Source organism: Rhodococcus sp. LW-XY12 (genome assembly GCF_019317345.1).
Lineage (GTDB): Bacteria > Actinomycetota > Actinomycetes > Mycobacteriales > Mycobacteriaceae > Rhodococcus > Rhodococcus pyridinivorans.
Genome location: NZ_CP079225.1, coordinates 1,950,457 through 2,411,829 on the forward strand (window position 1 = coordinate 1,950,457; position 461,373 = coordinate 2,411,829).

At 68.4% G+C, this 461,373-nt stretch carries 420 protein-coding genes, 8 tRNA genes, 11 pseudogenes and 1 riboswitch (2 of these 440 cut by a window edge); of the genes and pseudogenes, 268 read left to right on the forward strand and 171 right to left on the reverse strand.

What is annotated here, in order from left to right:
• Window positions 1-1,401, forward strand: partial view of an IS21 family transposase gene (gene istA, locus KXC42_RS09190; protein WP_257605819.1) — the 3' portion only. It extends 258 nt beyond the left edge of the window; only the last 1,401 of its 1,659 coding nucleotides appear in the window; its start codon lies off the left edge, out of view; the stop codon is at window positions 1,399-1,401.
• A complete protein-coding gene (locus KXC42_RS09195) occupies window positions 1,398-2,156 on the forward strand; it encodes an ATP-binding protein (RefSeq protein ID WP_007633699.1) in 759 nt (252 codons plus the stop codon). Before istA (KXC42_RS09190) ends, KXC42_RS09195 begins: the two co-directional genes overlap by 4 nt.
• Window positions 2,157-2,581: 425 nt before the next feature.
• Here KXC42_RS09195 and KXC42_RS09200 read toward each other — a convergent pair whose 3' ends face one another.
• The 9 genes from KXC42_RS09200 to KXC42_RS09240 form a co-directional block, all read right to left on the reverse strand.
• Complete coding sequence (locus KXC42_RS09200; RefSeq protein ID WP_071936707.1) at window positions 2,582-3,865, reverse strand: IS256 family transposase; 1,284 nt, start codon at window positions 3,863-3,865, stop codon at window positions 2,582-2,584.
• Window positions 3,866-3,994: 129 nt separating this feature from the next.
• Complete coding sequence (locus KXC42_RS09205; RefSeq protein WP_219130234.1) at window positions 3,995-4,981, reverse strand: pyridoxal phosphate-dependent aminotransferase; 987 nt, start codon at window positions 4,979-4,981, stop codon at window positions 3,995-3,997.
• Window positions 4,978-5,487, reverse strand: a complete 510-nt coding sequence (locus tag KXC42_RS09210) for a GNAT family N-acetyltransferase (protein WP_219130235.1) — start codon at window positions 5,485-5,487, stop codon at window positions 4,978-4,980. The genes KXC42_RS09205 and KXC42_RS09210 overlap by 4 nt, the downstream gene beginning before the upstream one ends.
• Window positions 5,484-6,344: a diaminopimelate epimerase gene (gene dapF, locus KXC42_RS09215; RefSeq protein ID WP_006551230.1), complete on the reverse strand. Its 861-nt coding sequence runs from the start codon at window positions 6,342-6,344 to the stop codon at window positions 5,484-5,486. Before dapF (KXC42_RS09215) ends, KXC42_RS09210 begins: the two co-directional genes overlap by 4 nt.
• Window positions 6,331-7,278 carry an N-acetyl-gamma-glutamyl-phosphate reductase gene (gene argC / locus KXC42_RS09220; RefSeq protein WP_033096491.1) on the reverse strand — a complete coding sequence of 316 codons (948 nt, stop codon included), beginning with the start codon at window positions 7,276-7,278 and terminating at the stop codon, window positions 6,331-6,333. Before argC ends, dapF (KXC42_RS09215) begins: the two co-directional genes overlap by 14 nt.
• 22 nt (window positions 7,279-7,300) lie before the next feature.
• A complete protein-coding gene (locus tag KXC42_RS09225; protein ID WP_219130236.1) occupies window positions 7,301-8,011 on the reverse strand; it encodes a 2OG-Fe dioxygenase family protein in 711 nt (236 codons plus the stop codon).
• A complete protein-coding gene (locus tag KXC42_RS09230) occupies window positions 8,008-8,982 on the reverse strand; it encodes an iron-containing redox enzyme family protein (protein WP_230826425.1) in 975 nt (324 codons plus the stop codon). The genes KXC42_RS09225 and KXC42_RS09230 overlap by 4 nt, the downstream gene beginning before the upstream one ends.
• A gap of 30 nt (window positions 8,983-9,012) precedes the next feature.
• Window positions 9,013-9,821 (reverse strand): IS5 family transposase gene (locus KXC42_RS09235; protein ID WP_373922187.1). Its coding sequence is split into 2 segments (ribosomal slippage): window positions 9,013-9,471 and window positions 9,474-9,821, totalling 807 coding nucleotides; the frame shifts between segments, so codons are not numbered across the junction.
• Between the two features lie 56 nt (window positions 9,822-9,877).
• On the reverse strand, window positions 9,878-10,813 hold the full coding sequence (locus tag KXC42_RS09240; RefSeq protein ID WP_306838514.1) for a ThiF family adenylyltransferase: 936 nt from the start codon (window positions 10,811-10,813) through the stop codon (window positions 9,878-9,880).
• Window positions 10,814-11,790: 977 nt separating this feature from the next.
• Between KXC42_RS09240 and istA (KXC42_RS27150) the strand changes: the two are divergent.
• Window positions 11,791-13,424, forward strand: a pseudogene (gene istA / locus KXC42_RS27150) (IS21 family transposase).
• Window positions 13,425-13,471: 47 nt separating this feature from the next.
• Window positions 13,472-14,226, forward strand: a pseudogene (gene istB, locus KXC42_RS09250) (IS21-like element helper ATPase IstB).
• A gap of 972 nt (window positions 14,227-15,198) precedes the next feature.
• On the opposite strand, the gene KXC42_RS09255 reads toward istB, so the two are convergent.
• Complete coding sequence (locus KXC42_RS09255) at window positions 15,199-16,437, reverse strand: MFS transporter (RefSeq protein WP_219130237.1); 1,239 nt, start codon at window positions 16,435-16,437, stop codon at window positions 15,199-15,201.
• A gap of 98 nt (window positions 16,438-16,535) precedes the next feature.
• Here KXC42_RS09255 and KXC42_RS09260 point away from each other — a divergent pair, with 98 nt between their 5' ends.
• Window positions 16,536-17,156 (forward strand): ABATE domain-containing protein, encoded by a 621-nt coding sequence (locus KXC42_RS09260; RefSeq protein WP_257606091.1) that lies wholly within the window; start codon window positions 16,536-16,538, stop codon window positions 17,154-17,156.
• 957 nt (window positions 17,157-18,113) lie between these two features.
• Entirely contained in the window at window positions 18,114-18,728 is a 615-nt protein-coding gene (locus KXC42_RS09265; protein WP_198162496.1) for a S41 family peptidase, read from the forward strand.
• 774 nt (window positions 18,729-19,502) lie between these two features.
• Here KXC42_RS09265 and KXC42_RS09270 read toward each other — a convergent pair.
• Complete coding sequence (locus tag KXC42_RS09270; RefSeq protein ID WP_052227382.1) at window positions 19,503-19,874, reverse strand: hypothetical protein; 372 nt, start codon at window positions 19,872-19,874, stop codon at window positions 19,503-19,505.
• Window positions 19,875-19,967: 93 nt separating this feature from the next.
• Window positions 19,968-20,426, reverse strand: a complete 459-nt coding sequence (locus tag KXC42_RS09275; RefSeq protein ID WP_033096494.1) for a MarR family winged helix-turn-helix transcriptional regulator — start codon at window positions 20,424-20,426, stop codon at window positions 19,968-19,970.
• A gap of 314 nt (window positions 20,427-20,740) precedes the next feature.
• Here KXC42_RS09275 and KXC42_RS09280 point away from each other — a divergent pair, with 314 nt between their 5' ends.
• The 4 genes from KXC42_RS09280 to KXC42_RS27160 all read left to right on the forward strand — a co-directional run bounded on the left by KXC42_RS09280 (window position 20,741) and on the right by KXC42_RS27160 (window position 22,431).
• On the forward strand, window positions 20,741-21,373 hold the full coding sequence (locus KXC42_RS09280; RefSeq protein WP_039586950.1) for a TetR/AcrR family transcriptional regulator: 633 nt from the start codon (window positions 20,741-20,743) through the stop codon (window positions 21,371-21,373).
• Window positions 21,374-21,626: 253 nt separating this feature from the next.
• Window positions 21,627-22,019: a hypothetical protein gene (locus KXC42_RS09285; RefSeq protein WP_219130238.1), complete on the forward strand. Its 393-nt coding sequence runs from the start codon at window positions 21,627-21,629 to the stop codon at window positions 22,017-22,019.
• A complete protein-coding gene (locus KXC42_RS27155; RefSeq protein WP_019289107.1) occupies window positions 22,016-22,192 on the forward strand; it encodes a hypothetical protein in 177 nt (58 codons plus the stop codon). The genes KXC42_RS09285 and KXC42_RS27155 overlap by 4 nt, the downstream gene beginning before the upstream one ends.
• A 53-nt stretch (window positions 22,193-22,245) precedes the next feature.
• Window positions 22,246-22,431, forward strand: a complete 186-nt coding sequence (locus KXC42_RS27160) for a hypothetical protein (protein WP_006551243.1) — start codon at window positions 22,246-22,248, stop codon at window positions 22,429-22,431.
• Between the two features lie 211 nt (window positions 22,432-22,642).
• On the opposite strand, the gene KXC42_RS09295 is transcribed toward KXC42_RS27160, so the two are convergent.
• Entirely contained in the window at window positions 22,643-24,235 is a 1,593-nt protein-coding gene (locus tag KXC42_RS09295; protein ID WP_257606092.1) for a hypothetical protein, read from the reverse strand.
• A gap of 348 nt (window positions 24,236-24,583) precedes the next feature.
• Between KXC42_RS09295 and KXC42_RS27715 the strand changes: the two genes are divergently transcribed.
• The 5 genes from KXC42_RS27715 (at window position 24,584) to trmD (ending at window position 27,023) form a co-directional block, all read left to right on the forward strand.
• Entirely contained in the window at window positions 24,584-24,937 is a 354-nt protein-coding gene (locus KXC42_RS27715; RefSeq protein WP_052039968.1) for a hypothetical protein, read from the forward strand.
• Window positions 24,938-25,022: 85 nt separating this feature from the next.
• Window positions 25,023-25,469 (forward strand): 30S ribosomal protein S16, encoded by a 447-nt coding sequence (gene rpsP / locus KXC42_RS09305; RefSeq protein WP_033096498.1) that lies wholly within the window; start codon window positions 25,023-25,025, stop codon window positions 25,467-25,469.
• Window positions 25,469-25,711: an RNA-binding protein gene (locus KXC42_RS09310; protein ID WP_006550954.1), complete on the forward strand. Its 243-nt coding sequence runs from the start codon at window positions 25,469-25,471 to the stop codon at window positions 25,709-25,711. Before rpsP ends, KXC42_RS09310 begins: the two co-directional genes overlap by 1 nt.
• 10 nt (window positions 25,712-25,721) lie before the next feature.
• Window positions 25,722-26,312, forward strand: a complete 591-nt coding sequence (rimM, locus tag KXC42_RS09315) for a ribosome maturation factor RimM (protein WP_019289112.1) — start codon at window positions 25,722-25,724, stop codon at window positions 26,310-26,312.
• 3 nt (window positions 26,313-26,315) lie between these two features.
• A complete protein-coding gene (gene trmD / locus KXC42_RS09320) occupies window positions 26,316-27,023 on the forward strand; it encodes a tRNA (guanosine(37)-N1)-methyltransferase TrmD (RefSeq protein ID WP_006550956.1) in 708 nt (235 codons plus the stop codon).
• A gap of 18 nt (window positions 27,024-27,041) precedes the next feature.
• Here trmD and KXC42_RS09325 read toward each other — a convergent pair whose 3' ends face one another.
• Window positions 27,042-28,028, reverse strand: a complete 987-nt coding sequence (locus KXC42_RS09325) for a hypothetical protein (RefSeq protein ID WP_230826291.1) — start codon at window positions 28,026-28,028, stop codon at window positions 27,042-27,044.
• Window positions 28,029-28,183: 155 nt separating this feature from the next.
• Between KXC42_RS09325 and KXC42_RS09330 the strand changes: the two genes are divergently transcribed.
• The 9 genes from KXC42_RS09330 to dprA all read left to right on the forward strand — a co-directional run bounded on the left by KXC42_RS09330 (window position 28,184) and on the right by dprA (window position 37,272).
• A complete protein-coding gene (locus tag KXC42_RS09330; RefSeq protein ID WP_039586959.1) occupies window positions 28,184-30,544 on the forward strand; it encodes a Tex family protein in 2,361 nt (786 codons plus the stop codon).
• Between the two features lie 68 nt (window positions 30,545-30,612).
• Complete coding sequence (locus KXC42_RS09335; RefSeq protein ID WP_024100629.1) at window positions 30,613-31,518, forward strand: hypothetical protein; 906 nt, start codon at window positions 30,613-30,615, stop codon at window positions 31,516-31,518.
• Between the two features lie 83 nt (window positions 31,519-31,601).
• Window positions 31,602-31,943, forward strand: coding sequence for a 50S ribosomal protein L19 (gene rplS / locus KXC42_RS09340; protein ID WP_006550960.1), 342 nt, complete (start codon window positions 31,602-31,604; stop codon window positions 31,941-31,943).
• A 228-nt stretch (window positions 31,944-32,171) separates the two neighbouring features.
• Window positions 32,172-32,981, forward strand: a complete 810-nt coding sequence (lepB, locus tag KXC42_RS09345) for a signal peptidase I (RefSeq protein WP_039586960.1) — start codon at window positions 32,172-32,174, stop codon at window positions 32,979-32,981.
• Window positions 32,978-33,730: a ribonuclease HII gene (locus tag KXC42_RS09350; protein ID WP_024100630.1), complete on the forward strand. Its 753-nt coding sequence runs from the start codon at window positions 32,978-32,980 to the stop codon at window positions 33,728-33,730. The genes lepB and KXC42_RS09350 overlap by 4 nt, the downstream gene beginning before the upstream one ends.
• A 37-nt stretch (window positions 33,731-33,767) precedes the next feature.
• A complete protein-coding gene (locus tag KXC42_RS09355) occupies window positions 33,768-34,082 on the forward strand; it encodes a DUF2469 domain-containing protein (protein ID WP_006550963.1) in 315 nt (104 codons plus the stop codon).
• Between the two features lie 177 nt (window positions 34,083-34,259).
• Window positions 34,260-34,634, forward strand: a complete 375-nt coding sequence (locus tag KXC42_RS09360; RefSeq protein WP_219130239.1) for a YraN family protein — start codon at window positions 34,260-34,262, stop codon at window positions 34,632-34,634.
• Window positions 34,634-36,142 carry a YifB family Mg chelatase-like AAA ATPase gene (locus KXC42_RS09365; protein WP_006550965.1) on the forward strand — a complete coding sequence of 503 codons (1,509 nt, stop codon included), beginning with the start codon at window positions 34,634-34,636 and terminating at the stop codon, window positions 36,140-36,142. Before KXC42_RS09360 ends, KXC42_RS09365 begins: the two co-directional genes overlap by 1 nt.
• A complete protein-coding gene (gene dprA / locus KXC42_RS09370; RefSeq protein WP_200359959.1) occupies window positions 36,139-37,272 on the forward strand; it encodes a DNA-processing protein DprA in 1,134 nt (377 codons plus the stop codon). The genes KXC42_RS09365 and dprA overlap by 4 nt, the downstream gene beginning before the upstream one ends.
• A 24-nt stretch (window positions 37,273-37,296) precedes the next feature.
• Here the strand turns inward: dprA and KXC42_RS09375 are convergent, their stop codons facing one another.
• Both KXC42_RS09375 and KXC42_RS09380 read right to left on the reverse strand, forming a co-directional pair.
• Complete coding sequence (locus tag KXC42_RS09375) at window positions 37,297-38,613, reverse strand: ClC family H(+)/Cl(-) exchange transporter (protein WP_033096504.1); 1,317 nt, start codon at window positions 38,611-38,613, stop codon at window positions 37,297-37,299.
• Between the two features lie 142 nt (window positions 38,614-38,755).
• Window positions 38,756-39,022, reverse strand: coding sequence for a hypothetical protein (locus KXC42_RS09380; RefSeq protein ID WP_006550968.1), 267 nt, complete (start codon window positions 39,020-39,022; stop codon window positions 38,756-38,758).
• A gap of 114 nt (window positions 39,023-39,136) precedes the next feature.
• On the opposite strand from KXC42_RS09380, the gene KXC42_RS09385 reads away from it, so the two are divergent.
• Entirely contained in the window at window positions 39,137-39,901 is a 765-nt protein-coding gene (locus KXC42_RS09385; protein ID WP_033096505.1) for a siderophore-interacting protein, read from the forward strand.
• Window positions 39,902-39,916: 15 nt separating this feature from the next.
• Here the strand turns inward: KXC42_RS09385 and KXC42_RS09390 are convergent, their stop codons facing one another.
• From KXC42_RS09390 to KXC42_RS09400, 3 genes and pseudogenes are all read right to left on the reverse strand, one after another.
• A complete protein-coding gene (locus KXC42_RS09390) occupies window positions 39,917-40,270 on the reverse strand; it encodes a hypothetical protein (RefSeq protein WP_373922188.1) in 354 nt (117 codons plus the stop codon).
• 119 nt (window positions 40,271-40,389) lie between these two features.
• Window positions 40,390-41,850 (reverse strand): group II intron reverse transcriptase/maturase, encoded by a 1,461-nt coding sequence (ltrA, locus tag KXC42_RS09395; protein ID WP_219129438.1) that lies wholly within the window; start codon window positions 41,848-41,850, stop codon window positions 40,390-40,392.
• A 599-nt stretch (window positions 41,851-42,449) separates the two neighbouring features.
• Window positions 42,450-43,280: pseudogene (locus KXC42_RS09400) on the reverse strand (multidrug effflux MFS transporter); the annotation flags it as partial.
• An 85-nt stretch (window positions 43,281-43,365) separates the two neighbouring features.
• Between KXC42_RS09400 and KXC42_RS09405 the strand changes: the two are divergent.
• The gene (locus tag KXC42_RS09405) at window positions 43,366-44,304 is read left to right on the forward strand and encodes a tyrosine recombinase XerC (RefSeq protein WP_039586967.1); all 939 of its coding nucleotides are present in this window, start codon (window positions 43,366-43,368) and stop codon (window positions 44,302-44,304) included.
• A 66-nt stretch (window positions 44,305-44,370) separates the two neighbouring features.
• Window positions 44,371-45,909 (forward strand): MinD/ParA family protein, encoded by a 1,539-nt coding sequence (locus KXC42_RS09410; RefSeq protein WP_219130240.1) that lies wholly within the window; start codon window positions 44,371-44,373, stop codon window positions 45,907-45,909.
• A gap of 74 nt (window positions 45,910-45,983) precedes the next feature.
• On the opposite strand, the gene KXC42_RS09415 is transcribed toward KXC42_RS09410, so the two are convergent.
• Window positions 45,984-46,487: a M23 family metallopeptidase gene (locus tag KXC42_RS09415; RefSeq protein ID WP_219130241.1), complete on the reverse strand. Its 504-nt coding sequence runs from the start codon at window positions 46,485-46,487 to the stop codon at window positions 45,984-45,986.
• Window positions 46,488-46,794: 307 nt separating this feature from the next.
• On the opposite strand from KXC42_RS09415, the gene rpsB reads away from it, so the two are divergent.
• From rpsB to KXC42_RS09445, 6 genes are all read left to right on the forward strand, one after another.
• Complete coding sequence (gene rpsB, locus KXC42_RS09420) at window positions 46,795-47,637, forward strand: 30S ribosomal protein S2 (protein ID WP_024100637.1); 843 nt, start codon at window positions 46,795-46,797, stop codon at window positions 47,635-47,637.
• A gap of 130 nt (window positions 47,638-47,767) precedes the next feature.
• Window positions 47,768-48,592, forward strand: coding sequence for a translation elongation factor Ts (gene tsf, locus KXC42_RS09425; RefSeq protein ID WP_006550975.1), 825 nt, complete (start codon window positions 47,768-47,770; stop codon window positions 48,590-48,592).
• Between the two features lie 197 nt (window positions 48,593-48,789).
• Window positions 48,790-49,518 carry a UMP kinase gene (pyrH, locus tag KXC42_RS09430; protein ID WP_006550976.1) on the forward strand — a complete coding sequence of 243 codons (729 nt, stop codon included), beginning with the start codon at window positions 48,790-48,792 and terminating at the stop codon, window positions 49,516-49,518.
• Window positions 49,519-49,546: 28 nt separating this feature from the next.
• On the forward strand, window positions 49,547-50,104 hold the full coding sequence (gene frr, locus KXC42_RS09435) for a ribosome recycling factor (protein WP_006550977.1): 558 nt from the start codon (window positions 49,547-49,549) through the stop codon (window positions 50,102-50,104).
• A 2-nt stretch (window positions 50,105-50,106) separates the two neighbouring features.
• Window positions 50,107-51,045 carry a phosphatidate cytidylyltransferase gene (locus KXC42_RS09440; RefSeq protein ID WP_006550978.1) on the forward strand — a complete coding sequence of 313 codons (939 nt, stop codon included), beginning with the start codon at window positions 50,107-50,109 and terminating at the stop codon, window positions 51,043-51,045.
• A 7-nt stretch (window positions 51,046-51,052) separates the two neighbouring features.
• The gene (locus tag KXC42_RS09445; RefSeq protein WP_006550979.1) at window positions 51,053-51,799 is read left to right on the forward strand and encodes a class I SAM-dependent methyltransferase; all 747 of its coding nucleotides are present in this window, start codon (window positions 51,053-51,055) and stop codon (window positions 51,797-51,799) included.
• Between the two features lie 12 nt (window positions 51,800-51,811).
• Here the strand turns inward: KXC42_RS09445 and KXC42_RS09450 are convergent, their stop codons facing one another.
• On the reverse strand, window positions 51,812-52,645 hold the full coding sequence (locus KXC42_RS09450; protein ID WP_219130242.1) for a CoA ester lyase: 834 nt from the start codon (window positions 52,643-52,645) through the stop codon (window positions 51,812-51,814).
• A 137-nt stretch (window positions 52,646-52,782) separates the two neighbouring features.
• Here KXC42_RS09450 and rlmN point away from each other — a divergent pair, with 137 nt between their 5' ends.
• A complete protein-coding gene (gene rlmN / locus KXC42_RS09455; RefSeq protein WP_039586972.1) occupies window positions 52,783-53,892 on the forward strand; it encodes a 23S rRNA (adenine(2503)-C(2))-methyltransferase RlmN in 1,110 nt (369 codons plus the stop codon).
• Window positions 53,893-53,958: 66 nt separating this feature from the next.
• Here the strand turns inward: rlmN and KXC42_RS09460 are convergent, their stop codons facing one another.
• Entirely contained in the window at window positions 53,959-54,207 is a 249-nt protein-coding gene (locus KXC42_RS09460) for a DUF2631 domain-containing protein (RefSeq protein WP_006550982.1), read from the reverse strand.
• A 151-nt stretch (window positions 54,208-54,358) separates the two neighbouring features.
• On the opposite strand from KXC42_RS09460, the gene dxr reads away from it, so the two are divergent.
• The 5 genes from dxr to KXC42_RS09485 all read left to right on the forward strand — a co-directional run bounded on the left by dxr (window position 54,359) and on the right by KXC42_RS09485 (window position 60,768).
• The gene (dxr, locus tag KXC42_RS09465) at window positions 54,359-55,510 is read left to right on the forward strand and encodes a 1-deoxy-D-xylulose-5-phosphate reductoisomerase (protein WP_033096510.1); all 1,152 of its coding nucleotides are present in this window, start codon (window positions 54,359-54,361) and stop codon (window positions 55,508-55,510) included.
• Between the two features lie 15 nt (window positions 55,511-55,525).
• On the forward strand, window positions 55,526-56,743 hold the full coding sequence (locus tag KXC42_RS09470) for an RIP metalloprotease (RefSeq protein ID WP_219130243.1): 1,218 nt from the start codon (window positions 55,526-55,528) through the stop codon (window positions 56,741-56,743).
• A gap of 45 nt (window positions 56,744-56,788) precedes the next feature.
• A complete protein-coding gene (gene ispG / locus KXC42_RS09475; protein WP_024100645.1) occupies window positions 56,789-57,943 on the forward strand; it encodes a flavodoxin-dependent (E)-4-hydroxy-3-methylbut-2-enyl-diphosphate synthase in 1,155 nt (384 codons plus the stop codon).
• Window positions 57,944-58,057: 114 nt separating this feature from the next.
• Complete coding sequence (locus tag KXC42_RS09480; protein ID WP_006554252.1) at window positions 58,058-58,894, forward strand: GNAT family N-acetyltransferase; 837 nt, start codon at window positions 58,058-58,060, stop codon at window positions 58,892-58,894.
• Between the two features lie 32 nt (window positions 58,895-58,926).
• On the forward strand, window positions 58,927-60,768 hold the full coding sequence (locus KXC42_RS09485) for a penicillin-binding transpeptidase domain-containing protein (protein WP_219130244.1): 1,842 nt from the start codon (window positions 58,927-58,929) through the stop codon (window positions 60,766-60,768).
• Window positions 60,769-60,770: 2 nt separating this feature from the next.
• Here the strand turns inward: KXC42_RS09485 and KXC42_RS09490 are convergent, their stop codons facing one another.
• Together KXC42_RS09490 and KXC42_RS09495 are read right to left on the reverse strand one after the other, a co-directional pair.
• On the reverse strand, window positions 60,771-62,126 hold the full coding sequence (locus KXC42_RS09490; RefSeq protein WP_019289129.1) for an APC family permease: 1,356 nt from the start codon (window positions 62,124-62,126) through the stop codon (window positions 60,771-60,773).
• Window positions 62,127-62,175: 49 nt separating this feature from the next.
• Window positions 62,176-63,039 (reverse strand): LuxR C-terminal-related transcriptional regulator, encoded by an 864-nt coding sequence (locus tag KXC42_RS09495; RefSeq protein ID WP_006554249.1) that lies wholly within the window; start codon window positions 63,037-63,039, stop codon window positions 62,176-62,178.
• Between the two features lie 108 nt (window positions 63,040-63,147).
• On the opposite strand from KXC42_RS09495, the gene KXC42_RS09500 reads away from it, so the two are divergent.
• From KXC42_RS09500 to KXC42_RS09515, 4 genes are all read left to right on the forward strand, one after another.
• The gene (locus tag KXC42_RS09500) at window positions 63,148-64,791 is read left to right on the forward strand and encodes an AMP-binding protein (RefSeq protein WP_006554248.1); all 1,644 of its coding nucleotides are present in this window, start codon (window positions 63,148-63,150) and stop codon (window positions 64,789-64,791) included.
• Between the two features lie 65 nt (window positions 64,792-64,856).
• Window positions 64,857-65,714 (forward strand): type I methionyl aminopeptidase, encoded by an 858-nt coding sequence (gene map, locus KXC42_RS09505; protein ID WP_019289132.1) that lies wholly within the window; start codon window positions 64,857-64,859, stop codon window positions 65,712-65,714.
• A gap of 94 nt (window positions 65,715-65,808) precedes the next feature.
• Window positions 65,809-66,192 (forward strand): hypothetical protein, encoded by a 384-nt coding sequence (locus tag KXC42_RS09510; RefSeq protein ID WP_219130245.1) that lies wholly within the window; start codon window positions 65,809-65,811, stop codon window positions 66,190-66,192.
• 9 nt (window positions 66,193-66,201) lie between these two features.
• Window positions 66,202-66,768, forward strand: a complete 567-nt coding sequence (locus KXC42_RS09515) for an alpha/beta fold hydrolase (RefSeq protein WP_064852543.1) — start codon at window positions 66,202-66,204, stop codon at window positions 66,766-66,768.
• Between the two features lie 75 nt (window positions 66,769-66,843).
• On the opposite strand, the gene mtr is transcribed toward KXC42_RS09515, so the two are convergent.
• Window positions 66,844-68,217 (reverse strand): mycothione reductase, encoded by a 1,374-nt coding sequence (gene mtr / locus KXC42_RS09520; RefSeq protein WP_006554243.1) that lies wholly within the window; start codon window positions 68,215-68,217, stop codon window positions 66,844-66,846.
• A complete protein-coding gene (locus KXC42_RS09525) occupies window positions 68,214-69,284 on the reverse strand; it encodes an alpha/beta hydrolase (RefSeq protein WP_064061050.1) in 1,071 nt (356 codons plus the stop codon). The genes mtr and KXC42_RS09525 overlap by 4 nt, the downstream gene beginning before the upstream one ends.
• A gap of 187 nt (window positions 69,285-69,471) precedes the next feature.
• On the opposite strand from KXC42_RS09525, the gene mqo reads away from it, so the two are divergent.
• The 4 genes from mqo to KXC42_RS09545 all read left to right on the forward strand — a co-directional run bounded on the left by mqo (window position 69,472) and on the right by KXC42_RS09545 (window position 74,993).
• Window positions 69,472-70,998, forward strand: a complete 1,527-nt coding sequence (gene mqo, locus KXC42_RS09530; RefSeq protein WP_217579878.1) for a malate dehydrogenase (quinone) — start codon at window positions 69,472-69,474, stop codon at window positions 70,996-70,998.
• Window positions 70,999-71,094: 96 nt separating this feature from the next.
• Window positions 71,095-72,357 (forward strand): uroporphyrinogen-III C-methyltransferase, encoded by a 1,263-nt coding sequence (gene cobA, locus KXC42_RS09535; RefSeq protein WP_219130246.1) that lies wholly within the window; start codon window positions 71,095-71,097, stop codon window positions 72,355-72,357.
• 59 nt (window positions 72,358-72,416) lie between these two features.
• Window positions 72,417-73,838, forward strand: a complete 1,422-nt coding sequence (locus tag KXC42_RS09540) for an MFS transporter (RefSeq protein ID WP_232238113.1) — start codon at window positions 72,417-72,419, stop codon at window positions 73,836-73,838.
• A 72-nt stretch (window positions 73,839-73,910) separates the two neighbouring features.
• Window positions 73,911-74,993, forward strand: a complete 1,083-nt coding sequence (locus KXC42_RS09545; RefSeq protein WP_219130247.1) for an aromatic acid exporter family protein — start codon at window positions 73,911-73,913, stop codon at window positions 74,991-74,993.
• On the opposite strand, the gene yaaA is transcribed toward KXC42_RS09545, so the two are convergent.
• The gene (gene yaaA / locus KXC42_RS09550; protein ID WP_024100655.1) at window positions 74,986-75,729 is read right to left on the reverse strand and encodes a peroxide stress protein YaaA; all 744 of its coding nucleotides are present in this window, start codon (window positions 75,727-75,729) and stop codon (window positions 74,986-74,988) included. The two genes, KXC42_RS09545 and yaaA, sit on opposite strands and share 8 nt — an antisense overlap.
• 53 nt (window positions 75,730-75,782) lie before the next feature.
• On the opposite strand from yaaA, the gene KXC42_RS09555 reads away from it, so the two are divergent.
• Complete coding sequence (locus KXC42_RS09555; RefSeq protein WP_024100656.1) at window positions 75,783-77,516, forward strand: proline--tRNA ligase; 1,734 nt, start codon at window positions 75,783-75,785, stop codon at window positions 77,514-77,516.
• 119 nt (window positions 77,517-77,635) lie between these two features.
• Window positions 77,636-78,295 (forward strand): O-methyltransferase, encoded by a 660-nt coding sequence (locus KXC42_RS09560; RefSeq protein WP_033096518.1) that lies wholly within the window; start codon window positions 77,636-77,638, stop codon window positions 78,293-78,295.
• A gap of 38 nt (window positions 78,296-78,333) precedes the next feature.
• Here KXC42_RS09560 and KXC42_RS09565 read toward each other — a convergent pair whose 3' ends face one another.
• Complete coding sequence (locus tag KXC42_RS09565) at window positions 78,334-78,777, reverse strand: ferritin-like domain-containing protein (protein ID WP_219130248.1); 444 nt, start codon at window positions 78,775-78,777, stop codon at window positions 78,334-78,336.
• On the reverse strand, window positions 78,774-79,271 hold the full coding sequence (locus KXC42_RS09570) for a hypothetical protein (RefSeq protein ID WP_373922189.1): 498 nt from the start codon (window positions 79,269-79,271) through the stop codon (window positions 78,774-78,776). The genes KXC42_RS09565 and KXC42_RS09570 overlap by 4 nt, the downstream gene beginning before the upstream one ends.
• Window positions 79,272-79,421: 150 nt before the next feature.
• On the opposite strand from KXC42_RS09570, the gene rimP reads away from it, so the two are divergent.
• The 11 genes from rimP to truB all read left to right on the forward strand — a co-directional run bounded on the left by rimP (window position 79,422) and on the right by truB (window position 90,538).
• The gene (gene rimP / locus KXC42_RS09575) at window positions 79,422-80,021 is read left to right on the forward strand and encodes a ribosome maturation factor RimP (protein ID WP_019289143.1); all 600 of its coding nucleotides are present in this window, start codon (window positions 79,422-79,424) and stop codon (window positions 80,019-80,021) included.
• Window positions 80,018-81,046: a transcription termination factor NusA gene (gene nusA, locus KXC42_RS09580; RefSeq protein ID WP_006554228.1), complete on the forward strand. Its 1,029-nt coding sequence runs from the start codon at window positions 80,018-80,020 to the stop codon at window positions 81,044-81,046. Before rimP ends, nusA begins: the two co-directional genes overlap by 4 nt.
• A 44-nt stretch (window positions 81,047-81,090) precedes the next feature.
• Window positions 81,091-81,399: a YlxR family protein gene (locus KXC42_RS09585; protein WP_219130249.1), complete on the forward strand. Its 309-nt coding sequence runs from the start codon at window positions 81,091-81,093 to the stop codon at window positions 81,397-81,399.
• Between the two features lie 204 nt (window positions 81,400-81,603).
• Window positions 81,604-84,483 carry a translation initiation factor IF-2 gene (infB, locus tag KXC42_RS09590; RefSeq protein ID WP_024100657.1) on the forward strand — a complete coding sequence of 960 codons (2,880 nt, stop codon included), beginning with the start codon at window positions 81,604-81,606 and terminating at the stop codon, window positions 84,481-84,483.
• Window positions 84,484-84,607: 124 nt separating this feature from the next.
• The gene (locus KXC42_RS09595; RefSeq protein ID WP_006551275.1) at window positions 84,608-84,898 is read left to right on the forward strand and encodes a DUF503 domain-containing protein; all 291 of its coding nucleotides are present in this window, start codon (window positions 84,608-84,610) and stop codon (window positions 84,896-84,898) included.
• A 53-nt stretch (window positions 84,899-84,951) separates the two neighbouring features.
• Window positions 84,952-85,410, forward strand: a complete 459-nt coding sequence (gene rbfA, locus KXC42_RS09600; RefSeq protein ID WP_006551274.1) for a 30S ribosome-binding factor RbfA — start codon at window positions 84,952-84,954, stop codon at window positions 85,408-85,410.
• 28 nt (window positions 85,411-85,438) lie between these two features.
• Window positions 85,439-86,446, forward strand: a complete 1,008-nt coding sequence (locus KXC42_RS09605) for a bifunctional oligoribonuclease/PAP phosphatase NrnA (protein ID WP_051121543.1) — start codon at window positions 85,439-85,441, stop codon at window positions 86,444-86,446.
• A 206-nt stretch (window positions 86,447-86,652) separates the two neighbouring features.
• Window positions 86,653-87,969 (forward strand): MATE family efflux transporter, encoded by a 1,317-nt coding sequence (locus KXC42_RS09610; RefSeq protein ID WP_051424905.1) that lies wholly within the window; start codon window positions 86,653-86,655, stop codon window positions 87,967-87,969.
• A gap of 3 nt (window positions 87,970-87,972) precedes the next feature.
• Window positions 87,973-88,911 carry a metallophosphoesterase gene (locus KXC42_RS09615; RefSeq protein WP_219130250.1) on the forward strand — a complete coding sequence of 313 codons (939 nt, stop codon included), beginning with the start codon at window positions 87,973-87,975 and terminating at the stop codon, window positions 88,909-88,911.
• 41 nt (window positions 88,912-88,952) lie between these two features.
• Window positions 88,953-89,615 (forward strand): 4'-phosphopantetheinyl transferase Npt, encoded by a 663-nt coding sequence (gene npt, locus KXC42_RS09620; protein ID WP_024100661.1) that lies wholly within the window; start codon window positions 88,953-88,955, stop codon window positions 89,613-89,615.
• A complete protein-coding gene (gene truB, locus KXC42_RS09625; protein ID WP_219130251.1) occupies window positions 89,615-90,538 on the forward strand; it encodes a tRNA pseudouridine(55) synthase TruB in 924 nt (307 codons plus the stop codon). The genes npt and truB overlap by 1 nt, the downstream gene beginning before the upstream one ends.
• A 31-nt stretch (window positions 90,539-90,569) precedes the next feature.
• Here truB and KXC42_RS09630 read toward each other — a convergent pair whose 3' ends face one another.
• The 4 genes from KXC42_RS09630 to KXC42_RS09645 are packed head-to-tail and all read right to left on the reverse strand — an operon-like array spanning window position 90,570 to window position 93,854.
• Window positions 90,570-91,262 (reverse strand): metal-dependent transcriptional regulator, encoded by a 693-nt coding sequence (locus KXC42_RS09630; protein WP_006551268.1) that lies wholly within the window; start codon window positions 91,260-91,262, stop codon window positions 90,570-90,572.
• A 20-nt stretch (window positions 91,263-91,282) separates the two neighbouring features.
• Window positions 91,283-92,176 (reverse strand): metal ABC transporter permease, encoded by an 894-nt coding sequence (locus KXC42_RS09635; RefSeq protein WP_219130252.1) that lies wholly within the window; start codon window positions 92,174-92,176, stop codon window positions 91,283-91,285.
• Window positions 92,173-92,970: a metal ABC transporter ATP-binding protein gene (locus KXC42_RS09640; protein ID WP_006551266.1), complete on the reverse strand. Its 798-nt coding sequence runs from the start codon at window positions 92,968-92,970 to the stop codon at window positions 92,173-92,175. The genes KXC42_RS09635 and KXC42_RS09640 overlap by 4 nt, the downstream gene beginning before the upstream one ends.
• Window positions 92,967-93,854 (reverse strand): metal ABC transporter substrate-binding protein, encoded by an 888-nt coding sequence (locus KXC42_RS09645; RefSeq protein WP_064061595.1) that lies wholly within the window; start codon window positions 93,852-93,854, stop codon window positions 92,967-92,969. The genes KXC42_RS09640 and KXC42_RS09645 overlap by 4 nt, the downstream gene beginning before the upstream one ends.
• A 158-nt stretch (window positions 93,855-94,012) precedes the next feature.
• On the opposite strand from KXC42_RS09645, the gene KXC42_RS09650 reads away from it, so the two are divergent.
• The 9 genes from KXC42_RS09650 (at window position 94,013) to KXC42_RS09690 (ending at window position 108,148) form a co-directional block, all read left to right on the forward strand.
• Window positions 94,013-94,981 (forward strand): bifunctional riboflavin kinase/FAD synthetase, encoded by a 969-nt coding sequence (locus KXC42_RS09650; RefSeq protein ID WP_006551264.1) that lies wholly within the window; start codon window positions 94,013-94,015, stop codon window positions 94,979-94,981.
• Window positions 94,982-95,628: 647 nt separating this feature from the next.
• Window positions 95,629-95,898 (forward strand): 30S ribosomal protein S15, encoded by a 270-nt coding sequence (gene rpsO, locus KXC42_RS09655; RefSeq protein ID WP_006551263.1) that lies wholly within the window; start codon window positions 95,629-95,631, stop codon window positions 95,896-95,898.
• Window positions 95,899-96,222: 324 nt separating this feature from the next.
• Window positions 96,223-98,508, forward strand: a complete 2,286-nt coding sequence (locus KXC42_RS09660; RefSeq protein ID WP_033096524.1) for a polyribonucleotide nucleotidyltransferase — start codon at window positions 96,223-96,225, stop codon at window positions 98,506-98,508.
• A 204-nt stretch (window positions 98,509-98,712) separates the two neighbouring features.
• On the forward strand, window positions 98,713-99,948 hold the full coding sequence (locus tag KXC42_RS09665; RefSeq protein WP_019289150.1) for a NarK/NasA family nitrate transporter: 1,236 nt from the start codon (window positions 98,713-98,715) through the stop codon (window positions 99,946-99,948).
• On the forward strand, window positions 99,945-103,640 hold the full coding sequence (locus KXC42_RS09670; RefSeq protein WP_006551260.1) for a nitrate reductase subunit alpha: 3,696 nt from the start codon (window positions 99,945-99,947) through the stop codon (window positions 103,638-103,640). Before KXC42_RS09665 ends, KXC42_RS09670 begins: the two co-directional genes overlap by 4 nt.
• A gap of 25 nt (window positions 103,641-103,665) precedes the next feature.
• Complete coding sequence (gene narH / locus KXC42_RS09675; RefSeq protein WP_006551259.1) at window positions 103,666-105,336, forward strand: nitrate reductase subunit beta; 1,671 nt, start codon at window positions 103,666-103,668, stop codon at window positions 105,334-105,336.
• Entirely contained in the window at window positions 105,333-105,998 is a 666-nt protein-coding gene (gene narJ / locus KXC42_RS09680) for a nitrate reductase molybdenum cofactor assembly chaperone (RefSeq protein ID WP_006551258.1), read from the forward strand. Before narH ends, narJ begins: the two co-directional genes overlap by 4 nt.
• A complete protein-coding gene (narI, locus tag KXC42_RS09685; RefSeq protein WP_006551257.1) occupies window positions 105,995-106,726 on the forward strand; it encodes a respiratory nitrate reductase subunit gamma in 732 nt (243 codons plus the stop codon). The genes narJ and narI overlap by 4 nt, the downstream gene beginning before the upstream one ends.
• 84 nt (window positions 106,727-106,810) lie before the next feature.
• The gene (locus KXC42_RS09690) at window positions 106,811-108,148 is read left to right on the forward strand and encodes a pitrilysin family protein (protein WP_219130253.1); all 1,338 of its coding nucleotides are present in this window, start codon (window positions 106,811-106,813) and stop codon (window positions 108,146-108,148) included.
• Here KXC42_RS09690 and zapE (KXC42_RS09695) read toward each other — a convergent pair.
• Complete coding sequence (gene zapE / locus KXC42_RS09695) at window positions 108,097-109,176, reverse strand: cell division protein ZapE (protein ID WP_306838626.1); 1,080 nt, start codon at window positions 109,174-109,176, stop codon at window positions 108,097-108,099. The two genes, KXC42_RS09690 and zapE (KXC42_RS09695), sit on opposite strands and share 52 nt — an antisense overlap.
• Before the next feature lie 23 nt (window positions 109,177-109,199).
• Here zapE (KXC42_RS09695) and KXC42_RS09700 point away from each other — a divergent pair, with 23 nt between their 5' ends.
• From KXC42_RS09700 to KXC42_RS09715, 4 genes are all read left to right on the forward strand, one after another.
• Window positions 109,200-109,802: a TetR/AcrR family transcriptional regulator gene (locus KXC42_RS09700; protein WP_006551254.1), complete on the forward strand. Its 603-nt coding sequence runs from the start codon at window positions 109,200-109,202 to the stop codon at window positions 109,800-109,802.
• An 85-nt stretch (window positions 109,803-109,887) separates the two neighbouring features.
• Complete coding sequence (dapB, locus tag KXC42_RS09705; protein WP_170318494.1) at window positions 109,888-110,643, forward strand: 4-hydroxy-tetrahydrodipicolinate reductase; 756 nt, start codon at window positions 109,888-109,890, stop codon at window positions 110,641-110,643.
• Window positions 110,640-111,119, forward strand: a complete 480-nt coding sequence (locus KXC42_RS09710; RefSeq protein ID WP_006551252.1) for a hypothetical protein — start codon at window positions 110,640-110,642, stop codon at window positions 111,117-111,119. Before dapB ends, KXC42_RS09710 begins: the two co-directional genes overlap by 4 nt.
• A 64-nt stretch (window positions 111,120-111,183) precedes the next feature.
• Window positions 111,184-111,687, forward strand: coding sequence for a flavodoxin family protein (locus KXC42_RS09715; RefSeq protein WP_051424906.1), 504 nt, complete (start codon window positions 111,184-111,186; stop codon window positions 111,685-111,687).
• Between the two features lie 2 nt (window positions 111,688-111,689).
• On the opposite strand, the gene KXC42_RS09720 is transcribed toward KXC42_RS09715, so the two are convergent.
• Together KXC42_RS09720 and KXC42_RS09725 are read right to left on the reverse strand one after the other, a co-directional pair.
• Window positions 111,690-112,130 (reverse strand): SRPBCC family protein, encoded by a 441-nt coding sequence (locus tag KXC42_RS09720; protein ID WP_006551250.1) that lies wholly within the window; start codon window positions 112,128-112,130, stop codon window positions 111,690-111,692.
• 57 nt (window positions 112,131-112,187) lie between these two features.
• Window positions 112,188-112,787 (reverse strand): hypothetical protein, encoded by a 600-nt coding sequence (locus tag KXC42_RS09725; RefSeq protein ID WP_006551249.1) that lies wholly within the window; start codon window positions 112,785-112,787, stop codon window positions 112,188-112,190.
• Window positions 112,788-112,930: 143 nt separating this feature from the next.
• On the opposite strand from KXC42_RS09725, the gene thyX reads away from it, so the two are divergent.
• From thyX to KXC42_RS09755, 6 genes are all read left to right on the forward strand, one after another.
• On the forward strand, window positions 112,931-113,686 hold the full coding sequence (thyX, locus tag KXC42_RS09730) for an FAD-dependent thymidylate synthase (protein WP_024100675.1): 756 nt from the start codon (window positions 112,931-112,933) through the stop codon (window positions 113,684-113,686).
• Between the two features lie 83 nt (window positions 113,687-113,769).
• Window positions 113,770-114,675: a 4-hydroxy-tetrahydrodipicolinate synthase gene (dapA, locus tag KXC42_RS09735; RefSeq protein WP_006551247.1), complete on the forward strand. Its 906-nt coding sequence runs from the start codon at window positions 113,770-113,772 to the stop codon at window positions 114,673-114,675.
• Window positions 114,675-116,480, forward strand: a complete 1,806-nt coding sequence (locus KXC42_RS09740) for a ribonuclease J (protein ID WP_071934817.1) — start codon at window positions 114,675-114,677, stop codon at window positions 116,478-116,480. Before dapA ends, KXC42_RS09740 begins: the two co-directional genes overlap by 1 nt.
• Before the next feature lie 77 nt (window positions 116,481-116,557).
• The gene (locus tag KXC42_RS09745) at window positions 116,558-117,184 is read left to right on the forward strand and encodes a TIGR03085 family metal-binding protein (RefSeq protein ID WP_219130254.1); all 627 of its coding nucleotides are present in this window, start codon (window positions 116,558-116,560) and stop codon (window positions 117,182-117,184) included.
• A 92-nt stretch (window positions 117,185-117,276) separates the two neighbouring features.
• The gene (locus KXC42_RS09750; protein WP_219130255.1) at window positions 117,277-120,048 is read left to right on the forward strand and encodes a DNA translocase FtsK; all 2,772 of its coding nucleotides are present in this window, start codon (window positions 117,277-117,279) and stop codon (window positions 120,046-120,048) included.
• 218 nt (window positions 120,049-120,266) lie between these two features.
• The gene (locus KXC42_RS09755; RefSeq protein ID WP_006551278.1) at window positions 120,267-121,250 is read left to right on the forward strand and encodes a TerC family protein; all 984 of its coding nucleotides are present in this window, start codon (window positions 120,267-120,269) and stop codon (window positions 121,248-121,250) included.
• On the opposite strand, the gene KXC42_RS09760 is transcribed toward KXC42_RS09755, so the two are convergent.
• Together KXC42_RS09760 and KXC42_RS09765 are read right to left on the reverse strand one after the other, a co-directional pair.
• Window positions 121,240-121,524, reverse strand: coding sequence for a YciI family protein (locus KXC42_RS09760; RefSeq protein ID WP_033096530.1), 285 nt, complete (start codon window positions 121,522-121,524; stop codon window positions 121,240-121,242). The genes KXC42_RS09755 and KXC42_RS09760 overlap by 11 nt on opposite strands.
• A gap of 26 nt (window positions 121,525-121,550) precedes the next feature.
• Window positions 121,551-122,078, reverse strand: a complete 528-nt coding sequence (locus KXC42_RS09765) for an amino-acid N-acetyltransferase (RefSeq protein ID WP_170318496.1) — start codon at window positions 122,076-122,078, stop codon at window positions 121,551-121,553.
• A gap of 43 nt (window positions 122,079-122,121) precedes the next feature.
• On the opposite strand from KXC42_RS09765, the gene pgsA (KXC42_RS09770) reads away from it, so the two are divergent.
• The 4 genes from pgsA (KXC42_RS09770) to KXC42_RS09785 all read left to right on the forward strand — a co-directional run bounded on the left by pgsA (KXC42_RS09770) (window position 122,122) and on the right by KXC42_RS09785 (window position 125,341).
• Complete coding sequence (pgsA, locus tag KXC42_RS09770) at window positions 122,122-122,901, forward strand: CDP-diacylglycerol--glycerol-3-phosphate 3-phosphatidyltransferase (protein ID WP_033096531.1); 780 nt, start codon at window positions 122,122-122,124, stop codon at window positions 122,899-122,901.
• Window positions 122,902-123,111: 210 nt separating this feature from the next.
• Window positions 123,112-123,498 (forward strand): helix-turn-helix domain-containing protein, encoded by a 387-nt coding sequence (locus tag KXC42_RS09775; RefSeq protein ID WP_006551282.1) that lies wholly within the window; start codon window positions 123,112-123,114, stop codon window positions 123,496-123,498.
• A gap of 200 nt (window positions 123,499-123,698) precedes the next feature.
• Window positions 123,699-124,505, forward strand: a complete 807-nt coding sequence (gene pspA / locus KXC42_RS09780) for a phage shock protein PspA (RefSeq protein ID WP_006551283.1) — start codon at window positions 123,699-123,701, stop codon at window positions 124,503-124,505.
• A gap of 26 nt (window positions 124,506-124,531) precedes the next feature.
• Window positions 124,532-125,341 carry a hypothetical protein gene (locus KXC42_RS09785; RefSeq protein ID WP_006551284.1) on the forward strand — a complete coding sequence of 270 codons (810 nt, stop codon included), beginning with the start codon at window positions 124,532-124,534 and terminating at the stop codon, window positions 125,339-125,341.
• 59 nt (window positions 125,342-125,400) lie between these two features.
• Here the strand turns inward: KXC42_RS09785 and KXC42_RS09790 are convergent, their stop codons facing one another.
• From KXC42_RS09790 to KXC42_RS09800, 3 genes are read right to left on the reverse strand one after another with little or no spacing between them, the layout of a single operon-like run.
• The gene (locus KXC42_RS09790) at window positions 125,401-126,006 is read right to left on the reverse strand and encodes a CbiQ family ECF transporter T component (protein WP_039587019.1); all 606 of its coding nucleotides are present in this window, start codon (window positions 126,004-126,006) and stop codon (window positions 125,401-125,403) included.
• Window positions 126,003-126,683: an energy-coupling factor ABC transporter ATP-binding protein gene (locus KXC42_RS09795; protein ID WP_033096532.1), complete on the reverse strand. Its 681-nt coding sequence runs from the start codon at window positions 126,681-126,683 to the stop codon at window positions 126,003-126,005. Before KXC42_RS09795 ends, KXC42_RS09790 begins: the two co-directional genes overlap by 4 nt.
• A 16-nt stretch (window positions 126,684-126,699) precedes the next feature.
• Window positions 126,700-127,296, reverse strand: a complete 597-nt coding sequence (locus KXC42_RS09800) for a biotin transporter BioY (RefSeq protein ID WP_006551286.1) — start codon at window positions 127,294-127,296, stop codon at window positions 126,700-126,702.
• Window positions 127,297-127,544: 248 nt separating this feature from the next.
• On the opposite strand from KXC42_RS09800, the gene KXC42_RS09805 reads away from it, so the two are divergent.
• The 6 genes from KXC42_RS09805 (at window position 127,545) to recX (ending at window position 131,909) form a co-directional block, all read left to right on the forward strand.
• Window positions 127,545-127,718: a hypothetical protein gene (locus KXC42_RS09805; RefSeq protein ID WP_006551287.1), complete on the forward strand. Its 174-nt coding sequence runs from the start codon at window positions 127,545-127,547 to the stop codon at window positions 127,716-127,718.
• Between the two features lie 15 nt (window positions 127,719-127,733).
• Entirely contained in the window at window positions 127,734-128,456 is a 723-nt protein-coding gene (locus KXC42_RS09810) for a PIG-L deacetylase family protein (RefSeq protein WP_033096535.1), read from the forward strand.
• Window positions 128,457-128,496: 40 nt separating this feature from the next.
• Window positions 128,497-129,642 carry a glycosyltransferase gene (locus tag KXC42_RS09815; protein ID WP_193903622.1) on the forward strand — a complete coding sequence of 382 codons (1,146 nt, stop codon included), beginning with the start codon at window positions 128,497-128,499 and terminating at the stop codon, window positions 129,640-129,642.
• Between the two features lie 37 nt (window positions 129,643-129,679).
• Window positions 129,680-129,874: a DUF3046 domain-containing protein gene (locus tag KXC42_RS09820; protein WP_006551291.1), complete on the forward strand. Its 195-nt coding sequence runs from the start codon at window positions 129,680-129,682 to the stop codon at window positions 129,872-129,874.
• A gap of 277 nt (window positions 129,875-130,151) precedes the next feature.
• Window positions 130,152-131,195: a recombinase RecA gene (gene recA, locus KXC42_RS09825; RefSeq protein WP_006551292.1), complete on the forward strand. Its 1,044-nt coding sequence runs from the start codon at window positions 130,152-130,154 to the stop codon at window positions 131,193-131,195.
• Between the two features lie 96 nt (window positions 131,196-131,291).
• Window positions 131,292-131,909 carry a recombination regulator RecX gene (gene recX / locus KXC42_RS09830; RefSeq protein ID WP_033096537.1) on the forward strand — a complete coding sequence of 206 codons (618 nt, stop codon included), beginning with the start codon at window positions 131,292-131,294 and terminating at the stop codon, window positions 131,907-131,909.
• 56 nt (window positions 131,910-131,965) lie between these two features.
• Here the strand turns inward: recX and KXC42_RS09835 are convergent, their stop codons facing one another.
• The 4 genes from KXC42_RS09835 to KXC42_RS09850 form a co-directional block, all read right to left on the reverse strand.
• Window positions 131,966-132,874, reverse strand: a complete 909-nt coding sequence (locus KXC42_RS09835) for an amino acid ABC transporter permease (RefSeq protein WP_006551295.1) — start codon at window positions 132,872-132,874, stop codon at window positions 131,966-131,968.
• Window positions 132,871-133,551 carry an amino acid ABC transporter permease gene (locus KXC42_RS09840; protein WP_006551296.1) on the reverse strand — a complete coding sequence of 227 codons (681 nt, stop codon included), beginning with the start codon at window positions 133,549-133,551 and terminating at the stop codon, window positions 132,871-132,873. The genes KXC42_RS09835 and KXC42_RS09840 overlap by 4 nt, the downstream gene beginning before the upstream one ends.
• A 123-nt stretch (window positions 133,552-133,674) precedes the next feature.
• Window positions 133,675-134,508: a glutamate ABC transporter substrate-binding protein gene (locus KXC42_RS09845; RefSeq protein ID WP_006551297.1), complete on the reverse strand. Its 834-nt coding sequence runs from the start codon at window positions 134,506-134,508 to the stop codon at window positions 133,675-133,677.
• 68 nt (window positions 134,509-134,576) lie between these two features.
• Window positions 134,577-135,305 (reverse strand): amino acid ABC transporter ATP-binding protein, encoded by a 729-nt coding sequence (locus tag KXC42_RS09850; RefSeq protein WP_006551298.1) that lies wholly within the window; start codon window positions 135,303-135,305, stop codon window positions 134,577-134,579.
• Between the two features lie 225 nt (window positions 135,306-135,530).
• On the opposite strand from KXC42_RS09850, the gene miaB reads away from it, so the two are divergent.
• Together miaB and KXC42_RS09860 are read left to right on the forward strand one after the other, a co-directional pair.
• Complete coding sequence (gene miaB, locus KXC42_RS09855) at window positions 135,531-137,060, forward strand: tRNA (N6-isopentenyl adenosine(37)-C2)-methylthiotransferase MiaB (RefSeq protein ID WP_024100683.1); 1,530 nt, start codon at window positions 135,531-135,533, stop codon at window positions 137,058-137,060.
• The gene (locus KXC42_RS09860) at window positions 137,048-137,641 is read left to right on the forward strand and encodes a hypothetical protein (RefSeq protein WP_016692697.1); all 594 of its coding nucleotides are present in this window, start codon (window positions 137,048-137,050) and stop codon (window positions 137,639-137,641) included. Before miaB ends, KXC42_RS09860 begins: the two co-directional genes overlap by 13 nt.
• A gap of 76 nt (window positions 137,642-137,717) precedes the next feature.
• On the opposite strand, the gene KXC42_RS09865 is transcribed toward KXC42_RS09860, so the two are convergent.
• Window positions 137,718-139,130, reverse strand: a complete 1,413-nt coding sequence (locus KXC42_RS09865) for a DUF349 domain-containing protein (RefSeq protein WP_219130256.1) — start codon at window positions 139,128-139,130, stop codon at window positions 137,718-137,720.
• A gap of 149 nt (window positions 139,131-139,279) precedes the next feature.
• Between KXC42_RS09865 and KXC42_RS09870 the strand changes: the two genes are divergently transcribed.
• The 5 genes from KXC42_RS09870 (at window position 139,280) to KXC42_RS09890 (ending at window position 144,441) form a co-directional block, all read left to right on the forward strand.
• Window positions 139,280-139,993 carry a hypothetical protein gene (locus KXC42_RS09870; protein WP_219130257.1) on the forward strand — a complete coding sequence of 238 codons (714 nt, stop codon included), beginning with the start codon at window positions 139,280-139,282 and terminating at the stop codon, window positions 139,991-139,993.
• On the forward strand, window positions 139,990-140,952 hold the full coding sequence (gene miaA, locus KXC42_RS09875; protein WP_006551303.1) for a tRNA (adenosine(37)-N6)-dimethylallyltransferase MiaA: 963 nt from the start codon (window positions 139,990-139,992) through the stop codon (window positions 140,950-140,952). Before KXC42_RS09870 ends, miaA begins: the two co-directional genes overlap by 4 nt.
• A gap of 10 nt (window positions 140,953-140,962) precedes the next feature.
• Complete coding sequence (dapF, locus tag KXC42_RS09880; RefSeq protein WP_006551305.1) at window positions 140,963-141,829, forward strand: diaminopimelate epimerase; 867 nt, start codon at window positions 140,963-140,965, stop codon at window positions 141,827-141,829.
• 105 nt (window positions 141,830-141,934) lie between these two features.
• Entirely contained in the window at window positions 141,935-143,401 is a 1,467-nt protein-coding gene (hflX, locus tag KXC42_RS09885; protein WP_006551306.1) for a GTPase HflX, read from the forward strand.
• On the forward strand, window positions 143,401-144,441 hold the full coding sequence (locus tag KXC42_RS09890; RefSeq protein WP_219130258.1) for a hypothetical protein: 1,041 nt from the start codon (window positions 143,401-143,403) through the stop codon (window positions 144,439-144,441). Before hflX ends, KXC42_RS09890 begins: the two co-directional genes overlap by 1 nt.
• Before the next feature lie 77 nt (window positions 144,442-144,518).
• Here KXC42_RS09890 and KXC42_RS09895 read toward each other — a convergent pair whose 3' ends face one another.
• The 4 genes from KXC42_RS09895 to KXC42_RS09910 all read right to left on the reverse strand — a co-directional run bounded on the left by KXC42_RS09895 (window position 144,519) and on the right by KXC42_RS09910 (window position 148,692).
• Entirely contained in the window at window positions 144,519-144,776 is a 258-nt protein-coding gene (locus tag KXC42_RS09895; protein WP_006551308.1) for an HPr family phosphocarrier protein, read from the reverse strand.
• A 63-nt stretch (window positions 144,777-144,839) separates the two neighbouring features.
• Complete coding sequence (locus tag KXC42_RS09900) at window positions 144,840-146,930, reverse strand: fructose-specific PTS transporter subunit EIIC (RefSeq protein WP_006551309.1); 2,091 nt, start codon at window positions 146,928-146,930, stop codon at window positions 144,840-144,842.
• A gap of 8 nt (window positions 146,931-146,938) precedes the next feature.
• Window positions 146,939-147,928, reverse strand: coding sequence for a 1-phosphofructokinase (pfkB, locus tag KXC42_RS09905; protein WP_024100688.1), 990 nt, complete (start codon window positions 147,926-147,928; stop codon window positions 146,939-146,941).
• On the reverse strand, window positions 147,925-148,692 hold the full coding sequence (locus KXC42_RS09910) for a DeoR/GlpR family DNA-binding transcription regulator (protein ID WP_019289185.1): 768 nt from the start codon (window positions 148,690-148,692) through the stop codon (window positions 147,925-147,927). The genes pfkB and KXC42_RS09910 overlap by 4 nt, the downstream gene beginning before the upstream one ends.
• A 133-nt stretch (window positions 148,693-148,825) precedes the next feature.
• Between KXC42_RS09910 and ptsP the strand changes: the two genes are divergently transcribed.
• From ptsP to KXC42_RS09925, 3 genes are all read left to right on the forward strand, one after another.
• On the forward strand, window positions 148,826-150,493 hold the full coding sequence (ptsP, locus tag KXC42_RS09915) for a phosphoenolpyruvate--protein phosphotransferase (RefSeq protein WP_033096545.1): 1,668 nt from the start codon (window positions 148,826-148,828) through the stop codon (window positions 150,491-150,493).
• Window positions 150,494-150,624: 131 nt separating this feature from the next.
• On the forward strand, window positions 150,625-151,917 hold the full coding sequence (locus KXC42_RS09920) for a solute carrier family 23 protein (RefSeq protein ID WP_051121547.1): 1,293 nt from the start codon (window positions 150,625-150,627) through the stop codon (window positions 151,915-151,917).
• A 171-nt stretch (window positions 151,918-152,088) separates the two neighbouring features.
• Window positions 152,089-153,231 (forward strand): acyl-CoA dehydrogenase family protein, encoded by a 1,143-nt coding sequence (locus KXC42_RS09925; protein WP_006551314.1) that lies wholly within the window; start codon window positions 152,089-152,091, stop codon window positions 153,229-153,231.
• Window positions 153,232-153,307: 76 nt separating this feature from the next.
• Here KXC42_RS09925 and lexA read toward each other — a convergent pair whose 3' ends face one another.
• Entirely contained in the window at window positions 153,308-154,018 is a 711-nt protein-coding gene (lexA, locus tag KXC42_RS09930) for a transcriptional repressor LexA (RefSeq protein ID WP_006551315.1), read from the reverse strand.
• Window positions 154,019-154,271: 253 nt separating this feature from the next.
• On the opposite strand from lexA, the gene KXC42_RS27165 reads away from it, so the two are divergent.
• Together KXC42_RS27165 and nrdR are read left to right on the forward strand one after the other, a co-directional pair.
• Complete coding sequence (locus KXC42_RS27165; protein ID WP_257606096.1) at window positions 154,272-154,847, forward strand: LysM peptidoglycan-binding domain-containing protein; 576 nt, start codon at window positions 154,272-154,274, stop codon at window positions 154,845-154,847.
• Between the two features lie 193 nt (window positions 154,848-155,040).
• Window positions 155,041-155,511 carry a transcriptional regulator NrdR gene (gene nrdR / locus KXC42_RS09940; RefSeq protein WP_006551317.1) on the forward strand — a complete coding sequence of 157 codons (471 nt, stop codon included), beginning with the start codon at window positions 155,041-155,043 and terminating at the stop codon, window positions 155,509-155,511.
• Window positions 155,512-155,552: 41 nt separating this feature from the next.
• On the opposite strand, the gene hrpA is transcribed toward nrdR, so the two are convergent.
• A complete protein-coding gene (hrpA, locus tag KXC42_RS09945) occupies window positions 155,553-159,446 on the reverse strand; it encodes an ATP-dependent RNA helicase HrpA (protein ID WP_219130259.1) in 3,894 nt (1,297 codons plus the stop codon).
• Window positions 159,447-159,519: 73 nt separating this feature from the next.
• Window positions 159,520-160,315: pseudogene (locus KXC42_RS09950) on the reverse strand (LLM class flavin-dependent oxidoreductase); the annotation flags it as partial.
• A 124-nt stretch (window positions 160,316-160,439) separates the two neighbouring features.
• Between KXC42_RS09950 and KXC42_RS09955 the strand changes: the two are divergent.
• Window positions 160,440-161,633 (forward strand): aspartate aminotransferase family protein, encoded by a 1,194-nt coding sequence (locus KXC42_RS09955; RefSeq protein WP_052039983.1) that lies wholly within the window; start codon window positions 160,440-160,442, stop codon window positions 161,631-161,633.
• On the opposite strand, the gene KXC42_RS09960 is transcribed toward KXC42_RS09955, so the two are convergent.
• Window positions 161,593-161,859, reverse strand: coding sequence for a hypothetical protein (locus tag KXC42_RS09960; RefSeq protein ID WP_033096548.1), 267 nt, complete (start codon window positions 161,857-161,859; stop codon window positions 161,593-161,595). The genes KXC42_RS09955 and KXC42_RS09960 overlap by 41 nt on opposite strands.
• A 72-nt stretch (window positions 161,860-161,931) precedes the next feature.
• Here KXC42_RS09960 and KXC42_RS09965 point away from each other — a divergent pair, with 72 nt between their 5' ends.
• Both KXC42_RS09965 and KXC42_RS09970 read left to right on the forward strand, forming a co-directional pair.
• Window positions 161,932-162,642: a hypothetical protein gene (locus KXC42_RS09965; protein WP_024100695.1), complete on the forward strand. Its 711-nt coding sequence runs from the start codon at window positions 161,932-161,934 to the stop codon at window positions 162,640-162,642.
• Between the two features lie 101 nt (window positions 162,643-162,743).
• Window positions 162,744-163,673 carry a hydrogen peroxide-inducible genes activator gene (locus KXC42_RS09970; RefSeq protein WP_064060799.1) on the forward strand — a complete coding sequence of 310 codons (930 nt, stop codon included), beginning with the start codon at window positions 162,744-162,746 and terminating at the stop codon, window positions 163,671-163,673.
• 11 nt (window positions 163,674-163,684) lie between these two features.
• On the opposite strand, the gene KXC42_RS09975 is transcribed toward KXC42_RS09970, so the two are convergent.
• The 4 genes from KXC42_RS09975 to KXC42_RS09990 all read right to left on the reverse strand — a co-directional run bounded on the left by KXC42_RS09975 (window position 163,685) and on the right by KXC42_RS09990 (window position 169,297).
• Window positions 163,685-164,449 carry a LysR substrate-binding domain-containing protein gene (locus KXC42_RS09975; protein WP_219130260.1) on the reverse strand — a complete coding sequence of 255 codons (765 nt, stop codon included), beginning with the start codon at window positions 164,447-164,449 and terminating at the stop codon, window positions 163,685-163,687.
• 41 nt (window positions 164,450-164,490) lie between these two features.
• Complete coding sequence (locus KXC42_RS09980) at window positions 164,491-166,995, reverse strand: RNA helicase (RefSeq protein WP_006551324.1); 2,505 nt, start codon at window positions 166,993-166,995, stop codon at window positions 164,491-164,493.
• Window positions 166,996-167,062: 67 nt separating this feature from the next.
• A complete protein-coding gene (locus KXC42_RS09985) occupies window positions 167,063-168,100 on the reverse strand; it encodes an alpha/beta fold hydrolase (RefSeq protein WP_006551325.1) in 1,038 nt (345 codons plus the stop codon).
• Window positions 168,101-168,274: 174 nt separating this feature from the next.
• Window positions 168,275-169,297, reverse strand: coding sequence for a proteasome assembly chaperone family protein (locus KXC42_RS09990; RefSeq protein WP_219130261.1), 1,023 nt, complete (start codon window positions 169,295-169,297; stop codon window positions 168,275-168,277).
• 219 nt (window positions 169,298-169,516) lie between these two features.
• Here KXC42_RS09990 and KXC42_RS09995 point away from each other — a divergent pair, with 219 nt between their 5' ends.
• A complete protein-coding gene (locus KXC42_RS09995) occupies window positions 169,517-170,185 on the forward strand; it encodes a DUF5642 family protein (protein WP_019289199.1) in 669 nt (222 codons plus the stop codon).
• Window positions 170,186-170,354: 169 nt separating this feature from the next.
• Window positions 170,355-171,491: a DUF4192 domain-containing protein gene (locus KXC42_RS10000; protein WP_024100702.1), complete on the forward strand. Its 1,137-nt coding sequence runs from the start codon at window positions 170,355-170,357 to the stop codon at window positions 171,489-171,491.
• Window positions 171,492-171,510: 19 nt separating this feature from the next.
• Here KXC42_RS10000 and galE read toward each other — a convergent pair whose 3' ends face one another.
• Window positions 171,511-172,503, reverse strand: coding sequence for a UDP-glucose 4-epimerase GalE (galE, locus tag KXC42_RS10005; protein WP_175427942.1), 993 nt, complete (start codon window positions 172,501-172,503; stop codon window positions 171,511-171,513).
• Between the two features lie 45 nt (window positions 172,504-172,548).
• On the reverse strand, window positions 172,549-173,235 hold the full coding sequence (locus tag KXC42_RS10010) for a metal-dependent transcriptional regulator (RefSeq protein WP_006551330.1): 687 nt from the start codon (window positions 173,233-173,235) through the stop codon (window positions 172,549-172,551).
• 104 nt (window positions 173,236-173,339) lie between these two features.
• Between KXC42_RS10010 and KXC42_RS10015 the strand changes: the two genes are divergently transcribed.
• Together KXC42_RS10015 and KXC42_RS10020 are read left to right on the forward strand one after the other, a co-directional pair.
• A complete protein-coding gene (locus tag KXC42_RS10015) occupies window positions 173,340-174,611 on the forward strand; it encodes an acetoin utilization protein AcuC (RefSeq protein ID WP_219130262.1) in 1,272 nt (423 codons plus the stop codon).
• Between the two features lie 106 nt (window positions 174,612-174,717).
• Entirely contained in the window at window positions 174,718-177,372 is a 2,655-nt protein-coding gene (locus KXC42_RS10020) for a bifunctional GNAT family N-acetyltransferase/acetate--CoA ligase family protein (protein WP_051424908.1), read from the forward strand.
• Window positions 177,373-177,477: 105 nt separating this feature from the next.
• Here the strand turns inward: KXC42_RS10020 and KXC42_RS10025 are convergent, their stop codons facing one another.
• The 3 genes from KXC42_RS10025 to KXC42_RS10035 all read right to left on the reverse strand — a co-directional run bounded on the left by KXC42_RS10025 (window position 177,478) and on the right by KXC42_RS10035 (window position 180,484).
• Window positions 177,478-178,440, reverse strand: a complete 963-nt coding sequence (locus tag KXC42_RS10025; protein ID WP_006551332.1) for a sigma-70 family RNA polymerase sigma factor — start codon at window positions 178,438-178,440, stop codon at window positions 177,478-177,480.
• A gap of 168 nt (window positions 178,441-178,608) precedes the next feature.
• Complete coding sequence (locus tag KXC42_RS10030) at window positions 178,609-180,087, reverse strand: methyltransferase (protein ID WP_039587047.1); 1,479 nt, start codon at window positions 180,085-180,087, stop codon at window positions 178,609-178,611.
• A 37-nt stretch (window positions 180,088-180,124) separates the two neighbouring features.
• Entirely contained in the window at window positions 180,125-180,484 is a 360-nt protein-coding gene (locus tag KXC42_RS10035) for a DUF3099 domain-containing protein (protein WP_006551334.1), read from the reverse strand.
• Window positions 180,485-180,557: 73 nt separating this feature from the next.
• Here KXC42_RS10035 and KXC42_RS10040 point away from each other — a divergent pair, with 73 nt between their 5' ends.
• Window positions 180,558-180,794: a DUF3039 domain-containing protein gene (locus tag KXC42_RS10040; protein WP_006551335.1), complete on the forward strand. Its 237-nt coding sequence runs from the start codon at window positions 180,558-180,560 to the stop codon at window positions 180,792-180,794.
• On the opposite strand, the gene KXC42_RS10045 is transcribed toward KXC42_RS10040, so the two are convergent.
• Window positions 180,767-182,140: a YihY/virulence factor BrkB family protein gene (locus KXC42_RS10045; RefSeq protein WP_219130263.1), complete on the reverse strand. Its 1,374-nt coding sequence runs from the start codon at window positions 182,138-182,140 to the stop codon at window positions 180,767-180,769. The genes KXC42_RS10040 and KXC42_RS10045 overlap by 28 nt on opposite strands.
• Before the next feature lie 211 nt (window positions 182,141-182,351).
• On the opposite strand from KXC42_RS10045, the gene KXC42_RS10050 reads away from it, so the two are divergent.
• Window positions 182,352-184,079 carry a DEAD/DEAH box helicase gene (locus tag KXC42_RS10050; protein ID WP_024100707.1) on the forward strand — a complete coding sequence of 576 codons (1,728 nt, stop codon included), beginning with the start codon at window positions 182,352-182,354 and terminating at the stop codon, window positions 184,077-184,079.
• Window positions 184,080-184,154: 75 nt separating this feature from the next.
• Here KXC42_RS10050 and KXC42_RS10055 read toward each other — a convergent pair whose 3' ends face one another.
• Window positions 184,155-184,349, reverse strand: coding sequence for a hypothetical protein (locus KXC42_RS10055; protein ID WP_006551338.1), 195 nt, complete (start codon window positions 184,347-184,349; stop codon window positions 184,155-184,157).
• 258 nt (window positions 184,350-184,607) lie between these two features.
• On the opposite strand from KXC42_RS10055, the gene KXC42_RS10060 reads away from it, so the two are divergent.
• Genes KXC42_RS10060 through KXC42_RS10070 form a run of 3 tightly spaced genes read left to right on the forward strand, consistent with a single transcriptional unit; the run spans window position 184,608 to window position 186,705 of the window.
• A complete protein-coding gene (locus tag KXC42_RS10060; RefSeq protein WP_006551339.1) occupies window positions 184,608-184,988 on the forward strand; it encodes a DUF952 domain-containing protein in 381 nt (126 codons plus the stop codon).
• Window positions 184,989-184,998: 10 nt separating this feature from the next.
• A complete protein-coding gene (locus KXC42_RS10065) occupies window positions 184,999-185,481 on the forward strand; it encodes a cation:proton antiporter regulatory subunit (RefSeq protein WP_006551340.1) in 483 nt (160 codons plus the stop codon).
• Window positions 185,482-185,490: 9 nt separating this feature from the next.
• Window positions 185,491-186,705, forward strand: a complete 1,215-nt coding sequence (locus KXC42_RS10070) for a cation:proton antiporter (protein WP_219130264.1) — start codon at window positions 185,491-185,493, stop codon at window positions 186,703-186,705.
• A 98-nt stretch (window positions 186,706-186,803) separates the two neighbouring features.
• Here the strand turns inward: KXC42_RS10070 and KXC42_RS10075 are convergent, their stop codons facing one another.
• A complete protein-coding gene (locus KXC42_RS10075; protein ID WP_019289209.1) occupies window positions 186,804-188,177 on the reverse strand; it encodes an RNA polymerase sigma factor in 1,374 nt (457 codons plus the stop codon).
• A 134-nt stretch (window positions 188,178-188,311) separates the two neighbouring features.
• Window positions 188,312-189,097, reverse strand: a complete 786-nt coding sequence (ppgK, locus tag KXC42_RS10080; RefSeq protein WP_024100721.1) for a polyphosphate--glucose phosphotransferase — start codon at window positions 189,095-189,097, stop codon at window positions 188,312-188,314.
• A 99-nt stretch (window positions 189,098-189,196) separates the two neighbouring features.
• On the opposite strand from ppgK, the gene KXC42_RS10085 reads away from it, so the two are divergent.
• Window positions 189,197-190,090 carry an inositol monophosphatase family protein gene (locus KXC42_RS10085; protein ID WP_051121554.1) on the forward strand — a complete coding sequence of 298 codons (894 nt, stop codon included), beginning with the start codon at window positions 189,197-189,199 and terminating at the stop codon, window positions 190,088-190,090.
• 86 nt (window positions 190,091-190,176) lie between these two features.
• On the opposite strand, the gene cei is transcribed toward KXC42_RS10085, so the two are convergent.
• Complete coding sequence (gene cei, locus KXC42_RS10090) at window positions 190,177-190,860, reverse strand: envelope integrity protein Cei (RefSeq protein ID WP_219130265.1); 684 nt, start codon at window positions 190,858-190,860, stop codon at window positions 190,177-190,179.
• A gap of 361 nt (window positions 190,861-191,221) precedes the next feature.
• Here cei and KXC42_RS10095 point away from each other — a divergent pair, with 361 nt between their 5' ends.
• Window positions 191,222-191,524 (forward strand): DUF4193 domain-containing protein, encoded by a 303-nt coding sequence (locus tag KXC42_RS10095; protein ID WP_006551346.1) that lies wholly within the window; start codon window positions 191,222-191,224, stop codon window positions 191,522-191,524.
• Between the two features lie 185 nt (window positions 191,525-191,709).
• On the opposite strand, the gene KXC42_RS10100 is transcribed toward KXC42_RS10095, so the two are convergent.
• The gene (locus tag KXC42_RS10100; protein WP_219130463.1) at window positions 191,710-192,165 is read right to left on the reverse strand and encodes a DUF3093 domain-containing protein; all 456 of its coding nucleotides are present in this window, start codon (window positions 192,163-192,165) and stop codon (window positions 191,710-191,712) included.
• Window positions 192,166-192,291: 126 nt separating this feature from the next.
• Between KXC42_RS10100 and dut the strand changes: the two genes are divergently transcribed.
• Window positions 192,292-192,762, forward strand: coding sequence for a dUTP diphosphatase (gene dut, locus KXC42_RS10105; protein WP_006551348.1), 471 nt, complete (start codon window positions 192,292-192,294; stop codon window positions 192,760-192,762).
• 1 nt (window position 192,763) lies between these two features.
• Entirely contained in the window at window positions 192,764-193,636 is an 873-nt protein-coding gene (locus tag KXC42_RS10110) for a DUF3710 domain-containing protein (RefSeq protein ID WP_039587058.1), read from the forward strand.
• Between the two features lie 12 nt (window positions 193,637-193,648).
• Here KXC42_RS10110 and KXC42_RS10115 read toward each other — a convergent pair whose 3' ends face one another.
• The gene (locus KXC42_RS10115; RefSeq protein WP_063714178.1) at window positions 193,649-194,380 is read right to left on the reverse strand and encodes an alpha/beta fold hydrolase; all 732 of its coding nucleotides are present in this window, start codon (window positions 194,378-194,380) and stop codon (window positions 193,649-193,651) included.
• Between the two features lie 183 nt (window positions 194,381-194,563).
• Here KXC42_RS10115 and KXC42_RS10120 point away from each other — a divergent pair, with 183 nt between their 5' ends.
• Together KXC42_RS10120 and KXC42_RS10125 are read left to right on the forward strand one after the other, a co-directional pair.
• Window positions 194,564-194,938, forward strand: a complete 375-nt coding sequence (locus tag KXC42_RS10120; protein WP_006551351.1) for an OB-fold nucleic acid binding domain-containing protein — start codon at window positions 194,564-194,566, stop codon at window positions 194,936-194,938.
• A gap of 76 nt (window positions 194,939-195,014) precedes the next feature.
• Window positions 195,015-195,755 carry a DUF3159 domain-containing protein gene (locus KXC42_RS10125; RefSeq protein WP_094980547.1) on the forward strand — a complete coding sequence of 247 codons (741 nt, stop codon included), beginning with the start codon at window positions 195,015-195,017 and terminating at the stop codon, window positions 195,753-195,755.
• On the opposite strand, the gene KXC42_RS10130 is transcribed toward KXC42_RS10125, so the two are convergent.
• On the reverse strand, window positions 195,752-196,405 hold the full coding sequence (locus KXC42_RS10130) for a TrkA family potassium uptake protein (RefSeq protein WP_033096558.1): 654 nt from the start codon (window positions 196,403-196,405) through the stop codon (window positions 195,752-195,754). The two genes, KXC42_RS10125 and KXC42_RS10130, sit on opposite strands and share 4 nt — an antisense overlap.
• Window positions 196,406-196,430: 25 nt before the next feature.
• Window positions 196,431-197,096: a TrkA family potassium uptake protein gene (locus KXC42_RS10135; RefSeq protein WP_219130266.1), complete on the reverse strand. Its 666-nt coding sequence runs from the start codon at window positions 197,094-197,096 to the stop codon at window positions 196,431-196,433.
• Window positions 197,097-197,237: 141 nt separating this feature from the next.
• Between KXC42_RS10135 and KXC42_RS10140 the strand changes: the two genes are divergently transcribed.
• From KXC42_RS10140 to dxs, 5 genes are all read left to right on the forward strand, one after another.
• Complete coding sequence (locus KXC42_RS10140; RefSeq protein ID WP_006551355.1) at window positions 197,238-199,235, forward strand: APC family permease; 1,998 nt, start codon at window positions 197,238-197,240, stop codon at window positions 199,233-199,235.
• Window positions 199,232-200,515, forward strand: a complete 1,284-nt coding sequence (locus KXC42_RS10145; protein WP_217579860.1) for a class I SAM-dependent RNA methyltransferase — start codon at window positions 199,232-199,234, stop codon at window positions 200,513-200,515. The genes KXC42_RS10140 and KXC42_RS10145 overlap by 4 nt, the downstream gene beginning before the upstream one ends.
• 152 nt (window positions 200,516-200,667) lie before the next feature.
• Window positions 200,668-201,126: a MarR family winged helix-turn-helix transcriptional regulator gene (locus KXC42_RS10150; RefSeq protein ID WP_006551357.1), complete on the forward strand. Its 459-nt coding sequence runs from the start codon at window positions 200,668-200,670 to the stop codon at window positions 201,124-201,126.
• Complete coding sequence (locus KXC42_RS10155) at window positions 201,123-202,718, forward strand: MDR family MFS transporter (RefSeq protein ID WP_219130267.1); 1,596 nt, start codon at window positions 201,123-201,125, stop codon at window positions 202,716-202,718. Before KXC42_RS10150 ends, KXC42_RS10155 begins: the two co-directional genes overlap by 4 nt.
• Window positions 202,719-202,877: 159 nt before the next feature.
• On the forward strand, window positions 202,878-204,821 hold the full coding sequence (gene dxs / locus KXC42_RS10160; RefSeq protein ID WP_084222380.1) for a 1-deoxy-D-xylulose-5-phosphate synthase: 1,944 nt from the start codon (window positions 202,878-202,880) through the stop codon (window positions 204,819-204,821).
• Between the two features lie 76 nt (window positions 204,822-204,897).
• On the opposite strand, the gene KXC42_RS10165 is transcribed toward dxs, so the two are convergent.
• Window positions 204,898-206,295 (reverse strand): sugar porter family MFS transporter, encoded by a 1,398-nt coding sequence (locus KXC42_RS10165; protein ID WP_024100730.1) that lies wholly within the window; start codon window positions 206,293-206,295, stop codon window positions 204,898-204,900.
• Between the two features lie 366 nt (window positions 206,296-206,661).
• Between KXC42_RS10165 and KXC42_RS27170 the strand changes: the two are divergent.
• Window positions 206,662-206,877: pseudogene (locus KXC42_RS27170) on the forward strand (oxygenase MpaB family protein); the annotation flags it as partial.
• A 123-nt stretch (window positions 206,878-207,000) separates the two neighbouring features.
• Here the strand turns inward: KXC42_RS27170 and KXC42_RS10175 are convergent.
• The 3 genes from KXC42_RS10175 to KXC42_RS10185 all read right to left on the reverse strand — a co-directional run bounded on the left by KXC42_RS10175 (window position 207,001) and on the right by KXC42_RS10185 (window position 210,438).
• Complete coding sequence (locus tag KXC42_RS10175; RefSeq protein WP_039587065.1) at window positions 207,001-208,254, reverse strand: ribonuclease D; 1,254 nt, start codon at window positions 208,252-208,254, stop codon at window positions 207,001-207,003.
• 115 nt (window positions 208,255-208,369) lie between these two features.
• Complete coding sequence (locus KXC42_RS10180) at window positions 208,370-209,812, reverse strand: wax ester/triacylglycerol synthase family O-acyltransferase (RefSeq protein ID WP_219130268.1); 1,443 nt, start codon at window positions 209,810-209,812, stop codon at window positions 208,370-208,372.
• A gap of 50 nt (window positions 209,813-209,862) precedes the next feature.
• Window positions 209,863-210,438, reverse strand: a complete 576-nt coding sequence (locus tag KXC42_RS10185; RefSeq protein WP_026061620.1) for a DUF3000 domain-containing protein — start codon at window positions 210,436-210,438, stop codon at window positions 209,863-209,865.
• Between the two features lie 168 nt (window positions 210,439-210,606).
• Between KXC42_RS10185 and hemE the strand changes: the two genes are divergently transcribed.
• The 4 genes from hemE to KXC42_RS10205 are packed head-to-tail and all read left to right on the forward strand — an operon-like array spanning window position 210,607 to window position 216,101.
• Window positions 210,607-211,704, forward strand: a complete 1,098-nt coding sequence (gene hemE, locus KXC42_RS10190) for a uroporphyrinogen decarboxylase (RefSeq protein WP_219130269.1) — start codon at window positions 210,607-210,609, stop codon at window positions 211,702-211,704.
• Complete coding sequence (locus tag KXC42_RS10195; protein WP_019289226.1) at window positions 211,701-213,059, forward strand: protoporphyrinogen oxidase; 1,359 nt, start codon at window positions 211,701-211,703, stop codon at window positions 213,057-213,059. Before hemE ends, KXC42_RS10195 begins: the two co-directional genes overlap by 4 nt.
• A 5-nt stretch (window positions 213,060-213,064) precedes the next feature.
• On the forward strand, window positions 213,065-213,760 hold the full coding sequence (gene hemQ, locus KXC42_RS10200; RefSeq protein WP_024100734.1) for a hydrogen peroxide-dependent heme synthase: 696 nt from the start codon (window positions 213,065-213,067) through the stop codon (window positions 213,758-213,760).
• Window positions 213,761-213,815: 55 nt separating this feature from the next.
• Complete coding sequence (locus tag KXC42_RS10205) at window positions 213,816-216,101, forward strand: molybdopterin-dependent oxidoreductase (RefSeq protein WP_024100735.1); 2,286 nt, start codon at window positions 213,816-213,818, stop codon at window positions 216,099-216,101.
• A 4-nt stretch (window positions 216,102-216,105) separates the two neighbouring features.
• Here KXC42_RS10205 and KXC42_RS10210 read toward each other — a convergent pair whose 3' ends face one another.
• Window positions 216,106-217,074, reverse strand: coding sequence for an L-lactate dehydrogenase (locus tag KXC42_RS10210; RefSeq protein ID WP_219130270.1), 969 nt, complete (start codon window positions 217,072-217,074; stop codon window positions 216,106-216,108).
• 174 nt (window positions 217,075-217,248) lie between these two features.
• Here KXC42_RS10210 and KXC42_RS10215 point away from each other — a divergent pair, with 174 nt between their 5' ends.
• Entirely contained in the window at window positions 217,249-217,974 is a 726-nt protein-coding gene (locus KXC42_RS10215; RefSeq protein ID WP_019289229.1) for an HAD family hydrolase, read from the forward strand.
• Here KXC42_RS10215 and msrB read toward each other — a convergent pair.
• From msrB to KXC42_RS10230, 3 genes are all read right to left on the reverse strand, one after another.
• Window positions 217,937-218,365 carry a peptide-methionine (R)-S-oxide reductase MsrB gene (gene msrB, locus KXC42_RS10220; protein WP_033096717.1) on the reverse strand — a complete coding sequence of 143 codons (429 nt, stop codon included), beginning with the start codon at window positions 218,363-218,365 and terminating at the stop codon, window positions 217,937-217,939. The genes KXC42_RS10215 and msrB overlap by 38 nt on opposite strands.
• 56 nt (window positions 218,366-218,421) lie before the next feature.
• Entirely contained in the window at window positions 218,422-219,657 is a 1,236-nt protein-coding gene (locus tag KXC42_RS10225) for a glycosyltransferase family 87 protein (RefSeq protein WP_230809471.1), read from the reverse strand.
• A 63-nt stretch (window positions 219,658-219,720) separates the two neighbouring features.
• Entirely contained in the window at window positions 219,721-221,280 is a 1,560-nt protein-coding gene (locus KXC42_RS10230) for an alpha/beta hydrolase (RefSeq protein ID WP_257606099.1), read from the reverse strand.
• Window positions 221,281-221,445: 165 nt separating this feature from the next.
• On the opposite strand from KXC42_RS10230, the gene zapE (KXC42_RS10235) reads away from it, so the two are divergent.
• Window positions 221,446-222,459: a cell division protein ZapE gene (gene zapE / locus KXC42_RS10235; protein WP_006551373.1), complete on the forward strand. Its 1,014-nt coding sequence runs from the start codon at window positions 221,446-221,448 to the stop codon at window positions 222,457-222,459.
• A 52-nt stretch (window positions 222,460-222,511) separates the two neighbouring features.
• Here zapE (KXC42_RS10235) and KXC42_RS10240 read toward each other — a convergent pair whose 3' ends face one another.
• Window positions 222,512-223,081 (reverse strand): N-acetyltransferase, encoded by a 570-nt coding sequence (locus tag KXC42_RS10240; RefSeq protein ID WP_071934848.1) that lies wholly within the window; start codon window positions 223,079-223,081, stop codon window positions 222,512-222,514.
• A gap of 400 nt (window positions 223,082-223,481) precedes the next feature.
• On the opposite strand from KXC42_RS10240, the gene KXC42_RS10245 reads away from it, so the two are divergent.
• Entirely contained in the window at window positions 223,482-223,976 is a 495-nt protein-coding gene (locus tag KXC42_RS10245; protein WP_219130271.1) for a 2-isopropylmalate synthase, read from the forward strand.
• Window positions 223,977-224,133: 157 nt separating this feature from the next.
• Here KXC42_RS10245 and KXC42_RS10250 read toward each other — a convergent pair.
• From KXC42_RS10250 to KXC42_RS10270, 5 genes are all read right to left on the reverse strand, one after another.
• Window positions 224,134-224,205: transfer RNA gene (locus KXC42_RS10250), tRNA-Val, on the reverse strand.
• Window positions 224,206-224,225: 20 nt separating this feature from the next.
• Window positions 224,226-224,301: transfer RNA gene (locus tag KXC42_RS10255), tRNA-Gly, on the reverse strand.
• Window positions 224,302-224,351: 50 nt separating this feature from the next.
• Window positions 224,352-224,426 (reverse strand) — tRNA-Val (locus KXC42_RS10260).
• Between the two features lies 1 nt (window position 224,427).
• Window positions 224,428-224,498: transfer RNA gene (locus KXC42_RS10265), tRNA-Cys, on the reverse strand.
• 25 nt (window positions 224,499-224,523) lie between these two features.
• Window positions 224,524-224,596: transfer RNA gene (locus KXC42_RS10270), tRNA-Gly, on the reverse strand.
• A gap of 433 nt (window positions 224,597-225,029) precedes the next feature.
• Here KXC42_RS10270 and KXC42_RS10275 point away from each other — a divergent pair.
• The 9 genes from KXC42_RS10275 (at window position 225,030) to pdxS (ending at window position 233,856) form a co-directional block, all read left to right on the forward strand.
• A tRNA-Val gene (locus KXC42_RS10275) sits at window positions 225,030-225,101 on the forward strand.
• 238 nt (window positions 225,102-225,339) lie between these two features.
• Window positions 225,340-225,972 carry a DUF742 domain-containing protein gene (locus KXC42_RS10280; RefSeq protein ID WP_219130272.1) on the forward strand — a complete coding sequence of 211 codons (633 nt, stop codon included), beginning with the start codon at window positions 225,340-225,342 and terminating at the stop codon, window positions 225,970-225,972.
• 142 nt (window positions 225,973-226,114) lie between these two features.
• The gene (gene thrS, locus KXC42_RS10285) at window positions 226,115-228,193 is read left to right on the forward strand and encodes a threonine--tRNA ligase (RefSeq protein WP_006551377.1); all 2,079 of its coding nucleotides are present in this window, start codon (window positions 226,115-226,117) and stop codon (window positions 228,191-228,193) included.
• A gap of 59 nt (window positions 228,194-228,252) precedes the next feature.
• On the forward strand, window positions 228,253-228,774 hold the full coding sequence (locus KXC42_RS10290; protein WP_051121556.1) for an HIT domain-containing protein: 522 nt from the start codon (window positions 228,253-228,255) through the stop codon (window positions 228,772-228,774).
• 151 nt (window positions 228,775-228,925) lie between these two features.
• Window positions 228,926-229,597, forward strand: a complete 672-nt coding sequence (gene pgsA, locus KXC42_RS10295; protein WP_219130273.1) for a phosphatidylinositol phosphate synthase — start codon at window positions 228,926-228,928, stop codon at window positions 229,595-229,597.
• Window positions 229,594-230,496, forward strand: coding sequence for a phosphatidylinositol mannoside acyltransferase (locus KXC42_RS10300; RefSeq protein ID WP_006551380.1), 903 nt, complete (start codon window positions 229,594-229,596; stop codon window positions 230,494-230,496). Before pgsA (KXC42_RS10295) ends, KXC42_RS10300 begins: the two co-directional genes overlap by 4 nt.
• Window positions 230,497-231,624 carry a glycosyltransferase family 4 protein gene (locus tag KXC42_RS10305; RefSeq protein WP_024100742.1) on the forward strand — a complete coding sequence of 376 codons (1,128 nt, stop codon included), beginning with the start codon at window positions 230,497-230,499 and terminating at the stop codon, window positions 231,622-231,624. It begins immediately after the preceding gene.
• Window positions 231,621-232,703: an NUDIX domain-containing protein gene (locus KXC42_RS10310; protein WP_019289238.1), complete on the forward strand. Its 1,083-nt coding sequence runs from the start codon at window positions 231,621-231,623 to the stop codon at window positions 232,701-232,703. Before KXC42_RS10305 ends, KXC42_RS10310 begins: the two co-directional genes overlap by 4 nt.
• A 250-nt stretch (window positions 232,704-232,953) precedes the next feature.
• Entirely contained in the window at window positions 232,954-233,856 is a 903-nt protein-coding gene (gene pdxS / locus KXC42_RS10315; protein ID WP_006551383.1) for a pyridoxal 5'-phosphate synthase lyase subunit PdxS, read from the forward strand.
• Window positions 233,857-233,861: 5 nt separating this feature from the next.
• Here pdxS and KXC42_RS10320 read toward each other — a convergent pair whose 3' ends face one another.
• Window positions 233,862-235,058 (reverse strand): SpoIIE family protein phosphatase, encoded by a 1,197-nt coding sequence (locus KXC42_RS10320; RefSeq protein WP_033096571.1) that lies wholly within the window; start codon window positions 235,056-235,058, stop codon window positions 233,862-233,864.
• Window positions 235,055-235,876: an alpha/beta fold hydrolase gene (locus KXC42_RS10325; protein WP_219130274.1), complete on the reverse strand. Its 822-nt coding sequence runs from the start codon at window positions 235,874-235,876 to the stop codon at window positions 235,055-235,057. The genes KXC42_RS10320 and KXC42_RS10325 overlap by 4 nt, the downstream gene beginning before the upstream one ends.
• A 142-nt stretch (window positions 235,877-236,018) precedes the next feature.
• Here KXC42_RS10325 and KXC42_RS10330 point away from each other — a divergent pair, with 142 nt between their 5' ends.
• From KXC42_RS10330 to KXC42_RS10385, 12 genes are all read left to right on the forward strand, one after another.
• On the forward strand, window positions 236,019-236,843 hold the full coding sequence (locus KXC42_RS10330; protein WP_219130275.1) for an acyl-CoA thioesterase II: 825 nt from the start codon (window positions 236,019-236,021) through the stop codon (window positions 236,841-236,843).
• Window positions 236,844-236,925: 82 nt separating this feature from the next.
• Window positions 236,926-237,564: a pyridoxal 5'-phosphate synthase glutaminase subunit PdxT gene (gene pdxT / locus KXC42_RS10335; protein ID WP_051121558.1), complete on the forward strand. Its 639-nt coding sequence runs from the start codon at window positions 236,926-236,928 to the stop codon at window positions 237,562-237,564.
• A 105-nt stretch (window positions 237,565-237,669) separates the two neighbouring features.
• Window positions 237,670-238,422, forward strand: coding sequence for a YebC/PmpR family DNA-binding transcriptional regulator (locus KXC42_RS10340; protein ID WP_006551388.1), 753 nt, complete (start codon window positions 237,670-237,672; stop codon window positions 238,420-238,422).
• A gap of 197 nt (window positions 238,423-238,619) precedes the next feature.
• Window positions 238,620-239,198, forward strand: coding sequence for a crossover junction endodeoxyribonuclease RuvC (ruvC, locus tag KXC42_RS10345; protein WP_033096573.1), 579 nt, complete (start codon window positions 238,620-238,622; stop codon window positions 239,196-239,198).
• Window positions 239,195-239,791 carry a Holliday junction branch migration protein RuvA gene (ruvA, locus tag KXC42_RS10350; RefSeq protein WP_006551390.1) on the forward strand — a complete coding sequence of 199 codons (597 nt, stop codon included), beginning with the start codon at window positions 239,195-239,197 and terminating at the stop codon, window positions 239,789-239,791. Before ruvC ends, ruvA begins: the two co-directional genes overlap by 4 nt.
• A gap of 95 nt (window positions 239,792-239,886) precedes the next feature.
• Entirely contained in the window at window positions 239,887-240,984 is a 1,098-nt protein-coding gene (gene ruvB, locus KXC42_RS10355) for a Holliday junction branch migration DNA helicase RuvB (RefSeq protein WP_231782071.1), read from the forward strand.
• A gap of 147 nt (window positions 240,985-241,131) precedes the next feature.
• On the forward strand, window positions 241,132-241,461 hold the full coding sequence (yajC, locus tag KXC42_RS10360) for a preprotein translocase subunit YajC (protein WP_006551392.1): 330 nt from the start codon (window positions 241,132-241,134) through the stop codon (window positions 241,459-241,461).
• Window positions 241,462-241,571: 110 nt separating this feature from the next.
• Window positions 241,572-243,368, forward strand: coding sequence for a protein translocase subunit SecD (secD, locus tag KXC42_RS10365; protein WP_200360023.1), 1,797 nt, complete (start codon window positions 241,572-241,574; stop codon window positions 243,366-243,368).
• 2 nt (window positions 243,369-243,370) lie between these two features.
• Window positions 243,371-244,573 (forward strand): protein translocase subunit SecF, encoded by a 1,203-nt coding sequence (gene secF / locus KXC42_RS10370; RefSeq protein WP_230809464.1) that lies wholly within the window; start codon window positions 243,371-243,373, stop codon window positions 244,571-244,573.
• Window position 244,574: 1 nt separating this feature from the next.
• Entirely contained in the window at window positions 244,575-246,326 is a 1,752-nt protein-coding gene (locus KXC42_RS10375; RefSeq protein WP_006551395.1) for an ABC transporter substrate-binding protein, read from the forward strand.
• Window positions 246,323-246,880, forward strand: coding sequence for an adenine phosphoribosyltransferase (locus KXC42_RS10380; protein ID WP_006551396.1), 558 nt, complete (start codon window positions 246,323-246,325; stop codon window positions 246,878-246,880). Before KXC42_RS10375 ends, KXC42_RS10380 begins: the two co-directional genes overlap by 4 nt.
• A gap of 104 nt (window positions 246,881-246,984) precedes the next feature.
• A complete protein-coding gene (locus KXC42_RS10385) occupies window positions 246,985-249,297 on the forward strand; it encodes a bifunctional (p)ppGpp synthetase/guanosine-3',5'-bis(diphosphate) 3'-pyrophosphohydrolase (RefSeq protein WP_024100749.1) in 2,313 nt (770 codons plus the stop codon).
• A gap of 92 nt (window positions 249,298-249,389) precedes the next feature.
• On the opposite strand, the gene KXC42_RS10390 is transcribed toward KXC42_RS10385, so the two are convergent.
• Entirely contained in the window at window positions 249,390-250,172 is a 783-nt protein-coding gene (locus KXC42_RS10390) for a peptidylprolyl isomerase (RefSeq protein ID WP_064852065.1), read from the reverse strand.
• Entirely contained in the window at window positions 250,172-251,050 is an 879-nt protein-coding gene (locus KXC42_RS10395) for a peptidylprolyl isomerase (protein ID WP_064852066.1), read from the reverse strand. Before KXC42_RS10395 ends, KXC42_RS10390 begins: the two co-directional genes overlap by 1 nt.
• Before the next feature lie 149 nt (window positions 251,051-251,199).
• Here KXC42_RS10395 and KXC42_RS10400 point away from each other — a divergent pair, with 149 nt between their 5' ends.
• From KXC42_RS10400 to KXC42_RS10410, 3 genes are all read left to right on the forward strand, one after another.
• A complete protein-coding gene (locus tag KXC42_RS10400; protein WP_198040650.1) occupies window positions 251,200-251,883 on the forward strand; it encodes an MBL fold metallo-hydrolase in 684 nt (227 codons plus the stop codon).
• A 63-nt stretch (window positions 251,884-251,946) separates the two neighbouring features.
• Window positions 251,947-253,221 carry a histidine--tRNA ligase gene (gene hisS / locus KXC42_RS10405; RefSeq protein ID WP_006551401.1) on the forward strand — a complete coding sequence of 425 codons (1,275 nt, stop codon included), beginning with the start codon at window positions 251,947-251,949 and terminating at the stop codon, window positions 253,219-253,221.
• Complete coding sequence (locus KXC42_RS10410) at window positions 253,208-253,852, forward strand: hypothetical protein (RefSeq protein ID WP_170318498.1); 645 nt, start codon at window positions 253,208-253,210, stop codon at window positions 253,850-253,852. The genes hisS and KXC42_RS10410 overlap by 14 nt, the downstream gene beginning before the upstream one ends.
• A 27-nt stretch (window positions 253,853-253,879) precedes the next feature.
• Here the strand turns inward: KXC42_RS10410 and KXC42_RS10415 are convergent, their stop codons facing one another.
• Entirely contained in the window at window positions 253,880-255,097 is a 1,218-nt protein-coding gene (locus KXC42_RS10415) for a hypothetical protein (RefSeq protein WP_219130276.1), read from the reverse strand.
• Window positions 255,097-255,432 (reverse strand): type VII secretion target, encoded by a 336-nt coding sequence (locus KXC42_RS10420; RefSeq protein ID WP_006551405.1) that lies wholly within the window; start codon window positions 255,430-255,432, stop codon window positions 255,097-255,099. The genes KXC42_RS10415 and KXC42_RS10420 overlap by 1 nt, the downstream gene beginning before the upstream one ends.
• Window positions 255,433-255,629: 197 nt before the next feature.
• On the opposite strand from KXC42_RS10420, the gene KXC42_RS10425 reads away from it, so the two are divergent.
• Window positions 255,630-256,658, forward strand: coding sequence for an Rv2578c family radical SAM protein (locus KXC42_RS10425; protein ID WP_219130277.1), 1,029 nt, complete (start codon window positions 255,630-255,632; stop codon window positions 256,656-256,658).
• Window positions 256,659-256,678: 20 nt separating this feature from the next.
• Here the strand turns inward: KXC42_RS10425 and KXC42_RS10430 are convergent, their stop codons facing one another.
• Window positions 256,679-257,122, reverse strand: coding sequence for a thioesterase family protein (locus KXC42_RS10430; RefSeq protein WP_219130278.1), 444 nt, complete (start codon window positions 257,120-257,122; stop codon window positions 256,679-256,681).
• A 108-nt stretch (window positions 257,123-257,230) separates the two neighbouring features.
• Entirely contained in the window at window positions 257,231-257,695 is a 465-nt protein-coding gene (locus KXC42_RS10435; RefSeq protein ID WP_006551408.1) for a MarR family winged helix-turn-helix transcriptional regulator, read from the reverse strand.
• A 93-nt stretch (window positions 257,696-257,788) separates the two neighbouring features.
• Here KXC42_RS10435 and KXC42_RS10440 point away from each other — a divergent pair, with 93 nt between their 5' ends.
• Complete coding sequence (locus tag KXC42_RS10440; RefSeq protein WP_039587085.1) at window positions 257,789-258,814, forward strand: pirin family protein; 1,026 nt, start codon at window positions 257,789-257,791, stop codon at window positions 258,812-258,814.
• Window positions 258,811-259,590, forward strand: coding sequence for a pirin-like bicupin family protein (locus tag KXC42_RS10445; protein ID WP_006551410.1), 780 nt, complete (start codon window positions 258,811-258,813; stop codon window positions 259,588-259,590). Before KXC42_RS10440 ends, KXC42_RS10445 begins: the two co-directional genes overlap by 4 nt.
• A 72-nt stretch (window positions 259,591-259,662) precedes the next feature.
• Here KXC42_RS10445 and KXC42_RS10450 read toward each other — a convergent pair whose 3' ends face one another.
• Together KXC42_RS10450 and KXC42_RS10455 are read right to left on the reverse strand one after the other, a co-directional pair.
• A complete protein-coding gene (locus KXC42_RS10450) occupies window positions 259,663-260,676 on the reverse strand; it encodes a hemolysin family protein (RefSeq protein WP_170318499.1) in 1,014 nt (337 codons plus the stop codon).
• Window positions 260,669-262,036: a hemolysin family protein gene (locus KXC42_RS10455; RefSeq protein WP_006551412.1), complete on the reverse strand. Its 1,368-nt coding sequence runs from the start codon at window positions 262,034-262,036 to the stop codon at window positions 260,669-260,671. Before KXC42_RS10455 ends, KXC42_RS10450 begins: the two co-directional genes overlap by 8 nt.
• Window positions 262,037-262,459: 423 nt before the next feature.
• Between KXC42_RS10455 and KXC42_RS27175 the strand changes: the two genes are divergently transcribed.
• On the forward strand, window positions 262,460-262,582 hold the full coding sequence (locus KXC42_RS27175) for a hypothetical protein (protein WP_016933989.1): 123 nt from the start codon (window positions 262,460-262,462) through the stop codon (window positions 262,580-262,582).
• 268 nt (window positions 262,583-262,850) lie between these two features.
• Window positions 262,851-263,285 (forward strand): DUF4383 domain-containing protein, encoded by a 435-nt coding sequence (locus KXC42_RS10460; RefSeq protein ID WP_033096579.1) that lies wholly within the window; start codon window positions 262,851-262,853, stop codon window positions 263,283-263,285.
• 48 nt (window positions 263,286-263,333) lie between these two features.
• Here KXC42_RS10460 and KXC42_RS10465 read toward each other — a convergent pair whose 3' ends face one another.
• The 5 genes and pseudogenes from KXC42_RS10465 to KXC42_RS10485 form a co-directional block, all read right to left on the reverse strand.
• Window positions 263,334-265,067: an ATP-dependent DNA helicase RecQ gene (locus KXC42_RS10465; RefSeq protein ID WP_219130279.1), complete on the reverse strand. Its 1,734-nt coding sequence runs from the start codon at window positions 265,065-265,067 to the stop codon at window positions 263,334-263,336.
• A gap of 92 nt (window positions 265,068-265,159) precedes the next feature.
• Window positions 265,160-265,390 (reverse strand): annotated as a pseudogene (locus KXC42_RS10470) (transposase); the annotation flags it as partial.
• 44 nt (window positions 265,391-265,434) lie between these two features.
• Window positions 265,435-267,390 (reverse strand): tyrosine-type recombinase/integrase, encoded by a 1,956-nt coding sequence (locus KXC42_RS10475; RefSeq protein ID WP_064257806.1) that lies wholly within the window; start codon window positions 267,388-267,390, stop codon window positions 265,435-265,437.
• A complete protein-coding gene (locus KXC42_RS10480; RefSeq protein WP_064257805.1) occupies window positions 267,387-268,442 on the reverse strand; it encodes a tyrosine-type recombinase/integrase in 1,056 nt (351 codons plus the stop codon). Before KXC42_RS10480 ends, KXC42_RS10475 begins: the two co-directional genes overlap by 4 nt.
• Before the next feature lie 113 nt (window positions 268,443-268,555).
• Window positions 268,556-269,569: pseudogene (locus KXC42_RS10485) on the reverse strand (IS256 family transposase); the annotation flags it as partial.
• A 331-nt stretch (window positions 269,570-269,900) separates the two neighbouring features.
• Between KXC42_RS10485 and KXC42_RS10490 the strand changes: the two are divergent.
• Complete coding sequence (locus tag KXC42_RS10490; RefSeq protein WP_039584526.1) at window positions 269,901-271,157, forward strand: IS701 family transposase; 1,257 nt, start codon at window positions 269,901-269,903, stop codon at window positions 271,155-271,157.
• Between the two features lie 99 nt (window positions 271,158-271,256).
• Here the strand turns inward: KXC42_RS10490 and KXC42_RS10495 are convergent, their stop codons facing one another.
• From KXC42_RS10495 to KXC42_RS10550, 12 genes are all read right to left on the reverse strand, one after another.
• A complete protein-coding gene (locus tag KXC42_RS10495; protein ID WP_219130280.1) occupies window positions 271,257-272,273 on the reverse strand; it encodes a zinc-dependent alcohol dehydrogenase family protein in 1,017 nt (338 codons plus the stop codon).
• A 35-nt stretch (window positions 272,274-272,308) separates the two neighbouring features.
• A complete protein-coding gene (locus KXC42_RS10500; RefSeq protein ID WP_219130281.1) occupies window positions 272,309-273,784 on the reverse strand; it encodes an MFS transporter in 1,476 nt (491 codons plus the stop codon).
• Between the two features lie 79 nt (window positions 273,785-273,863).
• Window positions 273,864-275,264 (reverse strand): wax ester/triacylglycerol synthase domain-containing protein, encoded by a 1,401-nt coding sequence (locus KXC42_RS10505; protein ID WP_169687133.1) that lies wholly within the window; start codon window positions 275,262-275,264, stop codon window positions 273,864-273,866.
• A complete protein-coding gene (locus KXC42_RS10510; protein WP_257606102.1) occupies window positions 275,257-275,874 on the reverse strand; it encodes a GNAT family N-acetyltransferase in 618 nt (205 codons plus the stop codon). Before KXC42_RS10510 ends, KXC42_RS10505 begins: the two co-directional genes overlap by 8 nt.
• A 17-nt stretch (window positions 275,875-275,891) precedes the next feature.
• A complete protein-coding gene (locus KXC42_RS10515; protein WP_219130282.1) occupies window positions 275,892-277,697 on the reverse strand; it encodes an FAD/NAD(P)-binding protein in 1,806 nt (601 codons plus the stop codon).
• Between the two features lie 17 nt (window positions 277,698-277,714).
• Window positions 277,715-278,623 (reverse strand): branched-chain amino acid transaminase, encoded by a 909-nt coding sequence (locus KXC42_RS10520; protein WP_219130283.1) that lies wholly within the window; start codon window positions 278,621-278,623, stop codon window positions 277,715-277,717.
• Entirely contained in the window at window positions 278,617-279,282 is a 666-nt protein-coding gene (locus tag KXC42_RS10525; RefSeq protein WP_219130284.1) for an SDR family oxidoreductase, read from the reverse strand. The genes KXC42_RS10520 and KXC42_RS10525 overlap by 7 nt, the downstream gene beginning before the upstream one ends.
• Window positions 279,279-280,910: a class I tRNA ligase family protein gene (locus tag KXC42_RS10530; RefSeq protein WP_219130285.1), complete on the reverse strand. Its 1,632-nt coding sequence runs from the start codon at window positions 280,908-280,910 to the stop codon at window positions 279,279-279,281. The genes KXC42_RS10525 and KXC42_RS10530 overlap by 4 nt, the downstream gene beginning before the upstream one ends.
• Before the next feature lie 9 nt (window positions 280,911-280,919).
• Entirely contained in the window at window positions 280,920-281,879 is a 960-nt protein-coding gene (locus KXC42_RS10535) for a TauD/TfdA family dioxygenase (RefSeq protein ID WP_219130286.1), read from the reverse strand.
• A gap of 81 nt (window positions 281,880-281,960) precedes the next feature.
• Window positions 281,961-283,010: a ketoacyl-ACP synthase III family protein gene (locus KXC42_RS10540; RefSeq protein ID WP_219130287.1), complete on the reverse strand. Its 1,050-nt coding sequence runs from the start codon at window positions 283,008-283,010 to the stop codon at window positions 281,961-281,963.
• A complete protein-coding gene (locus KXC42_RS10545; protein WP_219130288.1) occupies window positions 282,997-284,307 on the reverse strand; it encodes a lysine N(6)-hydroxylase/L-ornithine N(5)-oxygenase family protein in 1,311 nt (436 codons plus the stop codon). The genes KXC42_RS10540 and KXC42_RS10545 overlap by 14 nt, the downstream gene beginning before the upstream one ends.
• 16 nt (window positions 284,308-284,323) lie before the next feature.
• Entirely contained in the window at window positions 284,324-284,689 is a 366-nt protein-coding gene (locus tag KXC42_RS10550) for a cupin domain-containing protein (RefSeq protein ID WP_219130289.1), read from the reverse strand.
• A gap of 277 nt (window positions 284,690-284,966) precedes the next feature.
• Between KXC42_RS10550 and car the strand changes: the two genes are divergently transcribed.
• Genes car through KXC42_RS10580 form a run of 6 tightly spaced genes read left to right on the forward strand, consistent with a single transcriptional unit; the run spans window position 284,967 to window position 295,175 of the window.
• A complete protein-coding gene (gene car / locus KXC42_RS10555) occupies window positions 284,967-288,491 on the forward strand; it encodes a carboxylic acid reductase (RefSeq protein ID WP_219130290.1) in 3,525 nt (1,174 codons plus the stop codon).
• A complete protein-coding gene (locus tag KXC42_RS10560) occupies window positions 288,492-289,589 on the forward strand; it encodes a hypothetical protein (RefSeq protein WP_219130291.1) in 1,098 nt (365 codons plus the stop codon).
• 31 nt (window positions 289,590-289,620) lie between these two features.
• A complete protein-coding gene (locus tag KXC42_RS10565) occupies window positions 289,621-291,276 on the forward strand; it encodes a GH3 auxin-responsive promoter family protein (RefSeq protein WP_219130292.1) in 1,656 nt (551 codons plus the stop codon).
• Window positions 291,273-293,636 (forward strand): phosphotransferase, encoded by a 2,364-nt coding sequence (locus tag KXC42_RS10570; RefSeq protein WP_219130293.1) that lies wholly within the window; start codon window positions 291,273-291,275, stop codon window positions 293,634-293,636. Before KXC42_RS10565 ends, KXC42_RS10570 begins: the two co-directional genes overlap by 4 nt.
• A 23-nt stretch (window positions 293,637-293,659) precedes the next feature.
• Complete coding sequence (locus tag KXC42_RS10575) at window positions 293,660-294,478, forward strand: hypothetical protein (protein ID WP_219130294.1); 819 nt, start codon at window positions 293,660-293,662, stop codon at window positions 294,476-294,478.
• On the forward strand, window positions 294,450-295,175 hold the full coding sequence (locus tag KXC42_RS10580) for a DUF6182 family protein (RefSeq protein ID WP_219130295.1): 726 nt from the start codon (window positions 294,450-294,452) through the stop codon (window positions 295,173-295,175). The genes KXC42_RS10575 and KXC42_RS10580 overlap by 29 nt, the downstream gene beginning before the upstream one ends.
• A 63-nt stretch (window positions 295,176-295,238) precedes the next feature.
• On the opposite strand, the gene KXC42_RS10585 is transcribed toward KXC42_RS10580, so the two are convergent.
• Both KXC42_RS10585 and KXC42_RS10590 read right to left on the reverse strand, forming a co-directional pair.
• A complete protein-coding gene (locus tag KXC42_RS10585) occupies window positions 295,239-295,607 on the reverse strand; it encodes a PadR family transcriptional regulator (protein ID WP_219130296.1) in 369 nt (122 codons plus the stop codon).
• On the reverse strand, window positions 295,604-296,689 hold the full coding sequence (locus tag KXC42_RS10590; RefSeq protein ID WP_219130297.1) for a beta-ketoacyl synthase N-terminal-like domain-containing protein: 1,086 nt from the start codon (window positions 296,687-296,689) through the stop codon (window positions 295,604-295,606). Before KXC42_RS10590 ends, KXC42_RS10585 begins: the two co-directional genes overlap by 4 nt.
• Before the next feature lie 365 nt (window positions 296,690-297,054).
• Here KXC42_RS10590 and KXC42_RS10595 point away from each other — a divergent pair, with 365 nt between their 5' ends.
• Window positions 297,055-297,516, forward strand: coding sequence for a TetR/AcrR family transcriptional regulator (locus tag KXC42_RS10595; RefSeq protein WP_257606174.1), 462 nt, complete (start codon window positions 297,055-297,057; stop codon window positions 297,514-297,516).
• Here the strand turns inward: KXC42_RS10595 and KXC42_RS27720 are convergent.
• From KXC42_RS27720 to KXC42_RS10620, 5 genes and pseudogenes are all read right to left on the reverse strand, one after another.
• On the reverse strand, window positions 297,432-297,815 hold the full coding sequence (locus KXC42_RS27720) for a transposase (RefSeq protein WP_373922190.1): 384 nt from the start codon (window positions 297,813-297,815) through the stop codon (window positions 297,432-297,434). The genes KXC42_RS10595 and KXC42_RS27720 overlap by 85 nt on opposite strands.
• A gap of 16 nt (window positions 297,816-297,831) precedes the next feature.
• Window positions 297,832-298,068, reverse strand: a pseudogene (locus KXC42_RS10605) (transposase); the annotation flags it as partial.
• A gap of 44 nt (window positions 298,069-298,112) precedes the next feature.
• Window positions 298,113-300,068, reverse strand: coding sequence for a tyrosine-type recombinase/integrase (locus KXC42_RS10610; RefSeq protein WP_064257806.1), 1,956 nt, complete (start codon window positions 300,066-300,068; stop codon window positions 298,113-298,115).
• Complete coding sequence (locus KXC42_RS10615) at window positions 300,065-301,120, reverse strand: tyrosine-type recombinase/integrase (RefSeq protein WP_064257805.1); 1,056 nt, start codon at window positions 301,118-301,120, stop codon at window positions 300,065-300,067. The genes KXC42_RS10610 and KXC42_RS10615 overlap by 4 nt, the downstream gene beginning before the upstream one ends.
• A gap of 116 nt (window positions 301,121-301,236) precedes the next feature.
• Window positions 301,237-302,250, reverse strand: a pseudogene (locus KXC42_RS10620) (IS256-like element IS1164 family transposase); the annotation flags it as partial.
• 263 nt (window positions 302,251-302,513) lie between these two features.
• Between KXC42_RS10620 and KXC42_RS10625 the strand changes: the two are divergent.
• Window positions 302,514-303,305 carry an SDR family oxidoreductase gene (locus KXC42_RS10625; RefSeq protein ID WP_219130300.1) on the forward strand — a complete coding sequence of 264 codons (792 nt, stop codon included), beginning with the start codon at window positions 302,514-302,516 and terminating at the stop codon, window positions 303,303-303,305.
• Window positions 303,306-303,324: 19 nt separating this feature from the next.
• On the opposite strand, the gene KXC42_RS10630 is transcribed toward KXC42_RS10625, so the two are convergent.
• Both KXC42_RS10630 and KXC42_RS10635 read right to left on the reverse strand, forming a co-directional pair.
• Complete coding sequence (locus tag KXC42_RS10630) at window positions 303,325-303,966, reverse strand: hypothetical protein (protein ID WP_219130301.1); 642 nt, start codon at window positions 303,964-303,966, stop codon at window positions 303,325-303,327.
• Between the two features lie 33 nt (window positions 303,967-303,999).
• Entirely contained in the window at window positions 304,000-304,503 is a 504-nt protein-coding gene (locus KXC42_RS10635) for a hypothetical protein (RefSeq protein ID WP_006551418.1), read from the reverse strand.
• Between the two features lie 112 nt (window positions 304,504-304,615).
• Here KXC42_RS10635 and KXC42_RS10640 point away from each other — a divergent pair, with 112 nt between their 5' ends.
• A complete protein-coding gene (locus KXC42_RS10640; protein WP_219130302.1) occupies window positions 304,616-304,915 on the forward strand; it encodes a protease inhibitor I42 family protein in 300 nt (99 codons plus the stop codon).
• Window positions 304,916-304,958: 43 nt separating this feature from the next.
• On the opposite strand, the gene KXC42_RS10645 is transcribed toward KXC42_RS10640, so the two are convergent.
• Window positions 304,959-305,876, reverse strand: coding sequence for a neutral zinc metallopeptidase (locus tag KXC42_RS10645; protein ID WP_024100766.1), 918 nt, complete (start codon window positions 305,874-305,876; stop codon window positions 304,959-304,961).
• A 139-nt stretch (window positions 305,877-306,015) separates the two neighbouring features.
• Here KXC42_RS10645 and aspS point away from each other — a divergent pair, with 139 nt between their 5' ends.
• The 3 genes from aspS to KXC42_RS10660 all read left to right on the forward strand — a co-directional run bounded on the left by aspS (window position 306,016) and on the right by KXC42_RS10660 (window position 309,622).
• A complete protein-coding gene (gene aspS, locus KXC42_RS10650) occupies window positions 306,016-307,803 on the forward strand; it encodes an aspartate--tRNA ligase (RefSeq protein ID WP_064852071.1) in 1,788 nt (595 codons plus the stop codon).
• A 181-nt stretch (window positions 307,804-307,984) separates the two neighbouring features.
• Complete coding sequence (locus tag KXC42_RS10655; RefSeq protein ID WP_006551422.1) at window positions 307,985-308,254, forward strand: DUF4235 domain-containing protein; 270 nt, start codon at window positions 307,985-307,987, stop codon at window positions 308,252-308,254.
• A gap of 204 nt (window positions 308,255-308,458) precedes the next feature.
• Window positions 308,459-309,622 (forward strand): kinase, encoded by a 1,164-nt coding sequence (locus tag KXC42_RS10660; protein WP_033096583.1) that lies wholly within the window; start codon window positions 308,459-308,461, stop codon window positions 309,620-309,622.
• 31 nt (window positions 309,623-309,653) lie between these two features.
• Here the strand turns inward: KXC42_RS10660 and KXC42_RS10665 are convergent, their stop codons facing one another.
• Window positions 309,654-311,291, reverse strand: coding sequence for an alkaline phosphatase (locus KXC42_RS10665; RefSeq protein WP_219130303.1), 1,638 nt, complete (start codon window positions 311,289-311,291; stop codon window positions 309,654-309,656).
• A 95-nt stretch (window positions 311,292-311,386) separates the two neighbouring features.
• Here KXC42_RS10665 and KXC42_RS10670 point away from each other — a divergent pair, with 95 nt between their 5' ends.
• The 8 genes and pseudogenes from KXC42_RS10670 (at window position 311,387) to KXC42_RS10705 (ending at window position 320,856) form a co-directional block, all read left to right on the forward strand.
• A complete protein-coding gene (locus KXC42_RS10670) occupies window positions 311,387-312,799 on the forward strand; it encodes a replication-associated recombination protein A (RefSeq protein ID WP_219130304.1) in 1,413 nt (470 codons plus the stop codon).
• Window positions 312,800-312,936: 137 nt separating this feature from the next.
• Window positions 312,937-315,603: an alanine--tRNA ligase gene (gene alaS / locus KXC42_RS10675; RefSeq protein WP_219130305.1), complete on the forward strand. Its 2,667-nt coding sequence runs from the start codon at window positions 312,937-312,939 to the stop codon at window positions 315,601-315,603.
• 2 nt (window positions 315,604-315,605) lie between these two features.
• The gene (ruvX, locus tag KXC42_RS10680; protein ID WP_006551427.1) at window positions 315,606-316,124 is read left to right on the forward strand and encodes a Holliday junction resolvase RuvX; all 519 of its coding nucleotides are present in this window, start codon (window positions 315,606-315,608) and stop codon (window positions 316,122-316,124) included.
• On the forward strand, window positions 316,121-317,953 hold the full coding sequence (mltG, locus tag KXC42_RS10685; protein ID WP_219130306.1) for an endolytic transglycosylase MltG: 1,833 nt from the start codon (window positions 316,121-316,123) through the stop codon (window positions 317,951-317,953). The genes ruvX and mltG overlap by 4 nt, the downstream gene beginning before the upstream one ends.
• Window positions 317,943-318,797: a shikimate dehydrogenase gene (locus tag KXC42_RS10690; RefSeq protein ID WP_094980535.1), complete on the forward strand. Its 855-nt coding sequence runs from the start codon at window positions 317,943-317,945 to the stop codon at window positions 318,795-318,797. Before mltG ends, KXC42_RS10690 begins: the two co-directional genes overlap by 11 nt.
• A gap of 32 nt (window positions 318,798-318,829) precedes the next feature.
• Window positions 318,830-319,090 (forward strand): annotated as a pseudogene (locus KXC42_RS10695) (acetyl-CoA C-acetyltransferase); the annotation flags it as partial.
• A 148-nt stretch (window positions 319,091-319,238) separates the two neighbouring features.
• The gene (locus KXC42_RS10700; RefSeq protein ID WP_219130307.1) at window positions 319,239-319,595 is read left to right on the forward strand and encodes a YciI family protein; all 357 of its coding nucleotides are present in this window, start codon (window positions 319,239-319,241) and stop codon (window positions 319,593-319,595) included.
• 13 nt (window positions 319,596-319,608) lie between these two features.
• On the forward strand, window positions 319,609-320,856 hold the full coding sequence (locus KXC42_RS10705) for an RNA polymerase sigma factor (RefSeq protein ID WP_219130308.1): 1,248 nt from the start codon (window positions 319,609-319,611) through the stop codon (window positions 320,854-320,856).
• On the opposite strand, the gene KXC42_RS10710 is transcribed toward KXC42_RS10705, so the two are convergent.
• The gene (locus tag KXC42_RS10710) at window positions 320,849-321,229 is read right to left on the reverse strand and encodes a DUF1622 domain-containing protein (RefSeq protein ID WP_060653210.1); all 381 of its coding nucleotides are present in this window, start codon (window positions 321,227-321,229) and stop codon (window positions 320,849-320,851) included. The two genes, KXC42_RS10705 and KXC42_RS10710, sit on opposite strands and share 8 nt — an antisense overlap.
• A gap of 152 nt (window positions 321,230-321,381) precedes the next feature.
• Between KXC42_RS10710 and KXC42_RS10715 the strand changes: the two genes are divergently transcribed.
• From KXC42_RS10715 to aroB, 4 genes are read left to right on the forward strand one after another with little or no spacing between them, the layout of a single operon-like run.
• Window positions 321,382-322,011 carry an A24 family peptidase gene (locus KXC42_RS10715; protein WP_219130465.1) on the forward strand — a complete coding sequence of 210 codons (630 nt, stop codon included), beginning with the start codon at window positions 321,382-321,384 and terminating at the stop codon, window positions 322,009-322,011.
• A 48-nt stretch (window positions 322,012-322,059) separates the two neighbouring features.
• A complete protein-coding gene (gene aroC, locus KXC42_RS10720; protein ID WP_200360041.1) occupies window positions 322,060-323,247 on the forward strand; it encodes a chorismate synthase in 1,188 nt (395 codons plus the stop codon).
• 4 nt (window positions 323,248-323,251) lie between these two features.
• Complete coding sequence (locus tag KXC42_RS10725) at window positions 323,252-323,818, forward strand: shikimate kinase (protein WP_219130309.1); 567 nt, start codon at window positions 323,252-323,254, stop codon at window positions 323,816-323,818.
• Entirely contained in the window at window positions 323,815-324,924 is a 1,110-nt protein-coding gene (aroB, locus tag KXC42_RS10730; protein WP_060653214.1) for a 3-dehydroquinate synthase, read from the forward strand. Before KXC42_RS10725 ends, aroB begins: the two co-directional genes overlap by 4 nt.
• A gap of 25 nt (window positions 324,925-324,949) precedes the next feature.
• On the opposite strand, the gene KXC42_RS10735 is transcribed toward aroB, so the two are convergent.
• Window positions 324,950-325,552, reverse strand: a complete 603-nt coding sequence (locus KXC42_RS10735; protein ID WP_219130310.1) for a TIGR03086 family metal-binding protein — start codon at window positions 325,550-325,552, stop codon at window positions 324,950-324,952.
• 116 nt (window positions 325,553-325,668) lie between these two features.
• Window positions 325,669-326,271: a B-4DMT family transporter gene (locus KXC42_RS10740; protein ID WP_219130311.1), complete on the reverse strand. Its 603-nt coding sequence runs from the start codon at window positions 326,269-326,271 to the stop codon at window positions 325,669-325,671.
• 75 nt (window positions 326,272-326,346) lie between these two features.
• Here KXC42_RS10740 and KXC42_RS10745 point away from each other — a divergent pair, with 75 nt between their 5' ends.
• The 16 genes from KXC42_RS10745 (at window position 326,347) to KXC42_RS10820 (ending at window position 344,069) form a co-directional block, all read left to right on the forward strand.
• Complete coding sequence (locus tag KXC42_RS10745; RefSeq protein WP_219130312.1) at window positions 326,347-327,444, forward strand: Xaa-Pro peptidase family protein; 1,098 nt, start codon at window positions 326,347-326,349, stop codon at window positions 327,442-327,444.
• A 34-nt stretch (window positions 327,445-327,478) separates the two neighbouring features.
• A complete protein-coding gene (gene efp / locus KXC42_RS10750; RefSeq protein ID WP_006551441.1) occupies window positions 327,479-328,042 on the forward strand; it encodes an elongation factor P in 564 nt (187 codons plus the stop codon).
• Entirely contained in the window at window positions 328,043-328,552 is a 510-nt protein-coding gene (gene nusB / locus KXC42_RS10755) for a transcription antitermination factor NusB (protein WP_219130313.1), read from the forward strand.
• A gap of 208 nt (window positions 328,553-328,760) precedes the next feature.
• The gene (pyrR, locus tag KXC42_RS10760; RefSeq protein ID WP_024100783.1) at window positions 328,761-329,378 is read left to right on the forward strand and encodes a bifunctional pyr operon transcriptional regulator/uracil phosphoribosyltransferase PyrR; all 618 of its coding nucleotides are present in this window, start codon (window positions 328,761-328,763) and stop codon (window positions 329,376-329,378) included.
• Complete coding sequence (locus KXC42_RS10765) at window positions 329,375-330,316, forward strand: aspartate carbamoyltransferase catalytic subunit (RefSeq protein ID WP_033096598.1); 942 nt, start codon at window positions 329,375-329,377, stop codon at window positions 330,314-330,316. The genes pyrR and KXC42_RS10765 overlap by 4 nt, the downstream gene beginning before the upstream one ends.
• 44 nt (window positions 330,317-330,360) lie before the next feature.
• Window positions 330,361-331,674 carry a dihydroorotase gene (locus KXC42_RS10770; protein ID WP_033096599.1) on the forward strand — a complete coding sequence of 438 codons (1,314 nt, stop codon included), beginning with the start codon at window positions 330,361-330,363 and terminating at the stop codon, window positions 331,672-331,674.
• Between the two features lie 8 nt (window positions 331,675-331,682).
• On the forward strand, window positions 331,683-332,174 hold the full coding sequence (locus KXC42_RS10775) for a hypothetical protein (RefSeq protein ID WP_033096600.1): 492 nt from the start codon (window positions 331,683-331,685) through the stop codon (window positions 332,172-332,174).
• A 117-nt stretch (window positions 332,175-332,291) separates the two neighbouring features.
• Window positions 332,292-333,476: a glutamine-hydrolyzing carbamoyl-phosphate synthase small subunit gene (gene carA / locus KXC42_RS10780; protein ID WP_033096601.1), complete on the forward strand. Its 1,185-nt coding sequence runs from the start codon at window positions 332,292-332,294 to the stop codon at window positions 333,474-333,476.
• Window positions 333,476-336,820, forward strand: coding sequence for a carbamoyl-phosphate synthase large subunit (gene carB / locus KXC42_RS10785; protein WP_219130314.1), 3,345 nt, complete (start codon window positions 333,476-333,478; stop codon window positions 336,818-336,820). The genes carA and carB overlap by 1 nt, the downstream gene beginning before the upstream one ends.
• On the forward strand, window positions 336,817-337,659 hold the full coding sequence (gene pyrF, locus KXC42_RS10790) for an orotidine-5'-phosphate decarboxylase (protein ID WP_033096603.1): 843 nt from the start codon (window positions 336,817-336,819) through the stop codon (window positions 337,657-337,659). The genes carB and pyrF overlap by 4 nt, the downstream gene beginning before the upstream one ends.
• A 429-nt stretch (window positions 337,660-338,088) precedes the next feature.
• On the forward strand, window positions 338,089-338,409 hold the full coding sequence (gene mihF / locus KXC42_RS10795; protein ID WP_006551450.1) for an integration host factor, actinobacterial type: 321 nt from the start codon (window positions 338,089-338,091) through the stop codon (window positions 338,407-338,409).
• Between the two features lie 64 nt (window positions 338,410-338,473).
• On the forward strand, window positions 338,474-339,025 hold the full coding sequence (gene gmk / locus KXC42_RS10800) for a guanylate kinase (protein WP_033096604.1): 552 nt from the start codon (window positions 338,474-338,476) through the stop codon (window positions 339,023-339,025).
• Window positions 339,026-339,101: 76 nt separating this feature from the next.
• Window positions 339,102-339,404 (forward strand): DNA-directed RNA polymerase subunit omega, encoded by a 303-nt coding sequence (rpoZ, locus tag KXC42_RS10805; RefSeq protein ID WP_006551452.1) that lies wholly within the window; start codon window positions 339,102-339,104, stop codon window positions 339,402-339,404.
• Window positions 339,401-340,684, forward strand: a complete 1,284-nt coding sequence (gene coaBC, locus KXC42_RS10810) for a bifunctional phosphopantothenoylcysteine decarboxylase/phosphopantothenate--cysteine ligase CoaBC (protein WP_033096605.1) — start codon at window positions 339,401-339,403, stop codon at window positions 340,682-340,684. Before rpoZ ends, coaBC begins: the two co-directional genes overlap by 4 nt.
• A 134-nt stretch (window positions 340,685-340,818) precedes the next feature.
• Window positions 340,819-342,033, forward strand: a complete 1,215-nt coding sequence (gene metK / locus KXC42_RS10815; RefSeq protein ID WP_016691682.1) for a methionine adenosyltransferase — start codon at window positions 340,819-340,821, stop codon at window positions 342,031-342,033.
• Between the two features lie 17 nt (window positions 342,034-342,050).
• Window positions 342,051-344,069: a primosomal protein N' gene (locus KXC42_RS10820; RefSeq protein WP_033096606.1), complete on the forward strand. Its 2,019-nt coding sequence runs from the start codon at window positions 342,051-342,053 to the stop codon at window positions 344,067-344,069.
• A 37-nt stretch (window positions 344,070-344,106) separates the two neighbouring features.
• Here KXC42_RS10820 and KXC42_RS10825 read toward each other — a convergent pair whose 3' ends face one another.
• On the reverse strand, window positions 344,107-344,613 hold the full coding sequence (locus KXC42_RS10825) for a hemerythrin domain-containing protein (protein WP_257606109.1): 507 nt from the start codon (window positions 344,611-344,613) through the stop codon (window positions 344,107-344,109).
• A 384-nt stretch (window positions 344,614-344,997) separates the two neighbouring features.
• On the opposite strand from KXC42_RS10825, the gene KXC42_RS10830 reads away from it, so the two are divergent.
• The 9 genes from KXC42_RS10830 (at window position 344,998) to KXC42_RS10870 (ending at window position 355,166) form a co-directional block, all read left to right on the forward strand.
• A complete protein-coding gene (locus KXC42_RS10830) occupies window positions 344,998-346,029 on the forward strand; it encodes a triacylglycerol lipase (RefSeq protein WP_006551456.1) in 1,032 nt (343 codons plus the stop codon).
• Window positions 346,030-346,239: 210 nt separating this feature from the next.
• Window positions 346,240-347,160 (forward strand): methionyl-tRNA formyltransferase, encoded by a 921-nt coding sequence (gene fmt, locus KXC42_RS10835; protein WP_024100791.1) that lies wholly within the window; start codon window positions 346,240-346,242, stop codon window positions 347,158-347,160.
• Window positions 347,157-348,638, forward strand: a complete 1,482-nt coding sequence (locus tag KXC42_RS10840; RefSeq protein WP_219130315.1) for an RsmB/NOP family class I SAM-dependent RNA methyltransferase — start codon at window positions 347,157-347,159, stop codon at window positions 348,636-348,638. Before fmt ends, KXC42_RS10840 begins: the two co-directional genes overlap by 4 nt.
• 104 nt (window positions 348,639-348,742) lie before the next feature.
• On the forward strand, window positions 348,743-349,147 hold the full coding sequence (locus KXC42_RS10845) for a hypothetical protein (protein WP_257606110.1): 405 nt from the start codon (window positions 348,743-348,745) through the stop codon (window positions 349,145-349,147).
• Complete coding sequence (locus KXC42_RS10850; RefSeq protein ID WP_219130317.1) at window positions 349,137-350,735, forward strand: cell wall metabolism sensor histidine kinase WalK; 1,599 nt, start codon at window positions 349,137-349,139, stop codon at window positions 350,733-350,735. The genes KXC42_RS10845 and KXC42_RS10850 overlap by 11 nt, the downstream gene beginning before the upstream one ends.
• Window positions 350,732-351,394, forward strand: coding sequence for a response regulator transcription factor (locus KXC42_RS10855; protein WP_219130318.1), 663 nt, complete (start codon window positions 350,732-350,734; stop codon window positions 351,392-351,394). Before KXC42_RS10850 ends, KXC42_RS10855 begins: the two co-directional genes overlap by 4 nt.
• Window positions 351,391-352,893, forward strand: a complete 1,503-nt coding sequence (locus KXC42_RS10860; protein WP_219130319.1) for an SLC13 family permease — start codon at window positions 351,391-351,393, stop codon at window positions 352,891-352,893. The genes KXC42_RS10855 and KXC42_RS10860 overlap by 4 nt, the downstream gene beginning before the upstream one ends.
• A gap of 62 nt (window positions 352,894-352,955) precedes the next feature.
• Complete coding sequence (locus KXC42_RS10865) at window positions 352,956-354,191, forward strand: glycerate kinase (protein WP_219130320.1); 1,236 nt, start codon at window positions 352,956-352,958, stop codon at window positions 354,189-354,191.
• Between the two features lie 45 nt (window positions 354,192-354,236).
• Window positions 354,237-355,166, forward strand: a complete 930-nt coding sequence (locus KXC42_RS10870) for a 1-phosphofructokinase family hexose kinase (protein WP_006551464.1) — start codon at window positions 354,237-354,239, stop codon at window positions 355,164-355,166.
• A 31-nt stretch (window positions 355,167-355,197) separates the two neighbouring features.
• Here the strand turns inward: KXC42_RS10870 and KXC42_RS10875 are convergent, their stop codons facing one another.
• A complete protein-coding gene (locus KXC42_RS10875; protein WP_219130321.1) occupies window positions 355,198-355,755 on the reverse strand; it encodes a glyoxalase/bleomycin resistance/extradiol dioxygenase family protein in 558 nt (185 codons plus the stop codon).
• Window positions 355,756-355,917: 162 nt separating this feature from the next.
• On the opposite strand from KXC42_RS10875, the gene rpe reads away from it, so the two are divergent.
• The 17 genes from rpe (at window position 355,918) to KXC42_RS10960 (ending at window position 373,970) form a co-directional block, all read left to right on the forward strand.
• The gene (gene rpe / locus KXC42_RS10880; protein WP_006551466.1) at window positions 355,918-356,601 is read left to right on the forward strand and encodes a ribulose-phosphate 3-epimerase; all 684 of its coding nucleotides are present in this window, start codon (window positions 355,918-355,920) and stop codon (window positions 356,599-356,601) included.
• The gene (ribD, locus tag KXC42_RS10885; protein WP_006551467.1) at window positions 356,598-357,698 is read left to right on the forward strand and encodes a bifunctional diaminohydroxyphosphoribosylaminopyrimidine deaminase/5-amino-6-(5-phosphoribosylamino)uracil reductase RibD; all 1,101 of its coding nucleotides are present in this window, start codon (window positions 356,598-356,600) and stop codon (window positions 357,696-357,698) included. Before rpe ends, ribD begins: the two co-directional genes overlap by 4 nt.
• A gap of 10 nt (window positions 357,699-357,708) precedes the next feature.
• Window positions 357,709-358,314, forward strand: a complete 606-nt coding sequence (locus KXC42_RS10890) for a riboflavin synthase (RefSeq protein WP_024100797.1) — start codon at window positions 357,709-357,711, stop codon at window positions 358,312-358,314.
• Between the two features lie 74 nt (window positions 358,315-358,388).
• On the forward strand, window positions 358,389-359,639 hold the full coding sequence (locus KXC42_RS10895; protein ID WP_006551469.1) for a bifunctional 3,4-dihydroxy-2-butanone-4-phosphate synthase/GTP cyclohydrolase II: 1,251 nt from the start codon (window positions 358,389-358,391) through the stop codon (window positions 359,637-359,639).
• On the forward strand, window positions 359,639-360,121 hold the full coding sequence (gene ribH, locus KXC42_RS10900; protein ID WP_006551470.1) for a 6,7-dimethyl-8-ribityllumazine synthase: 483 nt from the start codon (window positions 359,639-359,641) through the stop codon (window positions 360,119-360,121). The genes KXC42_RS10895 and ribH overlap by 1 nt, the downstream gene beginning before the upstream one ends.
• Window positions 360,118-360,699: a PH domain-containing protein gene (locus tag KXC42_RS10905; protein ID WP_219130322.1), complete on the forward strand. Its 582-nt coding sequence runs from the start codon at window positions 360,118-360,120 to the stop codon at window positions 360,697-360,699. Before ribH ends, KXC42_RS10905 begins: the two co-directional genes overlap by 4 nt.
• 9 nt (window positions 360,700-360,708) lie before the next feature.
• Window positions 360,709-362,922 (forward strand): excinuclease ABC subunit UvrC, encoded by a 2,214-nt coding sequence (gene uvrC, locus KXC42_RS10910; protein WP_219130323.1) that lies wholly within the window; start codon window positions 360,709-360,711, stop codon window positions 362,920-362,922.
• Between the two features lie 23 nt (window positions 362,923-362,945).
• Window positions 362,946-363,860, forward strand: a complete 915-nt coding sequence (rapZ, locus tag KXC42_RS10915) for an RNase adapter RapZ (RefSeq protein ID WP_006551473.1) — start codon at window positions 362,946-362,948, stop codon at window positions 363,858-363,860.
• Window positions 363,857-364,924, forward strand: a complete 1,068-nt coding sequence (gene yvcK / locus KXC42_RS10920) for a uridine diphosphate-N-acetylglucosamine-binding protein YvcK (RefSeq protein WP_033096618.1) — start codon at window positions 363,857-363,859, stop codon at window positions 364,922-364,924. The genes rapZ and yvcK overlap by 4 nt, the downstream gene beginning before the upstream one ends.
• On the forward strand, window positions 364,915-365,898 hold the full coding sequence (gene whiA, locus KXC42_RS10925; protein WP_006551475.1) for a DNA-binding protein WhiA: 984 nt from the start codon (window positions 364,915-364,917) through the stop codon (window positions 365,896-365,898). Before yvcK ends, whiA begins: the two co-directional genes overlap by 10 nt.
• 123 nt (window positions 365,899-366,021) lie before the next feature.
• Complete coding sequence (gene gap / locus KXC42_RS10930) at window positions 366,022-367,038, forward strand: type I glyceraldehyde-3-phosphate dehydrogenase (protein ID WP_006551476.1); 1,017 nt, start codon at window positions 366,022-366,024, stop codon at window positions 367,036-367,038.
• Between the two features lie 26 nt (window positions 367,039-367,064).
• On the forward strand, window positions 367,065-368,276 hold the full coding sequence (gene pgk, locus KXC42_RS10935) for a phosphoglycerate kinase (RefSeq protein ID WP_006551477.1): 1,212 nt from the start codon (window positions 367,065-367,067) through the stop codon (window positions 368,274-368,276).
• Between the two features lie 5 nt (window positions 368,277-368,281).
• Window positions 368,282-369,067, forward strand: coding sequence for a triose-phosphate isomerase (tpiA, locus tag KXC42_RS10940; protein ID WP_033096619.1), 786 nt, complete (start codon window positions 368,282-368,284; stop codon window positions 369,065-369,067).
• A gap of 161 nt (window positions 369,068-369,228) precedes the next feature.
• The gene (gene secG / locus KXC42_RS10945; protein WP_006551479.1) at window positions 369,229-369,462 is read left to right on the forward strand and encodes a preprotein translocase subunit SecG; all 234 of its coding nucleotides are present in this window, start codon (window positions 369,229-369,231) and stop codon (window positions 369,460-369,462) included.
• 64 nt (window positions 369,463-369,526) lie between these two features.
• Window positions 369,527-372,289 carry a phosphoenolpyruvate carboxylase gene (gene ppc, locus KXC42_RS10950; protein ID WP_219130324.1) on the forward strand — a complete coding sequence of 921 codons (2,763 nt, stop codon included), beginning with the start codon at window positions 369,527-369,529 and terminating at the stop codon, window positions 372,287-372,289.
• An 88-nt stretch (window positions 372,290-372,377) separates the two neighbouring features.
• Window positions 372,378-372,716, forward strand: a complete 339-nt coding sequence (locus KXC42_RS10955) for a YciI family protein (RefSeq protein ID WP_019289286.1) — start codon at window positions 372,378-372,380, stop codon at window positions 372,714-372,716.
• A gap of 3 nt (window positions 372,717-372,719) precedes the next feature.
• A complete protein-coding gene (locus tag KXC42_RS10960) occupies window positions 372,720-373,970 on the forward strand; it encodes an RNA polymerase sigma factor (RefSeq protein ID WP_094980520.1) in 1,251 nt (416 codons plus the stop codon).
• A gap of 250 nt (window positions 373,971-374,220) precedes the next feature.
• Here the strand turns inward: KXC42_RS10960 and KXC42_RS27725 are convergent, their stop codons facing one another.
• The 3 genes from KXC42_RS27725 to KXC42_RS10975 form a co-directional block, all read right to left on the reverse strand.
• Window positions 374,221-374,376: a phospholipase effector Tle1 domain-containing protein gene (locus KXC42_RS27725; RefSeq protein ID WP_094980519.1), complete on the reverse strand. Its 156-nt coding sequence runs from the start codon at window positions 374,374-374,376 to the stop codon at window positions 374,221-374,223.
• A 46-nt stretch (window positions 374,377-374,422) separates the two neighbouring features.
• On the reverse strand, window positions 374,423-374,911 hold the full coding sequence (locus tag KXC42_RS10970; protein ID WP_019289288.1) for an SRPBCC domain-containing protein: 489 nt from the start codon (window positions 374,909-374,911) through the stop codon (window positions 374,423-374,425).
• A 411-nt stretch (window positions 374,912-375,322) separates the two neighbouring features.
• Complete coding sequence (locus KXC42_RS10975) at window positions 375,323-375,604, reverse strand: hypothetical protein (RefSeq protein ID WP_219130550.1); 282 nt, start codon at window positions 375,602-375,604, stop codon at window positions 375,323-375,325.
• A gap of 88 nt (window positions 375,605-375,692) precedes the next feature.
• On the opposite strand from KXC42_RS10975, the gene KXC42_RS10980 reads away from it, so the two are divergent.
• Both KXC42_RS10980 and KXC42_RS27610 read left to right on the forward strand, forming a co-directional pair.
• A complete protein-coding gene (locus tag KXC42_RS10980; RefSeq protein WP_231780697.1) occupies window positions 375,693-376,481 on the forward strand; it encodes a hypothetical protein in 789 nt (262 codons plus the stop codon).
• Window positions 376,482-378,252: pseudogene (locus tag KXC42_RS27610) on the forward strand (GMC family oxidoreductase N-terminal domain-containing protein).
• A gap of 370 nt (window positions 378,253-378,622) precedes the next feature.
• On the opposite strand, the gene pgl reads toward KXC42_RS27610, so the two are convergent.
• Genes pgl through tkt form a run of 5 tightly spaced genes read right to left on the reverse strand, consistent with a single transcriptional unit; the run spans window position 378,623 to window position 385,078 of the window.
• Window positions 378,623-379,384, reverse strand: coding sequence for a 6-phosphogluconolactonase (gene pgl, locus KXC42_RS10990; RefSeq protein WP_019289290.1), 762 nt, complete (start codon window positions 379,382-379,384; stop codon window positions 378,623-378,625).
• On the reverse strand, window positions 379,377-380,285 hold the full coding sequence (opcA, locus tag KXC42_RS10995) for a glucose-6-phosphate dehydrogenase assembly protein OpcA (protein WP_024100808.1): 909 nt from the start codon (window positions 380,283-380,285) through the stop codon (window positions 379,377-379,379). Before opcA ends, pgl begins: the two co-directional genes overlap by 8 nt.
• Window positions 380,282-381,823: a glucose-6-phosphate dehydrogenase gene (gene zwf / locus KXC42_RS11000; RefSeq protein ID WP_006551489.1), complete on the reverse strand. Its 1,542-nt coding sequence runs from the start codon at window positions 381,821-381,823 to the stop codon at window positions 380,282-380,284. Before zwf ends, opcA begins: the two co-directional genes overlap by 4 nt.
• A 2-nt stretch (window positions 381,824-381,825) precedes the next feature.
• Complete coding sequence (gene tal, locus KXC42_RS11005) at window positions 381,826-382,971, reverse strand: transaldolase (RefSeq protein ID WP_006551490.1); 1,146 nt, start codon at window positions 382,969-382,971, stop codon at window positions 381,826-381,828.
• A gap of 4 nt (window positions 382,972-382,975) precedes the next feature.
• Window positions 382,976-385,078, reverse strand: coding sequence for a transketolase (gene tkt, locus KXC42_RS11010; RefSeq protein WP_006551491.1), 2,103 nt, complete (start codon window positions 385,076-385,078; stop codon window positions 382,976-382,978).
• Window positions 385,079-385,290: 212 nt separating this feature from the next.
• Here tkt and KXC42_RS11015 point away from each other — a divergent pair, with 212 nt between their 5' ends.
• Window positions 385,291-386,268 carry a heme o synthase gene (locus tag KXC42_RS11015; protein WP_006551492.1) on the forward strand — a complete coding sequence of 326 codons (978 nt, stop codon included), beginning with the start codon at window positions 385,291-385,293 and terminating at the stop codon, window positions 386,266-386,268.
• A 64-nt stretch (window positions 386,269-386,332) separates the two neighbouring features.
• Here KXC42_RS11015 and KXC42_RS11020 read toward each other — a convergent pair whose 3' ends face one another.
• Window positions 386,333-387,298, reverse strand: a complete 966-nt coding sequence (locus tag KXC42_RS11020) for a quinone oxidoreductase (protein ID WP_219130325.1) — start codon at window positions 387,296-387,298, stop codon at window positions 386,333-386,335.
• Window positions 387,299-387,321: 23 nt separating this feature from the next.
• On the opposite strand from KXC42_RS11020, the gene KXC42_RS11025 reads away from it, so the two are divergent.
• Entirely contained in the window at window positions 387,322-387,663 is a 342-nt protein-coding gene (locus KXC42_RS11025; protein ID WP_006551494.1) for a hypothetical protein, read from the forward strand.
• Window positions 387,664-387,734: 71 nt separating this feature from the next.
• Here the strand turns inward: KXC42_RS11025 and KXC42_RS11030 are convergent, their stop codons facing one another.
• The 4 genes from KXC42_RS11030 to mptB all read right to left on the reverse strand — a co-directional run bounded on the left by KXC42_RS11030 (window position 387,735) and on the right by mptB (window position 392,246).
• Complete coding sequence (locus tag KXC42_RS11030) at window positions 387,735-388,700, reverse strand: heme A synthase (RefSeq protein ID WP_024100811.1); 966 nt, start codon at window positions 388,698-388,700, stop codon at window positions 387,735-387,737.
• A 68-nt stretch (window positions 388,701-388,768) separates the two neighbouring features.
• Complete coding sequence (locus KXC42_RS11035) at window positions 388,769-389,566, reverse strand: ABC transporter permease (protein ID WP_006551497.1); 798 nt, start codon at window positions 389,564-389,566, stop codon at window positions 388,769-388,771.
• Window positions 389,563-390,507 carry an ABC transporter ATP-binding protein gene (locus tag KXC42_RS11040; RefSeq protein ID WP_039587157.1) on the reverse strand — a complete coding sequence of 315 codons (945 nt, stop codon included), beginning with the start codon at window positions 390,505-390,507 and terminating at the stop codon, window positions 389,563-389,565. The genes KXC42_RS11035 and KXC42_RS11040 overlap by 4 nt, the downstream gene beginning before the upstream one ends.
• An 11-nt stretch (window positions 390,508-390,518) precedes the next feature.
• Complete coding sequence (gene mptB, locus KXC42_RS11045; protein WP_373922191.1) at window positions 390,519-392,246, reverse strand: polyprenol phosphomannose-dependent alpha 1,6 mannosyltransferase MptB; 1,728 nt, start codon at window positions 392,244-392,246, stop codon at window positions 390,519-390,521.
• A 73-nt stretch (window positions 392,247-392,319) separates the two neighbouring features.
• On the opposite strand from mptB, the gene KXC42_RS11050 reads away from it, so the two are divergent.
• The 7 genes from KXC42_RS11050 (at window position 392,320) to KXC42_RS11080 (ending at window position 398,924) form a co-directional block, all read left to right on the forward strand.
• Window positions 392,320-393,138, forward strand: a complete 819-nt coding sequence (locus tag KXC42_RS11050; RefSeq protein ID WP_094980515.1) for a metalloregulator ArsR/SmtB family transcription factor — start codon at window positions 392,320-392,322, stop codon at window positions 393,136-393,138.
• Window positions 393,139-393,253: 115 nt separating this feature from the next.
• Window positions 393,254-394,699, forward strand: a complete 1,446-nt coding sequence (gene sufB, locus KXC42_RS11055; protein ID WP_024100815.1) for a Fe-S cluster assembly protein SufB — start codon at window positions 393,254-393,256, stop codon at window positions 394,697-394,699.
• A complete protein-coding gene (sufD, locus tag KXC42_RS11060) occupies window positions 394,700-395,911 on the forward strand; it encodes a Fe-S cluster assembly protein SufD (RefSeq protein ID WP_033096624.1) in 1,212 nt (403 codons plus the stop codon).
• 51 nt (window positions 395,912-395,962) lie between these two features.
• Window positions 395,963-396,751 carry a Fe-S cluster assembly ATPase SufC gene (sufC, locus tag KXC42_RS11065; RefSeq protein WP_016691727.1) on the forward strand — a complete coding sequence of 263 codons (789 nt, stop codon included), beginning with the start codon at window positions 395,963-395,965 and terminating at the stop codon, window positions 396,749-396,751.
• Between the two features lie 4 nt (window positions 396,752-396,755).
• On the forward strand, window positions 396,756-398,009 hold the full coding sequence (locus KXC42_RS11070) for a cysteine desulfurase (RefSeq protein ID WP_219130326.1): 1,254 nt from the start codon (window positions 396,756-396,758) through the stop codon (window positions 398,007-398,009).
• A 4-nt stretch (window positions 398,010-398,013) separates the two neighbouring features.
• Window positions 398,014-398,505: a Fe-S cluster assembly sulfur transfer protein SufU gene (gene sufU / locus KXC42_RS11075; protein WP_026061042.1), complete on the forward strand. Its 492-nt coding sequence runs from the start codon at window positions 398,014-398,016 to the stop codon at window positions 398,503-398,505.
• Complete coding sequence (locus KXC42_RS11080; protein ID WP_006551506.1) at window positions 398,505-398,924, forward strand: metal-sulfur cluster assembly factor; 420 nt, start codon at window positions 398,505-398,507, stop codon at window positions 398,922-398,924. Before sufU ends, KXC42_RS11080 begins: the two co-directional genes overlap by 1 nt.
• Window positions 398,925-398,980: 56 nt before the next feature.
• On the opposite strand, the gene KXC42_RS11085 is transcribed toward KXC42_RS11080, so the two are convergent.
• A complete protein-coding gene (locus tag KXC42_RS11085) occupies window positions 398,981-400,015 on the reverse strand; it encodes a Ku protein (protein WP_219130327.1) in 1,035 nt (344 codons plus the stop codon).
• 97 nt (window positions 400,016-400,112) lie between these two features.
• Window positions 400,113-401,228, reverse strand: a complete 1,116-nt coding sequence (locus KXC42_RS11090; protein WP_219130328.1) for a lycopene cyclase family protein — start codon at window positions 401,226-401,228, stop codon at window positions 400,113-400,115.
• Window positions 401,229-401,394: 166 nt separating this feature from the next.
• Between KXC42_RS11090 and KXC42_RS11095 the strand changes: the two genes are divergently transcribed.
• Together KXC42_RS11095 and KXC42_RS11100 are read left to right on the forward strand one after the other, a co-directional pair.
• Window positions 401,395-403,026 (forward strand): ABC-F family ATP-binding cassette domain-containing protein, encoded by a 1,632-nt coding sequence (locus tag KXC42_RS11095; RefSeq protein WP_219130329.1) that lies wholly within the window; start codon window positions 401,395-401,397, stop codon window positions 403,024-403,026.
• A 120-nt stretch (window positions 403,027-403,146) separates the two neighbouring features.
• Window positions 403,147-403,398, forward strand: coding sequence for a helix-turn-helix domain-containing protein (locus KXC42_RS11100; protein WP_026061044.1), 252 nt, complete (start codon window positions 403,147-403,149; stop codon window positions 403,396-403,398).
• Between the two features lie 17 nt (window positions 403,399-403,415).
• On the opposite strand, the gene KXC42_RS11105 is transcribed toward KXC42_RS11100, so the two are convergent.
• Together KXC42_RS11105 and acnA are read right to left on the reverse strand one after the other, a co-directional pair.
• On the reverse strand, window positions 403,416-403,982 hold the full coding sequence (locus tag KXC42_RS11105; protein ID WP_016691734.1) for a TetR/AcrR family transcriptional regulator: 567 nt from the start codon (window positions 403,980-403,982) through the stop codon (window positions 403,416-403,418).
• Window positions 403,983-404,087: 105 nt separating this feature from the next.
• A complete protein-coding gene (gene acnA, locus KXC42_RS11110) occupies window positions 404,088-406,892 on the reverse strand; it encodes an aconitate hydratase AcnA (RefSeq protein ID WP_219130330.1) in 2,805 nt (934 codons plus the stop codon).
• 341 nt (window positions 406,893-407,233) lie between these two features.
• Between acnA and KXC42_RS11115 the strand changes: the two genes are divergently transcribed.
• The 8 genes from KXC42_RS11115 (at window position 407,234) to KXC42_RS11150 (ending at window position 416,185) form a co-directional block, all read left to right on the forward strand.
• Window positions 407,234-407,782, forward strand: coding sequence for a DUF6676 family protein (locus KXC42_RS11115; RefSeq protein ID WP_257606117.1), 549 nt, complete (start codon window positions 407,234-407,236; stop codon window positions 407,780-407,782).
• 358 nt (window positions 407,783-408,140) lie between these two features.
• On the forward strand, window positions 408,141-410,033 hold the full coding sequence (locus KXC42_RS11120; protein ID WP_257606118.1) for an NlpC/P60 family protein: 1,893 nt from the start codon (window positions 408,141-408,143) through the stop codon (window positions 410,031-410,033).
• A gap of 171 nt (window positions 410,034-410,204) precedes the next feature.
• A complete protein-coding gene (locus KXC42_RS11125) occupies window positions 410,205-411,485 on the forward strand; it encodes a MoxR family ATPase (protein WP_219130332.1) in 1,281 nt (426 codons plus the stop codon).
• Complete coding sequence (locus KXC42_RS11130; protein WP_219130333.1) at window positions 411,482-412,441, forward strand: DUF58 domain-containing protein; 960 nt, start codon at window positions 411,482-411,484, stop codon at window positions 412,439-412,441. Before KXC42_RS11125 ends, KXC42_RS11130 begins: the two co-directional genes overlap by 4 nt.
• Window positions 412,438-413,418 (forward strand): VWA domain-containing protein, encoded by a 981-nt coding sequence (locus KXC42_RS11135; RefSeq protein ID WP_006551517.1) that lies wholly within the window; start codon window positions 412,438-412,440, stop codon window positions 413,416-413,418. Before KXC42_RS11130 ends, KXC42_RS11135 begins: the two co-directional genes overlap by 4 nt.
• 65 nt (window positions 413,419-413,483) lie before the next feature.
• Window positions 413,484-414,233, forward strand: a complete 750-nt coding sequence (fabG1, locus tag KXC42_RS11140) for a 3-oxoacyl-ACP reductase FabG1 (protein WP_219130334.1) — start codon at window positions 413,484-413,486, stop codon at window positions 414,231-414,233.
• Between the two features lie 46 nt (window positions 414,234-414,279).
• On the forward strand, window positions 414,280-415,086 hold the full coding sequence (inhA, locus tag KXC42_RS11145) for an NADH-dependent enoyl-ACP reductase InhA (protein WP_006551519.1): 807 nt from the start codon (window positions 414,280-414,282) through the stop codon (window positions 415,084-415,086).
• Window positions 415,087-415,108: 22 nt separating this feature from the next.
• A complete protein-coding gene (locus tag KXC42_RS11150) occupies window positions 415,109-416,185 on the forward strand; it encodes a ferrochelatase (protein WP_219130335.1) in 1,077 nt (358 codons plus the stop codon).
• A 13-nt stretch (window positions 416,186-416,198) separates the two neighbouring features.
• On the opposite strand, the gene KXC42_RS11155 is transcribed toward KXC42_RS11150, so the two are convergent.
• A complete protein-coding gene (locus tag KXC42_RS11155) occupies window positions 416,199-416,879 on the reverse strand; it encodes a helix-turn-helix domain-containing protein (protein WP_219130336.1) in 681 nt (226 codons plus the stop codon).
• Window positions 416,880-417,048: 169 nt separating this feature from the next.
• Here KXC42_RS11155 and KXC42_RS11160 point away from each other — a divergent pair, with 169 nt between their 5' ends.
• Entirely contained in the window at window positions 417,049-417,879 is an 831-nt protein-coding gene (locus KXC42_RS11160; RefSeq protein ID WP_219130337.1) for a class I SAM-dependent methyltransferase, read from the forward strand.
• Between the two features lie 51 nt (window positions 417,880-417,930).
• Here the strand turns inward: KXC42_RS11160 and KXC42_RS11165 are convergent, their stop codons facing one another.
• A complete protein-coding gene (locus tag KXC42_RS11165) occupies window positions 417,931-418,740 on the reverse strand; it encodes a hypothetical protein (protein ID WP_219130338.1) in 810 nt (269 codons plus the stop codon).
• Between the two features lie 82 nt (window positions 418,741-418,822).
• Here KXC42_RS11165 and KXC42_RS11170 point away from each other — a divergent pair, with 82 nt between their 5' ends.
• The 3 genes from KXC42_RS11170 (at window position 418,823) to KXC42_RS11180 (ending at window position 421,972) form a co-directional block, all read left to right on the forward strand.
• Complete coding sequence (locus KXC42_RS11170; protein WP_219130339.1) at window positions 418,823-419,656, forward strand: DUF3097 domain-containing protein; 834 nt, start codon at window positions 418,823-418,825, stop codon at window positions 419,654-419,656.
• Window positions 419,657-420,287: 631 nt separating this feature from the next.
• Window positions 420,288-420,728: an NfeD family protein gene (locus tag KXC42_RS11175; RefSeq protein WP_033096636.1), complete on the forward strand. Its 441-nt coding sequence runs from the start codon at window positions 420,288-420,290 to the stop codon at window positions 420,726-420,728.
• Window positions 420,729-420,730: 2 nt separating this feature from the next.
• Window positions 420,731-421,972 (forward strand): SPFH domain-containing protein, encoded by a 1,242-nt coding sequence (locus KXC42_RS11180; protein ID WP_006551527.1) that lies wholly within the window; start codon window positions 420,731-420,733, stop codon window positions 421,970-421,972.
• 77 nt (window positions 421,973-422,049) lie between these two features.
• Here the strand turns inward: KXC42_RS11180 and KXC42_RS11185 are convergent, their stop codons facing one another.
• Window positions 422,050-423,057 carry a DMT family transporter gene (locus tag KXC42_RS11185; protein WP_219130340.1) on the reverse strand — a complete coding sequence of 336 codons (1,008 nt, stop codon included), beginning with the start codon at window positions 423,055-423,057 and terminating at the stop codon, window positions 422,050-422,052.
• A gap of 142 nt (window positions 423,058-423,199) precedes the next feature.
• Window positions 423,200-423,290, reverse strand: a riboswitch (glycine riboswitch).
• A 132-nt stretch (window positions 423,291-423,422) separates the two neighbouring features.
• On the opposite strand from KXC42_RS11185, the gene KXC42_RS11190 reads away from it, so the two are divergent.
• Together KXC42_RS11190 and KXC42_RS11195 are read left to right on the forward strand one after the other, a co-directional pair.
• A complete protein-coding gene (locus KXC42_RS11190) occupies window positions 423,423-424,748 on the forward strand; it encodes a DUF2254 domain-containing protein (protein ID WP_197483205.1) in 1,326 nt (441 codons plus the stop codon).
• Window positions 424,749-424,825: 77 nt separating this feature from the next.
• A complete protein-coding gene (locus KXC42_RS11195) occupies window positions 424,826-425,035 on the forward strand; it encodes a DUF2945 domain-containing protein (protein WP_006551530.1) in 210 nt (69 codons plus the stop codon).
• 17 nt (window positions 425,036-425,052) lie between these two features.
• Here KXC42_RS11195 and KXC42_RS11200 read toward each other — a convergent pair whose 3' ends face one another.
• The 3 genes from KXC42_RS11200 to KXC42_RS11210 all read right to left on the reverse strand — a co-directional run bounded on the left by KXC42_RS11200 (window position 425,053) and on the right by KXC42_RS11210 (window position 426,569).
• Entirely contained in the window at window positions 425,053-425,568 is a 516-nt protein-coding gene (locus tag KXC42_RS11200) for a hypothetical protein (protein ID WP_071934909.1), read from the reverse strand.
• Complete coding sequence (locus KXC42_RS11205; RefSeq protein ID WP_033096639.1) at window positions 425,565-426,146, reverse strand: SatD family protein; 582 nt, start codon at window positions 426,144-426,146, stop codon at window positions 425,565-425,567. Before KXC42_RS11205 ends, KXC42_RS11200 begins: the two co-directional genes overlap by 4 nt.
• A gap of 81 nt (window positions 426,147-426,227) precedes the next feature.
• Entirely contained in the window at window positions 426,228-426,569 is a 342-nt protein-coding gene (locus KXC42_RS11210) for a DUF6875 domain-containing protein (RefSeq protein WP_019289313.1), read from the reverse strand.
• Here KXC42_RS11210 and KXC42_RS11215 point away from each other — a divergent pair.
• Entirely contained in the window at window positions 426,552-427,286 is a 735-nt protein-coding gene (locus tag KXC42_RS11215) for a thioesterase domain-containing protein (protein WP_247848953.1), read from the forward strand. The two genes, KXC42_RS11210 and KXC42_RS11215, sit on opposite strands and share 18 nt — an antisense overlap.
• Here the strand turns inward: KXC42_RS11215 and KXC42_RS11220 are convergent.
• The gene (locus KXC42_RS11220; protein WP_006551536.1) at window positions 427,265-427,936 is read right to left on the reverse strand and encodes a TVP38/TMEM64 family protein; all 672 of its coding nucleotides are present in this window, start codon (window positions 427,934-427,936) and stop codon (window positions 427,265-427,267) included. The two genes, KXC42_RS11215 and KXC42_RS11220, sit on opposite strands and share 22 nt — an antisense overlap.
• A 278-nt stretch (window positions 427,937-428,214) precedes the next feature.
• Here KXC42_RS11220 and KXC42_RS11225 point away from each other — a divergent pair, with 278 nt between their 5' ends.
• Genes KXC42_RS11225 through meaB form a run of 3 tightly spaced genes read left to right on the forward strand, consistent with a single transcriptional unit; the run spans window position 428,215 to window position 433,384 of the window.
• Window positions 428,215-430,080 (forward strand): methylmalonyl-CoA mutase family protein, encoded by a 1,866-nt coding sequence (locus KXC42_RS11225; protein WP_033096641.1) that lies wholly within the window; start codon window positions 428,215-428,217, stop codon window positions 430,078-430,080.
• A complete protein-coding gene (gene scpA, locus KXC42_RS11230) occupies window positions 430,081-432,327 on the forward strand; it encodes a methylmalonyl-CoA mutase (RefSeq protein WP_112320020.1) in 2,247 nt (748 codons plus the stop codon).
• Window positions 432,328-432,334: 7 nt separating this feature from the next.
• Entirely contained in the window at window positions 432,335-433,384 is a 1,050-nt protein-coding gene (gene meaB / locus KXC42_RS11235; RefSeq protein ID WP_219130341.1) for a methylmalonyl Co-A mutase-associated GTPase MeaB, read from the forward strand.
• Window positions 433,385-433,619: 235 nt separating this feature from the next.
• On the opposite strand, the gene KXC42_RS27185 is transcribed toward meaB, so the two are convergent.
• The 7 genes from KXC42_RS27185 to KXC42_RS11265 form a co-directional block, all read right to left on the reverse strand.
• Entirely contained in the window at window positions 433,620-433,931 is a 312-nt protein-coding gene (locus KXC42_RS27185; protein WP_006551540.1) for a hypothetical protein, read from the reverse strand.
• 20 nt (window positions 433,932-433,951) lie between these two features.
• Entirely contained in the window at window positions 433,952-434,173 is a 222-nt protein-coding gene (locus KXC42_RS27190) for a hypothetical protein (protein WP_006551541.1), read from the reverse strand.
• A gap of 297 nt (window positions 434,174-434,470) precedes the next feature.
• Window positions 434,471-435,508, reverse strand: coding sequence for a sulfite exporter TauE/SafE family protein (locus KXC42_RS11245; protein ID WP_200360086.1), 1,038 nt, complete (start codon window positions 435,506-435,508; stop codon window positions 434,471-434,473).
• Between the two features lie 293 nt (window positions 435,509-435,801).
• Window positions 435,802-437,037 carry a trans-acting enoyl reductase family protein gene (locus KXC42_RS11250; protein ID WP_033096643.1) on the reverse strand — a complete coding sequence of 412 codons (1,236 nt, stop codon included), beginning with the start codon at window positions 437,035-437,037 and terminating at the stop codon, window positions 435,802-435,804.
• A 14-nt stretch (window positions 437,038-437,051) separates the two neighbouring features.
• Window positions 437,052-437,432: a DUF2784 domain-containing protein gene (locus KXC42_RS11255; protein WP_006551544.1), complete on the reverse strand. Its 381-nt coding sequence runs from the start codon at window positions 437,430-437,432 to the stop codon at window positions 437,052-437,054.
• 61 nt (window positions 437,433-437,493) lie between these two features.
• On the reverse strand, window positions 437,494-437,862 hold the full coding sequence (locus tag KXC42_RS11260; protein ID WP_006551545.1) for a universal stress protein: 369 nt from the start codon (window positions 437,860-437,862) through the stop codon (window positions 437,494-437,496).
• A 109-nt stretch (window positions 437,863-437,971) separates the two neighbouring features.
• Window positions 437,972-439,441, reverse strand: coding sequence for an SDR family oxidoreductase (locus KXC42_RS11265; RefSeq protein ID WP_219130342.1), 1,470 nt, complete (start codon window positions 439,439-439,441; stop codon window positions 437,972-437,974).
• 86 nt (window positions 439,442-439,527) lie between these two features.
• On the opposite strand from KXC42_RS11265, the gene KXC42_RS11270 reads away from it, so the two are divergent.
• Window positions 439,528-439,761, forward strand: a complete 234-nt coding sequence (locus KXC42_RS11270) for a PLDc N-terminal domain-containing protein (protein ID WP_033096644.1) — start codon at window positions 439,528-439,530, stop codon at window positions 439,759-439,761.
• A gap of 75 nt (window positions 439,762-439,836) precedes the next feature.
• On the opposite strand, the gene KXC42_RS11275 is transcribed toward KXC42_RS11270, so the two are convergent.
• Window positions 439,837-439,922 (reverse strand) — tRNA-Leu (locus tag KXC42_RS11275).
• A 279-nt stretch (window positions 439,923-440,201) separates the two neighbouring features.
• Window positions 440,202-440,287, reverse strand: a tRNA-Leu gene (locus tag KXC42_RS11280).
• A gap of 133 nt (window positions 440,288-440,420) precedes the next feature.
• Between KXC42_RS11280 and KXC42_RS11285 the strand changes: the two genes are divergently transcribed.
• Together KXC42_RS11285 and KXC42_RS11290 are read left to right on the forward strand one after the other, a co-directional pair.
• Entirely contained in the window at window positions 440,421-441,773 is a 1,353-nt protein-coding gene (locus KXC42_RS11285; protein ID WP_219130343.1) for a M20/M25/M40 family metallo-hydrolase, read from the forward strand.
• A 30-nt stretch (window positions 441,774-441,803) separates the two neighbouring features.
• Window positions 441,804-442,346 (forward strand): YbhB/YbcL family Raf kinase inhibitor-like protein, encoded by a 543-nt coding sequence (locus tag KXC42_RS11290; RefSeq protein WP_193903703.1) that lies wholly within the window; start codon window positions 441,804-441,806, stop codon window positions 442,344-442,346.
• Window positions 442,347-442,403: 57 nt separating this feature from the next.
• Here the strand turns inward: KXC42_RS11290 and KXC42_RS11295 are convergent, their stop codons facing one another.
• From KXC42_RS11295 to KXC42_RS11330, 8 genes are all read right to left on the reverse strand, one after another.
• On the reverse strand, window positions 442,404-443,474 hold the full coding sequence (locus KXC42_RS11295; RefSeq protein ID WP_071934917.1) for a quinone-dependent dihydroorotate dehydrogenase: 1,071 nt from the start codon (window positions 443,472-443,474) through the stop codon (window positions 442,404-442,406).
• A 46-nt stretch (window positions 443,475-443,520) separates the two neighbouring features.
• Complete coding sequence (locus KXC42_RS11300; protein WP_006551956.1) at window positions 443,521-443,775, reverse strand: DUF5703 family protein; 255 nt, start codon at window positions 443,773-443,775, stop codon at window positions 443,521-443,523.
• A complete protein-coding gene (locus KXC42_RS11305; RefSeq protein WP_024100855.1) occupies window positions 443,775-444,797 on the reverse strand; it encodes a hypothetical protein in 1,023 nt (340 codons plus the stop codon). Before KXC42_RS11305 ends, KXC42_RS11300 begins: the two co-directional genes overlap by 1 nt.
• A gap of 139 nt (window positions 444,798-444,936) precedes the next feature.
• Window positions 444,937-445,809, reverse strand: a complete 873-nt coding sequence (locus KXC42_RS11310) for a heme ABC transporter ATP-binding protein (RefSeq protein ID WP_071934920.1) — start codon at window positions 445,807-445,809, stop codon at window positions 444,937-444,939.
• On the reverse strand, window positions 445,800-446,897 hold the full coding sequence (locus tag KXC42_RS11315) for an iron ABC transporter permease (protein ID WP_219130344.1): 1,098 nt from the start codon (window positions 446,895-446,897) through the stop codon (window positions 445,800-445,802). Before KXC42_RS11315 ends, KXC42_RS11310 begins: the two co-directional genes overlap by 10 nt.
• Before the next feature lie 7 nt (window positions 446,898-446,904).
• The gene (locus tag KXC42_RS11320) at window positions 446,905-447,930 is read right to left on the reverse strand and encodes a hemin ABC transporter substrate-binding protein (protein WP_071934922.1); all 1,026 of its coding nucleotides are present in this window, start codon (window positions 447,928-447,930) and stop codon (window positions 446,905-446,907) included.
• Window positions 447,931-447,933: 3 nt separating this feature from the next.
• Window positions 447,934-448,599 carry a heme oxygenase (biliverdin-producing) gene (locus KXC42_RS11325; protein WP_219130345.1) on the reverse strand — a complete coding sequence of 222 codons (666 nt, stop codon included), beginning with the start codon at window positions 448,597-448,599 and terminating at the stop codon, window positions 447,934-447,936.
• Between the two features lie 95 nt (window positions 448,600-448,694).
• Window positions 448,695-449,639 carry an aldo/keto reductase gene (locus KXC42_RS11330; protein ID WP_071934923.1) on the reverse strand — a complete coding sequence of 315 codons (945 nt, stop codon included), beginning with the start codon at window positions 449,637-449,639 and terminating at the stop codon, window positions 448,695-448,697.
• A gap of 211 nt (window positions 449,640-449,850) precedes the next feature.
• Here KXC42_RS11330 and KXC42_RS11335 point away from each other — a divergent pair, with 211 nt between their 5' ends.
• The 5 genes from KXC42_RS11335 (at window position 449,851) to mshC (ending at window position 454,225) form a co-directional block, all read left to right on the forward strand.
• Window positions 449,851-450,696: an undecaprenyl-diphosphate phosphatase gene (locus tag KXC42_RS11335; protein ID WP_174556291.1), complete on the forward strand. Its 846-nt coding sequence runs from the start codon at window positions 449,851-449,853 to the stop codon at window positions 450,694-450,696.
• A gap of 36 nt (window positions 450,697-450,732) precedes the next feature.
• Window positions 450,733-451,461: a histidine phosphatase family protein gene (locus KXC42_RS11340; protein WP_064851877.1), complete on the forward strand. Its 729-nt coding sequence runs from the start codon at window positions 450,733-450,735 to the stop codon at window positions 451,459-451,461.
• A 45-nt stretch (window positions 451,462-451,506) separates the two neighbouring features.
• Complete coding sequence (locus tag KXC42_RS11345) at window positions 451,507-452,097, forward strand: DUF3090 domain-containing protein (RefSeq protein WP_006551966.1); 591 nt, start codon at window positions 451,507-451,509, stop codon at window positions 452,095-452,097.
• Between the two features lie 7 nt (window positions 452,098-452,104).
• Window positions 452,105-452,908 (forward strand): SCO1664 family protein, encoded by an 804-nt coding sequence (locus tag KXC42_RS11350; RefSeq protein ID WP_219130468.1) that lies wholly within the window; start codon window positions 452,105-452,107, stop codon window positions 452,906-452,908.
• Between the two features lie 75 nt (window positions 452,909-452,983).
• Complete coding sequence (gene mshC / locus KXC42_RS11355; RefSeq protein WP_006551968.1) at window positions 452,984-454,225, forward strand: cysteine--1-D-myo-inosityl 2-amino-2-deoxy-alpha-D-glucopyranoside ligase; 1,242 nt, start codon at window positions 452,984-452,986, stop codon at window positions 454,223-454,225.
• A gap of 52 nt (window positions 454,226-454,277) precedes the next feature.
• On the opposite strand, the gene KXC42_RS11360 is transcribed toward mshC, so the two are convergent.
• Window positions 454,278-457,496, reverse strand: coding sequence for a DEAD/DEAH box helicase (locus tag KXC42_RS11360; protein ID WP_219130346.1), 3,219 nt, complete (start codon window positions 457,494-457,496; stop codon window positions 454,278-454,280).
• Between the two features lie 415 nt (window positions 457,497-457,911).
• Here KXC42_RS11360 and pglW point away from each other — a divergent pair, with 415 nt between their 5' ends.
• Window positions 457,912-461,373, forward strand: the 5' portion of a protein-coding gene (gene pglW, locus KXC42_RS11365; protein WP_219130347.1) for a BREX system serine/threonine kinase PglW. 771 nt of this gene lie beyond the right edge of the window; the window shows 3,462 of its 4,233 coding nt (coding positions 1-3,462); the start codon lies at window positions 457,912-457,914; its stop codon lies beyond the right edge, outside the window.

The window sequence follows — 461,373 nt, forward strand, 5'->3', positions numbered from 1 at the left end:
AAGAAGAAGCTGCCGCTGCGGGTGCTGTGGGCCAACTACCTCGACACTGACGGCACGCCGGGGCAGCGGCACTACAGCTACCAGCGGTTCTGCCAGATCATCGGCGAGTACGTCGAGGTCAACGAGCTGACGATGCGGATCACGCACGTGCCCGGGCACACGATGCAGGTCGACTGGGCGGGCACGAAGATGGCCATCTTCGATCCCGTCACCGGCACCAAGACCACAGTGTCGGTGTTCGTGGCATCGCTGCCGTACTCGGGGATGGTCTTCGCCTGCGGCTGCCTGGACGAGAAGATGCCGAACTGGCTCGACGCGCACTTGCAGGCGTTCGAGTACTTCGGCGGCGCGGCGCAGGTGATCGTCCCGGACAACGCCTCGACGGCGTCGAACCAGATCGCCCGCGGTGACCGGGCCCGCGAGGTCAACCGTGAGTACCGTGACTTCCTCGAGTATCACCAGACCGCTGCCGTGCCCACTCGGCCGGTGCGCCCGACAGACAAGGGGCACGTCGAGGCTGGGGTGAAGGTGGTGACGAACTGGGTGATCGGACGGCTGGCCGATCGGCGGTTCGCTAGCCTGGATGATGCGAACGAGGCGATCGCCGCCGAGGTCGAGGCGATCAACGACCGGACCCCGTTCCGCGGCCAGAAGACCAGCCGCCGGGAGCTGTTCACCGAGCACGAGCAGTCGGAACTGTTCGACCTTCCCGAGGCCCGCTGGCAGCCAGTCATCTGGAAGAAGTCCAAGGTCAACAGGGATTACCACGTGGAGATCGCCACGGTGAAGTACTCGGTGCCCTACACCTTCGCTGGCCAGCACGTCGATGTGAAGATCACCGGCCCCACGCTCACTGTCATGGCTGGCGGGGAGGTCATCGCCTCCCACGCCGTCTCCGGTAGGCGGCACGCCTTCGTGACCGACCCTGACCATGTTCCCGCGCAGCATCTGCAGTCATCGGACCTGTGGTCGCGGGCGTATTTCGTGCGCCAGGCCCACAAGATCGGACCGCACACCGTGGCCGCGATCAGTGAGGTCCTGGATCGCCAGCGGATCGAGGCTCAGGGCTACCGCTCGTGCCAGAACATCCTCGCCCTGGCCCGCGGGGACAACAAGATGCTGCTCGAGCGGGCCTGCGGGCAGCTGGTCTCCGAGACCTCACGCCGGGCGATCAGCTACACCGCCGTCAAGCAGCAGCTGGCGGCCCTGAGGGCCCAGGCCGCCGCTCGACCCACCACCACGACCGCAGCGACGACGCCGGCGACCGCAACGCCTGTAGCGGTACCGCCGGATCGGCGAGATACCACCGGGGCGCATCTGGCCGGGCCGGAGCAGTTCAGCCTCGCCGTCCTCACCGGAGGCCCGAGCAGCGGCACCGCGGGGCGGGAGGAGCTGCAGTGACTGATCGTCATCTCACCGACGCCGACATGCCACTGTTCACCCAGTTGCGGATGACCGCGTTCGGCCAGACCGTCATCGACTTGGCCAACGATCCCGCCTGCGACGAGTGGACCTTCTCGGAGAAGATCTTCCACGCCCTGGACAAAGAGATCACGGCCAGGCAGGAACGCCGGACCCAGAAACTACTCAAGGCCTCCAGATCGCCAAACCCTGATGCTTGCGTAGAAGAGATCCGCTACCTGCCTGACCGCAACGTCAACCGCGAGCTAATCGCACGACTTTCCAGCTGTCAATGGATCGACGCCACCCGCAATCTCGTCGTGCTCGGCCAGTCCAGCGTGGGCAAGACCTACCTCGCCCAGGCGCTGCTCAATGCCGCGTGCCGAAAGTACTACACCGCGAGGTTCTTCCGGCTCGACGACCTGGCCAACCGGCTCGCCGTGCTGGAGCCGACCTCGCAGCGCAGGCTGGACTTCCTCACTGATCTGCACAACTGCGACCTGCTGGTTCTCGATGACTTCCTGACCACGCCGGTGGCTCCGCACACCGCGGCGGAGCTGCTCAACATCCTTGCCGCTCGGGAAGGGCGGGGCTCGACGCTGGTGACCTCGCAGTTCGATCCGCCAGATTGGTACAAGTCGCTCCAAGACGCGGTCATCGCCGAATCGATCCTCAACCGGATCGTCGCCGGCGCCGAGATCATCGCCCTCGACGGCCCGAACATGAGACGGCACCTCGCCACGGCAACGCCATAGCGGCCCAGCGGTCGGACGGGCAGATGCCGCTATCCGATGCCCGTCCGACCGCTACCCGATCATCAGAACCGCGCTTTCCGAAAGGCGTCCCAAACACGGTACAGCCACACCGATCATGGCGCTGTCGAGGCCATCGAGGAACAACGCACCACACACCACGACGAGGACTGCCCATAAACGTATGTCCCAGCCGGACTCGCTTGGTTCGATGGTCCCGGATGACGCGGTCGGTTCCGAATCGTTCATGCGCGGCCTCCGGCCGTGAGGAGATCCAATCGAGGACCGCACACGGCTCGGGCCAGAACCTTCAAGCCGCGGTCGAGATCTACGGGAGGCCGAGCGATGGCGACACGCAGATACCCGGGGATTGAGCCCCGTGAAGTGGTGTAAACCGTTGTGCGCGTTGCGCTGTGAGGCTGTGTTGATTATGCCGTAAGGGGCGTCTGCTCGTCCACCACCTCTCCGGGACGGGCGGGTCGGACTGCGTCGAGGACGGTCGGTGCCGGCGGGGACAGCAATGTCATCGACTCTTCCGACAGGTAGCGACGATCACTGACCTGCCATTCCTCGTGTGCTTCGATGAGCACACAGGTGGCCAGCCGCAACAGTGCGGTGGGGTTCGGGAAGATCCCGACTACGTCGGTTCTGCGCTTGATTTCCCGATTGAGCCGCTCGATCGGATTGGTGCTCCAGATTTTCTTCCAGTGCGCCTCGGGGAAGTCGGCGAACGCAGTGATCTGTTCCTTGCACTCGATCAGCATCGCTGCCACCGTCGGGAATTGCGACTCCAAGGTGCTGGCGACGGTGTCCACGTGGTCGCGCACCAGCATCCCGGTGGGCTGGGAGAAGATGGTGCGTATCGCCGCGGCGACCATCTCGAACTGGCCTTTGGGGATCCGGGCGGCGACGTTGCGCAGGAAATGCACCCGGCACCGCTGCCACGCCGCCCCCACCAACACCTTGTCGATCGCGTTCATCAGACCGCGGTGGTGGTCGGAGATCACCAACTGCACCCCGTGCAGACCACGTTCGCGCAGGCTCCGCAGGAATTCGGCCCAGAACACCTCGGTCTCGCTGTCGCCGACCGCGCAGCCGAGGACCTCCCGCCGGCCGTCGGCGGCGACACCGGTGGCGATGACCACCGCTTGGGACACGACCTTCGCGCCCTTGCCGCGGTTGTCCCCACCGACGCGGGCCTTGCAGTAGGTGGCATCGAGAAACACGTACGGGTAGGCGTGGACATCGAGTTCACGAGTGTTGAACGAGCGGACCTCGTCGTCCAGGTCCCCGCAGATCCGTGATACCTCGGACTTGGAGATTCCGGTGTCGGCACCCAGTGCGACGACCAGGTCGTCGACTTTGCGGGTCGAGACGCCGTGCACGTAGGCCTCCATGATCACCGCATGCAGGGCCTGGTCGATGCGACGGCGTGGGTGCAGCAGCGACGGGAAGAACGAGCCGTGCCGAAGCTTGGGAATCTTCACCGTCACGTCGCCGCTGGTGGTCGAGACAGTCTTGTCGCGGGTACCGTTTCTGCTGGTGGTGCGGGTGTCGGTCCGTTCGTAGCGTCCGGCACCGATATGGGCGGTCGCCTCGGCGTCGACCAACGCTTGCAGAATCGTGGCGAGCAGGGTGCGCATGATGTCGCCGCCGTCGGCGGTGCGTAGCGACTCGGTGAGCTCGAGTAGGGCAGACTGGTCCAGGGCCATCGCGGTGTCTTTCTCGTGTGAGTTTCTTGGTCGTTACCCACACAGCTTCACGCGGTGGCCCTTCTACGTTCAGGACCGACACGGTCCCGATTCGGGAGCCCGGTTTCACACCACCCCAGGGGACTTACCCTACCCGGGCCGATCGAACACCTCCCCGGGGATGACGAGTACACCCTCATCAAGCGCCCGTCGGGCCACGGCGAGACTGTCGAGGGACTTATCGATCCGAAGCCACGCGAATGGCAGATCGTCCCGAGCATTGACGATGCTGACCTGCGGGAGCACAGACGCCCATTCCTGCAGAGTGTGAGCACCACTTCGACAGAGGGTGCGGGCTCGGGCGAGAAACCGGTCGCCGTCGCGCAGGACGGCCGTCGCGATGGACTCGCACAGTACCGAGTTGGAGATGGTGGTCAGGTGCTTCCGCTGCGTACAGCGGTCGACCAGGTCAGCAGTGGCGATACACCAACCGATACGAAGCCCCGGCAGACCGTGCAGCTTCGACAACCCGCTGATGACGGCAACGCAGTCGGAGATCCCCGCCGCCGACATATCGGGATCGCAAACATACTCCTCGTCGACCACGAGCACGGCGTCGTAGGCATCGGCGATGTCGGCGACCGCTTCGATGAAGTCGCGGGACGCGGTCCAACCGGTCGGGTTCTCCGGTGTGGCGACGACGATGACCTTCGTTCGCCAGGTCACGGCCTCCGCGACCGCAGCCAGCAGAGTGTGCTCACACGGATCGAGTGCGACCGTCACAACCGAGAGCCCGACCTCGGCCGGATAATAGGTGTGCTGGCTCCAGCCCGACCCGATCACTACCGCTTCGCTGCGATCGGTGATTTCGAGGCTGCGGACCAGAAGGGAGAATGCCTCTTGGGCACCGTGGCAGACAAGAACGTCTGCCGGGTCGACATTGTGGTAGCGCGCAGCGATAGCTGCACGCAGTTCGGGCAGCCCGGCCTGGTGACCATATCCGAGTGGCACGGTGGTGATCTCGGCGAAGCCCGGGACAGTGGTAATGTCCGCGAGTTCGACGTTGCTGTCACCAAGATCGAGGGTGTAACGACCGTAGCTCTCGACGAAGATCCATTGCTGCATCGTCAGTGTCATGCTGGTGTGATCCTTCGTTGGACGATAGCGAGGTCCTTCCGGACACCTTCGAGGTCCGCCACCCCCGTGCACATGCCGACGCGATCGAAACCGAATCTGGCGAACAACTGGACGCTCGCAGCGTTGTCGGCGAACATGCTGGTGACGACCGTGCGGATGCCTAGGCGAGGAGCGTCGTCCAGGAAGGTGCGTAGCAACGTCGATCCGATCCCGCGACCTTGGAAGGCCGGATCGAGATAGACGCCGCAGTCTGCGGTGACGCGGTAACCGGGACGATCGTTCCAAAGATCGGATACGGACAGATATCCGGTGACCGTGCCATCGTCGACAGCCACATAAATAGGTCGGGACCCGAAATCTCTTCCGGAGAACCATCCTTCGATATCGTGCACGCCACGCGACTCGAGGTCACACGTACTGGCACGCGATTCGATTGCGTGATTGTAGATCTCGCATATGCGCTGCGCGTCGGCGACTGTGGCGTGACGGACAGTCAGTGTGGTCATAATGCAGCTACCGCCTTCGGGGAGGGGGGTCGGACGGTGCCCGCGAACACATGGTGCGCTCGTCCGGTCTGCCAAATTTGTGTGCCGCGCCGATCGACGGTGAGCTGGCCACCGGGCATCCGAACGGTCACCGGGGCGGTGGTCGAACCGCGCGACAGTGCGGCCGCCGCGGCGGCGCACGCGCTGCTACCCGAGGCGAGAGTACGGCCGGATCCACGCTCCCAGATGTCGATGTCCATCCCGGCTGCGTCGATCCGTGCGACGAACTGGACGTTGGTGCCGGAGGCGAACAGAGGATGAGTGGCGATCTGCGGTCCGAGGGTGTTCTGGATATGGGGCTCGACCGGGGTGAACACGACCGTATGTGGATTTCCGACGGACAATGCGGTCACGTCGAGAGCGCCGGCGGAAGTATCGAGCACGAACCGCTGTGGATCGATCGAGGGGTCGGTCAGCCCGATCGCGTGGGGCTCGAACACCGCCGGTCCCATTGCCACAGTGAGCGTGCCATCGTTGTTGACCTCGACCGGGGACGTTCCGGCGAGGCAGTCGATCTCGAATCGATCGCGATCGACTGCGCCGATATCGAGCAGCCACTGAGCATAGATGCGCAATCCGTTGCCGCTGCGCTCGCATTCGCTGCCGTCGGAATTGAAGATGCGCACTCGGAACGGCCCGCTCGCCAGGGACGGGCAGTGGACGAGAATACCGTCGGCGCCCACACCGAATCGGCGATCGCACAGCCTGACGATCTGCTGTACGTCCAAGGTCGTGCCGAAGTGACCGCCGTCGAAGACGAGGTAGTCGTTGCCCAGCGCGGTGTACTTCGTGAAAGGGAGATGCTCAGTGCTGGTCATCGATACCGAGCCCTTCCGGGTAGCCGAACATGATGTTCAGATTCTGAATTGCGGCCAGCGACGCGCCCTTGCCGAGGTTGTCCAGGTGGCACACCAAGGTCAGGTCGGTGCCGTCGTCGAAGCAGTAGACGGCAGCGTTATTGGTGCCCACAACGTCGTCGACCATGAGCAGACCGTTCGGGTCATCCGGTTGCGCGGTGCGCACCTGGACGAATTGCTCGTCCGCATAGGACTGTTCGTACTGCTTCAGGACGGCGACGGCGTCGGTCTCGTCGGTCAGGGCTTCGCGACCGAGGGTGATCGTCACCGACATCCCGCGTTCGAAGGCACCGACGGACGGTACGAACTGTGGCTTGCGGCCGAGTGGGCTGTGTCTCACGATCTCGCGCACGTGCTTGTGCTCGTGGTCGTGGGTGTAGCTGCCGGTGCGCAAGGTCTCGCCGGCGCGTTCGAAGCGCTGCAGCATCGCGCGACCGCCTCCGCTGTAGCCGGAGATTCCGAAGATGGGAACGTGCGCATTCCGGCGGAGGAGACCGGCGCGCGAGAGCGGGTTGAGCAACAGGAGCGCCCCAGTGGCGTAGCACCCGGGGTTGGCTACCCGCCACGCACCACTGATCCGATGTCGCTGGGCACCGCGGTCCAGTTCGGGCAGCCCGTATGCCCAACCGTCCGACACCCGGTGTGCACTGCTGGCGTCGAGCACGCGCACACCCAGTTCGTCTGCCAGAGCAGCGGATTCCATCGCAGCGGCGTCGGGAAGGCACAGCACCGCACATTCGGCCTCGGCGAGGAGAGCGCGCTTGGCGGCGAGATCCTTTCGATCGTCGTCCGACAAGTGCAGGATTTCGAACTCGGGGTGATGGCGTCGCAGCAGGTCTTCGATCAGAAGACCTGTGGTGCCGGCTGCCCCGTCGAGGAACAAGGAGATGCTCATAAGTGATGTCCTCGCCGGCCGATCACATCCGGCCCGGGACAACGTGCGGTTCGAGCACGGCCGTGTCGTGCTCGTCGCCGTACCACCGTTCGTCCCACCGTGAGTAGGCAACGATGAGGATGTCCCGGGTGCCGCGGACATCGGTGGCCGCCTGGATGTCGGTCACATCATGCAGGACCGCCCGATCGTCGAGCAGCAACGTTTGACCGGGGGTCATCGTGTGTTCCCATAGCGGCTGTCCGGCCTCCTCGTCACTCCACACCCGAGTGCAGCCGCCGGTGACGTTCGAACGGGCGAACGCGCTGATGGTGACGAACTCGTGACCGTCCTTGTGCCGGCCTTCCGGAGTCAGCTGGCCGGAGCGCCGGGGTTCGGCGATGCTCCGGTTCTGGTGCACGTTGATCTGCCAGGCGGTCGTGCGGTCGAGGCCGAGCTGGTCCGCCAGTTCGGTGACGATCCCGCTGAAGTCCGCCTCGAGCGGCTCGTACGGGCGCTTGAATCCGCCACCGACCGGGTTGAACTCCTTTGGCGCGGTGTAGGCGCGTGCCGGCAGCAACTCGGTGCCCCAACCATCGCTATCGTGGACGAGCTTGAACTGGGAAAACCGCTTGTATCGGGTGCCGTTGCCCATGAACGGATCGTGCGGACAGTTCTCATAGGAGATCAGTTGCTCGGCGGTGGCGAATAAGCCGTCCACGAGTGCGTAGCCGCGCTGTGCGAGATCTGTGTTCATCGGGCACTTCCGTAGGTCAGGGTCTGCAGGGTGGAGTCGAGGTAGCGCTGCGACGAGTTGAGGCGCGCCACGGCGCCCCAATAGATCTCGGGTGCCACCTCGGGACGTTCCTCGACCAAGGGAATGATGACGTTCTTGAAGAACCCCGACGCATGGCGCGCATCGATGCCGATGTGCTCGCGGTGGTACTCGATTCCCTCGACGGAGAGCGCGTTACGCCGCCACGCCTCGAGCAGCTGCGCGCACCGGCGCGGAAACAGGAATTCGGTCACGGCGAAGCTGCCCACGGCACGGAAGATCAAAGGCCTGCGCAATGCCAGCATGGCTGAGAGGTTCCCGCATACCATGGCGTCGACACTGAGATTCTCGCGGATGAAGTCGTCGGTGGCACCGACCTCGTTGAGAGCGTTCTGGAACATCACGGTGTGCACGCGCGGTTCGGTACCGTTTCCCATCTCGTCCCAGTAGTTGCCGGCCAGTTCGAGTTTCGGGCGTACGGACATCCCGATTTGCATCAGAGCGATGAAGTCGTCGAACCGCGGATCCAGCGCCGACTCCTGCGCAAGGTAGTAGGCGATGTCGCCGATTTCAGCACTGTCGGGCAGGAATTCGATGTAGAACGGGTGCCGGTTCGCTGGGTGCTCGCGAACGATCGATTTCAGACTGCGCACGAATTCGAGCCCGCCCCCGGACGTTGACGGGCATGCGGCGTGGTCGATGAATCGGTCCTCGTATGAGAGCATGCGCTCTTCGATCTGCAACGCACAGTGCAGGTCGGAACGCAAGGTGTCCAAGCCGGTCCGGGGCACGGAAGAAGGAATTTCGAACGAACGCGCATGAACGTCCGCAAGGCGCTGCTGAACCCGCAGCAAGGCGTCACTGTCGCCATACGTGTATGCGCGGTCGAGGAGTTCGGGCAGGTCGTTGATTTCGGCGGGCTGCTCGAGCAGGCCAGAAGAGAGTGATGCCATGAGATCTCCGAAGGTCGCTAAGAGCATGTCTCATTTGGTCAGTTTCTTGAAGCAGGTCAGCGCGGCAGCGAGTTGGAGAAAGGAAGCGAAGTTCTCACCGTGACGTTCGTAGCGCATCGTCAGCCGGCGATAGCCGCTCAGCCACGCCAGGGTGCGTTCGATCTTCCATCGGTAACGGCCGAGGCGCTCGCTGCTGTCGACGCCGCGACGGGCGATCCGCGGAACGATGCCCCGTGCCCGCAGCCACCGGCGGTGTACGGGATAGTCGTAACCCTTGTCCGCCCGGACCCGGCCGGGTCGGCGGCGGCGCGGACCGCGACGCGAACGCACCGCGGGAATCGCAGTGACCATCGGCTGCAGCATGACACTGTCGTGGGTATTTGCCGCGGTCACCGCCGTGACAAGGGGAATGCCGTCGGCGTCGGAGAGGATGTGGATCTTCGAGCCGTTCTTACCTCGATCGACCGGGCTGGGACCGGTCAGAGATCCCCCCTTTTCGCCCGGACGTGCGCTGCGTCCAGGATCGCGGCGGACCAGTCCAAGTCCCCACCGGCGCTGAGCCGATCGAGGACCCTGCGGTGGAGTTCGTCGAACACCCCGGCCCGAACCCAAGCGGTGAAGCGGCGGTGTGCGGTCGGAACGCTGACCCCGAACGACGGCGGCAGGTGCCGCCAGGCACAGCCGCTGGTAAGCACGTAGACGATAGCGGTGAACACCGCCCGATCATCGATCGCCGCCCGGCCGCCGCCCTGCGGCCGCGCCCGGAATCCGGGCAGCAACGGTTCGACGATCTCCCACAACGCATCCGGTACCAGCCGGGAAGACAACGCATCGACCACGGCAGTGCATTATGCCGCACAAACGATCTAGGCCATAAGAGACATGCTCTAAGGGATCAGCCGAGAACAGCAGTGGACATGGAGCTGGAAACGAACTGCATTGCACGAAGATCGAACTCGTACATCTCGGGAACGGGACGGAACTGGGACGGCAGTCCGAGGATTGCGCACACGGCCTGCATCGACCCCCACGAGGTGGCCAGCAGGCACGAGGCGCTCACTGAGGCGACCTTGTGGTTCTCGAAGTCGAGATTCGGATCGTCGAGATAGGCGCGATGCAAGGCGTTCGGAGCGAGTGTGTTTCCGAAGTTCTCGAGGTTCTGCTGCTCGTCGTTCGAATCGGACTGGTGGAACAGGACGTCGAAGTCGATTCGATCGTTCTCGTGATAGTTGAAGTAGTGCCCCGTCACGCCGTACGCGACCGGGCAGCACAACACGGTGGGCACCTTGTGAATGAGAGCCTGACGGTGCAGCATCCGACGCTCGTTCATGGCGAAGAAGTCGATGGTGTCGCAGAGCGCCGAGGCGCCGGCGACGAAGTCGGAGACATTGTCTTCGTCGATGTCCGGGAACCGCGTGACGGTGATCTCCGGATTGATCGAGCGCAAGCGCTCTTCCAGCACCTCGGACTTCAGACGTCCGACGGTGTCCACTGTCGCACCGAATTGGCGATTCATGTTCTCCGGCCCGAAACGGTCCGTATCCGAGAGGCGGAAGTTGCCGATGCCCATCCGTGCGAGGCACTCCGCATACGTGTACCCCGTTCCGCCGCAACCGGGTATCGCCACTGTGGCCTTGCCTAGTGCGCGCAGCTGTTCCTCTGTAACCAACCCCAGCATGCGCCCGAACAGCACTTCCCGTGGATACACATTTCCCCCTCTGATCACGTCGAAGGCAAAGAACCCGGCATGGACCAAACCTGCGTCGAGACGTGCACGAGCAGGCGGAACAGATGCTGTGGTGATGGCCCCCGGACATCGAAAAGAAACCATCCGAGCGGTTTCTTTCGGGCAACTATAGCGCCCGATCGGGGCTTCGCAAGTGCAACAAAACGGATCGCTAGGCTCGGGCTTTCGCCCTCAGTTGTAGTTGGTGACTCGTCACGGATCGCTGACCGGATAACCCACCGGACTCAAGGTGAGGCGCCCGACAGGCTGTTTCCGAAACAAAGGCGCACCCACCAGATGACGGATGCAGAACAGTGTCGCGAGTCGCTCTTCCACTCTGATCCGCCGACTGAACGCGTCCGGGATCACGACACAGAACACCTTCCCGCGCGCGTCGTATGTTCGGTGGGGGAACCACCTGGCACGAAGCGCTCAGGGGACTGCTGCTGACCTACAACTCGTTCGGTCGCAACCGAGCTGCACGTGACACCCATAGCCATGGTTGGGTCGGCGGGCATGCGGCGGTGGCTGTAGGCACCGCGAGGGGCGACGTGGATCTCCCGGATCAAACCGGGCGGCTAATGCCGGTGCAACTCGGCTGCCGACGCGGGCCGCCACCTGGATCGACAGGGGCCCCGCTGGGATACTCCGAGCGCTCTGCAGCATATGTCGAGGGGAGTCCCGACGTCGGTCGATGAGCGGGTCGATGCGGAGAGCTAGGTGTGTCCCTGGCCCAGGAACTTCGATGCCTGTCGAATGATCGTCAGTTCGGTTCGAGTTCCTAGGTTCGCTTGCGTACAGCCCGTACCTAGGCATTACAGGCGGTCGGACCCACTCACGATTCCATTCGTCTTTCGCGGACGTTTCTGCCCTAACCGCCGTGACCTCCCTGAAGGTCACAGCGCCGTCCGCACTGTGGGTCTGCCATGAGGATGGGACCGGTGTGAGCTGATTCTGCCAGGGTGATGGGACCACCTGGATTGCCAGTTATGGGACCACCGGCGCGCCTTGCCGGTGGTCTCGTCGTTTGCTCGTTCGATCGTCTGTGACAGCTCAATCGAGGTCACGGAGGTTCGACGGGCATGGCTTTTCGGGAGATCAGTGTGAACGAGATCAGAGAAGTACTGCGATTGTGGCTCGGGACGGCCGCTCTGCCGGCGCCTGGGCTGCGCACGATCGCAGGGCATGCCGGGGTGGACCGCAAAACCGTCCGACGTTACGTCGCGCCGCCCAGGTTGCCGGGTTGACGAGGGACGGCACTGCAGCCGACATCGATGACGAGTTGATCGCTGCGGTCGTCGACACCGTGCGCCCCGACCGGCCTCATGGACACGGTGCGGCATGGGAACAGTTGGTTCCTCACGAGCAGCAGATCACCAGGTGGGTGGCCGGGGACGATGAGCACAAACCGCTGACGATCACCAAGATCCACGTGCTCCTCGCCCGCCAAGGCTGTGTGGTGCCGTACCGGACGCTGCACCGGTTCGCTACCGAGCGGTGCGGTTTCGGCCGCAAGGACCTCACCGTTCGGGTCGTCGACGGAGATCCGGGTGTCGAATGCCAAATCGACTTCGGGTATCTGGGGATGCTCACCGACCCCGAAGACGGTCGGGCCCGGAAAGTTCATGCCCTGATCGTCACCGCCGTGTACAGCCGGCACATGTTCGTGTGGCTGACCTATTCGCAGACGCTGGCGGCGGTGATCGCCGGATGTGAGGCGGCATGGAAGTTCTTCGGCGGGGCCTTCGCGGTCTTGATCCCGGACAACCTCAAACCCGTCGTCACGACCGCGGCGGACCCGATCACCCCGCGTTTCAGCGAGGGGTGGCTCGACTACAGCAGCCACGTGGGATTCATCACCGATCCTGCCCGGGTGCGGTCACCGAAGGACAAACCCCGTGTCGAACGCACCGTGCAGTACGTGCGCGGAAACTTCTGGGCCGGTGAACACTTCACTGATCTTGCCGAAGCTCAAGAGTCCGTTGTCCGCTGGTGCATCCACACTGCGGGCATGCGTATCCACGGCACCACCTGTGCACGGCCGCTGGAGGTCTTCGACACTGCCGAACGACCCATGTTGTTGCCGGTGCCGGCGGTCTACGATGTGCCAGTCTTCAAGGACGTGAAAGTGCACCGTGATTTCCACGCAGAAGTCGGGCGGGCGTTGTATTCGTTGCCGCACCAGTGGATCGGATCGACGCTGTCGGTGCGCGCCGACACTGAACTGGTGAAGTTCTATCACCGCGGGACCCTGGTGAAGATCCACCCCCGCACGCCGCCGGGTGGCCGGAGCACCGACCGTGCTGACCTGCCCGAACACAGATCCGACTACGCGCTGCGTGATGTCACCTCTCTGATCGCGAAGTGCACCGCGCACGGGCCGAACATCGGGATCTACGCCGAACGCATCCTCGACGATCCGCTGCCGTGGACGAGGATCCGCAGCGTCTACCGTCTGCAAGGACTGGTCCGCCGCTACGGAGCCGAACGGGTCGAGCAGGCCTGCTCCCTGTCGCTCGACCTCGACGTCGTCTCGGTCACCAAGATCGCTTCGATGCTCGAGCGCGCCACCGAAAAGACCTCGCCGGATCTTCCGAAAGCATTCGGACACAATGCATCACGATTCTCACGTGATCCTTCCGAACTCAACACTGCCGCAAATGCACCTGCACTGTCAGTCGTCGGCGACAATGCCGAGAACGCGGAGACCCACTAACGAACGCCAATGCTCGCACCATAGCCACCGAACCTGTCGGCACCGACATGATCCGCCTGCTCAAAGCCCTCCAACTCGGGGCGTTGGCCGACACACTGCCCGAACGCGCCGCTCTGGCCCGTCAACACAAGCTCAGCCACATCGGGTTCCTCGAAGTGCTCCTCGCCGACGAGGTGAACCGGCGTGAATCACGTTCGGCGACAATGCGAGCCACCAAAGCAGGACTCGATCCGGCGATGGTGTTCGATACCTGGAATGCACTCGACGATCTGCGCTACGACCGGACACTCCTCGGGGATCTGACCTCGTTGCGGTTCCTCGACAACCAGCAGTGCGCGATCGTCCTCGGCCCGGTCGGGGTCGGCAAGACTCACCTGGCGACAGCATTAGGGCACATGGCGATTCGTTGGCGGCACAGCGTTCTGTTCGCACGCTCGACAAGCTGTTCACCCGGCTCCGCGCAGCCCGATTGGATGACACCGTCGACGCCGAGATCCGCCGGTTGACCGCGATCGACGTCCTCATCATCGACGACTTCGCGCTGCGACCGCTCGACGCCACCGAAACCAACGACTTCTACGAACTCATCGTCCAACGACACAAGAAGAAGACCACGATCGTGACATCCAATCGGGAGCCGTCGGAGTGGCTGACGATGACCGCAGACACCCTTCTTGCCCAATCCGCAATCGACCGGCTGACCTCCAGCGCCCACACCCTCGTCGTCGAAGGGCCGTCCTATCGTCAACGCACCCGGCCCGGAACAGTTGACGCCGGCATCGACAACGCGCATCCTCAATAGCGCGCCATGGTGGTCCCTACCCTCTGGCAATCAGGTCGTCCCATCAACCTGGCAAGCGACATCGATTGCCTCGAATCACTTCACGCAGCCCTGGACCAGCGCTATCCGGGTCTTCCTGGCGACACCCTTCTCGACATCGTGAAATTCAATCTCCCAGCTGCTCCGCCGGAAGCGGACGCCGAGGTTCCATCAGTAGCGAACACCCCTACCAGACCTCACGGACTTCGTGAGATGTGGAGGGACCGCTTCGTGCGGGCCGACCGCAGTTACACCTGCGATTGCAGCACCGGCCGTTGCATCGGACCAAATAGTTCCCCGGTGGCGATGTCGTCCACCCCACCGCAGGGCGGCATGTCATCAGTGCAGCGCGGGGACATGCCGTCGGGCCAGGTCAACGCGTATGTCTCCGGTCCGCTCCGGAATCCGGTTCAGGCATCGGGGTGATCGCCGTGTGCGGTGCGCTCGGTGGCGCCGGCACCTGCTGTGACCGCTGAGACGGCCGCAGGCTCGAAGGACAGGATCGCCAGGCCCGAAATCTTGAGTCGTGGACACGGACCTCGTGGTGCCGGGCTCGGCGTCGGGGTGGGCCAGATCGCGCACCCGCACATCGAGGAAGCGGGCCAGCGCGACGGTCTGCTCCCAACTCGGATATTCGATGCCCGCCTCCCAGCGGTCGACCGCCGGCTCTTCGGCCAGACACGCGGCATCGACCTCGGGACCGAAGTGGCCTCCCAGTGACATCTGCGGCAATCGAGTACGCGTGGCCCGTTCCATGAGAACCGACCGCACAACTGGCACAGGGAACATTTCTTGAACCTGCCCGGAGGAACACCGGGCACCATCGAGGTCGGGTTGGTGGCCCCGCCTGTCGCTCCGGGACAACGATAAAACGTTGTATGTGCAAGTGCCGTATGTGCAAGCGCTTCCCGAGATCGATCGTCCATTGACAGATTGCCGAATCGATGATGGAGCTCAGCTCGGCTGCATCGCCGGCTGCGGTGCTGCTACTCGCTGCTCTCGAATGAGCCAGGTCAGGACGGTTGACACGAGCAGGACCGCAGCGCCGCTGAGGAAAGAGATGCCATAACTGCCGGTGGCATCATGGAGCACGCCACCCATCAGCACACCGAGCGCAGCGAACAGTTGATGGATCAGCCAGGTCGAGCCGAGAATCCCGCCCATGGCGGTGCCACCGAAGCGATCCGCGATCAATCCTGTGGTCAGCGGGATCACGGGGAACGAGGACAGCCCGAAAAGGACGACGGCAACGGTGAGGAGCTGTCCGGTGCCGGCGAAAGCCAACACGAGGAAGCTCACGATGCGTACGAGATGCAATGCCAGCAGGGGGCGGCGCTTGCCCCACCGTTTGGCGGCCCATTGACCGGTAGCCCACATCGAGGCAGCACTGCACACTGCGACGAGCGCCATCAGCCATCCGGCGGCAGAGGTCCCGAGCCCCAGCTCCACCGCGAGTTTCGGCATGTGGGTGGTGAACATGTAGAGCGAATAACCGCATCCCGCGAAGCTGAGGCCGATCAGCCAGAACTGAGGATCTTTCAGTGCTTGATGAAGGCTGGTTGCAGCGAGCGTCGGAACGGGGGTTTTCTCCGTTTCCAGTCCCACATCGCCGGGGTCATTCCGGGCGCCGAACCAGGTGACCGGAACGACGATGGCGAGCATCACACAGCCGAGGATCGCGAAGGCGGTTTGCCATCCGAACGTGGAGATCAGGACTCCTGCGAGCGGAAGTAGCAGTAGTTGGCCGGCGTTGATGCCCATCGAGCTGATCGCCAGTGCCTGGGGGCGCCGGCGTACGTGCCATCGCGTCACCAGGACCGATGCGGGCATCGAGCTGCAGCCGGCGAATCCGATCGCGACGATGATTCCGAAGAGCAGGACGAACTGCCAGAACTCGGTGATGGCCGCGAGAAGAAGGTAAGCCAGGCCCATCAGCGCGGCGCTGGCGGTCATCACCGTTCGTGGACCCGACCGGTCGATGAGCCGGCCCATGACCGGCTGGGCCAGCCCCCACATGAGGGTGCTCGCTGCGACGGTGCCGCTCGTGGCTGCGAGTGACCACCCGAAGTGCCCCATCAAGGGCGGGATGAATTGGCCGATTGCCAGATTCAGTCCGAAGGCGCCGGTCAGCGATATGAACGCCACTGCGGTGATGCGTGTGCCCCAGCGGCTGTGCAGTACGGACCTGTCCATGAATCCCCCCTAAGCTAATGGATGTGTATTGCTTGGCCGTTAGTTAGGTATCGCAGCACGAGATCTAACGCAAGTCAAACGGGGATACCATTAGTTCTATGACGCGACAGCCCCATCCCTCCCCGACTGCACCTCTGAGCGGAGAACCCCTCGCCCTGGAATTGGCGAACACCACCTACATCGACGGAGGACTCCGGGGGCATCGTGTAGACGCACTGACCACCACGGACCAGCTCACCGCCTGGGCGAGCGAACATGCCGGTCAGTTCAGTGATGAACTACCCGCGGTTCTCGTGGAACGAGCCTGCACCCCGCGCACCCACGAACAGTTCCTCTCGCTGCGCGAGGCGCTACGCAGCTGCCTGCAGTCCGTTGTCGAGCACGCAGTACCCAACGGCGAGTCCCTCGCGGTCATCAACGGATTCAGCCGCTACAGCGCATCTCGCCTGGAAATCTCACCCGGGAACCCTGTAGTGGTGACGCGGCGGTGGCAGGTCGACGATCCGTGGTTGATCGCGCTCGGCGAAGTCGCGTCCGACGCGTGCCGACTGCTGATGCCGGATCTGATCGGCCAGGTGCGGGCATGCCCCGCGCCGGGATGCATCCTCTTCTTCGTCAAGTCCCATCCTCGGCGAGAGTGGTGCTCACCGGTGTGCGGGAACCGCGCCAGGGTCGCACGGCATGCCCGTGCCGGTAGGACGGCGCCAGGGACGGCCTGACTTTCTCGTCGCCAGTCTCGCGCCAGCGACAACTCCGGCCAGCGGCACCATCAGGTCTACCGACCCACCCCGGACCACAGCTCGCCGGCACCGCGATGCGTCAGCAGGGCGTGTTCACCATCGCGGGGAGTCGTCAATGGTTCAAGGACGGCCCCGGCTGGTCTTACAGGACCGACCCGCCGGTGCGCCGGCGGATGTCACCGCGCCTGCGGTGCGAGGAATGTGTCATCTGCGCAGCTCACGCGTAGGTGTTCGATGCCACGCAGCGGGTCGGTCGGGGCTGTGACTGTGTTGGTGGGCACGCCGGTAGGTGTAGGTGCGGGTGGTCAGCAGGATCGCCGAGCTCAGCAGGATCGATAGTTTCGCGGTCCAGGACGAGGCGCAGGCGAGCGCGGGCGCGGGCGCGGGCGCGCCGAGCATCAATGCGCCGCAGGCTTGGGACGGCGAGCGCGGCGATCTCGGGGGGCGGGTTCGGTGGCGGTGCGGGTTCCCAGGAATCCGGCCAGCAGCTACCAGCGCTCCGAGCATCAGCACGACGGTTACGATCACGGGGCCTCCTGGCTGATAGGGATCAGCGGCGGGTGTGCCGGGGCTGCTGGCACTCGGCGAGGACGAGCGTCACGGCGTCGTCACCGGTGTTCTCACTGCGCAGCCGACGGCAGGCGACGACGCTGCCGAGTGCGGGGCGGTGGCATCCGTCGCCGCAGCGCTACGCCGAGATCGCTTTGGACCTGATGGGAGAACGGCTATTACGAGACCGGTCTGGAGTGGGACGCGCGGCGGGCCCGCGTACAGGCTGCCGCCGACGGCGCTGCGAGCATCCAGGAGTTGCATGGCCCGTTGGCGGCGGCGGTGAAAGTGGCCGGTGGGAAGCACTCGGTCTTCCTCGATCCGGCGAAAGCGGCCCGGTCGTCCTCGGCTGCCACCGCCGAGCTTTCCGAACCTACGGTCACCACAGTGGACAGCATCACCACCGTGACGATTCCTGCCTTGGGTGCGGTGTCGGACGAGTTGCAGCAGCGCTACGCCGACGCCGCGGCGGTCGGCATTCTCGGCGCGGCGGATCGGACCTGCGGGTGGATTGTCGATCTGCGCGGCAACACCGGCGGCACGATGTACCCGATGTTGTCCGGCCTGACCCCGCTGCTACCGAACGGGACCGCGATGACCTTTCGCACCCGCGCGGGCGAGGACATGCCAGTGACCATCTTCGACGACGGTGCCGGGATGGGCGGGACCGTCATCTCGGTCGGTGCTGTCGCGAAGATCGCCGATCAGCCTGTTGTGGTGCTCCAGGACGGTGACACGGTCTCGAGTGGTGAGGCGGTGCTCACGGCGTTCCGTGGTCTCGACAACGCCCGGTCGTTCGGGGCGGACAGCGCGGGATACACGTCAGCGAATTCGGTGCACCCGCTCTACGACGGAGCACTGTTGGTTCTCACCGAGAGTACGTATGTCGACCGCGACGGCGTCAATCTCGCTGAGGAACCCGTCGCTGCCGATCACCGCACCTCCAGCGACGGCGCGGAGGTGGCCGCACTGGAATGGTTGCGCGATCGCGGATGCAACTGAGCAACGACACCGCTTCGACCGCGTCGGAGGGGCCCATGCCGTCGGGGCAGTCCAGCGCACATTCGACCAATCACGAGTGTCACACCCACGTCGATCGAGACACGGCGTGGAATCCGTAGGGGCTGATCGCGATGACACATTTCATGTTCAGAGTCGTTGCCTTCCAGGCAGGTTCGTCGAGACGAGTCGGGATCGACATGAGCCATGTTTCCCACGGTGTCCCGGCTGATCGAGGAGGGCGCGGTGCAGCTGACGTAGTAGTTCCACAGTTCCTGCTCACTGAAGACGAATTTCACCGGTGGATCGACGGGCGTATCGTCCGTTGCGGTCAGTTGTAGTTGGCCGGCATCGTCGAGTCCCATCTGATAGCCGGCGCTGCCGCCACAACGAATCACGGACTCGATGACGTCGTCCATACCGGGATCAGGCCCGTCCACGACAACCTTCTGCGGTCTATTACGGTTCGCTCCATCCCAGCCAGGCGATGTCCGACGGTCGCGCCGGCGATCGCAATGTCGATCCGGGTCTCCGCCGACGGCCGCTTCCCTGCGCAGTGGTCCTCGATCCGCCGCGACCGACGCCGGATCGTCCCGCGCGGCCGCGGGACGGCCCTCGACGCCGTGACCACCGCCGAGGTTGGGCTCGTTTCTGTGTCCGCCGGCGCGCTCTCCACCCGGGGGCGCGGGGGACGTGTCATCTACGCAGAGCGCAGCGCATCCCGTACTGGTTCGCGTTCGTGCTGTAGGCGTCCGTCGATGCAGCGGGTCCGACGGGTCAGCGGATTTCTTCGATCACGCTCGTACCCTTTCCGGGGCGGGATTCCCAGGCCCAGTTCTCTTCTACGCGTAGGCGACCGTCGGTGAGCACTTCGATCCGACTGTCGCAGACTCCACTCGCGGTAGTGCCGTCGACACTGAGGTGGGTGTAGCGAAAGTGCAGCCGTTCACCGTCACGTGTCCCGACGAGGAAACCCCGCACTATCTCTCCGCCGTCGTAGTCGGCCCAGATGACAGCGTTGTCCTGGTGGTACCGAAAACGTGTGGCGCTACTGACCTGTCCGGTGGGCGAGTTGCTGACACCGGTGAACACTCTGCCCTCGAGGTCGATGGTGGAGGACGAGGGGTGCGCAGCATCGGTAGTGGTCATCTCGGCACCATAGCCAAGACCCACCCAGCCGTGTTGACAAGCAGACCCGTGTGGAGCATCCGCCGATCGTGGTGGACAAGCACTTCCGGGCGATCATCCGGTCGGGTTCGTCTCGGATCGTGGTGTCGCCGCTTCGAGGTTGTCGAGCATCGTGGCCAGCGTCCGCAGGACGGTCTCGTAGTCCTCGGCGGAGACGCCGTCGGTCAGGGTCTGCGCGGTGCGCGCTTGCGTGCGGCTCATCTGCTCGAGCAGCTCGCGGCCCGCATCGGTGATTCGCATGGCGGTGGTGCCCGGGGCGACCGGATCGAGGTGCAGCCAGCCGTTGTCGGTCAAGGAGGCGAGCAGGCGGTCGATCCGGGCGGGGGTATAGAAGGCGGCGGCTTCTACGGAGAACTGTTCGAGGGTCAGCTCGGGGTCGTCCTGTGCGGTGCGCAGGGCCTGCCAGTGGCCGCGGCCGACGCCGTGTGCTTGGTGCAGGGTGTGGTCGACGTAGCGGTGCAGGGCGTTGTCGACGGATTTGATCAGGTAGCCGAGCGGCGGGGTGGTGTTCACGCGCGTATTCCTTTTCGATGCTGATCGCGCCTTTCGACGCGGGTGCCGGGTGGTGATGGAGTCTGGGTCGTTGCGCGGCTGTGACGGTGATGGTGTGGCGCGCTGCCGGTGCGCTCACCGGCTGCGGCGAAGGTGCGCGCAGGCGGGTGCGTTCAGCGCTGTTCGTCGGTGACCAAGCGGTAGACCACGTATCCGACGAACCATGTGGTGAGAAGAACGCAGAACGCGAGAAGGACCTCGATTGCGAGGATCAGCATGCGGACTCCCTGGTTAGTGGGTACTCACTAACTATAATTGTAGGTTACCGTCAGGGCATGCCCGACCACGCCCCCACCGCACGTGATCGCATCCTCGACGCCGCGGCGAGCATCATGCGCGACCGCGGGATCGCCAAGGCAACCACCAAGCAGATCGCGGCGTCCGCCGGCTACTCGGAAGCAATGATCTACAAACTCTTCGACGACAAGGTCGACCTGTTCCTCAGCGTCCTGCGCGAACGAGTGCCCACCGTCGACATCCTCACCCGCACCGACCGCACCCCCGGTGACGCCGACACCCTCGACGGCAGACTGGGGGCGACGATCGAGCAGATCACCGCCTTCTACCTGCAAACCTTCGCGATCGGCGCTTCCCTGTTCTCCGACGCCGCCCTGCTCGAACGCCACCGCGAAGCCGTCATCGCGCACGGCGCCGGCCCGGCTCTGCTGCCCGCCGCCGTGGCCCGATTCCTCGAGCACGAACAGCGCGCCGGCACCGTGGCCGCCGACGCCCCCATCGACGGAGTCGCCGCATCGATCGCCGGTGCCTGCTACCTGCGGGCGTTCCTCGAACAGTTCTACGGACCCGACCATCCCCAGCAGCCGATGACCGAGTTCGCCGCCTCGATCATGGCCACGGTCCTGCCCGCCCTGACCACACACCCCGCCGCGTCCACCCCCAGCGACTGACTCACAGCCACACAGACGACGATCTGCGGTTGGAGTCACCGCAGAGCCGCGTCCACGCTGGTGAGGCATGGCCTGGAATCCGTAGGCGTTCAGCGCGGTGACACATTGCATGTTCACAGTCGTTGCCCGCGCCGTACTCGGCGAAGCTCGCACGGACCGACACTCGAAGAATCAACCCTGAACAGTCACTCGAGGTGGGAACTTCAACGGCATCAAGACTGTGATTTACCCTGTGATCAGGAGGTGGATTGTTATGACAGCCGCACACCCACGCCCTGACCTCGCCGCCTCCAACGACGCCGCCCACATGGCCCAATCACAGCTGGTCACCGCACTGCGCGACCTGCTCGGCGCCAAGCTCGTCGCCTACCTGGGGAAGGTCAAGGAAACCCGCGCGGTCCGCCAGTGGGCCGAGGGCACCCGCACTATCAATAGCGACACCGACGTCGAACGCCTGCGCATCGCCTACCGCGCCGCCCGGCTGATCGCCGAACGCGACACCCCCGCCGTAGCGCAGACGTGGTTCCAGGGCCTGAACCCGATCCTCGACGACCGCCCGCCGGCGCTGCTGCTGCGCGAAGGCGAGCTGTCCGACGTCGGCCCGAAGGTCCTCGCCGCTGCCCGGCAGTTCGCGACGGTCGGATGAGTGCACCGGACCGCACGCTGATCTCCACCTCGCGCGGGGATGTCCGCTGCGTCGTGCCCGGCGACCCCGAATCGGTGGCCACCCTGCGCACCCTGTCCGGCCCCATGCGATCCGACACGGTCTGCTCGACCTCGACACCGCGGCGATCCGCAATGCCCGCCCGCGTGCCCTGACCCGGGCGATCTCCCAGTGGATCAACACTCTCTCCGATCCCGGCGGTGAGCTGGTGGCCGGCATCGAGTTCGAGTCCTGGCACGGTGACGGGTTGGTGCTCTGGGCGCTGTACGAGCGTCCCGGTGACGGGCCGGTCAGCAAGAACGTCACGGTGCTGGATTACGGCCCTGTCGAGGAGCACGATTCCGATCTGATCGAAGCGATGCGTCTGCACAAACTGGTCTGGGAGGACGACTGAATCATCGGCTCGCCCCGTGGCCGCCGCGGTGTTCCTGCGCCCGACCTGCGTTTTCCCGCGTGCTGTGAACGTGCCACGGTCTATGTAGGAGCGTAGCCCCCTCGAACCACTGGTCTGCCTTGCGGAGCAAGGAGAATGGAGGTGGGCGGACGCGGCCGGACCGGTGATCGGGCGGCGTGCGTACACGGACCTGCGCCTCGTGAGTGTTCGGCTACCGGAGGCGGGAGCGGTCGAGGAGTTCGGCGACATCGAGCAGTTCCGGCGGGTTCATGTGCTGGTGCGGCAAGGAATGCACGCCCGCAGCGGTGACCCACACGGTGCCGGCTCCGTCGATGGTGACGTCCGGGCGGGGACTGCGGATCGGGATGCTGGCGATCGGCTCCCAGGTGACCGGATCGAGGCGGGTGAACAGCCAGTATTGGTGGTGATCGGCCGGATACACGGCCGGCCCCGGCAGTGGCCACCACTGCCCACGGCCGGAACCGTCCGGGGGATGGCCGACGATCCAGAGCAGGTCATCGATCTGTCCGCCGCCGAGGACATGATCAGGCAGCGAGTTCGGCTGGGCGAGGGTGAGATCGTCGAGTATCCGGTATGCGGTGGTGCCGTCGACGATCGTCGGTGGAAGGCCCGTCAGAAACGGCCGATAGGACATCATCGCGGTCTCCAGCGGCGGACCGACGGTCACGGCGGCGTGCAGATCGACCCGGACCAGGCGCGCCGCTCCGAGCGCGCCGGTGCTCGGGTCACGCCGGCGAAACAGCAGGACAAACCCACCTTCGCAGGTGGTCATCGATTCGAGGTCGCCCCACGGCTCGGGTCCGTGCGTCACCGGGTCCTGGCCGGGGCGAGCGAGGATCAGCTCGGCGGTGCCGCGCTCCGGGACCGCCACGGCGAGCAGGGTCTGGGCATGGGCTGCGCCGTCTCGAATCGGTGTGTCGGTGATCGCCTCGACGGTGCCGCCCCGGGTGCAATGGAAGATTCCGTCCCAGCCGCCCACCCAGCAGCCGTCGGCGTGTGCCCACACCGAACGGGTGCGATCGGCCGGCGGAGTATCGAAGATCTGCCCGGGCACGATGTATTCGCGCACGCGCCGGTCGGCGTCGAGATGCACGACCAGGGGCAGCTCACGGTCGGCGATCCACAGGTCCGACTCGTGCGCGGATATCGCAGCGGGGATCATGCTCGGCCGCAGCGGCGGTGGCGGCACCTCGGTCAAGTCGAGATCGACAAGCACGCCCACCTCGTGAGTGCGCTCGACCAGCGGGTCGGGGCCGGGGGGCCGGGCAACATGGGCGAACGATCGTGGGGACGTGGTGACCTGCCGATAGCGGCGGGTGCCGGGCACCGGCCTGAACGGCGAGTGCGGCTGATCGACCTCGCGCCGGTACCGATCGGATGCGACGCGAATACGCCTGACCCGGCCGCGGATCCGCCCGATAGTGGCGTAGGACAGATCACCGATCAACCGGCCGGTGACCTCGACCTGACCGAGCACCGGACGACGGGTGTACCAGGTCGCCGTCCACCCCACACCGCGCAGCAGCACCGTCCAGTCCCACCACTGCCGTCCGTCCCCGGGCTGCTGCAACGCGGGCTTTCCCGAATGCAGGGGCTCGGCCACAGCGCCAAGCGTGACAATCGACGGATCCGCCGGATCGGCGGGCATCTCCTCGAACAACAACGGAAACACCGCGACGGCACCGACCTCCGGGGGCGGTGTCTCCCCGTCTTCGATCGACACGGTGGTCACCAACACCGGTAGCCGAGTCTGCGGACGCCACACCTGGTCAGGCTCTGTCACCCTGCCAGCGTGCCCGACACGCTGCCGCCGCGCACGATCGGCGCTGCGGTCGACCGAGTCGCGCATTTGCACGAGTACTGTTGACACACCCGGGATCTGTCGATGTGCAGCAGCGTGTCCGGCCAGTCTTCGCTGCATCCCTACACCCGTCGACCTCGAGGACGAGTCGTAGCTGCCCGACGAAGTGGCCCGTCAGGCCCGGGCCGGTGACGGCTGGGTCAAACTCATCGGCGACGCGATTCCCGGTGTATGCGGCGCACATGCGCACTCTGTACGGTACGCGCGCGTCGACGGGACCATCGGCGCTGCTGCCCATGAGGCCGGCATCCCGATCTACGCGGGCACCAGGTGCAGCACGGGCGCATCGCCGACGAGATCGCATCGCTCGTGCGCGTGGGTCTCGACCCGACCGAGGCGTACGCTGCGGCGAGTTGGAAGGCCCGCGCATGGCTCGGGCACCCGAGTCTCGAATCGGGGACGTCGGCGGATTTCGTCGTGTACCGGGAGGATCCGCGCAGCGACCCCGCGGCCGCGCGTCCCGATCTTGTGGTGCTCCGCGGCCGGGTGGTCTCGGGGCGCCCCGCGGCTGTAGAGAGGGTGCGCGGAGTCACCGGGTGCCGGTTTCGTCCTGGCTCGCGCGTCTGGCAGAATGGTTCGCTGTCGTCGCATCCGGTTACGTACCGCGCGGCGGTCACAGGCTAGAGGCAAAACCGGGCGTGCCAGAAGGGCGCGTCGTCCGAATTGCACGTGACACGCGCCTCGGCGCACCCCGAAGGAGAACACAGCAGTGGCTGTCAAGATCAAGCTCACCCGTCTCGGCAAGATCCGCAACCCGCAGTACCGCATCGTCGTCGCGGACTCGCGCACCCGCCGCAACGGCCGGGCCATCGAGACCATCGGCAAGTACCACCCGAAGGAAGAGCCTTCGCTGATCGAGATCGACTCGGAGCGTGCGCAGTACTGGCTGAACGTCGGCGCGCAGCCGACCGAGCCGGTCCTCAACCTCTTCAAGATCACCGGTGACTGGCAGAAGTTCAAGGGCCTGCCGGGTGCCGAGGGCACGCTGAAGAAGGCGGAGCCGAAGCCGTCCAAGCTCGAGCTGTTCCAGGCCGCCCTCGCGCAGGCCGAGAACGAGCCGGCTGCCGAGGCCGTCACGCCCAAGAAGAAGAAGGCTGCCAAGGAAGAGACCGCCGAGGCGTCCACCGAGGCCGAGTCCACCGAGGCCGCCGAGTAATGAGCGCCGTGGTCGCCGATGCCGTCGAGCATCTCGTTCGTGGAATCGTCGCCCATCCCGACGACGTCCGCGTCGACCTGATCGCGGGCCGTCGGGGCCGCACCGTCGAGGTGCACGTCAATCCCGACGACCTCGGCAAGGTCATCGGCCGCGGCGGTCGCACCGCGACCGCGCTGCGGACCCTCGTCACCGGAATCGGTGGCCGAGGTATCCGTGTCGACGTCGTCGACACCGACCGCTAGGCGAGCGTCGATGGAGCTCGTCGTGGGCCGTGTGGCCAAGTCGCACGGCATCAGAGGCGAAGTCGTCGTCGAGGTTCGCACCGACGAACCCGAGGAGCGCTTCGCCGTCGGCGCGGTCCTGCGTGGCCGTAAGCCTCGCGACAGGCACCTGCACGAGTACACAGTGGAAGCCGCCCGGGAGCACTCCGGGCGGCTTCTGCTGCGCCTGCAGGGCATCGACGGTCGCGACGCCGCCGACGCACTGCGCGGGGTGCTGTTCGTCGTCGACAGCGCCGACCTTCCGCCGTCCGACGACCCGGACGAGTTCTACGACCACGAACTCGAAGGGCTGACGGTGCGGATCGTCGCCGGTCGCCCCGACGGCGGAACCGAGGTCGGCACCGTCCGCGAGGTCCTGCACACGGCCGCCGGTGAACTGCTGTCGATCCGGCCAGCCGGCCAGGAGCGCGGAGAGTTACTCGTCCCGTTCGTCACCGAGATCGTCCCGACGGTGTCGGTCCGGGACGGCGTGATCGAGATCGATCCGCCCGAAGGACTCCTCGACCCCGACTTCGGGGAACCGCCGTCCAAGAAGAAGAAGTCGACCGAGGGGAAGCAGTAGTCCGTGCGGCTCGACGTCGTCACCATCTTCCCCGAATATCTCGAACCCCTGCGCGTCGCCCTGCTCGGCAAGGCGATCGACAAGGGGCTCATCTCCGTCGGTGTGCACAACCTGCGCGACTGGACGCACGACGTGCACAAGGCCGTCGACGACGCGCCCTACGGCGGCGGACCGGGCATGGTCATGAAACCCACCGTGTGGGGACCGGCGCTCGACGACGTGCTCGCCGGGCCCGACGGTGAAACCGATCCCGACGTACTGCTCGTCGTCCCGACGCCCGCCGGTCGCCGCTTCGATCAGGCCACCGCACAACGGTGGTCGAAGGAGAAGCGGATCGTCTTCGCCTGCGGCCGCTACGAAGGAATCGACCAGCGCGTCTTCGACGATGCCGCGCGGCGCGTGCGCGTCGAAGAAGTGAGCATCGGCGACTACGTCCTCATCGGTGGGGAGGTCGCCGTCCTCGTCATGGTTGAGGCCGTCGTCCGTCTGCTGCCCGGTGTACTCGGCAATCAGGCGTCGCATCAAGAGGATTCGTTTTCCGACGGACTGCTCGAAGGGCCGAGTTACACTCGGCCGGCGGTGTGGCGCGACCTCGAGGTGCCACCGGTGCTGCTGTCCGGCGACCACGGCAAGGTCGCTCGTTGGCGTCACGAGCAGTCGCTCGAACGCACCCGCGAACGACGACCCGATCTGCTCCCGTCCGACGACTGACGCCGGGCCCGACGGTCCTCAGGGCCGGTGCGCGCTTCCGAGCGTCGTCTCGACCGCCAGCGTGACGGTCTCGCGCGCGTGTTGCGCGCTCCCGTCGTCCGTCGCGTCGTACATCGCCGTGTCGGGCAGGAAACCGGTGTCGTAGAAGGGATCCGACTCTTCGTAGGTGACGGTCTCCCGCGCCGCGACCACGACCGCGTACCGGTGGTCGTCGCCGAAGAACCCGGTGGACAGGTGCAGCCATTCACCGGCCGGGCAGCACATCCACCCCTGCTTCACACCCAGGTCCGTGGAGTCGCCGAGACCCTCGGGAAGCCCGAAACGCTGGTCGTATCCGTCGATGCCCTCGTCGGTGAACTCCACCAGATGGCCGACGATCCGGGCCGCGCTCTCATCACCGGAGGCACTGTCGCCGAGCAGATCGTCGTACCAGGTCAGCAGGTCCGACGCCGTCGTGGTCGTGTTCCACCACCAGGACCCCGGATCCGGGGGAGTTGTGCCGGTCAGGTTGTGCCGCTCCACGACGTGCTCGACGATCTCGGGACCACCGTAGGTCTCCCACAACAGCGTCGCCGCGTTGTCGTCCGACGACCGCAGCATCGACCGGATCAACTCGTGGTCCTCGTCGGCGAGCGTCGCCTCGCCCGTCACCTCGCGGTACAGGACCTCCTCGGCGATGAACAGCTTCACAGTCGAGGCGGTCTCGAAGGGTTCGTCCGAACCGCCGAGCACGCGGGTCCCGGATTCACGGTCGAGCACGGCGACAGTCAGGCGCGCTCCGCGGCTGTCGGCGAGCGCGACGGCCGCGTCGATCTGTCGGGGCAGTTCGGCCGTCGACAGCGTCACGGTCGATTCGTCGGAATCGGTGTCCGTCACCGAGGCGAGACCGAGCGCCTCGTGCGGGAGCGGATGGGAGTCCATCGATTCGCAGCCGGATACGGCCAGTGCGGTGGCCACGCACAGCATCATCGCGCCCGATCGTGCGCGTCCGCGCCCGTGCTTCATGTCCGGTTCCTGCATTCCATTGTGCTGTGGACGATAGCGCCGGTCCACCCGGCAGCCTGCACGGACCCCGCTCGCGAGCGCGAGTGCCGTTACGCGCGCAGGCGCCCCACGGTCACAGGCGCGGGCGGGGGACGGCAACTGTAGGGTCGTTCGACGTGACGACCGAACTCGACACCGTGAACCAGCGGATCGCCCAGGAACTCGACGTCCGCGAAGACCAGGTCGCTGCGGCCGTGGGACTGCTCGACGGCGGCGCGACCGTGCCGTTCGTCGCGCGCTACCGTAAGGAGGCGACCGGCGGGCTCGACGACGCCCAGCTGCGCACCCTCGAGGAACGCCTCCGCTATCTGCGTGAACTCGACGAGCGCCGTGTCGCGATCCTCGAATCGATCGAGGCGCAGGGCAAGCTCGACGACACGCTGCGCGGACAGATCATGCTCGCCGACACCAAGGCGCGGCTCGAGGACATCTACCTGCCGTTCAAGCCGAAGCGGCGCACCAAGGCGCAGATCGCGCGCGAGGCCGGTCACGAACCTGTCGCCGACGCGCTCATCGGCGACCCCACCACCGACCCCGCCGGATACACCTCCGAGCAGCTCGACGGTGCGCGCGCCATCCTCGTCGAACGCTTCGCCGAGGACGCGGACCTCGTCGGCGAGCTCCGCGAGGCGATGTGGACGCGCGGCAAGGTGAGCTCCACCGTGCGGTCCGGCAAGGAGAACGACGGCGCGAAGTTCTCCGACTACTTCGAGTTCTCGGAACCGTTCACCCAGCTGCCCTCGCACCGCATTCTCGCCCTCCTGCGCGGCGAGAAGGAGGAGGTGCTGTCACTGTCGTTCGATCCCGAGATCGACGAGCCGGTGCCCGGTGAGCGCACCTACTACGAGGGCCGGATCGCGACGCGCTTCGACATCGCCGACGAGGGACGCGCCGCCGACAAGTGGCTGCTCGACACTGTGCGGTGGGCGTGGCGCACCAAGCTGCAGATGTCGCTGTCGCTGGACATCAGGATGCGGCTGCGGCAGTCCGCCGAGAAGGACGCGGTCGACGTCTTCGCCGCCAACCTCAAGGACCTGCTGCTCGCCGCACCGGCCGGAACGCGACCGACGATGGGCCTCGACCCCGGCTACCGCACCGGCACGAAGGTCGCCGTCGTCGACGCGACCGGCAAGGTCGTCGACCACGCCACCATCTATCCGCATCAGCCGCACAACAAGCGTGACGAGGCCCTCGCGGTGCTCGCCGCGCTGGTCGCGCGGCACGGTGTCGAACTGATCGCCATCGGCAACGGCACGGCGTCGCGTGAGACAGACGCTCTCGCAGCCGAACTCGTGTCGCTGGCGAAGGTGCCCGGGCTGACGAAGATCGTGGTGTCCGAGGCGGGCGCGTCCGTCTACTCGGCCTCCGAGTACGCCACCAAGGAACTCCCGGATCTCGACGTGTCCATCCGTGGTGCGGTCTCCATCGCGCGCCGCTTGCAGGATCCACTCGCCGAACTGGTCAAGATCGACCCGAAGTCGATCGGGGTCGGCCAGTACCAGCACGACGTGTCCGAGACGATGCTCGCGCGGTCGCTGGGCGCGGTCGTCGAGGACGCGGTGAACGCCGTTGGCGTCGACGTCAACACGGCATCTGTCCCGCTGCTGTCGCGGGTCTCGGGTATCACCGGCTCGCTCGCGGAGAGCATCGTCGCCCACCGCGACCAGAACGGTCCGTTCCGTGCACGGCGAGCGCTCGAGGACGTTCCGCGACTCGGCCCGAAGGCCTTCGAACAGTGCGCGGGCTTCCTGCGCATCCCCAACGGCGACGACCCGCTCGACGCGTCCGCGGTGCACCCCGAGGCGTATCCGGTGGTGCGGCGGATCGTCGACCGGACCGGCAGCAGCGTCCGCGAACTGCTCGGCAACATCGCGACCCTGCGGAAGCTGCGCGCCGACGAGTTCGCCGACGACCGCTTCGGTGTCCCGACCGTCACCGACATCATCTCCGAGCTCGAGAAGCCCGGCCGCGACCCGCGTCCGGAGTTCAAGACCGCGACGTTCGCCGCCGGTGTCGAGAAGGTCGCCGACCTGAGGCCCGGCATGGTCCTCGAAGGAGTGGTCACCAACGTCGCGGCCTTCGGTGCGTTCGTCGACGTCGGTGTGCACCAGGACGGCCTCGTGCACGTCTCCGCGATGTCGCGCAGCTTCGTGAAGGATCCGCACGACGTCGTCCGGTCCGGTGAGGTCGTCAAGGTGAAGGTTCTCGAGGTCGACGTCGCGCGCCAGCGCATCGGTCTGACGCTGCGCCTCGACGACGAGGTCCCCACCCCGGGCGCCGAGAAGTCGGGCGGCCAGCCGCGCGGAGGTGGCCGTCGCCCCGGAGGTCAGGGCAGCGGCAACCAGGGCGGCGGTCGTGGACGCAGCGGTCAGGGCAATCGTGGGCAGCAGGGGCGTGGCGGCGACCGCCGTTCGACGCCGGCCGCCTCCGGATCCTTGGCCGACGCCCTGCGACGCGCCGGTTTCGGCAACAACTGACGCGAATCACCGGGTCACTCCTGCAATGCTGTGGACATGAGATCCACGGTGGCCGGGGTGATCCGGTGATGCTCGACTGGATGCGGCGCGAGATCGTCGATCAGGGGCGCCTGCCGCTGCTGTTCTTCCTGCTCGGTTTCGTGGCCGCGTTCGTCTTCATCCGGATCAGCGTGCGGTTGATCCGCGCGCAGGTGCGCTGGTGGCCCGGCAACATCACCCCGGGCGGTCAGCACGTGCACCACGTGGTGTTCGGTGTCGTCACGATGGTGATCGCCGGTGGGGGACTGATCGCGATCTCGGAGGACGCGAACCGCGTCGCCGCGTGCATCCTCGCGGCGCTCTTCGGAGTCGGCGCCGCACTGACACTCGACGAGTTCGCGTTGATCTTCTATCTGAACGACGTGTACTGGGAAGAACAGGGACGGGTGTCCGTCGACGCCGTCTTCGTGGCGATCGCCGTGACCGGGATGTGGTTGCTCGGTCTGCGACCGTTCGAACTCGGGGACACCACGAACTTCGAGGACAGCGGTGATTGGGCCGGACGGGCCGCACTGGTGGTGGCTGTGCTCGTGAACCTCCTGCTCGCCGCGATCGTCCTGGCGAAAGGAAAGATCTGGACGGGCCTGGTGGGGCTGTTCGTCGTTCCGCTGCTGTGGGTCGGCGCGATCCGGCTCTCCCGGCCCGGCGCGCCCTGGGCTCGCTGGCGGTACGGCAAGCGGCCCCGTCGCATGGCGCGCGCGCTCGAACGCGAACGTCGACTGCGGCGCCCGGTGATCCGCGCCAAGATCTTCGTGCAGGATCTCGTCGCGGGCGCACCGACGCTCGAAACCGTGCGGGGCAGTGTCGAGCACTCGCGCACCGCGACCGAGGCCGAACTGGACCGTCGCGTCAAGCCGGCGCCACCGCCGATTTCATCGATCGATGTTCCGTCTGGCACAATGGACGGGTTGCCCCGTTCGGGCACGCCTACCTGACCTGGGCACGAACCGGTCGAGCCCGCCACACGGCGGTCGCCGCCAGGTTCCTCTGCTCGAGCGAACAAGAGGATGAAAAACCGATGAACACCCTGGACTTTCTGGACGCCAAGTCGCTGCGCGACGACATCCCGGACTTCCGTCCCGGCGACACTCTCGACGTGCACGTCAAGGTCATCGAGGGCAGCAAGGAGCGTGTGCAGGTCTTCAAGGGCGTCGTGATCCGGCGCCAGGGCGGCGGCATCCGCGAGACCTTCACCGTCCGCAAGGTTTCCTTCGGCGTCGGCGTGGAGCGCACCTTCCCGGTCCACAGCCCCAACCTCGCCAAGATCGACGTGCTGACCCGTGGCGACGTCCGTCGCGCGAAGCTCTACTACCTGCGTGAGCTGCGCGGCAAGGCTGCCAAGATCAAGGAGAAGCGCTGATCTTCGGCCGCTGACCAGCCCCTCGGGCTGCTCGGCACGGCTCCCGAGCCACCCGATACAGCATCCGACGACCCGGCCCGGACTTCCGTCCCGGCCGGGTCGTCGTCGTTGTGGGCAGCGGTCTGTCCCTCTCCCGTCCGGTCGACGGTCGTCCTCGGCGGGCCGCCGTGCCGCAGACGCTAGTCTGTCGAGGTGGCAGATTCCCCGCACGATCCGGCTCGACCGGATGTGAACCGCAACGATGTTCGAGGTTCGGCTCGGAGCGATCGAGCCGACGGTGCACACCACCGGCGCGAGGACCCCGCAGCGAAGGACACCGCCCCGAAGGCGAAGAAGCAGAAGTCGTTCTGGCGTGAACTGCCGATCCTGGTCGTCGTCGCACTGGCCCTGAGCTTCCTGCTGCAGACCTTCGTGGCGCGGGTCTATCTCATCCCCTCGGAGTCGATGGAGCCGACACTGCACGGCTGCCCGGGCTGCACCGGCGACCGCATCGTCGTCGAGAAGGTGGGATACCGCTTCACCGACCCCCGTCCCGGCGACGTCATCGTCTTCGAAGGCCCCGACTCGTGGTCGGCCGGCTACACCTCGACCCGTTCCGACAACGTCGTCGTGCGGGGACTGCAGGAGATCGGTTCGCTCGTCGGCGTCGTGCCGCCGGACGAGAACGACCTCGTCAAGCGCGTGATCGCGACCGGCGGGCAGACGGTGGAATGCTGCGACGACCAGGGCCGCGTCCTCGTCGACGGTGTCCCGCTCGACGAGCCGTACGTGACCATGGACTTCCCGTTCACCCCGGGTGTCGTCACCTGCGAGACCGAGGTCCCCTCCGGGCGTTGCTTCGGGCCCGTCACCGTGCCCGAGGACCACGTCTGGGTGATGGGCGACAACCGCAGTAACTCGGCCGACTCGCGCTACCACGTCGGGGACGAGCACCAGGGCTCTATCCCGCTGGACAATGTCATCGGAAAAGCCCGCTTCATCGTGCTGCCTCCCGGCCGATGGGGCCTCATCGACTCACCGGAGATCCTTCCCTCGTGACTGCTTGGCCACCTCGACCCGTGATCCGTCGCTCCTCCGGACTGCGCACCATGGAGTCCGCGCTCGCGCGGTGCGGTCTCGGTCCGGTAGCGGGGGTCGACGAAGCCGGCCGCGGTGCCTGCGCCGGGCCGCTCGTCGTCGCCGCGTGCGTGCTCGGCGACCGGCCGCACGCGTCGCTCGACCGGCTCGACGATTCGAAGAAGCTCACCGAACGCATCCGCGAGGAGTTGTACTCGGTGATCGTGCGACGCGCCCGGGCGTGGAGCGTGGTGGTGATCCCCGCGGAGGAGGTCGACGCGATCGGCATCCACGTCGCCAACATCGAAGGCATGCGACGCGCGGTGGCAGGTCTGTCGACTCCGCCCGGTTACGTGCTGACCGACGGCTTCCGGGTGCCCGGACTGCCCGCGCCGTCGCTGCCCGTGATCGGCGGCGACGCGGCGGCCGCGTGCATCGCGGCGGCCAGCGTGCTCGCGAAGGTCACACGCGATCGCATGATGGTCGACCTCGACGGCGAGCTACCGGAGTACGGTTTCGCAGTACACAAGGGCTACAGCACTCCGACGCACATGGCGGCGTTGGCCGAGCACGGCCCGTCACCGCAGCACCGGCGGTCGTGGGCCAATGTGCGCTCGGTGTGCGGAGTGCCCGCAGTGCGACGTCGGCTGTTCGCCGACGACCTGGTTCGTCGATCGTATGCAGACGACCTGGGGCGTCGATTGTTCACCGACGAGGCGGATGCGGGATGATTGCAGGACACACCAGACTGGGAGGACACCGAGACCGATGAGTGCCGAGGATCTCGAGAAGTACGAAACCGAGATGGAACTCTCGCTGTACAGGGAGTACCGGGACATCGTCGGTCAGTTCGCGTACGTCGTGGAGACCGAACGCCGGTTCTACCTGGCGAACGCGGTGGAATTGCTGCCGCACAACGCCAACGGCGAAGTGTACTTCGAAGTGCGCATGTCCGACGCCTGGGTGTGGGACATGTACCGTCCCGCCCGCTTCGTCAAGCACGTCCGTGTCATCACCTTCAAGGACGTCAACATCGAAGAGCTCGACAAGCCCGAACTGAGACTGCCCGACAAGCTGGGCTGACGCCCTCGGGGATGACCCTGCGCACAGCGGCCGCATCCTAGCCGGGGCGCCGACACCGAGCCGTTCTCCGTGGCTCGTCGCCCGCCGTTGTGCACAGGCACCGCACTCATCCACAGTTTCCCCGATCTTCGTGCTCGGACCCCGATTCCGCGTGCCCCGGTCCTCCACAGTGGGGGCATGCAGGGGACCAATCGGACATCACACAACCGGGATCTGGGCGCGCGAGGCGAGGATCTTGCCGCCGAATACCTCGAGTCGACCGGCATGGTCGTGCTCGAACGGAACTGGCGCAGCCGATACGGCGAACTCGATCTCATCGCACAGGACGGCGCGTCCGTCGTCTTCGTCGAGGTCAAGACCCGCACCGGCACCGGCTACGGCACCCCCGCCGAGGCGGTGACGCCCGCGAAGGCCGAACGGATCCGTCGCCTCGCCGGACAGTGGCTGTCCGAGCAGACGCGCCGCTGGTCGCACATCCGCGTCGATGTGGTCACCGTCCTGCTCGCGTGGGGACACGCCCCGGAGATCACCCATCGCAAGCAGGTCCTCTGATGGCGCTCGGCCGTGCCTGGTCGGTCGCCGTCTCCGGGATCGACGGGCAGGTCGTCGAGATCGAAGCCGACATCGGGCGAGGTCTGCCGGGCGTGACGATGGTGGGGCTGCCCGACACCGCGCTCCAGGAGTCGCGCGACCGGGTGCGCGCCGCCGTGTCGAATTCCGGTGCCAAGTGGCCGGATTCGAAGGTCGTGCTCGCACTGTCGCCGGCCACGCTGCCGAAGGTCGGCAGTGTCTACGATCTCGGACTGGCGTGCGCGGTGCTCGACGCAGCGGATGTCGTGCCGACCGAGGCCGTCTCCCGGACGGTGCTGCTCGGCGAACTCGCGCTCGACGGGCGCGTCAGGCCGGTGCGCGGTGTGCTGCCCGCCGTGCTCACGGCGAAGAAACACGGCTGGTCGCGCGTGGTGGTGCCGACCGCGACGATGACCGAAGCGGCGCTCGTCGACGGCATCGACGTCTACGGCGCCGAGACACTGCGCGAGTTGGTGCTCTGGCTCCAGGGCGACGGTCCGCTCGAACGGCCCGATCCGCGCGCGCTGCCACCGCGGGCGGTGCGCGGCGATCTCAGCGAAGTGGTCGGCCAGCACGAAGCGCGTCGCGCGATCGAGGTCGCTGCGGCCGGCGCGCACCACCTGATGTTGACCGGCCCGCCGGGAATCGGGAAAACAATGCTCGCGCAGCGACTTCCGGGGATCCTGCCGGACCTGGACGAAAGTCACGCCCTCGAGGTGACGGCCATCCATTCGGTGGCGGGCACCCTCACCAGCGACCGGCCGCTCGTGACGGAACCGCCCTTCATCGCGCCCCATCACACGGCGTCGGTAAGTTCGCTGATCGGAGGCGGTACCGGCATGGCGAAACCCGGCGCGGTGAGCCGGGCACACCGTGGCGTGCTGTTCCTCGACGAGGTCGCCGAGATGGGGACGAAGACACTCGAAGCGCTGCGGACGCCGCTCGAGGACGGGGAGGTGCGCATCGCCCGCCGGGACGGTGTCGCGCGATATCCGGCCCGCTTCCAGCTGATCCTCGCCGCCAACCCGTGCCCGTGCGCACCACCACGCGACGCCGACTGCGTGTGTGCGCCGACCGCACGTCGCCGCTATCTGGGGCGTCTGTCGGGCCCGCTCCTCGACCGCGTCGACCTGCGGGTCCGGATGCAAGCCGTCGCGACCAGCGCGTTGATGGGGGAGACCGGCGAGAGCACCGACGACGTACGGGCGCGCGTCGCCCGGGCGAGAGCCGCGGCACGCGAGCGGTGGGCCGAGCACGGCTGGGCCACCAACGCCGAGGTGCCCGGGCCGGCTCTGCGGCAGAAGTTCCGTCTTCCACGTGCTGCGCTCGAACCCGTCGAATGGGCGCTGCGCAAGGGCGCCATCACCGCGCGAGGAGCGGATCGGGCACTGCGGGTCGCGTGGACGCTGAGCGACCTCGACGGTTCTGATTCGCCGACGGCGACGCACGTCGCTGCCGCACTCGACTTCCGGGATCGGGGTGTCGCATGAGCGGGCACGGCGACGAACGGCGCCTGGCCTGGGCCTATCTGTCGACCGTCGCACAGGGTGCGTCGCGTTCGTTGTCGGCGGCAGTGGAAGCGGAGGGTGTACTCGAGGTGGCAGCCGCCATCCGGTCGGGTGCGGGCCTCGACGAACTCACGTCGCGGTACTCGGTGCGGGCACACCTCGATACCGCGGCACGGGATCTCGATCGTTTGGGACGGGCCGGCGGGCGACTGGTCACGCCCGACGACGACGAATGGCCTGCCTGGCAGATGCTCGGCTTCGGCACTCTCGACACCGCGACCGACGCCGAAGGGCCACCCCTCGCGCTGTGGGTGTGGGGGAGCCGGCGGATCGACGACCTCGCCGAACGCGCGATCGGCATCGTCGGGACCCGCGCCGCGAGCGGTTACGGGGAGCACGTCACCGCCGAGATCGCCGGGGATCTCGCCGCCGACGGATGGACGGTCGTGTCCGGCGCGGCCTTCGGCGTCGACGCGGCCGCACACCGCGCGGCGCTCGGGGTGGGTGGCACCACCGTCGCGATCCTGGCCTGCGGTGTCGACCGGGCGTATCCGGCGGCACACGCGACGATGTTGCGGCGGATCTCCGAATCGGGTCTGGTGGTGAGCGAGTATCCCCCGGGCACGACTCCGGCGCGGTACCGGTTCCTCGCCCGCAACCGGCTGATCGCGGGGTTGTCCGCCGGCACGGTCGTCGTCGAGGCGGGCTGGCGCAGCGGGGCGCGCAACACCGCGGCGTGGGCGCGACGACTCGGGCGGCCTGTCATGGCGGTGCCCGGACCGGTGACCTCGGCGGCCTCGCAGGGCTGTCACCGCATGATCAGGGAGGGCGAGGCGCGTCTGGTGGGCGCGGCGCGCGACGTCGTCGAGGAGTGCGGTCCGCTGCTGGCGGGCGGGGACGACGACCTCGACGGCCTGTTCCGCCGCGACCTGGACGGATTGTCGGGCGACATGGCCCTGGTCTACGAGGCGCTTCCGGCGTCGGATGTCTGTGATCCGGCGATGGTGGCCGAGTCCGCGGGGCTGCCGATCGAGCGGGTGCGGGCGGCGCTGCCCCTGCTCGAACTCGACGGTCTGGTGGTGGTGACGGACGGAGGGTGGCGGCGGACGTGACGGCGGATCGACGCCCGGGGCGGTCTACCCCCGGTCGGGAGGGGTGCCGAACATGCGGTCGCGCAGGCTGTCGTAGATGGGCGGGACCCGCGTGGAATACGCCACGACGACGGCGCAGATCGTCGCGGCGAGCATCGGGACCGTCACTCCCGTCGCCGCGGTCATCTCCACGACGAGGACGACTCCGGTGATCGGGGCCCGCACCGACGCGCCGAAGAGAGCGGCCATCCCCGCGATGGCCATCGGCACGGCCAGGGACGACCCGATCCCGGGGACGATCGCGGTACAGATCCCGGCGCACAACAGACCCCAGAGAGCGCCCAGTGCGAGGAGCGGCGCGAACAGTCCGCCCGGTGTCCCGGCCGCGTACGACAGCGGGCCGGCGACGAACCGCAGCAGGACGTACCAGGCGACCACCGGCAGTGCGAGCGCACCACCGCTCACCACGTGCTGGACGAGGGAGTCGCCGCCACCGCCGGCCCACGGTGCGACCACGGACAACAACCCGACGAGTCCGCCGATGATTGCAGCCTTCATCACCGGTGAGAGCGACCGGACCGACTCCACCACGCTCAGCGAGCCCAGGACCATCCGGTTGTAGGCCGCGCCGAGCAGTCCGGTGAGCAGACCGAACACCACGAACACGGGCAGCAGGACGATCGACGGGGGAGCGATGGGGTCCACGGCGAAGTCGGGGGTGTCGCCGACGATCGTCCGCGAGCACACCACCGCGGCGGCCACCGACAGGACGACGGGTACGACCGTGCGGAAACGGAAGCTGCCGGTGACCTCCTCGAAGACGAACAGCGCACCGCCGATCGGGGCATTGAACGCGACCGCGAGTCCGGCACCGGACACCGAGGTCTGCAGCAGACGTTCGTGCTCGGGACGCCGGGCGCAGCGTGCGGTCTCGGCGCCCACCGCGGCACCCATGTGCACGATCGGGCCCTCCCGTCCCAGGACGAGACCCGACCCGATCGACAGGAGCGCCCCGACGAATCTGGAGGGCAGCACCGACAGAGGTGGGGGCTCGGCCTGCCCGCGGTCGACGGCTTCGACGTGCTGGATTCCGCTACCCGAGGCGAGGGGGACCATCCGGACGATCAGCGCTGCGAGCAGAGCGCCAAGGATCGTGATTCCCACCGGCACGAGCCATCCCGGACCGGGAAGTTCGTGCGCCCACTCCGCGGTGTGGATCCGCCATCGCTCGAGCCGTTCCAGGCACCAGCGGAAGGCCCCGCCGACGACGCCGATGACGGCGCCGGCCACGATCGCCAGCACACAGATCGTCGCCAGTTCGCGAGCGGGAACGGTAGGTTCCCGCACGTTCTCGATGTCCACCCGGCGCCCTCCGACCTGCCGCCGACGCGCCGATCCGCCCGGCGGTGCCGGAGACGGTCGCGCGAAGGAGTCGTGACCGTATGTTCACAGACTCCGAGACGTTTCGCGGGGACGCGCGAGGGTGAATTCGGAGGAGGACCGCCTACTCGGCCGAGGTGTCGGCGGTCGGCTCGTCCTCGACGTACCAAGCGCGGTCCTCGCGGTCCCATTTCACGGCACCGCGGTGGGCCTTGCGGAACTCCTTGAGGACGGCGCGGTCGATCGAGGGGTGGCCGTTGTCGTTCACGTAGATCCACTCGGAGCCGAACTTGGCCTCGATCGCGTCGACCATGTCGGTCTGGGTGACCCTGCGTTCGGTGGTGATGATGTCGGTCATCCATGTGGCGATGTCGGCCGCGGTGGTGCTCATGTTCTCGAGCCTAGAGCCTCGCCGATCGTGACCTCCCCGCCGCACCCCGCGACAGAGTACGGTGACGCGAGATAGGTAACCCTAATAGGAGGTTCGGTGGCACGGAAAGCGCCCATGGGGACGACACTCACGGTTCTGCGGACCGAGGCGATCGGCGAGCACTTCGTCCGCGTGGTGCTCGGCGGAGACGGCTTCGGCGAGTTCCAGGCCCGTGCGGAGACCGACAGCTACGTGAAGATCGAGCTGCCCGCGGGGGACGAGACGGTCGTCCGCACCTACACCGTCCGGCGCGTGGACCCGGACGCCGGGGAGATCTGGATCGACTTCGTCGTGCACGGCGACGAGGGTGTCGCGGGGCCGTGGGCTCACTCGGTGCAACCGGGCACGCAGGTCGTGGTGCGGGGACCCGGCGCGGGATACCGGCCCGATCGCTCCGCCGACTTCCATCTGCTCGCCGGCGACGAGACCGCGATCCCTGCGATCGCGACTGCGCTCGAGGACCTGCCCGCCGACGCGCGGGGCGCGGTCTTCCTGGAGGTCATCGGTCCAGGCGACGAACTGAAACTCGACGCGCCGGCGGGTGTGGACATCACGTGGCTCCATCGCGGTGTCGCGGCCGGTGACGCCGGTGCCGACCTGATCGACGGCAACTCGCCGCTCGTCGCAGCGGTGAAGGCCCTGCCCTGGCCGGGCGGCGACGTGCAGGTCTTCGTGCACGGTGAGGCCGAGGCCGTCATGAAGCACATCCGGCCGTACCTGCGGAAGGAACGGGCCGTACCGCCGGCACGCGCGTCGATCTCGGGTTACTGGCGTCGCGGACGCACCGAGGAGGGCTTCCGCGTATGGAAGAGCGAACTCGCGGCCGTCGAGAGCAACTGACGGCGGCGGTTCGCGTCAGCTCGAGGACTCGCGCGCCGGCACCGCGGCCGAGTCACGCGCCAGCACCGCAGCGGAGGTGAGCGCGAGTCCCGAGCACACGACGATGGCGACGGCCATCGGGATACCTGTGCCTTCGCCGCCGAGCCCGACGAGGGGGGAGACCACGGCGGCGAGACCGAACTGGGAGGCGCCGATCACGGCGGAGCCCGTACCGGCCGCCTTCGGGACCTGCGACTGGGCCAGCGCGGTGGCGTTGCCCAGCGTCAGGCCCATCATGCTGATCGCGACGAACAGCAGCGGCAGGATCAGCGCCGCGACGTAGCCGACGACGACCATCGTCAGCAACAGCAGGGCGCCCGCCGTGAACATGGTGTTGGGTGGACCCGGGGCGCGGTGGCGGCATTGCTGCTGCTCCGTTTCCCCGGGCCTCCCGCCGAACCCGCCGTGCGCCTTTCAACGCAACGGGCTCTCCACGACGATGGTGCCGGTCAGGCAGCCATGATCGGGTCGTAGGGACTGGGGATCTTCGTCCCGCGGTACCAGTAGCGTTCGATCCGCACTCGAGTGGGATCGAACAGGACCGCATCCGAGGTCGCGATGGGTCTCCAACTGCCGTCGGAACGGCGGAGCCATCGTTTGACCTTGGACCAGTTCCAACGACGCTGCTCGCGCTGCCAGGCCACGAACCTTCGCCAGGTGAAATACCGGAGGAAGGAAAACCGTCGCCCGGCCAGCGCGTGGCGGAAATAGTAGGTCCAGCCACGCAGTGCCGCGTTGACCTCGACGATCACAGCCGTCAGGGGCCGAGGAGACCGGCGTGGGGTCAACTGGCGGATGGTCTGCTTGATCGATCGAAACGCCTTGTCGGCGATGAAGGTCATGCAGTACCACTTTCCGCCTCCTCGTCGTTGCCTCCACTGGAGGTGGAAGCCGAGGAAGTCGATCCCATGCTCGAGGTGCGTGATGCGGGTTTTGGTCTCGGACAAACGGAGTCCGATCCCGCCGAGCACCTCGGTGACTTGTTCTTTCAAGGCGAGTACGTCATCTCTGCTGCCGTTGGTCATGATGACGAAATCGTCCGCGTAGCGCACGATCCGCCAGTTGCCCATCCCGCTACGCACCCGTTTGCGACGAGCCCACTGCGTGGCCTGATCGCCACCGGGTTGCCACGGAGCCATGATCGCCTCGTCCAGAGCGGACAACGCGATGTTGGCCAGCAGCGGTGAAATGATCCCGCCCTGAGGCGTTCCCGCATCGGTGCCGCCCTGGCGGCCGAGCTCATCGAGCACCCCGGCCTTGAGGAACGCCCGCACCAATGCGACGGTCTTCTTGTCCGTGATCCGTGCCCGCACCCGTGCGAGTAATGCCCGGTGATCGATGTGGTCGAAACATCCTTCGATGTCCGCGTCCAGCACCCACCGGTACCCGCGTTGGGCGTAGTAATGGATCTCGGCGACCGCATCGTGGGCTCGCCGCTTCGGCCGGAAACCGTATGAGACCGGCAGAAAGTCGGCCTCGAAGATCGGTTCCAGCACCATCTTCAACGACTGTTGCACGACCCGGTCGGTCACGGTGGGGATCCCCAACGGGCGGGACTTGCCGCCCGGTTTGGGGATGAGCACCCGCCGCACCGGCGCGGGCCGATACGTGCCGTCCTCGATGCTTGCGGCGATCCCGGACAAGAACGCCTGGACCTCGCCGCGCTGTTCGATCCGGTGCACTGTCGCACCGTCGATCCCAGCAGTGCGAGCTCCTTTGTTGCGTGCCACCACCGACCAGGCCATCCGAAGATAGTCCGGGTGGGACACGAGGTTGAACAAGTCCCCGAACCGCGCACTGCGGTCGGTCTTGGCCCACCGGTGATACTTGATCTGCGTCCGCGCTACCCGATCCCGGGCGATATCCGCCCGAGGCCCGGCGCCGGAGTTCACCGACGCGTCTTGCGCCATCGCAGTACCTCCTATCCATTGTCGCTGCCGCCCTTCCCGATGTGTCCGGCTCTCCCGGACTCGCAGTACTACGGCGGCTCCGCCAGCTCCCGGATCGGTCGGTGGACGACGCACCCAGCCACCCCGCAGCACCGGCTGCACCACGGTCGTGGCAGATCCGAGAACCTTCCCGTGTTCACTCGCTGTTCGCTCACCGAAGGAGGCACCCGGCTATCTGCCTGCGGCACCCACCGGCGACTACTCCGTAGTCCTTCGCCGCCGGCCCCGCCCGGGAAAAGTAACTCGTCCCCCGGACGGTCTGCCTGCCCGTCACTCCGGCAGACAGCTCACCGCGCCCGCCCCAAATCCGCAGGGTTAGAGGCGGTTATACGTCAAGACAGGTGATGACACCGGTTCCTCGCGTATACCTCTTCGGCATCGCTCGCCGCGCCCACGTCATCCAGCGGTGCTGACGCGACACGGCTTTGTCAGGGCTGCTCCCACCCTCCCGGGCGTCTCCCCGGTCAGGCTGCCCCCAGCTTCATAGACTCCTGGCTACGGCCAGGCTCAAGGCAAAGGTCTCTCACCTCCGCTCGAACAGCAAGCGCCTCACGGCGCACGGTCACACCGAAGAGCAGCAGTGTCCGCACCTCGAACCGGCCGATGAGGCGGGTGTTGACGGCATTGGCCAGCACGAGACCGGCCGAGTTCACGGCGAACACCATCGAGAACTGGCCGGGGCTCAGACCGAGGATGTTCTGGGTGACGAACGGCGAGGCCGAGATGTACGAGAACATGGCGCCGAAGCCCAGGGCCATCGCGGCGGCGTAACCGACGAAGCGTCGCTGCCGGAGGACGTACCCGAAGTTGCCGGCCATCGTCTTCAGACCGCCGCCGTGCCGCTCCTCCGGCGGCAGGGTCTCCGGGACGAATGCGAAGGCGCCGACGGCCATCAGGACGGCCAGGCCCGTGAGCACCCAGAAGATGCCGCGCCATCCGATCGGTCCAAGCAGCACACCACCGAGCAGAGGAGCGGCGACGGGCGCGATGCCACCGATGATCATCATCAGGCTGAACAGCTTGGCGGCCTGATTGCCTCGCGCCCGGTCGGCGATGACCGCCCGGGCGAGGACGATGCCGGTGCCGCCGCTGAAGCCCTGGACCAGACGCGCAGCGATCAGGATCTCGACGGTGGGTGCCATCGCGCAGATCGCGCTGCTCACCGCCAGGACGATCGTGCCGGCGAGGATCAGCCGTCGACGGCCCCAGCCGTCCGACAGGGGACCCACGAGCAGCTGGCCGAGTCCGAGACCCGCCATGAACGTCGTGAGTGTGAGCTGGACGCCGACGGTCGAACTGCCCAGGCTCTCCGCCATGACGGGAAGTCCCGGGAGGTACATGTCCGTGGCGAGCGGCGCGATCGCCGACAGCAACGCCAGGGCGCACAACATCGGTACCGGGATCGTTTTGTTCACGAAAGCACCTTAGTCGGCGCGGGCCGTTGCACCCGAGGCGGTCGTGCCGCACGGTAGACCCATGCGAGGCAAGGAATCCGACATGCTCCCCGCGACGCTGGACGTGCACCTCGAGGACTTCGTCGACCACCTCCGCCTCGAAGGCAACCGCTCGGAACACACGATCCGCGCCTATCGCGCCGACATCCGTTCGCTGTTGCAGCACCTCGCCGACCGGAATCCCGATGCGCGCATCACCGACCTCGACCTCGATCTGCTGCGATCCTGGCTCGCCGGGATGGTGGCGGCGGGAGCGGCCCGCACCACGCTCGCGCGGCGCACCTCGTCGGCACGCGTCTTCACGGCATGGCTCGTACGCACCCGCCGACTCGACGCCGATCCGGCGACGCGTCTGGTCTCGCCACGTCCGCACCGCTCCCTGCCCGCCGTGCTCCGCGACGACCAGGCACTGGAGATCATGGAGGCCGCGAAATCCGGTGCGCGTGAACTCGATCCCGTCGCACTGCGTGACCGGGTGATCGTCGAGCTGCTCTATGCCACCGGAATCCGGGTCGGTGAGCTGTGCGCGGTCGACATCGACGACGTCGACGCCGAGCGGCGGGTCGTCCGGGTTCTCGGCAAGGGCGACAAGGAACGGATCGTTCCCTACGGAGGTCCCGCGGCAGAGGCGCTCGACGCGTGGCTGCGTCACGGACGCCCGCATCTCGCACGACCGTCGTCGGGTGCGGCGCTGCTGCTGGGCAAGCGTGGTGGCCGGATCGATCAGCGGCAGGTCCGGTCTGTGGTGCACGACGCCGTCTCGTCGGTGCCGGGCGCACCCGACCTCGCACCGCACGGCCTGCGGCACAGTGCTGCGACGCACCTGCTCGAAGGGGGAGCGGACCTGCGCGTGGTCCAGGAGGTGCTGGGCCATTCGAGTCTGGCCACCACGCAGCTCTACACCCACGTGTCGGTGGCGCGTCTGCGCGCCGCGCACGATCAGGCTCATCCCCGCGCCTGATCGGCCTGCCCGAGAAGCCGTCCCGGTTTGATAGCGTGCGCCGGCACCATCGAATCGGGGGAACAGATGAGACGCAACGAACCGGGTCCTGCCGTGCCCGCCTGGCTGCAGGACCCACCGGAATCCGGAACCGACCACGCGCGCCGCGGCCTCCGCCGCGCGGCCAGAGTCGCCGAGACGCTCGGCTCCTCCACTTCGCCTGGCGACGGTGCGATTCCGCCCACTGCCTCCGCTCCGATCGAGATGACGGCCTCCGTGCCTCTCGGCATGGCGTTGCGGCCCCGGATCAGCGCAGACGACCCGGAGCCGGAGGCGTCCGAACCGCTCGTCGCGCACAAACCGGCGCGACCCGAGAATCCGGTGCTCCCATCGTCGGAGCCCGAGGCGGCGGTCTCGGCAGCGACCGATGCGGTGGTTCCGGAAGCCGTGACCGAACCCGAGCCTGAGCCCGTCTTCTCGGAAGCGGCACCCGAAGCCATGGAGACGCAGCCCGACACTGTGGCACCTGCACCTGCACCTGCACCTGCACCTGCACCTGCACCTGAGGTGTCGGGCCCGGAAACTACGGAGGTCGCTCTTGGACCGGTCGAACCCGAGGTCTCGGGCCCGCTACCGGCGCGAACGGACGCTCCGGTCGACGACCTGCAACACGAGGCCCAGCGGTTCGACCATCAGCCGTCGAATGTCGACCTCGCGTCGGGAGTGCTCGTCCGCAGGTCACGACGTTCCACGCGGCGGTGGCGGGAGCGGGTCGACCGGCTGACCGGCGGCAGGCTCGACGGAGGAGGCAGTGAGCGCCGCGAGGAGCTCGTCGCCCGGATCCGCCAGCCGATCCCGGGCGACTACCGGATCGCGGTGCTGTCGCTGAAGGGCGGGGTGGGAAAGACCACCACGACCGTCGGGCTCGGGTCGACGTTCGCGTCGCTGCGCGGCGACTGCGTCATCGCCGTCGACGCGAATCCGGACTTCGGCACCCTCGGGCAGAGAATTCCGCAGCAGACCACCTCGACGGTGCGGGACCTGCTCGCGAACGCGTCGAACATCCGCCGGTACTCGGACGTGCGTGCCCACACCTCCCAGGCGCCGAGCCGGCTCGAAGTGCTCGCGAGCGAACGCGATCCCGCTGCCTCCCAAGCGTTCAGCGAGGAGGACTACCGCCGCGTCGTCGGCATTCTGCAGGTCTACTACAACGTGATCCTCACCGACTGCGGGACCGGGATCATGCAATCGGTTATGCGGGGCGTGCTGGACCTGGCGAACACCCTCGTCCTCGTCGCCTCACCTGCGGTCGACGCGGCCCGCAGTGCGGCGGCGACCCTCGACTGGCTGCAGGCGCACGGCTACTCCGACCTGGTCGAACGCACGGTCGTGGTGATCAGCTCGCCGCGCCCGGGTGCGGCGAGCATCGACATGGACGCGCTGACCGCGCATTTCCTCGCGCGGTGCCGGGCGGTGAAGGTGCTGCCCTTCGACGAGCATCTCGCCGAGGGAGCCGAGATCGATCTCGAACGCCTCCGCCCCGCGACACGCACGGCGTTCGTCGAACTCGCCGCGATGGTCGCCGACGACTTCCCTGCACTGTCGGGTCGACACGCGGGGCGCTAGTCGGGTCGACACGCGGGGCGCTAGTCGGGTCGACACGCAGTGCGCCAGGCGGGGCGCACGGGCCCCGGGACGTCTCATACCGGCAGCAGGCGGATCACCGGGCGCTCGACGAGGGGCAGCGGGTCGAGATAGTCGTCGCGGCCGCGTCGGAGTCCCCAGTGCAGGCATGCGGGGGAGGCGCAGCTATCGTGACCGGCGACGACGGTGCCGATGGGATCGCCCCTCGTCACCCGGCGACCCGCGGCGACCGCCGCCTCCACCGGCTCGTAGGTGGTGCGCAGCCCGCCCTCGTGATCGACGGAGACCACAGGCTTCCCGGCCACGACACCGGCGAACGCGACGACGCCGTCACCGGCGGCCACGACGGTCTGCCCCACGTGTGCGTCGAGGTCGACACCGCGGTGACCGGGGAGCCAGTTCTGCTCGGGCGGGTCGAACTGCCGGCTCACGACCGGCCGGGGATCGAGCGGCCACACGAACCGTCCGGCGTCGGCCGATCCGGGTCCCGGCGCAGCGGTGAGCACGACGACCGCGGCGATCACGACGGCGAGCGACCGGAGGGGAGCGGTGAGGAGCATGCCCGCCAGCCTCGTGAATCGGAGTCGCTGCGCACCAGGGGGCGACGCGATCTGTGGACAACTCCGGATCCGTCCACAGGTCCGGTGACTCCCGGTTAGGGATCCGCGCCTGCTCCGCGTACACTTGTCGGGCGGTCTGTATACGCAGATCGACTTCGCGCGTCCGCGCATCGATGCCGACCCGTTTCTCCGGGCCGCATCGGAAATGGCCGTCGGCCGGTCCCGCAAGGGTTCGACGGGCATGTGGGCGCCAGGGCGGGGATCGGAAGATCCACCGCGGAAACCGACACGAAAGAGAGAAACAGGCATGCCTGTTGTGACTATGCGGCAGCTGCTCGACAGCGGCGCCCACTTCGGACACCAGACCCGTCGCTGGAACCCGAAGATGAAGCGGTTCATCTTCACCGACCGCAACGGCATCTACATCATCGACCTGCAGCAGACCCTGACGTACATCGACAAGGCGTACGAGTTCGTCAAGGAGACCGTCGCTCACGGTGGAACCGTGCTGTTCGTCGGCACCAAGAAGCAGGCTCAGGAATCCATCGCCGAAGAGGCCACCCGCGTGGGCATGCCCTACGTGAACCAGCGCTGGCTCGGCGGCATGCTCACCAACTTCTCGACCGTTCACAAGCGCCTGCAGCGCCTGAAGGAGCTCGAGTCGATGGAGCAGACCGGCGGCTTCGAGGGACGCACCAAGAAGGAAATCCTCATGCTCACGCGTGAGAAGAACAAGCTGGAGCGCACCCTCGGCGGCATCCGCGACATGGCGAAGGTTCCGTCGGCGATCTGGGTCGTCGACACCAACAAGGAGCACATCGCCGTCGGTGAGGCCCGCAAGCTGAACATCCCGGTCATCGCCATCCTCGACACCAACTGCGATCCGGACCTCGTCGACTACCCGATCCCGGGCAACGACGACGCGATCCGTTCCGCGGCGTTGCTGACCAAGGTCGTCGCTTCCGCCGTCGCCGAGGGCCTGCAGGCGCGCGCCGGCAAGAGCAGCGACGCGGAGGCCAAGCCCGAGGCCGGTGCCGAGCCTCTCGCCGAGTGGGAGCAGGAGCTGCTCGCGCAGGCCACCCCCGCCGCCGACGCCGAGGCGCCCGCAGCGGACGTAGCCCCCGCAGCAGACGCGGCCCCCGAGGCCTGATTCGTTGCCCGGCCCCGACCTTCCGATCGAGAGATCCTGGTCGGGGCCGTCGCATCGCGGCCCGAGCTCATCCGCGCGACAGGGCCGCCCCCAGAGACTTTTCCACCACAGACACAGGAGGCTCGCTTCCATGGCGAACTACACCGCCGCCGACGTCAAGCGTCTCCGTGAGCTCACCGGCTCCGGAATGCTGGACTGCAAGAACGCTCTCGCCGACAACGACGGCGACTTCGACAAGGCCGTCGAGCAGCTGCGCATCAAGGGTGCCAAGGACGTGGGCAAGCGCGCCGAGCGCTCCACCGCCGAAGGCCTCGTCGTCGCCAAGGACGGCGTTCTCGTCGAGCTGAACTCCGAGACCGACTTCGTCGCCAAGAACGACGAGTTCCAGGCTCTCGCCGACAAGGTCGTCACCGCTGCCGCACAGGCCCGCGCGAACGACGTCGAGGCGCTCAAGGCCGTCGAGGCCGACGGCAAGACCGTCGACGCCCTCGTCCAGGAGCTGTCCGCGAAGATCGGCGAGAAGCTCGAGCTGCGTCGCGTTGCCGCTTTCGACGGTCAGACCGCCGTCTACCTGCACAAGCGTGCTTCCGACCTGCCGCCGTCCGTCGGCGTGCTCGTCGAGTACACCGGTGAGGGCGACGCTGCTGCAGAGGCCGCTCGCGCTGCCGCCATGCAGATCGCCGCTCTGAAGGCCAAGTACGTCACCCGTGACGAGGTTCCCGAGGACATCGTCGCCAACGAGCGTCGTATCGCCGAGGAGACCGCCAAGGCCGAGGGCAAGCCGGAGCAGGCTCTGCCGAAGATCGTCGAAGGCCGCGTCAACGGCTACTTCAAGGATGTCGTCCTGCTCGAGCAGGCGTCCGTGACGGACTCGAAGAAGACCGTCAAGGCGATCCTCGACGAGGCCGGCGCGAACGTCGTCCGCTTCGTGCGTTTCGAGGTCGGCGCCAGCTAGTTCTTCCACTCCACGACCCCGTCGGTGCTGCTACCGGCGGGGTCGAGGTGTGTCGGGCCACGCCGCCTCGGGGCCCGGAGGCGCCCGCGCGTGCTGCGCGGTGACAGGTGTGGCGTGTCTATCCGCCCGATCTCGGTTCCCGCGAGCGGATGAGGCAGGATGATAAGGGCCGATTCATGCGCAACCAGAGGAGAGTCATGTCCGACCACGCCCACGATCGGCCCGGATTCCGCCGGGTACTGCTCAAGCTCGGCGGCGAGATGTTCGGCGGCGGCAAGGTCGGACTCGACCCGGACGTGGTGACGACGGTGGCCCAGCAGATCGCGGAGGTCGTGCGCGGTGGCGCCGAGGTCGCGGTCGTGATCGGTGGCGGCAACTTCTTCCGCGGCGCCGAACTCCAGCAGCGCGGTCTCGAACGCGCGCGATCCGACTACATGGGCATGCTCGGCACGGTCATGAACTCCCTTGCGCTGCAGGACTTCCTGGAGAAGGAAGGCATCGACACCCGCGTCCAGACCGCCATCACGATGGGGCAGGTCGCCGAGCCCTACCTGCCGCTGCGTGCGCGCCGCCACCTCGAGAAGGGGCGTGTGGTCATCTTCGGTGCCGGCATGGGCATGCCGTACTTCTCCACCGACACCACCGCCGCGCAGCGCGCACTCGAGATCGGCGCCGAGGTCGTCCTCATGGCGAAGGCCGTGGACGGTGTCTATTCCGACGATCCCCGCACGAACCCGGATGCGGTGCTGTTCGAGGAGATCACCCATCGCGAGGTCATCGAACAGGGCCTCAAGGTCGCCGACGCGACCGCCTTCAGCCTGTGCATGGACAACGCCATGCCGATCATGGTCTTCAATCTGCTGACCAAGGGCAATATCGCCCGAGCCATCGCCGGTGAGAAGATCGGAACACTCGTACGGTCATGAACGGACAACGGAACATGGAGGAACTGCCGTGATCGATGAAGCCCTCTTCGAAGCAGAAGAGAAGATGGAGAAGGCCGTCACGGTGGCCCGGGACGATCTGGGTGGCATCCGGACCGGTCGCGCGAACCCGGGCATGTTCAACCGCATCGTCGTCGACTACTACGGGGCTCCCACGCCGATCACGCAGATCGCCAGCATCAATGTTCCCGAGGCGCGCATGGTCATCGTCAAGCCGTACGAGGCCTCGCAGCTGAACGCGATCGAGACCGCCATCCGCAACTCCGATCTCGGTGTCAATCCCACCAACGACGGCAACATCATCCGCATCTCGGTCCCGCAGCTCACCGAGGAGCGTCGCCGCGAACTCGTCAAGCAGGCAAAGGCCAAGGGCGAGGACGCCAAGGTCGCCGTGCGCAACGTCCGCCGCAAGGCGATGGAGGAACTCGGCCGCATCCAGAAGGAGGGCGAGGCCGGCGAGGACGATGTGAACCGCGCCGAGAAGGAACTCGACAAGACGACCGCCAAGTACGTCGGTCAGATCGACGAGTTGATCAAGCACAAGGAAGCCGAACTGATGGAGGTCTGACAGTGGGTCGAGCCGACGGGTCCTCCGACCCGCAGCTTCCACTCGGTGCCGGAGCCGACTCCGGTGCCACCCCTGCAGACCCGGCACCGGCCCCCGACCCTGCGTCGGAGCCGGTGAAGAAACCCTCACGGGCGGGACGCGACCTGCCGGCCGCCTTCGCGGTCGGCGGGGGTCTGGGTGCGCTCGTCATCGGGATCCTGCTGTTCGCCCCGAAGGCGTGGCTCGCCGTTGTCGCGATCGCCATCGGCATCGCGACCTGGGAGGTCACCAAGCGTCTGCGTGAAGCCGACGTGCTCGTCCCCAGACTGCCGCTGCTGGCCGGTGGTCAGGCGATGATCTGGCTCGGGTGGCCGTACGGCACAACGGGTGTGCTCGGCGCGTTCGCGGGCACGGTCGTCGTGACGATGCTGTGGCGCCTGTTCGACCACGGTCTCGTCGCGCAGCCACGCAACTACCTGCGCGATACCGCTGTCGCGGTCTTCGTCGCCGCCTGGTTGCCGCTGCTGGCGTCGTTCGCGACCCTCATGGTCCTCGAGGATCAGGGCGCGCAGCGCGTGTTCTGCCTGATGCTCGTGTGCGTGGCGTCGGACATCGGTGGCTACGCAGCGGGCGTGCTCTTCGGTAAGCACCCGATGGTGCCGGCGATCAGCCCGAAGAAGTCCTGGGAGGGATTCGGCGGGTCGCTCGTGGCGTGCGTCGCCGTCGGCGTCCTCACGGTCATGCTTCTGCTCGACGGCCCGTGGTGGGTCGGTGTGATCCTCGGTGCGGTGCTCGTGTTCACGGCGACGGCCGGAGATCTGATCGAGTCGCAGGTCAAACGCGACCTCGGTATCAAGGACATGGGCACCTTGCTGCCCGGTCACGGCGGCATCATGGACCGGCTCGACTCGATCCTGCCGTCGGCCTTCGTCACCTGGCTGATCCTCACGGCCTTCGTGTAGTCGGCCGATGGTGCGTCCGTCGAAGCTTCGTGCGCCGAAGTCGGGAAGTGGTGTGATCGCCAGCCCCAACATCTGGCACTGGCCCGAGGTGTACGAGGAGGAGAACCGCGCGCAGGACCCCCGCGGCGCCGTGTACGCGGCGCTGCGGGAGGCCGCGGACTGGATCGGCCGCCACGTCGTCGACGTCGGGTGCGGTTCGGGTTTCCACCTTCCGATGTTCGCGTCCGACGCACGCACGGTGACCGGAATCGAGCCGCACCCGCCGCTGGTCGCCGCGGCCCGCACCCGCGTGAAAGGTCTTCCGTCGGTCACCGTGACGGAAGGCTCCGCCGCTAACATGCCGCTGCCTGACGCCTCGGTCGATCTCGTCCACGCCCGCACCGCCTACTTCTTCGGCCCCGGGTGCGGCGCCGGAATCCTCGAGGCCATGCGGGTGCTGCGTCCCGGCGGGGCGCTCGCCGTCGTCGACCTCGACGCCACCGCCCATCCCTACGGCGACTGGATGCGCGACGACCTCCCGCACTACGACCCGGCCGCGGTCGAGGCGTTCTTCGAGGCGCAGGGATTCGATCTGCGCCGCATCGACACGCTGTGGGAGTTCCCGGACCGCGCGACCCTCGAGCGGGTGCTCGGCATCGAGTTCGCACCCCGCGTCGCGACCCGGGCGATCCGGGAGACACCCGGCACGACGCTCACCGTCCGCTACCGGCTGCACGTGCGCCGCAGACCCATCGGCGGCCTGGAACTGAGCTGAGACCGGTCAGCGCTACCGGCCGATACCGAACATCCGCGCCAGCTCGGTGATCTTCTTCGCCTTCGCGAGGTTCGGCAGGTCGCTGCCGTCGCGGACGTTGCGCCCGTCCTCACCGAGCTTGTCGATGATGCCTTCCGCCCAGTCCACGTCCGTGCTGTTCGGGCTCAGAGCCACGTTCACGTACGACGCGCGTTCGCCGGTCATGCACAACTTGCCGGTCATCCCCATCGAGCACGTCAGCTCGGCCTCACGTTCGAGGACCTCGGGGTCGTCGCTGAGTGTGGGTCCGTCGATGGGTCCCGGCAGGCGCGCGGCGCGGCTGGTGATGACCAACCGGGATCTCGCGTATGCCATCGCCATCGGGCTGTCGCTCATGCCGGTGTCGCGCCGGAAGTCGCCGCTGCCGAAGACCAGGCGGAAGGTGCCCTCCGCGCGGGCGATCTCGGGAGCCGCCTCGAGACCCATCGCCGACTCGATCAACACGAGGATGCGCGTGCCCTCCGGCAGCAGGTCGGCGGTGGCCTCGACCTGGTGACCGCTCTCCGCCTTCGCGAGCATGACGCCCTGCAGGCCCGATAGGCCGGCGAGCGCGGCGAGATCGTCGGCCCAGAACGACGTGGTGGCGTCGTTGACCCGCACCCAGGCCTTCCCACCCTCGCGCAGCCACGCCACGATGCCGTCGCGAGCGGCGGGTTTGGCCGCGGCGGGTACGGCATCCTCGAGGTCGAGCACCACCGCATCGGCGGGCGAGTCGGCGGCGGCGTCGAAGAGATCGGGGGAGCGGCCCGGAACGAGCAACCACGAGCGTGCGACTTCGGGAGCGACGAGACCGGTCATGATGTCCATGCTCCCGTATTCCCCCTCCGCGCCCGGGTGACTCGGCGTGAGGGAGACCGAGCGGTGACACCGGCACAGGAATGGGGGGCGAGTATCACAGCGACACCGCGACCCATCCGTCCCGGATCATGGGACAATGGGTGATTATGGCTTCTTCCCTGCCCCTGGTCTTCGATGCACCCAAGCGCGGTCTTCCGCCGCGCCATCTCGCCGACCTCGACGCAGATCAGCGTCGTGATGCGGTGCGCGAACTGGGGCTTCCGGCCTTTCGCGCCGACCAGCTCGCCCGCCAGTACTACGGGCGGCTCGAGGCGGATCCGGTGAAGATGACCGATCTGCCCGCCGCCGTCCGCGACAAGGTGGGGGAGTCGCTGTTCCCGCCTCTGCTCAGCGCTGTCAAGCACATCGCGTGCGACGGAGGCGAGACCCGCAAGACGTTGTGGCGCGCCCACGACGGCACCCTGCTCGAGAGCGTCCTCATGCGCTATCCCGACCGCGCCACGCTGTGCATCTCGAGCCAGGCGGGGTGCGGCATGGCGTGCCCGTTCTGCGCGACAGGCCAGGGCGGCCTCGACCGGAACCTGTCCACGGCGGAGATCGTCGACCAGGTGCGCGCGGCTGCTGCGGCGCTGCGCGACGGTGACGTCGCCGGCGGACCCGGACGGCTGTCGAACGTCGTGTTCATGGGCATGGGGGAGCCGCTCGCGAACTACAAGCGGGTGGTCGCGGCGGTGCGCCGCATCACCTCACCTGCCCCCGAAGGGCTCGGCCTGTCGCAGCGCTCGGTCACCGTCTCCACCGTGGGACTCGCACCGGCCATCCGGCGCCTCGCCGACGAAGGTCTGAGCGTCACCCTCGCGGTGTCGCTGCACACCCCGGACGACGAACTGCGCGACACCCTCGTCCCCGTCAACAACAGGTGGTCGGTCGCCGAGGTTCTCGAGGCGGCGCGATACTACGCCGACAAGACCGGCCGGCGCGTCTCGATCGAGTACGCCCTCATCCGCGACGTCAACGACCAGCCGTGGCGCGCTGACATGCTCGGCAAGAAGCTCCACAAGGCGCTCGGGTCGCTCGTGCACGTCAACTTGATCCCACTGAACCCCACACCGGGCAGCGAGTGGGACGCCAGCCCGAAGGACGTCGAACGTGAGTTCGTGCGGCGCGTGCAGGCCCAGGGCGTGTCGTGCACCGTGCGCGACACGCGTGGCCAGGAGATCGCGGCAGCCTGCGGGCAGCTCGCCGCCGAAGGCTGAGGCGGCACCGAATACACGACGGGGCCCGTCCGGAGAATTCCGGACGGGCCCCGAACGTTCGTGGAACTAGCGCAGACGGCGCCGGCGCACCGCGTCGCGCGCGACGATGAACACGAGCAGGGCCGCCGAGCCGATCAGGTACAGGCTCTCCACGTGTCCTTCGTGGTTGCCGATGAGCATCAGCAGCAGGAACGCCGCGACGATCAGGGCCATGACGCGGAAGAACCTGGGGGCTTCCCCGCTCCAACCCCACTCGGCGGACGGCACTTCCGCCGCCACATCACCACGAGTGGACTGCAACTCGGTACCGGCCACGGTTTCCTCCTGCTCACCAGATGCTGCTGTTGCTGCTTATCGTGACATACGACCCCGCGTCGTACGAAGCGGGGCATGCGTGCGGTGCGTTCCGACGGGTGGAAGCCGGGCGGTTCAGGAACCGTTCAGGTGCGTGGGGAACAATGCTCGCGTGGCCGAGACTCGATCTTCTTCCCGCACCCGGGTGCTCCTGCTGGGCAGTACCGGTTCCATCGGTACCCAGGCACTCGACGTGATCGCCGCCAATCCCGACGACTTCGAAGTCGTCGGTCTCGCCGCGGGCGGAGGCAAGACGGACCTACTCGCCGAACAGATCCGCGCGACCGGCGTCCGCGAGGTCGCCGTGGCCGATCCCGACGCCGCCGCCCGGCTCGACCTGCCGGTCCGGAGCGGCCCGGCCGCCGTCACCGAACTCGTGCGTGAGGTCGGCGCGGACGTCGTGCTCAACGCCCTCGTCGGCTCCCTCGGTCTCGAACCGACCCTCGCGGCGCTCGGCACCGGCGCGCGACTCGCATTGGCGAACAAGGAGTCGCTGGTCGCGGGCGGGTCGCTCGTCACGAAGGCGGCGGGGCCGGGCCAGATCGTGCCCGTCGACTCGGAGCACTCCGCGCTGGCGCAGTGCCTGCGTGGCGGCAGCGGCGACGAGGTGGCGCGTCTCGTGCTCACCGCCTCGGGCGGTCCGTTCCGCGGCTGGACCGCCGATCGCCTCGAATCGGTGACGCCCGAACAGGCCGGCGCCCACCCCACCTGGTCGATGGGGCCGATGAACACCCTCAACTCGGCGACCCTCGTCAACAAGGGACTCGAACTCATCGAGACCCACCTGCTCTTCGGTGTGGACTACGACCGGATCGACGTGACGGTGCACCCGCAGTCGATCGTGCACTCGATGGTCACCTTCGTCGACGGATCGACCCTTGCCCAGGCATCGCCGCCGTCGATGAAGCTGCCGATCGCGCTGGCCCTCGGCTGGCCGCACCGCGTCCCGCACGCCGCCCCGGCACTCGACTTCTCGACCGCGTCCACCTGGGAGTTCGAACCCCTCGACGACGACGTCTTCCCCGCCGTGCGGCTCGCGCGCCAAGCGGGCGTGGGCGGCGGATGCCTCACCGCCGTCTACAACGCGGCCAACGAGGTCGCCGCCGAGGCATTCCTCGCGGGGACGCTGTCGTTCCCGCGGATCGTGCAGACCGTCGAGGCCGTGCTGAACGACGCACACGAGTGGTCCGCCGAACCCAGTACCGTGGACGACGTGCTCGCCGCCGACGGCTGGGCCCGCGACCGGGCGCGCACACTCGTATAGGAGGATCGGCCACTCATGATGTTCGTACTGGGCGTGGTGGTGTTCGCCCTCGGCATCGCCGTCTCCATCGCCCTGCACGAGGCCGGCCACATGTGGACGGCGCAGAAGCTGGGCATGAAGGTCCGGCGCTATTACATCGGGTTCGGTCCCCGTGTGTTCGCCTTCCGCCGCGGGGAGACCGAATACGGTCTCAAAGCGGTTCCGGCCGGCGGGTTCTGCGACATCGCCGGCATGACGGCCCTGGACGAACTCGCGCCCGACGAGGTCGAGCGCGCGATGTACAAGCAGAAGACGTGGAAGCGTCTCGTCGTGATGTCGGGTGGCATCGCGATGAACTTCCTGCTCGGCATCGTGCTCATCTACGGCCTCGCTGCCAGCGCGGGACTGCCCAACACCGACAACCGCGCGGTGGTCGGCACCGTCGGCTGTGCCGCGCCGACCCAGGACGGGCCGCCCGACTACACCCCGGCCGACTGCTCGGGTCGCGGCCCGGCCGAGCAGGCCGGCATCGAACCGGGGGACGTGATCGTCGCCGTGGACGGGCAGTCCGTCGAGACCTTCGGCGACCTCGTCCGGGCCACGCAGCCCCTGTCGGGCACCGTACCGTTCACCGTCGAGCGTGGTGACGAGACCCTCACCGTGCCCGTCACGGTCCAGCAGGTCCAGCGCTGGGTCTACGAGAGCGAGTCGCTCGACGCCGAACCCGTCTCCCGCACCGTCGGTGCGATCGGGGTCGGGGGAGAGCCGGGCATCATCGAGTACACGCCGCTCTCGGCGATCCCCGCGACCTTCGACTTCACCGGTTACCTGGCGGTCCGTACGGCCGAGGCCCTCGTGAGCCTGCCGAGTAAGGTCGCCGACCTGTGGACGGCCGTCACCGGGGGAGAGCGCGCGGTCGACACCCCGGTCAGTGTCGTGGGCGCCAGTGTCATCGGCGGCCAGTTCGCCGAGCGCGGCATCTGGGAGTCGTTCGTGTTGTTGCTCGCTCAGCTGAACTTCTTCCTCGGTGCGTTCAACCTCCTCCCGCTGCTGCCGCTCGACGGTGGGCACATGGCCGTCGCGATCTACGAGAAGGCCCGCAACTGGCTGCGCGGCCTGCGCGGACTGCCGGTCGGCCCTCCCGTGGACTACATGAAACTGCTGCCGCTGACCTATGTGGCGGTGGTCATCGGTGGCGCCTACATGGTGCTCACCCTTACAGCAGACATCGTCAACCCCATCAAGCTGTTCTGATCTGCGCCGGTAGACTTGCCGAGTAGCGACGAAAGAAGGCGAACTGTGACCAGCCCCGTCGGATTGGGCATGCCCGAAATTCCTGCGGTCCTCGCACCCCGACGCAAGACCCGCCAGCTCATGGTCGGAAATGTCGGCGTCGGCAGCGATCATCCGGTGTCCGTGCAGTCGATGACCACCACGAAGACGCACGACGTGAACGCCACCCTCCAGCAGATCGCGGAGCTCACGGCGTCCGGCTGCGACATCGTGCGTGTCGCGTGCCCGCGTCAGGAGGACGCCGACGCACTCCCGATCATCGCGAAGAAGAGCAAGATCCCGGTAATCGCCGACATCCACTTCCAGCCGCGGTACATCTTCGCCGCGATCGACGCCGGTTGCGCGGCCGTGCGCGTCAATCCCGGCAACATCAAGGAGTTCGACGGTCGCGTCAAGGAGGTCGCCAAGGCGGCCGGAGACGCCGGGATCCCCATCCGGATCGGCGTCAACGCCGGCTCCCTCGACCCCCGGCTCCTCGCCAAGTACGGCAAGGCCACCCCGGAGGCGCTCGTCGAGTCCGCCCTGTGGGAGGCGAGCCTGTTCGAGGAACACGGCTTCGGCGACATCAAGATCTCCGTCAAGCACAACGACCCCGTCGTGATGGTCGAGGCCTACCGGCAGCTCGCCGCGCAGTGCGACTACCCGCTGCACCTCGGTGTGACCGAGGCCGGCCCCGCCTTCCAGGGCACCATCAAGTCGGCCGTCGCCTTCGGTGCGCTGCTGAGCGAGGGCATCGGCGACACCATCCGCGTGTCCCTGTCGGCGCCGCCCGCCGAGGAGATCAAGGTCGGCACGCAGATCCTGCAGTCGCTGAACCTGCGTCCCCGCAAACTCGAGATCGTCTCGTGCCCGTCCTGCGGGCGTGCCCAGGTGGACGTCTACTCCCTCGCCAACGAGGTCACCGCCGGACTCGAGGGCATGGAGGTGCCGCTGCGGGTTGCGGTGATGGGTTGCGTCGTCAACGGACCCGGTGAGGCTCGTGAGGCGGACCTCGGTGTGGCCTCCGGAAACGGCAAGGGCCAGATCTTCGTCAAGGGCAAGGTCATCAAGACCGTGCCCGAGGCGCAGATCGTCGAGACCCTCATCGAGGAAGCGATGCGCATCGCCGACGAGATGGACGGCAACGACTCGGGCGGCGGCCCCGTGGTGTCGGTCGGCTGATACGGGTGGGGCGCACGGGACGGCGTTCTCTCACTTTCGAGGACTCAGGTTTCCACGCCGCCGTCCGGCATGGCACTCTGATCTCGTATCGGCTTCTCGACGGGTGGTGAGCGAGTGCTCAAGCTTCTGGGCGTCCGGTCGTTGGGCGGACGTGACACCGCCGCGGTGCTCCGGGTGCTCTCCCGCGACCCCGTGGCCGCGTGCATGGTGGCCGGCCGCGTCGAGGAGTACGGACTCGACGGGCGTGCCGTCGGCGGCGAGATGTGGAGCCGCGGAGGCCCCGAGACCTCGCTGTGCTTCTCCGGCGCGAACCTCATTCCGCTGCTGGGTAGTCCGGACGACATCCAGGCGTTCGCCGAGCGCGCGAGTCGCGGGCCGCGGTTGTGTTCGTCCATCGTCGGTCGCGCCGAGTACGCGCTGCCCATGTGGGAGCGGCTCGAATCCACGTGGGGCGCTCCCCGCGAGGTGCGCGCCGAGCAACCCCTCCTCGTCCTCGACCGCGAACCGCTCGTGGACCCCGACCCGCTGGTCCGGCCCGTGCGGACCGACGAACTCGATGTGTATCTGCCCGCCGCGATCTCGATGTTCATCGAGGAGGTCGGCATCGACCCGCGCACCGGCGACGGCGGTGCGGGTTACCGGCGCCGCGTCGCGAGCCTGATCGCGGCGGGACGCGCCTGGGCGCGGTTCGAGGACGGACAGGTCGTGTTCAAGGCGGAGGTGGGTTCGCAGTCGTCCACGGTGGGCCAGATCCAGGGCGTCTGGGTCGATCCCGCGCATCGTGGCTCGGGCCTCGGCACGATCGGCACGGCCGCCGTGGCCTGCGCGGTCGCTCGCAGCGGTCGCCTGCCCAGCCTCTACGTCAACAGCTTCAACGCCCCGGCTCGTGGAGCCTACGCCCGCGCGGGTTTCCGTCAGGTCGCGACGTTCTCCACGGTGCTGCTCGACTGATTTCCCGTCGGCTCTGCCTACGATGACGGGCGATGAGACCTCGAAGTTCCACCCCGGCATCCCCGTACGCACGCGCACTCCGGATCGGCGCTGTGTGGTCGGCGGCCGTCGTGCTCCTCGGCCTGGCCGTCGCGTGCACGCCGCGGCCGGCCGGGCCGGAGGCCGCCGCCCAGGCGTTTCTCGACTCGTTCGCCGCGCAGGACGTCGCGTCGGCGGCGGATCGCACCGACCGCCCCGACGACGCGGCCGTCGCGATGCAGGAGGTCCTGGACGGGCTTCAAGCCGAATCCCTCATCGCCACAACGACATCCACCCGGATCAGCGGCGACTCCGCGACCGTGGGCTACAGCTACGAGTGGCACCTGCCGAAGGAACGGGTATGGCAGTACACCGGTGAGCTCAACATGGGGCGCAGCGGGAACGACTGGATCGTGCGGTGGGCGAAGTCCGCGCTGCACCCGCAGCTCGGCGAACGGCAGACCATGCAGCTCCGCAGCAGCCCGGCGCCGCGTGCCCGGGTCAACGAGCACGCAGGCAGCGACATCCTCGTCCCCGGCACGGTCTACGGCATCGCCTTCGACGCCGCGCAGACCACCGACGTCGCCGACGCCGCACGACAGCTCGCGTCGACGTTGTCGGAGTTCGATTCCTCGCTCACGGCGCAGGCGATCGCGGAATCGGTGACGGCCTCCTCCGGGCCGCGCTCGGTGATGCGTCTGCGCGAGGACGACTACGAGCGCGTCGCCCCACGTCTCGCCGGGATCGACGGTGTCGTGGTGACCGAGCAGGCCGACCTCGTCGCGACCGATCGCAACTTCGCGCCGGATCTCGTGGGTCAGATCAAGAAGACCGTCATCGACGAGGTCGACGGCACGGCCGGGTGGAGCGTCGTCGTGGTGAACCAGTACGGCGTGGACACCGGGGTGCTCACCGAGACGCCGCCGCAACCGGTGCCGTCGTTCTCGGTCAGTCTCGACCGTCCCCTCCAGCTCGCGGCCCAGGCGGCCGTCGATGCCCGCACCGAGCAGGCGATGACGGTCGTGATCGAGGCGTCCACGGGTGCGGTGCTGGCGGTGGCCCAGAACAAGGCCGCCGACCGGGACGGCCCGGTCGCGCTGGCCGGCCAGTACCCGCCGGGCTCGACGTTCAAGATCGTCACCTCGGGTGCGGCGATCGCCGAGGGGAGCGCGACCCCGAACACGATGGTGCCGTGCCCGGGCCGCATCACGATCGGTGAGCGCAGCGTGCCGAACTACAACGAGTTCGAGCTCGGGACGGTCTCTCTCGCTACCGCTTTCGCCCGATCCTGCAACACCTCCTTCGCCAAGCTCGCCTCCGAGATGGCCCCGGACGCGCTGACCGTCGCCGCTTCGCAGTTCGGTATCGGTGTGGACTACGAGGTGGTCGGGATGCCGACCTTCACCGGTTCGGTTCCGCCCGCGGAGGATCTCGTCGAACGGACCGAGGACGGCTTCGGTCAGGGCAAGGTGGTCGTGAGCCCGTTCGGGATGGCGCTCACCGCGGCGACGGTCGCCGCCGGCCGTACCCCGGTGCCCTATCTCATCGCGGGTCGCGAGACCGTTGTGAGCGGTTCGCCGCCGCCGGTGACGCCGGAGATGGTGGAGGGTCTGCGCGAGATGATGCGCCTGGTGATCACGAGCGGTACCGCCGACCGCATCCGGGACCAGGGCGACGTCTACGGCAAGACCGGCGAGGCCGAGGTCGAGGGCGGGTCGCACTCGTGGTTCGTCGGTTACCGCGGTGATCTGGCGTTCGCGACGCTCGTCGTGCGCGGCGGCAGCTCCGACAATGCGGTCGCGGTCACCCGCGACATGTTCGCCGCCCTGCCGCCGGAATACGACGAGGGAGCCTGAGCTCAGGTTGTACTCGCGGGCCGACCGTCGCGCCGGCCCGCGAGTCGCGTCACCAGCCACAGCACCACACCGATCCCGAGCAGCACCCCGGCCGTCCGGTACTGGGTCACGGGCCGGTCGACCCACGGCAGGACGAGGAACAGGCAACTGGCCGCCCCGAGCACCGGGAGGATCGTCGGCGCGCGGAAGTGCCGGTGCTCCACGTGGTCCCGGCGCAGGACCAGGGCGGCGACGTTGACGATCGCGAACACCCCCAGCAGGAGCAGCGCCGTCGTCCCCCCGAGTTCGGGCACCCCGCCGACGAAGACGACGAGACCGACCGCGAGCAGCGTCGTGAACGCGATCGCGACATAGGGCGTGCGGCGCGTGGGGTGCACCCGCCCCAGGACGGCGGGCAGGACGTCCTCGCGGGCGATGCCGTAGACCAGCCGGCTCGCCATCAGCATGTTGATCAGCGCGGTGTTGGCCACCGCGAACATCGTGACGAAGGCGAAGATCCCGACCGGGAACGCCGGCGCGCCGACCTCGACCACCCGCAGCAAGGGCGTCTCGCCCGCCCCGAGCTCCTCGGGCGCGACGAGCGCGATCGCGGTGATCGAAACGAGCACGTACACCAACGCGGCGAGACCCAGGCCGAGCAGCAGCATCCGGGGGAAGATCCGGGTGGGCTCCTTGCACTCCTCGGCCATGTTCACCGAATCCTCGAACCCCACCATCGCGAAGAAGGCCAGGGCCGTCCCTGCGACCACCGCGGAGAAGACGGACCGGTCGCCGGGATCGATCTCGACCACACGCGAGAAGTCCCCGCCGCCGAAACCCAACGCCCACATGCCGATCGCGACGATGATGAGCAGACCGCCCAACTCGACCATCGTGAGCACCACGTTGGTCTTCACGCTCTCGCCGACCCCGCGGAAGTTGATCACCGCCAGGACGAGGACGAAGACCAGCGCGATCACGGTGATCCCGGCCGTGCCGGCCAGGTCGAGGCCGAAGGCCTCGGCGAAGTTCGCGGCGAACGCCCGCGCAGCAGTGGCGGCAGAGGTGATGCCCGAGGACATCACGGCGAAGGCCACGAGGAAGGTCAGGAAATGCACGCCGAACGCCTTGTGCGTGTAGAGCGCCGCTCCGGCCGCCCGCGGATACTTCGTGACCAGCTCCAGATAGCTGAACGCGGTCACCGTCGCGACGGCGAACGCGACGAGGAACGGCAGCCACACCACGCCGCCGACCTCGTTCGCGACCTCCCCGGTGAGAGCGTAGATGCCGGTGCCCAGGATGTCGCCGATGACGAACAGCAGGAGCAGACCCGGTCCGAGGACGCGGACGAGCTGGGGTGAGTCGGTCGTCTCGGCCACCGCAGGCCCCCTTCCGCACCCTGTCCGCCGATGGGGGACCGGCCGGATATCAGGGCAGCAGACCCGATTTTCGCGCGGCGACGACGGCCTCGTGGCGGGAATGGACGTCGAGCTTGCTCATGGCGCTGCGCAGGTAGCTCTTGACCGTCTCGGCACCGACCGACAGGCGCTGGGCGATCTCGGCGTTGCTGCACCCCAGCGCCACATGGGACAGCACGTCGGTCTCGCGCGGGGACAGCACGACGTCCGTCGGTTCCGGTTCCGTTCCGTCGAGCACCCCGGCGAGACGGTCGGACAACGAGCGGAGCTTCTCCTGCAGCGCCGGATCGGTCGTACCCTGCGCGAGCACCCGCAGCTCGGCGTGGACCTCGCGGACCTGCGCGGTCGCGACGGGATCGCGGTCGCCGGACGACCGCTCGAGCATCGCAAGTCGCCGATCGACCTCGTCGCGCACCTCGATCTCGTGCGCGAGACGTGCGGCCGCCTGCGCGAACGCCGTCACCGCCCGATCACCGACCGGCGCGCACTCGCGCGCGGCGCCGTACAACACCGCGCGGGCCTTGCCCTCGACGAGTACCGGCACGGCGAGGATGGACCGCAATCCCTCGTACAGAACGGGACGGTCGAAGTGGTGCGTGATCGACGCAGAGCGACCGTAGTCCGACACCGTCACCACCCGCGACTCCGCGAGGACGCGACCGCCGAGACCGGCCCGCGGAGGCACCACGACCCCCGCCAGGCTGTTGGTGCGGGTGCCGAAGAATTCGCTGAGCTGCAGCGATCCCTGCTGGACCTCGCCGGCGAAGACCACCGGCAACTGTGCCTGCGCCGCGGTGCGGCGGAGTTCACCGCGCAGGGCGTCACCGTCACGGGGACGCAGCAGCGCCGACGAGGAGGACGACACGAACGCCACCCCTTTCCGGGGGTATCGGGGAACATGGTGTGACTCGAATCATAGACGTCGAACGGGTGTGCTCCACAGATCAGGAACACCCTGGCCGGTACGGACGAAAGGACCACAATGGGCGACACAGCGAGCCGCGTGCGGACACTGCTCGAGCGGTACGACACGGCAGACGCCTGCGCAGCCCGACTGCTGTGCGACGACCATCCCGCCGACGCGGTGGCGTTCACCGTCGTCGACGCGGACCTGAGCTCCACCGATCTCACCTACGGCGAGCTCCGCGAACGGTCGATCCGCTTCGCCGCGGCGCTGGCGGATCTCGGTGTCGAACCCGGCGACCACGTCGCGACGCTCATGGGCAAGTCGGCAGACCTGGTGGTCGCGGTTCTCGGTATCTGGCGTCGCGGCGCCGTGCACGTGCCGCTCTTCACCGCCTTCGCCCCGCCGGCGATCGCCTTCCGGCTCGACGCGAGCGGCACCAAGGTGGTCGTGGCCGATCGTGATCAGGCCGGCAAGCTCGCCGCCGGATCGGATCATCCCGCCGAGGTGCCGTGGCAGGTCGTCGTGGCCGGTGAGGGAGACGCCGACGCGTCCGGGCGTGGGGCCCGCGACTTCGGCGAGCTGGTCGCCGCGCAGTCGGCCGACGACCCGCGTGGCGAGGCCGTCGCCGTCGGCGCCGAGGGGCGCCTGGTCCAGCTGTTCACCTCCGGCACGACCGGCACTCCCAAGGGTGTTCCCGTCCCGGTGAAGGCGCTGGCGTCCTTCCACGCCTACCTGGAGTTCGGCCTCGACGTGCGCAAGGACGACGTCTTCTGGAACGCGGCCGATCCGGGATGGGCGTACGGGCTCTACTACGCGCTACTCGGACCGCTCGCGGCCGGTCGGCGCAGCCTCCTGCTGCACGCCGGTTTCTCGCCCGCGCTCACCTGGCAGATCCTCGACACCTTCGGGGTGACCAACTTCGCGGCGGCCCCGACGGTCTACCGCAGCCTCAAGGCCGACACCGCCGAGCACCCGCCGGTGCGGCTGCGTCGTGCCTCCTCGGCCGGTGAGCCGCTGACCCCGGACGTCCTCGAGTGGTCGAAGGAGACCCTCGGTGTCGTGGTGCGCGACCAGTACGGACAGACCGAACACGGCATGTTCGTCGTCGACGCGTGGGCGGACGAGCTGCGCGAGGACACCCCGGCGCGTTCGATGGGCAAGCCGCTGCCGGGCTGGAGCTGCGCGGTGCTGCGCGAGGACAGCGACGAGATCGCCGAGCCCGGTGAGGTCGGACGCGTCGCGATCGACGTGCACGCGAGCCCGCTCGTGTGGTTCACCGGCTACGTCGACGCACCCGAGAAGACCGCCGACCGGTTCAGCGAGGACGGCCGCTGGTACCTGACCGGCGACGCCGGCAAGGTCGACGAGAACGGTTTCTTCTTCTTCTCGTCCCGCGACGACGACGTGATCATCATGGCCGGTTACCGCATCGGCCCGTTCGACGTCGAGTCGGTGCTCGTGATGCACCCCGACGTGATCGAGGCCGCCGTGGTGGGTCTGCCGGACGAACTGCGGGGGGAGGTCCTCGAGGCGTTCGTGGTGCTGCGGGAGGGTGTCGAGGGCGACGACGCGGTCGAGGCGGAGCTGCAGAAGCTCGTGAAGCAGAAGTACGCCGCCCACGCCTACCCGCGCGCGGTGCACTTCGTGCCGCACCTGCCCAAGACGCCGAGCGGCAAGGTCCAGCGCTTCAAGCTGCGCCAGGCGGGCGCTGTGGGCTGATCGGCGCACGACGGCCCGATCGGTGGATGACAGGGGAGCGGGGCGCGGCGGCTAATCTGGAAGTCATGGCTACCCGCGCTCCGCTCGTCCCCGGCACTCCGACTCCCGTCCGGGAGGTGCCCGCATCGATCGAACGGCCGGAGTACGTGTGGAAGCCCACGGCGAAGGAAGGCAACGAGCCGTGGGTGCAGACACCCGAGACGATCGAGAAGATGCGACTCGCGTCGAAGATCGCCGCACAGGCCCTCGTCGAGGCCGGTAAGGCTGTCGCGCCGGGCGTGACCACCGACGAGATCGACCGCGTCGCGCACGAGTACATGTGCGACCACGGCGCCTACCCGTCGACCCTCGGTTACCGCGGCTTCACCAAGTCGTGCTGCACCTCGCTCAACGAGGTCATCTGCCATGGCATCCCCGACTCGACCGTCGTCGAGGACGGCGACATCGTCAACATCGACGTCACCGCCTACATCGACGGCGTCCACGGCGACACCAACGCCACCTTCCTGGCCGGCGACGTCTCCGAGGACGTCCGCCTGCTCGTCGATCGCACCCGCGAGGCCACGATGCGCGGCATCAAGGCGGTCAAGCCGGGCCGGGCCCTCAACGTCATCGGCCGGGTCATCGAGTCCTACGCCAACCGCTTCGGCTACGGCGTCGTCCGCGACTTCACCGGCCATGGTATCGGCGAGACCTTTCACAACGGCCTGGTGATCCTGCACTACGACCGGCCCGACATCGACACGATCATCGAGCCCGGCATGGTGTTCACCATCGAACCGATGATCAACCTCGGTACGCCCGACTACGAGATCTGGGACGACGGCTGGACGGTCGTCACCAAGGACCGCAAGTGGACCGCGCAGTTCGAGCACACCATCGTCGTCACCGACACCGGCGCCGAGATCCTCACCCTGCCGTGACCTCCGCTCGCTGAGCGAGCACGGAGTTCGGCCCCGACCCGGAAAGGGTCGGGGCCGAACCTGTTTCGGAAGGCGGCCGGCCTGGGGTGCCGCGTTGCGGGCGACCTGCCAGGTCGCGCCCACGCACACCGCGGCCACCAGCAGGGGGAGCGCCACCAGGGTCGTCGTCGGCGACGCGTCGACGATCCACGACCACAGCGACGACCACGACCGGGTCCACGTGACGAGGGTCGCGGCGAGACCGCCGATCACGACGACGGACGCGGCGGCCGTCAGCAGACCCGTTGCGCGCCAACGGTGCTGGATTGCCCCGACGAGCATCGACAGCGCAACGATCAGGAGCATGGTGGCGAAGAAGCCCAGGAACTGCACCACGGAACTGTCGGTGACGAAACGCAGGATCCCGAACCTCCGCATGTCCACTCCCCAGCCCGTCGTCGATACGGCAAGAGGCGGAGCACGGACTGCGGCCATGTAGCGTTTGCCCATGGAATCGAGGACGGTGACCACGCCCGGTGGGGACGTGCAGGTTCGGATCGGCGGCCCCGAAAGTCGTTACACGGTGCTTCTCTTCCCCGACGTGGGGGAGGACGCAGGTGTGTACGACGTCGTGTGCGAGCGGCTGCACACGTCCGACCTGCGGACGATCGTGGTCGAGAAGATCGACGGACTCGCGCCCGCCGACGTGTTCGCCCTACTGGACGCCCTCGCCCTGCCCTGGGTTCATCTGGCGGGCAGCGGCGCGGGAGCCGAACTGGCCTGGGCCGTCGCCGCAGGACGCTTCGGACGCTTCGCGAGCCTGGTGGTCGCCGACCGCGGCCATCCCGCGGTCGCGGATCGTGACGGCACGGTGCGCGACGCGTCGGCGCCGCCCGCGGAGGTGCCCACCACGATCGTCGTGGGCGATGCCTCGCGTCGACCCGAAGCGGACGCATCGATGCGCTACGTGACGGGAGAGTTCCGGGTGGTCGAACTCGCCGGGGTCGCCAACGTGCCCGCCGAGGCGCCCACCGACTTCGCGTCCGCGATCGCGCTGCGCACCGGAAGCTGGTGAGACGCGTGTGGCCTGCGGCCCGGAGAGGGCAGCAGGCCACACGGCGCTGGTGAAGGTGCTCGGAGACCCCGAAGTTCAGAGACCCAGCAGGGCGTTCTCGACGAGTTCGGGCAGCGCGGGGTGGATCCAGTACTGCCCGGTCGCCATCTCCCGCGCGGGCAGACCGAACGACATGGCCTGGATGAGGGGCTGGATGACCGTCGACGCCTGGGCCCCGATGATGTGGGCGCCGAGCAGCAGACCCGTCGACCGATCGGCGATCAGCTTGCAGAAACCTTCGGTGTCCTCCATGGCCCAGCCGTAGGCGACGTTGCCGTAGTCCTGGATCTTGACGGAGATGTCGAATCCCACCTCCCGGGCCTCGGCCTCGGTGAGACCGACCGACGCGATCTGCGGATCGGTGAACACCGCGGAGGGGACGTAGCGGTGGTCCGTCCGCTGCAGACCCGTGGTGTCGCCGCTCCACGCGTCGTGCAACAGGTTGTGCTGGACGACCCGCGCCTCGTGGTTGGCCACGTGCTTGAGCTGGTAGGGCGACGACACGTCGCCGAGGGCGAACACACCCGCCGCGGACGTGCGCTGGAACTCGTCGACCACGATCCGGCCCTTCGCATCGAGTTCGATGCCGGCCGCCGCGGCGTCGAGCAGGTCACCGTTGGGCTGCCGACCTGTCGCGACGAGCAGGGCGTCGCCGCTCACGACGGTGCCGTCGGCGAGTTCGACCTCCACGCCGTCGCCGACCGGACGGAACGCCCGGGCCGGATTGGCGAGGTGGACGTCCCACTTGGCCGCGGCGAGCGCCGTGAACCGCTCGGAGACGTCGGCGTCGAGGTGCCGCAGTAGACGGTCGGTCCGCGCGATCACCGACACCCGCGTGCCGAGCGCCGAGAAGACGTGGGCGAACTCCATCGCGATGAAACCCGTCCCGAGGATTACGAGGGACTCGGGCAGTTTAGGCAACCGCATGATGCCGTCGCTCGTGTGATATCTCACACCGGAATCGAGTACCTCCTGCGGGATCGCGGGCCGCGAACCGGCCGCGACGACCACCTGGTCCGCGGTGATCACCTCACCGGTTCCGGTGTCGATGCGGCGCTCGCCGACGAACCGCGCGTGACCGTCGTAGACGGTGACGTTCGCGCAGTCCTCGCGGCGGTAGCGCTCGCCGCCCGCAGCGATGGGATCGATGCGACCGAAGACCCGGTCGACGATGTCGTTCCACCGCACTCCGTCGATCGACGCGTCGACGCCGTACTTCGCCGCGGTGCGGACCGTGTGGGCGACCTCCGCGGCGTAGACGTACATCTTCGTGGGGATGCAGCCCACGTTGAGGCAGGTGCCCCCGAAGGTGCCTTCTTCGAGGAGAGCGACGCGCTTCCCGTCGTACCGCTCGTCGAGGATCGAATTCCCCGATCCTGTGCCGATGATCGCGAGGTCGTAGTGGGTCACGCGTGCTCTCCCGTGAGTCGGTGCAGTACGGAAACGGTGGCGGAGTCGTCGGAGTCGTCGGCCTCGGTTCGGGAACCGGAGGTGTCCGCCTCGTCCGCTCCGTCCAACCATTCCAGCCACAAGTCCAATTCCCGGAAGGCCTCCGCCAGGGGACCGGGTGTGGACAGGAACACGTCGTGACGGGCACCGTCGATCGGCACGATCGTCGTGCGGTTGCCGAGGCATCCCGCCCATCGGGCTATCTGGCGGACGTCGAGGACCGCGTCGACGGTGTCGACGCTCGCGTCGTACCGCGGAGCGAAGCGCGAGGCACCGGACCGCAGGATCAGCGACGGCACCCCGATGTCGAGCCCGCGGTGCAGGACGGCCTGGCCCCGCCGCACGGCACGTAACCAGCCGAAGCGGACGGGGAACCCGGTCAACGGCTTCCAGTCGAGGTCGTAGCGCCAGCCGTCGCACTGCAGGCTGCGGCCGTAGGCCTCGGTCTTCGGCAGCGGTATGAGCGCGCGCGGGCGGAGGCGGCCGACGATGTCGACGGCCGCCGTGCCGACATTGCGCAGGTAGGACGGTCCCTGCAGGTCGAACCACGGACTGTTCAGGACGAGACCCACGATGCCCGCCGCGGCAACCCCGCCGGGCCGGCGACGGAGACGGTCGAGCCACAACGGCAGGACGAGCCCGCCCGTCGAGTGGGCCGCCAGCAGCACACCGCCACCGACCTCCTCGCGCACCACGCGCAGCGCCTCGTCGAGTTCGGCGTCGTAGTGGGAGAGATCGGTGACGAAGTGAGGGGTGTGCCCGGGTGCCCGCGAACGACCGCACTTGCGCAGGTCCAGCGCGAAGAAGCGGTAACCGCGCGCCGCGAAGTGCTCGGCGAGGTGCTGCTGGAAGAAGTAATCGGTGAAGCCGTGGACGTAGAGCACCGCCCGGTCGGGGAGATCGGTAGACGGAGGCTGGTAGCGCACCAGGGTCGCCGAGATCTCGCCCTCGCCGTCGGGGTCGGTGCCCAGCGGCAGTTCGAGCTGTTCGTAGCCGTCTCCGAGGACGTCAGGACGCCAAGTAGTCACTATCACACCCTAGGTGTGTTCGCCGACCACCGCTCATGGGTACACAATGAGGTGAAATGAAACGCCGGACCACGCCCGGGTAACCTGTCGGTCGCATTCGCGCGCCGCGTTGACGGGACACCCACGCGAGACGGTACCTCCGTACTTCGGCGGCGCGTGCGAACCAGACAAGGAAGTCGATTTCCCAGTGTCAGAGAACGTAGTAGCGAAAACCGATGTAGTGCTCGTGGGCGCGGGCATCATGAGCGCAACCCTCGGTGCGTTGTTGCGTCAGGTGCAGCCCGACTGGTCGATCACCGCGTTCGAGCGCCTCGACGCCGCGGCCGCCGAGAGCAGCGACCCCTGGAACAACGCCGGTACGGGCCACTCCGCGCTGTGTGAGCTCAACTACACTCCTGAGAAGCCGGACGGTTCGGTCGACATCGCGAAGGCCGTCAACGTCAACGAGCAGTTCCAGGTCTCGCGCCAGTTCTGGGCGTACGCCGTCGACAACGGCATTCTGTCCGACCCCAAGAACTTCATCAATCCGGTTCCGCACGTCAGCTTCGTACACGGCGCCGAGAACGTGAAGTACCTGCGTGCCCGCTACGACGCCCTTGCCGGCCATCCCCTCTTCGAGGGCATGGAGTACACCGAGAGCCCCGAGGTCTTCACCGAGCGTCTGCCGCTCATGGGCAAGGGCCGCGACTTCTCCGACCCGGTTGCCCTGAATTGGACGCAGACCGGCACCGACATCGACTTCGGTGCCCTCACCAAGCAGCTCATCAACCACGTCGCGGCCTCCGGCGGCACCGTCTTCTTCGGCCACGACGTCACCGACGTGTCCAAGCAGTCCGATGGCAGCTGGATCGTGAAGGTCCGCAACCGCCGCACCGGCGAGTCGCGCAAGGTCCAGGCGAAGTTCGTCTTCGTCGGCGCCGGCGGCGGCGCGCTGCACCTGCTGCAGAAGTCGGGCATCAAGGAGATCAAGGGCTTCGGTGGCTTCCCCGTCTCCGGTGCCTTCCTGCGCTGCACCAATCCCGAGGTCATCGCGCAGCACAGCGCCAAGGTCTACGGCAAGGCCGCGGTCGGTGCCCCTCCGATGTCGGTGCCGCACCTCGACACCCGCGTCATCGGCGGCAAGCAGGGTCTGCTCTTCGGTCCCTACGCCGGCTGGTCGCCCAAGTTCCTCAAACAGGGCGGCGTCATGGACCTGCCCAAGTCCGTCAAGCCCGGCAACCTGATGTCGATGCTCGGCGTCGGCGTCACCGAGCTCGGCCTGGTCAAGTACCTCGTCGGTGAGCTCATGCAGTCGCCCGCCGACCGCATCGGCACCCTCGCCGAGTTCGTGCCCGAGGCGCGCCTCGAGGACTGGGAGCTCATCGTCGCCGGCCAGCGTGTGCAGGTCATCCGCCGCAAGGGTGCGGGCGGTGTCCTCGAGTTCGGTACCGCCGTGGTCAACGCGGGTGACGGTTCGATCGCCGGTCTGCTCGGTGCGTCGCCGGGTGCCTCGACGGCCGTTCCGGCCATGCTCGACGTCCTCGAGCGCTGCTTCCCGCAGCAGTGGGCGGGCTGGCAGTCCAAGCTCCGCGAAATGGTCCCGTCGCTCGGTCTGAAGCTGTCCGACAACCCCGACCTGTTCCGCCAGGTATGGGACCACAGCACGAAGTCGCTGCAGCTCGACGTCTGCTCCGACACCGTGGCCGAGGCACCCGCAGAGGCCGCCGCGGTCTGATCCGATCACTGCACCTGTGGCCCGGGGCGATGCCCGGGCCACAGGTGTCCCGAAGGTGGGTCCGATCGGATTCGCCCCGACACGAGAGATGGGGAGATGCCCGTGTCCGCTGCCGCTGAGGACGAGACCAGTTACCTGGTCGGACTCGATCTCCGTGGACGCCGCGTCGTGATCGTCGGAGGAGGCAGCGTCGCGCAGCGGCGTCTCGGTCTGCTCGTCGCGTCCGGTGCCGACGTCCACGTGGTCGCCCGGGCCGCGACCCCCGTGGTCGAGAGCATGGCGACGAAGGGCCGCATCTCCCTCGACCTGCGCGACTACCGCGACGGCGACCTCGACGGCGCGTGGTACGCCATGGCCTGCACCGACGAACCCGAGACCAACGCAGCGGTCGTCGCCGAAGCCGAACGCAACAGGATCTTCTGCGTCCGCGCCGACAACGCCCGCCACGGAAGCGCCGTCACCCCCGCCACGGCCCGCTACGAGGGCCTGACCGTCGGCGTCCTCGCCGGTGGCGACCACCGCCGGTCCGCCGCCGTGCGCACCTCGATCCGTGACGCCCTCGCCGGAGCGGCCGTCGCCGAGTTCGCCGAGACCGCGCCGAAGCCGGTCGGCGTCGCCCTCGTGGGCGGAGGACCGGGCGATCCCGACCTGATCACCGTGCGCGGTCGACGCCTCCTCACCCGCGCCGACGTGGTCGTCGCCGACCATCTCGCCCCGCAGGAACTGCTCGCGGAACTCGACTCGCACGTCGAGGTGATCGACGCGGCGAAGCTCCCGTACGGACGGGCCATGGCCCAGCAGGTCATCAACGAGACCCTCATCGACCGCGCAAAGGCCGGCAAGTTCGTCGTCCGACTCAAGGGCGGCGACCCGTACGTCTTCGGTCGCGGCTACGAGGAGCTCGAGGCCTGCACTGCGGCCGGGATTCCTGTCACCGTCGTCCCGGGCATCACCAGCGCGATCTCCGTGCCCTCCGCGGCAGGCATCCCCGTCACCCATCGCGGCGTCACCCACGAGTTCGTCGTCGTCAGCGGACACGTCGCGCCGGGACATCCCGACTCGCTCACCGACTGGGACGCGCTCGCGAAGTTGCGGGGCACCCTGGTCCTGCTCATGGCTGTCGAACGCATCGACCGGTTCGCCGATGCCCTGATCGCCGGCGGACGTCCCGCAGACACCCCGGTGGTCGTCGTGCAGGAGGGAACACTGCGCAGTCAGCGCGTGGTGAGTGCCGATCTGTCGACCGTCGCGCACCGCGTCCGCGACGAGGGCGTGCGCCCGCCCGCGATCATCGTGATCGGGCCGGTGGCCGCATTCGGACTCGATCCGCGGACCGGCTCCGACTCGGACGGTGGGTAACATTGGAACACGTGTCAGCCACCTCGCATCCGTCGGCCACCCGCGCGGTCGCTCTGGCCATGCTGGTCCTCAGCGGTCTCCAGTTGATGGTCGTTCTCGACGGAACGGTCGCGAATCTCGCGCTCGCTCCGCTGCAGAGCGATCTGGGACTGTCGGATTCGGGTCGCAACTGGGTCCTCACCTCGTACGCCCTCGCGTTCGGCGGACTGATGCTCCTCGGCGGCCGCCTGGGCGACAGCTACGGGCGCAAACGCATGTTCATGGGCGGGGTCGGCCTGTTCACCCTGGCGTCCCTTCTGTGCGGGCTGGCGACCGGCGAAGCGACGCTCATCGGCGCCCGCGCCCTGCAGGGTGTCGGGGCCGCGGTCGCGTCCCCGACCGCTCTCGCGCTCGTTGCGACGACCTTCGCCGCAGGCCCGGCACGCAACCGCGCCATCGCGGTCTTCGCCGCCATGACCGGCGTCGGGTCCATCGCGGGACTCATCCTCGGTGGGGCCCTCACACAGGTGTCGTGGCGCTGGATCTTCCTCATCAACGTCCCCATCGGTGTGCTCATCGTCGTGCTCGCCGCGATCGCGCTGCGTGAGACCGCGTCCGAACGCCTCGCGCTCGACGTTCCCGGCGCGATCCTCGCGACGCTCGGCTGCACCGGTCTGGTCTTCGGTCTCACCGAGGGCCCCGAACTCGGCTGGTCGAGCCTTCCGGTGATCGGTGCTGTCGCCGCGGGCTTCGTGCTGCTGGGACTGTTCCTGCTCGCCGAGCGGCGGGCCGAGAACCCGCTGCTGCCGTTCGTGCTGTTCCGGAACAAGGACCGCGTCGCGACCTTCGTGGCGATCTTCTTCGCGGGTGCGGTGATGTTCAGCCTCGCGGCCTTCGTCGCCCTGTTCGTACAGGACATTCTCGGCTACAGCCCACTCTCCGCGGGCCTGGCGTTCGTGCCGTTCGCCTTCGGTCTCGGAGGCGCCGCCGCGGTGTCGTCGAAGATGGTCGCGCGGATCGAACCCCGCTGGCTGGTGGTCACCGGCTCGGTGATCATGACGGTGAGCCTGCTCTACGGATCGACGATGGACGGCAGCGTCCGCTACTTCCCGACCCTGTTCGTGCTGGTGCTCGTCGTCGGTTTCGGCGTCGGACTGGCCGTCGTCCCGCTGCCGCTGTGCGCGATCTCCGGGGTGGGTCCGCACGAGATCGGACCGCTCTCGGCGATCGCGCAGGTCGCAACGACCCTCGGAGGTCCGATCGGCCTCGGTGTGATCGGTGCGATGGCCACCTCGCGGACGATGTCGCTCGGCGGTGTCTCGGGGGCCGTCGCCGGCATGACCGACGCCCAGCTCGTCGCGCAGGGCGAGGGTTACATGTTCGCGCTGGTCGGCTGCGCCGTCTGCGCGGTGATCGCCGGTATCGCGGCTCTGTTCATCCGCTTCACCCCCGAAGAGGTCGCCCAGGCGCAGGAAGCCGAGAAGGCCGCGCAGACGTCCTGATCCCGGGACCGTCGGCGCGGCGGATGAGTTTGCTCACGCCTGCCACGCGCGAACGCCGGGTACCCGACGCCCATGCAGGTCGGTGTTCTCGAACGGGGCAGATTCGTCGGATCGTGGATCGTCCGGGCCGTACGCGAGGCCGGACACGAGCGGTACGTCGCCCTCCAGGCGTTCCGGTCCACGCTCGCCGCGGTCGTCGCGTGGCTCGTCGTGACCGAGGTCTTCCACTTCCAGCAGGCATTCCTCGCGCCCTACGTCGCGGTCTTCCTCGTCGAGGCGACGCTCGTGCGCTCGCTCCAGCAGGCGGTGGTGCAGGTCGGGGCGGTGGTTGCGGGTCTGCTGGTCGCGGTCGTGGTGACGCGGCTCGTTGAGTCGACGACCGCTGCGATCGGCATCGCCGTGGCGATCGGCTACTTCGCGGGTCGCTGGCGACGGTTCGGGGCCAGTGGCATCTGGGTGGCGATCACCGCGCTGCTGGTGATCGCGACGGGCGCCTCGGACAGCCCGATCCTGCTCGGTGAACGACTCGCGGAGACGGCGATCGGCGCGGCGATCGGCGTGGCCGTGACGGCGCTGGTCTTCCCGCCGGTGTACTCGGCGGGCAAGGAGGCCCGCGAACTCACCGGTGAGCTGCGCGACCTGCTGCGGGACATGGCGTCCGGATGCCGTGAGGGATCGTCGGGGGTGCGGGACTGGGTGCAGCGCGCGCGGGGCATCGACAGCCTCGTGCAACGCGCCTTCGAGGAATCACGGTGGGCGCACGAGAGTGCCCGGATGAACCCACGCCCCGCCGCTGCACGGGCCGGGGAATGGGCACGTCGCTGGGACCGGACCCTCGACGACCTCTCGTCGGTGTCCAGCGCTGTCGAGGAACTCGCGCACGCTCTGGACCCCGTACTCGGCGACGACGTCGCCGAAGCCGACTGTCGCCGCCTGCGGACGGGGATCGCAGCGATGCTCGACGCCCTCGCCGAGATGGTCGATGCCGTGGGGGCGGGCCGGGAGGTCGACCCCGACGGGACGTGCCGCAGCAATCTCACCGAACTCGAACGGTTCGCCACCGAATCGGACGACCTGGTCCTGACCGCGCGACTCGGCGCCGTCCTGCACACGGCTCGCCGGATCGTCGCGGCGATGGGACTCGAGGTCAGGTGAGCACGACCAGCTCGGTCGGCGACTCCACCTCGACCCTCAGTCCCGCCTTCGTCGCGACGCGGGCGAGCGCTCCGATATCGCTCGGCTCCGCGCGGGTGAGGACCAGCGCGCGGGCCAGCAGGCCCTTGTGGTGCTTGTTGAAGTGGCTGACGACCTTGCGGGTGCCGTCGGGCTGCTCGGTGAGCACGGTTGCGGTCACCGCACCTGGCACGGGACCGAGCTGCTGGTAGACCCCGGAGCGGAGATCGACCACGAGGTCGCCGCCGGCCTCGGCCACCAGCGCGTCGGTGAGCTCGTTCCGCCACACGGACTTCACGGTGCCGAAGCCGGGCAGTTTCGACCCTCCGGAGAGGCGGTAGGCGGGGATCGGATCCGCAGCCCGGACCGCGCCGAACAGCGCCGACCCGATGCCCAGGCGTCGATAGGCCTTGTCGCGCTGCGCCTTCGTGAAGGCTCCCGCGTCGAGCGCGTCGTACAGCACGCCGGTGTACCGCTCCAGCGCCGGGCGGGTGGGGGAGACCCACAACTTCGCGTTGCGTTCGATCTCGTCGGCGCCCTTCGTACCCAGCCCGAGTGCGCGGCTCGACTCCTCGGGGTCGGCGGAGAGGTCGACGAGGGCCTGCACGAGCATCTCCCGCGTCTCCGTCAACTGCGGCATCGACAGGTCGGCGAGATCGAGCGGTCCGCCGTCGCCGCCGTCGGACTTGGTTTCGGAAGGGGGGAGAAGCACCAGCACAACCGGTAACCGTACCGACGTCGCGGAAGATGGCCACGGTAGGCTGCACGGTCGTGATCACCCGCATGTCGCACCTGTTCCTCCGCACCCTCCGAGACGACCCGGCCGACGCCGAGGTCGCGAGCCACAAGCTGCTGGTCCGAGCCGGATACGTGCGACGAATCGCGCCAGGTGTGTACTCGTGGCTGCCTCTGGGGCTGCGGGTGCTGCGGCAGATCGAGCGGGTGGTGCGCGAGGAGATGAACTCCATCGGAGCGCAGGAGATCGCTCTGCCCGCGCTGCTGCCGCGCGAACCCTACGAGGCCACCAACCGGTGGACGGAATACGGCGACAGCCTGTTCCGGCTGAAGGACCGCAAGGGCGGCGACTACCTCCTCGGACCCACCCACGAGGAGCTCTTCGCGCTCACCGTCAAGGGCGAGTACAACTCCTACAAGGACTTCCCGGTCACGCTCTACCAGATCCAGACGAAGTACCGCGACGAGGAGCGCCCCCGCGCCGGCATCCTCCGCGGTCGCGAGTTCGTCATGAAGGACTCCTACAGCTTCGACCTCACCGACGAGGGCCTGGCCGACTCGTACAAGGCGCACCGCGACGCCTACGAGCGCATCTTCGCGCGTCTCGGCGTGAAGTACGTGATCGTCTCGGCCACCTCCGGTGCGATGGGTGGCAGCGCCTCCGAGGAGTTCCTGGCCGACTCGCCTGCGGGTGAGGACACCTACGTGCGGTGCCTCCAATCCGGCTACGCGGCGAACGTCGAAGCGGTGAAGACGCTCGCGCCGGAACCGCTGCCGATCGACGGACAGCCCGAGGCGGTCGTGCACGATACCCCCGGCACCCCGACGATCGCCTCGCTCGTCGCCGCGGCGTCGGAGGTCCTCGGCCGGGAGGTCACCGCGGCCGAGACGCTCAAGAACGTCATGGTCAAGGTCCGGCAGCCCGGTGGCGAGTGGGAGCTGCTCGGCATCGGCATCCCCGGCGACCGCGAGGTCGACGACAAGCGCCTCGAGGCCTCGCTCGAACCCGCCGAGGTCGAGTTGCTCACCGACGCCGACTTCGAGGCCAATCCCTTCCTCGTCAAGGGCTACATCGGCCCGAAGGCGCTGCTCGCCAACGGTGTCCGCTACCTCGTCGACCCCCGCGTGGTCGACGGCACCAGCTGGATCACCGGCGCCGACGAGCAGGGCAAGCACGTCTTCGGGCTGGTCGCAGGTCGCGACTTCACCCCGGACGGCACGATCGAGGCCGCCGAGGTGCGCGACGGCGATCCGTCGCCCGACGGAGCCGGCCCGCTCCTCTCCGCCCGCGGCATCGAGATCGGCCACGTCTTCCAGCTAGGCCGCAAGTACACCGATGCCTTCGCGGTGGACGTCCTCGGCGAGAACGGCAAGCCCGTCCGCCCCACGATGGGCTCCTACGGCGTCGGCGTGTCACGCCTCGTCGCGGTGGTCGCCGAACAGCAGCACGACGAGAAGGGCCTGCGCTGGCCGTCGGAGATCGCACCGTTCGATGTGCACCTGGTCATCGCCAACAAGGACGAGCAGGCCCGCGAAGGCGCCGAGAACCTCGCCGAGGAACTCTCGAACGCCGGCCTCGAGGTGCTCCTCGACGACCGCAAGGCGTCGCCCGGCGTGAAGTTCAAGGACTCGGAGCTGCTCGGCATGCCGCTCGTCGTCGTGGTCGGCCGCGGCTTCGCCGACGGCAAGGTCGAGGTCCGCGACCGTTTCTCCGGCGAGGCCGACGAACTGCCGATCGGTGAGGTCGTCCAGCGCATCGTCAACCGCTGACGCTCTTATTCGCCGATACAGGCGGAACCCGGTGTCCCTGCGACCTGCCGTCGCGGGGGCACCGGCGTATGTGGCAGAAGTCGCCGTGGTGCGCTGCGCGCCGAACCACAATGAGGTACATGGCCGACAACTGGAGTGCGACCGACAACTACCTCACCGACGTGCTGATCGGCGACGATCCTGCGCTGAGCTCAGCGCTCGAGGCGAACGCCGCAGCGGAACTGCCGCCCATCGACGTGTCCGCGCCGCAGGGCAAGTTCCTGCACCTGCTCGCACGGATCCGGGGTGCCCGCCGGGTCCTGGAGATCGGCACCCTCGGCGGATACTCGACCATCTGGCTTGCCCGGGCCGTCGGGGAGTCCGGCCGGGTGGTCACCCTCGAATACGAGCGCAAGCACGCCGAGGTGGCCCGCGCCAATCTCGACCGCGCCGGCGTCGGTGACCGTGTGGACATCCGGGTCGGCCCCGCCCTGGACTCGCTGCCGGGCCTGGTCGACGAGGATCCCTTCGACCTGGTGTTCATCGACGCCGACAAGGAGAACAACAGCAACTACGTGCGCGCGGCGCTCGGGCTGTCGCGACCCGGCACCGTCATCGTCGTCGACAACGTGGTGCGGGCAGGGGCCATCGTCGATCAGGGCAGCGACGACGAACGGGTCCGCGCGTCGCGGGACGTGCTCGAACTGCTCGCCCGCGAACCGCGCCTCGACGCGACGGCGTTGCAGACCGTCGGATCGAAGGGCTGGGACGGCTTCGCGCTGGCGGTCGTGACCGGGTGACCCGTGCTTCGGAGTCGACCGGATCGAGGCCGACCGGATCAGGGTTTACCGGGGAAGGCCACCGACGGCACGACTCCGCGGCTCTGCCGCCACCGCGCCGCCCGCAGGGCCGCCTCGGTGAGTGCGTCCACGGCCGTGGCCCGGGTGGCCTCGCTGCGTGCCCGTTCGACGACGGACCGCCACGCGACCGCGGTGTCGCTCTCTATCTGTTCGGCGAGCTGCGCGGCGGACGCGGCGTCGATCACCGGGAACGGCACGGTGTAACCGGGTGCCGCGACCGGCGGCTCGACGCTCGCGGCGCGCAACGCCTCGATCGTTGCATCACGGCGTGCGCGGTGCGCTGCGGTGTCCTCCGCCACGGCGTTCGCGCGGGCGGGATCCGCGAAGGCCGCGACCACGCCGTATCCGAAGACCGCCGCGTGTTCGGCCTCGAGGGCGTCGACGAGGGCCTGCTGTTCGGAACCGAGTTCGGGTGAGCTCACGGCAACATCACCGCCGTCTGCACGGCGCAGGACGCGCTGATCGAGGCGAGCAGACCCGCGCGGTAACCCGAGAGCGTGCGTGCGAGGTCGGCGGCTTCGCGCTGCGACCGGTTCAACCGCTCACGGAGCGCCTCGACGGTCGGCAGCTCACCGGTGGGAGTGGTCACGGTGGTCGACGGGGGAGTGAAACTCGTGGTGGCGCCCTCCATCCGGGCGATCTCGGCCTCGAGCGCGTCGGCGTGGGAGGTCCGCTCGGCCGCGATCGTGGTGAGCGGCGCGGACAGCTCCGGCGCCCGCGCGACCAGCGCGGTCGCGATCGCTGCGTCGGTGCGGGCGCGGGTCGCCTGACCCGCCAGCGGATCCGGTTCGGCGACATCCTCGTCGGAGGCGCCGCACGCGGTGATCGTCGTGATTCCGAATCCACCGACGGCGACCGACGACCATCGCAGGAGGGTTCGTCGAGAGACGGTGGGACGGTCGAGTGGCATCGGCACCGGACCATCCTGCCAGTCGCGTCGTCCGACGAAGGACGCCGCCCTGGTCACAGCAGCAGGAGACGCGGGTTAGGCTTGATGTCTGCCGGTACGCATCCGTTCCGGCCCGCTGTCCGCTGCGACCACAACTGAACGAGGAGCCCGCCCGCCATGCCTGTGCCGCCCCCGGAGAGGATCGTCGAGCTCGTCTCCGATCTGCTCGCCAGAGAGGGATACGACCTCGAGGACGTGGTGGTCACGGCCGCCGGAAAGCACAGTACGGTGCGCCTCCTCGTCGACAGCGACGCAGGTCTCGGTCTCGACGAGGCGGCCCGCCTGAGCAGGATCGTCTCCGAGGCCTTCGACGGAGTCTCGGACTTCGGCGAGTCGCCCTACGTCCTGGAGGTCACCAGCCCCGGGATCGGCCGGCCCCTGACCGAGCCCCGCCACTGGCGGCGCGCTCAGGGTCGCAAGACGAAGGTGGAACTGGCCGACGAGACCCTCGTCGCACGCATCGGCGAGCTCGTCGGCGACGAGATCAGGCTCGTCCTGCCCGATCGGTCCGGGCCGGTCGTGCGTTCGGTCCCGCTCTCGGCGGTGCGCAGAGCGGTGGTGGAGGTGGAGTTCTCCCCGCCGCCACCGAGGGAACTCGAGCTCGCGGGCGGGGTTCCGGACGGCCGGGTCGCGGCCGGGGAGCTGGCCGAAGGGCCCGAGGACGACACGGGCAGCGACGACCACGACGAGACGAACGAAACGAAGGTGGACAAGTGAATATCGAGATCGCCGCCCTGCGCATGCTCGAGGCGGAGAAGAACATCCCGTTCGACGAGCTGATCGCGACGCTCGAGACGGCCCTGCTCACGGCGTACAGGCACGTCGACGGACACCAGCCGCACGCGCGGGTCGTGGTCGACACGAAGACCGGCGCCATCCAGGTCCTCGCCGAGGAGCGCGACGCCGACGGCAACCTGATCGCCGAGTGGGACGACACTCCCGAGGACTTCGGCCGGATCGCGGCGACCACCGCGCGTCAGGTCATCATGCAGCGCATCCGCGACGCCGAGCACGAACAGCGCTTCGGTGAGTTCGCGACCCACGAGGGTGAGATCGTCAGCGGCGTCGTGCAGCGCGACTCGCGTGCCAACGCCCGCGGCATGGTCGTCGTGAAGATCGGCGGCGAGACGAACAACGCCGAGGGACTGATCCCGCCGGCCGAGCAGGTGCCGGGGGAGTCCTACGAGCACGGCGACCGCATCAAGTGCTACGTCGTGGGCGTCTCCCGCGGACAGCGCGGCCCGCAGATCACCCTGTCGCGGACACATCCCAATCTGGTGCGCAAGTTGTTCGCCCTCGAGGTCCCGGAGATCGCCGACGAGTCGGTGGAGATCGTCGCCGTCGCCCGCGAGGCCGGGCACCGCTCGAAGATCGCCGTGCACTCGACCGTCCCCGGCCTCAACGCCAAGGGTGCGTGTATCGGCCCGATGGGGCAGCGGGTGCGCAACGTGATGCGCGAACTCGGCGAGGAGAAGATCGACATCATCGACTACGACGAGGATCCCGCGAAGTTCGTGGGCAACGCACTGTCGCCGTCGAAGGTGGTGTCGGTCACGGTCGTCGACCCCGACGCGCGCGCCGCCCGGGTGGTCGTTCCCGACTTCCAGTTGTCCCTCGCGATCGGCAAGGAAGGGCAGAACGCCCGGCTCGCGGCCCGGCTGACCGGCTGGCGGATCGACATCCGCAGCGACGCGGCACCGGCCGGGAACGACGATTCGCGCGGCGGCTCGACAGGCGCGTAGGAGTGGGATGCGGGATTCCGGGCAAATCAGCGGTACAGTGGTCGATGGTTCAGCATGACCTGTCCTCGACCGGCGGGGAACGCGCCACTACGGTGCGGACCTGTGTCGGATGTCGGCAGCGAACGCTGGCTGCCGAACTGCTCCGGGTGGTGGCGCGCGAGAAGGAACCGTCAGGTTTCGCCGTGATTCCCGATCCCCGACGCAGGCTTCCCGGGCGAGGTGCTTGGTTGCATCCCAACCCGGAATGTCTGAGCCTGGCGGTTCGGCGTCGAGCATTCGGCAGGGCACTGCGCGTGACCGGGTATCCGGACACCACAGCGCTGGATCAGCTGGTCGGGTCCACGGCACAGTGATCACGGACGCATCGAGTCGGCCTCGGCCGGGTACGACGATCGTGGGAACGACGACGAGGAACACCAACAGTGACATCGCACTCTGAGAAGAACAGGCACGAACACTCATGAGCACACCGTGAAGCACCAGCGATGAACGTCCATCGGAGATAACCCGAGGTCGTGCGGGCAGTCGGCCGCTCGACCTCATCAGTGAGGAGAGCAGTGGCAGGCAAGGCCCGCGTGCACGAGTTGGCGAAAGAACTCGGTGTCACCAGCAAGGAACTACTCGCACGCCTGAAGGAACAGGGCGAGTTCGTCAAGTCCGCGTCGTCGACCGTCGAACCGCCGGTCGCGCGTCGACTGCGCGAATCGTTCGGTAAGACCGAAGGCGATGCAGCCGCGAAGGCTGCACCCAACCCCGCACCGAAGCCCGGTGCCCCCCGGCCGGGTCCCCGGCCCACCCCTGCGAGCCCGGCCCCCGCGGCCGAGACCGCGCGTCCGAAGCCCGGCGCACCGAAGCCGGCTGCTCCCAAGCCCGCTCCGGCACCGGAGGAGCCCGCGGCTCCCGCGCCGCAGGCCCCCGCTGCCCAGGCGGCACCGCAGTCCCCGGCTGCTCAGGCTCCCAGCGCGACGCCGCAGGCTCCCGCGGCCAAGCCCGGCCCCAAGCCGGCCGGTCCGCGTCCGGGTCCGAAGACCCCGCGCGTCGGTAACAACCCGTACTCCTCGGCTCCGGCCGAGCGTCCCGCTCCGCGTCCGGGTGCCCCGCGCCCCGGCCCGGGCGGACCGCGTCCTACCCCCGGACAGGGCGGCCCCCGCCCCACGCCCGGACAGGGACGTCCCGCAGCAGGCCCCGGTGGCCCGCGTCCCGGACCCGGCCAGGCCGGTCCGCGTCCGGCTCCCGGACAGGGCGGTCCCCGCCCCGCGCCCGGACAGGGCGGTCCCCGTCCGTCCCCGGGTTCGATGCCCCCGCGTCCCAACCCGGGTGCGATGCCGCAGCGTGCTGCGCGTCCGGCCGCATCCGGTCGTCCGGGTCGTCCGGGCGGAGCTCCCGGTGGACGTCCCGGTGGCGGTGGCGGCGGCTACCGCGGTGGCGGCGCCGGTGGCGGCGCACCTGCAGGTGCAGGTGCTCCCGGTGGTTTCCGCGGTCGCCCCGGTGGCGGTGGCGGTGGACGCGGTCGCGGCGGTGCAGCCGGCGCGTTCGGTCGTCCCGGTGGCGCTCCGCGTCGTGGTCGTAAGTCGAAGCGGCAGAAGCGGCAGGAATACGATTCGATGCAGGCGCCGTCGGTCGGCGGCGTGCGGTTGCCGCGTGGCAACGGCGAGACCATCCGTCTCGCTCGCGGCGCATCGCTGTCCGACTTCGCCGAGAAGATCGACGCGAACCCGTCGGCCCTGGTGCAGGCGCTGTTCAACCTCGGTGAGATGGTCACGGCCACTCAGTCGGTGAACGACGACATCCTCGAGCTGCTCGGCTCGGAGATGAACTACGTCGTGCAGGTCGTCTCGCCCGAGGATGAGGACCGCGAGCTGCTCGAGTCGTTCGACATCCAGTACGGCGAGGACGAGGGCGGCGAGGAAGACCTCCAGCAGCGTCCGCCGGTGGTCACCGTCATGGGTCACGTCGACCACGGCAAGACCCGCCTGCTCGACACGATCCGGAAGGAGAACGTCGGCGAGGGTGAGGCCGGTGGCATCACCCAGCACATCGGTGCCTACCAGGTGATGACGCACCTCAACGGTGAAGATCGCCTGATCACCTTCATCGACACCCCGGGTCACGAGGCGTTCACCGCGATGCGTGCCCGCGGCGCGAAGGCGACGGACATCGCGATCCTCGTGGTCGCAGCCGACGACGGCGTCATGCCGCAGACGGTGGAGGCGATCAACCACGCACAGGCCGCCGATGTCCCGATCGTGGTCGCGGTGAACAAGATCGACAAGGAGGGTGCGAACCCTCAGAAGATCCGTCAGCAGCTCACCGAGTACGGGCTGGTGGCGGAGGAGTACGGCGGCGACACCATGTTCGTCGACATCTCCGCGAAGCAGAACCTCAACATCGACCAGCTGCTCGAAGCGGTGCTGCTCACCGCCGACGCAGCGCTCGATCTGCGGGCCAACCCGGACATGGAGGCGCAGGGCGTCGCCATCGAGGCGCACCTCGACCGCGGTCGCGGTCCGGTGGCCACGGTGCTCATCCAGCGCGGCACTCTGCGGGTCGGCGACTCGATCGTCGCCGGCGACGCCTACGGCCGCGTGCGCCGCATGGTCGACGAGCACGGCGAGGACGTGCTCGAGGCACTGCCTTCGCGTCCGGTCCAGGTCGTCGGCTTCACGTCGGTGCCCGGCGCCGGGGACAACCTCGTCGTCGTCGAAGAGGACCGCATCGCGCGTCAGATCGCCGACCGGCGTAATGCCCGCAAGCGCAACGCGCTCGCAGCACGTAGCCGTAAGCGCATCAGCCTCGAGGATCTCGATGCCGCTCTCAAGGAGCACAACGAGCTCAACCTCATCCTCAAGGGCGACAACTCGGGTACCGTCGAGGCCCTCGAAGAGGCGCTCATGGGTATCGAGATCGACGACGAGGTGCGCCTGCGGGTCATCGACCGCGGTGTCGGTGGCGTCACCGAGACCAACGTCAACCTCGCTGCCGCGTCGAACGCCGTGATCATCGGCTTCAACGTCCGCGCCGAGGGCAAGGCCACCGAGCTCGCGAACCGCGAGGGTGTCGACATCCGCTACTACTCGGTCATCTACCAGGCGATCGACGAGGTGGAGAAGGCCCTCAAGGGCATGCTCAAGCCGATCTACGAGGAGGTCGAGCTCGGCCGCGCCGAGATCCGCGCGATCTTCAAGTCGTCGAAGGTCGGCAACATCGCGGGTTGCCTCGTGCAGTCCGGCATCGTCAAGCGCAACGCGAAGGCCCGCCTCATCCGCGACAGCAACGTCGTGGCCGAGACGGTCACCATCTCGTCGCTGCGCCGCGAGAAGGACGACGTCACCGAGGTCCGCGAGGGCTTCGAGTGCGGTTTGACGATCACCTACTCCGACATCAAGGTCGGCGACGTGATCGAGGCGTACGAGTTGCGCGAGAAGCCGCGCGACTGATCCACCCGCACCCGTGGCGGTGAACGATTCGTCGTTCGCCGCCACGGGTGTGTCGGGACGCCCGACCCGGCCGGCACGGAGCCGACCGGACGGCCGACCGGAGTGTCCTCGAGGAGAGAAGCGAATGTATCTGGGAGCGCTCGAACTCGACCTGCTGCTCGGCGACGTGCATTCGCTCAAGCAGAAGAGATCGGCGATCCGTCCGGTGGTCGCAGAACTGCGCCGGCTCGGGGTGTCCGCCGCCGAAACCGGGGAACACGATCTGTACCGCCGGGCGCAGGTGGGTGTGGCGGTCGTCGCCCCCGACCTCGCGCACGTCGGAGAGATACTGGACAAGTGTGAGCGGCTGGTCGCCCAGCGGCCCGAACTCGACCTGCTGTCGGTCAGACGCAGGCTGTACGGGCCCGAGGACTGATCCCGGCCGCACGACAGGCCGCCTGCCGGCGGCTACAGAAGGGAACGAACGACATGGCCGATCCAGCACGGGCTCGCCGACTCGCGAAGCGCATTGCCACCATCGTGGCCACCGCCATCGACCTCGAGATCAAGGATCCGCGCCTCGAGTTCGTGACGATCACCGACGCGAAGGTCACCGCGGATCTGCACGACGCCACCGTCTACTACACGGTCCGGGGCGCGGATCTGAACACCGAACCCGATCACGAGGCCGCTGCTGCCGGCCTCGAGAAGGCCAAGGGCGTGCTCCGCTCGAAGGTCGGCGCCGGCACCGGTGTGCGGTTCACCCCGACGCTGACGTTCGTCACCGACACCGTGCCCGACACGGCACGGCACATGGAGGAACTCCTCGCGCGCGCTCGCGCGGCCGACGACGAGGTCGCACGCGCCCGTGAGGGCGCCGTTCCGGCCGGCGATGCCGATCCCTACAAGGAATCCCGTGAGCGCGACGCCGGTGACGACGACGAATAACGCACCGGTGCCCGACCCGACTCCTCCGGTGGTCCCGTCGCACCGGGACGATGCCGGCGTCCCGTCCGGCCCGGCAGGATCCGTCGATCTGCACGGTGCCGCCGCACTGCTCGACGCGGCGGCCACCGTGACGGTGCTGTGCCACATCAACCCCGACGCCGACACTCTCGGCAGCGGGCTGGCCCTCGGGCTGGCGCTCGAGCGACGCGGTGTCACCGTGCAGGTCGCGTTCGGTTCGCCCGCGAACATGCCGGACTCGATGCGGTCGCTGCCGGGCGCACACCTGGTCACGCCGGTCGCGGAGGTACGCCGTGAGGCCGATCTCGTGGTGACCGTCGACTGCGGTACCGCGGGCCGTCTCGGTGTCCTGCGCGACCGTCTGAAGACCGCCCCGAACGTCCTGGTGATCGACCACCACCTGTCCAACACGCGGTTCGGCACCCACAACCTCGTCGACCCGGAGTCCGAGGCCACCGCGATGGTGCTCGCCGACCTCTTCGACGTGTGGGGTGTCGAGATCGACGCCGCACTCGCGCACTGCCTGTACGCGGGACTGGTGACCGACACCGGATCGTTCCGCTGGGGTCGCCCGCAGGCCCACGGACTTGCCGAGCGCCTGCTCGCCACCGGTATCGACGGCACGTCGATCACGCGGGCCCTGCTCGACACCCATCCCTTCGGGTGGTTGCCGATGCTGTCGTCGGTGCTGGCCACCGCCAGACTCGAACGCGACGCTGCTCAGGGCAGGGGACTGGTCTACGCCTTCGTCCGGCGCGCCGACTCCGCGCATCTCGGTCCGGAGGAGGTCGAGAGCGTCATCGACATCGTGCGCACCACCGCCGAGGCCGAGGTCGCCGCGGTGTTCAAGGAGGTCGCTCCCGAGGAGTGGACCGTCTCGCTGCGCGCGAAGACCTCGGTGGACGTGTCCGCCGTCGCCACCGCACTCGGCGGCGGAGGACACCGCCTGGCGGCGGGGTACACCGCCCACGGCGACACCGATCGGATCGTCGCCGCCCTGCGCGGCGTGCTCGGTTGACTGCGTCCGGCGGGTCGCCCGCCTCCGAGACGCCCGGCGGCTCACGCGCCTCCGAGACGCCCGGCGGCTCACGCGCCTCTGAGACGCCCGGCGGCTCACGCGCCTCTGAGACGCCCGGCGGCTCACGCGCCTCTGAGACGCCCGGCGGCTCACGCGCCTCTGAGACGCCCGGCGGCTCACACGCTTCCGACGTCACCGGACGGCGGATCCTCGGGCTCGTCCTTCCCGCCCTCGGGGTGCTCGCGGCCGAACCGCTCTACCTGCTGTTCGACATCGCCGTCGTCGGCCGGCTGGGGGCGCTGCCCCTGGCCGGTCTCGCGATCGGCGGGTTGATCCTCGCGCAGGTGAGCACCCAGCTCACCTTCCTGTCGTACGGCACCACCGCGCGCGCGGCGCGTTTCCACGGTGCGGACCGGCACGACGACGCTGTCGGCGAGGGCGTGCAGGCGACCTGGCTCGCGATGATCGTCGGACTTGCGATCCTGCTCGTCGGCCAGGCGCTGGCCGGCCCCGTCGCGCGGCTGCTCGCCGGCGATGCCGAGATCGCCGACGCCGCCGTCTCGTGGCTGCGCGTCGCGCTGTTCGGGGCTCCCCCGATCCTCGTCGGCCTGGCCGGGAACGGTTGGATGCGCGGCGTCCAGGACACGATGCGGCCGCTGCGATTCGTCATCGCCGGCCTCGCCCTGTCGGCGGTGCTGTGCCCGGTACTGGTCCACGGACTGCTGGGCGCTCCCCGGTGGGAACTCGTCGGTTCGGCCATCGCCAACGTGATCGGGCAGTCCGTGACGGCCGTCCTGTTCGTCGTGGCGCTGCTGCGGTCCGGGGTTCCGCTGCGACCGCGACCCGCCGTGATCGGGGCACAGTTGCGGCTCGGACGTGACCTGATCGCGCGCAGCCTCGCATTCCAGGCCTGCTTCCTGTCCGCGGCGGCGGTGGCGTCGCGCTTCGGTGCGGCCGCGGTGGCCGGTCATCAGGTCGTGCTGCAACTGTGGACCTTCGTGACCCTCACCCTGGACTCGCTGGCGATCGCCGCGCAGGCCCTCGTCGGCGCCGCGCTCGGTGCGGCCGACCGCCGGGGCGCGACTCGCCTGGCGTGGCGGTTGTCGGCGTGGTCGGTGGTCTTCGCCGTCGTCCTCGCGGTGGTCTTCGTGGCGGGGAAGGATGTGATTCCTGATCTGTTCACCACCGATACCGAGGTGCTCGACCAGATCGGCGTCGCGTGGTGGTTCTTCGTCGCGATCATGCCGCTCGCGGGAATCGTCTTCGCACTCGACGGTGTTCTCCTCGGTGCGGGGGACGCCGCCTTCCTGCGCACCGCGACGCTGGCCTCGGCGCTGTTCGGCTTCCTGCCGTTGATCTGGTTGTCGCTCGCGTACGACTGGGGTCTGGCGGGTATCTGGACGGGGCTTACGGTGTTCATCGTGTTCCGGATGATCGCCGTCGTGTGGCGCACGCTCTCGGGACGATGGGCGGTGACGGGCGCGGACCGGCAGGTGCGCATCCAGGACGAGTCGGGAGGTTAGTGCGTGGCAGCGAAGCTGTGGGCGATCAGCGACATCCATGTGGGCCATCGGGGCAACCGGCCGGTCACCGAGGACCTGTATCCGGAGTCGCCCGACGACTGGTTGATCGTCGCGGGCGACGTGTCGGAGAAGACCGACGACATCCGGTGGGCGCTGTCGCTGCTCCGCAGCCGGTTCGCGAAGGTGATCTGGGTGCCCGGCAACCACGAACTGTGGACGACCGCCAAGGACCCGGTGCAGATTTTCGGGGTCGCGCGCTACGACTATCTCGTCACGATGTGCCGCGAACTCGACGTGCTCACCCCTGAGGATCCGTATCCGATCTGGGAGGGCGAGGACGGGCCGGTGGTGCTCGTGCCGATGTTCCTGCTCTACGACTACTCGTTCCTGCCGGAGGGCACCACGACGAAGGCGGACGGGCTCGCGCTGGCGCGCGAACGCAACGTCGTCGCGACCGACGAGTTCCTGCTGAAGCCGGATCCGTACATCACGCGCGACACCTGGTGCCGGGTACGCGTGGATCAGACCCGCGCCCGTCTCGACGCGCTCGACCCCGCCCTGCCCACCGTGCTGATCAACCACTTCCCGCTGGTGCGCGAACCCACGCGGATGCTGTTCTACCCCGAGTTCGCCCTGTGGTGCGGTACCACCGAGACGGCCGACTGGCACCTGCGCTACCGGGCGCTGTGCAGCGTGTACGGCCACCTGCATATCCCGCGGACCACCTACTACGACGGGGTGCGCTTCGAGGAGGTCTCGGTCGGCTACCCGCGCGAATGGCAGCGACGCGGCATGCCGGAGCAGCCCCTGCGGCAGATCCTCCCCGTCCCGGAGTATCCGCCGGGCAGCCTGAACAAGTGGGGCGGTCATTTCACCGTGACCCCCGAGATGGAAGCCGAGGCCGAGAAGATGCGGGCTCAACGAGAGAAGGAGTTGCGGTGACCGAACCGGACACCGGGCAGAAGACGGACACGCGCGGCGCGCTGATCGGGCGCATCGTGCCGGACGGCATCGCTGCAGCCGAGTTGTTCGAGGACCCACCGGGACTGCGGCCGCATCCCCAGGAGGAGCCGCTCGTGGCGCGGGCCGTGGAGAAGCGGCGCCGCGAGTTCGCCGGTGCCCGTCATTGCGCCCGCCAGGCCATGCGCACCCTCGGCGTCGACCCCGCGCCGGTACTGCGCGGAGAGATGGGCGATCCCGTCTGGCCGCGCGGCGTCGTCGGCAGCCTCACCCACTGCGACGGCTATCGCGGTGCCGTGCTGGGCTATTCGCTGCAGATCCGATCGCTCGGCATCGACGCCGAACCGCACGACGTGCTCCCCGACGGGGTGCTGCCCGCGGTGAGCCTCGAACCCGAACGCGAGTGGCTCGCCTCGGCCGGCGACGACCTGCACTGGGACCGTCTGCTGTTCTGCGCCAAGGAGGCCACCTACAAGGCGTGGTTCCCGCTGACGAAGAGGTGGCTGGGCTTCGAGGACGCCCACATCACCTTCGAGCGCGACACCACCTCGGACGTGGTCACCGGCACCTTCCACTCGCGACTGCTCGTCCCCGGCGACACCCTCGACGGGCAGCCGCTGACGGGCTTCGACGGACGGTGGCTCATCGCCGACGGTCTCGTCCTCACCGCGATCACGGTGCGCTGATGAACGACGCCGCACCCCCGCAGGAACATCCGGCACTCGCCCGCGCAGGCCTGCTCGTCGTCGACAAGCCCGCCGGCATGACGAGCCACGACGTGGTGGCGCGCTGCCGCCGACTGCTCGGCACCCGCAAGGTCGGGCACGCGGGCACTCTCGACCCCATGGCGACGGGCGTGCTCGTCCTCGGCGTCGAGCGCGCCACCAAGCTGCTCGGGCTGCTCGCACTGACGACCAAGTCGTACACCGCGACGATCCGTCTCGGGCAGAGCACCGTCACGGACGACGCGGGAGGCGAGACCGTCGCGACCACCGATGCGACGCACGTGACCGACGAGCAGATCGGCGAGGGCGTGGCCGCGCTGACAGGCGACATCCAGCAGGTGCCCGCCAGCGTCAGCGCCATCAAGATCGACGGCAAGCGCGCCTACGCCCGCATGCGCGAGGGGGAGGCGGTCGAGTTGAAGGCCCGGCCGGTCACGGTCTCGCGGTTCGACGTCCTCGCCCGCCGCGATGTGCCCGGGAGCGGCTTCGTGGACGTCGACGTCGACGTGGACTGCTCGTCCGGCACCTACATTCGGGCGCTCGCACGCGATCTCGGCGCGGCCCTCGGAGTGGGCGGTCATCTCACGGCGCTGCGTCGCACGAAGGTCGGCCCGTTCGGCCTCGAACATGCCCGCACGCTCGAACAGCTCGCCGACGACCCGACGCCGAGCCTCGACATCGACGCGGCCGTGCGCACGGCCTTCGAGTGCCGCACCATCAGCGACGAGGAGGTGGGGCTGCTCGCGAACGGCCGCTGGCTCGAGCCCGTCGGGATCCACGGCGTCTACGGCGCCGTGGATGCGCAGGGTCGGGCCGCGGCGCTGCTGCAGGAGAAGGGCAAGCGGGCTGCGGCGGTGTTCGTGGTGCGCCCCTCCAACATGTGAGCGGGCTCGGACGGGCCGGATCGTAGCCGGCTCAGACGAGCCAGATCGCTTCCGCCGCCGGGTGACCGAGATCGATCGTGCGGCCCTCGGTCCGGCCCAACCGGACCGAGATGGTTCCGGCGAAGTCGCGACGTTCGAGCACGGTGATGTCGGTGTCGAGGGCGATCCCGACCTCGTCGAAGTAGCGCAGCATCGCGGGATCGGAGTCGGAGATGCGGGCCACGCGGCCGTGGTCGCCGTCGTTGAACTCGCTCAGGGCGCGGGCGGGTGGTGACGGGATCGTGCCGTCGGGCGCCGGGATCGGGTCGCCGTGCGGGTCGCGTTCGGGATGACCGAGTTTGGTGTCGATCGCTGCGACCATCCGTTCGGAGACGGCGTGCTCGAGGATCTCGGCCTCGTCGTGCACTTCGTCCCACCCGTAGCCGAGCTCGCGGACCAGGAAGGTCTCGATGAGGCGGTGGCGCCGGACCATCGCCACGGCGGCCTGCCGGCCCTCGTCGGTGAGGGAGATCGCGCCGTAGCGCTCGTGGTCGACGAGTCCCTGGTCCGCGAGGCGGCGTACCGCTTCGGACACCGTGGACGCCGACACGCCCAGCTTCTCGGCGAGCAGCTTGGTGGAGATCTTCTCCCCGGACCACTCCTGGACCGTCCACATGATCTTGAGATAGTCCTGTGCGACCGAGGACAGCAGCTCGGTCGCGGTGGTCTCGTTACTCTCAGGCACGCGTCCAGCTTAGGTAACCGTCACCCGGGAATCACGCTCTCCGTCGGCTCGCTGGTCCTTTCGCCCTCCGGCGCGCGGCGACGCATCACGAGCCGGGTGACGACACCCTGACGCGGAGCGAACAGGTACGCGAGGGTGAAGACCACGGCCTGGGCGAGCACCACCACGCCGCCGGTCGCGGCGTCGGTGTAGTAGCTCGTGTACACACCGACCACCGAGGCGATCACTGCGAGTACCGGTGCGATCACCAGCATCCGGGCCATCCGGTCGGTGAGCAGATAGGCGGTCGCGCCGGGGATGATGAGCATCGCGACGACGAGGATCACGCCGACCGCCTGCAGCGCGCTGACGATCGTCACCGCGAGCAGCGACAACAGCAACGCCGACAGCGCGGCGGGGGACAGGCCGAGGGTGTGCGCCTGGACGCGGTCGAAGGCGAACAGCGTCAGATCGCGGCGCTTCGCGACGAGGACGGCCAGCACGACGGCCGCCAGGATCGACACCTGCCAGACGTCGTCCGTCGCGAGCCCGAGCAGGTTTCCGAACAGCACGTGGTGCAGGTCGATCTGGCTCGGGTTCTTCGAGATCAGCACCACGCCCAGGGCGAACAGTGTCGTGAAGACGATGCCGATGGTGGCGTCCTCCTTGACGCGGCTCGTGCCGCGGACGAGCCAGATCAACGCGACGGCGATGCCGGCGAAGACGAGGGCTCCGAGCGCGAACGGCACCCCCACCAGATAGGCGAGGACGACACCGGGCAGCACGGCGTGCGAGACCGCGTCGCCCATCAGCGACCAGCCGATGAGCACGAGCCAGCAGCTGAGCAGCGCGCACACGATCGTCGCGGCGACCGCGACGAGCAGCGCGCGCTGCATGAAGCCGTACTGCAGGGGTTCGATCAGCACGTCGATCATCGTCCGGCCTCCTGTGCGTATGTCTCCCGTGCGACGTCCTCGGCTCGTCCACCGTTCGCAGGTGGGGGAGCGCCGAAGGCGCGGGCGAGGTTCTCCGGGAGGAGGACCTCCTCGGGGGAGCCGTGCACGAGCACGCGCCGCTGCAGCAGTACCGCCTCGTCGCACAGTTGCGCCAGACCTGCAAGATCGTGGGTGGCGACGAGGATCGCGTGGCCGCTCGCCGCCAGTTCGCGGATGACGCCGGTCAGCGCGTGCTCGGTGGTGGTGTCGACCCCCGCGAACGGCTCGTCGAGCAGCAGCAGCGGCGAGCCCTGCGCGATCGCCCGTGCCACGAAGACACGCTTGCGCTGGCCGCCCGAAAGCTGTCCGATCTGCCGGCCGGACAACGCGGTCATGCCCACGCGTTCGAGCGCGGCGTCGACGGCCTCGTGGTCGGCGGGGCGCGGGCGGCGCAGGAAGCCCTGGTGGCCGTAGCGGCCCGTCATGACGACGTCGCGCACGCCGATCGGGAAGTTCCAGTCGACGGCCTCGGACTGCGGCACGTAGGCGACCTGCGTGCGGCGACGCGCCACGGCGGTGGTCGTCCCGCCGATGGTGACGCGACCTGAGGTGGGTCGCACGAGACCCATGATCGTCTTGAACAGCGTCGACTTACCCGAGCCGTTGGTTCCCACGAGTCCGCAGACGCGGCCGGGTGCGAGTTTCAGGGTGACGTTCTGCAGGGCCAGGACGGTGTCGTAGCGCACCGTCACGTCGTCGACGAACAGTGCCGGTGTGTCGAGTGTCGAAGTCATGGCCTCAGTCCCGTCGTGATGACGTCGATGTCGTGTCGGAGCAGATCGAGGTAGGTGGGGACGGGACCGTCCGCCTCGGAGAGCGAATCGACGTAGAGGATTCCGCCGAATTCCGTTCCGGTATCGGCCGCGACCTGCCGTTGCGCCTTGTCCGAGACGGTCGATTCGCAGAACACCGCCGGAACCTCGTTGGTGCGCACGAAATCGACGGTCCGGGCGATCTGCTGCGGGGTGCCCTGCTGGTCGGAGTTCACCGGCCACAGATAGGCCTCCTGCAGCCCGGCGTCGCGCGCGAGATAGCTGAACGCGCCCTCACAGGTGACGAGTGCGCGCCGGTCGGCGGGCACGCTGTCGAGGGCGGTGACGAGTTCGGTGTGGAGACCGTCGAGTTCGGCCTTGTACGCCTCGGCGCGGGCCGCGAAGTCGTCCGCGTGCTCGGGAGCGAGGTCGGCCAGTGCCGCGGCGATGTTGTCGACGTAGACGCGGGCGGCGAGCGGGGACATCCAGGCGTGGGGGTTGTAGGGCCCCGTCGTCGCGCCCTCACCGATCGGCAGTGGGTCCACACCCTCGCTCACGACCACGTGCTCGGCGTCGACATCGGCGACGAACTGTTCGAACCACCGCTCGAGACCGAGTCCGTTGTCGAGGACGAGGTCGGCCTCGGTCGCGAACCGCAGGTCGCCCGGCGTGGGCTCGTAGCCGTGGACCTCGGCGCCGGGCTTGGTGATGGACTCGACCCGCACGTGGTCGCCGCCGACGTTGCGCGCCATGTCGGCGAGGACGGTGAAGGTGGTCAGGACCAGGGGCCGATCGTCGGCGGAACCGGTGGTCGAACATGCCGCGAGGGCGGCAGCGCAGGCCGTGGCCGCGAAGGCGGCGATCATGCGACCGGCACGGGAGGATACGGACCGTGTTCTGTGGGTTCTCGACGAAAAGTTCGGCACACCGAAATTATGCATTCGCCGAGCCGTCACCGTCATGTGGGGCGCTCCGGGAGCCATCCGGGCGTGCCCGACCCGCTCACGGGCCGTAGGCTGCCGATGTGCAGAGATGGCGAGGTCTGGACGAAATTCCTGCGGACTGGGGTCGGTGTGTACTCACGATCGGCGTGTTCGACGGCGTACACCGCGGCCATCAGCAGCTCATAGCGCGTGCCGTCGAGGCCGCGCGGGCACGCGGTGTGGCCGCCGTGCTCATGACCTTCGATCCCCACCCCATGGAAGTGGTCCGCCCGGGCAGCCACCCGGCGCAGCTGACCACCCTCGCGCGACGCGCCGAGCTCGCCGAGGAACTCGGTATCGACGTTTTCTGCGTCATGCCGTTCACCCCGGAATTCATGAAGCTCTCGCCGGAGCGGTACGCCCACGAGATCCTCGTCGAGCGACTGCACGTGGCCGAGGTGGTCGTGGGGGAGAACTTCACCTTCGGAAAGAAGGCGGCCGGCACCGTCGACATGCTGCGCTCGATCGGTGAGCGTTTCGGGTTCGCGGTGCAGGGGCTCACGCTGGTCGCCGAGCACGCCGTGACGTTCTCGTCGACCTACATTCGTTCGTGCGTCGACGCCGGGGACGTGGTTGCGGCCGCGGACGCACTCGGTCGCCCGCACCGGGTCGAAGGCGTGGTCGTGCACGGCGACGGTCGCGGTCGCGGACTCGGATTCCCGACCGCCAACGTCGCACCGCCGATCTACGCGGCGATCCCCGCCGACGGCGTGTACGCGGCCTGGTTCACGGTGCTCGACTCCGGTTCTCCCGTCGAGGGACTCACGGCTGGTCAGCGCTACCTCGCAGCCGTGTCGGTGGGCACCAATCCGACCTTCTCCGGACGCAAGCGCACGGTGGAGGCGTTCGTCCTCGACGAGAAGGCCGATCTCTACGGCCAGCACGTGGCGGTCGACTTCGTCGAGCGGCTGCGGGGCATGGAGAAGTTCGATTCCGTGGAAGCGTTGATCTCCGCGATGCACCGCGACGCCGAACGGGCGCGAGAGGTTCTCACGAAGACTCCCCAGTGACACCGACTTCGAGTGACACCGACTTCCGAGTGACACCGACTCTCGAGTGACGTGGGTGTCCGTCGACCGTCCGGTGTCGTCCGAACGAACGCAACTGCGAGTTCGGTACGAAAAAGGTCTTGTCCGCCGTCTTCTCCGAGGACCGGGGGGCGCACCCCGGACCGCGAGTCGATTCTGTCGTTCTTCGCCTCCCGCATGCACCTGGTCAGTGCTCTGGCACGTCGGATCGCCGACGCGCCGGGCTCACTGGACTATCCCTACTGGGTGAAGGCCGACCTCGCCGTCGACGACGGTGTCGCTCGCGATCGAGCGCTACTACCGCGAGCGCGGGGAGGATCTGCCCTCGGAGTACGCGGCGGTACCCGTGGCGCTCGGCGGTCACCGTCCTGGCCCCGGCACGGGACGACCTCCGTCCCGACCGCGACATCGACCGGTACGTCGAGTTGCTCGACCAGGTTTTCGCCGAGGTGTCGGCCGCGGTGGGCCGCGCGGGTGCCGGCCGGCGCTGAACCCGATCGTGGTTCGGCGGCAGAAGTCGGCTCTGATAGGCTGGACCGTCGGTGCGCGCTGCGGTTCGCGGTGGCCGTACCGGGCGGACTCCGGTCCGTCTACCGTCACGCGGACGTCAGTTGTACAGGAGTGACCCAGTGGCTCTGACCACCGAACAGAAGAAGCAGATCCTCGGCGAGTACGGCCTCCACGAGACCGACACCGGCTCCCCCGAGGCGCAGGTGGCACTGCTCACCAAGCGCATCGTGGACCTCACCGAGCACCTCAAGCAGCACAAGCACGACCACCACTCCCGCCGCGGCCTGCTGCTGCTGGTCGGTCGTCGTCGCCGCCTGCTGAAGTACGTCGAGAAGGTCGACGTCGAGCGTTACCGCTCGCTCATCCAGCGTCTGGGTCTGCGTCGCTGACGCGGACAGGACACGACCTGATCTGCATTCGCTGATCTTTTCCGGCAGCCGACGGGGTACCCACTACACTGGGCCTCGTTGGCTGTCGGTGTTTGTGCCGGTTCGGCCGGCGACTTCCATCGCCTCCAATGGTGATGATCCGTATGCACCGACGGTGTCGGTCCTCGGTAGTGACCTTCCGGTCCCGTCGGGTGTCGTATCCCGAATCCGCCGGAGGGTTTCGATCGACGACCGCCTCCGTGAGTCGGTGCGCAGCCGTGGCCACGGGGGTCGCGGCGCCCGCGCGGGTACGGCGAAGACGAAGAGGGAAGAGAAGACATACAGATGACAAGCACTACCGCAGTCGAGATCGACGAAGGGGTCTACGAGACCACCGCAACGCTCGACAACGGTGCCTACGGCACCCGCACCATCCGTTTCGAGACCGGCCGCCTCGCACGCCAGGCCGCCGGTTCGGTCGTCGCCTATCTCGACGACGAGACCATGCTGCTCTCGGCCACCAGCGCCTCGAAGCAGCCCAAGGACCAGTTCGACTTCTTCCCGTTGACGGTGGACGTCGAGGAGCGCATGTACGCTGCGGGTCGCATCCCCGGCTCGTTCTTCCGTCGTGAGGGACGCCCCTCCACCGACGCGATCCTGACCTGCCGTCTGATCGACCGGCCGCTGCGCCCGTCCTTCGTCGACGGTCTGCGCAACGAGATCCAGGTCGTCGTCACGGTTCTGAGCCTGAACCCGAACGACCTCTACGACGTCGTCGCGATCAACGCCGCGTCGGCCTCCACCCAGCTCGCCGGCCTGCCGTTCTCCGGCCCGGTCGGTGGCGTGCGTGTCGCGCTCATCGTCTCCGACGACAACAAGTCGGGCCAGTGGGTCGCGTTCCCGACCGTCGAGCAGCTCGAGAACGCCGTCTTCGACATGGTCGTCGCCGGTCGCATCGTCGGTGGGGGAGACAACCCCGACACCGCGGACGTCGCGATCATGATGGTCGAGGCCGAGGCGACCGAGAACGTCATCGCGCTCGTCGACGGTGGCGCCCAGGCGCCCACCGAGTCCGTCGTGGCCGAGGGCCTCGAGGCGGCGAAGCCGTTCATCGCCCGCCTGTGCATCGCGCAGCAGCAGCTCGCCGCCGCCTCCGCGAAGCCCACCGGTGAGTTCCCGCTGTTCCCGCCCTACCAGGACGACGTCTACACCGCGGTCGAGTCCGCCGCGTCGGAGAAGCTCGCCGAGGCGCTCACCATCGCCGGCAAGCAGGAGCGCGACGACCGCACCGACGAGATCAAGGTCGAGGTGCTCGAGCAGGTCGCTCCGAACTTCGAGGGTCGCGAGAAGGAGATCGGCGCTGCCTTCCGCTCATTGACCAAGAAGCTCGTGCGCCAGCGCATCCTGCGCGACCAGTTCCGCATCGACGGCCGCGGTGTCACCGACATCCGTGCCCTCTCCGCCGAGGTCGCGGTCGTTCCCCGCGCCCACGGTTCGGCGCTGTTCGAGCGCGGCGAGACCCAGATCATGGGTGTCACCACGCTCGACATGGTGAAGATGGCGCAGCAGGTCGACTCGCTCGGTCCCGAGACCAGCAAGCGCTACATGCACCACTACAACTTTCCGCCGTACTCCACCGGTGAGACCGGTCGTGTCGGCTCGCCGAAGCGTCGCGAGATCGGCCACGGTGCCCTCGCAGAGCGCGCGCTCATCCCGGTTCTGCCGAGCCAGGAGGAGTTCCCCTACGCCATCCGTCAGGTCTCCGAGGCCCTCGGCTCGAACGGCTCGACGTCCATGGGTTCGGTCTGCGCCTCGACGCTGTCGATGCTCAACGCCGGTGTGCCGCTCAAGGCCCCGGTCGCCGGTATCGCCATGGGCCTGGTCTCCGACGAGGTCGAGCTCGAGGACGGCACCCGCGAGACCCGCTACGTCGCCCTCACCGACATCCTCGGTGCGGAGGATGCGTTCGGCGACATGGACTTCAAGGTCGCCGGCACGAAGGACTTCGTGACCGCCCTGCAGCTCGACACCAAACTCGACGGTATCCCGTCGCAGGTCCTCGCCGGTGCGCTCTCGCAGGCCCACGATGCCCGCGCCACGATCCTCGAGGTCATGGCCGAGGCCATCGACACGCCCGACGAGATGAGCGAATTCGCTCCGCGAATCACCACCATCAAGGTCCCGGTGGACAAGATCGGTGAGGTCATCGGCCCCAAGGGCAAGATGATCAACTCGATCACCGAGGAGACCGGCGCCAACATCTCCATCGAAGATGACGGCACCGTCTACGTCGGTGCAGCGGACGGCCCGTCCGCGCAGGCCGCGATCGACAAGATCAACGCCATCGCCAACCCGCAGCTGCCGAAGGTCGGCGAGCGCTTCCTCGGCACCGTGGTCAAGACCACGGCGTTCGGAGCGTTCGTCTCCCTGCTCCCCGGCCGCGACGGCCTGGTGCACATCAGCAAGCTCGGCAACGGCAAGCGCATCGCCAAGGTCGAGGACGTCGTGAACGTCGGTTCGAAGATCCGCGTCGAGATCGCCGACATCGACAACCGCGGCAAGATCAGCCTCGTCCCCGTCGAGGACGAGTCGGCCGAGGCCGCTGCGACCGGCGAGAACGCCGAGTCCTGATCACCCCACCCGCCTGCCGGTTCCCGGTGGGCGCGTGAACCCCGCACCCGTGGCGCCCGACATCCGGTCGGGCACCACGGGTGCGGCGTTTCCGGCAGACCATGGTTACCAGGGTGCAACGGCCGGATGTCATCCGGGTGAGGTTCCGCCGAACCGGGTCCGGACCGCGCCCGGGAATGGTTCCCTGAGTATGTGAGAACGGGCATGCAGGCGGATCTCGGGAGGTTGCGCGGAGCGAATCTGGCTCTGGCAACCTGGGTGTCCGCCATCAACTTCTGGGCCTGGAACATGATCGGGCCGCTGTCGACGACCTACGCCACCGACATGTCGCTCAGCAGCACGGAAGCGTCGATGCTGGTGGCCACGCCGATCCTCGTGGGCTCCCTCGGCCGCATCGCGGTCGGGGCGATGACGGACCGGTACGGCGGACGGGCGATGTTCATCGCCGTCTCGCTGTCGTCGATCGTTCCCGTCGTCGCGGTCGGATTCGCCGCCGAGGCCGGCTCCTATCCGCTGCTCCTGGTCTGCGGGTTCTTCCTCGGCATCGCCGGCACGATCTTCGCGGTCGGGATCCCGTTCGCCAACAACTGGTACGAACCCGCCCGCCGCGGCTTCGCGACCGGCGTGTTCGGGGCGGGCATGGTGGGCACGGCCCTGTCGGCCTTCTTCACCCCGCGTTTCGTGAACTGGTTCGGGCTGGTGCCCACCCACATCGTCGTGGCGGCCGCCCTCGCCGTGACCGCCGTGGTGTGCATCCTGGTGATGCGCAATGCTCCCGATTTCCGTCCCAACACCGACCCGGTGCTGCCCAAACTGACAGCCGCAGCGAAACTCGGTGTGACCTGGGAGATGTCGTTCCTGTACGCGGTCGTGTTCGGCGGATTCGTGGCGTTCAGCAACTATCTGCCCACCTACATCAAGACGATCTACGGCTTCTCCGCCGTCGACGCCGGTACGCGCACGGCGGGTTTCGCGCTCGCCGCCGTCCTCGCCCGGCCCGTGGGCGGAGCGCTGTCGGACCGGGTGCCGCCGAAATACGTGGTCCTGGCCTCGTTCACCGGCACCGCCGTGATGGCGGTGATCGCGACCTTCCAGCCCCCGCCCGACCTGTGGTCGGCGCTGACGTTCATCACAATGGCGATCTTCCTCGGCATCGGCACCGGCGGTGTGTTCGCGTGGGTGGCGCGCCGCGCCCCGGCGCACACAGTGGGCAGTGTCACCGGCATCGTCGCCGCTGCCGGTGGGCTCGGCGGCTACTTCCCGCCACTGGTGATGGGCGCGACCTACGACGCCGAAGGCAACGACTACACCGTCGGTCTGCTCCTGCTCGCGGCGACGGCACTGGTGTGCCTGTTCTACACCGCATTTCGGCTGCACGCCCATGAACCGCCCCCTGTCGCACGATCCGGAACCCGCGACGTACGTGAGGAGAAGCCGTGACGGACACCGCCGGAGTCGGGAACCGGATCGAGGAACTGCTCGTGCGCAGCGGACGGTTCTTCACCTCCGGCGAGCAGTCCGACGACACACGCACGGTCACGCGGCGCGGTGGCCGCGAGGGCGACATCTTCTACCGGGACCGCTGGAGCCACGACAAGGTCGTCCGCTCGACCCACGGGGTGAACTGCACCGGCTCGTGCTCGTGGAAGATCTACGTCAAGGACGGCATCATCACCTGGGAGACCCAGGAAACCGACTATCCGACAGTCGGTCCCGACCGTCCTGAGTACGAACCGCGCGGATGCCCGCGCGGCGCGGCCTTCTCCTGGTACACCTACTCGCCGACGCGCGTGCGCTATCCGTACGCGCGCGGGCTGCTCGTCGAGATGTACCGGGAGGCGCGGCAGCGACTCGGCGATCCGGTGCTCGCCTGGGCCGACGTCCAGAACGATCCCGAACGGCGCCGCCGCTACCAGCGTGCCCGCGGCAAGGGCGGACTGGTGCGCGTCACGTGGGCCGAGGCCACCGAGATGATCGCCGCCGCGCACGTCCACACCATCAAGGAGTACGGACCCGACCGGGTGGCCGGCTTCTCGCCGATCCCCGCCATGTCGATGGTCTCCTTCGCCGCCGGATCCCGGTTCGTCGAACTGCTCGGCGGCGTGATGACGTCGTTCTACGACTGGTACGCCGACCTACCGGTGGCGTCGCCGCAGGTCTTCGGCGATCAGACCGACGTACCCGAGTCCGGGGACTGGTGGGACGCCTCCTACCTGATGATGTGGGGTTCGAACGTGCCCGTCACCCGCACCCCGGACGCGCACTGGATGACGGAGGTCCGCTACCGCGGCACCAAGGTCGTCTCGGTGAGTCCGGACTACGCCGACAACACCAAGTTCGCCGACGAGTGGATGGCGTGCGCGGCCGGTACCGACGGTGCCCTGGCGATGGCGATGGGCCACGTGCTCCTCACCGAGTTCTATGTGCGGCAGCGCGTGCCGTTCTTCGTCGACTACGTGCGCCGGTACACCGACCTGCCCTTCCTCGTGCGGGTCGAGGAACGCGACGGAAGGCTCGTGCCGGGCAAGAACCTCACCGCCGCCGATCTCGGGCACAGCGTCGAGAACGCGGCCTTCAAACCGGTCTTCGTCGACGGTGCGACCGACACCGTCGTCGTACCCCCGGGCTCCCTCGGCTTCCGCTACGGCGACGACGGCATCGGAAAGTGGAATCTCGAACTCGGCGACCTCGTCCCGACATTGACGGTCGCACCCGGCGGCGGGGGAGCGGGCGAGACCGCGGCGGTGTACCTGCCGAGCTTCGACACCGTCGACGGGCACGGTGAAAGCATCGAACGGGGCGTGCCGGTCCGTCGGATCGGGGACCACCTCGTGTGCACCGTCTTCGACCTGATGCTCGCGCAGTACGGGGTGAACCGTCCGGAGCTCGACTTGCCCGGGCAGTGGCCGAGCGGGTACGACGACCCGGGCTCGCCGTACACCCCGGCCTGGCAGGAGGCCCTCACCGGAGTGCCCGCGGCCCAGGCGATCCGGATCGCGACGGAGTTCGCCCGCAACGCCGAGGAGTCGGGCGGGCGTTCGATGATCATCATGGGGGCCGGCATCTGCCAGTGGTTCCACGGCGACGCGACCTATCGCGCCGTACTTGCGCTGCTCATGCTCACCGGCTGCATGGGACGCAACGGAGGCGGGTGGGCGCACTACGTCGGCCAGGAGAAGTGCCGTCCCGTCACGGGATGGGCGGCCATGGCGATGGGGACGGACTGGTCTCGCCCACCTCGCCAGATGGCCGGCACTTCCTACTGGTACGTGCACACCGACCAGTGGCGCTACGACGGTTACCGTGCCGACGCGCTGGCCAGTCCGCTGGGACGAGGTCGTTTCCGCGACAAGCACACGATGGACGTCATGGCGTCCGCGGTCGCCATGGGCTGGACACCCTTCTATCCCCAGTTCGACCGCAACACCCACGAGATTGCCGAACAGGCACGGGCGGCGGGACGGGAGATCCCGCAGCACGTCGCGCAGCAACTCGCCTCGGGTGAACTGAAACTGTCGGTGACCGACCCCGACGACCCGCGGAACTGGCCGCGCGTGCTCAGCGTGTGGCGGTCGAACCTGCTCGGCTCGTCCAGCAAGGGCAACGAGTATTTCCTGCGGCACCTGCTCGGCACCGATTCCAACGTGCAGGCCGAGCCGACCGCCCCCGGCCTGCGGCCCGGTGAGGTGGCGTGGCCCGACGACCTGCCCGAAGGAAAACTCGACCTGCTCATGTCGATCGACTTCCGCATGACCTCGACAACATTGTTCTCCGACATCGTCCTGCCCGCCGCGACCTGGTACGAGAAGGGCGACCTGTCGAGCACCGACATGCACCCCTACATCCACGCCTTCACCGCAGCGGTCGATCCGCCCTGGGAAACCCGTTCGGACTACGACGCTTTCGGCGCCATCGCGCAGACCTTCAGCACCCTCGCCCGGACCCACCTGGGAACCCGCACCGACATCGTGATGGGGACACTGCAGCACGACACGCCCGCAGCGATGGCGTATCCGTCCGGCACCGAGCGGGACTGGCGCTCGACCGGCGAGGTGCCGGTTCCGGGGAGGACGATGGGTCCGCTCACCGTCGTCGAACGGGACTACGGTGCGATCGCGGAGAAGTGGGCGACGCTCGGTCCGCTCGTCGAGTCCCTCGGGTTGAACACCAAGGGCGTCGTGACCCGGCCGGACCGTGAGGTCGCCGAACTGGCACAGAGATTCGGCGTGATGGATTCCGGTGCCGGACAGGGACGTCCGGCGATCACCACCGCCGAACGCATGGCCGACACGATCCTCGCGCTGTCGGGCACGTCCAACGGCAGGCTCGCCGTCGAGGGTTTCCGTGAACTGGAGAAACGCACCGGACGGCGACTCGTGCACCTCGCGGAGGGCAGCGAGGAACGGCGGATCACCTACGCCGACACCCAGGCCCGTCCCGTACCGGTCATCACGAGCCCGGAATGGTCGGGGAGCGAAACGGGAGGTCGCCGGTACGCGCCGTTCACGATGAACATCGAGGAGCTGAAACCGTTCCACACGTTGACGGGCCGGATGCACTTCTACGTCGACCACGACTGGCTCGAAGAGCTCGGGGAGCAGCTCCCGGTCTACCGGCCCCCACTCGACATGTCGCGGTTGTTCGGCGAGCAGGCGGTCGGCTCCGGCGACGGTGTCGGTCTGACGGTGAGATACCTGACCCCGCACTCGAAGTGGTCGATCCACTCGGAATATCAGGACAACCTGTTCATGCTGTCGCTGTCCCGGGGCGGGCCGACGATGTGGATGTCGCCGGCCGACGCCGCAAAGATCTCGGTGAGCGACAACGACTGGGTCGAGGCCGTCAACCGCAACGGTGTCGTGGTGTGCCGGGCGATCGTCTCGCACCGGATGCCCGAAGGGGTGGTGTTCGTCTACCACGCCCAGGACCGCGTCATCGACGTCCCGCGCAGCGAGACCACCGGACGCCGCGGCGGCATCCACAATTCGCTGACCCGCATCCTCATCAAGCCGAGCCACCTGGCCGGTGGATACGCGCAGACGGCCTACGCGTTCAACTATCTCGGCCCGACGGGCAACCAGCGCGACGAGGTGACGATCGTGCGTCGCCGATCCCAGGAGGTCGTCTACTGATGCGTGAGCAGGAAGCGAGGCGATCGTGAAGGTCATGGCACAACTCGCGATGGTGATGAACCTCGACAAGTGCATTGGATGCCACACCTGCTCGGTGACCTGCAAACAGGCGTGGACCAACCGGTCGGGCACCGAGTACGTGTGGTTCAACAACGTCGAAACCCGCCCGGGCCAGGGCTATCCGCGCACCTACGAGGACCAGGAACGCTGGCGCGGTGGCTGGGTCCGGGATACCAAGGGACGGCTGCGTCTCCGCGACGGTGGACGCCTCGCGAAACTCGCCCGCATCTTCTCGAACCCGAAGATGCCGTCGATCCACGACTACTACGAACCGTGGACCTACGACTACGACAACCTGACGAACGCCCCGCTCGGCGACCACGTCCCGGTGGCCTCGCCGCGCAGCCTCATCTCCGGTGAACCGATGAAGGTGGAATGGTCGGCGAACTGGGACGACAACCTCGGTGGCTCACCGGCGATCGTGCCCGACGACCCGATCCTGAAGAAGGTCGGCGACCGGATCAAGCTCGAGTTCGAGCAGACCTTCATGTTCTACCTGCCGCGGATCTGCGAGCACTGCCTCAACCCGTCGTGTGTGGCGTCGTGTCCGTCCGGCGCGATGTACAAGCGGTCGGAGGACGGCATCGTCCTCGTCGACCAGGACCGGTGCCGCGGCTGGCGGATGTGCGTGTCCGGATGCCCGTACAAGAAGGTGTACTTCAACCACAAGACCGGGAAGGCCGAGAAGTGCACCTTCTGCTACCCGCGGGTCGAGGTGGGGCTGCCGACCGTGTGTTCGGAGACATGCGTGGGCAGGCTCCGGTACATCGGTCTGGTCCTCTACGACGTCGATCGGGTCCTGGAGGCGGCATCGGTGGAGAACGACACCGACCTGTACGAGGCGCAACGCGGCCTGCTGCTCGACCCCCGTGACCCCGAGGTGATCGCCGGCGCCCGCGCCGAGGGCATCTCCGACGAGTGGATCGAGGCCGCGCAACGGTCCCCGGTCTACGACCTAATCAGCACGTACCGGGTCGCGTTGCCGCTGCATCCGGAATACCGGACGATGCCGATGGTCTGGTACGTGCCACCGCTGTCACCGGTCGTCGACGCCGTCAGCCGGGAGGGACACGACGGCGAGGACATCGGCAACCTGTTCGGCGCCCTCGACGCCCTGCGCATCCCCATCGCGTACCTCGCGGAACTGTTCACCGCCGGGGACACCGCGACGGTCGAGGCGGTGTTGCGACGACTCGCCGCGATGCGCTCCTACATGCGCGACATCAATCTCGGCCGCGAGACCCGCCCCGAGATCCCCGAGGCCGTCGGCATGACCGAGGAACGGATCTACGAGATGTACCGGCTCCTCGCGCTCGCCAAGTACGACGAGCGGTACGTCATCCCGACCGCCTACGCGGCCGAAGGGCATCGGCTCGAGGAGTCGGCGACGGACTGCGCGCTGTCCTACGAAGGTGGCCCCGGCATGTACGAGTCGGGTCCGTTCGGGGAGGCCAGCGGCGTCCCGGTCCCGGTGGCGGTCGAGACCTTCCACGCCCTCGCACAGCGGCAGACCAGTGATGGGATGGCGGCGAACGCGTCGAACCCGTCGCGGGTGAACCTCCTGAACTGGGACGGCAAGGGCGTACCGACGGGCATGTTCCCGGGCGGTCACGACACGAGGGGGGAGAAGCAATGAGACTGCTGCGTCCACGGCGCGCCGGCGTCGATCGCGCCCTGCACCGTCGCCTCGTCCGTCAGGCCGCGTCGCTGCTGCTCGCCTATCCCGACGCCGGACACGCCGGACGGCTGGACGTCGCCGGGCAGCTCGTCGACCACATCACCGGTCCCGAGCAGGACATGCTGGGGACGGCGATCCGCGCACTGGACGAACCGGATCTGCTCGTCCTGGCCCAGCGGTACGTCGAGACCTTCGACCTGCGGCGACGCTCGACGATGTACCTGACCTACTGGACCGCGGGCGACACCCGGAATCGCGGCGCCGAGATGCACGCCTTCGCGAGTGCCTACCGCGCCGCGGGCGTCGAGCCGCCCGCCCACGAATCACCCGACCATCTGCCGGTCGTCCTCGAATTCGCGGCCACCGTGGATCCCGCCGCGGGCGAGGAACTCCTCACCCGGTATCGGGTGGCCCTCGACGTGCTGCACACCTCCCTGCACGAGGCCGGCTCGCCGTACGCGCAGGTCGTCGCAGCCGTGTGCGCGACGCTCCCGCCGGTCACCGACCGGGACGAGGAACGGGCCCGGCGCCTCGCGCAGGCGGGACCGCCCCGAGAGTCGATCGGTCTGCAGCCCTTCACCCTGACGGTGCCGCCCCGGCGAGGAGTTCCGGAATCATGAGTGCAGGAGAGATCTTCTGGGACGTGGTGCCGTACGTGACGCTCGCGATCGTCGCGGTGGGGACCTGGTGGCGGTACCGATACGACAAGTTCGGATGGACCACCCGTTCGTCCCAGCTGTACGAGGCGCGGTTGCTGCGCATCGCGAGCCCCATGTTCCACTTCGGGATCCTGGTCGTGATCGTCGGCCACGTCATCGGCCTGGTGATCCCGCAGTCGTGGACCGACGCCGTGGGATTGAGTCAGCACGCCTATCACGTGCAGGCCATCACGCTCGGCACGATCGCGGGTGTCTCGACGCTCGTCGGCATCTCCCTGCTCGTGTATCGCCGTCGCACCCGCGGTCCCGTCTTCAGCGCCACCACTCTCAACGACAAGGTCATGTATGTCGTGCTCGTCGCCGCGATCGTGGCGGGTCTCGCCACCACGCTGATGGGGTCGGGTGTCGTGGGCGAGGAACACAACTACCGGGAGACCGTCTCGCCGTGGTTCCGGTCGATCTGGGTCCTGCAACCCCGCGGCGACCTGATGGTGGAGGCGCCGTTCAGCTTCCAGCTGCACGCGCTGATCGGCCTCGTGCTCTTCGCGATATGGCCGTTCACCCGCCTAGTCCACGCCTTCAGTGCCCCCGTCGGATACCTGTTCCGGCCGTACATCGTCTACCGCAGCCGCGAGGAGGCACGTCCCGGCCGGCTCGTGGGTTCGCAACCGCAACGACGGGGGTGGTGAGCGCGACCGATGGTGGGGGACAGTCCCGGTGTACTGTGAAATGTTCCGCGCCCTCCGACCTTGTCAGGACCACCGAAGATCCCCATGGCTTCCAGTTCCCACGTGAAGAACGACGCTTCGACCCCCGCACCCGTCGCGGCCACCGGCGTCCGCCGCTCGGTCCTTCCCGGGGGAGTGCGGGTCGTCACCGAGCACGTCCCGGGAGTGCGCTCGGCGGCCGTCGGCGTGTGGGTCGGTGTCGGATCCCGCGACGAACAACCGTCGGTCGCAGGCGCCGCCCACTTCCTCGAGCACCTGCTGTTCAAGGCGACCCCGACGCGTACCGCTCTCGACATCGCCGAGACGATGGACGGGATCGGGGGAGAGCTCAACGCGTTCACCAGCAAGGAACACACCTGCTTCTACGCGCACGTCCTCGACGACGACCTGCCGATCGCCGTCGACGTCGTCGCCGACGTCGTCCTGCGCGGCCGGTGCCTGAGCGCGGACGTCGACGTCGAGCGTCAGGTGGTGCTCGAGGAGATCGCGATGCGCGACGACGATCCGGAGGATCTGCTCGGCGACTCGCTGCTCACCGCGCTGTACGGCGATCACCCCATCGGCCGGCCGATCATCGGATCCGTCGAGTCGATCGAGTCCATGACCCGGACCCAGCTGCACTCGTTCCATGTGCGCCGCTACACCTCGCCGCGGATGGTCGTCGCGGTCGCCGGCAACGTCGACCACGCGCACACAGTCGAACTGGTCCGCCGCGCCTTCGCCGGTCACCTGGACGACGCGGCCACCCCTGCGCCCTGCCGCGACGGACGGCTCGAACTGCGCACTGCGCCGACGATGAGCATCGTCGAGCGCGACAACGAGCAGGCGCACCTGACGCTCGGCGTGCGGTCCTTCGGTCGGCACGACGGGCGTCGCTGGGCGCTGTCGGTGCTCAACGCAGCCGTCGGCGGTGGGCTGAGTTCGCGCCTGTTCCAGGAGGTGCGCGAGAAGCGGGGTCTGGCCTACTCGGTGTACTCCGGCACCGACACCTTCGCCGACACCGGCGCCTTCTCCGTGTACGCGGGCTGCCAGCCCGACAATCTCGGTGAGGTCGCCGCGGTGGTCCGTGAGGTGCTCACCGACGTGGCCGAACACGGCATCACCGACGCGGAATGCGCTCGCGCAAAGGGGTCGCTGCGCGGCGGTCTCGTGCTCGGACTCGAGGACACCGGGGCGCGCATGCACCGGATCGGCCGCAGCGAACTGAGCTACGGGCAGCACTGGGGCATCACTGAGACCCTCGAACGCATCTCGTCGGTGTCCACCGAGGAGGTGCGCAGCGTGGCAGCCGACCTGCTGCACCGGCCGTTCGCGGTCGCCGTCGCCGGCCCCTACCGGCGCACGCGTGATCTTCCGGCGTCGGTGCGCGCGCTCGTGTCCTGAATCGTCCTCAGCTGAGCCAGTCGGCTCCGGAGGCGTCCGATGTCGTGCGCGACGGGTCCCACCGCGGCAGCGAGTTCCGACGCCGCGACCTCCGAGACGAACACGACCCGCACGTCGCGGTCGTGGAGCACATCCACGAGATTGGCGAACCGCTGCGCGGGTTCGCGACCCACGGTCGTCAGATCCGGGATCTTGTCGACGACCCAGAACAAGTGGTCCGCCGCGAGCGCCAGATAGTCGGCCGGAGCCGTGGGATGCCCGCAGAGATCGCGGAAATCGAACCAGAGACAGTCCTTCTCGGCCCGTAGGGCGCGGAGTGGACGCCCCGCCGGGCGCAGAACCCGATGTTCAACCGGTGCCGGCCGCTCGAGACCGAGCCGTCGTAGCTGCGGATCGGACGGGGAGACGGCCCAGATCCCCGATGCGAATCCCTTCGCATGGTCGGAGCCGAGCCGGTGGTCGCGCGGACCGTCCAGAGCGACGATGGTCGCGCTCCGCTCGACGAGCTCGATCGTCGGGACGAAGCCGTCGTGGAAGAGCGGGTTGGGGAGCAGGTCGCGTGGAGGATAGTTCGAGGTCAGGACGAGACGCGTGCGGCGAGCGAGCAGTGCGGGGAACAGCCGGGCGACGAACGTGCCGTCCGCCGGATCGTGGACGTGGAATTCGTCGAAGCACACGAGTTCGGCGCGGCCGATCAGGTGATCGAGTGCGGCGTCGAGATCGAAGCGGTGCCGTCGCAGCTCGACGTGCAGGTCGCGGAAGAACTCGTGGAAGTGGACGCGCAGCTTGTTCCGTCCGGGATAGGCCGAGAAGTACACGTCGGCGAGCCAGCTCTTGCCGCGTCCGGGTGGGCCCCACAGGTAGACGTTCGGGCGCTCGGGATGACACAGCTGTTCGACAGCGTCGTGTTGCGCGGGATCGAGCACGAACCCCCGGCTGCGCGAGGCGTCCTCGAAGACCGTGCGGGGGACGGGGTTCGACGAGGCGGTGTTCGGCGACATACGGCTTCTGCGTCGGCGCAACCTCACGGCCGTTACTCTATCATCGTAGAGTGACGACTTCACCCGAACGTCCCTCCCGGCGCACGGCCATCAGCGATGCCGCCCTCGAACTCGCCGCCCGCGGTGGCAACCACGCGGTGACGCACACGGGCGTCGACGTGCACCTCGGCCTGCCGAAGGGATCGACCTCCTACTACTTCCGCACCCGCCACGCGCTCGTCTCGGCTGCGATCACCCGCCTCGCCGAACGGTCGCGCGCGGATTTCGCCGCGCTGTTCGACGACACGACCGGCGACCCGAGCCCTCCTGCCGACCTGATCGCGCGCTATCTCGAACGCCTGCTCACTGTGCGTCGCACCGATGTGCTGGCCCGCTACGCGCTCGCGCCCGACGCGCGCCTCGAACCGGAGGCTGCCGAGGCGCTCGCGGCCTGCATGTTCTCGATCTCCGCGGCCACCGCTCTCGTGCGGGAGCTCGGTGCGCCGGACCCCGAGACCGCGGGGCGCGATCTGGTGACCCTGCTCGAAGGAGTTCTGTTCGACCGCACCCGCGGCGCTCGTGCCCATACATCCTCGGATTCGGCCACGGCGTGCGTCGACGAGATCCGTTCGGCGGTCGCTCTGTGGCTCGACGCGCTCTGCGCGCAGCAGTAGGTGGCGTTCGACCCGCTCGGGACGTCTACGGGTGGTTGCGTAGGATTTCCGGGGGAGACGGCAACGAAAGGGCGTGACGACGCAAGTGGATGCAACAAAGGTTCGGGTGGGTGTACTCGGTGCTGCAGGCAAGGTCGGCCAGGCGATCTGCGCCGCCGTCGACGCCGCGTCCGATCTCGAGCTCGTCGCCACCGTCGACAAGGGCGACAGCCTCGACGCCTTCGTGAACTCGCAGACCCAGGTGGTCGTCGACTTCACCCACCCCGACGTCGTCATGGACAACCTGCACTTCCTCGTCGAGAACGGCATCCACGCCGTTGTCGGAACCACCGGCTTCGACGACGAGCGCCTCGACCGGGTGCGGAGCTGGCTCGCGGATCGTCCCGAGGTGGGCGTGCTCATCGCGCCGAACTTCGCGATCGGTGCCGTGCTGTCGATGCGCTTCGCTCAGGCCGCCGCCCGGTTCTTCGATTCCGTCGAGGTGATCGAGCTGCACCATCCGAACAAGGCCGACGCCCCGTCCGGCACCGCCTACCGCACCGCCCGTCTGATCGCGCAGGCCCGCGCCGAGGCCGGTGTGGCTCCGAGCCCGGACGCCACCACCACCGAACTCGACGGTGCGCGCGGCGGTGACGTCGACGGTGTCCGCGTGCACTCCGTGCGTCTCGCCGGCCTCGTCGCTCACCAGGAGGTGCTGCTCGGCACCCAGGGCGAGACCCTCACCATTCGGCACGACTCGATCGACCGTTCCTCCTTCGCTCCCGGCGTGCTGCTCGGTGTGCGGGAGATCGGTAAGCGACCGGGTCTGACCGTCGGAATCGATCCCCTCCTCGACCTGTGAGAACCGGCTCGCTCAAGGTCCTCGTCCCCATTGCGTTCATCGTGGTGGCGCTGGGGTTCTACTTCGTTCTGCTCGGCTCCACCGGCCTGGAACTGGTCCGGTCCGGTGAGGTCGCGGCGATCGGTCTGGGGATCGGCATCCTCATTCTCCCGATCGTGGGAGCCTGGATCGTCTACGCGACCCTCCGCGCAGGGCTGCAGCATCAGCACCTCGCGCGGCGGATCCACGACGAAGGCCTCGAACTCGACATCGACGATCTGCCTCGCATGCCGTCGGGCCGGATCGAGCGGGACGCCGCCGACGAACTGTTCGCGACCGTGAAGCAGGAATGGGAAGCCGACCCCGACAACTGGCGCAACTCCTACCGGCTCGCACGCGCCTACGACTATGCGGGCGACCGCAGTCGTGCGCGGGAGACGATGCGCCGAGCCGTTGCGCTCGAGAAGCTCGAACGGGACGGCCAAGCCGGTTCCTGAACCGGCGAGCGGCTTTGACAACCTCGAGATGGTGCAGCAGCCTGCTGATGTGACGGACGAGGCTGTGGAAGACCGGGCAGGGGCGGGCGAGGCAGGGCGCGAGGACGGATCCCGCACAGTGCTGGTGGTGCATCACACCCCCTCGCCGCCGACTCGCGAGATCCTCGAAGCCGTCCTGGAGGGAGCGCGGGACCCGGAGATCACGGGTGTCACCGTCCGGGTGGTCCCCGCGCTGGGCGCCACGGTGCCCGATGTGCTGGCCGCCGACGGCTTCCTGTTCGGCACGACAGCCAATTTCGGTTACATGTCGGGTGCGCTCAAGCACTTCTTCGACACGGTCTACTACCCGTGTCTCGATGCCGTGGCCGGCCGTCCCTACGGTCTGTGGGTGCACGGGAACAACGACACCGCCGGCGCTGTGGCGTCGGTTCGGCGCTTGACCACCGGGTTGGGTCTCGTGCAGGCTGCTGCCGATCTCGAGATCACCGGACCGGTCGACGCGAAGGTACGCGAGCAGTGCTACGAGCTCGGCGCCATCGTCGCGGCGACCGCGGCCGGTGACATCTGACGTCAGCGGAAGTTCTTCTCCGTGAACGACTTGAGGCCCTTTCCGGCGGTTTCGAGGGCCATCTTCTCGGCGCGCCGCACGAGGAATCCGGGGATGGGGACCTTCGGATCGATGGTCAGTGAGAACTCGGCCGTCGTGCCGGATCCCTTGGCGGTGAGGGTGTAGGCGCCGTCCTGCTGGCGCTGCTGGCTGCTCTCCACCAGGGTCCACGACATCGACCCGTCGCCGTTCCAGGAGTACTCGACGACCTGCTCGTCGGTGATGCCGACGATCGAGACGGTCATCCGTACGCGGTGGGGTCGTCCGTCGGGGTGGGTGGACTCGACGGTGACGGACTTGTGGGTCGACGACCACTCGGGCAGGCGTTCGACCGCGGCGAGCGCGGCCATCACCTGCTCCGGGGTTGCGTCGATGTCGAAACTCCTGGTGCTGCTGACTGCCATGCGCCCTCCGCGTCGCCCGATTGTGTGCGTCGGCACTCTATCGTGCGGTGAGGTGCCTTACGCGTCGCTGCGCGGGTTCGTGTCGTCGGGGCCCGCAGTGTCGTTGCGGCCGGCGGCGTCGTCCGGGCCCGCGGTGTCGCTCGGGTCGGACGGCTGCGGCTCGGTGGGTGCGGGCGGGGTGGGCTTCGCCCAGCCACCCTGACGGCGCCATTCGTCGGCGCGGCGCTGATAGCGCATCTGCTCCCGTAGGGCGCCCTGTACCGCCTGCGCCATCCAGGAGTTGAGTGACACTCCGCTCTGCTGCGCCGCTTCCTCGGCCTTGGTCTTGATCTGTTCGACGAGGCGCAGGGTGACCCGGCTGATGTCGCCCGTCATCTCCTCGAAAGACGGCGTCGGATCCTCGTGCGGGGGAGCGGGTTCGCTGTGGACGGCGAGGACGGCATCGGTGCCGTCGAGGCGCACCGTGACGGTGCGGTCGCCGAGTTCGTCGCTGATCTCGTTGGCCATGTCGGACAGTGCTGCCAGGACCGCGAGGCGGACGGGTGCGGCGATGGCGGTCGCGAGGGCTGCGGCGGTGCGTCGGGTCTGCTCGTCGCCGAGTTCGGCTGCGGAGATCACGGAGTCCGTGATGGCGGACGTGTACTTGTCGATGTCCATGACGCCAGTGTGACGTCACCGATGATGTCACGCAAGGTGTCATCGTGATGTCATCGATCGTCGCAGGTCGAGGCGCGTTAGTGTGCGGACGGAAGAGACGGCGCGTCCGGAGGATGCGCGACGACCGAGGCGAGGAGGAGACGATGGCGCCCGAACCCGCCGTTCCGAAGGTCCGGCTCATCGCCACGACGGAGTTCCACGTCCCCGACGACGTCGACTGGGACACCGACGCCGAGGGCGGCGAAGCGCTCGTCGAGTTCGCCGGTCGCGCCTGCTACCAGAGCTGGTCCAAGCCCAACCCCCGCACCGCGACGAACGGCGGATATCTCCGTCACCTGCTCACCGTGGGGCACCTGTCCGTTCTCGAACACGCGACGGCGACCTTCTACATCACCGGCATCTCCCGTTCGTGCACGCACGAGCTGATCCGGCACCGGCACTTCTCGTTCTCGCAGCTGTCGCAGCGTTTCGTCGCCGACGGTGAGGTGCCCGTGGTGGTTCCGCCCGCGATTGCGGGCGATGCCGAACTCGAGGAGTTGTTCTTCGCGGCCGCGGAGCGCAGCCGCGAGGCGTATGTGGCGCTGTTGGCGGCGCTCGACGAGAAGCTCTCGCATCTTCCCGCCGGTCCGTTGCGCGCCAAGCAGGTCCGGGAGGCCGCCCGGGCGGTGCTCCCCAACGCCACGGAGACCCGCATCGTCGTCACCGGAAACTACCGATCGTGGCGTCACTTCGTCGCCATGCGCGCGACCGAACATGCCGACGTCGAGATCCGGCGTCTCGCCGTCGAATGTGTGCGTCAGCTCGCGGATGCCGCACCGAACGCGTTCTCGGACTTCGCGATCACGAAGCTGGCCGACGGCAGTGAGATCGCAGCTCCCACGCTTGCGACCGACCTCTGATCGACCGCTACACCGATCTGTGATCCGTCTTCGGGGGGCGGGCGTGTGTCGAGGCGGCCCTGCCACGCGGTAGCCTTCTGACCATGACCAACGGTGATTCCGCAACTGCTGTCGAGCTTCCGTTCGGCACCGTCGCCACAGCGATGGTGACCCCGTTCACTGCCGATGGCAAGCTCGACGTGGATGCGGGCGTGAGTCTGGCGAACTACCTCGTCGACGGTGGCTGTGACGCACTGGTTCTCGCCGGTACGACCGGCGAATCGCCCACGACGACCGAGAACGAGAAGATGGAGCTGATGCGGGCCGTGCTCGCATCCGTCGGCGACCGCGCCAAGATCATCGCCGGGGCCGGCAGCAACGACACCGCCCACAGCGTCGAGCTCGCCCGCGACGCCGCGCGAGCCGGTGCGCACGGCCTGCTCGTGGTGACCCCGTACTACTCGCGGCCCCCGCAGGCCGGCCTCTACGCCCACTTCGTCGCGGTGGCCGACGCGACCGATCTGCCGGTCATGCTCTACGACATCCCACCTCGATCCGTCGTGCCGATCGAGACCGACACACTGCGTCTGCTCGCCGAGCACCCGCGGATCGTCGCGGTGAAGGACGCCAAGGGCGATCTGAACGCGGGCGCCGAGCTGATCGGTACCACCGACCTGAAGTTCTACTCGGGCGACGACCCCCTGAACCTGCCGTGGCTGTCCGTCGGCGCCGTCGGATTCGTCAGCGTCATCGGCCATCTCGTGCCCGGTCGCCTGCGCGAGCTGCACACCGCTTTCGAAGCCGGCGATCTCGAGCTCGCCCGCCGCATCAATCTGTCGATGGTGCCCATCTATCGCGCCGTCGCTCGGCTGGGCGGCGTGAGCGCCTCGAAGGCCGGCCTGCGGCTGCTCGGCATCGACGTCGGAGAGCCTCGTCTGCCGCAGGTCGCCCCGGTGACCGCGCAGATCGACGCTCTCGCGGCGGATCTCCAGGCTGCGGGGGTGCTGTGATGAGCCGCCCCGCACGCGGCCGGGGCCGCGCCACCCGCAACGCCGGTCCGCCCGCCCGCGTTCCGCGGCGTGTCGCGCAGAACTCGGCGAACCCCCAGCGTCCGGACGCCCGCATCGTCGATCCCACCGAGCGATTGGGTCTGCCGCCGAAGGCTCCTCGCGACGGTCTGCGGGTCGTCGCGCTCGGCGGTATCGGCGAGATCGGCCGCAACATGACGGTCTTCGAGCACCAGGGCCGGCTGCTCGTCGTCGACTGCGGGGTGCTCTTTCCCGAGGACCAGCAGCCGGGCGTCGACCTGATCCTGCCCGACTTCCGGTACATCGAGGACCGGATGGACGACGTCGAGGCGATCGTCCTCACCCACGGCCACGAGGACCACATCGGTGCCGTGCCGTTCCTGCTGCGCCTGCGCCCCGACATCCCGGTCGTCGGGTCCAAGTTCACCCTGGCGCTCGTCGCGGCGAAGTGCCGCGAACACCGCCAGCGTCCCAACCTCGTCGAGGTCGTCGAGGGGCAGACCACCTCGCACGGTCCGTTCGAGTGCGAGTACTTCGCGGTCAACCACTCCATCCCGGACGCGATCGCCGTCGCGATCCGCACCGCTGCGGGCATCGTGCTGCACACCGGCGACATCAAGCTCGACCAGCTGCCGCTCGACAACCGTCTCACCGACCTCGCGGGCTTCTCCCGCCTCGGCGACGAGGGTGTCGACCTGTTCCTCGTCGACTCGACGAACGCCGAGGTCCCCGGCTTCGTCACACCGGAGCGCGAGATCGGCGGAGTGCTCGACACCGTCATCGGCAAGGCCGCCAACCGGGTGATCGTCGCGTCCTTCGCGAGCCACGTGCACCGCATCCAGCAGATCGTCGACGTCGCCGAGCGCTACAACCGGCGTGTGGCGTTCGTCGGCCGGTCGATGGTCCGCAACATGCAGATCGCGCAGGATCTGGGCTACCTGAACGTGCCCGACGGCCTCGAGGTCGACATCGACACCGCCGCGAGCCTGCCCGACGACCGGGTCGTGCTGGTCTCCACCGGTTCGCAGGGCGAACCGCTCTCGGCGCTGTCCCGGATGGCGCGCGGCGAGCACCGGCAGATCAACATCCGGGCCGACGACCTCGTCGTCCTCGCGTCGTCGCTGATCCCTGGCAACGAGAACTCCGTGTTCGCGGTCGTCAACGGCCTGGCCAAGCGCGGCGCGAAGGTCGTCACCCAGCAGAACGCGAAGGTGCACGTCTCCGGTCACGCGTCGGCCGGCGAGCTGCTGTATCTCTACAACGCGGTGCGACCCACCAACGCGATGCCCGTCCATGGCGAGTGGCGCCACCTGCGGGCGAACGCCGCACTGGCCGAGGCCACGGGTGTTCCCCGCGAGCGGATCGTGCTCGCGGAGGACGGTGTGGTCGTCGACATGGTCGACGGACTCGCGGACATCGTCGGGCGCGTCCCGGTCGGTCACGTCTACGTCGACGGCCTGTCGGTAGGCGACGTGGGCGAGTCCACGCTGTCCGATCGTCTCGTCCTCGGCGAGGGTGGTTTCATCTCCATCTCAGTCGCGGTCGACGCCGCGACCGGCCGTGCGGTGAGCACCCCGGAGGTCTCCGGTCGCGGTTTCTCCGACGACCCGGACGCACTCGACGAGGCGGCGCAGCTCGTCGACAAGGCGCTCAACGAACTCGCTGCCGAAGGGGTCACGGAGACCCATCGCATCGCCCAGGGCATCCGCCGGGTCGTCGGCCGCTGGGTCGCCGAGACCTATCGTCGTCGCCCGATGATCGTGCCCACGGTGATCCCGGTCTCCTGATTGCGGTCCGCGCGGGCCCGCCGAACACGCGGGCTCGCGCGATGGGCGAGGGCAGGAGTGATCGCTAGAGTGGCGGAATGAGCCTCGCCCGAAGCGAACGACATGCCCTCGTCCGCACCATGTCCGAGGTCGGACCCGACGCGCCGACGCTCTGCGGCGACTGGACGGTCCGGGATCTCGCCGCGCACCTGCTCGTCCGCGAGCGCCGCGTGGACGCGATGCCCGGCATCGTCGTCCCGGCCCTGGCCGATCACATGGAGAGGGTGCGACGCTCCGCCACCGACCGACAGTGGGCACACGTGCTCGCCGACGTCGATTCCGGCCCGCCGAAGTGGTCGCCGATGTTCCTGTTCGACGCCGTCGCCAACGCGGCGGAGATGTTCGTGCACCATGAGGACGTGCGCCGCGCGCAGCCCGGATGGGAGCCGCGGACGCTGTCGGCGGACGATCAGGACCAGCTTTGGCGCATCGCGCGGATGATCGGACGCAACAGCTACGGCGGATGCGACGTCACGGTGATCTTCGAGAGGTCCGGTTCCGGCGAGCGGGTCGCCCTGCGCAAGCGCGGTCCGCGCACCGTCGTGCTGCACGGCGAACCGTCCGAACTCGTGCTGCACGCCTTCGGCCGCGACCAGGTGCGGCTCGAGATCGAGGGCGACGAGTCGGCGGTCTCCGAACTGGCGGGATCGAAACGCGGCCTGTGAGCGCTCGCCCGGACGGCGTGTGACCAGTGCCGCCGACCGGTACCCGTGTTGCTGATGGTTCATGAGAGGTCCGTGCGGCTACCCTGGCGGATATGGCAGGAAAGTCGTCGGGCAGCCGCGGAACGTCGTCTACGACCTCTCGGTCGCGGACGGGGGCGCGGGGCTCGGGCGGCAGCACCTCCCGTGCTCGCAGCGCGGGTGCCTCCACCTCGAAGACCAGATCGACCGCGAAGACGAAGGCGTCCGGATCGACCCGGTCCACCCCTGCGCGCAAGCCGCGCGCCGCGGCCTCGACCGCGAACCGTCGCAGCGGCGGCACCGCACGTCGCGCTCCGGCCGCGAGTCGACGCCCCGCGCCCGCCCGTCCCCGGCGCAGTTCCGGGGGGATCCTCACCGCCGTGGGCCGCACCGTCGGCGCCGGCTGGATGATGACGGCCCGCGCTGTCGGAGCCACGACCCGCACGATGGGTCGCGCCACCGAGATCGAGTCCGGACACCGTCGCGACGGCATCGCGCTCGGATTGATCTCCATCGGTGTGATCATCGCCGGCACGGTGTGGTTCGGCGTCGGCGGCCCGGTGGGGGAGTGGGTCGAGACGGCCGTCCGCGCCATAACCGGTGGTGCGAGCGCGGTCCTTCCGCTCGTCGCGGTCGGCATCGCGGTGACGCTCATGCGCACCGAACCGCATCCCGAGATCCGTCCCCGGCTCGTCGTCGGCGGACTGCTCGTCGGTCTCCCCGCACTGGGCCTGTGGCACGTCGCCTCCGGTTCACCCACCGACGCGGAGGGCCGCTCGGAAGGGGCCGGTTTCGTCGGTGCCGCCGTGGGCGGCCCGCTCACTTCCGGGCTCACCGTCTGGCTGTCCGTGCCGCTGATGCTCCTCGCGGCGGGCTTCGGGATCCTGCTGCTCACCGGCACCACGGTGCGGGAGCTGCCCGAACTGTTCCGCGACTACTTCGGCCTCGGCTACCGCGCCGACGACGAGTACGGCGACTACGACGACGATTACGGCTACGACGAGCCGCCGATGTTCGACGCCGACGGCTACCCGATCGACGAGCCGCCCGCCCCCAAGCGGTCCCGCCGCCGGCGTACCCCGGTGGAGAACTACCCGCCTGACGAGTTCGACGGCGATGCGAAGACCGAGGTGCTCCCGCTGTGGGACGACCGCGCATCCGAACCCGAGGCGCCCGCCTCACCGCCGGCCACACTGGAGGTGCCCTCGGTCGCCGAGACCCCGGCCGCAGCGCCGGCCCCGGCTGCCGCCCGCAAGAAGCCGAAGGCCGCCCCGGTACCCGAGGTCGTCGACCAGACCTCCGAGCCGGAACCGGCCGAGACGTTCGTGCGCGACCGCGAGGTCGACGGCGACTACACGCTGCCCTCACTGGAGCTGCTCACCAAGGGCGACCCGCCCAAGACGCGGTCGGCCGCGAACGACCAGATGATCGAGGCGATCACCGAGGTCCTCGAACAGTTCAAGATCGACGCCGCGGTCACCGGCTTCACCCGTGGCCCGACCGTCACCCGCTACGAGGTCGAACTCGGCCCCGGCGTCAAAGTCGAGAAGATCACCGCGCTCGCCCGCAACATCGCGTATGCGGTTGCGACCGACAACGTGCGGTTGCTCGCACCGATCCCGGGCAAGTCCGCCGTCGGCATCGAAGTCCCCAACACCGACCGCGAACTCGTGCGGCTGTCGGACGTGCTCGCAGCACCGTCGACCCGCCGCGACCATCACCCCCTCGTCATCGGTCTCGGCAAGGACATCGAGGGCGACTTCGTCTCCGCCAACCTCGCAAAGATGCCGCACCTGCTGGTCGCCGGTTCGACCGGTTCCGGTAAGTCGAGCTTCGTCAACTCGATGCTCGTGTCGCTGCTCATCCGCGCGACGCCCGACGAGGTGCGGATGATCCTCATCGACCCCAAGATGGTCGAGCTGACGCCCTACGAGGGCATCCCGCACCTGATCACGCCGATCATCACGCAGCCGAAGAAGGCCGCGGCGGCACTGGCCTGGCTCGTTGAGGAGATGGAGCAGCGCTACCAGGACATGCAGGCCAACCGCGTGCGCCACATCGACGACTTCAACACGAAGGTGAAGTCGGGGGAGATCACCGCACCGCTCGGTAGCGAGCGCGTGTACCGGCCGTATCCGTACATCCTCGCCATCGTCGACGAGCTCGCCGACCTGATGATGACGGCCCCACGCGACGTCGAGGACGCGATCGTCCGCATCACCCAGAAGGCCCGCGCCGCCGGCATCCACCTCGTGCTCGCCACCCAGCGACCCTCGGTGGACGTCGTCACGGGTCTCATCAAGACGAACGTGCCCTCGCGACTCGCGTTCGCGACGAGTTCGCTCACCGACTCGCGTGTCATCCTCGACCAGCCCGGTGCCGAGAAGCTCATCGGTATGGGCGACGGACTGTTCCTGCCGATGGGTGCGGGCAAGCCGATCCGCCTGCAGGGTGCGTTCATCACCGACGAGGAGATTGCAGGGGTCGTCGACTTCGCCAAGAACCAGGCCGAACCCGAGTACAACGAGGGCGTCACCGCCCCGAAGGCCGGCGACAAGAAGGACGTCGACCCCGACATCGGCGACGACCTCGACGTCTTCCTGCAGGCCGTCGAACTCGTCGTCACGAGCCAGTTCGGTTCGACGTCGATGCTGCAGCGCAAGCTCCGCGTCGGCTTCGCCAAGGCCGGTCGCCTGATGGACCTGATGGAGACCCGAGGCGTGGTCGGGCCGAGCGAGGGCAGCAAGGCCCGCGAGGTGCTGGTCAAACCCGAGGAACTCGACGGCCTGCTGTACTCGATCCGTGGCGGCGGGGATCCGGTGGAAGTGCCTGCCGCAGAGCAGTGAGACATGCCCGTTCGACCGGCCGTCCCTGTTGCCTTCCGGCGGGAAGTGACGATGTGTGGCACAATCGTGGGAGCTGTGGAGGGGAGTATCCCCAGATCCGCGGCGGTCTCGTCAACACGTTCGGCACCGATGCCGTCCCGGGGCCGTCGGTCCGGCGATAGTCCGGGCGGGAGAGACCTCCGGCAGGTACGCATACCTACCGGAAGGCCTATGTGCCCATGCACGTAAACCTGACTACCTGGTTGATCACGATCGCCGTCATCATCGGGTTGTTCATCTTCGACTTCTTCGCCCACGTCCGCAAGCCGCACGCGCCCACACTGCGCGAATCCGGTTTCTGGTCGGCCGTCTTCGTCGCCATCGCGATCCTCTTCGGCGTGATCGTCTTCGCGGTCTGGGGACCGACCTACGGCGGTGAGTACTTCGCCGGCTACATCACCGAGAAGGCGCTGTCGGTCGACAACCTCTTCGTGTTCGTCATCATCATGGCCACCTTCGCGGTGCCCCGTGAGTACCAGCAGAAGGTCCTCACCATCGGCATCGTGCTGGCGCTGGTCATGCGCGGAGCCTTCATCGCGGTCGGTGCCGCGGCGATCAACGCCTACAGTTGGGTGTTCTACCTGTTCGGCTTCTTCCTCATCTACACGGCGGTCAAGCTCATCCGCGACCACGGTGAGGACCCGCAGGCCATCTCGGAGAACCGGATGGTCAAGCTGGCCCGGAAGTTCCTGCCGGTGCACGACGAGTACGACGGCGACCGCCTCGTCACCCGCATCGACGGCAAGAAGTTCGTCACGCCGATGCTGCTCGCGCTCGTCGCGATCGGCTTCACCGACATCCTCTTCGCGCTCGACTCGATCCCCGCGATCTACGGTCTGACCAACGAGCCGTACCTGGTGTTCACTGCGAACGCCTTCGCGCTGATGGGCCTGCGCCAGCTGTTCTTCCTCATCGGCGGTCTGCTCGAGCGGTTGGTCTACCTGTCCTACGGACTGTCGATCATCCTCGCGTTCATCGGCGTGAAGCTGGTGCTCCACGCCCTGCATGAGAACACGCTCGGCTGGATCAACGGCGGCGAGCACGTCGCCGTCCCGGAGATCTCCACCGGCGTGTCCCTGATCGTGATCGTCGGAGTGCTGGCCGTGACGACGGTGGCCAGCCTGCTCAAGACGCGCGGTGAGAAGGAATCCGTCAGGAGTTGAACACGCCCATCACCGGGTTCCACCCGGTGATGCGCACGGCATCGACGAGGTCGCGCTGCGCGAACGGGTCCTGGGCCATCAGTTCGCGCGCCGCGGCCTCGTCGGCCACGTCGACGAGGATGAGCGCACCCGAACCGTCGGTCCACGGGCCGGTCGCCCGCACGATGCCCTGTTCGACGAGATCGCCGAGCCATGCTCGGTGCTTCGGGCGGTGCTCGTCGCGCGCCGAGGCGGTCGCATCCGAATAGGTGTACTCGACGGCGAACAGGGCCATGCGGGCCTCGCTTTCGTGGGTCTCGATCAGAGGGTGAGGAGCATCCGGGTGTTCCCGAGCGTGTTCGGTTTCACGTAGCTCAGGTCCAGGAACTCCGCGACGCCCGTATCGTACGACCGGCACATCTCCGCATAGACCTCGGCCGTCACCGGAGTCCCCTGGATCTCCGTGAAACCGTGCCGCGCAAAGAACTCCACCTCGAAGGTGAGCACGAACAGTCGTTCCAGCTCGAGCTCGCGGGCGACCTCGATGAGGCGCTCGACGATCAGGTGACCTGCGCCGTGGCCCTTCACGGACGGGTCGACGGCCACGGTGCGCACCTCGCCGAGATCCGACCACAGCACGTGCAGGGCCCCGCACCCGACGACCCGACCCCCGAGTTCGGCCACCCAGAACTCCTGGACGGCCTCGTACAGGGTCACCAGATTCTTCTCGAGCAAAATCCTGCCCGCATAGATGTCGATGAGCCGCTTGATCTCGGGCACGTCGGAGGTTCGGGCGCTCCGTACGACCATTCGATCGTTCGAGTCGTGGTTCGTCGGCGGTGTCGTCATGCGGTGAACAGTAGCGCGTGCGGCTACCGATATTGTGGGGCACATGAGCACGCCCCGCCAGCATGTCACCGCGTCGGGCGGGAGCGGCGCCGCACCGGGACCGCACGCCGGGAGCCCGCACGATCCGGTGCCGTTGTGGAACATCGCCAACATCTTGACGGTGGGTCGGATCGCGTTGGTACCGGTCTTCCTGGTGCTGCTCTTCGTCGGCGACGGGCACGACATCGGGTGGAGGCTCGCGGCGACCGGAGTCTTCGCGATCGCCGCCATCACCGACCGGATCGACGGTCAACTCGCGCGAAAGCACGGTCTCGTCACCGATTTCGGCAAACTCGCCGATCCTATCGCCGACAAGGCCCTCATCGGTGCCGCGCTGGTCGGGCTGTCGATGCTCGGTGACCTGTCGTGGTGGGTCACCGGGATCATCGCTGCTCGGGAGCTGGGGATCACCGCCCTGCGGTTCGCCGTGCTCCGGCACGCCGTGATCCCGGCGAGTCGCGGTGGCAAGCTCAAGACGCTGGTGCAGACGCTCGCCATCGGTGTCTACCTGCTGCCGCTGCCCGAATCGGTGGCGCCGGTGGCGATCGGCCTGATGATCCTGGCGGTCGCCCTGACGGTGGTGACGGGACTCGACTACGTGGTCCAGGCGATCCGGCTGCGTACCGGGGTGCGCCGGAGCGAGAGTGAGACCGCCCGTGCGGAGGACGTCCTGGGGGTGGACGTCGCGGGGGAGGGCGCCGCGGGGGAGGGCGCCGCGGGGGAGGGCGCCGCTGCCCAGGACATGCCGGGCGACGGCCGCACGGTGGGTGAGGACGCCCGGTAACCACGGGGCGGGACGTGCGGGATCCGGCTCGGTGCGGTCGACACCGCTGTGTCGGGACTACGCGGTGTCGGGACTACTCGGGCGTCTGCAACCGCCGTCGGCGTTGTAATGTCTGGACACCGCAGTATCGAGGTCCGATCGATCTGCGGGAACCTCGCAGCGTCGTCGTGCGTTGACGAGGTGTCGGCACGACGGACGAAGGAGGATGGGATGGCGCTGTTGTTGCGTGAGGCACTCGGTGACAGCCTTCGGCGCACCCGTGTTTCGCAGAGCCGCACCCTGCGCGAAGTCTCCAGCAGCGCCCGGGTCAGCCTCGGCTATCTCTCGGAGATCGAGCGCGGCAGGAAGGAGGCCTCGAGCGAACTGCTCGCGGCCATCTGCGATGCACTGGAGGTCCCGCTGTCCGACGTGCTGTTCGATGTGAGCGGTCTGCTGGCGGACGGCCTCGACCGTCGCACGGACATGGAGACCACCGCAGCCGACACGGCACCGGCCGAGCGGTCCGACGACGGCGCCACCGCCGAGCCCGGGTTGCTCGCGCAGGAGCCGCGCATGGTGATCCCTGCACCCGCCGCACAGGCGCTGGCAGCCGCCTAACATGGATCACGAACCGTGCCGGTCTCGCCGGATACGGTCGTAAGCGACATCGAGCCGGGGCGTGGTGCGTGCACGGACCCGGCCGGGGCAGGTGGGTCGTCGGGGGTAGCAGCGGACCGGCGATCTTCGAACCGGGGCGCGAGGGCCGCGTACCGGGTCGCGTTCGGCGCGGCGTACCAGATGGAGGCAGGATCACACCCATGGCTAATCCTTTCGTCAAGGGCTGGAAGTACCTGATGGCGCTTTTCAACTCGAAGATCGATGAGAAGGCCGATCCGAAGGTCCAGATTCAGCAGGCGATCGAGGACGCGCAGCGTCAGCATCAGGCACTCTCGCAGCAGGCGGCCTCCGTTATCGGTAACCAGCGTCAGCTCGAGATGAAGCTCAACCGTCAGCTGGACGAGGTGGAGAAGCTCAACGCGAGTGCCCGCCAGGCCGTCATGATGGCCGACCAGGCCACGGCGGCGGGCGACACCGAGAAGGCGATCCAGTACACGAACGCGGCCGAGGCCTTCGCGGCACAGCTCGTCACCGCCGAGCAGTCCGTCGAGGACCTCAAGGTGCTGCACGACCAGTCGCTCCAGGCCGCCGCGCAGGCCAAGAAGGCCGTCGAGCAGAACGCCATGGCGCTGCAGCAGAAGGTCGCAGAGCGCACGAAGCTGCTCAGCCAGCTCGAGCAGGCCAAGATGCAGGAGCGCGTGAGCGAGTCGCTGCGTTCGATGGATTCGACCCTCGCAGCTCCGGGCACCACTCCGAGCCTCGATGCCGTCCGCGAGAAGATCGAGCGTCGCTACGCCAACGCTCTCGGTTCGGCCGAGCTCGCCCAGAACTCGGTGCAGGGCCGCATGCTCGAGGTTCAGCAGGCCACCGTCCAGATGGCCGGTCACAGCCGACTCGAGCAGATCCGGGCGTCGATGAAGGGCGAGGCGCTTCCGGGCACCCCCGCCAACCCTGCCGTCGACACGCGCAAAGAGCCCCCGAACGCTGCCGGTACCACCGGCCGCTGATCCGCACGCCTCGGAACTGATCCGCCGTGAACGTCTCCGGAGACGACCGGACCGGGAACATTCCCGGTTCGGTCGTCTCTGCGTTCCGTGATGCCACCGGCAACGCGATGGAGGCCGCGCGCCGCTGGCGCGATCCCGCCGCCCGCTTGCGGCGTAAGAAGCGTCGCGCGCGTCGACGTGCCAGTTTCTTCGGTGCCGGCTCGGGCACCACGGCGATCGGCACCGCGACCCTGGCCGTCGCGTCGGCTCCCGAATGGACGCTCGTCGCGGCCGGGGGAGCGACGGCGGCTCTCGCAGTGCCTGCCGTCCTCGCCGTCCGTACCTTCCGTCGCCTCGATGCGGTGCCGCTGCCCCCACCGCCGCCGCGCCGCCGGTCGCTGCCACCGGCCGGTTCGGTCGCCCGCGCCCCGATGGAACGCCTCGCGGCGAACGAGGAGAGCCTGCGGCGCCTGCTCGGTGTGCTCGTGCGGTCGAACTCCGTGGCCCCTGACGACCTCACCGAGATCGACGACGCGGCCCGCGCAGCCGCATCCGCACTCGATGCCGTCGTCGAGGACGTCGTTGCCCTCGAATCCGCCGCGCAGGGCAGTGCGGCCGCCAAGACCCATCTGTCCGCGGCCATCGTCGACGCGGGCGAGCGTCTCGGGACGGGTGTCGACCAGTTCGAGGAACTCGTCGCCGCCGCAGCACGCCTCGCCGCGACCGCCGAGGGTAACCGGTCGCTGGCGATGCTCGACCAGCGACGCGCCGAGCTGATCGCCACGTCCGACAAACTCGAGAGCTGGGCGCAGTCCTGGCGCGAGTTGGGGCAGATCGAGCAGCGTTACCACCCCTGAGGGGTGGAACACCCCCATCATCGACACCGCGAGCCGAACACGTCGGTCGTCGACACCTCTCAGTCGTCGACACCGCGAGCGGCGAGGGCCTCGCCCATCGCCTCCGCGGTGCGGAGGGCTCCCACCACCACCGGAACCACCAGCGCCCGCAACGAGAATCCGAGACCGCGCGCCTTGCGTGCCTCGGTCACGCGGGTGACCACGGTGCCGATCAGCGGGATCGCGCGGACGGTCATCACCAGCACGAGTCCCACCCGGTCGGGATCGACCCCGACGCGCGCGAGGGGACGGGCCGCCCGCACGATCGCGTCGAGCATGTCGGTGGTCCGCGTCGTGAGGGTCACCAGGGCGGCCAGGGCGACCGCCACGAGCAGCGACCCGCAGATCACCACCGCCCGTTCCCACCCCGCCACGAGCACCTGGAACGCTGCAATGATCGCCAGCATCCACACCAGCGGCCGCAGCTGCACAACCGCCGGACGCGGAGGTATGCGCGCGGCCGCATACGCGAGCACGGCCAAGGCCAGGGCGGGAAGCACCTGCCAGGGTTGCCGGATCCACAGGGTCAGCGCAAGGATCAGTGCTGCGACCGCGAGCAGCTTCGCTCCCGCCGGAAGCCGGTGCAGGACGGAGCGTCCGGGATGGTAGAGGCCGAACGTGTTCACCCGATCAGATTCCGGTAGAACGCGAGCGCGGACGCCGGTTCGTCGTCGGCGACGACCCGCCCCGAGTCGACCACCAGCACACGATCGAAGCCCACGAGGAGTTCGAGATTGTGGGTCACCGCGATCACCTGCTGCGGAAGGCTCGCGAAGGTGCGCGCGATGAGCTTCGTATTGCGCAGGTCGAGCAGGGTCGTCGGTTCGTCCGCGACGAGCACCGCCGGGTCGGTCACCATGATCGCGGCGAGCGCGAGCAACTGCTTCTGGCCGCCCGAGAGCAGGTGGCTGGGGTGGTCGTGATGCCCCGCGAGCCCGAAGTCGGCGAGGACCTGCCCTACCCGGGCTTCGCGTTCCTCTTTGCCGAGTCCGCTGCGTCGCAGCGAGAAGGCGACGTCCTCGGCGACCGTCGGCATGACGATCTGATGGTCCGGGTCGGTGAAGACGAATCCGACCTTCTTGCGGACCTCCCGGCCCTTGCGCGCCGTGTCGAGGCCGTCGACGGTCACCGAGCCGGACGACGGGACGAGCAGGCCGTTGATCATGCGCGCCATCGTCGACTTGCCGCTGCCGTTCGCTCCGACGATGCCGACGCGTCGTTCGGTGAGGACCACGTCGACCCCGTCGAGGACGGTGCGGTCGCCGTAGGCGTGCCGCACCTCCCGGAATCGGATCTCGCTCATCGACGGTCGGACGGCGTCAGTGCGCGGGATCCGCAGCGGGGCGGTGCGCGATGCGCGGTGCCGCCAGTGCGGGATAGGCGCGATGCACCTGGGCGGCGACCGCTGCGGCGACGACCGCCTTGGCCAGATCGCCCGGCAGGAAGGTGACGTTGGCCGCGGCGGCGGCCCACACCGTGAGATCCGTGCGCAGGACCATGCCTGCGATACCGAAGGCGTAGAGGACGACGATGCCACCGAGGACGTTGACGGCCACACCGGGCAACGTGCGGTATCGCGGCAGCATCTTCATGCTCAGCCAGCCGATCACGGCGACGGCAGGGATCCAGCCGATGAGGAAGCCCACCGTGGGACCTGCCAGCGAGGTGAGGGTCGTGCGCCCGCCGGCGAGTACGGGCAGCGCCAGCCCCAGCACGATCACGGTGAGCACCGACAGGACACCTTTGCGTGCGCCGAGCAGTGCACCCGCGAGCATCACGCCCAAGGTCTGCAGCGTGATGGGCACGCCGGACGATCCGATACTGATCTGACCGGGCAGTCCCAGGGCGATGATCAGGGCGGCGAAGACGGCGATCTGCGCGAGGTCGCGCGCGGGGATACGGGGGGACGAGGACACGGTTACTCAGCCTTCTGGTATGGACGGCGAACCCGTAGAGCCTAAGCCGTACCGGCGTGCCGCGGGTCACCGACCCGTCTCCGGGTGCCCGTGGGCCACACCGGGGTGCGCCTCCGGGTGTCCCCTGATCTTTCCCTGATATCTGCGCTGACCTGCTGTTTTTCATTGCTCGAGCTGTCAGGATCGAGGCGTACCGAGCAAACGGAGTCCGACTCGGAAGAGGTCGGCATCGAGGGTGGGAGTACCCAATGTTCTGGAAGATCGTAGGAATCGTCGCGGTGGTGTGGGTCGGTCTAGCCGTCCTCGGCGCCCTGCTCGACAACCTGTTCGGCTTTCTCGTACTCGGCGCCGTGATCTTCGGTGGATACCTGCTGTACAAGGCAGTATCGGGAGGTGACAAGCACGACCTGACACGTCTGTAGACGAAGGGGGCAGCTGTGGAGGCAGTACCGGAGAACTGGCAACGCGGACTCGTCGTCGTCGCCCACCCGGACGACATCGAATACGGCGCGGCGGCGGCGATCGCGCGGTGGACCCGACAAGGCAAGGAGATTTCCTACGTTCTGGCCACCAGTGGCGAGGCGGGCATCGCCGGTCTGTCGCCCGAGAAGAGCGGGCCGGTGCGGGAATCGGAGCAGCGCGAGTCCGCGCGGATCGTCGGAGTGGATACCGTCGAGTTCCTCGGGCACCCGGATGGTCGACTCGTCCCGAGTCTCGATCTCCGTCGCGACATCGCTTCCGCCATCCGACGTCATCGTCCTGAGATGGTGGTCACGCTCGCGTTCGGGCTGTCGCCCCGGCCCGGCTGGGTCAACAGTGCCGACCATCGGGCGCTCGGGATCAGCGTCCTCGACGCCGTCTCCGATGCCGCGAACGAATGGATCTTCCCGGAACTCACCGAACGCGGTCTGGAACCGTGGCACGGCGTGCGATGGGCTGCCGTGTGTCCGGGTTCGCCTCCGACCCACGCGGTGGACGTGACCGATACGGTCGAACTGGCAGTCGAGTCCCTCGCGGCGCACCGTCTGTACCTGCAGGCTCTCGACGACAGGCCGGTGGAGGCACAAGCGCGCGAACAGGTGGAGCGCGCATCGGCGCCGCTGCCGGGATTCGCTGCCGAGCGCGCCTCCGGGTTCGAGTTGTACACCTTCGCGGGATAGGAAGCGTCCCGCCGTCGGTGGCCTGTGGCAGGCTGTGCGCGTGCGAGTGGCGGTGGTGGCCGGGCCCGATGCGGGTCATGCGATTCCGGCGATCGCGTTGTCGCTGCGGCTCGCGGATGCCGGGCACGACGCGGTCGTCCTCACGGGCGAACGATGGCTCGGCCTCGAGCTGCCCGGTGTGACGTTCGCTGAGTTGAAGGGGCTGGCGCCCCGGCTCGGGGACGACGACGGCGACGCGGGGGCGAAGATCCACGCCCGCGCCGCCCATATCGCGAGCGAGATGCTCCCGGATCTCGGGGCCCTGCTACCCGACCTCGTCGTGGCGGACGTGCTCACCGCCGGCGGAGGGATGGCCGCCGAGCGCCTGGGGATCCCGTGGGTCGAGCTCTCGCCGCACCCGTTGTACCTGCCGTCGCGCGGGCTCCCGCCGATCGGCAGCGGTCTCGATGTGGGCAGGGGCGTGCGGGGCCGGTTGAGGGATGCCGCGTTGCGAGCGATGACCGCGAGATCGCTCCGGCAGGGGGAGCGCGAGCGTTCTGCCGCACGCGTCGGGATCGGTCTGCCGGCGCGCGATCCCGGGCCCCGGGCCCGGCTGATCGCCACCCTGCCGGCACTCGAGGTGCCACGTCCCGACTGGCCCGGGCACGCGCACGTCGTCGGTCCGCTGCTGTGGGAACCCACCGTGGAGATCCTCGATCCGCCGCCAGGGGACGGACCTCTCGTGATGGTCGCGCCGTCGACCGCGGTCACCGGCGTGACCGGGATGGTCGAGACGGTCTGCGACGCACTCGACGGGGCCGGGATGCGAGTCGCCGCGACGATGCTCGACCCTCCGCCGCAGTCGCTCCCCAGCTGGGCCGTCTCGGGTCGCGGCAGGCAGGACGTCCTGCTCCGGCAGGCCGATGTCGTCGTGTGCGGGGGTGGGCACGGGATGCTCGCCAAGACGCTGAGTGCGGGGGTTCCGGCGGTGATCGTTCCCGGGGGCGGCGACCAGTGGGAGCTGGCGAACCGCGCCGCACGGCAGGGGAGTGCGGTGGTGGTGCGTCCGCTCGACGCGGATGCGGTCCGCTCCGCGATCGACACCGTGCTGTCGTCGCCGGACTTCGCCGCCGCGGCTCGTGCGGCCGCGGACGGTGCCGGCGACGTGGAGGATCCGGTCGCGGTGTGCGAGGCCGCAGCGGACTGACTGTCGCGCCACACCGCGCGCGACTACCGTGGTCGGGGTGCGGTTGACGGAGTTCTACGAGGTGGTCCGGGACGAGTTCGGACAGATGCACGGCGATGCCCTGCTGCGCGATCACGTGCTGCTTTCGCTCGGTGGACGGACGGCGGCCGAGGCGATCGAGGCGGGACAGGAGCCCCGGGAGGTATGGCGCGCTCTCTGCGACGAGTTCGACGTCCCACCCGTGCGGCGGTAGCCGCGGAGCCGGTCGGGGCTGTTCCCGACCGGAATCGGTGCAGGAGTAGATGCCGGAATCGATTTTCTGTCCGACCGGGATGAGACCATTCCTGGCGTACACGAAGCGACCGGATTTCGAACACGTGTTCGGCTATGCTGGGAACGCCGGGTGGGTTGTCCACAGGTGGTGATTCCATCCACAGATACGGCGTTTCCGCGGTCGCGACAGCGAACTTGTCGGTGCCGGGTTCTAACGTCGTCGACAACAAGGACGAGATTCTATTAAGGGGACCAAGATGGCAGCACAGGCTCACGACCGCGAGAAGGCGCTCGAGCTCGCCCTCGCGCAGATCGACAAGAGCTTCGGTAAGGGCTCGGTGATGCGCCTGGGCGAGGACGTCCGTCCGCCCATCGCAGTCATTCCCACCGGGTCGATCGCACTCGACGTGGCTCTCGGTATCGGCGGCCTGCCACGCGGGCGCGTCATCGAGATCTACGGCCCGGAATCCTCGGGTAAGACGACGGTGGCCCTCCACGCGGTCGCCAACGCGCAGGCCGCCGGCGGCATCGCGGCGTTCATCGACGCCGAGCACGCCCTCGATCCGGACTACGCGCGCAAGCTCGGTGTCGACACCGACGCCCTGCTCGTGTCCCAACCCGACACCGGTGAGCAGGCCCTCGAGATCGCCGACATGCTCATCCGCTCGGGTGCGCTCGACATCATCGTCATCGACTCGGTCGCGGCGCTCGTGCCCCGCGCCGAGATCGAGGGCGAGATGGGCGACAGCCACGTCGGTCTCCAGGCCCGCCTGATGAGCCAGGCACTGCGCAAGATGACCGGTGCGCTCAACAACTCCGGCACCACCGCGATCTTCATCAACCAGCTGCGCGAGAAGATCGGCGTGATGTTCGGCTCGCCCGAGACCACCACGGGCGGTAAGGCGCTGAAGTTCTACGCCTCCGTGCGTCTGGACGTGCGCCGGATCGAGACGCTCAAGGACGGGGGCGACGCGGTGGGCAACCGCACCCGCGTGAAGGTCGTCAAGAACAAGGTCTCGCCTCCGTTCAAGCAGGCCGAGTTCGACATCCTGTACGGCCAGGGCATCTCGAAGGAGGGCTCGCTCATCGACATGGGTGTCGAGCAGGGCTTCATCCGCAAGTCCGGCTCCTGGTACACCTACGAGGGCGACCAGCTGGGGCAGGGCAAGGAGAACGCCCGCAAGTTCCTGCTCGAGAACACCGATGTGCGCGACGAGATCGAGAAGAAGATCAAGGAGAAGCTCGGCATCGGTGCCGTTCTCACCGATCCGAGTGATGTCGAGGAGCCGGTCGACTTCTAGTCACCGCCCACGGGGGCACGGACGCACGTCTTCCGTGCCCCCGTGGCGTATCCGCACCCGGCCGCGCTGTCGGTGCGTCCGGCTACTGTGCGCGTCATGGACGACTCCGAGGAACGACGCCCCGACGCCCGGCGCGAACGACGCGGACGGCGGCGCTCGGCTCGCACCGAGCAGGAACTGCCCGGCGGCGGCACCGAAGCGCAGGCCAAGGACGTCTGTCTCCGTCTGCTGACCGATCGGGCACGCAGCCGATCCGAGCTCGCGACGAAGCTCGAGCAGAAGGGGTTCGCGTCCGACGTCGCCGAACGTGCCCTCGACCGTCTCACCGAGGTCGGGTTGATCGACGACGCGGATTTCGCCAACCAGTGGGCACGTTCACGGCATCTGCACGCGGGGAAGGGTAAGCGCGCGATCGCACTCGAACTGCGCCGCAAGGGAATCGACGCCGACGACGCGGCGGCTGCCCTCGAGCAGATCGACACCGCCGACGAACGGGAACGGGCGGTCGAACTGGTCCGCAAGAAGCTCCGCACCCAGCCGCCGCTGCCCACCGAAGGGGATCGGCGCGAGATCGCGGCCGAACGCGACAAGTTGGTGCGGCGGCTGGTCGGGATGCTGGCCCGGCGCGGCTACGCGCAGGGGATGGCGTTCGATGTCGTGCGGGAAGAACTCGCGACGTTCGGTGCCGACGCGAGCGACCTCCCGCACGACTGAGCCCGACTGCGAAACGCCTGGGCTCGACTGCGAACTTCGCAACCGCAGTGCTGCTGTTACTTGCGGCCCTCGCCGCTCAGGTCCAGGCCCGGCACCGACATCGTGGGCATCGTCTGCGGCTCTTCGGCCGCCACGGCACCCTTCTTCCGCTTCCCGGATCGCAGACGCTTCTCGAGCCAGATCGCGAACTGTGTCAGCGCACTGTTGAGGATGATCATGATCGCCGCGACCACCAGCAGCGACGGCAGGTAGTTCTGGAAGAACGCGCCGAGCTGCTGGCCGGAACGCACCACTTCGACATAGCCGATGAGGTAGCCGAGCGCGGAGTCCTTGAGCGCGATCACCATCTGCGACACGATCGCCGGGAGCATGACCGTCACGGCCTGCGGCAGCAGGATCAGTCGCATGAGCTGGTTCTTCCGCATGCCGATCGCGTAGGCGGCCTCGCTCTGACCACGCGGAAGCGATCGGATGCCCGCGCGCACGATCTCGGCGATGACCGAGCCGTTGTACAGGGTCAGGCCGGTGATGACCGCCGCGAGCGCGAGATATCCGGACTTGAAGACGCGGTACTCGGCGAACACCTGGTAGGCGAAGATCATCAGGATCAGCACCGGGACGGCGCGGAACAACTCGACGATCGTGCCGGCGATCCAGCGGACCCACCGGTGGTCGGACAGACGCGCGATACCCAGGACCGTGCCGAGCACGAGTGCCAGCACGATCGACGCGACGGCCGCGATGATCGTGCCGCGGATGCCGGGCAGCAGATAGGTGGTCCAGCTGGACGATTCGACGAACGGCTCCCACTTGGCGGCCGTCAGCTGTCCGTTGGCGTCGAGCGCGCGGTAGACGATCCAGCCGACCAGGACGAGGAGCGCGACCACGACCACCGACAGGATCCGGTAGAGCGCCTTGGCGCGGGGCCCGGGTGCGTCGTAGAGAACGGTTCCGTGTGCACTCATCGGGCGACCTCGTATCGCTTGCTGAGCCGGCCGAAGAGCAGGCCGGTGGGAAGGGTGAGGATGACGAATCCGAGCGCGAAGATGCCACCGACGACGAAGATGGCCGCTTCGTTCTCGATCATCGTCTTCATCAGCAGCGAGGCCTCGGACACGCCGATGACGGAGGCGATCGTCGAGTTCTTGGTCAACGCGATGAGCACCGAACCGAGCGGGGCGATGACCGCGCGGAAAGCCTGGGGGAGGACGATCAGGCGCAGATTCTGGCTGAAGGTCAGACCCAGCGAGCGGCCGGCCTCCGACTGTCCGAGCGAGACCGTGTTGATGCCCGAGCGGAGCGACTCGCACACGAAGGCCGCCGTGTAGACGCTCAGGCCGAGCACAGCGAGTCGGAAGTTGTTGTCCACCAGGAAGGTCGGCGACGACTCGGAGGCCAGCTTGATGCCGAGCGTCTGGGACAGACCGAACAGGCAAAAGATGATGATGAGGGTCAGCGGGGTGTTCCGGAAGATCGTCACGTAGGCGGCGCCGACGGCACGCGCCACCGGGATGGGGGACACGCGCATCGCGGCGAGGATCGTTCCGAGGATCAGTGCACCGATCGCCGAGATGACGGTCAACTGGATCGTGGTCCAGAACGCGTCGAGTAGCTGGCTGCTGTACTTGCTCAACAGATCCACAGGTCACTCCGGGATCGAGGGGACGGGTGGGAGTCCGGAACGGTCCGGCCGGTCCGTGGGATTACGGACCGGCCGCACCGCCGGACGTGACGGGTGGTACCCGTACTCGGTGACGATCGACACTCAGTAGCGATCGACGCTCGGCTGCTCCGGGAGCTCGTAGCCCGAGGCGCCGACCGTCTCCTGGAATGCGGCCTCCCACGCACCGCTGGCGATCATCTCCTCGATCGCGTCGTTGATCGCATTGCGCGACTCGTCGTCGCCCTTGGCGAGACCGATGCCGTAGCGCTCGGTGGTGAACGGCTCACCGACGACCTTGAAGTCGCCCGGGCTCTGCGCGGCGTAGCCGGCGAGGATGATGTCGTCGGTGGTCACCGCGTCGACCGCGCCGTTGCGCAGCGCCTCGACACACAGCGAGTAGGTGTCGAACTCCTGGAGCTGGACGTCCTGCGCGTAGTTGTCCTTCACGTTCTGGGCCGGGGTCGAACCCGCCACCGAGCACAGGCGCTTGCCGCCGTTGAGCGAGTCGGGTCCGGTGATCTCGGTGTCGTCCGCGCGCACGAGGAGCGACTGGCCCGCAATGAAGTACGGGCCGGCGAAGTCCACCTTCTCCTTGCGGGAATCGGTGATCGAGTAGGTCGCGACGATGTAGTCGACCTCACCGTTCTGGATGAGGGTCTCGCGCTGGGCGGACGGAGCTTCCTTGAATTCGATGTTCTCCTCGGACACACCGAGCTGACCGGCGACATACTTGGCGACCTCGACGTCGAACCCGCTGAACGAACCGTCCGGGTTGCGCAGGCCCAGGCCCGGCTGGTCGAACTTGATACCGACCGTCAGGGTGCCGTTCTCCGCGGACTGCGAGACACTGCGCGTCTCGTCGCCACCGCACGCCGTGGCGACCACTGCCACGGCGACGGCGCCGATGCCCAGGCGGATGGAGCGGGACAATTTCATCGAATACCTCCGGTGCGGTTCGGAACTACGTCCGACGGACCGGGTGGCCCGTCGGTGCGGGAATCAGGTCAGTGACTGAGGATCTTGCCGAGGAAGTCCTTGGCGCGATCGGATTTCGGTGCGGTGAAGAAGGTCTCGGGATCGGTGTCCTCGACGATGCGACCGTCGGCCATGAACAGAACGCGGTCGCCGGCCTTGCGGGCGAATCCCATCTCGTGGGTGACCACGACCATCGTCATGCCCTCTTTCGCGAGGGAGGTCATCACGTCGAGGACCTCCTGGACCATCTCGGGGTCGAGGGCGGAGGTGGGCTCGTCGAACAGCATGACCTTGGGATTCATCGCGAGCGCGCGTGCGATCGCCACGCGCTGCTGCTGGCCGCCCGACAGCTGCGCCGGGTATTTGTCGGCCTGATTGGCGATCCCGACCCGGTCGAGCAGCTGCATCGCCGACTCGCGGACCTTGTCCTTCTTGATCCTGCGCACCTTGAGGGGGCCGAGCATGACGTTCTCGAGGATCGTCTTGTGGGCGAAGAGGTTGAACGATTGGAACACCATGCCGACGTCCGAACGAAGGCGGGCGAGTGCCTTGCCCTCCTCCGGCAGCAGGGTGCCGTCGACGTGGATCTCTCCCGAATCGATCGGTTCGAGCCGGTTGATGGTGCGGCAGAGGGTCGATTTGCCCGAACCCGACGGGCCGACGACGATGACGACCTGTCCTCGCGGAATCTCGAGGTTGATGTCCTGCAGTACGTGCAGGGATCCGAAATGCTTGTTCACCCCGTTCATGGAGATCATGGACGAGCTGGTGTCCGACTTCTCGGACGGACGATCCGTTCCGGCGGCCGCTGATGTCATATCTGCAGACCCTATGCCGTCCGACGCCCGAGACTTCGCATTTCGGGACACCTTCGACACGCGCGTCACGGGATTTTTACTGCACGAGCAGTATCGGATACCTCGACGGGGCCCGCGCCGCCGGCGCGAGGAAAGGGGACCCGCCGAGGTGAGATACCCTGAGACGTGTCACTGATCGACGAAGAAGCCCCCCGTACCGGTGCCCGGACCTACGAGGTCCGCACCTACGGCTGTCAGATGAACGTACACGACTCCGAGCGTCTGTCGGGGTTGTTGGAGGACGCCGGCTTCACCAAGGCCGCGCCCGGCGCGTCACCGGATCTGGTGGTCTTCAACACCTGCGCGGTGCGGGAGAACGCCGACAACAAGCTGTACGGCAATCTGAGTCATCTGCGTCCGGTCAAGGACGACAACCCCGACATGCAGATCGCCGTCGGAGGCTGCCTGGCCCAGAAGGACCGCGACACGGTCGTGAAGAAGGCGCCCTGGGTCGACGTGGTCTTCGGCACGCACAACATCGGCAATCTCCCCGCACTGCTCGAACGCGCGCGGCACAATCGCCGTGCCGAGGTCGAGATCCTCGACGCCCTCGAGGCGTTCCCCTCGACGCTGCCCGCCAAGCGCGAGTCGTCGTACGCCGGATGGGTGTCGATCTCCGTCGGCTGCAACAACACGTGCACCTTCTGCATCGTGCCGTCGCTGCGCGGCAAGGAGGTCGACCGGCGCCCGGGTGACATCCTCGCCGAGGTGCAGGCGCTCGTCGACGAGGGCGTGCTCGAGGTGACACTGCTCGGCCAGAACGTCAACTCCTACGGCCGGTCCTTCGCCGATCCGGAGCAGCCCCGCGACCGGGGCGCCTTCGCGTCGCTGCTGCGCGCGTGCGGCGACATCGAGGGCCTCGAGCGGGTGCGCTTCACGTCCCCGCATCCGGCGGAATTCACCGACGACGTCATCGACGCGATGGCGCAGACCCCCAACGTGTGCCCGCAACTGCACATGCCGCTGCAGTCCGGCAGCGACCGGATCCTGCGCGCCATGCGCCGCTCGTACCGCAAGGAACGCTTCCTTGGCATCATCGAGCGGGTTCGGGCCGCGATGCCGCACGCCGCGATCACCACCGACATCATCGTCGGTTTCCCCGGTGAGACCGAGGAGGACTTCCAGCAGACCCTCGAGGTCGTCGAGAAGGCGCGTTTCACCAGCGCGTTCACCTTCCAATACTCGAAGCGTCCCGGCACGCCCGCAGCAGACATGGAGGGTCAGGTCCCCAAGGCCGTAGTGCAGGAGCGCTACAACCGTCTGATCGCGCTGCAGGAACGCATCACCCTCGAGGAGAACCGCAAGCTCGTCGGCACGGAGGTCGAACTGCTCGTCGCGGCGGGGGAGGGTCGCAAGAACGCCGAGACCGCCCGGATGAGCGGGCGTGCCCGCGACGGCCGCCTCGTCCACTTCCGTCCCGAGGGCGCGATCGACACCGCGGTGCGTCCCGGCGACGTCATCACGATCGTCGTCAGCGACGCCGCGCCGCACCACCTCGTCGCGGACACCCCGATCCTCACGCACCGCCGTACACGTGCGGGCGACCACTTCGAACAGGGCCGGTTGCCCAAGACACCGCCGATCGGTGTCGGACTCGGACTGCCGAGCATCGGCGTCCCCGACCCGCTGCCGCCTCAGATGGGATGCAACGCATGACCACCGACAAGCCGCACGATCACCACGCGACGGGTGACGTACGCGCCGAACTCGAAGCCGCCGAACGGAAGGTGGCGAGCGACATCGACCCGGGCGCCCGGGCGATGTTCGTCGCGATCGCCGTCCTGATCCTGCTGGCGACCTTCAGCCTGCCCCACGCCGGATCCGCCAACGGGTGGGAGGTGCTGTCCTTCGCCCCGGACGCGACCACCGAGGAGATCGGTCTGCCGTCGCGGCTGTTCGTCGGCTTCGCAGTGGTCTTCGCCGGGCTGGGCTCGATTCTCGCGCTCGTCACCCGCAAGTGGGCGTTGGCGTGGGTGTCTCTGGCCGGCTCGGCGGTGACCATCGTCTTCGGCATGCTCGCGATCTGGTCGCGCCAGACCCTGCCCGTCGAGTCGTCCGCCGCGGGACCGGGATTCGGTCTCGTGATCGGCTGGTTCGCCGTCATGGTGATCGTCTTCCACTGGGCCCGCGTGGTGTGGGCGCGGACCTCGGCCCAGCTCGAGGCCGAGGCCGAGTTGCGGAAGGTCGCAGCACAGCACGAGCGGCCCCGCCTGATGCGCGACGACCCCGAGGCCTGACGCCTCCGGCACGAACACGACGATCTCCCTCTCCCGGACCGGGAGAGGGGGATCGTCCGTCTCGGATGTCGCGGGGTCAGCGCTCGCCGACGGCACCTTCGGCCGCGGCGGCCCACTCGCGCCACTGCGCGGCCTGGGCGAGAGCCTTCTCGGCCTCCTTCGCCCGGCCGGCGGCGGTCGCCTTGGCGGCCTGCTCCTCGAACTGACGCACCCGCTCACGGAACTGGGCCGCACGCGCGAGGGCCTCGGGATCGGAGCGGCGCCACTCGGAATCCGCGGCCTCGCGCACCTTCTTCTCGATGGCCCGCAGACGGCCTTCGAGATCGTGCATGCGCTCGCGCGGCACCTTGCCGATCGCCTCCCACTGGTCCTGCAGCTCGCGCAGGCGCGCCCGGGCACCTTCGAGATCGGCCGACGGGTCGATCGAGGAGGCCACCTCGAGCAGGGCCTCCTTCGCGCGGGCATTCTCCTCGAACTCGGCGTCGCGCTCGGCGTTCGCGGCGTTGCGTGCGGCGAAGAAGACGTCCTGGGCGCCCTTGAACCGCTTCCACAGCTGGTCGTCGGCGTCCTTCGGTGCCCGTCCGGCCGCCTTCCACTCGGCGAGCAGGTCGCGGAAGGCCGCGGCGGTGGCACCCCAGTCGGTGGAGTTCTGCAGCTCCTCCGCCCGGGCGACGAGTTCTTCCTTGCGGCTCTTCGCCGCGGCGCGCTCGCGGTCGAGTTCGGCGAAGTGGGCTCCGCGACGCCGGTTGAACGCCTCGCGTGCCTTCGAATAGCGACGCCACAACACGTCGTCGACCTTCCGGTCGACCCCGCGGATGGTCTTCCACTCCTCGAGGATCTCGCGCAGCCGGTCGCCCGCGGCCTTCCATTGGGTGGATTCGGCGGCGATCGTCTCGGACTCGGCCGCGAGGGCCTCCTTGCGGGCCGTGCTCTCGGCGCGCCGACGCTCCTTTTCCTGCTTGGCGAGAGCCGCAGCCTCCTCGGAGTGCTCGATGATCGCGGTGAGCCGGGCGGCGAGCGCATCGAGATCACCGATGACGGCGGCGGTCGGCAGCGACTCGGCCAGTGCCTCGGCGGCCGCGCGGGTCTTCTTCACGTCGGCGGTGCCGGAGGTCAACCGGGTCTCGAGGATCGCCACCTCGGTGACGAGATCGTCGTAACGGCGTCCGAAGTGCGCGAGGCCCTCGGCGGCGTCGCCTGCCTGCCACGATCCGATGCACCGCTCGCCCTCGCTCGTGCGGACCCATGCGGTGCCGTCCTCGTCGACGCGTCCGAACCGACTCGGATCGCTCGCGGGCACCGCCGGGACGTGAGGGTGCGTCTGGGCCGCGACGGGATGCGGCTTCGGGGGTGCTGCGGTGGAACTGCCGTTCTCTCGGCCCGCGGGGCCGGGCGTCGCAGCATGGGCTCGGGGTGTGGCGGGACCGGGACGCGGGGTCCGCTCCTGCGTCGACTCGCCGATTCGGTCCTGTGCGTTCGGGTCGCTCATCGATACCTCATCTCTGCCGCGCGGCACGGCTGCCTGGTCGCATGGGTCTACCGCCGGTCGATCCCGGGGCTCCGCGATCGTGTCCGCTCACTATTGAAACAGGTCGTGTCCATGCAGGGCGCCGGGTCCGGTGGACTACGGTTGCCGATGTGTTGACCGCCGCGGCGTTCGTGCCGTCCCCACCGCTGCTCGTCCCCGAGCTCACCGGTCTCGCCGTCTCCGAGACCGACGATCTGCGCGAGGCGGTTCTCGAGGTCGGTCGTAGCCTGTCCGGTGCCGCGGAATGGGTGGTCGTGGGAGCCGAGACGGCCGAACAGACCGTTCCTTCCACCGCGCGCGGAACCTTCCTCGGGTTCGGTGTCGACGTCACGGTGCAACTCGGTCCTGAGGCCGCCGGTGAACCCGATCCCGCGCTCGCGTTGACCGCGCTGGTGGCCGGCTGGATCCGCGACCGCACGGCACCCGGCACCCACGTGACGACCCACGTGGTGGCCGCCGACGCCGACGCCGCCCACTGCGCCGATCTCGGCCGCGACCTGCGTGCGCAGCTCGACCGCGACGATCTGCCGCGAGCACTGCTCGTCGTCGCGGACGGAGCGACGACCCTCACCGCCAAGGCGCCCGGCGCCTACGATCCGCGCTCGGAGGAGGTCGAGGCGGCCCTGGCCGCAGCGCTCGGCGCCGGCGACACGGAGGTGCTCGCGGCGCTCGACCCCGACCTGTGTTCGGACATCAAGCTGACCGGCCGCGCTGCCTGGCACGTCCTGGCGGCCACCCTCGGAGCGCGCCCGCGCTCGGCGTCCGTCACCTACTCCGCCGCGCCCTACGGCGTGGGCTACCACGTGGGGAACTGGACACCGTGAGCGCAGAAAGCACCGGTCCCGCCGACACGCTCGTACCGATCGCGGTGGTGGGCCCCACCGCCACGGGCAAGTCCGATCTCGGACTGGACCTCGCCGAAGCGCTCGGCGGCGAGATCGTCAACATCGACGCGATGCAGCAGTACCGCGGGATGGACATCGGGACGGCCAAGCTGGCACCGGACGAGCGTCGCGGGATCCCGCACCATCAACTCGACGTCCTCGACGTCACCGAGACCGCGACGGTCGCCCGCTACCAGCAGGCCGCGATCGCCGACGTCGAGGCGATCCTCGGCCGCGGCCGCCTCCCGATCGTCGTCGGCGGATCGATGATGTACGTGCAGGCGCTGCTCGACGAATGGCAGTTCCCGGCGACGGATCCGCAGGTCCGTGCCAAGTGGGAGGCGGTGCTCGAGACCGAGGGGCCCGCCGCGGTCCACCGGGCGCTGCAGAGCGCCGATCCCGCCGCCGCGGCGACGATCCTGCCCACCGACGGCCGCCGCATGGTCCGCGCGCTCGAGGTCGTCGAGCTGACCGGGCAACCGTTCGCGGCGTCGCAGCCGACGATCGGTGAGCCCCGCTGGGGCACCGTGATCCTGGGCGTCGACCGCGACACCGCCGAACTCGACGACCGCATCGCGCGGCGCACCGACCTGATGTTCGAACGCGGCCTCGTCGACGAGGTGCACGGACTCCTCGAAGTCGGGCTGCACGAGGGCGTCACCGCACGTCGCGCGATCGGCTACGCACAGGTGCTCGCGTACATCGACGGGGAGTACGACCTCGACCACGCACGCGAGCGGACGTTCATCGGGACCCGGCGCTACGTGCGACGGCAACGCTCGTGGTTCCGCCGCGACCCGCGCATCCACTGGCTCGACGGCGCCGACCCCCACCTGCTCGACGTCGCGTTGCGGGCCGTCCGGGACGCACGCACATCACCGGCCTCACCAGCCCGATAAGGTAGCGCGCATGGAGTTCAGCAAAGGGCACGGAACCGAGAACGACTTCGTGATCCTTCCGGATCCCGACGCCCGCCTGGACCTCGACGCAGGCCGGATCGCGGCCCTGTGCGACCGGCGTCGCGGGCTCGGCGCCGACGGTGTGCTCCGCGTGGCCCGGGCCGGGGCACTGGTGTCGGCCGGCGCGCTCGGAGAACTGCCCGAGGGCACCGACGCCGACGACTGGTTCATGGACTACCGCAACGGCGACGGATCCATCGCCGAGATGTGCGGCAACGGTGTGCGGGTGTTCGCGCACTATCTGACCGCGCACGGGTTCGAGGACCGCCGCGAGTTCGTCGTCGGCAGCCGGGCGGGAGGCAAGCCCGTCACCGTGCACGAGACAGGACCGGTCCTCGGCGAGGTGACCGTGGACATGGGGACGGTGCGCACCCTCGGCGAGTCGGCGGCGACCATCGACGGGCGGGTCTATCCGGGCATCGGCATCGACGTCGGCAACCCGCACCTCGCGTGCGTGGACCCGCACCTGAACGACACGAGCCTTGCCGGTCTCGACCTCACCTCGCCCGGCTTCGACCCGGGCTTCTTCCCGCACGGGGTCAACATCGAGTTCCTGACCCCGATCGCGGCCGGGACGGTCCACATGCGCGTCCACGAACGCGGCGTGGGGGAGACCCGCTCGTGTGGAACCGGCACGGTGGCCGCGGCTGCTGCAGCCCTGCGCTTCGACGGCGCATCCGACGGCGCGGTGCAGGTGCGGATCCCCGGTGGCTCGGTCGAGGTGCGCATCGAGAACGGTCGCGCCTGGTTGCGCGGGCCGTCTGTGCTGGTCGCGACGGGTGAACTCGACGACACCTGGTGGTCGGCGCCGATCTGATCGGCGCCGCTCGGCCCGGCCGGCGCGCACTTGGGTACCCCCCGCGCGGATGCGGCAGAAAAACTCGAATGCACCGATTCGGGCTTCGTGACACCATGGAGGTGTATGACGAACACACAGCGCATGCATCGCGCAACCACAGATGACAGCACTCCGACCGCGTACGACGCATCCGGAGGCTGGACCGCCGAGGATCCGTCCGTCGGCGAGATGCAACTCGAAGACCGTAGCGCGTTGCGGCGTGTGGCCGGTCTGTCCACCGAACTCGAGGACATCACCGAGGTCGAATACCGCCAGCTCCGACTCGAGCGTGTCGTGCTCGTCGGTGTCTGGACGGGCGGAACGGCCGCCCAGGCGGAAGCGAGCCTGGCCGAGCTGGCCGCGCTCGCCGAGACTGCGGGCTCCGAGGTCCTCGAAGGCCTGGTCCAACGTCGTGACCGGCCCGATGCCTCCACCTACATCGGCTCCGGCAAAGCCGACGAACTCCGGGAGATCGTCCTGTCCACCGGCGCAGACACCGTGATCTGCGACGGCGAACTCACCCCCGCCCAGCTCACCGCGCTGGAGAAGGTCGTCAAGGTCAAGGTCATCGACCGGACCGCGCTGATCCTCGACATCTTCGCCCAGCACGCCACCTCGCGAGAGGGCAAGGCACAGGTCTCCCTCGCACAGATGGAGTACATGCTCCCGCGTCTGCGTGGCTGGGGCGAATCGATGTCGCGGCAGGCCGGTGGCCGTGCCGGCAGCAACGGCGGTGTGGGCCTGCGCGGTCCCGGTGAGACGAAGATCGAGACCGACCGTCGCCGGATCCGTGAGCGGATGGCCAAGCTCCGTCGCGAGATCAAGGCGATGAAGGCCGCGCGCGACACCAAGCGCACCCGGCGTCTGCGCAACAAGATCCCGTCCGTCGCGATCGTGGGATACACCAACGCCGGTAAGTCGAGCCTGCTCAACAAGCTCACCGGCTCCGGTGTCCTGGTGCAGAACGCACTGTTCGCGACCCTCGACCCGACGACCCGCCGGTCGGCGCTGCCCGACGGCCGCGAGTACGTGCTCACCGACACCGTCGGTTTCGTCCGGCACCTCCCGACCCAGCTGGTCGAGGCGTTCCGGTCGACTCTCGAGGAGGTCGCCGACGCCGATGTGCTGCTCCACGTCGTCGACGGCTCCGACCCCATGCCCACAGAGCAGATCAAGGCGGTGCGCGAAGTCGTCACCGAGGTGCTCCGCGAATCGGACGCACCGCCGCCGCCGGAACTGATCGTCGTCAACAAGATCGATGCCGCCGACCCGGTCACCCTGACGCAGTTGCGCAGCGCGATCCCCGGCGCGGTGTTCGTCTCCGCGCACACCGGCGTGGGCGTCGAGGAGTTGCAGACCCAGCTCGCGGGTCTGCTCGAGGATCCCGACGTCGAGGTGAAGCTGCTCCTGCCGTACACCCGCGGTGATCTGCTCGCGCGCATCCATTCGGACGGTCAGATCCTGTCGTCCGAGCACGAGGTGGACGGCACGCGGGTGCACGCGAAGGTGCCGGCAGCGCTGGCGTCGGCATTGGTCGACTTCGCGGCCTGATGCGGGTCGTACGCCGGGCGGCGCTGCTCGCTGCCGTCGCGGCGTTCGTGCCGGTCTCGCACGCAGGCGCGCAGGACGCTGGGACTCCGGTCGCGGATCTGCCGACCGAGATGCTGTGTACCCCCGACGATCCCGTGCTCACCGAACTGTCCGGCCTCGCGACGATCGGCGACCGGCTGTTCGCGACGCCCGATGCCGGGGAGGACGAACGCATCGTCGAACTCGACGACGATTGCTCGGTGCTGCAACGCGTTCCGTCGCCCGTCGATCCCTACGACGTCGAGGATCTCGCCGCGGGGCCCGACGGCCGGTTGTGGCTCGGGGATCTCGGCGACAACACCCGCGTCCGCGAGACGATCGCGCTCATCTCCCTCGATCCCGACACCGGGCAGGGAGATCTGCACCGGCTGACCTATCCCGACGGTCCCCGCGACGCCGAGACCGTGCTCGTCTCCGCGACAGGCGAACCTGTGATCGTGACGAAGGCGCTGTTCGGCTCGAGCAATGTCTACCGGCCCGCACGCGGACTCACGATCGACGGACTCCCCGTGCCGGGACCTGCCCCCCTCGAGAGGGTCGGGTCGCTGGCACTCGGACCGTCGGACACCCCCGGCGGTCCCATTCCCGGTGCGTCCTCCTCGATGATCACCGGCGGTGCGGTCAACGCCGACGGGACGGTCGCGGCGGTCCGCACCTACACCGACGTCTACCTGTTCCACGTCCCCGACGGCGATCTCGCGTCCGCTCTGGTCGCCGGTCCGCGCTTCCGCGTCCCGGTCCCGGACGAACCGCAGGGCGAAGCCGTCGCATTCACCGCCGACGGTGACCTGGTCACCGCGTCCGAGCGCGGCGCGGCAGGCACGGAGAATCCACCGATCCATATCCGTCGCGGTGCGACCGATCTCTTCGCACCCGCGGACGACGATGCCGCGGACGAGATGTCGCCCGCGGCACTGCCGGTCGTCGGTGCGGGCGTGGCCGCCGGAGTCATCGCCCTCGGGGTGCTCGGACTCGTCGTCCGGCGCCGCGCCCGCCGCTGAGATCAGACGCCGCGACCGCGGCCGAGATCAGACGCCGCGACCGCGGCTGAGATCAGACGCCGCGACCGCGGCCGAGATCAGGCGTCGAGGTCCGCGGCGACCAGCTCCGCGACCTGCGCGAGGACCGCGTCGTCATCGCACGAGATCGTGACCTGCGTGCCCTTTTCTGCGCCGAGCGTCATGATCATCAGGGCCGAACCGGCGTCGACGGGCTCGCCGCCGTCGACCGCGAGGGTCACGGGGACACCGGCCGCGACCACGGCCTCGGCGATGATCCCTGCAGGACGGGCGTGCAGGCCGATGGACGAACCGACGGCAACGGTGGTGCTGGGCATGGGAATCTCCTTCGTGGTGGGGAAGTGCAGGAAGTCGGGTAGATCAGGCGCGTGCCGCTGTGATCAGGAGCGTGCCGCTACGGGCTGGGGATTCGCCTCGTCGGCGGCAACCCGGGCGGGACGCGTGATCGACTTGGCGATACTGACCGCGAGTGCGGCGACCACCGTACCGGCTGCCAGTGCGATCAGGAACCACACGACGCGGTCCATCGCGAACAGCACGAACAATCCGCCGTGGGGAGCGGTGAGCGTGACACCCGTCGCCATGACGATGCCGCCGGTCACGGCGCCGCCGAGCATCATCGACGGGATGACCCGGAACGGGTCGGCCGCCGCGAACGGGATGGCGCCCTCCGAGATGAACGATGCACCGAGCAGCCAGGCGGCCTTGCCGTTCTCGCGTTCGGCCGTGCTGTAGAGACGCGGACGCACCAGCGACGACAGTGCCATGGCGAGCGGCGGAACCATACCGGCGGCCATGACCGCCGCCATGATCTCGAGCGAACCGGTGTTGGCGACGTCGAGACCCGCGACCGCGAAGGCGTAGGCGGCCTTGTTGACCGGTCCGCCGAGGTCGAAGCACATCATCAGGCCGAGGATCGCACCGAGCAGCACCGCGGAACCACCGGACAGACCGTTGAGCCAGTCGGTGAGACCGGTCGTGATCGCGGCGAGCGGGCGACCGAGCAGCAGGAACATGAGCCCACCGACGATCAGGCTCGCGAGCAGCGGGATGATCACCACGGGCATCAGGCCACGAGCCCAAGTGGGCAGCGGGATACGGCCGACCCACAGGGCCGCGAAGCCGGCGATGATGCCACCGACCAGACCGCCGATGAAACCGGCGCCGACGAAGACGGCCACCGCACCGGCGGTGAAGCCCGGAGCCAGACCCGGACGGTCCGCGATCGCGAAGGCGATGTACCCGGCCAGTGCCGGGACGAGGAACGAGAACGCCAACGAGCCGATCTGGTACAGCACCGCACCGAGATAAGTGCCGAGCCCACCCTCGGGAAGGTTGGTGAGCGTGTTGTCGAGGACGATGTCGGCGGCCGAGTCGGTGATGTCGGGACCGGCGAGCAGGAAGCCCAGAGCGATGAGCAGACCACCGGCCGCGACGAACGGGATCATGTAACTCACACCGGTGAGCAGGATCTGCCGCAGCCGGGTACCCCAACCGAGGTCGCTGCCGCTCTCCGACTCACCCGCCGGGGCGCCCGCGGTGCCCTCGACGGTGCGTGCGGACGGATCGGTGGCGGCCCGCAGGGCCTCGTCGACCATGGTGTCCGGTTCGTTGATCGCGCGCTTGACGCCCGATGCGATCACGGGCTTCCCGGCGAACCGTTCGCGGCCCTTGACCCCCACGTCGGTGGCGAAGATGACGGCGTCGGCGCCGGCGATCACGTCGGGGGGCAGGGGAGTGCTGCCGCTCGATCCCTGCGTCTCCACCCGGACCGTCACGCCCGCGCGTTCACCGGCGGCGGCCAGCGCATCGGCGGCCATGTACGTGTGCGCGATACCGGTCGGGCACGCGGTGACCGCGACGATCGTGCGGCCTCCGGGCTGTTCCGCGCTCTGCGGAGGCGCGACCGCCGGCTTCGCAGCGGCTGTCGGTGACGGCTGTTCCGGCGCTGCGGTCGAGCCGGCAGGAGCGCTGCCCGACGACTCCGGTCGGGGCGGGAGGACGTCCTCGACCAGCGCGATGACCTCGTCCGCGGACGCGGCCGCGCGCAGCGACGCGACGAAGTCCGGGCGCACGAGTGCACGAGCGAGAGCGGTGAGCAGCTTCATGTGGTCGCCGCCCGCACCTTCGGGCGCGGCAATGAGGAAGACGAGGTCGGCGGGTCCGTCGGGCGCACCGAAGTCGGCCTTCGGGGACAGCCGGGCGAAACCGAGCGACGGCGTGGTCACCGCTTCGCTGCGTGCGTGCGGGATCGCGATCCCGCCGGGAAGGCCGGTGGCGGACTTGGCCTCCCGTTCGAGAACGGCCGCGGTGAGTGCGTCGGCGTCGGATGCGCGACCGTTCGCTGCGAGACGCTCGGCGAGCGCGGCGATGACGGAGTTCTTGTCGGATCCCAGGTCTACATCGAGCGAGACGAGTTCCGTGCCGATGATCGAGGAACCGCCTGCGGAGCCGGAGGTGGTGTCGGACATGACGTTCCTTAGGAGTGGGAGGGGAGCGGTCGGGGTCGGCGGTGGACGTCGGTGACGTGCACTCGGGATGGATCGACGGAATCGGGTGTGGGCAGGGCTGTTCCGGGGAGCGTGACGGCTGCGGTTCCGTACGCCACGGCGAGGCGCAGGCACTCGTCGGGGGTGTGACCGGCCTGCTCGGCGAGCAGATATCCGGCGAGCGACGAGTCGCCCGCGCCGACCGTGCTGCGGACCGTGACGTCGTCGGCGGTGGCCCGCCACGCGCCGGTGGCGGTGACCAGCACCGCGCCCGCACCGCCGAGGGTCGCGAGTACCGCGCCGACCCCGCGTTCCACCAGCACCCGTCCCGCGTCGACCACGGCGCCGACGTCTCCTGCGGCGGCGCCGGATTCGAGTTCGTGGGCGTCCGCGCCGGTGAGCTGGGCCAGTTCGTCGGCGTTCGGCTTGATCACGTCCGGGGCCGCCGCGGGGAACCGCTCGGCGAGGGCGAGCAGTGGCCGCTCGGAGGTGTCGACCGCGATGCGGCATCCGAGACCGCGCAGGGCACCCACGAGATCGGCATACCACGACTCGGGCACACCGGGAGGAAGAGAACCGGACAGGACGGTCCACGCGGCTCCCTGCGCGCATTCCAGCAGGACTGCGTGCAACTCGCCGAGTGTGCGTCCGGTGCAGGGGGTTCCGGGTTCGTTGAGTTTGGTCGTGGTGCCGTCGGGTTCGGCGACGGTGATGTTGTTGCGCGTCGGCCCGGAGGTGGGCACGGCCCGATGGGCGATGCCCTGCTCGTCCAGCGCGGCGAGCAGAGGATCGCCGGCGTTGGCCGGGAGAACGGCGACGACCTCGGTCGTCGCGGCGTGCAGCACACGCGCGACGTTGATCCCCTTGCCGCCCGGATCGACGGTGGATCGCTCGGTGCGATGCACCTTCCCGCGCTCGAGCGGGCCCGTCAGCCCGACCGTGCGATCGAGACTGGGGTTGGCCGTGAGCGTGACGATCATGTCGTCACCACCTCGATTCCGTGTTCGATGAGTTGCCGACGGTCGGTGTCGTCGAGATCGGTGTCGGTGACCAGAACGTCGATCGGTTCGAGCGACGCGAAGCTCAGCAGATTGCGCCGACCGACCTTCGACGAATCGGCGACCACGACGACCCGGTCGGCGGTGCGCACCATCGCGCGCTTGACCGCGGCCTCGTCGGCGTCGGGGGTGGACAGGCCGTGGTCGATGCTCAGCGCGTTGGTGCCGATGAAGGCCACGTCGACGTGCACCGTCGACAAGGTGGCGAGGGCCTCGGCACCCACCGCGGCCTGCGTGACACCGCGGACGCGACCGCCGAGCAGGTGCAGCTGCACGGTGCTCATTGCGGCGAGGCGCGCGGCGATCGGCACCGAGTTGGTGACGACGGTGAGGTCGACCTCGGGCGGCAGCGCTCCGACGATCCTGCCGGTCGTGGTGCCGGCGTCGAAGAGCACGCTTCCGCCGGACGGCGGGAGGAAGGACGTCGCGGCGGCGGCGATGCGGTCCTTGTGTTCGGCGCGGGTGTGTTCGCGCTCGGAGAGGGCAGGCTCGGCCACCGAGAGCGAGGCGGCCGGGATCGCGCCGCCGTGAACCCGCCGCACGAGGCCCAGGCGTTCGAGGTGTGCGAGGTCGCGGCGCACGGTCTCGGTGGTGACGCCGTACCGGTCGGCGAGCACTGCGACCGACACGCGGCCACGTGCCGCCACCAGTGCTGCGATCGCCTGCTGCCGTTCCTCTGCGTACACCGACACTCCTGGGGGTACCCGATCTGTGGGGAAAACAATGTTGGTTTATGTTGTTTTACGCCCGTCTGTGTTGACATGTCAAGGCTTCCGAGTAATCTGAGTCACAACGAACTACTGCGGTGAGGAGATCTCCATGGAGCAGTCGGCGTCCGTCCTGTACGGCACCCCCGTCGTCCCCGGTATCGGATACGGGCCGGTCATCCGTCCCGTCGCGCGTCCTGTGGTCCCGGCGCAGGGCGCCTCGATCCCCGACACGGCGCGCGAGGCCGAGGTGGGCCGGTTCGAGGACGCCGCGAAGGTCGTGGCCGAGCGGCTGCGCGCCCGCGCCTCGCGTGCATCGGGTGCCGCGGCAGAAGTGCTCCAAGCCACCGCTGTGCTGGTCGAGGACCGCGCCTGGCGCGGGGCGACCGCGACGAAGATCCGGTCCGGATCCGACGCGGTCGGTGCCACCGTCGCCGCCACCGACCAGTTCGCGGCCCTGTTCGAGAAGATGGGCGGGCTGCAGTCCGAGCGGGTCACCGACCTGCTCGACATCCGCGACCGCGTGATCGCCGAACTGCAGGGCGCCCCCGAACCCGGTCTCGAGATGCCCGATTCGCCGTCCGTGCTCCTCGCGGCCGATCTCGCACCCGCCGACACCGCCGGACTCGACCCGTCCGTCGTCGTCGCGCTGGCCACCTCCCTCGGAGGACCCACGAGCCACACCGCGATCATCGCGCGCCAGCTCGGCATCCCGTGTGTCGTCGCGGTGGCAGGTCTCGACGACGTCCCTGCCGGCACCGAGGTGCTGGTCGACGGCGCGACGGGCCGGATCGTGATCTCCCCGGACAGCGCCGAGGCCGCAGCCGAGGTCGAACGCGACCGCGTCGAGCGCGAGCGGGTGGCGGGCTGGTCCGGTCCCGGCGCCACCGCCGACGGTCACCCGGTCGAGATCCTCGCCAACGTGCAGGACGGATCGGGTGCCCGCGCGGCGCGCCGGACGCCGGCGCAGGGCGTCGGACTGTTCCGCACCGAGTTGTGTTTCCTCGACCGCGACACCGAACCGACGGTGGACGAGCAGGCCGACATCTATGCGGAGGTCTTCGAGGCGTTCGAGGGACGGAAGGTCGTCCTGCGGACCCTCGACGCCGGCTCCGACAAGCCCCTCCGGTTCGCCAACCACCCCGACGAACACAATCCCGCCCTCGGCGTCCGCGGTATCCGCATCACGACCACGGCGCCGGGAGTCCTCGATCGTCAGCTCGACGCGGTGGCCGCCGCGGCCTCGCGCACCGGCGCCACGCCGTGGGTCATGGCACCGATGGTGGCGACCGTCTCGGAGGCGGCCGATTTCGCCGCGCGGGTGCGCGTGCGCGGGCTGTCACCCGGCGTCATGATCGAGGTTCCGTCCGCGGCGCTGCTCGCCGATCGGTTGCTCGAACACCTGGACTTCCTGTCGATCGGCACCAACGACCTTGCCCAGTACACGATGGCGGCCGATCGGATGTCGCCGCAGCTGGCCGCACTCACCGACCCGTGGCAGCCCGCGGTGCTCGCACTCGTGGCCCGCGCGGCGCAGGCCGGGGCGGCCGCGAGCAAGCCGGTGGGGGTGTGCGGCGAGGCGGCGGCCGACCCGCTCCTCGCCTGCGTCCTGACCGGAATGGGCGTGACGTCCCTGTCGTGCGCCGCGTCGGCGGTGACGGGTGTCGGCGCCCGGCTCTCCTCGGTCCCGATGGACCGTTGCCGTGAGGCGGCCGAGGCGGTCCTCGCGAGCGACGACCCCGTCGCGGCACGTGCCGCGGCAGCGAAACTGCTGGACTGAGCGGCGCGGCCGGGACGGCCTGTTCTACGCGGCCGGGACGGCCTGTTCTACGCGGCCGGGACGGCCTGTTCTACGCGGCCGGGGCGGTCTGTTCTACGCCGATGAGGCTGCCGGTTCTACGATGACCTGTCGTGACCGAACGAGCGAACACGACCGGACGCACGACCACACGCCGCGGCTGGACCCTGCACGGCGACGGACGTCGCATCAACCCCGGTGCGGTGGTCGCACCGCACGAGCGACTGTCGTGGCCGCGCACCATCGGCATCGGGATGCAGCACGTCATCGCGATGTTCGGCGCCACCCTGCTCGTGCCGACGATCACGGGCTTCCCCGTCACGACCACGCTGCTGTTCTCCGGTATCGGCACCGCGCTGTTCCTGATCATCACGCGCGGCCGGGTGCCCAGCTATCTCGGTTCGTCTTTCGCGTTCATCGCGCCGCTCAGCGCCTCGGCCGGTTCCGGTCCGGCAGCGCAGCTCGGCGGGATCGTCGCCGTCGGTATCGTGTTGGTGCTTGTCGGCCTCGTGGTCAAGGCGGCGGGTTCGCGCATCATCGACGCGGTCATGCCGCCGGTGGTCACCGGGGCGATCGTCGCCCTCATCGGCCTCAACCTCGCGCCGACGGCCACCGGATCGTTCGAAGCCCAACCGCTCGTCGCCACGATCACGCTCGTGGTCACACTGCTCGTGACGGTGGTCGGCCCGGGCATGCTCGGCCGCCTCGGCATCCTCGTCGGTGTGATCGTCGGATGGATCTTCGCGGCGTTCACCGGGGCGATCGCGTCCGAGCGCATCGACGCCCTGCGCGACGCGGCGTGGTTCGGTCTGCCCGATCTGCACGGCCCCACCTTCGAACTGTCGGTCGTGCTGTTGGCGCTGCCCGTCGTCGTCGTGCTGGTCGCGGAGAACGTAGGCCACGTCAAGGCGGTCGCCGCGATGACCGGTCGAAACCTCGACGACATGGCCGGCAATGCGCTCATCGCCGACGGCCTTGCGACCACCCTCGCGGGTGCGGGCGGCGGCTCGGGCACGACCACCTATGCCGAGAACATCGGCGTCATGGCGGCCACGCGCGTGTACTCGACCGCTGCATACGCCGTTGCGGCGGTCACCGCCGTCGTGCTGGCCTTCTCGCCGAAGTTCGGTGCGCTGGTGTTCACCGTGCCCGAGGGCGTCCTCGGCGGCGCGACCCTCGTGCTCTACGGCCTGATCGGCATCCTCGGTGTCCGCATCTGGACGGAGGCGAAGGTCGACTTCACGGATCCGGTCAACCTCACGGTCGCGGCCGCGGCGCTCGTCGCCGGCATCGGCGACCTGACCTTGTCGATCGGCTCGGTCGAACTCGGCGGTATCGCCTGGGGTTCGATCGGCATCCTCGTCGCGTACCCGCTGCTGCGCAGACTCGCGGATCTGCGCCGCTGACCGGAACCCGGCGCATCGGCCGACACCGACCCGTGCCCGCGGGTCGTTCGATACCGACGCGTACCCGCCGGGGTTGTCCGGGTCACAAAATGCGCTCGGTTGTGTCAGCGTCACCGCGCCCTCGTCTGCATACCGTGAGTATGTCGAACGACGTCTCACACAGGAGCGCAGATGCAACGCACCCTTTTCGAGCCCGAGCACGACCTCTTCCGGGAGTCGTACCGGAAGTTCCTCGAACAGGAGGTGGCCCCCTTCCACGAGCAGTGGGAGAAGGACAAGATCGTCGACCGTGAGGTGTGGAAGAAGGCCGGCGCGCAGGGCTTCCTCGGCATGGCGGTGCCGGAGGAGTACGGCGGCGGTGGCATGGACGACTTCCGCTACAACGCCATCATGGCCGAGGAGACCACCAAGCTGGGCTTCAGTGGTCTGGGCTTCATGCTGCACAACGATGTCGTCGCTCCCTACCTGCTCGAGCTCGCCAACGAGGAGCAGAAGAAGCGTTGGCTCCCGGGCTTCTGTTCGGGTGAGCTGATCACGGCCATCGCGATGACCGAGCCGGGCACCGGCAGCGACCTGCAGGGCATCAAGACCCGCGCGGTGCGCGACGGTGACGACTGGGTCCTCAACGGCGCCAAGACGTTCATCACCAACGGCATCCACTCCGATCTGGTGATCGTCGTCGCATGCACCGACCCGGAGAAGGGCGCCCAGGGCTTCTCGCTGCTCGTCGTCGAGCGCGGCATGCCGGGCTTCGAGCGGGGACGCAACCTCGACAAGATCGGCCTCGACGCGCAGGACACGGCGGAGCTCAGCTTCAACGACGTTCGCGTCCCGGCGGCCAACCTCCTCGGCCAGGAGGGCATGGGCTTCATCTACCTGATGCAGAACCTGCCGCAGGAACGTCTCGCGATCGCCGTCGTCGCCGCTGCTGCGATGGAGCGCGTGCTCGACGACACGATCCAGTACTGCCGCGACCGCAAGGCGTTCGGCAAGCCGATCGGCAAGTTCCAGAACACCCGCTTCGAGCTCGCCGAGCTCGCCACCGAGACCCAGCTGGCCCGGGTGTTCGTGGACCGGTGCATCGAGCTGCTGAACGAGAAGAAGCTCACCGTCCAGGAGGCCGCGATGGCCAAGTACTGGACCACCGACAAGCAGGTCGAGCTGATCGACCGCTGCCTGCAGCTGCACGGTGGCTACGGCTACATGCGCGAGTACCCGGTCGCCAAGGCGTACCTCGATGCCCGCGTGCAGAAGATCTACGGCGGCACGAACGAGATCATGAAGGAAGTCATCGGGCGCGGCCTCAACGTCTGAGGCACGTACGAGAAGGTCGGGGTGGCTCCGCTGTGCGGAGCCACCCCGTTCTCGTTCGTCTCCGGTGGCCCGGGGGTCAGATCTTGCGGACGACCGTGACGACCTTGCCGAGGACGACTGCGTCGTTGCCCGGGATGGGTTCGAACATCGGGTTGTGCGGCATGAGCCAGACGTCGCCGTCGACCCGCTTGAACGTCTTGACGGTGGCCTCGCCGTCGAGCATCGCGGCGACGATATCGCCGTTGTCGGCGACGTTCTGCTGCCGGACGACCACCCAGTCGCCGTCGCAGATGGCTGCGTCGATCATCGACTGGCCGACGACCTTGAGCAGGAACAGCGAGCCCTGACCGACGAGTTCGCGCGGCAGCGGGAAGACATCCTCGACCGATTCCTCGGCCAGGATCGGACCACCGGCAGCGATCCGGCCGACGACGGGAACCATTGCCGCCGAAGGGATGTCGTCGGTCGACGAGCCGGCGACCACCTCGGGCGAGGACTCGGGTGCGGGGGTGGGCTCGAGACCGCGGACGTCCACGGCACGCGGACGGTTCGGATCCCGGCGCAGGAAGCCCTTCCGTTCGAGCGTGCGCAGCTGGTGTGCGACGGAGGATGTGGAGTTGAGGCCGACGGCGTCGCCGATCTCACGGATGCTCGGCGGGTACCCCCGTTCGCTGACGGAATCGCGGATGACCTCGAGCACACGACGCTGACGCTCGGTGAGGCTCGCGGTGGGATCGTCGGTCGCGGGTCCGCCCCGGCGGGCTGTGGATGTTCCGTCCGCCTTCATCGTGACCTCCGTGCGGCGAGTGTCGGATGGGTTGCAAGTTGCCTTTCGAATCTATCGAGATCCCGCGCGTATATCAAACAGATGTTCGAGATTCACCCTCCGAGGAGCTGCCGTCAGGCTGTGACTCGTGATAGAACATTCGAACAGACTTTCGTTCGAACACATGATCGAGTTCTCGGACGGGGTCGGAAGACCACGCACAGCGACACGGACGGGGTCGGAAGACCACGCACAGCGACACGGAGGATTTCCGATGAGCAGAGCGGTTCGGATCGACACGGCGGTTCCGGTGGGTACGGCGCGACAGGGCGCGGTGGTCCGAACCGGTGCCTCAGTCCGGACGAGCACGGCAGGGCGGACCGTCGTGGGCCCGCCGGGAGCAGGTGCGCCCGGGGCGGCGGCATATCGCATCCGGCCGATCGCGACGTCGACGCTGCACCATCGCACCCGTGTCCCGGCGCGGACGAGACCGCGCGTCGCCGCGCCCTCGCGGGAACCCCTGCACCGCCGTTCGGAGATCAGACCGCGCAGTCGCCGGCCTGCGGAGGGGACGAGCTGGCGGCAGATGGCCACGACGGTGCTCCTCACCGCGCTCGCGACCACGATGCTCCTCGTGCTCGCTCACGTGCGCACCGATGAGGTGATCTCGCAGAGCGCCGGCACCACGGTCGTGCGAGAGGGGGAGAGCCTGGAGGCCTTGGCCGCTCGCGTGTGGCCCGACGTCCCGGTCGACGTCACGGTCGCGAGGATCGCCGACCTCAACTCGCTCGACGGTACGGCCGTGCAGGCCGGAATCCGCCTCCTCTTGCCGGATTTTAGCCGGGAATGAGGGCGTCGTGGCCCCGCCCGACCCGCGATCCGCTCCCGAGCCGGACAGGCGGGTATTGTCTAACACTGTCAGTCACACCACTCCGTGTGGTTGCGGCGGTGTCGGCCCACTCGCGGGTGGAGACGGTTCCGGTCGGGAGACATCGCTTCGGCGCCGACGTCGCGACCCGCACGGGCACGACGAAGGAACCGACATGTACTGCCCGTATTGCCGCCATCCCGATTCCCGGGTGGTCGATTCGCGCGAGGCAGACGAGGGTGCCGCGATCCGTCGTCGGCGGGCGTGTCCCGAATGCGGGCGCCGCTTCACCACAGTCGAGACGGCCGTGCTGTCCGTCGTCAAGCGCAGCGGCGTGACCGAGCCGTTCAGCCGCGAGAAGGTCGTGCGCGGCGTGGCCCGCGCCTGCCAGGGGCGCGATGTCGACAACGACGCACTCAACAAGCTCGCGCAGCAGGTCGAGGACGCGGTGCGGGCGAAGGGCTCACCCGAGGTCCCGAGCCACGAGGTCGGACTGGCGATCCTCGGACCCCTACGCGATCTCGACGAGGTTGCCTATCTTCGATTCGCCTCGGTCTACCGTTCCTTCAGTTCTGCAGAGGATTTCGAACGCGAGATTCAGGAACTGCGCGAGCACAAGAAGTCCTGCTCGGTCGAGACCGACTGAGCGACCCGGTCGAAGCCGACCGCACGCCGCCGGTCCGGTCGCTACCGGATCCCGTCGATCGCCTTCAGGACGCGCTTCTCCGACACCGGGATCCGCGTTCCGAGACCCTGCGCGAACAGGCTCACGCGCAGTTCCTCGATCATCCAGTAGATCTCGACCACCTCGGGCGCGGCGCGCCGTTCCTCCGGCAGTCGTGCGAGTAGCTTGTCGTAGGCGCCGTAGACGCGATCGAGCACATCCATTCCCGCGGCATCGCGATGCGCACTCGCCGGCAACGCCTCCAGGCGTTGCGCGGCCGCGGTGAGATAGCGCGGCAGGTCGGCGATCCGCCGCGACCCCAGATCGGTGACGAAGCCGGGGAACAGCAACGACTGCAGCTGTTCGCGTACGTCGTCGGCAGCTTCGCCGTCCGACCGATCGAGGAGCACACCCACCTCGTGGGCGCGGGACAGCACGGGCACAACCGCTTTCACCAGACGGGCCACGCGCCCCGGCAGGTGTGACCGCACCGTGGACGCGAGCGCCTCGAACTCGTCGGGCGTGCGCACGGGTGCGCCGTGTGCGGCGATAAGTTCGTCCACCGCGCAGGCACGGCAGTCCTCGATCAGCGCTTCGAACGATCCGTCGGGGTTCCGCCCGAGCGCGAGCCGCTCCATGTTGGTCAGCCCCGAGGTCACGGCCTTCGCCTTCGTCGGTGCCGACGACAGAAGCAGTGCACGCAACCCCTGACGCGTCGCGTTCTGCTGGGCCTGCGGTGTGCTGAGCACGCGCACCGCGACGCCGTCCTTCTCCGCGACCAGGGCAGGGTAACCGGTGACCTTCCGGCCACCGACCTCGCGGGTGACGGTCTCCGGCAGGTTCCCGAGGGTCTCGGCCGTCCACACCACCGCCGCGGGACGTTCGGTGCCCGCAGCGGCGCGCGAGACCTCCGCTTCGACCCGCGGAGCCAACTTCTTCCGCAGGGCCGCCAGGCTCTTGCTGCGGCCGAGCACGGTGCCGCGCTCGTCGACCGCGGCGAAGGTCATCCGCAGATGGTCGGGCAACGCACCGGTATCGAAGTCCGAGGACTCGATCGTGCACCGGCCGAGCCGGGACAGCTCGCGGGCCATCGCATTGACGAGCGGTTCGGAGCGCGGCGTCACCGAGGCGAGGGCGGCCGCTGCGAAATCGGGAGCCGGTACGACCTGCCTCCGGAGGTGTTTCGGCAGGGTCTTGATGAGGGCCGTGACCAGCTCGGTCCGCATCCCGGGTACCAGCCAGTCGAAACCGACGGACTTGAGGTTCGCGAGCAGCGCGACGGGGACGCGGGCGGTGACACCGTCCTCCTCCGTGCCCGGCTCGAACTGGTAGGTGAGGGGGAACTGGATCTCGCCCTGGCGCCACGCGTCCGGGTAGTCGCCCTCGAGCACCGAGGCGGCGTCCTGGTTCACCACGGTGTCCGGCGTGAACGTCAGCAGGTCGGGTTGCTGCCTGCGGGTCTTCTTCCACCACGTGTCGAAGTGCCGGGCCGAGATCGCCTCCGGGCCGACCCGCTGGTCGTAGAAGTCGAACAGGGTCTCGTCGTCGACGACGATGTCGCGCCGGCGCGCACGGTGTTCGAGTTCCTCGACGTCCTCGAGCAGCGCCCGGTTGTCGTGGAAGAACTTGTGCTGCGTGCGCCATTCGCCTTGCACGAGGGCGTGGCGGATGAACAGTTCGCGCGAGACCTCCGGATCGATCCGTCCGTACGGCACGGGACGCTGGGCGACCAGGGGGATGCCGTAGAGCGTGACGCGTTCGTAGGCCATCGCCGACTCGCGGCGCGTCGACCAGTGCGGCTCCGAGTAGGTGCGCTTGACCAGGTGCGGAGCGAGCTTCTCGACCCATTCGGGTTCGATGCGCGCGGCCGTCCGCGCCCACAGCCGTGAGGTCTCCACGAGTTCGGCGGCCATGACCCAGCGCGGAGGCTTCTTGAACAACGACGATCCCGGGAAGACGGCGAACCGTGCGCCGCGGGCACCGAGGAAGTCGCGCTTGTCGCCCTCGCGAAGACCGATGTGCGACAGCAGACCTGCAAGCAGGGACTTGTGGACGTCGTCGGGATTCACGTCGCGGTGGTGCGTCTGCCAGCCCATGTCGACAGTGATCTGACGGAGCTGCCCCTGCAGGTCCTGCCACTCACGGATCCGCAACCAGTGCAGGAACTCGTCGCGGCACAACCTGCGGAACCTGCTCGACGACAGTTCCCGCCGTTGCTCCTTCAGGTAGTCCCACAATCGCAGGAAGGCCAGGAAGTCCGAGCCCTCGACCGCGAACCGGGCGTGCTTCTCGTCGGCGGCCTGCTGGAACTCGGTCGGGCGTTCGCGCACGTCCTGGATCGACAGGGCCGCGACGATGATGAGCACCTCGCGCAGACATCCGTTCCGGTGGCCCTCGACGATCATGCGGGCCATGCGCGGATCGACGGGCAGGCGGGCGATCTCGCGGCCCGTCGCGGTCAGGCGCGGCGTCTCGCCCTTCTTGGCGGGTTCGAGCGCGCCGAGCTCCTCGAGCAGAGCGATGCCGTCGCGGATCGCGCGGGGATCCGGGGCCTCCACGAACGGGAACGCCTCGATCTCGCCGAGACCGAGCGCCGTCATCTGCAACACTACCGACGCGAGGTTGGTGCGCAGGATCTCGGGCTCGGTGAACTCCGGCCGGCCGTCGAAGTCGTCCTCCGAGTACAGACGGATGCAGATGCCGTCGGCGACACGACCGCACCGTCCGGCGCGCTGCCGCGCCGAGGCCTGCGAGATCGGCTCGATCGGCAGTCGCTGCACCTTCGTCCGCACCGAGTACCGCGAGATACGTGCGGTGCCGGGGTCGACGACGTAGCGGATACCGGGAACCGTCAGGGACGTCTCGGCGACGTTGGTGGACAACACGACCCGCCGGCCCGTGTGCGGTGCGAAGACCCGGTGCTGTTCGGCCGCCGACAGGCGTCCGTAGAGCGGGAGGATCTCGGTGTTGCGGAGCTTGCGGTCGCGCAGTGCGTCGGCGGTGTCGCGGATCTCGCGCTCGCCGGAGAGGAAGACCAGGATGTCGCCGTCGCCCTCGCGCTGGAGTTCCTCGACGGCCTCGCACACCGCGTCGACGGGGTCGCGGTCGACCAGCGTGTCGCCCACCTCGACGGTCAGCGGCCGGTAACGCACCTCGACGGGATAGGTGCGGCCGGAGACCTCCACGATGGGGGCAGGCGTGCCGTTCGCGCCGGCGAAGTGGCGCGCGAAACGTTCGGGGTCGATCGTCGCCGAGGTGATGATCACCTTCAGGTCGGGGCGACGCGGAAGCAGCTGCGCGAGGTAGCCGAGCAGGAAGTCGATGTTGAGGCTGCGCTCGTGCGCCTCGTCGATGATGAGCGTGTCGTACTGGCGCAGCAGGCGGTCGCGCTGGATCTCGGCGAGGAGGATGCCGTCGGTCATCAGCTTGACGAGTGTCGACTCGGTGACCTGATCGTTGAAGCGCACCGTGTATCCGACGGCGTCGCCGAGCTCGGTGTCCAGTTCCTCCGCGAGTCGCTCGGCGACGGCGCGCGCGGCGATACGGCGCGGCTGGGTGTGGCCGATCAGGCCGCGAACCCCGCGCCCGAGTTCGAGGCAGATCTTCGGGATCTGCGTCGTCTTGCCCGAACCGGTCTCTCCGGCGACCACTACGACCTGGTGGTCGCGGATCGCGGCGGCGATGTCGTCCTTGCGCTGCGAGACCGGTAGGTCCTCGGGATAACGGATCTCCGGGACCGACGACGCACGGGACGTGAGCCGGGCGCGGGCGGTCTCGATCTCGGCGGCGACCTCGGTCAGCGCCTCGCCGCCCCGCGCCCGGTCGAGCCTGCGACGGAGGCGGTTCTCGTCGCGGAGGGAGACCTCGGACAGGGCAGCGCGCAGTTCGCGACGATTCGGGGCGGGGGAGATGGACATGCTGATCACACAGCCTAGCGAAACGACCCGGTCGGGGCCGGTCGGGGAGGGCAGGCAGGCCAGGTGGTCGGCCCGCCAGAGCACGCACCCGGCCGATCACTTCACCGAAGGTCTCCCGGTACGGGGCGTGGACCGTGAAGTGGGTGAACCCGTAGCGCTCCCGGCTGTGCAGGATCTGCCCGGCCATCTCGTCGACCGTCCCGATCAGCACGAACGGCGAGTCGAGCAGGTCGTCGGCCTCGGCCGCGGTGGCGATGCGGAACGTCCCCGGTGGCCTCCCCGGCAGCAGGACGGCACCCGCGACACTCACGATGTCGGCGTGGGCGGCGACGACGGAAAAGATCCGGTCGCGGTGCCTCCGACGATCAGGGGCGGGCCGTAGCCGCCGAATCCGCGCCGCTGCACCGGACGGAGCACGGGCAGGTCGAACGCTTCGCGCAACGCCGCCTGCTCGTCGAAGCCGGGCCCGGTGAACGATCGCTGCAGTTCCTGCACGGTGGATTCGAGACGCTCGGCGCGCTCGTCGAAGCGTTCCCACTCGATCCCGGCCGCCTCGAACTCCCATCTCATGTGGCCCCTGCTCCGAGGCCGATCTCGAGCCGGCCGCCGGTGAGCAGATCGGTGGTCGCGATCTCGCGGGCGAGCAGTGCCGGATTCCAGAAACCGGCATCGAGCACCATCGTGCCGACCCGCAGACGCTCGGTGGCACCGGCGGCGGCGACCAGGACGGGGAACGGCGCGGGGACACCGAGATGGTCGGCCGCGTACACCGCGTCGAAACCCGCGTCCTCGACGGCGCGGCACCAGCGAACGAACACATCGGGAGACCCGACCTCGAAGATGTTGACGGAGAAGCGGAACTCGGTCATGGCACCAGGGTGGCGGGTACGGGCCTCCGGCGCCAGAGTCGTTTCCTCCGCATACGATGGCGGGTGTCGTGATCGTCGTGGACGGGAGTTGGTCGTGGGTGCGTTGTGGCACGGATTCGCCGATATGGGCGCGATCGAACGGGACGGCGCATTCGTCGTGTCGCGCGGGGAAGGCGCGTACATCTGGGACGACGCCGGCAACCGTTACCTCGATGCCACCGCCGGACTGTGGTTCACCAATGTCGGTCACGGCCGCACCGAGATCGGCGACGCGATCGCAGCGCAGGTCGCCAAGCTCGCCCACTACTCGAACTTCGGCGATCTGACCTCCGAACCCGCCGTCGAACTCGCCGAGCGTCTCGCGGGGATCGCCCCGGTTCCGGGCAGCAAGATCTTCTTCACCTCCGGTGGATCCGACTCCGTCGACTCGGCGGCCAAGCTCGCGCGGCGGTACTGGCAGGAGGTCGGGAAGCCCGGCAAGCGGCTGCTGGTCTCGCGCGAGAAGGCGTACCACGGCATGCACGTCGGCGGCACCTCGCTCGCCGGTATCCCCGTCAACGGTGAGGGCTACGGCCGCCTGTGGGAGGACACCGCGCGGGTTGCCTGGGACGACGCCAAGGCGCTGCTCGAACTCATCGATTCGGTCGGTGCCGACTCCATCGCGGCCTTCTTCTGCGAACCCGTCATCGGTGCGGGCGGGGTGTACCTGCCGCCGGACGGCTATCTCGCCGAGATCCGCGACATCTGCCGCGACCACGACATCCTGTTCGTCGTCGACGAGGTGGTCACCGGCTTCGGTCGTATCGGTGGTTCGTGGTTCGCGTCGTCGCGATTCGACCTGGAGCCCGACATGGCCACCACCGCCAAGGGACTCACCTCCGGCTACCTGCCGATGGGCGCCCTGTTCGTCGCTCCGCGCGTCGCCGAACCGTTCTTCGCCGGAGACGTGTGGTGGCGCCACGGATACACCTACGGCGGGCATGCTGCAGCCGCAGCGGCCGCCCTCGCCAACCTCGACATCATCGAGCGTGAGAATCTGCTCGCCGAGGCGGCGCGGATCGAGCGGACGCTGCACGAGAAGCTCGCTCCGCTGGCGGACCACCCGCGGGTGGCGGAGGTGCGCAGCGGCCTCGGTGCGGTGGCGGCCGTGCAGCTCACCGATCCGTCCGAGGCGCTCGGTTTCGTCAAGACCCTGCGGCAGCATGGGATCTCGGGACGCGCGGCCGGTCAGGGCGCGATGCAGATCTCCCCGTCGTTCGTGATGACCGACGAGCAGATCACCGATCTCGCCGACGGAATCGCCGCAGCACTCGGCTGATCTTTTCCTTCGGCCCGATCGGTACCTCGGCGAGGGGGAGTTCGGCGCTGCCGTCGCGTGCGGCGAGCGAACGGGCATAGCGTTCGTGCAGCACCGACCGCACCTCGTCTGGGCTGTAGTTCCGTCGTTGCCGCTCGTTGCGGGCGGCGACAGCACCGGTCGCCGCGACTCCCACGATCCCGGCGAGTCCGACGAGCTTCCACCACTTGCCACCGCGCAGTGCCATGGGGCGACCCTAGCGGTCCGTCGGGGTCATGGGGACGACCCCAGCGGCCGTCGGGCATGGCAGGCTGACGGCATGGACACTTCGTCGGCAGATCGGTCCGCCGGTGCGCGTTCGCGTCTCACCCTCGACGAGGCCGTGGCGACGACCCGCACGGGGGACCTGTGGATCTTCCGCGGCGCCACCCCGGCCGACCGAGCAATCCAGACGCTGACCAACGCACCGGTGAACCACGTGGGGATGACGGTCGCGCTCGAGGACCTGCCGCCGCTGATGTGGCACGCCGAGCTCGGACGCAGTCTCCCGGACATGTGGACCGGGCGGCACCAGCGCGGCGTGCAGTTGCACGACCTGCGCAGTGCGGTGCAGGTGTGGGCCGCGCGTTACGGCCAGCGCGGCTGGCTGCGGCAGATCTCGGTGGCGGTCACCCCGGACCAGGAGGACCAGCTGCTGCGCACGATCGCGCGGCTCGACGGCACACCGTTCCCGTCGACGACGAAACTCACGGGGCGATGGTTCGCGGGCCGGCTCCCGCGCCGTCGCCGGGCGGCCGTACCGTCCGGTGGGCTCGAGAGCGCGTACTGCGCCGAAGTGGTGGGGCTGACGCTGGAGGAGATGGGGTTGCTGCGGCAACGGCACCGGGGGAGCAACTGGTACGACCCCGGCCGGTTCTGGAGCGGCGACCGGCTGCCGCTCGCTCCCGGTGTGGAGTTCGGTGGCGAGATCGAGGTCGTGCTGGACGAGGATGACCTCGCTGCCGGAAGAGCGGCGGGCTCGGCGTCGTAGGACCTGGCAGTCGGCGCAGCGAGCGCCCGTCTCGTGGTCGACGCACGACCGTCCGATAGCTGCGAAAGGTAGAGGCGATAGGTCGCACTACACTGATAGGCGTGACCGATCAGAGCTACCAGCCCACCCTCTCGCAGCTGCGTGCCTTCGTCGCGGTGGCCACCTACCGCCACTTCGGCACGGCAGCAGCGCGACTCGAGGTCAGCCAGCCCACCCTGTCCCAGGGGCTGGCGGCTCTCGAGAACGGCCTCGGCGTCCAGCTCATCGAGCGGAGCACCCGCCGCGTGCTCGTGACACCGGTGGGAGCGCGCCTGCTTCCCTACGCGGAGGTGGTACTCGACGCCGCCGACGGCTTCGTCGACGCGGCTGCAGGAGTGTCCGACGGACTCTCGGGCCCGCTGCGGGTGGGCCTGATCCCCACCGTCGCGCCCTACGTCCTGCCCGAGATCCTGCCCGCACTCGACCGGGCGATGCCGGCGCTGTCGCTGCAGGTCGTCGAGGACCAGACCGCGCGTCTCCTCGACGCCCTGCGCGCCGGAACCCTCGACGTCGCCGTCCTCGCCCTGCCCGCAGACGTCTCGGGTGTCATCGAAGTGCCGCTGTACGACGAGGATTTCGTCCTCGTCCTGCCGACCGGACACGAACTCGCCGGGCGCACCGACCTCTCGGTCTCCGCGCTCGACGACGCGCAACTGCTGCTGCTCGACGAAGGCCACTGCCTGCGCGACCAGACACTCGACCTGTGCCGGTCCATCGACGCGCGACCGGCACTCGGCGACACCCGCGCGACCTCCCTGTCCACCGTGGTGCGCTGCGTCGCAGGACGATTGGGCATCACCCTCGTCCCGGCCTCCGCGGTCGCCGTCGAAACCGCCCGGGGAGACCTCGAGGTCGCGCACTTCGCGGACCCGGCACCCGGCCGCCGCATCGGACTGGTGTTCCGCTCGTCGTCCCCGCGCGGAGTCGACTACCGCATCCTCGCCGAGACCATCCGCGGCTGCGTCCCGCCGACCTGCCGCCCCGTCTCCTGACGAAGACCCCCTCAGCGCCGACCACGCCGAGGCTTCCCGGGGCGCTTCCGCGCGGACGTCCCCGCCCGGCGGGACGTCTTGGGCTCGGGCGCGCGGCGCTTCGGGGCCGAGCCCTTGCGTTCGCCACGACGCGAGGTGCCGCCCGACTCGGCGTCCGGCTCGGAATCGCTGCGGCCACGGGAACTGTTGGCCGTCCGTCCCCGGACGATGCCCACGAACTCGTCGACGTGATCGGTCGTCCGGTCGGTGACCCACACGAGACCCACCTGGGACGCGGGCGCGTCGACGACGGGACGGTAGGTCAGGTCGCGGCGGTGGTGCAGGCGGGCGAGCGACTGCGGCGTGACGAGCACACCCACCTCCGAAGCGACGTGCGAGATCGCGTCCTCGGTGGTCGCGGGCCGCTCGAACGCCTCCTCACCGGGTAGGGCGACCCAGTCGAGCACGTCGTCGAGCGGATGCAGCACCGTCTCGTCGGCGAGGTCGGACACCGACACCTCGTCGACCGCCGCGAACACGTGCTCCTTGGGCACCACTACGACGGAGACCTCGGTGTAGAGCGGGATGACCGACAGGCCGTCCCGCTGCAGCGGCAGGCGCAGCAGCGCGATGTCGGCGACGTCCTCGCGTAGCGGATCCGCACCGGCCGTGGGTTCGACGGGGACCAGTTCGATCGGGACGTCCGGCATCCGCTCGTTCCACACCCGCACCCACTTCGCGGGGGTGACACCCGGGACGTAGGCCAAGCGGAAGGGTTGCACGGTCGGTTCGCTCACCGAGTCAGGCTACCGCTCCCGAGGTCCGCCGCCTGCGACGATCAGCCCTCGACGATCTCGAACTCGTCGAACACCACTTCACCGGCCGCATCGGACTCGCGGAGGTTCACCTCGCCGATCAACGCCCAGCCGTGATCGCCCTGCGGATCGTGCAGGGTCTGACGCACCCGCCACAACTCGGGACCCATCTCGACGGTGAACAGCAGCGGTCCACGCGCGTCGGGGCCGGTACCGATCTCGTCGTACTCGTCGAAGTACAGCTCGAGCAGGTCTTCCCAGTCCTCGGCGTCGAGACCGTCGCCGAGGGCCGCGAGTTCGTCCCAGCGTCGACGCGAGGCCAGCTCGACCCGCTTGAACATCGCGTTGCGGACCATGACCTTGAACGCGCGGACGTTCGCGGACAACGGGCGAGGGGAGTCGACGCCGAACGCGATCTGCTGGTCGTCGGATTCCACCCCGGGATGGGTGAGGGACTCCCACTCGTCGAGCAACGATGAGTCGACCTGCCGGATCAGCTCGCCGAGCCACTCGATGATGTCCTCGAGTTCCTCCGTGCGCGCGGCGTCCGGCACCGTCTGCCGCAGCGCGCGGTAGGCGTCGGCGAGATAGCGCAGGACCAGCCCCTCGGAGCGGGCCAGGCCGTAGTGCGAGACCATCTCGGAGAAGGTCATGCTGCGCTCGATCATGTCGCGCACCACCGACTTCGGGGAGAGGGGGAACTCCGACACCCAGGGATGCCCACCCCGGTACGTCTCGAAGGCCGGCTCGAGCAGCTCCACGAGCGGCTTGGGCCAGGTGATCTCCTCGAGCAGTTCCATCCGCTCGTCGTACTCGATGCCGTCGGCCTTCATCTGTGCGACGGCCTCACCGCGTGCGGCATGCTGCTGCGCCATGAGCACCTGACGGGGATCGTCGAGGGTCGATTCGATGACCGACACCACATCGAGCGCGTAGGTGGGGGAGTCGACGTCGAGCAGTTCGATCGCTGCGAGGGCGAACGGCGACAGCGGCTGGTTGAGCGCGAAGTCGCGTTGCAGGTCGACGGTGAGGCGGGCCCGGCGCCCGAACTCGTCGGGCTCGTCGAGTTGCTGCACCACACCCGCTTGGAGCAGGCCCCGGTACAGCGAGATCGCCTTGAGGATGTGCTTGCGCTGCGCCGGACGGGGTTCGTGGTTGTCCTCGAGCAGATGCCGCATCGCGTCGAAGCAGTTGCCCGGTCGCGCAATGACGTTGAGCAGCATCGAGTTGCTCACCGAGAACCGTGACTGCAGCGGTTCGGGCGACGCCGCGATCAGCTTGTCGAAGGTGCCCTCGCCCCACGAGACGAACCCTTCGGGTGCCTTCTTGCGCTGCACCTTCCGGCGCTTCTTCGGGTCGTCCCCGGCCTTGGCGAGGGCCCGGACGTTCTCGATCTCGTGCTCGGGGGCCTGTACGACGACGGTGCCCATCGTGTCGTATCCCGCGCGGCCTGCGCGACCGGCGATCTGGTGGAACTCGCGCGCCTTGAGCTGCCGGGTGCGGGTGCCGTCGAACTTCGTCAGGCCCGTGAGCAACACGGTGCGGATCGGCACGTTGATGCCGACGCCGAGCGTGTCGGTTCCGCAGATGACCTTCAGGAGCCCGTCCTGCGCGAGCTTCTCGATCAGGCGCCGGTACTTCGGCAGCATGCCCGCATGGTGCACACCGATACCGTGCCGGACGAGACGCGAGAGGGTCTTGCCGAAGCCGGTGGAGAACCGGAAGTCGCCCAGCGCGGTGGCGATCGCCTCCTTCTCGGCCTTCGTGCACATGTTCACGCTGGTCAGGGCCTGGGCGCGCTCGAGGGCCGCGGCCTGGGTGAAGTGCACGACGTAGACGGGTGCCTGATGGGTGGTGACGAGTTCTTCGATCGCTTCACCGATGGGTGCCTGCGAGTACGAGAAGGTCAACGGGACGGGTCGTTCGGAGCCCGAGACCTCCACCGTCGGCCGTCCGGTGCGGCGGGTCAGATCCTTCTGTAGGAAGGTCACGTCGCCGAGCGTCGCGGACATGAGCAGGAACTGCGCGTGCGGCAACTCGATGAGCGGAACCTGCCACGCCCACCCGCGGTCGGGTTCGGAGTAGAAGTGGAACTCGTCCATCACGACCTGGCCGATGTCGGAGTCCGGTCCCTCGCGCAACGCGAGATTCGCGACGATCTCGGCGGTCGCGCAGATGATCGGCGCTCCGGCGTTGACCGATGCGTCGCCGGTCATCATGCCGACCTTGTCGGCACCGAAGACGTCACACAGGGCGAAGAACTTCTCGCTCACGAGCGCCTTGATCGGGGCGGTGTAGAAGGTGCGCTTCCCGGCAGCGAGCGCGAAGAAGTGCGCGCCGAGCGCTACCATCGACTTTCCCGAGCCGGTGGGCGTGGCGAGGATGACGTTGGAGCCGGCGACGAGCTCCATGAGCGCTTCCTCCTGCGCCGGATACAGCGAGATGCCACGATCCGTCGTCCAGGTGGTGAACGCGTCGAACAGCGCGTCGTCGTCGACGGGGTCGGGTATCAGATCGGGAAGCAGCACTTCTCCAGGCTAGTCGGAAGGACCCGACCCACCGCCGCGGGTCGCGTGGCCCGGCGTGTAGTGCAGGTCAGGTGGCGCTGCGCTCGTCCGAACCCATCGCGCCGAGCACCGCCATGCGGGTCTCCGGGCCACCGCTGATCTGCGACTCGCTCACACCCGACACGAGGAGCCGGCGCCAGCGGTCGAGGTCGAACTCCAGGGGAGCGGTGGTCTCCAGGAAGTTCTCGACCACCCGCAGGAAGCGCAGCGGGTCGTCGCGGAACGGGAAGTGGCCGGAGCCCCGGAAGATCTCGAGACGTGAACCGGGCATGGCCGAATGCGCGAGATAGGCGTGGGCGATGGGGATGACGCTGTCGTGATCGCCCCAGATGAGCTGGACGGGAAGGTTCTCCGTCAGATAACAGCGGTCGAGCATGGTCACCACCTGACCGCGCCAGTCGACCACCGCGCGCAGCGTGCGCAAATACGCTTCGTAGGCCGTGGGGTCGGGGAGGTTCCCCAGTACGCGCACCAGATCCGAGGTGTCGTGCAGCAGGGCACCGGGCCTCAGTGGCGATCCGTTGACCCGGTTCAGCATCGCGCCGGCAGCGCGCAGGACGGGCATCGCCCCGGGCAGTCGCAGGACCCGCAGCGCTTCGCTGACGATCGGCACCGAGATCAGCCGCAGGGCAAGATGGACGTCCTTGGTGACACCGCCGGACGCGACGAGCACCAGACGCTCGACCATGTGCGGGAACTGGTAGGCGAACTGCATCGCCACCCCGCCGCCGAGCGAATGGCCGATCACCGTGACCGATTCGATCCCGAGGACCGACAGCAGGTCGCGCATACCGTTCGCGTAGGCGGCCACCGAGTAGTCGGCCCGCGGCTTGTCGGATCGACCGTGCCCGAGCAGGTCGGGGGCGATCACGGTGTACTTCTCCGCCAGGTGCGGGATCACGTCCTGCCAGGTCGACGAGTCGTCACCGATTCCGTGTACGAGCAGCAGTGCGGGACCGCTTCCGGCCAGGCGGAACGCGCGTCGGTAACCGTGGATCGTGCGGAACACGATGCGGGGTTCGTTGTCCGGAACCGGGCGGAGCGTCCGGGCGCGCGGTGGAACCATGAGCGTCTCCTGCGACGTCGGTGATCGCGTGGTGGTAGTCAGGCTGCCCGACCCGTGGCCGAGAGCCGGACACGACTACCACTGTGGCATGTCGCCGAAGCGTACATGTCTGTATGTGACGTCGACAACGACGATTGTGATGATCATGAAACATCCGGCGAACCCGCCGTGGTGTCAACGCGGAGCGGAATCGTCCCCGTCGTCCGGGTCGAACTCGCCGAATTCGCCGTCGCCGGTTCTTCCGTCGTCCGGACCGGGGAGATCGCCGCCGGGACCGGCGCCGCGCCGGTCGTATTCGGCGAGGAACCGCTCGAACTCCGCCCCGATCTCCTCACCCGTCGGCAGACTCTCGTCGGTCGGCAGGGGAGAGGTCTGCTGTTCCTGGGCGGCGACGTAGCTGTCGTATTGCCGCTCGAGCGCGTGTACCACGCCGAGGACCTCGGCATTGTCCTCGATGTGCTCGTCGATCTGCTCCCGCACCCGCGCCGCGGCCTCACCGAGCGCCTGCAGAGACAGCTCGAGACCGCCGACCTCTGCGACGTTCGTCAGCAGCGTTTCGGCGGCCGCCGGATAGTCGGTCTGGGCGAGATAGTGCGGCACGTGGACGGAGAAGCCTACGGACTCGTGCCCGTGCTGGCCCATGCGGTATTCGAGCAGCGACGACACTCCCGCGGGCACCTGGAGCTCGCCCGACCAACGGTGGTGCCCCGCGATGAGGTCCTTGTTCGTCGAGTGCGCGGTGACCGCCAACGGCCGGGTGTGCGGGATCGCCATGGGGATCGCGTTGAGTCCGATGGTCCGCCGCACCCCGAACTGCTCGGCGAGCAACCGCACCGCGGTGATGAAACGCTCCCACTTCAGATCCGGCTCGGCACCCGCGAGCAGTAGGAACGGGGTGCCGGCCTCATCGATGAGCGCGTACAGGTTCAGTTCGGGCTCGGCGTAGTCCGAGAAGTGGTCGGCCTCGAACGTCATGAGCGGCCGACGCGACCGGTAGTCGATCAGTTCGTCGACGGCGAACGACGCGACGAGCTCGGTCTCCAGACTCTCGCGCAGGTGCGTGGTCGCCAGGCGCACCGCGTGTCCCGCGTCGGCGAAACCTTCGAGACCGTGCACGAGGACCGGCCCCTCACCTTCCGGGGAGGTGAGCTGCGGAGCCGGGAATTCCAGCTCGTACATGCGGGACTGTTCGTCCATCTGCGAACCACTCCGATCACACTTCGTCTCGGCATCTCCGCCGGGGTCACCCGACGTGGCATGGTGGTGTTCGAGTCTAATCGACGCTACGACGACCGATTCCGGGGCGCACATCCTGCCCGACGTCGACGACCGAGGGAGGTTCGGGTGACCCGACGCGACACTCGTCCGAGGCGCCGCGCATCGGCCGCCCGAAGCGCGGTGGCGACAGCGTGCCTGATGCTCGCATCCGCCTGCTCCCAGACCGTCTCCGGCGACCCCCGGCCCGAACCGGCAGCCCTGACGGGAACCGCGCCTGCACCTGCACCCGCGATTGTCCGGGCACCGGGCGAGCTGGTGCTTCCTCCCGAACGTTTTCCCGAACCGTACGTCGCGGTGGTCCTCCCACCGGAGGCCGTGGCGCAGGCAGCGCCCGACCTGACCGGGATCCAGCCCGGCTCGAAGGTCGATCCGGGCGGATGTCTGCCGCCCGCGCAGAATTACGGCCCCGAGAGCACCGCCATGGTGGTCGGTACCGACAACGCCAGTCGCGCGACGATCAGTGTCGAGGTCACCCGTTCCGCTCCGGACGTCGGCGAGTACCGCACCTATCTCACCGAGTGCTCGCAGGTGGACGCCACCGTGCGGGGGATCACCTCGACCGTCTCGACCGTCCTCGGCGACGATCCCGCCATAGCCGTCGACGGGGCCGAGACGCTGGCCCTGACCCGCACGGTCGACTCCGGCAGGGGATCGGGTGGCATGACGCAGTCGATGGCCGCGCGGATCGCGCAGATCGGGGACGTGCGTGTGACGGTCACGTACCTGTCCTTCGACGCGGCGCCGCCCGACGCCGACAATCTCGACCTCGTGTTCCGGGAGGCCGTCGACTTCGCCGCCCGCCCCTGACGGGGCCGGGCACGCACCCTAACAGCGCTCACCGACGGGATCGTCCGTTCGGCACGGGTCGACGATGCCGGTCGCGGAGTTGTCCACAGCCGGCCGGTTCATCCCCAGAAGGCCGCGGAACGACCCCGGGAGTCGCTTTCCGCTCGGACCGATGAGCCACGGTTCGAGCATGACAACTTCCACGCCTTCGTCGTCGCATCCCCTCCGTCTCACCGATGTCGGTGACGTGATCGCCGCCCTGCCCGCCCTCATGGGCTTCCCGCCGATGCGTTCGATCGTCGTGATGTGCCTGACCCCGACGGGTGACGCTCCGACCCGCCCGAACGGGAAGGTGGCGAGTATCGGCGCCGTGATGCGACACGACCTCGTCCTGCCCCGGCCCGGAGAGTCGGTCCCGGAACCCATGCGCGCGGCGTTCCGGCGCTTCTGCGCCGTCTGTGCCCGCGAGGGCGCGGAATCTGTGGTGGCCGTTCTCGTGGACGACGACCTCATCGACCGGCACGATCCGGTGATCGCCGACGTGTGCAGGCTCGTCGACGACTTCGCCGACCATCTCGACGCCGTCGGCATCGACCTGGCGGGGGTGTACGCGCTACCGGAGATCACCGGTGGAGCGACCTGGTTCGTGCCCGGCCAGAACATCACCGGCAGCGTGGCCGATCCCGGGTCCTCGGTGGTCGCGGTGGCCCGGGTGTTCGAGGGCAGCCCGATCCGCGGCTCCCGCACCGAGCTCGCCGCACTGCTCGCGCCGTATCCGCCGGCGGTGAGGCAGGAGGTCGCGCGGTGTATCGACGAGGTCGTCGAGACCCGCGACCGCGAGTACGAACGCTGTGCCCGCGAGGGCGGCGGCGAACGCGCCGACCGTCTCGAACTCGAAACCGTGCTCGCACACATCGAGACGTACGCCGGCGGAACGGATCCCAGCGCGTCCGACATCGCCGAGCTGGCCGTCCTGCTCGCCAACCGCACGGTGCGCGACGCCGCCATGGGACTTGCGACCGGACCGCTCGCACGGCCGGCGGAGCGTCTGTGGACCGAGCTCGCCCGGGCCCTGCCCGATCCCGAGCGGGCCGATGCCGCCGCGCTTGTCGGCTTCGGCGCTTACGTGCGCGGCGACGGTCCGCTCGCCGGGGTCGCGCTCGCAGCGGCCCTCGAATCCGATCCCCGCCACCGGCTTTCGGATCTGCTCGACCAGGCCCTGCAGGCGGGACTGCGTCCCGAGTCGATCCGTGGCCTCGCGGAGACCGGACACGAGATCGCGGCGCGGCTGGGACTCGAACTGCCGCGCGGCGACGAACCGTCCTGAACCGGAGCCGTGTCCTCGATCAGCGTCGAGCAGCGTGCAGCCGGTCGCCGAGAGACCGGGTGAACTCCCACGCATCGGAGACGATCTCGTCGAGATCGGTGTGCTGGGGGTTCCACCCGAGCTCGGAGATCGCGCGGCTGCTCGAGGCGATGAGCACGGCCGGATCACCGGCACGGCGCGGCGCGTCGACCGCTGCGATCGGCAGGCCCGTGACTCGCTCGCACGCCGAGATGACCTCGCGGACGGTGAAGCCCTCTCCGCTGCCGAGGTTGTAGATGCCGTGGCGGCCGGGTTCGGACTTCGTCAGTGCCAGTACGTGGGCGTCGGCGAGATCCTTGACGTGGATGTAGTCGCGCACCGCGGTGCCGTCCTTGGTCGGCCAGTCGGTGCCGAAGACCGAGATGTGATCGCGCACACCGAGAGCGACCTGCAGCACGAGTGGGATCAGATGCGTCTCGACGACCCGGTTCTCCCCGGCACCGCCGTAGGCGCCGGCGACGTTGAAGTACCGCAGACTCGTCGCCGCGAGACCGTGAGCGTGCGCGTACGAGGAGATCGCATGATCGATGGCGAGCTTCGACGCACCGTACGGGTTGGTCGGCCGGGTGGGCGCGTCCTCGGTGATCGGCACGCTGTCGGGTTCGCCGTAGGTCGCGGCGGTGGAGGAGAACACCAACCGTGGGGTACCCGAGCGGCGGACGGCCTCGAGCAGGGCCAGGGTGGTCACCACGTTGCCTTGCCAGTACTTCTCGGGGAACTCCACCGACTCGCCGACGAGGGACTGTGCACCGAAGTGGAGGACGCCGTCGAAACGGGATCCGGAGAGCAATTCGTCGGCGACGGCCGCGATGTCGCCCTCGACGAACTCGGCACCGGTGGGCACCGCTTCGGCGTTCCCGGTGGACAGGTCGTCGACGACCACGACGTCGTGGCCCTGCTCGAGCAACACGGTCGTGCACACGCTGCCCACATAGCCGGCGCCGCCGGTCACCAGAAGTCTCACGCTGGACATCCCCTTTTCGCACGCCCGTACCGGACATGCGAAAAGGGGCCTGGGTCAGACCTGCTTCACCTGCACGGCGTGGGCCATCTCGTCGGAAAGCTCGAAGCTGTCGTGACCGGCCACGGTGATGGACACCGAGCCCGGTCGCGTCTCGACTGTAACCCGCGCGTCCGGGACCACACCGGCCTCACGCAGTCGCGCGATGACCTCGGGGTCGGACTGGACGTACTCCGCGAGCCGGCGTACCACGACCGCGGTCGGCTTGCCGTGCGGGATGTCCGTCAACCGCACCAGCTTCTCGTCGAGGACCGCCGTGCGGTCGAGGCCGAGCTGGGCCAGTCCTGGAATGGGGTTGCCGTAGGGGGAGGTGGTCGGGTTGTTGAGCACCTCCACGAGACGGCGCTCGACCTCCTCGCTCATCACGTGTTCCCAGCGGCAGGCCTCGGCGTGCACGTTCTCCCAGTCGAGACCGATCACGTCCACGAGAAGCCGTTCCGCGAGCCGGTGCTTGCGCATGACCGAGACCGCGAGATCGCGGCCCTTCTCGGTGAGCTGCAGGTGGCGGTCGCCGGCGACCCGGAGCAGGCCGTCGCGTTCCATGCGGGCCACGGTCTGGCTGACCGTCGGTCCGCTCTGTTCGAGGCGCTCGGCGATACGCGCGCGCAGCGGCACCACGCCTTCCTCTTCCAAGTCGTAGATGGTCCGGAGATACATCTCCGTTGTATCGACCAGGTCCTTCACTCTCACACCCCTTCGTCTGGGCCGATTCTAACCGTGCGAACAGGACGGTGGGGGCGCCCTCCGAGGCTCGCATGTCCGTGGGTGGACCAGTAGCGTCTGTGTCCATGACCACGAGCTCCACCGCGGCGGGCGGTACGACACAGCTGAGCGGCGATCGGATAGTGGTGTGGAGCCCCGACTACCTCGACTACCGGTGGGGTCCGACACATCCGATGAACCCCACGCGTCTCGATCTCACGATGGCGCTGTCCCGCAGTCTCGGTCTCCTCGAAGGCGTCGAGACGGTCCGCCCGTCCCCTGCGGACGACACCGATCTGCTGCGCATCCACACCTCGTCCTACGTCGACGCGGTCAAGCGCGCGGGCTCCGCTCCGGAGGGAGCGGCACCCCCGGCCGACGCACCCCACGGTCTCGGCACCGAGGACAACCCGATCTTCCCCCGTATGCACGAGGCCAGCGCGACGCTCGCCGGGGGAACCCTCGCGGCCGCACGCGAGATCGCGAGCGGCCGGGCCCGCCGTGCGGTGAGCATCGGGGGCGGCATGCACCACGCGATGGCCGACTGGGCCGCCGGGTTCTGCGTCTACAACGACGCCGCCATCGCGATCTCGTGGCTGCTCGACCACGGCTACGACCGCATCGCCTACATCGACGTCGACGCCCACCACGGCGACGGTGTGCAGCACGCATTCCTCGGCGATCCCCGCGTCCTGACCATCTCCCTGCACCAGCATCCCGCGACGCTGTGGCCCAACACCGGGTGGTCCAGCGAGGTCGGTTCGGGTCCGGCCGAGGGCACCGCGATCAATCTGCCGGTACTGCCGGGCACTGTGGACGCGTTGTGGTTGCGCGCCTTCCATGCCGTCGTGCCGGGCGCGGTCGCGGCGTTCCGCCCCCAGATACTCATCAGTCAGTGCGGTGCCGACAGCCACCGCGAGGACCCTCTGGCCGATCTCTCCCTGACCGTCGACGGCCAGCGCGCGTCGTATCTCGCGATGCGCGATCTCGCCGACCGCTACTGCGAGGGTCGCTGGCTCGCCGTGGGCGGCGGCGGTTACGGCCTCGTGCGGGTGGTGCCGCGCGCGTGGACCCACCTGATCGCCGCGGCGCTGGACCGCGAGATCGACCTGAGCACCCGGGTTCCGGCGGACTGGAGCGAGCGCGTCGGCGCTCTCGCCCCGAGCGTCGAACTGCCCACGGTCATGGGGGAGGGCTCCGACGTCTCGTACCTGCCGTGGGACGGTCCCGGTGGCACACCGGAAACGGGGATCGCGTCCCTGGACCGCGCACTGACCCGCATCGATTCGGCGATCATCGCCACGAGGCGGGCGGCCTTCCCGCTGCTCGGCCTGGACCCGGAGGACCCCCGTGACTGACCGGCAGAATCCCTCGGCGGCACCGGACTCCGCGTCTGCGACGGGCGCGGCCCCCGCGCAGGGTGCCGGGACGACAGGGGAGACCGACCCCGCGCGCGAGGCGGCGCTGGCGCGCGCCCGCGACTATCCGCGGCACTGGGTCGCCGACGTGCTGGCCTCGGACGGCGGCGTCGTACACCTGCGGCCGATCGTCCCCGAGGACGCTGACGCGATCGTCGCCTTTCACAGCAAACTGTCCGAACGCACCCGCTATCTGCGGTACTTCGGTCCGTACCCGACGATCTCGAAGAAGGACCTGTTCAACTTCACGGTCGTCGACCACAAGTCCCGGGTGGCGTTCGTCGCGGTGCTCGGCGACGAGATCATCGCCGTCGGGCGGTACGAGGGACTCTCGCACGAGGGCGACGGTCTCTCCGCCGAGGTGGCCTTCACCGTCGCCGACGCTCACCAGGGACGCGGTCTCGGTCCGATCCTGCTCGAACATCTCGCCGGCGCGGCCGCCGAGAACGGACTGCACACCTTCGTCGCCGAGGTCCTCGCCGAGAACCGGCACATGATCACGGTCTTCCGGGAAGCCGGCTACCAGGTCAGCCGCAGCTTCGAAGGGGGAGTCGTCCGGCTCGAGTTCGCGATCGACCCCACCGAAGCCCTCGTCTCGGTCCGCAACGCCCGCGAACGCGCCGCCGAGGCGCGCAGCGTGCGCAACATCCTCGGTCCCGGCAGTGTCGCCGTCATCGGTGCCTCCACCGACAGCCGCAAGGTGGGCAACGCCGTCCTGGTGAACATGCTGCGCAGCGGGTTCACCGGGCCGGTCTACCCGGTCAACGCCGAACACCGGTCCGTCCGAGGTGTCCGCGCCTACCCGACCGTCCGCGACATCCCCGATGAGATCGATCTCGCGGTCGCCGCCGTCCCCGCCGAATCGATCGACTCGGTGCTCGACGACTGTCTCGCGAAGGGCGTCAAGGCCCTGCTCGTCGTCTCGTCCGGTTTCGGCGAGACCGGACCGGAGGGTCGCGACGCCGAGCGGCGGCTCACGCTGGCCGCGCGGTCGCACGGTATGCGACTCATCGGGCCGAATGCTCTCGGTGTCGCCAACAACGATCCCGCCATCCGACTCAACGCGACCCTCGCGCCCGTGCTCCCGGCGTCCGGCAACGTCGGTTTCTTCTGCCAGTCCGGCGCCCTCGGCATCGCGATCCTCGACGAGGCCGCCAAGACGGGTGTCGGACTGTCGTCCTTCGTCTCGGCCGGCAACCGCGCCGACCTGTCCGGCAACGACCTGCTGCAATACTGGGACACCGATCCTGCCACCGAAGTGGTGCTGCTGTATCTGGAGAGTTTCGGCAACCCGCGCAAGTTCTCGCGCATCGCGCGGCGGGTGGCGCGCAGCAAACCGATCGTCGCCGTCAAGAGCGGCCGCCACGCGGTGCCGCCGGCGCTCGCCGCCCGGACGGGGGAGATGGACGACACCATCGTGCGATACCTGTTCGAGCAGGCCGGTGTCGTCCAGGTCGAGTCCATCGGCCAGCTCTTCGACTCGGCCCTGCTGTTCGGTTACCAGCCGCTGCCCGCGGGTCCCCGCGTCGCCGTGGTCGGCAACTCCACCGCCCTGGGTCTGCTCGCCGTCGACGCCGCCCGCGGCCAGGGTCTGCAGGCACCGGACGCGGTGGATCTCGGCGCGCAGGCGTCGCCCGAGGAATTCGCCGAAGCCGTCGCCCGGGCGCTCGACTCACCCGATGTCGACTCGGTGATCGCGGTCTTCGTCCCGCCGGTCGCCGTCGACGTCCAGCCCTACGCGCAGGCCCTGCGCGACGCCGTCGCCGGGTCGGAGAAGCCGGTGGTCACGACCTTCCTGGCGACCGAGGGTATCCCCGACGTCCTGGCCGTGCGCGGACCGGACGGCAACCCGACCCGCGGATCCGTGCCGTCCTATCCCGGTCCGGAACGAGCGGCGCTCGCCCTGGGGCGGGCGTGGCGGTACGCGAAATGGCGCAGTCGTCCGCCCTCGCAGGTCGTGCGACCGGCGGGCATCGATCCCGAGCGCGCCCGTGCGCTCGTGGACGGCTGGCTCGAGACGACTCCCGAGGGTCGCTACCTGTCGGATACCGAGGCGGCCCTGCTGCTGTCCTGCTACGGAGTCGAGGTCGCGGACTTCCGCGCCGTCACCACCGAGGAGGAGGCAGTCGCGGCGGCGGACGAGATCGGCTTCCCCGTGGCGGTCAAGGCCACCGGTGCGCAGTGGCGGCACCGGCCCGATCTGACCGGGGTCCGGCTCGATCTCGTCGACGCCGATTCGGTACGGATAGCCTATTGCGACCTGGCCGCGGTGTCGGGGGAGCCGTTGATGCACGTGCAGCGGATGGCCCACAAGGGCATCGGTTGCGCGATCCGTGTGCAGGACGACCCGTCGTTCGGTTCGCTCATCTCGTTCGGTCTCGCCGGTGTGATCTCCGACCTGCTCGGCGACCGCGCCTACCGGGTTCTTCCGCTCACGGAGGACGAGGCGGTCGAGTTGATCGACGCGCCGAAGGCGGCGCCGTTGCTCTCGGGCTATCGCAATGCCGCACCGGTGAACAAGCCGGCACTCGTCGACTTCGTCCAGAGGATCTCGGCGCTCGCCGACGACCTGCCCGAGGTGCGCGAACTGGTGTGCGAACCGGTCCTGGCCTCGGTGGTGGGAGCCGAACTCACCGACGCGCACGTGCGGATCGGGCCCGAACCGCACCCGCTCGACCTCGGACCGCGCCGTCTGCGCTGACGGCAGTCCGGCGGCCGAACACCTGCCGGAGAAGGCACCCGAACGGCAACGATCCCCGAGAACCCAGCCCGGTTCTCGGGGATCGGATACCGCTGACGCGCCCGGTCAGCTGGCGTAGGCGCGAAGGCGCTCGGCGCGGTCTCCTTCGCGGAGCTTGACCATCACTTCGCGTTCGATCTGCCGGACACGCTCACGGGACAGCCCGAAGAGCTTGCCGATCTGATCGAGGGTGCGGGGCTGGCCGTCGTCGAGGCCGTAGCGCAGCCGGATGACCTGCTGTTCGCGCTCGTCGAGCGTCGCGAGGACGCTGCGGACGTCGCTGTGCAGGAGTCCGGCGATGACGGCGGTCTCGGCGGACGTCGCCTCGGCGTCCTCGATGAAGTCGCCCAGCGGGGCCTCCTCGTCGTTGCCGACGGGCATGTCGAGGCTCACCGGGTCGCGGCTGTGGTCGAGCAGGTCGGCGATCTTCTCGACGGGGATACCCGACTCGTTGGCGAGTTCCTCGTCGGTCGCCTCGCGGCCGAGCTGCTGGTGCAGCTCACGCTTGATGCGGGCGAGCTTGTTGACCTGTTCGACGAGGTGGACGGGGAGCCGGATCGTGCGGCTCTGGTCGGCCATTCCGCGGGTGATGGCCTGACGGATCCACCACGTCGCGTAGGTCGAGAACTTGAAGCCCTTCGCGTAGTCGAACTTCTCCATCGCGCGGATCAGGCCGAGGTTGCCCTCCTGGATGAGGTCCAGCAGGGGCATACCGCGTCCGGTGTAACGCTTCGCCAGCGAGACGACGAGGCGCAGGTTCGCCTCGAGCAGGTGGCTGCGAGCGGCCTGTCCTTCGCGGACGATGATCGCGAGGTCGCGCTTCTTCGCCGCCGACAGACGCTTCTTCGTCTCGAGCAGGTGCTTGGCATACAGGCCGGCCTCGATCCGCTTGGCCAATTCCACCTCGTCGGCTGCGGTGAGCAGAGCGGTCCGTCCGATGCCGTTCAGGTAGACGCGAACGAGATCGGCTGCGGGGCTCTGACCGTCCAGGTCGGAATCGAAGCGAGCGGTGGTTTCGGGGCGTGCCATGACGTGCCTCCTCATCGGTGGTGTCTCACAGGGTTCAACGACCGGCGAAGCGGTGGAGTTCCCGTCGGTCTCGGAGTACCACCGCGCTGACCTGCACTAACCCGATGAGCTCCTGAGAAGTTGCTGAGAGAACCGAATCGTGGAACCTCAGGAACGCCCCGGAGGGGGTCAGACGGGCTCGATCAGCCCGTGCCGCACCAAGCCGTGCACGAGGCCCACCGATTGCGTGAGGAGGTCGTCCTCGTCCTCGCCGTGCGCGGCCGCGAGCAGCGACACGAGATCCCCGAGCGGAAGACCGTCAGCGCGCATGCCGCCGAGCAGGGCGGCCGCGAGGTCGTCCACCTCGTGCTGCCAGGCCGGACCGCCACCCCGATGCACCCGCACGACCACCTGGTTCCATCCGTCCTCGCCGGGCAGGTGCACCCGCTCGAGGGCCGTGTCGGGCCGCACCGCGAAACGGGCGTCGAGCACCTCGTGTGTACGCAGCCAGTCGAGCCGCCGGAAGTAGTCGATCGCCTCGTCGCCCAGCGCGTCGGTGAACGCGTGCCGCAGGTCCTCGGCCATCACATCGGACGGCAGGTCGGTGCGGCGCAGGTAGACGAACCCGAACCCGACGCCCTCGACGCCCTGCTCCTCGAAGTGGTCGAGCCACTGCTCGGCGCGCACCGCGACCTCCGGCTCGCGTTGATCGGCGTCACCGTCTCGCAGCCACGTCCCGACGTAGAGGGCCGGATCGGCGACATCGCGCTGCACGATCCAGGCGTCGACGCCGTGTGACGGCAGCCACGATGCGACGCGGGTCCGCCAGTCCTCGCCCTCGACGTGCACCCAGGACGCGAGCATCGCGGCGGTGCCGCCGGGATTCAGGTGTTCGGCGACCTGCGAGATCATGAGCCGGCTGGCGCCGTCGAGGTCGAGACCGGAATCGCGGTAGCTGTGCTCGACACGTCCGGCGCTCACCACGAACGGTGGATTCGCGACGATGCGGTCGAAGGTCCGGCCGGCGACCGGCTCGAACCACGACCCCTCGAGAAGATCGATGTCGATCTCGTTCAACGCGGCGCTCGCGGCGGCCAGGGTCAGGCAGCGGGGGTTGATGTCGGTCGCGGTGACCTCGTCCGCGTGGTCCGCGGCGCGGATCGCCTGCACCCCGCAACCGGTGCCGAGATCGAGCACCGAACCGACCCGATCGGTCGGGGTGGCCTGCAGCAGCGACAGGGAGGCCTGACCGACGCCGAGGACGTGATCGGGGCGGGTCGGGACGGGCCGGATCGAGCCGTCGAGATCGGACAGCACCCAGCGGCTGCCGGTCCCGGCGTCGAGGGGCCGCAGGTCGAGAGCGGCCCGCACGCCGTCGCCGTCGCGTTCGACGAGTCCCGCCTGCACGGCCTGCTCCGTCGTCACCGGAGCGAGAGCCTGCGCGACCTCATCCTCGGGGCAGGTGTCCTGGAGGAGGAACAGCCGCACGAGCACGCCGAGATCGCCCGCACCGCGCGCGATGCGCCGAGCAGGGACGGGTTCGCTACGCCCGAGGGCGGCGTGCGCCTCGGGGCCGAGCAGTTCCCGGACGGTGTCGAGGTCGTAGCGGCACCGGATCAATGCGGTGCGCAGAGCCGGGCAGAGAGACAGGAGAAGGTCGCGGTCCACCACGACATTCTCGCAAGCGTCCCGTCCGGGGTCCCTGTCAGCCGTCGATCACATGGTGGCGGGACGACTCGATCGCCGGGGCATCGTCGAAGCGGCCGTCCCAGCGGCTCGGTTCGTCCTTGCGGCGCGGCGGCCGGTCGTTGGCGATGAGGACGGCGATCCACGGCAGCGGGATCGACACCCCGATGATCGCCATCGAGATCCAGGGATTGGCCCATACGCCGTACGCGATCGCCGCCAGCAGCAGGGCTGGGATGCGGACCGACATGATGGTGAGGTACTTGCGAACCCGTGCTCGGTGCTGATCCTCGAGCGACGCCTCCGCCGCGGTGATCAGAACCGGGTTGTCGGGCGATCCGTTCTCGGGGGATCCGCCGAAACCGTGAGTTCTCGCCATGTCTTCCACCTTCCCACGCCGGGCCGTCGCACGCACATACACATCCGGCCCTTCCGTGCGGCATCATGGACACGTGAGCACGGATATCAAGGAACGGCCGGATACCACCACCGACGAAACGACCGACGACGACACCCCGAAGTTCTTCCACTACGTGAAGAAGAACAAGATCGCCGAGAGTGCGGTCATGGGTACCCATGTGGTCGCGCTGTGCGGTGAGGTCTTTCCGGTGACCCGGTCGCCGAAGCCCGGCTCGCCGGTGTGCCCCGAATGCAAGAAAGTCTACGACGGTTTGCGCAAGGGCGACTGAGACACCTGGTGGAATACCTCGTCGTCCGCCGCGGCGTCGGGTGATTCCGGCGACGGTCTTGCGGCCGGCGAAGACGGTGATACTGCCTCCACCGTCAACAGTTCGGTCTGGGCCGGGGGAACTTCGGATCCCCCGGCCTTGTCGTCGTGCGAGGAAGTGTCGTCGTGCGAGGAAGTGTCGTCGTGGGGAGCAGTGTCGTCGTGGGGGGCAGTGTCGTCGTGGGGGGCAGGCCGATCGTCCGGCGCCGCATCCGACTCGACGGGTTTCCCGTCGATCGGCCACGACTCGGGTTGGCGATCCCCGGGCCGGATCAGGTCCGACAGCCGGATGGTCGTGGAGCTCGTCAACCGGCGGGTGAGGTTCGTCACCGGTCCGCTGTCGGGCGACGGATCACGGGCCGACTGCTCCGCGAGCCAGATCCGCCACTGCTCCAGACGCGTGGCGCGCGCCGGCCAGAACTGTTGCACCGTGGCGTTGAACTCCGCTCCGAGGACCACGGCGAACCCCAAGAAGAACGTGAACAACAGGAACGCGATCGGGGCGGCGAGCGCACCGTAGGTGTAACCCGTGGCCGCGACCCACGTCAGGTACCACCGCAGGATCACGCTCGACGCGAGGAAGAACACCCCGGCCAGCACCGCGCCACCGAGCAGTCGGTGCCACGGCAGTGACTTCGGCAGCGCCACCTTGTACAGGGTCGTCAGACCGATCAGTAGGAGCAGACCCACCGCGGGGAAGTAGAAGGTGTCGATGATCCGTGAGCCGACATCGAACCAGGCGTCGGGCAGCAACCGGCCGATCAGAGTGGGTCCGAGCGCGACGAGCGGCATCGTGAACACCGCCAGGATCAGGAAGATCACGTAGAGGAGCAGCCCGAAGATCCGCTGCCACACCGGGTGGCGATGGTCCTGCTGGTGGTGCGCTTCGACGATCGAATCCACGAACGTCGAGATCGCCGACGATCCTGCCCACAGCGACAACACGAAGCCCAACGACATCACGTCGGCGCGACCCCGACGGAGGACGTCCTCGACCGTGGGTTCGATGATCTGGTCGACCACGCTGTCGCTGAAGACCGAGCGGAGGAAGGTGACGGTCTTCGACGTGATGATCTCCACCGTGTCGGGACCGAACCAGCCACCGACGTAACCGAGACTGCCGAGCAGACCGAGCAACAGGGGCGGCAGTGAGAGGGTCTGCCAGAAGGCCGCGGTCGCCGCCTTGCTGAAGATCGAGTGGTCCCAGGCCGACGACAGGGTGTGCGTCACGACCTTCCAGCCCTTTCCGACCGCGCGGCGAACGCGGCCGGAGGGTGCCTGTGCGGGGGATCGTGGTGTGTCGTTCATCTACTTCCAGAATTCCTGAAGACACGCTCGCGTGCGCGCACAGGCAGGTGAGGGCCTCTCGAATTCTGCCACGCAGTCCTCGGAGAACCCGCCGACGCCGCGGCTTCGGCGGGTTCGCGGGCTCCGAGACGATAGGCTGCATGACGGTCGGCGCCCGGACGAGTGCAGTGGCACCGACCCGAGCGAAGCGGACAAGGAGCACGAGAAACCGGTGAGCACCGAAACCGTCGGACAAGCTACGACCTCCGCCCCTGTGGCCCAGCTACGTGCCTGGCAGCGCCGCGCCCTCACCAAGTACCTCGCGACGAAGCCGCGCGACTTCCTCGCCGTCGCGACCCCCGGCGCCGGTAAGACGACCTTCGCCCTCCGGGTGGCGTCGGAGCTGCTGCGCGACCGGACGGTCGACCAGATCACGGTGGTCGCCCCCACGGAGCACCTCAAGCACCAGTGGGCGGGTGCCGCGGCCCGCATCGGCATCGCGCTCGACTCGAACTTCACGAATTCCACCGGGCAGACATCGAGCGACTACCAGGGCGTCGTGGTCACCTACGCGCAGATCGCCTCGCACCCGTTCAAGCACCGTGTGCGCACGGAGGCGCGTCGCACCCTGGTGATCCTCGACGAGATCCACCACGGTGGCGACGCGAAGAGCTGGGGTGAGGGCATTCTCGAGGCGTTCGGGGACGCGACCCGCCGTCTGGCACTGACCGGTACGCCCTTCCGCAGCGACGACAGTGCGATCCCGTTCGTGAGCTACGAACCGAACGAGGACGGTCTGCTGCAGTCCAAGGCCGACCACGCCTACGGCTACGCCGACGCACTCGCCGACGGCGTCGTGCGCCCCGTCGTATTCCTCGCGTACTCGGGCGAGGCGCGCTGGCGCACGAGTGCGGGGGAGGAGTTCACCGCGCGACTGGGAGAGCCTCTCAGCGCCGAGCAGACGGCCCGGGCGTGGCGGACGGCCCTCGATCCCCAAGGCGACTGGATTCCTGCGGTGCTGGGGGCGGCGAACACCCGTCTGCAGCAGCTGCGTGCCGGCGGCATGCCGGACGCCGGTGGGCTCGTCATCGCCACCGACCAGACCACCGCGCGTGCGTACGCGAAGATCCTCGAGTCGATCACCGGCGAGATGCCGACCGTGGTGCTCTCGGACGATCCCACCGCCTCCGACCGCATCTCGCAGTTCAGCGAGGGCAACCAGAGGTGGATGGTCGCCGTGCGCATGGTGTCCGAGGGCGTCGACGTCCCGCGACTGGCGGTGGGTGTGTACGCGACCAGCGCCTCGACCCCGTTGTTCTTCGCGCAGGCCATCGGCCGCTTCGTGCGGTCGCGCCGCAAGGGGGAGACGGCCAGTGTCTTCCTGCCGTCCGTGCCGGTGCTGCTCGAGCTCGCCAGCCAGCTCGAGGCCCAGCGCGACCACGTGCTCGGCAAGCCGCACCGGGTCAAGGAGGGCTTCGACGACGAGCTGCTCGCCGACGCGAACCGGCGCAAGGACGAGCCCGGCGAGGACGAGAAGGCCTACCACTCGCTCGGGGCGGACGCCGAACTCGATCAGGTCATCTACGACGGATCCTCTTTCGGCACCGCGACATTCGCGGGTTCCGACGAGGAGGCCGATTATCTGGGGCTCCCGGGCCTGCTCGACGCGGAACAGATGCGGGCGCTGCTGCGTCAGCGTCAGGAACAGCAGCTGAACAAGCCGAAGGCCGAACCGGCACCCACGCCGCCGCCCCAGGTGACCGAGCGTGTCGAGACCGCCGACACCCTCGCCCAGCTCCGTCGCGAACTCAACTCGCTCGTCGCGGTCGTGCACCACCGGACCAGGAAGCCGCACGGGGTGATCCACGGCGAACTGCGTCGCCAGTGCGGTGGTCCGCCGACGGCGATGGCGACCGCCGAGCAACTGCGCGACCGGATCGCGATCCTGCGCAGTTGGTGACGACGAGAACGGGCGACCACCTCGAGGTGGTCGCCCGTTCGGTCGGGTCTCGGAACCGTGGTTCCGGACGGCGGATCACACGGTGGCGTCGGACTCGCTCACGATCGTCGCTCCGAGTTCACGGAGGCGGTCGGTGTGCTCGTTCGCGTGGTGCCCGCAGAACAACAGTTCTCCGCCGGTAGGAAGGACGGCGCGGACACGAGCGGCGGCATTGCACCGATCGCAGCGATCTGCAGCGGTCAATTTCGGGCTGGTCAACGTACCGGGCATGACTCCTCCAAACTGGCCACCGCTCATATCGGGTGCCGGGGTCTGGTCCGCCGCACCGGCCGGCGCGGTGGATCTACTCTGACAGACGATTCGTATTCACGTGTTGTTCCCCTGGATGCCCAATGGTGGCGTGTTTCACGCATCGAACAGCGAAAATGCTTCGACATGGCCGTTTTCCGCACGGTGTGTTCGCTCACAGCGCAGAGCCCGAGGGAGCCGGAAACGCCCCGGACGGGCTGTCCGACGCACAATGACGCCATGACCGAGACCCTGCTGCACATCATCTCCCGCGACGACTGGGACCACTTCCGACCCCTCGGGGCGGTCGTGCCGGACTCCCTCGGGACCCAGGGTTTCGTCCACCTGTCGACCCCGCACCAGGTGCACCTGCCCGCCGACCGGTTGTACGCAGGCCGCACGGACCTGCTCCTGCTGCGCGTCGACCCGACGCGCCTCGTCGACCCGCTCCGTTTCGAACCCGGCGTACCGGAGGACCCGGAGTCGATGCGCTTTCCGCACCTCTACGGGCCCCTGCCCGTCGACGTCGTTGTGGAGGTGACGCCCTACCTGCCGGGACCGGACGGTCGGTTCCCGCCCCTCGACCGGGAGCGAGCGGATGCCGTCGGTCCGGAGGACTAGTCTTTCGACCATGATCGTCGACGTGACGCCGCTTCCCGGGATCGGTGTACGCAAGGACTTCGAACTGGCCTCCGGGCGCCGCATCGGGGTGATCACCCATCGGGACGGTCACAGCGACCTCATCATCTCGAAGGCGGGCGACCCCGACGCGTGTGCGGCCTCCCTGCCTCTCACCGTCGAGGAGGCGGCGACGCTCAGCAATCTGCTCGGTGCCCCACAGCTCGTCGCCCAGTTGCGTGAGGACCACCGCGACCTGCCCGGAATCCTCACCCGCCAGCTCCACATCCACGAGGATTCACGGTTCGACGGAGCGGTACTGGGCGACACCGCGTTGCGCACCCGCACCGGTGTGTCCGTCGTGGCCGTGATGCGTGCCGGTCAGGTCATGCCGTCCCCGACACCCGACTTCGTTCTCACGGGTGGGGACATCCTGGTGACGGTCGGAACGGCCGACGGTCTCGACGCGGCCGCCAGGATCCTGCGCAACGGCTGATCCCGAAGAATGGACACGACGACACTCGCACTCATCGAACTGGGTGCGGTGTTCTTCGGACTCGGCGTCCTCGGACGGCTCGCGGCGCGGATCGGCATGTCGCCGATCCCGTTCTATCTGATCGGCGGCCTGTGCTTCGGCAATGGTGGCTTCATCCAGCTCGGCGATATCGGGGCGTTCAGTCACATCGCCAGCGAGATCGGCGTGGTCCTGCTGCTGTTGCTGCTCGGTCTCGAGTACACCGCGAACGAGTTGATCAGCGGCCTGCGACGCTCCCGGATAGCAGGCCTGCTCGACCTCGCCCTGAACGCGGTGCCGGGAGCCGCCATCGCGCTGATCCTGGGTCTCGGACCCATCGGCGCCTTCGTGCTTGCGGGTGTCACCTACATCTCGTCGTCCGGGATCGTGGCGAAGGTCCTCGCCGATCTGGGGCGCCTCGGCAACCGCGAGACACCGGTCGTCCTGTCGATCCTCGTCTTCGAGGATCTCGCGATGGCCGTCTACCTCCCGATCCTCACTGCGATCCTGGCGGGCGTGAGTCTGCTCGGCGGCCTCGAAGCCGTCGCGATCTCACTCGGTCTCGTCACCGTGGTGTTGGTGCTGGTGGTGCGATACGGGCGCTACGTCTCGGTCGTGCTCGACAGCCCCGATCGGGAAACGCTGTTGCTCAAGCTGCTCGGCGCAGCGCTGCTGGTGGCGGGGATCGCGTCGGCCCTGCAGGTGTCCGCGGCCGTGGGCGCCTTCCTGCTGGGCATCGCCATCTCCGGTTCGACGGCACACAACGCGGTCCGGGTCCTCGAACCGCTCCGCGACCTGTTCGCCGCCATCTTCTTCGTCTTCTTCGGGCTGAACACCGATCCGACGGCGATACCGCCGGTGCTCGGCTGGGCGATCCTGCTGGCCGTGCTGACCGCGCTGACGAAGCTCGTCACCGGATGGATCGCGGCGGCCCGTCACGGTATCGCCGTGATGGGCCGGGCGCGCGCCGGCGCGGCACTCATCGCCCGGGGAGAGTTCTCCATCGTGATCGCCGGGCTGGCCGTCGCCTCCGGACACGTCGACAGTCGCCTCGCGGCGATCGCTTCGGCATACGTGATGATCACCGCCGTGCTCGGTCCGGTGGCCGCGCGGGTCGTCGAACCGGTGATGCGGTTCGCATCCACACGACTCCCCGGAGGTGACGAGCGACAGCGCCTTCCCGGAGACGAACCGGAGCTTCTCTAACGGCCCCTTCTCCAGCGGCCTTCTTCTGCTGACCTCGGGGTACGGAACGAAGAACGAGGGCCACCCGATCGGATGGCCCTCGTTCTTCGTGACGGATGTCAGTCGAGGTAGTCGCGGAGCACCTGCGACCGCGACGGGTGGCGCAGCTTCGACATGGTCTTCGACTCGATCTGACGGATGCGCTCGCGCGTCACGCCGTAGACCTGACCGATCTCGTCGAGGGTACGCGGCTGGCCGTCGGTGAGGCCGAAGCGCAGACGCACGACGCCCGCTTCACGCTCGGACAGGGTCTCGAGCACCGACTGCAGCTGATCCTGCAGCAGGGTGAAGGAGACGGCGTCGACGGCCACGACGGCCTCGGAGTCCTCGATGAAGTCGCCGAGCTGGCTGTCGCCCTCGTCGCCGATCGTCTGGTCGAGGGAGATGGGCTCACGCGCGTACTGCTGGATCTCCAGCACCTTCTCCGGCGTGATGTCCATTTCCTTGGCGAGCTCCTCGGGCGTGGGCTCGCGGCCCAGATCCTGGAGCAACTCGCGCTGGATACGACCGAGCTTGTTGATGACCTCGACCATGTGCACCGGGATACGGATGGTGCGGGCCTGGTCGGCCATGGCACGGGTGATGGCCTGACGGATCCACCAGGTCGCGTAGGTGGAGAACTTGTAACCCTTGGTGTAGTCGAACTTCTCGACCGCGCGGATCAGACCGAGGTTGCCTTCCTGGATCAGGTCCAGGAACGCCATGCCGCGGCCGGTGTAGCGCTTGGCGAGCGAGACGACGAGACGGAGGTTCGCCTCGAGCAGGTGGTTCTTGGCCCGGTTGCCGTCGCGGCAGATCCAGTTCAGATCGCGGCGCTGCGCAACGGGGAGCTTCTCGCCCTTCGCCGCCAGCTGCTGCAGCATGTGGGTCGCGTACAGACCGGCCTCGATGCGCTTGGCGAGCTCGACTTCCTCCTCGGCGTTGAGGAGGGCGACCTTGCCGATCTGCTTGAGGTAGGCGCGCACGGAGTCGGCCGAGGCGGTGAGCTCGGCGTCCTTGCGTGCCTGACGCAGCGCCTCGGACTCCTCCTCGTCCCAGACGAAGTCGCCCGAGGCCTTGTCCTTCTCGCTGGGCTCGTCGTCCTCGACCACCACATCCTCGGCGCCGGCGAGATCACCCTCCGAGACCTCGAGGTCTGCGAGGTCCGCTTCCTCGGTGGCGTCGAAGTCCTCGTCGCCCGAACCCGCAGCCTTCGTGGCCTTCTTTGCTGCCTTCTTCGCGGTGGTCTTCTTGGCGGCTGCCTTCTTCGCAGGAGCCTTCCTGGCGGCCGCCTTCTTCGCGGGGGCCTTCTTCGCAGCGGTCTTCTTCGCCGGCGGCTTGGCACCGGGAGCGGTGCCCTCCGCGGAGTCCGCAGCGCCTGCGACGCTCGAAGCGTCCGCAACGGGTGCCGATTCGTTGGCGGAATCAGCGGTGTGGATGTCGGTGGCTGCCACGTACGCCCTTTCGTGACGAGGTAGTGCGGCGTCGCGCCAGAGTGATTCCGGCGGAGAGGTCTGTCGGGATGAGGGCCGGTTCCGGCCTGCTGGGGACCATTGTAACGATCCCTCGGGCGGCCGATGCGCCGGACTCAGGGAGTGACACCTGTTTTCGCAGCATAAGCAGCCCCTACGATTCCCGCCGCGTTGCGCAGTTCGGCGGGGACCACCGGGGTGCGGTTGGTCAGGAGCGGGATCCACTTCTCGTGCTTGCGGCTGATGCCGCCGCCCGCGATGAACAGGTCGGGCCAGAGCAGATCCTCGAAGCGGGCGAGGACGCGCGAGACCTCCTTGGCCCACTGCTTGTACGACAGGTCGTTGCGCTCCTTGACCGACGAGGCGGCGCGGTGCTCGGCCTCCTTGCCGTCGACCTCCATGTGCCCGAACTCGGTGTTGGGCAGCAGTACACCGTTGTGCAGCACGGCCGAACCGATCCCGGTGCCGAAGGTCAGGAGGATCACCACGCCGTCGGTGTCCTTGGCGGCACCGAAGCGGTCTTCGGCGATTCCCGCGGCGTCCGCGTCGTTGAGCACCGAGACGTCCCGGCCGCCGAGCACCCGCGAGAAGAGGGATCCGGCGTCGGTCCCGATCCACGACTTGTCGATGTTGGCGGCGGTGCGGGCGACACCTCCGGTGACCACGCTCGGCAGGGTCACGCCGACGGGACCCGTCCAGCCGGCTTGTTCGACGATCTGCGCCACCGTCTTCGCCACGGCCTCGGGAGTGGACGGTTGCGGAGTGAGGATCTTGATGCGGTCGCCGACCAAGCGGCCCGTGTCGAGATCCACCACGGCACCCTTGACGCCACTTCCCCCGATGTCGACTCCGAATCCGTGGTTGACGGGAGTCGCTCGGTCCGTGGGGACGTCCTGTGCCATTGCGTACTTCCTCTCGCTGGGTGGGGCCGGCTGCTCCGCTCGTGGAAACGATAGTGCCCGGTGTCACCGGGTGCGGGGTCGGTGGCGAAACCGTCGGCACTGTGTTCGGATCGGTTCGTGCACGCACAGAGAACAATCCCCGAATCCGAGTTGTCCGCGCTGAGGGATGTGGCGGTGACCGTCGCCCGTGAGGCCGCGTCCTACGTCCGTGTACGCCGGGTCGAGCTGTTCGGTCCTCCGGGCTCGGGGGAGGCCGCCAGTGTGGGGACGAAATCGACGGTGACCGATCCCGTCACCGCCGCCGACACCGAGAGTGAGGAACTCATCCGGCGTCGGCTCACGGAACTGCGGCCGGGCGACGCCTTCCTCGGCGAGGAGACCGGGGCCGACGGCGGGACGGCGACTGCCGCGAGCGGAGTCGTCTGGGTGGTCGATCCCATCGACGGCACCGTCAACTTCGTCTACGGACTCCCCGCCTCGGCGGTCTCGGTGGCCGCGCGGGTCGACGGACGCTCGGTGGCCGGTGCCGTCGTCGACATCGCCTCGGGGGAGACGTTCTCGGCGGCAGAGGGTCTCGGTGCCCATCTGGACGTCGACGGCACGCGGGTGCCGTTGCGATGCAATCCCGTGACGGATCCGCGACTGGCGCTCGTGGCGACCGGCTTCTCGTACTCGCCGGCACGACGCGCACGTCAGGGTGAGCTGGTGGCAGCGCTGCTACCGAGGGTGCGCGACATCCGGCGTGTCGGAGCGGCCGCCCTGGACCTGTGCATGGTCGCGGCCGGCAGGGTCGACGCCCACTACGAACACGGACTCGGTCCCTGGGACTGGGCGGCGGGGGCGCTCGTCGCTGCGGAAGCCGGTGCGGTGGTGCGTGTCCCGAGCGGCACCGGGGACGACGGGGAACTCACGGTCGCGGCCGCGCCGGGGATCGCGGCCGATTTCGAAACTCTGCTCGCCGAAATCGGAGCGCTCGACGCAATTCCGAATTGACCGTTTCGTCACATCATGAATTGTGGTTCGTCACCTTTTACCGCAACAGTGACGAAAAACAGGATGCACGGTCTGTGAAAAGAGATTCAGCACCGGGCATTGCGTGCGGCCGTGAGTAGATCGAGGTCGAGCGGAGCCGCCTCCTCGCCTGCCGGGACCTCGCGTAGTGCCCGCAGGACCTCTTCGGCATCCGCCCCGGGGGAGATGTCCCGGAAGTAGGTTCCCAGCGCGAGGTCGACGGTGTCGTCCTCGCGTGTGTCCTGCACCAACTCGGCGCACGGGGCGAGCAACCACACCGAGGACGCAGCAGCGCGCCCGGCCTCGCCGAAGCGGATCTGCCCCTGGCACTGCATGTTCTGGTCGACGTAGACCGGATCGTTGCCGGCCTGCACGTCGGGCGGACTCGAGAAACCGTAATCGCTCAGCTGAGCGGCCACGTGCGTGGCCTGGCCGCGTTCGCCGTTGGCGTTGTAGACGCGCACCCGGGTGGCCGTCAGGGGAGCGGGTTCGACCTCGAGCAGCGTCGACCGGTCCACGACCTCGCCGAGCGGAGCCGGTTGCGGGCCTTCGGGGTCGGTGGCCTCGGTCGGGGGAGCGTTGCACGCCACGGTGGTCGTGACGGGCTCGGACGAGGTGAACACGGAGGACCACACGACGATCGTGCCTGCGGCGAGGACGGCACCCGCCACGGCGGCCGGGACCACCCGGCGCCGACGGAACGGGCGGCCGCGGTCATCGGTTGCGCTTCCTTCGGTGATCAGGGAAACCACGCGGCCCTGCCTCTCGTGTCATGCCGTGTTCGTCGCACTCACTGTAGAGGTCGCGGACGTGGTCGGTGGAACCGCCGACCCGAGGAAATGTCACGAGTCGTTGTGTTGTTGATGACGATTGCCAGACAATTCCCGGCGTTTCCACGCATCGATTGCATATTCGTGCGTGAGGTCGGCTATTGTTCGGCGGCCGAACCGTCCAAGAATGGGCGGTGCGGCGCGAAAACAGAGTCAATTCGGGTATGCCACAGCAATGGCACACCCGTCGGGAACTCCAACGGACGGCCGTGCGTTGCCCTGGCCGGGAGCACCGTCCGTGTCCCGGCCGGCTACCGGTACGAGTACTAGAAGGTAAGAGGAAATGGCGACTGACTACGACGCACCCCGGCGGACCGACAGCGACGATGTGTCGGAGGATTCACTCGAGGAACTGAAGGCCCGGCGCAACGAGGCCCAGTCCGCTGTGGTGGACGTCGACGAATCGGACACCGCCGAGTCCTTCGAGCTGCCCGGGGCGGATCTGTCCGGCGAAGAGCTGTCGGTGCGTGTCGTCCCGAAGCAGGCCGACGAATTCACCTGCTCGAGCTGTTTCCTGGTGCATCACCGGAGCAGACTCGCGAGTGAGGAGAACGGTGTCATGATCTGCCGGGACTGCGCAGCGTGAGGACATAGGGCAGCGTGAGGACATAGGTGCGAAACGAGGCCGGGTGACGACGGTGCGCCGTGGTCACCCGCGTCTCCCTCCTGCGTGCCCCGGCGCCGCGGCAGCCTCTGCTGTTCCCGGCATCCGGGGCCGTGTCGTATCCGGGCCCTGTCGTATCCGGGGACCCGGTGCCCGTTCGAACAGCCCTACTTGCGGGTCGGATCGTCCTTGCGGCCCGACTCGTCGCAACCCAGCGCCGCGAGCAGTTCGGCAGGCCGCCGCGTGCTCACCAGCCAGTAGGGTGTCGGATCCTCCGGGTCGTCGAGCACGACGAGCGCCATGGTCCGCACCCAGGGACGGTGCTGGACGAACGCCGCCGGATCGAGCTGGCGGCCCATCGCGGCGCTCTTGGCCGACGCCGGAACCACCACACCCCGCGAGATCACGTCGACGGGCAGATGTGCGCGACCGACGACGAGTTCGCCGTCGACCACCTCGACCCGGCTGCGTGAGAGCCAGGTCAGGACCCAGATCGGGACCGGGAGCAGAAGGACGTAGGGAAGCCACGCGTACATCCCCGGGGCACCCATGTGCAGCTCGGCCGCGAGCAGGGCGGCCACACCGAGCCCGATCGGCCACCACCACCACCACGGCACCCACATCCGCTCCGAGAAGGTCGGAGCGTCGGCCGTCGGAGGTGTAGTCGGTGAGGTGCGCGAGGAACGGGACACACCGTAAGGATAGTCGCCTCGGCGGAGCGACCCGGCACGCGAGTAGTCTCGGACGACGTGACCGATCTTCCCCCGATACCGCTGCGCCGGCTCGATCCGGAGCTCCCCGTGCCCACTCGTGCCCACCCCGGTGACGCCGGTGTGGACCTGTGCACGTCGGTCGACGTGACCCTCGGCCCGGGGGAGCGGGCGCTCGTCGGCACCGGCATCGCCGTCGCGCTGCCCGTGGGCACGGTCGGCCTGATCCACCCGCGTTCGGGCCTCGCCGCCAAGTTCGGTCTGTCCGTCGTGAACACTCCCGGGACGGTCGACGCGGGCTACCGTGGAGAGATCAAGGTGTGTCTGATCAACCACGACACCGAGCGCGCCGTCGAACTCCGCCGAGGCGACCGCATCGCGCAGCTGCTCGTCCAGCGTGTCGAACTCGTCGAATTCGTCGAAGTGGACGAGCTCGACGACACGGCGCGGGGCAGCGGCGGATACGGATCGAGCGGCGGGCACGCCGGCCTCGTGAAGGAGGGTTCCTGACATGTTCGGACGACGCCGCAAGGACCGCGGGTCGAACATCGAGGCGACCGACGCCGCTTCCGCCGGCGACCTCGGCGCGTACGACGAGCCCGCCGACGAGGAGTACGACGAGTACGCCACCGGAAGTGCGGCCGATTCCGGCCCGTACGACATCGACGAGGTCGACGAGGAGACGGTGACCGCCTCCCGTCTCGACCTCGGATCCGTGCTCGTACCGCTGCCGGCCGGTGGTCAGATCCAGGTCGAGATGGCTCCGAACGGGACGCCGCAGAACGTCCATCTCGTGACCCAGTTCGGGCGCATCACGGTCTCCGCGTACGCCGCACCGAAGTCGCCGGGACAGTGGCGTGAGGTCGCCGCCGAGCTCGCGGAGACGCTGCGCAACGACAAGGCCGAGGTCAGCATCGAATCGGGGCCGTGGGGTCGCGAACTGCACGGCAGGACCGCGAACGCGGATCTCCGGTTCATCGGTGTCGACGGCTTCCGCTGGATGATCCGCTGCGTCGTCGCGGCGCCCTCGGGGAACGCCGGAGCCGACTCCGAACTCGTCGGGATCGCACGGTCGGTGATCTCCGGCACCGTCGTCCGCCGCGGATCCGAACCCCATCCGGTTCGTACACCGCTGCCGATCGTGTTGCCCGAGGCACTCACCCGCCAGCTCGTCGCGGCGCAGGAGCAGCAACAGCAGGCCGCCGCGCAGCAGCAACAGCAGGCCGCCGCGCAGCAGCAACAGGGCGCAGCTCCGGCGCAGCCCGCTCCGCGGACGGCCCCGCCGGAACAGCCCGCCCAGCAGACGCAGCAGGTCCCGCCCGCCCGGCAGACGCCGCCGCGCCGCGGCGAATCCGGTTCGGCGATGCAGCAACTCGGCTTCTGAGGCCGGTACCGATCATCGGTTCGGGACGGGGACGATCCTGTCGAGCGCGGCGAGGCACAACCTCCCGAGCACGGAGGGGTCGTCCCCGACCTGTTCGAGTGTCACCGTCGCGAGTTCCGCGTGAGGGATCTCCCGCGACCATTGCCGCCCCACTGCGAGCGGATGAACCGCGTCGTCCACCGCGGCGGCGATACCGACCGGCACGGTCACGGCACGCAGTTCGTCGACGTCGAGTGCCCGGTAGTGTGCGGCCTCGTCCAGCGCGGACGGGAGATCGGGCCACTGGGCGCTCCACGAACGCGTCAATTCCCGGGCGAGCCAGGGCGGACTCGACGCCGTCATCGCAGCGGTGACCGTATCGAGCCCGTGGGCGCGCAGTTCGGAGGCCGTCCACCGCGCGCTCGCGGCGGCCGGCGCCTCCCGCGGATCGCCGGTCCATGCAGGTAGGGCAGCGAGGACGCCGACGACCCGGTCCGGATTGTCGTATGCCCACCTCAACGCGACGGCTGCACCGATCGACACCCCTCCGACGAGGATCGGCCCGTTCTCGGCCGCCTCGTCGAGCGCGGTGAGATAGCTCGCCACCACACCGCGCGGATCCGGATCGACGGCGATCGGGATGATGCTCCGCCGTCGGAGTTCGGCGCCGAACGCCTTCTCGGCGAAGCATGCGTCCGAACCCGTACCGGGAAGCACGACCGCGGTGCCGGCGGTCGGGGGGACCGGGGATTCGCTGTGGGACATGCGGACGATCCTGCACCATCGAACCCCGGAGACCGCGCTCACCTGCCCGCACAGCAGGACGACCGACGGCTGCACGCGCGTGTGCACCGTGCAACTTGTATCCGGCGAGAATGGGTCTACAGTGGCGGGCGAAGAAGAGTCCGGTGGCGCGAGATCCGTGCCCCTTCCGTACAGGAGCGTGTTATGGCTTCCCCGGCCGGCTACCTGCGTCGGCTCACACGGCGGCTCACCGAGGACATCGAAGAACTCGATGCCGAGCAGATGGCCGAATCCTCGCACTCCACGGGCGCCCTACCCGTCGTCGAATGCGCCCGCGGTCAGGAAGTGACCATGTACGGACGTCTTCGCAGTGTCGAGTCGTGTTCGCGTGCCGCTGCCGCCGTCGTCGAGGCGGAGTTCTTCGACGGGACCGACTCGATCCAGCTCGTGTGGATCGGTCGTCGGCGCATTCCGGGGATCGAGCCCGGGCGTACGTTGATGGTCCGCGGTCGTGTCGGCGAACGCGACGGACGCAAGGTGATCTACAACCCCTACTACGAGCTGCGCGAGCCCGCCTGACCTCTGTGCGCGCGGAGTGGTGCCCCTGGTGCACGCAGGGTCGTACCCCTGTGCCGGATGTGGCAGGCTCGTAGGAGTGAGCGACACCAACCAGCAGACGATGCTCGAACAACTCGGTGGGATCAGCGGGTTGGTCTATTCGACGCTGCCGGTGCTGGTGTTCGTCCCCGTCAACAGCCTGTGGGGCCTCACCGTCGCCATCTGGTCCGCGCTGGGCGTCGCCCTCGCGGTGCTCGTGTGGCGCCTGATCCAGCGCACCCCCATCCAGCCCGCGGTCTCGGGCTTCTTCGGAGTCGCCCTGTGTGCCTTCATCGCTCATCGCACCGGCGACGCGAAGGGGTACTTCCTCTTCGGGATCTACGCGAGCCTGGTCTACGGGGGCGCATTCCTGTTGTCCGTGCTCGTCCGCAGACCGCTCGTGGGCGTGATCTGGGGGATGCTCAACGGCCAGGGATCGCGGTGGCGTTCGCATACCACCGCGGTGCGCGCCTACGACGTCGCGACCCTCGCGTGGACCCTGGTCTTCCTCGGTCGCTATCTCGTGCAGAACCACCTCTACGACGAGGACCGCACCGGCTGGCTCGCGGTGGCCCGGATCGGCATGGGCTGGCCGCTTACTGCTCTTGCCCTGCTCGTGACCCTCTGGGCGGTCCGGCGTGCCGACCGCATCGTCGAACCCGCGCCCTCGGAGACGGTCGGTGACGCGCCGGCCGACGATCCGGCGACGGACGACGGGCTGTCGAACAAGCCCCGCGACGAGCACGGCACGCACGACGGGCAGCCTCGGCTCCCCGGTCGGCACCGGCTCCGCGACTAGCGGTTCACCGCCTGCCGGAGATCATCCTCGACGTCCTCCGCCGTGACGAACAGCAGTTCGTCCCCGCCCTCGAGCGGATCGTCCGGCTGAGGGACGATCACCCGCCCGCCGCGCAGGATCGCCACGAGTGCCGTATCGCGCGGCAGTTCCAGTTTCCGGACCGGTTTCCCGGCGAGGGCGGTGGTGTCGCGCAGGGTGACCTCCACCAGGTTCGCGCCCTTGCGCAGCGTCATCAGCCGCACCAGATCGCCCACGGTGACGGCTTCCTCGACCAGCGCCGCGAGCATGCGCGGTGTGGACACCGCGACGTCCACACCCCACGATTCGTCGAACAGCCACTCGTTGCGCGGATCGTTGACGCGGGCTACGACCCGTGGAATACCGAACTCGGTGGTCGCGAGCAGGCTGAGGACCAGGTTGGCCTTGTCGTCGCCCGTCGCCGCGATCACGACGTCGTACTGCTCGAGTCCGGTGGATTCGAGCGAGCTGAGTTCGCAGGCATCGGCGTGTACCCACGTCGCGTCCGGCACGGACTCGGGTTCTACGTGGTCGAGTTTGCGCTCGATGAGCATCACCTCGTGGGCGTTGCGCAGCAGTTCCCGCGCTATCGAGCGCCCCACCGCTCCGGCGCCGGCGATCGCCACCTTCATGTGGGCTTCCTCTCGGGTGGACGGGTCAGTTCTCGTCGACCGGCGGGTTCTCGGCGTGTGTGATCGCCTCCGAGACCGAACCGGACACGGCCGCGATATAGACGGAGTCGTCGGCCTGCAGCACCGTCCTGCGGTCGGGCAGCAACCCGGTGCCGAACCGGATCAGGAACGCGACGCGCGAACCCGTGGCATCCTCGAGGTCGGTGATGCGTCGTCCGACCCACCCCTCGTGCACGTTCACCTCGGCGATGGCGACGGATCCGGTGGGATCGCGCCAGCGGGCGGTCTCGCTGTCGTGCGTGAGCGCATGCAGGAAACGGTCGGTGGTCCACGGCACAGTCGCCACGGTGGGGATGCCGAGCCGCTCGTACGCGGCGGCCCGCTTGGCGTCGTAGATTCTCGCGACGACGCGTTCGACGCCGAAGGTCTCGCGGGCCACGCGCGTCGAGATGATGTTCGAGTTGTCGCCGGACGAGACCGCCGCGAAGGCGTCGGCGTGTTCGATGCCGGCAGAGATCAGGACGTCGCGGTCGAAGCCCATGCCGAGCACGGTGCGCCCGGGGAAGTCCGGGCCGAGTCGTCCGAACGCGCTCTCATCGCGGTCGATGACCGCGACCTCGTGGCCGAGCCGGACGAGTGCGGTGGCCACCGCCGAACCGACCCGACCGCACCCCATCACCACCACGTACACCCCAGTGGACTCCGTTCCGGTCGATCTTTCCGAGACGGACCGCTGTGGACCGCCGATCCGAACGGTACCGCGTGACGATCTTCGAGAGGTCGTGACCCGGCCGAGGGGTACTTCGGGGCCGGAACCGCATAGGCTTTGCGCGTGTCCAAGCTTTCCACCGCGGCGAAGCGGCTCGTGCTGGGTCGCCCCTTCCGCAGCGACACTCTCGGGCACGAGTTGCTGCCCAAGCGCACCGCACTGCCGGTCTTCGCCTCCGACGCGCTGTCGTCGGTCGCCTACGCACCCGAGGAGATCTTCCTCGTCCTCTCCGTCGCGGGGTTGTCCGCCTACGCCTTCTCGCCGTGGATCGGACTCGCTGTCGCCTTCGTGCTCGTGATCGTGGTCGCCGGCTACCGCCAGACCGTGCGCGCCTACCCGTCCGGCGGCGGCGACTACGAGGTCGCCACGAAGAATCTCGGGCCCACGGCAGGGCTGACCGTCGGCAGTGCGCTGCTCGTCGACTACGTCCTGACGGTCGCGGTGTCGCTGTCGTCCGCGGCGGCGACGGTCGGATCGGCCGTCCCGTTCGTCGCCCGGCACAAGGTGCTCTTCGTCGTCGTCGCGATCGTGCTGCTCACCGCGGTGAACCTGCGCGGACTCCGGCGCGCCGGCCGGGCGTTCGCCGTGCTCACCTACACCTTCGTGGGCTGCATGCTGGTGATGCTCGGGGCCGGGATGTTCCGGATCTTCGTCCTCGGCGACGACCTGCGTGCGGAGTCGGCGGACTTCGAACTCGTCGCCGAGCAGACGGATCTGACCGCGCTCGCCTTCGTCCTCCTACTCGCGCGCGCCTTCTCGTCCGGTTGCGCGGCGCTGACGGGTGTCGAGGCGATCAGCACGGGGGTGCCGGCCTTCAAGAAGCCGAAGGCACGCAACGCCGCGACGACCCTGCTGGTGCTCGGTGGCATCGCCGTCACGCTGTTCCTCGGGGTGGTCTTCCTCGCCGAGCGGCTCGGTGTGGTGGTGGCCGAGCATCCCGACACCCAGCTGCGCGGTGCACCCGAGGGTTACGAGCAGAAGACGCTGCTCTCCCAGCTGGCGCACACCGTCTTCGAGGGGGTGCCGGCCGCGTTCGTCCTGATCACGATCGTCACCGCCGTGATCCTCGTGCTCGCCGCCAACACGGCCTTCAACGGATTCCCGGTGCTCGGTTCGGTTCTCGCGCAGAACCGTTACCTGCCGCGCCAGTTCCACACCCGCGGCGACCGGCTCGCCTTCAGCAACGGCATCCTCTTCCTCGCCGGGATCGCCGTCGTCTTCGTGTGGGTCTTCGAGGCCGAGGTCACCCGGCTCATCCAGCTGTACATCGTGGGTGTGTTCGTCGCGTTCAGCCTGGGGCAGGCCGGCATGGTGCGGCACTGGACGCGGGAACTGAGCACCGAGACGGATCCGTCGGCGCTGGGCCGCATGGCGCGGTCGCGGCTGATCAACGGCGTCGGGTGCGTCTCCACGTCGGTGGTGCTGCTGGTCGTGCTGACGGGCAAGTTCGCCGCCGGGGCGTGGATCGCAGTGGTGACCATGGTCGTCGCGTTCGGGCTCATGAAGGCGATCCGGCACCACTACGACACGGTCGCCGCCGAACTCGAGAGGGCGGACTGGGACGGGGTGCTGCCCAGCCGCACCCATTCGATCGTGCTCGTCTCGACCTTGCACCTGCCCACGATGCGCGCCCTCGCCTACGCGCGGGCGACCCGCCCCGACACCCTCGAGGCGATCACCGTGAACGTCGACGACGAGAGCACCCGGCGTCTCGTACTCGAATGGGAGAAGAGCGATCTCACCGTGCCGTTGAAGGTCGTCGAGTCGCCCTACCGGGAGATCACGCGGCCCGTCCTCGACTACGTCCGCCGGGTGCGGCGCGATTCTCCCCGCGACGTCGTGACCGTCTTCATCCCCGAGTACGTGGTGGGGCACTGGTGGGAGCAACTGCTCCACAACCAGAGCGCCCTGCGGCTCAAGAGCCGGCTCCTCTTCCAGCCGGGAGTGATGGTGACGAGTGTGCCCTGGCAGCTGCGCTCGTCCGCGGACGCCGGTGCGGTGGGGCGGGCCGCCCCCAACGGGCAGGATCGACAGTTGGACAACGAGGAGGAACCGCGGTGAATCGTCAGGCACACCCGCGTACGGATTGGTCCGGCCGGAGGATCGAGGTGATCCTCGGCAATCCCGCCCACGGTGGTGCGTGTGTCGCGCGGTTCGAGGGGCGCGTCGTGTTCGTGCGGCACGGACTGCCGGGGGAGCGTGTCTTCGCTCGGGTCACCGAGGATCGGGGCGGGTCGTTCTGCTTCGCCGACGTGGAGGACGTGCTCGAGGCGTCCGAGGACCGCGTCGATCGGGTCTGCCCGATCTCCGGTCCGGGAGGGGCGGGTTGCTGCGACCTCGCGCACATGACCGTCGAGGCGCAACGCCGTTTCACGGGCGCGGTGGTGGCCGAGCAGCTGCGCCGGCTCGGTGGGGTGGACCGCGAGGTGACCGTCGAGGAGGTGCCGGGCGGTGCGTCCAACGGCACCCTGTGGCGCACCCGGGTCCGGCTCGCGGTGGACGTGGTGGGGAACCCGGGATACCGCCGGTACCGCAGCAACGAGGTCGTCCCGGAACTGGCGTGCCCGCAGATCGATCCGCACGCCTACGTCGGCCTCACCGATCGTGTGTGGCAGCCGGGAGCGGAGTTGCAGGTCGTACTCGACGCGGACGGCCGGCGGCACGTGGTGGAGATCGCACCTCCGGTCCTCTCGGGTGGTGCGCGACGGCAGGGCCGGCGCGGCGCGGCGTCGCGGCGGGCGGCGGTGAACGCGCGCCGTCCGGAGAAGGTGATCGAAGGCTCGGGACGTGTGGTCGAGCGGGTCGGCGAACGCGAGTGGCGGTTGGCGCCGACCGGTTTCTGGCAGGCCCACCGCGGTGCCGCGTCGACCTATTCGGCTGCGGTGGCCGACTGGGCGCAGACCTCGGAGGGTGCGACGGCATGGGATCTGTACGGCGGAGTGGGGGTCTTCGCGGCCGTGCTCGCAGAGCAGGTCGGTCCGTCCGGTCGGGTGGTGTCGGTCGAGTCGTCGAAGACCGCCGTGGACGACGGGATCGAGGCGCTCGCCGACCTCGGCCAGGTGTCCTTCCGTCACGGGCGCGTGGAGCGGGTGATTCCCGATCTGCCGGCTCCCGAGGTGGTCGTCCTCGACCCGCCGCGAGCGGGGGCGGGCAAGGACGTGGTGGTCGCCGTGGCCGCAGCGGGACCGCGCCGGATCGTCCACGTGGGCTGCGATCCCGCGTCCTTCGGTCGTGACGTGGGGCTGTACCGGGACCACGGATTCGAGTTGGCGGACGTCCGGGCCTTCGCGGCGTTCCCCTCCACCCATCACGTGGAGTGCATCGGACTGTTCACCCGTTGAACCGGGTTCCCGTCGCACCCGCTCGGGGCGAGGTGTGACGAGGGCCGCATCCAACAGTTGGTGTGACATGAAAAAGAGATTGCTTGTAGTACGCAACTAATCTGTATAGTTGCATGACGTAATCAATTAGTTCACTCCGACGGAGGTTCGCTGTGCCGGAAAAGGCTCAGGCCCACGAACTCGCCGACGCCATCTTCATGTTCGGTCGCACGCTGCGCGGTGCACTCGTGCACCACGACACCGATGTGCTTCCTTCCGCGCTCGTCGCGGTGCTGTTCGTGCTCGCACGGATGGGGGAGTGCCGGCCCAGCGAGCTCGCCGTCGAAATGTGCGTCAGCCAGTCGTCGTTGAGCAGACAGATCGCCGAACTCGTCGAGCGAGGCCTCGTGGATCGACATCCCGATCCCGACGATCGTCGTGCTCATCGGGTGAGTTGTTCGGTCGCGGGTATCGAGATCCTCGACATCGTGAAGAAGCGCCGGACCGAACGGCTCTCCGCAGAACTCTCGGACTGGCACGAGGACGAGATCGCAGGCGCCATCACGACGCTCGAACGTCTCACCTCCTCCCTGGCTCCGCTCGTCATCGATACTCGAAGGACCAATTCATGACCACAGTCTCCGGACAGGGAGCGCAGCCGGATGCTCCGGCAGCCGAGGAGCAGATGACGCACCGCGAGATCCTCGTCGTGCTGTCGGGCCTCCTCGCCGCCCTCTTCACGGCGCTGCTGAGCAGCACCATCGTCTCGACCGCCCTGCCGACGATCATCGCGGATCTGAACGGCACGCAGACCCAGTACGCCTGGGTCATCACGACGGCGCTGCTGGCGAACGCCGCGTCGACGCCCATCTGGGGCAAGTTCGCCGACCTGTTCAACAAGAAGCTGCTCGTCCAGCTCGGGATCCTGGTCTTCGTGATCGGCTCGGTCCTGGCCGGTATCGCGCACAACGTGCCGGTCCTGCTCGCCGCCCGCGTGATCCAGGGCATCGGCATGGGTGGTCTGACCGCTCTCGTCGTCGCGATCATCGGCAGCATCATCCCGCCCCGCCAGCGTGGCCGGTACTCCGGCTACATGGGCGCCGTCATGGCCGTCGCCATGTCGGGTGGACCCGTGCTCGGTGGTGTCATCGTCGACCTCCTCGGCTGGCGCTGGTGCTTCTACGTCTGCGTTCCGATCGCCGTTGTCGCGCTGATCCTGCTGCAGCGCACGCTGCATGTCACGACCGTCCGCAAGGAGAACGTGAGCATCGACTGGTTCGGCGCCACGCTCATCACCGCCGCGGTGAGCGTCCTGCTCGTCTGGGTGTCCTTCGCCGGCAAGGCCGGCTACTACGAGTGGATCTCGGTCGAGTCCGCCCTGTACGTCGGTGCCGGCATCGTCCTGCTCGTCGCGACGTTGATCGTCGAGACGAAGGTCGCCGATCCGATCATCCCGCTGAAGATCGTCACCGAACGCACCACCGGTCTCGCGATCATCGCGTCCGTGGCCGTCGGTATCGGTCTGTTCGGCGCCACCACCTTCCTCGGCCAGTACTTCCAGACCTCGCGGGCCTACAGCCCGACGGTCGCCGGTCTGCTCACCATCCCGATGGTCGCCGGCACGCTCGTCTCGTCGATGCTCTCCGGTGGGCTCATCACGCGCTTCGGCAAGTGGAAGGGCTTCCTGATCGGCGGCGCGATCCTGCAGATGGTCGGTTTCGGCCTGCTCGGCACTGTCGACCACCTCACCTCGCTCACGCTGATCAGCGTGTACATCGCGATCGTGGGTCTGGGCACCGGCATGCTGATGCAGAACCTCGTCCTCGCCGTGCAGAACACCGTGAGCGTGCGCAACATCGGCGCCGCAAGCAGCTCGGTCGCCTTCTTCCGCACCTTCGGTGGCGCGATCGGTGTGTCGGTGCTCGGTTCGATCCTCGCGTCCCGTGTCGCGACGATCTCCGCCGACGGTCTCGCGAAGCTCGGTGTGGACACCTCCGGCGGCGGATCGGGTGGAAGCCTCGACTTCTCCCAGATGCCCGAGCCGGTGGCCGAAGTCATCCGTGCCGCCTACGGCGACGCGACGGCGACCCTCTTCCTCGTGGCGGCGGCGTTCGCGGTCGTTACCCTGGTGGCAGTGGTGCTGATCCCGAACCAGGCGTTGCGCACCACCATCGACCTCGTCGAGGAGAAGTCGCCGGCCGATCGCGCCGACATCTCCTCGTGAGGGTGACCTCGCTCACCGGCGGACGATCCGTCCGCCGGTGACCAGGAGATCACGCGGAAGCGAGGCGGTGGCGGGAGACGCTCCGTTCCCGCGCTCCGTAGACTGAGGAAATCACTCGCGCGACGAGCGTGAGGCACGAGCCGGAGGGAGCTGTTCCAGTTGGGTGTTCTGTCCCGCATCCAGTCGCCCGACGATCTACGTCGACTCTCTCCTGTGGAGCTCACCGAGCTCGCGGGGGAGATCCGGGAATTCCTGGTCGAGAAGGTCGCGGCGACCGGGGGTCACCTCGGTCCCAATCTCGGCGTCGTCGAGCTGACCATCGCTCTGCACCGGGTGTTCGATTCGCCACGCGATCCGATCCTCTTCGACACCGGTCACCAGGCCTACGTCCACAAGATCCTCACCGGTCGTCGCGACGAGTTCGACGGTCTCCGGCAGAAAGGCGGGTTGTCCGGCTACCCGTGCCGCGCGGAGAGCGAACACGACTGGATCGAGTCGTCGCACGCCTCGGCGGCCCTGTCGTACGCCGACGGACTCGCCAAGGCCTATTCGCTGTCCGGACAGTCCGATCGGACCGTGGTGGCCGTGGTGGGCGACGGCGCGCTGACCGGCGGTATGTGCTGGGAGGCGCTCAACAACATCGCCGCCGGGCAGAACCGTTCGATGGTGATCGTCGTCAACGACAACGGCCGCTCCTACGCGCCCACGATCGGCGGTCTCGCCGAGCACCTCGCGGCGCTGCGCCTCAAGCCCGGCTACGAGAAGGTGCTCGACAACAGTCGGCGCATCGTCAAGCGGATCCCCTGGATCGGCTCGGCGGCCTACTCGGTGCTGCACGGCATGAAGGCCGGTGTGAAGGACGCGGTCAGCCCGCAGGTGCTCTTCACCGATCTGGGCATCAAGTATCTCGGCCCGGTCGACGGGCACGACGAGCAGGCGATGGAATCGGCGCTGCGTCGCGCGAAGGCGTACGGCGGTCCGGTCCTCGTCCACGCCGTCACCCGCAAGGGAGCGGGCTACGCGCCCGCCGAGAACCATCTCGCCGATCAGATGCACGCCACCGGCGTGATGGATCCGCGCACAGGCCGGGCGAAGTCCGCCTCCGCTCCCGACTGGACGTCGGTCTTCTCCGACGAACTCATCGCGCTGGGGGAGAAGCGGGAGGACGTCGTGGCGATCACCGCCGCGATGCCCGGACCGACCGGCCTCGCCAAGTTCGGCGAACGGTTCCCCGAGCGCACCTTCGACGTCGGCATCGCCGAACAGCACGCGGTGACGTCGGCGGCGGGTCTCGCGCTCGGCGGAATGCATCCCGTCGTCGCCGTCTACTCGACCTTCCTCAACCGCGCGTTCGACCAGCTGCTCATGGACGTCGCGCTGCTGCGGCAGCCGGTCACCGTGGTGCTCGACCGCGCGGGTGTCACGGGTTCCGACGGAGCCAGCCACAACGGTATGTGGGATCTGTCCCTGCTGGGCATCGTTCCCGGCATCCGGGTCGCCGCTCCGCGCGACGGGGCGACACTGCGCGAGGAACTCGGTGAGGCGCTCGACGTCTCCGACGGCCCGACCGTCCTCCGGTTCCCCAAAGGTTCGGTGGGAGAAGACATCCCGGCGATCGAACGTCTCGACGGCACGGTCGACGTGCTGCGGATGCCGTCGTCGCGGCGCGGCGACGCACTGATCGTCGCGGTCGGCGCCTTCGCCGGTCTCGCACTCGACGTCGCCGATCGTCTTTCCAGGCAGGGCATCGACGCCGCGGTCGTCGACCCGCGATGGGTGTTCCCCGTGCCCGACGCGGTGGTCGACCTCGCACGCGGCTTCCGGATCGTCGTCACAATCGAGGACAGCGGCCTCCACGGTGGTGTCGGCTCGGCGGTCTCCGCCGCGTTGCGCCGCAACGGCGTCGACGTGCCCGCCCGCGATCTCGGGGTGCCGCAGAAGTTCCTCGATCACGCCTCCCGCAACGAGATCCACGCCGAACTCGGTCTGACTGCCCAGGACGTGGCGCGTCAGGTCACCGGCTGGGTCGCCGGCCTCGACAGCGAACCCGAGGAGCGATCGCGACCGTCGGCGGTCGAGCAGTCCGACCGCGAAGCGGGCTGAGTCCGACCGACGCAGGTGAGCAAACGCCAGGGGCGGTATCCGGTGATCCGGATACCGCCCCTGGCGTCTGTATCGGTTAGCTCTGCATCTCCTCGAGTTCCATGCCCTTGGTCTCGGGGATCTTGGCCTTGACGAAGAAGAACGACAGCAGGGCGAAGAACGCGAACAGTCCGTACAGGAACCACAGGCCGACCGCGGAGGTGAGTGGTGGGAACGCCAGTGTCACCGTGAAATTCGCGATCCAGTTGGCGGCGGTGCTGATACCGAGGGCCACCGCGCGCATGCGGTTCGGGAACATCTCGCCGAGCATCACCCACATGATCGGACCCCAGGTGGCGGCGAAGAAGATCACGAAGGCGTTCGCGCCGACGAGGGCGAGCGCACCCCACGGTGCCGGAAGTTCGACGTCCTCACCGCTGCCGACCGCCTGCGAGAAGGCGATCGCGGCGAGCAGCAGGCTGACGAACATGCCGATCGAACCGGTCATCAACAGCGGACGGCGACCGATCTTGTCGACGAACAGGATTGCGACGAACGTCATGACCACGTTGATCACGGCGGTGATCACCGAGGTCGTGAACGACTGGTTCTCGGTGAAGCCCACCGACTTCCACAGTGTCGTCGAGTAGTAGAAGATCGCGTTGATACCGACGAACTGCTGGAAGACGGCCATCGTGATGCCGACCCACACCAGCGGCTGCAGACCGAAGACCGGGCCGCGGATGTCGCCGAAGGACGCCTTCGACTCGCGTCGCAGCGTCAACCGGATCTCGCGGACACGCTCGTCGGGCCGGAGCTCGCCCGTGACGTTGGCCAGGACGGCCGCAGCCTCTTCGTCCATGTCCTTGCCGACGAGGTAGCGGGGGGACTCCGGGATCGTCAGCGCCAGTACACCGTAGAGGACGGCAGGCGCGACGCCGACGAGGAACATCCACCGCCAGGCCTCGAGATTCCACCACAGCTCGTTCGACGCTCCACCGGCGGCGTTCTGCAGCACCGCGTCGGACAGCAGGGCCGCGAAGATGCCGAGAGTGATGGCGAGCTGCTGCAGTGATGCGAGGGCGCCACGGTAGCGAGCGGGTGCGATCTCGGAGATGTAGGTCGGTGCGATGACCGACGCGATACCGATGCCGAGGCCGCCGAGCACACGCCACAGCATGAGATCGGGAACGCTGAAGGCCAGACCGGACCCGATCGACGAGATGACGAACAGGGCGGAGCCGAGGAGCATCACCCGCTTGCGGCCCCAACTGTCGGCGAGGCGTCCGGCGAACCACGCGCCGACGGCACAGCCGAGCAGGGCGATGGCGACGGCGAAACCGGTCACGAACGAACTGAGCGCGAAGTTGTCCTGGATGGAGTCGACGGCGCCGTTGATGACCGAGCTGTCGAAGCCGAACAGGAAACCGCCCACGGCCGCCGCGACGGTCACGGCGATGACTTTCGCGGCGTGTGCGGTCGATGGTTGGGTCACCGAGGAACTCCTGGATCGGACTGGCCGCGAGAGCGGGAAAAGGGTTGGACACAGTGTGTTCTCTTCAGGGGAACATTACGCCGGGGTGAACGGCCGACTCGACGTTTCCGGCGAGAACTCGCCCACAAGGCGGACTTCGAACGCGGCATGGAGTGTGGCGACGCCTCCGAGTGGGTAAGAAGTTAAGAAATATTCTCTCCGCGCCGTCGCTCTGTCTGCGACCTTCCCAAGCGGTGAGGACCTCCGCTTGACACCGTGCGATCTGGAAATACAGTCCCGTTCCATGACTCGGCGACGACCGGACGCGACCGTACGGGGTGTGGTGGGTGAAGCGGCGTTCCCGCCGACCTCACCCGGAGGTTCCTCATGGAGATCGCTCTGCCTCCGGTAGAGCACGGGGTGGTGGAACACAGCAGGGCGCTCATCGATCCCGTCACACGTTTCCGGAACACGAGCGCGTACATCTTCCTCGTGGCGTTCGGCGACGACGAGGAACGGCGCAGGGTGGTGCGTTTCGTCGACCGCGCCCACGCACCGGTCCGCTCCGACGGATACAACGCCTTCGATCCGAGGCTCCAGTTGTGGATCGCCGCGGTGATGTTCCACGGCGGCCGCGACGTGTACGAGCGGTTCTTCGGCCTCGATGTGATGTCCAGGACGCGGCAGCCGCCGGAAGTAGATGGCACGCAGAGCAGACGGCGGAGATCAGTTCTCCGCCGTCAGGGCCTTCGCGAGTCGCGGCACGGTCAGCGCGCGCTGCCACGGCCGTGCCCCGCCCTCGGCGAAGCGGCCGTCGATGTACTCCTCGACGTCGGCCCCGTCGGAGACGTCCCAGTCCCAGCACAGGCGCCGAACGAGTTCGGGACTGATCAGGTTCTCGACGGGAACGGCGACTTCCTCGCTCAGAGCGGTGAGTTCGCCGCGCGCGAGGGCGAGACGTGCGGCCTCCTCAGGGTGGTGACGCGACCACCGGCCGGCCGGGGGAGGCCCGGTCAGGGGCGGCGTGAGAGGTGGGAGCCGGTCCTCCGGCAGTGCACGGGCCCGCTCGATCGCGTTGAACCACGCACGGGAGGAACGCCGCTGCCGCGGACCGCCGAAAACCGGAAGCTCCTGCAACTGTTCGACGCTCGTGGGATTCGCCTCCGCGGCGGCGATGATCGCGGAGTCGGGAAGGATGCGCCCCGGGGCGATGTCACGCCGGGCGGCGATCTCGTCGCGGGTGGTCCACAGTTCCCGGACGATCGCCAGGCGGCGTCGGTCCTTGATCGCGTGGATCTTGGACGTGCGCCGCCACCGATCGGGCTTCGGAGCGGGCGGCCCCGCGAGCCGGATGTGCTCGAATTCCTGAGCGGCCCACTCGGTCTTGTTCTGCCGCTCGAGTTCGCTCGCCATCGCGTCGCGGAGTTCGACGAGTGGTTCGACGTCGAGCGCGGCGTAGTTGAGCCACGAGTCGGGAAGCGGTCGCGTCGACCAGTCCGCCGCACCGTGGCCCTTGCGCAGTTCGAGGCCGAGGGTCTCGGCCACGATCGCGGCGAGACCGACGCGGGGGAATCCGGCGAGACGACCGGCGAGTTCGGTGTCGTACAACTTCGCCGGACGGAGTCCGAGTTCGGCCAGGCCGGGGAGATCCTGGTCGGCGGAATGCAGGACCCATTCGAGGTCGTTGATCACCTCGGTCAGGGGAGCGAGGTCGTCCCGCGTGGGAATGGGATCGAGCAGCACCGTGCCGGCGCCGTCACGACGGAGCTGTACGAGATAGGCGCGCCCGGAGTAGCGGTAGCCCGATGCGCGTTCGGCGTCGACGGCGAGCGGGCCGTGTCCCTGCGCGAGCATCGCTGCCGCGTCGGCGACCCCGCGCGCCGTGGTGACGACCTCCGGGACGCCGTCGCGGGGTTCGAGGAGCGGCACCGTGGTCACGCTCGTGCTCTTCTGCTCGTCCTCGTCGTTCTGTGCCGGCATGGGCGTGACTCTAGCGGTGTCGTCCCCGTGTGCAATTCCGTTCCTGTCCGGAACGTCCGATCGGTGGACACGCACGGACCCGCTCGACGCCTCGCGAACTCCCCTCAGAACACCGTCACCTCTCCTGCGAGACGACATCGTCGCGCTCCACATCCGATGTGAGGATGTCGTCGTTCTCCGCACCCGCCGCGAGGATGAGGTCCTCGAGGGCGGGAGAGAAGTCGTCGACGAGTTCCCACAGGTCGGGGACGAGATCGGGACACGAGATCAGACCGATGTCGAGCCTGCCGTCGAGGGAGAGCACCGTGATGTTGAGCGCTGCGCCGTGGAAGATCGGGCCGAAGGGGTACATCGCCGTCATGCGGGCGCCCAGGAAGTACAGCGGGACGGGAGGTCCGGGCACGTTGGAGATAACGAGGTTGTGGATCACCGGATGCCGGTCGGCGAGCCGCAGTCCGGCGTAGGCACGCATCGCGGGGGCGAACACGGCCGCGCCGAGGAACTGCGACCAGTCCTGCAGCAGGTTCGCGCCGAGGTCGGCGTTGTGCTCCTTGGACACCGCGTTCGCTTCCGAGAGTGCCCGCAGCCGCTCGGCGGGGTCGGCGATGTGGGTGTGAAGGTCGGCGAACATCGCCGAGACCTGGTTGCGTCCCGGCCGATCCGACCTGCCGTGGACCGAGACCGGGATCATCCCGATGAGCGGGGAGTCGGGCAGCTCGCCGCGCCGCTCCAGATATCGGCGCAGCGCACCGGAGCACACCGCCATCACCACGTCGTTGACGGTGACGCCGAAGACGTTCTTCACCAGCTTCACGTCGTCGAGATTCAGCTCGGCGAAGCTGACGTTGCGGTGTCCGGTGATGGTGGAGTTGAACGGGGTGCGCGGCGCCGTGAACGGCGCGGGCATGGCGTCGCCGCGTCGTGCGCGGGCGATCCAGGAGGTCAGCGATGTGACCGCGCCGGGAAGGATCCGCAGCAGGTGGAGAGGCCGGCGCGCCACGTTGAGGGCTCCGGCGATCGCGATGGCGAGATCGTTCGCGTCGCCGGCACCCCACTGCACCGGTTCGGGCCGGGGATCGGCCGGGTCGAGGCTGCACAGCTGCGCGATGAGCGCGGCACCGGAGACCCCGTCCACCCCGGCGTGATGCATTTTCGCGATGACGGCGATCCTGCCGTCGTCGAGACCGTCGACGAACCACATCTCCCACAGCGGCCGGGAGCGATCCAGCGGTTGCGCGGCGATGTGTCCGCACAGCTCCGCGAGCTCGGTCCGGCTGCCCGGGGCGGGCACGCCGACGTGGTGGACGTGCCGGTCGAGGTCGAAGTCGTGGTCGTCGACCCAGACCGGATGGTCGAGGTTGAACCTGCTGTCGGCGAGCTTCATCCGGAACTGGGGTACGGCGGTGAGGCGCGCTTCGAGTTCGTTGCGCAGGCTCACGTAGTCGTAGCCGCCCGGGACGGTGGACGGATCCAGCACGATCAGCCCGCAGATGTGGAGGAGCTGACTGGGGGTCTCGAGATAGAGGAAACCGGCATCGAGCCCGCTGAGACGCTGCATGGATCAAGAGTAGAACAGGTTCTAGAAATCCGGTCGGATTGCGCAGGTTTTCACCGCTGGAGTCGCGCGACCCCCGCCGGAGGCAGACCCGCGGCATATGCGAGGACGTCGCAGAACGCCTCCACGTGCGGGGTCAGCATGTCGGACTGCGGAGTCCACGACGCGCGCAGTTCCAGTTGGTGGGCGCGTCCCGGGCCCGCGATGTCCCCGAACCGCACGGAGGTCGTCGCGGTCACCGTGCCGCCGAGCGCCGTGAGCGGTTCACCGTGCGCGGCGAGGGCGTCGACGAGCCAACTCCACGCGACCTCCGGCAGCAGCGAGTCCGCTGCCAGGCTCTCGTCGACGTCGGCCTGGATGTACGAGACGAGCCGGGTGGTCCCGTGCCACGCCTCGTCGCCGTCGGGGTCGTAGAGAAGGATGAGGCGGCCGAACGCGTCGCCCTCGGATTGCTCGGGCACCCGGTCCGTCTCGTCGTGCAGGACCTCGGCGCCCAGTGCGTAGCTGTAGGGGGCGAGCCGTTGCGGGGGTCGGATCGGCCCGACCTCGATCTCCGGGCGCACGGTGGCCGCGTTCATCGCATCGACTGCGGAACGGAAGCGGGCCGGCTCGGCGGGCGAGGTGGTCACCAGGCGGAGGTTAGTGCCGGTGACGCACCGCACGCGGGAGGCGCGCCGATTCCGGCGAACGGCACGGGCGTGGCAGCATGGGCAGCGGGTCCGGACCACACGTCCTGTGTGCGACCCGGCAGACGCTGCCCTGCGCGACGGCGCGCAGTGCCCGAAGAACGAGGATCGATGACCGGCTTGGAGAACACGAACGTCGGATCTGCGGTGCCCGCGGAGTACCCCGCGCGGAGGATCCTGCCCCATGCGCCCCTGCTGGCGGCCGCGCGCGGTGAGAAGCCGGCCCACCGGCCCGTGTGGTTCATGCGCCAGGCCGGCCGCTCCCTGCCCGAGTACCGGGAGATCCGGGCCGGGATCGGCATGCTCGAATCGTGCTTCGACCCCGAACTGGTCTGCGAGATCACGATGCAGCCGGTGCGGCGGCACAAGGTCGACGCTGCCATCCTGTTCTCCGACATCGTCGTCCCGCTCAAGGCGGCAGGTATCGACCTCGACATCGTCGCCGGGACGGGCCCGGTCGTCGCGAACCCCGTCCGTACCGCCGCCGATGTCGCCGCGCTGCCGTCCCTCGAGGCCGAGGAGGTCGGAGCGGTCGCCCGCGCGGTCGGTCTGCTGACCCGCGAACTCGGCGACACCCCGCTCATCGGGTTCGCGGGCGCGCCCTTCACCTTGGCCTCATATCTCGTCGAAGGCGGCCCGAGCCGCAACCACGAGCGCACCAAGGCGCTCATGCACGCCGACCCGAAGACCTGGCACGCCCTCCTCGGCAAGCTCACCGACGTCGCCATCGCCTTCCTGCGCGCGCAGATCGGCGCCGGTGTCGACGCCGTCCAGCTCTTCGACTCGTGGGCCGGCGCCCTCTCGCTCGCCGACTACCGCGAGTACGTCCTGCCGCACTCCGAGCGTGTCTTCGCCGAGATCGCCGGTGCGGGGGTGCCGCGCATCCACTTCGGTGTCGGCACCGGTGAGCTCCTCGGCGCCATGGGTGAGGCGGGCGCCGACGTGGTCGGCGTCGACTGGCGCATCCCGCTCGACGTCGCCGCGACCCGCGTCGGCCCCGGCAAGGCCCTGCAGGGCAACCTCGACCCCGCGATTCTGTTCGCGGGCCGGGAGGTCGTCGAACGCGAGGTGCGCCGCATCGTCGCCGAGGCCGACCGTGCTCTCGAGGCCGGCGCCATCGGACACATCTTCAATCTCGGTCACGGCGTGCTGCCCGACACCGATCCCGATGCCATCACCCGAGTGGTCGAGCTGGTGCATTCGCTGTGACCCCGCCGACGGTCGCGGTCGTCGGCGGTGGGATCAGCGGGCTCGTCGCCGCGTATCGGCTGCGTCGTTCGCTCGGCGCCGCCGCCCGCATCGTCGTGCTCGAGCGATCGTCGCGGCTCGGCGGCAAGCTCCGCACGGTCCCGCTCGCGGGTGATCCTGTCGACGTCGGCGCCGAGGCGTTCATCGCACGCCGACCCGAGGTGGTCGCGCTCGTCGAGGAACTCGGCCTGAGCGCCCACATCGTCCACCCCTCGGCTGCCCGTCCGCTCCTGTACGCCGACGCGCGACTGCATCCGCTGCCGGCGGGCACGCTCATGGGCATCCCCGCCTCGGCGCAGGCCGTGGAGGGTCTCGTCGACGACGAGACCCTGGCGCGCATTGCCGCCGAACCCACAGTGCCGTTCCACTGGGACCGGGACTCCGACGTCTCCGTCGCGGATCTCGTCCGATCCCGCTTCGGTGAGCAGGTGGTGCAGCGCAGCGTCGACCCGCTGCTCGGTGGGGTGTACTCGGGGCTGTCCGACACCGCGGGTGTCCGTGCCACCGTCCCGACGCTCGCCGCGGCCCTCGACGCCGGCGCGACGAGCCTGAGCGACGCCGTCGCCCGCGCTCTGCCCCCGAAGTCGGACGCCCCGGTCTTCGGGACGCTGCGCGAGGGCTACGGCGTGCTGATCCAAGCCCTCGTCCGTGAGGCCGACGCCGAGTTCCTCTACGGCACAGCCGCATCCGGACTGAAGCGCAGCGGTGGCCGGTGGTCGGTCGATCCGCTCGGCGAGGTCGACGGTGTGGTGCTCGCCGTGCCCGCCCCGGACGCCGCCCGGCTGCTCTCCGACAGTGTCCGATCCGCCGCGCAGTGCGTCGCGCAGATCCCGCTCGCCTCGTCGGTGGTGGTCGCGCTCGCGTTGCCGCACGACGCCGGCCTGCCGCAGAACTCCGGGATCCTCGTCGCGACGGGGGAGGAACTGTCGGCGAAGGCCTTCACGCTGTCGAGCCGCAAGTGGCCGCACCTCGCCGAACGTCCCGTCGCACTCGCGCGTGCGTCGTTCGGACGGTTCGGCGACGACGCGCTCGTCGACGCGTCCGAGGCCGACCTGATTGCGCTGGCCCGCGCGGATCTCGCGACCGTCACCGGAGTCGACGCCGAACCGGTGGCCGCCTTCGTGCAGCGGTGGCACGGCGGGCTGCCGCAGTACCGCGAACACCACGGCGAGATCGTCGCCGCCTTCGAGGCCGAGATCGCAGGGATCGACGGACTCGAGGTCGCCGGCGCGATGCTGCACGGTGTGGGTGTACCCGCATGTGTCGCAACAGGCACGGCTGCAGCCGCACGCCTGACTGCACGAATGGAAGGATGAACGTCATGGCACGTCTCGACTACGACAAGCTCAATTCCACCCTCCGTTACACGATGTGGTCGGTCTTCCAGGTCCGGCCCGGCGTCCTCGGCGACGACCGCGCCGCGGCGATCGAGGACGCGAAAGCGTTCTTCGCCCGCTTCGACGACACCGACGTGATCGTGCGCGGTATCTACGATGTGGCCGGCACCCGCGCGGACGCCGATTTCATGATCTGGACGCACGCCGAGCACATCGAGGATCTGCAGAAGCTGTACGCCGACTTCCGGCGCACCACGATCCTCGGCCGCGCGAGCACCCCGGTCTGGTCGAACACCGCACTGCACCGACCCGCGGAGTTCAACAAGAGCCACCTGCCCGCCTTCATCGCGGGGGAGGAGCCGGGCAACTACGTGTGCGTGTACCCCTTCGTGCGGTCCTACGAGTGGTACCTCCTGCCCGACGAGCAGCGTCGCAAGATGCTCGCCGACCACGGCATGGCGGCCCGCGGCTACCCCGATGTCCGCGCCAACACCGTTCCGGCCTTCGCGCTCGGCGACTACGAGTGGATCCTCGCCTTCGAGGCGCCGGAACTGCACCGCATCGTCGATCTCATGCGCGACCTGCGTGCCACCGACGCGCGCCTGCACGTCCGGGAGGAGACCCCCTTCTTCACCGGACCGCGGGTCGACGTCGAAGCCCTCGTCGCGTCGCTGCCCTGACGTGACCTCGACGAGCGCGGTGCCACCCGAGGGAGAAGGTCGTCTGTTCTCCCAGATGGCGCACTGGGGGATGTTCTCGGCGCAGGCACGCGACGGCGAGGTCGTCGCCGTGCGGCCCTACGCCGGGGACCGCGACCCCTCACCGATCCTGGGGAACATCCCCGGATCGGTGCGGCACCGTGCTCGCATCGCCGGTCCGGCCGTCCGTCGCGGCTGGCTCGAGAACGGACCGGGACCGAGCACACGACGCGGCGACGACGAGTACGTCGCGGTCTCGTGGGACGAACTCACCGAGATCCTCGCGGGCGAACTGCAGCGCGTAAAGGACCGGCACGGCAACCGGGCGATCTTCGGCGGCTCCTACGGCTGGTCCGCCCCGGGCCGGTTCCACCACGCACAGAGCCAGGTGCACCGCTTCCTGAAGATGTTCGGCGGCTACACCCGCTCGGTGCACTCCTACTCGCTCGGCGCGACCGGCGTGATCATGCCGCACGTCGTAGGCACCCACTGGAAACTGTTCGCGCGCTCGACCTCCTGGGAGGTCATCGCCCGCGAGACCGATCTGATGGTGTGCTTCGGCGGGATCCCGCTGAAGAACACCGCCGTCAACGACGGCGGCACGAGCGATCACCCCACCCGCGACGCCCTCGACCGGATGCGGGCCCGCGGCGGACGGATCGTCTCGTTCAGCCCGATCCGCAGCGACGTGCACGGTGAGCACGAGTGGCTCGCGCCCCGGCCGGGCACCGACGTCGCGATCATGCTCGCCCTCGGTTATGTCCTGGCCACCGAGGGTCTGGCCGACCGTGAGTTCCTCGACCGCTACTGCACCGGTTACGACCGCTTCGAGGAGTACCTGCTCGGCCGCACCGACGGCGTCCCGAAGACCCCCGAGTGGGCCGCCGGACTGTCGGGCATCCCGGCCGGAACCCTCGTCGACCTCGCGCGACGCATGGCCCGTGGCCGCACCCTGGTGTCGGTCACATGGTCGCTGCAACGCGTGCGGCACGGCGAGCAGGCGCCCTGGGCGGGCGTGACCCTCGCCGCGATGCTCGGCCAACTCGGCGTTCCCGGGGGCGGTTTCGGCCACGGCTACGGTTCGATGAACGAACCCGGTCTCGCGCCCGTCCCGTATCCGCTGCCCACCCTGTTCCAGGGCAACAACGACGTCGAGGACTTCATCCCCGTCGCCGCGATCTCCGACCTGCTGTTGCGACCGGGGGAGCAGTTCGACTACGACGGCCGTCGCCTGACCTTCCCGGACATCCGGCTCGTGTACTGGGCGGGTGGCAATCCCTTCCACCACCACCAGGACATCGGCCGGCTCCGCCGCGCCCTGCAGCGGCCCGACACGATCGTCGTCCACGACCCGTACTGGACGCCGATGGCCAAGCACGCCGACATCGTCGTGCCGTCGACCACGGCGCTCGAGCGCGACGACCTGACGTGCACGCGCAACGATCCGCTGCTCGTCGCGATGCAGGCTGCCGTCCCACGCTTCGCCGACGCCCGCGACGACTACGACACCTGCACTGCTCTCGCCCACCGCCTCGGCTTCGGCGAGCAGTTCACCGAGGGCCGGACCTCCCGGGAGTGGCTCGAACACCTCTACGAGCAGTGGCGCGGTTTCGTCCTCGCCGACGACCGGCGCATCGAGGACCCGCCGCCCTTCGACGACTTCTGGTACGGCGGACCGGTCCGGATGCGGACCGAGGACGATCTGACCCTCTTCGAGGACTTCCGGTCCGATCCCGCGGCGAACCCGTTGCGGACTCCCAGCGGACTGCTCGAGATCTTCTCCGCCGATATCGACTCGTTCGGCTACGACGACTGCGCCGGGCACCCCACCTGGTACGAACCCGACGAATGGCTCGGCTCCCCGCGGGTCGAACGGTTCCCACTGCACCTGATCGCCAATCAGCCGGCCACGCGCCTGCACGGGCAGCTCGATCACGGCTCGGTGAGCCAGGCGTCGAAGATCCGTGGCCGTGAACCGATCCGGATGCGTCCCGACGACGCTGCCGCGCGAGGTCTGGAAGCCGGCGACATCGTCCGCGTCTTCAACGATCGTGGTTCGTGCCTCGCCGGGGTGGTCCTCGACGACGGTCTGCTGCCGAACGTCGTCCAGCTCGCGACGGGAGCCTGGTACGACCCGCTGGATCCGTCCGATCCCGGATCGATGTGCGTGCACGGGAACGCGAACGTGCTCACCCCCGACGTCGGCACGTCGTCGCTGTCCCACGGATGCACGGGGCAGCACGTGCTCGTCGACGTCGAGCGGTTCGACGGCGAGTTGCCGCCCATCCGGGCCTACGATCCGCCGGTCGTCCGGCAGCGCTGAGCGGTCACAGTCCGAGTGACGACTGGACCTCACGCAGGGTGGCCGCGGAGGCGGCCAGCCCCGCTTCCTCCTCCGACGACAACGGCACCTCGAGCACGGTGTGCGCGCCGCGCGCGTCGACGACGGTGGGAAGCGAGAGGCAGACGTCCTGCAGGCCGTGCCGCCCGGTTTGCAGCGTCGACACCGCGAGCACCCGGCGCTGGTTCCGCAGCACGGCCTCCACGATGCGGGCACTCGACAGTCCGATCGCGAGATTCGTGGCGCCCTTGCCGCGGATGATCTCGTAGGCGCTGCGCACGACCTCCTCGAAGAGTTCGGCGCGGGTGTCCGGTCCGAAGACGGGTCGTCCGTCGACGGCGAAGGACTCCACCGGCACGCCGCCGATCGTCGCACTCGACCACAGGGCGACCTCCGAGTCGCCGTGTTCCCCCACGACGAACGCGTGAACGTTCTCGACCGCGACGTCGGCGCGGTGGGCGAGCAGATACCGCAGCCGGCCGGAATCGAGCACCGTGCCCGACCCGAAGATCCGGCCGTCCGAGACGCCGGTCGCCGCGATCGCGGCGCGGGTGACGATGTCGACCGGATTACTGACGAAGACGATCACTGCATCGGGGGAGACGGACAGCAGGCCGGGAGTCAGGTCCCGTGTCAGGGCGACGTTCGCCGCCGCGAGATCCAGACGCGACTGGCCGGGATGCTGCTTGGCCCCCGCGGTCACGACGATCAGATCGGAACCGGCGGTGACCGCGATGTCGTCACTGCCCTCGATCCGGCACGACGGCGCGAACTGCGTGCCGTGGTTCAGGTCCAGGACCTCCGCGCGCACCTTCGCGGAGTTCGTGTCGAACAGCGCGATCGCGTCTGCCGAACCCCTGAGTAGACATGCATACGCCACCGCGGTACCGACGCTCCCGGCGCCGACGACGGACAGCTTCGTGTGTCGCCGGATTCTCGTACCCGTCTCAGCCATGCGAGACATTGTGGCAAACCGGCCCCTCGGTCGGTAGCCTCGCGCCACATGACTCGGTCCGCATCGGGACATTCCCTGCGAGCGGCCGGCCCGCCGCGATGGCGGCGATGCGACTGCTCGAGGAGATCTAGCCGAGCCGACCTGCCACTGTCGCTCAGCCGTTAGCCTCGGGACATGGCCGAGACCCCCTTCGATGCCGTCCTGTTCGACTTCTCCGGCACCCTGTTCCGGCTCGAGGAGGACGAGAGCTGGCTCGCGGACGTCACCGACCACGAGGGCAGACCCTTCGACGTGCACCGGCAGGCCGAACTCATGCGGCGGCTGACGCAACCCGTCGGGCAGCCCGTCGAGATGGACGCCGACGAGCACCACGCGTGGACCAACCGCGACCGCGAACCGCGCTGGCACCGCGAGGCCTACCTGACGGTGCTGCGCAGATCGGGCGTGGCCGATCCCGAACAGGCACAGGCGCTCTACGAGAAGGTGACCGACCCCGACTGCTGGACCGTCTATCCCGACACCGTCCCCGTCATCGAGGCGCTCGCTGGAGACGGGATCGCCGTCGGCGTGGTGAGCAACATCGCCTTCGACCTGCGGCCGGCCTTCGCGCGGCTCGGTATCGACGACCTCGTGTCGGTGTTCGCGCTGTCCTTCGAAGTGGGCGCCGTCAAGCCCGAACCGGAGATCTTCCGCCACGCCGTCGACAGACTCGGTGTCGACCCGCGACGGACGCTGATGATCGGCGACAGCGAGAAGGCGGACGGTGCCGCCCGGTCGATCGGATGCGCGTTCGAACTCGTCGAACCGACACCGACCACCGAGCGGCACGACGCACTGTGGACCGCGCTGGCCGCGGCCGGGATCACTCCGACCGAACCAGGCGCAGGGAGATCGAGTTGATGCAGTACCGCTTGTCGGTGGGCGTCGGGTAACCCTCGCCCTCGAAGACGTGCCCGAGATGGCTGTGGCACGTCGCGCACACCACCTCGATGCGCCGCATGCCCAGCGAGTTGTCCTCGCGCAGGATCACGGCGTCGGAGTCGGCGGGGTCGAAGAACGACGGCCACCCGCAGTGGGAGTGGAACTTCTCTGTGCTGCGGAACAGTTCGGCACCGCACGCGCGGCATTCGTAGATGCCCTCGGTCTCGGTGTCGGTGTACTCGCCGACGAAGGGACGCTCGGTGCCGGCCTGACGCAACACGGCGAATTCGGCGGGAGTGAGCTTCGCGCGCCATTCCTCGTCGGTGTGGACGACCTTGGGTGCGGGTTCGGATCGAGGAGCAGACGTCATGATCTCCACGCTAACCGCGCTCGGCGCGCGCGTCACGTCTGCACCGGCACGGACGATCACGTCCGTGCGGGCTGCTTCTCCTCGAGCAGGTGCGACGGCTCGATGCCGTCCGCCAGGCGCCCTTCGCGCTTCGCGACGAGGTAACGGTCGAGCAGGACGGCGAAGACGACGATGAGCAGCAGCGACCAGCCGAAGGTTGTCTTCATGTACTCCGCCGCGCGCCCGGCCTCCACCCACCGGTTCGACAGCCACGAGTCGTAGCTCAGGAAGCCGTAGACGGCGAGCCAGGCGGGCCAGTTCCGCATCACGGAGTTCGGCAGCAGCACCGTCATCAGCAGAGGGAACAGCATCATCGAGTAGTACATCTGGCCGAGCGATCCGAGCAGGAACGAAGCCGCGAGCAACACACCGCCGGCGGTGCACACGAAGAACACCTCGTCGTGGCGGCAGTAGCGGTAGAGCAACCACACCGACACCGCGACCATCACCGCGAGCACCGCCCGCAGACCGAAGATCAGCCAGGCCGGGAGCCCGTAGTACATGCCGTTGCCGACGATCGCGCTGTTGAAGTAGTCGCGGGACTCGAGCAGGTACGGCACGGTGTGCTCGACGAACTGCCACGCGTCGACCGACAGGGGCCACGCGATGATCGTCAGCGCGATCGGGACACCCGCGGCGGTGATGAAGACCTTCCACTGTCCGCGCACGAGCGGGAGCAACAGCAGGGGAGCGAGGATCGGTTTGACGGCGAAGGTCAGGCCGAGCGCAGCCCCCGCCCACAGATCACGTCGTTTGAGCAGCAGCGTCAGGAACGCGATCTCGCCGAGCAGGACGAGACCGTTGATGTTCGTGAAGACGAGCGTGTTCGTCACCGTCTCGGACGCGAACGCGGCGAAGACCAGCACCGGCGCGATCGGCGAATCGAGTCGCAGACCGAACATGCGCAGCAACAGGTAGAGCGCGACGAGGATCGCGATCGCATTGGCGAGGATGAACAACCACCGCGACCGCTCGGGGTCGATCACCGCGATCGGGGCGATCAACAACGTGCCGGAAGGCGGATAGAGGTAGTGGGGATCGACCCACTGGAACTCGGCGGTGTACACCGGCCGGCGGTTGAGGAAGGCCAGCGCGGCGTTGTAGACCGGGGTGAAGTCGTCCGTCCGGAACCCGTTGACCGCTTTGATTACGACCCGGTGCAGAACCGTCAGTATGGCCAGGGGCCACACCACAGCCTTGACCACCTCGGCGGTCGTGCGTGCGGTCCGGGGTTCGAGACTTCTGAGGAACACTACGGCACGGTACACCGCGGGCCTGCGGACCCGTGCACACGCCCTGCCCCCGACCGGGGAACGTCACGCGGGGCACAGGCTCCCGTTGGGTGGAAGTTCTCCGTCGGACAGATAGGTCTCCACCCGCGCCTGCACGCATCCCGAGTGCAGGACCGCCGAGTAACCGGCACCCTGCCACGACAGTGACGCCCAGGCGATACCGCCTGCGGTGAGCACACCGGTCACCGACTCCACGCCGGCATTGCCCACGACCGGGTCCGCGGCCCCCGAGGAGACGAGCACGGGCACGTCGAGCGCCGCCGGCAGCGGCGGGGGAGGCAGGCTCGGCCACGCCGCACATGCCGTCAGGCCCGTCGCCAGATCCGCGCCGTACAGCGGATAGAGGGTGGACCAACTCCGGGCGAGATCGCCCGCGTGGGTCGGGGTCGGCCAGCGCTGTCCGTCGCTGCACCGGGCGACGAACTGACCGTCCGTCGAGAGCCTCTCCTCGGCCACACCGACCAGTTCGATGAGCGGCATGACATCGCCGTCCCGCGCGGCTGCGAGGACGTCCGCCACCTCACGGACGCGGGCCTGCAGATCGGCGCGCGGCGTGCCGAGGACACCCGTCAGCGCCGTGAGGAAGGAATTGGCCGAGACCGGCGCGAGTTCACCCTCGGTGGCCTGCTCGTGCAGATCCTCGATCGCCGCGCGCGGATCGTCGCCCAGGGCGCAGTCGAGGGCGGTGCACTGCCGGGCGAAGGCATCGACGGCGGCCTCCGCGCCGCGGGCCTGCGACTCGGCCATGAGTTCGGCGTCGGCGGTGGCCGCGGCGGGGGAGTCGAGGACGAGACGGCCGACCGCGCCCGGATAGGCGGCGGCGTAGGCGAGCGCGACCGTCGCACCGTTCCCCACCCCGAGGAGACCGATCCGGTCCACGCCCCATGCCTGCCGGAGGCGTTCGATGTCGTCGGCGGCGTGTGATGCGCCGAACATCAGCTGCTGCGGCTGCAGGTAGTCGGTGCACGAGACGGTCGCCTGACGACCCAGATCGGCGACGCGTTCGGGTGCATCGCCGGTGCGGCCGAATTGTCCGAGATCGCCGAGACCGCGACGATCAGCAGGAAAGATGCAGTCGATCGCGAGCGAGTTGCCGATCCCGCGCCGATCCACCGCGACGATCGGACGCATCGCCAGTGCACCCGACATCGCGCCGGTCGCCATGGCGGTCAGTGCGCGCGTCGACGCGACGTCGGCGCCGGTCGTGAGAACCAGCGGCGCCACGTCGGTGGGGGTGTCGGGCAGTCGTGCGCGCATGACTGCCAGCGGGAAGGTGCCCGTCACGGTGCCGGCCGCATCGATCGGGGCGACGACCTCCGCGCACTCGAGAACGAGGCCCTGGGCACCCGGCGGTGCGTCGAACGAGGAGAGCGTCTCGTCCGTGCAGTTCCGCCACGCCGGTTCGGCCGACGGCACCGGAAGTTTGGGTACCTCGGTCTCGTCCTGCGGGGTCCCGTCGACGGCGCCACCGGGATCGTCGCGCACCACGGCGACGTCGGGACGTATCGACGGTCCTGCTCCGCACGCGGTCGACGCCGCGGCAACCGTGATCAACATCGCGGCGATCACTCCCGATCTGCGCATGCGCACAGCCTGCCAGGTTTACCGGCGGCCGCGCGCAACCGGTGGTCGAGCGGCCGATCCGAAGTGTCCTCCCGGTGCATGACGCCGAGGTGAACGCCGTGTGAAGTAGGTCGCATTCCGGATTCGAGTGAGGATCCGAGCATGATGCGGTCGTACCCTGGGCTGATGCACGAACGTCTCGTCGACCGCAATCCGGTGGTGCCTGCAGACCAGTTGGTGGCGCAGATGGTGCCCCCCGCGATGTTCGACGAGGTGAGCTTCGAGTCGTACATTCCGGATCCGAACGAGCCGAGCCAGGCGGCCGCGGTGACGACCGCTGCGGAGTTCGTCGGCAAGATCGGGAAGATCCGCGGCGGCAAGCGCGGCCTGTTCGGCCGCCGCTCCCAGCCGCAGGGGGCCGGCCTCTACCTCGACGGCGGCTTCGGCGTGGGCAAGACCCACCTGCTCGCCTCGATCTTCCACAGCGCACCCGCGCCCAAGGCCTTCGGCACGTTCGTCGAGCTCACCCACGTCGTCGGCGCCCTCGGGTTCAACAAGGCCGTCGAGGAGCTGTCGAACCACAGCGTGCTGTGCATCGACGAGTTCGAACTCGACGATCCGGGCGACACCATGCTCGTCTCGCGCCTGCTGACCGAACTGTCGGCCCGCGGCGTCTCGATCGTCGCGACCTCCAACACGCTCCCCGGCCAGCTGGGTGAGGGACGGTTCGCGGCACAGGACTTCCTGCGCGAGATCAAGAAGCTCGCGTCGATCTTCGAGACCATCCGCGTCGACGGCCCCGACTACCGTCACCGCGACCTGCCGCCTGCACCCGATCCGGTCGACTCGGCAGAGCTCACCGAGCGCGCCGACGCGATCCCGGGTGCGACGCTCGACGACTTCGACGAGCTGTGCGCGCACCTGAGCACGCTGCACCCGTCCCGTTACGGCAAGCTCGTCGAGGGTGTCCCCGCCGTCTTCCTCGAGGGTGTGCACCCGGCGAAGGACCAGTCGGTGGCCCTACGTCTGGTGGTCCTCGCCGACCGCATGTACGACGCGAGCATCCCCGTGACGGTCTCCGGCGCCAAGCTCGACGAGATCTTCACGCCCGAGATGCTCGCGGGCGGCTACCGCAAGAAGTACCTGCGCGCGACGTCCCGTCTGCTGGCGCTGTCCCGATTCGAGGTTGCCGCGGGCTGATCGGATACCCGGCGCTCATGCGCGCCGGGTCGACCTCCACCCCATCACCGGCTCACCGGCCGTCATCCCTTCGGAGGGTGCGCTGCATGACGAAATCGTCGTGCGTCTGCGCCCCCACGACGAATGTGCGCGTGCCCACCACCTCGAAGCCCTGCTTCTCGTAGAAGCGCCGGGCGCGGGTGTTCTCCTGGTTGACGCCGAGCCACAGGCCCACACGCCCGAGTGTGTGGGCCCGCGCGACGATCGCATCCATGAGCGCCGCAGAGATTCCGGAACCGTGATGGCCCGGCATCACGTACAGCTTGCTGATCTCGATCGCCGGCCGCGCCGTGATCATCGCGTCGATCGCCGGATCCTCGGGAGCGGCGTCCACTGCCATCAGATAACCGACGATCTCCTCACCCGCGCGCGCCTCGAGAACGATGCGTTCGGGGGAGGACAGGTACTCGGCGAACTTCTCCGCGCTGAGGGTGCGCTCGATGAAGTCGGCGATGTCGTCCTCGGCGGCGTCCTGAGGGCAGGCGAGCGGGAAGGTCGCGGCGGCGACCTGAGCGATTGCCTCGGCGTCCCAGATGCCCGCCTCGTCGACGGAGACTGCTTCTTCGAGTGGTGGCATGGACATGCACACCAGTGAAGCACTCGGACGGGACGATACGGCAGGTGCCCCGCGTGTCGATGCGAGACGGAGACACGAGCCCGGACGCGAGACGGAGAAGGGTCCGGATATGGCTGAACCCCAGCCTTGGATGGGGGGTCATGGCTGGGGTTCGACACCATCGGGGGGATGGCAACATCCACGCTACATGAGGGATCCCTCAGGTTCCAGCGACCGTGGTCACGGTTGCGTCACACGGTCCCGTGCATGCGACTTGCACGAAATGTCGGTGCGTTGTACCGTCGCGGCTATGAAGCGCGTACTCGTAGTTCACCGCCGTAGCGGGGTCTGATTCGGACCGACCCCTCGCTGCGGGTCGTTGAGCTACGCGTCGGTCCTTCCTTCTCGTGGAAGACCACTACGAACGATGAACGCCTTCACCTCCTTCTCGGGTTTCGCTCCGATGTTCCCCTCTGGCACCCCTGATGCCGATCCGTTCTTCGCCCGCTACGGACGCGGCCTTCCTCGGGGATTGCGCGAGGAAGCCTCCGGCATGAGTTGGACGGAGTTCGAATCCACCTACGGTGCGCAGCACGGCCCGGTCCGCCTCGGTGGCTGGACCGCGACGGCCCTGGGTGCGGGACGCAGCGCCTTCGAGGCGACGATCGCGATCGGCGACACGATCCATACGGCATCCGCCACGACCTGCGGACCGATCGCCGCGATGACCGCGATGCTGTACGACCTCGGGCTGAACATCGAGATCCTGTCGTTCCACCGCCAAGACCTCGGTGAGATGTCCGCGACCTTCCTGCTGTGCCGCTCCGGCGAGCGCACGACCTGGGTGATGGGCACGGGCGAGACCGGCAACGAGTCGTCGCTGCGGGCGATGATCGCGGGGATCAACACGCTCGGCGCGTGACGCGCCGGTCCGGTGCGGGGGAATACCTCCGCACCGGATCACCCGTTGCCGGATTCTCACCGGGTGGCCCGGACGATCGGCGGTCTCCACGAACGAATGCGTCTCCACGAACGAATGAAGGCTCCCTTCGAAATTCGAAGGGAGCCTTCATCTTCTGTGCGCGATACTGGGATTGAACCAGTGACCTCTTCCGTGTCAGGGAAGCGCTCTCCCGCTGAGCTAATCGCGCCGGCATGGTGATCGCCGGAATGGAGCGGATGACGGGATTCGAACCCGCGACCCTCACCTTGGCAAGGTGATGCGCTACCAGCTGCGCTACATCCGCATGTGCACGTTCTTTCGGTGAACCGGCTCGGCCCACGTGCTGGTCGAACCTGGTGCGCGATACTGGGATTGAACCAGTGACCTCTTCCGTGTCAGGGAAGCGCTCTCCCGCTGAGCTAATCGCGCGAGGTGGAGACGGGAATCGAACCCGTGTGCACGGCTTTGCAGGCCGTTGCCTCACCACTCGGCCACTCCACCGTAAAAGGTCGAGTCCAACCTCTCGAGCGGATGACGGGATTCGAACCCGCGACCCTCACCTTGGCAAGGTGATGCGCTACCAGCTGCGCTACATCCGCATTCGCACCGTTCGGCGTCGTGCTCTCCGTGGTGCGGTTCAAAACAGTAGCCGAGCATCTACGAAACGCACAAATCCGCAGGTCAACGGCAGAAAACCGGCAGATTTCGCGAAGGTGACGGGCTGATGACCCCTGCGGGAGGCGACGAATAGGGCTTCGGAGGCCGAGCCCGCGTCCCCCGCTCGTGTCGCTCCGGCCGACACTTGCGTTCCCCGGTCCTCCCGAGTTGAGGGCCGTCCACGTCCCGGGGCTCCGGGTGCGCCTTCTCGTCTCTACGAGCACGGTTTCCTGCCCGCTCGCGTACGCGCGCGAGAGGCGCCACCCGAACGCGCTGCACGGAACATCCGCGTCGAAACGCTGGGACCAGGCGATTCGTCTTCATGGCGGGAGCGTGTTAGTGTTCCATCTCGTTCGAGCCGCTGCGGAGCGGCCCGGTCCCGTGGCTCAGTGGAAGAGCGTCCCGTTCACACCGGGGAGGTCGCTGGTTCGATCCCAGCCGGGACCACCGAGATCGGCAGTGACGAAAGGCACCCCCGCAGGGGTGCCTTTTTTCGTACCTTGATGAAATCGTTGAGCGAGCGTGGCGCCCGGTCGGGTGGTCGCCCGCGAGCGCTTGTTTCCTTCGAACCGCAACGGCCCCCTCGGGCCCGACCACGCGTGTCGTGTGGGCACAGCTGTGGTGCTTGTGGCCGAAGTGCGCGTAGTGATGGCAGGATCGTGGTCGTCGAGGAGGGCACGTCCGGATGAGCGTTGCGGACAGCGAATGGCCGGTCGTGGGGGCGACCGGAGCGAGATTCGGATCCGGTCGGTCCCGTCGACGTCGGCGGCCGGCGGATCACGCCGTGCCGGTACGGAATCACCGCGAGCCGGGCCCCGTCGTGGACGAGGTCACGGCAGCCGAGATGTACCGTCCCGCAGCGCAGCCGGTCGACACAGCGCAGCCGGTCGACAGAGCGTTGTCGGGCGGTGCAGCGCAGCCGGCCGGCCGGAATGCGGGCACCGGGACCAGTGTGGGAATCGAGGACATGAACCAGCCAGAGACGTCGTCGTTCGTGCGCCCGTTCGTGCGGAGCGGGGGACGCACCCGAGCCGAGGTGGAGCTGCCTCTCGAAGTGCTCGTGTCGGCCGTCCCCTCCGCGATGGGCAGTGAGTCCGGTCCGGCGATGGACGAGCATCGCCTCGTGCTGGCGTTGTGCGCCCAGCCGAGATCGATCATGGAGATCGCGGCCCTCGCGCAGATCCCGCTCGGTGTCGCGCGCGTGCTCGTCGGGGATCTCGCGGCGACCGGCGAGATCACCGTGCACCGCACGGCCGACAAGGTGGGACCGAACGTCGAACTGCTCGAACGGGTGCTGACGGGTCTCAACCACCTCTGAGTTTCTCCGCTCGGCTCCCTGTGTTCGCTGCCCGGGCGGATGTCGATAGCATGATGAAGTTGCCGTGTGCTCGCGATCGTCGACCGCAGCACGCGTCCGGCGACGACCACGTATCAGGCATCGAGCCGAGGAGTCCGTCACAGTGACCACGCCCGCATCCGCGAAACCAGCCACGATCGTCCGGGTGCCCGCGGGGACCACTGCGGGCGCGGCGGTCCGTGACGCGGGTCTGCCCACCAAGGGACCCGAGACGATCGTGGTCGTCCGCGACTCCGAAGGCACGCTGCACGATCTTTCGTGGACGCCGGAATCGGACGTCGAGGTCGAGGCCGTCGGCGCCGACACCGAGGACGGTCGCAGCGTCATCCGCCACTCGGCCGCCCACGTGCTCGCACAGGCCGTGCAGCAGGAGTTTCCAGAGGCGAAGCTCGGCATCGGCCCGCCCATCCGCGACGGCTTCTACTACGACTTCCAGGTCGAGCGTCCCTTCACGCCCGAAGATCTCGCGAAGCTCGAGAAGCGGATGAAGAAGATCGTCAAGGATGCCCAGCGCTTCTCGCGTCGCGTCGTCGACAGCCTCGAGGACGCCCGCGAGGAATTGAAGGACGAACCGTTCAAACTCGAACTCATCGACGACAAGGCAGGAAGCAGTGACTTCGAGCCGGACCCCGAGGTGATGGAGGTCGGCGGCAAGGAACTGACCATCTACGACAACCTCAACCCCCGCACGGGTGAGCTCGTCTGGAAGGACCTGTGCCGCGGCCCGCACGTGCCCACCACCAAGTTCATCCCGGCGTTCAAGCTCACGCGCAGTTCCGCGGCCTACTGGCGCGGCGACCAGGACAACGCCGGCCTGCAGCGCATCTACGGCACGGCCTGGGAGTCCACCGAGGCGCTCGACGCGCACCTCGAACTCCTCGCCGAGGCCGAGCGCCGCGACCACCGCAAGCTCGGCACCGAACTCGACCTGTTCTCGTTTCCCGACGAGCTCGGCTCGGGACTGCCGGTCTTCCATCCGAAGGGCGGCATCATCCGCCAGGAGATGGAGAACTACTCGCGTCAGCGGCACGTCGAGGCCGGCTACGAGTTCGTGTACTCGCCGCACATCACCAAGGGCCACCTCTACGAGGTCTCCGGTCACCTCGACTGGTACCGCGACGGCATGTTCCCGGCGATGCACATCGACGAGGAGCTCAACGAGGACGGCACGGTTCGCAAGCCGGGTCAGGACTACTACCTCAAGCCGATGAACTGCCCGATGCACGACCTGATCTTCCGGTCGCGAGGCCGCTCGTACCGCGAGCTGCCGCTTCGCATGTTCGAGTTCGGATCCGTCTACCGCTACGAGAAGTCCGGTGTGATCCACGGGCTCACCCGTGTGCGCGGCATGACGCAGGACGACGCGCACATCTTCTGCACCCCGGAGCAGATGCGCGACGAGCTCACCAGCGTCCTGAAGTTCATCCTCGACCTGCTGAAGGATTACGGGCTCGACGACTACTACCTCGAACTGTCGACGAAGAATCCCAAGAAGTTCGTCGGCAGCGACGAGCTGTGGGACGTCGCGACCGACACCCTGCGTGAGGTCGCCGAGGCCTCGGGTCTGCACCTCGTCCCGGATCCGGGCGGTGCGGCCTTCTACGGTCCGAAAATCTCGGTGCAGGTCAAGGATGCCCTGGGCCGCAGCTGGCAGATGTCGACGATCCAGCTCGACTTCAATCTGCCGGAGCGATTCGAGCTCGAGTACACCGGCACCGACGGGGCGAAACACCGGCCCGTCATGATCCACCGGGCGCTCTTCGGGTCGATCGAGAGGTTCTTCGGCGTGCTCACCGAGCACTACGCCGGTGCCTTCCCGGCGTGGCTCTCGCCCGTCCAGGTCGTGGGCATTCCTGTGGCCGCGGACTTCGAGGACCACTTGTTCGACGTCGTGGGCAAGTTGAAGGCTCAGGGGATCCGGGCCGAGGTCGACGTCTCCGACGACCGTATGCAGAAGAAGATCCGCACCCACACCACGCAGAAGGTGCCGTTCATGCTGCTCGCCGGTGAGCGCGACGTCGCGGCGGGCGCGGTCAGTTTCCGTTTCCGCGACGGCACGCAGGTCAACGGCGTGCCGGTCGACGAGGCCGTGCGGATCGTGACCGAATGGGTCCGTCGCCGCGAGAACGCCTCGCCCACCGCCGAGCTCGTCGGTTCCGGTGGGGAAGGCAGCCCGTCGTGACGGGCGATCGCACTCCGGGGCCGGCCGACATCCCCGCGACCGACGACAGTCCCGCGTCGATGGTCGATCGCGGTGTGGGGGAGTCCGACCACCTGCAGCGCCTGTGGTCGCCGCACCGGATGTCGTACATCACCGAGTCCCCGCGAGGTCGCGACGAGCCGTACGAACCCTTTACCGATATCCCGAAGATGTCCGACGAGGAAGGTCTCGTCGTCGCTCGCGGCGAAACGGTGTACGCGGTGCTCAACCTGTACCCGTACAACCCGGGGCACCTGATGGTCGTACCGTATCGCCGGGTGGCCAACCTCGAGGACCTGACGCCCGAGGAGAGCGCCGAACTCATGCAGTTCGCGCAGCGGGCGCTCCGCGTCATCAAGCGCGTCTCGCGTCCGCACGGCTTCAACGTCGGCCTCAACCTCGGTGCCGCGGCGGGAGGCTCGCTGGCCGAGCATCTCCACCTGCACGTCGTGCCGCGCTGGGGCGGCGACGCCAACTTCATCACCGTCCTCGGTGGGTCGAAGGTCATGGTGCAGTTGCTGCGCGACACCCGTGCACTGCTCGCCTCGGCATGGGACGAGTGACAGCCTTCCCCGAGTCGTCGCGATCGCATCGTACGGCCGTGGTGCCGTTCGCGTGTCGATCCGCTGCGGGCCGACTGCGCATTCCCGGCCCTACTCGTGGCAGGATCGGATTCCGGACACAACGGTCGGACAGGAAGACAGGGGTCGCGGGATGCTGAGCTTCTTCGGGCGTGCGTCGGTGTCGAAGGTCACCGCGCCGCTCGGCAAGGCGCTGATCCGTACCGGCCTGACTCCGGACGCCGTCACAGTCGTCGGCACCGTCGCCACGATCGCCGCCGCCGTGACCCTGTTCCCCATGGGACACCTGTTCTGGGGTGCGATGGTCATCTGGCTGTTCGTCATGTTCGACATGCTCGACGGAGCCATGGCCCGGGCCCGCGGTGGCGGAACGCGCTTCGGCGCGGTTCTCGACGCGACCTGCGACCGGATCGCCGACGGCGCGATCTTCGCCGGTCTCGCGTGGTGGGCCGTCTACCACGAGCAGAGCCGTCCGCTGTTCGTCGCCACCCTGCTCTGTCTGGTGACCTCGCAGGTCATCTCGTACGCGAAGGCGCGGGCCGAAGCGAGTGGACTGTCCGCCGACGGCGGTCTGATCGAACGACCCGACCGGCTCGTGATCGTGCTCGTCGGCGCCGGTCTCACCGGCCTCGGACTCGACTGGGCGATCCACATCGCCATGTGGCTGCTCGTCGTCGGATCGGTGATCACCGTCTTCCAGCGGGTGCTCGCCGTCCGCAACTCCGCGGGTGCGCGCGAACTGCTTCCCATCACGCCCCCGGCCGGGCGGACGACGGAGACCCGGGACGACGGGGGAGCACAGTGAGTGTCGGCGAGAAGGCGTCCGATCTCGCGTACGCGGGTGGCTGGCGCCTGGTCCGGGCACTGCCCGACGGCGTCGCGCGACGGTTGTTCGACGCCGGCGCCGACCATGCGGCGCGCCGTGGCGGCGGACCGCAGCAACTGCGCCGCAACCTCGCGCGGGTGCTCGGGGTGCAGCCGCACGAGGTGCCCGACGATCTGATCCGCCGGTCGGTCCGGTCCTACGCGCGCTACTGGCGCGAGGCGTTCCGCCTGCCGTCGATGGATCTCGACGCGACCGCGAAGTCGATCGATTCGTCCATCGAGGGCCGTGAGCACATCGAGGCGGCGCTCGCCGCCGGTCGCGGCGCGATCCTGGCGCTGCCCCACAGTGGGAACTGGGATCTCGCCGGCGTGTGGTGCGTCCGCTACTTCGGCGGATTGACCACGGTCGCCGAGCGCCTGCGTCCGGAGTCCCTCTACCGCCGTTTCGTGGACTACCGCGAGGGTCTCGGTTTCGAGATCTTCCCCTCGAGCGGCGGGGAGACGCCGCCGTTCGGGGAGCTTGCCGCGCGGTTGCGCGACAACCGGATCGTGTGCCTGCTCGGCGAACGCGACCTCGCCCGCAAGGGAGTGCCGGTCACCTTCTTCGGCGAACCCACCCGCATGCCCGCCGGACCGGCGAAACTGGCCATCGACACCGGTGCGGCACTGTTGCCGGTGCACTGCTGGTTCACCGAGGACGGCTGGGGGTTCCGCGTGGATCCGGAGCTCGACGTGAGTGTCGGGATCGACGCTGCCACACAGGCCCTCGCCGACCGGTTCGCCGCCAACATCGCCGCCCACCCCGAGGACTGGCACATGCTGCAGCCGTTGTGGCTCGACGACTTGTCGGAGGCTCGCCGCGCCCGGATGGAGGCGTAGGTGAGGATCGGGATGGTCTGCCCGTACTCCTTCGACGTTCCCGGTGGAGTACAGGCACACGTCGTGGATCTCGCGGAGGTCCTCATCGGCCGCGGGCACGAGGTGAGTGTGCTGGCACCCGCGTCGGAGACGACGCCCCTGCCCGACTTCGTCGTCTCCGCCGGTCGCGCCGTCGCGATCCCGTACAACGGGTCCGTCGCGCGCCTGAGTTTCGGTCCGGTCTCCTATGCCCGGGTCCGCCGCTGGATCAACGACAACGATTTCGACGTCCTCCACATCCACGAACCGAACGCGCCGAGCCTGTCGATGCTCGCGCTCAAGGTGGCGGAAGGACCGATCGTCGCGACCTTCCACACGTCGACGACGAAATCGCTGGTGCTCAGCACCTTCCAGGGTGTCCTGCAGCCCTATCTCGAGAAGATCAGCGGCCGGATCGCGGTGTCCGAGCTGGCCCGGCGGTGGCAGGTCACCTCTCTCGGTGCCGATGCGGTCGAGATCCCCAACGGTGTGGACGTGCCGTTCTTCCGGCACGCCCCGCTGCTGCCGGGCTACCCGCGAGCGGGCCGCACGGTGCTCTTCCTCGGCCGGTACGACGAACCCCGCAAGGGCATGGAGATCCTGCTCGGCGCGTTGCCGGCGCTCGTCGCCCGACATCCCGACATCGAGATCCTCGTGGTCGGGCGCGGTGACGAGGACCGCTTGCGGAAGGAAGCGGGACGCTACTTCCGGCACTTGCGGCTGCTCGGGCAGGTCGACGACGACGAGAAGGCGTCCGCGATGCGCAGCGCCGACGTGTACTGCGCGCCGAACCTCGGTGGTGAGAGCTTCGGCATCGTGCTCGTCGAGGCCATGGCCGCGGGGACGGCGGTCGTCGCCTCCCAGCTCGACGCCTTCCGCCGGGTACTGCGCGACGGGCAGGCCGGGGTCCTCGTCCCGGTCGCCGATGCCGATGCGCTCGCGCGTGGACTCCTCGAGGTCCTCGACGACGACGACCGCCGGCAGGCATTGGTCGACTTCGGATCCACGGTGGTCGAAGCGTACGACTGGCCGGTGGTCGCAGATCAGATTCTGCGGGTCTACGAGACCGTCACCGTCGGTGCCGGCCCGGTGCGGGAGGTCCGGTCGTGACCGTCAGCGCGGTGACGATCCTCGTCCTGTCGCTGATCGCCGCCGTGGTCGTGGCGATCGGTGTGTGGGCCTATTCCACCGCCAACCGACTCGACCGCCTCCATGTGCGCTCGGATCTGTCCTGGCAGGCACTCGATGCGGCCCTGGCGCGTCGCGCGGCGGTCGTGCGGAGCATCGTGGCGTCGATCCCGGTCCCGGAGGGACGCACTCTCGCCCTGCTCGCCGATACTGCCGAACGTGCGGACCGCGCCCGGCGCGAGGAGGCCGAGAACGCGTTGTCGGCCTCCTTGGCACGGCTCGAGACCGGCCGGCTGCGCCCCCAACTCGTGGCCGAGCTCGCCGACGCGGAGGCGCGGGTGCTCATCGCCCGTCGTTTCCACAACGACGCGGTGCGCGACACCCTGGCGTTGCGCACCCGACGGCCGGTCCGCTGGTTGCACCTCGGGGGAACCGCGCCGCTGCCCACCTATTTCGAGATTGCCGAGCGGGCGGGTGCGGTCGCCACCGCGCCTCCGGCCGTTCCCGGCACGTCCCCTTCCTCAGGCGCGGCCACTGCTCCCGCTTCGCGGACCACCCCGGTGCCGGATCGGGCACGAACGTCGGCTCGCGTCGTGGTGCTCGACGAGGACGGCCGGGTCCTGCTGCTGCGCGGACACGACCCCGCGGTGCCCGAGCGGCACTTCTGGTTCACGATCGGTGGCGCCGTCGAACCCGGCGAGGACCTGGCGACGGCCGCGCTCCGGGAGCTCGCCGAGGAGACCGGTCTGCGGGTCGAGCGCGACCTCCTGTGCGGGCCGATGTGGCGGCGCGTGGCCGTCTTCCCGTTCAACGGTGAGGTCCTGCACTCGGAGGAGCTGTTCTTCTCGGTGCGGGTACCGTCCTTCGAACCCGCTGCAGACGGCTTCACCGATCTCGAACGGAGCATGCGCCTCGACCATCGCTGGTTCGACGACGACGAACTGCAGGCGCTGGTGCGGTCCGGGAACCCGGTCTACCCGCACGATCTGCCCGAGCTCCTCGATGAGGCGAGGCAGGTCGCGACGCGGCGGCTGGAGCCCGAGATCCGCGCGATCCGGTGAAATTTTGAACCCTTTCGGTCCGGCCGCAGGGCCTCTCACGTAGAGATCCAGTTCGCGAAACTGGACGGTTCCTTTGGGGAATGCGCGGGATCTTCAGTGCCCGTCCGAGGAGTGGACCGGTGTGCGGCAGTCCAGTTGTTCCGAACTGGCTATAGGACCGGCTCGGCTGCGCCCCTAGGCTCGGTTCCGCTGCCCGTCGCCCGTGCGCCGGCAGCTTTCGCCGATCCGTCCACCGAGGAGGACTCCCATCGTGACCAGCCCCGACACCGCCCCCGTCACCGGTACCGCCCGCGTCAAGCGTGGCATGGCCGAGATGCTCAAGGGCGGGGTGATCATGGACGTGGTGACCCCCGAACAGGCGAAGATCGCCGAGGACGCCGGCGCGGTGGCGGTCATGGCCCTCGAACGCGTGCCCGCCGACATCCGCGCGCAGGGCGGCGTGTCGCGCATGAGCGATCCCGACATGATCGACGGCATCATCGAGGCCGTCTCGATCCCCGTCATGGCCAAGGCGCGCATCGGCCACTTCGTCGAAGCGCAGGTCCTGCAGGCCCTCGGGGTCGACTACATCGACGAGTCGGAGGTGCTCACCCCCGCCGACTACGAGAACCACATCGACAAGTTCGCGTTCACCGTGCCGTTCGTGTGCGGCGCAACGAATCTCGGTGAGGCACTGCGCCGTATCAACGAAGGCGCGGCGATGATCCGCTCCAAGGGCGAGGCCGGCACCGGCGACGTCTCGAACGCCACGACCCACATGCGCCGGATCCGCCAGGAGATCCGGCGCCTGAGCTCGCTTCCCGAGGACGAGCTCTACGTCGCCGCCAAGGAATTGCAGGCCCCCTACGACCTCGTCGTCGAGGTCGCCCGCGCCGGCAAGCTGCCCGTCACCCTCTTCACCGCCGGTGGCATCGCCACCCCCGCCGACGCCGCGATGATGATGCAGCTCGGGGCCGAGGGCGTGTTCGTCGGATCCGGAATCTTCAAGTCGGGCAACCCCGCCCAGCGTGCGGCCGCGATCGTCAAGGCCACCACCTTCCACGACGATCCCGACGTGCTCGCGAAGGTCTCGCGGGGCCTCGGCGAGGCGATGGTCGGTATCAACGTCGACGAGATCCCGCAGCCCCACCGGCTCGCCGAACGCGGCTGGTGATCGTTCTACCGGGGCGCGTGCAGGGCGAGCAGGGCGACGTCGTCCTGCACGCCCGCCCCGAGCGTCGCGAGCGCCTCGCGGACGGCCCCGACCGCTTCCGCCGCGCTCGTCGGTTTCGATGCGCGGACGTGCTCGAGGAGCCGGTCCTCCCCGAAGCGTTCACGGGTCTCACCGGAGACGAGGGCCTCGGTCACCCCGTCGGTGTACAGCAGCAGCGTGTCGCCGGGGCGCAGCGCGAAGGTGTGCTCGACGAGCCGCGGCGTGGGCAGCATTCCGATCAGCTGTCCGCCGATCGTGGGGAGATAGTCGACGTTGCCGTTCGCGCGCACGAGGAGCGGCGGCGGATGCCCACCCGAGGCGAGACGGATGTCGACCCGTCCGGTGTCCGGATCGGGCGCGACCGTGCCGAAGGTGAGCGTGCAGAAGGGGGCTCGCGTTTCGCTGTCGCGTTCGTCGAGCAGGGTGGTGTTGAGCGTCCTGAGCGCCGCGGACGGGACCGTCTCGTAGACCGCCGCGGCGCGCAGCGTGTAGCGGACGATCGACGTCACCGCCGCTGCGCGAGCGCCCTTTCCGCACACATCGCCGAGGAACAGCCCCCACGTGCCGGCGCGCGCGGGGAACAGGTCGTAGAAGTCGCCGCCGACCTCGTCGGGGGACGCGATGTGGTAGTACGCGTCGACCTCGAGTCCCGGTACCGCGGGCAGGCTCGGCGGAAGAAGGGTCGCCTGGAGTGTGGCGTTGATCGTGCGGAGCCGCTCACGCTCGAGTTCGGCCTCGCGACGGGCACGGAGCAGTTCCGTCTCGTAGGCGCGGCGCTCGCGGGCATCGAACAGCATCGTGCGGATCAGCGTGGGCCTGCCCTCGGCGTCCGGCTCGACCACCGAGGCGGCCAGGACCGGCAGCCGGGTCCGGTCGGCACGGACGAGTTCGAGGGCGATCCCGTTGATCTGTCCGTGCATGAGGAGGAGCGGCGCGTAGTGGGTCTCGTGGTAGATGCGGCCGCCCACGCTGAGAAGGTCCGAGAAGTACCGCTTGCCGACCAGTTCGTCGCTCGTGAACCCGAGCCAGTCCGTCAAGGTCCGGTTGATCTCCGTGATCCGGCCGTCCGGGAGCGTCGTCAGGAATCCGCACGGCGCGTTGTCGTACAGCGCATCGCCGTGTCGGATACGGGGATCGAGGGTTCGATCGGTCGTCGCCGTCACCCCGATCGGCGCGCGAACGCCGCGATCGCGGCTGCTGTCTCTTCGGGTGCGCTGAGCTGCGGGCAGTGGCCGGTCGCGTTCAGGGTCACGAGTTCGCTCCCGGGGATCTGCTCGTGAACGAAGGCACCGACCTCGCGCGGAGCGATCGCATCGTGGGCGCACTGGGCGACGAGCGTGGGCACCGACACCGCGGCCAGGTCGGAGCGGTTGTCGGACAGGAAGGTCACCCGGGCGAAGACGCGCGCCACCTCCGGATCCGTGCGGCAGAAGATCTCGGCGAGTTCGTCGCCGAGCTCCGGTCGCCCGGGATTGCCCATGATGACCGGCGCCATCGACTCGGTCCAGCCCAGATAGTTCGCCTCGAGGGATTCGAGCAGCTCGTCGATGTCGTCGGTGCTGAACCCACCTCGGTATCCGCTGGCCGGATCGTCGATGAAGCGCGGGGACGGCGCGAGCAGCACGAGACCGGAGAAGACCTCCGGGGCAGCGGCCGCCGCGAGGACACCGATCGATGCGCTCACCGAGTGGCCGACGAAGAGCACCTGCCCGAGATCCAGGCTCCGGCACAGGTCCACGACGTCCTCGGCGTAGGTCTCCATCCGCGAGTAGCGCTGGGAGTCCCAGGCGGTCGCATCGGAACGCCCGGAGCCGACGTGGTCGAACCGCACCACGGTGAAGTCGGGTTCGAGCAGCGGGATCATCAGGCGCCACAGGTGCTGGTCGCAGCCGAAACCGTGCGCGAGGACGACCACCGGGCCCTGTCGGTTGCCCGTGATCGTCACGCTGTTCCTGCGCACCATATCGGTGACTTGTCGCATTGCACCCCCTCCGTTCTCCCGAGGGTGTCATATTCGCTACTCGATAGCGATCCCGGTTCTCTCGCCACCTTCCGGGGACACGGCGTTCGGCACACCTCCGTGCAGCTAGCCTTCTTGCGTACGGTGCACAGAAGGGGTTCCCATGGCGAAAATCGAGCAGATCCTGGCGCTCGAACAGATCGAGAACGACATCTTCCGGGGCATAGCGACGGAGACGTTGCTGCCGCGGACGTTCGGTGGTCAGGTGGCCGGTCAGGCGCTCGTGTCGGCGGTCCGCACTGTCGATCCCGCATTCGGGGTCCACTCGCTGCACGGCTACTTCCTCCGGCCGGGGAACCCGACGATGCAGATCGTCTACCTCGTCGACCGGATCCGCGACGGCCGCTCCTTCTGCACCCGGCGCGTGACGGCCGTCCAGGACGGCAAGGCGATCTTCACGATGTCGGCGTCGTTCCACGTACGCGACGAGGGGATCGAGCACCAGGACACGATTCCGCGGGTGCCGGCTCCGGAGGAACTGCCCGATCCGGAGACTGTGGTCGACGACGCGACCCTGCTGTGGGCGAAGAAGGAATGGGCCGAATGGGACTTCCGGTTCGTTCCCCGCGACCGGATGGACTCGTCGAGCAGGATGGCTGCACAGCAGCAGCTGTGGTTCAAGTCCCGCGAGATCCTCCCCGACGACCCGGTCTTCCACGTGTGCACGCTCGCGTACATGAGCGACATGACGTTGCTCGGCTCGGCGAGTGTCGGCCACGACGACGAACGGACGCAGGGTGCATCGCTGGACCACGCGATGTGGTTCCTGCGGCCGTTCCGCGCCGACGACTGGCTGCTTTACGACCAGACGTCACCCTCCGCCGGGCTGGGGCGCGCACTGACCCAGGGGCGGATCTTCGATCGCAACGGCAACATGGTCGCGGCGGTGGTGCAGGAAGGACTCACGCGGTACCTGCGCGACTCCTGAACGAGGGCGTCCCCGACGAAGACGTCCCTGCAAAGTGCCTGCGCATCGGCGACCCCGAACGGACAGGCAGGCAACGGTGACCATTTCCTCTCCCACGATCGGCGTCCTGGCATTGCAGGGCGACGTCCGCGAACATCGCAGCGCTCTCGAGGAGGCAGGCGCGCGGACGATCGCGGTGCGTCGCGAACGCGAACTCGACGAGGTCGACGGCATCGTCCTTCCGGGAGGCGAATCCACTACGGTCAGCCGTCTGCTGCGTGTGTTCGATCTGCTCGAACCGCTGCGGGCCCGGTTGGAGGCCGGGCTGCCCGCCTACGGTTCGTGTGCCGGCATGATCCTGCTCGCCTCCCGGGTGCTCGACACCACCGAGGACGCCGAACACCTCGACGCCCTCGACATCGTGGTGCGCCGCAACGCCTTCGGCCGGCAGGTCGACTCGTTCGAGACCGACCTGCCGATGACGGGTCTCGGCGACGGGCCGGTGCGCGCGGTGTTCATCCGAGCCCCGTGGGTGGAGGAGATCGGGCCCGACGTGGAGGTCCTGGCCACGGTTCCGGACGGGCCGGCAGCGGGTCGGGTGGTCGCAGTGCGGCAGGGCGCTGTGATCGCGACGTCCTTCCACCCCGAGATCACCGGTGACCATCGCGTGCATCGGCTGTTCGTGGAGACCGTGCGCTCGGCGACCCGACCTCGGGTGCGCCCGACGGCCTCGGCGACATGACGACACGGCCACCGTGCCGGTGGCCCACACCGGGAGCGAGTAGAATCGACTCTCCGACCTGTCGGTTGACGCCGACCACACTTCTCCGGAAGGGGCTCGAAGCGAATGAGCGGCCACTCCAAATGGGCCACCACCAAGCACAAGAAGGCGGTCATCGATGCCAAGCGCGGCAAGATGTTCGCGAAGCTCATCAAGAACATCGAGGTGGCGGCTCGGACCGGTGGTGGCGACCCGGCGGGTAACCCGACCCTGTTCGACGCCATCCAGAAGGCGAAGAAGAGCTCGGTCCCGAACGACAACATCGAGCGTGCCCGCAAGCGTGGCGGCGGTGAGGAAGCCGGCGGTGCCGACTGGCAGACCATCACCTACGAGGGCTACGGCCCCAACGGTGTCGCGCTGCTCATCGAGTGTCTGACCGACAACCGCAACCGCGCCGCGGGCGAGGTCCGCACGGCGATGACCCGCAACGGCGGCAACATGGCCGATCCGGGTTCGGTCGCCTACCTGTTCACCCGCAAGGGCGTCGTCGTGCTCGAGAAGAACGGCCGCTCCGAGGACGAGATCCTCGAGGTCGTCCTCGAAGCGGGTGCCGAGGAGATCAACGATCTCGGAGACTCCTTCGAGATCGTCTCCGAGGCGTCCGACCTGATCGCCGTGCGTACGGCTCTCGTCGACGCCGGCATCGACTACGACTCGGCCGACCCCGATTTCCGGGCGTCCGTCGAGGTGCCGGTCGACGCCGAGGGTGCACGCAAGGTCATGAAGCTGGTCGACGCGCTCGAAGACTGCGACGACGTGCAGAACGTCTACACGAACGTCGACATCTCCGACGACGTCCTCGCCGAACTCGACGCCTGAGCGACGCTCTCGTCGTAGTCGTCCACGAGCGACGCTCGTCGTACTTGTCACAGCGGCCGGGGTCGCGTGTCGGTCTCCCGGCACCCGATCCCGGCCGCTATGCTCTCGAACAGGCGTTCGCAATCGTGCGAAGCAAGGTCGGGTCCGTCGAAGGCGTCGGAAACCCGGCCGTATTCGGGTGTCGAGAGGTGAGTCGGGTGCGCGTGATGGGTGTCGACCCCGGTCTGACCCGATGTGGTCTGGGGATGGTCGACACGGGACGCGGACGCGACGTGATCCCCGTCGCCGTCGGTGTCATCCGCACCTCGCCCGAACTCGACCTCGAGCACCGGCTCCTCAAGGTCTCCGACTCGGTCGAGGAGTGGATGGACCGCTACAAGCCCGACGTCGTCGCGATCGAGCGCGTGTTCTCCCAGCACAACGTGCGCACCGCGATGGGCACCGCGCAGGCCGGCGGCGTCGTCGCCCTGGCTGCGGCGCGTCGCTCGATCCCGGTCATGTTCCACACGCCGAGCGAGGTGAAGGCCGCGGTCACCGGCAGTGGCACGGCCGACAAGAAGCAGGTGACCACGATGATCACCCGCATCCTCAAGCTCGACGCCGCGCCGAAGCCCGCCGACGCCGCCGACGCGCTCGCGCTGGCCGTCGCACACTGTTGGCGGGCCCCGCTGATCGCCAGACTCGCGGCCGCCGAAGCTGCGGCCGCCCAGCAGAAGAAACGCTACGAGGAGCGGCTGCGCGAACAGTCGGCCGCACGGAAGGCAGGTAGCCGGTGATCGCCTCGGTACACGGCGAGGTACTCGACATAGCCCTCGACCACGTGGTGATCGAGGCGGGTGGGATCGGCTATCGGATCAACACCACACCTGCGACCCTCGCCGGTCTCCGGCGCGGCGAGCAGGCCAGACTCGCCACCGCGATGATCGTGCGCGAGGACTCCATGACGCTGTACGGCTTCGTGGACGCCGAGGCGCGCGAACTGTTCGGCCTGCTGCAGACGGTCAGCGGCGTCGGCCCCCGGCTCGCCATGGCCACGCTCGCCGTCCTCGAACCCGATGCGCTGCGGGCGGCTCTCGCCGACGGCAACACCGCAGCGCTGACGCGGGTACCCGGGATCGGCAAGCGTGGCGCCGAACGCATGATCGTCGAACTGCGCGACAAGGTCGCGGCCTTCGGCGCCACGGGATCGTCGCCTGTCGCGGCCGGTGCCTCGCCGCTGCGCGACCAGATCGTCGAGGCGCTGGTCGGCCTCGGATTCACGCCGCGTCAGGCCGAACCGGCCGCCGACAAGGTCCTTGCCGAGGAGCCGGGCGCCGACGTCTCGACGGCACTGCGCTCGGCGCTCAAGCTGCTGGGTAGGTCGCGGTGACCGACGAGTACCGTGAGTTCGAGGCCGCAGGAGCGGCCCGCGAATTCGATGCTGCATCGGCCGACCGCGAGCGGTCGCCGGTCACGGCGGAGCATCTGCCCTCCGACAGCGACATCGAGACCAGTCTGCGCCCGACCAGTCTCGACGACTTCATCGGGCAACCGCGGGTCCGCGAACAGCTGCAGCTCGTTCTGCGAGGAGCGAAGCTGCGCGGCGGCACTCCCGATCACATCCTCCTGTCCGGTCCGCCCGGTCTCGGCAAGACGTCGATGGCGATGATCATCGCCGCCGAACTCGGCACGTCACTGAGACTGACCTCCGGTCCCGCGCTCGAACGCGCCGGTGATCTCGCTGCGATGCTGTCGAACCTCGCGGAGGGCGACGTGCTGTTCATCGACGAGATCCACCGCATCGCCCGACCGGCGGAGGAGATGCTGTATCTGGCGATGGAGGACTTCCGCGTCGACGTCGTGGTGGGCAAGGGGCCCGGCGCGACGTCCATCCCGCTCGAGGTCGCACCCTTCACCCTCGTCGGCGCGACCACCCGTTCCGGTGCCCTCACCGGCCCGCTGCGCGACCGGTTCGGTTTCACTGCGCACATGGACTTCTACGAGCCCCCCGAGCTGCAGCGCATCCTGCACCGGTCCGCATCGATCCTCGGGATCGATCTCCGCGACGACGCCGCCGCGGAGATCGCCGGTCGCTCCCGCGGCACGCCGCGTATCGCCAACCGGTTGCTGCGCCGCGTCCGCGACTACGCCGACGTGCGCGCCGACGGTGTCGTGACCCGGGCCGTGGCCCAGGCCGCGCTCGAGGTGTACGACGTCGACCCGATCGGTCTCGATCGTCTCGACCGCGCCGTTCTCGGCGCACTCGTCCGCAGTTTCGGTGGTGGCCCGGTCGGCGTGTCGACACTCGCGGTGGCCGTGGGGGAGGAGCCCGCTACCGTCGAGGAGGTGTGCGAGCCGTTCCTGGTCCGTGCCGGCATGGTCGCGCGCACTCCTCGCGGACGTGTGGCCACGCAGGCCGCTTGGTTGCAGCTCGGCCTCACCCCGCCGCCGGAGGCCGCCACCGGGGGCATCGAGGTGCGTGCGCGCGAACCACAGCTCGAGCTGTTCGAGGACGACCCGGACACGACCCTCGAGGGCGGTGTCGATCCGTCCGACCCGGACGATCCGGACGTACGGAGGTAGGGCACTCGCCCGGGGAATGGCACACTGGTCTACTGCGTCGGTCCGTGCAGGCCGATCCCGACGTCGTGGTGCCGCATGCGCCACCACGACCCGCTGGTGTCGCTCGCGTCACCACCCACCGACAACGACCGAGGACTGACTTCAACGATGGAACTGCTCTTCCCTCTCCTGATCCTGGCACTGCTCGTCCCGACCTTTCTGGGCGTGCGGCGTCAGAAGAAGGAGATGCAGAAGGTGACGGCGCTGCAGGACTCCCTGCGCATCGGCGACCGCGTGATGACCACCGCGGGTCTGCACGCCACGGTGGCCGCCCTCGCCGACGACACCGTCGATCTCGAGATCGCGCCGGGTGTCGTCACGACCTGGTCGCGTCTGGTCATCCGGGAGCGCGTCGAGACCGAGACCCCCCAGGATCCGGATCTGCTCCGCAAGGACGACGATGCGAACCCGCCGGAGGGACGTCCGACCGAGTACTGACAGCCGATTCGCGACGCACGGTTTCGGCACCGGAGTCTCCGGTGCCGGTGCCGAGCGCCGCGCGACTGCACCCGACCACCACTCACTCGCATCGAGGAGACTGACAGACCGTGGCACCTTCCAACGGATCGGTGCATCCCGTGCGCGCTCTCGCCCTGTTCGGGGTGATTCTCGCCGCGTTGTATGCACTGGTCTTCTTCACCGGGGACAAGTCGCCCACCCCGAAGCTGGGCATCGACCTGCAGGGTGGCACCCGCGTCACCCTCACCGCGCGAACCCCCGACGGGAGCAGCCCGAGTCCGGACAGCCTCCGCCAGGCCCAGCAGATCATCGAGACCCGCGTCAACGGGCTCGGTGTGTCGGGTTCGGAGGTGATCGTCGAGGGCGACAACCTCGTGATCACCGTCCCGGGTGAGGACAGCGCCCAGGCCAGGACGCTGGGCCAGACCGCCCGGCTGTACATCAGGCCGGTGATCGGGGGACCGATCGACGCGAACATGACCGCCGAGGATCTCGCCGAGCAGCCCGGTGCCGGTACCCCCGAGGGCGGGCTGCCCGCAGAACCGGCCCCTGCCGAACCGGCACCCGGTGAACCCGCGCCGGCCGACCAGGCTCCGCCCGCCGACGCACCCGAACCGCAGGGACGTCCGTTCCCGGCGCAGGATCCCACCGCGCCCACCGATGCCCCGGCACCGGCCGAGACGTCCGAGGCCCCCGTCGAGGCGCCCCAGGCTCCGGCCGAGCCCTCCGGAGCACCCGAGGCTCCCGAGAACGACGGCTCGCTCACGCCGCAGGAACAGGCGGCTGCAGACATCGCCGCGGCCAAGGCCACCCGTCAGAGCGAGGACCCCGCCGTGCAGCAGGCGGCGGCTCTCGCCCTCGACTGCTCCGCGGCCGACCCGCTCGCCGGCAACGACGACCCGGCGCTTCCGCTGGTCGCGTGCTCGACCGACGGCACCGCGATCTACCTGCTGGGCCCGAGCATCATCGACGGCCAGCAGATCGAGGACGCGACCTCCGGTTTCAATCAGCAGCAGTCGCGCTACGAGGTCAGCCTGACCTTCGACAGCGAGGGCAGCAATACGTGGGCGCAGTTCACCGCCGCGAACATCGGTCAGCAGGCCGCCTTCGTGCTCGACTCGAAGGTCGTCAGCGCGCCCGTGATCCAGGGCGCCACCCCCGCCGGCAGCGCCACCTCGATCACCGGCCAGTTCACGAATACGCAGGCCGCAGAGCTGGCGAACACCCTCAAGTACGGGTCGTTGCCGCTGTCGTTCGTGGCATCCGAAGCCGAGACCGTCTCCGCCACTCTGGGTCTGGCTTCGCTCGAGGCCGGGCTGATCGCCGGTGCGGTGGGTCTGGCGCTGGTGCTCCTGTTCTGCCTCGCGTACTACCGGATGCTCGGACTGCTCACCGCGCTGTCGCTCGTTCTCTCGGGAATGGCGGTCTACGCGGTCATGGTGCTGCTCGGCAGATACATCGGGTTCACGCTCGACCTCGCCGGCGTCGCCGGTCTGATCATCGGTATCGGCATGACCGCCGACTCGTTCGTCGTGTTCTTCGAACGGATCAAGGACGAGATCCGCGAGGGGCGGAGTTTCCGTTCCGCGGTGCCGCGCGGCTGGGCACGGGCCCGCCGCACGATTCTCTCCGGTAACGCGGTCAGCTTCATCGCCGCCGCCGTGCTCTACGTCCTGGCCGTCGGTCAGGTCCGCGGCTTCGCGTTCACCCTCGGCCTCACCACGATCCTCGACGTCGTCGTCGTGTTCCTGGTGACCTGGCCGCTGGTGTTCCTGGCCTCGAAGTCGAAGTTCTGGTCCAAGCCGAGCGTGAACGGTCTGGGCGCGATCCAGCAGGTGGCCGACGAGCGTCGTCTCGTCGCCGCGACCGCTGCGAAGGAGGCGTGACGATGACCGACACGACCACGACGACGGCCGCGCCGCAGCACAGCCGACTGTCCCGTCTGTACACCGGCACGGGCGCCTTCGAGATCGTCGGACGCCGCAAGCGGTGGTACATCGTCACCGCGGTGATCGTGTTGATCGCCCTGCTCAGCATGCTGCTGCGCGGATTCAGCTGGGGTATCGACTTCGAGGGCGGCACCCGCATCCAGATGCCGGCCGTGCCGGGCGTGTCCGTCGAGGAAGTCGAGACCGTCTTCAGCGACACCATCGGCTTCGAACCCGAGGCGGTGCAGACTGTCGGCGCCGGCGACGGAGCGACCGTCCAGATCCGGTCGGAGACCCTCGACGGCGAGCAGGTCGCCGAGTTGCAGACCGCGCTGTTCGAGGAGTTCCAGCCCGCGGGGCCGGACGGTGAACCGTCCCGCAACTCGATCAGCGTCGCCGACGTCAGCGAGACGTGGGGAAGCCAGATCACCAACAAGGCGCTCATCGCGCTGGTGGTCTTCCTCGTCATCGTCAGCATCTACATCACGATCCGATACCAGCGGAACATGGCGATCGCAGCGATCACCGCCCTGTTCTTCGACATCATCGTGACAGCGGGTGTCTACGCCCTCGTCGGCTTCGAGGTCAGTCCTGCGACCGTCATCGGTCTGCTCACGATCCTCGGTTTCTCGCTCTACGACACGGTCGTCGTCTTCGACAAGGTCGAGGAGAACACCCGCGGCATCCTGCACCTGCACCGCCGCACCTACGCCGAGCAGGCCAACCTCGCCGTCAACCAGACGCTCATGCGCTCGATCAACACCACGATCATCTCGGTGTTGCCGGTGCTGGCGCTGATGGTCATCGCGGTGTGGCTCCTCGGTGTGGGCACGCTCAAGGACCTCGCCCTCGTCCAGTTGGTCGGCATCGTCGTCGGTACCTTCTCGTCGATCTTCTTCGCGACCCCGTTGCTGGTTACGCTCGAGGAATGGCGTGGTCCGGTCGCGAAGCACACCCGCAAGGTGCTCGCCAAGCGGGAGGAGGCCGCCGCCCGCGCGGCGAAGGCCGGGACGACGGCCGGATCGCAGTCGGCCGACGCGGTCGACGCAAAGGTGGTGCCGACGGTGCAGGGCGCCGGACCCCTGCCCGACCGGGCGACGGTCCGTCGCGGCCCTGCCCCCGGGGCACGACCCACCGGAAAGCGCGGCAAGAGAAGGTCCTGACATGGCGGTGAGCGAGCGGAACGACCCGACGACGAGGCGGTCGCCGAGGCGCCGCGGCACGCTCCTCGCGTGCGCGGCGGTGGCCTCGACACTCGCGTTCTCCACCGTCGCGTGCGGCACGGACGAGGAACCGGTGCACTCGATCGGGTACGCGATCGACAACACGGTGACGACCTACAACGCGAACACCGTCGACGGTGCGGCCTCGGGCGCGCGCCAGGCGTTCGCCCGGGTGCTGCCGGGCTTCGGCTACGTCGGTCCGCAGGGCCGGGTGATCGCGGACACCGACATCGGCACTGCCTCGGTCGTGCCCGGTGAGGGGCTCACCGTGCAGTACCGCCTGTCGCCGGACGCGGTCTACTCCGACGGTGTGCCCATGTCCTGCGACGACCTCGTCCTGGCCTGGGCTGCGTCGAGCGGACGCTTCACCGCTCCCGACGAGTCCGGCGAGCAGGTCCCGCTGTTCGACGCTGCCCATCGTGGTGGTTACGCCGACATCGACCGGGTCGACTGTCAGCCCGGGTCGAAGGAGGCCACCGTCGTCTTCCGACCCGGCCGCGAGGACACGAACTGGAAGGCGCTGTTCGGGGCCACCGAGCTGATGCCGGCCCACGTGGCGGCAGGAAGGTCGGGTGTGTCCGACCTGGTCGGAGCGATCACGGCGAACGACACCGAGGCCGTCCGGCGCATCGCGGAGTTCTGGAACACCGGCTGGACCCTCACCCCGGGTGAGATCGATCCGGCGCTGTTCCCGTCCGCGGGCCCGTACCGCCTCGAGTCGTACACCGCCGAGGACGGCCTGACGCTCGTCGCGAACGAGCGGTGGTGGGGGAACGCCCCGGGCACCGACCGCATCGTCGTCTGGCCGCGCGGCACCGACACGTCCGCGGCCGCGGAGGACGGCCGCATCCACGTCGTCGACGTGGCCGAGGGATCCGTCGGCCACAGCAACCTCGGCGACGGCGCCGACGTCTCCACCGTCGTCTCACGCAACCTCGAACAACTGGTGTTCGCCACGAGCGGTGTCTTCCAGGACCCGGCGGCGCGCCGCGCCGTCGCCCTGTGCACGCCTCGCACACAGCTGTTCGACGAACTCGGCGTGTCCGACGAGTCGAACGGCGTCACGGGCCCGATCACCTCGCGGCTCCTGGCGCCCGACTCGCCGCTGTACCCGCAGACCGTGCCGACCGCCGAAGGCTACGCCGAGGTCGACATCGACGCCGCGCGTTCCGAACGTGAGGCCTCCGGTCAGGACCGCATGCAGGTCCGCATCGGCTATCTCGGACCGGACGAGCGCCGCGCGCGCACCGTCGAGTTGATCGGCGAATCCTGCCGTGAGGCGGGCATCGAGATCGTCGACGCCGGCTCCGACACCTTCACGCCGTCGCAGCTGACGGCGGGGGAGGTCGACGCGATCCTCGTCGGGACGGCCACGGCCGCCGGTGCCGGTGGCGCCGCCGACATGGAGCACGCCCGCGACGCACTGCACTCCGGGGCCGGCAGCAACGTCGGCGGTTATTCGATCGGCCGCGTCGACGAACTGCTCGACGGCCTGCTCGTGGCGAAGGACAACGCGGCCATCGCGGGACTCGCGACCGAGGCCGAACGCATCCTGTGGGGCGACGTTCCCACCCTGCCCCTGTTCGCGCAGCCCCGCACGATCGGGTTCGCGGCGGGAATGCATGCCGGGGTGCCCAACCCGACGACCGCGGGTGCGGGCTGGAACATGGACCGGTGGATACTCGGAGGATGAGCGCTCAACGGATCGGCGATACGCGGCTCGTCGAAGAAGCTGCCGTGGCCGTGGCCGAACACACCCGATGGGTCGACGATTTCCCGACCGCGGGTGTCCGTTTCGCCGACCTGACGCCCGTCTTCGCCGACGGACCGTCCTTCTCGGCCGTGATCGCGGCGCTGGCCTCCGCGGCACCCGACGCCGAACTCGTCGCCGGTATCGATGCGCGCGGCTTCCTCCTCGGCGGCGGCATCGCCCGCACCCTGGGGGTGGGCGTGCTCGCCGTCCGCAAGGCGGGCAAACTCCCGCCGCCCGTCCAGACCTGTGAATACAGCCTCGAATACGGCACCGCCGCGATCGAGATCCCGGGCGACTGGATGGCCCTGCAGGGCCGCAAGGTGCTCGTCGTCGACGACGTCCTTGCGACCGGCGGAACCCTCGCCGCCACCGTCGAACTGCTCGAACGCGTCGGCGCCGAGGTCGTCGGGATCACCGTCGTCACCGAGATCGAAGCCCTCGGCGGCCGGACGCGACTGCAGAAGTACCCGCTGACGTCTCTCATGCGGATCTGAGGGATAGAGTTGCCACAGGTGCCGGTGAACCCGCCGGGCCCGTACGGTCCGGACATGCGCATCGGTGACGAACCGGGTTCGCAGCCGCGACGGGAGGTTGAGGCATGACCCAGAATCTCGATCGGTCCCACAATTCCGGTCAGAACCCGACCCCCACACCGGCATCGACCTCCGCGTCGAGGCGGGTACGCGCGCGCCTGGCACGACGCATCACCGGTCAGCGGGGCACGAGCCTCAAGCCGGTCCTCGAGCCGCTGGTCACCATCCACCGCGAGCTGTACCCGAAGGCCGACCTCTCGCAGCTGCAGCGGGCCTACGACGTCGCGGAGGAACGGCACGCCAGCCAGAAGCGCAAGTCCGGCGATCCCTACATCACCCACCCGCTGGCGGTCGCCACGATCCTCGCCGAACTCGGCATGGACACCACGACCCTCGTCGCGGCACTGCTCCACGACACCGTCGAGGACACCGGGTATACGCTCGAGCAGCTCACCGCGGAGTTCGGTGAAGAGGTCGCGCATCTCGTCGACGGCGTCACCAAACTCGACAAGGTCGTGCTCGGTTCGGCCGCCGAGGGCGAGACCATCCGCAAGATGATCATCGCGATGGCGCGCGACCCCCGGGTGCTCGTCATCAAGGTCGCCGACCGTCTGCACAACATGCGGACCATGCGCTTCCTGCCTCCCGAGAAGCAGGCCCGCAAGGCACGCGAGACCCTCGAGGTCATCGCCCCGCTGGCCCACCGCCTCGGGATGGCGACGGTCAAGTGGGAGCTCGAGGACCTCGCCTTCGCGATCCTTCATCCGAAGAAGTACGAGGAGATCGTCCGGCTCGTCGCGACCCGCGCACCGTCGCGCGACACCTACCTGGCCACCGTCCGTGACGAGATCGGACGGACACTCTCCGCGTCGCGGATCGACGCGGTCGTCGAGGGCCGGCCCAAGCACTACTGGTCGATCTACCAGAAGATGATCGTCAAGGGCCGCGACTTCGACGACATCCACGACCTGGTCGGCGTGCGCATCCTGTGCAACGAGATCCGCGACTGCTACGCGGCCGTCGGTGTCGTGCACTCGCTGTGGCAGCCCATGGCGGGACGGTTCAAGGACTACATCGCCCAGCCCCGCTACGGCGTCTACCAGTCGCTGCACACCACCGTCATCGGTCCCGAGGGCAAGCCGCTCGAGGTGCAGATCCGCACGCACGAGATGCACCGCACCGCAGAATTCGGCATCGCCGCGCACTGGCGGTACAAGGAGACCAAGGGACGCCACTCGGGTGATGTCGCCGAGCTCGACGACATGGCCTGGATGCGGCAGCTCCTCGACTGGCAGCGGGAAGCGGCCGACCCGGGGGAGTTCCTCGAATCGCTCCGTTACGACCTGGCGGTCAAGGAGATCTTCGTCTTCACGCCCAAGGGCGACGTGATCACGCTGCCTTCCGGCTCGACGCCCGTGGACTTCGCGTACGCCGTGCACACCGAGGTCGGGCACCGCTGCATCGGAGCCCGCGTCAACGGCCGCCTCGTCGCCCTCGAACGCAAGCTCGAGAACGGCGAGGTCGTGGAGGTCTTCACCTCCAAGGACCCCAACGCCGGCCCGAGCCGCGACTGGCAGTCGTTCGTCGTCTCACCCCGCGCCAAGGCGAAGATCCGGCAGTGGTTCGCCAAGGAACGTCGCGAGGAGGCCCTCGAATCCGGCAAGGACGCCATTGCGAAGGAGGTCCGTCGCGTCGGTCTGCCGCTGCAGCGCCTGATGAACGCCGACCTGATGGTCGCGGTCGCCAAGGAACTGCGGTACGCCGACGTCTCGGCGCTGTACACCGCGGTCGGTGAGCACCACGTCTCGGCGCACCACGTCGTGCAACGGCTGGTCGCGCTGCTTGGTGGCGTCGGTGGCGTCGAAGAGGAACTGGCCGAGCGGTCCACACCGTCGACCATCCCGACCCGCTCGCGGAACAGCGGCGACTCCGGTGTCCTCGTGCCGGGCGCACCGGGCACGGTCTCGAAGCTCGCCAAGTGCTGCACGCCCGTCCCCGGCGACGAGATCATGGGCTTCGTGACCCGCACCGGAGCGGTGAGCGTGCACCGCACCGACTGCACCAACGCCGGGTCGCTGCGGGAGCAGTCGGAGCGCATCATCGAGGTGCAGTGGGCGCCCTCGCCGTCGTCGGTGTTCCTCGTCGCGATCCAGATCGAAGCTCTCGACCGGCACCGTCTGCTGTCCGACGTGACGAAGGCACTCGCCGACGAGAAGGTCAACATCCTGTCGGCCTCCGTGACGACCACGGGCGATCGGGTCGCGGTGAGCCGGTTCACCTTCGAGATGGGCGACCCGAAACATCTCGGGCACGTGCTCAACGTCGTCCGCAACGTCGAGGGCGTCTACGACGTGTACCGGGTGACCTCGGCAGCCTGACCGAATCCGTCTCGGTCTCGCGCCGGACGACGACATCCCGCCCCGGAATCTCCGGGACGGGACGTCCGTGCGTTCCGTGTGAACGGGGGGTGTCAGGACCCGACGGTCACCGACTCGATCTGCACCGCGCGGTTGGGCGCACCGCCGCCGGCCGCCATCGAGCCGTCGTCGCCCTCCGCCGCGACCTCCTCGATCACGGCGAGTCCGGCCTCGTCGACCGTCCCGAAGACCGTGTAGGTGGGGGGAAGCTGCGAATCCTCGTAGACCAGGAAGAACTGGCTGCCGTTGCTGCCGGGACGACCGGTGTTCGCCATCGCGACCGTGCCGCGCGGGTAGATCACCGGTTGCCGCAGCTGGGCGTCGCCGGGCGCGTACACGTTCTCCGGGTACTCGGTGTCGAACCCGTAACCCGGCCCGCCCGTTCCGGTGCCCGTCGGGTCGCCGCACTGCAGCACCTGCAGCCCGGGGGAGGTCACCAGCCGGTGGCAGGGGGTGTCGTCGAAGTAGCCCTGCTCCGCGAGGGACACGAAGCTGTTGACCGTGCAGGGGGCCGCGGCCCGGTCGAGTTCGACGCCGATGACGCCGACGCTGGTGGTGATCTGCGCGGCAGCAGCGCCGGTGGCGGAGACGTCGTCCGCGGCGGGGGCGGTCACGTCGCGTGCGGCGTCACCCGAGGCGTCGTAGGTGCACGAGACGGAGTCGGTGCCGCTGGGTCGCTCCGGTAGTTCGCCCGTGTAGGCGGGGGACTGCCGGTCGGCGGCGGACGTAGGTGCCGACGAGTTCGCGGCGGTATCGGTGGACGAATCGTCGGAGCACCCCGTGAGGAGGAGTGCGAGCCCGACGCCGGCGGCGAGGGTGGTGCGCAATCGGATCATCAGTCCATCCTGACCGACGTGAGGGTCGTTTCCAGCGCGGGGGTACCCTCGGCAGCCCCACCCGTTACACCGGCTGCGGCGATCGTGTCGAGGGTCGCGAGACCGGTCTCGTCGATCGTGCCGAACACGGTGTACTGCGGGGGCAGCACCGAGTCGCCGTACACCAGGAAGAACTGGCTGCCGTTGGTCTCGGGCTGTCCGGTGTTCGCCATCGCGAGGGTGCCGCGCGGATAGGTCATCGGTTCCTGCGCGGCGGGATCGTCGGCGGCGAACTGATCGGTGGGGAACTCGTTGGCGAACTGGTATCCCGGACCGCCCGACCCGCTACCCGACGGGTCGCCGCACTGCAGGACCTGCAGGGACGGCGAGGTGGTCAGCCGGTGGCAGGGCGTGTCGTCGAAGTAGTTCTGCGAGGCCAGCGACAGGAAGCTGTTGACGGTGCACGGCGAATCGTCGTTGTGCAGGATCAGGCCGATGTTCCCCTGGCTCGTCTCCATGCTGACGCTGATGTCCGTGTTGCCCTCACCGGTGGTGCGGATGCCCTCGGTGCGCGGCGGCTCTGCCGGCTTCGACGGTTCGCGGCCGTCCGCGGTGTAGGAGCAGCTCACCGTCTCGGGCAACGGCTCGGACCGGCCGTCGGGGAGCGCGGCGTACTCCATTTCCGAACCAGAGGTGTCGTTCGACGCCGCCTCGGTGGCCGTGTCGTCGCCCCGGTCGACCGCCCACAGAGCAACACCGGCGCCGACGACCACGATCACTCCGAGCGCGGACAGCGCGATCGTCATGCGGCGCCGCTTGCGCTCGCGTTCGGCTCGACGCTCGAGCTGCCGTTCGAGTTTGCGTTTCGCGGCCTGGCGCCGTTGTGCGTTGCTCGGCACTGCAGTAGTCCTCCCGTGAACGATCGATGTGGTCCAACCGACTTCGAAGCAGACCCGAGTCTGCCACCCGGGACCGGCAACCCGCGGGCAGGGCGCAACGCATAGTCTGTAGGAGACCTCGAAGGCTTCCACCCGTAGGAGCGATGCTCGTGCTCGTGACCGGATTCCCTGCCGGGATGTTCCAGACCAACTGCTACATCCTCGCGCAGGACAACGCGAAGGAGTGCGTCATCGTCGATCCCGGCCAGGACGCCGCCGAGCCGCTCGTGGAGTTCCTCACCGGATCCGATCTCACGCCCCGGGCGGTGCTGCTCACGCACGGTCACCTCGACCACATGTGGTCGGCGCAGCCGGTGGCCGACCGGTACGGGATCCCCGTCTACATCCACCCCGACGACCGGATGATGCTCACCGATCCGCTGCAGGGCATGGGGTCGAGCCTCGCCCCCTTCCTCGACGGCGTCGAGTTCGTCGAACCGCAGCAGGTCGTGGAGTTCGGCGACGGAGACGAGATCGAACACGCCGGAATCGAGTTCGTCGTCGACCACACGCCCGGACACACCCGCGGCTCGGTCGTCCTGCGCACGCGCACCACCACCCCGGACGGGGCTGCCCTGAACGTCGCGCTCACCGGCGACACCCTGTTCCAGGGGTCGATCGGCCGCACCGACCTGCCCGGCGGCGACCACGCGCAACTGCTCGACTCGATCGCGCGCAAGCTGCTCGTGCTCGACGACGGCACCAACATCCTCCCCGGACACGGCGGAGCGAGCACGATCGGGCAGGAGCGGGTCTCGAATCCCTTCCTCACCGGCCTGGCAGAATCCCGCTGACGGCACGAACACCGCGATCCGTCCGGTGACCAACCGAGAGAATCCCGAGAGAAGGCAGTACCAGTGAGCAAGGCCTCCACGTTTTCGGCGCCGAAGGGTGTGCCCGATTACGTTCCCCCGCAGTCGGCGGAGTTCGTGGCGGTACGGGACGGTCTGACCCGTGCCGCACGCCTGGCGGGGTACGGGCACGTCGAACTGCCCATCTTCGAGGACACCGGCCTGTTCGCTCGCGGCGTCGGCGAGTCCACCGACGTCGTCACGAAGGAGATGTACACCTTCGCCGATCGCGGTGAGCGCTCGGTCACGCTGCGTCCCGAGGGCACCGCGGGCGTGATGCGCGCGGTGATCGAGCACGGTCTCGACCGCGGTCAGCTCCCCGTGAAGTTGTCCTATTCCGGGCCGTTCTTCCGCTACGAGCGCCCCCAGGCGGGCCGCTACCGTCAGCTCCAGCAGGTCGGCGTCGAGGCGATCGGCATCGACGATCCCGCGCTCGACGCCGAGGTCATCGCGGTTGCCGACGCAGGATTCCGGTCGCTCGGACTCGACGGATTCCGCCTCGAGATCACGTCCCTCGGCGACGAGACCTGCCGTCCGCAGTACCGGGAGAAGCTGCAGCAGTTCCTGTTCGCGCTCCCGCTCGACGAGGAGACGCGCCGCCGCGCCGAGATCAACCCGCTGCGCGTGCTCGACGACAAGCGCCCCGAGGTCCGCGAGATGACCGCCGACGCGCCGCTGATGCTCGACCATCTCTCGGACACCGCTCGCGCACACTTCGACGAGGTACTCGCCCACCTCGACGCGATCGGCGTCCCGTACGTCGTCAATCCGCGCATGGTGCGCGGCCTCGACTACTACACGAAGACCACCTTCGAGTTCGTCCACGACGGGCTCGGCGCCCAGTCCGGCATCGGTGGTGGTGGCCGCTACGACGGGCTCATGGAACAGCTCGGCGGCCAGCCGCTCTCGGGCATCGGTTTCGGGATCGGCGTCGACCGCACGGTTCTCGCGCTCGCCGCCGAGGGCAAGACCGCCGGCAGCCCCGCGCGGTGCGAGGTGTACGGGGTGCCGATGGGCGACGCCGCCAAGGTCGCCCTCGTGCCCATCGCGCACAAACTGCGCGCCGCGGGTGTCCGCGTCGACCTCGCATACGGTGGGCGCGGCCTCAAGGGCGCCATGAAGGCGGCCGACAAGTCCGGTGCCGTCGTCGCGCTCGTGCTCGGTGACCGCGAACTCGAGGCAGGTGAGGTCGTCGTCAAGGATCTGCGCAACGGCGAGCAGCACAGCGTTGCACTCACGGACGTCGTCGCCCGTGTGGGTGAGGTCGTTGCCGGCGCATGACGACCGGGACGGTGCCGCCGTCCCGCTCGATCTGATCCCGTCCCGGCTGCTCCGGCCACGCGCCCGCAGGATCGCGCTGCTCGCGCTCGCCGTCGGCGTCGTCCTCGGCGTTCTGGTCTGGATCGTCGCGCCCGGATGGGTCGCGCTGCTCGTCGGGGCCGTCTTCGCGGTGCCGCCGGCCGTCGGTGCGTTCCTGGCCACGCGTCGGCACCTGCTGCTGCGCGGCACCGTCGTCACGCTGTCGGGGGCGTTCCGGTCGCGCAGTGTCGATCTCGCGCGACTCGCCGGTGTCGAACTGATCGTCCGGGTGGGCGGGGTATCGCAGGCCGTCGTGCGCGTCAACGACGGTGAGCACAATCTCGTGTCGGTCCCGCTCGCCCTGTACGCCAACGGCGGCGGTCGCGAACTCGACGTGCTGGCCCTGCGAAAGCTCGCGGATGCGCTCGCCACCAGCGAGATCGCTCCGGCGGCGGCGATCTCGTCGGTGCTCGTCGAACAGTTGCGGGCCGAGGCCCGCGACGCCGCGCTCGGCGAACGCCCGCTCTACCGGGCGATCGAACTCGCGCGCGGCGCCGGCCGGGTGCCGCAGACGACGCTGACCGACCACGAGGTCGCCTCCCTCGTCGACTGACAGGCTCGTCCGATCGACGAGTAATGCTCAGCGGTCGTCGTGCGAACCGATCACGGCGGGAACGACCAACGGCAGTTCGCCGACGACCTCGGTGCCCTCCGCGGCGGCACTCAGCAGACGGGTGGGGGAGCGGTGCTCCTCGTCGTCGGACCCGCGAGCGGACGTCGCGGGGACCATCCCACCGGTCGAGGGTGCCCTTCCCATCGCGCTCGCGCCGGTCGTGGCCTGCGCACTCCCGCCCGAGCCCGGGGCGGTCGGAATCGGAGCGGCGGCAGGCACACCCGCAGTTCCGAACGCGGCCCCCGCGGTGCCGTGACCGGTGACCACTCCGGCCGACACCGTTCCGGCCGATCCCGCGACCGCCGCACCGACGGTCGGAGCCGCCGCGTGTGCGGTGGGCGCGGTCGCCGCGTAGGCGGTGGGAGTGGTCGCGGCGTGCGCGGCGGCCGTGAACGGCGCTGCGACACTCGACGCGACATCGGTTGCGGCCGTGGCGACCGTGCGCATCTCCTGCACCCCGGTCACGGCCACCGGCGCGGGCACGGGAATCGGCGTGGTCAGCGCCGTCATCGCGGCGGTGTGGACCGTCAGCTCGCCCCGGGTACGCGCAACGACGGCCAGGGCAGCCTGGAGATGCTGCGCGGCGGACGCCAACAGGGCGGCCTGGCCCGGCGGCGTCGCGAGAGCCGGTGCGGCCGCCATCGCCGTGGTCACGAACGACTGTGCGATGCCGGTCAATTCGATGTTGCCGCGTTCGACGGTCGCCGTGGCGGCGCGGGTGACGTCGCCGATCCGGTCGCCGCGGTCGGCCAGTTCGAGGGCCGACTGCTGCGCGCGCACACCGTGACCTGCGGCCTCGTCGGCCGTTGCTCCCTCCCACGACTCCGGAAGTGCGTGCAGCGCACTGCGTCCGAGCATCGTGGCGGTCTCGAGCAGACGCGACCCCTGCTGCAGGATCGCCGACGGATCGAGCGAGTCGAGGATACCGGTGCCGAACATCGAGCAGAGTTCGGTGAGCGGCCGCACGATCGTCTCGAGATCGGGCAGCACCGGTACCGGAATCGATTCGAGCAGCTCGACGATCGAATTCGCCTCGAGGACGGGCAGACCCGGCTCGGGAAGAACGGGTTCCGGAAGTACCGGCAGCGGTGCGTCGAGGACCGGTCCGATCGGCGACGCGCGGAGAGCGTCGAGAACGGTCGGTGACGCTGCGGGTGTTGCGGTGTCGATGACCGATCCCTGCATCACAGTCCTCCCGCAGCGTCGGCCAGCGCCGAAGCCGTTCCGGTGTCGGTCGTTTCGTAACCGGTGGCCGCCTCGTGTGCTGCGATGCCGTTGGACGCGTAGGCCCACGACAGTTGCGCGACGGCACTGGTGTGCTCGGATTGGGCCGCGGCGAACACCGCGAGGAACTCTCCGCCGATGAGTCCCAGAGCCGGACTCAACGCGGAGATGTTGGCCTGCAGATCGAACGTCCCCGCCTGCGCCACCTGCTCGGCCGCACGAAGATTCGTGGCCCCGAACGCTCGAATACCATCGGGCACCACCCGGATTCCGGCACCGGGAAACAGACCGCTCATCGAACCCCCCATCGAAGATCAGTGTGGCGAGCACTGTAACTCGAGCGCACCGGGCGAGCCACCGGACCCTCGGCCGCCTATGGATGAACGGATGGGGATGCCGATGTATTCGTTGCACCGCGAGTGCGCTCCGTCCGATCGACCACGATGCCGAACGATCTGTTGACAGCGAATAGCACACATGTTCGACTGGGGGTATGAGGTGGGCGGGTCAGACTGTGGATGCGGACGACGGAGCTCTGCCGGGCCTCGAACGGGCCGGTCTCGTCCGTAGTGTCCGCACGCCGGAGTTCGAGGGAGTCACCTTCCATGAGGTGCTGTGCAAGAGCGCGCTGAACAGGACGCCGGAGGCCTCCCGGTTGCCGTTCCGGTACACCGTCAACACGTTCCGGGGCTGCACCCATGCCTGCCGGTACTGCTTCGCCCGGCCCACGCACGAGTACCTCGATCTCGACGGCGGGCACGACTTCGACTCGCAACTGGTCGTCAAGACCAACGTCGCCGCCGTCCTGCGCCGCGAACTCGCGCGACGATCCTGGACCCGGGAACACGTGGCGCTCGGTACCAACACCGATCCCTACCAACGGGCAGAGGGGCGCTACCGGCTGATGCCCGGAGTCATCCGGGCGTTCGCCGAATCCGGCACCCCCTTCTCCATTCTCACGAAGGGCACGCTGCTGCGCCGCGATCTTCCGCTCCTGTCGCTGGCGGCCGGTCGGGTCGATGTGTCGGTCGCGGTGTCGCTCCCGATCGGCGATCCCGAACTGGCCGCGCACATCGAACCGGGCACGCCGTCACCGAAGGCCCGTCTCGATCTCGTGAAGGCGGTCGTCGACGCCGGATTGTCGTGCCACGTCATGGTCGCTCCGGTGCTGCCCTTCCTCACCGACTCGCGACAGCACCTCGACACGCTGTTCGGCTCCCTCGCCGCCGCCGGCGCGTCGGGGGTCACCGTAATACCGCTGCACCTGCGCGGCTCGACCCGCGGGTGGTTCCTGTCGTGGCTCGCGCAGGAGCATCCTGCCCTCATGAGACGCTATCGCCGCCTCTACGGACGGGGCGCGTACGTTGCTCCGGAGTACTCGCAGTGGTTGGACGAGCGGGTCGCGCCCCTGCTCGAACGTCACCGCCTCGGGGTCCGGGCGTCCGCTCGGCGTGAGGAGAGGGGTGCGCTGCGCGCCGACGAACGCGTCCCCGAACCCGAGGCGGCGCTCACCCTGTTCTGAGACAGTTCGTGGGCGGCGCGTCAGTCGTCGTATGCGAGCCGGACCTTCTCGAACGCCACGCGCGATGCTTCGGAGATCGGTTGCGAGCCGCCTTCGGCGGCGGTGCCGACGTCCACCGAGTCGGCGAGCGCGACGCACCGGCCGTGCTGGAACAGGGCCGAGCCGATCAGCACCGACGATGTCCCGATGCGGTGGACACCGGTGGCGATGACGATGTCGTGCGGATAGAACACCTCGGCCAGGAAGTTGATCTCGATCTTCGCGAGTACCGCACGCTCGAAGGGGTAGGTATCGCCCAAGGTCGACGACACGGCTTCCATGACGAGGACGCGGGCCTGCTCGAAGTAGCGGGCGATCGAGACGTTGTTGATGTGTCCGAGCGCGTCGGTGTCGCCGAACAGGGGCGTGATCGTGCGCTGCAACGGATACAGGTCGAGCGAGGTGCGTCGCGGGTCGTGCCGCATGGGAGGTACCGCCTTCGGAGGTCGTGGCTGTGACTCGGTCAACATATCCGTGATCCGATCGACGTCCCGCTCCGGAGGTGCGGGCGGAGTTCGCTTCGGGGCGGAGGCCTACCGTCTGCCGTCGATCATGCGATCGCGCATGCGGGCGAAGACCTCGGTCATGGGGGCGATGTCGGCGGGGGAGAGCAGGTCGAACATGTTCTCGCGGACCGCCCCGACGTGGCCGGGACCCGCCTCGGCGAGTCTCGCGTAGCCGACGTCCGTGAGTTCGGCCCACGCGCCGCGTCGGTCGGATTCGCACTCCACGCGCCGCACCCACCCCGCGTTCTCCATGCGGGAGACGGCGCGGGTGATGCCGCTGCGGGTCGTGGTGCTCGCGTCCGCGAGGTCGCGCATGCGCATCCGGCGGTCGGGTGCCTCGGACAGCAGTACCAGGATCTCGAAGTCGGTGAAGGAGATGTCGGAGTCCCGCAGTAGTTGCTTGTCGAGATTCTGGAACAGCAGGCGCGTCGCATCCAGATAGGCGCGCCACAGGCGCTGTTCGTCGTCGCTGAGCCACTTCGCGTCTCCCATGATCCCCAGTGTACCCGTGTTAGTTGACTGCGCAATCAAATGTGACACAATGGATAGGGTCGACCGACGGACCACCGAGAGGAGTCGAGCGGCATGAGCAACACCGACACCCGTCCCGAGGAGATCCGCTGCCGGACGGAGGACCTCCCCATCCGCGACCCGCTCCGCCCCCGCGTGGAGATCATCACCTCGCGTGAGGTCCCGCTCGGTGGCCCCCGGGCCATGCCCGTGCGCCGTACGCTTCCGCAACGGCAGCGTTCGCTGATCGGCGCGTGGTGCTTCGTCGACCATTACGGCCCCGACGACGTCTCCCGCACCGGCGGCATGGACGTCGCACCGCACCCCCACACCGGTCTGCAGACGGTGTCGTGGCTGTTCACCGGCGAGATCGAACACCGCGACAGTCACGGCGTGCACGCGATGGTCCGGCCGGGGGAGTTGAACCTCATGACCGGAGGCCACGGAATCTGTCACTCCGAGGTCTCCACCTCCGCGGCCACGACACTGCACGGCGTGCAGTTGTGGGTGGCCCTGCCCGACGCACATCGCGATGCGCCCCGCGACTTCCAGCACCACGTGCCGCCGGTCGTTCGGGTGCCCGGTGCAGAGGTCAAGGTCTTCCTCGGTTCGCTCGCCGGCGAGGAGTCGCCCGTGACGACGTACACCCCGCTGCTCGGCGCAGAGATCGTCCTGGACCCCGCGGCGAGCATCACCCTCGACGTCGACCCGTCGTTCGAGCACGGGGTGCTCGTCGACACCGGTACGGTCGCGCTGTTCGGCACCGTGCTCACGCGAGCCGCCCTCGGCTACACCGGAACCGGTGTGCCGGCCCTCGAACTGACCAACACCACCGACGAACCCGCACGTATCGTCCTCCTCGGCGGAACACCCCTCGGCGAGGAGATCGTGATGTGGTGGAACTTCGTCGGCCGCGACCACGACGAGATCGTCGCCTACCGGGACGCCTGGGAACGCGGGTGCGATCGGTTCGGCCGCGTCTCCGGCTACACCGGGAGGGTCGAGCGTCTCCCGGCGCCGCCCCTGCCCCAGGCGCGTATCCGCCCCCGCCGCAATCCGCCCACCGCAGATCCGAACTGCCCGACACAGGACCCCGCATGAGCACCGCACCGATTCTCGACGTCCGCCGCGCGGACGACCGCCTCCACACGAAGATCGACTGGCTCGATTCGAGGCACTCCTTCTCGTTCGGCCACCACTACGATCCCGACAACACGCATTTCGGGATGCTGATGGTCAACAACGACGACATCGTCCGTCCGGGAAGCGGTTTCGACACTCACCCGCACCGCGACATGGAGATCGTCACCTGGGTGCTCCGCGGATCGCTCGTGCATCAGGACTCGACGGGGCATTCCGGGGTGATCTACCCGGGTCTCGCGCAGCGCATGAGCGCGGGCTCGGGGATCCTCCACTCCGAGAAGAACGACTCGTGGCGTCATCCCGGTGCCACTGCGTCGTATGCCGCCGAGCACGACGAACCGGTGCGGTTCGTGCAGATGTGGGTGCTGCCGGACGAAGCCGGGATCGAGCCGGGCTACGAACAACTCGAGATCGACGACGAACTGCTCTCCGGCGGACTCGTGCCGGTCGCATCCGGAATGGACGCCTACGCCGACCATTCCGCCATCCGCATCCGCAACAGATATGCCGCCATGCACGTCGCGCGGATGCGGCCGGATCGCCCCGTGACGCTGCCGGACGCACCCTTCGTGCACCTCTTCGTCGCCCGGGGCGAAGCCGCACTCGAGGGAGCCGGACCTCTCGCCCAAGGAGACGCGGCGCGGATCGCCGGAGGTGGCGGCCGACAGCTCACCACAGCCACCGGCGCCGAGATCATCGTCTGGGAGATGCACGCCGCACTCGGACACTCCTGAACGGTCCCGGCCGGGGCAGGAAACGACGTCAGGCCCGTCCCGGAGATCCGGGACGGGCCTGACGTCGGTACGTCAGCTCGTGGCGCCGCTCATCGGCAGCAGCCGGGCCAGGACGTCCGAGAGGGTGATCAATCCGACGATCCGTCCGTTCTCGGTGACGGTGACCAGATGGTTCCTGGTCTCCCGCATCGTCGTCAGCGCCTCGTAGACCGGCGTCGCGGCGTCGATCGTCAGCGCGGGGCGCATCAGTTCGGTCGCCGTGGTTCCGGGTGCGGCCTGGAGACTGTCGCGCACGTGCACGACACCGTCCACGTGGCCGTTGTCGCGCACGAGCAACCGGAGGTGCCCGGTGCGATGGGCCGTCTCACGGATCTCGACGGCCGTCGAGGTCGGCTTCACGCTGCTCGGCTCGGCCTGCGGCGTGACGATCTCGCCGAGCGTGAGCGTCTCGAGCTCCAGCGCGCTGCTCAGGTGCCCGTGATAGCGCTCGTCGAGCGTGCCGACGGTGGCCGAGTGCTCGACCAGGTGCCGCAGCGCATCGGGATCCTGACCTTCGGCGACCTGATCCACCGGGTCCACACCGACCTTTCGCAGACACCAGTTCGCCATATGATTCAACCGGACGATCAACGGCCGGGTCACCCACATGAACGCGCGCATCGGCAGCGCCAGCATCGTGGCGGACTTCTCCGGGTGGGCGATCGCCCACGACTTCGGTGCCATCTCGCCGACGACGAGGTGCAGGAACGTCACGATGATCAGCGCAAGGACGAAGCCGGCCACGTCCGCGAGCCACAGCGGCGCGCCCCAGTTCTCGAACAACGGCGTGAGCCAGTGGTGCACTGCGGGTTTCGTCGTCGCACCGAGTGCGAGCGTGCACACCGTGATACCGAGCTGGGATCCCGCGAGGAGCACCGACAGTTCGGACGCGCTGCGCAGAGCGGCCCGCGCCGAGCGGCTCGACGTCGCTGCGTCCTCGAGTCGGTGTCGTCGCGCCGCGATGAGCGCGAACTCGACCGCGACGAAGAACGCGCTGGCGGCGATCAGGCCGATCGTCACCACCGCGACGACCACAGGATTACTCATTGCCGGTCACCTCGTCCGTCAGAACGGTCACGCGCACGGACGACGGCACGTGCTTGTCGATGTCGCGTACCTCGGCCACCAGGGTCCTGTGGATCGGGCCGTCCCCGTTCAGCAGTTCGGCGGGATCCGGATCCAGTGTGATCCGGACGGTGTCACCCACCTCGGGGAGGCCACCGAACTCGGTGATGACCAAGCCGGCGAGCGTCTCGTAGTCGCCCTCGGGCAGTTCGTGGTCGAGGGTGCGGGCCACCTCGTCGATGTGTGCGTCGCCGCGGACGATCCAGCCGTCGCCCTCGGGGCGGATGACCTCGGCGGCCATCGCAGAATCGTGCTCGTCGGCGATCTCGCCGACCAGTTCCTCCGCGATGTCCTCGAGGGTGACGACGCCGGCGAACCCGCCGTACTCGTCGATCACCAGTGCCATCTCGTCCTCGGCCCGGGCCAGTTCGGTGAGAACCTCCGGCAGTGCCAGCGTGGCCGGCACGATCACGGGGGGGCGGCAGACCCCCGCGGCCGTGCCCGTCGGGGTGTCGAGGCCGAGGAGGTCGTGCAGGTGCACGACACCGCGCAGATCGTCGGACGAGGTGCCCACCACGGGGTATCGGGTGTGCCCCTCGCTCATCTTGTCGAGGATGGTGGCGACCGGCTCGTCCAGTTCGACGACGTCGACCCGCGACCGCGGGATCATCGCGTGTTCGGCGGTCCGGGTCGGGAACTCGAGGATCCGGTCGAGGAGGGTGGACAATTCCGGCGGAAGTTCGCCGGTCTCGCGCGACGCGGCCACGATGTGTTCGAGGTCGCGCGGTGTCGCGGAGTGCTCGACGTCGTGCACCGGCTCGATGCGCAATGCGCGCAGCAGGAGATTCGACGACGCGTCGAAGAGTTTGATCAGCCATCCGAAGACGGCGAGATAGGCGCTCGTCGACAGGGCGAGGCGGCGTGCGACCGGTTCGGGACGGGCAATGGCGAGGTTCTTCGGTACCAGTTCACCGAAGACCATCTGGACCACCGTCGAGAAGAGCACGGCCAGCACGGTGCCGACGGCGACACCCACCGCGGTGGGGATACCCACCCCGCCGAGCAGTTCGCCGAGACCGCTACCGATCAGCGGTTCCGCGACGTAGCCGACGAGCAGGCCGGTGACGGTGATGCCGAGCTGAGCGCCCGAGAGCATGAAGGAGGTGCGGCGGGTGACCGCCAGTGCGCGGGCTGCAGCCGAGTCACCGCCTTCGGCGCGGGCCTTCAGGCGGGAGCGGTCGACGGCCATGTACGCGAATTCCTGCGCGACGAAGTAGCCGGTCAGTGCAGTGATGGCGAGAACAACAAGAATGCCGGCCGCGATTCCGAGGGCGGTCAGCACTTCGGGGACCGGGCTCGGGTGACGAGCAGAGCGTCATATCTGGGCGGGACGGGTCTTCGAGGTTTTCGCTTGGGGCGTTTCATGACTCCCTCGGGGTCGGGCGGGCAGGTGTACTCACAGGATAGGACGAACGGGCACCGGCGGAAGTTCCCCCCGCGGGGTGGAGATATGGTCACAAGGCGATCTTGTAATATGGGAATCTTCCCCGAATAGGCCGTATTGTCCGGCCTGGAAACTCCCCGAATAATACGACATATCGGGCCGATTTTCACCGAACTCTCCATATTTCCCCTGCTAGGGCCGATTTGTGTTCCGGATTACAATTCTTCGCGCTGCGCAGCTGTCGAATGCAGGTAACAATTGGATCGCGTGTCGACGCGAGTCGTCACAACTTCGATGTCGTTCCATTGATGGGAGAAGCCCGTGCCTGCACTCGAGTTCCTTGTCGACCTCTTCGGTAACCTGTCCGACCTGTTCGACGTGCTGAACTTCTTCACCGGTTCTGCTGATGCGGCCGGCGATGCGTTCGGCAGCAGCCAGGCCTGAGCCTCGCAGACTCGAAGGCCCGCGGGTTGATCCCGCGGGCCTTCGTCGTGTCCGGACACGGTCGTGTCCGTCCGGCCAGAGGGTGGAGTGCCGCACCCGCCCTCGGCCGCCGTTCTCGACCTCCGTCCTCGAACACGGAAACCGACGTTTGGGTTCGTTCGGTCACGGCTAACCGGGGAATGTAATTCGGACCACTCGACCCGAACGGACGTTCGGTGAGAGGACGCGGAACATGACATCTCGAACCCCAAGCCCCGGCCGTGGCTCGATGACGGCAACACCGGTGCAGACTGCGGCGCTCGTGGTGGGCGCTGTCTTCCTCCTGGTGGGCATCCTCGGCTTCATCCCGGGGGTCACGTCGGACTACGATCAACTCTCGGGCGCAGGCCATCATTCCGAAGCCATGCTCCTGGGGATCTTCCAGGTCTCCATCCTGCACAACATCGTGCACCTGTTGTTCGGTGTCCTGGGGCTCGCTGCGGCCCGGGCCGTGGCAACCGCCCGCAGTTTCCTGATCATCGGCGGTGGGATCTACCTGGTGCTCTGGATCTACGGCCTGATCATCGACAAGGACAGCGGCGCCAACTTCGTGCCGGTGAACTCCGCGGACGACTGGCTGCACTTCGTCCTGGGCGTGGGCATGATCGCGCTCGGTGTGCTCCTGACACGCACGCGGACCACCCCCGGCACGGTTCGCCCCTGATCCGTACCCACCCGTCGTGATGACGGGATCCGGAGAACCCGTGGCCCCTCACGCCACGGGTTCTTCGGCATGGGCAGGTACGGGCTCTGCCGGTGCGGGGTCGTCGACCTTCAGCACCCCCGACTCGGCGACTGCATCGAGCGACAGTGTCCGATAACCCTCGCTGTCGAACAGGACGGTGACGCGATCGTGCTCGCAGGTCATCACCACTCCCGGTCCCCACTCGGCATGCACGACATGCGTGTTCGGGGCGAACACGGACGTCTCGCAGTACGCCGGGGCAGTATCGGCGCCCCGAAACACGGATACCGTCGCAACCTCGTCGGACGCGCCGTCCCGGCAGGTGTCGCACCGGCCGCAGGGGTCGGACAGCGTCTCGCCGAAGTACCCGAGCAGGAACCGGCGGCGGCAACCGCGAGTCTCGGCGTAGCCCCGCATCATCTCGACCCGCGATCGGTCCAGTCGTTCGCCCGACGCGGCCGTCTCGCGTGCGTGCTCGACCGCCTTCCGTCGGGGGATGTCGGCGGCGGAGAGTCCACGCCGGCCGGAGACGAGCGCTCCGCACCGTTCGAGCAGGTTCACCGCGTTGGCCAGTCTCCGCCCCCGCACGTCGAGCTCGGTACGCAGCCGTCCGAGCCTCATCGGCGACGCGGAGCGGACCGCCGAGAACACCCGGCCGATCAGCTCCTCGTCGGGGTTGTGGGTGGTGAAGAAGGTCGCGAGCGACAAATCCTCGGGACGGTAGAACATCAGGACGGTGGCCGGCTCCCCGTCGCGTCCGGCGCGCCCGATCTGCTGGTAGTAGGAATCGACCGAGTCCGGTATCGAGGCGTGCACGACGAAACGCACGTCCGGCTTGTCGATGCCCATACCGAAGGCGGAGGTCGCCACCACGACATCGCAGCGACCGTCGAGGAATCCGAGGTGAACGTCCCCGCGCTCGGCCGCGCGCATCCCGGCGTGATACGGGCACGCGTCGATCCCGCGTTCACGCAGGGCCTCGGCGTATCGCTCGGTGTCCTTGCGGGTCGCGGCGTACAGAATGCCGGGACCGGGCAGGGACGCCACGGCCTCGACGACGGCGCGTCGCTTCTCGCCGTCGTCAGTGTGCCTGCGCACCTCGATGTCGAGATTCGGGCGGTCGAAACCACCGGCGACGACGAGCGGATCCCGCATGCGCAACGCCTCGACGATGTCCTCGCGGACCGGGGGTGAGGCGGTGGCGGTGAGCGCGACGACGGGTGGCCGGCCCAGGGCCTCGGCCACGTCTCCCAGGCGTAGATATTCCGGCCTGAAGTCATGGCCCCACATGGCGACACAGTGCGCTTCGTCGACGACGATGAGCGAGACCTCCACGCTTCTCAGACGCTCCAGGACCTCGTCCTTGGCGAGCTGCTCGGGGGCGAGGAAGACGTAGTCGGCATCGTGTTCGAGCACGGCCCGCCAGTTCGCCTCGTTCTCCGACTCGCGCTGGCGCGAATTGATCGCGACCGCCTCGGGTGCCTCCGAGTGGTCCAGACCGGCGATCTGATCGTTCTGGAGCGCGATCAAGGGCGAGACGACGACCGTCACCCCCGGTAGCAGCAGCGAGGGCACCTGATAGATCGCGGACTTCCCGGAGCCGGTGGCCATCACGGCGAGGACGTCGCGTCCGCCCAGCAGCGGAACCATCGCGTCCAGTTGTTCGGGACGCAGCGTGTCCCAGCCGAACACCTTCTGCGCGGCGGCGCAGAGTTCCTCGCGTGCATCCTCCGATGCAATGTCGGACGACGACCGATACATCTTGTGCTGCAGATGGACTCCAGAACTCGGAAGGGACGGTCAAGTCCCGTGAGGTGGTGTACGACGTCGTCGCGTGATTCCTCGTCGGTGGATCAGGCGGTCAAGGCCGGTGTCACCTCCTCGGTGCCCTCGGTGACACTGTCGGCGGGCTTGCCGGTGCGGGAGCGGGCGAGTACGTCGAGGCCGAGGTAGCGGCGGCCTTCGATCCACTCGTCGTGCTGCTCGGCCAGCACCGCCCCGACGAGTCGGATCAGAGCGGTGCGGTCCGGGAAGATCCCCACCACGTCGGTCCGGCGGCGGATCTCCTTATTGAGGCGCTCCTTTATCCGGCCCTCAGGGATGAGATCAACCCTGATCTCACATCGAATCAGCGATCGAGACGCTGCAAGTGGTCGGTCAACGCCTCAGCGACACGATGATGCCGGGCAGCTTCATCGGGCCATCCACGGTCACGAGCATCGACCTCGAGAGCCTGGATGTCGGTGCGTTGCGCCTCGAGCGCGCCGCGGAACTCAGGTCCGGTGACGAAGTTGTCGCAGGTCTCGCAGATGTTGGCATAGGGACACGCACCCGCGCTCTCGTGACGGGAACAGTAACCGTGGGCAACACGCGTTTTGAGCATCTCACTGCCGAGCCAACTCACCGCGTCGGGGACGATCGGTTTGCCGACCGGAGTGAGCGTGAACCGCCGCCGCATCTTGCCCATCGCCTGGTCATAGGCATCCCGCAACGTCGGTGAAGCCAAAGTGGCGTAACGCAAAGTCATCTGCGGAGTGACATGCCCGAGCAACGCCATCAACGCCTGCAGGCTCATCCCGGCGTTGGCGAGTTCGGTGGCCCAAGTATGCCGCAGCTGATGCGGGGTCACCACCAACGGCGCACCCCCGGCCCCACGCAGTCCGCAAGCCTCGACGGCAGCGAGCAGACCGTTGCGCAGCCGGGTCTGGCTGAGACGGCGGCCGTGTGCGACGAACAGGAAATCGGTCAACTCTCCGGTGCGGGGATGCGGCAATGGCCGACAGATACCACGCCCGCCGGTCCACTCGTCCAACGCGGCGATAGTGGTCGCCGAGAGCGGGACCATGCGTTCGGTGGCGAGCTTGCCCAACGGAACCTTGAGCCAGGTCCCGGCCGGGCCGTAATCGATGACGCTGCCGAGCTCGAGATCCAGTAGCTCCCCGACCCGCAGACCGGCTCCGCGCAGCACCGTCAACCCGATACGAGCGAACGAATCATCCAGCTGGGAAACCGCATTCATCACCGCAGCATCGATGTCGGGCGGCAATGCCCGCGGAAGCGGTTGGTCGAGTTTCGGGACGTCGGCGGCGAAGACCAGACGGCGCGGTGGGGCCTGCTCCCAGCCCCATTCGGTGATGTCCTCGAGCAGGTTGCGCACGCTCAGTACCGTCGATTGGATCACGGCCTTGGAGATGATGCGCCCGGCCCCGGCAGCGGCGCGTTGCCCACGCCAGGTGCGGGTGCGATTCCAGACGAGGAAGCCCTCGATGTGACTGCGGTCGAGATCCTCGAGGGAGGTGACCTCGGGATGGTTGGTGGTGAGGTAGTCCGCGAACGGCAGCAGGTCGTTGATCAGCGATTCGGCCGATTTCGGGCGGAGCACCGATGCCCGGACGGTGACGTAACGCAACAGGGCCTCGCGGATCGGATCGGCCATCGGGGCGTCGGCGAAGCGTTGGGCGTAGGTGCGGGCCCACGGTCGGCGCCGTGGTGGGGTGTCGACGATGCGGGCCTGAAACAGCATTTGTCGCAGTCCCGCGATACGGTTGCGGTAGGCGCGTTTCGATGTATCCGGGATTGACTGTGTGGCAGCCAATGCGGCGTCGAACTCGCCGACGGTCTCGGCGCTCACACCGCTGACGGAACCGCCGTGCCAGGCGAGCAGCACCGCCAGGCACTCGCCGAGGACGGTCTCGACCCATTGCGGTGTCCACCCCAAAACCAGGCCGGCGGCCCGGACCGCGGCGAACCCGTCCGGGTCGCGGTCCTCGACGGCCCGGCCGAGTCCGGTGAGGTTCTTGACGGCCGCGAGTTCGAGGTCGAGCCGCAGGTTGCCGCGTCCGATGAGGTGACACAGCAGTGGCCAGGCCCCGGTGCGGCGTAGTTCGGCCAGCCGGTCGGCAGCGGGTCGGGTCATCCAGTCCCGCAAGTCCGGATGCGTGGTGAGGAAGGTGGTCGCGATGAGGGTGCGAGCGCGCACCGACCTGTCGCTGAGCCCGAGGCTGGCGACGTGCTCGAGGTAGTCGGTGAGCACCGCACCCGGTCCGGCCGGCAGGACGACCGTCGCAACCACCGCGGTGCTCATTGTCGTGTTCCGGCGAGACTGGCGCGGGCCGCGCCGTATTCGGCGGCGAGCTGCTCGACCGACAAATGCACATATTCGGCAGTGGTGTCCGGAGACACATGCCCCATCAATTCTCGCAGCACCATCAGATCGATTCCGGCGGCAGCGAGTTCGGTGCCGTAGGTGTGGCGCAATCGGTGCGGACGCACCCTCGTCGCACCGGAGAGGTCCCGGTGCCGCCGGAACAGCGACCGCAGTCCCGCCTCGGTCACCGGCGCCCCCGCGGTGGGGCCGCGCAGCACCACGAAACACTCCTCGGTCGCCAACCCCGGTGGCCGTTCGAGGCGCAGATAGGCCGACAGTTCGGTGAAGAACACCGCATCGACCGGCACCACCCGTTCCTTGCAGCCTTTGCCGAGCACCCGGAGTCGTCGCTGGCCGAAATCGACGTCTGCCAACCGCAGGGATCGCACCTCGGCGTTGCGCAGCCCGCCGAACAGCATCGCCCACAACATCGCTCGATCCCGATGGGTGCGCAGCGACGCCGCAAACTGCTCGATCGCGTCGGCGTCGAGGGACTCGGGCAGTAGCCGCGGTTGGCGTACCAGCCTGCCTCCGGCTCGGGGTCGGCCCGGCCCGAGGTGTCCGAGCAGTCCTCGCGCTGGTGGTCGCAGTCCCTGTCCGCGCCGCGGTGAGGGCACCGGATTTTCGGTGCGTATCCCGGTCATCACCAGGTATTCGAACAATGCGCGTATCGCCGCGACTCGTCGGTTGATCGTCGATGCCGCAGTGCCCCGATCACCTCGTGTCGCCATGCCTGGGCGGGGTTTGCGGTGCACGTTCTGCCAGTCGACCCACTCGAACACCGTCACCGGCGTCACCGCAGCCACCGTGAGGTCGCGATCGAGCAGGAATCGGGCCAGATTGAGCACGTCGAACGCATATGCCCGCACCGTTGCCGAACTGAATCCGCGTCCGGCCAGATGCGTCAGGAACGCGTTTGCTGCTGCGCATCCTTCCCATTGGCCGTCGATCACATGCCCGTTGCTGCTGATGCGCACCCGAACGGTCATTGTCCGCCGCCTTTCGATCGGAGCCGACACCGCCAGCATGCGCCTCAACCGGTCGTCGGCTCAGGACCTCACGCTGCAACCGTGATCGTGTCGTGGGAGGGCCGGTTAACCGATATCGGATTATTCGACCACACCTTCTGCCAATGCGCCTTCGGAAACGCGGTGAACGCCAACACATCATACTTCGCCGACTCCATCAACGCCGCGACCTTCGGAAACGACCCGGCGAACGTGTCGGTGACCTGATCCCACTGCGCAGCGACCTCGACGGGGTCGGTATGCGCGAAGATCGTCTTGACCGCCGCCATCACCGGCGGCACATGCTTCGCCCCGACCGTAGCCCGGATGTTGCGCATGAAATGCACCCGGCACCGCTGCCACGCCGAACCCGCGAACTGCTGCGCGATAGCTGCTTTCAACCCGCTGTGTGCATCGGAGATCACCAGATGCACCCCGGATAGCCCCCGGCCCCGCAAACCGATGAGGAACTCCCTCCAGAACTCGTAGGATTCGCTGTCGCCGACGGCGGTGCCGAGCACCTCGCGGCTCCCGTCGATCGACACCCCGGTCGCGACCACCAGTGCTTGGGAGACCACGTGCGCACCGATGCGGACCTTGCAGAAGGTGGCGTCGAGGAACACGTACGGAAAGCTCGTGTGCGTCAGCGTCCGCTCCCGGAACCGGGCGATCTCGGTATCGAGGCCGGCGCAGATCCGTGAGACCTCCGACTTCGAGATCCCGGATTCGACCCCCAACGCACCGACCAGGTCATCGACGCTGCGGGTGGAGACGCCGTGCACATACGCTTCCATCACCACCGCATACAGCGCCTTGTCGATCCGCCGACGCCGTTCGAGCAAGGAGGGGAAGAATGACCCGGACCGCAGCTTGGGAATCTTCACCTCGACATCACCGCTGGTGGTCGACACCGTCTTCGTGCGATGCCCGTTGCGATGGGTGGTGCGCTGCTCGGTGCGTTCGTAGCGGCCGGCGCCGAGTTTGTCGGTGGCTTCGGCTTCGATCAGGGCCTGCAGGCCGGTGCGGATCAGTTCGGCGAACACGCTGGCGGTGTCGGCGCCCTTGAGCGCGTCGAGCTGGGCGAGCAGTGCAGAATGATCGTGGGTCATCGCGTAGCTGCTTTCTGTGAGTCACTGTGCGAGGTAACTCGTTGATCACTACGCGATGGTCCACCCTCGGTGAGGGATCGACACGCCGTGGACCTGCCTGGATGCCCTCAGCCGATTCCCACCACTCCCCGGGACTTACCCAGTTCGAGCAGCTCCCACTGCTTGTCCGTCAACACCTGGAACCGATCGTTCACCACATCCGTCACAGCAAAGATGATGCAGCACAACACCCTAAATCATTGGGAGACACGCCCTAGTAGTACTTTGTTAGGTTCACCACTTCTTGTTGCGGGGCCTCGAGTTTCGGCGGGATGTCCGAGACGATGACCGGGTGGATGCCGCAGCCCTGATCGATGTCGGTGAACGTCTCGACGTGTTCGTCGACGAGGTGTTCTCCTCGCTCAAACGCAAGGACCAGCGAGCAACGGCAGGGGTATATGCGCGGGGATTGATGCTCGACGGGCGCCGCAAGTCGATGCAACCGATGGCCGACCGGCTCGGGATCGATCACCAACGCCTGCAGCAGTTCGTCACCACCTCACCATGGGATCCGGTACCGGTCCGGAAAACGCTGTCCCGCAGGGCGTGTGATCTGATCGTCCCGGATGCGTGGGTGATCGACGACACCGGATTCGCCAAGGACGGCGACGCCTCCCCATGCGTGGCCCGGCAGTATTCGGGCACCTTGGGCAAGGTCGGGAACTGCCAGGTCGCGGTCAGTGTGCACGCCGCCACCGATTCCGCGTCCGCGCCGTTGGATTGGCGGCTGTATCTGCCCGAGAGCTGGGACGATCAGCGGTGCGACGATCCGGAGACGGCCGCGGTGATCACCGCTCGCCGGCGACGCAATGCGATCCCGGACGAGGAGCGGTACCGCTCCAAGGCGGTCATGGCTCTCGAGATGCTCGACGAGCTGATCTCGTGGGGCCGGACCCCGCCGGTGATCGTCGCCGACGCCGGCTACGGTGACTCGGCCACCTTCCGTCAGGGTCTGACCGACCGCGACCTGGTCTACGTCGTGGCGGTCAAGGGCGCGACCCTCGCCCACCCGGGTGATGCGGTGCCGGTCGCCGCCGCGTATTCCGGGCGCGGGCGGCCGCCGACCCGGCGCTACCCGGCGGCGGTGACCTGCAAAGATCTCGTCTTGGGGGCAGGCGTCGAAGCACTGACCGAGATCAACTGGCGCTGCGGCACCAAGACCGGCCCGGCCAATCCGGCCGCGGCGATGCGCTCACGCTTCGTGGCGCTGCGCATACGCCCGGCCAACCGCACGATTCCCCGCGATGAGGACGGTGTGCTGCCGCAGGCCTGGCTGCTCGCCGAATGGCCGATCGGAACGGCCGCCCCTACCGACTTCTGGCTCGCCACCCTGCCTGATGACACCCCGCTGTCGGAGTTGGTGCGCCTGGCCAAGATCCGTTGGCGCATCGAACACGACTACCGGGAACTGAAAACCGGTCTCGGACTCGATCATTTCGAAGGGCGTTCCTGGCTCGGCTGGCACCATCACGTCACCCTCGTCACCGCCGCGCACCTGTTCCTGACGTCACTGCGACTGACCGACCCAAAAGCGACCGGGCGGGACTGACCCTCTACGGCATCGTGCGCGAACTCCAACGCGCACTGGCCTATTGGATCGGTACCTGCCCGACCTGCCACCACACCTTCCCGACCTAACAAAGTCCTACTAGGGCCGCAGGAGGGCTTTGATGGCGCGGCGTTCGTCCATCGCCTTGTACCCGTCAGCGACTAGGTCGAACGGCAACTCGAGGTCGAAAACCTTGCCCGGTTCAATTCGGCCAGTAAGAACTCGATCGATGAGGTCAGGCAGAAAGCGGCGTACCGGGGCGGGTCCACCGCGCAGCCCGACATGTGAGAAGAACAGTTCCTCGCCTGAGATCGTAACGTCGTGCGGGATGCCAACGAACCCGACGTTGCCACCCGGCCGGGTGGACTGTAGGGCCTGCCGCATCGCCTCCTGCGTTCCGACGCATTCGAGTACGCAGTCGGCCCCGATGCCGCCGGTCAGTTCTATGGCAGCCGCGATGCCATCGCCGCCACGTTCAGTCACGATATCGGTGGCGCCGAACTCGATTGCCAACTGCTGCCGAGTGTCGTGGCGGCTCATCGCGATGATCCGCTCCGCGCCGAGTTCATGAGCTGCGAGCACCCCGGACAGACCGACCGCGCCGTCGCCCACCACTACCACTGTGGAGCCCGGTCTGACGTCAGCGGCTACCGCCGCGTACCAGCCGGTACCCATCACGTCCGACAGCGCCAGCAGGTCGGGGATTAGAGTGTCGTCGGGCAGGTCAGAGGTGGAGACCAGGGTGCCGTCCGCGAAAGGGATGCGAATGTAGTCGGCTTGGCAACCGTTTAGAAATTCACGGTGCACGCAAGCTGACTGATAGCCGCTACGGCAGTGCTGGCAGGTGTTGTCGGTCGCATAGAAGGAGCCGATGACGAACTCTCCCGGCGTGACCGAGCTGACGTCGCGCCCGACTTCCTCTACCACACCGACATATTCGTGACCGATCGGATGCGGTGAGACGACCGGATTGACCCCGCGATAATCCCAGAGGTCGGAACCACACACGCAGGTGGCGACAGTCCGGATGATCGCATCGGTCGAGGCGACGATGGTCGGGTCGGGCACGGTCTCCACCCGAATATCGCCAGGAGCGTGAATGATGGTCGCGCGCATGGCGGTTCCTCGATTCTTGTGAGACATGGTGGGGACTAATCGGTGGCAATCGGATCGCCGTCGGCCCCCGAACTGCTCGTCAGGAAGATCAGACTGGTCACTGATCCGAGAATGGCGATGACTCCGCACACCACCAATGCGTGCGACATGCCACGCAGATACGCGTGCAATGCGCTGCCGAGCAGGTGCTCACCGTCCAACCCCAACTCCGTCATCCGTTGCGCAACAACCGCCGCTCCCTCAAACGACCGCTGCGCCGTATCGGCCTCATCCTGCGGCAAGGCTTCGACCACAAGATGACGTCGATATTGGGTGGACATCACGCTGCCCAGCACGGCGACGCCGAGCGCCGCGCCTATCTGCCGGAAGGCCATGACCAATCCGCTTCCCCGCCCGGCCTCGTCGTCGGATAGCTCCTTGAGCGCGACGTCCAGTCCGGGAATCAGGGACAAGCCAAGTCCCAACCCGACAACGGCAAGCCAAGCCGCTACGTACCAATACCGGTCAGTTACCGAGGTCATCGCCCCGATCGCGCAGCCCGCGGCAAGGATCGCCATCCCGGCGGCGATCACCTTCGCGTACCCGAGGCGGAGAGCGAGCCGTTCGGTCACCGCCGCCGCGCACAGGACACCGAATGCCAAGGGCCAGATACGAACACCGGTGCCGAAGGCATCGTTGCCCATGCCCGATTCCAAATACTGCGGCACGAGGAACAGGACGCCGTACATGACGGCGCTAGCGAGCGTTGTTACAACGATCGCCACCATGAACGAACGGCAACGCAGCAGTGCGACATCGATCATCGGACTTCTCGCCCGGTGCTGCCAGACGACGAAGGCGCCCAGCAGCACAACCCCGGCGACCAGGGCGACAATGACATTCGCAGCAGCCCAACCTTCGGTGGGCGCTTCGATGATCCCGTACGCCAGCGCGGACAAGCCGACCACGACCAGGGTAACTCCGAGGAAGTCGATCCGGGGCACCGATTCGTCGCGAGACTCCGGAAGGAACACCATCGATGCGACCACCGCGATGATCAGAACGGGCAGGTTCACCATGAACACCGAGCCCCACCAGAAGTGCCGCAATAGCCATCCGCCGAGGATGGGACCTAACGGTATTCCGGCTGCGAAGACCGCCGACCAGATTCCGATGGCTCGCGTTCGTTCCTCCCGGGCGAACAACGTCGGAATCAAGGACATGGTCGCGGGTAGGATCATCGCCGCACCGACACCCATGAGGGCACGGGCCGCGATAACCTCCGTCGACGTCTCCGACCAGGCGCCGACGAGCGAGGCCACGCCGAAAATCAGCAGGCCGGCCACCAGGGTTCGTGTGCGCCCGAAACGGTCACCAACCAGACCCGCCGGTAGGAGCATGGCCGCGAAGACCAGTAGGTATGCATCGATGATCCATTGCAATTGACTGGTCGAAGCGTCCAACTCGGTGGACAACGTGGTCAGCGCGACATTGAGGATGGTCGCATCGAAACCCACGACCAGAACACTCACCGACAGAGCCGCAAGCCCCAGCCACCGTCTCGGTGATTGGGAGATACTCTGCGCGCCGATCGCAGTCACTGTTCCGCGGTCATCGGCGGTCGGCCTGTCCCGCGCCCACGTCAGCAGTCGCATCCGCGAGATCGAAGAAGGCTCGCTGAATCGAACTGGCGTACTCTTCGATATCGATGATCGTCGGGTCTGCGAGGATTGTGAGCGAGACGTCATCGCCATAACTCGACATAGTATGTACGACCCCGACGCCGTCATATATAGGCGCGAAACCGAAGAGCCGGATACATTTGCATCCGTCCAGGGAAATGTTGTCGCGCGGGCCGGGCACATTCGTTGTCACGGTATGCCCACCGAGGACATGACCGACCCGGGCAGCTGCCCGGACATTGAGCCGATAGTTCCATTCCAGCGGCCCTGGAAGAAGGTCGTGTCCGTCGTCGCTTCCAAATTTAACAGTGGATTTCGCTTCCGCGGTCCAGTCCCGGATACTCGCTAAGCGGTCGAGTGGTCGGCTGGCGGGCTCACCGAGAGAGATAAAACGAATCGCGAACTGATTTGCACTCGACTGACCATCCAGCGGGTCGGCGGTGCAACCCTGGGCGATCGAGACCGGCATGCATGTTGTCAGCGCCCGGAGATCGGTGTGCTTATTCGTCCGTCCGGAACGGTACCTATCCATTCCCGCGCCGACGACCGCCAGGAAGACGTCATTGACGGTGGCGCCCGGGACAGCGCGACGCACAGCACGAATATCCTGATAGGGAAAGTGGCAAACCCTCACTGTTCTTTCGTGGGTGACCGTCGAATTCATCTCGGTACGTTCGACGGTTGTGCCGAATATTCCACCGCCCGCCAGAATCTTGAGAGACCCAGCGAGTCCGCTACCGAGCGTGCGCAACTCCTGAATCAAGGCGCGGAAATCCTCCCGTGCCCGTCGGTGCTCCGCATCCGAGCGCGGTGTGGGGGAGCCCACCAGCCCCCGCTCCGGCCGCGCACCGTCATGGAGTCGCTTCAGAATCTCGAGCCCGAACCCGCCGTCTACAGCAGCATGATGAACACGGAATACGACCGCGAATCCACCCGACGGAATTCCGTCGATATTGTCCAGGCCTGTGACTACGTCAAGCCGCCACAACGGCCCGGTCAACGGGATTTCCCGCGTGTGTAGCTCGGCCACATAGTCACACAATTCGGTCCAGCCGCCGGGATCCGGCACCCGGCCCCGTCCGACACCGACTGCGGGACTCCAATCGGTCACGTCCTTCCAATAGGCACGCCCGACACCGAAACGAGGAGTCACCGGCCTCCGCGTGAGAATCGGGATCTCACCGCTGAGGTCCGTCAATCTATCGACCAGCAACTCAACGACCTCGTCGATCGACTTGGACGGATGCGGCTCATACAACCCGACGTATGCGATCTGCCGCTGCGCCCCGCGCCTGTCGCGGTAAAGCATCAGGGAGTCGAGACTACTCATTCGGAGCATGATTCACCTTCCGGATTCGCTGCTGCAACGATGTGCGCAGTTCGGGCCATTCGCTCCGCAGGATGGAGTAGATGGCGGAGTCCCTGACTGCTCCGTCGAAAGCAGGCATGTGGCCGCGCAGGACCCCGTCGAAGGTAGCCCCGATACGCTCGATTGCTCTGCGGCTCCGCTCATTTCGATAGTCGGTCATGAGCGATACGCGATAAGCGTCCATGGGTCCGAAGGCGTAGTCCAGTAGCAGCAGTTTGGCTTCGGCATTCACGCCGGTCCGCTGCGCCTCAACGGATAGCCAGGTACCACCGATCTCTGCGACCGTCACCGATGGACGCACCGAAGTAGCCGGCCAGCGCTCAATACAGCGGAACCGCGTCGATCCCATCACCCTGCCGTCGCGGTTCAAGAGAACGAAGGGCAGTCCCGATCCCGCGTCACGCTCTTTCAACGCGCTGTCGACATAGGCGGTCATGCCGTCTAGATCCGTTGGTACGAGCGTGAATCGATACGACTCGTGTCCACCGGCGGTCGCTTCCCATAAGGGATGAATATGTTCCGATTCCATCGGAACCAGGCTCACCAGATCGCCGTGTAAAGGAAGATCCACGCCAACCGTCCTCTCAGTCATTTGATCGCCATTCTCTGATTGGTAAGGGAGGTGGTCACCGCACGCGCTACCCGCTCGGCATCGCGCCCGAAGATGCCGTTCGTGCGCACGCGGCGTGCGCCGATCTGGGTGAACCACCGTTGTCGTTCGGTCGGAATTCCTAGAATGAACAGTCCAGGCGTCACGGCCCCATCGGCTCCGATGGCCGCATTGGTGCGGGGATCCACTTCGCATGCGCCGGTCTCCACCGCGCCGGATGCCCCGTCGTGACGGAATCGCCGCACCAAGCCATCGGCAAGCAACTGGCGGTACAGCCCAGATCCGTCCTGGACGGGATCGAACTTCGGAACCCGGGCGTCGATCACTCGATCCACCACAAACGAGCCTGGAACCGCAGGCGACCGCACGATTACGGCCGAACCATCGTCGACGACCTCCGCCCCCGGTCCGGCGACTGTGACTACTCCGGCGCGGATCAGAGCGAGAAGCTCTTCCACACGCCGAATCGGCGGGCCTCCCACCAGCAAGGAATAGCAGGGGACGAACTGTCCGAGGAAGTCTTCTTCGTGACTTCGGGGTGTCAGTCCTCCGTCATCGACGATCGCGCAGATCGACGGCCTGATATCACGCAACGTATCCAGTGCGGCCTTCAACGGGTTGGCTAGATTGCCGCCCCTGGCATGTGCGAGATCGTGCTCGAGAAAGGCGGTGAGATCCCGCGTCCAATGCACCTGCGAGGTGAATCCGCGACCGTTGAACGGTCGCGCCAGTGCCGACAGCGCGGGCAGCTCGGACACCGCGGTGAACCGCTCCGCACTGCGGTAGACCCAGTGCTCCGGATCGTTCGCGTCCACCGCCGACACGCGTTCCAGGAACGTCGCCGCCTGTGCCGGTCCGACCGCGGCATGGATGACGGCATGGCAGTAGGTCGCGGCCATCTCCGCCCTGATCCAGGGCTCCACGTCCGTGCGGAAGTCGGCCTGGCCGAGTGACCGAAGCCCGCTCATCCTTTCGGTGGTGCACAGTCGCGGTGCGAAGATGAAGCTGCCCGGCCGCTTCTGGTTCCGGCCGCGCGCGGGTATCGGCAGTCCCGAACGAGAAACGCCCACAATCGTCGGTTCCGCGCCGCTCGGCTGGTACCTGAGTTCGCCCGTGTCATCGGACACGAAAACCCCGCCGCGTCCCTGGGTGAGGAGGGCGACGACATCGTGGAAGGACAACCCCATCCCCAGCATAGCGACCACGTCCTCCGGAGCGACTTCATCGAGCGGAAGGTTCGCCGCCGAGTCCGCGACCATCGTTGGGCGGGTTGCCGATGTCGCCGTCGTGGTGCTTGGGTGCGCAGGCGGTTGCGGATGACCGGTGGCGAGCACCACCACGTCGTATATCTGCTCACGACCTGAGGAGGTCACCACCGAGTACCCCCCTCCAGGCCGACGCCGAACCGCCCACACAGTTTCCCGGTATCCGCCGACGGAGACATTGGCGGGCGCGTTCGCGACGATTGAGCCGAACGCATCCCGCAGGTATTCTCCATACTTCGCACGAGGCGCGTACCCGCGGTACACACCGTAGTGCCGACCCATCCATTGCTCCAGCGACGGACCGGCACCCGCCCGTGCCGGGCCATCGTCCCTCGGGCCAGAGAATATCGTTGGGCCGCTCACGTGCGAGTTCATCAGAAGTAGTGGGCTCTGATCAGGATTCCAGATCCGTCCGGCACCGACGACGTGGCTGTCGAACACATCGACCCGCACGGTCTCTGCCACGTGCAGCACGAGCCGCTCGACGAGTGAGATCCCGCGCGGGCCGGAACCGATCACTGCGATAGCCGTGGACCTCATATGGTGTCGGTCCACTCGAATTCGCGGTACATCTCCCCTGAAATAGCAGCCTGATAGGCGCGTCCCAACGCGGTGGTAACCGGACCGATCCGATCGGCTGAGATCGTCCGGCCGTCCAGCTTCCGGACGCCGTTGACCCCCATCGCCGTGCCCGTCAGGAATACCTCGTCGGCTACTGACAGCTCGGCAAGATGCACCGGCCGTTCAACGACTTCATAGCCTTCCGCCCTGGCAAGGGTGATTATCGAATTCCTCGTTATTCCGGGCAGGATTCCCTCATCGACGGACGGCGTGATGAGCACTCCGTCCTGCACGAGGAACACATTCGCGGCCGCGGCCTCCGCCACCCTGCCGCGATCGTTGAGCAGGATCGTCTCGTGGTCGCCGCTGCTCACGGCGGTCGACCTGGCCAGTGCCAAATTGATGTAGCCGCCGGTGGTTTTCGCGGAGGTGGGAATCTGTGCTGGATTGCTTCGAACCCACGAGCTCGTCCGAACGGTGATTCCGGCTTCGGCGTCCGACAGGTAGTTCGTCCACTCCCAGCATCCCACCGCGACACTCGGTTGCCCGAGTTGGGCGAAGATCGACATCACGCCGGGTCGTAGATAGGAGATCGGCCGAATGTAGCCGGACTCGAAGTCCGCGAGGCTGACCAACTTCATGATGCCCTCGTGCAACTCGTCGTCCGTGAACGGGATGTCGATGCCGAGAGATCGATTGGACCGCCGAAATCTGGCCACATGGTCTCGTGCCCGGAATATCGATTTCCCGGATCGGTGTCCCCGGTGGAATCGAATTCCCTCGTACGCCCCCCACCCGTAATGCAGGCTCGGCGACATGATGTGCACCGAGGCGTTCTCACCGGAGACGATCTCGCCATCGCGCCACACTGGGTTGTTCAACATTGCGACTCCGCGGCCGTAGGTACTCGGACATGCAGCGGTCCTTGCGGACTGCCTTCGAGGTGAGTGATGAAACTTGCCGCGCGTACGGCCCATTCGTCCGCTGGATCAGGATCGCCCGGCCAGGCGTGCGAGGGCGTCATTACGTCCATCATCGCCGTGCCGATTCCCGCGCCAGGGTCGAGCGCGTACACCCGTTGTCGGGCGCCGATCTCCTGTCTCCACGCCGAGACGAATCCCTCGACAGCGAACTTGCTCGCGCAGTACGCTGCCTGACCGGGCCTCGGCGCGTGGATACCCCATTGTGACGACATCGCGATGTACACACATCCTTCTGTCGTATAGGGCTGAAACGCCGTGAACAGGTTGAATACCCCGATCACGTTGACATCCAAGACATGTCTTAATTCGGCGGCTGTTATCTCGGTGGCAGGTTTCGTGGTCACCGCCACCGCTGCATTCGCTATGACCACGTCGAATGGAGCGGCCGCACTACGTCGGGCCCACTCGGTGACCGCGTCTCGATTAGCGACATCAATCTGTTCGCACGCAGCCGACGCGGGTCGGGTGCTGCAACCGAACACAGTGTGCCCGCGACCAGCGAGCTCGTGGGAAAGTGCCGCTCCCAAACCGCTGCTTGAACCGGAGATCACAATTCTCATGACCGCATGTCACTCAGATCGATCGACGCCAGCGGCTTCCAGCCATGCACCGTTGCTTCGGAAATGGATCGGCTGACTTCTGGGCAGATGGGTGCGAGATGACGCCCTAGGGCATCGACGCCGGCGGCGGCGAGTGCCACCGCGGTCGCGACGTACCCGTGGGCGCCCGGCGTCCCGACCAGGACCTTGGTCGCGGTCAGCAGGGTTCGAGTTTCGTCGAGCAAGGTGATCAGTTCCCGGGTTGCGCGCTGCGTCGAAAACCCACTGACACTCAGGCTGTCCTCGATGATCTCGATTCTTCGCGCCATAGTCGTGGAGTACGAACGGGTAGTGCCGTTCCAGACATCCGGTTCCGGTACCGCGCCGCCGAAAGAAGCAGCGCACAAGTCGGAAAGATTTTCGACTACCTCGTTGAGGGGTTCGATGAAGCGTCCGTTGACCGTTCGCTCGAACTCCGCGACCGTGAAGTTCTCGGATCGTTTTTCGGGCCTGATCATGCACAGATACAGGCGGATCAGATCCTGGCTGGCGTGCTTGAGCATGGTCTCCGCCGCGATGACGTGATTTCTGCTAGTTGAGAATTTATTGCCATCGAGGTGCAACAACTCGTTCGCGACGTAGTGCGAGATGTTCGGCAAATCCCCGTGCAGCGCGTGAAAGAGTGCCGGGAACAGCAAGGTGTGGAAGTACGCGTTGTCGAACCCGAAGCAGGTCACGATCTGGGCGTCGCTCAGTTCGCCCGAGACGGTGACCCGACCGTCCCGGATATCCAGACTCTCCGCACCGAAGTGCTGCTTCAGCAGCCACAGGTACAGGAGCCCCATTTCGAACCACGGGTACATCCGGTGCCCAGGTACTTCCTCCCGGTCCAGCGGAATTCCCCACGCCACCTTGTGGCTGATCCTGATGTCCGGCAGCTGCTCGGCGAGCATTCCGCCGGTCAGCGCAAGGAGACGCTCCGGCATCGTGCTCGTGTTGGCGTGCTGCTCCAGAAAGTCCCGGTGCTGCTCCAACTGGAAGTACAGGAACTTCTCGGCTCGAGTCTCGAGATAGGACCCGGGATTGAGCGTGGAGACCGGGTTCTGGAGTTGGACAGTCTCGTGGGGCTGTCCGCAGAACTCGCACGCATCTCCGTCGGACGGCGACGCGCACACGGGACACTGGCCCGTGACCAATGCCTCATGCAGGTATGTGTTCGACTCGTGCTCGTACAGCGCGTCGGCGACCTTGACCACGACGCTTCCGTTGTCGAGCAGTGTCTGGATAGCCGAGGTGCAGAACGCGATGTAGTCGGGGTCCGAGATCGGATTGTCGAATGCCTCGATCTCGATGCCCATCTGAGTCCAGCTGTTTCGAATCGATTCGATGAATCGCCGCGCGACCTCGTCAGGCAGTACACCGAGTTGGCGGGATTTTGTGAATACGTAGCTGGTGTGATCGTCGAAGCAAGAGATGTGCGGAACCCGGTCACCGGAGGCCATCCGGCGACGCAGAATGTCTCCCGCGATATACGGGCCGGAAAGGTGACCTAGATGCATTCCGCCGTTGGGTGTGGGAGGGGTGCTGAAGATGACGGTCTTCCCGGGATCCGGTTCGATTCGGGCTTCCGCCGGTGAGTCACTGTGCATTGCGCGCCCTCACTCGTTGCCGACGGAGACCAACCCGGCGGGAATATCCAGATCGGAATAGGTCGAGGCGTCGCCCTTGAGCACGCGGCTCCGCTGTCCATCGACACCGACGGGCACGTCGCCAGCCACGGCGATACGGTGCATGATCCGGCGATGGTCGTAGTCGGCGACCGCGTAGTGTTGGGTAGCACGGTTGTCCCACATGGCGACATCGCCGATCCGCCAGCTCCAGCGAATCGAGTTCTCCGGGGTGGTGATGCGATCCTGGAAGATCCGCAGCAGCGCCCTCGATTCGGATTCGCTGACGTTCAAGATCCGGTCGACCAATCCGCCGAGGAGCAGAGCGCGTTCTCCCGTTTCTGGATGCACCCGGACGACCGGGTGTTCGGTGGCGAATCGCCCAGTCAGGTAGTCGTTCACCTCACTCAGCAGCTGTTCGCGGTCCGCGACCGAAAGCGCCTGGTAGTTCTCCAGGGCCTCCGGCGCGGTCTGGTAGTCGTGATGGTCGGTGTGGAGGGCCCAGAGATTGTCGGCGAGGAGTTTCAATTCTTCGGGTAGTTGGTTGTACGCGGCGGTCGTCGACGCCCAAATGGTGGTGCCACCATAGGGCGGGAGGCTGACAGCGCGCAGGATCGCCGCCTTCGGAGGACGGTCCGTCGAGGTGAGGTCGCTGTGCCAGACGTTGGCCGGCGCACCGTCCTTCGAGTCGAGCATGAAGATCTTGTCTGCTTTGTCCTGCACAGTGGGGTGTGCGGTCTTCGGTAGAATTCCGAAGAGCTTGGCGAATTCGTGTTGCCCCTCTTCGGTCAGGTGGTCCTGGTCGCGAAAGAAGATGACTTTGTGTTCGAGCCAGGTTTCGTGGATCAGCCGGACGACGTCTGGGGCGAGATCGCCTGCGAGGCGCACACCTTCGATCTGTGCGCCGATATTCTTCGCGAGGCGCACCACGCGAATGTCTGACGTGGTCATTGTTCGATTTCCTTCGTGTTCTGTGAGAATAGAGATGGTTCTGCGTCGCCTCGTCGGGTCTGCACCACCGAACGAATCCAGCTAGCTGTGCATCCGCTCCACGACCAGTGCCGTCCAGGTGAATCCGGCCCCGGCACTGAGGAACAGAGCTGACCGCGCGTTCGACCGCGACTCGAAATCGGCCAGATTGGCGATCAGGTCACCCGACCCCAGATGTCCGGTGGTGTCTGCGGTGAATCGTGCTGACACTCCGGTCGCCTCCGAGACGGTGCGGTCGTATTGTCCGAAGGCGGGTTTGCCGATGCGCGGAAGATAGGTCTCATCTACCACGGTTCCCGAGGCGGCCTCGATAGCGGCCGATACCAGGGCTCGAACGTAGCGATGTCGTGCCGACGCGAATTCCTTCTTGGACTGTTCGCCGAAGAATTCGTCCTTCAGGCGTCCGACATCCACTCGAGCGTCGGAGCAGCTGTGCGCACCGAGAGCGTCGTTGCCTCGATGCATTCGCTCGAGCTGCGGCGCGGACGTGTGCGCGAGAGCCTTGACTCGGAGCGTCCACGGGCGGGGCTCGCGAGAAACCAGTACGGCTGTGCCGCCATCGCCATACGCCACACCCTCGCTGCTGGCCCAACGGTCGAATCGGGGGAGATCGAATCGCTCTCCAGTGGTGACCAGCCCATGCGTTTCATCGTGGGCGCTGAGCCACGAATGGACGACGTCGATTGACAGTGCGCCACCGTTCGACACGTGATAGACGTTGATGGGCGTCGCGTTCACAAGTCCTATCTCGTGCGCGACGTAGTGGCTCGGCGACCAGATCTCATGTCCTTGGTCATAGACCCAGGAATGCGCCGCCACACTGATCGCGCCAGGATCGATCCCGGCCGCTTTCACGGCCGCCTTTCCGGTATCCACGGCGTAGTTGACACCGACCTCGCCATCTCGCGCGGCGGAGGTGGAATATATCCCGATCCTATCGACCTCTTCGGCGGTGATCCGACCAGCCGAGATCGCGTCCGAGGCCAGGTCCGATCCGCGGTTCACGTAATAATTCGGTCCAGCAAGATAGAATTCGTTCGTGTTGACCGACACTTTCACATCGTCGAATTCCGCCGTCTCAGCAGATCGCATCTAGTTTGTCCTGCCGTATCAACTCGCTGAACAACTCGGCCATCTCCGAATCCACCGTCCGCTGCATCTCGCTCAGTACCTCGCCGGACCGAACCGCAATATTCGATAAGAGAGCCGAGCTGAGCCCGTGGTTCGAATCAGTTGAGCCGACCACGAATACCGGGGTGGGGATGCCGTCGACTTCTACGCGATAGTTTCGGCTGAGTGTGATCTTCCGGTCCCGACCGAAAGCCGGCCCAAGCAGGTGCAGCGGGATCTCCGACCTGAACCCGGTCGCGCAGATAACTAGATCGAATCGCTCCTCGGTGCGGCTGCCGACCAGTCGTTCCGTGAACTCCAGCGCGACCGAATCGGGGCGCTCGACCGCGTTGTGCACCTCGCTGGCCCGTCGGAAGACCAGGCGCTGATCATTCCTGACCTTGTCGGTGTACTCGGCGGTGTACAGCCAGTCCAGCAAGTCCCGATCGACACATCCGTAATTGGTCGTCCGATGCCTGGTCAGCAGCTCCGCACGCAGCTCTTGCGGAGCATGGTAGAACTCGCTGACTGCGCTCGGGTCGAACACTCGGTTGGCGAACGGGCTGTTGTCGGCGGGAACCATGCCGTATCCGGAGATAAAGCAGTGCGCCTGGAGATCCGGCCGCGACTCGAGTAGATGCCGCAGAACCTCCGCCGCGCTCTGGCCCTGGCCAACCACCGCGATCCGTCCACCCGGTGGCAGCTGTACCCGACTCAGCCCCGTGAGTAGTTCGGAATTATGAATGACTCGCCGACCGTTTCGCCCATTCGCCCACTCGGGAATGACCGGCGTTGGACCGACTCCAAGAACAACATTTCTAGCCCGGGATACGCTTTTCTCGCCGACCCGCCTGCTGTGCACCTCACAGCCGCCGTCGACAAGGTCGACTTGGTCTACTTCCGTATTCCATTCCAGATCGGTCTTCAGGTTGTCCACTGTCCAACGCATGTAGTCAATGAACTCCAGCCGCGTGGGGAAGAACGTCTGCATATTGATGAAGTCGTTCAGCCTGCCCTTCTCGTGCAGGTAGCTGACGAAAGTGAACCGACTGTTCGGATTCCTCTGCGTCGCCAGATCCTTCAGGTATGAAACCTGCATGACGGACGAGGGGAGCAGCATGTCCGGATGCCAGTCGAAACAGCTCCTACGGTCGAAGAATTTGGCCGATAGCTGCCGCCCTGTTACCTCGTTACGCTCGTCGACAGCGACGGCAATGCCAAGATTCGCAGGCCCGAGCCCCACGCCAACAATATCGTATTGACGTTCACTCCAATTCATTTGCTTTTGCCATCCTTCATTCGGATTCGAGCTGCCTGACGGGTTCGATCCGGGGCCAGAACAAGGAGATCCAATGCAGTTCATCCCCCCCGGAGTGGATGACGTGGGGGTGTCCTCGCTCAATCATCACTACGTCACCCGTGGCGACGGTCTGGACATCGTCGCCCGAGGTGAGCGACCCGTCTCCCCGCAGTACGATAATGAGTTCCCGCTGGTTGTGTTCATCCAGCGCGGTCGATGAGTTGGATTCCAGCCAGCAGGCCATTGCACCGAATGTGTCTTCGGCAACGACACCTGGAAATATCCGCTGACATTGCGTGCCATACTCCCGGGTTGCCGACTGGTTGTCGATCCGCGTTAAACACGCGAATGCTTTACCCAAGCTTCCCACTCCTTTGTGAAAATTCTCAGTTGAAATTCGTTGAATACGTCATCCGAATGCTCAAGACTTGCCGTCCCGGCATATCGTCCGGCGTCGACACCAATGTAGACGGGACTCGACACTTCTGTCAGTAGCGCCTTTTCCGGTATTGCGCCGCGCGGTATTCCGCTTCTCGCTATAGCCACTCGCGACTATGAGCGCCCAGCCCTTAGTCAGCCCCTGGAATCTGTGCCAGACTCCGCTCGTCATGGATCGGATCGCTATTGAGGAGGGGGCTATGAAGTCCGAGTCGAGGCAGGAACGGTTGATGCGCGGCGTCGCCGCCGCGAATGCCGACGATCGTCAGATCAGCGACGCGAAGCCGATCGAAGCGATCAGCGACGCCATCCGCCGACCAGGTCTGCGCCTCGCACAGATCGTGGCGACCGTGATGGAGGGCTACGCCGATCGCCCCGCCCTGGGACAGCGGGCCTTCGAGCTGACTACCGCGCCGGCGACGGGCCGTCGCACCCGGCTTCTGTCGCCCGCGTTCGAAACGATCACCTACCGCGAACTGTGGGCGCGGGCAGGCGACGTGGCGAGCGCATGGGCGCACACGATATCCCCTGATGCGCCCGAATTTCCCCTGCATGCTGGCGATTTCGTCGCCGTCCTGGGTTTTACGAGCACCGACTACACGACTGTCGACCTGGCATGTCTGCGCCTCGGCGCGGTTAATGTGCCGTTGCCGGCGGGCGCGTCGGTGCGGCAGCTGACCGAGATCATCGTCGAGACGGAGCCGCGCGTTCTCGCGGTCAGCGCGGATCTCGTGGAAACCGCCGTTGACTGCGTCGTAGCCGGCGGCCGACCGCAGGTCTTGATGATTTTCGACTACCACCCCGAAGACGACGACCAGCGCGACGTCGTTGAGACGGCACGCCGCCGTCTAGCCGACGTGGACAGCGCGGTGGTCTTCGAGTGCTTCTCGGATGTGCTCGGCCGCGGCCGCGGCCTGCCGCCGGCGCCATTGTTCGTTCCCGATCCCAACGACAATCCGCTGTCCCTCCTGATTTACACCTCGGGGAGCACCGGAACACCCAAAGGCGCGATGTATACCGAGCGGACAGCCGCCGCACTGTGGCTCGGCGCGCCTGGCATTCCAGTGATCAACATCAACTACATGCCGATGAGCCATATCGCTGGACGAATAACCCTCAACGGCGTGCTCGCACGGGGTGGCACGGCCTATTTCACCGCGCGCAAGGACTTGTCGACGCTGTTCGACGACATCTCCATGGTGCGGCCGACCGAACTGCTCTTCGTTCCGCGGGTATGCGAGTTGGTGTTCCAGCGCTACCAGAGCGAGATGGAGCGTCGTTCGGGACCAGGAACCGACGAAACCGCCCGGGCTGACATCGATCGGAAGGTGAGAGCCGAACTGCGTCAACGATTCTTCGGCGAGCGCTTGATGCTGGCCATGTGCAGCAGTGCCCCGCTGTCGGCGGAGATGAAGACATTCATGGAATCGGTCCTCGACATGGAGATCCACGAGGGCTACAGCTCAACCGAGACCGGGCCGGGCGTCATGCTCGACAATCAGCTGTGCCGTCCGCCGGTGATCGACTACAAGCTCATCGATGTGCCCGAGCTCGGCTGCTTTCTGACCGATAAGCCGCATCCGCGTGGCGAACTGCTGCTGAAGACGACGAACATGACCGCTGGCTACTACAAGCGGCCTCAGCTCAGCGCAGAGATCTTCGATGGGGACGGCTTCTACCGGACCGGCGACATCATGGCCGAGATCGGACCGGATCGGCTCGTTTACGTCGACCGCCGTAACAACGTATTGAAGTTGTCGCAGGGCGAGTTCGTCGCGACCGCCCACCTGGAGGCTGTTTTCGCCGCTGGTCCGTTGATCCGACAGATCTTCATCCATGGCAGCAGCGAACGCACTTTTTTGCTCGCGGTGATCGTGCCCACGGAGGATGCGCTCGCCAGATACGCCGATCGCGCCGCACTGACGGCGGCGGTGGCCGAATCCCTGCGTCTGACCGCCAAGGACGCTGCGCTGAGCTCCTACGAGATCCCGCGTGCGTTCATGGTCGACACCGAGCCGTTCACCGTCGACAACGGTCTGCTGTCGGGAATCGGGAAACTGTTGCGGCCGAGACTGAAACAGCTCTACGGCGAACGCCTGGAGAAGCTGTACGCCGACGTCGTCGAAGCGCAGGCGCACGAGATGCGCGCGCTACGCACGGGAGTCGCGAATCGGCCAGTGCTGGAAACCATCATTCGCGCGGCCCGCGCATTGCTGGGTGTCGGAAACTTTTACCCCGATGCGCACTTCACCGATCTGGGCGGGGATTCCCTCTCCGCGCTGTCCTTGTCGAACCTGCTCCGCGAAAGCCTCGATGTCGAAGTTCCGGTAGGAGTCGTGACCAGCCCAGCAACCAATCTGCGGGACTTGGCAAATTATGTCGAGCAGGAACGAAACTCGGGAACTCGACGGCCAACCTCCGCCTCGGTGCACGGGGACGGCACCACGATCAACGCAGACGACCTCACGCTGAACCAGTTCATCGACGCCGAAACACTGACCGACGCCAAGTCGCTGTCGCCGACCACCGCTGCACCGCGCACCGTGCTACTGACCGGTGCGAACGGCTACCTCGGCCGCTTCTTGTGTTTGTCGTGGCTCAAACACCTGGATGCCACCGACGGCACGCTGATCTGTCTCGTGCGCGGCAGCGATGCCGCCACGGCGCGGCAGCGGCTCGTGGACGCATTCGACAGCGGCGACCCAGAACTCACACGTCATTTCCGAGGCTTGGCTGACCGCATCGAAGTTCTCGCCGGCGATATCAGCCTGCCGAATCTAGGGGTGGATGAGCGGACGTGGCAGCGGCTGGCCGAGCGCGTCGACCTTATCGTTCACCCAGCCGCGCTGGTCAATCACGTGCTCCCTTACAGCCAGCTTTTCGGTCCCAACGTCGTCGGCACCGCGGAGGTGATCCGCCTGGCCATAACTACACGGCTCAAGCCGGTGACCTACCTGTCGACCGTGGCGGTGGCCGCGCAGATCGAATCCTCGATCTGCGCGGAGGACGGAGACATCCGCGAGATCAGTTCGACCCGTATCGTCGATGATGGCTACGCCAATGGCTACGGCAACAGCAAGTGGGCAGGCGAAGTGCTGCTGCGCGAGGCGCATGAGTTGTTCGGGCTGCCAATCGCAGTATTCCGCTCGGACATGATCCTCGCCCACAGTCGATACGCCGGCCAGCTCAATGTGCAGGACATGTTCACCCGGCTCCTGATCAGTGTCCTCGCGACCGGCCTCGCGCCGTACTCCTTTTACGAGACCGGCCCCGACGGTGGGCGCCGGCGTGCCCACTATGACGGCCTGCCGGTCGATTTCACCGCCGAAGCCATCACCGAACTCGGGGCGCGCGCCACCGCGGGATTCCGCACCTACAACGTGCTCAACCCGCACAAAGACGGCGTCTCGCTGGACGAATTCGTGGACTGGTTGATCGAGGCCGGACACCCGATCCACCGAATCGATGACTACGACGAATGGTTCACGCGCTTCGAGACCGCGCTACGAGCGCTCCCCGAAAGGCACCGCCAGCGCTCGGCGCTCCCGCTGCTGCATGCCTACCGGCGGCCCCGCCGTGCCGTCCCCGGCTCCGCCGTCCCTGCCGAGCGGTTCCACGCCGCCGTCCGACTCGAGGGGATCGGGCCTGACCAGGACATCCCGCATCTGACGGCGTCGTTCATCGCGAAATACGTCGCCGATCTGCGGCAGCTCGGGCTCTTGTAGATGAAGCTGCTCATAGCGCCGGTCACGATCACCCCGACCAAGCCGCTGACACCGACGCACATCAAAGGGTTCCTATGGGTGGACGTGTTGCGCAAAGCGACCAGTCTGATACAGGAGGAGGTGGACTGCATATGGAATCCACGAACCCCAAACTTGAGTGGTCAGACGATCGGATTCTGGAACTTCCTCGATCGGAACCACCCGACCGAGGATTATTCGCGACTCGACGAGATCGATATCGGTCACCTATATGTAAATTATCATGCGGCAGGCGGCAGCACGCCGGTCTCCGCCCGCGACTGCTATCGAAACGCCATCGAAGAAGAAGGGTGGAGTCATCCTGCCACCGTTCGAATGATCGAATTATGGAGTGGCCAGCTAGATGCACTCGGTATCGAGGATCCCGGGCTCCGAGCCGATCAGCGGCATACGTTATCGGTCGATCAGATCGTCGGAATTCTCGAAGCGGAGAAATTGTGCCTAGATCATCGATCGATCGGCGGTCCCGTCTATCTGGACGGTACGCGCTGGGGAGTTCCGCTGCGGATCGTCATCGGAACCGACGGTCATCCCAACTATGTGATTACCGCACTCCGGGATATCGTTCCGATTGTTCGTGACTACGATCACGTCCTGCTAGTGCATGACGACGAGATCACCCCCGATTTCGTACTCCTGCAAAAAGTCATCGAGCATTTCGGTGTGACCGTGTCGAGGTTGCCGCTCGGACGAGTTCCAGTCGATGGCCGCATCCAATCGAGCCGACGAGGCGGTTGGGCTGGGTCCACTCTCGGCGAACTATCGACGGAGGCACTCGAATCCGTGCGCCTCGACGAGTTTCGGCTCGGGATGCGCCTATATTTCACGGCTGTGCTGGGGCGCGGCGCCGGCGCGTCTCTCGACCGATCGATCCTGTATCGCATGATGTCACGTGCCCGCAGAATACTCGGATCGGCGGATGCGGGGGCGATCGACATGACACCCTATGTGTCGGATCATCTGTCTGCCAATGGATGGGTGGATCCATATCGACTGACATCGTCACTGCTAGGCCGCGGCACGCCGCCGGCGCGCCTGATCGACACAGTGTATCTGTAATTTCTCTTCCTTATTTGTATGGAGTCCAAGTATGAAAACGGCGGTTTCGCAGAACGCTGCGCAGATCATCGCGCGCGCGGAGCAGGAGAATTCGGCCCTGCTGTCAGTCATGGGAAAAGCCCAGCAGGTGCAAGAGAGCCTGCTTCGGAACATTCTGCAACGTAATGCAGAATCCGAATTTGGTCGCGACCATCTATTCGGTTCGCTCCGTGGAGTGGAAGATTACCGAGCGGCGGTTCCAGTGCGAGTCCATGAAGATTTCAAGCCGTGGCTTGAGGCGGCGATAGCCGGGCAGCCCGGCGTGTTGGCGGATGAAGATCCGTTCGCATATTTTTCCAGCAGTGGAACCACCGGCGTCGAAAAGCGAATTCCAGTCACACGGGCGTATATGAAGGAGAGCTTCATACCGTTCTACTTCGCTGGCCTCGCGACGGTGCTTCGCAGATCCCCGGGCGCACTAGCCGACGACAATTCCGTCCTCAACCTGTGGCAGGATCCGTTCTCCCCGATCGACCGCACCTCTGGCGGGCAGCCGCACATCGGGCCGAGCCAGATCGACTACCGGAGTCTCGGCGAGGATATCGCGGTCGGCCTGGGAAATCGTGCCGCGTGGAGCAACCTGCCCGAGAGTTTCGCCGATGCCGATCCGCTTCGCCGAACCTATCTTCGGTTGCGGATCGCGGCTGAGCACGACATCCGGTGCGTGTTTGCGATCAATCCGGCCATCGCCCACGCCCTCCCCGAGCAGCTGGCACAGTGGTGGCCGAGCATCGTGCGAGAGATTCACGACGGAACGCTCGGCGGCCAACCATTCAGATCGCCGAATCCGGAGCGCGCAAAGCGCATCGAGGCCTTGGCTGGCTGGTTCGGGACGATCCGGCCCACGCACCTGTGGCCGAACCTGCGAAGCCTGGTGGTGTGGACGAGTTACATCGGCGGCTTGTATCTGCCGGGGTTGGCCCAGGATTTCGGTCCGGGTGTCGAGGTCGTGGCCGCCCCGTTGGGATCGTGCGAGGGGCCACTGACGACTCCGATCGATCGCCACCCGACGGCCGCGCCGCTGGTGACACCATCGGCGTTCTACGAGTTCATCCCCGCTGACGAGGTCATCTACCCGGACAGTCCTACACTGCTTGCCCACGAATTAGAGGTCGGCGGCGACTATCATATGGTCCTCACCAGGCCGGGAGGGATCCACCGGTGCGCCACCCGCGACATCATGCGCGTGGTCGAGTACCTGGGGACCACGCCGCGGCTCGAATACGGCGGCCGGCAAGGTGAGCTAGTCGCGGGTACGTCGAGGTTGCGCGAGGATCAGGTGGTCCGTGCTGTAGGTCGGACCGTGACCGACACCGGCATGCCGATCCGCAATCTCTGTGTCCGACTCGACGACGGTCCTGTGGGCGCGACCATCGGCTACGAGATCGCGGTAGCGTTTCGGCAACCCGGAGACCAGCGCGACATCGACCGGTTCGAGCACCTGCTGGACGTCCATCTCGGCACCGCGTGCGGCTCGTACGCCCGTGCGCGAAGCTGCGGCGAACTCGGCGGCATTCGGCTCCGGCAGGTACCGGTGGCCGCCTTCTTCGATAGCTGGATGGGTCGGGTACGCGCAGGTCAGCGTCCACCCCGGGTGAAAGACAGAGTCTTCGACGGCGGCTCACCCGTTTGGTCGGTGTCGGCATGACCGCGCACGTTGGCGAGGATGAGGTCCCCTGCCGCGGGGAGTACACCGAGGTCGCTCGGCATCGCAGGCTGACGTGGCTTCGTCAGCAGTCGGGCACGCCGTTGCTCTCGCTGCAGGAGTCCCGAATCGAGGCCAGAGCGCTGCGGGGCAACCTTGAGAATTTCGTCGCTTCGGTCGAGGTTCCGGTCGGACTCGCCGGGCCGATGTTCTTCAAGGGGAACGTCGCTCAGGGTTTGGTGTCCGCCCCACTTGCGACGACCGAGGGTGCGCTCGTCGCCTCGGTGGCCCGCGGCGCCCGGGCGATCACGCGTTCCGGCGGAGTGTCGACGCACGTGACGTGGCAGCGGATGGTGCGCGCACCCGTCTTCGAGTTCGGTGGGATTTCGGAGGCTACGGCATTCACTCAGTGGGTGTCCGCGCAACGGGTTCCGCTCGCCGCGGAAGTGCGTTCGGTATCGCGTCATTCGAATTTGATCGATGTGGATCCGGTGCAATTGGGCCGAGTCGTCCATGTGCGGTTCGTCTACGAGACCGGCGAAGCGGCCGGGCAGAACATGACGACGGTCGCGACGTGGCGGGCCTGTCAATGGCTGCGGGACCGGTTGTCGGAGCCGAGTCTTCCCTCGCCGGTGTGGTTCGCGATCGAAGGCAACCTCAGCGGGGACAAGAAGCAGTCGGTGCTGAACCGGATCGGCGGGCGGGGATCACGGGTCGTCGCAGAGTGCCTGATCGACCATGACACGCTCCGTCGCGTTCTCAAGACGACGGCGCGCGCGATCGACAAGACCTGGCGTGCGGCCGAGCACGCGGCGCAGTTCGGCGGGATGGCCCTGGCCGACATCGATGTCGCGAACGTCGTCGCCGCGATGTTCCTGGCGACAGGTCAGGATGTCGCGTGCGTCCACGAATCCAGCGCCGCGATGTTCACCACCGAGGAGCGGGAAGACGGCCTGCTGGCTACGTTGGTCATGCCGAATCTGGTCGTTGGCACGGTCGGCGGTGGCACCCGCCTGCCCCAGCAGCACGACTACCTCGCCGCGATGGGTTGCCTCGGTGATGGCGGATCGCATCGGCTCGCGGAGATCATCTGCGGGTTCGCCCTCGCCCTCGACGTGTCGACCGCGGCGGCGATCACGGCTGGTCAATTCGCTGACGCGCACGAACGCCTCGGCCGACCCCATCGGGTCGACTGGCTGCGTCCGGAGTCGGTGAATATCGAGCTGGTCGAACCCCTTCTCGCCGAGAAGTTCGAACAACCCGAACTGGTTGTCCACGAGCTCACCGTGCTCGGGGAGGACATCCGGTCGAGTCTGCTGACCGAGGCTGTCGGCGCCGGCGAACGACGAAAGTACACCGGCATCGTCCCGCTGCGCCTCGCCTACTCGGTTCCCGGAGCACCGCGCCACCCGATGGATCTGGTGCTGAAGGTCAAACCGCTCGACAGTGAGGTGATCATCGAAGTGGGCAAGATCGCGTCACTTGTCGGTGGCGACGTAGCCGAACAGTATTCGCAATGGAGGCAGAGCACCGGCTTCAAAGACACGCACACCCGTGAACTGGCTGTGTACAGAAACGCAAACAAGCCGATGTTGCAGGTGATGCCCGAGTTGTACGGCCTCGTCGAGGATCCGTCCCGCGAGGTCTACGCACTGCTCATGGAGCGCCTCGGAGCCGACATGATCCTGACCGGTAGCACGCGCCCGTCCGAAGACTGGAAACCACACCACGTCCACGCCGCCATCGAGGGGATCGCGTCCGTGCACGCTGCGTGGCTGGGACGCGAAGCGGAACTGATCTCGGCGGGGTGGCTGGGCGACATTCAGACAGCGCACCGTGCGGGACTCATGCGTCCGTTATGGAAGGCGCTGGTAGAACACAACTCTGAGGAGTATCCGACATGGATCTCCGCGCGGGACGCGAGGCGGCTCATCGAGATCATCGACGGGATTCCGGACTGGTGGCCGAAGATCGAGCAAGCGCCGCGTACGCTCGTGCACGGCGACTTCAATCCGCGAAACATCGGACTGCGCGCGATGGATCTGTCCCTGGTCGCCTACGACTGGGAGCTGGCGACGCTGCATCTACCGCAGCGCGACCTGGTGGAACTCCTGTCTTTCGTCCTGACACCGGAGGCCACGGCCGACGCGGTGTTCGATCTGATCGAGCGACATCGGCGGGCCGTCGGACACGACGACTCAAATGCCGAATCATGGTTCGAGCAATACCGGTTGGCATTGTGGGACTTCACGACTACAAGACTGCAGCTGTACATAATGGCCGACACTCATCAGGCTCTGCAGTTCCTGGACAATGTCGTTCGGACCGCCATGCACCTTCTGACACTGGCAGCGGAGGCGTGATGCGACGTACGGAACCACCCGTCGTGGCGATCGTGGGTATCGACGGTGCGGGTAAGACGACGGCACTGAGTCTCGTCGGCGACCGGGTCCCGACGTCGGTGACATTGTCATCCATGCGCAACCACGGAATCGCGGATGCGCCGTTGCGTGATCTGTCCGAGGTTTTGGAGAGGTTGCGCACCGAGGCCGAAGCGCTCAACAGCCCGCGACTCGTCCTCACCGCGATATTTCTTCAGATGTGTATGTTCGGTCCGACCGAACGGTTCTTTTCCGCGACGATGTCACCTGATGTCGTCCTGGTGGATCGTCACCCTGTGGTCGACGCCGCGGTTTATCTACCGGTATTTCGGAAGATCATCGACAGCGACGAGTCGCTGAATTCCGTTCCGCCGCTGCGCGATGTTCTCGGATCGACGGACGAGCAACTTGTCGTCCGCTGGCTGGAATCTCGAGGCAGACAGCTCGGCGAGACATGGAACATCGACGACCTGAGTGGGTCTCTGCTCTCGCTGACCAGCCTGCCCGACAGCGTTCGGCTGGAGACACTGGAGGTCATGTTGCAGACGTCCCTGCCGCAGTTGGTCGTTTGGCTCGATTTGGCGGTCGATCGTGCGTCGAATCGGTTGGCCAGTCGGGCTGGTATCCGTGAGATTTATGAGAGCCGGCACCACCTGGCCGAGATCCGCGGCAGCTATCGACGGGTGCTGCGGAACTTGCCTCCGACGGTTCAGGTCGTCCCTATCGCCGTCGGCGAGATGACCCCTGACGATGTCGCCGACTCGATAGTGAGCGTTATGACAGAGAAGGAGCGGCATGTTCTCGCAGGAATTTCTGCAGCGTGAAGCGGAGCGCCGAGCTCAGTGGACCCGGAAATGTGCGAACCGAGCTCGCAACACCGACTTGTGCGCAGTCGCGGTGGTGTCCAGGTTCAGCCCTGCCGTATTCGTTGAATCGAGTTATGGTTTCGCCGCCCGCCTGTCACCGGAGATGCGCACGGCATGGTGCGCCAGTTACACACGAACCGTCTATCTTGCGGGGGATCCGGAGAATATCAGCGTTCGCTTCCCACCGAACTACTGTTCCGTCGACGGGTCGATCGCGTGGTTTGGCCCGGATACCGCTGCGGCGATGGCGAGCCTGCGGAAGCTGTTGCGACCGCTGGTGAGTACATTCGAGATTGGCGATGCTTTCACCGTTGTTCGGTCAGTCGATGGTGCGCGGTTGTCCGACCGCACTGCGGTATTGGCGCTCGAAAGGCGGGAAACGACAGCCGAGCGATACTCGATCCATTCGAATCATGTCGTCTCGGAAGCACTGGCGATGGGCCTACTGGATGCTACGGATTCCATCCAGCTCCGGCTCGTCGACAGGATCGATCCGGAGGATGGTCCCTACGACTACCTCAGAGTTGCCGCCGATCGCGATCGGCCCGAATCGCTTCGGTGCTACGCGGGTTTGACAGTGAGTCCGCGTCGACGGGAGTGCGCACAGTCCAGCGCGGTCGACATCGGCGCCGTGAGATTGAGTTCGCTACAGTGACAATCGTGACCGGGCCGTTCTCGCTAGCGCGGATGAATGACATCGCGCTAGCGAGAACGGAGTTCAGCTAGATTTCGCCATTAGCATCTCGGGTCGAGGGTCGAGCAAGGCGACATTGGCGTCGAGCCAGTGCGTGATCGCCTCGTGCGTCGCTCGGAGGGAGCACGCCCAATCATGGAGAGCGCGCACGCCCAGCGGAGTAGCTTGGTAGACCTTCCGGCGGGGCCCCTTGTTGGAACGACTTAGTTGATGTTCGACCAAGCCCCGCCGTTCCAGCGAGTGCAGGCGGCGATAAAGGACGCCGAGGTCATCACCCAGCTCCAGGCCGAAGATCTGGAGGCGGTCGAGGAGAGCGTAGCCGTGGTCGGGACGCTCGGCCACGAGCATCAGCAGACTGGCGTCGATCAGATTGGCGCTAGTCACCGAAATCATCGCAATGCTCCTGCCGTTTCCAGAGTTTCAGGATGTTGGGGGCTCATCGCTCTGATCGCATCGGCGATGCTGGTGGGCTCCCGCAGAACCGATGGCGTGATCGGGCTGCTTCCCCTGCCGCGCCGCGAACGTTTGAAAAGGTCGACGGCCATCAAGGAATCGAGGCCACGCTCCTTGAGCCCACGCCGCGGGTTGATCCGATCCGGATCGGTGCCTAGGACCCCGGCCACCTGTCGCATAAAATGACCGGCGAAGTCACACGGGGATTCACCGATGACGACTGGTGGCGGCGTCGTGACCGGCGGCACCCGGCGATCCGCGATCTTGGTCAGGCAGATCTGTTTGAATTTCGCCACGATCTGACCATCGACGGTCATCAGCCACGCGTCGACCCCGAATCCATCGGAGCCGGTCGGATACGCGCGGACCGCGCTCCACAGGTCGGGGCCGACAGTGTCGATGTCGGCGCTGATCCGGACGCCGCCGAGCAGTCTCGGCAGATAGGAGCCGCTTAGTGGCAGCAGTGCCAGCAGTGACTGCAATCCCGCTTCGAGGGTGTCCACCGTGAGACTTGGACCCCGCAGGTCCAGCGCATAGGAGAGCCGACCCGAGGTCACGCCACGGACCCGGCTACTCGCAGACTCCCGAATATCCATGGATCCGGTGTACTGCTCACCGTATTCGGCTGTGGCCTGGCCCACGAACACGCCGCTTCGACTTCCGGCGAGCATCGACGGACGAATTCCAATGTTCTCCAAGGCTTCCCATGTGACCTGCAGTAGCAGGCGCTGTCGCGGATCCATTCCCCCAGCCTCAACCGGTGCCATGTTGAAGAACGCGGCGTCGACGCCGAACGTGTCGTCCACGAATACGCCGTAGCGCGACACCGCCTTGCCTAGTGTCCCCGGCGTGGGATCGAAGACCGCCGCGATATCGAAGCGATCGCTAGGAACCTCCGTGAACGCGTCCTCGCCATTGATCAGCAGACTCCAGAACTCGTCGATTCCGGTCGCTCCCGGGTATCGGCACCCCATCCCAACCACAGCTATCGCCGTCGATGCCGTTCCCCGCTTGATGTACATCAGTTTCCCCCTCCCCGCCCCTCTAGCCGAGGGGTCGAACACGCTGCCGTGGCAGCGATCCACCCTGCAGTCCAAAACTGTACTGTAGAACAAGGTCAACTTGAGGTGCGAGGTTGCGCTAGGAGTGTCGCCGAGGCGACTCCGTCCGCGCGCTATGGGCCAAGAGCCAGAAGGTGTAGTACGAATGTTGCTGCCATACTTGTTGTTTCGCTGCCACATCGGACCGGTTCCGGCCATCTTCTGCTCGCCGGCTCCCCTGATGCCACGCATACTTCGTGAACCGATTCTCTTGGAGTTGTACTATGGTTCATTGATTGTCACGAGTTTGTTTGCTATGCCACCCTGGTGTGAGCAGGCAAAGGGGAGTGCCGTGCCCAGCGATCAACCGCACGCCGCGTCCACGGGGCGCCGGGAGCAGAACAAGCAAAGAGTTCGCAATCGGATCTACTCGTCGGCCGTCGCGCTCTTCGCTGGGAAAGGGGTACGAGGGGACCGCGATCGATGACATCACCGAACGTGCCGACTTCGCGCGCGGAACCTTCTTCAACTATTTCCAGCGCAAGGATGACCTCATCACCGAGTGGGCCGAAGTTCGCCGCCGCGCGGTGAGCGAGCGGCTTGAGCTACCGCTGAGCATCGGGCACCGATGTCGCCTCGGTGCTGCTCCTGTGCTTCGCAACGCTGGCTCAGGTGAACGAGGAGTGAGGTTCCCCCCGAATGGTGGACAAGGGGGTTGCATCCTTCAGGCGACTTCCACCCGAAGTGAGTTCTCGAAGCTGTCGGGACTGAGCATCCCCACAGCAGAGTTCCGTCGAACAGTGTTGTAGAAGACAACCCAACTGTCAACGCCGGCAACAAGCTCCGACTTCGTCGCATACGTGTGCCGGTAGTGCTCCTCATGCTTGAAGATCGACCAGAAAGATTCGGATGGACTGTTGTCCCACCATATTCCGGTCGCACCCATCGACCGACGCAACCCGTACCGAACGCACGCCGCCGCAGTCAGATGAGCCGTGTATTCCCCACCGCGATCCGAATGCAGGATCGTCCCGTCGCACAACCCGCCAGATAGTGCCCCGTGGAGTGGTGGACTTCGGATCGGCTCTGCAGCACACGTAGCGATCAACGAGTCATGCTGAATACTATGCTGTTTCGTTCGATCCGGTCAACGACAACGCCGGTTCGGTAGCGTGCTCTTTGGCGGCGATCACCGCACGGAGCTCGTCCATGCTCACATCCGAGACATAGCGGCGGGTGACCTGCCACTCGTCGTGCTGCTCGATGACCACCGCGGTCGCCAGGCGTAGAAACGCCGCCGGGTTCGGGAAGATCTCCACCACGTCGGCTCGACGCTTGATCTCCTTGTTCAACCGCTCAATTATCCGGCCCTCAGGGATGAGATCAACCCTGATCTCACATCGAATCAGCGATCGAGACGCTGCAAGTGGTCGGTCAACGCCTCAGCGACACGATGATGCCGGGCAGCTTCATCGGGCCATCCACGGTCACGAGCATCGACCTCGAGAGCCTGGATGTCGGTGCGTTGCGCCTCGAGCGCGCCGCGGAACTCAGGTCCGGTGACGAAGTTGTCGCAGGTCTCGCAGATGTTGGCATAGGGACACGCACCCGCGCTCTCGTGACGGGAACAGTAACCGTGGGCAACACGCGTTTTGAGCATCTCACTGCCGAGCCAACTCACCGCGTCGGGGACGATCGGTTTGCCGACCGGAGTGAGCGTGAACCGCCGCCGCATCTTGCCCATCGCCTGGTCATAGGCATCCCGCAACGTCGGTGAAGCCAAAGTGGCGTAACGCAAAGTCATCTGCGGAGTGACATGCCCGAGCAACGCCATCAACGCCTGCAGGCTCATCCCGGCGTTGGCGAGTTCGGTGGCCCAAGTATGCCGCAGCTGATGCGGGGTCACCACCAACGGCGCACCCCCGGCCCCACGCAGTCCGCAAGCCTCGACGGCAGCGAGCAGACCGTTGCGCAGCCGGGTCTGGCTGAGACGGCGGCCGTGTGCGACGAACAGGAAATCGGTCAACTCTCCGGTGCGGGGATGCGGCAATGGCCGACAGATACCACGCCCGCCGGTCCACTCGTCCAACGCGGCGATAGTGGTCGCCGAGAGCGGGACCATGCGTTCGGTGGCGAGCTTGCCCAACGGAACCTTGAGCCAGGTCCCGGCCGGGCCGTAATCGATGACGCTGCCGAGCTCGAGATCCAGTAGCTCCCCGACCCGCAGACCGGCTCCGCGCAGCACCGTCAACCCGATACGAGCGAACGAATCATCCAGCTGGGAAACCGCATTCATCACCGCAGCATCGATGTCGGGCGGCAATGCCCGCGGAAGCGGTTGGTCGAGTTTCGGGACGTCGGCGGCGAAGACCAGACGGCGCGGTGGGGCCTGCTCCCAGCCCCATTCGGTGATGTCCTCGAGCAGGTTGCGCACGCTCAGTACCGTCGATTGGATCACGGCCTTGGAGATGATGCGCCCGGCCCCGGCAGCGGCGCGTTGCCCACGCCAGGTGCGGGTGCGATTCCAGACGAGGAAGCCCTCGATGTGACTGCGGTCGAGATCCTCGAGGGAGGTGACCTCGGGATGGTTGGTGGTGAGGTAGTCCGCGAACGGCAGCAGGTCGTTGATCAGCGATTCGGCCGATTTCGGGCGGAGCACCGATGCCCGGACGGTGACGTAACGCAACAGGGCCTCGCGGATCGGATCGGCCATCGGGGCGTCGGCGAAGCGTTGGGCGTAGGTGCGGGCCCACGGTCGGCGCCGTGGTGGGGTGTCGACGATGCGGGCCTGAAACAGCATTTGTCGCAGTCCCGCGATACGGTTGCGGTAGGCGCGTTTCGATGTATCCGGGATTGACTGTGTGGCAGCCAATGCGGCGTCGAACTCGCCGACGGTCTCGGCGCTCACACCGCTGACGGAACCGCCGTGCCAGGCGAGCAGCACCGCCAGGCACTCGCCGAGGACGGTCTCGACCCATTGCGGTGTCCACCCCAAAACCAGGCCGGCGGCCCGGACCGCGGCGAACCCGTCCGGGTCGCGGTCCTCGACGGCCCGGCCGAGTCCGGTGAGGTTCTTGACGGCCGCGAGTTCGAGGTCGAGCCGCAGGTTGCCGCGTCCGATGAGGTGACACAGCAGTGGCCAGGCCCCGGTGCGGCGTAGTTCGGCCAGCCGGTCGGCAGCGGGTCGGGTCATCCAGTCCCGCAAGTCCGGATGCGTGGTGAGGAAGGTGGTCGCGATGAGGGTGCGAGCGCGCACCGACCTGTCGCTGAGCCCGAGGCTGGCGACGTGCTCGAGGTAGTCGGTGAGCACCGCACCCGGTCCGGCCGGCAGGACGACCGTCGCAACCACCGCGGTGCTCATTGTCGTGTTCCGGCGAGACTGGCGCGGGCCGCGCCGTATTCGGCGGCGAGCTGCTCGACCGACAAATGCACATATTCGGCAGTGGTGTCCGGAGACACATGCCCCATCAATTCTCGCAGCACCATCAGATCGATTCCGGCGGCAGCGAGTTCGGTGCCGTAGGTGTGGCGCAATCGGTGCGGACGCACCCTCGTCGCACCGGAGAGGTCCCGGTGCCGCCGGAACAGCGACCGCAGTCCCGCCTCGGTCACCGGCGCCCCCGCGGTGGGGCCGCGCAGCACCACGAAACACTCCTCGGTCGCCAACCCCGGTGGCCGTTCGAGGCGCAGATAGGCCGACAGTTCGGTGAAGAACACCGCATCGACCGGCACCACCCGTTCCTTGCAGCCTTTGCCGAGCACCCGGAGTCGTCGCTGGCCGAAATCGACGTCTGCCAACCGCAGGGATCGCACCTCGGCGTTGCGCAGCCCGCCGAACAGCATCGCCCACAACATCGCTCGATCCCGATGGGTGCGCAGCGACGCCGCAAACTGCTCGATCGCGTCGGCGTCGAGGGACTCGGGCAGTAGCCGCGGTTGGCGTACCAGCCTGCCTCCGGCTCGGGGTCGGCCCGGCCCGAGGTGTCCGAGCAGTCCTCGCGCTGGTGGTCGCAGTCCCTGTCCGCGCCGCGGTGAGGGCACCGGATTTTCGGTGCGTATCCCGGTCATCACCAGGTATTCGAACAATGCGCGTATCGCCGCGACTCGTCGGTTGATCGTCGATGCCGCAGTGCCCCGATCACCTCGTGTCGCCATGCCTGGGCGGGGTTTGCGGTGCACGTTCTGCCAGTCGACCCACTCGAACACCGTCACCGGCGTCACCGCAGCCACCGTGAGGTCGCGATCGAGCAGGAATCGGGCCAGATTGAGCACGTCGAACGCATATGCCCGCACCGTTGCCGAACTGAATCCGCGTCCGGCCAGATGCGTCAGGAACGCGTTTGCTGCTGCGCATCCTTCCCATTGGCCGTCGATCACATGCCCGTTGCTGCTGATGCGCACCCGAACGGTCATTGTCCGCCGCCTTTCGATCGGAGCCGACACCGCCAGCATGCGCCTCAACCGGTCGTCGGCTCAGGACCTCACGCTGCAACCGTGATCGTGTCGTGGGAGGGCCGGTTAACCGATAGCGGATTGTTGCTCCAGATCTGTTTCCAGATCTGCTTCGGGAACGCGGTGAACGCCAACAGATCCGACCGGGCGGCGTCGAGGTGATCGGCCACCTTCGGCAGCTTCTCGGTGAGTGCATCGATGATTCGATCGTATTGTGCGTGAACGGAATCCGCGTCGGGCTGGTCGTACACGGAGTGCAGCAGTGTCTTCACCCAGGGCCACGACGACTTCGGTGTGACGGCCATGAGGTTCGTCGAGTAGTGGGTGCGGCACCGCTGCCAGGAGGCGCCGGGCAGGGTTGCGCCGATCGCCGCGACGAGGCCGGCGTGGGCATCGGAGGTCACCAACCGCACCCCGGACAGGCCGCGGGCGACCAACCCGCGGAAGAAGGTCAGCCAGCCGGCGCCGTCCTCGGCGGAGGTGACGTCCAGCCCCAGGATCTCGCGGTAGCCGTCGGCGTTGACCCCGACCGCGACCAGGGCGTGCACGTTCACCACCCGTCCGTTCTCGCGGACCTTGAGGACCAGGGCGTCGGCGGCGACGAACGTGTACGGGCCCGCATCGAGGGGTCGGTTCCGGAAGGCCTCGACCTGGGTGTCGAGGTCTTTCGCCATCACCGAGACCTGCGACTTCGACAGCGAGGTGATCCCGAGGGTATCGACGAGTTTCTCCATCCGCCGGATCGAGACCCCGAGCAGGTAGCAGGTCGCAACAACCGAGGTCAGGGCTCGTTCGGCCCGCTTGCGCCGTTGCAGCAGCCAGTCCGGGAAGTACGAGCCGGACCGCAGCTTGGGGATGGCCACGTCGAGGGTGCCGACGCGGGTGTCGAAGTCGCGGTGCCGGTAGCCGTTGCGAACGTTGACGCGTTCGTCGGAGCGTTGGCCGTAGTCGGCGCCGCACAGGGCGTCGGCCTCGGCGCCCATCAGGGCGTGGATGAACATCGTCAGCAGCTCGCGCAGCAGGTCGGGGCTGGCGCCGGTGAGTCGGTCTTCGACAAGCTGGCGGAGGTCGATATCGTGGGCAGTGGTCATCGCGTGCTCTTTCGTCGAGTCGAGTTGGTAGCTCTCTCGAAGAATCACGCGGTGACCGTCTTTCGTCCGGTTACGACACGCCGGTCATCGGATCCGATCCGGCTCGTACACCATCCTGATGGACGCAACCGAAGGGACTGCGCGCGCAGGGTGCCCTCCGCATACCCGAGGACGTGCCCGCCCCAAACGGTTGCGAGATCCCGGCGCCGTGTCGACCCGGCGGGGTGTGGGTACCCGCGAGCCAGACGTGCCGAGGAGGAGATATGAACGACGCTCGACCTCTCGCTCTGGTGACCGGAGCATCGCGAGGCATAGGCCGGGAGTTGGCGGCCCTGTTCGCGGCCGACGGATACGACCTCGTGCTCGCGGCGAGATCGGACACTCTGGACGAGGTCGCCGCAGACCTGCGGACGTCCGGCGCGGAGGTGGTGTCGGTCCACGCGGATCTGAGGACTCCGGAAGGGGTCCGGGCGGTCCACGAGGCTGCGACGGCCGGAGGTCGCGTCCCGGCGGCGGCTGCGCTCGACGCCGGTGTCGGGATCGGCGGGGCGTTCGTCGACGCAGAGCTCGGGGACGTCCTCTCGATCGTCGACGTCAACGTGCGCTCGACGGTGCATCTGGCGCACCTGCTGCTGAACGACATGCTGCGGGCGGGCTCGGGCCGGATGCTCGTCACCTCGTCGGTGGTGTCGAAGATGCCCGGCCCCTACCAGGCCGTGTACAACGCGTCCAAGGCCTTCGTGCAGTCCTTCACCGACGGCGTCCGCAAGGAACTCGACGGTAGCGGGGTCACGCTCACCGCGATGCTCCCCGGTGCCACCGACACCCACTTTTTCGCACGTGCCGGGATGCTCGACACGATCCTCGGGAAGGCGCCCAAGGACGATCCTGCGCACGTCGCGCGCGACGGTTATGCCGCTCTGATGCGCGGCGAGGCGAACGTGGTGCCCGGCTCCGTGCTCGCGAAATCCATGGCGGTCTTCGGCACGGTGGCGCCCGACGCGGTGACCTCGGCGGTTCACCGGGTCCTGGCCAAGCCTCGATCGGGGCGATGATCCGCGAAGGCAGGACCGCTCAGTCGGATCGCGTCCGCACTGCCAGGCGGGTGGGGTGGTCGTAGCGCACCAGGACGTCCGCGTCCGCTCCTGCATGTTCGAGCACTGCATGTTCGAGCACCGCGTCATGTTCGAGCACCGCGTCGATCGTCCAGTGATCCTCGGGGCGCGTGCGCCTTTCGAGCGCGCCCCGGGACATCGTCAGGACGACGGTGACATCGAAGTCGAGACCACGGCCGAGAAGCATAGGGCCGGCGACGACGAGGACCTGGTCCTCCGCCGCTCGACGCGGGCGCTCGCGCGCCGAACGGTCGGTGCGTTCGTCCCACAGCCGCGGAAGCCATCGTCGATGTTCGTGTACCGCGCGCAGCACCTCTCGGTCGACCGCGGCGTAGTCGAACCAGTCGTGGCGGTAGCTGTACGGATCGGTCCGTCCGTGCTCGAGCCGGAGCGATGCGGGCCGGACGAAATCGTGGAGATCGACGACGTCCGCTGCGCGGCCCCGCGTTCTCAGTTCCGTCGCGACACGCTGTGCGAATTCCACCGGGTCTGCCGCGTCCGGTGCGCTCACGGCGATGCACACGCTTCCGGTGAGCGCCTCGGCGCGATCGGCGACGGAGGCCGTGAGTATCTCGGGGGTCAGGGGAGTGAAGGCGGGCATCGCTCGCCGTTCACGCCCATCCGCGTATGGGGGTCACCAGGGCGGCGTGTCGTTCCCGTCCGGTACCGGGGTGTCGAGAAGCCGGTCGAGCCAGAGCACCGCCTCGACCAGCGCTTCCATCTGCGACGCCCAGTCCATGGCGAAGACCACTTCGTCGAGTTCGCTGCGGGCCGCGACCGAGTCGCCGGCGAGCGCGTCGACGACCGCTTTCATCACGGTGCTCTCCGGCTGCGGGAGTTCCTCCGGCCGGACGTGACGGCCGCTCTCGGTCCGGATGGTCAGTTCGAAGCTCTCGTCGCCACGCACCTGCGGGCCGATCTTGTCGACGACGACGTCGGCGATCGTCGAGACCGTCCACCTCAGCACGTTCCCGTAGAGCGGGGGAGTGATCTGTGACGGCGGGTCCGAACCGGGGCTCGACACCAGCGCCGCGACCTCTTCGGTCAGTTCGCTGTAGCCGTTCTCGTGTGCGAGAGCGAGAAGGCGTCCTCCCATCACCGCGTCGCTGCGTGTGATTCCGGCTCGTTCTTCGTGCATGCAGAACGAATGCCCCGTTTTGTGTCCCATCACACATCGCGGTCGCGACGGGTGTGCTAGCGCCATGGTCACGAGAGTGAGGAAAATCACATTCGCGGGCTATCCTGAGGTCATGAAGCACATCGCCACTGGTCCGAAGGATGTCACGGTCGGTGTCGGGGACACGATCGAACTGCATCTCCCTGAGAACACCTCCCGGGACTACTGCTGGTCGACGTCGAGGGTCGGAGAGGAACTCGTCCTTCGCGACATCCGATTCCTGCCGTCGAAGAACCCGTTGCCGGGAGGGACCGGCGAGCGGGTCTTCTGTTTCAAGGCGCGCCGCGCCGGTACCTGGCCCATCTCGCTGCGCATGCGGAAGCATGCCGACCTGGTCGCCGACCGCGCGAACATGACCGTCACCGTCGCGTGACGGCGTCCCGGCGCTCGCTCTGCGGTTCACGACACCGCGGAACTCAGCGCAGTGCCGGCGGGTTGTCGAGATCGCGTGCCGAGTAGGTGTCACACGCGTCGACCCGGCCGGTGCGGTATCCGGCCAGGAACCAGGCCTGACGCTGCTCGGACGACCCGTGAGTCCATCCCTCCGGGTTCACCCGGCCGGTGGCGGCCCGCTGGATCCGGTCGTCGCCGACGGCCGACGCGGCCGACAGTGCGTCGCGGATGTCGGTGTCGGTGAGCGGCACGAGGAAGGGCTCTCCGGTGGTCGGCTCGGGCAGCTTGTCGGCATGGTAGGCCCACACCCCGGCGTAGCAGTCGGCCTGCAGTTCCGTACGGACAGCGCCGGATTCGGGGCCGCGCGGGTCGGCCTGTGCGCGACCGAGATCGCCGAGCTGGTTCTGCAGGTGGTGCCCGAACTCGTGGGCGACGACGTATTCCTGCGCGAGCGGACCTCCACTGGCGCCGAACCGTGTCTCGAGTTCGTCGAAGAAGCTGGTGTCGAAGTAGGCGGTCCGGTCCGCCGGGCAGTAGAAGGGCCCGATGTCGCTGGTGGCGTTGCCGCAACCGGTGGACGTGGCCGAGGTGAAGATCTCGACCTCCGGCTGCACATAGGCCACGCCGGTCTGTGTCGCGAACTGCTGCTCCCACACCGAGTCGAGCGACCCGACGGTGTAGAGCACCCGGCAGTCGACGTTCTCGTTCGCGGCGCTGCCACCGACCTCGCACTGTTCGAGTGCGCTCTCGGCTTGCGGATCGCCGGAGGTGTCGGGCATTCCCGAGCCGAGCAGCGAGGACGGATCGCCGCCGAACAGCAGCGCCAGGATGATGACGATCAGGCCGCCGGCCCCGCCACCGAGAGCGAGCTTTCCGCCACGCCCACCGCCGCCGGTACGGACACGGCCCGCATCCATGCGTGCACCTTCTCTGAACGTCATCGCCGCCGCTTTCTCCCGTGTTCGTCGGATTCGGACAAGCTTGGCACGAACTATTCGGTACGGGTGCGCTCGGGCCGATCGTGTCTTTCGTAGGATTACAGCCGACGAACCCGTCGCTGATCGTTTCGAAAGGAATTCCGTGCTGCGCACCCATCTCGCCGGCTCGTTGCGAGCCGAGCACGCCGAGCAGACAGTCACCCTCACCGGTTGGGTTGCCCGGCGACGCGATCACGGCGGGGTCATCTTCATCGACCTGCGCGACGCCTCGGGTGTCTCGCAGGTGGTCTTCCGCAGCGCCGGCGTCCTCGAGCAGGCGCACCGGCTCCGCGCGGAGTACTGCGTCCGGATCACCGGCAAGGTGGAGGTCCGCCCCGAGGGCAACCAGAACTTCGAGATCCCGACCGGTGCGATCGAGGTCGACGCCTCCGAGCTCGTGGTTCTCAACGAGGCCGCCCCGCTGCCGTTCCAGCTCGACGATCAGGTCGGCGAGGAAGCGCGCCTGAAGTACCGCTACCTGGATCTGCGTCGCGAGAAGCCGGGCAAGACCATCCGTCTGCGCAGCAAGGTCAACGCTGCTGCCCGCGCGGTGCTCGCCCACCACGAGTTCGTGGAGGTCGAGACCCCGACCCTCACCCGCTCCACGCCGGAGGGTGCGCGCGACTTCCTGGTCCCGGCCCGCCTGCAGCCCGGTAACTTCTACGCTCTGCCGCAGTCCCCGCAGCTGTTCAAGCAGCTGCTCATGGTCGGTGGCATCGAGCGCTACTACCAGATCGCCCGCTGCTACCGCGACGAGGACTTCCGCGCCGACCGTCAGCCCGAGTTCACCCAGCTCGACATCGAGATGGCGTTCGTCAATCAGGACGACGTGATCCTCCTCGCCGAGGAGGTGCTGCACGCGTTGTGGCGCCTGGTGGGCTACGAACTCGAGACCCCGATCCCGCGGATGACCTACGCCGAGGCCATGCGCCGTTTCGGCACCGACAAGCCGGATCTGCGTTTCGGCATCGAACTCGTGGAGTGCAAGGAGTTCTTCAAGGACACCACCTTCCGCGTCTTCCAGGCCGAGTACGTCGGTGCCGTCGTCATGCCCGGTGGCGCGAGCCAGCCGCGTCGTCAGCTCGACGCATGGCAGGAGTGGGCCAAGCAGCGCGGTGCCAAGGGTCTCGCCTACGTGCTCGTCGGTGAGGACGGCACGTTGAGCGGTCCGGTCGCCAAGAACCTCACCGACGCCGAACGCGAGGGTCTCGCCGCGCACGTGGGCGCGAACCCCGGCGACTGCATCTTCTTCGCCGCCGGTCCCACCAAGCAGATGCGTGCACTGCTCGGCGCCGCCCGCGACGAGATCGCCCGCAAGCTCGATCTGATCGATCCGAACGCATGGGCGTTCGTGTGGGTGGTCGACGCCCCGCTGTTCGAGCCGGCGGCCGACGCGACCGCGAGCGGTGATGTGGCCCTCGGTCATTCGGCGTGGACCGCGGTGCACCACGCGTTCACCTCGCCCAAGCCCGAGTACATCGACACCTTCGATACCGATCCGGGTTCGGCGCTGGCGTACGCCTACGACATCGTCTGCAACGGCAACGAGATCGGTGGCGGCTCGATCCGTATCCACCGCCCCGACATCCAGGAGCGGGTGTTCAAGGTGATGGGCATCTCGGAGGGGGAAGCGAACGAGAAGTTCGGCTTCCTGCTCGAGGCGTTCAAGTACGGCGCGCCCCCGCACGGCGGCATCGCCTTCGGCTGGGACCGCATCACCGCGCTGCTCGCCGGGATGGACTCGATCCGCGAGGTCATCGCGTTCCCCAAGTCCGGTGGCGGTGTCGATCCGCTGACCGATGCACCCGGCCCGATCACGCCGGAGCAGCGCAAGGAGACAGGCATCGACTTCGTGCCCGAACCCGAGACCGAGGGCGCCGACAAGACCTGATCACCCGTAGCTGTCGATGGCGCGGTGTCGCCCGTCTCCGGACGGGGGCACCGCGCCGTCGTGTGTGCCGTCCGGTGGTGCTCCCGAGTGAGGTTCGTGGGCCCGATGAGGTTTGTGAGGATCCTGCCCGGGTACTCCGTCGGTCCGGCGCCAACGGGGGCGACGGATCGAGGAGGTATCCATGGCCGACGCACGCGTGATCTTCTACAAGCCGCTCGCTCTCGCAGCCAGTGTGGGAGGAGGCATCCTCGCCGGAGCCGTCTTCAACCAAGTGTGGAAGAAGGTCGGCGGCAGTGACGAACGGCCCGAACCGCAGGATCTGTCGCAGCGCACCCGGGACGTGCTGATCGCGGCCGCCCTCCAGGGTCTGATCTTCGGTGTCGTGAAGGCTGCGGTGGATCGTGGCACCGCCCGTGGTTTTCAGAAGGTGACACACGTTTCACCGGAATGATCGTGACGTGTCCCGATCGTGATCGGCGTCCGAGGAGCGGAGCGGCCGAGGCGCGGACGGGGACACACCCGGATGAACAGCGATTTCCCCTCGCAAAGCAGACAAAAGCGACCTGGTGGGCCGGGCACGGGTGAAGAAGGTCCTGCTCGATCCGAGCATTGTGGAGGACCTCGTCGTGACCGAGAACCTGTAGATTGGGCAGTGATGACCGCAACATTGGCAGACCCCGTGTCCGAGGTGGTTCACGCCGCCGAAGCGCTGCTCACCCGCCGTACCGGCGCCACGGTGACCCTGACCGATCCGGTGGATCTCGGGGGCAGTGGCCGCTCGATGGTCGTACGGGTACGAGTGGCCGCCAATCCGTTCTCGCTCCCGCGCACTCTTGTCCTCAAGCAGGTACCGCCCTCGCGTGGCACCGGCCACGTCGACTTCCGCGGTTCCGAGACGGACGAGCAGATCGCCTTCCTCCGCGAGGCGGTCTCCTACCAGTTCACGACGGCCCTCGCGAAGGATCACCGTCCGGGTGCCGAACTGCTCGCCTACGACTTCGACGCTCGCCTGCTGGTCCTCAGCGACCTCGGCGACGCGACCACCCTGTCGGAGGTGCTCCGCAACAGTTCCGAGGCCGCCGGGAACACCCTGATGGCCCTGGCTCAGGCACTCGGACGCATGCATGCGGCGACCGTCGGCCGCGAGGAGGACTTCGCGGCGCTGCTGCGTCGCGCCGACGTCGCGCGGGTCGCCGACGCCGTGTCCCAGCAGGCCCTCGATGCCGTGCGGGGTGTGCCCGAGCTCCTCGAGGCCGACTTCGGCCTGTCGGTGCCCGAGTCGGTACGCGAGCGTGCCGAGCGGGCGTCCAAGCTGTTCACCGGCGGGCGTTTCCGGGCCTTCAGCCCGTCCGACCTGTGCCCCGACAACATCGTGGTCGGCGACGAGGGTGTGCAGTTCCTCGACTACGAATGGGGCGGCTTCCGCGACGCGACCCTGGACATCGCGTACGCCCTCAGTTCCTTCCCGCTGTGCCTGTGCTCGGTGCCGCTGTCCGTCGATCGCATCCGTGCGATGGCCGACGCGTGGCGCGCCGAGGTCGTCGCCATGTGGCCGCAGCTGGCCTACGACGAGGTGCTCGAGGAGCGGCTGCTCGACGCACTGCTCGCGTGCATCTGGCTGAGCACGCACCTATTCCTGCCCGAGGACCATGCGCGGATCGCCTCGGTACGCGAACACGGACTGTCTGTGCCGCGCATCCCCGCGCTCCGCGCCCGTTGGTCGCTGCTCGCCGAGTTTGCCACCGCGACAGGCCACGACGACGTCGCCGCGCACGCCCGCGACGTGCTCGCCCACCTCGAGGACCGCGCCGCCGGCTAGAGCGACCGATCCGCCAGGTGCCGACCGGCGTCTACACCAGCGGAGCGGCGGGTTCGATCCTCGTCGCGCCGTCGGCCACCCGGTATCCCGCGGCGCGGCGCGCGTCCGTGTTCGGATCCGTGCGGTCGCCGATGAAGAACCACTCCATCTGCGTCGCCTCGGGAGTCACGTCGAGCACCCCGTAACCGTGCGAATCGAGTTCGACGAACCGCACGTGCCGGTTGGCCGCGGTCGCCGTCGCCTCCAGCGCGGGCGACAGGCTCCGCGGAGGCACACCGAGCAACTCGTCGATGTTCGCCGACGTCACCGACGGAACCACGAACTCCGTGGCGACGGTGCCCGCACCCGGATAGTCGGCAGCGTCCATCGGGACGTCCATCGCCCAGGAGGTGTGGATGTCGCCCGTGAGGAAGACGACGTTGCGCAGTCCCGCCGCCGTGATGGTGTCCATCAACCGTCGACGGTCGGCGGTGTAGCCGTCCCACTGATCGGTGTTGAAGGGCAGTCCGCCGGCCGGCACTCCGACGAGTTCGGTCAGTGCTCCGGTGGTCCGCGGATCGAGCGGTGGTAACACGATCGGCGAGAACATCACCGAATTGCCGATCAACTGCCATCGTGTGGGGGAGGTCGCCAGCCCGGCGGTGAGCCATTCCATCTGGTCCCGGCCGGTCATCGTGCGCCCCGGATCGTCGACCTGCCGTCCGACTGCGAGGACCTGCTGGGAACGGTAGCTCCGCAGATCCAGCATCGACAGTTCGGCGAGCCGTCCGTACCGCAGGCGCCGGTAGAGCCGTCCGCCGTTCGGACGCACCGGCATCCACTCGTCGTAGGCCTGCACCGACGCGGCCTTGCGAGAGGCCCAGTCGCCCTCGACGAGCGGATCGTGGTTCTCCGCCCCACCCGCCCAGGCGTCGTTCGCCGCCTCGTGGTCGTCCCAGATCACGATCCACGGCACCTTCGCGTGCAGCGCCTGCAGGTTCGGATCGGTCTTGTACTGCGCGTGCCGGATGCGGTAGTCGGCGAGACTCACGATCTCGTGGGCGGGCTCGTGCGTCCGGACGCCCCGCCCACCGGCGACGGGGAACTTCCCCGCCGCGTATTCGTACAGATAGTCGCCGAGGTGCACCACGGCGTCGAGATCGTCGCGTGCGGCGAGGTGGCGGTAGGAGGAGAAGAAGCCGCCCTCCCAGTCGGCGCAGGAGACGACCCCGAAGCGCAGGCGTGCGACCGCAGCGTCGTGCGAAGGCGCGGTGGACGTCCTGCCGGTCGGGGAGACGGTTCCGCCGACGCGGAAGCGATAGAAGTAGGTCGTGTCCGGTGCGAGCCCGCGGGCGTCGACCTTGACCGTGTGGTCGGAGACGGAACTCGCCGTCACCGTCCCGCTCGCGACCACCGCGTCGAAGCTGCTGCTGTGGGCGAGCTCCCAGGTGACCGGGACGTCCGGTCCCGCACCCGAGCCGGGTGTCGCCTCCGGCGAGGGTGTCACCCGCGTCCACAGGATCACCGCGTCGGGCAACGGATCTCCCGACGCGACGCCGTGCGCGAAGACGGCGGGGGATGCCTGCGCGTGCTGAGTGGTCGAGGCGAAGGCCGCCGCACCTGCGGCGAGGATCGACGACCGGAGCACGGCGCGACGGGACACATGTTCGGCGGACGGTGTCGTGGCCACGACCAAGATCCGACCACACGGTCGGTCATCCGTCCACGCGAACGACGAACACCGCCGTCGACCGGGCGTCGGCGCGAGCTTGTAGCGTCGGATGCGTGAGTGATCTTTTCGGGGCGAACGACCCGTCTGCCGAACCGGACGCCCTGTTCGAGGCGCCACGCGAACCGGAACCCGAGGACGAACCGCAGGTCCGCCGGCAACCCGTCGCGGCCGGCGGCGCGAACGCGCCCCTCGCTGCGCGCATGCGACCGGCGAGTCTCGACGAGGTGGTCGGGCAACAACACCTGCTCGAACCGGGAGCACCGCTGCGGCGGCTCGTCGAGGGATCGGGTGCGGCCTCCGTCGTGCTCTACGGTCCGCCCGGTACCGGGAAGACGACCCTGGCCTCGCTGATCTCCGGAGCCACCGGACGCCGGTTCGAAGCGCTGTCCGCCCTGTCGGCGGGCGTCAAGGACGTGCGTGCCGTCATCGACCTGGCACGCCGGCGCCTCACCCACGGCGAACAGACCGTGCTGTTCATCGACGAGGTCCACCGCTTCTCGAAGACCCAGCAGGACGCGCTGCTCGCCGCGGTCGAGAACCGCATCGTGCTGCTGGTCGCGGCGACGACCGAGAACCCGTCGTTCTCCGTGGTCGCCCCGCTGCTGTCGCGCTCGCTCGTGCTGCAGTTGCAGCCGCTCGGGCCCGACGACATTCGGGCACTGCTCGAACGTGCGCGCACCGACGTCCGTGGACTCGCGGGTGCGGTCGAGATCGACGACGATGCTCTCGACCACCTCGTCCGGCTCGCCGGGGGCGACGCCCGCCGTGCCCTCACGGCGCTCGAGGCCTCCGCCGACACCGCGCTCGCCGTCTCCGGTGGCGACGCGGCCGTCATCGACCTCGCGACCGTGGAGTCGAGCATCGACGAGGCCGCCGTGCGCTACGACCGCGACGGCGACCAGCACTTCGACGTCGCGAGCGCCTTCATCAAGTCGCTGCGCGGCTCCGACGTCGACGCGGCCCTGCACTATCTGGCCCGGATGATCGTCGCGGGGGAGGACCCGCGCTTCATCGCCCGCCGCCTGATGATCCAGGCCAGCGAGGAGGTGGGCATGGCCGATCCCACCGCCCTGCAGACGGCGGTCGCCGCAGCGCAGGTCGTGCAGCAGGTCGGGATGCCCGAAGCCCAGCTCGCGCTCGCCCAGGCCACCATCCATATCGCCACCGCCCCCAAGTCGGGTTCGGTGACCGCCGCGCTCGGCGCCGCGATCGCCGACGTGAAGGCGGGCAGGGCCGGTCCGGTGCCCGCCCACCTGCGCGACGGTCACTATCAGGGCGCGCAGAAGCTCGGCAACGCGATCGGCTACAAGTTCCCGCACGCGCACCCCGACGGCGTGCTCGCGCAGCAGTACGCCCCGGACGAGTTGGTCGGCGTCGACTACTACGAGCCGACCGGTCGCGGTGTGGAACGGGAGCTGTCGGCCCGCCTGCCCAAGCTGCGCCGCATTGTGCGCGGTGAGCGGTGACGCCTCCGCCGAGTACTCACGGCGCCGTACCGCGGCCGCTTTCGGCGGCGCGATAAGCTGAAGAACGGCCGATCGACAGGGTCGACCGCCCGTCCCGGGAAGTTCACACCATCGCCAGACCACAAAGGACCATCGACGTGCAGACCCACGAGATCCGCAGGCGCTTTCTCGATCACTTCGTGAAGGCGGGACACACCGAGGTGCCCAGCGCGTCGCTGATCCTCGCCGATCCCAACCTGCTGTTCGTCAACGCCGGCATGGTCCCGTTCGTGCCCTACTTCCTCGGGCAGCAGACCCCGCCCTACACCCGCGCCACGTCGGTGCAGAAGTGTGTGCGCACTCTCGACATCGAGGAGGTCGGCAAGACCACCCGCCACAACACCTTCTTCCAGATGGCCGGCAACTTCTCCTTCGGCGACTACTTCAAGGAAGAGGCCATCACCTTCGCGTGGTCGCTGCTCACCGGATCCGTCGAGGACGGCGGCTACGGAATCGACCCCGAGAAGCTGTGGGCGACGGTCTATCTCGACGACGACGAAGCGTTCTCGATCTGGCGCGACAAGGTCGGCGTTCCCGAGGAACGCATCCAGCGTCGCGGCATGAAGGACAACTACTGGTCGATGGGCATCCCCGGGCCGTGCGGTCCGTGCTCCGAGATCTTCTACGACCGCGGACCCGCCTACGGCGTCGAAGGCGGCCCCGAGGCCGACGAGGACCGCTACATCGAGATCTGGAATCTCGTGTTCATGGAGAACGAGCGCGGTGAGGGTGGTGCCAAGGACGACTACCCGATCCTCGGCCCGCTGCCGAAGAAGAACATCGACACCGGCATGGGTGTCGAACGCGTCGCCTTCCTGCTCCAGGGCGTCGAGAACGTCTACGAGACCGACCTGCTGCGCCCCGTGATCGACAAGGCCGCCGAACTCACCGGCGCCGTCTACGGCGCGAAGCACGACGACGACGTGCGCTTCCGCGTCATCGCCGACCACGCCCGCACCGCGGCGATGCTCATCGTCGACGGCGTCAACCCGGGCAACGACGGCCGCGGCTACGTGCTGCGCCGCCTGCTCCGCCGCATCGTGCGCTCGGCGCGTCTGCTCGGCGCCGACAAGCCCACCATGCGCGAGTTCATGGCGGTCGTGCGCGACACCATGGCCCCGTCCTATCCCGAACTCGACACCGACTTCTCGCGCATCGAGACCGTCGCGGTGGGCGAGGAGACGGCGTTCCTCAAGACCCTCGGTACCGGCAGCAAGCTGTTCGAAGGCGCTGTAGAGACCGTGAAGTCGCAGGGTAGGAATGTGCTCGGTGGCACGGAGGCGTTCACCCTCCACGACACCTACGGGTTCCCGATCGACCTCACCCTCGAGATGGCGGCCGAGGCGGGCCTGACCGTCGACGAGGAGGGCTTCCGATCGCTCATGGCCGAGCAGCGCCAGCGCGCCAAGGACGACGCCCGGGCCCGCAAGCACGCCCACGCCGACCTGACCGTCTACAAGGAACTCCTCGACCGCGGTCCCACCGAGTTCACCGGTTTCAGCGAGCTGGTGACCGAGGCGCACGTGCTCGCCGTCATCACCGGTGGCGAGCGCCTGCACGCGGCGGGCGCGGGCCAGCAGGTCGAGCTGATCCTCGATCGCAGCCCCCTCTACGCGGAGTCCGGCGGCCAGATCGCCGACATCGGCAGCATCACCGGCCCGGGCCTGAAGATCAAGGTCGACGACGTCCAGAAGATCGCCAAGCAACTGTGGACCCACAAGGTCACGGTGCTCGAGGGCCAGGTCGTCGAAGGCGACGCCGTCCTCGTGCAGGTCGATCCCGAGTGGCGCAAGGGCGCCACCCAGGGCCACTCCGGCACCCACCTGGTCCACGCCGCGCTGCGCGAGGTGCTCGGCCCCAACGCCGTGCAGGCCGGTTCGCTCAACAAGCCCGGCTACCTGCGCTTCGACTTCTCGTGGCCCGGCGCCCTGTCCGAGCAGCAGAAGCAGGACATCGAGGCCGTCACCAACGAGGCCGTCGCGGCGAACTATCCCGTCAACACCTTCGTCACCGACCTCGACAAGGCAAAGAAGATGGGCGCGATGGCCCTGTTCGGCGAGAACTACGGCGACGAGGTCCGCGTCGTCGAGATCGGCGGCCCGTTCTCGATGGAGCTGTGCGGCGGCACGCATGTGCAGCACTCCTCGCACGTCGGCACCGTCACGCTCCTCGGTGAGCAGTCCGTCGGTTCCGGCATCCGCCGCGTCGAGGCGTACGTCGGTCTCGACTCGTACCGCCACCTGGCGAAGGAACGCGCGCTGCTCGCGGGCCTGTCCTCGACCCTGAGGGTTCCCTCCGAGGAGGTGCCCGGACGTGTCGAGGCCCTGCTCGATCGGCTCAAGACCGCCGAGAAGGAACTCGAGAAGACCCGCGCCGCGAACGTCGCCGCCGCAGCCGGAACGTACGCGAGCAAGGCGCAGCGCGTCGGTGACGTGCTCGTCGTGGCCGAGGCCGCCCCGGAGGATGTCGCCGGCAACGACCTGCGCACACTCGCATCCGACGTCCGTGGCCGGCTCGGCACCGAGCCCGCCGTGGTGCTGCTGCTCGGCAACGCCGGCGGCAAGGTGCCCTTCGTCGTGGCCACCACCAAGGCTGCGCAGGAGAAGGGCATCAAGGCAGGCGACCTCGTCGCGAGCTTCGGTCCCGCGATCGGTGGTCGCGGGGGCGGCAAGCCCGACATGGCTCAGGGCGCAGGGGCGGATCCGGCCGGTATCCCGGCCGCACTCGATGCTTTCCGTGCCCGTCTGAGCGAGCTGGCCGGCTGAGCGTGGCCGAACCGCTGCGCCCCGATCGTCCCGGAGTGGACGATCCCGGCCGTGGTCGCCGCATCGCAGTCGACGTCGGGAGCGTCCGGATCGGGGTCGCCTCCAGCGACCCCGACGGGATCCTCGCCACCCCGGTCGAGACGGTGCCGCGGTCCAAGGAACGCGGACCCGACGCACCCGATATCCGGCGCATCGTCGAGATCGTTAGGGAATACGAGGCTGTTGAGGTTATCGTCGGGCTGCCGCAGACACTGCGCGGTGAGCCCGGCAAGGCTGCGAAACTGGCGAGCGACTTCGCGCGTCGACTTCGCCGTGCCTTACCCGACGTTCCCGTGCGCCTGGCCGACGAACGTTTCACGACGGTCACTGCGGCGCGCGCCCTCCGCGAGAGCGGGGTGAGTGCGCGAGGTGCGCGGCCGGTCATCGACCAGGCCGCCGCCGTGGCCATCTTGCAGGGTTGGTTGGACGAGCGGAGTTCGGTAGTGAACGAGTCGGGGCGTGACGCGGGGGACAGCCGGTGAGCCGGCACGGACGACACGACGACCATTCGGAGAACGCACGGCAGGATCTGTTCGCGGATCCCTACGCCGGTGGGTACACGGAACCTCCAGTGGATCGCACCGGATCCGAGAATCCGTATCGATCAGACCCGCGTTACCGGTACGACGATCCGTACGCATCCGACCCTCGAGGTCACGATGCATACGGGCACGACCCGTACGGCAACGACTCCCACGGCTGTGATCCGTACGGCGGTGGTGGATACGAGGGCGTCCCGAGTGGGCACCCGGAGGCCCGTCGACCCGATCCCGACGATCACGAGACCACGGTCCTGAACTTCGAGCCGGGTGTATTCGATGGCCCGCCGCCCGGTCACGCCGAACAGGGTTACGGCGAGCAGGGCTATGCCGAGCAGGGCTACGGCGACGGGGGCTACGCAGGATCCGGGTACGAGTACGAGGGGTCCATCGGCGCCGATCGCGGACACGCTCCGGCCGATCACCCCGACGGGGGACATCTCGACGAAGAGTACCCGGGCGGATACTCCTACGCCGCACGCGACGCGAGCCGGGATATCTACCGGGACGACGATCCCGCCGACGACGCGGTCGCAGCGGAGGAGGTCACCGCCGAGCAGCGTGCGGTCCCCGTCGCGGTCGGTGGTTCGGAACGCGCCGCACGCCGTGATCCGAAGGCGAGCGGGCGCAGGAAGCGCGGACGTGTCGTGGGCGCGCTCGCCGCCGCGGTGCTCCTGCTCGTCGTCGTGGGCGGCGGTTATCTCGCCTACGACCGGTTCCTCGGCACGAACCTTCCGCCGGACTTCACCGGACCTCCCGGGCCCGCCGTCGTCGTCCAGGTCAACCTGGGCGAGACCGCCGGGGAGATCGGCAGCGAGTTCGTCGACAAGGGTGTCGTCGCGAGTTCCGCCGCCTTCTACGAAGCGGCCGTGCAGAACTCGGGGATGAATTCGCTGCAACCAGGCTTCTACCAGGTGGCCACCAACATCCCGGCTGTCGACGCCGTCGCGGCCCTCGTCGACCCGGCCAGCCGGGTCGGTGCGCTCGTGATCTCCGAGGGACGTCAGCTCCACGACATCCGCGACGTCAACACCGGTGCCGTCCGCAAGGGCATCTACACGCTCATCGCCGAGGCGAGCTGCCACGGCGATCCGGCCGCCGAGAACTGCGTCACCTACGAGGAACTCGACGCGGCCGGTGCCACCCCGGACCTGCAGGCACTCGGCGTTCCGGAATGGGCGCGCGACGCGGTGGCGAACGTGCCCGACCGCAGGCGGCAGCTCGAAGGCCTCATCGCCGCGGGCAGCTGGGATTTCGATCCGACGGCCGAACCCGTCGAGATCCTGGCTCGTCTCGTGTCGGAAAGTGCTGCCAGCTACGACGCGACGGGGATCACCGACGCGGCCGCGCGCGTCGGCCTGACCCCGTACGAGATGCTCATCTCCGCATCGCTCGTCGAACGCGAGGCCCTGCCACAGGATTTCGCGAAGGTCGCACGGGTGATCCTCAACCGCCTCGAGATCGACCAGATGCTCCAGTTCGACTCGACCGTCAACTACGAGCTCGACGAGACCGAACTCGCGACCACCGACGCCGACCGCGCGCGGGTGACCCCCTGGAACACCTACGCCATGGTGGGTCTGCCGGCGACGCCCATCTCGTCACCGAGCATCGGCGCGCTGCAGGCGATGGAGAACCCCGAACCGGGGGAATGGATCTACTTCGTGACGATCGACGACAAGGGCACCACGCTCTTCGCGAACTCCTACGAGGAGCACCTGCAGAACACCGAACTGGCACTCGCGAGCGGGATCCTCGACAGTGGCCGCTGATCGGAACGAGGGTGTCCGGAGGGCCGCGGTCCTCGGGAAACCCATCGCGCACTCCAAGTCGCCCCTGTTGCATCTCGCGGCGTACCGGGCACTCGGGCTGACCGAGTGGACCTACGAACGCATCGAATGCACCGGTGAACAACTGCCGGGACTCGTGTCCTCGCTCGGTGAGGAATGGGTCGGCCTGTCCGTCACGATGCCCGGTAAGTTCGCGGCACTCGAGTTCGCCAGCGAACGCACCGAGCGGGCCGTGAGGATCGGATCGGCGAACACCCTCGTCCGCATCGAGAACGGATGGCGTGCCGACTGCACCGACGTCGACGGCGTGTCCGGAGCGCTGCGCTCGGCCGGTGTCGGCGATCTGTCCGACGCGCCGGCGGTCGTCGTGGGCTCGGGTGGCACCGCGCGACCGGCGCTCGTCGGGCTCACCGACCTCGGTGTGCGCTCGGTGAGCGTGGTCGCGCGGTCCGAGGAGAAGGCCCGCGCGACGTTCGATTGTCTCGACGACGACATCGAGGCCCGATGGTTGTCGTTCGACGCACCCGAACTCGCCCGGGTCTGCGCCGAGGCCGGTGCGCTCGTGAGCACCGTGCCCGCACCCGCGGTAGCGCCGTACACAGAAGCTCTCGCACACGCCCCGTGCATCCTCGACGCGATCTACGACCCCTGGCCCACGCCGCTCGCGGCAGCGGCCGAGGCGCGTGGTGTCCGCGTCGTCAGCGGTCTGCACATGCTGTTGAACCAGGCCTTCGGGCAGGTCGAGCAGTTCACGGGTCTGCCCGCCCCGCGTGCGGAGATGGCGCACGCCGTCGGGCTCGACCCGAACTCTCCGCACCCGGCCTGAGAACCCGGTCCGACGGGGCGCGGCCCCACCAGGACATCGGCGTCTTCGAGGTCGACGAGGCGTTCGCTCCGGTGCCCATGGCGTGGCAGAGGGAGATCGGCGCACCCGAGGACAAGCTCAACCCCAACGGTGGTGCGATCGCTCTCGGTCACCCGCTCGGGGGTTCCGGTGCCCGCATCCTCACCGACATGATCTTCCACATGCGCCGCACTAACCTCCGGTACGGCCTGCAGACGATGTGCGAGGGCGGTGGCCAGGCCAACGCCACCATCGTCGAACTCGTCGCGCAGTAGGCCGCACCCGACACCGTCCGCTGTCCACCTGCGATGCCTGAGCGGGTGGGCAGCGGATTTCTCCGCGCAGGTGTCGAATCGGCGCCCTACCGTTCGTATAGAGGGTGAGAGGCCGGAGCCGCCGGCCGCCGAGGGGAAGGACCCCGCCATGGCGCAGTACCTGCTGAGCATCTACCAGCCCGACGGTGAACCGCCGTCACCGGAGTTCCTCGAACCGATCATGAAGAAGGTCGCGGCGTGGCAGAACGAGATCCGGGAGGCAGGGGTCTGGGTGTTCTCCGGCGGCCTTCACCCTCCGGATACGGCGACGGTCGTGCGCACGGACGAGGGGTGCACGGCGACGACCGACGGTCCGTACATCGAGGGCAAGGAGCATCTCGGTGGCTTCGACGTCATCGACGTGCCCGACCTCGACGAGGCGCTGAAGTGGGCGCGCGGTCTCGCCGACGCCACCACACTGCCCATCGAGGTGCGGCCCCTGGCGTTCGGATCCTGCGCCGGATGACGTGCGAAGCTCGATGACCGGGCCGTCCACCGCCGACATCGCACGTGCCTTCCGTGAGGAATACGGCAGGGCGGTCGCCGTGCTCACCCGCGTCCTCGGCGACATCGACGCCGCCGAGGACGCGGTGCAGGACGCCTTCTCGACCGCCGTCGAACGATGGCCCGGGGAAGGTATCCCACCGAGCCCGGCCGGGTGGATCATCACCACCGCCCGTCGCCGGGCGATCGACAGGGCACGACGGGAGGCCGCACGTCCGGTCAAGCACGCCGAGGCGGACCTGCTCCACCCGACATCCGACGACGCGTTCGACCCCGGAGCGGTCGTCTCGCCCGAGATCCCCGACGACCGCCTCCGTCTGATCTTCACCTGTTGTCACCCGGCGCTCGCGCCTGCGTCGCGGGTCGCGCTGACACTGCGGCTGCTCGGCGGACTCACCACCACGCAGATCTCCCGGGCCTTCCTCGTGCCGGAAACGACGATGGGGCAACGGATCTCCCGCGCCAAACGAAAGATCCGCGACGCGCGCATCCCGTTCCGCATCCCGTCCCCGGACGAGTTTCCCGAACGCCTCGACGCGGTGCGGTCCGTGCTCTATCTCGTGTACACGGAGGGCCACACGGCGAGCACCGGACCCGAACTCGCCGACACGGACCTGTGTTCGGAGGCGGCGCGGCTGGCCCGCTTGCTGGCAGGGCTCGTTCCCGACGATCCCGAGACCACGGGACTTCTCGCCCTGATGCTCCTCGGCGAATCCCGACGCGCCGCGCGGACAGGGCGCGGCGGCGAACTCGTCCTGCTCGCAGACCAGGACCGCTCGCGGTGGGACCGCGCGCTGATCGACGAAGGACAGGCGCTCGTGCGGCGCACCCTGCGCTGGAACAGGCCGGGGCCCTACCAGATCCAGGCCGCGATCGCCGCGGTGCACGCCGACGCGCCCACCTTCGAGGACACCGATTGGGCGCAGATCGTCGCGCTCTACGACCTGCTGATGGCCGCGGATCCCACACCGGTCGTCGCGTTGCACCGGGCCGTCGCACTCGCCGAAGTGGAGGGTCCCGCAGCGGCTCTCGGGATCGTCGACCGCCTCGAGCTCGAGCGGTACCACGTCTTCCACGCCGTCCGGGCCGACCTGCTCGCCCGCCTCGGCCGGATCACCGAGGCGAGCGAGGCGTACACCACCGCCGCGGCGCGCACGGAGAACGCGGTCGAACGCGCACATCTCCTGCGTCGCCGCGACGACCTGCGGGACGCGCTCAGGTAGCCGGTGTCGTGCCGGTCGTCGTCTCGGCCTCGGGAACCGAACGCTGCCACGGCCACCGGCCGTCGATCTCCAGCTGCAGCGACCAACTCAGGAAGGTACGGATGAGCACGATGACCGCCAGCACACCCACCGACGTGAAGGTCGGCGTGACGGCGACGGTCTTGATGATGTCGGCGGCGACCAGGAATTCGAGGCCGAGCAGGATCGACCGGCCGAGATTGCGCCGGTACGGCTCGTAGATCTCCGAACCCGGCCCGCGCCGCCGCGCGGTTGCCGCGATCCACGTCGCCGCCACTGCGCCGATCACCATGACGCCGACTCCGACGACGTCGATGGCCGTGCCCACGTGTTCGAGCAGCGACGAAATCTCCATTCGACCAGAACCTTCCGACCGGAACCGACAGACTCCGGCAATCCTCGCAGGACGATCGCCGCACCGTGCGGCTTTGTCCACAGGAGGTGCGCCTGTCCACAGGACCGGGCCGGACACCGCGCGAACACCCTGCCGACGTGTGCGGATGGGGGATGCTCCGGGTCGTGGCAGGGGAGACGGTGGGTGGGCTCGCGATGGTGGTCCTCGGCGTGGGCGTGGGAGCGATCGTGCGCGTGGTGGCGGAAAGAACGGCCGGTCGTCGGCCGCCCCCGGGTTCGTGCGAGGCGGCATGCGCGGCAGCCGCACTCGTCGCGGTCTCGATCACCACGGGCGCCGCGGTCGTCGGAGCAGCGATGTTCGGATGGTGGTGCGTGTGCCTGAGCACCGTGGACCTGCTCGTGCGGCGTCTGCCGAACGTGCTGACGCTCGGGGGAGCGGGCACGATCCTCGGCGTGGCCGCGGCGACGGGGCACGGCCGGGCGGCGTTCGCCGGTGCACTTCTGCTCGCGGCACCGTTGTTGATCACCCACCTCGCGGTACCGCGGTCGGTGGGTGCGGGCGACGTCAAACTCGCCCTCGGGCTCGGTGCCGTCACCGGACTCGCCGGCCCCTCGGCGGTGCTCCTCGGTGCACTGCTCCCATCCGTCCTCACCGCAGGTGCGGCCCTGTTTCTGCGGCTCCGGGAGGCCCGCCGCGGGGGTGTGCGTGCCGCTCCGCGCGTGCTTCCGCACGGACCGTCGATGTGCGCCGCCGCGGCGCTGGCGGTGATCTCGACGGGTTGACCAGGGGCGGCATGTCGAGTCGGCGGACGAACATGGAAGGATGGACCTGTGCTGCGTTGGATAACTGCTGGAGAATCCCATGGTCCCGCTCTCGTCGCGATGCTCGAGGGGATGGTCGCCGGAGTCGAGGTGACGTCGAACGACATCTCGGAGCAACTCGCGCGACGGCGACTGGGCTACGGCCGCGGCGCACGCATGAAGTTCGAGGCCGATAAGGTCACCGTGATCGGTGGCGTCCGGCACGGACGCACCCTGGGCGGCCCGATCGCGATCGAGATCGGCAACACCGAATGGCCCAAGTGGGAAACCATCATGGCCGCCGACCCGGTCGATGCCGAACTGCTCGAAGGTCAGGCGCGCAACGCGCCGCTGACCCGTCCCCGCCCCGGCCACGCCGACTTCGCGGGCATGCTCAAGTACGGCTTCGACGACGCGCGTCCCGTCCTCGAGCGCGCCAGCGCCCGGGAGACCGCAGCACGCGTGGCGGCCGGCACGGTTGCCCGGAACTTCCTGCGCCAGGCGTTCGGCGCCGAGGTCGTCTCGCATGTCATCTCCATCGGCGCATCCGATCCCTATGTCGGCCCCGAACCCGGTGCCGACGATCTCGCCGCGATCGACGCGAGCCCAGTGCGTGCCTACGACAAGGCCGCCGAGGACTCCATGATCGCCGAGATCGAGGCCGCCAAGCGCGACGGCGACACCCTCGGCGGAATCGTCGAGGTCGTGGTGCACGGGCTGCCCGTGGGCCTCGGTTCGTTCGTCAGCGGTGCCGATCGCCTCGACGCGCGACTGGCCGCGGCCCTCATGGGGATCCAGGCCATCAAGGGTGTCGAGGTCGGCGACGGCTTCGAGACCGCGCGTCGCCGCGGCAGCGCCGCCCACGACGAGATGAAGCCCGGCCTCGACGGTGTGCTCCGCTCGAGCAACCGCGCCGGTGGCATCGAAGGCGGCATGACCAACGGTGAGGCCCTGCGCGTGCGGGCGGCGATGAAGCCGATCTCGACCGTGCCGCGCGCCCTGTCGACGGTCGACATGACCACCGGCGACGAGGCCGTCGCGATCCACCAGCGTTCCGACGTGTGCGCGGTGCCCGCGGCGGGTGTCGTCGCCGAGGCGATGGTCGCCCTCGTCGTCGCGCAGGCCGCCCTCGAGAAGTTCGGCGGCGACTCGCTCGCCGAGACCGTGAGCAACATCGACCACTACCTGAAGGGCATCGCGGCGCGGCCGCCGCGGTGATCTCATGTCGCCTCGCCTGGTACTCATCGGCCCGCCGGGAGCGGGCAAGTCGACGATCGGTCGTCGGGTCGCGAACGCGCTCGAGCTGCCGTTGCTCGACACCGACGCCGAGATCGAGCGTGTGACCGGCCGGACCATCCCCGACATCTTCTCCCAGGACGGCGAACCGGCCTTCCGGGAGACCGAGGAAGAGGTGGTCGCGCGCGCCCTCGACACCCACGACGGTGTGGTGTCCCTGGGCGGGGGAGCGATCCTCTCGGAGCGCACCCGCGCGCGACTGGCCGGACACACCGTCGTCTATCTCGAGATCAGCGTGGCGGAAGGACTGCGTCGCACCGGCGCGGTCGGCGCCGCCGGGACCAGGCCGTTGCTGGCCGGCGGTGATCCGGCCCAGAAATACCGCGACCTCATGCGTCGCCGCCGCCCGCTGTACCGCCAGACGGCGACCATCCGGGTGCGCACCGACGGCCGCAGCCCCGGGCGGGTCGTCCAGCAGGTGCTCGCCAAACTCGAAGCGGCGGACGCCGCGACCAGCCAGACCATCAGCGAGGATCGGAGCCCCACACCGTGACCGAACCGGTACGCATCGACGTCGAGACCGCCCAGCCTTATCCGGTGATCATCGGCCGGGGACTGCTCGGCGACGTCGTCGAAGAACTGTCCGGCACGCGGACCGTCGCGATCTTCCACCAGCCGACGCTCACCGCGACGGCCGAGGCCGTGCGGGAGGCGCTCGCCGAGACCGGCATCGACGCCCACCGCATCGAGATCCCCGACGCCGAGGACGGCAAGGAACTGGCCGTCGCCGGATTCTGCTGGGAGGTGCTCGGCCGCATCGGCCTGACCCGTTCGGACGCCGTCATCAGCCTCGGCGGCGGTGCCGCCACCGACCTCGCAGGCTTCGTGGCCGCGACGTGGATGCGCGGCGTGCGGGTCTACCACATCCCCACCACCCTGCTGGCGATGGTCGACGCCGCGGTGGGCGGCAAGACCGGCATCAACACCGAGGCGGGCAAGAACCTCGTCGGTTCGTTCCACGAGCCCTCGGCGGTCTTCGTCGACCTTGCGACCCTCGAGACGGTGCCGCGCAACGAGATCGTGGCCGGACTCGCCGAGGTGATCAAGACCGGCTTCATCGCCGATCCGGTGATCCTCGACCTGATCGAGGAGAACCCCGAGGCCGCGCTCGATCCCGCCGGGACGGTGCTGCCCGAGCTGATCCGTCGATCGGTCGAGGTCAAGGCGAAGGTGGTCGCGGCCGACCTCAAGGAGTCGAGCCTGCGCGAGATCCTCAACTACGGCCACACCCTCGGCCACGCCATCGAGCGCCGCGAGCGGTACCGCTGGCGGCACGGCGCCGCCGTATCGGTGGGCCTGGTCTTCGCCGCCGAACTCGGCCGGCTTGCAGGGCGTCTCGACGACGCCACCGCCGACCGGCACCGCGCGATCCTCGAATCCGTGGGCCTGCCCACCACCTACGATCCCGATGCCTTCGCCGACCTGCTCAAGGGCATGCAGACCGACAAGAAGAACCGCGCCGGCATGCTCCGGTTCGTCGTCCTCGACGGGCTCGCGAAGCCCGGCAGGCTCGAAGGACCCGACCCGACCCTGCTCGCGGCGGCCTACTCCGAGGTCGCGCGCCAGGGCAAGGCCGACGCGGGAACCGTACTGCTCTGACCGCCGCCTGGTCGACCGCCTGGTTCTATGCGGGCGGTCTCCACGACGGGTCGCGCCCGGTGAGTCCGATCAGGCGTTCCAGCGGCGGGGCGTCGTCGCCCACCCGTACGGCCGGACCGAACAGTCCGCCCCCGTCGGCGACGCGTTCCTCGTCGGTGATGCTCTCCGCGAATGCGGTACACGCGGCGATCTCGTCGGGCTCGCAGGAGTACTGCTGTCCCGTGGCCACGGCGAGATCCCAGCCGTGTACGACGAGTTCGTCGAGCGTGACGAGTTCGGCGACCGGCGCGGGCAGGTCGAGGCCGCCTGCGCGCGTCATGCCCTCCCAGGCCTCGCGATCGCTCCACGCTCCGCGGAGGTCGCCGAGCCGGTCGGGAACGAGACGCCGCCAGTCCGGCGTCAGTTCGCTCGTGAGTTGCGGGGGAGTGTCGGTGTACAGGCCGATGTCCTTGCGGGCCGCGGCCGTGAACGCAAGCGACAGGCCCAGCACGTGGTCGACGAGTGCACCGACGGAGGTCTCGGAACACGGTGTGGGCCCCGACAACTGTGCGTCGTCGATTCCCGTCAGGATGCGCTCCATGCGGCGGGTCGCGGGAGTCAGGTCGAGTGTCTCGGTGGTGTCGGTCATGGTCGGCTCCTCGAGGTCGGCTACCTCTACTGACCGTCACAACCCGGAGAACTGAGCACCCGCCCCCGATGTGCGGGGGCGGGTGGTCTCACTGCTGTGGTTTCGCTACTCGGGTCTCACTGTTTCGGATCGATCCTCGGGAACACCTCGGTGGGCGAGTCGTCGCTGCGCCAGGCGGGATCGGCCTGCTGCGCGGAATTCGCGGACGCCGAACCCGCCGACGCGGCCGCTCCGACGCCTGCGGGCGCGTGGTGCTCGCGGTGGACGGACCAGTCGTCGTCGCGGGCGGCCTTGCGCTCGTTCCGGCGCGCGAAGAACCGGCCCAGCGTCACCGCCGCCATCGCCGGCAGGAATACCAGAAGCACGGTGAACGCGGCACCGGAGGTGATCTCGAAGAACAGGGACGTCACACCCACCGGCATCGGGGTGACGGTGTCGACGAGCCAGGTGAGGACCCCGCCGACCAGGCCGGTGACCGCACCGGCGGCGAGCCAGCGCATCGTCAGGTCGTCGCCCTCGTCGGCGTCGGGATGGGCGCGGTGGTCGCGGATGCCGTCGAGACCGGCCCAGACGAACGCTGCGACGACCACCACGGCGAAGCCCAGCCAGCGCAGTACCGATCCCTGCAACGGCCACTGGATGAGAGCGGCACCGAGCAGGACGCGCACGACCACGTGGACCAGGGCGAGCCCGAGTCCGCGGAGCAACCAGGGTTTCATGTACCTCAGCGTAACGGGTGGCGAAGCCGACAGTGTGTCCCGTCCCACAGCCGTGATCGCGGTAGGTTGAGCGATATGTCTGCCGACCACGCCTCCCGCCGTCGAGCGCTGCGTGCGCTGCTCGCCGAACGCGAACTCGATGCGCTGCTGGTGACCGATCTGACCGGTATCCGCTACCTCACGGGCTTCACGGGATCCAACGCGGCGCTGATCGTCTCCACCGAGGACGACGAGAACGAGACGCGCACCGTCATCTGCACCGACGGCCGCTACGTCACGCAGGTGGGGGAGCAGGTCCCCGACCTGCGGGCCGTGATCGCCCGGTCGTCGGCCGCTCACCTCGTCACCGAGTTCGGAACAGGTTCTGCGCGTTTGGGATTCGAGAGTCACGTCGTCACGGTCGACGAACGGTCGCGGTGGGGCGAGCTCGGCGTGTCCGTCCGCTTCGTTCCCGCTCCCGGGCTCGTCGAACACCTGCGGGCCGTGAAGGACGAACATGAGATCGGTCTGTTGCGCGAGGCATGCGGTGCGGCCGATCGCGCACTGGCGGACCTCATCGCGGCGGGCGGTCTGCGTCCGGGTCGAACCGAGAAGGAGGTCGCCCGCGACCTCGAATGGCGCATGTTCGAGCACGGCGCCGACGGCATCTCCTTCGAGACGATCGTCGCCGCCGGCGCCAATTCGGCGATCCCGCACCATCGCCCGACCGGCGCGATCCTCGCGGAGGGCCACTTCGTGAAGCTCGACTTCGGGGCGCAGATCGGCGGCTACCACTCCGACATGACGCGCACCTACGTGCTGAGCCGTGTCGCGGACTGGCAGCGCGACCTGTACGAGCTGGTCCTGCGCGCGCAGCAGGCCGGACGCGAAGCGCTCGCGCCCGGTGTCGACTGCGCCGCGGTGGACGCCGCCGCGCGCACCGTGATCGCCGAGGCCGGCTACGCCGACCTGTTCCTGCACGGGCTCGGCCACGGAGTCGGCCTCGAGATCCACGAAGCGCCCGGAATCGGCGCCGCGGCGACCGGTACACTTGTCGCCGGTGCGGCGGTGACCGTCGAGCCGGGTGTGTACTTCTCGGGGCGCGGAGGCGTGCGGATCGAAGACACGCTCGTGGTGCGGGAGCATACTCCGGAGTTGCTCACGCTCACCGACAAGACATTGACCGTCGTTTGAGGGCGGTTCCTCGACCCTAGGAGACACGAACCAAGTGGCTGATACCAGTGACTTCAAGAACGGCCTCGTTCTGAAAATCGACGGACAGCTCTGGCAGATCATCGAGTTCCAGCACGTCAAGCCGGGCAAGGGCCCCGCTTTCGTGCGCACGAAGCTCAAGAATGTGACGTCGGGCAAGACCGTCGACAAGACCTGGAATGCCGGTGTCAAGGTCGAGACCGCCACCGTCGATCGCCGCGACATGACCTACCTCTACAACGACGGCACCGACTACGTCTTCATGGACGGCGAGACCTACGACCAGATCACCATCTCGCCCGAGCTGCTCGGCGACAGCGCCAACTTCCTCCTCGAGAACATGCCCGTGCAGGTCGCCACGCACGAGGACGTCCCGCTGTTCGTCGAGCTCCCGGTCACGGTCGAACTCGTCGTCCAGCACACCGATCCGGGCCTGCAGGGCGACCGCTCCACCGGCGGCACCAAGCCCGCGACCCTCGAGACCGGCGCCGAGATCCAGGTCCCGCTGTTCATCAACACCGGCGACAAGCTCAAAGTCGATTCCCGCGACGGCAGCTACCTCGGGCGAGTGAATTCCTGAGTGTCCGGTAACCAGAAGAAGCTCGGGGCCCGCCACAAGGCCCGCAAGCGCGCCGTGGACCTGCTCTTCGAGGCGGAGGCCCGCGACGTGCACCCCGTCGACCTCGCTGCCGATCGCGTCGAACTCGCGATCGACGACGATCAGGTCGCGCCGGTGCCGGCATACGCGCAGACCATCATCCGCGGTGTCGCCGACAACCTCGACGAGACCGACCGGGTGATCGCCGATCACCTGCACGAATGGACGCTGGACCGTCTTCCCGCCGTCGACCGCGCGATCCTGCGCATCGCGGTGTGGGAGCTCTTCCACGCGACCGACGTGCCGCCCGTGGTGGCCGTCGACGAGGCGGTCGAGCTGGCGAAGCAGCTGTCCACCGACGATTCGCCGGCCTTCGTCAACGGGGTGCTCGGTCAGATCGTCACTGTCGCCGACCAGGTGCGTGCAGCAGCCGCTGCCACCCTCGCCCGGCCGGCGCAGGAGTCGCAGGACCAGGGCTCGGACGAGTCCTGAGTTCGTCACCCTTCTCGGGTGAGCGACGACACGAGGCACCGTGAGCGGGCCCGGTGGGAGTCTTCCCGCCGGGCCCGCTCACGCATCCGGGCGTGTGTTGCGCTTCACCCGTCATCCGTGCCGGGGCGGACGTCGACGCTGATAGGCTCGACAACTGTCAGGCATCCTTTAACGATCCGTCCAGTGAGGCGGAGAAGGAGGTCGCTGCATGGCCGTGTCCGAGGACGGGTCCACAGCTTCTACCCCCACTACGTCTTCCGGTACTGGCGTGCCGGCGCGTGAGCTGCTCTCCGCTGCCGACGTCCACCGGACGATCTCGCGCATCGCGCACCAGATCATCGAGAAGACCGCTCTCGACACCCCCGAGGACGCGCCGCGTGTCGTGCTCCTGGGCATCCCCACCCGCGGGATCACCCTCGCCCAGCGCCTCGCCGACCGCATCGAGGAATTCGCAGGTGTGCGTGTCCCGGTCGGCTCGCTCGACATCACGCTCTACCGCGACGATCTCCGCACGAAGCCGCACCGCCCGCTGGAGCGCACCTCGGTGCCCGAGGGCGGCGTCGACAACACCCTCGTCGTCCTCGTCGACGACGTCCTGTTCTCGGGACGCTCCGTCCGCGCCGCGCTCGACGCCCTGCGCGATCTCGGACGACCCCGCGCGGTGCAACTTGCGGTCCTCGTCGACCGCGGCCACCGCGAACTGCCGCTGCGGGCCGACTACGTCGGCAAGAACGTCCCCACCGCGCGCAGCGAGGACGTCCGCGTACTGCTGACCGAACACGACGGGCGCGACGCCGTCGAGATCTCCGGAGGCAAGTCCCAGTGAAACACCTGCTCACCATCGCGGATCTGACGAAGGACTCCGCGACGGGGCTTCTCGATGAGGCCGAGCGGTTCGAGCAGGCACTGCTCGGGCGTGAGGTGCGCAAACTCCCCACACTGCGCGGCCGCACCATCATGACCGTCTTCTACGAGAACTCCACCCGCACCCGCGTGTCCTTCGAGGTCGCCGGCAAGTGGATGAGCGCCGACGTCATCAACGTCTCGGCGTCCAGTTCGTCGGTGAAGAAGGGCGAATCGCTGCGCGACACCGCGCTGACCCTGCACGCCGCCGGCGCCGACGCGCTGGTGGTCCGTCACTCCGCCTCCGGTGCCGCGCACCGCATCGCGCAGTGGACCAACGAATCCGGCTCCGGACCGGCCGTCGTCAACGCCGGTGACGGCACCCACGAACATCCCACCCAGGCATTGCTCGACGCGCTCACCCTGCGCCAGCGTCTCGGTTCGCTCGAAGGCCGCCGGATCGGCATCGTCGGCGACGTGCTGCACAGCCGTGTCGCCCGGTCGAACGCGCTGCTGCTGAGCATGCTCGGCGCCGAGGTCGTACTCGTCGCTCCCCGCACCCTGCTGCCGGTGGGGGTGGAGACCTGGCCGGTGACGGTCGCCGATTCGCTCGAAGCCGAACTTCCCACCCTCGACGCAGTCATGATGCTGCGGGTGCAGGCCGAGCGCATGAACGGCGGGTTCTTCCCGTCCGCCCGCGAGTACTCGATTCGATACGGACTCAACGCCAAGCGCGCGGCATTGCTGCCGGAGCACGCCGTGATCCTGCATCCCGGCCCGATGCTCCGCGGCATGGAGATCGGTTTCCCCGTCGCAGACGCCCCGCAGAGCGCGGTGCTGCAGCAGGTGAGCAACGGTGTCCACGTGCGGATGGCGGTGCTCTTCCGCCTGCTCGTGGGGACGGAAGGGAACCTGTCGTGACCCACACTTCCCACCCGGGAGACACAGGAACAGGAGACACACAGGTGACGCCGCAGGTGCTCATCCGCAACGTCCGCCTCTACGGCGAGGGCGACCCGGTCGACGTGCTGCTCGGCGACGAGCAGATCCTCGCCGTCGGAACCGACCTCGAGGCCGGCGACGACGCGGAGATCGTCGACGGCACCGGGCAGATCATGCTCCCGGGCTTCGTCGACCTGCATACGCATCTGCGCGAACCGGGCCGCGAGGACACCGAGACCGTCGATTCGGGCTCGGCCGCCGCGGCGCGCGGCGGGTACACCGCGGTGTTCGCGATGGCCAATACCGATCCGGTCGCCGACTCGGTGGTCGTCACCGACCACGTGTGGCGCCGCGGCCGCGAGGTCGGGCTTGTCGACGTCCACCCCGTGGGTGCGGTCACCGTCGGACTCGAGGGCAAGCAGCTCGCCGAGATGGGCACGATGGCCACCGGTGTCGGTGGCGTGCGGATGTTCTCCGACGACGGCAAGTGCGTCTACGACCCGCTGCTCATGCGTCGAGCGCTCGAGTACTCCGCCTCGCTCGGGGTGCTCATCGCCCAGCACGCCGAGGAGCCGCGGCTGACCGTCGGTGCCGTCGCGCACGAAGGACCGACCGCGGCGCGGCTCGGCCTGGCCGGCTGGCCCCGTGCCGCCGAGGAGTCCATCGTCGCCCGCGACGCGCTGCTCGCCCGCGACGCCGGAGCCCGCGTGCACATCTGCCACGCGTCGACGGCCGGCACCGTCGAGCTCGTCCGGTGGGCACGCTCGCAGGGCATCGCGATCAGCGCCGAAGTCACGCCGCACCACCTGCTCCTCGACGACTCGCGTCTCGAGAGCTACGACGGCATCAACCGGGTCAACCCGCCCCTGCGGGAGCGGAGCGACGTCGAAGCACTGCGACGCGGCCTCGCGGACGGGACCATCGACTGTGTGGCCACCGACCACGCCCCGCACGCCGAACAGGACAAGTGCTGCGAGTTCTCACAGGCACGTCCGGGAATGCTCGGGCTCGAGACGGCGTTGTCCGTCGTGATCGAGACGATGGTCCGGCCGGGCCTGCTGGACTGGCGCGGCGTCGCGAAGGTCATGAGCGAGCGTCCCGCGGAGATCGTGGGCCTCGACGATCAGGGCCGGCCCCTCGAGGTAGGCGAACCCGCGAACATCGTGCTCGTCGACCCGGATACCGAGTGGACGGTGCACGGTCCCGACCTCGCGAGCATCTCCCACAACACGCCCTACGAGGACATGACCCTGCCGGGCCGGGTCACCACCACCGTGTTGCGCGGACGGATCACCGCCCGCGACGGTGCGGTGTTCCCGCGCTCGACCGAAAGGTAGGAACCGACATGGATCGCTTCTTCATCACCGTCGGTTTCCTCGCGCTCTGGGTCGTGCTCGTGCTGCTGATGTGGAAGGGCTGGAAGGCACGTGCCCGACGTCAGCAGGACGCGGTCGGCGAACTGCCGACCGTGCCGGCTGAGCTGGGGGAGCGGCTCGTCGAACCGACCACCGGTCTGTACGTCGGCAGCACGCTCGCGCCGAGCTGGCAGGACCGCATCGCGGTCGGCGATCTCGGCCACCGCGCCAACGCGGAACTGACCCGATACCGATCCGGTGCCCTGCTCGAACGCGACGGTGCGTCCCCGATCTGGATCCCGCAGGACTCGATCCGCGCGATCCGCACCGAACGCGGTCTGGCGGGCAAGGTCATGTCCAAGGACGGGGTGCTGGTCATCCGCTGGCAGCTGCCCTCGGGCACGGAGGTCGACACCGGCTTCCGCGGTGACGACAAGTCGATCTACCCGCTCTGGACGAACGGGTCGGACGAAAAATCTTGAGACGGTGACGATCACAACGACGATGACGATCACGACGAACAACACGACGATCACGACACGCGAGATCTCAGCCCGTGCGGCCGGCTCTGGTGCGGTCGATAAGAACGGAGACAACGCATGAGCGGCAGAACATTCGGCGGCGGCACGGCTGTGCTGGTCCTCGAGGACGGACGGGTCTTCCGCGGCATCCCCTTCGGTGCGGTCGGACAGACCCTCGGCGAGGCCGTCTTCAGCACGGGCATGACCGGCTACCAGGAGACCCTCACCGACCCCAGCTACCACCGGCAGATCGTGGTGGCCACGGCCCCGCAGATCGGCAACACCGGCTGGAACCACGAGGACAACGAGTCCGTCGGCCCCACCGGCGACCACACCGAGTCCAAGATCTGGGTGGCCGGCTTCATCGTCCGCGACCCCTCGCGTCGCGTGTCGAGCTGGCGCGCCACCGGCTCGCTGCAGGACGAACTCGAGCGGCAGAACATCGTGGGTCTCGCGGGTATCGACACCCGCGCACTCGTGCGGCACCTGCGCACCCGCGGTTCGATGCGCGCCGGCATCTTCTCCGGCGACGCCCTCGCCTGGAAGGGTGACGACCTCGACATCGACGTCCTGCTCGACCGGGTGAAGAGCCAGCCCTCGATGCTCGGCGCCGACCTCGCCGGCGAGGTGAGCACCACCTCCGGTTACGTCGTCGAACCGACCGACGGGGACGCCCGCTTCACCGTCGCGGCCATCGACCTCGGCATCAAGACCAACACCCCGCGCATGTTCGCCCAGCGCGGCATCCGGGTGCACGTGCTGCCGTCCACCGCGACGCTGCACGACATCCTCGACCTGAAGGCCGACGGCGTCTTCCTGTCCAACGGCCCGGGCGACCCGGCGACCGCCGACGGCGCGGTGCACCTGACCAAGGAGGTGCTCGGCCAGGGACTGCCCCTGTTCGGCATCTGCTTCGGCAACCAGATCCTCGGCCGCGCGCTCGGCCTGGGCACCTACAAGATGAAGTTCGGTCACCGCGGCATCAACATCCCGGTGGTCGAGCACGAGACCGGTCGCATCGCGATCACCGCGCAGAACCACGGGTTCGCGCTCGAAGGCGAGGCCGGCCAGGAGTTCGACACCCCGTTCGGTCGCGCAGTCGTCAGCCACACCTGCGCCAACGACGGTGCGGTCGAGGGCGTCAAGCTCCTCGACGGCCGTGCCTTCTCCGTGCAGTACCACCCCGAAGCGGCGGCCGGACCGCACGACGCCGCCTACCTGTTCGATCGTTTCACCCGCATGCTCGAGGGAGAGAAGAACTGATGCCACGCCGTACCGACCTCTCCCACGTCCTGGTCATCGGGTCCGGCCCGATCGTCATCGGACAGGCCTGCGAGTTCGACTACTCGGGCACCCAGGCGTGCCGGGTGCTCCGCGAGGAGGGCCTGCGCGTCTCCCTCGTGAACTCGAACCCGGCCACGATCATGACCGACCCCGAGTTCGCCGATGCGACCTACATCGAGCCGATCACCGCCGACTACGTCGAGAAGGTCATCGCGACCGAGCAGGCCAACGGCACCCCGATCGACGCGGTGCTCGCGACCCTCGGCGGCCAGACCGCCCTCAACACCGCCGTCGCGCTGTCCGAGCGCGGCATCCTCGACAAGTACGGCGTCGAACTCATCGGCGCCGACTTCGACGCGATCCAGCGCGGCGAGGACCGGCAGAAGTTCAAGGACATCGTCGCCAAGTGCGGTGGCGAATCCGCTCGCTCGACCGTCTGCTACACGATGGACGAGGTCCGTGCGACCGTCGCCGAACTCGGCTTCCCCGTCGTGGTGCGACCGTCCTTCACGATGGGTGGCCTCGGCTCCGGCATGGCCTACGACGACGCCGACCTCGAGCGCATCGCCGGCGGTGGTCTCGCGGCCTCGCCCACCGCGAACGTGCTCATCGAGGAATCCATCCTCGGCTGGAAGGAATACGAGCTCGAACTCATGCGCGACGGTGCCGACAACGTCGTCATCGTCTGCTCGATCGAGAACGTCGACCCGGTCGGTGTGCACACCGGCGACTCGGTGACCGTCGCCCCCGCGATGACGCTCACCGACCGCGAGTACCAGAAGATGCGCGACCTCTCGATCGCCATCCTGCGCGAGGTCGGTGTCGACACCGGCGGCTGCAACATCCAGTTCGCGATGGATCCGCGCGACGGCCGGCTCGTCGTCATCGAGATGAACCCGCGCGTGTCGCGGTCGTCGGCGCTCGCGTCGAAGGCCACCGGCTACCCGATCGCGAAGATGGCCGCCAAGCTCGCCATCGGCTACACGCTCGACGAGATCGTCAACGACATCACCAAGGAAACGCCGGCCTGCTTCGAACCGAGCCTCGACTACGTCGTGGTCAAGGCCCCGCGGTTCGCGTTCGAGAAGTTCCCCGGTGCCGACGGCACTCTCACCACCACCATGAAGTCGGTCGGTGAGGCCATGTCGATCGGCCGCAACTTCACCGAGGCCTTCGGCAAGGTGCTGCGCTCGCTCGAGACGAAGTCCGCGGGCTTCTGGACGGGCCCCGAGATCGAGGGCACCCTCGAGGAGATCCTCGAAGAGATCCGCACTCCCACGGACGGCCGGTTCTACCGGATCGCCCGGGCGCTCGAGCTCGGTGCGACCGTCGAGCAGCTCTTCGACGCCACGAAGATCGACCCGTGGTTCCTCGAGCAGTTCGCGTACATCGTCGAGCTGGGCGAGGACGTCCGCACGGCCGAGCAGTTCGGTGCCACCGAGCTGCGCTATGCGAAGCACCACGGTTTCTCCGACCGGCAGATCGCGGCGCTGCGCCCGGCACAGTTCGCCTCCGAGGACGATGTCCGTGCCCTCCGTCAGGAGCTGGGCGTCCACCCGGTCTACAAGACCGTGGACACCTGCGCGGCCGAGTTCGAGGCGAAGACGCCGTACCACTACTCGACCTACGAGCTCGACCCCGCGGCCGAGACCGAGGTCGTCGAGCAGCGCGACAAGCCCAAGGTGCTCATCCTCGGTTCCGGCCCGAACCGCATCGGCCAGGGCATCGAGTTCGACTACTCGTGCGTCCACGCCGCGCTGACGCTGTCGGAGGCCGGTTACGAGACCGTGATGGTCAACTGCAACCCCGAGACGGTCTCGACCGACTACGACACCGCCGATCGCCTGTACTTCGAGCCGCTGACCTTCGAGGACGTCCTCGAGGTCTACCGCGCCGAGTGCGAGTCCGGCACCGTCGCCGGCGTCATCGTCCAGCTGGGCGGCCAGACCCCGCTCGGCCTGGCGCGTCGACTGAAGGCCGCCGGGGTGCCGATCGTCGGTACCTCGCCCGAGGCCATCGACCTCGCGGAGGACCGCGGCGAGTTCGGTCGCGTGCTCGACGAGGCCGACCTGCCGGCCGCGAAGTACGGCACGGCCACCACCTTCGAGGGTGCGCGCGAGATCGCCGCCGGCATCGGATACCCGGTGCTGGTGCGCCCGTCCTACGTGCTCGGTGGTCGCGGCATGGAGATCGTCTACGACGAGAAGGCGCTCGAGACCTACATCTCCAACGCCACCGAGATCTCCGACGACCGCCCCGTGCTCGTCGACCGCTTCCTCGACGACGCCGTCGAGATCGATGTCGACGCGCTGTGCGACGGCACCGACGTGTACATCGGCGGAATCATGGAGCACATCGAGGAGGCCGGCATCCACTCCGGCGACTCGGCCTGTGCGCTGCCGCCGATCACTCTGGGCCGCGCCGACATCGAGAACGTCCGCCGCTCGACGGCCGCGCTCGCGAAGGGCATCGGCGTCAAGGGCCTGCTCAACGTCCAGTACGCGCTCAAGGACGACATCCTCTACGTCCTCGAGGCGAACCCCCGGGCCTCCCGCACGGTGCCGTTCGTCTCCAAGGCCACCGCGGTGCAGCTCGCCAAGGCCTGCGCCCGGGTGATGCTCGGCGAGTCCATCGCCGAGCTGCGTGCCGCGGGCATCCTCCCGGCCGAGGGCGACGGCAGCGACATCCCGCTCGACGCACCGGTCGCGGTGAAGGAAGCGGTGCTGCCGTTCAACCGGTTCCGGCGTGCCGACGGCACGGGCATCGACACCCTGCTCAGCCCGGAGATGAAGTCCACCGGTGAGGTCATGGGCCTCGACGACGACTTCGGAACCGCGTTCGCGAAGAGCCAGACCGCCGCCTACGGCTCCCTGCCGACCTCGGGCACGGTCTTCGTCTCGCTCGCGAACAAGGACAAGCGGTCGATGATCTTCCCGGTCAAGCACCTCGCCGACCTGGGCTTCCACATCATGGCTACCGTGGGAACGGCAGAAGTGCTGCGCCGCAACGGTGTTCCCTGCGAGCAGGTCCACAAGGTCTCCGGCGAGGACAAGCCGGAAGGCGCACTCGACGTCGTCGACCGCATCCGCGCCGGAGACGTGGACATGGTCATCAACACCCCCTGGGGCAACGCCGGTCCGCGTGTGGACGGCTACGAGATCCGCAGTGCGGCGGTCGCCGCGAACATCCCGTGCGTCACCACGGTGCAGGGTGCCTCCGCGGCCGTGCAGGGTATCGAGGCGGCACTGCGCGGTGAGATCGGAGTCAGCTCGATCCAGCGGATGCACGCGCGGTTGCGCGGCGTACCCGCCGAACAGGCGTGACACCCTTCGGGCAGCGACTCGCGGACGCTCTCGGGCGCCGCGGGCCGCTGTGCGTGGGCATCGACCCGCACCCGGGGCTCCTCACTGCGTGGGGGCTCGGCGACGACGTCGACGGCCTGGCCCGGTTCAGTGAACTGTGCGTCGAGGCCTTCGGCGACACCGTCGCGGTCGTCAAGCCGCAGGTGGCGTTCTTCGAGGCCTACGGCTCCGCCGGTCTCGCGGTGCTCGAACGCACCATCGCCGACCTGGGGGATGCGGGGGTGCTCGTCCTCGCGGACGCCAAGCGCGGCGACATCGGCTCCACGATGGACGCCTATGCGCGCACCTGGCTGTCGGACGGCTCGCCGCTGTGCTCGGACGCGGTGACCGTCTCCCCGTACCTGGGGTTCGGTTCGCTCGCCCCGGCGCTCGATCTGGCCGCCGGAACGGGCCGCGGGGTGTTCGTGCTCGCGGCGACCTCCAATCCCGAAGGTGCCCAGTTCCAACGCGCGCGGCTCGACGACGGGCGCACCGTCGCGCAGGCCGTGGTGGACGAGTGCGCTGCTCGCAACAGCGCTGCCCCCACGGACGGGGCCGCAGGGCTCGGCTCCGTGGGTGTGGTGGTCGGTGCGACCCTTACCGAAGCGCCGGACCTGTCCGACCTTCACGGGCCCATCCTGATGCCCGGAGTGGGGGCCCAGGGCGGCACCGCCGACGACGTGCGACGACTCGCAGGCGACCACCTGCGCGCGGTCGTGCCCAACGTCTCACGCGACGTGCTGCGGGCCGGCCCGTCCGTCGCCGACCTGCGGGCCGCCGTCACCCGCACGCTGGACGGCTTCGCCTTCCTGACGGACTGAGACGTTCGACTCTCGTGCCCGGATCGCCACGCGCGGTCCGGGCACGAGTCGTACATACCGCTCGTATGCACTCTGACCTGCGCTCGGAGTGGCGCGACACGCGGAATGGGAAAAAAATTTCTCGGCCCGCCGAGGCGCCGGAACAGTGGGCCGGTGAGTAGGGGAGCCGCCCGACCCGATGCGTCCCCCTCCGTCGCAGCAGATTACCGGTGACCTGGGGTTTTTCTCTGTTGGGGCAGTTCGTGGCGATGCCTGGACGCCGATCGGGGGGTGTGGGATCCACTGCGGGAACGGCGTGCACTACCGCACGGATTTTCGAGCGGATCGCCGGGGGGTGGGTTCGCATTCGTCGGTGGTCGTGAGTACGGTCGCTATCGCCGCTGGTTACAGCGGTGAAGACTCGAAAGCCAACGATGAGACGGAGGAACCGTGGCCCTTCCCCAGCTGACCGATGAGCAGCGCGCCGCTGCTCTGGAGAAGGCGGCTGCTGCCCGTCGTGCCCGGGCTGAGCTCAAGGAGCGCCTCAAGCGCGGCGGCACCGACCTCAAGCAGGTGCTCAAGGACGCCGAGAACGACGAGATCCTCGGCAAGATGAAGGTGTCGGCGCTGCTCGAGGCCCTGCCGAAGGTCGGCAAGGTCAAGGCGCAGGAAATCATGACCGAGCTGGAGATCGCCCCGACCCGCCGTCTGCGCGGCCTCGGCGACCGTCAGCGCAAGGCCCTGCTCGCCAGGTTCGATTTCGACGCCTGAGCACGTGGTAGCTGACGCACGACCCGTGACGGACAGCGCACCCGCAACGCGGAGGGGCCGGCTGGTGGTACTGGCCGGACCCTCCGCGGTGGGTAAGTCGACCGTCGTACGCCTTCTGCGGAGCCGGATCCCGGATCTGCACTTCAGTGTCTCGGCCACCACCCGGGACCCGCGACCGGGTGAGGTGGACGGGGTGGACTACCACTTCGTCGGCCGCGCCGAGTTCGACCGGATGATCGAAGCCGGTGAACTGCTCGAATGGGCCGACATCCATGGCGGCCTGCAGCGATCGGGTACTCCGGCCAAACCGGTGCTCGACGCACTCGCCGAGGGGCATCCGGTGCTCGTGGAGGTCGACCTCGCGGGAGCGCGGGCCGTCCGTGCAGCGATGCAGGACGCAGTCCTCGTGTTTCTCGCCCCGCCCAGTTGGGAGGTGCTCGTCGAGCGCCTCACCGGCCGAGGCACCGAAACCGACGAGGTCGTCGCTCGCAGGCTCGATACCGCCCGCAGCGAACTGGCCGCGCAGGACGAGTTCGACGTCGTGATCATCAACGACGATGTCGACCGGGCTTGCGATGAATTGGTATCCTTGTTGGTTGGACCCGGAGCCGACTGATCCGTCCGCGCCTCGAGCGCGTCCGGCTGCCGGTTCCGGCGCCCTCCCATCCCGCGACATCTCAGGAGAACACCGAGTGAGCAGCATCCAGGCAGCCGCGACCGACCTCGAGGGCAACACCCTTCCGGTCTACGACACCCCCACGGGTATCACCAACCCGCCTATCGACGAGCTGCTCGAGCGCGCCTCCTCGAAGTACGCGCTGGTGATCTACGCCGCCAAGCGGGCACGCCAGATCAACGACTACTACAACCAACTCGGCGACGGCATCCTCGAGTACGTCGGCCCCCTCGTGGAGCCGGGTCTGCAGGAGAAGCCGCTGTCGATCGCCCTGCGCGAGATCCACTCGGATCTGCTCGAGCACACCGAAGGCGAGTGAGCAACCCCGCTTCGAGCGGCGAGGCCGGATCCGTGCAGCGCCGCCGCATCGTCGTCGGTGTCGCCGGTGGCATCGCCGCCTACAAGTCCTGCGCACTGATCCGGGCCTTCACCGAGAGCGGACACCACGTGCGGGTCGTCCCGACGGAGTCCGCCCTCGAATTCGTCGGGCGCGCCACCTTCGAGGCGCTCTCCGGCAATCCCGTGCAGACCGGTGTGTTCGCCGAGGTGCCGCAGGTGCAGCACGTCCGGCTCGGCCAGGAGGCCGACCTCGTCGTCGTCGCTCCGGCCACCGCCGACCTCATGGCGCGGGCGGTCGCGGGTCGCGCCGACGACCTCCTCACGGCCACCCTGCTCACCGCGCGGTGCCCCGTGATGTTCGTGCCCGCGATGCACACCGAGATGTGGGAGCATCCCGCGACCGTCGACAACGTCGCGACGCTGCGTCGCCGCGGTGCCGTGGTCGTCGAACCGGCCTCGGGTCGGCTGACGGGCAAGGACACCGGTGCCGGGCGCATGCCCGAACCCGACGAGATCTTCAATCTGGCCTCGCTGCTGCTCGAGCGGGCCGACGCGCTGCCCCGCGACCTCGCCGGTCGCCGCATCGTCGTGTCCGCCGGCGGTACCCGTGAGCCCCTCGACCCGGTGCGCTTCCTCGGGAACCGGTCGTCCGGCAAGCAGGGCTACGCGCTCGCCCGTCTCGCCGCTCAGCGCGGCGCCGACGTCACGCTCGTCGCCGGCAGCGTCTCGGGTCTCGACGACCCGGCCGCGGTCGACGTCGTGCGCGTCCAGACGGCCGCTCAGATGCAGGACGCCGTCGCCAAGCACGCCTCGGGTGCCGACGCGGTCATCATGTCCGCGGCCGTCGCCGATTTCCGGCCCTTCACCTTCGCGACCAGCAAGATCAAGAAAGGCGAGGGCGAACCCGATTCCATCGCGCTGACGAAGAACGACGACATCCTCGCCGGTCTCGTCCGGGCGCGTGCCGAAGGCGGTCTGTCCGTCGAGACGGTCATCGTCGGGTTCGCAGCGGAGACCGGCGACGAACACGGAGACGTGCTCACCTACGCCCGCGAGAAGCTCGCCCGCAAGGGATGCGATCTCCTCGTCGTCAATGCCGTCGGCGAAGGTAAGGCCTTCGAGGTCGACGACAACAACGGCTGGTTGCTGTCCGCGGACGGTTCGGAAACCGCCCTCGCCCACGGGTCGAAGGCCCTCATGGCCAGCCGCGTGCTCGACGCGCTGGGACCTCTGCTGGCGGAACGCAGCAGAATCGGGTGATTTCAATACTCGCGCCGACGCCTGCGGAGCAGTAGCGTCGGCACTGCGATCGGGTCCTGCCGACCCGATCGGGGAGCGCATGCTCCATACGGTTTGTCCGTCCAGCGCCTGGCGCACAGTCGAGAGGGAGTTTCGTGAGCAAGACCGGCGGTCGTCTTTTCACCAGTGAGTCCGTGACCGAAGGGCATCCGGACAAGATCTGTGACGCGATCAGCGACTCGGTTCTCGACGCGCTCCTCACCGAGGATCCTCGTGCCCGGGTAGCGGTGGAAACCCTCGTCACCACGGGCCAGGTGCACGTGGTCGGTGAGGTCACCACCTCGGCATACGCCGACATCCCCAAGATCGTTCGCGATCGGGTGCTCGAGATCGGCTACGACTCGTCGTCGAAGGGCTTCGACGGCAACTCCTGCGGTGTCAACATCGCGATCGGCGCGCAGTCGCCCGAGATCGCCGGCGGCGTCGACGTCTCGCACGAGGCGCGCAGCGGTGTGCTCACCGACGACGAGGTCGCCCGCCAGGGCGCCGGCGACCAAGGCCTGATGTTCGGCTACGCCTGCTCCGATACGCCCGAACTCATGCCGCTGCCGATCTCCCTCGCACATCGCCTGTCGCGCCGGCTCACCGAGGTCCGCAAGTCGGGGGTTCTGCCGTACCTGCGTCCCGACGGCAAGACCCAGGTCACCATCGAGTACGACGGCGACAAGCCCGTCCGGCTCGACACGATCGTCATCTCGACGCAGCACGCCGCCGACATCGATCTGAACAACCTGCTCACGCCGGATCTGCGCACCCACGTCGTCGACGCGGTACTCGCCGACCCGAACCTGGCCGATCTCGACACGGCCGATGTGCGTCTGCTGGTCAACCCGTCCGGATCGTTCGTCCTCGGCGGCCCGATGGGCGACGCCGGCCTCACCGGCCGCAAGATCATCGTCGACACCTACGGCGGCATGGCCCGCCACGGTGGTGGCGCGTTCTCCGGCAAGGATCCGTCGAAGGTCGACCGTTCGGCCGCCTACGCGATGCGCTGGGTCGCCAAGACCGCCGTCGCCGCCGGTCTCGCCGACCGCATCGAGGTGCAGGTCGCCTACGCGATCGGCAAGGCTGCTCCGGTGGGTCTGTTCGTCGAGACCTTCGGCACCGAGAAGACCGACCCGGCCCGCATCCAGCAGGCCATCGGCGAGGTCTTCGACCTGCGCCCGGGCGCGATCATCCGTGACCTCGACCTGCTGCGCCCGATCTACGCGCAGACCGCTGCGTACGGCCACTTCGGCCGTACCGACATCGACCTGCCGTGGGAGAACACCGACCGCGCCGACAAGCTGCGCGCGGCCGCCGGTCTGTAGATTCCGATCGGGCCCGGGTGGCTGCTGATTTCGACGCCGCCGAGGTCGATCCGGTTGCGCGGGTTCTCCCGCTGCTACCGGTTCCGCACCTCGACCGGGAGTTCGACTACCTGATCCCGCGCGACCTGGACGCGGACGCCCGCCCGGGCGTCCGCGTCCGCGTCCGCTTCGCCGGACGTCTCGTCGACGGTTTCCTGCTCGCACGCGCCGCGACGAGCGATCACACCGGCAAGCTCGGCCGACTCGACCGCGTCGTCTCGTCCGAGCAGGTCCTCACGCCCGAGATCGCTGCTCTGGCAGAGGAAGTCGCGACCCGCTATGCCGGGACCCGGGCCGACGTGCTGCGTCTGGCGGTACCTCCGCGACACGCACGTGTCGAAGCCGAGGCGTCGCGCCCACCGGAACCTCCGCCTGTTCCGGAGATCGATCCTGCCGCGTGGGGCCGGTACCGGCACGGCGAGAACTTCCTCGAAGCGCTCGGCGGCGGCCGCGCCCCGCGCGCGTCCTGGCAGGCGCTGCCCGGTGAGGATTGGCCCCGACGGCTCGCCGAACTCGCCGCACTGACCCTCGCCTCGGGGAAGGCGGCCGTGCTCGTCGTTCCCGACCAGCGTGACCTCGACCGTCTCGTGAAGGCGTGTGCAGACGTCGCCGGGGCCGATCACGTCGTCGGCCTCGCCGCCGGCCTCGGACCGGCCGAACGGTATCGACGCTGGCTTGCGGCGCTGCGCGGATCCGCGCGCATCGTCGTCGGGACCCGGGCCGCCGTCTTCGCCCCGACCCCCGATCTCGGGCTCCTCGTGGTGTGGGACGACGGCGACGACCTGCACTGCGAACCACGGTCCCCGTATCCGCACGCCCGCGAAGTGGCTGCTCTGCGCGCCCACGCGGTCGGTGCCGCCATCGTGATCGCCGGGCACGCCCGCACCGCGGAGACCCAGGCGCTCGTCGAGGCCGGCTGGGCACACGATCTCGTGGCACCCCGCGACGTCGTACGGGCGTGCGCGCCGAAGGTCACGGCCCTCGCCGACAGCGACCACGCACTCGCACGGGATCCGGCCGCGCGTGCCGCGCGACTGCCTGCCATCGCGTTCGCCGCCGCCCGATCCGCTCTCGCGGTCGACCGCCCGGTGCTCGTGCAGGTACCGCGGCGCGGATACGTGCCCGCGCTCGCGTGCGGAAAGTGCCGGGCACCCGCCCGCTGCCGGCACTGCAACGGCCCGCTCGCACTGCCCACGGCGGCCGGTCCCGACGGTGCCGCGATCCCGGCATGCCGCTGGTGCGGTGTCGCCGATGCGCGTCACCGCTGCCACGCGTGCGGCGCGCGCTCGTTGCGGGCCGTGGTGGTCGGGGCGGCCCGCACCGCCGAAGAACTGGGCCGCGCCTTTCCGGGCGTGCCGGTCGTGACCTCCGGCGGCAACGACGTCAAGCACACCGTGCCCGGTTCGGCGTCGCTCGTCGTCTCCACCGTGGGCGCCGAACCCGTCGCCGAGGGCGGTTACGGGGCGGCGCTGCTCCTGGACGGGTGGGCCCTGCTCGGCCGTGCCGATCTGCGCGCCACCGAGGAGACGATGCGCCGCTGGCTCACCGCATCGGCGCTCGTACGGTCGTTCGCCGACGGGGGACAGGTCGTGGTCGTCGCCGATTCCGGGATCCCCACCGTGCAGGCGCTCGTGCGTTGGGATCCCGTGGGACACGCCCAGTCCGAGGTCTCCGAACGAGCCGAGGTCGGTTTCCCGCCCGCGGTCCACATGGCCGCGATCGACGGGTCGTCCGCGGCGGTCGCCGAACTGCTCGAGGCCACACACCTGCCCGATGGAGCCGAGGTGCTCGGGCCCGTGCCGCTCCCGCCGGGGCAACGACTGCCGTTCGGATCCGAAGGACCCGAACCGGAGGACGTGCACCGGATGATCGTGCGGGTCGCACGCGAGCGCGGTCGCGCACTCGGTCGCGCCCTGCGCGACGCCCAGGCCACCCGCACGGCGCGTCGCGCGGACGGTCCGCTGCGGGTTCAGGTGGATCCGCCGCGTATCGGCTGACCCGGCCGCGGAGGGGGCGCGGATCTCCGCTGCCGGCCTAGGCCGATTTCGGAATCGGTTGCGACGGAATGGGTGCGGCGTCCGTACCCTTCCACAGCGCCGCGAAGTCGTGGCGATGTCGAATGTCCAGGATGCGCAGCAGGACGAAACGCGGTACGGGCGGCACGAGGTGCACGACGTGATCGCGCGAGGAGTCGTCGAGACCGTCGATGAGCCAGTTCCCTTCCTTGCCGAGCTGCTGCATCCCCTTCGGCTCGATACTGAACTCCTGGTCCCACGCGCGCCACTGCGCGTCGGTGATGCTGGTCGGGACCAGTGTCATCATCTCCCGCTCCTCACGTTCGAGATGGGGGAGCAGAACCTCGGACAAGCGGGACAGTGCTGCACCGAGTGCTTCGCCGGAGCCGGGGTGGTCGGCGCGGGGATCGCGTGCCGCCTCCTCGACTGGGGCGATCGCAGGCTCGATGGTGCGGTGGTCGGCGTTCATCCTCTCCACGAGCGGTGCCGCGTCGGGATTGCACTGCACCACGGGGATAGAGCCCACGGTCCTCGGACCAGTGGTGATGGTGAAGGAAATCCATCATCCACAACACGTGGTGGGCGAGAGCCACTCGGTGGGTCTGCTGCCATGTCTTCGTCGAGGTGGCGACCTCATGCGGAGGAGGTCGCGGCGGAGGGCGGAGTGCGCGATTCCCATGATTCGGGTATCGGCGGATCCGTCGGGATCGGTGGAGTGTCCGTCGACGGAGGCTGTTCCCAGTGTCGATCCGGCATGGACCGAGAGCAAGACCCGCCGGCTGCTGCCGTACATACGGACGACAGCGACACGCGTTGCCGGGGATATTATTTGTCACAGTAACGGAGCCGGTGATTGTGACCGATCTACTTCCGTAGGTGCCGGGGAGGCGCAGGAGGAGAGGGCGGACGAATGGGTGCCGGGCGGAGTGTCGGTGGTGTCGTCGGAGCGTGTGTCGTCGCGATGCTGACTGTGGGTGCAGCGGCACTGACTGTGGGCGCAGCGGCGGCGCAGCCGCTCCCGTCCGACGACGGACCGATCCTCGGTCTCGGGGAAGGGTCGTACAGCAGCGTGCCCGTCCCGGCGGGACCGGTGGCCACCGGGCACGCCGAAGCGGCCGAATACGCCGAGAACAACCCCGATGTCGCCCCCGCCGGTAGCAACGACTTCGCGTGCGTGCCGTCCGAGGAGCGCCCTCATCCGGTGGTGCTCGCGCACGGCACCGATTCCAACGCCTACTCCGACTTCGCTGCTCTCTCGCCGCTGCTCGCCGCGTCAGGCTGGTGCGTATTCGCCCTGAACTACGGGTTCGCCGACGGTGCCGAGGATTACGGCACGGGCGACATCCGCGTCTCCGCAGCACAGTTCGGTGAGTTCGTCACCGAGGTCCTCGACGCGACCGGTGCGGAGGAGGTCGACGTCGTCGGCTACTCACAGGGAGCCACGGTGGCCCGCTATTACATCAACGAACTCGGGGGTGGCGAGGTCGTCGACCGGTGGGTGGGGATCGCGTCGCCGAGCTACGGAGGCACCTTCTACGGCATCGGGGCCGCCGTCGCCGCGCTGCCCGGAGCGACCGACATCGTCGAGGGCGAGTTCTCCGTCGCCCTCGTGCAGCAGCTTCAGGGGTCGGAACTGCTCACCGAACTCAACACACCCACCGACACCGTGCCCGGCGTGCGCTACACGACCATCGGTAGCGAGGTCGACGAGGTCATCCAGCCCGCCGGCAATGTCGCACTCCATGGTGAGGGCGCCGTCAATCACGTGATCCAGGAGCTGTGCCCGCAAGATCTGACCGGCCACTTCAACATGGTCTACGACCCCTTCTCGCTGCAGCTCGCGCGGCACGCGCTCGACCCCGACCGGTACGCGATCGGGGAGTGCACCACCGTCGCGCTCGGCACCGGTATCCCCGAACTGATCCTCCAGTCCAACACCTGAGCGCGGGCGCTCGGGCTCCGACGCCTGAGCTCCATGCTCTCCGGTGCCGGCCTCCTTGAGGTGACCGCCCGGCGCGGTGATGCAGGTCGCACGACGTCGACTCCCTAGACTGTGAGAGGTCATCGCCGTCGAAAACTGGAGCAGCATCCGTGACATCCCCGCACAGTCCACACGCAGCGCACCCCACCTCCTGCTCGGCGGTGCTCTGACATGCGCGTGGTCTTCGCGGGAACACCGGAACCCGCCGTCCCGTCGCTGCTCCGCCTCATCGAGTCACGCCACGAGGTCGTCGCGGTGGTCACCCGCCCCGACACCACCGCCGGTCGCGGCCGGAAGGTCGTGCGATCCGCCGTGGGGCAGATCGCCGACGAACACGGCATCGAGGTCCTCACGCCGCGCTCGCCGCGCGACCCCGAGTTCGTCGCGCGACTGACCGAACTCGCACCCGACTGCTGCCCCGTGGTGGCCTACGGCGCCCTGATCCCGCAGGACGTCCTGGACATCCCTGTGCACGGATGGGTGAACCTCCATTTCTCGCTGCTGCCCGCCTGGCGCGGCGCGGCGCCCGTGCAGGCGGCGATCGCTGCCGGTGACGAGATCACCGGAGCGAGCACCTTCCGGCTCGAGGCCGGCCTCGACACCGGTCCGGTCTACGGCGTCGTCACCGAGACGATCCGTCCCACCGACACCGCCGGCGACCTGCTCGGCCGCCTCGCCGAGGTCGGTGCGACGCTGCTCGAATCCACCCTCGACGGCCTCGAAGACGGCATCCTCACGCCCGCACCGCAGCCGGCCGACGGTGTCTCGCACGCGCCCAAGGTCACCGTCGAGGCCGCCCAGGTGCAGTGGACACTCCCCGCACACGTCGTCGACCGGCGAATTCGCGCCGTCACGCCCGCTCCGGGTGCGTGGACGATGATCGGCGACCTGCGCGTGAAGATCGGTCCCGTGACGGTGACCGACGAGACCCTCGAACCCGGTGAGCTCGACATCCGCAAGGACGGCGTGCTCGTCGGTACCGCTACCACTGCCGTCCGGCTCGGGACGGTGCAACCGCCCGGGAAGAAGGCGATGACAGCCACGGACTGGGCGCGCGGCGCCCGTCTCGACCCGAAGGTGCGTGCGCGATGAGCGAATCCGGCAGGCCCCCGCGGGGCAAGCGCAATGCCGGAGGACGGAACCCCGCAGGTCGCGGGGGACGCAGCGGCGGTGGGAAGCCGAACCGCAATCCGGCGTCCGAACACGCCCCCCGACCGTGGAAGCCTCCCGCCGACCCCGCACGTGTCGCCGCGCGGGACGTGCTGCGCGCCGTGCGCGAACGGGACGCCTACGCCAATCTCGTTCTCCCGTCGCTGCTCCGGGAGCGGCATCTCGACGCGCGCGACGCCGCCCTGGCCACCGAGCTCACCTACGGCGCGGCCCGCGCGCGAGGCCTGCTGGACGCCGTGATCGCCGACGCCGCGAACCGTCCCGTCGACGAGATCGACGGCGCGCTGCTCGACGTACTGCGTCTGGGTGCCTACCAGTTGCTGCGCACGCGCGTCGCCCCGCACGCCGCTGTCGCCACGAGCGTCGACCTCGTCCGGTCCGAATTCGGATCGGGCCGAGCAGGTTTCGTCAACGCGGTGCTTCGTCGTGTGGGTGAGCGTTCGGAGGAGGAGTGGATCACGCTGCTCGCCCCCGACCCGGACCGCGACCCGGTGGGTCACCTGGCCTTCCGATACGCGCACCCCCTGTGGATCGCGCAAGCGTTCGCCCACGCGCTCGGATCGGATGCCTCCGAACTCGCCGACGTCCTCGCCGCCGACGACGCGCGCCCGATCGTCCACCTCGTCGCCCGGCCCGGGGTTATCACCGCGGAGGAACTCGCGCTCGTCACCGGCGGTGAGCTCGGACCGTGGTCGCCCTATGCGGTGCACCTCGAGCACGGCGACCCCGGCCGCCTCGAACCCGTCCGGGAAGGCATGGCCGCAGTCCAGGACGAAGGCAGCCAGCTCGTCGCACGTGCCCTCACCCTCGCACCCCTCGTCGGCGAGGACCGGGGCCGCTGGCTCGACCTGTGCGCGGGACCGGGCGGAAAGGCGGCGCTGCTCGGCGCCATCGCCGCGATCGACGGGTTCGCCGTCGACGCGGTCGAACCGGTCGACCACCGCGCGGAACTCGTCCGCAAGACCGCCCGCGACCTGCCGGTGACCGTGCACATCGCCGACGGGCGCGAGCCCGGACTCGAACCGGGCTACGACCGGATCCTCGTGGACGCACCCTGCACGGGTCTCGGCGCGTTGCGTCGGCGTCCCGAGGCGCGGTGGCGACGGCAACCCGGCGACGTCGCCGAACTCGTGCGGCTGCAGAAGGAACTGCTCGCATCGGCGATCGGACTGCTGCGTCCCGGTGGTGTGGTGCTCTACTCGACGTGTTCACCGCACGTCTCGGAGACCGTCGCCGTCGTGTCCGACGCGGTGCGCCGCCACGGTGTCGAACAGCTCGACACCCGCGAACTCGTCCCCGGCGTGCCGCAGGTCGGGGAGGGGCCGGGAGTCCAGCTCTGGCCGCACCGCCACGGCACCGACGCCATGTTCATGGCTGCGCTGCGTAAACCCGAGCGCTGATCGCGACCGCCGGACACGGATCGTCGTGTCCGGCGCCGGGAAGATGAAAGTCTTCTCATCCGGTCTTCACGATCGATTCACTCCGGTGCAGGATGCTGTTCCCCATGCCGGTGATGAAACGCATGCTCGTGATCGCAGCGCTGCTGCTGATCCCGGCGGCCCTCGCGTGGGGGAGCCAGGCCCTGACACGACCGGCGGGCTCCCCCGAGATCGGTGATGCATCGGTCACCGTCTCCGTCGTGCCGACCACGACCGAGCCCGCGGCGCCGTCCCCCGGGGCCGAGGCGCCCGAGGTACGACCCGAACCCGAGCAGGAGTCGGCGTCCGCACCGTCGGTCCCCGGCACGCAGACATCCCCGCCTGCCGTCGTGCCGGCCCCGGTTCCCGATCCGGGCTGGTCCGACGTCGCGCGTCAGCCCCTGCCGACCCCTCAGGTCGAGTGGGACGACGACTGGGACGGCGACGGCGACGACAGTGGGGACGACGACTGGGACGACGATGACGACTGAGTCCGGGAAGCCGGCCGGGACGGAGCGCACCGGTCACCTCCGCATCCCTCACCCCGGTCGCGGATCCGCTCTCCCTGCCCGGTGGCGCATCCTCAGCTGGATCCTGCTGACCACGGCCGTCGCGCTCGTCGCCGTCGTCGTCACCGCGCGGGTGCTGCTCCTCAACCACGTCGACCGAGATGCGAATGCCGACATCACGCAGGAGATCGACGAATTCCGGGCATTCGCCGCCGAGGGCGTCGACCCCACCACGACGTTCCCGTTCACCTCCGTGGAGCGGATGCTCGAGGTCTATCTCAACCGCCAGCACACCTCGGAGGGCGAGGTGATCGTCGGCGTCGTCGACGGTTCGCTGCTCTTCGACCGCCGTATCGCGGTGGACCGGCCCGACCTGCCGGCGAACCTCACCGAGGACGGTGTGATGTTCGAGCGCATCCTCAACGCCCCCACCGGCTCGGGCGTCCACGAGGTGGACGGTGGACAGATGCGCTGGGCCCGCGCCGACGTCACCTCCGGCGACGACCGGGGCGCGCTGATCGTCGCCGTGTTCACCGCCGAGCAGCGCGCGAAGGTCGCCGACACCGCCCGCACCATCGGACTGGTCGCGATCGGCGGCCTCGGTCTCACGGCGATCATCGGCTGGCTGGTCGCGGGACAGATCCTCGCCCCGATCCGCCAGGTGCGCGAGGTGGCCGCCGCCATCGGCGAGAAGGATCTGACGAGTCGGGTGCCCGTGCACGGACGCGACGACATCGCCGCACTGGCACAGACCTTCAACTCGATGCTCGACCGCCTCGAACAGGCCTACACCACGCAGCAGCAGTTCGTCGACGACGCCGGCCACGAACTGCGGACACCGATCACCGTGATCCGCGGGCACCTCGAACTCATGGATCTCGGTCACGCCGACGACGCGACGCGCGAGGAGACGATCCGGCTCGTCGAGGACGAACTCGACCGGATGGCGCGGATCGTCACCGACCTGCTCGTCCTCGCCAAGGCCGAGCGCCCCGACTTCGTGCAGCGACGACCGGTCGACGTCACCGACCTCATGCTCGACGTCGAGGCCAAGGCGCAGATGCTCGGCACCCGCGACTGGCAGCTCATGGAGATCGCCGAGGGCATGGCCGACATCGACGCCCAACGCGTCACCCAGGCCGTGCTGCAGTACGCGACCAATGCCGTCACGCACACCCACCCTGGGGACGTCATCCAGCTCGGATCCGTCTTCGTCGAGCACAACGGCACCGAGCACCTCCGGATCTGGGTCCGGGACACCGGACCCGGGGTCGCTCCGGACGACGCGGCACGCATCTTCGAACGCTTCCGCCGCGGACGCACCGTCCCCGGTGACCGGCACGGACCCGCCGCCGAACGAGGCGGGGCAGGTCTCGGACTCGCCATCGTCCGCGCCATCGCCGACGCGCACCACGGCTCGGCTTGGGTCGAGAGCGCGGTCGGGCACGGCGCGACCTTCGGCATCGACCTCCCCCTACGAGACCCTGCAGGAACCACCGGCACGACCGGCACGACCGGCACGACCGGTTCCCCCGGTACAGCCGAGACTCGAAGGACCGCATCGCAGTGAGCAGAATCCTCATCGCCGAAGACGACACCCGCATCACCGCCTTCCTCGAGAAGGGGCTGCGCGCAGCGGGATACACCACCACCGACGCCACCGACGGCGAGACCGCCCTGATGCTCGCTCGCAGTGGCGCCTTCGATCTGGTGATCCTCGACATCGGGTTGCCCCGCATGGACGGCTTCACCGTCCTCGAGAGGTTGCGCGGTGAAGGTGTGCGGACCCCCGTGATCGTGCTGACCGCGCGAGACAGCGTCACCGATACCGTCGCGGGGCTCGAGGGCGGTGCCAACGACTATGTGAGCAAACCGTTCCAGTTCGCCGAACTGCTCGCCCGCATCCGGTTGCGCATCGGCGACAGCAGCTCGGCTGCCGATCCGGCAGCGGTGATCCGCGACGGCGACATGGCTCTGGACCCGCGGGCCCGACGCGCCGAGATCGCAGGGGAGAGCGCCGATCTCACCAGCCGCGAGTTCGCCCTGTTCGAGGTCTTCCTGCGTCACCGCGGGCAGGTGCTCTCCCGCGAACAGATCCTCGGGCACGTGTGGGGATACGACTTCGATCCCGCGTCCAACGTCGTCGACGTCTACGTGCGCGCACTGCGCAACAAGATCGGGGGAGACCGGGTCGAGACGATCCGCGGAGCGGGGTACCGGTTGCGATGACCTTCCACGCCACCGTCCCGCCGAGCTCCGTTGCGCCACAGCAGCGTCCGCCGCGCAGACACACCGCCCCGACGCCCGGCCGGATCGTCGCGGTCGGGATACTCGCCGGCACCGTCGGTCTCCTCGTGTATCTCACGCGCACCGACCCCGACCTGACGCCTCCGGCCGCCGTCACCATGATCGTGTTCGTCGTGGCCGTCTGGCTGTGGGTGTTCACGAGGATCGACGACACCTATGTGGCGCTCGGCGCTGCCGCGGCCCTCACGGTCGTCGGGGTCATCGACGCGGAGGCACTGTTCGCGACCCTCGGCGACGACGTCGTGTGGCTCCTGTTGTCCGCTTTCGTGATCGCCTCCGGTGTCGCGTCCTCGGGTTTGGCGACGCGGGGCGCGGCCTTCCTGGTGACGGGGGCGCACAGCCCGCGGGCGCTCGTGCACCTGGTGACGGCCGCGCTGATCGTCACCGCGTTCGCGGTCCCGTCGACCTCCGGTCGCGCCGCACTGGTGCTCCCGGTGTTCGTCGCGCTCGCGACGGTCCTCGCAGACCGGCCACGACTGGTGCGGGCACTCGCGTTGCTCTTCCCCACGGTGATCCTGCTGTCGGCGGTGGCGTCGCTGCTCGGCGCCGGTGCGCACCTGATCACCTCGCAGATCCTCTTCACGGCGACCGGCACCGGATTCGACTTCGCGACCTGGATGATCCTCGGCCTGCCGCTGGCGATCGTCTCGTCGCACGCCGCCGCCGAACTGGTGCTGCTGCTGTTCACCTCCACCGACGATCGGCGCGGACGCCTCACCGTCACCGCCGCCGACATCGGCGCGCAGGCCGACACCCCGGTCTGCGGGCCGCTCTCCGTCGCCGAATCCCGCGCCGCCCTTCTGCTGGTCGTGGTGATGGTGCTGTGGTGCACCGAACCCGTACACGGCATCCACCCGGCGGTGGTGGCGCTGCTCGGTGCGCTCGTCGCGACCTCCCCGCGGTACGGCTCCGTGCGTCTCGCGCCTGCGCTGAAGACCGTGCCGTGGCCTCTGCTGCTGTTCATGGCGGCAACGCTGTCGATCGGTACCGCGCTGACGACGAGCGGCGCGGCGGACTGGCTCGCATCGACGGCTTTCGGCCCGCTCACCTCGCGCGGAGAGGGTGCCGGTCCGTTGTTCGTGGTCGTCGTGGTCGTGATCTCCGCTGCGGCGCACCTGGTCATCCAGTCGCGCTCGGCCCGTTCCGCCGTTCTCGTTCCCGTCGTGGTGGCACTCGCCCCGAGCGCAGGTGTCGATCCGCTCGCCGCGGCCTTCGTCTCGACGGCCGCCGCAGGCTTCTGCCACACCCTGCCGTCGTCGGCCAAGCCCGTGACGCTGTTCGCGGACGTGCCCGGCACATCCACCTACTCGACCTCCGACCTGTTGCGCCTGGCAGCGCGGCTCGGCCCGCTCCTCGCCGCGCTGGTCCTGTTGTTCGCGTGGTTCGTCTGGCCGCTGCTCGGCCTGTCGCTGTTCGTCTGATCCCTGTTCCCTCCCCCGTTGTCCCGTTCCACGGTCTGTCCCGTTTCACGATCGGAGTCGTCATGGCTTTGAAGGTTCCTCATCGCGTGCTCGTCGCACCCAGCGGTTTCAAGGAGAGTCTCGATGCGCGCAGCGTCGCCGCTGCGATCGGTGCGGGAGTCCGCCGGGCTCTGCCGTGCGCCGCCGTCGACCTCGTGCCTGTTCCGGACGGTGGGGAGGGCACCGCCGAGATCCTTGCCGAGGCCACCGGCGGCACGCTCGTCCCGGTCACCGTGACCGGTCCCGTCGGCGAGCCGGTGCGGGCGAGCTGGGCGCGTCTCGGTGGTGTCACCCGCGGGACGGCGGTCGTCGAGATGGCCTCGGCCGCCGGCCTTCGTCTCGTGCCCACCGATCGCCGTGATCCCGGTGCCACCACCACCCGCGGGGTCGGTGAACTCGTTGCCGCGGCACTCGACGACGGCATCCGCCGCATCGTCATCGGCTGCGGCGACTCGGGCACCAGCGACGGCGGAGCCGGGGCACTGCGAGCACTCGGCGCCCGGATCCTCGACGCCGACAGCCACGAACTGCCCGACGGGGGACGGCACCTCGCGCGCGCCGCGCGTCTCGATCTCGACGATCTGCACCCGGCGCTCGCCGACACCGAGATCGTCCTGGCCTGCAACGTCCACAACGTCCTGTGTGGGCCGACCGGTGTCGCTCGGGTCTTCGGCCCGCAGAAGGGCGCGACACCCGCGCAGGTCGAGGAGCTGTCCGCCGCTCTGGAGCGCTGGGCGAAGGTGCTCGAACGGGACGGGCGGGCACACGGGCTGAATGTGCGGTTCGGGGCGGGCACCGGCGCCTCAGGCGGCCTCGGTGCCGGTCTGGCCGCGGGCATCGGCGCCCGGATCGCCTCCCGGTTCGACGTGCTGCTCGACAGCGGCCTGTCCGGTATCGATCTAGACTCCCTGATCGCGCGCGCCGATCTGATCATCACCGCCGAGGGCAGCATCGACGTCCAGACCCCGCGCGGCAAGGTGCCCGCGGAGGTCGCCCGCCGCGCCCAGCGCGCCGGGGTGCCGGTGCTCGCCATCGCCGGGTCGCTCGGCGAGGGGGCGCGCGACGTCCACGACGTCGGAATCGGCGCGATCGCGTCGATCATCCCCGTCCCGATGCGCCTCGAGGACGCCGTCGCCAACGGTCACGACCTGCTCGTCGACGCCGCCGCGCGGTCCATGCGTCTGCTGATGCTCGGCTCCGCCGTGGCGAGTCGCAGCAAGGGCCGGGCGAAGAAGCGCAAGCACCGGGCGGCGGCGTGATGCAGTTCCGCGCGCGGCCGGCCGGGGCCGAATAGGGTTCCGGTCATGCCCGAGATCGTCACCCTGACCATGAACCCGGCACTCGACGTCACGACCTTCACCGACGCGGTGGTGCCCACCCGCAAGCTCCGCTGCGACGAACCGTTCTACGACGCCGGCGGGGGAGGAGTGAACGTCGCGAAGGTCGCGCGCGTGCTCGGTGCCTCGGCCGCCGCCGTCTATCCGGCCGGTGGTGCGCGAGGTGAACAGATGAGCGGTCTGCTCGACGACGACGACGTCGAGGAACACATCGTCCCGATCACCGGGTCCACCCGAGAGTGCTTCACGGCGATCGACCGTCGCAGCGGTCAGGAATACCGTTTCGTCACACCCGGTCCCGAGCTGACGGACGAGGAGCAGGAACGCTGCCTCGCGACACTCGAGAAGGTCGCCGAAGGCGCGAAGTACGTGGTGGCGAGCGGCAGCTTCCCACCCGGTGTACCCGGCACCTTCGTCCGACGCATCGCGGCGGCGGCGCACGAGGCCGGCGCGCGGTTCGTCCTCGACTCGTCGGGCGATGCGCTGACCAGCATCGATTCGGGTGTCTACCTCGTCAAACCGAGCCTGGACGAGTTGTGCGAGTGGACCGGGCGGGAGCTGGCCACCGACGACGAGCAGATCGCGGCCGCGCGCGAACTCGTCACCTCCGGTGTCACGGAGATCGTGGTCGTCTCGCTCGGCGCAGACGGGGCGATCATGGTGACCGCCGACGAGGCCGTGCGGGTGCCGGCCCTGGCGGCCAAGGTGCGCAGCGCCGTCGGCGCCGGCGACAGCATGGTCGCCGGACTCGTCGTCGGACTGCTGCAGGAACGATCGTTGCGGGACGCGCTTGCTCTCGGGATCGCCTGCGGCACCGCGGCACTGCTCACCGCCGGAAGCCACGTCTGCCACCGCGAGGACATCGATCGTTTCGACGCCCTCGCCCGCCTGGTCTGACGACCCGCGGCGCCGGTCCGGCGACCGCCGGTCACACCGCGCGAGACCGTGGATCCCGCAGGGTACGAACGGCTTCGGTGAGTGTCGAGTGGATGTACCCGAGTTCCGGACTCGCGATGTGCGACCAGTCCGCCGACTCGTCCGCTGCCGCATCGTCCGTCCACGCGGATGTGTCGGTGCCGGGATCGTGCCGCTGGATCCACCAGAGATTGCCGGACGGATCCGAGAACCGGGCGAGGACATCGCCGAAGAAGTCCGTAGGCCGTGTGACGATCGCCGCGCCGTGCTGCGTGGCGCGTTCGAGGACGGCATCGACGTCGTGCACGTGGACCCGTACGAAGGCGGGGGTGAAGGGCCAGTCCGGTTTCCGGTCGGCGACCACGAGCACGGAGTCGCCGACCCGCACCTCCGAGTGGAGGAGGAGCCCGTCGTGGTCGAGGGTGCGCGCTTCGGGCACCTCCTCGGCCTCGAAGACGGCGACGAGGAAGTCGACGAGTTCGGTTGCTCCGTCGGAGATCAGGAAGGTGTCGACGGTGTTCGATCCGTCCGGACGGGGAAGGAGGGATTCGCGGTGATGGAGATCGGTCACGATGATCCTCGAGTTCGTAGGTGACTGCCAGCCTTCCGGGTATTGCGGCCACTTGGTGGCACCAATGCGCCCGAGATCGGAGATTCCGGCCGGGTTCGGCTGCGTGCGGCGCGTGCGACGCAGGTCCGACCCGGTGGAGGGCGCCGACTAGACTCGTCGGTTGTGGCCCACCCGATGATCGCTCCGTCCATCCTGTCCGCGGATTTCGCTCGTCTCGCCGACGAGGCGCAGGCCGTCGCCGGTGCCGACTGGCTCCACGTCGACGTCATGGACGCCCATTTCGTTCCGAACCTGACGCTCGGTCTCCCGGTCGTCGAGTCGCTGTTGAAGGCGACCGACATCCCGCTCGACTGTCACCTGATGATCGAGAACCCCGGTCGATGGGCTCCGCCCTACGCCGAAGCCGGTGCCCACAACGTCACCTTCCACGCGGAGGCGACCGACGACCCGGTCGCCGTGGCCCGCGACATCCGCGCGGCCGGCGGCAAGGCCGGGCTGTCCGTCAAGCCCGGCACCCCCATCGAGCCCTATCTCGGGATCCTGAAGGAGTTCGACACGCTGCTCGTGATGAGTGTCGAGCCGGGCTTCGGTGGTCAGTCCTTCATCCCGGACGTCCTCGACAAGGCCCGTCAGGTGCGTCGCCTGGTCGACTCGGGTGAACTGCGTCTGCTCGTCGAGATCGACGGTGGCATCAACACCGACACCATCGAGGCCGCCGCGGAAGCCGGTGTGGACTGCTTCGTCGCCGGGTCCGCCGTCTACGGCGCCGCCGATCCCGGTGAGGCGGTCCGCAAACTGCGGGCGCAGGCCGGGGCTGCGTCCCCGCACCTGACGCTCGCGCCGTGACCGCACCCGAGATCGCCGAAGCCCTCCAGTTCGCGCTCGACGCCTCGGAGGCCGTGCGGGGCACGACCAGCCCCAACCCGCCTGTCGGAGCGGTGATCCTCGACGCGGACGGCGCGGTGGCAGGTGTCGGGGCCACCGCACCACCCGGCGGTCCACACGCGGAGGTCCGGGCACTCGAGGCCGCGGGCGAACGCGCGCGCGGCGGAACCGCCGTCGTCACCCTCGAACCGTGCAACCACACCGGCCGCACCGGCCCGTGCGCGCAGGCCCTCATCGAGGCGGGGATCGCGACGGTGTACTACTCCGTCGCCGATCCGAATCCCGTCGCCGGGGGCGGCGCCGACACCCTCCGCGCCGCGGGCATCACGGTGCATCCCGGTCTCGGTGCCGAGACCGTCGCCCGCGGCCCGCTGCGGGCATGGCTGCACCGGCAACACACCGGCCGGCCGCACGTGACGTGGAAGTACGCCGCGTCGATGGACGGTCGCAGCGCGGCCGCCGACGGCACGAGCAAGTGGATCTCCGGTCCCGAGTCGCGTGCGCGCGTGCACGACCAGCGCAGCCGGCTCGACGCCATCATCGTCGGAACCGGCACCGTCCTCACCGACGACCCGTGGTTGACCGCCCGTCTGCCCGACGGCGAACTCGCGCCGCACCAGCCGCTGAGGGTCGTTATCGGTATGCGTGAGATCCCCACCTCCGCAAGAGTTCTCGATGACGCGGCGCCGACGCTGGTGTTGCGCACCCACGACATCGGGGAGGTGCTCGACGCGCTCGGCGACCGACCCGACGTGCTGCTCGAAGGCGGCCCCCGGCTCGCGGGCGCCTTCCTCGCAGCGGGCTGCGTCGACCGCATCCAGGCATACCTGGCGCCCGTCGTGCTCGGAGCCGGCGAGGCCGCCGTCGAGGACGCCGGGGTGGGCACGATCTCCGACGCGCTACGGTTCCGCCGGGAACGGGTCGAGACCGTCGGCTCGGACATTCTGTTGACACTCGTCCCGGACCGGGACAACCGACACTCGTCCCGGACCGGGACAACCGACACTCGTCCCGGACCGGGACAACCGAATCGGACCCGGTCGCGGATCGGGAGCTAAGGAGCGGAACATGTTCACCGGCATAGTCGAGGAACTCGGTGAGATCGTCGCGAAGGAGGACCTCGCCGACTCGGCACGCTTCACCGTGCGCGGACCGCTGGTCACCTCCGACGCCGAGCACGGCGATTCGATCGCGGTCAACGGGGTGTGCCTGACGGTCGTCGACGTCCTCGACGGCGGGTCCTTCACCGCCGATGTAATGCAGGAGACGCTGAACCGGTCGTCGCTCGGACAGCTCACGCTCGGCAGCTCCGTCAACCTCGAACGCGCCGCCGCGCTGAACAGTCGCCTCGGCGGCCACCTCGTGCAGGGCCACGTCGACGCCACCGGAGCCGTCGTCTCCCGCACACCCTCGGAGAACTGGACTGTGGTGCGCATCTCGCTCCCGGCCGAAATCTCCCGCTACGTGGTCGAAAAGGGATCGATCACCGTCGACGGTGTCTCGTTGACGGTCTCGGGTCTCGGAGGGGAACGCGGACAGGAGTGGTTCGAGATCTCGCTCATTCCGACCACGCTGTCGCTGACGACGCTCGGCACCGCCGAGCCGGGCACCCTCGTCAACCTCGAGGTCGACGTGATCGCCAAGTACGTGGAGCGCCTGCAGAACGCGCGCTGACGCGTCGTACTGTGGAGATCGACAGTGGACGCGGAGCACGAGTCGTCCGGATACGAGAGTTGGAGTCCAGGGAAGTGACGAGGTTCGACACCATCGAGCGCGCGGTCGCCGACATCGCCGCCGGTAAGGCGGTCGTCGTGGTCGACGACGAAGACCGTGAAAACGAGGGCGACCTCATCTTCGCCGCGGAGAAGGCAACGCCGGAACTCGTGGCGTTCATGGTCCGCTACACGTCCGGGTACCTGTGCGTGCCCCTGGACGGCGAGGACTGCGACCGTCTCGGTCTGCCTCCCATGTACAGCGTCAACCAGGACAAGCACGGCACCGCCTACACGGTCACCGTCGACGCGAGGGAAGGCATCGGCACAGGTATCTCCGCGTCCGACCGCGCCGCCACCATGCGGCTGCTCGCCGACCCGAACTCCACCGCCCAGGACTTCACGCGTCCCGGTCACGTGGTGCCGCTGCGCGCCAAGGAGGGCGGCGTCCTGCGCCGGCCCGGGCACACCGAGGCCGCCGTCGACCTCGCGCGCATGGCCGACCTGCGACCGGCCGGCGTCATCTGCGAGATCGTCTCGCAGAAGGACGAAGGCGAGATGGCGCGCACCGACGAACTGCGGGTCTTCGCCGACGAACACGAACTCGCCCTGATCTCGATCGCGGATCTCATCGCATGGCGCCGCAAGCACGAGAAGCACGTCGTGCGCGTCGCCGAGGCCCGCATCCCCACCCGGCACGGCGACTTCACGGCCGTCGGCTACCAGAGCATCTACGACGACGTCGAACACGTCGCGCTCGTCCGCGGCGACATCGCCGGCCCGGACGGCGACGGCTCCGACGTGCTCGTGCGTGTGCACTCCGAATGCCTGACCGGCGACGTCTTCGGGTCGCTGCGCTGCGACTGCGGTCCGCAGCTCGACGCCGCCCTCGAGATGGTGGCCGAGGAAGGCCGCGGCGTCGTGCTCTACATGCGTGGCCACGAGGGACGCGGCATCGGCCTGATGCACAAGCTGCAGGCTTACCAGCTGCAGGACTCCGGCTCCGATACCGTCGACGCCAACCTGCAACTCGGCCTGCCCGCCGACGCCCGCGACTACGGCATCGGCGCTCAGATCCTCGTCGACCTCGGTATCTCGTCGATGCGGCTGCTGACCAACAACCCGGCCAAGCGCGTCGGTCTCGACGGCTACGGCCTGCAGATCACCGAACGTGTCCCGATGCCGTTGCGCGCGAACCGCGAGAACATCTCGTACCTGCGCACGAAGCGCGATCGCATGGGCCACGACCTGATCGGTCTCGACGAGTTCGACGAGGGAGACGCCTGATGAGCGGCGAAGGCCTGCCCGACCTGCAGCTCGCCGACGCCGCAGGGCTGAGCCTTGCGATCGTCGCCGGCAGCTGGCACACCGAGATCTCCGACGCCCTCATCGCAGGCGCACAGCGTGTCGCCGAGCAGGCGGGTGTCACCGACGTCACCCTCGAGCGGGTCGCCGGAGCGATCGAGCTTCCCGTCGTCGCGCAGCAGCTCGCCCGCACCCACGACGCGGTCGTCGCGCTCGGCGTGGTGATCCGCGGCGGCACACCGCACTTCGAGTACGTGTGCGACGCCGTGACCTACGGCCTCACCCGGATCGCGCTCGACGAGGGCACCCCCGTGGGCAACGGTGTTCTCACCACCGACACCGAACAGCAGGCCCGCGACCGCGCCGGTCTGCCCGGCTCCGCGGAAGACAAGGGCGGCCAGGCCTGCGCGGCCGCGCTCGACACCGCCGTGACCCTGCGGCGGCTGCGGAAGGCGGCGCGTTGACCCGCGACGAGACCGGCTGGGATCTCGAGGTACGCCCGGAGAAGATGCGGCGCTGGGTCGTCGTGGCGGCGGTCGTCGTCATGGCCATCCACATCTTCGCGGCGCTCGTGCTCCGCGGGGGCGGCGACACCGGCGTGCACCTGCGGGTCGTCGACCAGATCGCGATCCTCGCCATCGGTGTCGTGCTCACCGGAGGCGTCCTGCTGTTCACCCGCCCACGGCTGCGGGCGGGTGCCGACGGCGTCTCCGTCCGCAACGTGGTCGCCGAACGACACATCCCGTGGACCGACGTGCGCGGGCTGTTCTTCGACCAGGGCGCCCCCTGGGCCCGCCTCGAACTGCCGTTCGACGAGTACGTGCCCGTCGTCGCCATCCAGGCGCGCGACGGGGAACGCGCCGTGGACGCGCTCGAGCGTTTCCGCGAACTGGAGTCCCGCTACACCGGCGGAGCCGTCAGCGACAACGACGACGGCGGAGCCGTCAGGCGCCACGACGACGGCGGAGCCGTCAGGCGCCACGACGACGGCGGAGCCGTCAGGCGCAACGACGACGGCGGAGCCGTCAGGGGCGACGACTAGCCTGGACCTGTGCCCGACCCCTCGACATATCGCCCAGCCCCCGGTTCCATTCCCACGGAGCCGGGGGTCTACAAGTTCCGCGACCCGCACGGCCGGGTCGTCTACGTCGGCAAGGCGAAGAATCTCCGGTCCCGCCTGAACTCGTACTTCGCCGACATCGCCTCGCTGCATCCGCGCACCCGTCAGATGGTGACCACCGCGGGCCGGGTCGAGTGGACGGTGGTGCGCACCGAGGTCGAGGCACTCCAACTCGAGTACAACTGGATCAAGGAGTTCGATCCGCGGTTCAACGTCCGCTACCGCGACGACAAGACGTACCCGATGCTCGCGGTCACGTTGAACGAGGAATACCCCCGTCTGTTCGTCTACCGGGGGCCGCGCCGCAAGGGCGTGCGCTATTTCGGTCCCTACTCGCATGCCTGGGCGATCCGCGAGACCCTCGACCTGTTGCTGCGGGTGTTCCCGTCGCGCACGTGCTCGGCCGGGGTCTTCAAGCGGCACGCGCAGATCGGCCGCCCGTGCCTGCTCGGCTACATCGACAAATGCTCCGCGCCGTGTGTCGGACGCGTCTCCGCCGACGAACACCGCCGCATCGTCGAGGACTTCTGCGACTTCCTCGCCGGTCGCACCGACAAACTCGTCCGCGATGTCGAGAAGCGGATGCAGGACGCCGCGGAGGAACTCGACTTCGAGACCGCAGCCCGCCTGCGCGACGATCTCGGGGCACTGCGCAAGGCACTCGAGAAGCAGGCCGTCGTGCTCGGCGACGGTACCGACGCCGACCTCGTGGCGTTCGCCGGCGACGACCTCGAGGTGGCCGTCCAGGTCTTTCACGTGCGCGGCGGTCGCGTGCGGGGTCAACGCGGCTGGGTCGTCGAGAAGTCCGGCGACGTGCTCGACCGTCCCGAGGACCGCGACGTCGAAGGCGTCGAGGCCGCCGAGGGGACCGACGACGCCGAAGAACTCTCGCTGCTCGTCGAACAGTTCCTCACCCAGTTCTACGGCGAGGAGGCCGCGCTCGGCACCGACGACGCGGACGCCACCAGTGCCGTGCCGCGCGAGGTGCTCGTCCCCGCCCTGCCGCCCGACCCGGATGAGATGAGCCGCTGGCTCGGGCGTCTGCGCGGCGGTCCCGTGCGTCTGCGCATCCCGCAGCGCGGCGACAAGAAGGCACTGGCCGACACGGTCGAACGCAACGCCAAGGAAGCACTTGCCCAGCACAAGCTGCGGCGCGCGGGCGACTTCAATGCCCGATCGGCGGCGTTGCAGGGTATCCAGGACGCCCTCGACCTCGACTCGGCGCCGCTGCGTATCGAGTGTGTCGACATCAGCCACGTGCAGGGCACCGACGTCGTCGCATCGCTGGTCGTCTTCGAGGACGGACTGCCCCGCAAGTCCGACTACCGGCACTACGCCATCAAGCACGCCGCGGGCGACGGGCACTCCGACGACGTCGCCTCGATCGCCGAGGTCACCCGCCGGCGTTTCCTCCGCCACAACCGCGACCTCGCCCGACAGGCCGATTCGGACGGATCCGTTCCGGAGGGTGGCGACGGCGGGGACCTCGCGCCCGAAGCAGCACTGGACCCGGCGACGGGCCGTCCGCGCAGGTTCGCCTACCCGCCGAACCTGTTCGTCGTCGACGGTGGTGCGCCGCAGGTCGCGGCCGCGGCCGAGGTCCTCGACGAACTCGGTATCACGGATGTCGCGGTCGTCGGGCTCGCGAAGCGTCTCGAGGAGGTGTGGGTGCCGGGGGAGGAGGACCCGGTGATCCTTCCGCGCACCAGCGAGTCGCTGTACCTGCTGCAGCGTATCCGCGACGAGGCACACCGTTTCGCGATTACCTACCACCGCAGCAAGCGGTCCAAGCGCATGACCGCCTCCGCTCTCGACGGGGTTCGTGGTCTCGGCGACACCCGACGCAAGGCGCTCGTCACCCACTTCGGGTCGGTCGCGCGGCTACGCGAGGCGAGCGTCGAGGAGATCACCGCGGTGCCCGGGATCGGGCAGGCCACGGCGAAAGCCGTCCTCGAGGCGCTGCGGGGCGACGTACCGGCTCCGGCCGAGTCGCCGCAGGACACCGACGCCCCGACTGTCGCGGATGCGAGCGATCCGGCTGCGGCACCTGCGGGTGACCCGACGGCCGCGGATGCGGGCGACACGCCCGTAGGCGATGATGGCTCCGTCGGCGTGTCGGGAGTACGAGCGGAGTCGGAACAGTGACCGAAGTGGGTCGGATCCCGGGGATGGCGGACGGTTCGGAACAGGGTGTCGACGGTGAACGGCCGGCGCAGGCCGAGGTCATCGTCGTCACCGGACTGTCCGGAGCCGGACTGAGTACTGCGGCGACCGCCCTCGAGGATCTCGGGTGGTACGTCGCGGAGAACCTCCCGCCCCAGTTGGTGCTGTCGATGATCGATCTCGCGGTGCAGGCCGAACCTCCGCTGCAACGTCTCGCCGTGGTGATGGACGTGCGCAGCCGGTTGTTCACCGGCGACCTCGAACGCGTCGTCACCGATCTGGCGGCCCGCCCGGTCAACACCCGGGTGCTGTTCCTCGAAGCGGCCGACTCGGTGCTCGTCCGGCGGTTCGAGCAGGTACGCCGCAGTCATCCGCTGCAGTCCGACACGGCCGATCGCACGCTCACCGACGGCATCGCCGTCGAACGCGAGCAGCTCGCTCCCGTGAAGGCCGCGGCCGACCTCGTCATCGACACGTCCGCGCTGTCCGGGCCCGATCTGCGTCGCAAGATCGAGGCGGCCTTCGGCGACGCCACATCCGACACCATCCGGGTGACCGTGGAGTCGTTCGGCTTCAAGTACGGCCTGCCCATGGACTCCGACGTCGTGTGCGACGTGCGGTTCCTGCCGAACCCCCACTGGATCGCCGAATTGCGGCCGCACACCGGGCAGGACGCGGCGGTGCGCGACTATGTACTCTCCCGCGACGGTGCCGAGGACTATCTCGCCACCTATCACCGGCTGCTCGATCTGACGACCGCCGGTTACCGTCGGGAGGGGAAGCGCTACATGACGATTGCAGTGGGCTGCACCGGAGGGAAACACCGGAGCGTGGCGATGGCCGAGGCCCTCGCTGCACGCCTCGAGCAGGCACCGGATCTGACGGTGAACGTGGTGCACCGGGATCTGGGGCGCGAGTGAACGCCGCCGAGACTCCCGACTCCGACAGCACGCCGTACTCCGAGAGCGCTCCGAGCTCCGGGGCGGTGCCCGGCCCCGCGATCACTGCTCTCGGTGGCGGACACGGCCTGTACGCGACGCTCAGTGCCGTCCGGCGCCTCACCGACCGGGTCACCGCCGTGGTGACCGTCGCCGATGACGGAGGGTCCTCGGGACGGCTGCGCGCCGAACTCGGCGTCGTCCCACCCGGCGACCTGCGCATGGCGCTCGCAGCGCTCGCCGGCCGCGACGACGAGGTCCGGGTGTGGACCGAGACCGTCCAACACCGCTTCGGGGGCACGGGCGCCCTCGCCGGGCACTCGGTCGGCAACTTGATCCTCGCCGGGCTCGCCGAGGTCGCGGGCGACACCGTCACCGCCCTCGACATGCTCGCCCGCGTCCTCGACGTGCGCGGCCGTGTGCTGCCCATGTCGCCGATCCCGCTCGACATCGAGGCCGACGTGTCGGGACTCGAATCCGACCCGCGGGTGAGCCGCTGCATCCGGGGGCAGGTCGCGGTGGCGACCACCCCGGGCAAGGTGCGCCGGGTCCGGCTGATTCCCGCCGATCCGCCGGCCTGCCCGCCCGCGCTCGACGCGGTGTGCGAGGCCGATCTCGTGGTGCTCGGCCCGGGATCCTGGTTCTCGAGCGTCATCCCGCACGTGCTCGTCCCGGACCTGCACGAGGCGCTGGTCCACACGACGGCGCTCAAGGTCCTCGTGCTCAACCTCGCGGCGGAACCGGGGGAGACCGCAGGCTTCTCCGCGGAACGCCACCTGCACGTTCTCGCCCAGCACGCCCCCGATTTCCGTGTCGACCAGGTCGTCGTGGATGCTGCCTCGGTACCGGAAGGACGCGAGCGCGAGCACCTGAGCCGGTCCGCGGCCCGATTCGGAGCGGACGTCTCGTTCGTCGATGTCGCCGAGACCGGTACGCATCGACACGACCCCGCCAAGTTGGCGGGGGCACTGGAAACATGTCTGTCCTCGCGCGGTGGAGTCCGTGCCACACGCGGGGGTGGGAGGGAGAGCGTCTCGTGGCAATGACAGCGGAGGTCAAGGACGAGCTGAGCAGGTTGTCGGTCACCAGGATCAGCAACCGCAAGGCCGAGGTGTCCGCCCTCCTGCGCTTCGCCGGGGGATTGCACATCGTCGCCGGGCGAGTGGTCGTCGAGGCCGAGGTCGACCTCGGATCGATCGCACGTCGCCTCCGCCGCGAGATCTTCGAGCTCTACAGCTATCCCGCGGAGATTCAGGTGCTCGGCGCGGGTGGTCTGCGCAAGAGCTCCCGGTACATCGTCCGTGTCGGGAAGGACGGTGAGGCGCTGGCCCGCCGCACCGGTCTGCTCGACGGTCGCGGACGACCGGTGCGCGGACTGCCGGCACAGGTGGTCGGCGGCAGCGTCTCCGACTCCGCCGCGGCGTGGCGCGGGGCGTTTCTCGCCCACGGCTCGCTCACCGAACCGGGCCGTTCCTCGGCGCTCGAGGTGAGCTGCCCCGGCCCGGAGGCCGCCCTCGCGCTCGTCGGCGCCGCCCGCCGGCTCGGCGTCACTGCCAAGGCGCGTGAGGTGCGCGGCGCCGACCGGGTGGTGATCCGCGACGGCGAGGCCATCGGCGCGCTGCTCACCCACATGGGCGCGCAGGACACCCGGCTGGTCTGGGAGGAGCGCCGCATGCGCCGGGAGGTGCGGGCGACCGCGAACCGCCTCGCCAACTTCGACGACGCCAATCTGCGCCGGTCCGCACGCGCCGCCGTGGCGGCCGCCGCGCGGGTCGAGCGGGCATTGGCGATCCTCGGCGCCGACGTGCCCGACCACCTCGCTGCCGCCGGCGCGCTGCGCGTGCAGCACCGTCAGGCGTCCCTCGAGGAGCTCGGCCAGCTCGCCGATCCGCCGATGACCAAGGACGCCGTCGCGGGACGGATCCGCCGCCTGCTGTCGATGGCGGATCGTCGCGCGAAGGAACTCGGGATCCCCGATACGGAGTCGGCCGTCACCGCTGAGTTGCTGGACGAGGCATAGCGGGGCAGGCTTGCAAGGGAGTTCGCGCCACGGCCGGGCGGCTCCCCACAGTACGACCGAACCCCACTAGGGTGAAGGTCACACAAGTACGACCATCGGAATACTGGGCAAAGGAGCTTCATTGTGACTGTCCGCGTAGGCGTGAACGGATTCGGACGCATCGGGCGCAACTTCTTCCGGGCGGTCGAGGCACAGAAGGCACTCGGCACCACCGACATCGAGATCGTTGCCGTCAACGACCTCACCGACAACGACACCCTCGCGACGCTCCTGAAGTACGACTCGATCCTGGGGCGCCTCGACAAGGACGTGCATGTCGAGGGCGACGACATCGTCGTCGGCGATCGGAAGATCAAGGCCCTCTCGATCAAGGAGGGCCCCTCCGCTCTTCCGTGGGGCGACCTCGGTGTCGACGTCGTCGTCGAGTCCACCGGCATCTTCACCAACGCCGCCAAGGCGAAGGGGCACATCGACGCCGGCGCCAAGAAGGTCATCATCTCGGCGCCTGCCACCGACGAGGACATCACCATCGTCATGGGCGTCAACCACGACAAGTACGACGGCACGCAGAACATCATCTCCAACGCCTCGTGCACCACGAACTGCCTCGGCCCCCTCGCCAAGGTGCTGAACGACGAGTTCGGCATCGAGAAGGGCCTGATGACCACGATCCACGCGTACACCCAGGACCAGAACCTGCAGGATGGACCGCACAAGGATCTGCGTCGCGCCCGCGCTGCCGCCCTGAACATCGTCCCCACCGGCACAGGCGCCGCCAAGGCCATCGGCCTCGTGCTCCCCGAGCTGCTCGGCAAGCTCGACGGCTACGCGCTGCGCGTCCCGGTCCCGACCGGCTCGGTCACCGACCTCACCGCGACCCTCACCAAGAAGGCCACCGCCGATGAGGTCAACGCCGCACTGAAGGCTGCCGCGGAGGGTCCGCTGAAGGGCATCCTGAAGTACAACACCGATCCGATCGTGTCCTCGGACATCGTCACCGACCCGCACTCGTCGATCTTCGACGCGCCTCTGACCAAGGTCATCGACGAGCAGGTCAAGGTCGTCTCGTGGTACGACAACGAGTGGGGCTACTCGAATCGTCTTGCCGACCTCGTCGGTCTCGTCGGCAAGTCTCTTTGAAACTCGTAGAACAGGACATTTGAACAGTGGCAGTTCAGACCCTCGAGGATCTGCTCGACGCAGGTGTGGAGGGTCGGGGCGTACTCGTGCGCTCCGACCTCAACGTCCCGCTCGACGGCGACACGATCACCGACGCCGGCCGCATCCTCGCGTCCGCGCCCACCATCCGCACGCTCGCGGAGGCCGGGGCCAAGGTCGTCGTGACCGCGCACCTCGGCCGCCCCAAGGGCGAGCCGGATCCGAAGTACTCGCTCGCGCCCGTCGCAGCGAAACTCGGTGAGGTGCTCGACCGCAACGTCCAGCTCGCCTCCGACGTCGTCGGCCAGGATGCGCTGGCGCGTTCCGAAGGGCTGACCGACGGCGACATCCTCCTGCTCGAGAATGTCCGCTTCGACGCTCGCGAGACCAGCAAGGACGATGCCGAGCGGCTCGCCTTCGCCCGTGAGCTCGTCGAGCTCGTCGGCGACGACGGCGCATTCGTCTCCGACGGCTTCGGTGTCGTGCACCGCAAGCAGGCGTCGGTCTACGACGTCGCGACGCTGCTCCCGCACTACGCGGGTGGTCTCGTCGCGGCCGAGGTCGACGTGCTCGCCAAGCTCACCACCGACACCGAGCGTCCGTACGCCGTGGTGCTCGGCGGCTCGAAGGTCTCCGACAAGCTCGGGGTCATCGAGGCGCTCGCACCCAAGGTCGACACGCTCGTAATCGGTGGCGGCATGTGCTTCACCTTCCTTGCGGCACAGGGCTACTCGGTCGGCACGTCGCTGCTCGAGGAGTCGATGATCGACACCTGCAAGCAACTGCTCGAACGCTTCGGCGACGTCATCCACATCCCTCAGGACGTGGTGGTGGCCGACAAGTTCGCGGCCGACGCACAGTCGCAGACCGTCGCGGCCGACTCCATCCCCGACGGATGGATGGGCCTCGACATCGGGCCGGAGTCCGTGCGGCGTTTCGCCTCGCTCCTCGGCTCGGCGAAGACGGTGTTCTGGAACGGCCCGATGGGCGTGTTCGAGTTCGAGAACTTCGCGGCGGGCACGAAGGGTGTAGCGGAAGCGATCATCGAGGCAACCGGCAAGGGCGCGTTCAGCGTCGTCGGTGGCGGCGACTCCGCTGCGGCCGTGCGGTCGCTCGGACTCGGTGAGGACCGCTTCTCCCACATCTCCACCGGTGGTGGCGCCTCCCTCGAGTACCTCGAGGGCAAGGAACTGCCCGGCATCGCAGTTCTGGAGGGCTGACGGTCATGGCACGGACACCGCTCATCGCGGGCAACTGGAAGATGAACCTCAACCACCTCGAGGCCATCGCCCTGGTGCAGAAGATCGCGTTCACCCTTCCCGAGAAGTACCTCGAGAAGGTCGACGTGACGGTCATCCCGCCGTTCACCGGCATCCGCTCGGTGCAGACCCTCGTCGAGGGCGACAAGCTCGGCATCACCTACGGAGCCCAGGACATCTCGGTCCACGACTCCGGCGCCTACACCGGCGAGATCTCCGGCGCGATGCTCGCGAAGCTCGGCTGCACCTACGTGATCGTCGGGCACTCCGAGCGTCGCACCCTGCACGGTGAGACCGACGAGATCGTCCGAGACAAGACCAAGGCCGCGCTGCGGCACGGTCTCACTCCGATCGTGTGCATCGGTGAAGGACTCGACGTCCGCGAAGCCGGCAACCACGTCGAGTACAACGTCGAGCAGTTGAAGAACTCGCTCGCCGGCCTGTCCGCCGACGAGATCGCAAAGATCGTCGTCGCGTACGAGCCGGTCTGGGCCATCGGCACGGGCAAGGTTGCTTCGGCGGCCGACGCGCAGGAGGTGTGCGCCGCGGTGCGCAGTACCCTCGCCGAACTGGCCTCGCCCGAGGTCGCGGCATCGGTCCGAGTCCTGTACGGCGGGTCGGTCAACGCCAAGAACGTCGGTGAGCTCATCGCTCAGACCGACGTCGACGGCGGCCTCGTGGGAGGCGCCTCCCTCAAGGCCGACGAATTCGCTCAGCTGTCGGCGATCGCCGCAGGCGGTCCGCTCCTCTAGAGCGACCGGCATCGGGCGGGGTGCAGGATCTCGACGAGATGCTGCACCCCGCCCGCATTTCGCCCACCCGGCGTCCCCGGCACACCCGCAGCGTCCCCACAGGACGAGCGGGTAAGCTGACGCCGACGTCGCCCACCATCCGAAGGACATCGAACACCGACATGGAACTGTTCCTGGACATCCTCCTGATCGTCACGAGCCTGTTGCTCATCCTGCTGGTGCTGCTGCACCGCGGTAAGGGCGGTGGTCTGTCCAGCCTGTTCGGTGGCGGAGTCCAGTCCAATCTCTCGGGCTCGACGGTGGCGGAGAAGAACCTCGACCGTCTCACCGTCTTCACCGGCATCATCTGGGTGATCTCGATCCTCGGCATCGGACTGCAGATCAAGTTCAGCTGATCCCCGCACGTGCACGGACGCTGCCGCGGTCGCGCCCCGGCCGCCGGGCACAGATACTGGCCGTATGACGGACACTGTGCCTGCCTCTGCTACCGAACCCCTCCGCGAGGACATCCGCCTGCTCGGCGGCATCCTCGGCAACGTCATCCGTGAGCAGGCAGGACCCGAGACCTTCGACCTGGTCGAATCGGCCCGGGTGGAGAGTTTCCGGATCCGGCGCTCCGAGATCGACCGCACCGAACTCGCCGAACGCTTCGCCGGCGTCGCCACCGACGACCTGATTCCTGTCGCCCGGGCGTTCAGCCATTTCGGTCTGCTCGCCAATCTCGCCGAGGATCTGCACCGCGAACGACGTCGAGCCCTGCACGTGCGCGCAGGCGACCCACCGCAGGACAGCAGCCTCGCCGCCACCTACGCCAAGCTCGACGCCGCCGGTCCGGGCCTCGATGCCGACACCGTGACCGACGCGCTCGCGTCGGCTCTCGTCGCCCCCGTCATCACCGCTCATCCCACCGAGACCCGCCGACGCACCGTCTTCGACGTCCAGACCGCCGTCACCGAACTCATGCGGCGCCGGGAGAGGACCGACGAACCCGCCGCGCTCGAGGAAATCGACCGCGCCCTGTACCGGCACATCCTGACCCTCTGGGACACCGCGCTCATCCGGCTCGCGCGCCTGAGGATCATCGACGAGGTCGACAACGGTCTGCGCTACTACGACCTCGCACTGTTCGACGTCGTTCCCGCCCTCAACGCCGAAGTGCGACGCGAACTCCGGCGACGCTGGCCCGACGCGGCGGTGCTCACCGAACCGCTGGTCCGGCCGGGAACCTGGATCGGCGGCGACCGCGACGGCAACCCCAACGTCGACGGCGAGGTCGTCACCACGGCCGCGAATCGCGCCTGTGAGACCGCGCTGCGACATCACCTCACCGAACTCGCCGCGCTCGAACGCGAACTGTCGATGTTCGAACGCACCGCGACCATCAGCAGCGCCCTGAAGAAGCTCGCCGACGACTCGGGCGACGACAATCCCGCCCACAGCGACGAGCCGTACCGACGGGCGGTACACGGTATCCGCGCTCGCCTCACCGCCACCGCGGACAGGCTGCTGCCCGGCGTGGATCTGCCCCACACGGTGCGTATCCCGTGCGAGCCCTATGCCACCCCGGCCCGCCTGCACACCGACCTGACCATCGTCGACGCCTCGCTGCGCGCCGGCGGAGCGACCGTGATCGCCGACGATCGACTCGCGCACCTGCGCAGCGCCGTCGAGGTCTTCGGCTTCCACCTCGCGCCACTCGACCTGCGTCAGAATTCCGAGGTCCACGAGAACGTCGTCGCCGAACTGCTCTCCTGGGCGGGAGTGACCGACCGCTACCGCGACCTGCCGGAGGACGACAAGGTCGCGCTGCTCACCGCGGAGTTGCGGATCCGCCGCCCGCTCACCACCCCCGACGCCCACCTGTCGGACGAGACAGCCAAGGAACTGGGCATCCTGCGTGCTGCCGCCGACGTGGTCCGTCGCATCGGACCGGCCGCCATCGAGCACTACATCATCAGCATGTGCACCTCGGTGTCCGACCTGCTCGAGGTCGAGGTCCTGCTCAAGGAGGTCGGGCTGCTCGACCTCGACCGCGGCTATCCGCGCAGCACGGTGCAGGTCATCCCGCTGTTCGAGACGATCGACGACCTGCGCGGCGGTGCCGCCACGCTGACCGCCGCCCTCGCCGTGCCCGAGTTCCGCAGCCTCGTCGACGGACACGACGGACTGCAGGAGATCATGCTCGGCTACTCCGATTCCAACAAGGATGGCGGTTATCTCACCGCCAACTGGGCGCTCTACCGCGCGGAACTCGATCTCGTCGAGGCGGCGCGCACCGCCGGGATCCGGCTGCGCCTGTTCCACGGTCGCGGCGGCACCGTCGGTCGCGGTGGCGGACCGAGTTACGACGCCATCCTGGCCCAGCCTCCCGGCGCGGTCCAGGGCTCGTTGCGTCTGACCGAGCAGGGCGAGGTCATCGCCGCGAAGTACCGCGAACCGGTGCTCGCCCGCCGCAACCTCGAGGCGCTCGTCTCGGCGACCCTCGAGTCGAGCCTGCTCGATGTGGAAGGCCTCGGGAAGGACGCGCCGGAGGCCTACCGCATCCTCGACGAACTTGCCGACCTCGCTCGCGCCGCGTACAGCCGGCTCGTGCACGAGACACCGGGATTCGTCGAGTACTTCACCACCGCGACGCCGGTCTCGGAGATCGGTGCCCTCAACATCGGCAGCCGTCCCGCCTCCCGCAAGCAGACGAAGGCGATCAGCGACCTGCGGGCCATCCCGTGGGTGCTCTCGTGGACCCAGAGCCGCGTGATGCTCCCCGGCTGGTACGGCACGGGAACGGCTGTGCAGGACTGGGTGGCCGGTGATCCGGACCGGTTGGCGACCCTGCAGGATCTCTACCGTCGCTGGCCGTTCTTCCGTTCGGTGCTGTCGAACATGGCGCAGGTGCTCGCCAAGTCCGATCTCGGCCTGGCCGCCCGGTACTCCGAACTCGTCGAGGACACCGAACTGCGCGAGCGGGTGTTCGGCAGCATCGTCGACGAGCACGCCCGTACAGTCGACGCCTACCGGCAGATCACGGGCTACGACTCGCTCGTCGCGGATAATCCGGCGCTCGAGCGGTCGCTGCACAACCGGTTCCCGTATCTCGAACCGCTCAACCACCTGCAGGTCGAGTTGCTGCGCCGGTTCCGTGCCGGTGAGGACACCGACCGTGTCCGGCGCGGTATCCAGATCACGATGAACGGTCTCGCCACGGCGTTGCGCAACAGCGGTTAGAAAAAATTTCTCGTCGGGCGTCGATCCGGCAGGTGTCCGTTCGTCGTGATGGTGTAGGACGAACACCATACAGACGGGAGCGACCGCCATGAAGTACATGCTGTTGATCTACGCATCCACGACCGACGAGGCCACCTGCACCGTCGAGGACTGGCAGGACTACGAGAAGGCGATGCGCGACGCGGGTGTCCTCGTGTCCGGGCACGCCCTGCAGGATCTCGTCACCGCGACGACCGTGCAGGTCGACGCGGACGGACGACGCACGGTGACCGACGGACCGTTCGGCGAGAGCCGCGAGGTGCTCGGCGGATACGACGTCATCGACGTCGGCAGCCTCGACGAGGCACTCGACTGGGCGGCACGCTGTCCCGGATCGCGGGACGGCGGCACGGTCGTCGTGCGGCCGATCGCCGACTTCGGGGACTGAGCGATGGGGGAGCCGGCCTCGGCCGTCGAGTCGGTGTTCCGCGAGGAACACGGCCGGCTCCTCGCCGCGCTCGTCCATCGCTTCGGCGACCTCGACCTCGCCGAGGAGGTCGCATCGGAGGCACTCGAGGCGGCGCTCGTGCACTGGCCGGTCGACGGTGTGCCCGAGCGTCCGGGCGCTTGGCTGCTCACCACGGCCAGGCGCCGAGCGCTGGATCGGGTGCGCCGCGACCGCGTGTATGCGACGCGACTGGCGGAACTCGCCGTCGACACCGAACGTCGCGCGTCGTACGAACCGCCCGATGCCGGAGAACTGACGGACGACCGCCTCGAACTGTTCTTCACGTGCGCCCACCCCGCCCTCGCGGCGGACGACCGCGTCGCGCTGATCCTGCGCTGCCTCGGTGGTCTCACGACGAACGAGGTCGCGCGGGCCTTCCTCGTCCCGTCGCCGACGATGGCCCAGCGGATCGTGCGGGCCAAGAAGAAGATCCGCGGTGCCCGCATCCCGTTCCGGGTACCCGGACCGGACGAGCTGCCGGAGCGCCTGCCGGTGGTGCTCGCGGCGCTGTACTCGATCTTCACCGAGGGCTATGCCGCGAGCAGCGGTGAACATCTGCAACGCCTCGCCCTCGCAGAGGAGGCGGTCCGCCTCACCCGCATCCTGCACCGTCTGATGCCGACGGAACGGGAGGTGAGCGGGTTGCTCGCGCTGATGCTGCTCGTCCATGCCCGCCGGGACGCACGCACCGACCCGACCGGCGCCGTCATGCTGCTCGACGTGCAGGACCGCACCCGATGGGACCGCGCGATGATCGAGGAGGGCAGCGCACTGGTGGTCGCCGCACTCACCGGACGACCACCCGGCCCGTACGGGGTGCAGGCCGCGATAGCCGCGTTGCACGACGAGGCGAGCGACGTCGACAGCACCGACTGGCCGCAGATCATCGCCCTCTACGACGTACTGACCGCCCTGAGCCCGTCACCGATCGTCGCACTGAACCGCGCCGTGGCGGTCGCGATGCGCGACGGGCCCGCGGCCGGACTCGAACTCCTCGACGGACTCGCCGACGAGCCGAGTATCCGCGACTACGGACCGTACGTGGTGGCACGAGCCGAGTTGCTGGCTCGGGTCGGCCGGAAAGGTGAAGCGGCCGAAGCGTATCGGCGGGCGCTCGAGCTCGCCGGTACCGAACCCGAGCGGCGCCACCTCAGGGCGAGGTCGGCGGAGCTGTCGCGTTCACGGGAGTTGTGACCGACCCCGGTGCGCCGAGACCTCCGATGGGGGCGGAGCGGCGCGGTCGGGCGGTTCGTATGGCCGGATACCCCGAGGTCGTAGCGCTTCGGCGTGTACCACTCCGGATCGACCCAGTGCGGATTCCGTAGCCGGGTCGCCAGACCGTCCTCCCGGAGCTCGACGCTCTCGTGGATCTTCAGTCCTTCGGGCGATCGTGCCCCGCCGAGGATCTCACGAGTTCCTCGCCCGATGAGCCACCAGATGCGGCTCATCCGGGTCGGCGTCGCCGTCGCGCTCGTCTGTTCCGGCAGTCCTCGAATCCACCGCCGACGTCGGAGTGGACGCCCGTGAACCAGACCTCCTCGATCCGGTCGTTGGCGACCTCGTCCACCTTGTACGGCCTGCGGTACTCGTCGATGGAGATTTCCGGTGGTGCTCGTCGGGCGGATCACTGCAGCGAAAGGCGCCGGTCAGCGGTATTCGTCGACCAGGTCGAGGTAGTCGTCCCACAACGGCGGGCGGGTGCCGGCCAGTGCTGCGTCGAGGCGGTCGAGGTAGTACTGCCACCCCGGCCCGATCTCTCCGGCCTCCGAGCGCGGGACGTGCCGGTGTGTGAACTCGAGGGTGGTGACCTTCCCGACCTGACGCAGCACCACCTCGAGCTGCCACCCGTCCACGTCGACGGCGAATCCCTCGGGGGGAGAACACCGGAGGATGTCGACGTAGGTGGTGGCCGAATCGTGGTCGTCCGTCATGGTCAGGAGCACACGGCCCGTAGCGGGGTCGCCGATGTACGTGCCGTACCAACGGCCCAGCTTCTCCGAATCGGTGAGTGCCGCCCAGACCTCACCGATCGGTAGCAGGAAGTTGCGGTGGTAGATCAACCGCACCAGCGACGAGTCGCTCGGGCAATCGCGCTCCGGGCTCACTTCGCCTGTGATCGTCCTCGGCGTGCTCATCACGGCTCCTCTCGATGGGCGCTCGCCTTATCGAAATTGTCCTGCATCCGGCTGCCGGTGCGGTCCGTTTCACCGCGATGGGTCCTCCCGCTGTGTAGTGCGCTGCTCGAATCCGTTCACAGGATCGTCCCGATCCGGCACGGCGGGGTGAACCGTCGGTACAGGGACGAGATCCTCGAACTCGGATGGCGGCAGTCGTGGAGGTCGTTGTCCGGCACTTCGGCCCTCACGGATACCGGTTCACCGACGACGGGAGCCTCCGCGATCCTCACCAGCCAGTGGCGAAAGCCGCCACCGGCACCGCCACGCTGGTCACGAGCATGCACCCCAACGTGACAGTGTGCAGACGGCGGCGGGAACGAGCCTCGGTGCCGCCGAGATGTGTCTCCGCTGTGGCGCGGAGGGGACGCCCTATCCGTGGCGGATCAGCGCCTCCCAGGGCCACTGCCGCTCCGGGTCGGTCGGTACGCGACGTTCGAGCGGTGCGCACGCGAGCGTCCGGCCGTCCGCGTCGGTGATGTGCAATCGCGAAGGCGTCGCATTGCGCAGTCCGGAAGGTTCCGTGTCCGAGGCCGGCGCAAGAACGCCGGCGCGCCGCTCGTCGCCGGGACGATCAGCAGGAGCATCGTCCCGGCCTCGGAGTGTCTCCAGGACGGACGCGCACCGGTTGCTCTCCCTCTTCTTCTGCAACATGATTCCCACCCCGTCGCACCGATCGGCCGTGTTCGAATCCTGCACGCCCCGTGCGCGGACGGCACGGGTAGCGAGCTACCCGATTTCCGTGGATCGCTCCACCGGTCCGTGCGACCCGCCGGACGATCCGGACGACATTCCGCAATCGTTCCACGACATCTCGTACGCTGCACCACGGCAACGACGAGGGGGCGACGTGGACGACCCGCAGCACGGGTACTGGAACAGGCGGCGTTTTCTCGCCGGGACGGCCGCGACGATGGCGGCGTTGATCGGCACCGCAGGGGTGCTCGCGAGCGAAGCCGACGCGAGTCCGCTGAACGAGACGCCGCCCGTACGCGACACGATCAACGGGGTGCTCGCGTTCGTCGCACCCGGCAACGACCCGTACTCGCACCAACAGGGCGTGTGGACCGACCGGCCCGGCGGCGTCACCGCCGGCACCGCGGAATCCCTCGAGCGAACCCTGGACCAGGCCTCGCCGATGCCGCTGCTCGGACCCGAGGCGGGCAACCTGCCCGGCGCCGCGGCGATCGCGGTGCTGCTCAACACTTTCGGTGTCACCGCCGACCCGCGTTCGGTGAGTGGTCCGTTCGCAGCGCCGTTCGCGAACCTGAGTCATGCCGCGAAGGCGCAGGTCTTCGAATGGCTCGACACCGACCCGCGTTTCGAAGGTCTGGTGCTGAAATTCGTGGTCAACGCGATTCCCACGCTGGCGGCCTTCGCGGCGTTCTCGGAGGTCTCCGCGTACAACCGTACTCGGCGCGAGCTCACGGGGCGGCCGGTCGGCTGGGAGTTGAGCCGCTATGCAGGGCCGAGTGACGGGTGGGACGAGTTCCTGGGCTACTACGGCGAAATCGACGAGGTGGAGGGATAGATGACCGACGTCATCGTCATCGGCGCCGGGGGTGGCGGACCCGTCGTGGCCAAGGAACTCGCGGCGCGCGGGCTCGACGTGCTCGTTCTCGAAGCAGGTCCCCGCTTCGCCGACCCGGAGAACGAGTGGACCCATTTCGAGGACGACCTCAACAATCCGATCACCGGGCTGTTCCGCCACGGACCGGGAGACCGCTCGGGCACGCCGTGGCTCCGAGATCTGCCTCAGAATTCGTTCGTGTGGCAGGTATCCGGCGTCGGTGGCACCACGCTCCACTTCTTCGGCAACTCGCCGCGGGCGGCACCCGGCGTATTCTCCGGATACGACGGCGCCGACCGCGACATGTACGACACGGCGCACCTGTTCCCCTTCGGATACGACGAACTGCGTCCCTACTACGAGTGGGTGGAGGCCACGCTGCCGGTGCAGACTGCCCCGATGGGCGCCAAGGAGCAGTTGTTCCTGCGGGGAGCAGCGGCCATGGGTCTGCCACACCAGACCTCGCTCGATACCACCGTGGCCGCCCACCGCGCACAGCAGAACGCGATCCTCCAACCCGGTGGTACCGCCGGCCGCACCCGCGACCGTGCGCGTCTGCACCATCCCGAAGCGCGGGGCTGCACGATGTGCGGGCACTGCTATCAGGGCTGCTATCTGCCGCTGGGGGCGCCGCGGAATCTCAAGGCCAGACGCTCCACCGACAATTCGTACGTGCCGATGATGCTCACCGCGGACGCGTGGTCCCCCCCAGGGGCGTGCCGTCACCCTGATCGCCGATGCAGTGGTCTTCGAGATCCTCGTCGAGGAGGTGAACGGGGAGACCGTGGCGCGCGGAGTGCGGTTCACGACGGGAGAGGACGAGCACGAAGCGACTGCCCCGGTGGTGGTGCTGGCGGCCGGGTGCATCGAGAGCCCACGATTGTGGCTGAACTCGGCGCTGCCGAATCCGAACGGCTGGGTCGGCCGCGGCCTCACCGACCACCACATGGACGCGGTCTTCGGCGTCTTCGACGAGTACACCGGGCAGACGCGCGGCCCGGGTTCCAACGCGCGCGTCGATCTGCCCGGCTACGGCGGGATCGAGCAGGTCGGCCTGCCCCCGGCATTGATCGCGTACGCGCTGAACTTCAGCGACTCCGGCATCCACGGGTACGGACGTGCCGGAGGCGTCGTCGATTCCGCGGGGGCCGACAGCGTGGGGAGGCTCGTCGGACGCGACCTGCTCGATACGATGGCCGACGCCGACCGGGTCCTCGCGGCGCTCGTCATCTCGGACGACGACGTCGAACCGGACAACCGCGTGACGCTTTCGCCGATCCTGTACCCGGACGAAGCAGGTCTGGCGCCGCGGGTGACCGTGCAGCATCGTCGGCGCTCGGCGCGTACCCGCCGCAATCGTGACCACGCGACCCGCAAGGCCGTCGAGTTGATGAGAGCGGCGGGCGCGAAGAGGGTGCATCGCTGCGACTGGCCACCGCTGATCCTGCACTCGCAGTCGAGCATGCGGATGGGAGTGAGCGACCGGGATTCGGTGCTCGACGCCGACGCGGAGGCCCGGTGGGTGAAGAGACTGTTCGTCGCCGACAACTCGGCGCTCGCCAACAGTCTCGGAGGCCCGAACCCGACGTTGACGACGCAGGCGATCGCCACCCGCACGGCCGAGAAGATCTTCGCGAAGTACTTCGACGGTGACCCCTGGGTGGCACGGGAGAACCCGGTGTCGTCGATCGACGACCGCGTCACCGCCGCGGTGATCGAACGGGGTATCTGACCGCTCGATCCCGGATCGGACCGGCCGATTTCGTCCCGAGTGGAACCGTCGGGCGTCCCGGCGCGTCGAACGAGACAGAGGGCCGTGACGACAACGGTCCACGACGGGAGGAGCTCACCGGCATGGACCCACGAACGGTGCGATGTGTCCCGGGCCGATCACCGTTGCGCGCACTGCGCTCGACGGCAGGTCCGCGATCGATGAATCGGATGCGGTGTGTGCGAACCGGTGTCGACGACGGCGACACCGCCGGTACTTCGGAGGGGCGCCGTGTGGAGACGGACGACGCCGACGATCCCGACTTCGACGGCGCGGGCGCATGACGGCCGGATCGCCGATCACGGCGTCGGACTCCCGACGCTCTGCCCGGTCACTGCGCCGGGAGTTGCTCTGCGGCAGCCGGATCGAGGAACCACACGGTGCGTTCGGTGCCGTGGGCGCCCGCGGACGGGAAGTCCTCCGGTGCGGCACCGCCCACGGCCGCCGCGACGGCCTCCGCCTTGGCGGCACCGGTGACCAGCAACCAGACCTGCCGCGCCCGCTGCACGGCGGGCAGCGTCAGCGTCACCCGGGCCGGCGGCGGCTTCGGGGAGTCGTCGACACCCACCACGAAACGCTCCGACTCGCGCACCGCGTCGGTGTGGGGGAACAGCGAATTGATGTGTCCCTCACCGCCCATGCCGAGCAGGTGCACGTCGAAGACCGGCACGGTGCCGTCGGGGGAGTGCGCCGCGAGGAGTTCGGCGTACCGCTGGGCCGAGTCCTCCGGTGTGCTGCACCCGTCCTCGCCGAGCGCCGGCATGGTGTGGATGCGTGCCGGGTCGATCGGCACGTGGTCGAGCAGAGCCCCACGGGCCTGCACCTCGTTGCGATCCGGATCGCCGGGCGGCAGGAAACGCTCGTCGCCGAAGTAGACGTTCACCGCCGACCAGTCGATGGCGCCCTGGTCGCGACGCACGTGCTCGAGCATCGCGATACCGGTACCGCCGCCGGTGAGCACGACGTGGGCCTGCACCCGCTCGCGCTGCGCGGCGACGACGGCATCGACGAAGGCGGACGCCGCGGCGCGGGCGACCTCGTCGGCGTCGGCGAAACGCCGGATCTCGGACGGAGTGCGGGCCGTGTCAGACATAATCCACCTTCGGCAGGGCCGACAACGCGGCTTCGTAGACTTCGTCGGGATCGAGGCGACGCAGTTCCTCGGCGAGACATTCGGCCGAGTTCCGGCGCGCCAGGCTGATCAGCGAATCGGGCTTGTGGGTGCGTTCGAGGGTCGCCACGCGACCTTCCTGCGGGCGTTCCAGGGCGATCGTCTGCGACGCCGTGCGCAGTTCCACCCTCAGCTCGCCGACGGATCGCTCGACGGGGCAGTCGAGACGGCTCGCGAGCCACCCCGCGATCAGATCGACGGCCGGTTCGGTCCGCAGCCCCGACACGCGTGCCGAGAGCACTGGCTCGTAGGGCGGCTGATCGAGTGCCGAGACCAGCAGCGCCCGCCAGTAGGTGATGCGGGCCCAGGCCAGATCCGTGTCGCCCGGCCGGTAACCGGACAGGCGGGTCGCGAGATCGGCACGCGGGTCGTCGGAGTTGGTCACGTCGGTGATGCGGCGGACGGCGAGACGACCCACCGGGTCCTCGGCCGGGACCGCGGGGGCCTGGTTGGGCCACCACGCGACGACGGGGGTGTCCGGAAGGAGGAAAGGCACCACGACCGATTCCTGATGTTCACCGAGTTCGCCGTGCAGGGCGAGGATCAATGCCTCGGAGGCACCCGCTTCACCGGCGACCCGGATCTCCGCGTCGAGCCGCGACGGACCGTCCTGTCGTCCGCGACCGACGACGATGACGCGGCAGGGATGTTCCTTCGACGCCTCGGTGGCGGCCGTGATCGCGGCGTCGAGGCCTCGCGCGTCGCCGGCGCACACGATAAACGTGAGAACACGGCCCTGCGTGACCATTCCACTCGACCGTCGCAGCTCCACCAGCTTGCGACTGATGGCATTCGCGGAGGTGTTGCGCAACTGGAGCCTCACGGACGCCTCCATTCCCGGCCGGTACGCCGCAGCATCTCGTCGGCCGATTGCGGACCCCAGGTGCCGGACTCATAGGGTTCCGGTCGCCCGTTCGCCGCCCAGTGCTCGAGCACCGGATCGAGGATCTTCCAGGACAATTCGACTTCCTCGTCCACCGGGAACAGTGACGGGACGCCGAGGAGCACGTCGAGGATCAGGCGCTCGTAGGCCTCGGGGGAGGAGACCGTGAATGCCTGGCCGTAACTGAAGTCCATGTTCACGTCCCGGACCTCCATCTCGGAGCCGGGCACCTTCGACCCGAAGCGCATCGTGATGCCCTCGTCGGGCTGCACGCGGATCACCAACGCGTTCTGACCGAGCTCCTCGGTCATGGTCTTGTCGAACGGCAGGTGCGGGGCCCGCTTGAAGACCACCGCGATCTCGGTGACGCGGCGGCCGAGGCGCTTGCCGGTGCGCAGGTAGAAGGGCACACCCGCCCAGCGGCGGGTGTCGACCTCGAGGGTGATGGCCGCGTACGTCTCGGTGGTCGAATCCGCCGCGAAACCCTTCTCCTCGAGCAGTCCGACGACCTTCTCGCCGCCCTGCCAGCCGGATGCGTACTGGCCGCGCGCGGTGGTCTCGTCGAACGGCTCCGCCGGCCGGGTCGCCGACAGCACCTTGATCTTCTCCGCGTGCAGCTCCGACGCCGCGAAGCTCACCGGTTCCTCCATCGCGGTGAAGGCGAGCAGCTGCAGGAGATGGTTCTGGATGACGTCGCGGGCCGCGCCGATGCCGTCGTAGTAGCCGGCGCGACCACCGAGGCCGATGTCCTCGGCCATCGTGATCTGCACGTGGTCGACGTAGTGCGCGTTCCACACCGGCTCGAACATCTGGTTCGCGAAACGCAACGCGAGGATGTTCTGGACCGTCTCCTTGCCGAGATAGTGATCGATGCGGAAGACGGATTCCTCGGAGAACACCTCACCGACAACCGAATTGAGCTCGCGCGCACTCTCGAGGTCGTGCCCGAACGGCTTCTCGATCACGACGCGGCTCCACGAGCCGCCGCGTTCCGCGGCCAGACCCGAACGCGACAGCTGCCCGCACACCACGGGGAAGGCGTCCGGGGGAACCGACAGGTAGAACGCGTGGTTGCCACCCGTACCGCGTTCGCGGTCGAGCTTCTCGAGGGTCGTCGCGAGCTCCGCGAACGCCGCATCGTCGTCGAAGGTGCCCTGCACGAAGCGGATCCCCTCCGCGAGGCGCTGCCAGACCTCCTCGCGAAAGGGGGTACGCGAATGCTCACGCACCGCGTCGTGGACCACCTGACCGAAGTCCTCGTCGGCCCAATCCCTCCGGGCGAAACCGACGAGCGCGAATCCGGGCGGCAGGAGGCCGCGGTTGGCGAGATCGTAGACGGCGGGCATCAACTTGCGCCGGGCCAGATCGCCGGTCACGCCGAAGATCACCAGCGCGCACGGGCCGGCGATACGGGGCAGTCTGCGATCTCTGTTGTCCCGGAGCGGATTCACCCACTCCGCCGCACCGGATTCGGGCACGTTCAGCCCTCCGCGCCCGGCGCGTGAGCCGCGAGCTGTTCCGCCGTCGCCGCGAGCAGGTCCTTCCACGCCACGACGAACTTCTCCACACCCTCGTCCTCGAGCTTGCGGAAGACGTCGGGAAGATCCACACCGACCGATGCCAGCGCGTCGAAGACCTGCTGGGAGGAGGCGATGTTGCGGGTGACGGTGTCGCCCGTGACCTCACCGTGGTCGGCGACGGCCTCGAGGGTCTTCTCCGGCATCGTGTTCACGGTGTTCGGCGCGACCAACTCGGTGACGTAGAGGGTGTCGGGGTAATCGGGGTTCTTCACACCCGTCGACGCCCACAACGCACGCTGGGGAACGGCACCCGCCTCGGCGAGCTGCTCGAACCGCGTCCCGCCCTCGAACGCGCGCTGGTACGCGCCGTACGCGAGCCGCGCGTTGGCGAGACCGGCCTTGCCACGCAGAGCCAGCGCCCGGTCGGTGCCGATCTCCTCGAGGCGCGGGTCGATCTCGGTGTCGACACGCGAGACGAAGAACGACGCGACCGAGCGGATCTTCGACAGGTCGTGACCGGAGGCCTTCGCCGCGGTCAGGCCGTCGAGGTAGGCCTCGATGACCCGCTCGTAGCGCTCGACCGAGAAGATCAGCGTGACGTTGACGCTGACACCCTCACCGATCACCCGGGCGATGGCCGGCAGACCCGCCATCGTCGCCGGGATCTTGATGAACAGGTTCGGGCGGTCGACGATGCGCCACAGCTCGAGGGCCTGCTGGACGGTCTCGTCCGTCTTGTGCGCCAGACGCGGGTCGACCTCGATCGACACCCGTCCGTCGAGGCCGTCCGTGGCCTCGAACACCGGCGCGAGGACGTCGCAGGCCGCGCGCACGTCGTCGGTGGTGACGGTGCGGATCGCCTCGGTGGCGTCGGCACCGGCGGCGGCGAGATCGCGGATCTGCGCGTCGTAGGCATGGCCCTTCGACAGGGCGGCTTGGAAGATCGACGGGTTGGTCGTCACACCCACGACACTGCGGGTCGCGACGAGCTCGGCGAGCTTGCCGGAGTCGATGAGGTCGCGGGACAGGTCGTCCAGCCACACCGAGACACCCTGGGCGGACAGTTCGGCCAGCGCAGCGTTCTGCGTGGAGGTCTGCTGGGTCATCGGATCATCCCTTCACTCGGGTCAGCGAGCGACGCGCGGCGTCGACGACGGCCTCGGCAGTGATGCCGAACTCGCGGTACAGGGTCTTGTAATCGGCTGAGGCGCCGTAGTGCTCGAGCGAGACCGGCTCACCGGCGTCGCCGATGAGGCGGTACCACGGCATCGCGAGACCGGCCTCGACGGACACGCGGGCGCGCACCGACGGGGGCAGCACCTCGTCGCGGTAGGCCTGGTCCTGCTCGAGGAACCGGTCGAGCACCGGCACGGAGACGACGCGGGTGGGCACACCGTCGGCCTCGAGGGTCTCGCGGGCGGCAACGGCGAGCTGGACCTCGGAACCGGTCGCGAGGATCACGACCTCCGGGGTGCCCGACGAGGCCTCGGCCAGGATGTAGGCACCGCGGGCGACACCCTCGGCGGCCTTCTCCCGCGTGCCCTCGAGCACCGGCACGTTCTGACGGGTCAGCGCCAGAGCGGTCGGGCCGGTGCGGTTCTCCAGCGCGGCCTTCCACGCGAACGACGTCTCGTTGGCGTCGGCCGGGCGGATCACGGCGAGATTCGGGATCGCGCGCAGCGCCGCGAGGTGCTCGATCGGCTGGTGCGTCGGGCCGTCCTCACCGAGACCGATCGAATCGTGCGTCCACACGTAGATCGCCGGGGTCTGCATGAGGGCCGCGAGACGCACCGCGGGCCGCATGTAGTCGGAGAAGACGAGGAAGGTGCCGCCGTAGGGGCGGGTCGGGCCGTGCAGGGCGATGCCGTTGAGGATCGATCCCATCGCGTGTTCGCGGACGCCGAAGTGCAGGGTGCGTCCGTAGGGCTGCGCGTTCCAGTCCTTCGTGGAGATCGACTCGGGACCGAAGGAGTCGGAACCGGGAATCGTCGTGTTGTTGCTGCCGGCGAGGTCGGCGGAACCGCCCCACAGCTCGGGCAGTACCGGTCCGAGCGCGGCGAGGGCCTTGCCGGACGCCGAGCGGGTCGCGGGACCGCTCTCGGTGGGCTCGTAGGTCGGCAGTGCGTCGACCCAGCCCTCCGGGAACTCACCGGCGTGCAGGCGGTCGAACAGTTCCTTGCGCTGCGGCTCGCGGGCGGCCCACGCGTCGAAGTCGGCCTGCCATGCGGCGCGTGCCTCGGTGCCGCGCGTCACGACCTGCCGGGCGTGCTCGATCACGGCCGGGTCGACGTCGAAGTTCTTCTCGGGGTCGAAGCCGAGGATCTTCTTGATCTCGGCGACCTCGTCGACGCCGAGCGCGGCACCGTGCGCGTCGCCGCTGTTCATCTTCGTCGGCGCCGGGTAGCCGATGATGGTGCGGACGGAGATGAAGGACGGACGGTCGGTGACCGCCTTCGCGGCCTCGACTGCCTCGAGCAGGGCGGTGACGTTCTCGCCGCCCTCGACGGTCTGCACGTGCCAGCCGTATGCCTCGTAGCGCTTGGAGACGTCCTCACCGAGAGCGATCGCGGTGTCGTGCTCGATGGAGATCTTGTTGTCGTCGTAGAAGACGATCAGGTTGCCGAGCTGCTGGACACCGGCGAGCGAGGACGCCTCGGAGGTCACGCCCTCCTCGATGTCGCCGTCGGACGCGATCACATAGACGTAGTGGTCGAACGGGCTCGAGCCGGCGGGCGCCTCGGGATCGAACAGACCGCGCTCGCGGCGGGCGGCCATCGCCATGCCCACGGCGGAGGCCAGACCCTGACCCAGTGGGCCGGTGGTCATCTCGACGCCGGCGGTGTGGCCGTACTCGGGGTGGCCCGGGGTGAGCGAACCCCACGTGCGCAGCGCTTCGAGGTCGGCGAGCTCGAGTCCGTAGCCGGACAGGTACAGCTGGGTGTACAGCGTCAGGCTCGAATGTCCGCACGAGAGCACGAAGCGGTCGCGGCCGACCCACTCGGGGTCGGTCGGATCGTGGCGCATCACACGCTGGAAAAGGGTGTACGCGAGGGGAGCGAGGCTCATCGCGGTACCGGGATGCCCGTTTCCGACCTTCTGCACGGCGTCGGCGGCGAGCACGCGCGCGGTGTCGACGGCCTTGGTGTCCAGGTCGGTCCAGTCGGCAGGATGCGCAGGCTGGGTGAGGGTGCGGATCTCGTCTGTGATCGACACGAGCTTGAAGTCTCCTGACATGGGTGTACGGGGTCCCGGCGGGTGGAAGTCGGCCCGCGCGCTACTTCAGACTAATGCGCTGCTCCGAACGGGTCGATTCGGTCCGGGCAACGGTCCGGTCTACCATCGTTCGTAGTAGAGGAGCGTCCGGAACCGGGCGACCGTGAACGGGCGAAACGAAGGTGCGGATCCGCGTGGGACAAGGAGACAGTGTGCGGGCAGGGCGACGGCCGGGAGGACACGGCTTCGGCGCCCCCGAAGCGCCGAGCGCCCCGCGCCCCGACACCGCGTGGGGCCGGATCTCCGGCACCGTCCTCGCCTACATAGCGTTGACCAAGCCGCGGGTGATCGAACTCCTGCTGGTCGCGACCATTCCCGCGATGCTGTTCGCCGACCGCGGCAACGTCGACATCGTGCTCATCCTGAGCACCCTGTTCGGCGGCTGGATGGGTGCGGCGAGCGCCAACTCGCTCAACTGCGTCGTCGACGCCGACATCGACAAGGTGATGAAACGCACGGCGTTGCGTCCGCTCGCCCGGCAGACGGTGCCGACACGCAACGCCCTCGTCTTCGGCATGCTGCTCGGCATCGCGTCCTTCGCGTGGTTGTGGTGGCGCGCCAACCTGTTGGCCGGACTGCTGGTCGTGGCGACGATCGCGTTCTACGTGCTCGTGTACACGATGGTGCTCAAACGCCGGACCTGGCAGAACGTGGTCTGGGGCGGGGCTGCCGGATGTATGCCCGTGATGGTCGGCTGGGCCGCCGTGACGGGTTCGCTGAGCTGGGAACCCATCGTGTTGTTCCTGGTCATCTTCTTCTGGACGCCGCCGCACACCTGGGCGCTCGCGATGCGTTACAAGGAGGACTACAAGGCAGCCGGCGTGCCGATGTTGCCGGTCATCGCCACCGAGCAGCACGTCACGAAGCAGATCGTGCTCTACACCTGGGCGACCGTGATCGCGACGCTGGTGATCGTCCCGGCCGCCGGTGTGATCTACGCGGCCGTCGCGCTGCTCGCGGGCGCCTGGTTCCTGATCGTCGCGCACCAGCTGTTCAACAGTGTGCGCGGCGGGGCGTCGGTCAAGCCGCTCAAGCTGTTCCTCCAGTCCAACAACTACCTCGCGGTGGTGTGCCTGGGCCTGGCGATCGACTCCGTGCTCGCACTGCCGACGATCGGCTCGTACTTCTGATCCACGCTTCACGACGAACGCCCCGGCCGAGCGGCCGGGGCGTTCGTCGTGCCGGGTCCGGAGATCACGGGATCAGGACGATCGATCCGGTGGTCCGGCGTCCTTCGAGATCGGCGTGGGCGCGGGCGGCCTCGGCGAGGGGATAGCTCGCTCCCACGCGGAGCTTCAGCGACCCGTCGGCGAGCGCCGCGAGCACGTCGCCCGCCCGCCACAGCAGCTCCTCGCGGTCTCGGGTGTAGTGCACGAGGGTCGGCCGCGTGACGAACAGCGAACCCGCCGGGTTCAGCCGCTGCAGGTCGAAGGGCGGGACGGGTCCGCTCGCGGCACCGAACAGCGCGACCGTGCCGCGCACGCGGACGGACGCGAGCGACGCCTCGAAGGTCGCGGCACCGACACCGTCGTAGGCTGCGGCCACCCCCTCGCCGTCGGTGAGCTCGCGCACCTTCTCGGCGAGGTCGTCGCCGTAGCGCAGCACGTCCGCGGCGCCGGCCTCCCGCGACAGGGCCTCCTTCTCGTCGGAGGACACGGTGGTGATCACCCGCACGCCCTTCGCGACGGCGAGTTGCGTCAGGATCAGCCCCACACCACCGGCACCTGCGTGGACGAGCACCGTCTCGCCGGGCTGTGCCGGGTGGACGGAGTTCAGCAGGTAGTGCGCGGTCATGCCCTGCAGGAGGACCGAGGCGGCCTGCTCGGCCGGCACCGAGTCCGGGACCGGCACGGCGACCTGCTCGCGGACGCGGACCAGTTCGGCGTACGAGCCGGGTGCCTCGCACCACGACACTCGGTCGCCTACCGCCGTGTCCCGCACACCCTCGCCGAGGGCGACGACCGTGCCCGTGCCCTCCGAGCCCGGGATGTACGGCAGCTCCGTGCCGTAGAGGCCGGTGCGGAAGTAGGTGTCGATGAAGTTGACGCCGATCGCGTCGGTGCGAACCAGCAGCTCACCCGGTCCGGGCGAGGGGTCGGGTCGTTCGACGGGGACGAGGACGTCGGGGCCTCCGTGCTGTGCCACTTCGATTGCGTGCATAGCGCTCACAGTATTCTGCAGACATGAGCGTCGAAACACAGGTCGTGGCCGCACCGGCCGACATCGTCTCGTCCATCCGCAGCTTCGTCGCCGAGCACGGAGGTTCCGGGAAGGCCGTGCTGCAGCCGATCGGTCTGTCCGGCGTCCGGATCACCGTGGTCGCCGCCGACGGCACCCTCGGCGACCGCGTCGCGAAGGACCTCCCGACGGCGCGCGCCATCGTCGAGGAGATCCCCGACGTCACCGTCTCCGAGTGGGACCGCGAGGTCACCAGCATCGCCAACCCGCAGAAGGGTCACTGGGCGAAGATGGCCGGTTGGGTGGCACGTCAGACGAAGTTCCCCAAGGCCCGCAACGAGCGCTGACCGCCCGACATCCGTACGACGACACGCGGCCCCTTCCCGGAAGTCCGGGGAGGGGCCGCGTCGTCGAACGGTCAGGCCGGAACGGGCTCGCGATCCGGTGCGGTCGTGCGCGTCCGTCCGGCCGCCCAGACCGCGGCGGTCGCCGCCGTGCACAGTCCGGCGCCGGCGACGTGGAAGACGACCAGCACGGCAGGCACGTCCGTCCAGAACTGGACGAGGCCGATGCCGGCCTGTGCGACCACCAGGGCCAGGACGACCTTCAGACGCAGCGTGACGGCTCGGGGTGCATGGACCGCGTAGACGGCGAAGGTGAGGCCGATCAGCAGCGCGAGATAGCCGATGAGCGCTTCGGCGTGCAGGTGGACGAGATTGGTGATGTCGAGCGCGAGGCGCGGGACGGGTCTGTCGACGCTCTTGTCTCCGGCGTGCGGGCCGGCGCCGGTGACCATCGTGCCGAGCACGAGGACCACGGCGAGCGCGACACCCGACAAGGCGGTGAGCCGGCGCAGCGGCTGGGGCAATACCTGCACCACCGTGCCGTCGTCCGGCTCGCTCACCTTCGCGTAGAGCACTGTCGCCAGCCACACCATGAGCATCGATGCGAGCAGGTGGATCGCGACCGTCCACCAGGCGAGACCGGCCAGGACGGTGATGCCGCCGATGATCGCCTGCAGCACGGTGCCTGCCGGCATCAACCACGCCCAGGCGATGACCTCCTTGCGGCGCCGCGCACGGGTGACGGCCAGGACGATCGCGGCTGCGACGGCCACGACCACGAAGGTCAGCAGCCGGTTGCCGAACTCGACCACCTGGTGCAGGGTGTTCACCCCGCTCGACACACCCACCGGCACCAGCGACCCGGGGAAGCACTGCGGCCAGGTCGGGCAACCCAGTCCGGAGGCAGTGACGCGGACGACCGAGCCGGTCACTGCGATGCCGCCCTGGGTGAGAATCGTGAGGAACGCGATGATCTTCTGCGTCCGCAGCGACGGCAGGGGGAGACGGTCGACAAGGCTCAGGTAGCCGCGATACAACACGGTTCGATGGTACGGCGTGAACCACTACACGCTGTAGTTGGGTCGTGCCCGATCGGGCCGCCCACGACTCAGGTGAAGCGGAACCAGCGCGCCGCGGCGGTGCCGCCGATCACCGTCCACACGAGCAGCGAGACGATCGACAACCAGTCGAACACACCCGAGGTGGCGTTCTCGAGCGCGAGCGTCAACGCCCCCGACGGCACGATCCGCAGCAGGTGGACCACCGCTTCGGGGATCACGTCGCCGAGCACCACGACGCTGCCGATGCCCAACAGCACGAACCACACGATGTTCGCGAGGGCGAGCACGATCTCGGCGCGCAGGGTTCCACCGAGCAGCAGCCCCAGTGTCGCGAACATCACCGTGCCCAAGGCGATGACGACCGCCCCGATGAGCAGGTCGACGGGGGAGGGGCGCCAGCCCAGGGCCAGCCCGATGGCACCGAGCAACACGGCCTGCAGGACGACGACGATGCCCACCGCCGCGCTCTTGCCAGCGATGATTCCCCACTTGGGCAGCGCGGTCGCGCCGATCCGCTTGAGGGCGCCGTAGCGGCGGTCGAAGCCCACGGCGATCGCCTGACCGGTGAACGCCGTCGACATCACGGCCACCATCATCACCGCTGGCAGCACGCTGTCGACCCGCGAGTCGCCGAGATCGCCGATCGGTAGCAGCGACAGGCCGATCAGCAGCGTGATCGGAATGAACATGGTCAGTAGGAGCTGCTCGCCGTTGCGCAGCAGCAACTTGAGTTCCATGGCGGTCTGCGCCGCGAGCATCTTCGACGGCGAGTTCGGCTGCGGTCGCGGGGTGAAGGTCCCTTCCGCAAACCGGTTGTTCGCCAGACGATCGTGGGTCACGCTCACCCTCTCAACTCCCGACCGGTCAACTCGAGGAAGACGTCCTCGAGGCTGCGCTGATCCACCCGGATCTCGGTTGCCAGTGCGCCCAGATTCGCGCACCAGGTCGCCACCGCCGCGACGACGGACGGTTCGATCGTGCCCTCGACGAGATACCGCCCGGGATTGTCCTCCCGTATCCGGTAGGTGCCGGCCAGGGCGGACTGCAGGGCACTCAGGTCGAGGCCCGGAGGCGCGGACAGCCACAGCTGGCCCTCGGCGCCGTCGCGGGTGACTTCGTCGGGTGTCCCTGCGGCGACCACCCGCCCGTGATCGATGATGACGATCTCGTCGGCGAGCTCTTCCGCCTCGTCCATGAGGTGGGTGGTGAGCAGCACGCTCACACCGTCGCGGCGCAGTGCGTCGATCAGTTCCCAGACGAGCAGCCGGGCCTGTGCGTCGAGACCCGCCGTCGGTTCGTCGAGGAACACCAGTTCGGGGCGCCCCACCAGCGCGCATGCGAGCGCGAGGCGTTGCTGTTGTCCGCCCGACAATCGGCGGTAGGGGGTGCGGCGGGCGTCGGTGAGCCCGAGGCGCTGGAGCAGCCAGTCGGGGTCGAGGGGATCCGCCGAGTACGCCGCCACCAGGTCGAGCATCTCACCGGCCCGCGAACCGGGATAGGCGCCGCCACCCTGCAGCATCACGCCGATCCGGGGGCGGAGGGCGTCGGAATCGGCGACGGGATCGAGCCCCAGGACGCGGACTGTGCCCACGTCGGGAGTGACGAACCCCTCGCACATTTCCACAGTGGTGGTCTTACCGGCGCCGTTCGGGCCGAGGAGGGCGAGCACCTGGGCGCGTTCGACGGTCAGATCGAGACCGTTCACGGCGGTGACGCCCCCGTAGGTCTTGACGACGCCGTCCAGGCGCACGGCCGGTACCGCACCGGCGGGAGAACTCGGGGTCACAGGGTTCCAGCCTAGGCGTCCGCGGTTTCCGCCGGACGCGGTGGTGTGCGCTCCTGCAGCCGCCACGGCAGCCGGGAGCGTGTGGCGACGATGATCAGACCGACCACGACGATGGTCGCGATCGACGCCTGGACGATGATGAACGGTTGGTATTCGCTGCCGTTGGGCATGAGGATCATGCCGACAACCGACGAGAACGCGATGGTGGGGATCCGGAAGACCGGGCGGGTCGCCCAGGCCGCGAGCGGGATCACCGCCCACAGCAGGTACCACGGTTGCACGACCGGGAAGAGCAGCACGATCGCGCCCAGCGAGACCCCCAGCGCACCGACCGGATGGATCCGTCCCATGAGCACCGCGAGCAGCATGCGCATCGTGACGAAAGCGGCCACCAGCGCTGCGATGGGGCGCGTGATGGACAGCACGGCCGTCGTGTGGTCGCCGAGACCGAGCAGCACGCCGCCGAGGCCGGTACCCATGCCGAGCAGGGTCGGGATCGACATCCAGCTGCGGACCTCCGTGGCGGTGCCCAGGGTCTTCGTCCAGCCGAAGCCCAGGCCGCTGCCCCAGCTCACAGCGCCGATGACGACGCAGGTCCCGATGCCGAGGATCGCGGCGGCGGCGAGCACGGCGCGGAAGCCGCCACCCCACTTGCGGGCAAGGGCCATGCCGACGAATCCGAGCGCGAGCAGCGAGGGCACCTTGATCATCGACGACAGGGCGATCAGCGCGGTGCCGGCCGCGAGCCACCCCGTGAGACGCAGGCGCGAGGCCGCCTCGTCGTCCGGGTGGACGGCCCGCAGCGCGAGCTCGACACCGGCGAGCATGAGCCCGAGCATCAGGGCCTCGTTGTGGATGCCCGCGACCAGGTGGAAGAGCAAGAGCGGGTTCGCGGCACCGAGCCACAACGCGCTCACCGACGCGACGCCGCACCGGCGGGCGAGCCGCGGCAGCGCCCACACGATCAGGGCCACACCCACGAGCGCGAGCAGCCGGTGGACGAAGATGCCGGCCACGATGTTCTCGCCCGTGAGGTACGTGATCTTCTCGCCGATCCACAGGAAGGCCGGGCCATAGGGGGCCGAGGTGTCGCGCCAGATGTTCGGCACCGTCCGGGTCAGGACGTGGTCGACCCCCAGCGCGCCGGCCGGACCGATCGCGTAGGGATCGAGCCCGCGCGCGGCAATCTCGCTCTGCGCGAGATACGAGTAGACGTCCTTGCTGAACATCGGCGGAGCGACGACCAGCGGAAGGATCCACAGCAGCAAGGTGCGGTCGAGCTGCGACCGGGACAGTCGGCGCACGGGACCGTCCGGTGCGCCCCGGCCGATCGCGAACCGGCCGAGCAGCAACCAGGCGAGGATCACCAGCGCCGTGCCGATCATGGTCGTCGTGAGGGCGGCGCTCGGCATGCGTGCCGCCAGTCCGAGGGCGCGGACGCCCTGCACGGGGTTCTGCAGGACCGGCTGGGCGCCGGCGCCGAGTGCCCCGACTGCCATGAGGACGGCACCGGTGGCGCCGAGCAGCCGGATGCGGTGGAGGTAGACGTTCTCGATCGCGTCGAGTCCGCGACCTTCGATCTCGTCGCCGTGCAGGACGACCGAGACATCGGCGTGTGGTCCCGGGGCGTCGAGGCCCAGAGCGCGTCGGATCCACACGTGCAGCCGTTCGCGGACCCCGGATCGGCCCGGCGACGGAGACGTCGTGTGCGGGGCGGACAGGGGAGGAGTCGACGGCACGTCAGAAGCGTAACGGGACGGCGAGGGTGCTCTCCGACGGCTCCGTCACGAGGTGTAACAAAGGGCACCCTTGGTGGACCGTGCTTCCGAATTCCGTCACACTGGTGTTGTGAAATACCCGTCCGACACCACCGACACCGCAGAACGCGCAGGTCACGCACCTGCCGCGACGGCGTCGCGCGTCGAGGACACCCGCAAGAATCCTGCTTCGACGGGCCGCGAGATCCCGGAGGGTCAGACCCGCGCCGCCGTCGTGCAGCTGCTGCTCGAAGAAGGTCCCATCACCGCGCCGGAGATCGGCGAGCGTCTGGGGCTCAGCGCCGCGGGCGTGCGACGCCATCTCGACGCGCTCATCGAGTCCGGTGAGGCGCAGGCCGCCGCGCCGCCGCGCAGGCAAGGACGCGGTCGTGGCCGCCCCGCCCGCCGCTTCCAGCTCACCGCCGTCGGACGCGCCCGCCTCGGGCACTCCTACGACGATCTCGCCACCGCCGCCATGCGGCACCTCCGCGAACTCGGCGGCGACGCTGCCGTGGAGGACTTCGCACGCCGCCGTGTGGACTCGATCCTCGGCACCATCGCGCCCGCCGACGAGAACCTCGACGACGTCGAGAGCGTCGCCGAGGAGATCGCCGGAGCGTTCACCGCCTCCGGTTTCGCCGCCTCGACCCGCCGCATCGGCACCGGCGTGCAGATCTGCCAGCACCACTGCCCGGTCTCGCACGTCGCGGAGCAGTTCCCCGAACTGTGCGAGGCGGAGCAGGAGGCCTTCGTGCGGATCCTCGGAACCCACGTGCAACGCCTCGCGACGATCGCGAACGGCGACGCCTTCTGCACGACACACGTGCCCGTTCTCTCCAAAGCGGATGCGCCCCGTCCGGAGCCGCCTACGTGACGATCCCACCGCGAGTGCTCCGCGAACCAGGGCACATCAGGAAGACATCCACCCACCCGTCGACCGTCGACGCACAGCCCGCGCCGACGCCCACCAGACTCCGGAAGGAGCTCGCATGACCGTCGCATCGGATCAGACGTCCGGAACCGCGCCGCTGACGCAGGAAGAGACGATCGATTCTCTCGGCCACTACGAATACGGCTGGGCGGACCCCGACACCGCGGGCGCCACGGCGCAGCGCGGCCTGTCCGAAGAGGTCGTGCGGGACATCTCCGCCAAGAAGAACGAGCCCGAGTGGATGCTCGATATCCGCCTCAAGGCGCTGCGCACCTTCGACAAGAAGCCGATGCCGGTGTGGGGCTCGAACCTCGACGGAATCGACTTCGACAACATCAAGTACTTCGTGCGCTCGACGGAGAAGCAGGCCGCGAGCTGGGACGAGCTCCCCGAGGACATCAAGAACACCTACGACAGGCTGGGCATCCCGGAGGCGGAGAAGCAGCGCCTGATCGCCGGCGTCGCCGCCCAGTACGAGTCCGAGGTGGTCTACCACCAGATCCGCGAGGACCTCGAGAGCCAGGGCGTGATCTTCCTCGACACCGACTCGGGCCTGCGCGAGCACCCCGAGCTGTTCAAGGAGTACTTCGGCACGGTCATCCCGGCCGGCGACAACAAGTTCTCCGCCCTGAACACCGCGGTGTGGTCGGGAGGCTCGTTCATCTACGTTCCGCCGGGTGTGCACGTCGACATCCCGCTGCAGGCCTACTTCCGCATCAACACGGAGAACATGGGCCAGTTCGAGCGGACCCTGATCATCGTCGACGAGGGCGCCTCGGTGCACTACGTCGAGGGCTGCACCGCGCCGATCTACAAGTCCGACTCGCTGCACTCCGCGGTGGTCGAGATCATCGTCAAGAAGGGCGGTCACTGCCGCTACACGACGATCCAGAACTGGTCGAACAACGTCTACAACCTGGTGACCAAGCGCACCAAGGTCGAGGCCGGCGGCTCGATGGAATGGATCGACGGCAACATCGGTTCCAAGGTGACGATGAAGTACCCGGCCGTGTGGATGATGGGCGAGCACGCTCGCGGTGAAGTGCTCTCCGTGGCCTTCGCCGGCGAGGGGCAGCACCAGGACACCGGCGCGAAGATGCTGCACCTGGCTCCGCACACCTCCTCGACCATCGTGTCGAAGTCGGTGGCGCGCGGCGGTGGACGTGCTTCCTACCGCGGCCTCGTGCAGGTCAACAAGGGCGCCCACGGCTCGAAGTCGACCGTCAAGTGCGACGCGCTGCTCGTCGACCAGATCAGCCGTTCCGACACCTACCCGTACGTCGACATCCGTGAGGACGACGTCACGATGGGTCACGAGGCGACCGTCTCGAAGGTGAGCGACGACCAGCTGTTCTACCTGATGAGCCGCGGACTCGACGAGGACGAGGCCATGGCCATGGTGGTGCGCGGATTCGTCGAGCCCATCGCCAAGGAACTACCGATGGAGTACGCCCTCGAACTCAACCGCCTGATCGAACTGCAGATGGAAGGGGCAGTCGGCTAAATGACTGCGGAAGCGAAGAACACGCCGGCTACCGCGACGGGCGTGCAGGATGCCGTGCGTGCCGAGAACCGGGTGCCGGCAATCAACAAGGGTGAGGTCTTCACGTCCTTCGATGTGAACGCCTTCGAGATTCCGTCGGGTCGCGACGAGGTGTGGCGGTTCACCCCGCTGCGCCGCCTGCGCGGTCTGCACGACGGCACCGCTCCCGCGACCGGCACCGCGACCATCGAGGTCACCCCGGTCGACGGCGTGCAGGTCGAGACCGTGGCGCGCGACGACGCGCGACTCGGACAGGCCGGTGTGCCGTTCGACCGGATCGCAGCACAGGCGTACTCGTCGTTCGAGACCGCGACCGTCCTCACCGTCGGCCGCGAGGTCGAGGTCGCCGAGCCCGTCACCGTGACGATCACGGGACCGGGTGAGGGCGCCGTCGCCTACGGTCACGTGCAGATCCGGCTCGAGGCGTTCGCCAACCTCACGCTCGTCATCGACCAGCGCGGCAGCGGCACCTACGCCGAGAACATCGAGTTCGTGCTCGGCGACAGCGCACAGCTGAAGGTCGTCGCGGTGCAGGACTGGGCCGACGACGCCGTACACGTCGCCGCGCACCACGCTCGCGTCGGCCGCGATGCCGTGCTGCGCCACTTCACCGTGGCGCTCGGCGGCGATCTCGTGCGCGTGTCGGCGACCACCAAGTACGACGGCCCCGGCGGCGACGCCGAACTGCTCGGCCTGTACTTCGCCGACGCCGGCCAGCACTTCGAGCAGCGCCTGCTCGTCGACCACTCGCAGCCGAACTGCAAGTCGAACGTCGTGTACAAGGGTGCGCTGCAGGGCGATCCGGCCTCCGGCAAGCCCGACGCGCACACCGTGTGGATCGGCGACGTGCTCATCCGCGCCGAGGCCGAGGGCACCGACACCTTCGAGCTCAACCGCAACCTGGTGCTCACCGACGGTGCGCGCGCCGACTCCGTGCCGAACCTCGAGATCGAGACCGGTGAGATCGTCGGTGCCGGACACGCGTCGGCGACCGGCCGCTTCGACGACGAGCAGCTGTTCTACCTGCGTGCTCGCGGTATCTCCGAGGAGGAAGCGCGTCGCCTCGTCGTCCGCGGCTTCTTCCACGAGCTGCTCGAGCGCATCACGGTCGCCGAGGTCCGCGAACGGCTCGAGGCCGCCATCGAGGCGGAACTCGCCGCCGTCGGCGCCTGACGGCCGTCTCCCCGTACTCCCGATACCTCTCCACTAAGGAAACGCATTTCGATGTCCACACCTTCGAACGTCCTCGAGATCAAGGACCTGCACGTCCGCGTCGCACAGACCGACGAGAACGCCGAGCCGATCGACATCCTCAAGGGCGTGAACCTCACGGTCCGCTCGGGTGAGACGCACGCCATCATGGGCCCCAACGGCTCCGGCAAGTCCACCCTGTCGTACGCGATCGCCGGCCACCCCAAGTACGAGATCACCTCGGGCAGCATCACCCTCAACGGTGAGGACGTGCTCGAGATGAGCGTCGACGAGCGCGCCCGCGCCGGCCTGTTCCTCGCCATGCAGTACCCGGTCGAGGTGCCCGGCGTGTCGATGTCGAACTTCCTCCGCACCGCCGCGACCGCCGTGCGCGGCGAGGCCCCCAAGCTGCGCCACTGGGTCAAGGAGGTCAAGCAGGCGATGTCCGAGCTGGACATCGATCCGGCCTTCGGCGAGCGCAGCGTCAACGAGGGCTTCTCCGGCGGTGAGAAGAAGCGCCACGAGATCCTGCAGCTGGGTCTGCTCAAGCCGAAGATCGCCATCCTCGACGAGACCGACTCCGGCCTCGACGTGGACGCGCTGCGCGTCGTCTCCGAGGGCGTGAACCGCTACCAGGAGAACGAGAACGGCGGCGTCCTGCTCATCACCCACTACACCCGCATCCTGCGCTACATCAAGCCGCAGTTCGTGCACGTCTTCGTGGGTGGCCGCGTCGTCGAGTCCGGTGGCCCGGAGCTCGCCGACGAGCTCGAGACCAACGGCTACGTTCGTTTCACCCAGGCAGCAACGCAAGGAGCGTGATCGGATGACGGTGCCGGTGCGGACCTTGGACATCGCCCGGATCAGGGCCGATTTCCCGATCCTCGCGCGCACGGTGCGCGACGGCAAACCCCTGGTCTACCTCGACTCGGGGGCCACCTCCCAGCGCCCGGTACAGGTGCTCGACGCCGAGCGTGAGTTCCTCGCGACGCGGAACGCGGCCGTGCACCGCGGTGCGCATGCGTTGTCGGAGGAGGCGACCGACTCGTACGAGGACGCCCGCGCCGTCATCGCGTCCTTCGTCGGGGTCGACGTCGACGAGGTGGTGTTCACCAAGAACGCCACCGAGTCGCTCAACCTCGTCGCGTACGCCTTCGCCGACGACCGGTTCCCGCACCGGCTCGGCCCCGGTGACGAGATCGTCGTCACCGAGCTCGAGCACCACGCGAATCTCGTTCCGTGGCAGGAACTCGCGCGGCGCACGGGTGCCACCCTGCGCTGGTACGGGGTCACCGACGACGGTCGCATCGATCTCGATTCGCTGACGCTGACCGACGCCGTGAAGGTCGTGGCGTTCACGCACCAGTCGAACGTGACCGGTGCGGTCGCTCCCGTCGAGGAGATCGTGCGGCGCGCGAAGGAGGTCGGCGCGATCGTCGTGCTCGACGCGTGCCAGTCGGTGCCGCACATGGCCGTCGACTTCCGCGCCCTCGGTGTGGATTTCGCGGCGTTCTCCGGACACAAGATGTTCGGTCCGTCCGGCGTCGGCGTTCTCTACGGTCGCCGCGACCTGCTCGCCGACGTGCCGCCGTTCATCACCGGTGGCTCGATGATCGAGACGGTGACGATGGAGGCCACGACCTTCGCCGCACCGCCGCAGCGATTCGAGGCCGGTTCGCCCATGGTCTCGCAGGCCGTCGGCCTCGGTGCCGCCGTGCGCTATCTGCAGGACATCGGGATGGACGCCGTCGCTGCATACGAACACGAGCTGACCGTTGCTGCGCTCGCCGAGCTGGGCGGCATCGACGGCGTGCGCATCATCGGACCCACGACCGCCGAACAGCGGGGCGGGGCGGTGTCGTTCGTCGTGGACGGAATCCATGCCCACGATCTCGGCCAGATCCTCGACGACGAGGGCGTGGAGATCCGGGTCGGACACCACTGCGCCTGGCCGCTGCACCGCCGCTTCGGGGTGGCCGCGACCGCCCGCGCATCGTTCGCCGTGTACAACACGCCGGACGAGGTGCAGGCACTCGGCGCGGCGATCCGGCGCGCCCAGAAGTTCTTCGGGGAGGCGTGATCCGATGCGGATGGAGCAGATGTACCAGGAAGTGATCCTGGACCACTACAAGCACCCGCACAATCGCGGACTGCGCGAACCGTTCGGCGCCGAAGTGCACCACGTCAACCCGACCTGCGGCGACGAGGTGACCCTGCGCGTGCACATCGACGGCGACACCGTCGCCGACGTCTCCTACGACGGGCAGGGCTGCTCGATCAGCCAGGCGTCGACGTCCGTGCTCACCGACCAGGTGATCGGCGTTCCGCTCGGCGATGCACTGAAGATCGTCGAGGGGTTCGTCGAGATGGTCGGCAGTCGCGGCACTGTCGAAGGCGACGAGGACCTGATCGGCGACGGCATCGCGTTCGCCGGCGTCGCGAAGTACCCGGCGCGCGTGAAGTGCGCGTTGTTGGGCTGGATGGCCTTCAAGGACGCGGTCGCGCAGACCGTGGACGCAGCCCCCGCCGACCTGGCGGGCGGCGCGCACACCCTTTCGAGCGGAGGACAGAACTGATGACCGAACCCGCACCGGGCACCGTGAACACCGACGAGAATCCGACGGCCGACGCCGGCGCGGACGAGACCTCGACGCTGGTCGCGGCCACGGCCCCGCCGCTGGATCCGGGCCGCCTCGACGAACTCGAGGAAGCGCTGCGCGACGTCGTCGACCCCGAGCTCGGCATCAACGTCGTCGATCTCGGTCTCATCTACGGGATCTCCGAGGTCGACGAGACCGTGACCGTGGATATGACGCTCACCTCGGCGGCGTGCCCCCTCACCGATGTCATCGAGGAGCAGGCCAAGGGCGCACTCGTGCGCAGCGGCCTCTGCGACGAGCTGCGCATCAACTGGGTGTGGATGCCGCCGTGGGGTCCCGACAAAATCACCGACGACGGACGCGAGCAGCTGCGCGCACTCGGCTTCACCGTCTGATCCGGCTGTCTCCGGCTCCGAGCCTCGGCGCCTGATCTTCGACTTCTCGTCGGAGGTCAGGCGCCTTTGCGTTCGCCGGAGGTCTTCTTGGCCGCCGTCTTCTTGGCAGGACTCTTCTTCGCCGTGCTCTTCGACGCCGAACTCTTGGACGCGGTCTTCTTCGCCGTGCTCTTCTTGGCGGGACTCTTCTTGGCCGCCGAACTCTTCGACGCCGTTTTCTTCGCGGGGGCCTTCTTCGCGTCCTCGTCTTCATCCTCGTCATTCTTCGAGGACTTCTTCCCGCCGGAGGACGAACCGGACGGGACCTTCTTGCCCGCCGCGTCGACGCTGCGCTGCAGGGCCGCCACGAGGTCGAGCACCTCGGCGTCCTCTTCGCCGGTGTCGTGTTCGGCGACCTGGAAGACCTTCTCGCCGCCGCGAGCGAGGGCCTCGTCGATCAGCGTGCGCAGTTCCACCTGGTACTCGTCGGTGAACTCGGTGGGATCGAAATCGTCGGACATCGACTCGACGAGGGTCTCGGCCATCGCGAGTTCGCGTTGCTTCGGCTTCTCGATGTCGTCGAGCGACTCGAACTCGGCTGCGCGAACCTCGTCGGGCCACAGCAGGGTCTGCAGGATGAGCAGACCGTCACGGGTACGCAAGGCCGCCAGCCGGGTGCGCTGACGAAGGGTGAAATGCACCAGCGCCGTCCGGGCGCTCTGCTCGAGAGTCGCGGCGAGCAGGCCGTAGGCCTTCGGCGACGACGAATCGGGTTCGAGATAGTAGGACTTCTCGAACAGGATCGGGTCGATCTGCTCGGTGGGCACGAACTGCAGCACCGGAATCTCGTGCTTCTCAGCGGCGGGGAGTTTCTCGAAGTCCTCGTCGGTGAGCACGACCCGCTCGCCGTCCTCGGAGTCGTACGCCTTGTCGATCTCCTGGTAGGGGACGACCTCCCCGCACTCGGTACACACACGCTGATACTTGATCCGTCCACCGTCCTTCGCGTGCACCTGGTGGAAGGAGATGTCGTGCGACTCGGTCGCCGAGTACACCTTCACCGGCACGTTGACGAGGCCGAACGCGAGTGAGCCTTTCCAGATCGACCGCATGTGTCCATCATGATCGACACCTCGGGAGCACGCTGGAAAGCTGCGAAACTCACCGGGCGGTTCGCCGAGCCCTTCGCCACACGCCGCACCCGGCGGATCAGCGGAGCGAACGCAGAATGGTTCCGCGCGCACCCGTCGGCAGCACCCGGAACAGCCGCCACATCGTGGCCGCCACGCCAGTCGCGTCGTCGCGACCGGACAGGTAGGCGCGCTGCTGCTCGACCGGCAAAGCGAAGAACGCGTCGAAGAACTCGATCGCTCCGCGTGCGTCGAGTCGCAGCAGGACCCGCAGTCCCATCTGCCGCAGGGTCGCCACCGAGCGGGCGCGCACCGGCCACAGGACGCGCTGGGGGTCCTCGCCGAGGCGCACCGCGTCGATCACCGCATCCGCGGTGGACAGGGCGGTGGCCACCGCGTATCCCGTGGCCGGATGCATGAGACCACCGCGAGCGCCGAAGCCGATCACCCCGGGTGCCGTCGGTGCGCTCTCGACGGCGAAGCGCACCCGTTCGACCTGGTCGTCGCCGGTCGTGCGCACGCCTCGCGCCGCGAGGCGGATGTGCAGGCGCCGTTCGAGTTCGCCGAGACCGAGCGCCGGGCGACCGACGAGGCAGGTCTCCTCGAGGATCGTGCGTCCGTCGCCGACCGGCACCGCATACAGGAAGGACGGCACGTCGTCGGGGCCCGTGCCGTTGTCGCGGCGCCAGTCCATGAACCAGGCGTCGTGGCCGTCGAGTGCCGGAGCTGCGGTCGTATCGTCGACGATCAGCCCGAATGCCGTCTGCTGGGCACGTTCCGGTTCGGCCGGAACCCCGCGGGCATCGACGACGTAGCGGGCAGGCACCCGGCGGCCGTCCCCGAGGACCACGCCGTCCGCATCGACGTCGCGCACCCGACCCGTGACCACCGTGACGGCGTCGAGGGCGAGGAAGTCCTGCAGTCCCGCCGTGTCCAGCACCCGGTAGGCGCGATCGACGATGCGGGGCCCGGTCGTCCACGCTGCGGGCCTGTCGATGTGCGCTGCCACCACCTCGTCGGGCAGCCAGGCGGGTAGTTCGTCGGCCCACGCCGCGTAGGTCGCGGTCCATCGGCGCTGCGGGCGCACATCGACGGCCGTCACCGACAGTCCGGCTGCGGCCGCTCGGAACGCCAGCGCACGGCCCGCGGGACCGAGTCCGGCCACGACGAGGTCGGTGGAGGGAAGGTGGGTCACGGGCGTCAGCCTAGGTCGCGCGAGGGGAGGACCTGGCCGTGCGTGGCGAGGGTAGCGAATCTCACCGTGGGGGAGAGGGGCCGTCACGGTAAAATGAGTGGTTCGTGTGCCCGGCTGTTTGCCACCATGGCACCCATCCATCGTCCTTCGTTCTAGGAGCCCGTGCGTGATCACCGCTACCGACCTCGAAGTCCGCGCCGGCGTGCGGACGCTGCTCACCGCCCCCGGCTCGGGGCTGCGGGTGCAGGCCGGGGACCGGATCGGCCTCGTGGGACGTAACGGTGCCGGCAAGACCACGACCCTGCGGATCCTCGCGGGTGAAGGCGAACCCTACGCCGGCGCCGTGATCCGTTCCGGAGACATCGGTTACCTGCCGCAGGATCCCAAGGAGGGCAATCTCGACGTCCTCGCCAAGGATCGGGTGCTCTCGGCGCGAGGTCTCGACGAGATCCTCCGCAGCATGGAGAAGCAGCAGGCGCTCATGGCGGAGGCCGTCGACGAGAAGATCCGCGACCGTGCCGTGCGCAAGTACGGTTCGCTCGAAGAGCGTTTCGCGACGCTCGGCGGATACGTCGCCGAATCCGAGGCCGCGAGCATCTGCCACAGCCTCGGCCTGCCCGACCGGGTCCTCGGCCAACCCCTCCACACGCTGTCGGGTGGTCAGCGACGCCGTGTCGAACTCGCCCGCATCCTGTTCGCAGCCTCGGACGGCTCCGGCGGGAAGTCCGACACCACGCTGCTGCTCGACGAGCCGACCAACCACCTGGACGCCGACTCGATCACCTGGCTGCGCGGCTTCCTGCAGAACCACGACGGTGGGCTCATCGTCATCAGCCACGACGTCGACCTGCTCGCCGACGTGGTGAACAAGGTGTGGTTCCTCGACGCGGTGCGCGGCGAGGCCGACGTCTACAACATGGGCTGGAAGAAGTACCTCGACGCACGCGCCACCGACGAGGCGCGGCGCCGGCGCGAGCGCGCGAACGCCGAGAAGAAGGCGTCCGCCCTGCAGAAGCAGGCCGCGAAGCTCGGAGCGAAGGCCACCAAGGCCACTGCCGCCCAGAACATGGCCAAGCGCGCCGAGAAGCTGCTCGCCGACCTCGACGACGTGCGCGTCGCCGACAAGGTGGCCAAGATCCGGTTCCCCACACCGTCCGCGTGCGGCAAGACCCCGCTGATGGCCAAGGAGCTGACCAAGGTCTACGGCTCCCTGGAGATCTTCACCGGCGTCGACCTCGCGATCGACCGGGGCAGCCGCGTCGTCGTCCTCGGCCTCAACGGTGCCGGCAAGACGACGCTGCTGCGACTGCTCGCCGGTGTGGAGCAGCCGGATCTCGGCGAACTCGTGCCCGGCCACGGTCTGAAGATCGGCTACTTCGCGCAGGAGCACGACACCATCGACGACTCGGCGACGGTGTGGGAGAACATCCGGCACGCCGCTCCGGACGCCGGTGAACAGGACCTGCGCGGACTGCTCGGCGCGTTCATGTTCACCGGTCCGCAGCTCGAGCAGCCGGCCGGAACACTCTCCGGCGGTGAGAAGACACGACTCGCCCTGGCGGGCCTCGTCTCGTCCGCGGCGAACGTGCTGCTCCTCGACGAACCGACCAACAACCTCGATCCCGTCTCGCGCGAGCAGGTGCTCGACGCGCTGCGGAGCTACGAGGGTGCCGTCGTGCTGGTCACCCACGATCCGGGTGCGGCCGAGGCCCTCGACCCGGAACGTGTGATCCTGCTTCCCGACGGGACCGAGGACCACTGGTCGCAGGAATACCTCGAGCTCATCCAGCTCGCCTGATCGGGCTCCCGGTCGGAGCCGCCCCCTGATCCGCTCCCGCTGGTCCGATCTGCGTCCGCGCAACCTGACAGTCCTCTAGCCTGGGAAAGGGACCTTTGGCGAGGGCGCAGGGAGGATCCGATGGCGCGAAATTCCGGTGGTGGAGAGACGACCTACGCGAAGGGAGCCCGAGTTACAGGGGAATCGCGGGACCGCTTGCAAGAGGATCTGAAGCGCCGCTACGAGGAGGGCGCGAGCATTCGGAGGCTTGCCCAGGAAACCGGTCGATCCTACGGTTTCGTGCACAACGTTCTCGTGGAGTCGCAGGTGCGGCTGAGGGGCCGCGGCGGCCCGAACCGTCGTCGGGCGGCAGCGAGCGACGAGAAGGCGTGAGGAACGGATCCGGCGCGTCAGTCGCGGCGGCGCACGGATTCCTCGACGAGGTCGAGAACCGCGACGAGGTCCTGTTCGGTGTGGCCTGAAGCGAGGCGGGCGACGAGCCCATCGAGCACGAGGTCGAGATAACCCAGGACGACTTCGGTCGGTACGTCGTCGCGCAGCCGGCCCGCTTCCCGCTGCCGTTCGAGACGTCCGACGGTGGCCTCGGTGAGTTCGGCCGAATGCTGCATCCACGCCTTCGCGAACTCGGGGTCGGTGCGGAGACGGCGCGTGATCTCGAGCCGCGTCCCGAGCCAGTCGAACTGGTCGGGGGAGGACAGCATGTCGCGCATGACCTGCACGAGACCCTCGTTGGCCGCGACGTCGGCCATCCGTCTCGCATCCTCCTGGGCGAGGGCGAGGAACAGTCCGTCCTTGTCCTTGAAATGGTGGAAGATCGCGCCACGGGACAGACCCGTGGCATCTTCGAGCAGTCGCACGGTCGCGCCGTCGTAACCGTATTCGGCGAAGCAGCGACGGGCACCGTCGAGGATCTGCCTGCGCCGCGCGGCGAGATGGTCCTCACTGACCTTGGGCACGCGCCACTTCCTTTCGGCTCGATGGAGACGGCGGGCCCGAGACGAGTCTCGTCCCGGGCCCGCCGCTTCACACGGATGTGACCGATCGGGTCACGAGCACTGCTCTCAGCCGCGGATCATGTTCCGCAGCACGTACTGCAGGATGCCGCCGTTGCGGTAGTAGTCCGCCTCACCGGGGGTGTCGATGCGGACGACAGCGTCGAAGGTGACCTTCTCGCCGTTGTCCTTGGTCGCCGTGACCTTGACGGTCTTCGGCGTGACGCCCTCGTTGAGCTTCTCGATGCCCTCGATGTCGAAGACCTCGGTGCCGGTCAGGCCCAGCGACGCGGCCGACTCGCCCGCCGGGAACTGCAGCGGGATGACGCCCATGCCGATGAGGTTCGAGCGGTGGATGCGCTCGAAGGACTCGGTGATGACGGCCTTGACGCCGAGCAGGCGGGTGCCCTTGGCGGCCCAGTCACGCGAGGAGCCGGAACCGTACTCCTTGCCACCGAGGACGACCAGCGGGATGCCGGCCTTCTGGTAGTTCTGCGAGGCGTCGTAGATGAACGCCTGCGGAGCACCGTCCTGGGTGAAGTCGCGGGTGTAACCACCGGAGACCCCGTCGAGCAGCTGGTTCTGCAGACGGATGTTCGCGAAGGTGCCGCGGACCATGACCTCGTGGTTGCCACGACGCGAACCGAGCGAGTTGTAGTCCTTGCGCTCGACACCGTGGGCGTCGAGGTACTTCGCGGCCGGGGTACCCGGCTTGATCGGACCGGCCGGGCTGATGTGGTCGGTGGTGACCGAATCGCCGAGCAGCGCGAGGACGCGAGCGCCCTTGATGTCGCTGACCGCGTCCGGCTCCATCGTCATGCCCTCGAAGTACGGAGCCTTGCGGACGTACGTCGAGTCCTCGTCCCACGCGAAGGTGTCGCCCTCGGGGGTCTCGAGGTTCTGCCAGCGCTCGTCGCCCTTGAAGACGTCGGCGTAGGACTTGCGGAACATGTCCTGGTTGATCGCCGACTTGATGGTGTCGTCGATCTCCTGGGCGGAAGGCCAGATGTCCTTCAGGAAGACGTCGTTGCCGTCCTTGTCCTTGCCCAGCGCGTCGGTCTCGAAGTCGAAGTCCATCGTGCCCGCGAGCGCGTACGCGATGACCAGCGGCGGCGAGGCCAGGTAGTTCATCTTCACGTCGGGGGAGATACGACCCTCGAAGTTGCGGTTGCCGGAGAGCACCGCGGTGACCGAGAGGTCGTTGTCGTTGACGGCCTTCGAGATCTCCTCGGGCAGCGGCCCGGTGTTACCGATGCACGTGGTGCAACCGAAGCCACCGAGGTAGAAGCCGAGCTTCTCGAGGTACGGCCACAGGCCGGCCTTCTCGTAGTAGTCGTTGACGACCTGCGAACCCGGAGCCATGTTGGTCTTGACCCACGGCTTGGTGGACAGGCCCTTCTCGACGGCGTTGCGGGCGAGCAGCGCGGCGCCGAGCATGACCGACGGGTTGGAGGTGTTGGTGCAGGAGGTGATGCCCGCCACCACGACGGCGCCGTGGTCGAGGACGAACTCGCCGCGCTCCTCCGAGACGACCTTGACCGGCTTCGACGGACGTCCGTGGGCACCGTTGGCGGCCGAGTGGACGTCGACGGCACCGTCGTCCGCGAAGGACAGCACGGCCGGGTCGGACGCCGGGAAGGTCTCCTCGACGGCCTCGTCGAGCTTGGTGTGCTCGGCCGGGAGGTTCTCCTCCACGTAATTGTGGATGTCCTTGCGGAAGGCGACCTTCGACTCGGACAGCAGGATGCGGTCCTGCGGGCGCTTCGGGCCGGCGATCGACGGGACGACCGTCGACAGGTCGAGCTCGAGGTACTCGGAGAACTCGGGCTCGCGGCTCGGATCGTGCCACAGGCCCTGCTCCTTGGCGTACGCCTCGACGAGAGCGAGCTGCTCGTCGGTGCGGCCGGTCAGGCGCAGGTAGTTGATGGTCTCGCCGTCGATCGGGAAGATCGCTGCGGTCGAACCGAACTCGGGGCTCATGTTGCCGAGGGTCGCGCGGTTGGCGAGGGGGACCTCGGCCACGCCGGCGCCGTAGAACTCGACGAACTTGCCGACGACGCCGTGCTTGCGCAGCATGTCGGTGACGGTGAGCACGACGTCGGTCGCGGTCACGCCGGGCTGGATCTCACCGGTGAGCTTGAAGCCGACCACGCGCGGGATGAGCATGGAGACCGGCTGGCCGAGCATCGCGGCCTCGGCCTCGATGCCGCCGACGCCCCAGCCGAGCACGCCGAGGCCGTTGACCATCGTCGTGTGCGAGTCGGTGCCGACGCAGGTGTCGGGGTAGGCCTGCCCGTTGCGGACCATGACGGTCGGGGCGAGGTACTCGATGTTGACCTGGTGGACGATGCCCATGCCCGGGGGGACGACGCGGAAGTCGTCGAAGGCGCCCTGGCCCCAGCGCAGGAACTGGTAGCGCTCGCCGTTGCGCTCGTACTCGAGGTCGACGTTGCGCTCGAGGGCGTCGGCGCGACCGAAGTAGTCGAGGATCACCGAGTGGTCGATGACCATGTCGGCGGGGGAGAGGGGGTTGACCTTGTTCGGGTCGCCGCCCAGGGTGGTCACGGCCTCACGCATGGTGGCGAGGTCGACGACACAGGGGACGCCCGTGAAGTCCTGCATGATCACGCGTGCGGGCGTGAACTGGATCTCGATGCTCGGGTCGGCGGAGGGATCCCAGTTGGCGATGGCCCGGATGTGATCGGCCGTGATGTTGGCACCGTCCTCGGTGCGCAGCAGGTTCTCGGCCAGGACCTTCAAAGAGTAAGGAAGTTTCTCGGTGCCGGGGACGGCCGACAGGCGGAAGATCTCGTAGGAGTTGTCTCCGACCTGCAGCGAACCCTTGGCGCCGAACGAATCACTACTGGTGCTCACGTCAGCTCCACTCGTCGTTTCGGCTGGCCGCCGACGGGGCTGTGTCGACGGCTGAAGCGAGGCACACGACGTCCGCCCGCGGCCCGTGGCCCGGATGCAGTAGTCGTGGCGTCTCGCCCTCGATTCTAACAGTACGCTTGTCCTGTATTGAACCGAAGTCGGGTCCGTCGTGTCGACGAAGCGTCCCGCCGGCATCGGTCCTGCTCGCGACGAGTGCTTCGAGCCGCCGTCGCGCGATCGCGTAATGTTCTCCCTTGCCCACGGGTGTGGCTCTTCGTGTCGTCTCCGCACGGCCGGATCGCCGTATCGCCCGGCTTCTGCCCCAGCACCACCGGAGAGAGATGTCTGCGCCACTGCTTCGTATACCGGGCCCTGCGCTCACGGATCTTCCCGCCGGGGTCTCGGTCGAAAAAGTGCTCGCCGATCTCGCCGACGACCAGGTGGCGGCGCCCTCGCAGTACGTCGACGACCTCGGCGCCGAGGTGCAGCGCGCGCAGGAGAACGGGATCGACCTCAGCGTGGTCGTGCTCGACCGGGACCCCCGTATGGATTCGCAGCTGCGCGACCTCGCGACGGAGGTCGGCGCCGAGGACGGCGGAACGGTGCTGGTCCTCAGTCCGGGATGGGTCGGGACATTCAGCGAGGATCTCGACCGCGTCACTCTCGAGGCCGCCCAGGATCGCACCTACACCGGCGACCCGGTGGTCTCCACACGCAACTTCGTCGACTCGGTGCTCGAGCCGTCACCGCCCTGGACGCTGATGACGCTGCTGATCGTCGCAGTGGTCGCCCTTGCGGCCGGCGCGACCTGGCTCGCCAAACGCCGCCGCGCGGACGGTGACGCGACCGTTGCCGGAGGTAACGGATCGTCATCGGCCAAGGACGTCTGAGGTCTCTTTCCGTCACCGCGGAGATCGTCTCCGGGTTGTCCTCGCCCCGACCGTGACGGAATCCGGCAGGGAAGATCGTTCGGTGTCCTCACGGTGTTCCTCGGTGTCCGCACCGTGTTCTTTCGGAGTTCTTCCGGCCGATCTTCGTGACTGTCATGCGACATACCCCTGAGGTGTCGTACGGTTTTCATGACGCTCTTGGGGAAGGTGTGTCACAACCCGGCTCGTGGGGACGCTGTCCGCAGCCGGTGTACGACTGCAGCGTGTGAGCCGTGGGGCACCCACGGCGAGCGGATGCTGCCTGCCTTCCTCGGGTCGTCCGGCCGGATGTCTCGGCCACCAGGTGCGACCGAGGGAGATGCAAGTGAGACGGTTCGGTATCCACGGAGGGATTCCGCGACGGTCGGGGCCGGACGGCACCGCCACGACGCTCACTGCAGGCCGTCGACCCGACGGTCCGACGCCCGGTCGCACCCCGCGGACGCGCACCGGCACGCTCCTCGCCGGTTTGGGGTTGGTCACAGCCGTGCTCCTTACCGTGACCACGACGGCGTCCGCCGCACCGCCCCCGCCGCCGAACCCTTCGGACGCCGAGATCGACCGCGCTGGTGCGGCCGTCGCGGCCAACATCGACCGGGTCGGGCAGCTGATCGTCCGGATCGCCGGCGCGGATCAGCAGCTCGCCGAGCTCGACGCGCAGGTCGCCATCCGCCGCGAGGACGTCAACCGCGCCCTCGTCGATCTCCAGAGCGCGCGCGACGCAGCGGATCTCGCCGAACGGGTGGTCGTGGATTCCCGCCGCGCACTCGACGACGCCGCCGACCGGATCTTCGCTGCCCAGAAGAACTTCGACGCGTTCGTCCGCGACAGCTACACCCGTGGCGCCAACTCGGTCTCCCTCGCGGCCTTCCTCGACGTCGACGGTCCCGAAGATCTGCTCGACCGCGCCCAGGTCATGCGGTTGCTATCCGCCGGGCGCGCCGCGGTGCTCGATGCGCTCCAGCGCGCCCGGGCCCAGGAGGCCAACTCCCACTCGCGGGCACGCGCGGCCAAGCTCGAGGCCGACGCGGCGGCGGAAGCCGCCGAGCAGCGCAGGGCCGAGGCCGAGGCCGCGATTGCCGTCGCGCGAGCGGAACTCGGTCGGCAGGCCGCGGAGAAGTCGCGCATCGAGCAGGAACGTGCGAACGCGCAGAGCGAACTCGACCGGGCCCGCGTGAACGTTGCGGGCCTGGAAGGGCAACGCGCGCAGTACCAGGACTGGGACCGTCGCCGCGCAGCCGAGGAAGCAGCTGCCGCGGCGGCCGCCGAGGAGGCACGGGTCGCGGCAGCCGCGGCAGCCGAGCGTGTCGCCGCCGACGCCGCAGCCCGGGAACGTGCGGCGGAACTCGCCAACGGCCGTCGCCCCCACACGCTGATCGAGGAGTCTCCGTCGACCGGCGAGAGCGACGTCGCCTCACCGGGTGAGGTCACCACCGAATCCGGAGCGCCGGAGGGCAGTGACACCGATACGAGTGGCACCGATACGAGTGGCACCGACACGGCTGCACCGGACTACACCGACGACGCCACGGTCCCGGACGGTACCGACGGGGGGACCGTCCCAGACGGTACCGACGATGGATCCGTCCCGGATGGCACCGACAGCGGCACGATCCCCGACGAGGACGAAGACGAGGACAGCGGCGACGACGGTGGGATCGACTGGGAGAACCCGGATCCGGGCGACCCCGTCGTGGAGACCCCCGGATCGGGGACCGGGGGATCGGGTTCCCGCCCCTCCACACCGAATTCGACGCCCGGGATCCCGTCGCGTCCGTCCGTCACCGGTCCCGCTGCGGTGGAGATCGTCATCGACCGTGCGATGTCCCAGATCGGCGTCCCGTACGCGTGGGGTGGTGGCAACGAGAACGGCCCGACCCGCGGTATCCGCGACGGCGGCGTCGCCGATGTCCACGGCGACTACGCCAAGGTCGGCTTCGACTGCTCCGGACTGATGATCTACGCGTTCGCGGGCATCGGCATCTCGCTCCCGCACTACACCGGCTACCAGTACACGGCCGGTACCCAGGTTCCGTCGTCGCAGATGAGACGGGGCGACATGATCTTCTACGGGCCCAACGCCAGCCAGCACGTCGCGCTGTATCTCGGCGACGGGCAGATGCTCGAGGCGCCGCAGTCGGGATCGTTCGTGAAGATCTCGCCGGTACGCTGGGGCGGCATGACACCGTACGTGGTGCGCATGGTGTCGTGAGGGCGAGGTTTGCCGCGGCCCTCGTACCACCGAGGGCGGGTGCCATCCGGTCGTTTCCGGGTGCCGTCTCCCGGTCGGTGCAGGGGCGACGACACACCGAGCCGGCACCTGCAATAGTGGTGCAGCAGGTGTTTCCAGCGGAGCGACGTAGGCGAAAGCGGTGGATTGTTGGTGACCTCACGCGAGGGTGGGACGTCCGGTTCGGCGACGTCGGGCGACCAGGGCGGTAACGACGGACGCAAGAACAACCAGGCTGCGGCGGGTGCCGCGCCGGCGCCGAAGGCGGCCGGTGCGAACGGTCCGGCTCCGCAGGTGTCCGGCGCGAACATGCGGAAACCCGGCGACGCTCCTGCGAAGGCGTACGACCCCGCCGACGACGTCCGTCTCCTCGAACGGGCCATCTACGAGGTCAAGCGCGTGATCGTCGGCCAGGACCTGCTGGTCGAGCGGATGCTGGTCGGTGTGCTCGCGCGCGGGCACGTGCTGCTCGAAGGCGTTCCCGGTGTCGCGAAGACGCTGGCCGTCGAAACCTTCGCGAAGGTCGTCGGTGGGTCGTTCTCCCGCGTGCAGTTCACTCCCGACCTCGTGCCGACGGACCTCGTCGGTACCCGCATCTACCGGCAGGGACGCGAGGAGTTCGACACAGAACTCGGACCGGTCGTTGCGAACTTCGTGCTCGCCGACGAGATCAACCGCGCCCCGGCGAAGGTGCAGTCGGCGCTGCTCGAGGTGATGGCCGAACGCCACGTCACGATCGGTGGCAAGACCTTCCCGATGCCCGAGCCGTTCCTCGTGATGGCGACGCAGAACCCCATCGAGAACGAGGGCGTTTATCCGCTGCCGGAAGCGCAGCGCGACCGTTTCCTGTTCAAGGTCCTCGTCGACTATCCGTCGGTGGAGGAGGAACGCGAGATCGTCTACCGGATGGGTGTCGCCGCTCCCGAGCCGAAGCAGGTGCTCGACAACGAGCAGCTCCTGCGCCTGCAGAAGATCGCCGGCCGTGTGTTCGTGCACCACGCGCTCGTCGACTACGTGGTGAGGGTCATCTTCGCGACGCGTCGGCCCGCCGAGCTCGGCCTGCACGACGTGCAGGGCTGGATCGCCTACGGCGCCTCGCCCCGCGCGACGCTCGGCATCATCTCCTCGGCGCGTGCCCTGGCGCTCGTGCGCGGTCGCGACTACGTGGTGCCGCAGGACATCGTCGACGTCATCCCCGATGTGCTCCGCCACCGCCTGGTGCTGTCCTACGACGCGCTCGCGGACGACGTCTCCCCGGACCAGATCATCACCCGAATCCTGCAGACCGTGGGTCTTCCGCAGGTCGCGCCCCAGGCGAACGCACCCGTGCCGACCGCGACCCCCGGCCCGGCGCCTGCCGATCCGCGGGCCGCTGCCGGTCAGCAGGCGCCCATCGGTGCACCTGATCCGCAGGGAGGTGCGGGCGCGCGGTGAGCACACGTCCTCACGACGGGTCGCCACCGCGGTTCCGGACCGGTGAATTGCGCGATCCCGCGCTCACCGCCGCGCTCCGCACCCTCGAGCTCACCGTGCGGCGCCGTCTCGACGGCGTCCTGCACGGCGACCATCTCGGTCTGATCCCGGGCCCCGGTTCCGAGCCGGGGGACGCCCGCGAGTACCAGCCGGGTGACGACGTGCGGCAGATGGACTGGTCGGTCACCGCGCGCACGACGCACCCGCACGTGCGGCAGACCGTCGCCGACCGGGAACTCGAGACGTGGCTCGCGGTCGACCTCTCGACCAGCCTGGACTTCGGTACCGGCATGTGTGAGAAGCGCGACCTGGCGATCGCAGCGGTGGCCGCGCTCGCGCATCTGACCACCGGCAGCGGGAATCGGATCGGCGCGGTGATCTCCACCGGCAACGAGACGGCCCGCGTCCCCGCGCGTGGTGGGCGGCTGCACGCCCAATCGTTGTTGCGTACCGTCGCGACAACCCCGCACGCACCCGACGGGACCCGCGGTGATCTCCGGGGGCTCGTCGAGTCGCTGCGACGTCCCCAGCGCCGCCGCGGTCTGGCGGTCGTGGTGAGCGATTTCCTCGGCCCTCTCGACTGGGAGCGCTCCCTGCGGGCACTGTCCGGCCGGCACGAACTGCTCGCTGTCGAGATCGTCGATCGCCGCGACCTCGAACTGCCCGATCTGGGCGACGTGGTGCTGCACGACCCGGAAACGGGCCGCACCCGTGAATTCACGACTACTCCCGAACTGCGGGCCGACTATGCGCAGGCCGCCGTCGAGCATCGCGCGGCCGTGCACCAGGCGCTGCGCAGTTCAGGTGCACCGGTGCTGACGTTGCGCACCGACCGCGACTGGATCGGCGATGTCGTCCGATTCGTCGCGGCCCGGCGGCACAGCTTCGGCGCACCCGCACGGCAGGGGGGACGATGAGCCTGTCCGGTTTCACTTCACCGTGGTGGCTGCTGCTGCTGTTCGTCGTCGCCGCCCTCGGCGGCGCATACGTGCTGGTCCAGCGCCGGCGCCAGACGAACACGCTGCGCTTCACCAATCTCGAGCTGCTCGAGAAGGTCGCGCCCGCCCGCCCGGGACGCGCTCGGCACATTCCCGTCGCACTGTTGCTCGTCGGGCTCGTCTTCCTCACCGTGGCGCTCGCCGGCCCGACCGCCGAACAGCGGGTGCCGCGCAACCGGGCCACGGTCGTGCTTGTCATCGACGTGTCGTTGTCGATGGAGGCCACGGACGTCGCGCCCACACGACTCGCCGCCGCACAGGAGGCGGCCAAGCAGTTCGCCGACGACCTGACGCCCGGCATCAACCTCGGTCTCGTCGCGTTCTCGGGTACCGCCTCGGTCCTGGTCTCGCCGACCACCAACCGGGAGGCGAGCAAGTCCGCGATCGACAACCTGCAGCTCAGCGAGCGCACTGCGACCGGCGAGGCGATCTTCACGGCGATGCAGTCGATCGACACGCTCGCCGCCGTGCTCGGCGGCAGCGACCAGGCGCCGCCCGCGCGGATCGTGCTGCTGTCCGACGGCAAACAGACCGTCCCCGAGAGTCCCGACGATCCCCGCGGGGGCTTCACCGCGGCGCGGCAGGCGGCGGAGAAGGGAATCCCGGTCTCGACCATCTCGTTCGGCACCCAGACGGGCACCGTCACCATCGAGGATGATCGGATCCCCGTGCCCGTCGACGATCCGTCGCTCAAGGAGATCGCGAATCTCTCGGGCGGGAGCTTCTTCACGGCGGCAAGCCTCGAAGAACTCGAGGACGCCTACAACACGCTCGAGGAGCAGATCGGCTTCGAGACGACCCGCGGCGACGCCAGCCGTCCGTGGCTCATGCTCGGAGCGCTCTCGGTGATCGCGGGGCTCGGCGCGGCGATGGTGTTGCGCCAGCGGCTGCCCTGATCCACCTTGTGCACGCTCACGGAGCGTTTTCCGTCCCGGCCAGGCCACCAGATAGGTTGGAATGCATGACTGACGCAGATAGTGCCGCAGCGTCCACGCGCGCGGGTGCCACCCCCCGATCCGTCCTCGTCACCGGTGGAAACCGCGGGATCGGCCTCGCCGTCGCCCGTCGCCTGCAGGCGGACGGCCACAGGGTCGCCGTGACCCACCGCGGTTCGGGCGCGCCCGACGACCTGTTCGGTGTGCGGTGCGACGTCACCGACACCGACTCGGTCGACGCCGCGTTCAAGGAGGTCGAGGAGCATCAGGGTCCCGTCGAGGTGCTCGTCGCGAATGCGGGCATCACCGACGACACCCTGCTGATGCGCATGACCGAGGACCAGTTCAGCTCGGTGATCGACGCGAACCTCACCGGCGCCTTCCGGTGCGCCAAGCGCGCCAACCGTGCGATGCTCCGTGCCCGTTGGGGCCGCATGATCTTCCTCGGCTCCGTGGTCGGCCTCGCCGGTCAGGCCGGTCAGATCAACTACGCGTCCTCGAAGGCCGGTGTCATCGGGCTCGCCCGTTCGGTCACCCGCGAACTCGGTTCGCGATCGATCACGGCCAACGTCGTCGCTCCCGGTTTCATCGAGACCGACATGACTGCGGATCTGTCAGACGACCTGCGCGACACGGCGAAGAAGTTCATCCCGCTGCAGCGACTCGGCAGGCCCGAGGACGTCGCAGCCGTCGTCAGCTTCCTGGCCTCCGACGACTCCGCCTACGTCTCCGGCGCCGTGATCCCGGTCGACGGCGGCATGGGCATGGGCCACTGACGGTCACGCGACCACATCCGAATCTCACTGGAGGACCGACACACTCATGGGCGGACTGCTCGAGGGCAAGACCATTCTCGTCACCGGCATCATCACCGATGCCTCGATCGCCTTTCACACCGCGAAGGCCGCGCAGGAACAGGGCGCGAAGGTGATCATCACCGGCTTCGAGCGACTCCGGTTGATCGACCGGATCGCGCAGCGTCTCCCGCAGCCGGTGCCGCCGGCGATCTGCCTCGACGTGCAGAACCAGGAGGATCTCGACGGTCTCGCCGACAAGATCCGCGAACTCGCACCGGAGGGGATCGACGGTGTCGTCCACTCCATCGGTTTCGCACCCCGGTCCTGCCTGGGCAGCCCGTTCCTCGACGCGCCCTGGACGGACGTCGCGGTGGCGCTCGAGGTGTCGGCCTACTCCTACGGCGCGCTCGCCAAGGCCGTCCTACCCGTCATGAACGAGGGCGGTTCGATCGTCGGAATGGACTTCGACCCGTCCCGGGCCGTGCCGTTCTACAACTGGATGGGTGTCTCCAAGGCGACGCTCGAGTCGGTGAACCGCTACGTGGCCAAGGAAGTCGGCCCGCGCGGTATCCGTTCGAACCTCGTCGCCGCCGGCCCGATCAAGACGCTCGCGGCCAAGGCCATCGCGGGCGACGCGACCGGCCCGGGCGCGGAGATGAACCGTCTGAACGAGGGGTGGTCGGCGGCGTCCCCGATCGGCTGGGACGTCGACGATCCGACGCCCGTGGCGAAGACCGTGTGTGCGGTGCTGTCCGACTGGCTACCCGGGACAACGGGATCCATCGTCTACGTCGACGGTGGTTTCCACTCCCAGGTCGGCTTCGGCAGCTGACCGTACGACGGAAGGCACTCCCATGACGAACACCCCCGGGGCGTACGACGCGCTGATGCTGCTGTCGTTCGGCGGACCGGAAGGACCCGACGACGTGCGGCCGTTCCTCGAGAACGTCACCCGCGGACGAGGGATCCCGCCGGAACGACTCGACGAGGTCGCGCAGCACTATCTGCACTTCGGGGGTGTCTCGCCGATCAACGCCTTGAACCGGGCGATCATCGACGCCGTCCGCGCCGAGTTCGACGTGCACGGTATCGATCTGCCGATCTATTTCGGCAACCGCAACTGGCATCCCATGGTCGAGGACACCGTCGCGCGGATGCGCGAAGAAGGGATCCGTAACGCCCTGGTGTTCGCGACCTCCGCCTGGGGCGGCTACTCGGGTTGCCGGCAGTACCACGAGGACATCGCACGGGCGCGGGACGCCGTCGAGGACGCCCCGCAGCTGACGAAGCTGCGGCACTTCTACGACCACCCGCTGTTCCTCGATGCCGTCACCGACGCCGTGCGCGCGGCCCGCGTCGAACTCGCCGACGACGTGCGCGATTCCGCGCGCGTGGTGTTCACCGCGCACTCCGTTCCGACCTCCTTCGACGCGACCGGTGGTCCGCCGGAGGAGGGCGGCCGTCTCTACAGCCGGCAGGTCGCCGAAGCGGCGCGGTTGGTGGCCGAGGCGCTCGGCGAGGGCGACTACGACCTGGTGTGGCAGTCGCGGTCCGGTCCGCCGCAGGTGCCGTGGCTCGAACCCGACATCGTCGACCACATCGATGCGCTGCACGAACGGGGAGTCCGAGCCGTCGTGGTCGTGCCGGTCGGGTTCGTCTCCGATCATCTCGAGGTCGTGTGGGATCTCGATACCGAGGCTCGCGATCGGGCCGCTGAGCTGGGCATGGGCTTCTCTCGTGCGGCGACGGCCGGAACCGACCCGCGCTTCGCGCAACTCGTCCGCGAGCTCGTCGAGGAACAGCGGGAGGGGGTCACCGCCCGTCGCTGCGGCACCGAACCGCTGCTCGGGTCCGCGTGCAACGGGAGCCTGTGCGCCGTCGGGTGCTGTGAGCCGCCGAAACGCCCGTCCCGGCCCGCCGCGAACGGATAGATGCCTCCGAGCCTCACCGGGCGGAGTGCCCGGCCGGTGAGGTCAGAGGGGAGTCGAACCAGCGGGGCAGCGACCGGCGCAGGGCGCTCGGACCGTCGACGACTACGGCGCCCGAGCGCAACGCGTCCGGCCAGGTCGCTTCGCCACGCCAGATCTCGGTCAGCTCCCGCAGTCCCGTCGTCACCCGGATCGAGACCTCGAATCCCGGGTCCTCGTCGCACACGTCGACGTCGTGCGGCGTGATGACCATCCACCACCGGCGCGACGCGTGAGTGACCGTCGGGAAGACGAACTCCACGACCACCCGGGATTCCGGCAGGGCCGCATGGTCGACGTGCCGGTGCATGTCCCACATCAGCAGTCGCGGATCGAGGTCGACCTCGCCGAGTTTCCCGGTCCACCGCGTACCCCACGCACCGAGTGCGTCGACGACGGTCTCGAGATCGCGTCCCGCCGGGGTGAGCACGTATCGGACGTCGTTTCCGTCCTCGAGGCGCTGCACGATGCCCGCCGCTGTGAGCTGGTGCATCCGCTTCGACAACAGCGTCGGCGACATGCGGGGCAGGCCGCGTCGGAGGTCGTTGAACCGTTCGCTGCCGAGCACGAGTTCGCGCACCACGAGCAGCGTCCACCTCTCGTCGAACAACTCCATCGCCTTGGCGACGGGACAGAACTGGTGGTAGGGCGGGCCCATGATCGGATCGTAGGCCGGTCGGACCGCCGCGACCAGCACGGATGAGCGGCGGTGCAGTACAGATTGTGTACTGGAGGACACCGCGTCCGCGTTCCTACAGTCGATTCGTGACCCGGGCCGCTTCCGAGACGGTGCCGAAGCCGGGTCCCTCGACAGGAGGAATCCTCTGATGACCGACATCTCCACGACACACGACGCCGATCTCGCCCTGAAGGCCAAGCACCGGGCGATGTGGGCACTCGGCAACTATCCAGCGGTGGCGACCGAGGTCATCGCCGAACTCGGCCCCGCTCTCGTGGCCGCGACCGGAATCGGTCCGGGCGACCGTGTCCTGGACATCGCCGCCGGATCGGGCAATGCGTCGATCCCCGCCGCGCTCACCGGTGCGACGGTGCTCGCGACCGACCTGACCCCGGAACTGTTCGAGGTCGGCCGCCGTGACGCCGAAGCGGCAGGTGCGACGCTCGACTGGCAGGAAGCCGATGCCGAAGCGCTCCCGTTCGACGATGCGAGCTTCGATGCCGTGATCTCTTGCGTGGGAGTGATGTTCGCGCCCCACCACCGGGCCGCGGCCGACGAACTGCTCCGGGTGACCCGCCCGGGCGGACGTATCGGGCTACTGAGCTGGACCCCCACCGGCTTCATCGGGCAGATGTTCGCGACGATGAAACCGTATGCGCCACCGCCCCTGCCGGGTGCACAGCCGCCGCCGCTGTGGGGCGACGAGGTGCACGTGCGCGAGCTGATCGGCGACCGTGTCACCGACCTGCAGGCACGCACCGAGAACCTGCGCGTCGAACGCTTCGCGACCGGGGAGGACTTTCGCGAGTTCTTCAAGTCCGCCTACGGCCCCACCATCGCGGTGTACCGCAACATCGCGGACGACCACGATCGGGTCGCGGCTCTCGATCTCGACCTGCTCGAACTCGCCCAACGTCACGATCTCGGTGGGGGAGCGATGAATTGGGAGTACCTGTTGGTCACCGCGCAACGGAGTTGACGCGCACTGGAGTCGACGCGCACTGGAGTTGACGCGCACTGTCGGCCGCGGTCAGTGATGGTGCTCGGCCCGCAGAGCCGCCGCGACCGCACCGGTGCGGGCCTCGCGGACCGCGGCCCACAGCGGCTGCAGCGCGCCCTCGCGGCCGGTGGCGGCGGACACCGAACCGGCCCGCAGACCCCCTCCGCGACCGGCCACGGTGAGGATCGCCGCGACCTGGTCTGCGGTGTCGAGGACGCGCACGGCACGTGCGGGCAGTGACGGGGGATAGCGGTGCCGCGCGAGTTCGGCGACCTTCTCGGCGATCTCCGTCCGCGGATCGGTGCGGCGCCCGTCGGTGCCCACCGTCGGGATTCCGCTCAACGCGGAGGCGACATCACGAACCGCCTCGCGGATCGCGAACTCGGCCGCACCGAGACCACCGTCGACCGCGATCTCGGGTACCGCCGGCAGCGTGAAGACGTTCCACCGTAGGACGTCCGGACCCTCGATCACGGGTACCAGACCCAGCCCCGGGGTTCCGGGCGCTCCCACGACGACGCCTTCACCGGCAGCCAGCGCCGCGGAGGCGAACGCCGTACCGGCAGGCAACGCGCGGACGTCGCCCGGGGCGGGAAGGACGAGATGCAGACCGGCGCCGGCGGCGGAATCGACGCGGCGGATCAGGGTGAGCAGCAGGGCGGCACCGTCGGCGACACCCTTGTCGGGCAGATCCGCCGCGGAGGCCGTCGCCGCATCGTGGGCACCCACGAGATGCATCGGCGCCCACTCGTGCAGCGCATCGATCACATCGTCGGGGGAGGCGTGACCGGACAGCCACGACCCCGCCCACACGGTCAGCGTCAGGCTCGGAGAACTCACCCCGAAAGCATACGGCGACCGCGCACGGCGGTCCGGCGTGGCAGCGCGAGCGGTCCCGCGCAATGTCCTAGGGTGGACTGGCGTGAGCCCACGCGATATCTACGGCGGCGACATCTACGCCGGTCACGCCCGCACCAAGAAGAAGGCCGTTCCCGAACTCGCAGCGGAGCGCGGCGTCGTCGTCGAGGACGCCGCATCCGGCTGGTGCGGCGCGATCGTGGGAATCGAGAAGACCCACGACGGCGACTTCGTGCGGCTCGAGGACGCGCAGGGACGCACCCGTCTGTTCGCGATGCGCCCCGCGGCCTTCCTGGTCGACGGAGCACCCGTCACCCTCGTCAAACCGAAGATCCGTCCCGCCTCCGCACCGACGAGATCCGCCTCGGGATCCACCCGGGTGGAGGGTTTGCGCGCACAAGTGGCGCGGGGAAGCCGGATCTGGGTGGAGGGCGTGCACGACGCCGCCCTCGTCGAACGGGTGTGGGGGCACGACCTGCGGGTCGAAGGCGTGGTCGTCGAACAACTCGAGGGCCTCGACAATCTCGGCGCCAGGCTGGCCGAGTTCGAACCCGGCTCGGGCCGACGCGTCGGTGTGCTCGCCGACCACCTCGTCACCGGGTCCAAGGAGGAGCATCTCACCGCGAATCTAGGTCCGCACGTGATGGTCACCGGCCATCCCTACATCGACGTGTGGCAGGCCGTGAAACCGAAGGCCGTGGGCATCGACGCCTGGCCCTCCATTCCGCGCGGACAGGACTGGAAGACCGGCGTCTGCCGTGAACTCGGCTGGGGCACGCCGCAGGACGGCTGGCGGCGCGTCTACAACGCCGTGAACTCCTTCCGCGATCTCGAATCGCACCTCATCGGCGCCGTGGAGCGCCTCGTCGACTTCGTCACCGAACCCGACGAGGGCTGACCGAGCGCAACCATGACGGTGGGGTGGGTGTCCTGGAGCGACAGCGCCCGGAACAGGAACATCGGCCGGATGCGGCGGTCTGCCGGCGACCGGACGAAGGTGCGGTCGGCGACGGGTACATCGTCCTCGATGTTTGCGCGAACGCGCTGTGCGGGAGTGACTTCCATTGCCGGACTCCTCGGGTGCGAAGCCTGGGGAACGGATGCGGACATCAGCTGTCGGTGGAGGGGGAGGGCGGCTTCGTTGTCGACGAATCGTCGTGCGACCGGGTGGTAGCGAACGGTGCGGACCGCTTCGACGATCCATTCGACGGCGCGCTCGTACGGGTCCTCGATGTCGTCGATGGCCGCGTGGAACCGCGTGACGAGCTGATCGAGCTCCCACGAGGAGTGAACGCGCGGGGGTGATGCTGGTAGTTCGGGGACGGTATCACCGATTTCACAACGGCAAAAGGATGTGTTTCGGTTGCCTCCACTTATGAAGCCGGGGTGACATTCCGGTCGGGACGGAAATTCGAAGAATATAGAATTACCGACCTGAGATCTTCCCTGCGGAAAGCAGCCTCGAGGACGAGGGGTCAAGACCGCTTCCTCCACCAGGGCATCTGCCAGGATGTCCGATTTGTGGTTCGATGGTGATCGTGGCCGCATTGATTTGGTTGATCGCCGGAGTGGCGTTGGCGGCCGGCGAAGCGCTCACGGGCGATTTCGCGCTGCTGATGCTCGGCGGTGCAGCGCTCGTCACTGGCGGTGTCTCCGCGGTGACCGATCTGCCCGTCTGGATCGACGCGGTGATTTTCGCCGTGACCTCGCTGGTTCTGCTGCTCGGTGTCCGGCCGATGCTGAGGCGCCGGTACTCCCAGCCGCCCGCTCTGCCCACCGGGATCGACGCTCTCCCGGGCAAGCACGCGTTGGTCCTCGAGCAGGTGGGGGAGCATTCCGGGCGCGTGAAGATTGACGGTGAGGTGTGGACCGCCAGGCCGCTGGACGCCACCGAGGTGTACGGGCCGGGAACGACAGTGACAGTGATGCAGATAGACGGCGCGACTGCCGTCGTGTGGAGGGGTGTCTGAGGATGGAAGCTCTGATCGTGCTCGCCGTAGTGGTGGCACTGGTCGTGGTGGTCGTGGCCAAATCGGTATCGCTGGTACCGCAAGCGGAGGCCGCGGTCATCGAACGTCTCGGCCGGTACTACCGGACGGCGTCGGGTCAGCTCACCTTCCTGGTGCCCTTCGTCGACCGCATCCGCGCGAAGGTCGATCTACGCGAACGTGTCGTCTCGTTCCCGCCGCAGCCGGTCATCACCCAGGACAACCTGACGCTGAGCATCGACACGGTCGTGTACTTCCAGGTGACGAACCCGCAGGCGGCGGTCTACGAGATCAGCAACTACATCGCCGCGGTCGAGCAGCTCACCGTCACCACGCTCCGCAACGTCGTCGGCGGAATGACCCTCGAGGAGACGCTCACCTCCCGCGACTCCATCAACGGTCAGCTCCGCGGTGTGCTCGACGAAGCGACCGGCCGATGGGGCCTGCGTGTCGCCCGGGTCGAACTCAAGAGCATCGATCCGCCGCCGTCGATCCAGGAATCGATGGAGAAGCAGATGAAGGCCGACCGCGAGAAGCGCGCGATGATCCTCACGGCCGAGGGTCACCGTGAATCCGCGATCAAGACCGCCGAGGGCGACAAGCAGTCGCGCATCCTCTCCGCCGAGGGTGCGAAGCAGGCCGCGATCCTCGAAGCCGAGGCCGACCGGCAGTCGCGGATCCTGCGCGCGCAGGGTGATCGCGCGGCGCGCTACCTCGAGGCCCAGGGCGAGGCGAAGTCCATCGAGAAGGTCTTCGCCGCCATCAAGGCCGGCAAGCCCACTCCGGAGCTGCTCGCCTACCAGTACCTGCAGACCCTGCCGCAGATGGCCCAGGGCGATGCGAACAAGATGTGGGTGGTGCCGAGCGACTTCGGCAAGGCGCTCGAAGGATTCGCGCGGACGCTCGGCGCACCCGGCGAGGACGGTGTCTTCCGCTTCGAGCCGAGCCCTGTCGACGAGGAACTGCAACGGCCCGAGGACGACAGTGCCGAGGTCGAGGACTGGTTCGCGACCAAGCGCGACCCCGAGGTGGCTCAGGCCGTCGCCGAAGCCGAGGCGGTCGCGCGCAAGCCGGTCGACCCCGCAGTGCGGACGGGTCTCGCCACGGAGGGGACGCAGAGGGGTGCCGGTGAAGTACAGTCGGCGTTGCCCGCAACGCCGCCGGCGCAGCGCTGGATGACGAACGACGCATCCGAGCAGCCGGCCGAGCCGCCGCAACAGCAGTAACGGAAACCGGTTCAGTGGGAGGGCGCGCCGACCGGCGCGCCCTCCCACTCGTCATCGGCGGCCGAGCATCGGCAGTGTCATCGGCGGCCGAGCATCGGCAGTGCCATCGCCACCACGATGAGACCGGCGCCCGCGGCGGCGAGCGCGGTCACGGACTCTCCGAAGGCGACCATGCCGATCATCAGCGCGACCACGACTTCGAGGTAGGACAGGCCGGACAGTTCCGCGGCGCGGAGGTGCTTGCCTGCGACGACGAGCAGCCCCAGCGCGAACAGACCGCAGACGACGAAGAATCCACCGGCCCACAACCAGTGCGTCGCGGTCATCCCCGACATGTCGGGTCGGGTCACCGCGACCATCCCACCTGCCGCGACGGCGCCGAAGACGAAGTTCCACAGGGACCGGACGTCGGACGGCATGTCGGTGCGATAGCGGTAGCACAGCAGGGCCCCGCCGTAGAAGACTCCCGAGGCGGCGCCCAGCACGGTACCCAGCGTCTCGTGCTCGCCCTTGGACAGTTCACCGCCCACCAGGCCGGCGGCGAGCAACATGCCGGCGAACGCCGTGCCGATCGACAGGGCGTCGAGGCGACCGACCCTCTCCTTCAGGAACACCCGGGCGAGGGCCGTCGCGACGACGGGGCCGAGGTAATGGAGAACCACGGCACGGGACAGGTCGGTCAACACCGTGGCGGACAGATAGGTCGCGAGGGACAGTCCGAGGAGCACACCGCCACCGACGACCGACCAGGACAGGCGGGTCCGGCGCAACTGTCCGAGGCGGCGGGACAGCGCGATCAGGACGAGCATGCCGATCGCTCCGACCGCCATCCGCCCGAGCGTCAGTGCTTCACCGAGCACCGCGCCTTCGGGAGTGGCCTTGCGGCCGAACAATCCTGCGGTGCCCATCGCGGTCGCGGACAGCACGATCGCGGCGATCCCGAGTCGCCGGTTCGTACGCGGCGGCGACTTCGGGGCGGGGGAGGGAGGGAGAACAGGGCCACGCGACTCGGTCGGTGCAACTTCGGGGCGCTGCTCGAGCAGCGCATGATCGGCGCGCAGGGGCGCGCCCAGGGAAACGGTCACACGTCTACCTCGGGTCCAGGGTGCACGAAACGAGCACCAGCGGGTGTTGTCGTTCCCCGCTCTGTCATCGGACCTGAGAGCTTTCGCGGACGGAGCCGCTTACACCTTCGGTGAACCCGGAAGAGTTGCTTTCCAGAGGAGCCTCGCCGTGGCGGTCTGGGGGGCCTGAGAGATTCCCGGGGAGGTTGCTCCTTCGGCGCCCGCTGTGTGCGGGACTCTCCCGCCGCGGTTCGGTGGCTGTTCAATTGTCCGTCGAGTATCTCATGGACTTGCCGTAACCGTGCCGTAGGGGACATCCGGTGCGTGTGCCCACAGCTCGCTGCGAGTGCCCGCGGTACGGATTGCGGATGGTTAGCTTGGTCGACATGAGTGCTCTGCCGAGACCGTGGATGCAGTTGCGGATCGCCGCGGGCGTATACCGATTCCGGGAGAGTCTGTTCGCGCTGCCCGCGCTGGTCGTCGTCGCCGGAGCCGTGCTCGCGGAGGTGAGCGGCTACATCGATCGGGCCTTCGGCCCCTTCGCGTGGGGCATGAAGATGAACAGCAACGCCGCGATCTGGCTGCTGAGCACCGTGGCGGGTGCCACGATCACCACCGCCGGTGTCGTCTTCTCGTTGACCGTCGTGAGCCTGCAGCTGGCCAGCAGCCAGTTCTCGCCGCGGGTGATGCGGTCCTTCATCCGGGATCGGGCCAGCCAGACGGTGATCGGGGTGCTGGTGGCGACCTTCGTCTACTGCGTGCTGACACTGCGCCACATCGGCGCGGACGACGCCGCACCTGCCCCGACACTGTCGACCACCCTCGCTGTGGTCCTCGCGGTGTCGACCGTGGTGCTCATCATCGCCTATCTCAACCGGCTGGCCCACGGTCTGCAGGTCGGGGAGGTGGTGCGCAGCATCGCCTCGGAGGCCGAGAAGGTCATCTCGAACACGAGCCGGAGTTCGCGCGGCGAGATCCACGTCGACCGGGTGCCGGAGCCGGATTTCACCGAGGGGGCGACGGTGTACGCCCGGCGCGACGGCTGGGTGACCCAGGCGCCGGCCGAGCTCGTTCTCGCCGTGGTACCGCCGGGTTCGGTCGTGCGGATGGAGACGCGTCCCGGCGCGTACATTCACTGCGGGGAACCGCTGCTGCGGATCCATCCGAAGCCGGAACGGGCGGTGGTCCTGCGGCGGCTCGAGGCGGCCGTGGAGATCTCGAATACGCGCACCATGCAACAGGACGTGGACTTCGCGCTGCGGCAACTCGTCGACATCGCGCTGCGCGCACTGAGCCAGGCGATCAACGACCCGACGACCGCCACCGAGGTGGTGCTCCGGCTCGGCAGTCTGCTGCGCACCCTGCTGGTCACCGACAGTCCGGTGCCGGCGATCGGGGGTGCGGACGGCCGGATTCTGCTGCGTCCGTGGATCCTGTCGCCCGACGAGTACATCGAGCACGCCTTCGAACAGATCCGGCAGGCCGGCTCGGCGCAGCTGCACGTGGCCACGGCGCTCGCCCGGGTGCTGCGCATGCTCATCGATCATCTCTCCGAGCAGGGGCGCACCGGGTCGGTGCCGGCCTTGCAGCACCAGTTGCGTCTGCTCGTCGACGCGGTGGTCGCCCGGCCCGAGTTCCGTCCGGAGGACCTCGAACGTTTCCGTGCCGTCGCCGAGGGGTCCGCGGATCCCGCGGAGCATCGGACGGACTGATCGTCTTGGGGTGTAGGACCGATGGGAGACGGTTATCCGACTGCCACAGGAAGCGAGCCGATCGGGAGGACGACGACATGGCGACCCACTTCTCCGTCGGTGACCATGTCCGATGGAACTCCGAAGCCGGATACGTCGAGGGTGTGATCATCGCGAAGCACACGGAGGACGTGGAGTTCAAGGGGCGCACGCGGCGGTGCAGCGAGGACGAGCCGCAGTACGAGATCCGGAGCGACAAGACCGATCACGTCGCGATGCACAAGGGGAGTGCGCTGAAGAAGACCTGACGGTGGAGATCCCGGCGTCAGGTGATCAGCGCCTGCCCGACTCCGCACACCGCGACCGCCCACAGCACCGAGGTGGACGTGCCGATGATGAACTGTTCGGAGGCGTTCGGTTCGCGTAGTTCGGGATAACGGGCGAGACCCTTCACCGCCATGATGACGGCGATCCCTTCAGGCCATCCGGCGAGGATCGAGGCGGTGACCGCTCCGCGTTCGAGCACGCCGATGACGCGTCCGCCGCGGAGCGGGCCCGGGGGAGGGGTGGGCTCGGGACCGGCATCGGGTTGCCGGCGCGCGATCCGGAACGCCACGAGGACCGCGGGTCCGCCCCCGGTGATCGCCGCCGTGGCGGTGAGAATCAGCGTGGCCGCGAGCGCGACTCCCTGAACCGGTGTGGTCGCGGTGGCGGCGAGGGCTGAACCGGCGAGACCCGCAATGCTCAACGAGGCGGCCGGCCACACCGGCATGCTCGGGCGCAGCGCGAGTGCGGGTCCGAGAGCAGCCACGGCCAGGCACACCAGTGAGAGGACGGTCAACGGTCGGCCCTTTCCAGGAGTCGCCGCACGAGTTCGCGTCCGGCCAGTTCGGCCTGCCACCCGGCGGTGGCGAGGCGCTGGGACACCGCTTGTTTGCTGATGCCGAGACGCTCGGCGATCCGCGCCTGCGACAGGCCCTGACGAGCGAGGTCGACCGCCTCGTGCCCCTGGTCTGTGCGGCGCAGGACGACGGTGGCGAGCAGGGTGAGCGCGGCGTCGACGTCGGCGGTGGCCTCGGTGTCGTCGCCTTCGGCCGCGACCTGCCCAGGGGCGTTCTTGGCGCGTTCGACGGCGGTGCGGGCGTGTTCGAAGGCGGGTCCGCGGCCGGCGCGTGTCTGTTCGGGGAGCGGGGTCTCCACCGGGCCGATTCCCACCCCGATACTCCAGCGTTCCCTCCGGAGGAGGTCGAGGACGAGATCGACGACGAGGGCGGGATCGTCCGCGACGGCCTGGACCTCGTCGCCCGCGGTGCGATCGAAGGGCCGTACCAGCGGAACATCCTGCAGTTCGGTGAGGAGGTCCGCCACGCGGTCGATGTCTCGGCGGCTGCTCCGCTGGTCGACCGTCAAGACGAACATGCGTCAAGTGTGAGGGCTTGATTGTCGATAATCAAGACCTGAAGCTTGACGACCGGAATGTGGGACAGGGACGCGTACAGCCTATCGGCCCGGCTCGTTCCCCGTCAGCTCATGATGTGCGGTGATCGCGTCCACCGCATCGCCGTCGTACTTCATCCGTTTCGCGATGGTGAGGCGGAGTGTCGACGGCAGTGCCGGGGCGAACTTCTTGAAGTAGGCGCACAGCCATTCCTGGCGACCAACGAGAAACGGGAAATCGGTCGTCATCATGTGGCGGGCGACCAGCATCGGCAACGGGGCGTCGAGTGGATGGAAGTCGTGATTCCACAGACCCGGCTGGGTGCAGCCCGGGTAGAACTGGCCGAGCATGAAACCGTGTTCGACGAACCGCGACTTGAATTCCGTGTGGACGACGTCGATCACCTCGAAGCCGCTGAGGTCGCGATCGGCTTGTCCTGGGTGTACGCGGGACTGCTGCGCCACCTGCCGGATCGGCCGGTGTACGGGCTGCAACTGCCGTACCTCTCGGGCGGACCCCTCGACGCGACGCCCGCCGAACTGGCGCACCGCTACGTCGAGGAGATGCGGGCCGTGCAACCGCAAGGTCCCTACACCGTGCTCGGCTGGTCCCAGGGCGGACTGATCGCCCACCACATGGGTGTCGAACTGCGCGCCGCGGGGGAGACCGTCGACCTGGTCGTCCTCGATTACTACCCGCTCGAACGCGAGCGGCGTGCCCACACCCACGCGGAGCTGCTGGCGGGACTGGGCATCGAACTGCCTCACGCGACGCCGGACGAGATGACCTCCGAGCAGCTGCTCGACGCGGTGAACCGCAGTCTCGGGCACGAGACCGGACAGTCCACCGCCGACCTGGAGCGGATCCTCACGGCCTATGCGCACGTCCATCGGGCCGCGCCGACGCTCGACCTGCGATGTTTCGACGGCGACCTGCTGTTCGTCGCCGCGGCGCGATCGCTCGGCACGGACGACGGTGCGTCACCGGCCCTGTGGCGGCCGTGGGTGTCCGGCACGATCACCGAGCGCACGATCGACTGCGACCATCTGGAGATGATGACCCCGGCCGCGCTCGCCGTCCTCGGTCCGATTCTGGCCGACTATCTCGTCGCCGGATCCTGATCCGGCTCGACGACGGCGTCGAGCGCCGAACCGGCGGGCTCGGGGAGTCGAGCCTCGAGCAACAGCCCGGCGAGACCGAGCGCGATGCACACCCCGGTGATCACCATCAGCCGCGGATCGGTCTGCCCGGTCAGGGCGTCGCCGAGGAGTACGACCGCCACGGTGCCCGGCAGGATGCCCACGACCGTCGCGAGTGTGTAGGGGACGAGACGGACCGCCGAGACGGCGCAGCAACAGTTCACGACGAAGAACGGGGCGGCGGCGATCAGCCGCAGGGAGCCGACCGCGAGCCATCCGCGGCGTGCCAGCCGCAGATCGATCGCTTTCGCCGCCGGGTGCGTGAGGCGCGATTCCACGGCCTTGCGTCCGACGGCCCGCACGAGCAGGAACGCCAGGACGGCGCTGACCGTGGAGGCGGCGACCGTCACGCCGATACCGACGGCACTGCCGAACAGCACGCCGGCGCTGAGGGTGAACACCGTGCGCGGAATCGGGGCGATCGTGACCAGGGCGTGGACGGCGAAGAACGCCAGGACAATTGCCGGGCCGTGCACCGATTCCGACCACTCCCGGATCTGGGCGATCGTCGGATGCGGCACCACGAGAGCTACGACGACGAGAGCCGCCACCAGGCCCAGGATGCCGAGCACTCTGCGGTCTGCGGCAAGCCTCGTCACGAGCGTCCACACTACCGGCCGGGCGGTCTCTTGCATCCCCGCGAGCAGAGTGACGAAGGCGGCACGATAACGTTCCGATCGAGGACGTCGTTATCGAGCGCTAGAAAAACTGTGGTGATCCCCACAACGATCGCGCGATGTGCGGGGATAGCATCACACCGAAGGCAACCTACCCATTTCGAGGTTGCCCACCTCCGGCCGACAACGCCGTCCGTACAAAGCCTGCAAACCCGCAGTAGGAGGAATCGCCCGTGTCATTAGCTGCAGAAGCCGAGGATGCCGCGCGCGCATATGCGCAGTGGCAGGACGCGGTGGCGGGGGTGCTGGCCAAGTCCCGACGTGTCGACCCGGCCGAACTCGGACCCGAGCCGCAGCGTCTGCTCGAGACCACGACCTACGACGACGTCACCGTCGCGCCGCTGTACGGCGTCCGCGACGAGCGCGACGAAGCGCCGCTGCCCGGTGAGTTCCCGTTCGTCCGCGGCGGCTCGTCCACGCGCGACGTCAACACCGGCTGGCTCGTCGACGTCCGGTTCACCGGCACCGACGCGGCCTCGGTCAACGAGCGCATCCTCGACGCGCTGAACAACGGCGTCAGCTCGGTGTGGCTCGGTCTCGGCGCCGGCGCGGTCCCCGTGGACGCGCTCGACACCGCGCTCAACGGTGTGCTCCTCGACCTCGCGCCGGTCCGTCTCGACGCCGGTGCCGACGCGGTCGCAGCGACCACCGCCGTGTACTCCGTGCTCGACAACCGCACCGATATCGAGGACCGCGCCGCCGTGCGCATCTTCCTCGGTGCAGCGCCGCTCACCAGCGCGTTCTCCGAGCGTCCCGACGTATCTCTCGACGAGGCCGTCGAGCTGGCACGGGCCGCCGCCGACCGCACCGAAGCGGTGCGTGCCCTCACCGTGGACGGCACCGCCTTCCACAACGCCGGTTCGTCCGACGCCGAAGAACTCGGTGCCGCGATCGCCGCCGGCCTCGATTATGTGCGAGCACTCGTCGACGCCGGGGTTCCCGTTGCGGCCGCGCTCGGTCAGCTCGAGTTCCGTCTCGCCGCGACCGACGACCAGTTCCAGACCATCGCCAAGTTCCGCGCGGGTCGTCAGGTGTGGGCGCGCGTCGCCCAGGTCGCCGGTGCCCCCGAGGCCGGCAACGCTCCGCAGCACGCCGTGACCTCCGCGGCGATGATGGCCCAGCGCGATCCGTGGGTGAACATGCTGCGCACGACCCTCGCTGCGTTCGGCGCGGGTGTCGGTGGCGCCGACGCCGTCACGGTCCTGCCGTTCGACTCCGCACTGCCGGCCGGTGTGCTCGAGGTGTCCGAGGCGTTCTCCGCCCGGATCGCCCGCAACACCCAGCTGCTGCTGCTCGAGGAGTCCAACCTCGGGCGCGTTCTCGATCCCGCCGCCGGTTCCTGGTACGTCGAGGAACTGACCGCGCAGATCGCAGAGAAGGCATGGGGCTTCTTCCAGGAGATCGAGGCGGCCGGTGGCTACCGCGCCGCTCTCGAGGCAGGGCTGATCGCCGAGCGTGTCGCGCAGACGCGTGCCCGCCGCGAGTCCGACATCGCGCACCGCACGTTCTCGGTGACCGGGGTCAACGAGTTCCCGAACCTGGCCGAGAAGCCGCTGCCGGTCGGTGTCGCCGAGGCCGGCGCGTCCGCCGCGCGGTACGCCGCACCGTTCGAGGCGCTGCGCGACCGCTCGGATGCCTACCTGGCTTCGCACGGTGCCCGCCCGCGGGTGCTGCTCGCCCCGCTCGGGCCGATCGCCGAACACAACGTACGGGCGACCTTCGCGACGAACCTGCTCGCCGCCGGTGGCATCGAAGCGGTCAATCCCGGACCGCTCGATCTCGACGCCGACCTGTCGTCCCTGGTGGGCGACACCGGAACGTCCGTCGCCGTGCTGTGCGGCACCGACACCCGCTACGGCGAGCAGGCCGGTACGGCCACCTCTGCGCTGCGTGCGGCGGGGATCACGACGGTGCTGCTGGCCGGACCCGAGAAGGCCGTGAAGGACGCGCAGGGGGACGATCGTCCGGACGGCTTCCTCACCGCGCGCATCGACGCCGTCGCCGCCCTCACCGACCTGCTGAACACTCTGGGAGCGTAAGTGAGCATCGAACACGAAATCGGCAGCTTCGCCGACGTCCCGTTGACGGACCCGGCCGCGCCGGCGCCCATCGCTCCCACCGCGGAGCAGGCCGCCGCGCTCGTCGAGTCCGTCGCCGAGGCGAACAACTACAGCACCGAAGACGTCGTGTGGTCGACGCCCGAGGGCATCGACGTCAAGCCGGTCTACACCAAGGCCGACCGCGACGCCGTCGTCGCCGAGGGCTACCCGCTCGGCAGCTACCCGGGTCTGGCCCCGTTCGTGCGCGGGCCGTACCCGACGATGTACGTGAACCAGCCGTGGACCATCCGGCAGTACGCCGGCTTCTCCACCGCCGCCGAGTCCAACGCCTTCTACCGGCGCAACCTCGCCGCCGGTCAGAAGGGCCTGTCGGTGGCCTTCGACCTGGCCACGCACCGCGGCTACGACTCCGATCACCCGCGTGTACAGGGTGACGTCGGTATGGCCGGTGTCGCGATCGACTCGATCCTCGACATGCGTCAGCTATTCGACGGCATCGATCTGTCGCAGGTGTCGGTGTCGATGACCATGAACGGCGCGGTGCTGCCGATCCTGGCGCTGTACGTCGTGGCGGCGGAGGAGCAGGGCGTCAAGCCCGAGCAGCTGGCCGGAACCATCCAGAACGACATTCTGAAGGAGTTCATGGTCCGCAACACCTACATCTACCCGCCGAAGCCGTCGATGCGGATCATCTCCGACATCTTCGCGTACACCTCGGCGAAGATGCCGCGCTTCAACTCGATCTCGATCTCCGGCTACCACATCCAGGAAGCCGGCGCGACGGCCGACCTCGAGCTCGCGTACACCCTCGCGGACGGCATGGAGTACATCCGCGCCGGACTCGACGCCGGCATGGACGTCGACAAGTTCGCGCCGCGCCTGTCGTTCTTCTGGGCGATCGGCATGAACTTCTTCATGGAGGTCGCGAAGCTGCGCGCAGGTCGCCTGCTGTGGAGCGAGCTCGTCGAGAAGTTCGGGGCGAAGAACCCGAAGTCGAAATCGCTGCGCACCCACTCGCAGACCTCCGGCTGGTCGCTCACCGCACAGGACGTCTTCAACAACGTCGCCCGCACGTGCGTCGAGGCGATGGCCGCGACCCAGGGCCACACCCAGTCGCTGCACACCAACGCGCTCGACGAGGCGCTGGCACTGCCCACCGACTTCTCGGCGCGCATCGCCCGCAACACCCAGCTGCTGCTGCAGCAGGAGTCGGGCACCACGCGGCCCATCGACCCGTGGGGTGGCTCGCACTACGTCGAGTGGCTCACCCACGAGCTGGCCGACAAGGCCCGCGCCCACATCGCCGAGGTCGAGGCCGCCGGCGGTATGGCGCAGGCGATCTCGGAGGGCATCCCGAAGCTGCGCATCGAGGAGGCGGCCGCCCGCACCCAGGCGCGCATCGACTCCGGTCGTCAGCCCGTCATCGGCGTCAACAAGTACCAGGTGACCGAGGACCACGAGATCGAGGTCCTCAAGGTCGAGAACTCGCGTGTGCGGGCGGAGCAGCTGGCCAAGCTCGAGCAACTGCGCGCCGACCGGGACGAGGAGGCCACCCGCGCCGCCCTCGACGCGCTCACCCGCGCCGCCGGTGCGCAGAGCCAGGGTCTCGACAACAATCTGCTCGCGCTGGCCATCGACGCGGCCCGCGCGAAGGCCACCGTCGGTGAGATCTCGGACGCCCTGGAGAAGGTCTACGGCCGCCACCAGGCCGAGATCCGTACGATCAGCGGCGTGTACCGCGACGAGGCCGGCAAGGCCACCAACATCACCGCCGCAACCGAACTGGTCGAGAAGTTCGCCGAGGAGGAGGGTCGTCGCCCCCGCATCCTCGTCGCGAAGATGGGCCAGGACGGTCACGACCGAGGCCAGAAGGTGATCGCCACGGCCTTCGCCGACCTCGGATTCGACGTCGACGTGGGACCGCTGTTCCAGACCCCCGAAGAGGTCGCCCAGCAGGCGGCCGACAACGACGTGCACGTCGTCGGCGTGTCGTCGTTGGCCGCGGGTCACCTGACGCTGGTCCCTGCCCTCAAGCAGGCGCTGGCCGAGGTGGGCCGCGAGGACATCATGATCGTCGTCGGTGGTGTCATCCCGCCGGGCGACTTCGACGAGCTCTACGCGGCGGGTGCGGCGGCGATCTTCCCGCCCGGAACCGTGATCGCGGATGCGGCGACCGGTCTGCTGACCAAGCTCGCCGCGCAGCTCGGCCACCACCTCGGAGGCTGACGTCGGCATGAGCGACTCCTCGGTCGGCGCCGCGCAGACCCGCCGACGGCAGATCGACGTCGACGCCCTCGCCGAGGCCGTGCTCGCCAACGAGCGGGCCGGCCTCGCGCGGGCCATCACGTTGGTCGAGTCGACCCGCGACGACCATCGGGAGTGGGCGCAGCAGTTGCTGCTGCGCCTGCTTCCCAACGCGGGCAACGCGATTCGTGTCGGTATCACCGGTGTGCCCGGTGTCGGCAAGTCGACCTTCATCGACGCGCTCGGCATGCATCTGCTCGAGCAGGGGCATCGGGTCGCGGTGCTGGCCGTCGACCCGTCGTCGACCCGCACGGGTGGTTCGATCCTCGGCGACAAGACACGGATGGCGCGGCTCGCGGTGCAGCGGGACGCCTACATCCGCCCGTCGCCCTCGGCCGGCACGCTCGGTGGGGTCGCGAAGGCCACCCGCGAGACGATGGTGCTGCTCGAGGCTGCCGGTTTCGACGTGATCCTCGTCGAGACCGTCGGTGTCGGACAGTCCGAGGTGACCGTCGCGAACATGGTCGACACCTTCTGCTTCCTGACCTTGGCCCGCACCGGCGACCAGCTGCAGGGCATCAAGAAGGGCGTGCTCGAACTCGCCGACCTCGTTGCCGTCAACAAGGCCGACGGGGAGTTCGAACGCGACGCGCGGGTCGCCGCCCGCGAACTCGCCGGCGCGATGCGCATGGTGCATCCGCACGACGCGATCTGGAAGCCGCCGGTGATCACCATGAGCGGCATGACCGGCAATGGTCTGGACACCTTCTGGGATACCGTGCTCGAGCACAAGAAAGTGCTCACCGAGGCGGGCATGTTCGACGAGAACCGGCGCCGTCAGCAGGTGGACTGGACGTGGACGATGGTGCACGACCAGCTGTTGCGTCGTCTCGAGACCTCCCCGCGCGTGCGGGCGATCCGCAAGGACGTCGAGGCCGGGGTGCGCGACGGTTCGCTGACCGCCGCACTCGCCGCGCAACGCCTGCTCGACGCCTTCGACGGGGTGCACGACCCCGGAACGTCCGGCGAGGACTCCTGATCCCGTGAGCCGCCGCACGATCGCCGTCACCGTTCTCGGTGCGTTCGCGATCGTCGCGGCGGCTCATCTCGTTTTCGGGTTCTCGCGCCCGATTCGGCGTTCACCGACGTTTCGCAGTGGTTCCTCATGCCGCTGCTCGCGCTCGGACTCGTTCTCGTCACGTCCGCACCGCGCGACCGGCTGGTCGTGGGCACGCTTGTGGCACTGGGAGTCTCATGGTTGGGGGACAGCTCACCTACATCGTCGCGTTGCGGCCGCACCGGCGGTCGAGCGTGCTGCGGACCCGCCATGGGTGGTCGGTCTCTACACCTTCGCAGTGTTCGCCATGGTCGCCGTGTGCGCTTCGGCGGCAGGGATTCTCGTCGTCCCGGTGGCGATCTACGCGTCGTGCGTCGGGGAGTGGTTCGAGACCGCCGGTTTCGAGGTCGCTCGCCGACGGGACGTTGCCGGATCCCGGTGGCAGGACGATCTCCACCGACCGGATCTCGTCGAGGTTGGTGACGCTGTCCGGGGTCTCCCATGCGCAGTAGACGCTGTACTCCTCCACGCCGCTCGAGGAGCGCAGGCTCAGTGCCGCTCGATGTAGGGGGCGACGGCGGGCGCGACATCGTCGCACGAGTCGAAGCGGGCGAGGATGTCGCTGCCGAGGCCGGTCGGTTCGCTGACGGTGTCGGCGTCGAAGGTGGTGTCGGAGGTGGCGTCGTCGCCGGAGGAGCACGCTCCGAGGAGCAGGGCGCCGGCGAGGGTCGCGGATGCGACGGCGTATCGGGGCAGATTCCCACGGCGCATCGTAGCGTCCGCACGAGTTGTACGTGATCTTGGTTCCGCCCGGGCGGTCGAGGGCTGCGACACCGTGCGTTACAGCCCGAGAAGCTGCTTGGCGACCGTCACGGCACTGCGGGATCGAGGACCATCGCGGCATCGCGGCCGCCGACGGTGATCGACACGCAGGCCTGGGGGAGTTCGACGCCGGCCGCGGTGAAGGCGGTGCCGGGCCATGTCGATCGGCATGCTGTGCGCGAATCCGCCGGCCGCTTCGATGGCGGGATCGGGAAGCACCACCGCACGCGGGCATAACAGCGATTATCAGGCCCCGTCGGGAGTCCGTGGTGACGTGGTGGAATTCAGGCGAGTTTCGTTGTGTCCGGGCACCTCCCGAGGCTCCGGACGGGCCCCGGGGAGAGGCGTCGCGTCGGTACCTTCGAGCAGTGCCGCCGGTGTCGGCTGCGCCAGCGGTTCGAGTGAACCGCTCTTCTCCGCGGGGGTGAGGCGCGAACGCTTCCAGGACACGATCAGCAGCGTGAGCCACGCAGCGACGATGGCGAGGTAGAGCACCGCCAGCGACGCGCCGGAGAGGTCGACAGTCTTGGCGAGCTTGTGCGCGTTGGTCAGCACGATGACACCGCCGACGCCGGTACCGAGCAGCGTCGCAGGGACGCGGCTGACCAGCCAGGCCGCGACCGGCGCCGCGAGGGCACCGCCGAGCGCGAGACCGGCGACGATCACGAGATTGCCGAGGGAGTCGTGGCCGAGCCCGAACAGGAAGCCGACGCTCGCCGCGACCGCGACGAGGAACTCCGACGCGCTCACCGAACCGATCACGGTGCGCGGTGCCGTCTTACCGCGGGAGAGCAGGGTGCTGGTGGTGATCGGTCCCCAGCCGCCACCGCCGCTCGCGTCGATGAAGCCGCCGAAGAAGCCCAGCGGCGACAGGAATTTCGCGGTGTGCGGGGAGGTGCGGGCGTGGGCGACCGCAGGGGGTCGTACCGAGAAGCGCAACGCGACGTATACGCCGATGGCCAGCAGGATTCCGGCGGTCACCGGTTCGGCGGCCTCGGTGGACAGTCCCGACAGCACGGTCGCGCCGAGGAAGGCGCCGATGGCACCGGGAACACCGAGTCGCAGCACGACCTTCCAGTCGATGTTGCGGAACCGCCAGTGCGAGGCACCGGAGACGAGGGTGGTTCCGACCTCGGCGAGGTGCACGGCGGCGCTCGCGTGCGCCGGACCGACACCGCTGAACAGCAGCAGGGTGGTCGCGGTGACACCGAAGGCCATGCCGAGTGCGCCGTCGACGAGCTGTGCGCCGACACCGACGAGCGTGAAGATGAGCAGATTGAACATGCGTTGGCTCCGAAAGCTGGAAGAACCCGAAAAGTTGGACGAGCGGCGAAGCGCTCAGCAACACTCCCGGGTGCAACACAGACAATCGAAGCAGGCGCCGCGACGGGTCGGCCAGAACGGCATGAGCGCGAGACGAGCGGCCGGAGCCATCTCGGTACTCGTCGCAGCCATGGTCACGTCCTCAGGTCTCGTTCCGCGCTCGGATCGTTCGGTCCGGTCGAGCATAGCCCGTCGAAGCGACGGAGCCACACTCGGCGGGCCCGGCGCGCCGATCGGGCGCGCCGGAGGCGAGGTCAGCCGAGGCGGCGCGCGGAGATCTCGAAACCGGCCGTGCGGAGCCGTTCGGTCAGCACGTCCCCGAAGGCCACCGCGGGGGTGAGGACACCGCCACCGGCGTGCAGGGCCGCGCCGCCGAGGGCGAGCGAGAGGGCGGACTCGCCGAGCATCACGGCCGTGGCCTTGTAACCTGGGTCGCCCTGCGCGGAGAACCGCGCGGTGTAGCGGGCTCCCGATTCGGTCGAAGCGTACAGATCCACCGTGAAGTAACCGTTCTCGCGGGTCTCCTCCGACGGTCCCTCACCGGGCGCGGGCAGGAGCTTGTCGAGGACGAACCGCGTGGGCGGGAACGACAGGCCGGCGGCGAGGGCTCCCGTGCCGAGTCCGACGAGCCCGGCGAGGACGGGGGAGAGCGGTGAGGAGCCGACACTCATCACCTCCCGGTAGCGGAACCGGCGTCCGTAGGCCCAGTCGCGCAACGCGTTGCTGCGTCGCACGATGCGGGTGTTGTAGGAGGCCATCACGAACGGTGCGAGCCGCCCCGAAATCTCCGGCGCCACGGATTTGCCGTCGACGAACGCGAAGTCGTTCTGGCGACCGAGATCGGGTTCCCGAGCCCGATCGGGGGACAGCGAGTACGGGCGCGCGGCGATCTTCCGTGCGGCGGCATCCTTGCGGACCGCGTCGAGCTGTTGCCGGAGCGAATCGATGGTTCCGCCGCTCACCCCGCCGCGGAAGGAGCCGAGCACGAAGGTCGTGTCGGTGAGCGGCAGGTTGCCGTCGGCCTCCGCGGCGCGGTAGAGCGCATGGACGCCGAGGTCGGACGGGACGGAGTCGAAACCGCACGAGTGGACTATGCGGGCGCCGGTGCGCCGGGCCACGTCGTCGAAGCGGTCGATGCTCTCGCGGTGGAAGAGCACCTCGCCGGTGAGGTCGACGTAGTCGGTGCCGGCCTCGGCGCACGCCTGCACGAGCGGCAGCCCGTACGTGGCGTAGGGACCGACGGTCGTGATCACCACGCGGGTGGACTCGGCGAGCGCGGTCAGCGAGGCGGGATCGTCGGCGTTCGCCTCGATCAGCCGCCAGTCGGTTCCGAGGTCGGCGGCGAGCTTCTCGAGTTTGGTGCGTGAACGTCCTGCGAGTCCGACGGCGACGCCGTCGGGGAGGTTCTCGGCGAGATAGGCGGCGGTGAGGCGCCCGACGAAGCCGGTGGCGCCGTAGATAACGATGTCGAGATCCCGGGAGACAGTCATGCCCCTCACCCTACTCAGGAGTAAGTCTCGGGGGCGACCTTCGTCACACGGATCCGGCGCCACAGCACCACCCACGAGATGAGTACGGCGAGCGCGGCGAGGGCGCGGACCGCGCCGAGCGCGGACTCCGGGTAGATCACCCCGGTGAGGTAGTGATCGATGAATCCGCTCGGCGGCAGACCTTCCTGGCCGGCCTCGCGGCGTGCCCAGTTCTCCACCGCGGTCAGCGGGCAGTCGAACCCCACGGCCACCGAGGCCGCTCCCCACACCACCGCGACGACGTGCGCGACGATCGTGCGGGGCCACCGCCACGCGAGGAAACCACCGAACGCGACGTAGAGCACGAAGAGCAGATGCACGAAGGCCGTGAGGTCGGCGACCACCCGGAACGCCATGTGCCCAGGGTAGAACGAACGGCCTCGGAACGAACGCGGTTGCCGGAGGGCGGGCGGCGCCTCAGCCGGCCTTGATGACGAGCACCGGCACCGACGACTCGGTGATCAGCCGCTGCACCGCCCGCTCGACGAGGAACTTGCCGGTCGCGGTGCGCCCGCGGCTGCCGATGACCACGCGTTCGGCGCCGCTGCGCGCAAGCAGTTCGACGGTCGTGCCGACCGGATCGCCGTCGTGGACGGCCGAGAGCAACTCCCAGCCGTCGGTACCGGCCACCTCGCTCACCTGTGCCCGCACGCCTTCCACCTCGTCGGGTTCGTCAAGCGGGTGGAGCACCACCAGCGACTGCTGCCGGTCGGCGGCCTCCCGCACCGCGGCCTGCAGAGCGATCCGGCCTTCGGGGGTATCGGCGTGAACGACAGCGACAGTCATGACTCTCCTCGTGCGAGCCTGCGGGGACGTTATCCATTATCGCCGCGGCCCGGAGAGTGGGCCACGATCCACGGTGTGGAACCGGTCTCCCCAAATCACCGGGTCCGGATCACCAGGGTGCCGGGCGGAAGTCCTTGAGGAAGCATCCGTACAGGTCCGTGCCGGCCTCGCCCTGGACGATCGGGTCGTAGACACGGGCGGCACCGTCGACGAGATCGAGCGGGGCGTGGAATCCCTCCTCGGCCAGCCGCATCTTGGTGTGGTGCGGCCGTTCGTCGGTGATCCACCCGGTGTCGACGGCGGTCATGAGGATGCCGTCGGTGAGCATCTCCTCGGCGCTGGTGCGGGTGAGCATGTTCAGCGCGGCCTTGGCCATGTTGGTGTGCGGATGCCCGGCGCCCTTGTAGCGGCGACCCCCGAACTGCCCTTCCATCGCGGAGACGTTCACGACGTACTTGCGGCGGGCCGGGGACGCGGCGAGCGCCGGACGCAGACGGTTGACGAGGATGAACGGCGCCACCGAGTTGCACAGCTGCACCTCGAGCAGTTCCAGCGGCTCGACCTCGCCGACGGTCTGGACCCAGCTGTTGGTGTGCACGAGATCCGGCAGCAATCCGCCGGCGTCGACGGCGACGCCGGCCGCTACCCGCTCGGGTGTCGCCGAGCCGGCCACCAGTGCCAGCGAGGTCAGCGAGTGCGCCGACAACTCGGCCGGCAGCGACCCGGCCAGGGCGGCCGGGTGGGCGTCCGAGGGCTTGCCGAAGGTCAGGACCTCGGGGCGAGGGCCGGCGGGCAGCGGATCGGCCTCCGCCTCGGCGAGCGCCGAGTAGGCACCGGGGGAGCGGCGCACCGTCTGCGCGGCATTGTTGATGAGGATGTCCAACGGACCCTGCGCGGCCACATCGTCGGCGAGGGCGACCACCTGGGCGGGATCACGCAGGTCGATGCCGACGATGCGCAGCCGGTGCAGCCAGTCGCCGCTGTCCTCCATCGCGGTGAAGCGGCGGATCGCGTCGTTGGGGAACCGGGTGGTGACGGTGGTGTGCGCGCCGTCGCGCAGCAACCGCAATGCGATGTACATGCCGATCTTGGCGCGACCGCCGGTGAGCAGGGCGCGACGGCCCCGCAGATCGGTGCGCGCGTCGCGTTTTGCGTGGTTCTCCTCGGCGCACGTCGGGCACAACTGGTGATAGAAGGCGTCGACGCGGGTGTACTTGTCCTTGCAGATGTAGCAGTGCCGCGGACGCAGCAGCGTTCCCGCGCTTGCACCGCGAGTCGACGACGCCAGCGGGAGTCCGGCGGTCTCGTCGTCGACGCGGGTGGGGGAGGCGGTGGCGGTCGCGGACAGCACCTGACGGTCGGCGTCGACGCGCTGCTTGCGGGCCTCGTTGCGGCGCAGCCGCTTGAACTTCTTGAACATGTGCCCCACGGCCCGCTGCACGGCGATCGCGTCGGGATGTTCGGCGTCGAGACCCGCTGCCTGGTCGAGCACCCGCAGACAGGTGGCCAGATCGTCGGGGTCGATGCGGGTGAAGCCGTCGGTGGCGGGTTCGGCGGTGGTGTCGCTGTGGGGGTTCATCTGCCTTTTTCCGTGTGCTGCTGTACGCCCGATCGTATCGGGCAGGATGATCGTGTCCGAATTCCCGTGCAGGTACCGGAGGAACGATGAGCCCGAGCTCCCCCTTGTCCAAGAAGAAGTTCGCCGAACTGAGCCGCCCCCAGCAGGTGCTGGTGGTCCTGCTCGCGGTGGTGCAGTTGTCGCTCGCCGTCGCGGCCTGGGCCGATCTGGCGAGGCGACCGGCCGACAAGATCAACGGCAGCAAGCTGCGCTGGGCGCTGACCATCGCGGTGAACTTCTTCGGCCCGATCCGGTACTTCCGCAAGGGCCGCCGGGACTGAGGGTCTGCTCGCGCCGACCCCGGACGGACCGAAGGCCCCGAACCGATATCGGTTCGGGGCCTTCGGGTTTCGGAGTGTCCGAGGGGGGACTTGAACCCCCACGTCCGTTAATAGGACACTAGCACCTCAAGCTAGCGCGTCTGCCATTCCGCCACTCGGACCGACGCCCACACGGGGCATGTCGGTAGAACCCGCTCCCGCGGGCGCTGAAGAAACAGTAGCGCATGGGGCGTCCGATCCCCAAAACGGCACTTCAGGCGCGCTCGCGGTACTCGACGCGCCTCGCGTGGATCCGCTCGCTTGTTCGTCATCCGCTACAGCACGTTGCCGCAGCGGATGACGAATGCGGTATCGGTTGTCGCCCGCTCGATCTTCTCCCGACAACGACGAAGGCCCCGAACATGATGTTCGGGGCCTTCGTCGTCTGTCTCGACTCAGAGTGTCCGAGGGGGGACTTGAACCCCCACGTCCGTTAATAGGACACTAGCACCTCAAGCTAGCGCGTCTGCCATTCCGCCACTCGGACCTGGTGCTCGCGCCCACTCGTCGTGGGCGCTGTGAAAGAGTAACCCACCACGCTCACGGTCCCAAATCGCCACCTCCACCTGCGGTGATCCGAACTGTCGAGATGGTGGACGGGCGGTGGTAGACATACGGCCATGGCCAATGACATGAGCGCCCACCAGCCGTCCCGGGCGGAGGAGGAGGTCGTCGACCTCGTCTCCCGCCTCATCCGGTTCGACACCTCCAACACCGGCGAACCCACCACCACCCGCGGCGAACGCGAGTGCGCCGAATGGGTGGCCTCCGTGCTCGAGGAGGTCGGCTACGAGACCACCTACGTCGAATCCGGAGCGCCGGGCCGCGGCAACGTCTTCGCGCGGCTTCCCGGCTCCGACCCGAGCCGCGGTGCCCTCATGCTCCACGGCCACCTCGACGTCGTGCCGGCCGAAGCCGCGGACTGGAGTGTGCACCCGTTCTCCGGGGCCATCGAGAACGGTTACGTGTGGGGACGCGGCGCGGTCGACATGAAGGACATGGTCGGCATGATGATCGCCGTCGCCCGCTACTTCAAGGTCGAGAACATCGTGCCCCCGCGCGATCTGGTGTTCGCGTTCGTCGCCGACGAGGAGGCCGGAGGCAAGTTCGGTTCGCAGTGGCTGGTCGAGCACCGGCCCGAGCTGTTCGAGGGCGTCACCGAGGCCGTGGGGGAGGTCGGCGGGTTCTCCCTGACCGTGCCGCGCCCCGACGGCACCGAACGTCGCCTGTACATGGTCGAGACGGCCGAGAAGGGCATGCGCTGGATGCGCCTGACCGCCACGGGTGTCGCCGGGCACGGCTCCTTCCTGCACGAGGACAACGCCGTCACCGTCCTCTCCCGCGCGGTGGCCCGGCTCGGATCCCACACCTTCCCTCTGGTCGTCAACGATTCCGTGGCCGAGTTCCTCTCCGCCGTGAGCGAGGAGACCGGGCTGGACTTCGACCCGGCCTCGCCCGATCTCGAGGGGGCGCTCGCCAAGCTCGGGTCGATCGCCCGCATCGTGGGCGCGACCCTGCGCGACACCGCGAACCCCACGATGCTCGACGCCGGGTACAAGGCCAACGTCATCCCGCGCACCGCGCACGCCGTCGTCGACTGCCGTATCCTGCCGGGCCGGCTCGCCGAGTTCGAACGCACTGTCGACGAGCTGATCGGGCCCAATGTCACCAGGGAGTGGATCACCGGTCTCGAGCCGTACGAGACCACCTTCGACGGCGACCTCGTCGACGCGATGAACGCGGCGATCCTCGCGCACGACCCGATCGGCCGGACCGTGCCGTACATGCTCTCGGCCGGCACCGACGCCAAGGCGTTCGCCAAGCTCGGCATCCGCTGCTTCGGTTTCGCGCCGCTGCAGTTGCCGCCCGATCTGGACTTCGCCGCGCTGTTCCACGGTGTCGACGAGCGTGTCCCCGTCGAGGCACTGCGCTTCGGCACCCGGGTCATGGAACACTTCCTCATGCACGCCTAGAACACACGAAACCGCCACGAAAGGACCGGAATGGCTTTCGATTACGACCCGTACAAGTTCCTGCCCGAGCTGCCCATCTTCGAGGTGACCAGCGCGGACTTCGCCGAGGGCGAGGAATGGAAACTCCCGCAGGCCAGCGGTGCGTTCGGAATCCCCGGGGGCGGCGACGTCTCCCCGCAGCTGTCCTGGTCGGGTTTCCCCGCCGAGACGAAGAGCTTCGTCGTCACGGTGTTCGATCCGGACGCCCCCACGGCGTCGGGTTTCTGGCACTGGGCCGTCGCGAACATCCCGGCCTCGGTCACGGAACTTCCGACGGGTGCGGGTAGCGCCGACTCGAATGCTCTTCCGGAGCAGGCCGTGACCCTGCGCCACGACGGCGGAGCCCACGGGTTCATCGGTGCCGCTCCGCCGGCCGGACACGGCCACCACCGCTACATCGTCGCGGTGCACGCACTCGACGTCGAGGTGCTCGAGGGTGTCACGCCCGAGTCGAGCCCGGCCTTCCTCGGCTTCAACGTTTTCGGGCACGCCATCGCCCGCGGTCTGCTGACCGGCACCTACGAGGTGCGCTGACAGGTCGTGACGGACGGGGCCCGGGTCGAGTACGACCCGGGCCCCGTCCGTTGCAGGTCACACTCGTGTGCTGGCGCCCACCGCGTCGGCGATGGAGCGGTAGCCGTGCGCGCGCAGCTTGCGGGCGATACCGCGGTTGATGCGCCGCGCCCAGAACGGACCGCCGTAGATGAAGCCGGTGTAAACCTGGACCAGCGACGCGCCGGCGAGGATGCGCTCGAACGCCTGCTCCGTGGTTTCGATGCCACCCACCGAGATCAGGGTGAGGCGATCGCCGACCCGCGTGCGCAGCCGGCGCAGCACCTCGAGGGACCGCTCGGCGACCGGGGCGCCCGACAGGCCGCCCGCGCCGATCTCCTCGATGCGGCTCTGCGGGGTGTTCAATCCGTCGCGGCGGATGGTGGTGTTGGTGGCGACGATGCCGGCGAGCCCGAGTTCGAGTGCCAGGTCGGCCACCGCGTCGACGTCCTCGTCGGACAGATCCGGGGCGATCTTCACGAGCACCGGCACCGTCACGGTGTCCAGCACCGCGACCAGGATCGGGCGCAGCGACTCGACGGCCTGCAGATCCCGCAGGCCGGGGGTGTTGGGGGAGGAGACGTTGACGACCACGAAGTCGGCGAGCGGGCCGAGGAGTCGTGCGCTCTCGGTGTAGTCCTCGGCGGCCTGCTCGGCCGGCACGACCTTCGTCTTACCGATGTTCGCGCCGATGGGGACGGTGCGGCGGCGCTGCCGGAGCCGATTGGCGGCCTCCCCGGCACCGTGGTTGTTGAAGCCCATCCGGTTCACGATCGCCCGGTCCTCGGGGAGGCGGAACAGTCGCGGCTGCGGATTGCCCGGCTGGGCCTGGGCGGTGACGGTGCCGATCTCGGCGAACCCGAATCCGAGCGGACCCCACACGTCGACACCGGTCGCGTCCTTGTCGAAACCGGCCGCCAGACCCACCGGCGTGGGGAACTGCACGCCGAAGACGGTGTTGCGGAGGATGGGGTCGTCGGTGACGAGCACCTTCGCCACCAGGGCGCGCAGCGGCCCGAAGCGAGTCGACCAGCGCATCGCGAGGAAGGCGAGGTGGTGGGCTCGTTCCGGCGGCAACAGGAACATGAGCCGAAGAAGATAGCGGTACACGAACTACTCCCTGCAAGCCCGGTCCACGACGGTCCGGGATCTGTTATCAACCAACGGTGGGTTCGGGGACGTGATGGGCGGTCTTGCGGCGGCGCAGCAGCACCCGCCGGCTCCCGTCCGGATACAGGCGCACCCGGGTGAGTTCCCAGCCGTGGAATTCGGCGGAGATCGCCAGACGCATCGACGCGCTCACCCGGGACACGTCCCGGGGCAGCTTGAGCGGCACGTATTCGTATTCGTCGTTGCTGGTGTCCCAACCGACAGGCATCCGGGTCAACCGGCCGAGTCGCTCGTTCGCCATCACTGTCCTTCGATCGGGATCCGTTGCAGTCCGTCACCGGTTGCCGACGCGATCACCAGTGCCGCATCGGCCGGATCGACGGCGATCGAATTCGGTTGCCGCACCGTTGCGAAGCGGTGGCGTTCTCGCGGGATCCCGGTCGAAAGATCGTAGCCCACGACCTCGTTGCTGCCCGTCAGAGTCACCCAGATCAGGTCCCGCGTCTCGTCGTAGGTCACAGCGTACGGGGCGGGCCCGACGGGATAACGCTGCCGCAGGACGATCGCGTCGAGGGTGTAGACGAGCAGTTCGTCGCCGGTGGTGTCGGTGATCACGACGCGTCCGAAGGGGTCGGTGGTCAGCTGCGTCGCACCTTCGCCGGCACGCAGCGCGGGCCCGAGATGGGCGTCGGCGAGGTCGAGCTCGGTGAGGGAGGTCTGCCGGCGGTCGAGCGCCGCGACGGCGTCACCGGTGACGGCGAGGGCGTCGACGGAGGCGAGGCCACCGACGGTGGTGGCCACCTCGCCGGATTCGGGGTCGACGACGAGCACGCGGCCGTTGTCGGTGCCCACGGCCCAGCGGCCGTCGGACAGCACGGCCGCCGACGTGGCATTGCCGTCGACCGGGACCTCGGTGATGGTGCCGTCGGCGACGTCGATGCGCAGCACGGCCCCGGACACGGGCGCGAGCACACTGCCCTCGGGGCCGGTCACGACGGTGGCGGCGGACGACGGCAGGCCCACCAGGCGCGGTTCCGTCCCGGGACCGTCGAACGCCGTGTCGTCGAACAACGCGACCCGTGCTCCGTCGTCGACGAGCGCGGCGAAGGTACCCGTGGACGGTTCGACGACCAGCGCATCGACCTGCAGGTCGAGCGGACGGACGTCGCCGGCAGGGGACGGGCCGACCTCGGGGGCGGCCGCAGGAGTGGCGGGTTCGATGGTCTGTAGCACGTCCGGGGTGCTCTCCGACGAGCAGCCGGCCAGCACGACCATCGCGATCGCGCCCACCATCGTGACCGCTCGGATCCCCGCTCTGCCCATCGTTGCTCCTCGTCCTCGGATTCGATTCGCACCTGCCGGACGTGCTCCGGCGCCCGGCGCGCCGACCTTCAGTGTTCCTGATGCCGGTCGCGGGGAAGAAATCAGTGGGTCGTCCGACGGGCCGGATGTGATCTGCTGCTCAGGTCTGCGCCGAGGCGGACCGGTCGCGGTTCGGACGTCGCGGCAACACGAGCGGGGTGCCGGTCTCGGGGTGGCGGCCGATCGCCACGGGGTACTGGTAGACGCGGCCGAGGAGCTCTTCGGTGAGGACGTCGCCGGGTGCGCCGTCGGCGACGATGCGTCCCTGTTCGAGCACGCAGACGCGGTCGGCGTAGGCGGCGGCCAACCCGAGATCGTGCAGCACGACGACCACGGCGTGCCCGTCGTCGGCGCGGGCCCGCACGACTTGCATGACCGCCTCCTGGTGGCCGAGGTCCAGTGCCGCGGTGGGTTCGTCGAGCAGCAGCGTCTCGGTGTCCTGGGCCAGCACCCGTGCGAGCGCCACCCGGGCGCGTTCGCCGCCGGACAGCGCGGGGAACGGCCGGTCGGCGAGATGGGCGACGTCGCAGGTCCCGAACGCCTCGGCGACGATGCGATCGTCGTCGTCCTGCCGCGGGGTGCGCGCCCACGCGGCCCGTCCCATCCGCACGACCTGCCGGGCAGTGAACGGGAATCCGACGGTGTGCTGCTGCGGCAGCACCGCCCGACGGCGAGCGAGCGCGATCGACGACCACCGTTCGAGGGGACGGCCCTCGACCTCGACGGTGCCACCGCTGATCGGATGGTCGCCGGACAACGCCGCGAGCAGGGTGGACTTACCCGCTCCGTTGGGGCCGACGAGCGCGACGACCTCGCCGGTGCGCACCTCGAAGTCGATGCCGTGCAGGATCTCCCGCTCTCCGCGCCGCAGTCGCACAGCCACCGCGCGCATCGTCGCGGTGCCGGGCGCCGAGCGGGCCGGGACGGCCGCGTCCGGGGTTCCGAGGGAGCGGGGGAGCAGCCTCATGCCCATCCGCCCTGCTTCGCGCGGGTGCGGCGCAGCATCAGGAAGAAGACCGGGCCGCCGATGAGGGCGGTGATCATGCCGAGCGGCAGGTCGGCGTTCTCGACCAGGGTGCGCGCCCCCAGGTCGGCGGCGAGCAGGACGACCGCGCCGGCGAGCACACTCGCCACGACGAGCACCCGGTGGGCGGGGCCGAGAGCCAGGCGCATCAGGTGCGGCACGACCAGGCCGACGAACATGATGATGCCGGTGAAGGCGGTGGCGCCGCTGACCAGCACGGCGACCGCCAGGATCGACAGCTGCCGGACGCGTTCGACGTCCACACCCAGATGCCGGGCGACGCTCTCGCCGAGCGCCAGCAGGTCGAGTTTCGGGGCGAGCAGGACCGCGACGAGCACACCGGCCAGGGTCAGCGGCGCGACCACCGCGACGATGTCCCAGGTGGCTCCGCCGAGACTGCCGAGCTGCCAGAACACGATCTGGTCGCGGGCGGCGGGGCTGGCGACGAAGGTGAAGAACGCGATGAGCCCGCCGGCGACGGCGTTGACGGCGACGCCGGTGAGGATCACCGTGACGACTTCCGTGCGTCCGTTCGATCGGGACAGCGCGTAGACCAGCACGGTGGTGATCAGACCGGAGACGAGTGCGGCGCCGGCCAGCGCCCAGCCGGTGGTGAATGCGCCGCCGAGCACGATCACCGCGGACGCGCCGACGGCGGCGCCGGAGGACACACCGATCACGCCGGGTTCGGCGAGGGGATTGGCGAAGATGCCCTGCAACAGCGCCCCGGAACAGCCGAGGGCGGCACCGACGAGCATCGCGAGCACCACGCGCGGGAAGCGCACCTCCCACAAGGTCACTTCCCCGGCGGGATGGGCGGGCATCGGGCCGAGGTTCAGCCCGATGCGGTGCAGCAGACTGCCGACCACCTCGGCCGGGCTCGTGGGCACCTGTCCGAGGCACGCCGACGCGACGGCCAGGGCGAGCAGGGTGACGACGAGACCGACGAGGACGACGGTGGTGCGTCCCCGTCCGGCCTTCCGCAGTGCCCGTTCGGGCAGGCCGGTGGCCTCGGTGACTTCTTCGCTCACGGACATCCGGTGATCACGACCGGTCCGGCGGGTAGAACGCCTCCACCAGGGCGGCCAGGACCTTGCCGGTCTGTGGGCCGAAGCTGAGCAGGGTCGAATCGTCCATGTCCACGATGGTGCCCGTCTTCCCGGCCGGGGTCTGCGCGACGCCCGGGAGCTGCGCGAGCCCGTCCGGTCCGCCCACCGAGTCGAGGCTGTGCGTCATCACCAGGATGATGTCGGGCGCCGAGGCGATCATCGCCTCGCTGGTGATGGGCACGAACTGTGAGTCCAGGCCGGCGAGGATGCCGGCGTCGCGACCACCGGCGGCTGCGACGAGCGCATCGGCCCCCGATCCGGGGCCGCCGAGCATCTTGATTGCCGAACCGCGCAGATAGAGGAATGCGACGGTGGGTTCGGGATGGTCGGCGGGGATCGAGTCCTTCGCCGCGGCGATCTCGTCGAGCGTGCGCTGCGCGAGCGCGGCACCGGCCTCGGGGACGCCGAGCGCGGCCGCGACCGCCTCGATGTCGTCGGCGACGGTGTCGAGGGAGCGTTCCGGGTCGACGAACACCACGGGCACGCCGGTCGCGCGGATCTGTTCCTGCACCGCCAGTGGACCGATGGAGGTGTCGGTGAGCACGACGGTCGGGTTCAGCGCAAGGATCGCCTCGGCGTTGAGACCGTGCCCGCCGGGGGTGACGTTGGGGACGTCCTGGATCGCGGGGAAGGACGCGGTGGAGCGGCCGACGAGCTTGTCGCCGAGTCCGAGGGCGTACACGGTCTGCGCCAGGGTGCCGGAGCGGTCGGCCACCACGATCCGGGAGATGTCGGTGATCGTGGTCTCGACGCCGTCCACGCCGCGCACCGTGGCCGGCAGCGCGGGTGCCGGGTCGGTGGTGATCGGCTCGGGTTCGGCATCGACGACGGCGGTGCGCGGACCGGTCGCGACGTCGGTGACGGTCGTGCCGTCGGTGGTGGGGGCGCTGCATGCGGCGACGAGGAGGACACCCAGCACTGCGATCAGCGCGACCGGGAGGCGGAGGAGGGAACGGAACATCGGTCAGGCACGCACCCGATACCGGTCGATATCGCGCGCGAGGTCGGCGAACAGGGCACCGTTGAGCCCGTACACGAGGTTCGCCTCGTCGATGACGGTCTGTTGCTGGTCGCCGTCGAGCGGTGCGGCGTCGAGCTTCGCGCGGTAGGCGTCCTTGAACGGCTTGGTCTTCGGGATCCCGCCGAAGATGTAGAAGCGCAACCCGTCGCGCTCGTAGCCGTAGGCGCGTTCGAGCATGCGGCGGATGATCTGGCCGCCGGACAGGTCGCCGAGATAACGCAGATAGTGATGCGCGAGGAAGGCTTCCGGGGACACCGCCGCGACCTGCACGAGCCGGTCGACGTAGGCGACCGTTGCGGGCAGCGGCGTGATGCGGTCGCGCCAGTCGGAGCCGACGAGGAAGTCGAGGTCGGCTTCGAGCGCGGCGGTGCGGAGCAGTTCGTCGCTGAGGAAGGGACCGGCGATCGGGTCGTCGGCGTAGCTGCGGCCGATCCGCTCGAGGCTGTCGTAGACGAACCAGGTCTGCGCGATGAGCGCGGCGTGGGCCTCGGTCGACAGCTTGCCGCCGAGCAGTTCCGAGACGAACACCGAGTTCTCGGTGTCACTGTGCGCCTGCTGGGTCTCGAGCCGGATCCGTTCGGCGAATCCGACGACTTCGGTCGTGGCCATCGACCGACCTCCCCTCACATTGCCTGTATCGAATGTACTCGGCAGGCTAGCCTAACCTTCCGGATAAGGGCAGGGTGCGGGCGGTGTCGCGGAGATCACGCGCTCACGTCGTCGAGCGCCGCGGCGATCGCCGGCGGCAACGCCAACTCCTCCGCGACCAGCACTCCGGTCAGTTGCGCGAGATCCCGGGCACCCACGAGCGTCGAGGCCACGTGCGGCCGGTCGCGCACCCACGCCAGCGCGACGGCCAGCGGGGAGGTGCCCAGCCCGTCGGCGGCCGTGGCGACCGCGTCGACCACGCGCACCGCGGATTCGGTGAGATAACGGCGCACTTCCTCCGTGTGCACATCGTCGGCGCCGCGCGAATCCGCCGGCACCCCCGACCGGTACTTACCGGTGAGAACACCGCCGGCGAGCGGCACGGCCGCGAACACACCCACGCCGTGGTGGGCCGCGGCGGGGATCAACTCGTCCTCGACGCCGCGGGCGAGCAGGGAGTACTCGACCTGCGTGCTGATCAGCGGCGCCGGGCGCCGGGCCGCGGCCGCGGCCGCGGCGGTCGCGAGCTGCCAGCCGAGATAGCCGCGCACCCCGACGTATCGCACGCGCCCGCTGGTGACGGCGAACTCGAGGGCGTCCATCACCTCGTCGACGGGGGTGTGCGGATCCCACGTCGCAACCTGCCACACGTCGAGGTGGTCGGTGCCGAGTTCACGCAGGGTCGCGTCGAGCTGGTTGAGCAGGCCCGAGCGGGAGCAGTCCACGCGGCCGGAACCGAGTGTGGTGGTGTCGATGCCGGAGCTGCCCGACAGCACCAGCTGGTCGCGGGGCACCACGTCGTCGAGCAGTTCGGCGAGGATCCGTTGCGCGACCCCGTCCCCGTAGGCGGGGGAGGTGTCGACGAGCGTGCCGCCCACATCGACGAAGGCCGACAACTGGGCTGCGGCCTCGTCGCCGTCCGTTCCACGACCCCACGTCAAGGTGCCCAGGCCGAGCCGTGAAACCCGCAGGCCGCTCGCACCGACTGTCCTGTATTCCATAACCGTCCGCGTTTCCTCCCGACACGACGGGACGTCGCCGCGCTCGGCCACGACCCTGGTACTGCACCCTAATGCGCAACAGGCGCGCGGCAGCGTCCGGCGCGCCGACCGGTCGGGTTCCACGTACCCTTCGCCGAGTGAGAACTGCTCCCTGCATCCGCGACCACCGATCCGTCCCCACCGCAGCCTTCGTGCCGGGGGTCGCCGCATGATCGGCGAATCGATGACCTGGCTGCAGACGATCGTCCTCGGCATCGTGCAGGGCCTCACGGAGTTCCTGCCGATCTCCTCGTCCGGCCACCTGCGGATCGTCTCGGAGATCTTCTTCGGAGAGGACGCCGGCGCGTCCTTCACGGCAGTCACCCAGCTGGGCACCGAGGCCGCCGTTCTGGTGTTCTTCGCCGGGGACATCTGGCGGATCCTGCGGGCCTGGTTCCGCGGCCTGTTCCACAAGGAGCACCGCTCCGACCACGATTACAAGATGGGCTGGTACGTCATCCTCGGCACCATCCCGATCGGCATCCTCGGCGTGCTGTTCAAGGACGACATCCGCACCGTCGCCCGCAATCTGTGGCTCGTTGCCACCATGCTCATCGTGTTTTCGATCGTCATCGCAGCTGCCGAGTACTTCGGCAAACAGCGGCGCGACGTGAGTCAGCTCACCCTCAAGGACGGGCTGATCATGGGTTCGGCGCAGGCGCTGGCCCTGATCCCCGGCGTGTCCCGCTCCGGCGGCACCATCTCCGCCGGTCTGTTCCTCGGGCTCACCCGCGAGGCTGCCGCCCGATACTCGTTCCTGCTCGCCATCCCCGCCGTCGTCGCCTCCGGTCTGTTCAGCCTGCCGGACGCCTTCGAACCGGCCGGGGAGGGGCTCAATGCCTCGGGGGCGCAGCTGCTCGTCGCGACCGTGATCGCCTTCGCGGTCGGCTACGCTGCGATCGCCTGGTTGCTGCGCTTCGTCGTCAACCACTCGATGTACTGGTTCGTCGGCTACCGCGTGATCCTCGGCGTGATCGTGCTCGGACTGCTCGCCACCGGCGTGGTCTCCGCCACCTGAGAGGCTGCCGACAGTCGGTACCTCTAGGCTGGGCGCATGACGGTCATCCTGCTGCGGCACGGACGGTCGACGGCGAACACCTCGCACGTGTTGGCCGGTCGTTCCCTCGGTGTCGAACTCGACGAGGTCGGCCACGTCCAGGCGAAGAATCTCGTCACCCGGTTGGCCGGGCTCGAGATCACCGAGATCGTGCGGTCGCCGCTGCTGCGGTGCCGGCAGACAGTGCAGCCGCTGGCGACCGATCGTGGACTCGAACCGGTCGTCGATGAGCGACTCGCCGAGGTCGACTACGGGCAGTGGACCGGACGCGAACTTAAGGAACTGGTCAAGGAACCGCAGTGGGCGGTCGTGCAGCAGCACGCCTCCGCAGCGGTCTTCCCGGACGGTGAAGGACTCGCGCAGGTGCAGTCCCGCGCGGTCGCTGCGATCCGCGAACACGACCGGCGTCTGCGCGAGGCGCACGGCAAGGACGTCGTGTGGATCGCGTGCAGCCACGGCGACGTCATCAAGTCGATCCTCGCCGACGCGCTCGCGACGCATCTCGACAGCTTCCAGCGGATCGTCGCCGAGCCGGCGTCGCTCAGCGTCGTCCGCTACACCGACACCCGGCCGTTCGTGCTGCGCGTGAACGACACCGGTTCGGACCTGTCCGGGCTTGCCGGGCCGTCCGAACCCAAGTCCGTGCCCGGCGGCGAAGTGCCCGGCGCGGTCGAGGAACCCGGCGACCCACCGCAGGGGCACCGACAGGAGACGGCACGCGGATAATGGCAGTGTCCGTCATGGCAGAGTGTGGGGACTCGAGGAGGTGTGATGGCCCGCGCGATACACGTGTTTCGAACACCTGATCGGTTCATCGCCGGCACTGTCGGTGAACCGGGCGACCGGGTGTTCTACCTGCAGGCCGTGCACGAGTCCCGTGTGGTGAGCGTGCTTCTGGAGAAGCAGCAGGTGCAGATCCTGGCCGACCGGATGGGGCTGTTGCTCGAAGAGGTACAGCGCCGCTTCGGCACCGTGATCCCCGACGACCCCGAGGTCGACGTCAGCCCGTTGGTGACACCGATCGAGGCCGAGTTCCGGGTCGGCACCATGGGTCTGGGCTGGGACGCCGACGCCGGATCGGTGGTGGTGGAGCTGCTCGCGGTCACCGACACCGAACTCGACGAGTCCGTGGTGCTCGACGACACCGAGGAAGGTCCCGACGCGGTGCGGGTATTCCTCACTCCGGTGCAGGCCCGCGAGTTCGCGGCTCGCTCCGAACTCGTCGTCTCGGCCGGGCGCGCGCCCTGCCCGCTGTGCGGCGAACCGATCGGCGCCGACGGGCACATCTGCGTCCGCACCAACGGTTACCTGCGTACCCCCGGATTCGATCCGGCCGCGTGGTTCGGCGAGGAAGAAAGCTGACCGCGTGATGGTGCCGAACGTGCGGAGTGTGCTGACCGATGGCGACCTCGACGTCGTCGGGCAGATCGCACACGCAAGCAACGCGACCCTCGTGTGCGACGCGCAGCTCGGCGACACCGAGGTGCGGTGCGTCTACAAACCCGTCCGCGGGGAGCGGCCGTTGTGGGACTTCCCCGACGGCACCCTCGCCGGACGCGAGGTCGCCTCGTACCTGATCTCCGAGGCACTCGGCTGGGACGTCATCCCGCTCACCGTGCTGCGCGACGGCCCGTACGGTCCCGGCATGGTGCAGCGCTGGATCGACACGGTCGACTCTGCGCAGGGCGGAACGGAACGCCTGGATTTGGTGGACCTGTGCCCGGCCGGTGCGGTTGCGCAGGGGTGGCTGCCGATCCTGCGTGCCCGCGATCTGGACGGCGCCGAGGTGGTGCTCGTCCACGCCGACGATCCGCGCCTGCAGCGCATGGCGGTGCTCGACGTCGTCCTCAACAACGCCGACCGCAAGGGAGGCCACGTCCTCGAAGGTCTCGACGGACACGTCTACGGCGTCGATCACGGCATCTGCCTGCACCAGGACGACAAGCTGCGCACCGTGCTGTGGGGGTGGAGCGGCGACCCGGTCGACCCGGTCCTCCTCGCCGACCTCGACAAGCTGCTGCGGCGGTTCGACGGCGGCTTCGCCGAGGAGCTGTGCGAGCACATCACCGCCATCGAGGTGCGCGCCCTGCAACGCAGGATCTCCCGCTTGCTCGAGCGTCCCGTGATGCCGCATCCGCGCGGCGACCGGCGTATTCCCTGGCCCGCCTTCTGAGGCCGCGGCCGTTCGCCTGCCGCACGCCCGGGTGCCCGCGCGGAGCACTCCCGCGACTCCATTAGGCTCGTAGTCATGCAATCTTGGTCCGACGTCGCGATCCCGTCCGTCCCCGGTCAGGGGCCTCCGTTGCGGTTGTTCGACACCGCGGACCGAGCGGTGCGTCCGGTCACCTCGGGCGACACCGCGACGATGTACGTGTGCGGCATCACCCCCTACGACGCCACGCACCTCGGCCACGCCGCCACCTACCTGACCTTCGATCTGGTCAACCGCATCTGGCGCGACGCCGGCCACGACGTCCACTACGTGCAGAACGTCACCGACGTCGACGATCCGCTGTTCGAACGCGCCGAGCGCGACGGTGAGGACTGGGTCGTCCTCGGTATGCGCGAGACGGCCCTGTTCCGCGAGGACATGGAGGCGCTGCGCGTGCTGCCGCCGCGCGACTACATCGGTGCCGTCGAATCGGTGAACGAGGTCGTCGAACTCGTCGAGAAGCTCGTTGCTTCCGGTGCCGCCTACATCGTCGACGACGCCGAGTACCCGGATGTCTACTTCCGGACCGACGCCACCGAGCAGTTCGGTTACGAGTCCGGCTACGACCACGACACGATGATGCGGTTCTTCGCCGAGCGCGGCGGCGACCCGGAGCGCCCCGGCAAGCGCGACCCGCTCGACGCCCTGCTGTGGCGCGCGGAGCGTCCCGGCGAACCGGCCTGGCCGTCGCCCTTCGGTGCCGGACGCCCCGGCTGGCACATCGAGTGCGCGGCCATCGCCCTCAACCGCATCGGCTCCGGCTTCGACGTGCAGGGTGGCGGCAGCGACCTGATCTTCCCGCACCACGAGTATTCCGCCGCGCACGCCGAAGCCGTTACCGGCGACCGGCGTTTCGCTCGGCACTACGTGCACACCGGCATGATCGGCCTCGACGGCGAGAAGATGTCGAAGTCGCGCGGCAATCTGGTGTTCGTCTCCAAGCTGCGCGGTGAGGGCGTCGACCCCGCCGCCATCCGGCTCGGGCTGTTGTCGGGGCACTACCGCGTCGACCGTCCGTGGACGTCCGAGGTCCTCGCCGCCGCCGAGGCGCGACTGGCCTTGTGGAAGCAGGCGGCGGCGCTGCCGTCGGCCGCCTCCGCCGAGGACACGGTCGCGCGCCTGCGCCAGCACCTCGCCGACGACCTCGACACCCCGAAGGCCCTCGATGCCCTCGACGGGTGGGCGACCTTCGCCGTCGAGCGCGGGGGAGACGACGCATCGGCGCCGGGTCTGTTCGCCGACGCGGTCGACGCGCTGCTTGGTGTGAACCTGCGCTGAGGCGTCGGTGCGTGGTTGTGGTAGCAGGCATTACCAGGACCACGCACCGTAGCTACGCCAGCAGGGCGCGGATGTCGTCGGCGGTCAATGCCGACGAGAACATCTCTCCGTCGTCGACGACGGACGAGAACAGCTCCGCCTTGCGTAATTGCAGCGCCCGCACCTTCGCTTCGATGGTGTCGCGGGCGATCAGCCGGTACACCATGACGTTGCGGGTCTGCCCGATGCGGTGGGTACGGTCGACGGCCTGCGCTTCGGTCGCGGGGTTCCACCACGGGTCGAGCAGGAAACAGTAGTCCGCTTCCACCAGATTCAGGCCGAACCCGCCGGCCTTGAGGCTGATGAGAAACACCGGCGCCACCCCGGACTTGAAGTCCTCGAGCACTTTTCCGCGTTTGCGGGTCTTGCCGTCCAGATACAGGTAGTCGATTCCGGCAGCGTCGAGCCGTGTCCGGACCCGGTCGAAGAACCCGGTGAACTGGCTGAACACCAAGGCCCGGTGCCCGCCGGCGATCACGTCGTCGAGCTGTTCGAGCAGCGCATCGATCTTCGCGGAGCCGACTGTGCCGTGCGCGTCGTCGACCAGCGCCGGATCGAGACTCATCTGCCGCAGCAAGGTCAGCGACCGCAGGATCGTGAAGCGGTTGCTGTCGAGGTCGTCGACGAGCCCGAGAATCTTCTGCCTCTCCCGCTGCAACTGCCGGTCGTAGAGGGCACGGTGTTTCGGTGCGAGCTCCACCTCGAGCACCTGCTCCTGTTTCTCCGGCAGGTCGGTGGCGACCTGTTCCTTCGTGCGACGCAACATCAGCGGTTTGATGCGCTGCCGCAACTGCACCAGCAGTTCGGGGTGGCTGCCGCTTTCGATGGGTTTGCGATAGTAGTCCTGAAACTTCGTCGGATGAGGGAACAGGCCGGGCGCCGTGATCGACAGCAGCGACCACAACTCCATCAGATTGTTCTCCATCGGAGTTCCGGTGATCGCGACCTTCAGCGGTGCCTCGATCTGCCGCACGCACTGATACGCCTTCGCCCGGTGGTTCTTGACGAACTGCGCTTCGTCGAGCAGCAGCATCGACCAGTCCCGGTCGAGGTACTCGTCGATATCCAGGCGCAGCAGCGTGTACGACGTGACGACGACGTCGATCCCGTCGAGCAGATCACCCAGCGACACACCGCGTTTGGCGGATGTCTCGGTGATCGCCACGACGTTCAGGTCCGGTGCGAACCGCCGGGCTTCGGTGGCCCAGTTCGGAACCACCGAGGTCGGCGCGACGATGAGTACCGGAGCATCCGCGGGTCGCTTCGCGCGAGCGTGGCAGATCAGTGCAAGCGACTGCAGGGTCTTGCCGAGGCCCATGTCGTCGGCGAGGATTCCGCCGAGTCCGTGCGTCCACAGGAACGTCAACCACCGGAATCCGTCGAGCTGGTACGGCCGCAGTGTTGCGTGTAATGCCTTCGGTACGCGGGTCTTCGCTGTCGCCTTCACATCGAGAAGTCCCTGCACCTGTTTCTTCCAGGCCGCGGCCTGTTTCTCGACGACACCGAGTGCCGCCAATTCCTCCCAGATGCCGGCCTGGAATCGGCTCAGCTGCAATCGATCCGGATCGTCGTTTTCGTGCAGCGCGCGGGCTTCGTCGACGAGTCGGCGCAGCTGCTGCAATTCGGGTTTGTCCAGCGACAGGTAAGCACCGTCGGGCAGCATCAGATACGAGGCGCCTTCACTGAGCGCCGTGAACACCTCGGAGAACGGGATCGTCTCACCCTCGATCTCGATGGTGATGTTCAGGTCGAACCAGTCGGTGTCGGCGGTGGCCTCGGTGGACAGTCCGATGCGCAGACTGTCGCCGACGTCACGGTAGTCGGCGGGAGTGCCGTCGACGCGCACGTGCACGTCGTCGCGGTCGGACAGTAGGGGCAGCAGCTCGGACACCAGGCGTGCCGTATCGAGTGCTGCGAAGGTGAGATGCGAGAGCAGGCGCCCATCGACGGAGTTGTCGAGGCCGAACGGAGCGACGACCGGCCAGATCTCGGCGAGCAGTGCGTCCTCTGCGTCGCGGTCGCGGACGGTGTCGCCGAGACGTTCGTACAGCTCGGCCGTGTACTCGCCGTCACCGACTGTGTAGACGAACTGCCAGTGCAGATCGGCGCGATGCTGAGGATGGAACGTCACGTGCAGCACGAGCGTCGGCCCGCTGACGCTCGGGGCTGTGAACGAGCCGTCGGCGGAGGTGACGGTCGCTGCTCGTTGCAGGCGCGGGTAGTAGGTGGTGGCGAAGCGCGGCACCTGATCTGCCGGCACGGTGAGCGCACCGCTGCTCTGCAGCAGTTGCTGCATGCCGGCGGCAACGGGGTTGCGGAGCTGCGCGAGACGGAACGGTAGATCTGCCGGCGCGCCGCCGTCGTGATCCCCTGAAGGGAGGTAGACGACGCCGTGGGCGGGGGTGCCGATGAACGCGACGGCGGTCCCGGTCGAATCGTCGCCGATGTGCAGGGCTGGGGTGACGGTCAGGCCGTCACCCACATCTGCGACGTCGACATGCACATCGGCGGTGCCTGGCGGCGGCACCGCACCGTGCTTCTTCTTCGCGTAGCGCAGCTCGATCCCGAGGCGGTGGGCATCGTCGAGCAGCGACCACAGTCGCGGCGACACCGCCGACAGATCGAGGGTGGTCTGGGCGGAAGTGTAGTAACTCCGTGTCGAGGCGTGTACCAGCGCTGCGAATTCGAGCAGCAACTGCTGATGCTGCTTGTTCACGTCGTAGGTGTAGGCCAGGTTCTGCCACGAGATGTTGCCGGACACCCACCCGGTGCGGCCGGGTCGCAGCACCCGTGCGGTGAGTGCCGGTGCAGGAGTGTGGGCGCGTTGTGTCAACGCCAGTTGCAGTGCGAGCGGCGTTCCGCTGCCGGTGTCGTGGTCCTCGAACATCGCTTCGAACGGTGCCTCCCACGAGGGAGTGGGAGAAGGCATGTCCTCCTGCGGGGTGAGCAGTGTGAGTAGAAGCGCCACGGTGTGCTTGCAGTCGTAGCCGACCGGGCACGAACACTCGCCGTACTCGAACTCGAGTCCCCGCGGTCCGGGGTGGAGCTGAACGACAGTCTCGTACATTCGTGTGCCGGAGATGCGTCCGAGACCGACGAGATTGTCCTCGTCGAATCCGCAGTCGACGACCGCGCCCTGCTCGGCGTAGCGCACGCCGCGGTCGAAGGTGGATCGGCCCACCGCGGCGATCAAGGACTGGACGAGATGCGCGAATGCGGGATGGCCGGACATGGGTGAGCAGTCTATGCCCCCACGTCGCGTGCGCGAGTTCGCCGTGCCGCCGTCCTGATCGAGGCCGCGTCCGACCGGCGTCGTGCAGGTGACTGGCGTGTCGCCTGTGCCGCAGCGGGATTCGACCTCGACCGCCTGCACCCGCTGGTCGCCGCAGCGCTGTATCCGGGTCGGTCACCGCCGCAAGCGTCCCGGATGCCGAAGCATGGGAATCGGACTCACCTGATCCATTGCCGTGGTGAACGGCACCGGCTCGGCCACGGCATCGTCCGGCGCCCGGGACGACTACACCTATCGTCGACCGCCCTCGAATCCGACCGTAACGCCTGGGCCCGTGTTGCCGATCCTGAGCAGGATGACCCGTCCGGGTAAGTTGTGACGGACGTGAACGATCGGATGGAAGAGGGGGAGCCCGGTGCACAGTGACCGGTGGGTCGAGGTCAGCCCTTCCCCGTTCGACCATGAACGTGAAGGGCTCGAACGGATCAAGGAGATCCTTCCCGACGCCCCGCCGTTCCGGGCGTGGTCGAACTTCGAGTTCCGCGACAACCGCGGCCGCTGGCACGAGGTGGACCTGCTGGTCCTTGCTCGTGACACCCTGTACTTGATCGAGCTGAAGTATTACAGCGGGACGCTGCGCGGCAACGACCACGTGTGGAGCCGCGGAAACTATCGGTCCGAGGATTCACCGCTGCTGCTTGCCCGCAAGAAGGCGCAGTATTTCTCGTCGCTTCTCAAGGATCGGCTCGTCGAGAAAACCGGCGACAGGACCGCCAAGAAGTGGATCCCGTACGTGCAGGAACTGGTGTATCTGCACCACCCCGACCTGAAGTGCATGCTGCCCGCCAGCTCCGCGATCAATCTGTACGGCATCGACGGCAACGAACACCGCAGCTATCTCCCCGGGATCAGCGAACGGCTCCTCGCACCCTCGAAGCACGAACCGGTGTCCGAAGAGAAGTCGCTGCTGATCCGCGATCTCATGGCTGCGATCGGACTTGCACCCCGCCGCCAGCGCGAGGTCGGTTCCTGGGTGATCGACGATCAGCCGCTCGGCGACGGTGAGGGCTGGCAGGATTGGCCCGCCTTCCATCACGTCGACATGGAACGTGCCGCTCGCATCCGCTTCTACCTGCCCAAGCCTGGGGCGACGTCCGCGGAGGAGCACGCCCGGGCGCGCGGTGTGGAGCACGAGTACAAGCTGTTGTCGCGGCTCAAGCACGACGGCCTGCAGGTGCCCGTCGACGTGGTCAAGGACAAGGAACTCGGCATCGGCCTGGTGTTCCCGACATCCGAGAGCGACGTCCGCCTGGACCTGTGGCTCGCGGACCACCACGGAGAGATGACGCTCGAGCGGCAACTCGCAGCGCTCACCGAGATCGCCGAGATCGTCCACTACGCGCATCGGCACCGCGTGGTGCACCGCACCCTCAACCCCCGGGCGATCGTGGTCCGCGACCGCAAGACCGGCCCGCAACCGCAGGTGACCGACTGGGACACCGCGGGTGTGCTGCCCGCCAACGCGGAAACCGGAGTCACCCGCCTGTCCGCGGGACCGCTGAGCCTCATGGCCGGCAGCCTGAGCGACCAGGCTCGGCTGTTCACCGCTCCCGAGGGCGTGAACCCCGCCGATCCGGCCCGGATGGACGTCTTCGGACTCGGTGCGCTCGCGTTCTACCTGCTCACCGGCGGGCAGTCACCGGCAACGGAACGAGGCGAACTGCTCGACCGATTGCGCCGCGACGGCGGTCTCGACCTGGCGGTAGAGCTGCCGCAGGTCCCCTCGATCCTGCGGCAACTCGTGCTCGACGCCACCGACCCCCGTCCCGCAGAACGGATCTCTTCTGTCGCCGACTTCCTCGAGCGACTCGAGGCGGTGCGCTCGGATCTGTTCCGCGCCGAGGGGGAAACCGATCCGCTCGACGCGAAACCCGGCGACGAACTCGGCGACGGCCGCTTCGTCTACAAGCGGCGCCTGGGAGCAGGGTCGACCGCCGTCGGCATCCTTGTCGTGGACCGCAAGGCGGGCGACCACGAGCGGGTCCTCAAGGTCGCCCGCGACGACGAGGCCGCCACTCGCCTCCACGCCGAGGCGCAGGTGCTCGGCAAACTCGACGATCCTCGCATCGTGCAACTGGCCTCCGAGGAGAACGTCGGCGGCCGCGCGGCTCTCGTCGTGCACTACGCGGGACGCACCACCCTCGCAGAGGAACTGGCCGCCAAGGGCGGGCGGCTGTCGATCGATCTGCTCGAACGCTGGGGTACCGATCTGCTGCAGGCGCTCGTTGCCCTCGAGCGTGCCGGGGTGGTGCACCGCGACCTCAAGCCGTCGAACCTCGGTGTGCACCAGTCCAGCTCGCGAGCCGACGCGCATCTTCGCTTATTCGACTTCTCGATGGCCGGGGTCGATCTGCGCCACACCGACGCCGGAACCCCGCCCTATCTCGACCCGTTTCTCGGTACCGGTGGACGTAACCAGTACGACACCGCCGCCGAACGCTACGGCGCTGCTGTCGTCCTGTTCGAGATGGCGACCGGCGGCGCCCCGCAGTGCGGACCGGACTCACAGGCGAACCCGGCCACCGTGCAGGACGACGTCACCGTCGACCCCTCCATGTTCGAGACGCCCGTCGCGGCAGGTCTCACCGCCTACTTCACCTCGGCGCTGTCCCGCGACGTCGCGACCCGCCCGGATACGGCCGAGGAGATGCTCCGCGACTGGCGCCGGGTGTTCACCGACCTCGATGCCGCTCCCGCGAAGGCAGACAAGACCACTCGCGCGGTCGAGGTCGTCGCCGGCACCTCCCTTGCTGCCGCCGGGCTGAGCGCACGGGCCGTGTCTGCTCTTGCCGCGGCGCAGGTCACCACGGTCGGCGAGTTATTGGTGCTCGATTCCACCCGACTCAACCGTCTGGTCGCCAAGGAAGCAAAAGCCACCCGCACCGAGATCCGCGACCGGCATCGCACGTGGGTCAAAGAACTCGGCCGATCCGCAGCAAAGCCCCAGGATCAGCAGGGCCTGCTTGGCCTCGACGACGCCGTCGCCCTGTTGGTGTCGGCGGTGGGCACCGGTAGGGCCAGTACCCGCCGCAGCGCAGCGGAACTGCTCCTCGGTGTCGCCGGCACTCTCGATGCGTTCGCGTCCGGCAACGAACTGGCGTCGGCGTTGAAGAAGAGTGGTCCCCGAGGAAACCAGCTTCTCAAGGAACTGCAGTCCGATTGGGCGGAGAACCCGGCGACTCGGGAGTTGCTCGACGAACTCATCGACGTCGCCGACCAGGTCCTCCGCGATTCCGGTGGGGTAGTAGCGATCTCCACCCTCACCGCCGAGATCCGCGCCCGGCTGCCCCAGGCTCCGGCCGCTACCACCGACGCCCTGGCCCCGCGTCTCGCGGAGCGTGCTGCCGCCGGGCTGTTGCGTCTCGCTCTGGATCGCCTCACCGAGCACGAAACCGCCGAGGGAACCCGACGGTGGGTGCGCCGCCGTCACGGTGGGCGCCTCGCGTTGGTCGCCGACGACGAACTTCTGCTCGCCGGAGCCGAAGCCGCGGGCCGTCGCGCCGACGACCTCATCGTCGCCACCCCGATGTCCCAGGTGGTTCCGATGGGTACCGCGGCACGCGAGCTGCGCGGCGCGTTCGCCCGCGCCTACACAGCCGCGGCCGGACCGGACGTGCCGGTGCCGCTGCCACCGGACGGGCGCCTGGTGCGCTTGGCAGCAGCGATCTCCCGATTCGCCGCCGTCTCCGGTCGTGGTGAGCTGCACAGCCGCAGCCTCGGCCCGTCCGATGCGCTGCGCATCGCCCTTGCCGGACTCGCCCAGACCGAGGCGTTGTCGCCGACGGAGATCCGGGCACGGGTCGCCGCACGCTTCCCG

Bases quoted from the DNA above. Each gene is read 5' to 3' on its own strand.
- KXC42_RS10610 (WP_064257806.1), bottom strand. From the start codon at position 300,068: ATGAGCACCGCGGTGGTTGCGACGGTCGTCCTGCCGGCCGGACCGGGT.
- KXC42_RS09635 (WP_219130252.1), bottom strand. From the start codon at position 92,176: ATGATCGACGTGCTGATCGAACCCCTGCAGTACGGCTTCATGCAGCGC.
- sufC (WP_016691727.1), top strand. From the start codon at position 395,963: ATGTCCACACCTTCGAACGTCCTCGAGATCAAGGACCTGCACGTCCGC.
- hflX (WP_006551306.1), top strand. From the start codon at position 141,935: ATGACGAACACACAGCGCATGCATCGCGCAACCACAGATGACAGCACT.
- KXC42_RS11135 (WP_006551517.1), top strand. From the start codon at position 412,438: ATGAGCCTGTCCGGTTTCACTTCACCGTGGTGGCTGCTGCTGCTGTTC.
- carB (WP_219130314.1), top strand. From the start codon at position 333,476: ATGCCACGCCGTACCGACCTCTCCCACGTCCTGGTCATCGGGTCCGGC.
- KXC42_RS10070 (WP_219130264.1), top strand. From the start codon at position 185,491: ATGGACACGACGACACTCGCACTCATCGAACTGGGTGCGGTGTTCTTC.
- KXC42_RS10860 (WP_219130319.1), top strand. From the start codon at position 351,391: ATGACCTTCCACGCCACCGTCCCGCCGAGCTCCGTTGCGCCACAGCAG.
- KXC42_RS10060 (WP_006551339.1), top strand. From the start codon at position 184,608: ATGACCGAGACCCTGCTGCACATCATCTCCCGCGACGACTGGGACCAC.
- KXC42_RS10565 (WP_219130292.1), top strand. From the start codon at position 289,621: ATGAAAACGGCGGTTTCGCAGAACGCTGCGCAGATCATCGCGCGCGCG.
- yajC (WP_006551392.1), top strand. From the start codon at position 241,132: ATGGAACTGCTCTTCCCTCTCCTGATCCTGGCACTGCTCGTCCCGACC.
- argC (WP_033096491.1), bottom strand. From the start codon at position 7,278: ATGAGCATCTCCTTGTTCCTCGACGGGGCAGCCGGCACCACAGGTCTT.
- KXC42_RS10325 (WP_219130274.1), bottom strand. From the start codon at position 235,876: ATGCGACAAGTCACCGATATGGTGCGCAGGAACAGCGTGACGATCACG.
- mshC (WP_006551968.1), top strand. From the start codon at position 452,984: ATGCAATCTTGGTCCGACGTCGCGATCCCGTCCGTCCCCGGTCAGGGG.
- KXC42_RS10530 (WP_219130285.1), bottom strand. From the start codon at position 280,910: ATGCACAGTGACTCACCGGCGGAAGCCCGAATCGAACCGGATCCCGGG.
- KXC42_RS09845 (WP_006551297.1), bottom strand. From the start codon at position 134,508: ATGAAATTGTCCCGCTCCATCCGCCTGGGCATCGGCGCCGTCGCCGTG.
- KXC42_RS10120 (WP_006551351.1), top strand. From the start codon at position 194,564: ATGGCTTCCCCGGCCGGCTACCTGCGTCGGCTCACACGGCGGCTCACC.
- KXC42_RS10430 (WP_219130278.1), bottom strand. From the start codon at position 257,122: ATGCGGCACGACCCGCGACGCACCTCGCTCGACCTGTATCCGTTGCAG.
- KXC42_RS09240 (WP_306838514.1), bottom strand. From the start codon at position 10,813: ATGGTTTCTTTTCGATGTCCGGGGGCCATCACCACAGCATCTGTTCCG.
- KXC42_RS10630 (WP_219130301.1), bottom strand. From the start codon at position 303,966: ATGCCCGCCTTCACTCCCCTGACCCCCGAGATACTCACGGCCTCCGTC.
- dapF (WP_006551230.1), bottom strand. From the start codon at position 6,344: ATGACCAGCACTGAGCATCTCCCTTTCACGAAGTACACCGCGCTGGGC.
- KXC42_RS10390 (WP_064852065.1), bottom strand. From the start codon at position 250,172: ATGATCCGATTGCGCACCACCCTCGCCGCCGGCGTCGGGCTCGCACTC.
- KXC42_RS10975 (WP_219130550.1), bottom strand. From the start codon at position 375,604: ATGTTGCAGAAGAAGAGGGAGAGCAACCGGTGCGCGTCCGTCCTGGAG.
- thyX (WP_024100675.1), top strand. From the start codon at position 112,931: ATGGCGCCCGAACCCGCCGTTCCGAAGGTCCGGCTCATCGCCACGACG.
- KXC42_RS10420 (WP_006551405.1), bottom strand. From the start codon at position 255,432: ATGAGCGGTCTGTTTCCCGGTGCCGGAATCCGGGTGGTGCCCGATGGT.
- KXC42_RS09965 (WP_024100695.1), top strand. From the start codon at position 161,932: ATGGACACTTCGTCGGCAGATCGGTCCGCCGGTGCGCGTTCGCGTCTC.
- KXC42_RS10025 (WP_006551332.1), bottom strand. From the start codon at position 178,440: ATGGCACGCCCCGAAACCACCGCTCGCTTCGATTCCGACCTGGACGGT.
- KXC42_RS10015 (WP_219130262.1), top strand. From the start codon at position 173,340: ATGACCACGAGCTCCACCGCGGCGGGCGGTACGACACAGCTGAGCGGC.
- KXC42_RS09925 (WP_006551314.1), top strand. From the start codon at position 152,089: ATGCAACGCACCCTTTTCGAGCCCGAGCACGACCTCTTCCGGGAGTCG.
- pgsA (WP_219130273.1), top strand. From the start codon at position 228,926: ATGCTGAGCTTCTTCGGGCGTGCGTCGGTGTCGAAGGTCACCGCGCCG.
- KXC42_RS10440 (WP_039587085.1), top strand. From the start codon at position 257,789: ATGAGCAACACCGACACCCGTCCCGAGGAGATCCGCTGCCGGACGGAG.
- KXC42_RS10645 (WP_024100766.1), bottom strand. From the start codon at position 305,876: ATGACGTTCAGAGAAGGTGCACGCATGGATGCGGGCCGTGTCCGTACC.
- KXC42_RS10535 (WP_219130286.1), bottom strand. From the start codon at position 281,879: ATGACCACGTCAGACATTCGCGTGGTGCGCCTCGCGAAGAATATCGGC.
- KXC42_RS11250 (WP_033096643.1), bottom strand. From the start codon at position 437,037: ATGACTGTCTCCCGGGATCTCGACATCGTTATCTACGGCGCCACCGGC.
- KXC42_RS10245 (WP_219130271.1), top strand. From the start codon at position 223,482: ATGAACGCCTTCACCTCCTTCTCGGGTTTCGCTCCGATGTTCCCCTCT.
- pgsA (WP_033096531.1), top strand. From the start codon at position 122,122: ATGAGCACGCCCCGCCAGCATGTCACCGCGTCGGGCGGGAGCGGCGCC.
- KXC42_RS09745 (WP_219130254.1), top strand. From the start codon at position 116,558: ATGAGCCTCGCCCGAAGCGAACGACATGCCCTCGTCCGCACCATGTCC.
- KXC42_RS11085 (WP_219130327.1), bottom strand. From the start codon at position 400,015: ATGCGGTCGATCTGGAAAGGCTCACTCGCGTTCGGCCTCGTCAACGTG.
- KXC42_RS09545 (WP_219130247.1), top strand. From the start codon at position 73,911: ATGCAGGTCGGTGTTCTCGAACGGGGCAGATTCGTCGGATCGTGGATC.
- KXC42_RS11315 (WP_219130344.1), bottom strand. From the start codon at position 446,897: ATGTCCGTGAGCGAAGAAGTCACCGAGGCCACCGGCCTGCCCGAACGG.
- KXC42_RS09540 (WP_232238113.1), top strand. From the start codon at position 72,417: ATGCTGGTCCTCAGCGGTCTCCAGTTGATGGTCGTTCTCGACGGAACG.
- KXC42_RS10205 (WP_024100735.1), top strand. From the start codon at position 213,816: ATGGCGCACTGGGGGATGTTCTCGGCGCAGGCACGCGACGGCGAGGTC.
- KXC42_RS10745 (WP_219130312.1), top strand. From the start codon at position 326,347: ATGTCTGCCGACCACGCCTCCCGCCGTCGAGCGCTGCGTGCGCTGCTC.
- KXC42_RS09355 (WP_006550963.1), top strand. From the start codon at position 33,768: ATGAGTGCCGAGGATCTCGAGAAGTACGAAACCGAGATGGAACTCTCG.
- KXC42_RS09405 (WP_039586967.1), top strand. From the start codon at position 43,366: ATGCGAGGCAAGGAATCCGACATGCTCCCCGCGACGCTGGACGTGCAC.
- KXC42_RS09210 (WP_219130235.1), bottom strand. From the start codon at position 5,487: ATGACCACACTGACTGTCCGTCACGCCACAGTCGCCGACGCGCAGCGC.
- KXC42_RS10845 (WP_257606110.1), top strand. From the start codon at position 348,743: ATGCCGGTGATGAAACGCATGCTCGTGATCGCAGCGCTGCTGCTGATC.
- KXC42_RS10240 (WP_071934848.1), bottom strand. From the start codon at position 223,081: ATGTCCATGCCACCACTCGAAGAAGCAGTCTCCGTCGACGAGGCGGGC.
- msrB (WP_033096717.1), bottom strand. From the start codon at position 218,365: ATGACGTCTGCTCCTCGATCCGAACCCGCACCCAAGGTCGTCCACACC.
- rbfA (WP_006551274.1), top strand. From the start codon at position 84,952: ATGGCCGATCCAGCACGGGCTCGCCGACTCGCGAAGCGCATTGCCACC.
- KXC42_RS11180 (WP_006551527.1), top strand. From the start codon at position 420,731: ATGGAAGCTCTGATCGTGCTCGCCGTAGTGGTGGCACTGGTCGTGGTG.
- KXC42_RS11350 (WP_219130468.1), top strand. From the start codon at position 452,105: ATGGTGCCGAACGTGCGGAGTGTGCTGACCGATGGCGACCTCGACGTC.
- tpiA (WP_033096619.1), top strand. From the start codon at position 368,282: ATGGCACGGACACCGCTCATCGCGGGCAACTGGAAGATGAACCTCAAC.
- KXC42_RS10450 (WP_170318499.1), bottom strand. From the start codon at position 260,676: ATGAGTAATCCTGTGGTCGTCGCGGTGGTGACGATCGGCCTGATCGCC.
- narJ (WP_006551258.1), top strand. From the start codon at position 105,333: ATGAGACTGCTGCGTCCACGGCGCGCCGGCGTCGATCGCGCCCTGCAC.
- KXC42_RS11190 (WP_197483205.1), top strand. From the start codon at position 423,423: ATGAGTGCTCTGCCGAGACCGTGGATGCAGTTGCGGATCGCCGCGGGC.
- KXC42_RS10110 (WP_039587058.1), top strand. From the start codon at position 192,764: ATGTTCGGACGACGCCGCAAGGACCGCGGGTCGAACATCGAGGCGACC.
- KXC42_RS09255 (WP_219130237.1), bottom strand. From the start codon at position 16,437: ATGGACAGGTCCGTACTGCACAGCCGCTGGGGCACACGCATCACCGCA.
- KXC42_RS10380 (WP_006551396.1), top strand. From the start codon at position 246,323: ATGAGCGCTCAACGGATCGGCGATACGCGGCTCGTCGAAGAAGCTGCC.
- KXC42_RS10375 (WP_006551395.1), top strand. From the start codon at position 244,575: ATGGCGGTGAGCGAGCGGAACGACCCGACGACGAGGCGGTCGCCGAGG.
- KXC42_RS11260 (WP_006551545.1), bottom strand. From the start codon at position 437,862: ATGACTGTCGCTGTCGTTCACGCCGATACCCCCGAAGGCCGGATCGCT.
- KXC42_RS11175 (WP_033096636.1), top strand. From the start codon at position 420,288: ATGGTGATCGTGGCCGCATTGATTTGGTTGATCGCCGGAGTGGCGTTG.
- KXC42_RS09750 (WP_219130255.1), top strand. From the start codon at position 117,277: ATGGCAGGAAAGTCGTCGGGCAGCCGCGGAACGTCGTCTACGACCTCT.
- KXC42_RS10460 (WP_033096579.1), top strand. From the start codon at position 262,851: ATGACGGCAACACCGGTGCAGACTGCGGCGCTCGTGGTGGGCGCTGTC.
- KXC42_RS10545 (WP_219130288.1), bottom strand. From the start codon at position 284,307: ATGAATTGGAGTGAACGTCAATACGATATTGTTGGCGTGGGGCTCGGG.
- KXC42_RS09230 (WP_230826425.1), bottom strand. From the start codon at position 8,982: ATGGCATCACTCTCTTCTGGCCTGCTCGAGCAGCCCGCCGAAATCAAC.
- rimM (WP_019289112.1), top strand. From the start codon at position 25,722: ATGGAGCTCGTCGTGGGCCGTGTGGCCAAGTCGCACGGCATCAGAGGC.
- map (WP_019289132.1), top strand. From the start codon at position 64,857: ATGGCTACCCGCGCTCCGCTCGTCCCCGGCACTCCGACTCCCGTCCGG.
- KXC42_RS11345 (WP_006551966.1), top strand. From the start codon at position 451,507: ATGGCCCGCGCGATACACGTGTTTCGAACACCTGATCGGTTCATCGCC.
- sufU (WP_026061042.1), top strand. From the start codon at position 398,014: ATGCGGATGGAGCAGATGTACCAGGAAGTGATCCTGGACCACTACAAG.
- KXC42_RS10330 (WP_219130275.1), top strand. From the start codon at position 236,019: ATGGCGAAAATCGAGCAGATCCTGGCGCTCGAACAGATCGAGAACGAC.
- KXC42_RS11290 (WP_193903703.1), top strand. From the start codon at position 441,804: ATGGCTTTCGATTACGACCCGTACAAGTTCCTGCCCGAGCTGCCCATC.
- KXC42_RS09445 (WP_006550979.1), top strand. From the start codon at position 51,053: ATGGTGCGTCCGTCGAAGCTTCGTGCGCCGAAGTCGGGAAGTGGTGTG.
- truB (WP_219130251.1), top strand. From the start codon at position 89,615: ATGAACGACGCCGCACCCCCGCAGGAACATCCGGCACTCGCCCGCGCA.
- KXC42_RS09385 (WP_033096505.1), top strand. From the start codon at position 39,137: ATGGGGACGACACTCACGGTTCTGCGGACCGAGGCGATCGGCGAGCAC.
- KXC42_RS10735 (WP_219130310.1), bottom strand. From the start codon at position 325,552: ATGACCGACACCACCGAGACACTCGACCTGACTCCCGCGACCCGCCGC.
- KXC42_RS10280 (WP_219130272.1), top strand. From the start codon at position 225,340: ATGAGCGTTGCGGACAGCGAATGGCCGGTCGTGGGGGCGACCGGAGCG.
- KXC42_RS10725 (WP_219130309.1), top strand. From the start codon at position 323,252: ATGTCGCCTCGCCTGGTACTCATCGGCCCGCCGGGAGCGGGCAAGTCG.
- KXC42_RS10840 (WP_219130315.1), top strand. From the start codon at position 347,157: ATGAGCGAATCCGGCAGGCCCCCGCGGGGCAAGCGCAATGCCGGAGGA.
- KXC42_RS09760 (WP_033096530.1), bottom strand. From the start codon at position 121,524: ATGGCCCTGTTCGCCGTCGAGTACACCTATTCGGATGCGACCGCCTCG.
- inhA (WP_006551519.1), top strand. From the start codon at position 414,280: ATGGGCGGACTGCTCGAGGGCAAGACCATTCTCGTCACCGGCATCATC.
- KXC42_RS10775 (WP_033096600.1), top strand. From the start codon at position 331,683: ATGGATCGCTTCTTCATCACCGTCGGTTTCCTCGCGCTCTGGGTCGTG.
- KXC42_RS09995 (WP_019289199.1), top strand. From the start codon at position 169,517: ATGCTCGCATCCGCCTGCTCCCAGACCGTCTCCGGCGACCCCCGGCCC.
- KXC42_RS09365 (WP_006550965.1), top strand. From the start codon at position 34,634: ATGGCGCTCGGCCGTGCCTGGTCGGTCGCCGTCTCCGGGATCGACGGG.
- rlmN (WP_039586972.1), top strand. From the start codon at position 52,783: ATGGCTTCTTCCCTGCCCCTGGTCTTCGATGCACCCAAGCGCGGTCTT.
- KXC42_RS09720 (WP_006551250.1), bottom strand. From the start codon at position 112,130: ATGGCAGTCAGCAGCACCAGGAGTTTCGACATCGACGCAACCCCGGAG.
- KXC42_RS27155 (WP_019289107.1), top strand. From the start codon at position 22,016: ATGAGTGCACCGGACCGCACGCTGATCTCCACCTCGCGCGGGGATGTC.
- KXC42_RS10475 (WP_064257806.1), bottom strand. From the start codon at position 267,390: ATGAGCACCGCGGTGGTTGCGACGGTCGTCCTGCCGGCCGGACCGGGT.
- KXC42_RS10660 (WP_033096583.1), top strand. From the start codon at position 308,459: ATGACCGCAACATTGGCAGACCCCGTGTCCGAGGTGGTTCACGCCGCC.
- KXC42_RS11285 (WP_219130343.1), top strand. From the start codon at position 440,421: ATGGCCAATGACATGAGCGCCCACCAGCCGTCCCGGGCGGAGGAGGAG.
- KXC42_RS09805 (WP_006551287.1), top strand. From the start codon at position 127,545: ATGTTCTGGAAGATCGTAGGAATCGTCGCGGTGGTGTGGGTCGGTCTA.
- KXC42_RS11100 (WP_026061044.1), top strand. From the start codon at position 403,147: ATGGCGCGAAATTCCGGTGGTGGAGAGACGACCTACGCGAAGGGAGCC.
- KXC42_RS10495 (WP_219130280.1), bottom strand. From the start codon at position 272,273: ATGCGCGCGACCATCATTCACGCTCCTGGCGATATTCGGGTGGAGACC.
- KXC42_RS09860 (WP_016692697.1), top strand. From the start codon at position 137,048: ATGCAACGCATGACCACCGACAAGCCGCACGATCACCACGCGACGGGT.
- sufD (WP_033096624.1), top strand. From the start codon at position 394,700: ATGACTGCGGAAGCGAAGAACACGCCGGCTACCGCGACGGGCGTGCAG.
- nrdR (WP_006551317.1), top strand. From the start codon at position 155,041: ATGTACTGCCCGTATTGCCGCCATCCCGATTCCCGGGTGGTCGATTCG.
- zapE (WP_006551373.1), top strand. From the start codon at position 221,446: ATGCACGAACGTCTCGTCGACCGCAATCCGGTGGTGCCTGCAGACCAG.
- KXC42_RS09645 (WP_064061595.1), bottom strand. From the start codon at position 93,854: ATGATCGCCGCCTTCGCGGCCACGGCCTGCGCTGCCGCCCTCGCGGCA.
- pfkB (WP_024100688.1), bottom strand. From the start codon at position 147,928: ATGATCGTCACGCTCACGGCCAACCCCAGTCTCGATCGCACGGTCGGG.
- KXC42_RS09990 (WP_219130261.1), bottom strand. From the start codon at position 169,297: ATGGACGAACAGTCCCGCATGTACGAGCTGGAATTCCCGGCTCCGCAG.
- KXC42_RS10035 (WP_006551334.1), bottom strand. From the start codon at position 180,484: ATGGCGAGAACTCACGGTTTCGGCGGATCCCCCGAGAACGGATCGCCC.
- KXC42_RS10130 (WP_033096558.1), bottom strand. From the start codon at position 196,405: ATGAAGGTGGCGATCGCCGGCGCCGGAGCGGTGGGGCGCTCGATAGCG.
- pyrR (WP_024100783.1), top strand. From the start codon at position 328,761: ATGGCCGTGTCCGAGGACGGGTCCACAGCTTCTACCCCCACTACGTCT.
- KXC42_RS09960 (WP_033096548.1), bottom strand. From the start codon at position 161,859: ATGGCACTGCGCGGTGGCAAGTGGTGGAAGCTCGTCGGACTCGCCGGG.
- KXC42_RS11195 (WP_006551530.1), top strand. From the start codon at position 424,826: ATGGCGACCCACTTCTCCGTCGGTGACCATGTCCGATGGAACTCCGAA.
- KXC42_RS09660 (WP_033096524.1), top strand. From the start codon at position 96,223: ATGACAAGCACTACCGCAGTCGAGATCGACGAAGGGGTCTACGAGACC.
- fmt (WP_024100791.1), top strand. From the start codon at position 346,240: ATGCGCGTGGTCTTCGCGGGAACACCGGAACCCGCCGTCCCGTCGCTG.
- KXC42_RS09585 (WP_219130249.1), top strand. From the start codon at position 81,091: ATGGTTCAGCATGACCTGTCCTCGACCGGCGGGGAACGCGCCACTACG.
- KXC42_RS10740 (WP_219130311.1), bottom strand. From the start codon at position 326,271: ATGAAACCCTGGTTGCTCCGCGGACTCGGGCTCGCCCTGGTCCACGTG.
- KXC42_RS10290 (WP_051121556.1), top strand. From the start codon at position 228,253: ATGGTCGATCGCGGTGTGGGGGAGTCCGACCACCTGCAGCGCCTGTGG.
- KXC42_RS09895 (WP_006551308.1), bottom strand. From the start codon at position 144,776: ATGCCCAGCACCACCGTTGCCGTCGGTTCGTCCATCGGCCTGCACGCC.
- KXC42_RS11160 (WP_219130337.1), top strand. From the start codon at position 417,049: ATGACCGACATCTCCACGACACACGACGCCGATCTCGCCCTGAAGGCC.
- KXC42_RS09205 (WP_219130234.1), bottom strand. From the start codon at position 4,981: ATGACACTGACGATGCAGCAATGGATCTTCGTCGAGAGCTACGGTCGT.
- KXC42_RS09310 (WP_006550954.1), top strand. From the start codon at position 25,469: ATGAGCGCCGTGGTCGCCGATGCCGTCGAGCATCTCGTTCGTGGAATC.
- dapA (WP_006551247.1), top strand. From the start codon at position 113,770: ATGACCAACGGTGATTCCGCAACTGCTGTCGAGCTTCCGTTCGGCACC.
- KXC42_RS10540 (WP_219130287.1), bottom strand. From the start codon at position 283,010: ATGCGATCTGCTGAGACGGCGGAATTCGACGATGTGAAAGTGTCGGTC.
- KXC42_RS10425 (WP_219130277.1), top strand. From the start codon at position 255,630: ATGAGGTGGGCGGGTCAGACTGTGGATGCGGACGACGGAGCTCTGCCG.
- KXC42_RS09450 (WP_219130242.1), bottom strand. From the start codon at position 52,645: ATGGACATCATGACCGGTCTCGTCGCTCCCGAAGTCGCACGCTCGTGG.
- KXC42_RS10095 (WP_006551346.1), top strand. From the start codon at position 191,222: ATGGCGACTGACTACGACGCACCCCGGCGGACCGACAGCGACGATGTG.
- KXC42_RS10640 (WP_219130302.1), top strand. From the start codon at position 304,616: ATGAAGCACATCGCCACTGGTCCGAAGGATGTCACGGTCGGTGTCGGG.
- KXC42_RS09665 (WP_019289150.1), top strand. From the start codon at position 98,713: ATGCAGGCGGATCTCGGGAGGTTGCGCGGAGCGAATCTGGCTCTGGCA.
- rimP (WP_019289143.1), top strand. From the start codon at position 79,422: ATGCCTGTGCCGCCCCCGGAGAGGATCGTCGAGCTCGTCTCCGATCTG.
- ptsP (WP_033096545.1), top strand. From the start codon at position 148,826: ATGGAGCAGTCGGCGTCCGTCCTGTACGGCACCCCCGTCGTCCCCGGT.
- hemE (WP_219130269.1), top strand. From the start codon at position 210,607: ATGACCGGCTTGGAGAACACGAACGTCGGATCTGCGGTGCCCGCGGAG.
- KXC42_RS11320 (WP_071934922.1), bottom strand. From the start codon at position 447,930: ATGTTCCGTTCCCTCCTCCGCCTCCCGGTCGCGCTGATCGCAGTGCTG.
- KXC42_RS10570 (WP_219130293.1), top strand. From the start codon at position 291,273: ATGACCGCGCACGTTGGCGAGGATGAGGTCCCCTGCCGCGGGGAGTAC.
- KXC42_RS10705 (WP_219130308.1), top strand. From the start codon at position 319,609: ATGACCGGGCCGTCCACCGCCGACATCGCACGTGCCTTCCGTGAGGAA.
- KXC42_RS09865 (WP_219130256.1), bottom strand. From the start codon at position 139,130: ATGAGCGACCCGAACGCACAGGACCGAATCGGCGAGTCGACGCAGGAG.
- tal (WP_006551490.1), bottom strand. From the start codon at position 382,971: ATGACCCAGCAGACCTCCACGCAGAACGCTGCGCTGGCCGAACTGTCC.
- KXC42_RS09415 (WP_219130241.1), bottom strand. From the start codon at position 46,487: ATGCTCCTCACCGCTCCCCTCCGGTCGCTCGCCGTCGTGATCGCCGCG.
- KXC42_RS10870 (WP_006551464.1), top strand. From the start codon at position 354,237: ATGCCCGAGATCGTCACCCTGACCATGAACCCGGCACTCGACGTCACG.
- ribH (WP_006551470.1), top strand. From the start codon at position 359,639: ATGAGCGGCGAAGGCCTGCCCGACCTGCAGCTCGCCGACGCCGCAGGG.
- KXC42_RS10560 (WP_219130291.1), top strand. From the start codon at position 288,492: ATGAAGCTGCTCATAGCGCCGGTCACGATCACCCCGACCAAGCCGCTG.
- KXC42_RS09560 (WP_033096518.1), top strand. From the start codon at position 77,636: ATGGCCGACAACTGGAGTGCGACCGACAACTACCTCACCGACGTGCTG.
- rpsB (WP_024100637.1), top strand. From the start codon at position 46,795: ATGCCTGTTGTGACTATGCGGCAGCTGCTCGACAGCGGCGCCCACTTC.
- KXC42_RS11325 (WP_219130345.1), bottom strand. From the start codon at position 448,599: ATGGCCACGACCGAAGTCGTCGGATTCGCCGAACGGATCCGGCTCGAG.
- KXC42_RS11305 (WP_024100855.1), bottom strand. From the start codon at position 444,797: ATGGGCAGAGCGGGGATCCGAGCGGTCACGATGGTGGGCGCGATCGCG.
- KXC42_RS10465 (WP_219130279.1), bottom strand. From the start codon at position 265,067: ATGTATCGGTCGTCGTCCGACATTGCATCGGAGGATGCACGCGAGGAA.
- KXC42_RS11150 (WP_219130335.1), top strand. From the start codon at position 415,109: ATGACGAACACCCCCGGGGCGTACGACGCGCTGATGCTGCTGTCGTTC.
- KXC42_RS09595 (WP_006551275.1), top strand. From the start codon at position 84,608: ATGTATCTGGGAGCGCTCGAACTCGACCTGCTGCTCGGCGACGTGCAT.
- KXC42_RS10655 (WP_006551422.1), top strand. From the start codon at position 307,985: ATGGCCGACGCACGCGTGATCTTCTACAAGCCGCTCGCTCTCGCAGCC.
- KXC42_RS09325 (WP_230826291.1), bottom strand. From the start codon at position 28,028: ATGAAGCACGGGCGCGGACGCGCACGATCGGGCGCGATGATGCTGTGC.
- KXC42_RS10580 (WP_219130295.1), top strand. From the start codon at position 294,450: ATGTTCTCGCAGGAATTTCTGCAGCGTGAAGCGGAGCGCCGAGCTCAG.
- KXC42_RS09640 (WP_006551266.1), bottom strand. From the start codon at position 92,970: ATGACTTCGACACTCGACACACCGGCACTGTTCGTCGACGACGTGACG.
- KXC42_RS10385 (WP_024100749.1), top strand. From the start codon at position 246,985: ATGACCCAGAATCTCGATCGGTCCCACAATTCCGGTCAGAACCCGACC.
- ltrA (WP_219129438.1), bottom strand. From the start codon at position 41,850: ATGGCGCAAGACGCGTCGGTGAACTCCGGCGCCGGGCCTCGGGCGGAT.
- KXC42_RS09740 (WP_071934817.1), top strand. From the start codon at position 114,675: ATGAGCCGCCCCGCACGCGGCCGGGGCCGCGCCACCCGCAACGCCGGT.
- KXC42_RS10710 (WP_060653210.1), bottom strand. From the start codon at position 321,229: ATGGAGATTTCGTCGCTGCTCGAACACGTGGGCACGGCCATCGACGTC.
- KXC42_RS10525 (WP_219130284.1), bottom strand. From the start codon at position 279,282: ATGAGAATTGTGATCTCCGGTTCAAGCAGCGGTTTGGGAGCGGCACTT.
- KXC42_RS11070 (WP_219130326.1), top strand. From the start codon at position 396,756: ATGACGGTGCCGGTGCGGACCTTGGACATCGCCCGGATCAGGGCCGAT.
- car (WP_219130290.1), top strand. From the start codon at position 284,967: ATGAAGTCCGAGTCGAGGCAGGAACGGTTGATGCGCGGCGTCGCCGCC.
- KXC42_RS10215 (WP_019289229.1), top strand. From the start codon at position 217,249: ATGGCCGAGACCCCCTTCGATGCCGTCCTGTTCGACTTCTCCGGCACC.
- KXC42_RS09470 (WP_219130243.1), top strand. From the start codon at position 55,526: ATGATGTTCGTACTGGGCGTGGTGGTGTTCGCCCTCGGCATCGCCGTC.
- KXC42_RS11360 (WP_219130346.1), bottom strand. From the start codon at position 457,496: ATGTCCGGCCATCCCGCATTCGCGCATCTCGTCCAGTCCTTGATCGCC.
- hrpA (WP_219130259.1), bottom strand. From the start codon at position 159,446: ATGTCCATCTCCCCCGCCCCGAATCGTCGCGAACTGCGCGCTGCCCTG.
- KXC42_RS10115 (WP_063714178.1), bottom strand. From the start codon at position 194,380: ATGTCCCACAGCGAATCCCCGGTCCCCCCGACCGCCGGCACCGCGGTC.
- KXC42_RS27190 (WP_006551541.1), bottom strand. From the start codon at position 434,173: ATGCGCCGTGGGAATCTGCCCCGATACGCCGTCGCATCCGCGACCCTC.
- KXC42_RS11340 (WP_064851877.1), top strand. From the start codon at position 450,733: ATGACGGTCATCCTGCTGCGGCACGGACGGTCGACGGCGAACACCTCG.
- KXC42_RS11080 (WP_006551506.1), top strand. From the start codon at position 398,505: ATGACCGAACCCGCACCGGGCACCGTGAACACCGACGAGAATCCGACG.
- KXC42_RS10180 (WP_219130268.1), bottom strand. From the start codon at position 209,812: ATGCAGCGTCTCAGCGGGCTCGATGCCGGTTTCCTCTATCTCGAGACC.
- pgl (WP_019289290.1), bottom strand. From the start codon at position 379,384: ATGTCTGACACGGCCCGCACTCCGTCCGAGATCCGGCGTTTCGCCGAC.
- KXC42_RS09260 (WP_257606091.1), top strand. From the start codon at position 16,536: ATGACGCGACAGCCCCATCCCTCCCCGACTGCACCTCTGAGCGGAGAA.
- KXC42_RS09335 (WP_024100629.1), top strand. From the start codon at position 30,613: ATGCTCGACTGGATGCGGCGCGAGATCGTCGATCAGGGGCGCCTGCCG.
- KXC42_RS09285 (WP_219130238.1), top strand. From the start codon at position 21,627: ATGACAGCCGCACACCCACGCCCTGACCTCGCCGCCTCCAACGACGCC.
- recX (WP_033096537.1), top strand. From the start codon at position 131,292: ATGGACGACTCCGAGGAACGACGCCCCGACGCCCGGCGCGAACGACGC.
- KXC42_RS10000 (WP_024100702.1), top strand. From the start codon at position 170,355: ATGACAACTTCCACGCCTTCGTCGTCGCATCCCCTCCGTCTCACCGAT.
- KXC42_RS09380 (WP_006550968.1), bottom strand. From the start codon at position 39,022: ATGAGCACCACCGCGGCCGACATCGCCACATGGATGACCGACATCATC.
- KXC42_RS11300 (WP_006551956.1), bottom strand. From the start codon at position 443,775: ATGGCGAACGAGCGACTCGGCCGGTTGACCCGGATGCCTGTCGGTTGG.
- KXC42_RS11205 (WP_033096639.1), bottom strand. From the start codon at position 426,146: ATGTTCGTCTTGACGGTCGACCAGCGGAGCAGCCGCCGAGACATCGAC.
- KXC42_RS10830 (WP_006551456.1), top strand. From the start codon at position 344,998: ATGGGTGCCGGGCGGAGTGTCGGTGGTGTCGTCGGAGCGTGTGTCGTC.
- KXC42_RS10100 (WP_219130463.1), bottom strand. From the start codon at position 192,165: ATGTGGGTGCCGTGGTGGTGGTGGTGGCCGATCGGGCTCGGTGTGGCC.
- KXC42_RS09280 (WP_039586950.1), top strand. From the start codon at position 20,741: ATGCCCGACCACGCCCCCACCGCACGTGATCGCATCCTCGACGCCGCG.
- KXC42_RS11120 (WP_257606118.1), top strand. From the start codon at position 408,141: ATGCAAGTGAGACGGTTCGGTATCCACGGAGGGATTCCGCGACGGTCG.
- tsf (WP_006550975.1), top strand. From the start codon at position 47,768: ATGGCGAACTACACCGCCGCCGACGTCAAGCGTCTCCGTGAGCTCACC.
- KXC42_RS10890 (WP_024100797.1), top strand. From the start codon at position 357,709: ATGTTCACCGGCATAGTCGAGGAACTCGGTGAGATCGTCGCGAAGGAG.
- KXC42_RS09270 (WP_052227382.1), bottom strand. From the start codon at position 19,874: ATGACCACTACCGATGCTGCGCACCCCTCGTCCTCCACCATCGACCTC.
- dapF (WP_006551305.1), top strand. From the start codon at position 140,963: ATGGAGTTCAGCAAAGGGCACGGAACCGAGAACGACTTCGTGATCCTT.
- KXC42_RS10715 (WP_219130465.1), top strand. From the start codon at position 321,382: ATGCTCCGGGTCGTGGCAGGGGAGACGGTGGGTGGGCTCGCGATGGTG.
- KXC42_RS11020 (WP_219130325.1), bottom strand. From the start codon at position 387,298: ATGCACGCAATCGAAGTGGCACAGCACGGAGGCCCCGACGTCCTCGTC.
- hemQ (WP_024100734.1), top strand. From the start codon at position 213,065: ATGGCACGTCTCGACTACGACAAGCTCAATTCCACCCTCCGTTACACG.
- KXC42_RS10055 (WP_006551338.1), bottom strand. From the start codon at position 184,349: ATGCCCGGTACGTTGACCAGCCCGAAATTGACCGCTGCAGATCGCTGC.
- narI (WP_006551257.1), top strand. From the start codon at position 105,995: ATGAGTGCAGGAGAGATCTTCTGGGACGTGGTGCCGTACGTGACGCTC.
- KXC42_RS09410 (WP_219130240.1), top strand. From the start codon at position 44,371: ATGAGACGCAACGAACCGGGTCCTGCCGTGCCCGCCTGGCTGCAGGAC.
- KXC42_RS09755 (WP_006551278.1), top strand. From the start codon at position 120,267: ATGCACGTAAACCTGACTACCTGGTTGATCACGATCGCCGTCATCATC.
- KXC42_RS11025 (WP_006551494.1), top strand. From the start codon at position 387,322: ATGAGCGTCGAAACACAGGTCGTGGCCGCACCGGCCGACATCGTCTCG.
- KXC42_RS10585 (WP_219130296.1), bottom strand. From the start codon at position 295,607: ATGATTTCGGTGACTAGCGCCAATCTGATCGACGCCAGTCTGCTGATG.
- KXC42_RS09985 (WP_006551325.1), bottom strand. From the start codon at position 168,100: ATGGTTCCACCGCGCGCCCGGACGCTCCGCCCGGTTCCGGACAACGAA.
- KXC42_RS10230 (WP_257606099.1), bottom strand. From the start codon at position 221,280: ATGCGCAGATCGGGAGTGATCGCCGCGATGTTGATCACGGTTGCCGCG.
- carA (WP_033096601.1), top strand. From the start codon at position 332,292: ATGAGCGGCAGAACATTCGGCGGCGGCACGGCTGTGCTGGTCCTCGAG.
- cobA (WP_219130246.1), top strand. From the start codon at position 71,095: ATGCCCGTGTCCGCTGCCGCTGAGGACGAGACCAGTTACCTGGTCGGA.
- KXC42_RS09900 (WP_006551309.1), bottom strand. From the start codon at position 146,930: ATGTCCGACACCACCTCCGGCTCCGCAGGCGGTTCCTCGATCATCGGC.
- KXC42_RS10480 (WP_064257805.1), bottom strand. From the start codon at position 268,442: ATGACCGTTCGGGTGCGCATCAGCAGCAACGGGCATGTGATCGACGGC.
- KXC42_RS09835 (WP_006551295.1), bottom strand. From the start codon at position 132,874: ATGAGTGCACACGGAACCGTTCTCTACGACGCACCCGGGCCCCGCGCC.
- KXC42_RS10505 (WP_169687133.1), bottom strand. From the start codon at position 275,264: ATGAGTAGTCTCGACTCCCTGATGCTTTACCGCGACAGGCGCGGGGCG.
- KXC42_RS09890 (WP_219130258.1), top strand. From the start codon at position 143,401: ATGCGGGTCGTACGCCGGGCGGCGCTGCTCGCTGCCGTCGCGGCGTTC.
- KXC42_RS10850 (WP_219130317.1), top strand. From the start codon at position 349,137: ATGACGACTGAGTCCGGGAAGCCGGCCGGGACGGAGCGCACCGGTCAC.
- rapZ (WP_006551473.1), top strand. From the start codon at position 362,946: ATGGCGGACGGTTCGGAACAGGGTGTCGACGGTGAACGGCCGGCGCAG.
- KXC42_RS11310 (WP_071934920.1), bottom strand. From the start codon at position 445,809: ATGGGCATGAGGCTGCTCCCCCGCTCCCTCGGAACCCCGGACGCGGCC.
- KXC42_RS09485 (WP_219130244.1), top strand. From the start codon at position 58,927: ATGAGACCTCGAAGTTCCACCCCGGCATCCCCGTACGCACGCGCACTC.
- secG (WP_006551479.1), top strand. From the start codon at position 369,229: ATGGAACTGTTCCTGGACATCCTCCTGATCGTCACGAGCCTGTTGCTC.
- lexA (WP_006551315.1), bottom strand. From the start codon at position 154,018: ATGAAGGCGGACGGAACATCCACAGCCCGCCGGGGCGGACCCGCGACC.
- KXC42_RS11270 (WP_033096644.1), top strand. From the start codon at position 439,528: ATGAGCCCGAGCTCCCCCTTGTCCAAGAAGAAGTTCGCCGAACTGAGC.
- KXC42_RS11265 (WP_219130342.1), bottom strand. From the start codon at position 439,441: ATGAACCCCCACAGCGACACCACCGCCGAACCCGCCACCGACGGCTTC.
- rplS (WP_006550960.1), top strand. From the start codon at position 31,602: ATGAACACCCTGGACTTTCTGGACGCCAAGTCGCTGCGCGACGACATC.
- KXC42_RS10045 (WP_219130263.1), bottom strand. From the start codon at position 182,140: ATGAACGACACACCACGATCCCCCGCACAGGCACCCTCCGGCCGCGTT.
- KXC42_RS10970 (WP_019289288.1), bottom strand. From the start codon at position 374,911: ATGAGCACGCCGAGGACGATCACAGGCGAAGTGAGCCCGGAGCGCGAT.
- ppgK (WP_024100721.1), bottom strand. From the start codon at position 189,097: ATGGCACAGGACGTCCCCACGGACCGAGCGACTCCCGTCAACCACGGA.
- KXC42_RS10155 (WP_219130267.1), top strand. From the start codon at position 201,123: ATGACCACAGTCTCCGGACAGGGAGCGCAGCCGGATGCTCCGGCAGCC.
- KXC42_RS10415 (WP_219130276.1), bottom strand. From the start codon at position 255,097: ATGCAGGGATCGGTCATCGACACCGCAACACCCGCAGCGTCACCGACC.
- KXC42_RS09360 (WP_219130239.1), top strand. From the start codon at position 34,260: ATGCAGGGGACCAATCGGACATCACACAACCGGGATCTGGGCGCGCGA.
- KXC42_RS10340 (WP_006551388.1), top strand. From the start codon at position 237,670: ATGAGCGGCCACTCCAAATGGGCCACCACCAAGCACAAGAAGGCGGTC.
- KXC42_RS09725 (WP_006551249.1), bottom strand. From the start codon at position 112,787: ATGGACATCGACAAGTACACGTCCGCCATCACGGACTCCGTGATCTCC.
- ppc (WP_219130324.1), top strand. From the start codon at position 369,527: ATGACGGACACTGTGCCTGCCTCTGCTACCGAACCCCTCCGCGAGGAC.
- secF (WP_230809464.1), top strand. From the start codon at position 243,371: ATGACCGACACGACCACGACGACGGCCGCGCCGCAGCACAGCCGACTG.
- KXC42_RS10175 (WP_039587065.1), bottom strand. From the start codon at position 208,254: ATGCCGGCACAGAACGACGAGGACGAGCAGAAGAGCACGAGCGTGACC.
- KXC42_RS09515 (WP_064852543.1), top strand. From the start codon at position 66,202: ATGGAATCGAGGACGGTGACCACGCCCGGTGGGGACGTGCAGGTTCGG.
- KXC42_RS09390 (WP_373922188.1), bottom strand. From the start codon at position 40,270: ATGTTCACGGCGGGCGCCCTGCTGTTGCTGACGATGGTCGTCGTCGGC.
- KXC42_RS10865 (WP_219130320.1), top strand. From the start codon at position 352,956: ATGGCTTTGAAGGTTCCTCATCGCGTGCTCGTCGCACCCAGCGGTTTC.
- KXC42_RS10520 (WP_219130283.1), bottom strand. From the start codon at position 278,623: ATGTTGAACAACCCAGTGTGGCGCGATGGCGAGATCGTCTCCGGTGAG.
- sufB (WP_024100815.1), top strand. From the start codon at position 393,254: ATGACCGTCGCATCGGATCAGACGTCCGGAACCGCGCCGCTGACGCAG.
- KXC42_RS09690 (WP_219130253.1), top strand. From the start codon at position 106,811: ATGGCTTCCAGTTCCCACGTGAAGAACGACGCTTCGACCCCCGCACCC.
- KXC42_RS09775 (WP_006551282.1), top strand. From the start codon at position 123,112: ATGGCGCTGTTGTTGCGTGAGGCACTCGGTGACAGCCTTCGGCGCACC.
- fabG1 (WP_219130334.1), top strand. From the start codon at position 413,484: ATGACTGACGCAGATAGTGCCGCAGCGTCCACGCGCGCGGGTGCCACC.
- KXC42_RS10960 (WP_094980520.1), top strand. From the start codon at position 372,720: ATGGGGGAGCCGGCCTCGGCCGTCGAGTCGGTGTTCCGCGAGGAACAC.
- KXC42_RS10615 (WP_064257805.1), bottom strand. From the start codon at position 301,120: ATGACCGTTCGGGTGCGCATCAGCAGCAACGGGCATGTGATCGACGGC.
- KXC42_RS09500 (WP_006554248.1), top strand. From the start codon at position 63,148: ATGGGCGACACAGCGAGCCGCGTGCGGACACTGCTCGAGCGGTACGAC.
- KXC42_RS10625 (WP_219130300.1), top strand. From the start codon at position 302,514: ATGAACGACGCTCGACCTCTCGCTCTGGTGACCGGAGCATCGCGAGGC.
- KXC42_RS10635 (WP_006551418.1), bottom strand. From the start codon at position 304,503: ATGCACGAAGAACGAGCCGGAATCACACGCAGCGACGCGGTGATGGGA.
- KXC42_RS10700 (WP_219130307.1), top strand. From the start codon at position 319,239: ATGGCGCAGTACCTGCTGAGCATCTACCAGCCCGACGGTGAACCGCCG.
- KXC42_RS09765 (WP_170318496.1), bottom strand. From the start codon at position 122,078: ATGACGACACCGCCGACGAACCACGACTCGAACGATCGAATGGTCGTA.
- KXC42_RS11155 (WP_219130336.1), bottom strand. From the start codon at position 416,879: ATGGGCCCGCCCTACCACCAGTTCTGTCCCGTCGCCAAGGCGATGGAG.
- recA (WP_006551292.1), top strand. From the start codon at position 130,152: ATGGCAGCACAGGCTCACGACCGCGAGAAGGCGCTCGAGCTCGCCCTC.
- KXC42_RS11255 (WP_006551544.1), bottom strand. From the start codon at position 437,432: ATGGCGTTCCGGGTGGTCGCCGACCTCACGGCCTTCGTGCATCTGCTC.
- KXC42_RS09200 (WP_071936707.1), bottom strand. From the start codon at position 3,865: ATGGCCCTGGACCAGTCTGCCCTACTCGAGCTCACCGAGTCGCTACGC.
- pyrH (WP_006550976.1), top strand. From the start codon at position 48,790: ATGTCCGACCACGCCCACGATCGGCCCGGATTCCGCCGGGTACTGCTC.
- KXC42_RS09225 (WP_219130236.1), bottom strand. From the start codon at position 8,011: ATGAACACAGATCTCGCACAGCGCGGCTACGCACTCGTGGACGGCTTA.
- meaB (WP_219130341.1), top strand. From the start codon at position 432,335: ATGAGCGACTCCTCGGTCGGCGCCGCGCAGACCCGCCGACGGCAGATC.
- pspA (WP_006551283.1), top strand. From the start codon at position 123,699: ATGGCTAATCCTTTCGTCAAGGGCTGGAAGTACCTGATGGCGCTTTTC.
- KXC42_RS27165 (WP_257606096.1), top strand. From the start codon at position 154,272: ATGAGCAGAGCGGTTCGGATCGACACGGCGGTTCCGGTGGGTACGGCG.
- KXC42_RS10955 (WP_019289286.1), top strand. From the start codon at position 372,378: ATGAAGTACATGCTGTTGATCTACGCATCCACGACCGACGAGGCCACC.
- KXC42_RS10435 (WP_006551408.1), bottom strand. From the start codon at position 257,695: ATGGGAGACGCGAAGTGGCTCAGCGACGACGAACAGCGCCTGTGGCGC.
- dprA (WP_200359959.1), top strand. From the start codon at position 36,139: ATGAGCGGGCACGGCGACGAACGGCGCCTGGCCTGGGCCTATCTGTCG.
- galE (WP_175427942.1), bottom strand. From the start codon at position 172,503: ATGTCCAGCGTGAGACTTCTGGTGACCGGCGGCGCCGGCTATGTGGGC.
- KXC42_RS10445 (WP_006551410.1), top strand. From the start codon at position 258,811: ATGAGCACCGCACCGATTCTCGACGTCCGCCGCGCGGACGACCGCCTC.
- KXC42_RS09955 (WP_052039983.1), top strand. From the start codon at position 160,440: ATGGGCGCGATCGAACGGGACGGCGCATTCGTCGTGTCGCGCGGGGAA.
- KXC42_RS10210 (WP_219130270.1), bottom strand. From the start codon at position 217,074: ATGGCTGAGACGGGTACGAGAATCCGGCGACACACGAAGCTGTCCGTC.
- KXC42_RS10590 (WP_219130297.1), bottom strand. From the start codon at position 296,689: ATGTACATCAAGCGGGGAACGGCATCGACGGCGATAGCTGTGGTTGGG.
- KXC42_RS09795 (WP_033096532.1), bottom strand. From the start codon at position 126,683: ATGAGCGAGATCCGATTCCGGGAGGTGCGGCACGCCTACGGCGACCGC.
- KXC42_RS09850 (WP_006551298.1), bottom strand. From the start codon at position 135,305: ATGATCTCCATGAACGGGGTGAACAAGCATTTCGGATCCCTGCACGTA.
- KXC42_RS11245 (WP_200360086.1), bottom strand. From the start codon at position 435,508: ATGTTCAATCTGCTCATCTTCACGCTCGTCGGTGTCGGCGCACAGCTC.
- KXC42_RS11330 (WP_071934923.1), bottom strand. From the start codon at position 449,639: ATGGAATACAGGACAGTCGGTGCGAGCGGCCTGCGGGTTTCACGGCTC.
- KXC42_RS10065 (WP_006551340.1), top strand. From the start codon at position 184,999: ATGATCGTCGACGTGACGCCGCTTCCCGGGATCGGTGTACGCAAGGAC.
- KXC42_RS11115 (WP_257606117.1), top strand. From the start codon at position 407,234: ATGTCTGCGCCACTGCTTCGTATACCGGGCCCTGCGCTCACGGATCTT.